Here is a 461,373-nt window from a genome sequence, read left to right as displayed (position 1 = left end):
AACTCAGGAATTATTATATGCCAAAGAATTCAAGAAAGCTGACAAAGCATATAACCAGTCGAAAAAATCATAGGATTAAGTTCCTTTAGTTAGGGTATATAATTTTATAACAACCTTTGTTGACTATCATCAAGGTTATCCACAATTCACAAGGACAATGTTCATAAACTGCTTTAACGCCTGATGTATCGACCTCCCCTATGTTGATAAATGTGTGCATGGAAAGCTTTTATGTTTTGTGGATAATGTTGATAAACTTGTTGATAGTTCATGTATAAAGGGTTAAGTATGTGGATATAACTGTTTATAAGTGATTGTCTCACTGAATACTTTATGTATTGATTCCTCCCCTGAAAATGAATCAATTGGAGACAATCGTCCTTGGCCGCTAGCCCTTTTCATAAGGACTAGCGGTATTTTTTTAATAATGATGGTTTCTAGGAATTTTGATTTCAGGTGTGCCATATACCCCAGGTGCTATTTCATATTTGTTGAACATGAGAACAAGCTGATCGTCCTCCAAATAAAATGCTGTATCCGGACGTACTCCTTTGAATTCCTCGATAAAATAACTATCCGCTTCCGCTTCCATATGTTTCGTTACAGCCTCATTTATTTTACTTAAATCCATCACATCTGTTAAGGCGATTAATTCCGCATCCGACTGGTTATAGAAATTGAGCGATTGGACTTCCCCGCTGAAGGTATTTCCGCGGGATATGTTTTTAGTCATTAAAACGGAATGAAAATTGTTGTTGGTAATGATCTTGGATTCTCCATAATACAATATCGGAAAACCGCTGCTTCCTTCCGCTTCTTTTTTGACCTCCGAGATGCTCGTTTCGACTCTTGCTTCTACCAATTTGTTCAGTTTTTCCTGGAATTCTTTGTCTTTCAGCTTTTTGAATACGGGGTACTCTATATGAATTTCGAATGAATCACTGACTTCATCAACCCTTTTCATTTCATACAGCCCTACATCATTCGCCTGAACCTCGATATGATTGAGTGAAAGCATCATGAACAAGTTCATTGCCGTAAGAATAGCGATTCTTCTTGTAACTTGCATATGTGTGCCTCCTTCCTTTTTTGTTAGTTTCTCCTAAATAAGATAAGTTATCGCCAAAAAATGCCTTGTATTTTTTCTAATTTTTGCTATTATTAAGTACAATTTCATTATTTGGGGGAATGCATGATGATTAGAAAGATAACTGCCAGTGACCATGACTCCTGCATGGCCCTGGTCAATCAACGGCCGGCAGAAAATTTATTCATCATCGGTGATATCGAGGCTTACGGATATGAGCAAGATTTCCAAAAGCTTTGGGGAGAGTTCACAGAGGACGGAAAGCTAAAAGCAGTACTTCTAAAGTACTATGGAAATTACATTGCCTATGCGGATGACTCATTTGATGGTAAAGAATTCGCTGAAATTATGGAGAAAGACGAAACTTTTTCTGTATTATCCGGTCTTAAAGAAATCACCAGCCAGATCATTCCCCACCTTAAACGGGAGATGAAGGAAAACAGATCCTTATATTATGCCAAGTGCAATGATTCAAGTAAACTTGAGGGTCATTCATTAGTAGCAGAGGTGAAACAAGCAAGCATAGAAGATATCCCGGCAATTGTTGATCTTCATCGCAAAACTCCTGAATTTGAGGTAAGTGATTCCCAACAGGAGGGCATGGAGAGAGGTATGAAAAAGGGAGTTGCCCGCACCTTTTTTATCGACCAAGGGGGCAGAATAGTGTCAGCTGCTTCCACAACGGCGGAAAACAGCCTGTCTGCTATGGTGGTCGGTGTGTGCACATTGCCTGAATACAAGCGGAAAGGCTATGCCTCCGCTTGCATGATTAAATTATGTCGAGAGTTGCTTAATGAAGGGAAAGCATTGTGCCTGTTTTATGATAATCCAGATGCAGGTAATATCTATAAACGCCTTGGATTTGAAGACATTGGAATGTGGATGATGCACACCTTTGAAAAAGAAGCTAAAGTCCCTGGCTGATACCAGCAATACTATGATGAGGCTGGGACAAAATTGAATAGAGCATTAGAAAAACTCGCATTCACTTGTCCTTTAGTTAATGCGTTTAGTTTTTCTTATACTTGGTACTTTAAAATTTTCACTACGTCGAAAAAATCCTTTGCAAAATTTTATACTTTCTAAATGTATAAAATAATCCGAACGATTTCGTTGAAATCGTTCGGATTATTTGTGTATCCAATACCTTCGCTTCGTCCAACACTTCGCTTTCCGTGGGAACTGCCTAAAGCCTTCTTGGTCAAGAAAATCGCTTAACCAAGTGGATCTTCGGCTCACGCTGTTCCCGCAGGAGGCTCCATCTTTGGCCAACGCTATTGCTATGCGTCTATATTATTCAATTATAAATGTTTTGGATACCGATGTTTTACTTATGTTCCAGCCTCATTTATTTAATGGCTACAGCGGACCACATCCACCTCCAGTACCTGCCCACCCGGGGTCTTAAGCCAAACTTCTTTGTGACAAAGAAGTTTGGCTTAAGCTGGCCTTCGGTGTGCAAGGCGCTTCCGCTTTTGTAATCAGATTTTGTCTGTTTCCCAAAGTTCAATAAGAAAAAAGGGAAAAATTGCTGTTTTCACACAAGTGCAGACCATGTTATCCTTTTTTCTGACATCATTTAACATATTAAATTAGTAAGGAGGAAATTTTATGGCAGACACGAAAAAATCCGCAGATTTTGAACCCTATGTACCTGCACATGAGAAAAAGCCAGAACTTACCATACTTTCTCTGCTTGTAGGTGCACTGCTGGTCATTATCTTCGGAGCCGCTAATGCCTATTTAGGTCTGCTGGTTGGTATGACAGTGTCCGCTTCCATTCCAGCAGCTGTCATTTCAATGGCGATTTTACGAGTTATTCTTCGTCGCCAATCCATTCTGGAAAATAATATTGTACAGACAATCACTTCTTCCGGTGAAGCACTAGCTGCGGGAGTTATATTTACATTACCTGCATTATTTATTTGGAACATGCAGCCCAGTTTAATGACGATGGGAATCATTGCAATTGCCGGCGGAATTCTTGGAGTCGTGTTAATGATCCCTCTTCGTAAAGCATTAATTGTCAATGAACACCATACGCTCCCTTATCCGGAAGGAACTGCCTGCGCAGAAGTATTAGTCGCGGGTGAAGGGCGTGGAAAAGGAGCAAAATTGGTATTCAGTGGACTAGGGATTGGTGCTGCATTCAAAATCCTTACAGATGCCGTTAAAGCATTCCCAACCCAGGTCGAATGGGCTATTTCAGGATTCAGAAATGCCGCTATCGGGATGAATGTCATGCCTTCCCTTCTGGCAGTCGGATATATCATAGGTCCTCGTATCGCAGGCATCATGTTTGCCGGGGCAGTTCTTGGATGGCTGGGATTGATTCCTTTGATCAGCTACTTTGGATCGCTCGCTACAGAGCCGATATTTCCCGGCACTGTTCCAATATCCGAAATGGATTATCATGCTGTTTGGAATAATTATTTACGTTATATCGGTGCAGGCGCAGTTGCTTTCGGCGGAATCATCGGCCTCTTAAAAACTTTACCTACGATTGCGAGCTCTTTTACCGGAGCAATGAAAGGGTTCAAACAGGCAGACATGAGCCAAGGAAAACTGCGGACAGAACAGGACATACCGTTTTCCGTTATTATCGGTTTGACGGTACTTTTGATTGGCGTTCTTGCATTCTTTCCTCAGATTGATGTGGGTATTCTTGGGGCTGTTCTCATTCTGCTATTCGGCTTCTTTTTTGTCACAGTATCAGCCCGCATCGTTGGAATTGTCGGTAGCTCCTCTAACCCAGTATCAGGAATGACAATCGGAGCCCTGATTTTTGTTTCCGTTATATTAAAAGCTGTTGGCATCACTGGTGATAAGGGAATGCTGATTGCCATAACTATTGGTGCAGTTGTATGTATTGCTGCTGCTATATCCGGGGACACTTCCCAGGACCTGAAAACCGGTTTTATTGTTGGTTCTACACCTAAATGGCAGCAAATAGCACAGCTTTATGGAATATTGATTGCAAGTATCATCATCGGCTTTATATTGATTCTACTTGATAATGCTTATGGTTTTGGTTCACAGGACCTTCCTGCCCCACAGGCTGTTCTTATGTCTCTTGTGGTTGAAGGTATTATGAGTGGAGATCTGCCATGGAATCTGATTTTAATTGGCATGGCCGCTGCCGCAACCGTAGAACTTTTCGGAATCGGTTCTCTGCCATTCGCTGTCGGGCTATATCTTCCTATTCACCTGACATCACCGATCATGCTGGGTGGAATAGTGAAGGGCTGGATTGATCGTCGTGAAACAAACACTGAAGCACGCAAACTTAAGAATGAGCGAGGTATTTTGCTTGCATCAGGTTATATTGCCGGTGAAGCACTCACAGGAGTATTCATCGCTATTGCCGTAACCGCAGGTTTTACCATGCCAACAGAAGCATTGTTTGGTCCATGGGTGGCATTAGTTGCAATGGCAATCGTTACTGCCATTTTATTCATCACTTCTAACCGAAAAGCATCATAAAAGTAACAAACAGGATTTTAAAAAACGGTCTGTATGGAATTATGTCCATACAGACCGTTTTATCTTTGTCTTCGATTTTTTAAAGTGCATGTTGCGAAAAACAACACCTTTGGAGGGTCATCTCCTCTACCTGCCACCTCGTATTCTTAAACCAAATGTCACGGTGAGGATAGGCTTAAGCTTATCGGGGGCTTCCGCTTCTTTTGAATTATTTTTTGATAAATGAGGTATCAACCAAGCCTGACAAATCCGGTTTTTCTTTCAAAAATTGCAGTTCATAAGAAGCATTCGCGAATGACTGGAGATTTTCTTCCTTTACCTTATATGTGAAATCTATCCGTTCCCAAGCACTGTCAATGACTTCCTTGGAAAGCTCTTGCTGGGTGATATCCTTGATTTTACTGATTGCAATCTCTTTTGCTTTTTCCGGGTTTTCTTTGATAAAATTAGTCGCTTCCATGTGTGCGTCCACGATATTCTGAACAAGCTCCGGATTTTTTTCAACGAGATCGCTTGCTGTCACAAAAACGGCTGCAGGCAACGTTTCACCGAATGCCACATTTTTTGTATCAACTAAAACCTTCCCATGGCCTTCTGCCTCGATTTTAGATGCCCATGGCTCTGGTACTGTTGCGACGTCCACTCGTTCACTCGCGAACAATTGCGCGTAAGTAGCCGGTTTACCTGTCACATGCTTCATTTCCCCATCAATTCGGCTTGACTTGATCCCGTACTCCCGCATCATCATCGCTTCAAATTGTACGTCATGGGTGCATCCTACACGAGGGGATACAAATGTCGTTCCACGGAGGTCTTCCGGTGAATCAATACCCGAACCTTTGCGTGCCATTATGACTGTACCACCAGTTGAACCCGCTGCTACTACGTTTATTTCAGCTCCGCTGGTGAAGTGATTCATCGCTGGTCCCGGTCCGACTAAACCACCCTGGATTTCTCCTGTTTCAAGCGCCGTCATAAATGCTGAACCATCAGGAAAGTACTTATAAGAAACCTCTGTGCCGTCTGGCAAGGTTTTTTCATATAATTCTTTTTCTTCAGCAACCATGCCTGCCACATGATTGATATTCGGGAAATACCCTATAACAACTTTATCTGTATTTTCCCCATTACTGCCGGAGGCCGAATCGCTGCTGCCGCATGCCCCGAGCACCACACTTAATACCATCACTGAAAGTAATGTAAACCATTTCTTCATATTCGCCACTCCTCTATCTATTTGATTAGTCCCCAACGTTTCATGACCTTCTTCTCTAACTTAGAAAAAATCATTTGATCGACAATGGAACCTACTACACCTACGATGATGATAATACCAATGACCTGTTCCATTACAGCAAAGTCCATGGCATAACGCAGAGAATAGCCTAACCCTGGCCCATTGCTTAACAATTCCCCTGCCATTAGGGCACGCCAGCTGAACGCCCAAGCAAGCCGTATCCCGGTCATGAAATATGGAAGACTTGCAGGGACTTCCACCTTAAAGAAAAGATCCAGTCCCTTTGACCCCATCGTCCGGGCTGCTTTAATAAACTGAGGAGGTACACTGTGTACTGCAGTTCTAACATTCAGTGCCATAACGAAAGTACCGCCCAGTACCACTACAAAAATAACAGCGGTCTCGTTCAGTCCAATCAGCATGATCGCAAGTGGTACCCAGACGATACTAGGAATGCTTTGCATGGCTATCAGATACATTCCAGCTGTCTCATCTGCCTGACGTGATTTCCCGAACAATACTCCAAGCAGCGTCCCGAATGTAATAGCAAGGGTAAGACCGATCAACAGATGCTTAAAGCTAGCTATAAGTGCTTTTATTAAAGTTCCGTCTGCAAATCCTTCAATCAGCGAGTTGAACACCCTTATAGGAGATGGAAACTGGATTTCAGGAAAGTAACCAGACATGTAAACAGCCTGCCAAATCCCAATAACAACCACTATGAACAAAATGCGCTTAATAAGTATGCTTGGCTTCATGGTCTAATTCTTCCTTCAATACTTTGTTTATTTCAACTTTTAGTAAACTCATAATCTCTTTCTCCATTTCTATGACTCTTAAATCATCCCGTTGTCTCGGACGTTCAATATCAACGGAGAAATCAGCGATGATACGACCCGGTCTTGTTCCCATGACAATGACACGATCTGATAACTTGATTGCTTCCTGAATACTATGGGTGACAAACAGGATCGTCTTCTTTGTTTCTTCAAAAATCTTCATCAATTCATCGTGCAAAATATGACGTGTCTGCTCATCCAATGCACCAAATGGTTCATCCATGAGAAGCACTTTAGGGTCCATGGCAAGCGCTCGTGCAATTGCCACCCTTTGCTGCATCCCGCCTGATAATTCATGGGGATACGAGTCCTTAAACCTGGTGAGGTGCACCATTTTCAAATGTTTTGCTGCTACTTTTTTCCGCTCATCTTTTGCAAGTTTTCCTTTTAGAGGAAAAATTACGTTATCTGTAACGCTCAGCCATGGAAATAACGCTGGCTGCTGGAATACCATCCCTCTATCTGTATCTGGCTGTGTGACTTTCTCATCTCCTAAAAAAATGGTGCCTTCTGTAATCGATTCAAGACCTGCAACCATGGATAGAAGTGTGGATTTCCCACATCCAGACGGACCAAGAATAGAGACAAATTGGTTTTTTTCAATTTTCAAATCTACGCCCGAAAAAACTTCAAAGCTCCCTTCCTGCTGGTCTTCAAAGCGTTTCGTCACTTCCTTAATTTGTAAAAACATCGCCGTCACATCCCCATATTCACAATCCCTATCATATTAGTAGGAATTAAAACTTGTTATAGATTATACATAGGAAAGTATAAATGTGCAACATCTTTTCTGATCTTCCTACTTCCCGCAGGGGGAAGCCAGTGGAGACTTGTCGTCTTCCCTGCGGAAAAGGAATCTTAAAATGTAAAAAAAGAGGCTTCCCGTAAGTCTATTTCAGACTTATGGAACAGCCCCGTTTTATAAATCTATTTTCTTAACGCATCGAGGAAATCCTCTTTCAAATCTTCAATGTCTTCCAACCCTATCGATACACGGATCAGACCATCTGTTATCCCAAGTTCCCCTCTTCTTTCTTTCGGAATGGATGCGTGGGTCATCATAGCAGGAACAGAAATCAGACTTTCCACAGCTCCCAGACTTTCCGCCAGCGTAAAATAACGGACGTTTCGCAGCACCTGGTCAGCCCGTTCACCGCTCCCGACATCAAATGAAATCATTCCGCCGTACCCACGAGCCTGTTTGTGATGGACATCATGGCCTTTGTGATTTTCAAGACCTGGGTAATAGATGTTCGTCACTTCCGGCAATTCTGATAAAAAGTCGACGAAAGCCTTTGTATTTGACTCGATTTCTTCCATACGGATTCCAAGCGTCTTGATTCCCCGCATCAACAGCCACGAATCGTGAGGTCCAAGGACACCACCAGATGAGTTCAATACGAAATGGACATCTTCCGCCAACTGGGCGGAATTAACGACAACAAGTCCGGCTACGACATCACTATGACCGCCAAGATATTTAGTCGCACTGTGCAGAACGATATCAGCTCCGTAATCGATCGGGTTCTGCCAATATGGTGTACTGAACGTGTTATCGACAATAAATGTAAAGCCTTTTTCTTTCGCAAAATTGGAGACCTTTTCAAGATCGGTTATCTTCAGCAATGGATTGGTAGGTGTTTCAATATAGATTGCTTTCGTCTTGTCGGTCACAGCCGCTTCTATTTTTTCCATATCACTTGTATCGACAAACGTCGCATCAAGACCGAAACGATTCAGCACTTTTGAAACAAGCCGGTAAGTCCCGCCATAGACATCATCTGTAAAAATGATGTGGTCTCCTTGGTTGAAGGTCATTAGTACAGCAGTAATTGCTGCCATTCCAGATCCAAAGGCAAACCCGGCATGGCCTCCTTCGATTTCCTTGATCAATTCTTCAAGGGCGTGGCGGGTTGGATTACCAGTACGGGAATATTCGTAGCCTGAATGTTTCCCAACGCCTTCCTGTTTATAAGTGCTTACCTGGAAAATCGGCATGGAAACCGCACCAGTTTTTTCATCTCCTGTGATTCCGCCATGAATCAATTTCGTTTTTCTTCTCATTACTAAGTCACTCCTCATATATTCCCTGGCTTAAGTACCTTTCGCTGCTATCGGCAAATACCGTAACGATATGTGCCCCAGGCTTCGCTGACTCTGCTTCTTTTATTGCCGCTTCCATTGCGGACCCAGATGAACTCCCGACAAGCAGACCCTCTTTCTCCGCAAGTGTTTTCACCCATTCAAATGCAGTTTCATCAGATATTGTATGGATTGCATCAAAATATTTTGTATCCATGTAAGATGGGAGAAATTCCATCCCGATTCCTTCTGTCCGGTGCGGGCCTGGTTCGCCCCCGTTCAGAATCGAGCCTTCCGGTTCCACAATCACCGTTTTAATAGAAGCAGATTTTTCCTTCAAATACCGTGCAGTACCCATAAAGGTGCCGCCAGTTCCGCCTCCTGCAACAAAAATATCGATGTTGCCGTCCAAACCCGTATATATTTCAGGTCCAAGGGTTTGGTAGTACGCTTCAGGGTTGGCAGGGTTGGAAAACTGGCTTAGACTGAGACTTCCTGATATTTCTTCCAATAATTCTTCTGAGCGCTTGATAGCCCCTTTCATCCCATCTTCTGTAGGGGTATTGATCACTTCGGCACCCAAAGCCCGCATCAGTTTCTGCTTTTCCTGACTAAATTTCTCCGGGGTCACAAAAATGACCCGGAAGCCTTTCCCGACAGCGGCTAAAGCAACGCCTATACCAGTGTTGCCAGCAGTCGGTTCAATGATCGTGCCTCCGGGCTTTAGCTGCCCCTTTTGCTCCGCATCTTCAAGCAAGTGGATACCCAGCCGGTCTTTGATACTTCCGCCTGGGTTGAAAAATTCCAGCTTAGCAAAAATCCTTGCTTTATTTGGGATATCTACATTGGTGAGTTCGAATAATGGTGTGTTACCTACTAAATTCTGTATATTCTGGATGTAATTCATATTCACTCATCCATTCTTCATTAAAATACTTCTGTCCATTCATCACGTTTTTCAAGCATTTCCCGTGCGAGTTCTTTTGCACCTTCGAGGCTGTGACTCGCTGCCCAGCCGCATTGAACTTCGTTGCAGGCAGGAACTTCTTCAGCCTCCAGCACATCTTTAAGTGTTTTCTCAAGCAGGTCTAGGATACCTTCATAACTGTCATCATTCAACACAGCCAGGTAAAACCCAGTCTGGCAGCCCATTGGACCGATATCAATGATATGCTCATGATGGTTACGGCTTAACTCTGCCATGAGATGCTCAAGAGAATGAAGGGCAGGCATTTTCATATGTTCTTTGTTCGGCTGCTTCAGGCGAATATCATACTTATAGATTTTGTCGCCTTTAGGCCCTTCTGTCACTCCGACTAGACGAACATATGGCGCTTTTACTTTTGTATGGTCGAGATTGAAGCTTTCAACGTTCATTTTTGGCATTATCCATTCTCCTTTTTAGTAGCCTGGATCAGCCAGGCGAATTTATTTTTCCTTTTAAATGTAACATCAAAATTGTTTTGTTCAAACATATACCTAAGATCATCCTGGAAAGGATAATATTCTTCGTTCAAATCCTTGTATAAATTCATGAAGCCTTTTTCCTTCGCCTCATTGATTATTTTACTCTTTTCTTCTTTTGAAGCAAATAACGTATCTAAAAACAGGACAGTTCCGCCTGGTTTCAGCATGGCAGAATAACCTGCTATCGCCTTATTTTTTTCTGTATCTGTCAAATGATGAAACGCGAACGAGCTGATAATCGAGTTGAAAGGAAGAAGATTTGGATATTGCATGAAGTCGCCTTCATAAATTGCAGCCTCCGGGCACTTCACAGTAGCAATTTTACGCATTTCTCTTGATGGTTCTATTCCAACTGCCATTTTCCCCTCTGCGACGATTTTTTGCGTCAAGTTTGCTGTACCAATCCCAAACTCTAGCACTGGAGATACGGCAAGGCTCGCAACTTCCGCCAACATGTTGTCATAACCCTCAAATACCTCTTTATATTCCGGATCCACTCCGGATACGGTGTCATCATAGGAACTCGCCCACTTATCAAATAAATCAACGAACTCTACACCCATTTGTTCACCCCTAATCTTGATAATTCCAATAAATATACTCGGAATTACAGTTGTATATTATCATATTTAAAGGACAGTTACAACGGTGTAGGCATATGCCCAGAGCAAGAAAAAATAATTATGTGTGTGCCAAGAATTGATTTTACCCATGCTCCGTCCAACCACTTCACTTTCCGCGAGCAAGGTCTATAGCTAACTTGGTCAAGAAGATCGCTGACCAAAGGGATCCTGGAAACCCACGTATAGCCAGGAGGGTTTTTTAATCAAAAAAAAGATTGTCGAGACTCACTCAACAATCTGACCATAACTACCTATGTTATCTTTTTATCCATGCTATAACTTACCACTCGAGAATATAGCAGGTTGTTTTTACATTTTCCCCGTCTTCGATCTTCTGTCTGGCTGTAAAATGTGGATGCTCCTCGTCGAGATGGAGTTCGACCGATTCTGGATCCAAATACAATTTATATTCTAAATCATTTACTTTGTGAAGTGTAACATCCGGAATCGTCGATTTGTTATCGTGCTCATCAATCATCATGATATCGATAACATTATATCCGCTGGAAATCAGCCGTTCTTTTAAACTCATACTTCCTGCCCCCCGTTCTATCTTTTATCTTAGTAAGTGTTTACCCAGCCAGTAGGAACGGAAAACCAGATTGTAAACTGTTTGTCATAATTCATAATTTTGATCCTTACTTACCTTCACTTCCGTTAATAGAAAGGGGATATTCTTCACCTATCAAAAACAACTCTTTTAAGCTTGCTGTTTTGCCCTTTATATTCTATTATCTTCCTTTTTCAAATTTTCGGTTTTTTAATGGTTTATCTGCTATTTTCAGTGGGAAGGAGACAGATACACGAGGAGGAAGATGCCTCTTAGAATAAACAATTTACTGGTACTTGATAGTAAAATCCAGGAATGAACAGGAGTGTTAATAATGGAAGATCTTTACCCATCAAGAAAAAATAATCAGCCGGAAATTATAAAAAGGAAGGACCCAGTTATTCACACAGATCGCTCTAAAGATGACCAGGCCCCAATATCAAAAGACCAGCTGGATTTCTATGAAAAGAATGGTTTTCTTCAAATAGAAAATTTCTTCTCTGAAGATGAAGTTGCAGACATGCAGAAAGGAATCTATGAACTTGCCGATTCAACAGGAGATCTTAAATCAGATAAAGTAATTCGCGAACCAGAAAGTGACGAAATCCGTTCCATATTCCATGTCCATAACGACGATGCTTACTTCAAAGATGTAGCAAATGATCAGCGCCTATTAGACATAGTAAACCACTTGCTGGGAAGCGACGTCTATATCCACCAATCCAGAATCAACTATAAACCAGGATTTACAGGGAAGGAATTCGACTGGCATTCTGACTTTGAAACGTGGCATGTAGAAGATGGCATGCCTCGGATGAGAGCAGTCAGTCTATCCATTGCATTGTCTGACAATTACACATTCAACGGGCCACTGATGCTAATTCCAGGGTCCCATAACTACTATGTCAGTTGTGTAGGTGAAACACCTGATGATAACTACAAAGAATCTTTAAAGAAACAAAAATTAGGTGTACCTGACCATGACAGCCTGAGATGGCTGACAGAACAAGGTGGAGGCATCTCCGTCCCAACAGGAAAAGCAGGTTCTATTACCTTGTTCGAAAGTAATACCATGCACGGATCTAATGGAAACATTACTCCATATGGCCGTAACAACTTATTCATGGTTTTCAATAGTGTTGAGAATAAACTCGTCAAACCGTTCTCAGGCGGTAAAGAACGTCCTGAGTTCATCGCCGTCCGTGAGGGGGCTCCAACGCTAAGCAAAAGCTAATAATAAATGAAGCAGCATCTTCCTCTTCCCAGGTACCAGTTAGTAAAACTTGGCTTGTCGCCAAGTCCGTTTGGCGAAAGTCTTAGTTTTACTTATACTATAATCCAAGTTAAGCTTTCTCAAAGTACAAAAAAGGCTGTTCCTAAAGTCATTCACAGACTTACTGGAACAGCCTTTTTCTTATTATTAACATTTGGCAGAAAATAGAAACAGTTCTCTTTAGGACACGATTTTATTTCCTTAAGGTATCATATCTTCCGAACCATTGATGGCGATGCTTGGAAACCCATATATATAGTGGAGATCCGATCCGGCTGGCTAGAGGAAAATACATCAATACACCTAACGGCATAGTGAGTGGGATATTGATTAATAATTTCCTGATTGTATAAAAACCAGCGAGCACTTTCCCAGTAGACGCCTGCATGTATATTCGTTCATAGACATCCTTATCCCTTAAGAAAGGATAGAAAAAGCTGTCAACAGCTTCCTGGACAGCTACCCATTGCACACGATTGAACCAGTCTAATTTTTGGAGTATTCGTTTGACATGATAACAAAGGGGGCATTGTGCATCGTAAAATACAGTGTGCGGCATTTTAGTATCACCTCTACTCTGTTTCATTCCACATACCTTGTTATTGCTAAACAGAAGTAAATGTTATGGAGGAGATAAATAAGGAGAGAATAGGCATTCAAGCCCAGGGGCAGCAGCCTGGAGCTCTAAGGACAAGCCCCAGGAAAGAAAATATGATTCACTACAATCATTCAATCATCCTGCGGAGCAGTGAATCTCGATCCTTTATGAAACATCATTCCATCTAACTCACTATCCAGTTCAGTGGTTTCTACCTGGAATTTATATTTATCGGGAAGTACATCTTCTTCTTTCACTTTTTGAATGAAATCTTCCGCCTCATCAGCGGTCGTAAAAAATATTTCCTGTTTTGCTCTTGCAAATTCTACCCGAATTCCATTTGCATCAGTAGCAATAATTTTAAATAACATAAAATCTCCTTCTTCGTTCGTATTTTCTGTTTGCGTACAACCTCCTATTCACAATTAAAAAAGCCGAAAAGGGTGATTCATTTCCCTTTTCGGCTTATGTCTAGCTCTAGTGTCTAGCCCATTTCCACCTAGTTTTTCGGTTTTAAAATCAATATGATATAGCTGATATCTTCTTTAAAGTCCCAGTCCACAAAGACATCAATTACTTCGGTATCCAATATATTCTCACAATAAGATTTACTTAATAATGATTTTTCCAGTTTCCGCTTAGTCAGTTTCAATGTTTCGCCAAAGCCGGACCGAATCAGTTCTTTTTCTATCCGGACAAGGATTCCTCTTCTGACAATCATAAGCGTGCGGTCATTCAACATAAACGAATCGACAGCAGCTGGTGCTTTTTCTGCCTGCTCACTTACACGGATAATTTCCTCGTGAATTTTATCTTTGTCAGGATAATCGGCTAATTTAACAGGTCCATTTTCATCTCTCGGACCATTCATGACCCCCAGCAAAACACCTGATCGATTTGACAATGACCAATCATAAAATAATTCATTTACCTCTTTATTGGTCATCATCCGAAGAGTTGCCTTGATTTCAGGCAGAAGTTCATCCATCAGTAAATCTCTAGTCTCTTCCACCTTCATATCATTTTTCTGACCGATAAGCACTCTTTCCATCGGTGCCAGAAATTCACGCAAATAGATAGTTATATAAGGCTCTTCAATAGAGACATAAACAGAAGATGGCCCTTTCCCGAAATTATCCCGTAGGAGCTTCCCAGTATAACTGGCTATTTCAGCTTGCAGTGATTTGCTATCCAAATTTGTTCATTCCTTTTTTAAGACCGGACTTTTTATTCCCGTCTCATAGTCTAGTATAAATCTTATATCAATTTTACGAAAGTAAAACACGCTATTTAATATAACCAATAATTACAATTCCCACATTCGTTTCGGATTAAACAGCACAGAGATAAGATATTACGATTATTCCCTGCAATTTTTGTGACCTGGTACCCAGTGGAATAGGACGTTTTTACCCATTCATTTTTATAGTTATCATTGGTATGATTTAATTGTTAGAATTTTCTAAAACTGACTTTTTCTCTAGTAACAATTATAATTTGAAAGGGAGGAAATATTATGAACGAAGTTTTTCTTATTCCCTATCAGGTAGAAGAGATTTTAGAAAGCTCGTCCACCGTTCCGGAAGGCGTAGAGATGATTGAAGCCCCTGTTCTTTGGGACAGGACTGAAAAAGGAAAAAACAATGTCATAGCAGTCATTGACACTGGTTGCCAAATCGACCATCCTGATTTGAAGGAAAGGATCATCGATGGCAAAAACTTTACGACTGATTATAATGGCGATGAAAAAAATTATGATGATAATAATGGTCATGGCACTCATGTCTCCGGGACTATTGCGGCTACAGAAAACGGTACCGGAGTTATTGGGGTAGCACCACAGGCTGATCTCTTGATATTGAAAGTTCTAACGGAAAGCGGCAGGGGGCAGATGGACTGGATCATAGACGCTATCAATTATGCAGTGAACTGGAGAGGAGCTGATGGAGAACGTGTCCGTGTCATTTCCATGTCCCTTGGTGGTCCAAGCGACACCCCTGAACTCCATGACGCAGTGAAAAATGCTGTTAATTCTGGTGTCTCTGTCGTATGCGCTGCAGGAAATGCCGGGGATGGCCGAGCAGATACAAATGAACATTCCTATCCTGGAGCTTATAATGAAGTAATCCAGGTTGGCGCAGTCAATTTTAAGCGTGAGCTGGCGGAGTTTACAAATACGAATAACGAAATTGACCTTGTAGCCCCAGGAGTCAATATCCTATCTACCTATTTAGATGGTAAGTATGCACGGCTTAGTGGTACATCCATGGCGACACCTCATATTTCCGGTTCATTAGCTTTACTGATAAATCTTACAGAAGCACAATTTGAGCGGGAACTCACAGAAGCTGAAATCTATGCACAACTGATTTCGCGAACCATTCCACTTGGATACTCGAAAAAAGCAGAAGGGAATGGGATGGTCAGCCTTGGGCTTGTCGATAAAATTGAGGATCTTCTAGGGGTTTACACGAAAAATTGGGAAGATGTTTACCAGAGAAATGCAGAAAAACTCAAATCTCATTCTTAAAAAATTCAGCAAAACCAGCACAGAATCATTGTCTGTGCTGGTTTTTTTGCAGCTGGTCTTCTGCCATTCTGACCAGTTCCCTGACCATATTGCCACCAATGCTGCCGCCAATTTTCCCGGCATCTTTCGCCTTCATTTCACCATTATAATTACTTGAAAGAGGAATCCCCTGTTCCTTGGCCATTTCATATTTAGCTTGGTCAGCAGAACCATTCAACAACTCCGCTTTCAGTCGATCCAGTCCTTCTCTGGCCTCTGGCACTAAAATTTTATTCCTTCTTGCCATGGCGACTTCCTTCTTCCCTTTGCTGATTAATTTTTGTGCCCTCATGGCTAATCAGGCTGCCTTCCTCATTCACCTGATCAATCTCTCCGTCAATCGTTCCTTCCATATAGGTGTCTGAAACTTGCTCGTGCGTATCTGCCAAGCCCTTGGAAAGACGATCTTGTTTTTCATAGTCTGCTGCTTCATACATTTTATCCGCAATTTGCTGCTTCTTTCCTTCACGTTTATTGCTCATATACTATTCCTCCTCCGATTATCCTTAGTTTTTACGAACGGCCATCGTTTTATGAATAACTTGCATAATTTCATTTTCCATTACAAAAACTGCCACTAGAGGCCGAGGAGGAATAGTACATGAATGTAGCCATAATCGGAGCCGGGATGGCGGGTCTTTCCTGTGCGCTCACTTTAGAAAAACATGGAATGGAATTCGATATCTTCGAACAAAGAAAAGATATCAAAAACCGCAAAATGGTAGCGGAGGCGATGACCCCCATCTTGCACAAACCGTTCGACGATGCCGTTAAATACTTGGCAGAAACCTATCAGATCCCTTTGAAACCTACGAGTAACATTCGGAAGTTGTATGTTCATTCGCCGGATGAGTCCGCGGAATTGGAGGGGAATTTGGGTTTTATTAACATGCGGGGAAATCACGAGGAAGCCTACGAAAAACAGCTTAGTGAACTGTTGAAAACACCAATCCAGTTTGGTCAGGATGTTTCCTATAAAGAAATTTCCAAAGATTACACTCATATTGTACTGGCTACAGGCGATCCCTTAGACACTCAGAAATTCCAACCGTTTGATACGGCTTATAAAGCAACCTTTGCAGGGGCAATTGTTGAGGGGGATTTTGTTGGCAATGAAGTTCATACTTGGTTTAACGACAGATATGCTCCTAAGGGAATGGGGTATATTCTTCCCCACTCTGACAAGGAAGGGAGCCTTATATTAGTATACCCGCAATATCAGGAAGACTGGGTGCAAAATAAGGACAGCCTTTGGAAAGATTTCTTCGCCCAGGCTGAGATTACGCTCGATCAGGAACTGACAATTGCTCAGGACTTTCAAATCGGTGATTACATTGTCGGTAAATCGAAATTTCCAAGAATCGGCAATACCTTTTTTGTTGGAAATTGCCTTGGAGCTATCACACCATTTTTCGGATTTGGACAATTTGGCTCGATCTTATCTGGAATATATGCTGCAGAGGACCTGTGTGGTTTGGACAGTTATGAAAAGAAGGCCCAGTCTCTATATAAAAATTATCACGACTCTCTCACACTTAGACGCGCGATTGAGCGACTTGATAACGACAAACTGGATATGATCACGAAATCCATGAAACTCCATGTAGTGGAAAGCATGATTACTGGTCCCAGTATCAACTTAATGAAAATTATCAGCACTCTCCTTCACCCTTTCGGCAGATAAGTCTGGTTTAACTTGACAATTTACGGACAGTTGTTCCAATCCTCTCTACACTCTGTTAGCATGAAGTTAAGGGTGATTATATACCATCGTGAATATAGTGGTAGTTACTGTGTTATTACACACATCCTTCCTTTCACTTTGACATCCTTGAGGACGACAAATTTGCTTCTGACAGTGTATTTTGCTGTTCAGCAGGAAAGGAGGAGTTAAGTTGGATCCACGAATATTACTTATAGCGGATCATCATGCTGACACCGATTCACTTGAACGCATTCTCCAGGATAATGACATTTTTGTCCATTGTGGCCAAGTGACCGAATCTGATATAAAGCAACTGTTACTCGAAAAACGAATTAATTTAATTTTATTGGATGAATCCTGCTTTTCCATGTTGGGATTTTTAAACAGCATTGTGAAAGAAACAGGGATCATTCTCCTCCTGCATCACCAGGATGAAGATACCATTAGAACTTCCATGAATTATAATGTGAAAGGTTTCCTCTTTAAACCTCGCTATTATGACCTCATTCCCACGATCCACAGAGCTTTGAAAATCGGTTGAATCAATTAGAAAAGAGACTATCTTTCATTAAAGCTGATGGTCGAGATGCAGCCGGCTTAATGAAGACAGTCTCTTATTTTATATCGCGCAATTTGAAATATTTTTATGAAATTTTGTACAAATAGATTTGCCAGATGGAAGTGCTGTTTTCAAAGGTCTTTAAATACTTCAGGTTGTTTTCTTCATGATTTTTAATTGGTACAGCAGATAAAATATAATCACCGCCCATCTCCTCAAGTTGCTTCGTATTTAACTCAAGATTCTGGATTACTTTGTCACTTTGTTTGGTGAACATGTAGTTTTTCCCTAATTCAGCAACATAGATATACAATCTGCTCCCCCATGTATCAAAATAATGTTCAATTGTCTCGTTTTTTTCAAGCTCAGGCTTAATCACTTTCCTCAGCTTCTTTTTATAAGAAAGGGGATATGTTGTATTATAAGTGTCTAAGGTGTACATGCCATTGAATTGGGCAATTGTCGGATGCATCCCAATACTGACTATTTCATATTCAGAAGCAGGTTTTCCGATGTAATTTTTGATCTCTTCAAATAAAGACACAGAATAGAATTCCTGAAAAGTCGGCGTACCAATCCTGCTGTATTTAACTTCTTCATTCAGAGGGATCAACAGGACAACCTGTCCAATAATCATCAAAGTGACAAAAGCTCTTCCATAATAAAGTTTCCCGGCGATCATAGACAGGGCTAAACCAAAGCTTATGTACCAAAATAAGGGAGAAAGAAAATGATACCTGCTGAAATTGAAAGTGTTCAAGATCATGTATTCATCCTTAAGCACTCTCCAGCCTTCCCAGTACCAGAAGCCATACCACAGTGACAGGATCGCATTGGCCGCCGTCAATAACAGCAACAGCTTTGGGATTCTTTTTTCCGATAGAGCTAAAATAAATGCCAACATGATTGCGGGCAGAATGATGTAATAATGCATGGTTGTATCATGGGTATGAGAGTATAAAAAGTCATCCCATGCAAGCAGCAGTGCGCCGCTGAAATCTTTTTCCCCAAGTTCGAATGCCACCCGGTGGGGCGTGAAAGACTCGTTGATGAACATGGTATATATGACCATATAATTTTTTATTAGAAAAATGACTGTCATCATTGAGATGGCCAGAAAAAAGGGAGCATGGAATCGCTTCGTTCTGATCCAGTCCCATAGCCATATAAATCCCATAACAGAGAGGAAAAAAACGAATGATACAATGAAGTTTGAATGAAAAGGGATAAGAAGCAGTAAAAGCCAATAGCGTTTTTTCGCCTTCCTCCCATATTTTCTGATCTTCAAAAACGCATATAATGCCAATGGCATACCTGCAATGGATAAAGCTCCTGATGGCCAAAATGGCAAAAAGGCAAACGCAAGCGCCACCCCTGCACTTATCCACTTTTTCTCCTTGAAGAAATAACCGGCAAGGAGCCAGTACATACCAAATAAAGCAACAAACCGCATGATAGTCTGGTTAATGGTATAAGCTGTGAACGGCTCAAACCAGACATATAGCCACGTCATTAAATCAAGGCTCGAGGACAATGCACTCCTCGGCAGTCCATTGATGATATTTGGCAATGTTGCCCCAGGAGAAGCGAATATCAATCCGCTTTCTGCCAGCAGCTTGTACCAGACTATATTCGAATCCATATTGTCATGAACACGGATATGGGTATCTTCCCCAAGAATATAATAGGGAAGCAGATAAACAACCAACAATAGAGAAGCAAACGTGAGCAGTTTATTTTTTGTAAAAGCCTCGTATATGCTCGACAACATAACCTACAACCTCTTCCCCCATTCTGTAATATAACGGTAAGCGTAACAAACGTACGCTTTCCTTAGTCGTATAGCTGTCTTTTCCAACAAAATCTCCGTATTTCTCCCCTGCAACGGAAGAATGGAGTGGTACATAGTGGGGAACGGCCATAATATCGTTCTCGGAAAGATAGTTAACTAAGTCTTTTCGTTCCTGTTCACCCCGGGTTTTAATGTAAAACATGTGGGCATTATGCATGCAATCCTCCGGGATATAAGGAAGCTCGATTTTTCCTTCGGCAGCAAGTGGTTCCAGGCTCTGGCGGTATATTTCCCAGGAATGCTTACGGTCCATATTAATTTCATCAGCATGTTCAAGCTGGGCGTAAAGATAAGCAGCATTAAGATCGCTGAGAAGATAGGATGAACCAACGTCGCGCCACGTATATTTATCGACCCTCCCTTGCAGAAACTGCGAGCGGTTCGTCCCTTTTTCCTGGATGATCTCCGCCCTGTCGATAAACCTTTTATCATTGATTAACAGTGCTCCGCCTTCCCCACATGTGTAATTCTTTGTTTCGTGAAAGCTGAGTGTTCCGAAGTGTCCGATCGTTCCAAGCGGTCTGCCACGATAGGAGCTAAGTAAGGATTGGGCTGCATCCTCGATGACGAGCAGATCATATTTTTCAGCAATCGTCATGATACGCTCCATATCACAGCACACTCCAGCATAATGGACTACCACAATGGCTTTTGTGTTTTTTGTGACAGCACTTTCTACTTGCTTAACATCCATATTCATCGTATTCGGTTCGACATCAATAAACGATAGTTTAGCCCCCTGCAGAACGAATGCGTTGGCCGTCGAAACGAACGTGTAGGAAGGTAATATTACTTCATCACCCTCTTGGATTCCTGCCAGCAATGCCGTCATTTCAAGAGCGTGGGTGCAGGAAGGTGTCAGTAAGGCTCTTTCTGTACCAAGCCGGTCTTCAAGCCAGTCACAGCATTTCCTGCCAAATGGGCCATTGCCGGAAAGCTTGGCATTGCCTATCGCCTCCTGGATGTATTCTCTTTCTTTTCCAGTAACACATGGTCGGTTAAATGGAATCATTTTTAACACCTCAAATCGATTGACTGGTTACAATGATGCCTGCCACGATCAATCCAAGACCAATCACCTTCTGGGAAGTGACAGGCTCGCCGAATAATAGTACGGACAGTAGAAAGACCAGTACAAATGACAGGCTCATGAATGGATAGGCATAACTGATATTGAACTTTGTCATGGCTGCCATCCAGAAAATTGAAGCGACAAAGGCTGATAAAAAGCCAGACAATATTAGGGGATCAAGCAAAAGACGAAACAAGAATACTACCTTATCGAGCATATCTTGCGGCAGGCTTCCATACTTTTCAATCCGCCACTTCAGCATCAGCTGACCATATACAGTAAACAGGATGGTACCAAAAATATAAACATACCCCATTATTCAGACACCATCAGGGAGATGAACATTATATTTATGGTATACTTCCTCGGCATCTTTCATCTTGAATCCAAGGGAGTAAAACATTTGCAGGGAAGGGAAATTAATGGCGGAAACCGACGTTATCAGCGTGTCATGGCCTTTAGCAAACAACGATTGACAGCCCATGCTGACAAGCGGTTTGGACAATCCACGCCCGCGAAACTTTTTATCCATCCCGATTAGTAAGATCCGATTCTCCTGATAAGCAAAAAAAGCGGCCACTTCTCCATCATAAAAGAGGAAGAAAACATTCCCTTTTTTATATAAATCCTTCAGCCAGTTGACATAGCGCAGGTCAGCCAGCTCACTTTGAATATTAAAGTCCCTGTGGAATCGGCCATGGATAAATGCTTCTTCTGCAATTCCTCTGATTGATTCAAATTCCCCATCAGAAGAGATGGTGATTCCGTCATCCCTGAAGTCAATTAAGTCCTGTTTCGGACATGCGGGTTTGATCAGTGTATCCATATAGTAAAAGCCGTAATCGTGCAGCTTTTTTTTATTATGCCAAGGATCCACCTTCAAGGTGAAATGTCCGGTAGTTTGTTCTGTCTGGGCCAGAGCTTCCTCCTCTGCGGACAATAATTCATAAGTATCTATGCCAAAATTCCGTTTGTCCCAGGGGGTCTCTCTCAAATAATTCATCATTCAATCACCTCATCTACTTCGTCGTCATCTGTAGTTTCTCGTATAATGTATAATGGCCGTCCTTTTATTTCGTTGAACACCTTTCCGATGTATAAGCCTAAAATACCAAAATTAAAGAAAATTAATCCTCCGATAAAATAAATGGAAACCATTACGCTTGTCCATCCTTGAACAGGATCGGCAAGCATAAAATATTTGAATATCAGCCACAATCCATAAAGAAAGGAAAAAAGTGAGATAAAGAAGCCAAACTGGATGGATAGACGAAGCGGCTTATTAGACTGTGAAATAATGACATCAGTCGCTAAAGTAATCAGCTTCTTGAGACTGTAGGAAGACTTTCCTTCTTCTCTCCTCCCATGATTGACGGGAATCCTGGTGATGCGGAAGCCCATCCATTTTAAAAATAATGGGTAAAACCTGTTTTGTTCCCGCATCCTACGGAAATTTTCAATCACTATTTTCCTGCTTATACTGAAATTTGCAATCGTATGGTCCGACGTTTCATCGGTAAAATAATCGTATACTTTATAGAACAATTTAGATGAAAGACGTTTTAAAAAATGATCCTGTCTTACTTTGCGGGATCCAAAAACGACATCGTACCCTTCTTTTGCCTTATTAAACAGCAGTTTGATGTCTTCCGGACGGTCTTGAAGATCACAGTCCATGACGACGACCCAGTCACCACGGGTTTGATCCAGACCGGCAGTAATCGCGGTGTGCTGACCGAAATTACGGGACAGATTGATGCCTTTCACTTTGCTGTCCAAGTCATGGAGCTGTTTAATGGTCTTCCAAGGGTCGTCAGGACTTTGATCGTTCACCAGGATGATTTCATAATCGCTTTGGAGTTCCGCCATCGTTTGTTTCAAACGCTCACAAAGCTCTGCCAGGCATGCTTTACAGCCATAAACTGGGACGACGATAGAGATCATCGTGCGAGAGGCTGCCACTTTTTCACATACCAATCTACGGTCTCCCGCAAGCCGTCTTCAAATTTTTTCTCTGGATACCAGCCGAGTGACTGGCGAATTTTTGTATCATCCACTGCATAGCGTAAATCATGGCCTGGCCTGTCTTTGACAAATGTAATTAAATCCCGGCAGCTTCCGGTATTAACATTTGTTGAAAGTCTTTCATCAAGATGATCGCAAATGATAGTTGCTAAATCTATATTAGTCTGTTCATTGCCCCCTCCGATATTGTAGCTTTCCCCTCGTTTACCATAATGGAAGACCATATCCAGTGCACGGCAGTGATCTCCCACATAAAGCCAATCTCTCACATTTTTTCCATCACCGTAAATTGGTATCGCGCTCTTTTCCAATGCTTTTCTGATGATAGTTGGAATAAGTTTTTCTTCATGTTGTCTTGGTCCATAATTATTAGAGCTGCTGGAGATGACAGTGTTCATTCCATAGGTGTTCTGATAACTGTTGACGAGCAAGTTTGCACTCGCCTTTGATGCACTATAGGGATTTCTCGGATCATATGGGGTCGACTCTGTGAATTTCCCTGTTTCTGGCAGGGAACCATATACTTCATCTGTGGAAATATGGTGGAAACGCCGGTCTGTAAGCTCCCCTTTTTCATCCCAATCGTGCCTTGCTGCTTCAAGGAGATTAACTGTGCCAAGGACATTCGTCATGATGAAAGGCCTTGCGTTATCAATCGACTTATCGACATGTGATTCAGCAGCAAAATGAATGATGCCGTGGATATCATAAGTCGAAAATATTTTTTTCACGAACTTTTCATCCGCAATATCTCCCTGGATGAAATGATGATTTTCAAATTCTCTTGCTTCGGTGAGGTTTTCCAGAGAACCTGCGTACGTAAGCTTGTCAATTGTTACAACTTCATAAGAAGGATATTTTCTCAAAAAATACGTCACAAAGTTGGAGCCGATAAATCCCGCTCCCCCCGTCACTAAAATTGTCTTTTTTTCTTTATTCATATGGAATCGATCCTATCATCGGGTTTTGGTCAATCTCATCCTGCCAATACTGTTTTACATGCTTTCGGTTTGCAATTTCTATCAGATATTGTCCATAATCCGTTTTCTCCATCGATTTACCTTTGAAAAATAATTCCTCTTTTGAGAGGTAGCCCATGTAATAGGCAATTTCTTCAATACAGGCAACTTTAAAGCCTTGACGCTGCTCTATATTTTTTATGAATTGGGAAGCTTCGAACAATGAATCGTGGGTGCCCGCGTCAAGCCAGGCAAAACCTCTTCCCAGCAGCTGAACTTTTAAATCGTTCCTTTCAAGGTACAATTTATTGATATCGGTTATTTCCAGTTCTCCTCTTTCTGAAAAGTCCAGATGTTTAGCCATGTTCACTACCCGGTTATCATAGATATAAAGACCTGTCACAGCGAAATCGGACTTTGGATCTGCAGGTTTTTCTTCGAGAGAAATGACTTTCTGATTCTCATCAAATTCGACAACGCCGAACCTGCGCGGATCCCCTACGCGGTAGCCAAATACAGTCGCGCCATGATGTTCGCGGATAGCTTGTCGAAGCATATCGGTCAGTCCCTGGCCATAAAAAATATTGTCGCCAAGGATGAGAGTCACATCATCATCGCCAATGAAAGATTCACCGACAATAAATGCTTCCGGTATCCCATTTGGACGCTCTTGTGCTTCATAATATAAGGAAATACCAAGGCAGCTGCCATCTCCCAACAATTTCTTGAAACGAGGCATATCTTCCTTTGTACTGATGATTAAAATATCGGTAATCCCTGCCAGCATTAACACAGATAATGGATAATAAATCATCGGTTTATCATAGACAGCCAGCAGATGCTTGTTGATACTATCCGTGCTGGGTGCAAGTCTCGTACCGCTTCCTCCAGCTAAAATAATCCCTTTCATCGAATCACCCTCCAAGGCAATGGATAATTAAACATAGTATTACTTATTTCTTTAATTCCTCTCAGAATAACAACATAAACTTACGCTTTGATTACAGAAATGCTACATCCCTATTAATTACCCCAGGAGAACCAGAAAATGGGAGAACGAAAATGGAATAATTTAACGCGGCTACATTTGGAAAAGGTTGAGGGATAAATCTTCAGATAGTTTAATGAGTGCTTTTCCACCGGCGACACTGTTGCCTTTCTGGTTAATGGCTGGCCCAATAATTCCGATGCCCAATTTCCCCGGGACCGCACCTGTAATCCCTCCGGACACCCCGCTTTTCAAAGGAAAACCCACATCCACTGCAAAAGAGCCGGATTCATTATACATACCGGACGTCATCATGATGGCTAAAGTAATACGGACGTTGCGTGGGTGGATAACCTGTTCGCCGTTCACTTTCCCCCCTTCTGCAAGGAAACAGCCAATTCTTGCCAAATCATGGGATGTAACAGCCAGGGAGTTTACCTTAAGGTACAATTCTAATGCGGGCTCAAGCTCCTGGTGTGGCAGGATGCCCAGGCTCTCCATAAAGTAGGCGAGTGAGCGGTTTCTAGAATCGTTCTTTTTTTCAGATTCATATACTTCGTTATCCATGCTTACGTTTTCGTTGCTGGTAATTTTTCTCGTGAATGCCATCACCCTTTCGAATCTCTCTTCAACAGTGCTTCCTTTGATCAAGCTTGCCATCGCAATAGCACCTGAATTGAGCATCGGATTATAAGGGCGGTGATGATCGTAGTTTTCCAAATTGGATATAGCATTGAAGAAATCATCTGTTGGTTCTTTATCAACTTTCTGAAAGACGGTTTCCTCTCCGAAATCCTCCAGGGCCATCATTAAGTTGATTATTTTGGATATGCTTTGAATCGAGAAAGCGTGTTTTTCTTCCCCCGCTGAATACACCTCCCCCTCAGGAGTAACAATCGTAATTCCTAGATTGGTCAAATGGGATTGATCCTTCCCTGGAAGGTGGTCGATGACTTTTCCATCTGATGCAAAAGGCCGGCATTCTTTAACTACTTCCTGTATGTAATCATTAGATAGTTTCATCCTATTTCCTCCTTAATTCTGGAAATTTACAACTCTCATTAACCTGCTGAATAAGAAATAAACCACTTTCAAAATGGGGCTTATTTGTATTTTTTACACTTTCCTGTTCAAAGATGTCAATTTTTTTGCTAAACTGCTAACTATAGAAAACATTTGTATATGTACACAGCTAGGGGTGCCATTAGTTGGCTGAGAGGAAGTATTTCCGACCCTTTGAACCTGACCTGATTAGTATCTGCGTAGGGAAGCTCGTTGGAACTTTCATGCTTATCAAGTGTGAAGTGTATTCAATAAGCTCATCCTGCGGGGTGGGCTTTTTTTAATGCAAGTTTTACTTCAAGGATGGAAGCGATTTCTTCCTTATCATTAAAAGGAGTGATAGAAATGGAAGATGTATTACAAATTGGAGGCAGACAGTTAAAGAGCAGATTGCTGCTGGGGACGGGTAAGTTCGCGGATCACCGACAGATGAAGGAAGCTGTTGAAGCATCGCAATCTGAAATAGTGACAGTAGCCGTCAGACGGGTAGATTTGAATGGTTCCGGGCAGTATATTTTGAATGATTTACCTGGTGATATTGCCCTGATGCCTAATACCTCAGGAGCAAGAACTTCAGAAGAAGCAGTGCGTATTGCCCGATTGGCTAAAGCTGCCGGGATGGGAAATTGGATTAAGGTAGAAGTGATTTCCGATCAGAAATATCTGCTCCCTGATAATAGTGAAACCCTTAAAACAGTAGAACAGCTTGTGGAGGAAGGATTCGAAGTATTCCCCTATATGTCACCAGATCTCACAGCCGGTAAACGGATGGCTGAAGCAGGAGCCGCTGCAGTCATGCCTTTAGGCGCGCCAATTGGATCTAACATGGGGATTCGAATGAAGGATTTAATCAAAGTAATGGTTGAAGAAATCGACGCACCAATCATCGTTGATGCAGGGATCGGTAAACCTTCCCAAGCGGCAGAAGCAATGGAAATGGGCGCTGCAGCTGTTTTAGTTAACACTGCAATCGCGACGGCTGCTGATCCGGTGGCTATGGCACGCGCATTCAGCCATGCGGTGGAAGCTGGAAGATGCGCGTACTTAGCAGAACCCGGCGCACAAGCTTTGCAGGCTGCAGCCTCGTCTCCTTTGACTGGCTTTTTAAGGGAGGATGACTGATGAGTTTCTATCACAAATATGAAAAACTAAAACAAATTCCCTTTTCAGCCAAGTTTCATGAGGTAACCAGCATGCAAGTGGAATCTGCCCTGACAAAGGATATGCTTACCACAGCTGATTACTTTGCTTTGTTATCACCAGCTGCAGAATCGTATCTAGAAGATATGGCGAGACTCGCACATCAGAAAACTGTACAGCATTTTGGATGGACAATGCAGCTGTTCCTTCCACTGTACGTATCGGATTACTGTGTCAACACCTGTAAATATTGCAGTTTCAGTGTGGATAATGTTTTTCCAAGAAGGCGGTTGACCCTGTCTGAGGTAGAGAAGGAAGCAAAAGCAATCACAGAAATGGGGATTGAGCATGTACTACTTTTATCCGGTGAATCCCGGATTCATTCTTCCATATCCTACTTAAAGGAGATCATGACCGTATTATCCAAGTATTTTTCATCAGTGGGGATAGAAATCCAGCCGCTTGATACCACGGAGTACGAGGAGCTGGTGGAAAGTGGTATTGATGGCTTAACTGTATATCAGGAGGTATATGACGAGGAAGTTTACCGCGAGCTTCACACCAAAGGGCCGAAGCGTAATTATCGTTATCGCCTGGATACCCCGGAGCGAGGGTGTAAAGCCGGGATGCGTTCTGTCAATATCGGGGCATTGCTTGGTCTGGATGATTGGCGAAAAGAAAGTTTTATAGCCGGCCTTCATGCTGATTACTTGCAGACAAAATATTTGGAAACAGAAATTGGGGTTTCTTTTCCTCGAATGAGACCACATGCCGGGAGCTATCAACCTAAAACAGATGTAACCGATAAAAACCTGGTACAGGCAATGCTGGCATTGCGCTTATTCATCCCGCGAGCAGGCATCACACTCTCCACAAGAGAATCGGAATTTTTGCGCAATCAACTGATTCCGCTTGGTGTCACTAAAATGTCTGCAGCTTCTTCGACGGAGGTCGGGGGATATTCGGAACCGGATAACACCCAAAGTCAATTTGAAATATCCGATGATCGCAGCGTTGCCGCTATCCGTAAGCTGCTATATTCAAAAGGATATCAGCCCGTGATGAAGGACTGGCAGATTATTGGAGCAGAGGATTAGGGATGGAATTCCATCTTATTTCCAATGGAGAATGGCCATTAGGAAAATTCGCTGAATGGGCTGCCCCATTGACACCTTATGTTGACTTTTTTCATTTGCGGGAAAAAATGAAGTCGGCAAAAGATATAGGTAAGGGTGTCGAGCAAATGATGAACCTTGGCATCCCTCCTACCAAAATAATTATAAATGACCGCATTGATGTGGCGCATGCACTTGGGGTTGCCGGTGTCCAGTTAGCTTTTCACAGCATAAATACATCTGATGCCCGGACAGCGTTTCCTGCGTTACGTATTGGAAAATCTATTCATTCCGAAAAAGAAGCCGTCGTTGCTGAAAATGCAGGGGCTGACTACGTAATGTGCGGACATATCTTTCCCAGTAAATCTAAGCCTGACCAACCTGCCCGTGGACTAGAATTATTAGAGCGGGTCGTTAACCAGGTGAATATTCCTGTCATAGCGATTGGAGGTATTACCCCTCGCATCATTCATAAAGTGAGTAAGACAGGCGCAGGTGGAGTTGCCGTCATGTCTGGCTTAATGGATACTGTTGATCCGCAATCGGTAATTTCCCATTACATGGAGGCGATAAAGCGTGGAGATACAAGTGAATGGTAAAATAAAACAGCTCCCCAAGGAAGTTGAAACGGTAGCTGATTTATTACATTATTTTGGCTTGGATGCTAAAATGGTAATTGTCGAACAGAACAAAGAAATCGTTTCAAAAGACAATTTCCAAGGGGCAAACCTTCAATCGAATGATACGATTGAACTTGTCCGTTTTGTCGGAGGAGGATAACGATATGAAGGATGATCGCTACTCGCGACAAGTCCTTTTTTCCCCAATTGGTAAAGAGGGGCAGGAACAACTGGAAGCAAAACATGTATTGATAATAGGAGCAGGGGCCCTCGGGACGAGCAATGCAGAACAGTTGGCCCGTGCCGGTGTGGGAAAAATGACGATTGTAGATCGTGATTATGTAGAGTTCAGTAATCTGCAAAGGCAACAGCTTTTTTCAGAAAAGGATGCTGAAAACCGAATGCCTAAAGCCGTTGCCGCAAAAGAAAGATTGTCTGCCATTAATTCCGGGATATCAATTTTCTCCCATGTAATGGATGTACAAGTGGAAGAACTCGAGAAGCTCGCACCGGATGCCGATGTAATTATCGACGCTACTGATAACTTTGATACTCGCCTCTTGATTAATGATATTTCCCAAAAACATGATAAACCCTGGGTATATGGTGGCTGCGTCGGCAGTTACGGTCTTACTTACACCATTGTTCCAGGAAAAACCCCGTGCCTTAACTGCCTGCTGGAAACAGTGCCTATCGGGGGTGCCACGTGTGATACGGCAGGAATCATCAGCCCTGCTGTCCAAATGGTCACCGCCCATCAGGTAGCAGAAGTTTTGAAAATATTAGTGGGAGACGAACAAGCCCTTCACGGTAAACTGATATCATTCGATATGTGGAATCATCATTATCAAGCTATCAAAGTGAATACTGTCAAAAATCCCGAATGCAGATCATGCGGGGGAAACAGAGACTACCCTTATCTTTCGCCTGAATCTCAAACAAAAACAGCAGTACTCTGCGGGCGAGACACGGTCCAGATTCGCCCTCCGGAGAGAATGGAACGAGACTTTGACACATTGCGAAGGCGACTGCACGACGGGGAAATAAAACAAAACCCCTTTTTGCTCTCCTATACGTTGAACGACCACCGCATGGTTTTTTTCAAAGACGGAAGGGTACTCGTCCATGGAACCAAAGATATTGCTGAAGCAAGAAGGCTTTATTATAAAATAGTAGGATAAAAAAAGATGCCAGTTACTCTTTCAAGCAGAGTATCTGGCACCTTTTTATGCTGCGTTGTTTTGACGACGGAATTGACTTCTGGAGAGTGCTCCTTTTTCCAAATTGTATCCGACGACTGCTGCTGCGACTGCCAGCACAATATCTTTAGGAAGTGGGACCATCATCCAGCCCCATACCACCTGATAGCTCAAATCACCAGGTGCCTCGAACCATAGTTGATAAGCAGCGTACATCCAATTGGTTCCGATTACGTAGTTAATGATCAAACCTGTAATGGATGCAATGATATACCTTGGAAAAGTACGTTTTGTTTCCACGATTTTTCCTGCTACAAAGGCAAGGATGATAAATGAAACGATAAAACCGAATGTCGGGGCCATGATGATGCCTGCCCCTCCCTTGAATTGAGCAAAGATTGGAGCCCCAGCCAAACCCAGAAGCATATAGACAAACATAGAGAAAGCACCGAGCCTGCTTCCAAGGACAATACCTGCAAGGATCGCGAAGAATGTTTGCAGCGTGATTGGAACGCCACCGATGACAAGGAATGGAGCAATCGAGGTGATGTTTGCTCCGATTGCAGTCAATGCAACAAACAAGCTTCCCATAGTAAGATCAAGCGTAGACCATCTATTTTTCTTCATATGTAATTCCTCCCCTGATAAAAGTGATGCCGTTTGTTAACCGATTATTTTTAAAGTTTACATTAAACAGATTAACACATCCGCTGAAAAAACTCCATATGGAAATAAATGTTTCTCGCGGGGAAGTCGAGCGACTTCCCCGCGAGAAACATTTATTCCCAATTAATAAGGACACCCCTATTCTGGAGTGTCCTTTTTTTGAGGCATTATCGGATTTGTCCGTTACCTGTCATGATATATTTAATGGTTGTCAAGGCTGGAAGCCCCATTGGACCACGCGCATGAAGCTTCTGTGTGGAAATACCAATTTCCGCACCGAATCCAAGTGCTCCCCCATCTGTGAAACGGGTAGAAGCATTATGATAAAGTGCTGCGGCATCTACCAGCTGAAGGAATGTCTTTGCATGCTGCTCATTTTCCGTAACGATTGCTTCGGAATGCTTCGTGCCATAAGTTTCGATATGAGCGATTGCTTCTTCCACACCATCAACAACTTTTACGGCAAGATCCTTGCTCAAATATTCATTTGCCCAATCAGATTCTCCTGCTGGCACAGCATCAGGGAAAATCTTCACAGCATATTCATCACCATGGACGTTGATATCGTTAGCTGTCAATATATCAATCAAAGCATCCTTATGCTTATCCAGCCATTCTTTATGAACGACCAATGTTTCGGCTGCATTACAAACAGCAGGGCGATCTGTTTTAGCATTCACGAGAATATTCAACGCCTTCTCCACATCTGCATCGACATCAATGTAGATATGGCAGTTACCTACACCGGTTTCCAGTACCGGTACAGTTGCATTATTTACAACTGCGCTGATGAGTGATCCTCCTCCACGAGGGATCAGTACATCGACGTGCTCTTTCATGGTGAAAAGCTGCTGAGTGGCTTCTCGTGCTGTGCTATCGATAAACTGGACGGCTTCTTTAGGAATCTTCGTGGATTCCAGTCCGCGATGGATGACCTCCACAATTGCGCGATTGGAATTAATAGCAGACGAACCGCCTTTCAATACAATAGCATTGCCGGACTTTAACGCCAGACCTGTGGAATCGACGGTCACATTAGGTCGTGCTTCATAAATCATGCCAATAACCCCAAGCGGTACAGTTACCTTTTTAACATCAAGCCCATTATCCAATGTCCATTGAGAAATGACGTGATCAGTAGGGTCATCGAGCTTTGCCACTTCACGAAGACCATTGGCAAAGTCGAAAACTCTTTCTTTGCTGAGAGACAGACGATCCATGAATGCATCTTCAAATCCTTGCTCGCGTCCATTTTCCAAATCTTTCTCATTGGCAGCCAGAATCGTTTCGTACTCAGCTTCCAGTACATCAGCCAGCTTATTTAATGCTTCATTTTTTTCTTCGGTAGTCAGGATGCTGAGCTTTTTGGAAGCCTTTTTAGCCAAAATCGCCTGTTCTTCAACATTCACACTTTGTTTAATGGTTGTCATCATTTACCTCCTTAGATTTTCAAACGCCTACGGGCACGGAAACTTCAAGGTGACAGACAAAGTCTTCTTTTTCTATGGCAGCTTGTTCATAGCTTGCTAGTTCATCCATTGTTAAACTTACCATTTTACTGATTGTCTCGGATGAATAATTGACGACTCCTAATCCGATTTCTTCCCCATGCACTCCCATGATTCTTACGACGGCTCCTTTTTTAAAGCGCCCGCTGACATGATGGATGTTAGAAGGGGAAAGACTCTTCTTCTGTTCGACAATTGTTTCTTTTGCATCCTGATCAATAATCACTTTTCCTTCTGGACCGGAGTTGAAAGCAATCCATTGCTTTTTGTGATCAAGATTCTCAGTATCTGGTTTCGGCTCGAAATACGTACCGACAGCATCGTGATAGACAGCATCATACACCACATTCGGACGGTTTGCCTTTCCTAAAAAGGCTGAGATTCCGGAAGCCATTGTAATCTTGAATGCATCGATTTTTGATTTCATGCCCCCAGTACCGACCGCACTGCCAGGATCCCCTGCAGCTGCTTCGATTTCTGGAGTGATTTCATATACTTTTTCCAATAACTTAGCATCTTTGTTCTTTCTAGGATCCGCATCATACAGCCCGTCGATATCTGACAAAATGATTAATTTATCTGCATCGACAAGAGCGGCTACCTTAGCTGACAAGGTATCATTGTCGCCAAATTTCAAGCGATCGATCGTAATGGTGTCATTTTCATTGATGATTGGGATGATGCCCCTCTCCAGAAGGACATTAATGGTATTTCTGGCATTCTCGTAACGATTTTCGTTGGAAAAATCACTACGAGTAATAAGGATTTGCGAAGCTACATATCCGTGGGACAAAAAGAGGTCTGAATAGGATTCGATCAGAAGCCCTTGCCCGATGGATGCCGCTGCCTGCTTTTCCGGCAGAGTCGTTGGTCTGGATAGGCACCCGAGCTTACGGTAGCCAGCTGCTACCGCGCCTGAGGATACGAGCAATACTTCATGTCCATCGTCTTTAAGACGGACTACCTCATCCACTAGTTTCTCTAGCTTCCGGCGGCTGATCTCTCCATGTAAACTTGTTAGTGAACTACTTCCGATTTTGATGACTACTCTTTTTTTCTTATTTGCTTGTGTCAACTTATCACTCCTATCCTCGTCCGTTCATGTTTATACAGGATAATTTATTATTATACATACCAATGCATTTTTACGCTAGGGTTAATTTGTAACTAATTCTTTTTCTTTTGCTTTTTTGCTCATTTCTTTTGATTTTCCAGCGGCTCCTTTAACAGCTTCAGAAATAGCATTTCCTCCACCATTTTCATCAAGTGCCTGCAGTCCTGCCGCGGTCGTGCCGTTGGGAGATGTCACCTTTTCACGAAGTTCGGCAGGTGTATCTTCCTGATCACGAAGCATCTTGGCAGCACCTAGTATAGTTTGGACCCCGATTTCTCTTGCTGTTTCCCGGTCAAGTCCGCCTTCATACCCGGCAGCTTCGATATGTTCCATCAAATAATAGAAGTATGCCGGACCGCTTCCAGCAATCCCTGTGAAAATATCCATTTTTTCTTCTTCGATCACGAATACTTTACCGAAGCTTTCCAAAAGCTTTTTGGATGCCAGAATCAAATCTATTGCTGCATTTTCACCAGGGGACATTGCTGTGGCTGACTCCCCGATCATGCTTGACGTATTAGGCATGGCACGGATGACCTGCTGACGGTCATGCAAGTTTTCTTCCATATAAGAAGTAGATATACCTGCCAGCACGGAAAGCACGACTTGATCGGCGCTGATTTTTTCCTTGAGAGAATCAAGTACTGGATCTATGTCTTTGGGCTTCATAGCCAAAATGAATATGTCTACTTCCTCATAGTTTAGCTGATGGCCAGGTACGGTACGCACCCCGTATTTTGTTTGTAGTTCATTTAATCGGTCCTGATTGCTTCTATTTGTAACGATCACTTGATTGACCGGAATCGTTTCAGCTTCCACTATTCCACTGATCATGGCTTCAGCCATGGAACCTGCACCTAGAAATGCTACTGTCTGTTTGAACAAATATATCTCTCCTTTAATCGAAAAGTGTTCGATGTGTGTTCGCTTCTTGTTTTCAATGTTTTTCATCATAACACTCCCCAATGATTATTCAACCGGTTTTTTGTAATTTATATGGATATCTCCAAGAAAGTTCGGTTAAGCGCTTCCATTTCGAAATATGTATGGATGTGGCAAGTGTATGCGAGCAAATTGGGACATATCGGAATATTTGAAGCCAGATCAGGAACAACAAAGATGCAGATAAAATGAAATTTTCTGATAAATATATACCAGGTTTATGCCTTTCCTTATCTGTCAGAAAATTAGGCCATTAGAAAACCGTCACTCGTCCTTCTGTGAATGCATCCGTTCTTCTTATTGTTGGAACTTTAAAATTTCCACTACATCGTAAAGTTCTTTGCAAAATTTTATACATTCCGGATGCATAAACAAACCCATCATCAAACGATGATGGGCACTATTATTATTTATTTTTATTACCAGGGGCCGTAGCCATAACCTCCATAATATCCCCCATATCCGAACGGGTAACCACCGTAATATGGATAAGGATACGGATAAGGATAGCCGTATAATCCCGGAACAAGTAATCCGCCTATTAAACCTCCTGCAAGCCCTGTAGCAAGGCTGCCAAGAAAAGGATTAAATCTGCCATCCTCATAATTTCTCATATCATACTCATAGCCTTCGGGCGGGTGCATCCCGTCATAATATACAGGCTCAGGATAATAACCGTAATAATCCATCGTTCTCCTCCTTCAGATGATTCAAGTCAAATGCCTACTCTACAGGCTATGAAGGAATGGATATTCTGAGTGGGCGTATGCGGATGCCATCCAAAAAAGCTCCCGGTAAACCGCGGGAATCGGGTGGGTTGCACTTTAAAAAAGAAGCAATTTCGAATAATAGACCAACCCTTCTTATTCATATATTTAGCTTAAAACCTTGAAGGGTGATTGAATGGATATTTGGACAGCAGCGGGAGTCACTATACTTTCAGGATCTGCGTTGTATGCCGGTTATAGATACTACTTCTCGAAAGAGTCATGCTCGGTTATAAAATATTTGTTCTCCAGATCCCCCAAGTCCGTAAAAAAACACCTCATCAGTATTATAGAAGAAACAAAGGACTCCCTGGACATCGCCATTTTTCTGTTTACTGAAAAGGACTTTATCCTTCCATTATGCCGTGCTGCCCAAAGGGGAGTTGATGTCAGGGTGATTTCCGATCGAAAACAATCCTTGAAACCTAAACAAGCAGAAAATATCCGTGTTCTTATAGATAACGGCATACCAGTAAAAGTAAATGATTATGATGGGAGCATGCATTTAAAAGTCATGATAGCCGATAAAAAACTTGTCACGGCGGGCTCTTATAATTTCACCTATTCCGCTGAAAATAAAAATGATGAAGTGGTAGTCGTTATCCGTGATAAAAAGATTGCCGAAGAATGGCAGGCATTATTTGAACATAAATGGAAAGATTCAAGAAATTATAGCACCTTCACCAGTCACGCTTTCAAAAAGCATGCATAGAATATTCCTTTTACAAACTATCATGTTTAGCTCCTTCTATGAATAATTTCATAGAGAGAGGTGAGTTGATGACAAAATATGCGGATATCATTATTGTTGGAGGCGGCGTAATGGGCTCAAGCCTTGCTTACCACCTCCTGAATGAAGGTTACACAGGGAAAGTTGTTGTATGTGAAAAAGATAAGCTGTATGAGTTTGCGTCCACTCCCCGTAGTGCGGGGGGGATCCGTCAGTTGTTTACTTGTGATATCAATATTCAAATCAGCAAATTCAGTCTATCAAAATATCAGACATTCCCTAAAGATATGGCAATAAACGGAGAGCCTGCTGAAATTGATTTCAAACAGCGAGGGTATCTTTTCCTTGCAAAGCAAACCTCCCTGCCCCATTTGAAAGAACAAATGACCCTGCAACACAAATATGATGTTCCTTCCCGTTTGTTGAATAAGAACGAACTCCTTGAAATAATCCCCGAATTAAAAACGGATGACCTTGCAGGCGGATTATATTGTGAAGAAGACGGTTACCTGGATCCATATTCCGTTATGCAAGGGTATGCAAGAAAAGCACGGCATCTTGGGGCTACCTATGTATATCGCGGAGTGGAAACCATTTTGACTGACCGAAACGGAATTTATGGTATCAGATTAGAAAACGGGGAACTCCTGTATACGAAAAAGGTCATCAATTGTGCCGGACCTTGGGCAGCCGCCCTAAGCGAAAAAATAAACCTCCCGCTCCCGGTCGTCCCGCTTAAGCGACAGGTGATCAAGTTTGACATCGCTGAGCCATTATTGAACAAGCTTCCTCTGACAATCGATCCGACAGGCGTCTATTTCAGGCATGAGGGAGATGCACTCATCTCCGGTTTTTCAGAGAAAGTGAAACCGGGTTACGATTTTTCATGGAAACGATCCTTCTTTGAGGAACAGCTTTGGCCTGTCCTCGCCCAGCGCATTCCCAATTTTGAACGGGCAAAAGTGCAAGGTGGATGGGCTGGCCTCTACAGCTTTAATACTATTGACCAGAATGCCATCATCGGAAAACACCCGGAGTTAAGTGGCTATTATCTGGCGTGCGGATTCAGCGGGCATGGAATGCAGCAGGCGCCGGCGGTTGGAAAGTGTCTGGCAGAACTTTTGATGACAGGAAATTATCAAACATTAGACCTATCCCCGCTCCGCATGGAACGTTTTAAGGAAAATGATTTAATCATAGAGAAAGCTATCGTATAAAAACCTTATCGAATATCTTGCAAAAGTGGAGGGTTGATTAAAAAATTCGTGTAAGGGACCAGCCTCTATAACTGTAATAAAAGGAAAAACACCGCCGGGAAATTTCATATTCTCGGCGGTGTTTTTCCTTATTAAAGACGGATGGGACTGCCTTTTTAACTTTTAATAATAATATGGGTACGGATAAGGGTAAGGAGGATAATATGGGTATGGTGTCAAATACGGGTACAAGGCCAGTGAAGTCAGGGCGCCTAAAGGGAAAAACCTGCGCCTGAATCTTCGGAATCTCCTCCGTGGGTAACCACCATAAAACTGGCGATCCTCTGAGCCAGCTTCACTTCCCTCATCCATGACATCTTCGCCTACAAGCATGGAAACGCCTTCATCATCCACATTTTCTATAATACCGTCCACGGATGTGCCATCTGCCATGTTAATAACAACGTGATAGTACATGTATTGCTGGCATTGGTCTTTCATAGGGTTCATTTGTCCGTAATGGCTGTATTGCATAGTTCCCCATCTCCTTTCACACTGTATGTTATTCGCCCAGCGAAAAGGTGTTACTGTTAATTTCTTGTTTTGAGAATTAGCAGGAATTTTTATTAATAAACCTGAACCCTTCATTTTAATCAAAATTTGGAGGTGATGTTTTTATGTAAAAAGCAGGAGAAATATGTATCAATAATAAGAATAAGAAAGGAGCTGGGAAAAAACTGAATAAAGAATAAAATAATCCGAACGATTTCATTGAATAAATCAGTTCGGATTATCTGTGTACCTGGAAATATTTTTTCCCATCGCTTCGTCCAAACACTTCGCTTTCCGCGGGCACGGCCTCAGCTAACTTGGTCAAGAAGATCGCTTGACCAAGTGGATCTTCGACTCGCGCTGTTCCCGCAGGAGTCTGCGTATTTGTACTACGCTAATGCTCTGTGTATACACGATTCATTTTTAATCGTTCGCTTCTGATGCCATTGTTTTACTTATATTCCAACCTCAATTCATATGGTGTTGCATTTCACTCTAATTTTTCCATTTAGAATCAGCTAAAACAATCGCAATCTGATCTTCCACTTCCTGTAGATCGTCAACCACGTAATTATTAAGTACGATGGAAAAAATCAGCGGTTCTCCGGTAGTATTAGTTACGTACCCTGAGAGGGAAGTAACTCCTGTCAAAGAACCGGTTTTAGCCTTTACATTTTCTTCCGCAGCAGTACCCTGCATACGATGACGAAGCGTACCACCCACAAAACGTTCACTATTTCCTGCAACAGGCAAGGATTCCAGGTAAACCGGGAACCACTCTTCCCCTTGCGCCATATACAACAATTTGGACAATGCGTTAGCGGAAATCATATTGACATGAGACATACCTGAACCGTCACGCAGCCGCATCCCTTCTGCATTTATATCGTTTTCTTCCAAGAAGGATTGAACAACTTCGAGTCCTTTATCAAAGTCCCCCTCCCCATGAACCACTTTGCCCATTTCCTTAATCAGTACTTCCGCATGCGTGTTGTTACTCAGTTTCATAAAAGGAATCATTAACTCTTCAAGCGGCATCGACTCGTGCCTGGCAATAATGCCTGGGTCGTCCCTGTAGTTCTGGAAGCGATCCTGATCCTTCACTTTGATTCCCTCTTCTTCCAATGCTTTCTTGAACAAATCGAGAGCAAGTCCTGTCGGCTCCCATACAGCTACCCATGAGCGCGCCCTGCTTCCTTCAAGTGGAATTTCCCCTTCCACAATGATTTCATTTGTCCCATGTTCCCTGTGAATGGAAATATCCTTCGGTTCGTCCAGGCTGACAGTTTTAGTACGGTTGATCACTTTAACATAATCGGTTGACGGAGTAACTTCAATGCGGGCTTTTTTCCCTTTTTCATCTGCCGGATAAGCAGCCACAATCACTGTCCCTGCATCATAATCTTCGTTTGGAGACACGGAAAGGGCTGAGATTTGTGAAGCATAGTAATTATCTTCGTCATTCCAGGAGATATCTTCCGATAGCCGTTCATCATCATACCAGCTGTCATCAGCGATGACACTGCCTTTTACTTCACGAATGCCTGCTTCTTTCAGTGATGCTGCCATCTCTTGAAAATCTTCCTCCATTAATGTGGGATCACCTTTCCCCTTTAAAATCAGGCTGCCATGAAGTTTATTACCTTTCACCTCACCGGCAGCAAGCACTTCCGTTGTAAACGTATAATCTTTTCCGAGTGTTTCCAGAGCTGCTGCTGCTGTCAACAACTTCATATTGGAAGCAGGCTTAAGTCTGGTATCAGCAAGATGCTCAAAAATCAGTTCTCCACTTTCGGCTGATCGCACGCTTACACCAGCAAGAGCACCATCCAGGCGGGGATCAGCCTGTAGTATTCCAGTCAATTCCTTAACTAAATCCCCCTGCTCACCTGCTGTTGAAACCAATGGCGGGTCATAATTCTGGTAAGGCATAAACATCACCAGGACAGCAAGCATCACTACAAACAATGGTATGTTTCTTTTTTGGAACATAGATATGTATCTCCTCCTTGGAATGATATGGTAACTTTACATTAACAAAGTTTACAGAAAATTTTTATAATTATTGAAGCAATTTTTAAAAACAGAACTATTTACCGTTCTACTCGTATCTTTTGCCCTAGATGAAAATTTCCATCCATATTTGTCTGATTGTTTCCTTCCTATATTGTTCCGTTTACTACAGCCAAATATTGGTTATAGTCCAATAAACACGAAAGGATGTGAAGCAATGCAAGCTGTTACGTTTCAAGGAAAAGAACAGATGAAAGTCAAAGAAGTTGAGACACCATCCATCCAACAAGCGGATGATATGGTGGTTAAAATAACTGCGAGTGGAATCTGCGGCTCTGATCTCCATCTATACAAAGGCGGAATCGAACCGAAACAAGACTATGTCGTCGGTCATGAGCCGATGGGAATTGTAGAGGAAGTCGGTTCCAATGTGAAAAACCTGAAAAAAGGTGATCGTGTCGTCATCCCGTTCAATATTGGCTGTGGAGAATGCTTTTACTGTAAAAATCAAATGGAAAGCCAATGTGACGAATCCAACCCTCACGGAGAAATCGGCGGACTGTTCGGATTCACAGAAATGTTCGGAGACTATCCAGGAGGACAAGCTGAATATTTACGCGTGCCTTACGCTGATTTCACTTCTTTTAAAGTACCTGAAGACAGCAGCCTTGATGATGAAAGTGTGCTTTTCTTATCCGATGTCATTCCAACCGCTTATTGGAGCGTTGAAAAAAGCGGTGTAAAAGAAGGAGATAAAGTAGTTGTTCTAGGCAGCGGTCCAATTGGATTGATGGCACAGAAATTCGCTAAATTGAAAGGTGCCGAACGTGTCATTGCAGTCGATCAAATCGATCACCGCCTGGATCACGCCAAAAAGACAAACCATGTGGATACATTCAATTTCAGAGATAACCCTGATATTGGTTCCTTATTACACGAAGAAACTAAAGGTGGAGCAGATGTTGTCATTGATTGTGTAGGTATGGATGGTACCGTGCCGCCAAATACCGAATTTGGTTCTGAATCTGACAATCAGTTCGGGACCATCAGCCCGATTGTCACAGCTTCCCAGGCTGTCAGGAAATTTGGTACTGTGCAGTTGACAGGTGTCTATGGTACCGAAGCAAATAACTTCCCTATCGGAGACTTCTTCAGCCGTAATGTTTCCTTAAGTATGGGGCAGGCACCAGTCATCCACTTGATGCCTAAACTGTATGATATGGTGGAGAACAATGAATTTGATCCGACAGATATCATTACTCATAGACTCCCTCTTGAAGAGGCGGCTAAAGGTTATGATATCTTTGATAAAAAAGAAGATGGCAACATCAAAGTAATATTGAAGACATGATCCAACTATCAGCAGTCCGCATAGGGCTGCTGATAATTTATGCCTTCCAAGGCAGTTATTTTTGGCCGTAAAGTATTACTTAGCGATAACATGGTTAACTTAACCATAATAGTGATGCTACGGACAGCGAGGGATAAATATGTTTGATACTGCTTTGATCTTAGTAATGATTATTGGAATTTTAGGAATAGGGGCGCAGTGGATCGCATGGAAATTCAAGCTTCCTGCCATTGTAGTCATGTCGGTCACCGGACTGTTGGCGGGCCCTTTCCTTGGAATGATGAATCCTCAGGAGACACTTGGTGACTTATACAAACCGACGATTTCGATTGCAGTTGCTATTATATTATTCGAGGGCAGCCTCAAACTTTCATTTCGAGAGATCAAAGATTTGAGTCATTCCGTGCTGCGAATCGTAACACTTGGAGCTTTCATCTCCTGGATACTCGGTTCACTCGCTGCCCATTATGTCGCTGGTCTTTCCTGGGCAGTATCCTTTGTAATCGGGGGACTCTTGATTGTAACGGGGCCTACTGTCGTCCTGCCATTATTACGACAGGCTCGTTTGAAGCCTCGTCCTGCTTCCATTCTTAAATGGGAAGGAATCATTGTCGATCCTCTCGGTGCCTTTCTTGCTGTATTCTCTTATGAAATCATCCTGTTCCTGTTTTTAGAGGAAGTAGGTATTATCACGTTGTTCTTATTCTTTCTCGCTTCTGTTTTCGCTATCTTTTTCGGATGGATACTTGGAAAAGTAATTGCCTGGATGTTTGAACATGGCTACAGCCCTGAATTTCTGAAAGCTCCGATTGTTTTTGTTGTGGTCATTCTCTGCTTTACCATCCCTAATGAAATCATGCATGAAACAGGATTGATTTCCGTAACAGCGATGGGAATCACACTTGCAAATTTGAATATATCTTCCATCAATGAAATGAGACACTTTAAAGAAAACATTTCTGTACTGTTGATATCGTTTATTTTTATCCTGCTGACGGCTTCCTTGTCGCTCGAAACTTTAACGGCAATGCTTGATATACGCATATTGGGCTATGTTGCACTCATGTTATTTCTCGTCCGTCCTATTTCCATTTGGCTTTCGACCATCCGTACAGATCTGACTGGCCCTGAAAAAATTCTTGTCGGCTGGATAGCTCCACGAGGGATCGTAGCCTTGACAGTTTCCGGCTATTTCGCTCATATCCTCGTCGAAGAAGGATTTGACGATGCCACTATCCTGGTTCCGTTAACGTTCGGTCTCGTCTTTGCTTCCGTGGTCGTCCACGGTTTCTCCATCAAATGGCTGGCATTAAAACTCAACATCGCTGCAGAAGAAAAGCCTGGTGTAGTAATGATAGGCAGTAATCCTTTTACAGTCGAACTCGCAAAAAGTCTGCGCGATTTGGAGGTGCCTGTATTAATAACAGAAGCTTCATGGAAGAAAGTACAGGAAGCCAAGCAAAATGGCCTGAAGAAAATTTACTACGGGGAGATTTTATCGGAGAAGACAGAATACCGCCTGGATTTAACCCCCTATGAATATTTGATCGCAGCTTCAGAGCTTGATTCGTATAACGCTTTGGTATGTACTAATTTTCAAACAGAATTTGGGAGGAATAATGTTTTCCAGCTCAGCCTCAGAGAGCATGAAACCGATCACCTGAATGACCTTTCTCACACGAAGCATGGCAATATTCTCTTTGATGACGGTCCGACATGGGAATTAGTTAATGGCCGGATTGAGGAAGGATATGTTTTCCTGCCACACTCGGTAACGAAAGAAAATCAATTCCAGGATTATGTCTATCAGCTTCCAGAAGAAGCAATGATGATCCTTTTGATTAAAAAATCAGGTAATATTGAATTTTTCACTGAAAACGATACACCCTCCGGAGAAGAAGGCGATACCCTCCTTACCCTGATGCCTGACGGGAAGTGAGTTTAGAACTTTCGATACGGTGCCTAATCTCGGCAACAAATCAGCTGTTCCCATTCAAAGTCGGAATTTTTGAAAACGAAAAGTTCGGGTAATAATAAACAATAACAGGGATAAAACCGCACTTAGAGGAGACAAGTAAATGAAAAAGATACTTAATTACCTGTTAGCTGCAACTGCTGTCCTTCTGTTTGTCTGTGGGATAATTCTTGTTTATTTGGTTATTGCCGATCTCCAATATAACGAAGAAGCCCCCGTTCATTACGACTCTGATTATACGGACGCTCATGCACCTTTTGAAAATAAAACTTGGCTTGTCGCCAATTCCTTATGGCAAAAGCCTTAGTTTTACTTATACTAAACCTTTAATAAAGATAAACATTCTTAAAGTGTAAAATAAAAAGCCACCTGGTTACAGGCGGCTTTTAAGCTATTCCTCTAATAATGGATGGATAACATCAACTCTGTTCGTCCATATCCCCCCCGAATAGTCATCAGGCAGACGTTTAAGGTCTTCCTCTGAATCGAACCCTTCCGACCATGTCCCATTCCCGGCTACTAAAATGACTCGAGTCCCTGCTCTTTCCATTCGGTTTAAAAACTTATCAGGCCATCCCCATAACCAGGGAGCAATGTTTTCAGGCAAATGAATTTGTGAATGTTTACATGCCTCTGGGACATATCCTGTCCACCCAGTTGTCAGATAAGGAATCAAGCAGCTTTTCAGCGTTTCCTTACTCATCACCCTTACCTCGGGGAGCTCTTCTTTCAGCTTGGCAATCGGTTTATTCCCTCCATAAACAGTAAGCAATTCCAACTGTTCTGACGGTAACTTAGCTAGATGTTCGGCCAATAGTCCACCTTCCTGAGGATCATCACTTTTGATATGTATCAAAAAAGATTTATCAGGAAAACGCCTTAGTACCTCCCCCATCTTTGGCATCATGCCAACCCCTTTCCCACGAAAAGGGTAAGTCTCCCCTCCATCTGGTGTATATCCGTAACCTATATCCAACCTTTTCAAGTGTTCCATCGTATGCTTGCGAGTAACCCCTTTACCATTAGTTCTGCAATCAAGCGTCCAGTCATGAAATACGGCAAACTTACCATCGATAGTAGGCTGGATATCGAATTCCACTACATCGGCACCAGCTGCAAAAGCAGCCTCTATTGATGGAATGGTATTTTCAATATAAGGATGTTCCGGCTCATATATTATTCGGGCTGTGCATGTATCGTATTCTAATCCTTCCATAGGAAAGGTTTGAGCCAGCCCCCTGTGTGCCAGCAATAAAGGATCATTCTTTTCCGTTTCTGTAAAAAGATTTGAATTATTAAAGTACATGAAAACTGCCAGAATTCCCATACAAATCAAAAAAACTTTTATAGATCCTCTAAAATTTTTCATTATTCCTCCAGTGATGCCACTATTTTCGCCATTTAGCATAGCACAATTTTCGGCAAAAAGGATATTTTTTAAAAATAATGTGCAAAACACCAGGAAGGCTATCGTCATAGTATAAATCAGTAAGTAAATGGAGGTGTCCTAACTGATCCATATTGTTAAAGCTGGAGAAATATTGAGCCAGATTGCACAAGATTACCGAACACCACTCCCCTCAATCATCCGTGCAAATCCAGGGATCAATCCTAATCTGATTTATCCCGGCCAGAGAATTGTCATTCCAGGCTTTCCACCTATAGAGACAATTCCTTATCGAATAGATGTTTCCATCAACAGACGAAGTCTGAGATTATACAGAAATGATGTACTACAAAAAGAATATCCCATCGCAGTAGGCAGGATTCTTCACAATACACCTATCGGAAGCTTCATCATCATCAATAAGGCCCCAAACCCTGGAGGACCTTTTGGCACCATGTGGATGAGCCTGTCAAAAGAGCATTATGGCATACACGGAACAAATGACCCGAGTTCCATTGGAAAATCCGTATCCAGGGGATGCATCAGAATGCATAACAAAGATGTGGAGGAACTCGCGCGGACAATACCGATTGGCACGCCTGTCACGATTCATCCATAAGGTGACTGAAAAAGGGCTGTTTCACATACAATCTTACTTTGTCTCCATGTAATAATATTCGGTAATTTCCTGTCGGGGGATGCTTGCCGCGGGCACGGCCTAAAGTTTTCTTGGTCAAGACACTCGACCAAGCGGGGATTCTCCCCTTCTTCTCCCATGCGTCACCGTAGAGGTTTATTCCTAATCATAGACATTAAAAAAGATATAGAGACTTTCTAGACATCATAAGGGGTTGACTGTATTAGTCAGCTCCTGTTTTCATATGTCCACGTATCAGCCTGATTTGTCCACGATGGTTAAGTTCATCTTCGAAAACATGGAACCAACGGAAATAGTTGTTGGCAACATGATCAGGGCCGAACGGTGTTTCCTTATCCAGCCATTCATCATCTATTTCTTTAAACAAACGCAACGTTTTTTCTCTGGCTGTACTCAATTTCTCTATGTAGAATGTGAGATCATCATTGTAAATTCTTTCATGTGCTTCTTCCCCAATCCTTAGGCCCGCCTCCAGCTTTTGTAATTCTGCTTCATTCGGATCTCTCTCTTCAAAAGTTAGTATTTGGTAAACTTCCTCCACACAAGCTATATGAAAAAGCAAGCACCCGATTGAATTTCCTTTACCATCAATCCGGTAATCCAATTCCTCTTTCTTCAGTCCATGTACTGCCTCGCATGTTGTTCTCCTAGTATATTCCAACATAGTTAACAGCCTGCCTATTGCTGTTGAATATCCTTCCTTTTTGTCAATGATAAATCGTTTGTCCATCTTAGTTTCCATCCTTTTCGCCTCCTAAATATAAAACCACCTCAACATAAATTGGACAGGGACAAAGATATCTCCTGCAAAAAAATTAATTGACCAAATCCCCACCCCCATATATACTTATATACATAACTATATAACCATATAAGTGAAGACGAAAGGGGTGAATTCTTATTGAATCAAAAATTAGATGACAGTAAACCAATTTTCATCCAAATCAAGGAACGGATCGAAGACCAGATTGTCAATGATCACTTAAAAGAGCATGAACAAATACCTTCAACTACACAACTCGTTAACTTTTATAAAATAAATCATTTAACCATTGCCAAGGGAATCAATTTGCTGGTGGACGCTGGGATCATTTACAAAAAAAGGGGTGTGGGAATGTTCGTAGCTAAAGGGGCTAAGGAGAAGCTGCTGGGTCAGCGTAAAGATATGTTTACGGATCAATATGTCCGCCCAATGATCGAGGAAGCCGCCAAACTGGAAATACCAGAAAGCGAAATAATGAAAATTATAAAACAGTTAAAAGGAAGTGATTATTAATGGGATACGATATCGAAATCTCTCAAGTCTGTAAAAACTATGGGAGCTTTGCTGCGGTCAAAGATATTTCTTTACAGCTGAAGAGTAACAAGATTTATGGGTTATTGGGAAGAAATGGTGCAGGTAAATCCACGCTTCTCTCCCTCCTTGCATCCTTCTGTCAACCGTCAAGTGGAAACATAACTGTCAACGGAAAAGATCCATTCGAAAACGCTGAAATAATGTCCCAGGTCACTTTCGTATATGAGACAGATTATAGTGACGAGACCGAGAAGGTAAAAGGAATGCTTGAAGCGGCTGAACGCTATCGGCCTGATTTTGACCGAAAGCTTGCAGATGAATTGGTGAAATTGTTCCAGCTCCCTTTGGAAAAACAGGTGAAAAAGCTGTCCCGCGGAATGCAATCCGCATTAAATGTGACAATCGGGATTGCCAATCGTTCGCCAATCACCATTTTTGATGAAGCCTACCTTGGTATGGATGCACCTACACGCGAGGTTTTTTATCAAAAGGTACTGGAAGATCATGCAGAACACCCACGCACAATCATCCTTTCCACCCATCTTGTATCAGAAATGGATTATTTATTTGAAGAGGTCATTATCCTTGATAAAGGGAAATTAGTGTTACATGAGCCAATTGACCAGTTGATGGACCGTGGCATCTCTATCACTGGCGGCCGGCAAAAGGTAGATGAATTCATAAATGGAATGAAGCAATTAAACAGCCAACAGCTGGGAGGTACCAAATCGGTAATGGTTTACGGAAAAATAAGTGATGAAAAGTTAAGGGGAGCTAGGCAAGCAGGGTTAGAAATTGGGGCTGTATCGCTCCAGGACTTGTTCATCCATTTAACCAGCAAGGAGGACGATTATGAAAATGTTCAATAGTTATAAAAAAGTGGCTGTCGATTTATCATGGGTACAGCTGGTATGGACCGCATGGTTCCTTGCTATCGTATTTCTAATTTATTTCCTGTTTCGTTTCATAGGCGGAGAAGTCACCATAAATTCCCAGAACCTGGATACCCATAGTTTTCTCACGTTTGCTTATCACCCTTCGAAAATTTTCATGCTCGTCATTGGTATTATTTCAGTCTCTGGATTTCTCACCTTCTTTGCAAAGCAAGGAGTAACTCGCAAAAACTATTTTTACGGAGCTGCAATATCTTCTTGTGTTGTTTCCATTATAATCATGGTGGCCGCAGTCCTCATTACCGCTATTGAACAATTCATTAATCCGGCAGACGCTACAGTCTTATTTTTAGGGCCTGAATCCACCATGCTATCAAGTGTACTGACGTTTACATTAAATATCCAAGTATATTTCATGGCGGGATGGATAATTGGAGCTGGATTTTATAGGTTAGGTGGCTTCGGCGGGATTCTTTATATCGTTCTTGCAATTATCTTCATTGCAGTATCGGATGACATCTTATGGGAATCTGAAATGAAAACCCCTGTAAAAATGCTGCTTAATATTGATGTTATGTGGAAACCGCCTTTAGCTTTTTCCACCATAGGCTCTGTTGTTCTTATAAGCGCCATGCTAGTGATTGTCCGTTTTACTACCAAAAGAGTCCGAATTAAAATGAAATGATTACCTACAAGGAGGAAACAATGTTAACTTTAGAAAAACTCTTTAATTGGATGCTAGTCATAGGGTTTGCACTGATGATCGGCAGACTTCTGACATTTTTGTTTTTACTTCTCGATATTCCGTTCACCACTTTTTTCAAAGATTATAACGGAATTTCATTCGCGATTTTGATTATTGGATTAATAGGAACCCATGTAATGAAAGACCACCGAAAATAAAACAAGGTTGGGAGAGTAAACAGTATCCTGTAGAGACCCGAACATTTAAAATTGCCGGGTCTCTAGAAGTTAACTAGAAAGTTAAGCGGGAATTGTAAGGGCTTGTCCGGGATGAATCAGGCTCGGATTAGAAATTTTATTAGCAGCAGCTATTTTCGAAACAGTTGAACCAAACTTCCTGGCAATACTGTAGAGCGTATCCCCTACTTTCACCACATAAATTGTAGTTTTTCCAGGAATGACAAGCTGCTGCCCTGTCCAGATCAATGCTGGATTATGAATATTATTAGCTCTCACCAGACCATCGACTGTTACATTATATCGCCTGGCAATGCTGTATAAAGTATCCCCGGCTTTTACCGTGTAGGTACTTCCACCAGGTTGTGTCGGATGAGACGGACTTCCTGCAACCGGAATCGTCAACAGCTGGCCGATCCTAATAAAATTAGCATTATCCAAGTTATTTGCTTCCATGATTTGTTTCACAGTAACGCCATATTTTCTTGAAATAGCATACAATGTGTCACCGGTTTTAACTAAATGGGTTATCCCACTTGGCATAGGGTCCAGCTTCAATATCTCGGAAACGGTAACCAGATGATACCCTTTTGATTTTAATGTTCGGATAATATCAGATAGGGCAGCCGGTGTGCCAGAAGCTCCTGCACCTGTATGCATAAGCACGATTGACCCTGGTACAATGTTGTTGACGACTCGGTGATAAACTTGGTTTTTAGAAAGACCTTTCCAATCGAGTGTATCAATATTCCAATGGATGCTATAAGAATAACCAGCATTACCAACAGCAGTTAGTACATGAGAATTCACGGAGCCAAAAGGTGCCCTGAATAAAGGTTTGGTTGATTTCCCTGTTGTACTTTTTACTATAGATTCAGTACGATCAAGTTCACTTTTTATCTGAGTGGAAGACAGCTTGGTAAAATCAGGATGACTATAGGAATGATTGGCCAATTCATGTCCGTGGGCGGCAATATTCTTAATGGATTGAGGATGGTTTTTCGTTCCGGAGCCAGTGAGAAAGAAGGTAGATTTCACTTTGTGATCAGAAAGCACCTGAAGGATTTTATTGATGTTTGTACCATCGGATCCGTCATCAAATGTCAGTGCGGCCATTTTACCTGTGGTACTTCCTTTTGTAATGAATTTAGAAGCAGCAGCTTCGGTATGAGGAGTAACAGAAAGGAAAGTGGCAAAGAACAAGGAAAAGACTACAGTAAGCTTCCACAGCCTGCTCATTTTTTCCACCTCTATTCAGTTTTTTAAAGAACCCAACCACTGGATTGCTGTGAAAAAATCTTCACCCCTTTCTTATTTCTGAAAATTTCGTCTATTTAAATCTATTATACAACTTTTTTGTCGAATAAGCGCTAGCATTGTCTCTTTCATCAAAATATTTTCTACACTAAGTAAAAAATGGGCTGTATTTAAGGTTACATATAATTGAAAAGATTGGTAAAAATAGTCATGTTACGAACAGCTTAGTGAGTAGGAAGTGGATATGAATGGAGTTTTTCAGCAGCCAGGAGTCATTGACGGTCTATCAATGGATACTGCGAGCATTGGTTGGCTTTCTATTTTTATCTCTAATTGCAAAAATTATGGGCCAAAGATCTATTTCCCAATTAAGGTTTATGGATTTCGTTATAGCACTGATTATAGGTAATATCGTTGCCCATCCCCTTTCCGATGAAGGATTAGGTATGAAAGGATCCTTGGTTACGATGAGTGTCCTGACCATTCTCTATTTATTGGGAATTCATCTGACATTGAAATTAACTCCTTTCCAAAAGCTGCTGGACCCTCCCCCGATAAAATTGATTGAGAAAGGGAAAATCAATTATCACAATTTAAAGAAAGCCCGCATTACGATTGATAGCCTGCTTACGGAGCTGCGCAAAGAAAACATAGATGACATTCAAAAAGTTGCCCTCGCTCTATGGGAGACAGGAGGGACAATTTCGTTTTTTTTTAAAACCGAAGTACCAGCCCCTCACCCCCTCTGATATGGGTATGGCAACTAAACCTTTCTCTCTTCCGCAAATTGTCATCAAAGAAGGGAAAATTCATAAAAATGAGCTCCAGCAATTGGGAAGAGATGATACATGGCTTATGGATCAACTCACGCAGAAAAACGAAGCTTTGAACAATGTACTTTTAGCTACCCTTGATGAGCAAGGTAACCTGACCATCAGTCCTTATCAATGAATTATTAAAATAGCATTCACTCGTCCTGTTGTTAATATGTCAGTTTCCCTCCCTTTGCATCTAAAATTTATCCTTAGAGTTTCTTAGCAAAAACTTTATGCTTTCTTAACGTAAAAAAACCTGTCTCTGTTTATAAAACAGGACAGGTTTTTTACGTTCAGCCAATAAATTTAAATCTACTGACTTGCTGCGTCAGCTGTTCCGCCAACTGAGCGAGATCATCTGCGGTTTGGGAAACCTCTTCCATAGAACTGTTAGATTGCTGTGCTGAAGCCGCAACCTGTTCGATTCCTGCAGCTGATTCCTCAGAGATGGATGCTATTTCTTCAATAAATGTATTCATTTGGTTACTGTTTTCCGCTATATTGACAAGATTAGCCGAAATATTACGAACTCTTTCAGCCATATCAAGTACAGAATCGTTGATTTGGTCGAAGGTTTCACCGGTAATTTTAATTTGACGGGAACCTTCGCCTACTTCCCTGTATCCAAGTTCAAGAGAATCAACGACTACTGTAGATTGGGATTGAATATCTTGGACAATCCTGGTTATATCTCCCACAGAATGCGTAACCTGCTCAGCAAGCTTCTTGACTTCAGCAGCAACTACCGCGAAGCCTTTTCCATGCTCTCCGGCCCTTGCTGCCTCAATTGCAGCATTCAGTGCCAACAAATTTGTTTGCTCGGCAATATTTTCAATTACCTGGACAAGGGTGGAAATATCCCTCGACTGCTGGTCAAGCCCTTTCACTTGATTGACAGCATCTTTGACAATCTGATCGACATTCCTCATTTGGACAACGGATGATTTCATTAGATCCTGCCCTTCTTTTGTTTTTGCAAGAACATCATTAGTCATAGTAGCAACAGTTTCTCCATCCGTGTTGGCATCTTTAATTATTCTGCTGAAGTCAGTCATGTTATCTGTCAAATCCGATGCTCCATTCGCCTGGGACTCTGCACCGGAAGATAACTCCTGCATAGTAGAAGCTATCTGTTCACTGCCTTCTTTCACTTCTATCGCAGACTGAGTCAATTCCTCACTTTGACTGGAGACACGCTCGGATGTATGGGCAACATGCTGGATAACTTTATTCAGAGAACGCTGCATTTCATTAATGGCATTAGCAAGTTGGCCGATTTCATCTTTTGACTTTACTGTGATTTCCCCTTGGCTGATGTCCCCTTGTGCAATTTCCTTCATCCTTTCAACTACACGGATTACCGGTCGGGAAATATTGTTGGCAATCCAAAGCGCCAGCACCACACCGGTTAGTATCACAACTATAGAAATTATCGTTCCAGTTAAAATCTGAGTTGTTCCACTGCTTAAAATATCATCAGCCTGTGTCTGAATCGCTTCTTCTCTGTTATTAGCCATTTCCAGAAATCCATCCATCAGCTCTACCCCTAGCGGCGTTACCTTCTCTCTCAATGCTGTCAGAGCAGCTTCTTCTTCTCCATTATCATAATTGGTGAACACCTCATTCTCCACTAGTTCAAGCCATTGTCTGCTTTTTTCAACTAATTCAGCGGCTTGGGCAGAATTTGAAAGTTTAAGCAGTTCCTCCTGTAAAGCAGCCGTTTCTTCGGTATATTGATTGAATTTATCCCGATAGCTTTCCTCGCCAAATAATACATAACCCCTTGATAAAGCGATTCTTTCCGCTAAATAAAAGGACAATTTCTCATCAGTGATAAGCAATGGTAGCTGCTTATTTGTAATCTCCTCCATCTTCTGATTGGCCTTTGCATTAGCAAAGTAATTAAATACACCTAAAAACAATGTAAGCATAATGACAGCAGAAAATCCAAGCAGAATCTTGCCTTTGATACTTTTCATTTTTCTCCCCCTAATCAGTTCAGAAGATATATAATCTCTGTATATCTTATATCGGCTGAATTAATTGTCTGATTATAGAGTTTTAAAAGAGTAAGAAAATATTTTTATAGAAATTACCCACTAGAACGTCAAATTCCCAGCCATTTCTACTCTTTAAACAATTGTGGATTTTTTGTGAATTCTACCTGTTTGCAGTATTTGATATAATAAAAGGTGGTATAGTCTATCAATAATAAGAAATTGTTAAGAGTCGCTCCCCCACCAAAATAGGTCTATAGATTCATGAAACTCCCACACTTCGACCTAATTATTCAATATTTTCAAAAAATTGTAGATTTTCCTTATTTCGACATATATAATTATACTTGAAGTTAAGAAAGTAGGCGGTTACATGGGGAATCATATTATTGAACCTAGCCCTATCCACCAGCTTCATATGAAGCATACATCTAGTATTTATGACCTTTATTTGACGTTGTTGGATGACCACCCACAAGAAAAAGCTACACAAATCGTCAAAGAATACTGTTTGAGTAATTTTCCTCACACGATGGAAGATCAATTGGCCTATTTAGAATTCTTCTATATGAATGATTACTTCACCGACCTTGAGTACTTCTTACAATCTTACCAGGTGGATGATCAAGCGAAAGTACTGTATGGCATCCTTTACCGACGGGTGCACAAGAAGTTTACTTCAGAAGATCTTGAATGGGTGGAAACTCTTCATTTCGAGCATCCTTCCCTGCATTGCCTTCATATTTTTACAAAGATATATGGATATTACGATTTAATGAAATTCACTGGAATGGACAAGTTTATGGATGTTATCTATCAGGCTCTATTACGTGTAGAGGAACCATTATTCCACTATTACATGAAACTCCGATACAACGAAGTGTTGTTCAACCATTATTGGAAGACAGATTATCCATTACTCGCCAAGAAGCATGCTTATAAAATAATCAACATTGAGCTTTCGCCGCGCAGGAAGTGTCAAATTCATCATAACCTGGCACTTTGCAGCCTGTATGATGGCTACAATGCGGCAATTGATCATGCGAATATCGCCTTGAATATAGCCCGCCTCCATGGATTTGAAGGAGTCATATCCGGTATCACCAACCACACTATTCCATTTATTGCAGCATTTCACCAGAAAACAGACGGAATCGATACCCCCGATCCCGTCGAAAAAGCACACCTTTTCCTAGCCCGAGGGGAATATCCAGAAGCAATTGCTATTTTGGAAAAATTGGAGTCATTAACGCCATTTCAGGAATGTTATTTAGGGTTCGCCCGAAGAGACCGTGCTATGATGAATAATTCTTATCATCGATTTATATCCGAAAACGGGGATTACTTCTTTGCCCGTTTACCTAAAACATACCTGGAGCGTTTTTGAAAAATTTTAGGAAAGGTAGGTGGTAAAATGAAGAAATTCCTAATGTACCTGGTTTTATCTATCATTTTCATGACTGCAGCCGCTAGCACCTCTGGGATACAGGACTATGTTACAGAAACACAATCCAGCGATACAATATCTTTTTATTACGCAGATCCAGGCGAACCTGGCATTGGCTAACCATACTTACACGAAAAATCCACTTACGTATTGTAAGTGGATTTTTTATACTTTAAGAAAGTGTAACTTTGTTAAAGGAATAAAGTATAAGTAACACTAAGGCTTTCTCCATAAGGACTTGGCGACAAGCAAAGTTTTTCTGATATTATCAATTTTGGACAATTTTCTGTTTGGTACGCTGTGGTTGGATTTCGTTATTTTTCTCCTTTATTCTTCTTGGATCCTTTATAAAGAATGATAGGATTAATCCAATAATAGCTGTAATCCCTGCCACAATGAAGGAAACGTTCACGCCATGAACAAGCCCGGACACTCCTTCAGAAGGCTGTGCTGCTGTCATCATGACAGTGACGAGCAGTGCCGTTCCCACCGCCCCGGAAACTTGCCGCATCGTATTGTTCATTGCCGTTCCGTGTGGGATCAACCTAGGCGGCAGCTCATTCAGACCGGCAGTTGTCACAGGCATCATAACCATGGCTACCGATAACATCCGAAATGCATTGACTACCGTCAAATAGAGAAATGACGTTTGTGGCGTCATATTAGTGAATAAAAAGGTGGTAACTGTCAATATAGATAATCCGCCGATTGCAAGCCATCTGGCACCGAATTTATCGAAAAGCCTCCCAGTAATCGGGTTCATAAAACCCATTACCAGAGCACCCGGCAATAGCATCAATCCAGATTCAAATGGAGTAAAACCAAGCATATTCTGCATCAGGATCGGCAAAACTGTTGCCGCTCCAATCATCGCAATGAATACGACCATACCAAGAGCAGTAGTCAGGGCAAACATGCGATAACGAAAAACCCGAAACTCTAATATCGGCTGCTTGAGCTTGAATTGACGTAGTATGAAAAATGTTAAAGTCAAGCCCCCTACAATGATGGAAGCCAGGACCTGGATACTGCCCCAGCCATTTGTTCCGGCAATGCTGAAGCCATACAACAAGCCACCAAACCCGAAAGAGGATAATATGATTGAAAGTATATCCAGCTTAGGAAACGTCCGCCTGGTCACATTTTTTAACAAGAAATAAGCCAGGATAAAGTCAGCTATGACAATCGGCAAAATGACGTAGAATAAACTTCTCCACGGAAAATGTTCGACCAGCCATCCGGATAGGCTTGGACCGATTGCAGGTGCAAAGGAAATGACGAGGCCAAACATCCCCATCGCGGCTCCCCGTTTTTCAACAGGAAAAATCAGGAACAGAATTGTCTGCATCAAAGGCATGATAATGCCAGCACCAGATGCCTGGACGATTCTTCCGACCATCAAAATTCCAAAGTTTGAGGCAATTGCGCAAATCAACGTACCAGCAGCAAACAACCCCATCGCAGTCAAAAACAGCCTTCTAGTAGTAAAACGTTCTATCAGAAAGGCTGTAATCGGAATCATCACTCCATTGACCAGCATAAAAATAGAAGTCAGCCACTGTGCCGTACTTGCTTCCAAATGTAAATCTTCCATGATGGGAGGTATGGCAGTCGCAAGCAATGTCTGATTCAGGATAGCAGCAAATGCTCCTGATAACAGAACAATCAATAATGGTACTTTATTTATTGGTTCAGACGATTGGTCATGATGATTTGACATAGAGATCCTTCTTTCTAAATTAATTGTTACTTTTCATCAGTCCAGACTTAATCAGTTCTATTTCTTTTGTGTATTTATCCAAAGCCTCTTCCGTTGTAAAATCGTTGGAAAGACAATGAACCAGATTATGAAAGGTAATGGCAATCATAATCTGCATCACATGATAAAAATCTTCCTCTAAAGCTATATTCAACGAATCCGTTTCGACAAGGTTGTAGATTTCATTGGCGCGCTGACCCCTGCTTTTTTCCATCAGGTGCTTCGTAAAGGTATGCTCTATTTTGTAATTCATATTTAGGAGAGCATTCCGGATAAAGTTGCTATTTCCTTGTCCTTGCGAGTAATCAAGTACATTGCGATAAACCTCGGTCATCGCCAAAAACAAATCACCATTGTATTTTTCCAAGCTTGATAAAAAATTCTGATGCCGTTCCTCAGCATGTTCATTCAACAGATAAAAGAATGCATCCTCTTTATCTTCAAAATATTGATAAAAACTCCCGCGTGGAATTCCAGCTGTTTTCAGTATATTGGTAATGGAAGCATCATAAAGGGATACACGCGAAAACTCTTCCCTGGCAGCTTCGATTAATTTTCTTTTTTTCTCTTCCTTTAAGTTGAAAAACGTTTGTTTTGGCATATTATTACTCCTTACAATATAAATGACACGGTGTCACATAGCTGTAACCATAACAAATACTATAAGTGACACCGTGTCATAAGTCAATATTAAAGCATCAGGAATCAGATGAATGTAAACCTGCATCAATATCCGTTCTCAGGACAGGATAAAAAGCAGGAGGGATGGAAATGCCACAATATTTATCTATCGAGGAATTCAATGAATTATTGAAGCAATGGAACGGAGAAACCATTAAAATCACCAAACACGAGCTAGAGGATGACGATACCATATTATTAAAGTTAAGCGCTATTTCTTACGCAACAGATACCAGGCGAATCGATGATTACGAGCCTATGCATACCTTGAAACTACAGGGAAATGGGGAGGTTATGACTGATTTAAGCGAATCCCAGCCGCTGCCTGCCTCTTATTATGAGATACCATTGGAAGACTCTTCTAAATATCAATTTGACAATTCCAAGTTCCTGCTGGAAACAGATCGTGGGGCTTACACCATTGAAATAGCATCACATCTTGACTAAGTGGAGTATTCCAAATATGGGTACTCTTTTTCAATGATAATAAAAAATCCACTTACAAAGGTAAGCAGATTTTTAATCACTATTTTTTCTTTTTAAAGGCTTGTCCATCAATGACTTTAAATTTCGCAGGCTTCTTTTCTTCAGGATGAACTTTAAAGGACTTAATCGTAGCTCCCTGTTTAACAGTCAGTGAACCATCCTTGTTAACCGTAAAGAGATTACCTGTTCCATCCACACTGATAGCTTGTACATTATGCTTTTCAAACAACAGCTGCAGATCCTGGATAAATGCCAACTTACCGTACGTCAATACCATCATTTCTCTCCTCCTACTATTAAGTCTATTAATTGTAGGATATGTTAAAGAGAGTGAAATGATGCTTTAAGTCTGAAAACAATGTTTTCTTTTTTTACGATATAATGTACTCGTAAGCAACGGAAACATTGTACTATAAATAATATTTATTGCCACAAAAAAGACACTCCATCCTATCATTTTTTAGGATAGAGTGTCTATTATTTTATTGTATATTCCCTTTTGTTTAAAGCCTTTATAGACAACTGGAGCTTACTCTTTAAACCCGATGTAAAATTCATCCTTATGCAAAATTCGGTTATAAGCGTACCATGCAGCAAGCAAGCGCCCGTGCGAGTTATTTGCGGCCGTTGGAATGTATCTTACTGAGAATTTTCCGGCTTCTCCTGTTGCACCTCCTTCATACGTACTGCGAAACGGGAATTCGTCACATTCGTATCCTTCACCAGGTTTTTCTATCTTGGCACAAGCTTTATCTTTTGCTCTTCTATTGGCGTCATACCGTTCTGGATCGTACTTGGAATATAAGCGAGTCAACGGCGGCCTGCCTTCAATTCCAGGGAACAAACTTCCTGGGGATTTCAAAGCATCCTTATGATGCTGAAAAGCCTCCTTCATGATACTAAAGTAAGGATCATTCATTTTATAATAGAAGACAGGAGTGGCTTCAGCAAAAACTGAGCCTTCTTTTGGCCAGAAAAAAGGTTGGAACACAAACATATAATCAGCTGAGTCCATTCTAACTTTCTGTTTTCGGCCGTCTGAGGTCAATGGAGGAAGTTTCTTTCCCGGCGGGTCAATTGTCACTCTGGGCCAAAGATCCATAAAGCTGACCTGATCTTTATTTCCAGCGGTAACTGGAGGAGGATCTGACTCAAATATGGTGTATCCCTCGCCATGTGAGCGCCACTGAGCCAACGTCCGTTTGTCCGGTGATTCATCCCCTAGACAATCTCTGTACTCAGAGATGCCATCACATTGCATACTTATGGATACTTTTGAACCAATCCAACCCTGGCTGTCCAAATCCATGTCTATGTCATCTACTTTATAGCTGTAATCTACTGTACGTAAACCATTGTAGCCGTGAGCAAGTACGGTCAATCGGAAAGATACCCAATCACAACCAAAAGGGAACCAGCTTGGCCCGCACCCCGCCGGGTCGGAGTATACAATATAATTAGACCAGCAGGACGCATACTTATTTTTGAACCACCAGCCATCCATGTTTTCCCTATCCATGCACTCTTCAAATTGAATATTGTCATACTCAAAAGGAGGTGGTGCCCAAGCAGTGCCTTCTTCAGCAGTTTCAACTGAATCCATCTCTACCGGGAAAGTCTTTTTACTTTTTGCTGCTTCCGATGCCATCTGTTTTAACGTTTGTTCCTTTGGTACATGTTTTTGACCTGAGATCAAACCCAGTTCTTCTGGCATTTTTCCTTTTTCTAACTGTTTTATCACTTGATCAGCTTTTTCAGGATCATTTGTCGGTATAATGTATATCTGTGGTTTGTCTTTGGATGAATTCATAGTCGACGTTTTTTTATATTCCAGTCCTTCATTTTGTTTACCTATGACTGACTCAGGAGTAAAAAAACCGATGAAAACTAACACCAAAACCAAGACAACAGGAAACCAAGGTGATCTTCTCAATTGATAACCTCCATTTTGTTTAGTCCCCAAAACCACAGAATACGCCTACTTATTAACAAATCACACTTACAGCTTAGTTATAGGAGGTTGATTTGTAAATAGGCCCTTCCCACTGATAACACAGGACTTTTCACACCATCTACGATATACCTAGATGCCTTATAGCTCAAAGATTCAGGCAGCAGGAACATACGCAAACCTGCTTTAATGAAAAAGGAAAGCTTAGCACTAAAAAAAGCCCTTGATATCAAGGACTTTTTCTAATCTATATGAGTGGAGCATAGCGGGCTCGAACCGCTGACCTCTTCGCTGCCAGTCACGACTACTATTTAAGAACCATTATGATAAAACAAGAAAAAACCTGCCATTACGGGTTTTCTTGAATCAACTTTAGGAATGAATAGGAACAAACATAACCCTTGTTGACGAATTAGGTCAACAATTCGTCAACAACATAAAAAATGACCCTCCTGCTATACAAGTAGGAGGGCTTCTCTGTATTGAATATGTAATTCGGTCTTTCTATGATCATCAAATACCCCATTTAATATATCCTCTTCCAAGGAGCACAAATATCTTATTAACTTCGCATCCCATATGTTCGTAAAGTTCTTTTCATAAAGCACATGATCCAAATAAAAAATTCTCGAGTTATAGAGCACATAACAGGTAATCTGTCCGTACTTCTTTGAAGTGCCGATTAACTTATATAATCGGTGTTCCTCTGACTTTTGCATTCTCATCCCCCCATCCAATTATATCCTGTTGATGGGTAAAAAGGATGATGTTCACAAATAATACATTATTATTTAACCAAACTTATACTGACTCCTATAATTTGCAGGCTAAACCCTACATTTGTTACACAAAAAAAGCCCTCAGACTTATAGGCGCTCTACATGACTCCACACTTACATCCGATCGCTCATTATACCCCCGAAACATTATTTGGGTATTTATAACTATTTATTTAGTGAAAAATATTCATTCACCCATAAAATTACCAAAAAATATAAAAATGATGGTATTTTATTAACAGTTAATGACAGGTCACTTTCATATAAAAGTCCTGTTGTTTTAACTTAACCATATAGGAGGTGAATGTTTTGAGAACAAATGCATTAAGTTTTTCTGATTATTATTTTTGATCACTTATTGAACTAATATTTAATTAGATAATTTTTTTATTTTCTTTATTTGAATAAACCTTTTTGGCATATTTGAATGTGAAGATTGTAGTAGCTAATGAAAAAACTAAAACAAGTAAGTAACCTAGCAAACTGATAACAAAGCTATCAACTGGAGCTCTATAAAAATATAACATGCCAAATAATTTATGAAAGACAACCCAGCAAACAACGAAATAAAAAACTTGGAGAAATCTTAACACTTCATACAACCCCAATCTAATATGTTAATAATAGTTACGAATATACAAGATTTGCTAATACTTGTAAACCAGAATATTGAATATAGGAGGAATGGACATTGAAGAAGTCTAAATTTTTTCTAACTCTAACGGTTGTCATTGCTGTATTATCTGCACATTTACAATAAATCTAGACCATATTAGTAAAAAAACTCCTTTAATAACAAAACAAGAAAGTGAAGCAGGTTATGTCCCATGGTTAAAGAAACTAATTTGGCCAATTGCTCAAGCAGGCTTTAAATATGGTGCAAATTATTATTATAATGTTTCACCTAGTGTAACTTACGGAAAATATGCTGATAAAATTACACCCGGCTCAATTTATTTTAATTCTAGCTCAGCTGGTGGCGGTACATATTTCGACTTTAATATGGCCTCGAGTAGTCATAGTGTTAACATATATGCAGATGCTCCATTCTACCAACTTTTCACTGGAAAGATTACAGTTATACTGGAAAACCCATATAGATCCTGGGTTGTTAACAGAAGTGTAAACCCAACTCAATGGACCATTTATGAGGCGGGTGCGACTGGATCTTATAGAGCTATTTGGATACAAAATGATAAAGAAAAGTGGACACCATACCTAACTTATCGACACAACCGAGGATATGCGGTCTCTCGTGCTAACCAGAGTATAGAAAAAGAAATATTTAAAACAACAACAGCTTTAGCTTCTCCTAGCAAGAAAGCTGAAATAAGTGAACACTTCATAACTGTAGAGAAATATGGGAATATAATCAAACCATCAAATTCACACATAGCTACTACCACAGAAAAAACTAATTTAAGCAATACACTGACTGCAGAAGAACTAGATCAGCAGTTCTTCGATAAAGAACTTGGTGTACATGTATATGCTTTAAAAGATTATTCTGCCGGCGATGTAATTTATTTAAAAGATACAATTAAAGAAATAAAGTTTGATAAGGAAAGTAATAATACAATCTTTACAGTTGGTGATGATAATGACCAACATGATTTATCTTTTGCTGGTAACATAACCAACAAGTATGATGTTGGAGAAGAATTAAAGTTGAAGTTCAACGTAGAGAATCTTATTAAGGGTAATTCGGAGCTAACCATTATTGACTACTTCAAATTTGCACTTGATAATAATAACAAAGCACCTAATATAAATAAATTTATTGCCAAGTAAACCCTAAAACTATCAAGAATGTTACTAGAACAGCTAATAATAGCTGTTCTTTTTTTGTTTTCGTTCACCGTTCAGCACTTTATTATCAATCAACTCTTGAACACGCTCGATGTATTGTTTCGTTGTCGTAGAGAACATACACAAAATCTTTATAGTGTTACCTTTTCTGTTGTTGAGTAAAATCACCTTAGGTAAATAATATAATAAGTAGTATGTATCTTAACCATATACATGGACATAAGGCCTCACCGGTATAATGCTTTTTAAATTAAACTGGTATGAAGGCCTTACATCCCTTCCTCACTTCATAAGTTGTGAAAGTTTTTCTCTCGTTTTACTACCGTAAACATCGTCCTGCTTCAATCCATAATAACTCTGGAATCTACGCACAGCATCAGCTGTGTTTGGTCCATAGTATTCATCAATCCCATGGTTTGGCGCACCTTTTTCCGGATAAAAATAGATGGATGCCAGGGCTTCCTGTAGCTGTTGGACTGCTTCTCCATGCATTTGCGGGGAGGTTAGCCACAAATTTTTTTCCGGAACAGAGATTCCTTTGTTTATCTTTTTATCAGAAGCGATAGTTTGCCCTCGCAATTTCGCAAGAAGGTTCAAATTCTGAGCTTAGTGGACTTAATCGAGGAGTTCTATAAGCAAGAAAGAAAGGGAAAAGCTATATTCCAGTTCTAAAAATCACGACTGATATATATGGCCACATTTCAAAAAAGAGAGCCAAACAGACTGCAACCCAATTCGATAAATATGCCCCTTTGAAAAAATCCGTCAACAATTCGTCAACAAATGGCTAATTAGCCCCTTTAACCTAGAAGGCTACACATAAGAAAAACCCTTGCATAACAAGGGTTTAAGGAGTGGAGCATAGCGGGCTCGAACCGCTGACCTCTTCGCTGCCAGCGAAGCGCTCTCCCAGCTGAGCTAATGCCCCGTAATTCAATTTTTTAACTCGACAATCAGTATTATATAACGATTTGGAATAAAATATCAAGGGGAAAATGCATGCTTTGGAAATTTTATTAAAATAGGTAAAGTACAATGATGACTTCCTAAATAATAATGCTTCTAAGCTTTTATAGTACTCTGTTACTAGAGTTTAATTCTTTCTTAATCGGGAAACTCTCCTCTAAAGGAGGCGATTTCGAATGCAACCTAATTATCAAATCTTTCATGACGATGAACAATTAAGTGAATCTATCGATCGGGTTAAGGGAGAAGGTATCGAAGAAGATGATATTTATATTCTCTCCCACGACAATGACCATGTCAGGCGTGCTAAAAGATCTACGGATGCAAACAAAATTGGTGTGAAAGAAACTGGTCTTGGTACAGCTACGAAAAATGTCTTCAGAGGTAAAGATGACAAATTAATTTCCAAAATGAAAGAGATAGGTTTTGAACAATCAACAGCTCAAAAGCTGCATAAAGAATTAGAAAAAGGAAAGACATTATTAGTTGTAAAAAATCAAGATAATGTGAAATTTTAAGATCTGGAATCCAAGTCCACTGAAAAACTAAAGTTTTTAAAAAAGGAATGATATCAAAAGAAACGGTCGGTATGGTATGGAGTTTTGCATCTATACCGACCGTTTTTTTTTTTGACTAGGATTTTCAAGGTTATAACATGGTTGATTCCACGATGAGCGAGAGGCAGTGACGCCTGCGGGAACAGCACGAGCCGAAGATCCAATTGGTCAAGCGATCTTCTTGACCAATTTAGCTGAGGCTGTGCCCGCGGCAAGCATCCGCCGGCAAGCGATTCGTGAGAATCAATAACAAACTTTAACCGCTAAATTAGATTATAAAGGACTTTTTCAGTGGGTCTATCAGGTCACCAGGTCTTTTTTTATAAGAATTAGACATGTATGTGCTCCATTCAATATGAGCAGCATTATACTTTTACATTCACGTATTGCTCTACCAGATTAATGATCAAGCGCTTGCCTTCTTTGGTACCGATAGATTCAGGGTGGAATTGAACGCCTTCAATCGGATATGTTTTATGGCGGATACCCATGATGTCCCCTTCCACGGTTACCGCTGCCAATTCAAACGTCTCAGGTAAACTATGCATATCAACAGTCAGGGAATGATAGCGCATAGCTTCCATCGGGGTTGGGAGACCATGATAGATTCCTATTTCATCATGATGAACCAGCGATGATTTTCCGTGCATCAGTTCCTCTGATTGGATGATCCGGGCACCAAATACCTGCGCGATGGCCTGATGACCGAGACAGACTCCAAAGATGGGTATTTCCCCTTTAAAACGGTTGATCACGTCGAGGGTCAGCGGCGCATCATCAGGGGTACATGGCCCTGGCGAAAGGAAAATCAAATCCGGTTTCAAATCGGAAATTTCTGCAATATCCACCATGTCGCTCCGTCTGACAATGATTTCTTCCCCTGTTTCTCCAAGATACTGTACGATATTATATGTGAAGGAATCGTAATGATCGATCATATAAATCACTCTGCTCAACTCCTCTCTGCTCTTTCTCCGTTTACTCTACTAAATCCTGTACATTGCGATAAAAAGTTTCCAGGGCATTTTTCCGGCTATTTTCATCCACCAATGCATCAACTTCAGACTCTATCAGCCGAATGATCTTGCTGCCGATAATTACCCCGTCAGCATGCTCGCGGATCATTCTGACATCTTCATTTGTTGAGATCCCGAAGCCTACGCCTACCGGAACCTTGCTGTGCTGCTTCACCTTACCAATAAATTCGACAACTTCACTGGAGAGGGTGTTTTCCCCACCAGTAACGCCAAGTGTCGAAACGCAATATAAGAAACCTCGAGCCTGTTCAGCAATTTTCTGGATACGTTCTTCCGAGTTCGGAGCTACAAGGGAAATATATTCAATGTCATGGGACAAGGCAAATTTACGTACAGATTCGCTTTCCTCGTGTGGTAAGTCCGGAATCAGCACCCCTTCCGCCCCGTTTTCGCTGAGCAAATCGAAAAACTTTTCTTCCCCAAGCCGCATGACCGGATTGTAGTACGTAAAAATAACCACTGGTATGGTTAATCCGTGTTCACGCATTTTTGGAATCAATTCAATCGCTCCGGTCAAAGACATTCCATGATGCAAGGCGCGTTTTGCAGCACGCTGGATAGTCGGCCCATCAGCGAGTGGATCAGAATATGGAACACCCAGCTCTAATATATCAGCCCCAGCTTCCTGGAGTTTCAAAGCCAGGTCGATCGTCAGATCAGGAGTCGGATCGCCAGCTACAATAAACGGTATGAACAGATCGCTTGTTTTGCTCAACTTACCTTGAAAAGTCGTTTGTGTAAGCATGGTTAAACCTCCTCCTGGAAATGTGTCATAATGGTCGCTAGGTCTTTATCCCCGCGGCCTGACAAATTGATCAGTACGGTTTTATCAGTTGGCAGGTCCTTAGCTTCCTGGAACGCCTGGGCAAGGGCATGGGCACTCTCCACAGCAGGGATGATGCCCTCTGTCTCCGTCAATAGCTTAAGTGCGTCCATTGCCTGAGCATCTGTCACGGCTTCATAACGGACCCGCTTCGTATCGAATAAATAGGCATGCTCGGGACCTATACCAGGGTAATCCAGGCCAGCAGAAATGGAATATGGCTCGGTAATCTGCCCGTGCTCATCCTGTAATAAGAATGTCAGGGACCCATGAATGACTCCGCGATCCCCTTTGCTCAGTGTAGCAGCATGCTCGGACGTGTTAATACCCTTCCCGGCAGCTTCGACACCAATCAGTTCTAAGTCATCTCCTAAAAATGGGTAAAACATGCCGATTGCATTACTGCCGCCGCCTACACAGGCATAAATGTAATCTGGCAGTGTCGGTTCGTTTTCTAAAAACTGGCGCTTCGATTCATCGCCTATAACGCGCTGGAAATCGCGGACCATTCGTGGATATGGGTGAGGACCGACAACAGAGCCGATCAGATAAAAATGGTCCTCGCAGTTCGCCACCCAATAACGGATCGCTTCATTGGTCGCATCTTTCAATGTTCCCCGTCCGCTGGAAACAGGGACAACTTCTGCGCCAAGCATTTTCATTCGGAATACGTTCGGTTCCTGACGGCGGATATCCTCTTCACCCATGAACACCTTACACTTCAGTCCGAATTTGGCAGCAACCGTTGCCGATGCCACGCCGTGCTGCCCAGCTCCTGTTTCGGCGATGATTTTCTTTTTTCCCATCCGCTTGGCAAGTAACGCCTGACCGATGGCATTATTCAATTTATGAGCCCCGGTGTGATTTAAATCTTCTCGCTTCAGGTAAACCTTTGCCCCGCCTAATTTTTCCGTTATCTTATCGGCATAAGTGAGGGCTGTCGGACGTCCGGCATATTCTTCCAGGACGTGATGATATTCCTTGAGGAATTCCCTGTCTTCCATCGCTTCATCAAGTGCCTGCTCTAATTCCTGTAATGGAGCCATTAATGTTTCTGGCACATACTTGCCGCCAAAGTCACCGAATCGCCCTCTCTGGTCTGGATACACTTGCACCATAACGTTCCACCTCTCTCATCAATACTTCTATTTTCTTTCTGTCTTTTGCATCTTCCGTTTCTGTTCCACTTGATAAATCGATTCCATGTGGGTAGTGATCAAGCACGTCTGTAACATTTATATGATTGATTCCGCCTGCAACCAGGCAAGGCACTCCTTGTTTTTCCGCTTCCCTTGTATAAGCAGGGATTGCTTCCCAATCAAACTTCACTCCAGTTCCACCATAGGCTCCTGCTACTTTTGAATCAATGACAAAGCCTTCGACTGCTCCCTGGAATAATCGCATATAATCGATGCCAAAATCGGCATGGTGGATGACCTTCCAGACAGGAATATCAAAGCTTTCCTTGATTTTCAGTACTTCGGAGACTGTTTCATTTCCATGGAGCTGAATAATATCAAGAGGGATATAATGAAGTGCAATTTCAAGCTCTTCAAGTGTCGGCTCGATAAATACCCCAACAAGCTTCTGAGACGGTTCCACATCACTGACCCAGCGCCCAGCGCGCTCAGGACGTACATAACGCTTTGTGCCTTTTACAAAAATGAAGCCCAAATGTGTTGCACTCGACTCAGAACTGTACTTCAGATCTTGTAAGGAACGGTTTCCACATAGCTTCACCAAAGGCGTTGTCATAAAGGGACACCTCCCATCAGCCGCTTGACTGCTTCGCCAATATTACCCTGCCGCATCAAAGCTTCTCCGACAAGGATTCCTTCTGCACCTGCGTTAACGACCTCCTCAATATCTTCATAAGTGAAGATGCCGCTTTCTGATACGAGCAAGCTCTCCTCTGGCACTAACGAGGAAATCTCTTTTGTCTGGGAGAGTTTGGTTTCAAAGGTTTCAAGGTTACGGTTATTGATGCCGATAATTTTCGGAGTGAATTCTTTTAAAATTCCTTCTAACGTTTTTTCTGCATGAACCTCTACTAATGCTTCCAGACCAAGTTCTTCTGCATGCCGATAAAATTCATGAAGCTGTTTTGGTTCCAGCACTTCCCCAATTAACAGGATGGCGTCGGCGCCAATTCTTGCACTTTCTTCCACCTGAAGATGGTCAATAATAAAGTCTTTCCGTAAAACAGGAAGGCTGACCACTTTTTTGATGTCCGTCAGAAAGTCACGGTGTCCTTGAAAGAAATGCTGGTCAGTCAAAACGGAGATGGCTGCAGCCCCGGCTTTTTCGTAGGCATTAGCGATAACGACCGGATTGAAATCGTCACGGATGATTCCCTTAGAAGGAGAAGCTTTTTTCACCTCTGCAATCAGTCCGGCCTTATGGGAAGCGTTTTTTAAGGCATCATTAAGGGAATGATGCTCTGCTTCCTGCTGGTCAGGAAGCAATATAGTCTGTATCTCCTGTCTCTTGATGGCTAGAATCGTATCAAGCATACCTGACATGCTCCTTTACATTCGTAATTGCTTCAAAATATTCCCTTAATTGACCTGTTTCAACCGCTTTCTTAACCTTGGCCACTCCATCCACTAAGTCATCCGCTTTTCCTGCAACATACAAACCTGCAGCTGCATTCATGGTTACGATATCCATGGCGCTGTCATTTGCTTTACCATAGACGATATCGCGGATGATTTCCGCACTTTCCAATGGCTGTGAAATCTGTATTTCCTCTATGCACCCTCGCTTCAAGCCTAGTTCTTCTGGAGTGACGGTGAACCGTCGGATCTCGCCGTCCTTTAATTCGACGACATCCGTTTCTCCGGTGATTGTAATTTCGTCCAAGCCGTCACGGCCTGTTACAATCAAAACATGCTTGGAGCCTAAAGATCGAAGCGTTTTCGCCATTTTTTCCGCATATGTGGTGTCATAAATACCAATCAGCTGCCGTTTTGTCTGGGCAGGATTAGAGATTGGGCCTAGCAAATTGAATACAGTGCGAAAAGCCAGTTCCTGCCTCGCTGGTACCGCATGCTTCATCGCCTGATGGTAATTTGGAGCAAAAAGGAAGGTCATCCCTTTTTCATCAAGTGCCCGTTTTCCTTCTTCCGGGGTCAGTTCAATCGGAAGACCAAGCTTTTCCAAAACATCGGCACTTCCACTTTTAGAGGAAACTTTTCGGTTCCCGTGTTTGGCTACTTTCACTCCCATACTGGCAAGCATGATTGTCGCAGCAGTTGAAATATTGAATGTAGAACTGCCGTCTCCTCCTGTACCACACGTGTCAATGACGTCATCATCCTCAAGATCCATCTTGGTCATATTAGCACGCATTGCCCGGGCGAAGCCGGTCATTTCTTCGACCGTTTCCCCGCGGTAACGTAGAATACTTAGAAAACTCATCAACTGTCCTTTGGAGACTTTTCCGTTCATGATCAAATCCATTACTTCGTAAGCTTCTTGTTCACCTAGTGTTTCTCCTGCAACAATTCTGTCGAGCATGTTTCTCATCTCTCCTCCACTCCTTCTCTTCTCTTCTCAAAAATCTGCTCCGCTAGTTCAATCGTCTTTTTTAAAGCGCTCGCTTTGTTCAATGTTTCTTCATACTCTGCCGCCGGATCCGAATCTGCCACGATCCCTGCTCCTGCCTGAATATATATTTTCCCTTTATACAGGGTCATTGTGCGGATCGTGATACAGGAATCAATGTTCCCATCATAGCCAAGATAAACAACGCCTCCACCGTACAGATGTCTTGGTGTCGGTTCAAGCTCACGTAAAATCTGCATCGCTCTTACTTTTGGAGCCCCCGACAGCGTACCTGCAGGAAATGCTGCATACAGTGCGTCAATCGGGTGGATGCCTTCTTTCAATTTTCCAGTGACTTTACTGATGATATGCATCACCTTGGAAAAGCGTCCGATCGTCATGTATTCAGGAACAGCAACTGTCCCGTAACCAGCCACCCGGCCGATATCATTCCTGGCAAGATCGACAAGCATCCGGTGCTCCGCCCGCTCTTTTTCATCGGCGAGCAGTTCTTCTGCCAGTGCATCGTCTTCTTCCTGATCAGCTCCCCGTTTTCTTGTCCCAGCAATCGGATGGATTTCCAGCAATCCATTTTGCACCTGCAGCAGTCTTTCTGGGGAGCTGCCGATCACTTCCAAATCTCTGAATCTCAGATAAAACATGTATGGAGAGGGGTTGACCTTCCGAAGCACTCGGTAGAGCTGAAAGCCTTGCAGCCTGGTCTCGGCTTCAAAACGCTGGGAAAGTACAGCCTGGAATATGTCTCCCGCCCGGATATAATGCTTGATCTTTTCTACATCAGCGATGAAATTCTCATAGCTGTAATTACTATTTAACGGAATTCCCTCACCAGTATCAGGACTACTGGAAAGCATCAGATCATGAACTTGCCCATCCTCCTGCATCTTCTTCTGCAGCTCTTTCATTCTTTCGGAAGCATGGTCATATTCTTTCATGATTTCTTTTTCGGAGGCATCTTCCGGAAGTCTTGAAAAATGGACAAGTGTCGTTTCTTTCGTTTTATGATCATAAGCAATAAGAGTCTGGCAAAATAAAAGATGATAATTGGACACCGGGATGTCATCTTCGATTGCCCTTGGTACAGGTTCCACATCAGATATGGCATCATAAGCGATGTAACCGACTGCGCCGCCCCTGAAAGGAACGGGAATGTCCGGCTCCTTAACCTGCAAATATTCAAGGGACTGATCAAACGCTTGCTGGAGGGTAGGTGCAAGCATGCTCTTCTGTGTGAATAAATCATGGATGACGAAGGAGCCGTTTTCCTGTTCTACAGAAAGCATCGGATCTATTCCTATGAATGAGAAATTGGACCATGGCGATTCAGGGTCCTGGCTTTCCAGCATATATACCGCTTCCTTGTTCAGCGCATGGAACATATGAATCGGTGTCAATGTATCTGTATAAAAGGAATTAGTGACCGGAATGGTCTGATGCGTGCGTGCATCTTCTAGAAATGTTTGACGTGTAGTCATACGCTCACCTCCATAAAGAATGGAGAATGAGAGTTTGAGGGGTTAAATGCGGATGAAAAATAAAAGATTTGGCACAGGCAACTCTTCAGGCTCTCCCTGACGTCCCTATACTCACTCAACTCTGGCTCATCCATTCTCCTCAACTCTGCTCATTCACTCTGGACCTGCCTCCGCAGATCCTTCTCAAATTATATGAATCTGTTACCTTCTGTTTCAGCTTGTTTGTAAGTTTATAGAATCATACGCCAACTGTCAACAAAAAGTGTTAGACAATTCTGACTCAACTTATTTTTATCATCTTGAAAATAAAATTGAACGATATTTACCTGTCATCCGTATTATGATTGGATATATAAATAAAGGGGGTACAAGTATGGCTGAATTGTTTGAAACGATTAACTGGGGGCTGATTGCCCCGATCATCGTCATCCAGCTCATCCTTATGGTAACAGCACTAATTGACTGGGCACGAACAGAGAATACAAATGGTCCGAAAATGATGTGGCTTTTCATTATTTTATTACTCAATATCATTGGTCCGATATTATATTTCATTTTTGGAAGGAGAAATGATTGATGCCGATCATTTCTGTTACCAATCTTTTAAAAAAGTTCGACGGACATCCCGTCGTGAACAATATCAGCTTTAAACTCGAAAAGGGCACCTGTGTAGCATTGCTTGGCCCAAACGGTGCCGGGAAAACCACGACACTTCGAATGCTGTCTGGCCTTATTCGATCAAACGGCGGTAATATTACTTTTGAAGGATTGGAAAAGACAGCTGATATCCGCTCTGAAATAGGCTATCTTCCCCAGCATCCAGTGTTTCATAATTGGATGACAGGGAAGGAATTTCTCGTTTATGTTGCCAAGCTTGCCGACCTGGATAAACGCACTGCCGCTAAGGAGGCAGACCGTCTATTAGAAAGAGTCGGTATTTCCGATGCAAAAAACAGAAGAATCGGGAAATATTCTGGCGGTATGAAGCAGCGCCTTGGAATTGCCCAGGCAATGATTCACCAGCCGAAGCTTCTGATTCTGGATGAACCTGTTTCCGCGCTGGACCCGATTGGGCGACGTGAGGTACTTACCTTGATGGAAGAGCTTAAACTGGAAACAACACTTCTTTTCTCCACCCACATTTTGAACGATGCAGAGGAAGTCAGCGATGAGTTATTACTCATGCATAAAGGGGATATCGTGGAGTCTGGTTCTCTAGCGGAAGTGCGGCAAAAACATAAAGTAAACAAAATCGACCTTGGTTTCAAAGAAGGGTTCACCGGTTTTGAACAAGAGATTAAAGCCCTGCCATCTGTCTTGAATCTAGAAGTTGATAAAAATAAGATCAGTGTCATTGTGACAGATACAGATATAGGGAGAGAAGAATTGTTACGGTTGATCCAGGCGAAGGGCTGGCCACTTGATAAGTTTGTAGTGGGGCGTGCCACACTTGAGGATTTATTTATGAAGGTGGTACAGGAATGAGACAATGGATAACGGTTTTTAACAGAGAAATGCTTGAATATTGGAGGAATTTCAAGTGGATTTGGGTTCCTGTCATATTCATTCTGCTTGGAGTGACTGACCCGCTTTCCACGTATTATCTGCCTCAAATTATCGAATCTGTCGGAGGTCTGCCGGAAGATGCAACATTTGATATTCCTACTCCGCCTCCTGCTGATGTTCTAATGATGAGCCTTTCTCAGTACAGCCAATTAGGGGTATTAGTCGTGGCTCTTATGTCCATGGGCCTGATTTCAGGAGAAAGGAAAAGCGGGGCTGCCGAACTTGTCCTCGTAAAACCTATCCGATACAGCACTTATGTTACCGCAAAATGGGCTGCTACCAGTGTCCTTGTCCTCCTGTCATTAATAGTTGGACTTCTGGCAAGCTGGTACTATACTAACCTTCTTTTCGGAGAGATCGCTTTCGGTGACCTGCTGCTTACCCTGTTGTTTTATAGCTTATGGCTGTTTTACGTAGTCAGCATTTCGATATTATTAAATACAATGTTCAAAACCCCAGGTCTTGTAGGGTTTTTGACGATTTTGCTGGTCATCCTGACAAGCATCGTGACCAATATTTTTGATCACATATTGGATTGGAGTCCTGCTCAGCTTAGCAGTTACATCAATATAGTGCTTACAGAAGGAGCGATCCCAAATGAGCTTTGGGGTACAACAGTAGTCACTGTGCTTCTTATTGTTGGTCTGTTAACACTAAGCATCTACACTTTCCGTGCAAGAGAAATGGCATAAATACCACCAAAAGCTAAAAGCGCCTCGTTCACCCCCGACAAGCTTAAGAAGAGCCTCGCCGTGACGTTCTTTGTCACAGAGAGGATCGGCTTAAGACCTCGAGGGGGTAGGCGCTGGAGCCGGATGAAACAAAAGCTAAAAGCGCCTCGTTCACCCCCGACAAGCTTAAGAAGAGCCTCGCCGTGACGTTCTTTGTCACAGAGAGGATCGGCTTAAGACCTCCAGGGGGTAGGCGCTGGAGCCGGATGAAGACCACTGCATATCCACATCCTGGACAGTAAAAAAAGAGCCTGGACAACAGCTTCCAGGCTCTTTATCAATTTTGAAGTTTATTGTCCCCAAACATGAACTCCCTCTGATTGAAATGCACCATAAAGGCAAGTCCAATCGCCATCAGATTAGCAAGAAGAGAACTACCCCCATAACTGATGAACGGAAGAGGAATACCTGTAATAGGGAGGAGCTTGATCGACATTCCAATATTTTGGAATACGTGGAAAGTGATCATACTGACGACACCTACACACAGATACGCACTATAGGCATAATTAGCCTTTACCGCAAGCTGGATCAGATGATAGATCAATAGGAAGTAAAGAAGAATAACCAGGCAGCTGCCGACAAATCCGTATTCTTCCCCAATGACACTAAAAATGAAGTCCGTATGTCGTTCCGGAACATAGACTTCACTGTTTCCAAACCCTTTTCCTGTAAGTGTTCCCGATCCTATCGCCAGCAGGGATTTTACGAGATTATAGCCGTCGCCAGTTTGATACTTATAAGGCTCGAGCCAGGCATAGATTCGACCTAATTGATATTCTTCAACGTTCAAATACTTTTTTAATAATACAGGTGCCTCTATTACTAAATATAAGACTAAGCCTGCTACCGCCATGATCGAACCATATAGCGGCACTATCAATTTCCAGGAAACGCCTGCCACGATAATCATGCCAGACATGATTCCTAGAAACACCAGGGCTGTACCAAAATCCGGCTGTTGCATGATGAAAAATACCGGCAAAAAAGTAAGCCCCATAATTTTGCCTAATAACAAACTATCGGATTTGATTGATTTCAATCCATGACTTTTGTGATGGTTGACGATCACCCTGCTCAAGGTCAGTATCGTGAAAATTTTCATGAACTCCGATGGCTGGATGGACCCCACACCCGGGATGATAAACCAACTTTGCTGTCCTTTGATGACCGGAGCGATGCTTGGCGGCGCAAGAATCAAAGCAAATAATAAGACTAATCCACCGGCATAAGCATACCAGCTCAGAGCTTTATATTGATCTGGTTCCAGGAACAGCATACCCACAATGATGATACTGCCCAATATGTACCACATGATCTGCCTGACTACATAATCATTTGTCGTCGCGCTATAAATAGCGACACAGCTGATCACGAAAAAAGCTATCATAATAAAAAACAGGCGCCAGTCAAAGCGCTCTTCGAAATTCATTGTAAATCATCCTCATGAAGAATTCGTGATGGTGTCCCTTTTCCATCCCCACTTACTAATACTATTACAATATAATGTACGATGACAGACCTTTTCAATATTTTTAAGCAGTTTGGCACAAAATTGCATAATCAGCCATGAATATTCTCTTATTTAAAAGGCAGCCCGTCATGAAACTGCACGACATGACGGGCTGCCACTTGCTTAATTATTCGATTTCTTTTACGAATTCCCTGAGCTGGGAATTCCGTTGTTCACGTTCCTCTTCAGAAGCAGTATCGTATTTCTTCAATAAATGGAAGATTTCGTTCAGCTTCTCCTGAGGTCTTATTTCGTTCAGGTACATATGCAATTTCACTACCAAATCCTCAGGCAGATGCTCCTCCTGACTGATCAGCTTATTAGTCACATCCTGCTGGGAATGGTCAATATTGCAATTTGCCATACACTCATACCTCCATCTTCTTTTGAGCTCTTGGATAATTAATACTCTATAAACGTCTTACCCCTTCTGAAATCCATGGAAACTACATTTATGACAATGGAAGGGCAAACAGTTGGAAGGATGGTGTAAGGAAGCTACAATGGACATAATAGAACTAATGAGGTGAGCATAATGATACCAACAGCACTTATTACGGGGGCATCAGGAGGAATTGGCAAAGAAATGGCCAGACTGTTCGCAAAAGCAGGATATCACCTGATAATAGTTGCCCGTTCAGAAGAAAAATTAAAGCAATTACAATCGGAACTTGATGGACATCAGGTAACGATTATCGTACAGGACCTGACAGAAGCTGATGCCGCTAAAAAGGTATATGAAAACATACGCGCTGCCGGAAGAACGGTTGAAGTAGTCATCAACAATGCAGGTTTTGGTTTGAACGGTTACTTTGAAGATATACCATTAGAGGAACAGCTGGAAATGCTTCGGATCAATGTTCACACATTAACGGCATTATCACACTACTTTTTAAAAGATATGAAAAATGCTCCTCTACGTAATATTCCAAGAGGCATAATTAATGTTGCTAGTACGGCAGCCTTTCAGCCCGGTCCGAAAATGGCTGTCTATTATGCATCCAAGGCTTATGTTCTATCCTTATCAGAAGCATTGGCCGTAGAATTGAGGGAAACCGGAGTAACCGTCACTGCATTGTGCCCGGGGGCAACGGCAACCAACTTCTTCAAAACAGCAAGAGCTGAACACACCCGGTTGACGAATCGGACGATGACACCCAGTATCGTAGCAAAAGCTGGCTTCCTTGGCTTTGTAAAAGGCAAACGAATTGTGATACCAGGTCTGAGAAACCAGACCGGTTCACTAGCAGCAAAATTCCTGCCACGTTCATTGGCTGCAAAGTTGGCTTTGTATATGGACAGTGAAAGATAATAATGCTTTAGTTATAGGGAAGTTAAAATCAATTAAACCTCTTCCAAGTACAAGGTTTGACAACTACAGACACTAGCTGTATCATTTAGGCGTGCTTTAATCCCTATAAGAATACTAGGCTTTAATTAGAATGGAGGATATATATGAAGAAAATCACTTTTTGCTTAGCAACATTCAGCTTGATTTTCCTTCTTGCAGCCTGCGGTGGAAGCGAAGGCGGAGAAAGCTCAAGTGGAGATACATCTGGTGATAAGAATTTATATGAACAAATTAAGGAAGAAGGGGTTCTGACCGTAGGAACGGAAGGAACATACCCGCCATACACCTTCCATAACCAACAGGATAAATTGACTGGTTACGATGTGGAAGTAGCCAGAGAAGTTGCTGACCGTCTAGGTTTGAAAATCGAATTCAAAGAAACGAAATGGGATGCAATGTTTGCAGGCTTGAACTCAGAACGGTTTGATATGATTGCCAACCAGGTCGGTATCAAGCCTAAGCGGAAAGAAAAGTATGCATTCTCTGTACCATACACCTACTCAACTGCAGTTCTGGTGACTCACAAAGATAATGATGAAATCAAGACATTCAAGGATCTTGAAGGAAAAAAAAGCGCCCAGTCATTGACGAGCAACTTCGCTGATATCGCTAAAAAATACGGCGCTCAAATCGTAAGTGTTGAAGGATTCAATCCTGCTATGCAGCTAGTATCCTCCAAGCGTGCTGATGCAACTGTCAACGACCGCCTTTCCGTCCTTGATTATCTAAATCAAAAAGGTAACAACGCTCCAGTGGAAATCGTAGCTAAAGAAGGCGATGCCTCCAAAACAGCGATGATGTTCCGTCAAGGGAATGAAGAGCTTGTTGAAGCAGTGAACGGCGCACTGAAAGAAATGAAAGAAGACGGCACCTTAGCAGAGATTTCTAAGAAATGGTTTGGCGAAGATGTTTCCAGCGAATGATCTGATATTATCAGCTGCCACAGGGTTTGAGCGATATGTGGATATTGCTCAAAGCTCTTTTTGGCCGTTATTAAAAGGTGCGCTGCTCTATACGATTCCTTTGACTCTGATTGCGTTTTCCATAGGTCTGATGCTGGCAGTCATCACAGCCCTGTTCCGCCTATCTGGGATTAAGGTCCTGGGAGGTATCGCCAGGGTGTACATTTCGATCATCCGCGGGACTCCGCTGCTTGTACAATTGTTTATCATTTTTTTCGGGCTTGGTTCTGTCGGTATTAAGATTGATCCCTTTCCTGCTGCCATTATCGGCTTCTCTTTGAATACAGGTGCTTATGCTTCCGAAATCATTCGTGCAGCTATTTTATCCATACCAAAAGGGCAATGGGAAGCAGCATATTCCATTAATATGAGTTACGGTCAGACATTGAAGCGGGTGATCCTCCCGCAGGCAACACGGGTTTCCATCCCGCCGTTGTCCAACTCCTTTATCAGCCTGGTAAAGGATACATCCCTTGCTTCCACAATACTGGTGGCAGAAATGTTCCGGAAATCACAGGAAATCGTGGCTAACACCTATGAGCCGCTGCTGTTGTACACAGAGGCAGCTTTCATCTACTGGGTGCTTTGCTTCATCCTGTCGTTATTCCAGGATCAGATAGAAAACCGCTTAAATCGATATGTTAAAACATGAGGAGCTTCCATATGTTATCGATCAAAAATCTACACATGAACTTCGGTTCTCTAGAAGTATTAAAAGGCATTGATTTAAATATTGAAAAAGGCAAGGTGGTTGTCGTAATCGGCCCATCAGGGTCAGGAAAAACAACGCTCCTGCGCTGCCTTAATGTCCTGGAGACTCCATCCAAAGGGCAGTTGAGCATCAACAACCAGGACATTGATTTTTCAAAAAAAATCACCCGAAAAGATATTAGCGCGATTCGCGGTCAGACTGGGATGGTCTTCCAGACATACAACCTTTTCCCTCACCTTACTGCCCTGGAAAATGTGATGGAAGGCCCAGTGACTGTCCAAAAACAGGATAAGAAAAAAGCACGTCCGAAAGCAGTCGAACTGCTGACTAAGGTTGGACTAGGAGACAAACTTGACTACTATCCCTTCCAGCTCTCCGGCGGTCAGCAACAGCGAGTCGGAATAGCACGTGCCCTGGCAATGAATCCAGAAGTCATTCTTTTCGATGAACCAACATCATCTCTTGACCCTGAACTTGTCGGCGAGGTACTTCAGGTCATGAAACAGCTCGCACAAGAGGGTATGACGATGATTGTCGTCACCCACGAAATGAACTTCGCTAGAGATGTTGCGGATGAAGTGTTGTTTATGGATGGCGGCCATATCCTTGAGCGGGGGCATCCCGAAGATGTGTTCTCGCATCCAGAAAACGAACGCACAAAACAGTTCCTTAATTTATTATCAGAATAAACAGCTGCCATGCTCACTCTGGAAACAGAGTGTGTGATGGCAGCTGTTTTTCGATCACTCGTTCATTCCCTTTTCTCTGCAGTCATATAGTAACTATAGCTGATTATCGAAAGGGAGATGTCAAAATTTGTTGTTGATTCTCAAGAACCGCTTGCCGGCGGATGCTTGCCCCGAGAACGGTCTCAGCTAACTTGGACAAGAAAATCGCTTGCCCTAGTGGATCTTCGGCTCGCGCTGTTCCCGCAGGCATCACCGCCTCTCGCTCCTGGTGGAATCAACCATGATTGACCGTATATCATTATAAACTTTAAACAGCGGCCAATCTAAAAAGGGTGAAATTCTTTGATTTAAAAGTAATTCACCCCTTTTTTCAGTCTCTCGAAATTCGCCCTGCGGGACCTCGTATACTTCTCCAGTGATTTTCTAAATCCATAAAAAGGTCGATAGTTTAACCCTTTATAGTAGGAAGCAGAGGAACTTGTGGCAAGCATCTCGATTCTTGTAGTGGAAAAACGCTTATGGGCTTCCGATAGCAGCTCTTGCCCCACCTGTCTCCCTCTCCATGGCTTGCCAACTAAAATTTCACAGATATACAGGGTCACATGACCATCTGTCAACCCTCGTACATATCCAGTTAGTAGTCCCTCCGCTTCTGCTATTAACGTAATCTGGGAAGACTCCCAGGCTTTTTTTGTTCTTTCCCAATTGTCAACAAGCCCTGTCCAGCATTCTTGACGATTCAATTCTTGGATGTCCGGAAAATCTTTCTCCATATATTCTCGAATAAGCAGGTTTTTCATTATAATATCTCCCATTACCAATAATCAGCCATCAGCTGACTTACCCAGCTAGGCTGTTTCCACTCTCCTCTAGGCAAGAATTCTTTCATTGCTGGTTTAATATCTATGACAGGGGTGCCGTCAATGGCATCTAGTCCCTTCACTACAAGAGTCTTTCCGTTAACCTGTTCAATTTTAACAATGGTGGCTCCCAGTCTGTTCGGCCGGTTCTTTCCACGTTGCGCAAATATTCCATACTTGCCGTATTCTGTCCTGTTCCGGGGATAGCGTGATCCATACTCTATTTTATCGGCAGGAACTTTGTCAAAATGATAGATAACCTCAGCGTGGGAGAATTTGTCCAAACCCTCAAGTGATTTTTCCGTGAACACATCGGTAAGTTTTATTTCAGATATGATATCTCCCCACCTGTCATCCCCGACAAGTTTTCTTTCATTGAAAACATATCCGATTGGATGAATTTCCATTGCCCTTCCTCCTGAGGCATTAATCTATTTGTTCCAGCTTTTTAAAGTTACGGCTGATCGGCCTTGGTGCTTTCAGCTTTTCAAAAAATATCACGTACACATTCTTGTTTTCATCAATGTCATCAATTTTTCCTGTTCCAAAAACAGGGTGTTTTACTTGTGTTCCGATTTTAAAACCATTTGTTTTCTCATGGGACTCGTGGCGTGCATAAGATTGGATGTATTCTTTTGCTTCCTCTTCAAAGGCTTTATCAAGCTTGCCGATTCGTTCGTAGGATTCTTCATCAATTTCAAACAGAAACCGGGAAGGATACTTTTTCATGCCGCCGCTTTGAAATCCTTCTGACTCTGTCAGATATAACTCCTTTTCTGCCCGCGTAACTGCCACATAGGCAAGCCTCCGTTCTTCTTCCAGGCCACGTTCCTTTCTGTCCCGTAACGTACGGATATTCGGAATGATACTTTCTGTCAACCCAATAAAAAAAACATAAGGAAATTCAAGTCCTTTCGCTGTATGAATCGTCATCAATTTAACGGTATCGGTCTGTGTATCCCTGTCATGCTCGGTATATAACGTCAGCATTTGTAAGTATTCTTCCAGTTCAATATCTTCTCCAAGTGTCTGCTCATACTGAACAATGGAATGAAGCAATTCCGTCAAGTTGTCGAGCCGTTCCTGATCACCATCTTCCCGTATATACGCCTCATAACCGGACCGCTGTAAAGCTTCCTGCAGAAGCTCGGAGATTTTTATTCTATCTCTTTTTTGGCGCAGGCTTTCCATCACCTCAATGAATTGCTTTGCTTGAGTACGCTGGAACCCAGGGTGGTCAATATGCTTTTTCAAAGTTTCATAAAAGCTGAGATTCTCCGTTTCGGCGAGTTCACGGAGGACTTGCATCCGTTTTTTACCGATTTGCCGTTTAGGAACATTAATAATTCTTGTAAAAGATAAATCATCTGCGAACGCAATCATTCTAAGATGCGCTATGGCATCTTTCACTTCCATCCGGTCAAAGAATTTAAAGCCGCCATATATGGTATAATCGATATTTTCCTTAATCAGCGCCTGTTCAATAAACCGTGATAAATAATTCGCTCGATAAAGGATGGCAATATCATTATATGAAGCCGCCTTCTCCTTCATCAGCTGTTTTATTTTCCTTACCACCCATTTCGCCTCTTCCTGTTCATCCTCTCCGTGATAATGAAGGGCCTTTACTCCGTTCGTGTTATCAGTAACCATATCTTTATCGACCCTCAAATAATTATGTCTGATCAACGAATTGCCCACGGTAAGGATTTCAGGAGTCGAGCGATAATTCTTGTTAAGGTAAATGGATGTGGAATCGGGAAAGAAATCGTGGAAATCAACGATGAATTTCGGATCTGCTCCCCGCCATTCGTAGATCGTCTGATCAGGATCCCCGACAACAAACAAGTTTCCGTGTTTTTCGGCGAGCATGCGGATGAGTTCAAATTGCTTGCTGTTGCTGTCCTGGAACTCATCGACCTGAATATAAAATAGCCGGTCCTGCCATTTTTCCAGCACCTCCGGGTACATACTGAATAAAACAAAGGTGAAGTTGATCAGGTCATCAAAGTCAAGACCAAACACCCGCTTTTGTTTCTTCAAATACAGCTGGATGATTTTGCTGTCGAGATCTTCCACCTCGTCTTCAGGGACCATCCCTCCCCTAGACACCATTTGCTGTACATAGTGAGTATTTCCTTTCAGCATACCGATTTTATCAAGAAGCCGCTTAAACGTCTTATCATTCAATTTCAAGCCTAAGTCTTCGAAAATTTCACGGAGAACTGCTTTTTGGTCTTCTACATCCATAATGACAAAATTCTTAGGGTAGAAAAGACGATGGATATCTTCCCGCAAAACACGTACACAGAAACCGTGATAAGTCGTAATATAACCGGTGTCCTGCTCGCCGCCAATAAGACGTTTGACACGGCGGCGCATTTCATGGGAAGCTTTGTTGGTGAAAGTTACGCATAGAATATTTGATGGTTCTATTCCGAGTGCTTCCACAATAAACGCATAGCGATGAGTCAATGCCCTGGTTTTTCCAGATCCGGCTCCTGCAACTACCCTTATATGTCCTTCTGTTGAAGTGACAGCCTCTTTCTGTGCCTCATTCAGTCCTTCCAATAACTCCTCCATATGCTCCCACCTTTATCTAGAACATCTGTTTGTATTATACCAGAACAGCAGCATACCGTTAAATGGACATTCACCCCCCTGTTCAAAAGCGTAAGCGTCGTGACGATCAGAGAGGATTGGCTTAAGACCTCGAGTGGGCAGGCGCAGACATAAAAAAAGCAAGCACTAGTCACATGCCTGCAAAATGATAGTTCATTGAAAAAATACCAATTGGAATACCTATTATATTTCTTCTAATTCTTTCTCAGGTTCATCTTCATCATCAGTCCCATCGTATACTACTTCCACTTTTCGAAGATTACCGATCTCATCAAAATCTATAGCAACCGTATCCCCGATTTTTGCAAATGCAATTAATCGTTCTTTTAAAACCATCAACTCGTTACTTTTATTTTCCTTTTCCTTTAAAACTGCATACAGCCCTTCGAAACGATCTAAGGTGTATTTGTTGATGACCACGTCTGAAAACCCCTCCATATTTTATTGGAAACCATATAATTAATATGAATACTTATTCATCCTTTACCCTTTGTTTAATTTTGAAAACATTCAGATATTTACATATAAAAGGAAAATAATGTATTTCCTTTTTCTTAGCTGGAATCTATTAATATTTATGTAATATAAAAGATTTGTAAATAATACCAATTCCTTTATTCATCTTCTTTACTACCGCTTCCATCAAGCTTTGCAAGTAATATTTCGATTCTATCATGTAATAAAAACGTAATATTTTTTTAATAAATTCGTCGTTTTGTGTCGTTAAATCATCAGGAATATAGTAAAATGTAGGTATACATTAATAAGGAGGATCATCATTGCGTCAAGTACTTCTAGCTTTATTACTTCTTCTTATGGTCGGTTTAGGGGTTATCGGGTTTTCATTCTCAGAATCCGATGGAAAAATTAAGATTGTAGATGAAAATGGTTCAGAGAATCTGACAATTCAAACAATTATGCCTGACGTAAAGTAACGTAGGACACCAATAAAGCATGCCCGCTATCTCCAGCGATAGCAGGCGTGCTTTTTCTTTAAGTCTGATATAGGTGGCGGCTCAACCTTATTGCGTACGGTGGCGCCATTGTATCAATCATTCTTCTTCATCCAGAACCAGTCCTTCTACATGCTTGCGGTCAAGCTGTTTCTTTACTTTTCTATATTCCTTTGATTTGAAAATGATATCGAAATCATAATCATCTGGGTACAACTCCTCCGCAGGAATATGAAGTTTCAAACGTTTATGGTTGAAAGTATATTTCTCGCCTTTCATTTGCACTACATAATTCCCGAGAGTATCCGGTCCCTTATAAACAATGGCTGTTTCTTTTGTTGAGAGAACCGTAACATTATCTCCCATTTTGAATTGCTTGTTTGTTGATGTCTTTTGTTTCGAAGGCACTGCTGCTTCTTTAGTACGGGCATAGCGATTGACGGCTACTTGTTTTTCCATTTCCTTACTTTTATAATCATGCAAGTTTTTGTGAAAGTTCTTCTCTTGTTTATAAGTTATCTGATGGGCTCTTTCCAGTATTTCAGGGTGCATCCCGAGTTTTGCCGCAATATCAAGAGCCTGGCTCCTGCCTGCTGTGCCGATGATCAGCTTGTAAGTCGGGGCCAGGGTGGCGAGATCAAATTCCATGGAACCATTGATGAAACCAGGCTGCTCCTCTGCAAATTCCTTCATTTCACTGTAATGAGTGGTTGCAAAAATTGTCGCACCCTTGGCGAATAACTGTTCCAGAATTGCCGTGGCGAGCCCCATGCCTTCACCAGGGTCAGTTCCCGAGCCTAGTTCATCAAGCAGAACCAGGGAACGATCGTTTGCCTCCCGGAGAATTTCAATAATATTTACAAGGCGGGAACTGAAGGTGCTTAAATTTTGTGTGATACTTTGCCCGTCACCGATATCGACGAATATCTGCTGGAATAAATGCAGCGATGTCCCTTCAGCAGCGGGGATATGCATGCCTGATTGAGCCATGAGAGTAAGCAGGCCGATTGTTTTCAAGGTCACCGTTTTCCCGCCAGTATTTGGTCCTGTGATGACAAGCGCCTGATCTCCTTCGCCAAACCGCAGGCTGAGCGGGACAGCATCTTCTCCCAAAAGAGGGTGCCGTGCCTCCTGCAAATTGATAAGATAATTGTTATTAAACATTGGAGCAATTCCATCGATACTGATACTGTATTTCGCCTTTGCAAAAATGACATCGTACTGGTGCATCGTGTCAACTGCAATTTCCAGGTTATGTTCAAATTCCAGTACATAACCCGTAAGATAATACAGCACCTGTTCGACCTCGTGCTCTTCTGACATCTTTAATAACTGAATTTCCTCCTGCAGTGCGCCGATTTCTGATGGTTCTATGAACAGAGTCGCCCCGGAGGCAGAATGATCAATGACTGTACCTTTCACCTTACCTCGGTGCTCTCTTTTGACTGAGAGTACATAACGGCCATTCTTTTCAGCCACTGTCTTATCCTGAAGTAACGAAGCATACTTACTCGATTTGACCAATTGCTGAATTTTTTCTTTCAGCCGTGTCTGCTGAATATGAAGCTGCTTCCGGATTCGACTTAATTCCTTCGTCGCAAAGTCATCCACTTGGCCATGCCGGAGACAGCGCTGAATTTCCGTTCCCAAGTCAGAAAGGTCTGAAATTGAGTATGCATAAAGACTGATTGTCGGAGCGACATGCCCCTTGTCATCCATGAATTTTTTCAATTTCTCACAATGATCGATAAAAGAAATCAATTGTGTGAACTGGTCAGCCCGGATGTACATTCCCTTTTTGGCTTGGGTGAGTATATGTGTCACTTCATCCAGGCTGTGAATAGGGACACTGGAACTGATCCGGAGTATTGAAACTGCCTCCGTAACTTCCTCCAGCCATCGTTCGATTTGCCTCTTGTTAGTGGATGGCTTCATCCTATTGATTGTTTCGCGCCCTTTACTGGTCCAGGCAAATTTCCCTGCCTGCTGTAAAATTAGATGGTACTCCATTGCATCAAATGTTTTTTCATTCATTATTTTTTCCTCCTGTATTAATGCCCTTAACAAAGTTAAACTTTCTTAAAGTACAAAAAAAAGCCGCGACAAGCATAGGCTCATCGCGGCTTTTATGGCATGTATATAATAGTCCTTGTAAGACGAGAGACCTGCCATTTTGAGTATAAAAAAAGCTATGACAATACTGCCATAGCCTGGGGTTTTATACTTTCTGCGCTATGATGCTTGTTCTCAACTGTCCTTGAAAAGGCATACTTGAATAAACCTGTCGATTCCAGGCTTCAAAGCATTTTCAAGACCGTATAAAATTACGGATTAGTTAAGAACAACCACACTCATAAAACATACTCCTTTAACAAACGCTCTCAAAATGGCGGTCAAGGACCTATCTATAGAATATGCAAAAGGATTCCCGCTGTCAAACAAATATTAGCAAAGCTCCTAAAAAACTTTATAAAGGAGCTTTAAAGCTTGTATTTGATTCGCACAAGTCCCTTACCGGCGGATGCTTGCCGCCTCTCGCTCATTGTGGAATCAACCATGATACAGCTGCTTGACGTCATAAACTTCAAATAGCCAATCTAAACATAGGCGCATGAACTGGGTAAAAACCTCTTCAAAAAGATAAAACCGGTCTGTTTGGAAACAAATTCCGGACAGACCGGTTTATAAAGATCATACATTTTCTAAACCTTCCGTGTGGTCCTATATAAGCAGAATTATTTCTTTTCTAGCAGTTGATCCAAATCTAATTGGTCACTTGGTGTTGTGTCAGCAAAAATAGACCTTCGCATGATTTTCAAAGCATTTTCATTATCTTCTTCACTCTCGGAAACGACACAATCTTCAGGGATATTTAAATCATATCCCCGCATATAAGCGCCATTCCCGGTGAATAACACACAAATATCACCAGTTGTACCGGTAAGGATCAGTTTGCTGACGCCCAACTGGTGCAAAAGAATATCCAGCTGGGTTCCAAAAAAACCAGAGTGCTTCGGTTTGATTACAAAAAAATCATCCTCATCCGGAATCATTTTTTCAATTACCGGACGACCGGTACCCTTCTTACATTCTTCCACAATTTGTGCAGCGTTATCCTGCCATAGTCCAAAATTATCGTTCACATAAATGACAGGGATTCCTTTTTCCTTGGTACGTTTTTTGAATTTCTTCAAACGATCCGCCATCGGGAGGGCGTTTTTCAAAAGATTCTCCCCTCCGTCAAAGTCCATTTTGTTGATAATATCTATGATGAGTAATGCAGTATTGGATTGCGTCATTCTACTAACTCCTCATGCTTCGAATTTGGGTGGTTCTGCCGGCATTACGCGTTTATGTTTCGATTTATCGTGCATTGCCTGGATGATCTCTTTATCTTTTTCAGATACTTGCTCCCCTTTCAGGTAAGCGTCAATCGTATCATAAGAGACACCCATCTCTTCTTCGTCTGTCTGACCTTCCCATAATTCCGCGCTAGGTTTCTTTTCAACAACTTGGGTAGGGACCCCTAGAAACCGGGCCATTTCGCGCACTTCTCCTTTTGTCATATGAATTAATGGAACGAGGTCTACTCCCCCATCCCCGTATTTAGTGAAGTAGCCAGTATGATGTTCAGGAGCATTGTCCGTCCCCACTACCAGGTAGCCGTAATTGGCAGCAACAGAATATAAGGTACTCATCCGAAGCCTTGCCTGCAGGTTTGCTCCATTAAGCTGGGCGTTTTCTTCATTCCAGTCATCATGCTCCTTCAGTTGTTCTTGAATTTCTTTATAGGTTGTATGATAGCTGTTTGTCAGCTCGATACCAAGATATTTCAAGTCAGCTTCTTTCACTGTTGCTACAGCATCTTCCTGGTCCTCCACACGCTGGTTTATCGGCATGATTACCCCTATAGAATTTTCAGGGAAGGCTCGTTTGATCAGATTGGCGACAAGCGCAGAATCAATACCGCCACTCACTCCTACCAGCGCACCATTCATGCCGGCATCGTTCACCTGCTGCCGTATCCAGGACACAAGATGTTCCACTTTTTGTTCCATTTCCATCATCACCACTCCTTTGCTGCTATCTGTAAGATAAATTCCTTAAAAGCTTCCCTGCTAAACCTTTCCTCAATAGCTTTCTGAATCAGGTAATCATTCTTCTAATAAATCTTATAACTTTAAAAATGGGCCATGCTAAGGGATAATTATAGAAAGAACTCGTAAAAGGAGTGCACTAGAATGATAGAAAAAGAAAGACATGTACTAGTTATCTTTCCCCATCCTGACGACGAAGCATTCGGGGTATCAGGCACAATCGCATCTTACATCAGTCAAGACACACCATTGACATATGCCTGCCTCACACTTGGTGAAATGGGTAGAAATCTTGGAAAACCTCCTTTTGCCAACAGGGAGACCCTTCCCATGATCCGAAAAGAAGAATTGAAGCTGGCAGCAAAAGCGATGGGAATAAACGACTTACGTATGATGGGATTACGAGATAAAACATTGGAATTTGAAGATGATATCAAAATGAAGAACCTGGTAACAGACCTGATAGACGAGCTGGATCCTTCCCTTATCATTACCTTTTATCCAGGCTATGCCGTCCACCCAGATCATGAAGCAACCGCCCGGGCTGTGATTCGGGCCGTAAGGGAGATAGATTCCAAGAAACGGCCAAAACTTCATTGTCTGGCATTCGCCAATAATACTCTTGAAGATTTAGGAGCCCCGGATGTCATAAATAATATAGAAAAAGTGAAAGAAAGAAAATTAGATGCCATGCGTGCTCATATATCGCAGACTGCCCGGATTCTTGAAATGATTGAGGAAGGGTTGAAAGTTGATGATCCGGAAGCGTTAAAATGGGTCACGAAAGAAAGCTTTTACAGCTATAAATGGGAGCAGGATAAGGTTAAGCAGCTGTCAGGAAGCTGACTTTGTTACCTATATACACAGGACTTGCCTGAGACTTGGTTTGTAGAGAAAGTAATGGCAGTGTCCTATATTAATGCTATTTACAGTCACTGACGGCAACGGAAAGTCATCATTAAATACTTTCTTCCATTAATAGGCGGCCATTGAATTTCCAAGGTATTTTTAAAAAAGCTGTCTGTATGGAAATTAACTTTCCATACAGACAGCTTTTCGTCTATTTTATGAGATTTGTGCGATCTTTTCCTACCTACTTGGTCCAGGGAGAGTCAGCTGAGATAATGTTCGCGGCAATTGTTCATTGACTCAGTGACTTCCGCCAAAAGGGGATGGCGATTATTTGATAGGAGCATTGAAAGCTTACAGGGGAAACATAAGGCTTTTCTGTAAGCTAAACTCCAAGTTATACCTTGAGTATATTAAGCGGAACTCCATGAATCATCATGCACGACTTTCTTTTTCCGAACAAGACTGACGATACCTGCAATAAGATAGAAGGCTCCCGCCACTAATGCAATTCCAATAGTCACTACAGTTGCCAGGATGGCTGTCAAAATCAGAATGATACCTGCAGCTTTCGGGCGTTTATCGCCTTTAAGAAAAAAGATACACAACAGGCCGAGGAGGAGGGAAACGACGGAGACAATAATGAAAAACATAGCACCATTACTGATACTGTCAATCATTTGGTCTACATTGATACCTTGCACGTTCATTTCTGCATCTTGTTGAAGCATCTCCTTGACATTGCTCCGAAAACCTTCATTATCACTGACACCGATCACTACTCCCATTAACCCTATGACCAATCCAAAAAGGACCATCCCGATTACTGTTAATACTATTTCTGCTGTTCTTTTCAACTACAATTCTCCTCTCTTTTTCTATTATGCGTTTGCTACATCCCTTTTTGTAAAGGCTGCCCATGCAAGTGTCAGGAATATAACAAAATAAACCAGAAGAACGGTAACAGAGAATGACAAAGTTAAATCTTCATTCATTGGTGTTCCAATTATATGCTGGGTCAGATCCGTGTTCGCAAATAAAATGAATTTCGACCAGTCATAATCTGCGAAAAACATGACAATTGAATTTCCTGCCATCATTAAGAAGATCGCAATCCCAATCGCTAGCGAACTGTTACGGAAAACTGCTGAAATCATAAAGGCGAATGATGCCATCATGACCAAGTTAACCGATCCAAGGAAATATTTTATAGAGACAAGCTGTATCATTGGCATTTCCTGGACCGTACCGTCCTGATAATAAAGGTATGGCTGGGCAGATTGTTCGATGCCAAAAAATATTGCTCCGCAGATAACGGCCAATATCAGCAGGAAGACCAGCATGGTAATCGCGTAAACCAGTACGGAAACATATTTTGAAAACAATATCTTAGTCCTTGAAATGGGACGTAGAAGAAGCAGCTTGATAGTTCCCCATTTAAATTCGTTGGCAATGATTCCTGCTGCAACGATAATCGTAAATAAACTAATAATGGCAGCATTACTTTGGTTTTCCTGAACAAAATCCCAAATATTATAGCCGCCGGGAGCGATATCATGCTCAATCCGGTACTCATTAAGAGCAATTTGCTGGGTTGCATAATCCCCTGCGAATTCATTTTCTTTCATCTGCTTCTCTAACTGGGCGTTTTCTTCCTGTAACGCCTTCTCCCAGTTGCCGCCGTAATCTCCCCCGTTAACATCCCCATTCACTTTAAGCACAATAGCAAAACCGATAACGAGAACGGCTAATATTCCATACATAACCCAAGTCGCCGTTTGGGAATATAATTTCATCTGCTCATTTCTGACAAGCTGAAAAAAATTACTCAATTGCTCCCTCTCCAATCAAATCCAAAAATTTATCCTCTAGTGTTGAGTGATGTACATTTGCCCCGTAAATGTTGACCCCTTTTTCTACCAGCTGCCTGATCACCACGGGAATCTGTTCTCTTGTTACCGAGATGATAAGATATCCATTTTCAGTTTTCACGTCTTCATTGCCCCATTCTTTCAGATACCCTTTAACTTTCTCAGTCTCATCTACTTCAAGATGGAGTTCATTCCTATCTGTTTGCTGGACGGTATCTTTCACCGTTTGGATGGTGATTAACTCGCCATTTTTAATAATCCCGATACGATCACACATCATTTCCATTTCAGAAAGGATATGACTGGACACAATAACGGCTACCCCTTGATGTTCTGCCAGTTGCCTGATATATCGACGTACTTCGCGAATTCCAGCCGGATCCAGCCCATTGGTCGGCTCATCCAGTATCAGGATGGATGGATTGTGCAGCAGTGCCTGTGCAATGCCAAGCCGCTGCCTCATTCCTAACGAATATTTAGAAACTTTTTCTTTAATTCTTTTTTCCAGGCCAACCAGCGCAACTACTTCTTCCATGCGTTCTTTTGATATGCCTGGCATCATCCTTGAATAATGGAGGAGATTTTTCCATCCGCTCATGAATGGATACATTTCTGGATTCTCAACAATTCCACCCACATGACGTATGGCATCTTTAAAATCTTTTTTTACACTTTTCCCCTGGATGATTACGTCACCCTCTGTCATTTTCATAAGTCCTGCCATCATACGGATAGTTGTTGTCTTACCAGCACCATTTGGTCCAAGAAATCCGAATACCTCACCGGGATATATGTCAAAATTCAATCCCTTGATGATAGGTTTCTTTTTAATGGTTTTTTTAAGATTTTTTAACTGCATTGCAGGTTCTGCCATTATCCTTTCCCCCTATAAAAATCATTGCCATATGTAATACGTTGCCAATTAGTGATAAGTTTCAACAAAAATGGAAACTTTCCACATTTTCATGAAAACCCATCTCAAAAAAGGCATGAATTAAGATAATGTTACAAAGTCTCCTTTATCAATAACACCTGTCTTGAGCACCGCCGCATAAACCCCGAACATATTTTTCCTTTCCTGAACCAGCTTTTTTAATATAGATGGATCCTGTTTTGCATCCTCCGGATTGACGTTAATAATCATGCATCGTTCGCAAGGCCGCTTTATCTTCAAGGTAACCGAATCACCTATCTTCAGTGTTTTTCCGATCCACATTTCCTCCTGAAAAGGTTCTGGGTTGGAAGTAGAAATGATTATATTAGGGCGGAATCTGTGAGGATCAATTACTGTATTCCACTCTTTTTCCAGTGCCTCTATAGATGCCTCAGTTATAATCAGAATATGCTCTTCCTCAATAGCGCCACGCGGTGTATGTACTGGAGGGAAGCTTATCGGCTTTATCTCCCTTCCCGCCATTTCTTCGATTTTCTTATTCAGTTTCTCTTCGCCCCACCACGCTTTTTCCTCATCCGGAAACACTACTTCCACAGGAGGGTAGTTTTTCATGCTTTCCTCACCGCGAAAGGCTGCCTGGAATCTGACCATTTCGGGAAGCTGCGTAATCGTTAAATATTTATTACGGGCGATATCGAGAAAAGCGTGACTCCTGTCTCCATAGATTCCATAATTCATCACCCTTAATCCCTCGACGGATTCCCCTGAAAAAGACTTTACCGGATGTCTTCGCAATTCTTTTACCTCTCCGATTTTCATACCAATACCTCCTCGTATCAAATCACTTTAGCGCGCACTTCCGATCAATCTTCATTTGCGGAAGAGAAACAAAAAACACCTCAGGGAAAACGCCGCTTTCCGCCAAGGTGTTCGATAAATCAGATTTTATTTTTCCACGTTTTGAAGCTTTTTCTTTTTCGCTTCTTTTTCACGTTCGTTCTTGTTCAGGATTTTCTTACGGATGCGGATCGATTCAGGAGTAACCTCACAGTATTCGTCATCATCCAAATACTCGATAGCTTCTTCAAGTGTAAGCTTACGCGTTTTCTTAATTGTATTCGTATTGTCTTTGTTTGCTGAACGGATATTCGTCAAATGTTTCTCTTTAGTGATATTTACAGTAAGATCGTTATCACGATTGTGTTCCCCAACAACCATTCCTTCATAGACTTCTGTACCCGGCTCTACGAAAATCGTACCACGATCTTCAAGATTCATGATGCCATACGTGGATGCTTTCCCTTTATCAAGAGACACCAGCACCCCTTGGCGGCGGCCGCCGACCTGCCCTTGAGCTAGTGGTGCATAGCCATCAAATGTATGGTTCAAGATACCATAACCGCGTGTCTGAGATAGGAATTCTGTCGTGTAACCGATAAGCCCGCGTGAAGGGACCATGAACTCCAGGCGAACCTGCCCGTTACCGTTATTCACCATATCGCGCATTTCACCTTTACGGAGACCAATTGATTCCATGACTGCACCCTGGTATTCTTCCGGTACATCAATCTGGACATGCTCGACCGGTTCACACGTAACTCCGTCTACTTCTTTCAAAATCACTTTCGGCTTGGATAGCTGGAGCTCAAAACCTTCCCGGCGCATGTTTTCGACAAGGATGGAAAGGTGCAGCTCACCACGGCCAGCAACGGTCCATACATCCGGTGACTCGGTAGGGGTTACCCTTAAACTTACGTCTGTTTCCAATTGAGTAAGCAAGCGTTCCTCAATCTGCCGGGAAGTAACATATTTACCTTCACGTCCGGCAAATGGACTGTTATTGACCAGGAAGGTCATTTCCAGGGTTGGCTCATCAATTCGAGGTATTTCCATTGCTTCCTGATGATCAGGCGGGCAGATGGTTTCCCCTACATTGATATCTTCCATACCGCTAATGGCAACGATATCTCCCGCTTTCGCTTCCTGTATTTCAATCCTCTTCAGGCCGATGAAACCGAATAACTTTGTTACCCGGAAATTCTTGACTGAGCCGTCTTTTTTCATTAATACGACCTGCTGTCCGACTTTAATACTGCCTCGGAAAATACGTCCGATTCCGATTCTCCCGACATAATCGTTATAATCGAGTAATGTCACTTGAAACTGCAGAGGTTCTTCTGCATTTTCTACTGGTGCAGGTATATTCTCCATAATGGTCGTAAAGATTGGATCCATTGATTCTTTTTGTGAATCAAGCTCTGGGTCATCACTGGAGGTTCCGTTCAGGGCAGAAGCATAAACCACCGGAAATTCAAGCTGGTCTTCATCAGCACCAAGCTCAATGAAAAGATCAAGGACCTCATCGACTACTTCCTCCGGACGAGCACTTGGACGATCGATTTTGTTCAAGACAACAACCGGTGTCAACTTTTGTTCCAGGGCCTTTTTTAATACAAAACGAGTCTGAGGCATGCAGCCTTCATAAGCATCCACGACCAGCAAGACGCCATCAACCATTTTCAGGATACGTTCAACTTCTCCGCCAAAGTCCGCGTGTCCTGGTGTATCCAGAATATTAATTCTTGTATCATTATAGTTAATCGCAGTATTTTTAGCCAAAATGGTAATACCGCGCTCTCTTTCCAAATCATTAGAGTCCATGGCACGTTCATCCACCTGTTCATTTTCACGGAAAGTGCCAGAATATCGAAGCATCTGGTCAACCAACGTCGTTTTTCCGTGGTCAACGTGGGCGATGATCGCTACATTACGTATATCATTTCTGTGTTGCATGGTGCATACACTCCTCTTTTAACCTCAAAAAATTATTCAACCTGTCTATTATAACACATATTATTGAAGGTTTATACAAGTCATGGCTATATATTTTGTAAGCAAGTACTTTCAAGAAGGTTTCATGAAATTGTACCTAGTTTTGTAGAATCGAATGTCCTATCATGATAATGTAGTAAGTAATAATTTCTAATGTTGTTAAAAGGAGTATTAGAATGAGAAAAATTATACCGATGATGTGTACTTTAATGATAGCTATGGTCTTAGGTGCCTGCGGCCAGGGAGATTCCTCTAACAGTGACAGCAATGAGGGCGGCATGGAGCCGATGGTCGAGGTAAAGGTTACAATTCCCGAAAATATTAAGGTTAATGAAGAAGTGACATTCCAGGCAGCCGTCACACAGGGAAAAGAGAAAGTACAAGAAGCCGATGTGAAGTTTGAGTTCTGGCCGGAGGGTACGGAAGATGAAGAACATCCGAAAATACAGGCAGAACATGTAGGAGAAGGAGTTTATAAAGTAAAACATAACTTCGATAAAGAAGGTACCTATTACCTTTATGCACATACCCAGGCACGGAATATGCATGTCATGCCCAAAGAATCATTCAAAGTAGGAGAAAGTGAAGGGCATAGTCATGGTGGTGAAAAAAGTGCTGTTGCACACCTGGTGACTGATAAGAAGTGGAAAGCTTCTGAAGAAAGTACTTTAACTGCCCACGTCCAAAAAGAAGGACAGCCACTGACCGGCGCAAAGGTTCAATTCGAAATCGCATCGGAACAGTTAGACAAACACATTTTCATCGATGCAACAGAAGGAAGAGGCGGGGAATACAAAGCTTCCTATAATTTCCCTTCACCAGGCACCTATACAATAAAAACACATTACGTCAAAGAAAGCCTTCATGGACACCAGGAGGATACAATCGAAGTGGAAAATTAAAAATAGAGAGACCACCGAAAAATCTCCTTTCGATTATAAAGGGCTTTTTCAGTGGCTTCAAAAAGATAAACATTAAGCAGTTATGCTTGAAAGGGCATAACTGCTTTTTCTATGACTGCTTCTTTTTTATATTTGCTCTTCGAATATGCCAGACAGAAAGTCCATATAGGGCACCTACGAGCATGAAAGTTATGAGATAAATGAAAAAAGAACTGATCCAGTTCCCGGAAAAGTACTGCTGATAATTGTCACCGTACTCAAAAAACTGCATGAGCAACGTGAAGAGAATAGCAGATGGGATCCCCCAGCCTATAACCCCATGCCGAAAGATGAATTGCATTTTATTTCGTGGCTGCTTTTTCTTTTTCCTGCTCTTTGTAGCCATTATACCTCCTACTCCCTCATTCCTATTTATTTAAGTACCTCTTCGTATATCTGGTCGTATTTTGCTGCACAGCGCATATCAAGATCCGTAAGGCCTTTGGCACTCCATGAAGTCAGCTTTAATGTCACCATTTTATAGTCAATACTTATAAAAGGATGATGCTGAATTTCTTCTGAGAATTCGGCAATGCGATTGACAAATTGGATACCATTCAAGTAATCCTTGAACCGATATCGTTTCACAATCCACTTTTCCTCTTCAATTTTCCAATCTTTTAAAAGAGCGACCTCCTGATCTATCTGTTCTGATGTCAGGCGTTCCATAAAATTCACTCCTCCTTCATGATTATGATTTACTCTCATTATAACAAAAAAAGCAGCGAACTAATGTCGCTGCCTCCCGTATCAATTGGATCTTACTTTAGTTAATTCGAGGAAATCCTTTACATCTGCAGAGCACATTTCCATTGCGTCTTCCCAAAATTCCGGCTCCTCCAATTCCACACCCAAATGTTTTCTGGCCAAATCCTCTACGCACATCCGACCAGTATCCTGTAGCAATGCTATATATTTTGCCTCGAAACCAGGTCCCTCTTCCACTGCTTTTTTATAAATCCCCAGGCTGAAAAGGTAGCCGAAGGTATAAGGGAAGTTATAAAAAGGGACACCTGTGATATGAAAATGCAGCTTGGAAGCCCAAAAGTATGGATCGTATTCATTTAGTGATTCACTATAAGCCTCCTGCTGTGCTTCCAGCATCAATTGATTGAGCCTATGTGCCGGGACAACCCCATTCCTACGCTCTTCATAAAAGCGCTTTTCAAAAAGGAAACGAGCATGAATATTCATGAAGAAAGCTACACTGCGCTGTATCTTATCCTCCAGCAAAATGAGCTTTTCTTCTTCAGAGGCTGCATTTTTGACAGCAGCATCGGCTACGATCATTTCAGCAAATGTCGATGCAGTTTCTGCCACATTCATTGCATAACCTTGATTCAATACTGGCATATCGTTCATGACATGCTGGTGATAAGCGTGACCTAGCTCATGTGCAAGTGTCGCTACATTAGAAGCGGTGCCAGAATAAGTCATAAAAATCCTAGTCTGCCGGCTGTCCGGGAAGCTTGTACAGAAGCCTCCTGGGCGTTTACCTGGGCGATCTTCCGCCTCAATCCAGCGCTTTTCAAACGCCATTTCGGCAAATTCCGCCATCTTCGGGCTGAACTCCCTGAATTGTTCCGTGATGAAGCGTGCTCCTGCTTCATAGGTCATCGTTTGCTCCGTTTCTCCAATCGGAGCATTTATATCGTACATATCCAGTTGTTCCAGACCTAACATTTCAGCTTTTCTCTCGAGATAGGACTTATATATATTCTTATATTTTGTGATCGTTTTCCACATCGTATCAAGGGTATTTTCACTCATTCGGTTGATGTCAAGAGGCTCTTTAAGGATACTGCCCCATCCTCTATGTGCATATGTTTGCAGCCGGAAACCACCAAGATGGTTAAGGGTTTCACTGAAGAGGTCCGACTGCTCTTCCCATGCTTTTTTTAACTTGTTTGACACCTCTTTACGTACGTTGCGGTCAGGAGAACTGGTTTTATTATGCGCCTGTCCGACAGAAAGCTCTTCTCCAGCGAATTCGATTTTCATTTTACCGACAATATTATTGTACATATGCCCCCAAGCGTGATAACCATCAACGCTGAGGTCATTGATCAGTTCCTCCTGGGTCAACGGCAGTTTGTCATTGGCACGTCGGCGATGTTCATTCAGTACAAATGCAAAACGTGACAGGGTGGGTTTTTCCAGTAGCCCAGACCAGACACTCGCTGGTATTAGTGCTAGTTTTTCATCTAGCTTCGTCCAGGCATTTCCATAGGCTGCCCCAAGTCTGCTCCTTCTGGCAAGCCATTCTCCGGCTTTTTTGTCATTGACATCCTGTGCCGTAAGACAACTGACGTATGCCCCAAACTCTCGCGACATTTTTGCCACCTGCTGAATAGCATAGAGTACTTCTTCCAATCCTGCTGAATCTGTCTCTCTTTCAGGGGGGTGAAAAGCATCGATTTTTGCATTCAGTTCTTTCAATTTGACTTCCGCGCGATCCACGTAGTCAGCCAATTCTTCTGATTCACTCCCACCCTCAAAAATAGAGGTCAGGTCCCATTTCGGGTTATATGTATGAAGCATCTTCTCGGCTCCCTTCTGTAATATAGCTACCATTATATAGAATATTCTGTCATTTATCTATATCATAAAGCACAAATTTTACAAAAACGGAAACGCTGCAACAATCCCCCGCAAGCTTAAGTCGAGCCTTGCCGTTACAGGATTTTAGCCCCGAGAGGACTGCTTTAAGACCACAAAGAGCTCTGCAAAGGATTATCCACAACCATCCAAAGTTATAACTACCTAATTTCAGACAATCAAAAAACCTATGCAGGAAGGTTTCCGCATAGGCTGCAGTTATAGTTCTGTTTTGACTTTCTCTATTTGCTCGATAAGCTCAGCTTGTTCTATCTTATATTGGTATTTCCCGCGCATATGCTCTAGACTCTGGAGGTCAGTGATAAACTTCTCTGCCTCTGTTTTTGTCTCGAACATAAGCTCTTCCCTCACATCACCATTCACAAAAATGATCTCGGTCTTCTTTTTATTCATAGCGACCACTTTATATCCCATATTATCCCTCCGTGTAAAAGAATAGAAAAAGCTGACTGAAGCACAACTTCTGAGCCTTTGGAGGTTATCTTTCTTAATAATGAACAGTGATGACATTACATATTTATGTTTAATTTTATTCTAACATTTATCGACTATCTTTTTAGTACTTTAGTCAATAACAGTAAAATAGTCACTGTACAACTGCATACTTTAGCCTATAAATGGAAGCATATTAATTGATGGATTGGGGAATTAGTATTTGTTCCACAAAAAACACCTCCACCTATTTAAAGGCGGAGGTGTTTAAGCTAAGATTTATTATTCTGATTTTCATCTTCTTGCCGTTTTCTTCTTTTCCTTATTCGTTCCAAAATTTTTCTGCGATTGATATGAATCGTCTTCGGTTCATATCCTTCTGAAGCTCTTATATCCTCTGTAGAGGCTTTCATAAAAGATACCGCCAGAAGGAACATGATAATTATCAGTGGAAAGCCGCCCACGATACTTGCTGTCTGGAGTGTACCAAGACCTCCCAGAAACATTAGTGTCAGCGGAAGAATACACAATGCAAATGCCCAGAATAAACGATTCCATCTGATTGGTTCATCGACAACTTCCCTTTGGACAACAGCGGCAAGGATATAGGAACTGGAGTCAAAAGTAGTTGCCAGGAAGATGATGGCTAATATAGTGAATATGAATACCATGAATTTAGACAATGGCAGCTGGTTGATGATTTCTATGATGGTTGCAGGTGCTCCATTCTCATTCATGAATGCGATAGCATCAAATGCACCAGTCATTTGTAAATACAAACCGAAATTACCCATGATGCCGAAGAAAAGCACACATCCGAGCGTCCCATAGACCATCGTCCCCAGTACCATTTGCCGTATAGTCCTTCCTCTTGAAATCCGCGCGATGAACAAACCTACGAATGGCGCATATACAAGCCACCATGCCCAATAGAAGATTGTCCAACTTTCGGGGAAGCCTGTCTCTTCAAAAGCCCCTATATCTCCAAACGGTTCTGTCCAGGTAGCCATTTTGAAAAAGTTGTCCATTAGAATTCCGACACTATTTGTAGTTGTCTCGATCAGAAATCTGGTCGGACCAAAGATGAATATGAAAGCTAGCAGAAATAATGCCAGCCAGATATTGATGTCACTCAGGAATTTGATTCCTCTGCGCAACCCTGAATAAGCACTGAGGGCGAATATTGTTGTACATACTATAAGGATTATTGTTTTCATAGTCAGGTTTACTTCAAAACCTGTCAATTCACTTACTCCCTGGGCTATCATCGGCGTACCCAGGGCAAGTGTAGTTCCTGCTCCTCCTAATAATCCGAACATGAACAATACATCAATGATATGCCCTATTGGACCATCGACTGTCCTTCCAAGTAGAGGGCGGCAGGCTTCGCTGATTTTCAGTACTGGTTTTTTACGAACATAGTAAAAATAAGCGATTGGTAATGCAGGAAGTGTATATATCGCCCAGGCGATAGGACCCCAATGGAAGATTCCATAGGCAGTTGACCATTGAATGGCTTCTACGGAACCTGGCTCGATGCCAAATGGAGGACCTTGGTAGTAATAAGCCCATTCGATTACAGACCAATATAAGATGCTTGAGCCTATACCAGCTGCAAATAGCATGGCCGCCCATGAAAATGTATTAAATTCCGGCCTTTCTCCTTCATCTCCCAACAGGATATGTCCATGATCACTGAATGAAACAAAGATCAAAAAAGCAAAAATCAATAACCCCATAACTAGATATAACACACCGAAATTCGAAGTTACGAAAGCGTTGGCTTGATTGACGAATGCTTTGCCAGCATCAGGATAAATGACCAGGGGTATGACAACAGCAATCAACAATATGAATGCGCCTATAAACGTAGGCCAATCAATCAACTTTTTTTTCATAGCTATCTTCCTTTCCGATAATTTTTTTTAAAAATATAAAGAATAATGCCGCACACCAATATAACACCTTAACAGAACCCAACTGACCAAACAACCACTTCTCGGGACATATATCGACTAAATCCGACAATTTACTACCTATATACCCTATTCTGCAGCGAATTTGACAAATATCTCATAATTAAAGAGGATTGTAGCAGGAGGGGAATTTATGAGGCAGGTCAGAACCCTTACATACACTATATTTGTAATGCTATATCTGCTAAAACTTTTTATTGATAATCAGATTATTACTGTCTTTTTAGGATTCCTTAGCATCCTCATCCTATTCATTTCTTTCAGGGGTGCAAACCGTACATTTCAATACATTTCGATATTTTTTCTCCTTGCAGGGACAGCTTTGTTCATCCGGTTGGATTTTTCGCTGCTCGAGCTTCCTTATTTTATGACATCTTCTGCTCTACTTCTCTCCCTCCTATATTTCCTGCCCTGTATGGATCAGTTAATACGGGCTGGGGGATATGATGACGAGCTTAAGAAGCTTCTGCATTTTCGGACGTCCAATTTAGGTGAGCTATATACCAGAAGTTCGTTGATTGGTTATGTACTTTGTCTATTTGTCTTTTTTTCGGCTATTACTATTGTCCACGATGTAGTAAAAGAAGTTACTCCAAAAATGGAACGGGATGTCATCCAGCGATTAACTAGTGAATCTGTTCTCAGAAGCTTTGCCCTTGCTAATGTGTGGAGTCCGATTGAGATATTTCTAGCTCTCACCATTACCATAACTGGAGTGGATTTTTTCCACATCCTTCCCTGGGCATTACTCTTTTCATTATCCTTATTATGTGTGGACTGGGTGAAAGGCTGGCTGAAATACCGCAATGTCAGTTTTAATGCTTCGGATCCACCTACGAAGGAAATAGATCAAAAAGACCTCTTCTATAAAATCGGAAACCTGTTTTTTATGCTGTTTCTTTTTATACTTTCAGCAGCTGGAGTGGAAACGTGGCTGAAAATCAGTTATTTTAACGCAGTCATTTTAACTATATTTCCTTTCACGCTGCTATGGGCTGGTTTAATTGGTAAATTCAAAGCTTTTGTGAACCAGTTGAAACAGAGTTGGTCCATACAGGTAAATGGACTGCAGAATTTAATGCTCCTTTTTCTATCCTTAGGTTTTTTCGGAGTAATGTTCGAGCAATCGAGTTTAAGCGGAATTGTTAAACAGCCAATTCAAAATCTCGCCGAGTGGCCACTTATTTTATTTCTTTCTATACAAATCATTTCCTTATCTTTTTCATTAATTGGTATCCATCCACTGGTAACCATTACGCTTATGGGGACATTTGTCCAGCCAATTTTAACGGAACTTAACCCATTGAGTATCGCATTGGTACTATTGACTTCCACATTGGCAAGTGATGCAGCCGGAACATTTAATACAACTGTTTCAATTATGAGTCAGCTGACTTGCAGGAATCCATACAGAATTACCAAGTGGAACATATGGTTTGCTTTAGGCTTCGGTACAGCAGGGAGTTTGCTGGCTTGGCTGCTATTATGAGAGTAAGTGTTAAGAAAGGAGTAAAAGGATGAAAAAATTAAAAGACTGGGACGAGTTCTTCAATCCATTGTATATCCCATTAGTCATTGCTGTTCCAATCGAAATAAGGCTGTTATATGTGGTTCAAGATCGGGAGTGGACTGCAGTGGAGCTGACGTCCTTTATCATCGCAGCATTGTTTCTCATTTTCTCGGGGATAGTGGAAATGGGAAGCGAAGAGGCGAAGCAGCACTTCTTTGGCCATTTTTACCTTGGAAGCGCTGTACTGTTCGGCATATTGGGGTTTATTTTTTATTAAAAAATACTTCTCATTTGTCAAATAAAGAATAACCAGGGCAGAATCATCGGTACCATAATAATGATGGTCACTGTAAGCCAAGCCGTCTTGTTATTGGTTTTCAATTGTTTATAATAAGAGATCCCCCATGCTATCAGCAGCAGAATCGTCGTGATGATACTTTGAAAATGGGTGATTTTGTCTTTATTCATTAGAAAAATATATAATCCGCCTTCCAGGATCAACAGAATCCCGACAACGATATTAAAAAAGTGGATAAACTTCCTATTCACTTCCGTTCAACTCCTGATTTCATATTAGCTAGGAATAACTATAGTATTTGCTATAGGTAACAATATATGAAAGCATACTCTTTGACAAGTCATGCCATATTCAAACAAGTGGTTGTCCCATAAGTCTGTAATAGACTAATTGAGACAGCCTTTTTATTATATTTGATATCGAACCTGTCTCAATGCAAAGTTTTTCATTTTTACATACGAAAAAACCACAAAGAAAAATCAACTTCTTCATGGTTTTTCATTTCAATGAGGCCTTTTGGGAGATCCTCTTGTAGGCTGTTCATATATTCAATAGTGATTCCAGTTGTTCGGAGCGTTGATATAGATGAGAGTCATACCTCAAAAATTTCCAGTGTGTTTCATAAAAGATAATCTCAAATAATTTTTCATTATTTGATTCAAGAGTCAAGCCAGCCTTGGCTTCGCTTGCATTCGCCTGTTTCTCATCAATTATGGATGCTTTTTTTAAACCTTCAATTATTCGCTTGATTTTATCAGGATCTTTAATTTTATAATCATTATCCCCATTCAAGTCATGAAATTCCATTGAAAGTGTATTTTTATAATCCCACCAGTTTTCCGAGGTCACTTCATCCTGCTCGAAAGAAATAGGAGTATATAAGTATTGCGTTTTTATTATGAAATAGGAAGTTGTAGATAAAATTGTTAGAGCGGCTACCATCCATATGTATTTCTTCACATTAACCTACCTCCATGCACTTCAAAGGATAACAATTATTCCTTTTTATTCCAATATTTTTCAAATAGATTAATCTTTATAGGGTAATTTCTTCAAGACTGGCACCATGTACCCTTACCTACTATAACGATTTTTATCATTAAAAAGTTTCATATTAATAACCATATTTGTCAGATTATTGTTTTTTATATTGGGAATAGTGTACTAGCACCAAAAAAGGAGGGCAAAAATGAGCGAATTAGAAGTAAAAACTTTTTTATTCAAAGATGATGGGAAAATTCCAAATCACCCAAAGCTTCCTATGCTCCTTTATCCAAATGGGCTTGTCGATAATGCAGAGGAGTGCGAAAAAATATTTAACAAAAACAACTGGGAGAACAGCTGGGCGGGTAATGTTTTCGGTTACCACCATTTCCACAGTGTTTCTCATGAGGCCATTGGTGTAATTAGCGGGGCAGCTACTTTAAAAATGGGTGGAGAAAATGGCATGGAAATTCAGGTGAAAAAAGGTGATGTGGCAGTCATTCCGGCAGGTGTTGGCCATAAAAAGATAAGTGCCAGCGAGGATTTTAAAGTAGTCGGTGCGTATCCAGGAGGGATGGAATATGACCTGAAAACCGGTCAGGGATTAGAATGGGAAGAAGCATTGAAAAACATTCCTCAGGTTCCACTTCCGGAAACCGACCCAATCCAGGGTACTGATGGGCCACTCATAGATATTTGGCATAAAGAATGACCATCTCTCACCGGGATGGTCATTTTTAAATCAATCAGGTACTTGTTCTCTTTCTTCTTGTTTATCAACTTGCGGACTATGGACCTGGAACGGAACAACTGCCAGCGCAAAACCTAAAATGATGACAAAGGCACAACGCCTGATAAAGTTCACAGAGGGTCCCCCTTATGTATTGTTAATAGGCTACTGGCTTTACACTCAGAATGGTAAATATATATCAATGAACTAAAGCGGAAGCGCCTCGTTCACCCCCGACCAGCTTAAGCCTAGCCTCGCCGTGACGGCCTTTGTCACTGAGAGGATCGGCTTAAGACCTCGAGGGGGTAGGCGCTGAAGCTAGATGATACTAAAGCGGAAGCGCCTTGCTCACCCCCGACCAGCTTAAGCCTAGCCTCGTCGCTGGATGAGGCTCACTGTAGATATTTATCCACAGCCATTCATTCTAGAAGTTAAAAAGATGACGCCTCGATATTGAAGGCGTCCCCTCTTCTATTATACAGTCTTTTCTTGTTTTCTAAGCTCTACTCTCCTAATTTTTCCGGACGTAGTTTTAGGCAGCTCATCTATGAATTCCACCTTACGAGGGTACTTGTATGGAGCTGTTAATTCCTTTACATGATTCTGCAGCTCTTTTACAAGAGAGTCTCCTTCTTCAATGCCATCCTGGAGCACGATGAATGCTTTAACCACATTACCACGGACTTCATCAGGGCTTGCTACCACAGCACATTCCTGGACAGAAGGGTGTTTGACTAATGCGTCTTCCACTTCAAACGGTCCAATCGTGTATCCAGAGCTGATAATGATGTCATCACTCCTTCCTTCGAACCAAAAATATCCGTCTGCATCTTTGGAAGCCTGATCCCCTGTAATATAATAATCTCCTCGGTAGGACATTTTAGTCCGTTCCGGATCCTTATAATATTCCTTAAACAATGCAGGGGTTTCCATATGGACCGCTATATCCCCAACTTCCCCGTTACTGACCGGAGCACCCATCTCATCAATGATTTCTACACGGTTTCCAGGAGTAGGTTTTCCCATGGAACCAGGCTTTACTTCCATATCTTTCATAACACCCACAAGTAGTGTGTTTTCCGTTTGACCATAGCCATCTCTCACTGTCACATTAAAATACTTGTGGAAAGTGTCAATCACTTCACGATTCAAAGGCTCGCCTGCTGAAACGGCACTATGGAGTGCAGGAAGATGATAGTCATCAAGATTGTCCACTTTAGCCATCAGCCTATATTCGGTTGGTGTGCAGCATAGTACGTTCACAGTATAGCGTTCCAGTATTGACAGGTAAGTATTAGGATCAAATTTTCCGTGATAGACTAGCCCGGTTGCTCCTGATCCAAGCACAGACAGGAATGGACTCCAAATCCATTTCTGCCAACCTGGTCCTGCCGTAGCCCAAACCGTGTCCCCGTCCTGAATGCTCAGCCAGTTTTCTGCAGCTGTTTTCAAATGGGCAAAGCCCCACCCGTGCGTATGGACGACACCTTTAGGATTCCCTGTTGTGCCAGAGGTATAGGATAAAAATGCCATATCCTCTCTTAAGGTATCGGCAATTTCCAGATAATCGGAAGCCTGATCGCTTATATGGTCGAGGTCGATCCATCCTTCCACAGAACCGCCAACTGTAAATGTCCTGATAGATTTCAATTCTTTAATCTCTGAGAACTGTCCTGTATAAGGTTGATAGCTGACAATTGCACTGACTTCTCCATGAGATATACGATACTGTAAATCCTTGGTTCGGAGCATTTCCGAACTCGGTATTGCAACCAGCCCCGCCTTAAGAGCTGCCACGTATACTTCGTATGCCTCAATTAATCGCGGGATCATAATAAGCACTTTATCCCCTTTTTTCAGTCCACTATCAATGAAAGCGTTGCCAATTTGGTTTGCCTTTTTCATCAGGTCTTGATATGTAATCTCTTTTTTATTACCTTGATCGTCTTCCCACTGCAAGGCTTTTCTGGTCGGGTCTTGTGTGTATTTTTCTATTTCTTCCACGACATTGTATTTTTCTGGTGCGATTAAAGTTTCTCGATTCATTCTCCAGCCCCTCCCCAAAATTATCCTGCAAGCAAGCTTATCCACTCCCTTGCTTCCAATATGTATTATATCAAATTTTCAAAATCATTGAAATATTAAGCCATTTGAGAAGGTGTAAACCCGCTGTTAATACCGAGACAGCTTTAAGAATTCCTTCGGCTCATGCTTTTCCTTCTAGCGCATAACCAGTCGCTCGGCGGAAAATCAACAGAGGCACTGGAAAACAAAAAGCGGTCTGTGTGAAAAGTTCAACTTCCCCACAGACCGCCTTTTTAAAATTCTCCAATGTTTTTCTTTAAAAAATTTATTAAGCTAAGCGTTTGAAATTTTCACCTAAAATCTCATTCATCGAGTGCACAGTGATGAATGCTTTATTGTCGATACCTGAAATGTACCTTTTCAAACGAGTGAAGTCTTTTCTGCCAAGGATCGTGGTGATCACTTCTTTATCCTCATAATTAAAGGCACCTCGGGCAGTGTGAATTGTTGCGCCTTTACCAAGCTGATCTACAATAAATTTACGGACTTCCTCACTTTCTCTGCTGATGATAACAATTTCATTCTTATGATCGAATTGCTGAAGTGCGTAGTCAATGACAATTCCATTCAGTATTACACCGAAGAAGGCGTACATTCCAACAGTCGGTCCGAAAAGGAAAATGGACGATGTGGCAATTGCAATATCAGACATTAATACCCCTTTTCCTACATCAATAGAAAAGTATTTGTTCATGATCATGGCAAGAATATCTGTTCCCCCAGTAGAAGCGCCTTGTTGGAAAACGAGTGCCATCCCAAGAGCAGCAATGATTTGACCAATAATCAACTGAATCAGGATATCTTCGCTTAATGGCTCTTGAATAGGGTAGACAGCTTCAAGTCCCCATACCATGAAAGATAGTGCAAAACTTGCGTAAATGGTTTTCGCCCCGAACTGGAACCCCAAAAAAATGATACCGACTATAAATAAAACAATATTCAACATCACCATAATAATGCCTAGAGACAAATCAGGAAAAACTTTATTTAATACGATCGAGAGCCCACTGACTCCTCCAGTCGCCAAATCATTCGGGGATAGAAAGAAATGAACATTGACGGCAACAGCAAACGCACCAAGATTAATAAGCAAAAATGACAATATTTTTTTCAACATCAGTAAGCCCTCCTCACTAATATTTTCAATAATTACCCAAAGAATATCTATTACACTTTTTTTAATACAATCGGGAGTATAACGGGGTTTCAGAGGTTTGTAAACAGCTTAGCTCAAAACTTTTCACAGAAATAAATGTAAGCGCTTCACGTTTGTCAAGAGTCAAAATTATGTAAATATTTAAATTTAGAGGACCACTTTTCCCCTAGATGAATTCTAATAACAATTACTATTTTCGTAAGCCCTTTTTCTCCATTTCCCGATATCCTTCTTATTACTTATCAATGAACCTGGGCTTATAATTAAAAGTGTCCCAAAAGACTCAACGCAAAAGTTTCTTTTACATACGAAAAACCACGAAGAACAACATCTTCGTGGTTTTTCATTTCAACGAGGCCACTGGGCAGCCTCTTTTTGATTCAGTTTCATCAGAGCTTCGCCAAGATCTTTTCCTTTCGTGGACCTAAGAAAGCAAAGAAGACTTTCATCCGGGTCCGCGCAGGATGGATTCTTTTCATCAGTTATAATAAGGCAGTAAAATCGCAACAGTCGTTCCTCTTCCAGGCTCACTTGCAAAGTTTATTGTTCCTCCAAGATCAGCTACCATTTTTTTCGTCACCATAATTCCAAGCCCTGTTCCGTCTTTTTTGGTTGAAAAGAATGGTTCGCCTAATCGCTGTAACTGTTCTTCAGACAGACCTTTTCCATTGTCCTTCACCGTAATCAGTGCTTTTTCATTTTCACACACGATGTTAATGGCGATCCGTCCATTGGTTTCCACTGCTTCAATTGCATTTTTTATGACATTAATCAGAATCTGCTTAAGACGTTTAGGTTCTGCAAACAGCATCAGTTCCGGGCAAATGATAGCAGTGTCAATATGAATACCTTTGTCTTTGATGATTGTCTGATATAGATCCAAGACATAAGAAACAGTGTCCCGGGCGCTCACATTTTCCTTATGGACTACGGTATCCGGTTTTGATAACATCATAAAATCGTTCACGATAGATTCAATTCGGTTAATTTCATCCAACAACAACTCATTATAGGACTCCCTCAGCTGAGGGTTTGCCACTCCAAGCTGCATGAACCCTTTTAATGCAGTAAGGGGGTTTTTGATTTCATGGGCGATACCTGCTGACATTTGCGTTATAGCCGAGAGCTGTTCAGACTGCCTCATGAGCTGTTCTTTTTCCTTCATTTCCGTAATATCTTCGCTTAGACCGACAATCAACCTCTGCCTGCTCTCCTTGACTGGAAAGCCTCTCGCCCGTATCCATTTATGTTCTCCTGAAGGTGTTTTGATTTCATATTCCATTTGATGATTTTCACTTTTCATTTTTCGATAGCCATCAAAAATATGATGATGATACTCCTTAGGGGCAAGCGTTTTCCACCAGGTTTTCGGGTCTTTTATCCTGTTTTCCAATGGAATGCCGAACATTTCTTCAAATTTTGGGCTCAGGAAAATTATTTCCTCGAAATCTTCTGTGCAAATCCAAAAAACATCTTTTATGTTTTCAGCAAGCAATGAAAACCGTTTTTCCGATTCCTGCAAAGCATCCAGATATGGTTTTTTATCTGTTATATCCTGCATATGGACGGCCATCCCCTCATCTGTAGGGAAAATGGTTACTTTTGCGTAAGTGCTCCTTGCCTCCATATATAAATCAAAAGTTACTGGCTTGTTTGTTTCAACCGCCATATAATAATGACGGTAAAAGATGTAGTAATCTTGAATAGGATATAACTGCCATATTTTATGCTTATAATGGGACTTCAAATCTTTGCCTAGAATTACTTCCATCTGTTGATTGGCATAAGTCAATTGCCAATGTTTATTGATCATGGCTAGTCCATGAGGAAATTTTTCACAAATTGACTTCATCTGACTATGAAGTTCGACAGCATTCATCTCGTAAAACCGTTCTTTCTCCTTACTTTCATCCTGTGAATCATTGATGTAACCTTGTTTGCCATCAAGGTTGTCAGTGAGCTTAAGCATCTGGTTGTACCGATCCTGAATGAACTGCTGTGTACTTTTTTCATCTGCTTCCTCCATTGGAGAAATTACACAGGCAATACGTCCTTGTGACAGATGAGTAAAAGTACAGCGCACCCATTGGTGAAAGGTTTTAAAGAGCATACGTCCTTCAATATCGAATGTTTTTTGTTCCCTTTCTTGTTTCAAAGAATGTTGGATACCGAACTGATCATACACATAAAACAGGTCAATCCATTCATCCAGCCTCAACTCTTCTTTCGCATGCGTGGAATTTTGCATGGAACGGCTGCAATACACTGTTTTGCTGCTCATGTTGATAAGACAGACATTCAGTTCAGTCAAGTTAAAAAGTGCTATAACGTCACTATCCTCCAAACCACTATGCATCCTCTCACTTAGCATCAATGGAATACCTTCTTTCTTTTTACTACTTTAGGTATATGAATTATGCACTGTAGGTATTATTATAACAAAGTTTTCATAATTTTGAATAAATTCTTACAATTATATACAAATTAGGTAAAATCCCTTACGCTCTTGTCTTTTCATCAAGTGCGGGAACAATTGAAGTATACGCAATAAAAAATCAATGGAGTAATTTTCCCGAACTTAAATTAGTAAAATATAACTATATTCATCCTTCAATACTTCTCCATAAAGTCAAAGAAGCATAACTTCGATACGGTTCCCATCTCTGGCTTAAATCTGCAATTTCCTGGATGGAAGGTTTCATCTTCTGTTTTAAATAAAATTTTACTGCATTCTGAATTCCTATATCCGCTTTTGGCAATAAATCTTCCCTGCCGAGTCCGAATAACAGCCAATTTTCAGCAGTCCAGGCACCTATCCCACGGATTTTCACCAGTTTGTCAACGATTTCCTCATCGTTTTTCTTGCTGAGCTCTTGAAGGTCAAGCTGCCCCTCTGCAATCATTCTGGATGTATCAATGACATATTCAGCCTTGCGCTGACTGAACTGCAGTTCTCTTAAATCTTCATATGGAATTTCAGCTACTGTTTCCGGTTGAGGATGAAACCAGACACCATTGACTTCTTCACCATACCGCTCGATAAATCTGGCCCCTAGTGTATAAGCGAATTTCATATTTAACTGTTGATGGATGATCGTTTTCACAAGGCAGCCATACAACTGAAAATCTTTTACTATTGGTGTCCCAGGATGGGCATTGAAAAGCTGCTCCAGATTTGTTTCGAGAAAATGTTGGTGAATTTTTTCCAGATTTCTGTCCCATTGAAATAAAGAAAAGACAAAATCCAAAACTTCCTGTTTCTCATCCATTGTATCTCCATCAATCCGGAATTCTGGTGATGCAGTTGTGCCAAGTGCATGGACCCGGACTACGTGCCGGCTGGTATCAAGCTGGACTGGTATGTCGATCCAACGCTCCTGGAGATCGATTTTTGTCAAAGGATCATGTGCATATCTTGTTAGCACATAATCGAAATCATAAAAACTGTCTCCCTTAAAATATTCCGTCCACAAGCTGTCCACCTCCGGCAAAACATATTTCTTATAATATATCTTAATCATACCAAAAGAAAAAGCAGAATGTTGTCGAAAAAAATAAAGAAGACATTTTTATTCAAGGTGTTTTCAGCTTGTGTATGGAAATTCAGATTTTCTCTCATAGCATTTTAAGCCCCTTACACGAATGATTCCACCAAGCTTTCCTAGCTAAGTCACGCCGGTCGTTCTCATTCCCTTGAATTTCCACAAGTATGGAGGCACTACTGAATTTCCATAAAACAGAAAAAGGCTCCCCTTTACCAAGTTCAACCTGGCTTAGATGGAGAGAGCCTTTTTACATGTTCTGCTCAGGCAGCAGTCTTCAGCGCCTGGTCTTTTCTATTTTGCTGGATCATCAACGTCTCTATGGAAGTCTTATAAAAGGATTGAAGTCTTTAACAACGATTGAAATACTCTGTATACCTAATACCAATATACACTTTCAGGGAGCAGCTTTTTCATCATCAGGTGATCAAGACTCTTGAATGTATAGCCTTCCTTTCGTAAATCGTCAATCATATGCTCCAGGGCAATAGCATTATCCTCCGAAACACTGTGCAACAATATCACCGCACCTGGATGAATTTGCTTCATGACATTCTTATACGCATATTCCCAACCTTTCTGTCGATTGGTATTCCAATCAACAAAGGCGATTGACCAAAATGCACTGACATAGCCAAGTTCATTCGACCACTTCAAAGTCTGCTCGTTAAAAGTACCCCGAGGGGGACGCAAATACATCATTTCGTCCTGGTCGGTAATTTTCGCTACTGCTTTTTCCACTTTACCAAGCTCTTCCTTCATCCGTGATTTGGAAACTGTCGTGAAATCCGGATGGTGCCAGGAATGGTTCCCGAGAATATGCCCTTCCCTTGCCATTCGTTGGACAAGTTCAGGGGCGCTTTTAATATAATGGCCGGTCACGAAAAATGCAGCAGGTACGTTCTTTTCTTTCAGGACGTCCAGGATTTTTCCGGTATATCCTTTCTCATACCCATTGTCGAAGGTCAAATAGATTTCTTTATCACCGGAAGGATCAATATAAAAACCACCGTGCTTTTGTAATAGTGGGCCATACCTTCCTACATCAGGAGGAGTCTCTCCATTACTTCGCTTATAACCCCAGCCTTCAGCAGAAGCTGTCATAGGTATGGTGAATATTGCCATAATAAGGATAAGCGACAAGAGGAAACGTTTCTTCATTTAATGTCACACCTGCTTTTTTTCTTATTGTACAGCAGGATATGTGGATTATACCTGGCTTAGTTTTCCACTATTATAAAACCATTGCAGCAATCCAGCCGAAGATGAACAGCGGTATATTGTAATGTAAAAAGGTTGGCACACAAGTATCCCAGATGTGATTGTGTTTCCCATCAGCATTAAGACCGGAAGTAGGACCTAACGTGCTGTCGGAGGCCGGCGAACCGGCATCTCCAAGTGCACCGGCTGTCCCGATCAATGCTGCCATTGCCATCGGAGAGAACCCGGCGGCAGTACAAATTGGAACAAATAATGCCGCTAAAATCGGTACAGTACCAAAGGAAGAACCGATTCCCATTGTGACCAATAAGCCCACCAGTAAAAGTATAAATGCAATTACTCCTTGATTATCACCTATCATGCCTGAGCTTGAATCGACGAGACTATCAATCGATCCTGTTTCCTGCAGCACATTTGCATAGCCGGCGGCAATAAGCATGACAAAGGCGATCATTCCCATCATGCCTATCCCCTCTGTAACAACTCGGTCGCCACTTCTGTAAGGTACCACTAGAAGCACAAACATCAGAACCAGTCCGGTCAGTGCACCGAGCACAAGACTTTCCGTCCACAACTGCACACCTAGCGCAGCTGCAACTGATAAAAGTGTCAGCCAATGCTTTTTGTTAAAAGTTGCTTTCTCCAAACCTGGATCGCTGAACATCTCACTAGTCGTTTCTTCTTTGTAGGGGACATCTCTTTCTCTACGATAGGAGATGAACACCGCGAATAACAGTCCTAGAATCATACCGATTCCTGGAAGAAGCAGGGATAACGCGATTGTACTTATATCAACATTGACATTACTGCTTCTCATCGAGTCCTGAATCGTCTGATGGAAAATCAGACCGAATCCAGCCGGAATCATAACATACGGTGCCTTTAACCCGAATGTCAGAGCAGCTGCAACACCTCGTCGGTCCAGCTTCATTTGATCAAACAAGTGGAGCAGCGGCGGTATCAATATCGGTATAAAAGCGATATGCACTGGAATTAAGTTTTGTGACAATGACGCCACACCTGCTATAACCAGTAAAATAATGGTACGCTTATCTTTCAACACACGTAATAAATAATTCACTAAAATTGCTGTAATACCTGTATAGCTGATCGCAACTGCGAAAGCACCAAGTAATATATAGCTTAATGCGACACTAGCCTGGTCACCCATTCCTGAAATCATCATGGATAAAGATTCTTGCAGTGACATGCCTGACATAACGCCCGCGACAAGTGAAGCAGCGATGATGGCAATGATCACATTGACCCGCAGCAGGCTGAGTATCGTCATGACTAAAACAGAAATTATTGCTGCCGAAGCCAAATTCCATTCTCCTCTCGATAACGATGAAGCAATTCATCTTATTAGTTCGTTAACGATTTACCATGATAAAGCAAGAATGTCTAAAATTCAACCCATTTATTTTAGGACATTCCTAACCCTTCCATGTCCTTCCATTCCGGGAATGTGTTAATTACTCTAAAGTAGCAGCGAAAAGCTTCTTTGCAAAAATTTTAATTTACTTAATCTAAAATAAAGGATATGTAAAAAGCCGCATTTAGCGGCTAGTGTTTGAAGTATACTTTCTCCACCTATACTAAGAAGGCATTCCATTACATTTTCTTTTCTAAGTCTTCTAGCATTTGGATCAGCTGGTCGATATCATTGACGGAAGTATCTTGTGGATCCATTTCCTCAATGCGTGACATGAATGCTGCCAGCCTAAGCTTGAGATCTTGCAATTTTTCTTCTTGTGACATATATAATACTCCTTTACATTTACTTCATAACCTATTTAACAGCCATTGTTCATCATAGTAAAAAAGGGCAGCTTTGTCCACGTAAGGCATGGCAGGAAGATGTGGTAAGGATTAATTTGTTATATTGTTAATAAAGAGGAAATTTTCAACTATACTTTATACGTTTGAGCTTTAGACAGGAGGCAATACTTATGGAAGTTTTCGGTTATGATATATGGACATTACTGGTCGAGACCAAAATAGCTAAACTTATTATCGGTGCAGTAGTCCTGTTCATTGCTGTTTTCATCGTCAGGAAATTAATTTCATCTTTTTTCAAGCGGACCGATTTTCTTGAAGAACGTAAAGAACGCACATTAGAATCGATGCTTAATTCGATCATCAGCTATACAGCAACAATTGGATTCATCTTATATGGACTGACTGTTTTTGAAGTTCCGGTCGGTAACCTGCTCGCCGGTGCGGGAATACTTGGGATCATTATCGGCTTCGGCGCACAAAGCCTGATTCAGGATTTCCTTGCAGGACTTTTTTTATTGTACGAAAAACAGCTCCATAAAGGGGATTATGTAACTGTAAACAATACTCATCATGGGACGGTCGAAGATATTGGACTGCGTTTTTTAAAAGTCCGCCAATGGAGCGGACGACTGATGACCATTCGTAATGGTGAAATCAAGACAATCGAGAACTATAACTTTGAACATATGCGAGTCATTGAAGATATAACTACAAATTTCCATGAGGATCCACGCAGAATCATGGAAATTCTTACAGATGCATGCGTCCGTCTAAACGACGAACTCGGGCAATTTTTAAAGAAGGACCTGGCTGGAAAACCCCTGGAGCCTTTTCAGTTATATGGGCTCGGTTCTCTGAATGACCAGTATCGTGGTTATCAATATACTGTCACCGGACTTGTTGAAGATTTAGTTTATTGGACTGCGGCCAAAGAAACAAGAAGGATTCTTGCTGAAATACTGTATGATAATGGGATCCAGATGGCTGAACAGCGTGTCGAAGTAAAATCCGCCACTCCCAAGGAACGGGAATAGGCGGATTTTCTAACGAAGCTGGAATGAATAGGCGACGTGATCCTGAATAGGGATCCAGGCGCCGATGCCCTGCTTCTTAATATTTTTGACAACCAATTCTTTTTTCGAGCCTTTCAGGCGAAGATATACTTCACCGAAAGCAATTGTCCCTTTTTCATTGACAGCTGGGGCATAGGCCGTGAGAATGCCGATTTTATTGACAGGAACAGCATACGTATTCTGCTGCTTTGTCCCTTTTCCAATTACTGTGTGGAAGGACAACGGAAGCTTTGTATTATTTTGAGCTTCCAGTAAAATCATCTTTTTAACCTGGTCAGGGGCATCAATTTTGGCGGTCAAACCACCTTTGATATGTTTTTCTTCCCTTTGAACATAGCTCATTTTTTCGGTAACCTGCCCGCTATGGTTATTAACTTCGTTTGTATTAGCTACCTGGTATTCCCAATTAATACTTGTTTCGTTGGAGGTATAATTCAACGGCCATTTACCAAGGTAAATTTCTCCGCGGTACCCGATTGCAAGTGGGGAAGGCTTAAGGGTAGATTCATTCAACATTTCGATCAGTTCTGGGTTCACGATCTCTACATCCGCTTCCTCAATAAGTTCTTTCGTTAATTCACTTGGTTCAAGTACGATCTGATCTTCTGTGGAATTCGGATACGTATTGTCTTTCGAAATGTTCAATACATGACTGGGCAGGCTGCTTTTCTGCTTTTCTTCAGCTGCCGAGATGGCATATGGCTGTATGACAGTAACCATCAGGAAGAGTCCAGTTATTATTGCGATCCATGCACGCATGAAATGGGGCCACCTTTCTTTTTGAGTTTATCATTTGAAAAGGATCCCTTTCTTATGCATGAAAAAACAGCGAGCCTCAAGAGACTCCCTGTTTGGAAAGTACGCAAGTTACGCACCTGTCACATGCTTAATTCAATGTATTCTACAGTCTCATCAACCTCTATGCTATCTTTTACAGATTGGACCATAGAACAATTATTACGAGCTATTTCCAAATTTTTCACCAGCTTGTCCTGACTTACATGCTTGCCTTTTACAATAAAATGGATGTGTATCTTTTCAATCCGGTTAGCTTCATTCGGATTTCGGGTCACATCCGCGGTTACACTGATGTCATCATACTTTACTCTCTGTTTGTCTAAAATTTTCCGATAAACACCGATACTGCAGCCTACTATTGATGCAACCATCAACTGATAAGGACGGAAACCATACTGTTCATCACCGGATATTTCCAACTGACCATAATCAAATGAGGTACAGATCCCATTTTCTCTCAAATAAAATTTCATTCCCATACTTTAGCCTCCCTTAAAGTCATTTCTTCCCTGCTTAGTTCCATTTTAACAAAATGCGATACGTTATTAACCTGTTATGCCTTCTGCTTGCCACTCTAAAAACCATCAGCTAGGATGGAAGATATTGATATTTCCTAGTCAAAGAATGGAGGTGGAAGGATGGTCACCGTCAAAACGCGCTTCTGGATTCTTATTGCATTAGTTGCTGTTTCCGGCTTTTCCCAAGGAATGTTACTTCCATTACTTGGTATCATCCTGGAGCAAAACGGTATTTCACCTTCTGTGAACGGACTTCATGCAACAGGTCTTTATATCGGCGTACTGATTGCCTCCCCATTTATGGAAAAACCGATGCAGAAACTCGGCTACAAGCCCATTATTTTGATTGGAGGGGCACTTGTAAGTTTATCGCTTTTCTTATTTCCGTTTTGGCAGGCACTTTGGTTTTGGTTCATTCTGCGAATGGCTATAGGAATAGGAGATCACATGCTCCACTTTGGCACCCAGACATGGATTACTACCACTGCTTCTGCAGAAACAAGAGGAAAGAGTATCGCTTATTACGGACTGTTTTTCAGTGCAGGTTTTACACTTGGTCCATTAATGACAAACCTTTTGTCTGTCAGCCTGTACCTGCCATTTATCGTCTCTTCTCTTTTAAGCTTTGCAGTCTGGTCAATGATGGGTCTTGTAAAAAATGAATTTCCAGAGTCCGACCAAAGCACTGCCCATTTATCTGGTTCAATTGGCAGGTTTATGAAAACCATCAAAATTGCATGGATAGCATTTCTTCCGCCATTAACTTACGGATTTCTTGAAGCCACCCTTCATGGAATTTTCCCTGTGTATGGGATAAGGATCGGTCATGATGTAAACATGTTATCTCTGATTATTCCATGTTTTGCGGCAGCAAGCCTGTTCTCCCAAATTCCGCTGGGCATTCTGAGTGATAAAATCGGCAGAAAAAAGGTGCTTACGTTTGTGCTGGCCGGTGGACTTATTTCCTTCTTGCTTGCCATGATGTTAGAACACTCCACTACAGCCTTATTCGTTTTATTTGCTGCAGCAGGTTTATGTGTCGGGTCGCTTTATTCGTTAGGGCTTTCTTATATGACAGACCTGCTTCCTGGAACTCTATTGCCAGCAGGCAATATTATGTGTGGTATCGCATTTAGCGTCGGAAGTATTGCCGGCCCATTCTTAAGCGGTGCCTTTATCGATATTTTTCCGGGAATATCCTTCTTCTTTGTCATAGTCTTGCTACTGGTCGCAGTTTTACTCGCTAATCTTATTAAAAAAGAACCTCACCTGGAGAAAGCTTAAAAAAAGCCGAAGCTGGTATGTTTATCAGCCTCGGCTTTCTGTCATTCCCCAAGTGCTTTAACAAGCACCTGTAAATTCTGTTTCATCAAACTGAAGTAATCTTCATTATTTGCGATATCTTCCTCTGTCAATACAGAGATGTTATGGAGTTGGAGTGCCTCCCCGCCGATTTCCTGCTTCACCACTTCAGCAACTTTGGATGTGACGTTTTGTTCGAACAAAACGTGATTAATATTATTCTGTTCCGCGATTTCAATGATCTTTTCCAATTCTTTTTGAGAAGGTTCATCAGTAGGGCTGAGCCCGGCGATGGAAATCTGCTCAAGCCCATATGCCTCTTCCCAATAACCATAAGCTGCATGAGACACAATGATTTTATCCTCTTCCTGGGCAGACAGTTTTTCATGAAATTCCTGGTCAAGGTCAGTCAACTCCTTTTTGAGCTGCTGGAAGTTTTTCGTGAAGGCTTCCTTCCGATCAGGCTTCATTTCAATAAGTAGATCCTTTATCTGTTCTGCCAATTTGATGGAAAGAATAGGATCAAGCCATACGTGCGGATCCCTTTCCCCATGATTGTGTCCCTCGTGCCCGGCATGTCCGGCTTCGTCTTCCGATTCCTTATCTTCCGATCCATGAGTGTCAACGTGGTCATGAGTATGCTTCTTCAAATCAATTCCCTTGGCTGCTTCTAATATACTTACATTTTCTTCTTCAATGACATCGGCAATTTGGCTGGCATACCCTTCCAGCCCTGCCCCATTATAAATAAATGCGTCTGCTTCCGCTATCTCTATCATTTGCTGTGTATCCGGTTCAAACGTGTGGGAGTCGGTCCCTGGGGGAAGAATACTCGAAACCTCAACGAATTGACCGCCGATTTTTTCAGTGAAGTCCTTTAATGAATACACGGTTGTATAGATTTGCAGTTTACCGTCAGTATTATGTTTATCTGAAGTGGTATCTTTACCGCAGGCAGTCATAAGGAATAAAAACAACCCTAGGATTATAAATAAATAATTTTTCGTTCTCACGTCTTTCTCCCCTTTGTCCTTTAAAGCTAAAATGAATTATATCGTAATGATTACTTTTTGTAAATTGTAATGAATACGATTTAAAAAATAAACAATAGATGCACCTAGCTTATCCCTCGACAGGCTCTAAATTTTTGGGCAGTAAAGAAAAAAACTGCCAGTCCAAAAACCTGGCAGCTGGATTTTCATCATTATGTTTGACATTGAGGGCATTTTCCGTAAATTTCAAACTTGTGGTTGTCGATTGCATAACCGGACAAACTGCTTTCTATTTTTTCCATTGGGCAAAATTCAACTGCCTTTGTTTTCCCACAATCTGTACAGATAAAATGATGATGGTGTCCGTGAGTATCGCAATGAAACCGGAAATGCTTTTCTCCATCCAAATCTGTTGACTCGAGAATCTCTTCATCCGCAAGCAAATATAGATTTCGGTAAACTGTATCGAAACTGACCCCGGGAAAGTCCTTCTGAATTTCTTTTAATATGGTCTTTGCAGCGATATATTGATCCTGCCGGGAAAATATCTCAAGGATGCGTTCCCGTTGTTTTGTGTGTTTATACCCTTTACTTTTCATCTTATTGATAGCAGTATCCAAGTTCATACTGTTTCACCCTTTAAGGAAAGTTGTGATGAGACTTTTTTATAAATGATAGCCAATGTCAAAATCATGATTGCAGTCACTACAATGGTTCCGCCTGGCGGGACACTCAAATAATACGAGGTCACCAGTCCTGTTATAACGGAAACCTCTCCGAAGAAAATGGACAATCCGATTGTCTGTTTAAAGCTCTTAGAAAGGCGCAATGCAGCTGCAACAGGAAGTGTCATTAAGGCAGACACGAGCAAAATGCCGACAATCTGCATTGCTGAGGCAATCACAAGTGCCACCAGAACGATAAAAATAAAATGTACGAGCTTTCCGTTAACACCTGATATGGAAGCATGATCTTCATCAAATGAGAGGACGAACAGTTCTTTATAAAACAATGTAACCACGATAATGACAGCAATCGTAATGACTAAAACTGTAAACATATTTGTACGGCTGACAGCTGTGACACTGCCAAATAAATAACTGAATAAATCTGTGTTAAAGCCTTCCGCAAGTGAAATTAATATCACACCAACACCGATTCCGCCTGATAAAATAATGGGGATCGCGAGCTCTTCATAATGCTTATATACTTTCCGCAATTTTTCAATCAAGACAGCACCGATCACAGAAAAGGCCATTCCCATGTAAACAGGATTCCATTCTTGAATGGCATCTACTTTTTTCTCGACGAGCAGACTAGCAGCAATGCCAGTCAATGTAATGTGAGAGAGCGCGTCAGCGATTAACGACAAACGGCGTACCACGATGAATACACCTAAGAGTGGAGAAACAAAACCAATCATGATTCCTGCAAGAGCAGCATTTTGAAGAAATTCATAAGTCAAAAAGCTTTCAATCATAGCTCGCCAGCCTCCCCGTTGTGATGATTATGGGTAAGCTGCTGTACCGCATGCCCATATAATCGATTCAAATCATCATCTGAAAAAGCTTTGTACTCCTCGGAGTGCCCATGAAAATGAATCGTTTTGTTCATACAAACCACGTGGCTTGCATGCTCAGTAATAGTTCCGATGTCATGGGAAACCATTAAGAGGGTAATTCCCTTTTCCTTGTTCAGTTTTTCCAGCAGGTCATAAAAATCAGCGACATGCCTGGCGTCTACTCCAACGGTCGGTTCATCCAGTATCAGGAACTTCGGCTCACTGACAAGCGCCCTGGCAATGAACACACGCTGCTGCTGACCTCCGGAAAGTTCGCCAATATTATGGTGGAGATAGTCCTCCATCTCTACGGTTTTAAGTGCCTCAATGGATTGTTCCTTATCCCTTCTGGTGAAAAACCGAAACATTCCCGTTTTGGAAACGCGTCCCATTTTCACTACTTCCAGCACTGTAGCCGGAAATCCGGAATTAAAGCTATTTGCCTTTTGGGAGACGAAGCCGATATCCTCCCATTGTTTGAAGCTGCGAATTGGCTGGTCAAATAAACTGATTTTTCCCGCGGTCGGTTTCAAGAGTCCCAGCATCAGCTTTATCAGTGTAGACTTGCCGGAGCCATTTGGGCCTACAAGGCCTAAGAACTCCCCTTCTTTTATAGATAAACTTACGTTTTGGACAACTGTCTCTTTATCATACTTAAATGACACATCAGACATTTCCAAAATAGTTTTAGCGTTCATGGTATCCCTCTTTAAATGATAATGATTACGATTAATCTATTTCACAGCATAAAACAGCCGGTCCTTTTATGCAAGGATTTTCACCTTATTTATACTAACGAACAAAGAAAAAGCTGACCCTCTCCCAGTAAGGTCAGCTTTCAACTCTATAAATATTTATTGTAACGGTGCTCCAGATAATCCTGGAGAGCAGAAAACACCATGGTCATCGGCCAATAAATCAAGGCTGCCAGGATATACATGGTCATGGTATCATACGTTCTGCCTGCTACGATTTGCGCCTTGTTAAACAGCTCCGGCACTGAAATCATGGCAGCAAGGGATGTGGCTTTCAGAAGATCCAGGAACACATTCGTCAATGGAGGGATCGCTATCCGCACTGCCTGCGGCAGAATAATCCGTTTCAATGCTTTCCAATAAGTGAATCCAAGGGCCCTCGCCGTTTCCCATTGGCCATTATCAACGCTGCTTAACGAAGAACGGTTGATCTCTGCTATATAAGCAGCCGAATTCAAGCCGAATCCGAGTACAGCGGCTAGCGTTGCCGTCAATTCCAGCCCTACGACAGGAAGTCCAAAGTATAGGATGAACAAAAACACAAGAATCGGAGTTCCTCGCATAAATGAAATATAAATACGGGCCGGCCAACGGAACAGCTTATTAGTCGATCTTCTCGCAAGAGCGATGAAGAAACCAAGGAGTAACCCGAGCAGCATCCCCAGCACTGCAACAAATAAAGTGAGGGGTACTCCCTGCAGGACAAACGGGAGATTTTCCCATGCCCGCTCAGCATCAAAAAGCTCACCGAAGTTTATTTCTCTTATTTCGAATCCAAGCATATGAATCTACCTATAAATCTAGACCAGGGATTTCTCTGATGTCCGCTTCAGGCTTTTTAGATGCATCCTTGCCACCGAAAAACTTTTTCGAAATCTCTGTCAGCGTTCCATCCTCGCGCATGGATTGAAGAGCTTCATTCACTTTTTGTGCCAGAACGTCTGCCTTTTTCGGCATGACAATCGCCGATTCTGTCGGATGGAATTTTAAATCAGGGTGCAAGGTCACATCAATTTCAGGCAGAGCTTTCAGCGCCAAAGTCTGCAGGTAATAGTCATTGATAATGACATCCGTACGACCATTCTCCACATCACGAAGATAAACATCGTTAGTCACGTTCCCGTATGTTTTCACTTCTGCTCCAAAATGGCGAGCAATCTCAGAAAATACCGTCGTCGCTCCACCGCCGGCAACCTTCCCTTCCAGGTCTTCCAGTGTTTCAATGCCAGAAAGTCCATCTTCCCGGACAATCATTGTCGAGTAAGAGTATTTATATGGTTCACTGAAGGTAAACTGCTTTTGGCGTTCCTCCGTTACTTCCATATCATTGATAGCCATATCGATCCGTCCGCTTTTAATAGCGGCAAGCAGTCCGTCAACCCCGTATTCTTCAAACTTCAGTTCAACTCCAAGTCGTTTAGCGATCTCTCTCATGATTTCTACATCATAACCTGTAAGCTTGTCTGAACCTTCCGGATAATAGGAAGCCGGGAACAATGTTCCAGAAGTACCAACAACAATTTCCCCTTTTTCTTTTATTTCGCTCCATACTTCACCTCCAGAAGCTTTTTCCTTCTTCTTGCCTGAACCATTAGAGCTTTCTTCCCCATTTGCCCCACATGCCGCTAACACAATTACAGTTAATAGCATAAGTATAGAAAATAAACTTTTATTTTTCACTGTTATACACCTTCCTTAGTAAATTTCACACTTCCCCAATATAGCAACGGGAACCAAGGTTTGCAACTGCTATGTTTCCCCTGACCGAGATACTAAAAGACCGACAATTCCCCACTTGACGGGCACCAGAAATATGCTATGATAATAACATATATAAAATTATAATAATTTTAATCTAATACCAGATAAAGACGCCATAATAACGGCGTCTTTGTGCTTTTAAAGGAATAATTGATGTTGATTACCATTCTCAATTAAATAAAAGGAGTTGAGAAAAATGACCACACATGTCAGGACAGCGTCAGCCAGTCATGCAGGAAATAACGATAAAAAAAACATTTTTCAACTTTTCACAAGGCTGCAAGACCATCTTGAATTGATGGCAGCGATTGTCAGCGGACTATTGATTTTGACTGCATGGATTGGTGATCCTTACTTGAATAATCAGGCTTTTGTTATCTTCCATATACTCGCATTTGTAATCGGAGGTTATGCCAAAGCAAAGGAAGGTATTGTCTCCACTATTCAAGACCGTGAACTTAATGTTGAAATGTTGATGATTATTGCAGCGGTAGGGGCAGGTTTGATTGGCTACTGGACGGAAGGCGCTATTTTGATTTTTATATTTTCCATCAGCGGGGCCTTAGAAACCTACACCATGAATAAAAGTCAGCGTGAAATTTCCACATTGATGAATCTTCAGCCAGAGGAAGCACTTTTATTGATTAGTGGAAGTGAAAAACTTGTACCAGTTGACCGTCTTCAAATTGGAGATCATATATTGGTCAAGGCTGGAGAGCGAGTTCCATCGGATGGCAGGATATTGAAAGGAACGACAAGCCTTGACGAAAGCACCATCACCGGTGAATCCGTGCCAGTCATGAAAACAACTGAAGATGAAGTTTTCGCAGGGACTGTCAACATTAATGGAAGTATTACCGTTGTTGTTACAAAACCGGCGAGCGAAACACTTTTTCAAAAAATCATAACGCTCGTCCAAACCGCTCAAAGTGAAAAACCTCCTTCTCAGCTGTTCATCGAACGATTTGAAGGGACTTATGTAAAAATAGTACTTTTTTCAGTGGCACTCATGATGTTTCTCCCTCATTATATGTTCGGCTGGAGCTGGACAGATACTATCTACAGAGCCATGATTCTGTTGGTAGTTGCCTCTCCTTGTGCCCTGGTAGCATCGATTATGCCAGCAACCCTGTCAGCCATTTCTGCCGGAGCTCGAAGCGGGGTCCTATTTAAAGGCGGGATACATCTCGAAAAATTATCCCAGATAAAAGTGATCGCATTCGATAAAACTGGTACTTTGACATACGGAAAGCCCGAAGTGACCGATTTACATTTCCGATCTGACGAGGAAGCTTCCCAGACTTTGTCTGCTCTGTACTCGATCGAACGTGAGTCCAATCATCCACTGGCCAGGGCAATTACACAGTTTTGTTCAAATAATCCGAATGCCAAACGTATGGACTTACATCAGATGACCGACATTGCTGGAAATGGAGTAACTGCAATTATCGATGGGCATACGTGGAAAGTTGGAAGGCCGGGATTTATTGACCAGAGGGCGGCTGAAAATTTTCAGGAAGGCATACTTCATCACCTGGCTCAGCAAGGAAAAACAGTCGTCTGTATAGAAGATGAACGAGGTATTGCCGGGCTTATCGCTTTAAAGGATACAGTTCGTAAGGAAGCGAAAGCTGCCATCCGCAGTTTGAAGGCACAAGGAATTCATACTGTAATGTTGACCGGAGATAATGAAACAACAGCTAAGGCGATTGCCGAGGAAGCCGGAATTGATGAATTTGCAGCCGAATGCCTTCCCGAACACAAATTGGAAGAAGTGAAACTGCTTCGCCAGAAATACCAGAACGTTGCAATGGTCGGCGACGGGATCAATGACGCCCCAGCTCTGGCAACCGCCAATGTTGGAATCGCCATGGGTGAAGGCACGGACGTTGCACTGGAAACCGCAGACGTCGTACTGATGAAAAATGATCTTCCGAAAATTGCAAAAGCCATCGGTTTATCCGGCAAAATGAATCGCATCATTAAACAGAACATCGTTTTTTCAATCCTGGTGATAGGAGCTCTAATAGTTACGAATTTTTTGCAGGCGCTTGACCTGCCACTTGGTGTCATCGGACATGAAGGCAGTACCATCTTAGTCATTCTGAATGGGCTTCGTCTTCTAAAGATTTAAGTACAACACAGATTGCTTCCCGCAGGCAGCGACCAATCCAACAAGGGCGATTTTCTTTGACTTTAAAGAAAATCACTCTTTTTTTGTGCAACAAAACAATACATAAAAACAAGCTTAAGTCTATACTTATTAAACCAACCCTTATCGTGAGGCTCCTCTTTATCTCAGTGAGGCTTGACCGCTTTTTTAAATCCATATCTTATTTAAACGTTTTATTTTTCAGTGGCCTCAAACACCTTGGGCTTACCGTAAAAGTCTCATCGTTTTACCGACTAATTCTTTTTTGATATACGAAAAAACCACAAAGAAACTTCAACTTCTTCGTGGTTTTTCATATTAAAAGGCCATTCGGGACAGCCCTAATTATATTGTGGCGAGCAGTGTTTTGTTAGTGAAACTTATTTTGTTTATTAGCTGAACTGCTCGTTTTATGCTTGGGACCTTTATTTTTCTTTTTATCTTTGCCCATGACGCTGCCTCCTTTAAGGAATGGTCACTGGTATTTTTCCCTTTCCTAATATGCTTATTCACAGTTCAATCCCAAGTCTCCTTCTCCGCATTATTGCATTAATTTCACCACCAATGATAATGATGATGCCGGAAAGATAAAACCAAATCATCAGCACGATCACACCACCGAGACTTCCGTATGTAGCGGAGTAATTCCCCATGCTAGTTACATAAAAGGAGAACAATAAGGATACAATTTGCCAGCCGAGCGTTGCAAAAATCGCTCCTGGCATAGCGTCCTTTAACTTAATATATTTATTCGGCGCCAGCATATACAGATACATCAATACAATAAAAAATATGATGGAAGAAACTACCCAGCGTAAAGCGTTCCACATTTGCAGGAACCCTTCTGATAAGCCGAAAAGTGAAAACATGTAGACGCCGACAGCTTTACCGAAAACAGGAAGTAAAAAAGCAACACCAATGACTATCACCATGGAAATCGTAAGAAAAATGGCAATCATTCTGCTGACAACCGGTGACCGGCTTTCCTCAACATCATAAGCTCTGTTAAAAGCGCGCATGATTGCATTTACTCCATTAGACGCCGACCATAACGTACCCAAAATACCAATGGACAGTAGTCCTCCATTTTTATTAGTGGACAACTCGCTCAAGTTCTCACGGATGAGTGTATAGGTTTCAGCTGGCGCATAGATTGCCACCATTCTTAAAAGCTGATCCTCTGCGATCTGGAGATATCCGAGCAGAGTAACAAGGAATATCATGAAAGGAAAAAGTGACAGTAGAAAAAAATATGCTAATTGGGCAGCCATACCACTGATATCATTTACACCAAATTTGCTGAATAATTCTTTCCCAAAGCCAAAAACACTTTTCATGATACCCCTCCTGCCAGGACGCTAGTTACGAAACGTCACGTTTATCCGCGATTTTTTCAATATCTTTCTCGACTTCTTTTTCTAAATCGCTGATCGTTTCAAGCATGCTTTCTACTTTATCCAGAACTTCAAGCACGTCCTTTGCACCTTCTGATAGAGTGTTTGTCAGCTGGGAATAGCGCATTCGTAATGTATAAATCGCCTGTGACGGATTATTGGCTATGTTTTTTGCTGATTGTCCGCAACTTTTAGTACCATTCCATACATATTCACGTGTACCTCTGTCTAGAAGTGACAATGCCCCTCCTGCCAATGCTCCAAATAACATTCCTCTCCAAAACTTTTGATTTTCCATAAAAATTCCTCCTTTTATAAGTTGTGATCTTTTTTGATTTTTTCAAGTAATTCTCTGCAGCCAACTGAGATGAGTTCATATACGTATTGAAAATTCCCGGTAAAAAAAGGATCCGGAACATCGCGCACCTCTGATTCCGGAATATAATCCAGTAATTTCGCCACAACGACGTTAATCTCTTCCCGTATTTCTTTCATGTCTGCAATATTCTTGTCGTCCATGGCGATCAGATAATCGTAATCGTCCCAATCCTTTTCCTCCAGCTGTCTGGCAGTCATCCCTTCATAGGAAATTGTGTTTTCTTCGAGAATACCCTTTGTTCCTTCATGCGGCGGATCACCGACATGCCAGTGGCCTATTCCTGCAGAATCCACTTTTATTTTGCTTTCCAAACCCTCTTCGTACACCAATTTACGAAAAATCGCTTCAGCCATCGGGGACCGGCAAATATTCCCTAGACAAACGAACAGTACATGTATCATCATCCATTCCCCCATTCATCCTATTCTTTACCATTTTTTTATAAATTAGTTCCCGTTCCCGTAATTCTGCTAATATTTTAATTCCCCCTAAACAATTCGACATAAACCACCACCAACCCTTTTCAATGAAAGGAATGAAAACTTGACAAAGCGTTGAAATTTTCGGAATATTTTATTATAACGTACAAAAGGAGGAATAACCATGCAAGATGTATTAAGCAGTATTTCCAGCATCGTGTGGGGCCCGTTCTTATTGATTTTACTAGTTGGAACTGGGGTCTACCTGACACTTCGGCTCGGGTTTCTTCAATTCCGATCTCTTCCCTACGCGCTAAAGCTTGCTTTCAGCCCTGCAAAGCAGGATAAGAAATCCAAAGGTGATATATCCCATTATCAGGCACTGACAACTGCTATGGCAGCAACGATCGGTACTGGTAATATCGCCGGCGTAGCAACAGCTGTCGCGCTCGGCGGTCCCGGGGCAGTTTTTTGGATGTGGATAACCGCTGTATTCGGCATGGCGACCAAGTATGCAGAAGCAATCCTTGCCGTCAAATACAGGACTACAGATCGCTATGGACAGATGTCCGGGGGGCCGATGTATTATCTGGAACATGGGCTTAAATCCAAGAAGCTGGGAAAAACACTTGGTGTCCTGTTCGCTATATTTGGGTCCGTAGCTGCTTTTGGAATTGGTAACATGGTTCAGTCCAATTCCGTATCAGATGCCCTGCAAGTGACTTTTTCCATCCCGACCTGGGTTACAGGAGTAGTGCTTACAGTTCTGGCTGGCCTTGTGCTGCTCGGCGGTATTAAAAGTATCGGACGGGTTACAGCTTTTTTTGTGCCGATTATGGCCTTATTCTATGTAATTGGCGGACTTATAATCATTTTCTTGAACCTTGACCTCGTTCCTGCTGCCTTTGGAACTATTTTCACTGACGCTTTTACTGGTAACGCTCTGGCAGGAGGTCTGTTAGGTACTGCGATCCGTTTTGGTGTTGCGCGAGGGGTCTTCTCGAATGAAGCCGGACTTGGTTCAGCACCAATTGCTGCAGCAGCGGCAAAAACAGACTACCCCGGACGCCAGGCACTCGTTTCAATGACGCAGGTATTCATTGATACAATCATTGTATGTTCAATGACCGGATTAACAATCGTCATGGCAAACCAATATGGCAATACCAACCTGGATGGAGCGGACCTCACATCTGTTTCCTTCTCGTTATTCCTCGGAGATCTCGGTGGTTACATTGTTGCTCTCGGGCTGGTTTTCTTTGCCTTTTCAACCATTGTCGGCTGGTCTTACTATGGTGAAAAATGTTTCGGTTACCTTACAAATGACAGAGCGATCCCACTTTATAAAGCTATTTTTGTTTTGTTTGTTTTCATAGGTGCTGTAACTAAGCTCAACACTGTATGGTCCTTCGCGGATATCATGAATGGTTTGATGGCATTCCCTAACTTGATTGGGCTACTGCTTCTATCAGGTGTGGTAGCTTCCGAGACCAAACGATTCTTGAAAGTTGCTAAAGAAGAAAAACGCCAGGAAAAACAATCCTCTTATCAATAATTATCCGGAAATGTTTACTTTAATAAAGCAACGCCTTGATGTGGGCGTTGCTTTACTTTTTGGTCATATATTCACTTTTTTCCATTAAAAAGGCACGAAAATCTTCTGGTGGTAAGGGCTTGCTGAAATGGTAACCCTGGTAATAATCACAGCCATGAAGACGTAGAAAATCCAAAATAGTACGCTTTTCAACCCCTTCACCGACCACCTCTAATTTGAAAGTATGGCCAAGCTGTATCATCGCTTTGACAATCTCAGCGTCACTAGGGTCTGTTTCAATATCTTTTATAAACGATTTATCGATTTTCAAAAAGTTTATCGGAAACTTACGTAAATAAGCAAGTGAAGAATATCCTGTTCCAAAGTCATCTATGGAAAGCACAATACCAAGACCACGCAGTTCTTGCATAGTCTGGATGCATAATTCCGTATTCTGCATCACGCTGTTTTCGGTAATCTCAAGCTCCAGGAATTCAGGTGGCATTCCAGTCTGTTTCAAAATACCTTTTACCCTTTCCGAAAAATCATACCGCTGAATTTCTTCTGCTGAAACATTCACAGCTACTCTTTCCGGGGCATACCCCTCCTCTATCCAGGCTTGATTTTGCCGGCATGCTTCAAATAAAACCCATTCCCCAAGCTGAACAATCAACCCTGTTTCCTCTGCAATTGGGATGAATTTATCCGGGGGAATAAAACCTCTTACTTTATGATTCCAACGTACAAGCGCTTCCATTCCAACAAGCAACCCCGTTCGTACGTCAATCTTTGGCTGGTAATAAAGCATTAACTCCCCTTTACTGATGGCTTCCCGCAAATCACCCTCTAAGGATATAAGATCGTTATAATAGTCATTCATTGTCGGAGTATAGAAAAGTAAACCCTGCCGTCCGTTCACTTTACAGTAATGCATAGCAATATCAGCATTTCCGATTAATTTACCGACTGTATTTCCAGCCTCTGGATACTGGGCTATACCAATACTTGCAGTAATGAAAAATTCCTTTCCGGTAAGGTTGATTGGATGCCCAATACGCTTCAGCACCATATCCCCAAGTTTACGGATATCTTCTTTGGTTTGTATATCCCTCAAAGCTATTAAAAATTCATCTCCGCCCAGGCGATACAGCTCTCCGTGTTTTCCGATAACTTCCTTGGTCCTGCCTGCAATCAGCTGGATAACCTCATCACCTATTGCATGGCCAAGAGCATCATTTATGTATTTGAAACGATCAATATCACATATGAATATTGTTATGCTGCCCCCGTGTATTTCTAACTCTTGCAGCCATTTTTCCATGTCAATCTGCATCTTTCTGCGATTCGGCAGGTCGGTTAACGGATCGTGGTAAGCCATGTGCCTAATCCTAAGTTCAGCTTCTGCATGAACGGTTATATCGACTGATGAGCCTACCAATTCCACGACACGGTTATTTTCCTCAATCGGAGAAAGCATGGTGAACAAGTATCTGTCCTTATATTTATGTTTATATGTAATGCTCTTTCCCATAAATGCCTCTTTATATTTTTCCCGAAGATAAGACGCTTTTACAGGACCGAAAATATCATTCAGTCCTTTTCCTTTCACATAATCAGTAGTCAAACCCAGCTCCTTTGCCAGCTTACCTTCGTACATCGGTATGTAAAGCTCACCGTGAGGATTCTTTTTCACTTTAAACACAGTATTGACGAGGGCATTCATGGTCCGCTGAAAGTCATCTTCCACAGCATCGACAAGGTTTCCCTCCAGCAGTTTGCTTTCCGTTATGTCTGTGCGAAATGTAATGAAGGAGTGAGGAACTCCCGTATCGTCCAATAATGGGACAATTGTTGTTTTCATCCAGAATAATTCTCCATTCCGCTTCCTATTGCAGATGTCTCCCACCCACACCTTGCCTCGTTTAATTTCACTCCACATGTTGTGATAAAATCCATGGGAATGCTTTCCGGATTTGAGTATGCGGTGGTTTTTACCTATTAAATCACATCGGTTGAATTGAGTAAGTTCGCAAAACTGATCATCTACATACACGATTGCTCCGTTCACATCCGTAACGGTGATAGTAAGAGCTCTATCCATTGCATATTTTAGATCCTGATAGGTAGAAAGGTAGGTTTCCAGGAGCTTACCCAATTGCTTTAAAATACCTCGTGATTCTTCATCTGACAGCTGTGACTTCAGCTGTTGGATCAGACGGGTGACTTTATTGCGGTCGAATGGCGTATCGAGATCCAATATATTCATTGTATCCACCTTCATCCAAAATTCGTTAAATTTCGACAATCATTTACCTTAGTGTAAACGATTCCAACTAATAAAAAAAGACTATATATACTTTTTATTCAATAGTTATATCGGTACTTTTTATCTAAAATTGAATAGTCACACATTTTATTGCGGTGATTTATTTCCTATTAAATAAAAAAGAACGGATAACTGGGAGTTATCCGTCCCGTATAAATTATTTCTTTAAGGTGATGTCGAATTTCGCGAGAGCATTTTTCACCCTGCCATACTCTGATGCATGCGGGCGGTCGTCCCCGTCCTGATAACCTTCATTAACCATTCGGTTTCTATTCAAACAGAGTTTCGTAAACGAAGGTTTAAAAAAGTCAAACAGCTTATAACGCTCCTTTAATTCCGGAAAGCGTTCTTGATAGTTATGGATAGATTCTGCTAACTGTTCCCAGAAAACATGTTCTGTAAGCAAACCATCGTCCTCCATCATACCTGCAAGGTAACGTAAATGGCAGATAAATAATCCGGTAAAAATAAATTGTGTCAAGCCCTCCGGCGGCTCGCTCCGAAGAACTTTTTTCAGATCATCACTCAATCCGGACAACTCTTCAAATGGCTGATCACTGATGTTTACATCATCAACAAAATCCTTTACAGCCAGACGATGAGGTTTCTTGTCTTTCAAAACCAGAATGACATTTTGTCCATGAGGAGAAAAGACGACCCCATAACGGTAAATATAATGAAGAAGTGGGCGCATGATCACATGAAAGAATTTCTCCATCCACTCTTCAGAGGTCAAATCAGATTGTTCAATCAGGCTTTGGATGAACGCTTTCCCATCTTTGTCCCGGTGCAGCAAGGCTGCAAGAGTAACAGCCTGCTCGTCCTCATCTAAATAGCTGTAAATACTCTCCCGCCATATTGCTCCAAGCATTTCCAGATACTGATAAGGAACATTTTCGACGTTCGGGTAATGAGGATGATCGACATTTATACTGGCAATTTCGCCTGGGAGGATGACTTGGCATTCCTCCTTTAAAAATGGATCATTTTCATAGATGTCTTTGATGAACGAAGTGATTTTTGGAGCTATCACCGTTCGTTCTGCTGGCAGTCCCCGATAAACGAGAGTATTCAAAATACTCATCGGTAATTTCACGTGATGCTTTCTTTTGTTTGTCCTATTTACGAACGTCCGAATCGATTGCTGCGGCAGATAAACATCCTCACCATCTCCCAAAGGGATGATCTGACCCATTGCCAGATCCTCTGCAAATTGCTGAACAAGGACATTTTTCCATTGCCAAGGGTGCACCGGCATATAATAGTAATCATCTGGGTCTACATGACAGGCCAACAGTTTTTCGTCAAAGCGGGATTTGTCCGCTGATTCAAGCTCGTGCTCCAGCAGTTTTCGATAGTTTTCGTTATCAATTGAATGAAAGGTTGACCTGTCACAATGGACTGCAATCCAGGAAAGCTTGACCTCTTGATGAGATTCCGGTGCGTAGGTCAGGTAATCATCATATCCAAAACCGATTCTGCCTTTGTTGTAAGTGATCCAGGGATGACCTGTCATATATCCTTCAAGCTCTGCGTAGTCCATCTGTACCAACTCATCGGATGTTTGATTTTCCTTATGCAATAAGTGGGCATCTGCAAGCAATGTATTGTTTATTTCCTTGATAAGATGACCTGTTGTTTCAGCAGTCATACCGATTACAGACTGAATATCTGTCAGAAGTTCGACAGCACTTTCTGCTTCCTTCGTTTGTCGTGATTCCTCAATTCTTATGGAGTCCTCCAAAACTGTATAACTATCAAAATAACGTTCCTTTGCTTGGTATAAGTATGCTTTTTTCTCAGAAACCGAGAGACGGCATGTAAGAAGTCCATTCTCTTTTGTTATCTGTGGTTTAATCATGTCTTCATACATGTACTCCGCAAGCATTTTTGCAATGAGATTTTTATTAACCTGTTTCCAGGCTTCCTTATTAAGTACTCCATTTACTTCATTCATAAATTGCATAACGATCCCTGCCTCCATTTGGAAATATATGTTTCTCCCGGGGTACTCCGAATGTCTGGTAGATGTTGTTGTGGTGGACTCGGTAAACTTCTCTTCTGGTTAATGTGTTGATGATGACAGCATTTCGATAAGCGCCAAGCCCAAGATCTGGTGCGCCTGCTCCATGTGTGTGTATTTCTCCATTTTGAATAAAAATAGAGCTGCTCCCGGTTTCCATGTTAAGTCGATAGTCTTCCTGAACTTTAAAGCGTCCATGTTCATCGAAACTAATATTGTTATATAGTGGTGATAAAAAAGTTGGGATGGCTGGTTTATATCCAGTCCCTAATATGACGGCTTCCGCCTCTGTCTCAAACGGTTCCTGCTGGACATTATGCCAGCCGCTCAGCTTCCAGGTATCTCCTTTTCTTTCGATTGCTTTTATCTCTGACATTGCCTGCAAATGGGTATAAGGACGCTGGTTGCCAATGCTTCGCTCATAAAATAAGTCATAGATTTCGGCGATCGTATCAGCGCTTATTCCTTTGTACAAAAGGTCCTGATCATTTAACAGTTCATCTTTTTTATGCTGGGGCAAGTCGTAAAAGAATTTCGTGTAATCCGGTGAAAAATGCTCCAATCCCAGCTTGGAATATTCCATTGGAAAAAAACCTTTAGACCTTGTAAACCATTCAAGTGAGTATCCCACCGCTTCCTGTTCTTTGAATAGATCCAGGAATACTTCAGCAGCACTTTGCCCTGACCCGATCACAGCTATGGACTCTGCTTCCGTTACAGCTGTTTTTTTATTCAGATAATCAGCGCTGTGAAAAACGGTGTCACCTATGGACTCCCGGAAAGCTGACGGTACGTTAGGAGCACTTCCGATCCCAAGAATTAAATTCCGGGCCAAGTAAACAATTGGTGACCCTGATGCCTGCAGTACTTTTACCTCATACACTTCCTCCCCATTTTCAAATCGATGGCAACTTACCTCTTCGACCTCCATCCCAAAACAGCATGAATTCAACTGGCGGGAAACCCACTGACAGTAATGGTTATACTCCTTTCGCGGAATATGGAATTTTTCAAAAAAATAAAATTGGTACAAGCGGTCGTGTTCCTGTAAATAGTTTAAAAAACTGTATTCACTTGTTACATCTACCATACTTACCAGGTCTGCAAGGAAGGGAACCTGTAGGGTCGTTCCCTCAAGCAGCATACCTGGATGCCAGTCAAAGTGGTGTTTTTTCTCAAGAAACAAAGCATCTAAGTCAGGTATATCATCTACTAAGGCTGCAAGTCCCAGATTAAATGGACCGAGCCCCACTCCAATGACGTCAAATATTTTTTCAGACGTTTTGGCAGCAGTTGGCATGTGCCCACCTCTTTTCAAATGTAGTCCTGTCGCAAAACATCAGTAATCCGGTTTTATCTGGCAGTTGTATTGGTTTCACTGGTTCAAAACCGCATTTTTTAAATACATGAATCATTTTTTCATTCCGTATGTCGGGTTCTGCGATCACTTTTTCCGTATCCGCATTGGAAAATTGATAATCTACCATGGACCGTAATAGCGGTAAAGCGTATCCTTTTCCGAGAAACGCTGTATCTCCGATCAATAAGTGAACACCTTGGTCATAAGGTGCTGCATCATAATATTCTTGGACAATATCACCATTGACCCAATAAGACTCCCAATAGCTCATCGCTGTCCCGTCCACTTCACCTATATATAATGTCTGGTGCTGATCCGCGAGTGCTTTTTCAAGGTGTCTACTGAACCTTTGAAATGGGAAGTCCAAATGCCAGAAAGGAATGACATGTTCCTCGTGCATCCACTGGTAGATTCTCCTCAAATCCTTCTCGTAATCTACTTTTCTGAAGGTAATTTCCCGTTTTATGTCATGATCATAAACGCGGTAATCAAAGGCCACTAGTTACACGCCCCTTAGTTCCCAACGGGTTTTTAACGAAAGCATACACCGACTGTGTGGCAAGAGAACCAATCAGTTCGTCCATGTCATGAAAGCGTGTAAGCAGGTTAGCTTTGCACGGCAGCTTTTCCTGTTTCAACAAACTATCTATCAATGGTCGTGCATCCGTTAACTTTTCATAATGGTCTTCGAGTTTTTCCATGAGCAGATGGGTGAGTTTCTCTTCGGGAATCAATCCGCTTGTTCCAAAACCATTGATCAAGCCGAACAAATGGTTGAAAAAGAAGTAATAGCGGAAACGTTCATCTGCAATTTCATCAGCACAGATGGTATCGCTAGTCTGATTAAGGTTTGGCAGCAATTTCTTTAGTTTTTCCGCTTTAGATTCCTGGAAATAGTACCCCTGGTTATCACGGTAATAAAAATGCTCTGGGTACCCGTCCTTTAACTTAATGATCGAATTTTGCTGGTGAGCTTCGAGTGCTATGCCGTATTTTTCGTAGAGCCAGAGCAACGGATCAAGTGTCAGCGTTAAGTATTTGCTGAACCATTTTTCACTTACTTGCTCAGTAGATTGTTCTTCTGAGTCAGCCAGACTGTTGATGATCGAAGCCAGCCGGTTTGTATCGTAATAAGGAACATCCTGGCACAGCCCGGCTACTAAGGAAACATTTTTATCGTTATGCTTACGAAATGGATTTTCCCGGATAATGACATCAAGTGAAGCCTCCGAGCCTTCGATATTTACACAGAGATGGGCAGGGTCCTTAATGACATGAAAGTTTGGGAATTCACCCATAAGCTTTGTTCCCAGAGAAGTCTGCCACAGCCTTGCTACCTCTGCCCCTCTGTCTAATTCTTTTGACTGATTCATCCTTAAAGAATTTGTTATCTTAACAGGAACAGAGAACTTGTACATATAAGGACAATCCCTTCGGTAAACAGTCCTGAACGATGAAGTTCCAGTATTTGGTGACCCCAGGGGTCCTAAATATTTTATCAGTCCTTTATCTATTAGTTGTTTAGCTGCTGGATCGTTTATCAGCTGTCTGGCTTGCAGTGGGTGAGAAGGGATGATTATGTTCTTGGAATTTTCCAACTGCTTAATCAGCTGGGAATCGACATCCTGATCTCCTTTCAGAGCTTCCATAATCATTTCTTCTGCCGATTGTTCAATAGCCGAGTCCTGCTTTACTATTTCAGGTTCAACTGCAAAGTAATGGAGCTGAAACTCTCCCTTCATTTCCGGTGAATAACTGTCATCTTCCTCATCCGTTACACCCTGCTTGCTTTTTGGGGTTGGATGGAGCAGGTGGCCGAGAAGTAGGGACTGCTCTGCTTCGATGAATGTAAACTCCTTTTCCGAAAGAGGAGTGGCATCCTGTTTCCGTTCCATCAGATATTTTTTCATATTTCTGCAGCTTAAAATGACCCGGTAAAGCAACTCTTCTTCCGCATCCGTGCGTCCTGATTCAAGTAGCAGCTCCTTCGTGATCAAGGCAGCCAAAGTAATATAATCAAGCGTGATGAGAGAGCTGCTATTTCGTTCCTGATAATAGATAGGGAAAGATAGCAAGTGTCTATCTGTCTCCGACCAGTAGCGAATAGGTATTAGAAGTGTAAATCCTTGCTTCTGCAGCGGACACTTAATAAGTTTTTCAGCCTTTTTTGTCACCGGAAAATCCGTTTCATCCAGACTCACTTCTTCAAAATTACCAGTCTCCCTCATGTAGCAATTCAAAAAGCTTTGCATCGTCGCATGTTCAGCCATTTCTACCGTATTTTTCATTGAATCAGCCTCCCCGCTTTGTTTTTTCCAATCGTGTCTATGTCAGCAATAATCTCCTTAATGTCTGTGATGGTCGTCCGCGGATTCAATAAGGTGAACTTTAAATATGTCCGTCCTTCAACCGTCGTTTTAGCTATCACGGCTTTTCCAGAATGGTAAAGCTCCTGTTGAATATCTCGATTCAACTGGTCTACATGCTTCTCCTCCCATAGCATCCTGGGAATATAGCGAAATACCACCATATTCAGTTCTGGATCTTTATCAATGACGTGAATATCAGCTGATCTTTCCAAATGTGCTGCCACTTCTTTTGCCAGATGAATAGGCTTGTCAATCATTTCTCCGAATCTCTTTGTTCCTACTATTCGTAAGGAGAAAAACAGCTTCAAGGCATCAAACCTTCTGGTCGTCTGAACTGATTTATTGACGAGATTAGTAATACCTTCTTCTTCGTCTTCCTCAGGGTTCAAGTAGTCAGCGTGATGCTGAAGGAAACGAAAACTGCTGTGATTCTTAACAAGAAAAGCCCCGCAACTGACCGGCTGGTAAAAAAGTTTATGGAAATCTACGGTGATGGAGTCTGCCAGCTGAATACCCGCAAGTTTTTCATTATGTTGTTCACTAAGTACAAGCGCTCCCCCTACAGCAGCATCTACATGGAGCCACAGCCCATGATTTTCAGCAAGTCCAGCCATTTCCCGCATTGGGTCGATGCTGCCGAAATCAGTCGTCCCACATGTAGCAACAAGTGCAAATGGCTGAAGGTCAGCTTTATATAATTCCTGCAAAGTTTTATCAAGATTATCGATATCAAGACGATGATGGTTGTTTACTTTTATGGGAACTACAGCTTCTTCGCCCAATCCAAGCTGTGCCGCCGATTTTTTCACTGTGAAGTGAGCATGCTCCGAGCAGAGAATACGAAGCCTGTTAAAGGCTGGCGGCAGTCCTTGCTTTTGAACATTCCATCCCCACTTCTTCCAACAAAATGAATCCCTGGCAAGCAGCAGGCCCGTGTAATTCGATTGTGTTCCACCGCTCGTAAAAGCTCCGTCAGATCCTGCCGGGTAACCGAATTTCCCTGTCAGCCACCGAATCATTTCGTTTTCCAGATAAGTAGCTGCCGGGCTTTGGTCCCAGGAGTCCATCGATTGGTTGAAAGCATTGATGACCATTTCTGCTCCAAGTGCTGGCATCAACGGCGGGCAATGAAGATGGGCCGCCGCTTTTTCATGGGTGATGGCAAGGTTACTCCTAAGCAACGGTCCATCAATATCCCGCAGCAGATTTTCTAATCGCTCCCCATCGTAGGTGAATAAGGAAAGCTTTCGTACCCTTGCTTCAAGATCCGCTGGTTTTCCGCCTTCGTAGGGATGCTCATGCGTGGCGAAAATTTCTCCCAAGCTATCCGTAATCAGATTTGTCATCGATTTAAAAGATTCCACACTTGAGGGGTTTTGGTTCAGGAAAAAGAGATCATAATTCCTGGTTTGTTTAGGGTGCTCTGCGAAATTCGCACTAAGATTGACCACACCATCGCCCCCTTTTGCCGAATCTCGTCAAAATTCTTTCTTTAGTAAACATCACTACTATACCTCCCAAATGAAAATCATTTTCAATTAATGGCGTACATTCATACTAATTGAGAATGATAATCATAGTCAATAGTAATTGAGAGGCATTATCAATTACCCCCAACCTCTATCGATTTTAGGTATAAAAAGGTGTCTATTATCCAAATTTTAGTATTTTTTATCTTCTGAAAACATATCAGTCAATTTTCATTAAAATCTAAAGAAACTTGTCGAAAAAATTATCCAAAGGAAAAAGTGGGATGCAAAACAATTTCTTTTCCGTGCAGGAAGACACCAAGTCTCCTGAGACTTCACCAAGACCAAAGAATAAGTCCTTTATAATCGAAAGGAGTTCTTAAAGCTTGTTGTTGATTCACACGAATCGCTTGCCGGCGGATGCTTGACGCGGGCACGACCTCAGCTAACTTTGTCAAGAAGAACACTTGACAAAGTGGATCTTCGGCTCGCGCTGTTCCCGCAGGCTTCACCGCTTCTCGCTCTTTGTTCAAAAAATACACTACCTACGATTGGTCTTTTATGATTCCCATTACTTCGGGGGCTTCTCTGCAAAAGAATTGATGCTTTCCTAACGTTAAGAAAGTCACTTTTTTCTTGTCTCGTCAGCATAGTTGTACAGCTTGTTTTAGGAGAGAAAATGCTCATAACGAAAAAACCACGCAAAAAAATTTCTACGTGGTTTTTCATTTCATATAGTTTTTTGTGATAACTCTTTTTTGGTCAGCAATTACTACATCGCGGTGCTCCCGCATGCCTCATTTAATGCAGGAAGGGTCTCTATTTCACAACAAAGGCAAGATGGATCGCTCACCCATTCAACTTTTTCTTACGTAAGTGACTGGATGCATTCTGGTCCTTCATTCTTTGCCGAATTCACATAATCGCTGACGTTATAAGCATCCAGGTCATCAAGGGTCAATTGTGTTACAAAATCATGAGCTTCTTCAGGCTCCCATTTCACAGGTTCAATCCAATTATCCTGCTGTTCTTTTGGCAGTATGATCGGCATTCGATCATGAATAGGTTCCATGAAAGTATTAGCCTTTTTCGTTAAAATAGTGCATGTGTATAGTTCCTCTTCGTCCTGCTTCCATTTATCCCACAAACCAGCGAATGCGAACAGTTTTCGCTCCTTCAGGGAAATCCGTTTCGCTTGTTTACCATTGTCTGTCCGCTGCCATTCGTAGAAACTGTCTGCAACAATCAGGCATCTCTTTTGTTTCAGTAAATTTTTGAAGCTTGGCTTTTCATGGGCCGTTTCACTCCGGGCATTAATCATTTTATAACCTATCTTCGGATCCTTTGCCCAAAAAGGGACCAGACCCCATTTGAGGAAACCAGCACGTTTCTGATCACCGTCATGGATAATTGCTAAGACTTTCTGCCCCGGCGCAATATTATAACGGGGGGTATAATCTGGTATTTGATGCTCAAGACCGAATTCTTTCAGGATTTCAACCTCTTCTGCTAGCAGTGTATAGCGTCCGCACACAAACATTCACCCTCTCTATGACCTTTTGAAAAAATAATTATTGCCTTGCCGAAAGACCATGCATTATAAAATCAAGCGTCCGGTCAATTTCTGCCTCATCATCCCAGTCTGCATCCGGAAGGACAATAAACCGTGTAATAAGAAATCCGATAATCGTCGTCATTGTCATCCGGATAATCGTGGGTGCCGGATAATCGACCAGGATACCATTTTTCTGAAAATGCCCGATCGCTTCTTCGAATTTAGGAAAAACTTCCTTACGGAAAACACGTTGATATGTTTTCTGGATTTCTGGATGGAAGGCCGTTTCCTGGAGAAGAATTTTTAGTAAAGGTACATTGTTTTTCGCAAACTCAAAGCGGTTTTCCATTATTTTTCGCAAAAGCTCTTCGTAATCACCAGTTTTTTCACTGAACACCTGATTGACGAAATGAGAAGCAAAAAACGGAACCGCAAATTTCGTGATCACTGGCGCTACTATGGAAATAAGCAGTTCTTTTTTCGTTCTATAGTGCCTGAATATTGTGCCTTCTGCTACGCCTGCTTTTCTTGCGATTTCACTCGTTGAAGTCGCGGCGTACCCTTTTTCGGCAAAAATTTCTATGGCAGCTTCCAATATTTTAGCTTGTTTCGGGGTCAGTTCAGGTTCTGTTTCTCCCGCATCAATCAGTTGCTGTAAATATTCTTTTTCATCCATTATGCTGCCCCCTTTTCTTCCATCCCATTATAGCCTGCGATGGCGTTTCAATGCCACTATGTTCAACAGGATGAAAAGAAGCGAAAAGCCGACCAAGATATAGACCTGAAGGGAAAACTCTGAAAACCCCTGACCTCTCAGCATGACATCCCGAAGTGCTTCTGCCCCATACGTAAGCGGCATCACTTTTCCAATTGCCCTGAGCCACGGCTCCATTGTTTCTAAATTGAACATCCCTGAGAAAAACACTTGCGGAACAATAACAAGCGGAATGAACTGGATCATCTGGAATTCGTTATTGGCATAGGCAGATAGCAGTGTGCCAAGACTTAGTGCTGTCATCGCCATTAAAAAAGTGATCATCATGACATACCAGAAGTTCCCTGACATGAACATATCCAGGACATAGATGGAGAATGCTGCAATGATAATCGACTGAAAAATAGTAAAAAGTCCGAACCCACCAAGATAACCGATTACGATTTCCCCCCTCTTAAGCGGAGTAGACAACAGCCGCTCCAATGTACCTTGTGTTCTTTCCCTCAGAAAAGAGACTCCCCCAACAATAAATACGAAAAAGAAAACAAAAAAACCAATTAGTACCGGGCCGACGTTATCGAACAGGTTTAAGTCACTGGATCCATGTAAGAAGTTAATCTCTGGATTCATATCCGGCTGGCCGCCCATTGCCTTCATGGTTTCCTGGAGCACACGTTTTACTGCACCATTCGCACTAGGTTCGCTGCCTTCCAGCAAGACTATGGGGTGGTCTTCCTCCCATTTAATCAATGCATCAAGCTGCTGTTCGCGCAACTCTTCCAGCGCTTCTTCTTCTGTCATCTGGCTGATGACTGCATCCTGATTTTCCATGGCTTCGACAATCGGGTCCGGTACATCAATGGTAGCGATATCCGGGTGGTAGGTTTCACTATCGAGTACCAGCCACATCAATGTCAGGATGAATAATGGTGCAACAATCATTAACGCCATACTCCGCTTATCCCTTCGAAACTGTCTCAGGATCCGCTTAATGATTGGAAATACATTCATTGCCTTGCACCTCCATAATACAAAAATGCTTCCTCAATCGATGCTGCATTGATTTCCTGCTTCAGCTGCTCAGGACTACCCTGGGCGATTACATAACCATCACGGAGCAAGGCCAACCGATCACACTTGTCAGCTTCATCCATCACATGGGTAGTGACGATGATCGTCGTCCCTTTTTCCTTTAGATAATTCAATTCTTTCCAAATCGACTGGCGTAACACTGGATCGATTCCAACTGTCGGTTCATCCAGAATCAGCACTTTCGGCTCATGAAGGATGGCTGCCGCTAAAGAAAGCCTCCGTTTCATTCCCCCTGAAAATTTATCCACTGGTTTATCGATATGATTCCCTAGATCCACCACATTCAGGGCCTCTGCAATCCGCCTTTTTCGATCTGATGGAGAGAGTCCGTATATTGCCCCAAAAAAGTCCAGGTTTTCTTTGGCTGACAGCTCCATATATAAAGCATCTGACTGCGCCATAAAACCTATTTCACGCATCTGCTTCAGCGATGGCATTTTTGTTCCCTGCACATACGCTTCCCCTTCGGATGGATTCAAAATACCAACGATGATTTTGACGAGCGTCGTCTTTCCGGCACCAGAAGGACCAAGCAGTCCAAAAATCTCCCCCTGTTCAACCGTCAAATTCACCTCTTTGATAACTGTTTCATCTCCAAAAGAATGAGCGATATTACTAAGCTTGATTTCATTAGCCATATTAGTACAACCTCCTTCTGTTGGTGAGTGATTACTCACTTCTATTATACTCGATCATAACTATATGTAAAGTGAGCACTCACTCATTAATTGGATGTATGTAGTAAAGTTAGATTCTCTAAAAAAAGATGCTTACCAGGCTTTAGCAATCAGCAGCCCATTCGGCGGCCAATCTGATTACTGTAGCGGCGGTAAGCACCAGATTGATTCATTTTTCTCTTTTCCATCATCAGTTGAAATCGAAGCTGTTTTTCACTTAATTTTCGCTTATACGTTTCCTTCTGTTCAGGATCATCACAATACGCTATCAATTCCTCTAAAGATACCATCTCTTTTTTGACCTGCATTTCTTCAGGAATCATGTTTGCGTTTTTCAATATTTTGTAGCCATTCCGGAGTTCTGCAGGTACGTGTTCCATATCATCTTTCGGGAGCGGCTTACCCTTGCCTGGCAGATCATTGAGTTCTCCATCCCTGATCGCCTGTTTGATTTTTTCCTCCACAATCGATGTAAAGTCCATCCGCACTCCCTCCTTGTTTGTTTTTATTATAACAGATGGTATAAAAAATTCAGGAATTCTTAAACGTCAAGGACGAATCGCTTGCCGGCGGATGCTTGCCGCGGGCACTGCCTCAAAATTCAAAAATGGTCATTAAAAAAAATAATGTTCATTGTACGGTTCATTAGCCTTATGCCGTATACTATTTTAGAAAATAGTAACTATTGTTTTTGACAAAAAACTAATGAAAGGGTTCACGTTCCTTGGGATTTCCTCCAGATAAAACAGAATGTCAAAAAAATTTTCGTTAGCAAAAAAAAGAGCCTGACGTCAGGTCAGACTCTTTCTATTAATCTATTATTTTCCAATGAACATTTGGGTCCATACGTTACCATTTTCAACATAGCCGACTCCAATGTGGGTGAAGCTGCTGTTGAGGATATTTTTGCGGTGTCCTTCACTGTTCATCCACGCGTTAACTACTTCTTGTGGAGAACGTTGCCCTTTGGCAATGTTTTCCCCAGCCGTACGGTATTCGATACCGAACTGCTTCATCATATCAAATGGAGAACCATATGTTGGGCTTGTATGAGAGAAATAACCGTTACTTGCCATATCGGCGGACTTTTCACGTGCCACTTTGCTTAGCTCTGTGTCCACTTTCAGTGGTGCAAGACCGCGTTCTTGACGTTCCTGGTTAGTCAATTCAACCACTTTTTGTTCAAATTCATTCAGTTCACTGTTTTGGTTCTGCTCTGCAGCTTGCTTTTCTGCTGGAGCTTGTTGTGTTTGCTGCTCAGCAGGCTGTGCCGGAGTTTCTTTCGGCTGTGGTGCAGGAGCCTGTTCTGGCTGTTTAGCCGGCTCTTCTTTAGCAGGAGCTTCTTGCTTTGGTTCAGCAGGCTGCTCTTGTTTTGGCTGCTCTTGTTTTGGCTGCTCTTGTTTTGGCTGCTCCTTTGGCTGGACTGGAACTAATTGGTTCCAATCAATATTGTATTGTTTCAAAGTATCCTTCAAGAAACTTTGAAGGTCTTCTTGGTTGAAGGCTCCTCCATAGGATTGGACTTGATAGAATACTTTATAAGCTGGTTGTTGATTGTCGCTTCCGGATTGGGCATCAGCTGTTACTGTGCCACCGAAAAGCAGTGCAATAGACATTGCTGCGACCGCAGTAATTTTCTTTAACATGCAAAGATCCACTCCTTTGGTGTTTTTTCGTACAAGATTATAATAGCATCGTGTTTTTGTAATAATCCCACCAGGTATTTCCATTGACACATACCCTGCTTTCCAACAAGAAAAGAAGCTTATGCTGACAAGACGTCGCCACAAGCTTCTTTTAATTTCAACTGGTAAAATACCGTTATTTTGCTAGATTTTTCATAAAAATAACTATTGACAGCAATTTGGTTTGGCTATTCTTGTTACAAAATGTTAATCTTCTATTACAATTTCCCCTGTAGTGATGCCCGCAGACTGTCTGCCAGTGCTGGCACGGAAAGAATTCTCTTGATTTTTGAACGGTTATTTTTATCGTGATATTTCACATCATTAACTTCCTCAATTGTTACTGCTTCCGGATCCTTTTTCTTCAGGGTCAAAAGGTCATCTGGATGAACTCTTCCTTCCTTTAGTACCCGAAGATAAAATCCGGTAAAACCGGTTTCCATCACTTTAGCTGGAAAATCATCGATACCATGGTTTCGTGAAATTTTATAGCATGGCTGCCTGGGCTGAGTAACCTGGACCTCTGCTTCCCCCAATGTATATATATCGCCAATTGCAGCCTGTTTCTCGTCCAAATCCTCTACAGTCAGATTTTCCCCAAATGAAGGATACAGAAAAATACGGCCATAAATTGTTTCCCAATGGGCATAATGCCTCGCCGGATATAAGCACACTGCCTTATCGACTCCACCATGGTGCTGCTGGTCTGCCTGCAAATCTCCTGAAAAGTTAAACCTGCCCAAATAGACCGGTTCATCTACCTTTTTCTTTCTGAAAGCTGTGTCCACTTTCCCTTTTTCGGTTTCAAGAATCGTAGGCTTCCCTACACTAATGGCAGTTACCTTATAATGCTTCATCGCCTTCCTCATTTCTCCTTTTCAGCCATGCTGGAAGGTAATCCTGACTCCAGACATCGCTCGGATAATCTACGAATAATTCTTCCCCATTTTCATAGAGAGCCTGCATGATTTCATTCATGGCTCCCATATAGTAATCATAGAGGAATTCATAGCTGAACGGTTCCTTCGGCATATGATTTTCAGCACATACTTTCGGATTGGCGTAGTTCAAATACGTCCGGCATGGAATTGGCCTGATTTCATAAGCCATGCAAGTGTTCGTTTCCGGGTCCAGCATCGGACAGGGCAAATCCAGCTGCTTGTATGTTAATTTAGCATCTTCCTCATTAAAATCAATATTCAGTGCTGTATCCAGCTTCGTCTGATGCTCGGCAAAGTAGCGCTCCCAATGCTGATAGATTTTCTGCTTCCGATCTTTGGGAAAATGTTCGATTTCCTTGAGCATCATTTTTGCTTCCATTTTTGTAATGATTATCGGAAAATAACAGCAGAAAGCACATCCGATAAAGCAGTTCGGCTTCATACCGGCATGCTGTTCCATTCTATCGATTTCAAAATCTACTTCCTTAAGCAGCCGCTTGAAGCCTTTCAAGATAACTTCCTCTGTATCAAAATCACTATCAAGAAGTTCATCTATAATGGAATCAAAAAAGGCTGGGTCTACTTCATAATTCTGATTGATTTTTTCACATCTATTTAAAATTTCAGCATGATTCAAGTATTCACTCATGGTAGTACCCCTTTAAATAAGCTCGCATTTCCTATCATTATACACCCTTTCCGCTACTTGAGACTACATCGGGCAACTGTAAAAGTTTTCTCCTGATATTTACGGTTTCATTCATAGAATGGAGATGTTACAATGGCAGACGCATTCGTTGATAATGAATAAATATAAGAAAGGATGATAGGGATGCACGTAGGCAGCAAAGGTTGGTACGTTGAGAAATTGAAAGAACACGGTGTTAACCGTATTGAAGGACGTAAAGTAGAAAAATTCAAGAAACACATTCTTGCAAACCTATTAGCCGAAAAAGAAGATTAATGGAATGAGGCAGGGAGGCTATCCCTGCCCTTTTTATAGTTTTTTAAAAAATCCTTTCATCCACCCCCATAAATAGACGAAATGTGTCGAATTAATATTAGAAGAAATCTGTCATCACTGGAGGTACGTCTAAACATGTTTGCAACAGCTGAAATTGGTATTGATTTAGGAACCGCTAATATATTGATTTACTCGAAATCAAAAGGAATTATTTTGAATGAACCATCTGTCGTTGCCTATAACACAGACACAAAAGATGTTGTTGCTGTAGGGACAGAAGCGAAACTGATGGTCGGAAAAACCCCTCGCAATGTTATTCCTGTCCGCCCGCTGAAAGACGGGGTCATTGCTGATTACGATATGACCGCTCAAATGCTGAAAGAATTACTGAAAAAAGCCAGTAAGAAAACTGGTGTTTCCATGCGTAAACCGACGGTCGTCATCTGTACGCCTTCAGGATCCACCTCCGTCGAACGCCGGGCAATCCATAACGCCGTCAAAAGCTATGGCGCTAAACAAGTACACTTGATAGAGGAACCTATCGCTGCCGCAATTGGTGCTGACCTGCCAGTTGAAGAGCCTGTAGCCAACGTGATCGTCGATATTGGCGGAGGTACAAGCGAAGTGGCTATCATTTCCTTCGGCGGAGTTGTTTCCTGCCGCTCCATCCGTACCGGTGGAGATAAAATGGATGAAGAGATCATCCAATACGTACGCAAAGAGTACAATATACTTATAGGAGAACGAACAGCAGAGCAGGTTAAGATGGAAATCGGTTATGCACTGGTCGATCACCCGGAAGAAAAAATGGACGTCCGAGGGCGTGACATGGTTACCGGGCTTCCAAAAACGGTTGAACTCAGTTCCAAGGAAATCCAAAACGCACTTCGTGAGTCTTTGGAACAAATTCTTGAGACCATCCGTGCAACGCTGGAAGACTGCCCTCCTGAACTCAGCGGAGATATCGTCGATCACGGCGTTATTATCACTGGAGGGGGCGCCTTGCTGAAAGGAATGCAAGAATGGCTTTCCGAGGTAATTGTCGTACCTGTTCACCTTGCCCCTAACCCACTGGAGTCTGTTGCAATCGGAACAGGCAGGTCTATCAAAATGATTCAAAAATTACAAAAAGCTGCTAAATAATAGAATCAAAAGCGTAAGCGCCTTGTCCACCCCCGACAAGCTTAAGACAAGCCTCGACGTGACGGGCTTTGTCACAGAGGGGATTGGCTTAAGACCTCGAGGGGGTAGGCGCTGGAGCTGGATAAAGACCTCTATAAAGGTTTATCCACAACCATTCACTTTTAGAATTTCCCAGATAGTTAATAACAGAGTCCATGCCTCAATGAGGTCATGGGCTCTGTTAATGTTTATAATGAAGATATAATGGAAAAAACATTTAAGTAAGAATGTTTGCTGTTTTTTACGAGAGGAGTGAAATGAAATGATTTCAACTACATTAAAATGGATCACCGGTATATTAGAAGGATTGCTTGCTATTCCTTTTCTCGGAGGTCTCTTTATTATCGGAGCTGGCTGGCAGCCACTTGCATTCATGTTCGTTTTCCACTTAATCACCCTGATTTTTTCTATTAGAGACAAGCGATTCAGTGTCGGCAGCGTTGTCGGTATGATTGCGAATGTTATTGGTGTAATTCCAGGAATTGGCTGGATTATGCATACATTGACCGCCATCATCCTGCTTGTGGACGCAGCACTTTCCAGAAAGGTGACAAAAGAATCATAAGCATAGAAGCGGAAACGCCTTGCTCACCCCGATAAGTTGAAGCCAAGGCCCTTGCAGGTGACATATAAAATTTGAAAAACTTGGCTTGTCGCCAAGTCCTTATGGCGAAAATCCGTCAACAAATTTAAACTTTCTAAAAGTGCAAAAAAGACTTATTCCAACTATTGGGATAAGCCTTTTTTTATGGAAAAATATTATTCCACAATCAATTTTGTCGACATTTCCCCATGCCCTTCTCCGCATGGAATATTACATTTAACTGTATACTCTCCTGGCTCAAGTTTTGCTGTAGCTTTTCCTTCTCCATCTATTTTTACGTCAGTTCCATCGATGGTGATGCCGTGATAACCTTCTTCGTTTTTCAAACTGATTGTTACATCACCAGCCGGAACTGTATAAGATTCCTCCGCAAACTCCCAGTTCTTTGCTACTAATTCCACTTCATTACCAGAACTGGCCTCCCCTTTCGCTTCACTGCTATTATCCCCGCCACATGCTGCAAGTGTTAACAGGAGCATTGCGAACATTGCTGTAAACAGAAACTTTTTCATCGTCTTACCTCCTAAGACCCCTTATTTTTTTGACACCCTCATCTTACCTCGTTTTGCATTCTGTCCTGTTGATATAAATCACACCCATTTAAAAATTAAATTTTTTCTGGCAGAAAAACCTTGCTGTAACTGGCTTTTTCAGCAGACGGGAACCATTTGTGAAATTTCGTTCACAATTGGGAATTACACTGTGATTTTTTTCACTACCTGTATTTGCCATCCAAACTACAATTAAGGTGAACAAAACGACAAGGGGGATGTTCTTATGAAAGCAATGCATGATGGCAAACCGACGGAAGATCTGGAAATAGACAACAAAAAGTCTTTAAAAGGCACCCTGTTTTCAGTTGGAGTTGTGGGAGCAGTGATTATCGGCATGTGGGCAGGGGTCTTCTGGCTATACATGGCTAGATTATGAGAGGAGGAAAATGATATGCATCTACATCGGTACGAAAAAATCTGGTTAAGTTTTGGGATTTTCATGCTGTTAGGTTTCATGGGAATTGTCGGATATCAGACATTCGCGATGGGAATGGGGCCGCCGAGCCACAAGGAAACAATCGATCCGCAGAAAGTGGAAACCACCGCTCCATTCGATGAGCCGGGTGTCAAACAAATAGGTGACAATGAATATGAAGTAGTCATGATCCTTCAAGCATTCGGTTTCACTCCTGGCAACATTGAAGTCCCTGTTGGTGCAAAAGTGAATTTCACAATGACTTCCAAAGATGTCATCCACGGTTTTCAGGTTGCTGATACGAATATCAATACAATGGTTGTTCCGGGTCATATTCAAAAAATTTCCCACACATTTAATGAACCTGGTGAATATCTCGTCATCTGTAATGAATATTGCGGAGCCGGACACCAGGCGATGGCTACACGGATTATTGTGAAATAAGGGGGGAGACAGATCAAATGGAAGCTATATTGAAAGAAACACTTACCGAAAAATCAAAACGGGTTCTTGGAGTCAGCCCGCAAGATTCCCAATTAACGTTATCATATATTTCTGTTGCTTTTATTGCCTTATTCTTAGGGGGAGTGCTCGGACTTCTTCAAGGACTTGAACGCGCCGGTCTTCTGCAGCTGCCTCCATGGCTGAATTACTATCAAGTGTTGACTGCACATGGTATCCTGCTTGTCATTGTTTTGACCGCCTTCTTCACGATCGGTTACATGTATGCCGGCTTATCCCATACACTTGGGGGATTATTGCCGAAAGTGCGTAAGCTTGCCTGGATCGGTTTCGGACTGATGATGGTTGGAATTGCATTTGTTGTCACTACCGTGCTAATGAATGATGCATCTGTCCTGTATACCTTTTATCCTCCAATGGCCGCATCACCTTACTTTTATATCGGTTTAGTCTTCATCATGCTCGGTGTATGGCTCTGCTGCTTCGGAGCATTTATCAATTACGCTGCATGGAAAAAGAACAATATAAAGCAAGTGACACCACTGCTGGCATTCTTCGCGATGGGTGTTTTCGTACTCTGGTTCTTCGGAAGTCTCGGAGTTACAATCGAAGTTATCACGTTGATCCCATGGGCGTTCGGCTGGACTGAAACCGTCAACGTTATGCTGAGCCGGACATTATTTTGGAGCTTTGGCCACACCCTCGTGAACATCTGGTACCTGACAGCGATTTCTGCCTGGTATATCGCCGTTCCGAAAGTAATTGGGGGCCGCCTGTTCAGTGATACACTGACCAGACTCGTAGTCATATTATTGGTCATCACCAATATCCCTGGCGGTTTTCACCACCAGATCGTCGACCCGGGGATGTCTCAGGGATTGAAGTTCCTGCACGTATTCATGAGTCTATCCATCGCCTTCCCTTCTTTGATGACTGCCTTCGCCATGTTCGCCGTATTTGAGCGTACTGGCCGAAAGCTTGGCGGGAGAGGTCTCCTTGGCTGGTTCAGGAAATTGCCTTGGGGCGATGTACGCTTCCTGGCACCTATGATTGCCATGATTGCTTTCATTCCAGCGGGTGCCGGTGGTATCGTCAATACCAGCAACCAGTTGAACCAGGTTGTCCATAATACCCTTTGGGTCACCGGACACTTTCACTTAACAGTCGGTACATCTGTTATCCTTACCTTTTTCGGAATCAGCTATTGGCTTGTCCCGTTCCTTTCCGGGCGCCAGCTGACTGCAAAAATGAATAAACTGGGTGTGATTCAGACAATCATCTGGACAGCAGGAATGGCTGTGATGGCAGGTGCTATGCACATAGTCGGTCTGATGGGTGCACCAAGAAGAACATCCTATACCACATACGGAGAACACGAAATAGCATTAAGCTGGATTCCTTATGAGTTCTTATTAGGTATCGGCGGCACCCTGCTTATCATCGGTGTGGTCCTTCAGGTTTATGCCGTTTTCCATCTGATGTTCCGCGCGCCGGAAGGAAAAACCGAATTCCCGATTGCGGCACCAGAAGACGACGCACTTCCTACCCCATACTGGTTAGAAAACTGGAAGCTTTGGATCGTGCTCATGCTAGCCGTTGTCGTCATTGGATATGCAATACCGTTAGTAGACCTTATTGTTCATGCACCACCTGGCTCACCACCATTCAGAATATGGTAGTAAATAAAAGCTAAATGCGCCTTGGCCACCCCCGAAATGCTTAAGCAAAACCTCGCCGTGACGGTCTTTGTCACAGAGAGGATTAGCTTTAGACCACGAGGGGTAGGCGCTGGAGCTGGATGTTACAACTCGCATCACTCATCCGCTCGCAAATAAGTAAACTTTTCCATAAAAAGGTGCCAGTCACACCCATATTTTGGGTTAATGGCACCTTTTTCTTATTTTTTAAATTTCCCTTTTCACCTATTTAGCAAGCAAACGCTAGATGATAGTCTATTAGCTAGGACATCATAAGGAGGAGAGATATGAAAGATTATATTTTCACAAAAAAACCCCGCCTGATAATGGCACTGTCACTAATCCTATCATTAGCCACCCCTGTCATCGGACTCGCCCATGACAAAAGTGATATTCTGCTTGTCAATAAACAGCAATCCCTATCTGAAACATACTTCCCAGAGAACCTGATGATACCCGAGGTAGATTTTTCAGGAGACAAAGAAAAAATGCAGGCAAAAGCTGCAAACGCTTTAGAGGCAATGTTCAACCAGGCGGAACAGGACGGCGTGCAATTGTATGCCGCTTCAGGCTACCGATCTTATCACTATCAGGAAGATCTCTTCCAATATTGGGTAAATCAATATGGCGAACAGGAAGCCAACAGATTCAGTGCAAAACCTGGGGAAAGTGAACACCAGACCGGCCTGACCATGGATGTTACCAGCGCTGCTGTAGATTTCCAATTAGAGCAATCCTTTGGCGAAACAGAAGCAGGAAAATGGCTTGAACAACATGCTTCAGAATTCGGTTTCATCATCCGTTATCCCGAAGGAAAAGAAGCAGTTACCGGTTATACATACGAACCATGGCACTTACGTTATATCGGGACAGATCATGCAAGGAAAGTAGATTCATTACATGTCACACTGGAAACCTATTTATCAATTCCTGCAAGCAACCTGCATACAGTAGAAGCAGGCGATACACTGTATAGCCTGGCTAAAGATAACGGAACTACCGTCATAGTAATCAAAGCACTAAACCCAGGAATAAAAACGGACTACCTCCAAATCGGCGAGTCTATATTCCTGCCTGGTGCTTCCTCAACCCCCGAGCAGCCAAGCCTGGATTATAAAATCAAAGAAGGAGATACCTTTAACCAGATAGCGGCAAGCTTCGGAAGTGTTACTGTAGACGATTTGCGAGCAGCCAACCCCGAAGTCAATGCACATGAGTTAGAAATTGGAAAAATCATTAACGTACCGAAATAGGTAAGGCACTCCAATCTCTGGAGTGCCTTACCCCGTTTGTGTTAAGATAATTCCAAATGATATGGAGGTGGCAGGATGAAAATTGTGGTTTTAGGAGCAGGTGCAGTAGGGGCTTACTTTGGATCCCGTTGGGAGGAAGCAGGTCATGATGTGACTTATTTAGTTCGTGAACGCCGTGCTGCCCAGCTGCGGGAAATCGGGCTTCAAGTACATAGTACACAAGGTGATTATTCGAACGCTCACCCTAGTGTAATAGAGGACCCGGAAGAAATCGATCACGCAGATTTCGTCTTTTTATCTGTTAAAGGTTATCACCTTTACGGAACGATTGACCCGTTAAAAAAGCTTGTACAAAAAGGCGCTAAAGTGATGCCCGTATTAAACGGGATGGAACATATCAAAACCTTGCAAAAAGAACTCGGTGAAGAAGCTGTACTTGGCGGGCTCGCATTTATTATGGCAACGTTGGATGAGAATGGACATGTCGTACATTCCAGCCCCTTTCATGACCTCGTATTCGGACCAATGCATCCATCCCAGCAAGCATTGGTCGATGAACTTGGTATTGCGTGTGAACAAGCTAATATGTCCAGCAAACTAAGCACGAATATATTAGAAGAGCTATGGAAAAAATACATGTTTATTACCTCTTTTTCCGGAATCACTACAGCTGCGAATCTGCCTATCGGAGGCGTACGAAATCATCCGGAAACGTTGCATATTGCCCGGATGATTTTAGAAGAAATGAAAGAACTTGCGAACCATAACGGTGTGACGCTTACCTACAGGCATGTTGATAAAGCGTTCGAAAGCCTAGAAAATATTGATGATGAATCTACTTCATCCATGCATCAGGATCGGCGTAAAGGATTAACATTAGAAGTGGAACATTTGCATGGCGGAGCATTGCGTCTTGCTGAAGCAGTCAACCTTAAGCTCCCCTATTTGGAATCTATTTATGGGCTGATTAAGCCATACGAACGCGCTTAACCACTTTTAACGTTGGCAGGACTCCAGAAGTTGGAGTCCTGCCAACGTTTTTTTGTTATTCATGGTAAAATAGTATTATGTATCTACTATCCTCTAAATTAAAGGTCTGGGGCTAAAACTGATGGCTATTTTCCGAAATAAATCAAAAATCCAAATCACCTATGAAGTCGCAATGATCCTGCTTGCCACATTATCGGTAGCCACTATCTGGAACAAAACAGGCTATAACAGCCTGATCGTTTGGACTACATGGGCAGTTTTCTTCGTGGACTTTGTTTACCGTTTTTTAAAAAGCGAGAATAAATGGGATTTTATCAAGGCTAATCCTTTTATTGTCATTGCTGCCATCCCCCTGGATGCTGTGTTCCAATTTGCCCGCTTTGCAAGAATCCTCCACTTACTCAGACTTAAATCAATCACCAAATACTATACAATGCCTTTTATCAAATATTTAAAACGACAACACTTACTGGTTGTCACCGGCGTGACCTTTGTCGTCGTCTTTATCTCCATTATCCCTCTTTACCAGCTGGAATCCGAACTGGAAAGCTATTGGGAAGCCTTACTGAGCGCCTTGGTTGCTTTAACTTTTTTCGGCAGGACACCATTTGAACCCACTACCAGCATTGGCCATTTAATAGTGGTCCTGCTTACAATTTTCGGCGTTATCCTGCATGGCCTCATCATCAGTACCGCTGTTGATATCTTCTATCATACAAAATGGGTACAGACTATCGTAGCCAGGTTCAAAAAGTGAATAGCATGTTTAACTCTTCTATTTAAAAGGTATACCCTCAAATATAATCATTAAAATTGAGGTGACATATATGGCTGAACAGCCAAAGAATAATGAACACAAACCGGTCAACAGACAGAAGAAGGATCAGCCGAATAACCTGCCGGGTAATGACCCCAACATTTTAGATAAATTCCAGGATGAACAGCACACAGACCAGATTCCTGTTGATGACTTGAACAAAGAAATGAAAGAAGAAAAGAAAGGCAGGAAAACGAAAAACGACTCAGGTTCAGAAGGTAAATACAAACAAGATTATAAATAGTATGCAAGAACGGTACTTGGGAGTTTTATTTCAAGAATGACAGCAGAATAAAAACAGCTATTGACAATGGTTGCTTAAACCTGTATTATTGTTTCTTAGAGCTATTAATAGTTTTTTGAACGGAGAAGAAATGGAAATGTGATGCATGCAATATAAAGCCATCACAGATTTAGTGACAAACTGGCATTCTGCTATGTTTTTGAAAGACTTATTCACACTGGAACGGCTTCGGAGCCGTAAGGACGCTTGAGAGGTAGGGCTTGCGTTGTCTAAGTTAGAAAACTACCAAGACGGAATTTGAACCGCGGCAATATAACAAGAATCCACTATTCAGTGGGCGATATACTAGAACATTTCATAACGTTTAAAGCTCAAAGCGGGCCTGACAGAAGTCGGGTCCGCTTTTCCAATTCTATTAGGTTTTCGAATCGACGATTGTACCAGTTCCAGCAAGTTCCTTAAAAAGAATCTCATCATTAATATAAGCTTTTTTCATCGAAGGATTCCGCTTTTCCAGCAGGTTGATCTGCTCCTTCATATAATCAAACGGGGCCACGCCTTTCCGCTCATGATTGATGAATACTTCACAGCGGTTTTCTCCTAGGAGGAACAGTTTCACAAATCTTCCATTAATGATGCTTACATAGGATCCATCAATTAAGCGAATCATCTCATGACCTCCATTTTATATGAAATTTTCACCGTTCAACCTTCGGCGATTAATTCTGCCTGAACGATAAGCCTGTGCGTTGGATTTTTGATAGGATCGCAGGTGATCAACGTAATTATCGAAGCTTCCTGCGGCTGGCTCAGAACAGTAGTGTCACTCGGAGTAACACGGAATGTTTGCTTCACCCGGTAATGGTATGTAGTGGTACGGGTAGTAACGATAATTTCATTACCTTTTTCTACTTCGTCCAGCCGATTGAACAGCCTCCCGTGTGAATAACCCCTGTGGGCTGCCAGAGCAGCATTACCTACTTCTCCAATGTGCGCTGTCTGTGACATGTGCCCGACCGCATAATCCAAATTTTCTTTACTGGTACCTTCAAGAATCGGCATTCGTAAGGAGATGGAAGGAATCTTTAGTTCACCGATCAAATCACCGTTTTCAGGAGTTGAATGAGTGGAAGTATTACTATCAAAGTTGGTTGTCTGGCTGGATGCTGACTCCTTTACGCCGTCGGCTAATACGTCATTCAGTTTGGCAAAATCTTCGATCATTTCCGCTTCAGCGTTAATTCCTTTTTCTTCATGTAATTGTCGCAGCAAATCATCCTGGACATCCGTTACATATTTATTTTGAAAGAAGGGGAAGAGTACAAAACCGATACCAAAAATTATGATAATAGCTGCTACCCATTTCATATGTGTTCGGAATAGATCGTCTATTCCTCCCCTCCCTTATTAAATAAATATGTATGAAGAGGGATAGTAGTGGAGTAATGCCAGACGTATCACCACTACCCTCTTCTCCTCTTAAGGTGCTGTGAAGCGTACAATGCTGTACCAGTCGCAATAAGCAATCCACCGATCAGGTAGAACAATGTTGGTAATGATTCCCCTGTTTGAGGCAGTCCCCCAGAGAAAACTGGAATATCAATGCCGCTATTATTTGGAGGAGTTGCTGGGTCAGACGGGTTGGATGGGTTTGTTGGGTCAGATTTGTCAGCATCCTCACCCTTTGCAAAGAACTTAAAGATTACTTCTGTCATCAACCCTTGGTATTCATTCCCGAGTTCATATGGCATTTCTAATTTAAATGTAAGAGTTTCAGTACTTCCATTCGGTAAAAAACGAGGTTTTAATTCTTCAAAATCTTTTAAATTTCCGTGGAAAAGAACCATACCATCTTTTTTCACTGACAAGAGTAAAGAATTATAAAATTTCTTTGAGCCCGCTGAAAACTTACTGCTAAAAAGATAATTAAAATCCTTTAAGCCATCGTTCTTTATAATAAGGTTTCTTGTTATGGTATCTCCAGGTTTTAAATTATCTGTATTAAAAAGTACTTTTTGAGGGCTGGTGGCAATATCAATTTCATTCAACTCGCTATTACCTGACTCTGCAAATGGATGGGTAGGTACTATAATAAACATTACGAGAACTACAATCATGAAAATGTACCCCTTAATAATCCTCACAATCATCTCCTCCTATAAATTTGCAGCCCAACTTTGTCAGGACTTAGTAGGTTCCGAACTTTCTTCCTCTTTACGAGAAGGAGTTTCTATTGAAGAAATTACTTGCCAAATAGTAAAACCTGAATATCCTAGTAATAGTAAACCAGGGATTAATAACAGTAATGCACTTCCCGTTTTGGATTTTGCATACTCAATAAAGTAACCAACATAAGGCACTGTAAACCCGGTATATTGAGCGACCACATTCTCCGCCATGACAGGATTCAAATCTTCTGCGTCATTATTATCCCCTTTAGTTCTAAAGAGTGTTTGCCCCTCGTTACTGACTACCTCAGTTACTCTGTGTGTCACTAAGTAATCTTCTTCCTTATACGTGATAACATCACCCTTCTTTATCGTGTTTACATTATCCAAAGGTTCCACAGCTATAATTGATCCTGTTTTAATACCGGGTTCCATTGACCCAGAAAGGACTGTTTTTAGCTGATAACCCAATATGTTTGGTCCTTCAGGAGAAGCTTTGGAGGAAATGACCATAAATACCATAAACAAAAGCAATATCGCTAACAGAGTAGTGGCTATATAGTTCAGTGTTTTTTTAACAATTTTCATATTTTTCACTCCTCATTTTCTTTGGAATCCTCAGTTTTTTCTTCACTCTTCTGACTTAATGATTCATCTTGAGTATCACTTTTTGATTTTTTTGCTGCCTCATCTTTGGTACTCTCATTTGTATTTGGAGTTGGTGCTGATTTTTTCATTTGTTCGGTTGCTTTATCATCCGTATTCTTTTTTGTAGGATTATTATTGGCGTCTGTTTTTGTTGCTTCCTTCTCTTTTTCAGTTGGTTGTTCAGCTGGCATTTCAGCTTTTTCTTCTTTTACAGGTTGTTCATTGGTCTTTTTAGGTTCTTCTTTAGCTTTTTCTTCTTGTGAATCACTTTGATCTGGAGCTAATGTTTGTTTTTTCTCCGCTTTTTTACATAACACAGTAATTGTTTCACTCCATAAGTCATGTCTTTCATTCTCTTTATTTCCATGTCCTGGACGTTGAAGGGCGTGGAACTTGTAATTTCCAGGTTCTTTGGCGACGAATTGTAATTTTGTTGACTGATTAGCCTTGATTATCTCTATTTTGTTTTCACTGATTTTCTTCCCTTTTTTTGGATTACCTTTTTTGGCAAAGTAGACCTCATATTCAGTGGAACCCTTCATATCGCTTCCAACATTCGTAATAATTGTAGAAATTTCCAAAGGGCCACATTCCTGATTCATAACTGCTTCTATAGTTTTAGAATCGGCTTTTTCGAACTTTAGGGAACTTTTATCCCATAGTGGTTCTTCTACCCAGTGTCCCGCTTGAATCGTTGATGTTGTATTTGATCTGGAATGAAAAAAAGCTCCAGTATCTGACGTAGCTAACGATAAAATAACTGTTAGCAAATAAAGTATACTAACTAATTTAATTGGTATTGCCAGAGAGCGATTTTTTCTTCTAAACTTTTTTATTTTCCATAACAGCACTTCAACCACTCCCTCATCTCCGTTATGTAGTATGACTGAATATATTTCCTTAAGATTTAAATACTGTTAAAAGAAAAGGGAATATATCCAATAAATAAGGTACTGAGAAGCAGCAATCTGCTTCTCAGCTTTGGATCATTATCTTGCTTCGCCTGCTCCTTGTTTGCCTTCAAACGTCCATTTTAATTCTAAAGAATCCCCTTGGAATTGGTTTTGATCCTGACCGTTGTCTACAAATTCATATTGTACATAGAGTTTATCACTTGTTCCTGCAGCAAGGTTGCCTCCCCTTTCAGCAAACCAAGCTCCAAAAATATTTCCTTCTATAACATCAGGTGACATTGATTGTAATTCGTTCAAGGTAGTACTAAAAATTGGTACATCTAGTTTGTCAGCATTAATCAAAAAATTAACACGAATATGTTTACCGAAATCATCAACATTGTTTCCATTAGCATCTGTTACAGTGTAAGAAGTATCTAAATTAATACTAGCTATATCCAACGTTCCTCCATTTACCAAATCAAATGAACGGAGCATTGTATCCCCAGGCTTAAGGTTTTCCACATCTATAATTGTTGTTGGATCTGCACTTAAATCTAAAGTACCTGCAGCGAATGATCCAGATGCCTCCGCTGAATCACTGAAGTACGCGTAAGTTCCTCCACCAATTAAAGATAGCCCCATTGCCGCTGTCATTACACCCATACCCAGTTTCTTTTTAATACTCATGAATCGATTCCTCCTAAAATTTATTTTTTATATTGAACCCTTATGCGTTTAGGCATAAGAGGGACAAACAAATAATGTTTCTTAAGTTCGTAATGTTAGATGTTTTTGTTCTTTTTTAAGAACCTTACAAGTTGAGTATATGTCATAGTTCCTAGATTTAAAACCTTGAAAATAGACCGAAATTTCGATATAAAGAACATCACACGTTCTTTTTCTTTCATTATCAGCTGTTTCCTTATATTTTTACTTTTTTAAGAACTAATAATTCTATATAAAGAACAACAAAACACTACCATACCAAGGGTTCCAGGCTTTGTAAGCAAAATCCACGTAAAAAAAGATCAAGTTATCTATCGACAACTTGACCTTTATCCTTCAAATAACGCTATGATTTTTATTCGTGTACAGTTTTCACTCTTCCTACTTGTCCATCTTCAAGGCGGACTTTTATCCCATGTGGGTGCTGTGGGGACTTAGTAAGGATGTCTTTGACGATTCCCCTGGTTGCTTTTCCTGTGCGCTGATCTTTTTTCAAAACAATATCGACTTCTGCTCCTGGGTGGATGTCTTTCCGCTCTTGGCCGCTTTTGCTCATCTATTTTCACAAACCCTTCTAGTTTTTTCTCATTATCTATTGTGACTATAATTACTCACGGCTGCAAGTCCCTTTATGGGAATGCCAATTTACGGAAATATCCAACTAACCGTTTTACCGATTTTACGAACGGGAACAAAAATAATACTACCTATTTTCAGGAAAGGATGTTCAGATGATGAAGGAGCTCCATTCTCGACCTGAATATAAAGAAAGCTGGACTATGCCACGCATCAATTCAAAAGCGCCTGACTTTGAGGCAAATACCACACATGGAACTTTGCGACTGAGGGATTATGAGGGGCAATGGCTTGTCTTATTTTCCCATCCGGCCGACTTCACCCCCGTATGTACGACTGAGTTAGTGAGTTTCCAAAAAATTTACCATGAACTTCGAAGAATGAACACGGAACTGCTGGGATTAAGTATTGACAGTGTGCACGCGCACATTGCCTGGATAAAAAATATCGAAGAAAACTTTGATGTAGATATCGAGTTTCCTGTTATAGCCGATTTAAACAAAGATGTCGCTATGAAATATGGGATGATAATGCCTGAGGAAAGTACTACGGAGACCTGCCGTGCTGTATTTATTATTGATGACAAAGGAAAAATCCGCTCCATTATTTATTACCCGCTTACCACTGGCAGAAACATGGAAGAAATTGTTAGAACGGTCCATGCGTTGCAAACCACTGATAAACACGGTGTTGCTACACCTGCCAACTGGCAGGAAGGTGATAAAGTCATCGTCCCACCATCCACCACTATGAAGGATGTAAAAGCCCGGGATAAAGAAGAAGGGGTCGAATGTGTAGACTGGTACTTATGTAAGAAAGATTTATAAATTTTACAAGCCGACCTTGTCAGGTCGGCTTTGATTCCAACATCTGGTTCTCCTGGGGAAAAGTAGTTTGTACCCCGGGAGAACCAGAAAATTCCATCATTTATCGTCTTCTGGTGAGGTAATATAGGAACCATACAGCATGGTTTTGTTCGTCTGCGGATGCCCTGCGGAACACTTGCTGAATGTAAGGATCGCTTGCCTGATCGGCGATATCTAAATAAAAGTCAGCGGTTTCCTGTTCATCCTTGAAGGCTGCTTCCAATCCTCTTCGATAAGTTCCTGGACATTCTTCAATTTGCTGCGGATCCGGCTTGGATCCTGTTAAACTGGTGTAAATTCTGCTAAATTGCCGTAAATGCTTTTGTTCGTCCCGTCTGATTTCTCGGATTTGTCTTTTTTCCTCATCCGTAGGTGCCTGTTCAATCAATTTTGCATAACATTGAACAGCAGTGTACTCCCCGTTAATCGCCTGCGTAATACTTTGAAGCAGCTGCTGTTGATTTTGCCGGTCTGCCTGTGGGTATTGGTATTGATAATTTTGATAATTTTGATAATAGGGATAATAATACGGATAATACATCGCAAACCCCTCCCTTTTTATGCCTATTCATATTTATATGGCAGGCCCCCATCAAACATGTCTTTGTAAAGGTTTTACAATTTTTTCTTAAGGGTACATATTTGGATACTTTCCATAAAGAAAGGAGTCCGAAATGAGTACAACTTTCCAAGCATTTCGAGTCAATCAATCCGGGGAAGATTTTTCCGCAGGAGTGTCCGAACAAACGTTAGAAAACCTTCCTGAAGGTGATGTTCTGATACGAGTACGTTACTCCAGCGTTAATTTCAAGGATGCCATGGCTAGTGTGAAGAACAGCAAAATTGTGGAGGGTTATCCGGTGACCCCCGGCATCGACCTAGCCGGTGAGGTAGTGGAATCCGATTCGGAGCATTTTCGTGAAGGGGATAAAGTGATCGCCACAAGCTATGAGATAGGTGTCTCTCACGATGGCGGCTATGGAGAATATGCGCGTATTCCATCGCAATGGATTGTCGAACTCCCAGATGGTATGACACTGGAGGAATCAATGGTATTCGGTACGGCCGGTTTTACTGCAGCATTGTCCGTTCATCGTTTAGAAGAAGCAGGCATTCGTCCGGAAGACGGCAGTATTCTTGTTACAGGTGCAACTGGAGGTGTCGGCAGCATGGCAATTTCCATGTTAGCTAAGCTTGGTTATAAGGTTGTCGCCAGTACGGGGAAAGACAGCGAACATGATTACCTAAAAGAACTTGGTGCCCAAGAAGTCATTACCCGTGAGGATGTGTACGATGGAAAAATTAAGCCATTGGATAAACAACGTTGGGCAGGTACTGTCGATCCGGTAGGCGGGGAAAACCTCGCTGCCATTTTAAGCAAACTTAAGTATGGGGGTGCGGCAGCTGTAAGCGGACTGACGGGTGGAACAGACGTCCCCGCCACCGTTTTTCCTTTCATTTTACGAGGAATCAGCCTGCTAGGTGTTGACTCCGTCAATTGCCCGATGACGATAAGACGGCAAATTTGGAACCGACTTGCTTCGGATTTAAAGCCAAAGAACGCACTGGATAAAATGAAGCATGAAATCACGCTAGACGAATTGCCTGATGCCTTCAACACGCTTCTTGAAGGACAAGCAAGAGGCAGAACAATCGTAAAAATATAGAAAGTAAAAAGGAACGCCGGCTAAGCACGGCGTTCCTTTACTTTCCTCATCCTTTCCTCTCACCTACTATCAAGTAAGGCCCCTCTGAGTAGAGAGACCTTCCAAAGCCTAGCTATTATAGGTATATTCATCCTGCACATCACCGTTTTTCTTATGAATGACTGCCTTTGTTCCTTTGTTTTCGGCTACTTCCTTGGCACGGTCGATGGCATCTTGTTTATTTTCAAAAACTTTATCCGGTTTTTTTGCACCTTTCGCCTGGACAGCCCAACCATCATCATGAGCTACAACGTGTTCTCCGCGGTCAAGCAACTCAGGACGATTTTCATATTGTTCGTCCTCTTCATCCCGCTCTTTTAAATCTTTATTAGATGTATCCTTCATTTCTTCGCGCTCTTTGTTACTTGCATTTTCGTACCATTCTTTTGCCTGGCTGGTTGCAATTGGTATGGCGCGATTTTCGTCGTAACCCTCATCAAGCATAGCATTTGCAATATCAATTGCTTTATTCCGCGTCGCTTCGTTCAGGTTTTTTAATGAACTTGGATAATCCTTTTTGTCCCAAGGCATTTTACATACACCTCCACATAAAATTTTTCTTGTCACTTATTTTCCGCATTAAACAGGAACGTAAACATCCATGGTGGAATTACCCCAAAATCTGGGTTGTCTGTCACCGATATACACCACGTTTACCATCATAATTTCTTCCCTGAAAAACAATACTACTTGTTGTACCACTTTGAAAAAAGGAGTGTATCGAATGGGAATTTTAAGCGGCGACCCTAAGGAACAGCCACTCCATTACGGAGAGATCCACGGAATGTGGTCGTATTTGGCAGTATTGCAGGGGAATTACGCAAAGTACCAAACTTTTTCCAATCATACCGGGGACAAAGATTTAACAAATGTCCTGGAAGATATGATGCAAGGGATTAAACAGGAAAGGGAAAGTATCGAGAAAATGCTTAAAGTGAATGGTATTGCATTGCCACCATCCCCTCCTGAACGTTCCAATGCGACTTTAGAGGAAATCCCTGTTGGAGCACGTTTTAACGATCCAGAGATCAGTGCTCAGATTTCTGCAGATAATTCAATCGGCCTGGTTGCATGCAGCCAGGTAATCGGCCAGGCAGTACGTGAGGATATTGCTATGCTATTCGGGCAGTTCCACATGAACAAAGCCCAGATGGGTGCAAGACTGCTTCGCTTGAACAAAGAAAAAGGCTGGTTGATCCCACCTCCAATGCATACGCATATCCCTGAACCAGTCTAACAATCAGGTGCCAGTCACTCCATTTGTGGGTGTTCCTGGCCCACCTGTACATAATCACTACTTATCCAGACACTTTCACAATTTCAGGTCAGGCACACTATTTCATGAAATGCCTGTTCCCTATTGCGTTTGTGTTTATTTTCCTGTATCTTTGTAGTTAAAATATTTTGAATACGCACAATTCTTATGAAGAGAAGCTGAGGGATCTGGTCCGTTGAAGCTTCAGCAACCTGCCGTATGACGGTGAGGTGCTACGTCCAGCAAGCGCTTGACCCGCTTGGAAAATAAGAAGGAGTGGCTTGGTATACCTATCAGCTCTTCTTCTGGAGAGCTGGTTTTTTATTTGGACTAAAAAGGAGTCATGAACAATGGGGAAATATCATTTGGATACATCTTTAGCGCAAACCGGTAACAGAAGTGAATCAGTAACAGGCACAGTCAATCCGCCTGTTTATTTCTCTACCGCCTACCGTCATGCAGGTATCGGGCAATCCACTGGGTTTGATTATACACGCACTGGCAACCCGACGAGAAAAATCCTGGAGCAATCCATCGCCGATCTGGAAGGTGGAACAGCAGGATTTGCCTTTAGTTCAGGTATGGCGGCCATTCAGGCTACATTCGCCATTTTCAATCCAGGGGATGAATTCATAGTCACTCAGGATGTCTATGGGGGCTCCTACCGGATTTTTGAAAATCATTTCAAAAAATTCGGTCTTCATTTTCACTATGTAAATAGTACGGACACAGAGGATTTCAAGGAAAAAATTTCTGAAAATACGAAAGGGATTTTTATTGAAACACCTACTAACCCTTTGATGACTCAACTGGATATTGACGCATTCAGCAGACTTGCCAAAGCATACGGACTTCTCCTGATTGTAGATAACACTTTTTTTACCCCTTATATACAGCGTCCACTTGAACAAGGGGCTGATATCGTACTGCATAGCGGGACAAAGTACCTTGGCGGTCATAACGATGTCCTTGCAGGCCTTGTCGTAGCGAAGGATGAGAAAATTGGTGAGGAGATTGGCCTGGAACAAAACTCAACTGGAGCAGTCCTATCCCCATTTGATAGTTGGCTGATGATGAGGGGGATGAAGACACTTGGCCTCCGGATGAAGCAGCATGAGCAAAACGCCAGGGCGGTGGTAGCCTTTCTAAAGGAAAATCCATATGTGAAGGATGTCCTCTATCCTGGCAGGGGTGGAATGATTTCCTTTCGTGTTCAGGAAGAGGAAGCCGTCCCCCGTTTATTAGAGCAAATCGAATTGATTACTTTTGCTGAAAGCCTCGGAGGAGTGGAAACCTTTATCACTTATCCCGCGACACAAACCCACTACGATATACCAGAAGATATCAGATCAAGTTATGGAGTTTGTAATAGGCTACTACGCATGTCAGTCGGAATAGAAAATGACCTTGATATCATAAATGATTTGGAACAAGCGCTGGCTGCCTCTCACCAGGAGACTCAACTCCCCTACTAGGCGTTTGACGTGACTGAACTCGCTTTCGTGACATATGCTGAGATATAAATCACGTAAAGGGAGAAGGATGCAAGTGAATCCATACTATATCTATGGGACCTATTATCCGCCATATCCTGCACCATCAGGGCAGGTATCAGCAGTACCTTATGAAAACTATTATGAGTACAATCAATCAGAAGCCAATATTGACCGCCAGCCACCTCAGCTTGAAAGAAGAGTCACAGCACTCGAACGGCAGAATGAACAGCAGGAGCGAGAAATTAACCGGCTCGAGAGGGAATTGAACCGGCAGAACCGTGATATTACACGTTTGAATAGTGTGGTCAACCAACTACGGCAAACGGAAGAACGACATACAAGGCGACTAAACCGTTTAAATCAGCGGCTTCGTACGGTTGAAAATCGTTTGAATATCCCTTTTTCCGCTACAGAAGGCGGATTTTAATAAATCCCGGTCATCTATGTGATGGCCGGGATTTATTATTGTCACCAGATAAACAGGGCAAGGACCGTTGATACCAGCAGACCGGCCATTACCAGAAGGAAGTTTTTCCGTACCAATTCCATGACGGGTACTCCGCAGAATCCTGCAACAGCCACAAGGGATGACCAGGCAATGACGGTCCCCCCGCCTACCCAGACAGATCCCATCTGCCCGATTGCTGCAAGTGTCGCAGGATCAATACCACCAGATGCAAGCGCTCCAGATAACGCTCCCGTTAATGGCAAGCCTGAAAAACCTGAGCCGTCAAGACCTGTAATCATACCAATGATCAAAATACCAAAGGCAGACAGTACCGCATTTTCCGGTATAACATTCTGCCCCGCCTGAACAAGGTCAAATAAAAATGCTGGACTAGCCTTGTCTCCAAGCGACAGTATACTGGCAGAAAAGTCCCCGCTTCCCAGAAAGAAAAAGCCTGCGATTGGTATCACTGGTCCCATTGCCTTGAATGCGAATACAAACCCGTCGGTAATATGGTCCGAGATTCGGTCCAATGCTTTACTTTTACCGAAAGCCATGGTTGAGAAGGCAAGAAGTAATACGGCAACACCGCCTATAAACGCTGCGCCGTCTCCTCCTTCAAATCCGCCCATTCGACCGCTGCTGACCTTGGTATAGGTCATATAAATGATTACAATCAGCATGGATAATGGTACAAGAATGGCAAATGCTTTACTCCACCGTGGATGAGAATTCCTTGCTGAAGCCGAGGAGCCGCCTTTCCCACCAGGTAAATTATTCATTTCCTTCTCATTAAGCGGATCATTCGGCTTACGGATTTGTTTTCTGATGGAAAGATAAGCGAGTGTAATCGCGACCGCACCCGTAATCAAGGACAAAACCAAGGCTTTATCCGCTACTGCAGCTGTTTCTATACCAGCAGATTTAGCACTGAGCATCGGTGCTATTTGCATAACGTAATCCGAAGACAATGCCATTCCCTGACCAGCGAGAGCTACCACCATCGCTGCTCCCATTATTGGCAGACCAGCACGGACTGCAGCCGGGACCAGCAATGCACAAATCAACGGCACGGCTGGCGTCGGCCAAAAAAACAGGGAAATGATGAACGTAATGATAATCAGCATTACAAATGCAATATGCCCATTTGTCATTACTTTTTGTATCGGAGCAATCATTTGTCGATCAGCTCCCAAATCCTTCAGGGAATGAAGCAAAGCCACCATGAAGGTGATAATCAAAAATATACTGAATAATTCTTTTGCAGCGGTCAGGTTCGCGTTAAAAACAGAAGTGAACCCACCGACAAGACTGCCATTGTATACCCATGCCACCAGAAAAGTCCCAAGTAAAGTCGGGAGCACAACGCCTTTTCTGAAGATCATGGTAACAATAACGGCAAATGTCACAATCGCATAAATCCAATGAGCTGCTGTTAATGCCATCTTGATGTCTCCTTTTTGAGCACATAGCTCGCGTTTGGATTTATCCTATGAACGAATGCCCATGCTTGTGTGGGCCAATTCCTTAATTGCTTCCAGGCACAAAAAAAAGAACGCCCTTTTTGCTGGGCGTCATGGTACTCATTCTATTTTTCCTTCTTCTCTAAGTATCTTTTCAAAAACATTTACTAATTCGGGATCGAAGTGAGTTCCCGCAAGTCTTTTTATTTCATCCATAGCGTACTGCGCAGAAAAAGCCTTACGATAGGTCCGATCCTCAGTCATCGCGTCGAAAGTATCACATATGGCAATAATTTTAGAAGGCAGGAGGATGTCATGTTCTTTGATGCCTGATGGATAACCAGACCCATCCAGCCGTTCGTGATGCTGTTCAATGACTTTAGCAATATTTTCATAGTTCGTGTTCTTAACCATGTCAGCTCCATCTTCCGGATGCTTCTTAATAACGTTAAACTCTTCCTTTGTCAGCTTACTTGGTTTGTTCAATATCTCGCTTGGTATTTTGTATTTTCCGATATCATGCAATTCAGCTGCAAGGTACAGTTCTTCCAGCTGACTTTTTGGCAATTTCAATTCTTTTGCTACTTTGACCGAATAATTTGCTACTCTTTCACTATGCATAAACGTATAACGGTCTTTCTTCTCAACATTTACGATAATATCTCTTAGTGCTTTTATATCCTTGCTGATGTAATGAAACGTCGGTTCCGTAATTACCCAGAGGTATGTCACTTCATCTTCAGCCACAAAATGGACGGGCTCTTTTATTCCTTGTCCGGAAAAATAATCGTTCGGACCTAAGGTTACCTTTTCACCTTCGATCTCACCTTTCATTTTCCCATTCAATATATAAAAGAATTCCATCGTGTGATTGTTATCACTTGGATACAAGTAAAATAGTTTACCTTTAAAAACTGTCTGTAATATTATTTCTACCCCGTCACCACGACCCAAAAGGCTAATACTCGTGGATTCACTAGTAACTTTTTCAAGAAATGAACCATCTTTCATTATTCTTAAACCTTCCACGGGCATTCTCCTTTCCGGGACAAATTCAGGGCAACAAGGCAATTAGCTTCCTACAACCCTGATAGGGTCGATCCATACTTGCCTGTCAGCAATATCGACCAGTATCCATTCACATTGAGCGTAAACCCCCAGCTTTTCAGCTTCAGCAATGGTATCCTGAGTCATTTGCAGTGTCGTTTCATAAAGAATATTGATGATAACGTCCAATTCGCTGTTATATTGTTCTGTGCGTTGTGCTGCCATTGTTTCATCTGCGATGGTTTCCATGTCTTCTAAATAATCCTGCTGCAGTTCATTTGCAACGTCTTGAGCTATTTCAATCATTTCTGCGATTTCAGCGTTGGTTTCTTCGATCATCTGGTAAGCTTTTTCAGTGTCTTCGACTTCGGAAGCGAAGACATTGGGGCCGAATGCCAGCGCCATAATGAACGACAATAAGAGAACGCTTATACTTTTTTTCAACATACTGGTTAACCTCCTGGTTAATAGCTGGATTTTTTATTGCTTGTGCTAGGCGTAGATGAATGGATTCACACTTACTTTATATATCGGCGAACTTCCTGACAAATCAATAAAATCCGCATAAAAAAGATGGTCTTACCTCAACTTTTGCTGGCATAATAGACTTCTTCATAAGGCTGAACAATTACGAATCCATCTCCGCTGAATTTCATTTGTATCGATTCCCCGCTGCCCCGCCCGAAAAATGTTTTCATCGTAATATCTGTCTGGAATTCCGGCTGGAGATGCCCAGACCAGGCAACCGTGGCATTTGGATCCGTTATAACAGGCTTATCCGGTGTAACCAGTAATGTTAACGGTTCATAATGAGAGGTAATGGCTACTTTTCCACGTCCCTGCAAGGTAATATTGAACAGGCCGCCTGACATCATTCCGGCAACTTTTCTCATCAGCTTGATGTCCCAATCAATACCTGGTTCGAATGCCAGAAGGTCATTCCCATTTACCGTTATCGCCTCATTATTCAAATCAAAAATGGTGATCTTCTTCCCCTGATCGGCAAGATAGAGTCTTCCATTCCCTTTCGCTTTCATTAAGGAACTGCCTTCGCTCGTAAAAGCTTTCTTAAGCATTTTCCCTACCCCGTGCTCCAGTATGCCTTCCCGCTCAAATTTAATCTGGCCGTCATAGGAGATCATGGAGCCCGTTTTTGCCCAGACATCACCAGCAAGGTTCACTTCCAGCATGCGGGGAGTTTCCAATTCAAAATACTCATTTTCCGATTCATCCTGTCTGGTCTGATTTATAAATTCATCAAGTGAATATTTGCCCACTAACATCACACTCCTCTTCCTTGATAATACCAAATAAGGTTGGTAAATGGTGTAAATATTTTCAGAAAAACTTGTCTTTTCACCAAGTCCTTATGGCGAAAGCCTTTTATCCATTAACAAGTTTAATCTTTCATAAAAGTGCCAAAAAAAAATCGTGTGAATGGCTCACACGATTCCACAGGATACGGTTTTGTTTTTCTGCAAATATTTCTGGTGATATTCTTCTGCCTCATAAAAATTGATCGTTTCTCTTACTTCGGTTGCGATTGGATTCTTAAAAACACCTTTTTGGTTCCACTCCAGAACCTTGGAGATTGCCGCTTTATGTTGAGAATCATCATTATAAAAAATAATAGAACGATATTGGGAGCCAATGTCCTCTCCCTGCCGGTTTCTGCTTGTCGGGTCATGGCATTCAAAGAAAGCATCGACCAGCTGCTCGTAACTGATTACGTTTGGATTGAATTCTACCTTCACTGTTTCTGCGTGTCCGGTCTGCCCGGTTTTCACTACTTCATAACTAGGGTTCTCGATAATACCTCCAGCGTAACCGACTCTTGTTGCGGTTACTCCCTTCACATTTTCAAACCAGGCTTCTACACCCCAAAAACATCCTGCTGCAAATAGTGCTGTTGACATCACTCATCGCTTCCTTTCCACTCACGTAACTTCTTTCGCAAGAGATTGACGAGCCTTTATACGTAAAAAGGACCCCTCTCTTATCCAAGAAAGGGATCCGTACGTTTATGCATACGTCCTCTCATCTATCAGGAAATCAATCCTGCAGGAATTGGCACCGTTTCGAATCAAAGGATCCGATGGTTGCCGGGCATCAAAGGGCCAGTCCCTCCGCCTCTCTGGATAAGAAGTTATCGATTTGTTTTTAAATTTGTAATTCCTATCATACATATTTTTCAAAAGGATGTAAAGAGATAAAATCATATTTTTCAAAGAATAGTTCCAGTGACTTTTCCACAACCTAAACAAAGGCAATTATTCATCTACAGCTTAGGAGGTTTCCATATGGATTGGGTTGCAATTTTGCCATTCGCAGCGGTTATTGCCGCCGCAATCTGGACTAAACAAGTTATACCTAGTTTATTATTTGCAGTTGTTGTTGCCGGGTACTTAGTGGAGCCGGATTGGCTGGGCGGAATGACCACCTCCCTTGAATTCATCATACAGGGGTTACAGGACGCAAATAACCTGAAAATTATTATCTTCCTGTATGCTTTTTCAGCTTTGATCGGTCTCATCAAAATGGCTGGTGGAATTAAAGGGTTTGTAGAAGCAGCGACCAAAAAAGTCGATGACAAACGAGGCGCTTTTTTATTGACCTGGTTATCTTCACTTGGCACATTTGCAGCTCCAAGCTTCCGAATCGTCACGATTGCTCCTGTAATGAAAGCGATGAGAAAAAACCTCCCTATGACTAAGCAGGAACTGGGGTTTGTAATTGAAACAACCGCTTCCCCCCTTGTCGTGATGATACCTGTGGCTACGGCCTTCGTAGGCTACATGAGCTCTGTGGTCGAGTTATCCCTTCACCAGACGGGACTCGAAGGAGATCCTTACATGCTTTATCTTCAAAGCATTCCCTACAACTTTTTTGCGATTGCGATGCTCCTGCTCGGCTTTTATTTAAGCTTTTTCCATCGTTCCAAAAAATCTGCAACAGATGCAGAGGATACATCCAACGAGACAAAAAAAGATGATGATCAATGGGAAGACTGTCACCCTGCCGTCGCCAAGGATCTTCCTTCTCAGCCCTGGACGTTGATTATCCCTCTTTTTGTGGTCATCGGTTTAACTTTTTTCCTAATGTATATGCTCGGCAGGAAGAAAAATGAAGAAGGTTTGCAAGCGCTGATAAATGCGAATGTTCTTGATGCAATGGTTATCGCAGTTGTGGTGACTTTAATTGGTCTTGTAGTTTTTTTGAAATTCGCAGGACAGCCGCTGAGGAAAATGATGAACAGCTTGATTTATGGTGGAAATGAAATCATGGGCATCATTCTTCTTCTTGCAATGGTATGGGGACTGAGTAAAGGATCAGAGGCTCTTGGTTTTGCAGAAACCATATCCAATTCCTTCGACTGGATACCTCCGAGTTATGTCGCTGTGGTTTTGTTCGTGCTTGGCTGCGGGTTATCTTATTTTATCGGATCAGCATGGGGGACATGGGGAATATTAATGCCTGTAGGTATTTCGATTGCAGCAGTGGCGGGCAGTGATCTGCCAATCGTCATTGGAGCTGTTTTTGCGAGCGGAACTTTCGGAGCATTTGCTTCCCCACTTAGTGATGACACCAATACAACGGCCGGTATCTTGAAGTTGAACCCAGTCAAATATTCCCGTTTCAAATTAAAGCCTGCTTTGATTGCTGCCGGTGTAGCAACAGTTGGGTATTTTGCACTGACCTTTTTTATGTAAGCTATAACCAGGAAAAAAGACATAGTAAATATCCTCAAGATTCCTGTGCCCAGGGAAGCCAAAGGTGATGGCTAATATGTGACCTTAAACTGGGGGCTTGCCCCATTAGGACTCTTAGAAATATAAAACCACGAAGAAGCTGATTTTTCTTTGTGGTTTTTGATTGTAAAAAAAGAAGGTTTTTGCATTGTTAATCGCTAAGTTGGGCAAGGAAACATGGAACTCCTACGGGAGAGGCAAGGCTGATGAGGGATTGCAAGGCAAAGTACCAGGAGACTTGTGGTACTCCCCGCGGCAAGCGATTTGTGAAAATCAACCATAAACTTTAACATTTCGATTATAATGGATCTTTTTAGTGGTTTTTATTTTTTCCCAGCACACTTTTCAAGTATCAACAATACAGAAAAGGCTGCCCCAATTAGTCTATTACAGACTTATAGGACAGCCCCGTTTTTCATTTGATAGTATCTTCTATACATGAAATTTTTGAAAGATATTTTTTTCAGGTATGTGATATACGTTGCGGCCGAGGAGATGGTTTACAATAACTTTATTACGATGTATCGCAAGCCCAAGGTTAGTCGAACCTACTCCGTGTGTATGAGAAATACCGCTGTGGACGTAAATTTGGTTACGTTGATCCACTGTTTTCAGCCGGTAATCCCCTTCGACTTTATAACGGCCTTTATCATCCCATTCAATCATATCTGCAAGGCTTTCAACAAAGTCAGGGACAAGCGGTTGATAGCCTGTTGCCGTTATGACTATTTCACTGTCATGGGTGAAGGTCTCATCCGTCTCTACGTGCCTGCATGTAATCCGGTAATCCCCTTCCGGATTTTGTTCTATGCCTTTCACTTCAGATAATACCTGAAGTCCGACGTTCAACTCTTCCTCACCAACAGAGTATTCGTATAGAAGATTATATATATCGGTTACAGTATGGTTGCTGATACCTTTATAATATAGCCCTTGAGTCGGGAAAATTTCGTCCTTTTTTTCTTGTGGCAGCTGGTAAAAATAATTTACATAATCAGGGGAAAAGTGCTCAAGACTCAATTTGGATTCTTCCATGGAATCGAATCCAGAAGATCGTGTAATCCAATCAAGACGATAGCCGTGCTCCCTTTGCTCTTTCAGTAACTCGCGGAAAGCTTCCGCAGCACTTTGGCCGGAGCCAACAACGGTTATGGACTCTGCTTTTCTGCATCTATCCTGGTATCTTAAAAATTCTGCTGTGTGGAAAACGTCTTCTTCCGGTAAACCCTGAAACGATTTCGGCATAGCAGGAACGCTTCCTGTTCCGAGGATTACGTTCTTTGCATGATAAACCTTTGTTTCATTATTTTCTAAATCACGTACTTCCACTTCAAAATATGATTCTCCATCCTCAATTCTACGCAAGTCAGTAACACGGTGTCCGAACCTGCAGCTTTCCAGCTGTCGGGAGACCCACTGACAATAATCGTTGTATTCCCTCCTGGGAATATCCAGTCTTTGCAGAAAATAGAACTGGTACATTCTTTCATGTTCATGGATATAATTCAAAAAGCTATATTTACTAGTTGGATCCGCCATTGTGACGAGGTCTGCCAGAAACGGGACCTGCAGCTTTGTACCTTCAATCAGCATGCCTGGATGCCATTCGAATTTACCTTTTTGTTCAAAAAATAAAGGATTGGCCTCCGGCTGGTCATCCAGTAATGCTGCCAAGCTCAAATTGAATGGGCCAATTCCGACACCGATCAAGTCATACATACTATCTTGTCGCAAATTGTTCACTTCCCCTGTCTGTCGAAAATTCTTAGTTTGTTGTTCTTATCTTTAATCCTATCACAATCGATCCATCCATCACATGTAAAGCTGAAGTTCATAACTGCCTTTCTTTACTTTTTGCTGAAATGGGCATCCTTATCCATGTGTACAAATGGGATGCTGGTATCTACCTCGCCCGTTATCTTTTCCAACATCACATCTTCACCTTTCAGCCATTTTCCGAAGTCGAAAACAACAGGCTCCCGGTCTCCGCCTAAGGCAAACCACGTCACCATTTCATTAGGTAAGTAAGCAGATGTATGGATTGTTCCAGCCCAGCTTTTATATTTCTTTGAAAACACACCCATGTCCGTATCATTCATTAGACGAAAAGCCTGATAGGCTTGTCTCGGTCCGGCATTTTGCATTGCTTTCAGCCGTTTGTAGGAATCGACAAGATGGTTCCGGTTTTCATGTTTCATGATTTCAAAGTGATTCGTGCAATATGAGGATTCACGCATTTCCACACCTCGTGGTGAAGCTTCCAGAACGTACGTTTTTCCGCTCTGATCGTAGACGGTATAGCTGAAGGAATGCCTATGAGGTATTTCTTTCAGCATACTGACAGCTTCCTCAACATTCGCACAACTTTCTAAGACTAGGCGTCCGATCATACAGCAGATGAATCCTAAGCCCGGCTTTTTGCGATGCATGAAATTATAACCAAGCACCAGACCTTTCTCATTCATTCCATCCATTCTCCCGGTAATGCGCTGTGTCGGTCCAGCAATTGCATAGCCCTGGTCTTCCGGCTGGAAAAATACATATCGACCTTCGTATGTTTTAGGCTGATAATCATAATTACGGACTAAGAAGTCAGGTCCAGTCATGATGGAACACCCCGAGCGGTTATAATTTGTCCGATAGCCGCCAAATTCCATCATGGTTCGTTCCATCGTCCAATCCAGAGCATCTCGAAGGCCGAGAAGCTCCTGCCACACACCAGGTGCAAACTTTTCAATTGCTTCCTTTACTTCTTTTTCAGAAACTGTGAATCGGGGAATCCTGACCTTCCATTGTTTCAGACGATTTTGAACGGTCACGGACTCTTTTAGCAATGTACCTTGGTGGTAGCCAAAATCATAATGTGAACCTCTGAACTGTAAAATATCACTGTGAATTTTTTTCATGATAACTTTCCCCCGATTTTTTAACGAAAGAGCCACCCATCAGGAATGACTGCTGCTGTTTGTATAGTTTTCTCTTGATACCCCTGCTATTTGAGGGAGTTTAGCTGTTGCGTAGAGGACTAATTGTGCCAGCAATGCTAATAAAACGATCCAGCCCCAAACCGTCAGCACACCAGCATGGAAACTGTATATAGGATCTTCTTGTGCATAAAATGGATTTTCTTGCATGAAGTATGAAAAGGCATAAAACATGCCGAACGTGAAATTTCTGGACCATTGGGATACATTGTACGTAAATAACCCTTCTTTCCAGCCGAGGAGTTTGACTCTTCTTACTGCCCTGACTGACTCCATGAATTCAATAGTTATCAACAGGATGAAAACTACAAACCAAAAGGTGAAGACAAACCCAGCTTCAAAAACCTCCGTTTTGACAATGGCTAGCCCTGTGATGGATAATGCGCCATGAATGATACAATTTGTATTGGCCCAGTCATGAATCAAGCTCCAATTCTTCTGCCAAAGATAACGCTTTATAAGCAGGAATATTCCTGCAAAATAAAACATTAACCCAATGACGATGATTGTTTCGGCAAGATATTGATGAATGCCATCAAAAGTATTGTTCAATAATATGACAATGGACTGTGTACCTACCGTCGATAACAGAATGATGCCATGAACCGCAAACTTTGTTTGTTCCGCCATCAGTCTAATCAAGCTGTGAAAGCAGTTCACAAGAAAAAATAATAGCAATAGACAATTAAACACTGCAACCCATTGCAGGACCTCGATAGATCCGGGAAAATATTTCACAAACACATTACACAATACTGACAGTCCTGCTACCCAGGTTCCCATCATGAAGGAATTTAACGGATGCTTTAAAAACGGTCTGAAAAATTCACGATTAAAGACCTGAGCGAACAATGCCCGGTAAATTAGTATCCAGGCCAACAATAAAACAATAGCCAGTATACTTCCAAACAAATCATCTATAAACGGGAACGCTTCGATCGCTCCAATTAAAAAAATCCCATTCGCCATGATGATAGCTCCTGACGCGGGAGAAATCTTTTTATCAATATCGATGGTAAGTACCCCCTTTCACCAATGGATACGCAGTCTATTATACATAAAATTTCTGTTATTTTATAATGGATTGAACAGAAAATGTTTACGAAGGGATGATCGGAAATGTATGGATTGGACCAAAGAAGGCAGAAAGTCCTCAATTTCCTCAACGAAATTACAGATGAACAAGCACGTATGAAACCAGACAAAGACAATTGGAGCATACTGGAATTGCTTGAACACCTTTATTTGATTGAACGAACAGTTGCAGACAGGATAAAAAGGGCGATTACAGAAGGAGAAGAAAAATCAGTACCAGAAAAACCAGTCCACCACACCGCCAACCGTACGTTAAAAATGGAAGCACCGGAATCTCTGCGTCCTAAAGGCTTGTTCCAATCCGTCAGTGAAGCAAAGGAAAGTCTGGTCGAGTCACGGGAGTCCCTTGAGCTAATATTGATAAACTATGAAAAAGCAACGTTGAAGCGTCGTGTCATGCACCATATGGCCTTCGGTGACCTCAGCCTGGAACAATGGGTGGAATTCATCGGCTGGCACGAACTCCGTCACCTTGAACAAATGAAAGAAGTGCTGCAAAAAGTGAATAGGGGCTGAGATGAATTAATTAAACGGGTTCAGGTATTGTATGGACGCTCAAATGAATTATGTACGCTGCTTTTTAGTCCATAAGAGCTGGAACATAAGAAAAACAATGGAATCAGAAACGAACGATTATAATTTAATCTCATATATGCAGAACATTAGCGTAGTCCAAATACGCAGATTCCTGAGGGAACAGCGCGAGTCTATTATCCCCTTGGCCAAGCAATCTTCTTGACCAAGAAGGCTTTAGGCCGTGCCCGCGGAAAGCGAAGTGTTTGAACGGAGCCGATTTCTTGCACACAAATAATCCGAACTATTCAATAAAATGGTTCGGATTATTTTATACTATTATTATGTTTTTCCCAGTCCCAACAATTATTTATCGATCACATGTCTGATAGCATGAGACACTCCATGATCTGTATTAGATAACGTTACCCAGTCAGCTTCTTTTTTGACTATTTCCTGGGCATTTCCCATGGCAACACCAAACCCGGCTTCACGAATCATTGCCAGGTCGTTCATACTGTCCCCTACAGCCATAACATTGTCCATAGAGAGATCGAGCCAGTCACATACTTTCCGAATGGCAGCAGCTTTGTTGACACCGGCAGGGTTGATTTCGATATTGGTCGGACTTGAGTTAGTGACTTCCAATGCTTTGTTCTCCCTAAGCTCGTCTAAGATTACTTTGCGGACTTCGTCATCTTCAATATCAAACCCGAATTTAAGCCATTCATAGGCTTCGATGTCACTTTCAAATGGTTCCAGCGAGCTGAACATCCCTTGCGCGGTGCTTGACCAGAAATGGGTATCGTGTGTTTTTTTCAGTTCCCACAAGCGTTTGACAAGGTCTGCATCAAGGGGATTGCGTTCAACCAGATTATATTCCTTGTCGTAAATTTCTCCTCCATTAATGGTAACGATATAAGAAGAGCGACCAAGGCTTTCTGAAATATCCTGGCAGGTTGCCAGGGATCGTCCAGTACTTAACACAACATGAATTCCATTTGCTTTCGCCCTTTTTATGGCTTCTTCGTTTTCCGTAGAGACTTCACCATCTTCGTTGATCAAGGTACCATCCATATCAAGTGCAATTAGTTTTATATCTTTTTCCATCCTTGTACACTTCCTTTTCCATTGCTGATTTCTACATTTTAATATAAATAACAGTTTTTACAAACATTCACGCACCCTCGAACAGCTGCTTAGTATTCCATTTCCCAAATTTATAATAAAGGGTTGCAACGATACTGCTGAACACAAAGCTTACCCCCATCCCAACCGCAATTCCGCTCTCACCGAATAAACTTGAGCACAAAGCGGTCAGCGGGTAACGCAGGACCCAGAAGGAAATGATATTCAACAAGAGCACCTGGTACATTGCTCCCGATGCGCGAACTACTCCATTCAGTATGAAATTAATTCCTAAAAAAGGATAAAAGAAAGCAATGATTCTCAAATATTGTTCCCCGAATGCTACAAGGGCTTCTTCCTGGACGAACATCTTTATGCCATATTCCCCGAATAATACAAGTAATAAAGCGACGACAAGCATTATCGATGTATTAAAAATAAATCCATAACGGGTGATTTGATGCACCCTTTTCCAGTTTTTCGCACCGATATTCTGCCCTGCCATACTATTAACAGCGGTAGCTAAGGCCATTGGCGGGAGCATCAGGACGCTATCGAGCCGCTGAGCTGCACTGAATCCTGCCACGACATCACTTCCAAACGAGGTAACAACACTCATAATGGCTGCAACACCTGCCGAAATGACTGACATTTGCAGGCCTGAAGGAATCCCAAGCCTAAGAATTAATGCCACTTCGTTTTTTGTCGGTAAAAATGGCACAGAAAATGGAGCCAGATTTTGACGAAGAACGAGAAACACCCCATACAAAAAGGCTATTCCCTGGGAAATAACAGTTGCGTAGGCTGCACCGGCGATTCCCCAATCGAAAACAGAAATGAAAACAGGGTCCAGTACGGCATTCAAAATCACCGCCAGAAAGACGAATCGAAGTGGTGTCCTGCTATCACCAAGCGCACGCATGACGGTACCGATGAAATTATAGCCCATCAAAAACAATATCCCGAGCGAATTGATTTTCAAATAAACAGTGGCATCTTCCACCATTACCCCTGGGGTGCCTAAAAAATGGATAATGCTTTCTGCAAAAATATAGCTTGTTGTTCCCATTACGGCCGAGATCAGCAGTAATATGATGATGAAGGCATTTAGATATCTCTTTAGCCCCTCTTGGTCATCCTTTCCTTTTTGCTGGGATAAAACCGTCAATGTCGCATTGTTGATGCCGATGATGAATGACAGCATCGTAAATACCACAGTGCTTGAAACAGCCACAGCACCCAGGACATTACCACCAAGCAAGTTCCCCACCCAAAGGCTGTCCACAAACTGATAGGACACCTGAAGCAGGTTTGTCAGGAGGATGGGACCGGAAAAAATCAGCATCTGCCTCCATATGTTTCCTCTAGTAAAATCTTGTGCACCTGCCATGAAACATACGTCCTTCCTTTTACTCGACTCCCATTTTAGCATCTTGACGTTGTAAATACTGTTTATAACTTTTCAATCGGGGTATTTATATGTTGAACACTGTCATGACAGGCAATCACCCAGCTTCGCTTGAATTTTATAGGAGAATTTTCACCGCAATATTTTTGAAATTTCGGTGAATTACGGAGCATCAGACTAGGCACATTTGTTATTTTTTCAATAAATATAAGGAAACAACAGCATATGAGAGCATTATGTTACAAAGCATATCTTAGTGATGCTCAGTAATATTCTTCGATAATAAACGCAATTCAGACAGATTAAGCTGGTTTGATAAATTTCCCTTGCCGATTTATCATTATCAAGTACGCATGCTTCAGCATTACCTAATGAAAGGAGAATGCACCATCTCTCAAACTACGAAAGAACCAGTCCATTCTGAAGAAACGTTGCTTTTTACAGAACCAACTGTTGAAGATGGTAAAGCAATGTGGAATTTGGTTGATAATTCCACCCTGGATCAGAATTCTGCTTACAAATATCTGATGATGAGTGAATTTTTTGCTGATACTTGTGTAGTAGCAAAAGAGAACGATAAATTAGTAGGATTCGTAACCGCATTTATCCCCCCTGAACACCCGGACGTGGTGTTTGTCTGGCAAGTTGGCGTAGATTCTTCCCAGCGCGGAAAAGGAGTTGCGTCGAAGCTTCTTAACGAATTAATTTCCCGAGAGGCATGCCAGGATGTTCGCTACCTTGAAGCGACAGTCACACCGTCAAACAAAGCATCTCAATCTTTATTCCGTAAATTAGCACGTGATCATGACACGGAATGCAAGGTATCGGAGAAATTTACCGAAGACCTGTTCCCAAGCGATGAACACGAAGAAGAATTGAATTTCCGAATTGGTCCATTCAAAAGATAATACCAATTTAAATTAAGGGAACTACCCAAATCAAACAAGGAGGAAATCAACTTGAGTAAAACAGATATGAGCATTTTCGAAAAACTGGAATCAGAAGTGCGCAGTTACTGTCGCGCATTCCCTGCCGTTTTTGATAAAGCGAAGGGACACAAAATCTGGGACGAAGATGGCAATGAGTATATCGACTTCTTCTCAGGTGCAGGTGCCCTGAACTACGGTCATAACGATTCCCATATGCAATCCAAGCTTGTCGACTATATCACAAGTGATGGCATTACCCATTCACTTGATAAAGCGACAACTGAGAAAGCGAAATTCATGGAGAAGTTTAACGATGTAATTCTGAAACCACGTAACCTGGACTATAAGATCATGTTTCCAGGCCCTACTGGTACCAATACAGTGGAAAGTGCACTTAAGCTGGCTCGTAAAGTGACCGGCAGAACAGATATTATCAGCTTTACCAATGGCTTCCATGGTATGACTATCGGTTCTCTTTCTGTAACCGGTAATGCTATGAAACGTAACGGTGCTGGTATTCCACTAAACAATACGGTAACGATGCCATATGACAATTTCGTCAATGATAAAATGGAAACACTCGAATATCTTGAACGCTTCCTTGAAGATAACGGGAGCGGTGTCGACGTTCCAGCTGCTATGATCCTGGAAACTGTACAAGGTGAAGGCGGCATTAATGCAGCCCGTATGGAATGGCTGCAAAAGGTTGATGAAATCTGTAAGCGTTGGGACATCCTGTTGATCATCGATGATGTACAGGCAGGTGTCGGCCGTACTGGAACTTTCTTCAGCTTTGAACCTGCAGGAATCAAGCCTGATATCGTATGTATGTCTAAATCCTTGAGCGGATACGGCTTGCCATTTGCCGTTACCCTATTCCGTCCCGACCTAGATATCTGGGCTCCAGGGGAACACAACGGTACGTTCCGTGGTTTCAACCATGCATTTGTCACAGCGGCAGCTGCCCTTGACTACTGGAAAGAAGAGAAATTCGAACAAGGCATTAAGGAAAGAGCTGAACTGACAAAAGAATTCTTAGAAGGTATTGTGAAAAAATATCCTGGTCTGGAAGGTGAGTTCTGCGGCCGCGGTTTGATGGTCGGTATCGAATGCGCGAAAGATGGCCTTGCGGATGAAGTTGCCGCTGAAGCTTTCAAACGCGGACTGATTATGGAAACATCCGGACCTAAGAGCGAAGTTTTCAAGCTTTTCCCACCACTAAACATTGAAATCGATGAGCTTAAAAAAGGTTTCGATATCATTGAAGAGAGTGTTAAAGCTCTTACCAGCGAACCAGTAACTAATTAAGTAATAGGAGGACTTTAGATATGAAAACAATCTCACTAGAAGAAGTACTAGGTACAGAAAACGAAGTAAAAGGTGAAAACTGGACTAGCAGACGCTTGGTTTTGAAAAAAGATAACATGGGCTATTCTGTCCATGACACAGTGATCAAAGCAGGTACAGAAACACACATCTGGTACCAAAACCACCTTGAATCTGTATACTGCATTGAAGGTGAAGGAGAAGTCGAGACCCTTAAAGATAATAAGGTTTGGCCGATAAAAGCCAATACCCTTTATGCTCTTGATGAAAACGACGAACATCTATTGCGCGCAAAAACAGATATGCGCATGGTTTGTGTATTCAACCCGCCAATCACTGGCCAAGAAATTCACGATGAAAACGGTGTGTATCCTGTAGTAGAAGATTAATAAGTTTTAAACCTCCAACTTCGGTTGGAGGTTTTTTATTGGAGAAAATTTCCGATATTGAACAGAAAAAAATGCCAGCCAATAGATAAATAGAAGATATAGAGTGTAGTCATCAGCCATAGGTTCGTGTACACATTTTTAGTTGAAATCGTACCCACGAAAAGCTGGGAAGCGGTGACTATGCTGATTGCCTAAAGTGTACAAGTGGTACGGATTTTCCTTTGGATAAGAATCTTTAGCCTCAAACCCTAATTGATTTTTTTCGAGCAATCTTAGCAAAGGAATAATTTCCATCTGATTTTTGTTAGAAATGTGCATGCTTGGGGTATCCCTTAAACTAGATGAATTGTAAGATGGAGGGAAGATTTTATGGAAAAGGATAAAGCTTTGAAATCTTATATCATTGACCATGCTCAACAATTGACGAATGAATGGTACGAAACATTAGAGGAAAAGGATCCCAGCTCTCTTTATGCATCAAGAGATCCACAGGTCATTGAGACTTTGAAAAAGCAAAATTTTGATTTTCATCACTATTTCAGTGAAATCTTTGTAGTCGAGAATGAAGAGGCATGGTTGGAGAATTTCAACAAATGGGTTTCGGAAGTATCAGGGGACATAGAACATTTGAGCACTCCAAGTCATTATGTCATCAGAGAATTTATGCGTGTCAGAATGCAATACATGGATTGTATCAAAAATTTTTATGATAAACATAAGGATAAACTTGAACAGGAAGATCTGGATCGTTGGAACAAGCTTGTTGTCAGGGGATTCGATGTAGCAATAATGAAATTCGTGGAAGGAGCGAATGAAAATTCAAAATTACAATTGAAGGCAAAAGAAGAAATCATCCATGAATTGAGCGCTCCTGTCATCACCCTCGATAATCAGCGGGCACTCCTGCCTTTAATTGGTGAAATAGATAGTGACCGGGCCTCCGTCATTCTCGAAAACACACTCCATCAATGTAGCCAAAAAGGGGTCACGCATCTGTTCATCGATCTATCAGGCGTGGCGACAATCGATACTTTAGTGGCTCATCAAATATCGAATCTTTTACAATCACTTCAATTGCTGGGCATCTCTTCCACGATATCTGGTATGCGCCCAGAAATTGCCCATACTGCCACTCAGCTGGGAATCAGCTTTGAAAAAGTGACCATTAAACCCTCTTTGGCGAACGCTTTATAAAAAAGCAGGGATTCTGATACTTCAGAATCCCTGCTTTTTCCTATATTAGCTGCCTTTTTTAAAGTGCTTTTACAAGTCCCCCATCCACTACGAGTGATTGGCCGGTCAGATAGGTGTTGGCACCAGATGCTAGAAATACAAGTGTCCGGGCAAATTCTTCCGGTTCCCCGTAACGTCCGATTGGTATGGACTGTTCTGCCTGCTTTCTGACTTCCTCTGAAGTAATACCTTGTATATCAGCGTGTTTAGCATCGAGTGCAGCTACACGATCAGTCGCGATCCTGCCAGGACCGACTGTATTAATCAAAATATTTTCCGGCGCTAATTCACGGGCTAAGCTCTTTGACCAGCCGACAATTCCTGCCCGATATGTATTGGAGAGAATCAGATTATCAAGGCTTTCTTTGATGGATGAGGATGCAATGTTGACAATTCTTCCACTCTTCTGCTCCCGCATGGCAGGTAAAACTTCTCTCACTGTCCGAATAAAGCTCAATAGATTGAGCTCGAATGCTGCCTGCCAATCACCATCACTGAAGTCATCAAACTTACCGGCCGGGGGACCACCTGCATTGTTGATCAGAACATCTACAGTTCCATTCCACTCAACCGCTTTCTTTACAAGTTCTTTGATTTGCCCTGCATTCGTCATGTCACATACAGCATATTCGACGTTTTCGTTCCCGCTTAATTCCTTGATGTCTGCTTTCGTTTTCTCAAGCTCCTCCTCATTACGGCTTGAAATGAGGACATGTGCTCCTTCCTTTGCAAATTCCAGAGCTGTTGCCTTACCTAACCCTTTACTTCCAGCAGTCACAATGACTGATTTTCCTCGTAACTTGAAGTCCATGAATCTATTCTCCTCTCTTTTAAATAATTACCTGTTATTATACATGATTGGAAAGATTAAGGGGTTATAGCAGTTTTTATAAAGGAATTATGATGGTTATAGAGAAGATTAATTAAGAAGAAAAGTCTGGAATTTATTATTAGGAGGTCATACGATGATTAACAAAAGTCCAGTCAAAAACAAAATCGGTCTTGCCTTTATACCTGTCAGAGATATACAAAAAGCAAAGGAGTGGTATAGTAAAATACTCGGTCTCAGTGATGGAAATGATTACTTTGATCACCTTTTTGCTGCCCCAATGGAAGGTACGACAGGTCTTATGCTGGATACCATGCCCAAATGGAGAAATGAAAAAGGGGATATCTCGCCGTATCAGGTTCCAGCGATACAGTTTTTGACAGAGGATATCCACGCTTCCTATAAATTCATGGAGCAACTAGGAGTGGAAATGGTGACCGAGGTTGAATATGATCAGTATTTCATATTCAAAGATCCAGATGGAAATATGCTGATGGTTTGCCAAGAATAAGAGGGCTTTACTATTTAAGAAGACGTGCGGGCGAACCAACTGCCTTAGTGTATGACGGAATTTCTGTTATGACGGTTGAGCCTGCTCCGACAATCGACCATTCATTAATCCTTTTACCAGGAATGACGGTGGCTCCCGCACCAATATGAGCACCTTCTCCAATACTTACTTCTCCGGTAAGAGTGGCATTCGGTGAAATATGAACATAATTATCAACATCGTTATCGTGCTCAATTATGGCTCCTGTATTGATAATGCAAAATTCTCCTATTGATGTCCCAGAGTTAATTGCTGCTTTGGGCATGATAACTGTTCCTTTTCCTATTTTCGCTTCTTTACTGACAGAGGCATCGGGAGCAATCACTGTCAAATATTGTTGTTCTTTCAAATTCAAAAGCTGGACAAGCTTTTTCCTTACAACATTGTCCCCAATAGCAATCACGATTTTTGAACGATCATCCATAAGGGAAAAAACATTTTCAAGCGGCGCATATAAGATACCGTGTTTTCTTTGTATATTTTCATATTTATCATCAAGAATGGCGAATATTTTTTGACCTGGCATGGTGGAGATCATGTCCTGAATTACCCGGCTGTGTCCGCCATCCCCCATTACAATAACCTTCATGGATTGTTCACTCTTTCAGTCAAAGAATTTATTCTGAAGGAAACGGTCTTTTATCATAACATCTTATGCTTTAACCATTTCAGAGTGACATAAATAAACCGCCTGAAGACCAGACGGTTTATCTTTTATAATAAATTTTGTTGTAATCGGAAGCAGACAACTTTTGGTTCACTCATCGATTCGATCGCATATCGTACGCCTTCCCGTCCGATGCCAGAGTTTTTCACACCACCAAATGGCATGGCATCGATGCGATAGTCACTGCTGTCATTGATCATGACTCCACCAACATGCAAATGTTTGATGGCATAAAAGGCATGATTGAGATTTGTGGTAAATATCCCTGCCTGAAGTCCGTAATCCACCGCATTGGATAATTTCACAGCTTTTTCAAGATTAGCAACGGGTGTTATCAGAACCACTGGGCCAAAAATTTCTTCATACGCAATTTTCGCTGAATCAGGAACATCTGTCAGCACGGTAGGATAGTAGAAGCTTCCTTCTCGTTTTCCACCCACTTTAAGTTTCGCTCCATCTTCGAGAGCTTCGTTGACCCAGTTCTCAACCCGCTTCGCTTCCCTTTCCTGAATCATAGGACCGACATCGGTAAGTTCATCCATTTTGTCCCCTACTCTTAACTCAGCAGTCCGGTTCACAAATTCCTCAAGAAATTCGGAATAGATTTCCTCTTCAACATAGATTCGCTGTACTCCAATACAATTTTGCCCGACAGCGGAGAAAGCACCAGAGACACAGGACTGAACAGCATCCGGCAAATCAGCATCCTTTAAGACAATTACCGGCGAGTTCGATCCCAGCTCCATGCTGACTTTTTTCGGGCCTGCCTGCTGGGATATCCTTTCCCCTGCTTCTGGTCCCCCGGTAAATGAAAGTACATTTACGGCCGGGTGTGTGACAAGAGTCTCTCCTACTTCGCGTCCAGATCCAGTCACTACAGATAAAAATCCTTCAGGCAGACCTGCATGGACAAACGCCTCTGCAAGCTTCAAAGCGCTAAGTGGTGTAACGGATGCCGGCTTAACCACAATAGCGTTTCCCGCTGCGATTGCCGGACCGACTTTATGGGCCACAAGGTTTAAAGGATCGTTAAACGGTGTAATTGCCCCGACGACTCCGACCGGAAAACGATAATGGTAACCGACCCGGTTTTCACTTCCTTCGTTCTGGTCAAAATTGATCGTTTCCCCATTGATCCTTCTTGCTTCTTCTGCGCTTATCTGAATCGTTTGTGTGGCGCGTTTTACTTCCCCGCGAGCTTCATTGATCGTTTTGCTTCCTTCTGATGCAATCGTCCTTGCAAAATCCTCCGCATGTGCTTCCATATATTCCGCTGCTTTGGTCAATACTCTGATACGCTCATGTGTCGGCCACGTTGTTGTTTTTTCATAGGCTTCTTCCGCTTTTTCAATTGCACGCATCATATCTTCGCTGGAGGCCATCGGCACTGAGGCTATCGGTTCATTATCTTGTGGGTCGAATACCTCAAACGTTCGGTCGCCTGAGACCCACTCGCCGCCAATCAACATCTTTACGGACTGTACTTTTGTTTTCATGGTAACACCACCTTCCTTAAATTCTTTCAAGTGTTTTTTGTTTTTGGTAATCAATCAGATCAATTAATAGTGAGTAGCCCGTCTCTGTCAGACCGGCCCCTGCCCCGGTAAGCATGATAGGTCCTGCAAGATCACATTCGTATAAAATGGCATTTGTTGGACCTGTGACACCTGCCAAAGGATCAGTGGCGTCCAATAATTCCGGTTGGACAGATGCTGTCACTTTCCCATCCTGTTTAGTTATTTTGGCTAACAACCGCCACTTCTTATTCTCATTCAGCGCATTTTGCACCATCTCGTGTGTAATATGGCTAATCCCTTTACATGGAATCTCTTTAGAAGGAATAGGCGTTTTCATCAGATAACTTGATAAGATTGCTGCTTTATACCGGGCATCATAACCTTCGACATCATTTGTGGGATCTGCTTCTGCATAGCCAAGTTCCTGAGCTTTTTTTAACGCTTCCTCATATGTCTTACCCGTTTCCATTTCCGTTAGAATATAATTAGTTGTTCCATTCAGAATTCCCTTAATTTCTGTTATTTCATTCCCTGCAAGTGTTACTACCGGCATTCTTAGAGCAGGTGTTCCACTCATTACAGTTCCTTCAAATCCCCAGTAGACATTTTTCCGTTCAGCAAGCTCACTTAATTCTGGATAGGCCAGGGCTACTGGGCCTTTATTGGTCGTAACTACACTTTTTCCACTCTCAAAAGCGGCCCGGCAGTGGTCGATTGCAGGCTGTCCTGTCTCCACATCTGTGAATGTCACTTCAACAATCATATCGGCATTGGAGTTTTTGATTGTTTCGATACTATCCCAGCCCTTGATGACTCCTTTGGTATCCGGATAATTTTCCAATTTCCCTGTTTCGCGGACAATGGTTAGCAACCTGTCAATGTCAAGTCCATCAGGGTGGTATACAGAGCCCTTCATCATGTCCGAGACAGCTACTACTTTCGTTTCAAGCCCGTATTCCGCTTCCAGTTTTTCTTTTCGTTCCTGTAAAATTTGTGCCAATGCCTGGCCGACACCGCCAAAGCCAATGAATGCTATTTTCATCATCCTATTTCCCCCCTTGTTTTAATAATCGGTGTGTACTTTCAACGAGAATCGAAACACCGATTGGAAGCGCATGTTCGTCAAGTTGAAAATCACTAGTATGAAGACTACTTTGAGGCGCGCCTTTTTTCCAACAGCCAAGGAAGAACATTGCGCCGGGAATGGCATTTGTCATATGGGAAAAATCTTCCCCACCCATCCCGAATGGTCTTTCGTGAATTTTTACATTGGGGTAAAGATGCCTGGCTGATTCTTTTATCACTTCATTGACTGAAGAATTGTTATTCAGTGCAGGTTCACCTTTTTCAATCTTCAGCTCATAGGTGCCTCCCAGGCTGCTGATTACCTCTGCCAACTGATTGATTTCATTTACCAGTGAAGTCCGAACATCAGAGGATAGCGAGCGCATGGTGCCGCTGATCACCACATGGTCCGGGATAACGTTTGGTGATTTGCCGCCATGTATTTCCCCTACGCTGATTGTCCCTGCTTCCAGAGGATCGACTTTCCGGCTCATCAAGCTATATAACCCCTGTAGAAAATAGCTGCTCATCCAGACCGGATCTGTGCCAAGGTGGGGGTATCCACCATGTCCTCCAGTTCCTTTGATGGTTAGATGAAAATTATCGATATTCGCCATACTCGGGCCATCACATACCTGTATTTCACCAGTATGATGCCAAGGACAGACATGAAGTGCGATGATCTTCTGAATATCATCAAGCACACCAGAACCCAGCATAAGGGGCGCACCTGTAAGGCCGTCTTCGTTAGAATTTTCCTCTGCCGGTTGAAAAATGAATTTAATAGTACCATTTAAATTCCCTGCATGTGCTTCTTCAGCCAGTAGTTTTACAGCTCCCAAGAGCATGGCAGTATGGGCATCATGCCCACAAGCATGCATGATTCCCTTGTTTTCTGATTGAAATTCTACCCCTGAGTTTTCTTCGATCGGCAGTGCATCCATATCTGCACGTAATCCGATAACTGGACCTTCTCCACCAAACAGTGTAGCCACAATCCCATGACCACCGATACCGGAACGGATATCAAGTCCACCTATGGCTTCAAGTTCCTTTCTGACAAACCTGCTCGTTTCTATTTCCTTAAAACTCAGCTCCGGGTGGCGGTGTAAATGACGCCGCCACCGGAGGAGTTCGGGTTTTAAAAATTCAGCGCTCAGGGTAATGCTGTCATGTTTGATTTGCATTGGGATCCCTCCCTTGCTCAGCCATTCACCGTAACCGTAGATTTAAGTGATTGGAATGCTTGGTCTAAATCATGTTTCAAGTCCTCGATATCTTCAATTCCCGCTGAGTACCTTACCAATCCTTCAGGAATACCCATGGCCGCGCGTTCTTCAGGCGTACATTCTACATGACTGGTCGTACGCGCCGGACCGACAATTGTTTCTACAGCACCAAGATTGGCAGCACGGTTGGAATATTTAAGTTTTGGAAGCAGATTTCTGACTGTTTCCATTCCGCCCTTAACTGAAAAGCTGAGCATACCGCCAAATCCATTCATTTGCTCTTTGGCAATGTCGTGTCCCTTATGCTCCTCTAATCCTGGATAGAAAACCTGGTCGACAGCTTCAAATGTTTTCAAATGACGTGCAATTGCCAAGGCATTATCATTTTGTCTGTCAATACGGAGTTTCAATGTCTTCATGCCGCGTAATAGAAGATAGGCAGCCATCGGGTCGAGTGTCGCCCCATTGATCTCACGGTAGTGATACACTTTTTCCACTAACTCCTTGCTTCCACATAGCGCGCCGCCTAATGCGTCTGCATGCCCTCCAAGAAACTTTGTTGCACTGTGGATAACTAAATCCGCGCCTAGTGCCAGTGGATTTTGGTTGACTGGTGTAGCAAACGTGTTATCAACCACCACAATAGCATCAACTTCTTTTGCAACTTTTGCCATCCGCTTAATATCTGTAATTTTCACAGTAGGGTTCGTCGGGCTTTCCAGATATAGAACCTTGCAGCCTTTTCTTACTTCTTCTTCAATAGCTTCATGATCACCCGTATCACATAAGACAACCTCTACTTGCTGTTTTGGCAGGAATTCAGTGAAGATTTTGTTTGTACCACCGTAGGTATCTTTAATAGAAACGATACGGTCACCAGGGAATAACAGAGTGCCTAGTGTGTTGCTGATTGCTGCCATTCCTGTGGAAAAGCTTGTAGCTGCTTCGGCATCTTCGAGAATTCTGATCTTTTCTTCAAAAGCCTGGACTGTCGGGTTCGTATTTCGGCCGTAAATATGACCTTCCTTTTTACCTACCGCGACATCATACCACTCGTCCATATCATCGTAACCAAAAGAAACACTGTGTACGACGGGAACCTGTGTAGCTCCGAATGCGAGTGAATCCTTTTCTCCAGCCCAAATTGCACGTGTACCGATGTTTGTTTTTTTCATATTTATTCCTCCTCTTTCCCTTGTTTTTCAATTTTTTCAAAAGCATATCTTGCGATTGCTGTATCCTGCACTCCTGTTCCAGTCAAATCACAAATGGTAATTTCCTCGGATTTGGAGCGCCCTTTTTTCCGTCCGCTGATAATTTCACCTAATTCGATGGAACTTTCGATAACCTCCTGATTCCTGCAGGACCGCAATTCCCCAAGGCGGAGTGACTGCTCCTTTACATCGCAGGCAACGATGTCAGCATTCTGGAGGACCTCCGGGGAAAGTTCCTGCTTATGCTCAGCATCAGACCCCATTGCCGTAATATGCAGCCCAGGATGGAGCCAATTTTCCATAATAACCGGCTCTGCCGAAGGAGTAGTCGTAACCACCAGATCACACTGTTCCACCAGCTCCCCGGGAGAAACAGTAATTTCCACCGGGATGTTTAGTAAGTGCTCCATATCGGACTTATATTGTTCCGCTTTTTCAGGAGTACGTCCGTAGACGAGAACTTTTTCAAAATCCCGGACTAGCTTCAGTGCTTGGATCTGGTACCTTGCCTGTGCTCCTGTACCAATCACTCCGACTGTCTTGACGTCTTCTCTGGAAAGGTATTTGGCAGCGACCGCTCCGGCAGCCGCTGTCCGCATATCGGTTAAATACCCATTGTCTGCAAGAACAGCTTTTGGTTCACCAGTAATCGCACTAAGCAGCAGCATCATGCCATTCGCACTCGGCAAGCCAAGCTTATAATTGTCAAAGAACCCCGAGGAGAGCTTGACAGCGAACGTATCATAGCCAGCAATATAGGCTGATTTGATATCGACTTCCCCATTATTTTCCGGAACATCAATCCGCATAATCGGGGGCATTTGCACTTGTTTTTCCACTAAATCACGGAATGCGGATTCGACAACTTCAATCACTGTTTCATCCAGCTGTATCGCTTTTTCAATTTCTTTACGTGTAATCAAATCCACACTGAACACCTCCTAGCTGATTTTATCGGTAGGATTGATGCTAAGCGGATCTCTGACAATCAATCCTTGAGGATAATTAGTGAATAACTCACAGCCATTTTCCGTGACCCGGAAGGTTTCACTGATTTCGATGCCATGATGGTCGAACCAGAGACCCGGGATCAAATGGAAAGTCATATTCGGCTCCAGGACAGTGGTATCTCCTTTTCGCAGGCTTGCTGTATGCTCGCCCCAATCAGGCGGGTATCCTAGACCGACGGAGTAGCCGAGCCTTGATTCTTTTTCTATCCCGTGCTTTGCAATGCTGTTTCGCCAGGTTGCTTCTATATCACCGCAGGTCATCCCAGGCTTGATTGCCGACAGTACTTCCTGAATTCCCTCTGTCACAATGTTTGACAGCGCTTGCATATCTTCGCTTGGCTGACCGATCGAAACAGTCCGGGCAAGTGGTACGTGATACCGTTTATAACAACCGGCAAGCTCGATAATTACCGCCTCACCATTAAGGTACGTGCGTTCTGTCCAGGTAAGATGCGGAATTCCCGTATTCTCTCCAGAAGGCAGCAACGGGACAATGGATGGATAATCTCCACCATGCTCCGGCGTCCCTTTGATCAATTGATTATATATTTCTGCGGCCGTATCACATTCTCGTCCGCCTTCCCTTATGCTTTCAATTCCTTTCATCATGGCATGTTCAGCGATCTTACCGGCACGACGCATATATTCGACTTCCTGATCAGATTTGATGATCCGAACGCCATTGACGAGCAGATCCGCATCCACAAAAGTAGCGTTTGGTAAATATTTTTGCAGCTGGGCGAATGCCTTGGCTGAGAAGTAATAGTTATCCATCTCCACCCCGATCGTCCGGTTCCCCTGACCGATCTGTCCCAGAATCTGAGCGACAAAGTCCATCGGGTGGCAGTGGCGGGAATGCACATAGTAATCGGGATAGGCAATGACGTTCTCATCGTAAATCCATGTCGTTTTCCTGGCGCCTCCTGCATCCTGGTACCGCCCGATCCATAATGGCTGCGGTTCGTCAATAATAATCACCAGCATTTGATGCACATAAAAGGACCATGCGTCATAGCCTGTAAGGTAATTCATGTTTGCAGGGTCCGTGATCAACAGCACCTCTATCCCTTTCTCTTCCATACGCCGCTTCGTTTTCTCTAAGCGGTCCTGGTACTCTAAAATATCAAACGGAAGCATCATCATATTCCCTCCTTACACTTACAGAATATTATTTCTATTCTTACTTTCATTGTATTCTGTGGTTTGCCAGGATGTAATGTTCAAACTGTATGAACTTACGTGCGTGGGCATTATACAAAATGATTTACCAAAAAAAGGTTCTCCTGGGGCGCCTTTTTTTACCAAATATAAAACCCCTTGGGCGGCCTTTTCAGGTTCCCTGAGGGGTTTCTGGATTTCTTCTTCATACATCTTGTTTCAGCATCCACAATCGGACACTGAGTTCAAGCAGGAAAAAATCATCCGAATCGACTAACGACAGCTGGGTCAGCTGTTCAATTTTTCTTAAGCGATGGAGCAGTGACTGGCGGTGAAGGTGCAAAGCACGGGCAGTCTGGCTTACGTTTGAGTTATATTTGCTGTAAACGAGAAAAGTCTGGATAAGGTCTGTCTGCCTTTTCTTATCGTATTCCACCAATGCAGACAACGTATTTTTCACAATCGAGTTGATTTCAGGTTCCCGGGATAATGCCATCAGTAACCTGTTAATGCGCGTATCACTGAAAAATGTCCGTTCCCCTTTTCCGTTTTGCTGTATGCCGATATCCAATGCAGTTTTTGCTTCCTGATAGCTTTTATGAAAGGCAAAATGTCCATCTTTATGGATTGCGATTCCCCAGGATATATCCATCCCGGAAAGCAGATCATTCAATCGGCGGTCAATCATATCCAAAAATTGATTCGCTGTCTCCATATAGGGATGCTGGTCTGCTTCGAGGTAAATGATGACCTCCCCTTCTTCAAACGTTGCCATCGCTCTCCGCTTCAAAATATCACCGGCTTTATGGATTTCTTTCTGGATATAATAATTGCTGCTTTGCATAGAAGAAGCAGCCGGACGATCTGTGGATTTCAGCTTTTCATTTTTTTCTGTAAAATCTATCTGCCCAACGATACAAATATATGAACGGGTCAAATCATATCCGAGCAGCTGGCCGCGGGAAAGCATCTGCTTATTGATGTCATTGTCCTTCTTTGCAAGGTCCAGCAAAAAATTGTCACGCAGTCTAATTTCTGTCATCTCGATAGCATTCTCCTGTAGAAAGTACAACGCACAAGCGGTTAATGCATGCTCGAGAACATTCATGACCAGCCATGTAAGTTGATGCCTGTCTTCCGGCTGAAATAGCAGGTATCCCTGCTTTTTATGATTGGAGAGAATGGTCAATTGAAAACAAGTTTGCTGATCGACGATATATTCCTCAATATGATGATAGAGCGGATGCTCACTAAACTGGATATCCGTCTGAGGAATTAACTGAACATGCCCTTCTTTTTCCCCATTAATCACTTTAAGAATGTTGACATCAAAGGCATGATTCGCTCGTATTTTTTTCCTGTCATCACTGATGGCGATCGGAATCTTCGTATGCTTATATAAGAGCGCCGTAATTTCCTGTAATCCTTTTCCATCGAGAACACAGGTGATCAGCTGCTGTCTGATTTCCTCAGCCTGCTGCCTATCCGCCTGTTTTTCCTGGCTGATTTCTTCGAGGACAACCTGAAGAACGTCACCGAATCTCACTTCCCAAGGGAGATCAATGATGACAAGCCGGCTTTTGTCAGCTAATTGAATGATTCGGTCGGGAATATCGTAAATATACCTTCCAGTCGCAAAAGCCAGGGCTGAGGCACCAGATTTAATAACGTCTTTTACATACTCCTCTAATAACAGAGGGTCATTCTCACAACCGATGCCCGTACTCAACACAAACTCATTGCTTCTGACGAAATTTTCGACAGGTGTTTCAATGACTGAAATCCAATCCACCTCATTATCAGCCAGGACAGACCTGCCAGCCTTCACCTTTGCCATTTCCATAATCGGAAAATGCATGATATCTTTTACAGTTAATCCCATATGGAACACCTCGGCACCTGTAAACTAATACCGCTCCATCAATGAACGGATCGTAGAATGATCGATATTATTCCCACTGACAATGACAACGACATTTTTGCCTTTCCATTGCGTTTTTTCATGCAGCAGCCACCCGATACCTGCTCCGGCAGCTCCCTCTATAGCCATTTTATGATATTCCAGCATGAACATTATCCCTTTAGCGATAAAAGTTTCAGAAACTAGCTCACTATCATCAATAAGTTCTCGTACCATCTGGAAGGTATAGCGGTTTTCGGGTCCTAGTCCACCTAATAAACTATCAGCCAGCGTGTCGGATTCTTTCAGAACTACTGGTCGTCCCTGCTTCAAGCTTTCATGCATGACTGCTCCTTTTTCCATGGAAACACCTGTGACAGCAATTGATGGGTATGCAGATTTTAAGGCGAGACCAATTCCCGAAAGCAGACCTCCTCCTGAAAGTGGGATAACTGCCTGGTCAATCTCTGGGAGCTGTTCGAGGATTTCAAGGCCAATCGTCCCTTGTCCAGCAATCACTTCCCTATCGTCGAATGGCTTGATGATTGTAACTCCTGTCTCTCTTTCTAATTCGTAACAAAACTTCTCGGCGTCATCCTGGTTCTCACCAATAATTTCTACTTCTGCTCCTAGTTTCTTCAGTTTATTGACTTTCTCCTTCGGCACTCTTCTGGAAATACACACCGTTGCAGGTACGCCAAGTCTTCCAGCCAAATAGGCAACTGCTATTCCGTGGTTCCCAGTTGAAAAAGTTGCTATGCCTTTCTTCTTTTGATCCTCAGATAATGAAAGTATTTTATTAGCTGCACCTCTGATTTTAAACGCTCCGGTTGGATGTAAATTCTCGAGCTTTAGGTATACTTTGCCGCCCGTATGGCTGGATAGCATTTCAGAGTAGATTAATGGCGTACGTTCGACCACTTGTTGGATCCGCGCTTTTGCTCTCCATATATCTTGAGTGTTCATCCCAGCTATTTTTACAAACTCCACCTCATGCACCACCTTAAGTACCTTTACTGAAGTATATATATAAATATAATTATCAGTCAATTCATAATTATCAGCAATATGACGCATTTAAAAGATAATTCACAAAAATGGATTCACTATAGCTATTAACCTCCTAAAACAACGAAATTTCGCTTTTTTCGACAAATTTTATAATTGTTGAAATGGAGCTCATTTTAGCTATTTACGTTCTTGGGAATTTGTTTCGGCCATATTTTAATAACCAGGGGGTGCTGTAATTGCCAATTGCTTTTCAGAAAAGTTATATTTATACCGTACAGGATGGGGATACACTTTATGCCATTGCTAATCGCTTTGGAAGTTCTGTTTCTGCATTAGAGACAGCTAATCATTTATTCCCTCCGGTGACAGATGCGGGACTCATTTATCCGGAAGATGTGCTGGTTATACCAACAATGCAGCCTGTTGAATTAATGTCGTACATGATCCAGCCTGGTGATACATTGTTCGATGTCTCAGAATCATTTTCAGCCCATCCTGATTTGGTTGCAGGAATCAACAGGATAGCTGATCCCAGCTTGATTTATCCAGGTCAGCCTCTTTATGTACCTGCTTTCGGGTATAACATCGGGAGTGGCGATACCCTTTTTGGAATCTCTCGTACATTGGGTGTCCCGATCAGAGCGATACTAGAGGCAAATGCTGATCGAACTGGGTTCCAGCCAGATATCATATGGCAGGGATACCAGCTGATTATTCCACTACCCACTTCGAGAAATATCATTGTCGTAAACCCTTATCCAGGGATGAAGTTTCAAAATGGTCAGCTGCTGGAAGGGTTCGCACGGGTATTCGAAGCTGTGGTCAATTATCAGGTACGCGATGCAAATGGTGCAGTAATCACTGATGAGCGGTTCACCATGACAAACGCAGGGGCACCTGCTTATGGCTGGTTTAGTGTACCTGTACTCTTCGACCGCCAGCCTGCAACTCAAACTGGCGAACTGTGGGTTTACAGCCGAAGTGCGAAAGATGGAAGCATGCAGGACCTTCTTAAAATAACTATTAAGTTTTAAATCCCCCGTTTCTTACCTAAAGGAAATACCTCTTACCACAAAAAAAGCCTGAAAATCGGCTTTGCCGAATCCAGGCTTTTTTATGTTTATCCTGCTCTTCTCTTCTCCACATCTTGATAACCTTCACCGCGGAATTTGAATAGTTGTTTGACAAACCAGAGAGCAACTGCCAGCCATACGATCGAGCCGAAAACCATGGAAGTTTCGTAGGCCATTCCGAATCCCTCTGGCGCATAAAAGATATACGTACTCACGACGGCTGTCATGAATAATGCCGGTATGCTGCAAATCCAGTGAAATTTTTTTGTATGCAGCAAATACATGGCACCTGTCCACAACATGACTGTCGCTACGACCTGATTGGACCAGCCTACATAGCGCCATAAGAAACTATAATCCATCTGGGTCAACAAAAAGGTAGGCAATGCTACCGGAATCACCATCAATATAGGCGCCCACTTAGATGTAATTTCTTTTTTTCGAAATTGATTCAATAAATCAACTAGCATCATCCGTGAAGACCTTAATGCAGTATCTCCTGTCGTTATCGGAAGGATAATAACACCAAGAATCGCCAGAACTCCACCTAGTGTTCCCAGGGTCGTCTTACTGATTTCGTTGACGACACCTGCCGGCCCACCTGAACCGAGTGCTTCTTGAAGTCCGCCAGTGCCGCCGAAAAAAGCCATACCTGCCGCTGCCCACACCAGGGCAATGATTCCTTCTCCAATCATGGCACCATAAAATACTTTTCGTCCTTCACTCTCTTTTTTCAGCGTCCTGGCCAGAATCGGACTCTGTGTGCTATGGAAACCGGAAATAGCACCACAGGAGATGGTTACCATTAATAACGGCCACATCGGAAGCTCGTCCGGATGAAGATTGCTCAAAGTCAAATTAGGGATGGGATTATCAAAAAAGAACATTCCGATGCCGATTGAAACTGCCATAAAAATAAGAATGGCACCAAATATCGGATAAATTTTTCCAATCACCTTATTTACAGGCAATATGGCTGCTAAAAGGAAATAACCGAAAATAACGAATAAAGACGTTGTAAAACCAAGCGGTGTAACTTCAGACATCAGTTTTGCAGGTCCAGCTGTAAATGCTGCCGCAACTAAAATCATCAATACGATCGATAATAGATTAATCATAGATTGGGCAGGTTTCCCTAAATACTTCCCAACCAAAGTCGGGTATTGTGCGCCATTATGTCGCAGGGAAAGCATTCCGGAAAAATAATCATGGACTGCCCCGCCGAATATACATCCGATTACAATCCAAATGAAGGCAACGGGACCATAGAGAGCTCCCATGACTGCCCCAAAGATCGGTCCAAGCCCAGCAATATTCAACAACTGGATCAGGGTGGCCTTCCACCAGCTCATTGGCATGTAGTCAAAGCCATCATTATGTGTATATGCAGGTGTTTTTTGGTCGTCATTGATTCCAAAAATCCGTTCAACCACCTTAGCATAAAATATATAACCTGCGATCAATAGTATGACGGATGCAATAAATGTAAGCATCGCTGTGCCTCCCCTCAAAAAATACATGATAGGGAGTATTCTATATCGTCCGTTGCAAAAAAACAACATAAATTCTGAAAGTTTTTATAATTCTTCATTCTTCCCTAGTGGAGAGACAATTATTGCCAGTCTGTGTCTTTTCAAGAAATACAGTTGTTTATAAATTCATTTCCAAAAAGCGGAACCCTTCCACTCCTGCAAAAGAACGAGGGAGCCGAAATCGCCGAGCGTGGGTTTCACGAGGAAGCTCGGGCGCTCATCCGCGGAAAGGGAAGGGTCCTTCGCTCCTGGCGGCAAGTAAAAAAGCTTGTAGAAAAACGCGGGGGTTTCTCTACAAGCTGAAGAACGATGGAGTTCCATCGTTCATTCTGTCTGATTATTATTTGCTGACGCTTCTTCGTCGTCCATACCTTTTATCTCTTCAATCTCACCTGTCAGTTCTTGGAGTTTATTTTCCAGAATGTTCATGAATATGATTTTGGAATCAAGCTCCTCCTCATACTCGAACGTCTGCCCAAGAAGATTTTTGATTTGATTATCTAAGTGTACAAGCAGATTTCCCTCACTATCATCTGTTTGTTCTTCCTCAGCATTCAACAAGCGTTGTATGTCTTCTCGTAATTTACCATTCTGCTGTTTCAGCAGCTTATTCCCTTCTTCAAGGGCTTTGATTACCTCTTCCTTATCTCTAATTATTTCTTCCCGCTCAGAATTTTCTTTCTTAAGAAGCTGATCCTTATTTTTCCATTCTTTTTCTTTTTGCACATACTCTCCAAGCCGGTGCTCCAATTCCCTGTTGGCAGCACGAAACTGATCAAGCTGTTGCGCAAATTCTTCCCCCTGCTCATCTGCTTGTTTTTCCTGGTCCTTGATACGCTTCATTAAAGCAGCTTTTTCCTCTTCGTGTTTGTGATTAGCGTTACTTGCATTTTTTAAGTCTTCTTTCAACTGCTTGCATTCACTTTGCAGCTGAACGACCATTTTTTTCAATTTTTCATTGGCAAATTCCAGTTCTGTTAATCTGTCAGCGGTTGTCTGCTTATTTTTGTGAAGGTAGGACAGCTGCTCGCGAAGATTTTGCTCTACTAAACGAAATTCGCTGCCTTTTTTTTGCAATTCTTCCTGAATACTCTTGTTTTTAGCCTGTAAATGGGCAATATCACCTTGCCGCTGTGATAAACGCTCCTTTAACTCATTGGCTTCTTCTTTTCGAGCCTTAGCCTGACCCACAAGTTCCTGATTCAGCTTTTCTATTCTGGTAATCTTATTTTGAAAATCTAACTTCTCCTGTAAAAGTGCTTCCTGCTGCTGCCTTGCGGTTAATACTTCATCTTCAAAACGCTTCTTCCGTTTGTCACTTTCCTGTTGTAATGCTTGAATATCATTAACAGCTTCTTCCTTTTCTTCTCGGAGCTTATTGTTCTGCTCCTTAAGTTGCTCTAATTGTGAGTAATGATAATTGTCCTGGTAATCTTTCACCTTTTCTTTATATTTGGCAAGCTCAGATTTGAAGTGGATGATTTTCTGCTGTAATTGAATGGGATCAGTCGTCGTATTTTTCTTCACTACCGTAACCTCCCGTAGTCTTAATGAAAATGTTGACGTTACTTTCATCTATATGTCATACACCCAGGAAGGTTACTTCTGACATTACGCTTCTTTCAATATGGAAATGATTTCCTCAAAAGCTTTTGCATCCTCATCCATCCGTTCATCCAGAATATTCTCCAGATCCCCCGCAAAATCGAAATTTCCATTATCTGTTTCTCCTGGGGTCCCTTGATTATCCATTTGCATTAATAGATAGATGAGGAGCATGTTCAGTGTACTGTTTTCTAAAAAGACAAAGCTGTTATTCTTGCTGTCACGTTTTTCTTTGGTTTCTTCCAGGTGGGCTTGCATGTACTCTCTCAGTAGCTGTTTGATCAACAAGCTTTCCCTTCCATCCCGCTTATTCATGCTCTTCCCCTCGCTCCTTTGCTGTTCCACTGATATTTATTTGATTTAATGCGCTCCTGCCTTCCTTAACCTGATCCCCATAAATAAATCCCATGAGACTGCCGGAATAGGAACCCTTCGCGAGCCATTTCAACTGAAAATTAGAAAAGTGAAGTTTGTCTCCAGGCAGCAAAGTCTGTTTTCCTAACGGTCTCAACCAATATTCTTCTTTATTGGTCTGGTCATTGATTCGTTCCCATGCATCCGGTGTTTTTCGTTTCAGTTTGGAAGTTTCATAAACATATCTTCCTGAAAATTCGAAAGGTGCCCCTTCTGATATTTTCAGGCAGATATACGGCTTTTCCAACGGCTGATTTCCAAGGTTCTCGATGTAGAAGTTGCCAAGGCAGATACTGTCAAGATCAGAATCATGGGATACATTCAATGAATATGTAAAATAGCTGATAATCTGAAAATATTGAGGAGTTTTCAGTCTGGTTACAGCTGTTTTTATTTCCTGTAAGTAGGAAGAATTCGCCGTCTGCCATTGATCCAGCTTATCCTGAAGATCAGCCAGTTTATTCCCCACTCCATTCACCTCCTTAGTAAAACTTGCCTTCGCCCACCCGTTCGTGAATGTGTAGGAATCTTAAATTTTTCCTGCATGGAGGGACACCTTGCAATAATTAAATATAAAAAAAATAAAGAGAGGAGCAGACCTCTCTTTATCCTTATGCTTGATAAAAAATTGTTATTCGCCGTTGTCGTCGTTCGGGAACAAGACTGGGCATTGTGGTGGAATGGTTGGAGCCGGACATGATGGAACTGGAAGCTCTTCCCTTGGCTCACAGAAATCAGCGACGATTTCAAGTGTCACATCAAAAGTAGACTGGATGCTTTGGCAAAGACGTACATTGATGACCGCGTCGAAAGTACCGTCGACATCACAGTCAAAGTCACATACAAAGCAGTCAAGTTCTGTAAATGTGATTTCGATATCTGTACCAGTCGGAGCACATAGAACTACTTGCTCACAGCGGGAGAATGGGAATTCTGCTGTAGCGTCAGCACCGCCTGCTACTAACGGGAATGTAAGCGTTACTACGAAGTTTTTCCGAATTGTCACTAGTTGAAGTGTGATCAAGGTGCCATCGATGACAAACGAACGGTCCTCCCTGCTCAATTCCTCAAAAGGAGTGACTGGGTCCGGAGTTACTTCACAAGTAACTTCATCAAGAATGATATCGTCACACGTCAGTGCTTCTTCGTCCACGATCGGTAAGTCTTCATCTGTAAGGATCAGTTCGAAGTTAGCTTCGTTCAAGATCCAGTCGTAGACTTTTTCTGTGTTAATACATAGAAGCTCCTGGCCTCCACTAAGATTTTTTGCTTGCATTATAGCAAACACCTCCGAATAAGATTATTTTGTTTTCATTCGTAGCATATGACCATCTGGGGATTTGGGTATAATGATTAAGCGGAATTTTGAGCAAATTAATTACTTTGTACTTTTGTCCCGAATGAAAGGTACCTCTCCGTGAACCCGATTAAATCCCTTCATTACTGCATTTTCAACCCTTTTGACTGCATTGGCTTAAACGTTCCATTTATGCATAATTTAACAGCGAAAATTTTTACTGGGAAAAGTCTGCTGCAGCAAAAGATTAAAACCGCCTACACTAGCATATTAATGAATATAGGAATGATTTGGTGACCCGCAGCGTATTTTATGGTTTGAAAACCTGGCACATTTGTCACGGATTGGTAATCCATAAATAGTATATTAATGTGCTGAAAAAGGGTGATGAGTGATGGAACGTTACAGGTTATATAACACTCAGGATATTGATCAGCTAAAAGAAAAACTCGCGACTTACAAGGACACCTTAATGTCTTTGAAAGCTGGCGAGGCTATAGACGACTACCTTCTTACCAAGCGCGAAATTTTTGGCGTAAAAAATCAATTGTCAAAATTAGAAGGAGTAATGAAGAAAATGGAGGAATATCAAGGTAGGCAAATTACGGATTATGAGCAAGAGGTGGAGAACATTTCGGCTCAGATTCAATCAGTCAACTCTTCTGTTGATAATTTGAAGCAAGATGTCAATATGATTATGGATAAACTCAACCTTATACTGAATAACCCCCCTGCCCCAAAACAGGAAGAAAAAGAGGAACTTTATGCTTTAAAAGAGGAATTGCAAAGCTTAAAGCAGCAAGTCAGGACAGAAACGGAATCAGCACCTCAAGCGAGCTACTCCAATAATCGAAGACCTTCATCCTATAATCAATTACGTAATATGATCCACACATCCCGGCAAATTCAGCTGCCACCCGGAGAAAAAAAAACTGGGCTGACTAACAAGTCTTCCTATGACTATGGGTATGGCTATGGCAGAAACAGTTCCCAACACGTGAGCTCCTCGTCAAACAAACAAGGCAAAAACATTAACAATGCCAGATATAAAGGAAATGGGGCTTATTCAGAATGGGAATTAAACAGGAACATTATGCGACGGCCATCAGACAAAAAAGGAAAAAAAAACGATGAGCCGGACTACGGCATAAGCCCTGCTGAAGCTGCCAACCAACCAGATATGACGGCTGAAATGAACGAACAACATCCTGTAATGAAATCATCATCAGCTGAAAATGAAACAACACATCAGGAAAAGACCTCAGAATCCGAAGCAACGCAAAAAGAAGTTAAAGCACAAGAAGCAGCCATTGATGCTAGAACAGAATCCCAGCAAGCTGATCAGTCAGAAGAGACAAAAACACAAATAAAATCACAGAAATTTGAATTACCAGCCCGAAAACAATCGGATATTCAAGAGCATGGAAAACAAACTACCGAAACAGTTAAAAACTCTACTGACAAACTTGAGAATAAAAAAGAAGTTAACAGTAAAAACAAACCAGAACCAACATTAAAAGCTGAGGAAACCCATTCATCCGAAGAATCCTCTGAGGTCTCTGCAAAAGATGAAGAAACCACTACCAAGCGTATCGAATTTTCTTCCTTATTTTCGATATTCCAGAAAAAGTAGTGATCCAATCATGAACAAATTTATTATTCCAACTCCGATCTATGAGGAAATGATTCTTCACGGAAGCGCCAACCTTCCTTATGAAGTTTGCGGTTTACTGGCAGGTTTCGGCAGCGAGGTAAAATCAATTTGGAAATTGGAAAATGAGCGGAAGTCTGAAAAGAGTTTCTTTGTGAGCAAACAGGTAGTCGAAGAAACGCTGAAATATATATCTGAACGTAAGGAACAGGTTCTAGCTGTCTATCACTCTCACCCTACAACAGCACCTGTTCCTTCTTCTATGGATATACACAACCACCAGGAAGAGGAAATCAAAATGGTCATTATTTCTTATAAATATAAGCATCCCGAAATGAAATGCTATCAGGTGATCAACAACGGTTATATGGAGTGCCCTTTTTTCATAAAAACTCCATGATAGCCCTGACCTTTTAGCTTGAGGAGATTATAATACACTAACAAGACAAAAGGAGATGTAAGTTTTGAGAATTAGAAACGTGAAGAAACAGCCAAATTATAACAAAGATGAGCCAATCGTGATTGATTCATCTGCAATTAAAAAAAGGCCTCTGAAAAAAGGCGGATGCTGCGGTAAGAAAAGATAGTGACAAGACCTTTTGTTGAACCTCCGAATGGGATACATGTACGGTCTTTATTAACTAAACATTTATCATTTATATATATTCTATAAAAAAACTCCTTTCCCACCTGGAAAAGGAGTTTTTCTATTGTTAAATTAGTCTTTATTCATTTTCATTAACCTCTTCTTCTAAATACCATGAAACTTTAACGGAAACAAGCACATTATGATTACTGTTTCCCTGCCTTTTCCCGGAGTTTGAATTTTTGCAGCTTTCCACTTGCGTTTCTTGGCAGTTCATCAACAAACACATAACGTCGTGGCCGCTTATAACGTGCAAGCCGATCATCTGCTGTGCAAAAAGCATCTAGTTTTTCAGCTGTTAATCTCTCTTCTTTTTTCACAATATAAGCTACTACTCGTTCTCCCCATAATTCATCCGGCTCACCTATAACCGCTGCATCCATAACTTTATCATGGTCAAATAGCACATCCTCCACTTCCCTGGAATAAATATTTTCGCCTCCAGAGATAATCATATCTTTCACACGATCGCTGACCCACAGGTATCCATCTTCGTCAAAAGTACCAATGTCGCCGGAATGATACCATCCCTTATACATTACCTCTTCCGTCGCTTCGCCACGGTTGTAGTAGCCAGTCATCATACTTGGTCCACGCACAATGATTTCTCCCAGTTCCCCAGGAACACATAAATTGTCAGGATCAGCAGGACCGTCCTTCCTTGTCCTTGCCACACGTATTTCATGATTCAATAGGGCACGTCCTGCCGATCCTGCTTTTTCCAGTTGTTCATCTTCCTTAAGAACCGTAATAGCAGGACCCATTTCTGTCATTCCATAAGCCTCCAGTAACTGGATTCCAAGTGTCCCGTAAAGCTTTTTGACTAAGGCTGGAGCCATTGGCGCACCACCATATAATCCTTTTTTCAATGTTGAGAAATCGGCTTGGGACAGGTCTTCTTGAAGCATCATGTTCCACATTGTCGGGGCAGCAAAAAAAGAAGTAATCGATTCATCTTTGACGGTCTTAATAACAGTATCAGGCTCGAAATGGTGAAGGATGACATTCGTTCCTCCCATCATCACCCTTGGAAAAAAGGCACAATGAAGCTCAGCACAATGGAACATCGGCGCGACGCTTAAACCTCTTTCTTTTTCTGTCACATGCATAACCGCCCCCATTATCAAAGCCTGATCAATCATGTCACGATGGGTATGAAGGACACCTTTAGGGAGACCAGTCGTTCCCGATGTGTACATGATGGCATAAAGATCATCTTCTTCCACAGAACAGGGAGGATTTGTTGAAGCGGACCTTTTTACTTGGTCATAATAATTCACAGCAAAATCAAGGTCGTGCTGATCAATAGACCAAAATTCCGGTCCATCTGTCACTTCAGCAGCTTCAGAAATCTGCGGATAAGTAGCTTTTTCGAATATGACAATTTTAGGACTTGCATCATTCAAGATGAAAGTGATTTCCTTGGCCGTCAAGCGGAAATTGACAGGGTTGAATACTGCTCCGATTTTCATACAGGCAAAAAGGGCTGTGGCAAATTCAGCTGTATTAAATAGTACTGTGGAAACACGGTCTCCCTTTTCTACACCAGATGCCCGCAATGAGTTAGCAAGCCTGTTTACTTCCTCATTCCACTTTTTGTACGTCCATCTCACCTGAAGCCTCAAATCGACTAAACCTTCTTTATTCGGATATTTATCAACGGTTTGCTCGAACATACTACGTAAAGTAGGTCCCATTTTGGCTGATATCCCTCCCCAGAAATTTAATGGTTACTTATACGGGTAATTAGTCACTTGGGCTGCATGCGAATCGCTCCATCCAGCCGAATTACCTCTCCATTTAGCATTGGGTTAGTAATGATACTAGCTGCCAATTCACCGTATTCTTCCGGATAACCAAGCCTTTGCGGAAAAGGTGTCATTTTTCCAAGAGACTCCTTCGTAGATTCCGGTAAGGTGGCGAACATTGGTGTTTCAAATAATCCAGGCGCAATTGCCATAACCCGAATGCCATGGCGGGCAAATTCCCTTGCAATCGGAAGCGTCATACTGGATACTCCGCCCTTAGAAGCACTATAAGCTGCCTGGCCAATTTGTCCTTCAAATGCTGCAATCGAAGCAGTATTGATAATTACTCCGCGTTCCCCCTCCTCATTAGGTTTATTATCCTTCATTCGTTCTGCTGCCAGCCGAATCATATTGAACGTACCAATTAAGTTGACTTCTATCACTTTGCTGAACCGTTCTAAATCATGTATTTCTTTTTTACTGACCACCTTTTCAGCTATAACGATTCCTGCACAGTTGACGATAGCCTGGATTTCCCCGAACTGATCCTTCGTTAAGTCCAGAACTTCCCGAATGTCCTGTTCAGAAGTCACGTCGGTAGCATGAAATAAACAACGCTGCCCTAATTCCTGGGCTAACTTTGCCGCACTTTCTTCATTCTGATCAGCTATGACAGCTTTACCGCCTGAAGAAATAATTTTCCTTACGGTTGCTGCCCCAAGCCCTGAAGCTCCCCCAGTTACTATGGCAGTACAATTTGAAAGCTCCACACTCATCCCTCCAAACGTTCGATGATTGTTGCATTTGCCATCCCCATTCCTTCGCATACAGCCTGAAGACCAAATCTCTTTCCTGTCCGTTCAAGTTCATGGACTAATGTTGTCATCAGCCTTGCGCCTGTAGCACCTAGAGGGTGACCTAATGCGATAGCTCCCCCATTGACATTCAGTTTCTCCGGATCTGCCCCCGTTTCTCTAAGCCAGCTTAATGGGACAGGGGAAAATGCTTCATTGACTTCATAAAGATCCATATCAGCTATACAAAGCCCGGCTTTTTGTAAAACTTTATACGTGGCAGGTATCGGACCTGTCAGCATCAAGGTAGGATCGGACCCGATGACAGCACGGGCTTTAATTCTGAATCGTGGACTTAGACCTAATCTATCTGCCATTTCTCTGGACATGAGCAAAAGTGCGGCAGCCCCGTCACTTATCTGGCTTGAATTTCCTGCTGTAATTTTTCCATTTTCTTTAAAGACCGGCTTCAAGCCGGCAAGTATATCAAGGGAGGTTTCTTCTCTCGGCCCTTCATCCTTTCTTACTTCAAGCTGCTTTCCTTCCTCATCGCAGATAATTAATGGCATTATTTCCTTGTTGAATCTACCTTCTTTTATAGCGGTAAGCGCTTTCTTGTGGCTTTCTAAAGAGTATTGATCGAGGTCTGTTTTTGTAAAACCCCAGTGTTCAGCAATACGTTCAGCTGATAACCCCTGATTTATGATTTCATACTTATCTGTCAGCTTTTCACTATGCTCTGTTCCTATCATGTTGGAAAACATCGGGACTCGGCTCATATTTTCAACTCCACAGGCAATGACAGTTTCCATATCGCCGCTCGCTATAGCCTGGGCTGCAAAATGTATCGCCTGTTGACTCGATCCACATTGCCGATCTAAGGTAACCCCGGGAACTTCTTTAGGAAAACCAGCAATCAACGCAGCGATCCTCGCCACATCACCTGCCTGCTCACCGACTTGAGTGACACATCCAGCAATGACATCCTCTACGATAGCTGGATCGACAGACGCTCTTGTTACCACCTCTTTCAAAACTTCAGCCAGTAGTTCATCTGACCGAGTACTGCTGATCAGTCCTTTTCTGCGGCCAACAGGTGTACGGACAGCTTCTACAATCACAACCTCTCTCATTGCTTTCTCCTCCCGTCACTCGAATGTCTGCTTATAAAATACTTCTATTTACTCCCCTTTCGCCAGTAATCATCTGTATCCCTGCCCTTTTGTATCATACGAGACCAATTTTCTTTGCGATGATTGTTTTCATAATTTCATTCGACCCTGCATAAATGGCTGCAACTGGGGCGTCACGAAATCTCCTTGCTATCTCGTATTCTTCCATATAGCCATACCCCCCATGGAGCTGAAGGCATTCTGATGCTACTTTCTTTGTGAGCTCGGTGATCCACCACTTGGCCATTGAAACCTCTTTTACGACATCCTGCCCATTCATATGGGCAGTAATTGTCCGGTCAAGAAACGTCCTCCCAATTTCCACTTCCGTCTGCAGTTCTACCAATTTGAACTGGGTGTTCTGAAAAGAAGCGATGCTTTGACCGAAAGCCTTTCTCCCTTTGACATAGCTGATAGTGAGTTCGAGCATTCTTTCTGATGCAGCTATGCCGCCAATGGCAACAATCAGGCGCTCCTGCTGAAGGTGTTTCATCAGGTAATAAAAACCCTCTCCTTCTTTCCCGATTAAATTGTCCGTCGGTACTTTGGAATCTTCAAAAATCAGTTCTGCCGTATCCTGGCTGTGAAGACCAACCTTATTCAGCTGCTTGCCTTTCTTAAACCCTTCCGTACCCTTTTCTACCATAAGTAAGCTGATTCCTTTATGCGGCGGGTCTGCTTTCGTATCTGTTTTACAGACGACAAGCACAAGATCCGCATGAATACCATTGGTGATGAACGTCTTTTCGCCATTCAAAATATAATGGTCACCAGCCCTGGAGGCGTTTGACTTTATTGCAGCCAAATCTGAACCGGCACCCGGCTCGGTCATAGCGATAGCGGTAATGAAATCCCCTGATGTACATCCTGGCAGCCAGCGCTTTTTCTGTTCTTCCGTTCCATACTGATGTATATAAGGAACGACAATATCATTATGAAGGCCTATACCGATCAGCCCTGTCCCCACTCTTTCCAGTTCCTCATTTATGACAACAGAATAACCAAAGTCCGCTCCCACACCTCCATACTCTTCCTCCAGCCATGGACAAAGGTACCCCTGTGCCCCCATCTTTCTCCAGAATGAACGCGGGATTTCGCCATTCTTTTCCCATTGTTCAAAATGTGGATAGGCTTCTTTTTCTAAAAACCTCCGCAGGGAACGCCTTAATATCTCATGTTCTTCTTTTAGATAGGCAGCTCTCATTCCCATCCCTCCACCCAGTTGTATGAAAATTCTGACTATGTTCATTTTACCTTATTTAAGAAATGAACAGAAGTACTGTCTTACACCAAATTTCCGTTTTAAAAACAAAAAAACACAGAACCTGCTTTCATGGCTCTGTGTAAGGATCTTATTTCTTCATTGTTTAATAAACTCGCATTCATTTGTCTTTATTTAATCTTATTTTTAGACCTTATAAATTTTCACTACGTGTAAAGACTCTGCAAAAATTTCATACATTTTTAGTGTATTAAAAAAACTCGTTATGTTTTTAATGTTTCTTCTTTATTTGAAGTCTTTTCTATTATCCGTACAGCTTTCCCTTCTGACCTGGGAATAGTTTTGGGCTTTACAACTTTAACATCTACGGAAATGAGACAATTATTTTTCATTACCCTCTGTACACGATTTGCCAGTATCTTCACATTGTAGTGATTCAAGTCCATATCTATATCAGCATAAAAAGTATCATCGACTTCAACATGAAGTTCGACATGCTGCATACTGCCGCTTTTTTGCATATGCAGCTGATAATGTGGCACAATTCCTTCTACAGTTAAAAGGAAATGCTCAATCTCAGACGGAAATACATTTACACCACGAATGATAAGCATGTCATCAATGCGGCCTTTTACACGTGACATTTTAATAGTTGTCCTCCCACAGGCGCACTTTCCCCTTTGCAACGAGGCTATATCCCCTGTGCGATAACGAATAACAGGGAAAGCTTCTTTTGTAAGGCTTGTAAACACAAGTTCCCCATCCTCCCCCTCAGGCACAGGTTCCAGTGTATCCGGATTGATTACCTCAGCAAGGAAATGATCTTCCGCGATATGAAGACCATCCTGGACTTCATGACACTCAATTGCAACTCCTGGCCCAAGTACTTCACTTAACCCATAGATATCACAAGCTTTGATGGAGAACTTCTCTTCTAATGTTCTGCGCATTTCCTCTGACCAGGGTTCTGCACCAAAAATTCCGTATTTCAATGATGTTTTTCTTGGATCTTTCCCTTGTCCTTCCATTTTCTCTGCGATATTCAACAAGTAAGATGGTGTTCCGCAAATGACTGTCGGCTGAAAATCTTCAATCAGTGCAATTTGGCGATCGGTATTCCCTCCGGATACCGGAACCGTCGCCATGCCAAGCAATTCACTGCCAAAATGGAGTCCAAGTCCTCCGGTGAATAATCCATACCCGTATGCATTATGCAACACTTCTCCCGGCTTTCCTCCTGCCGCTGCAATGGACCGTGCTACCAATTCCGACCACATTTTAATGTCTTTTTCAGTATAGCCTACGACAGTGGGCTTCCCGCTCGTTCCTGAAGAGGCATGGAGACGAACCAATTCGGACTTGTTGACCGCAAACAGACCGAACGGATAGTGATCTCTAAGGTCGGATTTGACCATGAAAGGCAGTTTATGGATATCCCCAAGAGAAGTAAACTGATCAGGTTCTATCCCCAATTCCGCAAATTTTTTTCTGAAAAAAGGAACCTTTTCGTACACTCTATGCAATGTGCTTCTAAGTCTGTTTAACTGTAATTTTTCCATCTCCTCAGGTGAAGCGCTTTCATTTCCGTGTAAAATCAACAGTATCTCCTCCCAGTTTTTTAATAACACCAATTAACTGTGACGGATTTTTAACGATATGTAATTTTAATGTTATTTAACACTAAATCTACCTTTAAAACCTTTAAAAGTCAACATCATTTTGGAATTTTCTGAAAACAAAAAGATACCTGGAACTTCCACTTAATGGAGGTCCAGGCATCACCTATGCTGATATACCGGATTCAATTATTTCTGCATCCACCTTGATTTTTATAGGTATTCTTGGATACATTTCTTTCCATTCTCGTTTACTGAACTTCCCTCGGCGATTTTTCAGCTCATTCCCTAATCCCAACGGATCGATTCCTATTTCCTGAAATTTGCTTATCATAGCTTCCGATTCGCGCTTTAAATGCTTTTCAAATTCCTTTTCGATGTCCTGAACTACTTTCCCCTTTAATTTAAGGTGAATATTCTCTACTTCATTGACAAAACCGTTCATCTTGATATTTATTTTAAAGACTGGATTTGTCCTGGTACCCTCAACCCGATAAGTGACTTGTGAACCAATATTCTCCAATACAACATGCTCGCCTTTAAAGTCAATTCCTTTTGTTCCCTTTTTGAAATTTTGAACCAGGGATTTAAATATAAAACTTTTGTCAAAAGGAACCGTATGAACGAACTTCCCAGCTTTGAAAAATGCGATTCCTTCCAGCTTCACATCATCACCTTCACTCTTTACCAATGGTAAGTATGCATCCATTCCTTGGGCATAAAAGGCAAATAGAAACTTATGCAAATTGGTGTCCGGAAAGTTGCTGTGCATTGTGTTCTGCTTGATCATTCCTGTTACAAACTTGGCAGTATCCTCCCTTTTACTATACTGGGTTTCTATTATATCCGAAGCTTTACCATCCGCTATAGCCAGTAAGATATTTCTTCCAATCTCTGGCTCACGACTTAATACGTCAATTATCTCCTCCAGCCCATTTCGGGCAAGCTCTTCACCATAAATGGATAGTTCCAGTTTCCCAATGGAAATAGGTTTGGATAATTTACGCTGGATACCTTCGTGTACTTCTTTTACTGACTTGCCGACAGCCGATTTAGTAAGTTCGGTGGATGTACCTTTCTTTTCCCCTCGACCGAATTGTGGAATAGAAACAGTTGCTTTTATCCGATCCTCATCTACATAATCATAACCCGCAATCTGTATAATGTTACGATCCTCGACACTGTAGGAATAAGCACAGCCGCTGAGAATAAGCATAAAGCTGACGATAAAAAGTAAATATAATCTATTCATCGGCTTTTCTCCTTATCCCTCGCAGTTTTTTTAATAGAAATAGTACAGGAATATACATCAGGATATAAAACCCGATCCAGTTGGCAAACGTATTCAGGAATTCCAATTCCCGACGTTCATTCAACAAGATAGATCCTATATAAAGAAGAACACAATAACAAGCTACTGCATAGATCTGTTTCACTTTAAATATCCGTTTTGGTATCCTGCTCGCTGCCCAAAGCGCGAGACAGATGTTGGGTATAACAACATAAAGCCATATAGCTACACCGATATATTCGAATCTTTCTATAAAAGGAAATTCCACTATTTTCCATAAAGAAATAGTCGCCCATGTTACTTGCTCTAATTGCTTTTCACTAAAATAGATGAAAGAGGCAAGGGCACTTACCATATAAATACAAATCGTCAAAAACACTCCGTAATGCGCCCATTTCTTTGAATTATTTGGATTCTTTATAAAAGGATAAAAAACAAATAGCAGCTCGATTCCTAAAAAACCAAGCACACTGGTCTTGGCAGCTTTCAGCAGTTCCAATATACTATGGTCAATATGGGGATACAGATTGGTCACTACCCCTGCCTGTATAGGGAAAAATTTCAACAATAACAATGGAAGCGTCAGCAATACACTAATTACACAAAGACCAGTTATTAGTCGAAAACCTCCATGGACAAGGTAAAAAATAAGTAAAAGAGTGACAGCCGTGAAAAACCAAAGCTGCAGGCGTGGAAAAATCCATACTTGAATTACTTCTATAAATGTCCTGAAAACCACCAGTGACAGTAAAAATAAATATATACTGAATATGAAACTGAGAAACCCTCCCAAATATTTACCGAAAACCTCTCTGTGTACAGAAACGATATCCCCATTGGTGTCATGCAAGATTTGATAAATCATCCACAGCAGCAAATGGATTCCAGCCCCGGCAATTAAAATGCTGAGCCAGGAATCATAACCTGCGTCTTTTGCAATGTAACTTTCAAAACCGAGGATACCCACTCCAACTTGCATCGCGTTAATCAGGAATAAGGCAAAAAGTGGAGTAACCAACAAATTTTCAGGCACATTCGCATCTGGCTGCGAGCGTGTAATTTTATTCATCAATATCCCTCTTTTTATTGGTTTCTCTAGGATCAAAACGGGTCGATTCCACTGGACGTGTCTGAACCGGACGTTTGGATTGCTTATCAAACGGTAAACGGATGAACGCATCTTTCAAATCTGTAAAACGAAGAGGATAGAGTGGTGCAAAAAACGGGTTCCCAATTGATGTAAGCTTGATCAAGTGCCCGATGTAGAAAACCATTACCATAGAAACACCTACTAACCCCCACATCTGGGCCCCTATAATAAACGGAAAACGTATTAACCTTATAGTGTTACCAATTTGATAAACTGGTGTAGTAAATGATGCCAGCGCGCTTAAAGCAACAATAATCAAAAGAACATTACTCGTCAGTCCGGCGTCAACTGCTGCCGTCCCAATAACGATACCCCCCACAATACCGATTGTTTGACCGATCTTAGCAGGAAGCCTTGCTCCTGCCTCCCGAAGTAATTCAATCGCAAGTTCGAGAATGATTACCTCAAGTATTGGCGGAAAAGGGATATCAGCACGCGATGAAATGATGGTAGCCAAAAGCTCTTCTGGTATCATTTCATGATGATGTGTCAGAATAGCCACATATAATGGTGTACTTAACACGGAAAATATTACGGCAAACAGCCTGATCAGCCGAAAAACAGTGGCCAAATGCCAAGGCAGAAAATAGTCATCGGATGCCGCAAAAAATTCTACAATCGTTGTCGGGCATGTTAAGGCGTGAGGAGAGCCGTCAACAAGTACAGAAACTTTCCCCTCCACAAGCGCTTCAGTTACCCGGTCCGGTCGTTCTGTATCTAATAATTGCGGAAAAGGAGAATTTGAATTATCCGCAATCATTTGTGTTACAAATGAACTGTCTATAATCTGGTCGTAATCTATATCTTTTAACCGTTGAATGACTGTCTGCACGTTTTTCGGATTAGCGATTCCATCAATATATAAAACTGCAACACGTGTACTAGTAACTGTCCCAACTTTGACTTCTTTCATGATAAGATTTGGAGTATGAAGACGTTTTCTAATCAGGTTAACATTTACCTCCAACGACTCCACAAACGCTTCCTTCGGTCCAACCACACTGAATTCCACTTCAGGTATCCCGACTTTTCTGCCTTTCGTGGAAAAGGCTGGTATCAGAAGTGCCTGTTTATCTTTTTGAGACATTTGTATGGCAATATGCCCGTTCAGCACTCTATCTTTGATGTCTTCCGCCTTTTCCGAAATCCTTATATTTTCAACTGGGATGTTTGCTTTTATTTCCTCTAAACTTTGAAATTCTTTTCCTTTTAGTGTTGGAAGAATTGATTCATTTAATGTTTTGATTTCGCTAATGGTGCTTAAATAGGAAATGACACAACTCGTTTTTCCTGTAAGTGTATAAATTTCAAAGTCATTCGACTCTTTTAATGCTTTATAAAAGGAATGAACATTCCCCTGATTGCTATTTGATTGATTTCTACTTCTTCTCTCCCGTACCATACGAATACTCCTCATTGAAGAAACTCTTCTAATCTCTATTCTTGCCCTGAGGATTATAAGTTATTCTTTTAATGGGCAAGATAAATAACATAATTTCTGAAGGAGGAGAGAAAATGATCCTGGCATATATTGTTCCGCTTGCACTACTTGTTTTATTTTTCCTCTCTGTCTTATTATTGCTGGGATGGGTAGCAAAACTCTTTCTGTTTATACTTCTTGTTTGGCTGACAATCTCTCCTTTTATTCTTCTTTATATTGAAGAAGTGAGAGAAAAAAGAAGCTCACAGAAAACCTGAGAGCCAGAGCACAAGCACCGGGTCTGGATGGAACAAAAACGCTAAACGACTTGCTCATCCACTGAAACTAATAAAAATATAGCGCCCTAGTGGACGCTATTACAGAGACGTTCGATTAGATTAGACAAATTTCCCGGGAAATAGTAATAGTCAGGAGGCTTTCAGATAAGTGGATTTCCCCCATATAAGCCCAGGAATTATAAGGAGTGATAATATGAGGACACCGTACCAACCAAGAAAATCCCATAGAAATCCCGTCAGCGTACCGCCACCTGCGACACCAATGTAATAGCTGACAAGATATAAGCTTGATGCTCCCCCTTTATGATGCCTGGCCTGTTGGTTCACACATGACGCAATCATGGAATGGACGACGAAAAACCCTAGACACAATATTCCCAAGCCTAGATAAATGACCGTAACGGATGGTACAGCAGTCATCATTAAACCGATAAACATTAAACAAACATTGATTGTAACAATTTTATCTATTCCAAATGACAAGGAAAGTTTGCTGGCAATAGGCGAACTGAGCATGCCAAGCCCATAAGCGAAATACGCAAGTGTAATCGATCCAATCGTTAACGTGAAAGGCTCGCCGTTCAGATAAAAGGGCAAGTAAGTCCATATTCCTGTAAAGATAAGTTGGATGACAACCCCCATGTAAAAAGCCGGAATGAGGTTTTTATTTTTCAAATGAATGAACATCATTGTCAAATCTTCTTTAATTGGAAGTTCACTTGTTACAAAGTTTCTGGATTTTGGCAATAGACTCATAAACGCCACAAAGAAAATCACCTCTATGCCGAACAACAGCCCCAATGCCGTCTGCCAGGAAGTAACATCTGTCAGGTACCCGACGAAAACTCTGCCAAACATCCCCCCAACTGCATTACTTGCGATATAAAAAGCAATACCTATTCTGACACTTCGTTCTTCAAATTCTTCTCCTATATATGCGATTGCAGCAGCAGGTAATCCTGCCACAAAAAAACCTTGAATAAACCGGAGTACCAGCAACTGACTGAAAGACTGCGCAAAAATCATTGCCAAAAGTGGCAGCATTGATCCAAGAATGGTCGCTTTCATCAGCCAGCCCCTGCCCCAACGATCAGAAATCAGTCCAAAAAATAATAATCCGATTATCAATGATAATATCGTCAACGAAACCAGCAGGCTGGATGCGGTTGGTGATACATCAAATTGACGGGAAAAAAGGGGAAGAATCGGCTGAATCATATAGATATTGGAAAAAGTCATGATCGAAGCTACGGTAAGCGCGATAAGGGCCTGCCAAAAAGCCTTGTCATTTGTGGAATAGCCTTGTTTTTCATTGGCGAATGTTCTTTGTGATGGCATTTCGATTCACTTCCTGGATATTGTATGTAAGCTGTATTCCCGATAAAAAGAATTTATATCAATTTCAGGAGTATAAACAGTCATGTTAGGATAGGTATGACACTAATAATTAGGAGTGAAACCCATGTTCAAACCTATCGCTACAGACAAAGCCCCAGCTGCTATCGGCCCATATTCCCAGGCAGCAGATGTGGGAAACCTGATTTTCATTTCCGGACAAATCCCCCTCGATCCTAATACGATGGAATTTGTATCCGATAACGTGAAGGAACAAGCGGAACAGGTAATGAAAAATATAGGTGCCATTTTATCGGAAGCAGGTCTTTCTTACAAGCATATTGCAAAGGCCAGCATCTACCTTGATAACATGGATGACTTCAAGGTTGTAAACGACGTATATGCCAGCTTTTTAAGTGAACCTTTCCCGGCAAGAGCTGCTGTTGAAGTAGGCAGACTGCCAAAAGGGGCAAAGGTAGAAATCGAAGCAATTGCGGTAAAATCATAAGGGGATAGATCAAAAGCGCAAGCGCCTTGCTCACCCCCGACAAGCTTAATCTGTCTCAGGATAACATAATAAATAGCCTTCACCTAGCTGGTGTCAGTTAGGTGAAGGCCTTTTTCGGTTTGACTGCGGGCTCCTTAGGAAAACGGGTGATTCAAGACCCGGCAGTGTGAGTTGTAAAATCGAATGAGGGACGGTGAAGCCTGCGGAACGCCCCTTAGATCAGCTTGGAAGTGGTCTTATTGACCATAGCTTTAGCCAGTGTCCGCGGAAAGCATCCGCCGGTAAGCTTTCTGGCGAGCATATTCGACTCCTGAGCGAGCGTATACTAATCAGCGAGCATCCTGCCTTCATAACCAACAGTAAGCTATTACTTCTCCTTTAGATATAGCTGGTGAAGAACTATTTGATAACTAATGTTACTCTCAATATTAAAACGAAATCATTGATACACCGTAGCTTCTATTTACTCACTCTAACGATTGAATAAATCCATCAACTACCTGATTGAATCGCTCCGCCTCTTCCAAAAACGGGCAATGACAACTACCCTCAAAAATTTCCAAAGTAGAGTTTCGAATTTCACGGTGGAGATGCTCCCCTGCAGCTACTGGTATCAGTTTTTCTTCCCTGCCAAAACATAGCAATGTCGGAACATTTATGGCAGCGAGATACTGCCTGCAATCAATAATGGACTGATCAAAGAGAATGGCACTGGCTATTGATGCAGGCACACTCAATGTCTCTTTAAGCATCCAGCTAAGCTCTCTTTCTGGTACTTCCTCTTTGAACATTAATGGCAGAAACCCTTTCAATAATTCTGCCTGATTCGTTTGTATCCCCTGCATCATACCAGTCAATCCTGGAAGATCAAATGCTCCAATATCAAAGTCCGGCCATTTAAAATCAGAAGCAAGCTCATCAACGATAACTGTTGCTTTTACATTCTGTTCCCCGAATTGATGAAGATACTCCCATATGACGAAAGCTCCCATCGACCAGCCGACAAGGGTAATTTCTTTTAAGCCTAGCTTCTGAATAAATACGTTTAAATCTTTGGCATAATTGGCGACTGTATGTCCGGAGTCGGCATGTGTCGACTTGCCATGCCCCCTCAAATCGAGGGCGAGCACTCGGTAACCTTCACGAAAATATGGAAGCTGTTTTTTAAAAAAACGACTGCTCATCCAGACACCATGGATAAAAATAACGGGCTTGCCCTCCCCTTCATCTTCATAAAAGAGGTGCATTCCTTTTTCAATCTCGAGATAAGGCATGGCAACGTCTCCTTTAAAGTAAAGTTTTCACCCATCAATTTTATGCTTGATTTCTTTACTTAATGATTCGTGCTGCATGCTGTAAAAATTATTCTTCCACTGTTCCATGAAGCAGCGTGTAGTAGTCTACTTTTTCGTCAGATGTAGCATATCCATGCCTTCCATTATCATAAGCAATCAAAATATGACCTAATTCACTTTCTAATTCCATTATCTTCCTGGTTTGTTCTTCCGTCAATTCTGCAAATTTATATTCCACAAACATTTCCCTCCTTTTTTCATTAGGTCTTGCTTCGCCTCACCAATTAACCTAAAAACCATTATCATGAGAATCCAGGTGAATCTCATCTGGCAGTTTTTTTGAAGCTCCAGGTATCTTACGGGAATTAAAATCGATGACATCTGAAGAATAGACAGACACACTGAGCTGCCCTCCATAAATTTTTGCCCGAAGCAGCAAGGGCTGATTATAATCATTTTTAAAAGTGAAATCAGGGCCGTACCAGCTCACAGTCGCATCCCTGCCTTTAGGAACATAAGGCACACGCTTACTGTGCGAGTATCTTTCCTTAATTTTTACCCCAGCATTATCGACAGCATTATATAGTGTTGAAGAAACCTGGCAAATTCCTCCGCCAATACCCTCTGTCACTTCTCCTTTGACAATTACCGGTGCTGGTTTATACCCCTTCTCTTTCGTTCTTTTTCCGACAACTTTATTGAACGAAAATGTTTCACCCGGGAAGACAACATGACTGTCAATGCCTTTAGCTGCTAATTTGATGTTATGGGATCGTTCTTTATTATGCGAATTGAAATAAGTAACATAATGGCCAATCTGCTGAGTTCGGATATTGGCAAGCAATTCCCTGTCCACTTTAGGATGAATTGGTAGTAAAGGAACCTCAAACCTGTTTTTTCCACCCTCATATAGATAATTGTATAATTTACTCATGAAGTTTTTTCTATGAAGTTCATATCCAACCCGTTCAGGGACTATTTCTCCTGATTCCCCTATTTTTGCATCTACCGGGGCTTTAGCAACTTGTTCTTGCACTTGCCCTATTACATTATCGATTTTGAGTTGATCGATAAATGGAAACAGGATATTATGTGGAAGCAATTGTTCAGGCGGTGAGGTATAAATCTCTTCCCCATCATGTGTAAGTATTAAGTTATTTGATTCAAGCATTGGTGACATCAGTAACAGCAAAACAATGACGGTTTTCATATCTTGTACCTCCCATTGCTAGTATGAGTAAAAAGCAAGTTATCATGTACTACATTTTTTATGCCGGTTCTTCGTCTTAATCATAATTTTCACAGTGATTTCCAGAAAAAACTCTTGTATTTGAGAGAAATATCTGGTAAAGTACAATCAATTAAATATTTTTCTTACTTCATTACATTGAAGTGAGGATAGAGGTGCAAACACCATCAGTACGCAGCGTGAGGAGAATGGGATCCCGCGACCGTTGCGAAAAGGGGTATTTGCCGAAGCGGAGAGAATCTCATGTTCTCCATGCTGGTTCTGCTGTTGAAAAAACACAGGACTGTCATATAGGAAACTATATGGAGGGCTATCTGACGCAATGGAACGGTTTAATTAAAAAATCGTTTCTACAGCAACAGCGAACCCTCGTTGTTGTTTTTTTATTTGCGGTAACTTCCGAATGGCCCTGATCACCTCAAAGCTTCAAAAATTTTACAAAGGGTGTGAAGGTAATGAACTTTGGCCAGGTATTAACAGCAATGGTTACCCCATTCGACCAGAATGGAGAGATTGATTTTCATGCAACAAGAAGATTGGTAAATCATTTGATTGCCAATGGAACGGATGGATTGGTAGTAGCAGGAACCACTGGAGAAACGCCGACCTTGACGACAGAAGAGAAGCTTGCTTTGTTCCGATGTGTGGTAAAAGCTGCAGACCGAAGAGTGCCAGTGATTGCAGGAACAGGTTCCAATAACACAAGAGCATCGATCCAACTGACAAGACAAGCTGCCGAAACAGGTGTAGATGCTGTCATGTTAACAGTTCCATACTATAACAAGCCATCTCAGGAAGGGCTATATCAACACTTCAGTTCTATCGCTCAATCAACGACACTTCCAGTCATGCTGTACAACATTCCAGGAAGAAGCGCTGTCAATATGACTGTAGAAACGATTGTAAAACTCTCTGAAATCGATAATATTGTCTCCGTAAAAGAAGCAAGCGGAAACTTGGATGCCATGGCAGAAATCATCAGCAATACCTCACATGAATTCACACTGTACAGTGGCGATGACGGCTTAACATTGCCTGTCCTGGCTATTGGCGGGGCAGGAATTGTCTCTGTATCATCCCATGTAATCGGGAATGAAATGCAGGATATGATTTCAAGTTATCTAAACGGAAACGTCCACCGTGCCGGTGATATCCATCGCCATGTTCTTCCAGTTATGAGAGCCCTATTTGCCGCACCAAGTCCATCTCCTGTGAAAGCTGCACTGAATATGATGGGCGTCTACGTAGGTGAAGTCCGCCTGCCGCTTGTACCTTTGACAAGTGAAGAAATGAGTATACTTGGAAAGGCTTTGCCGCAAAACAAAATAGAAGCTGCGGGATAAATCACCAATAAAAGAACGCCTTTGATGAAAGGAATACCATTCCTTTTGTCCTGGGCGTTTTTTTGATTAGAAAAAAGATTTCAAGTCAATATTCAATTTAACTTCCCCACTTCTCCTTAAGCTGCTGTATTTCTTTTTTATGAGGAACATGTTCTTTTGGAGTCTCTAAGATAAATGGTATCTCCGAAAATAATTCCGAACCTAACAGTTCTTCAAATTGATTTTCTGAAATATGTCCAGGGCCAAAAATATTGGCATGACGATCTTTCCCTGATCCTGATTCATATTTGGAATTATTTAGATGGACAGCCTCTAAATAGTTGATATAACCAAGTTCCACTCCCTTTTCATATAAAACTTCCCAATTGTCCCCATCCCATAATCCACTGGCAAAGGCGTGGCATGTATCAAAACAAAACCCGATTTTATCAGCGTAATCAGATAATTCTCGAATCCGAACGAGTTCCTCGAAAGTCGTCCCCATTGTCCCAGGCTTACCCGCCAGATTTTCGATCAGGATTTTGCATTTCCCCTCCCAACGTCCAAGCACCTCATTAAGTACTTCAATCATTAATCGATAACTGGCAAGCTGATCACTTCTGAAGACTTGTTTGCCAAAATGTACAACTACACCCAACGAGCCACATAGTTCAGCAATCTCCAAGTCATTTAACAAAGAAGCAATCACCATTTGTTTCTTTTTTTCATCGGTCGGTGTAAGTGTCGTGGGGTATGGAGTATGAGCGATTGAAAGCAGCTCATTTTGTACACAAAATGTTTGGCATTGTATAGCGTCTTCTTGATTATATTCTTTGACTGACAGACTTCGAGGGTTTTTGGGAAAGTATTGAAAAGCAGAGGCATTCAAAGCATTTGCTTGTTTTGCAGCCCCTAAGTACCCTTCTTGTATAGAAACATGGCTTCCAAAGCGCACGGCAATCCTTCCTTCCCTATTTTTTATTAGAATTACTTTTCCCTTATACATCATTGTCATCCGAATTGTCTTTATCGTCAGTTTCAAAAGATGGCGGGAAACAAGAGCTGAAACCTGCCCCTGCGTATGTACACAGCACTCCCCCTTTAGATGAATAAGGACAAAGCTGTCCCAAAAGATGGGACAGCTTCTTTCATGTCATTGAATATTTTCCGGATGAATATTTACCTCTACCGGAGGTGTACCATGCATATAAGGTGGTGCAGGTGTGAGTGCAGGCTTTTGCCCACGCGCTTCCGGATTTTGGACGTAATCGAAATTAGCCTTCCCATCAATCGATGTACCAGTAGCCCAACGTCCTGTACGACTTTCTTCCCCTTCCGAAAAGTTCATGAAGGAATAAGCAACATCCTGGATTTCATGATCTGGACTGAACGTTGATGGTACGACTGAACCTTGTGACTGCTCAAGTTCTTCAATAGCTGCCATCCACTGGTTCTGATGCATTTTATCCCTGGCGATTAAGAATGACAACATGTCCCTTACTCCTGGGTCTGTAGTCATTTCATATAAGCGTACCACTTGCAGCCGTCCTTGAGACTCTGCATTCAAGTTTGCCCGGAAATCAGCCAACAGGTTGCCGCTGGCGATGGTATACCTGGCATTCCATGGGTAACCGGCACTGTCATTGGGCTGGGCTCCTAAACCATTTACAATGGCATGTTGAGGGTTCATTCCTCCTAGTACAGAGGCGACAATTGGATCCTGAGCGCCAAACTCCTGGTCCTCTACAGGAGCACCGTCTAACAGCTGGGCGATCATCGTTGCAATCATTTCAACGTGTGCCATTTCTTCTGTACCTATATCCAACAGCATGTCCCGATACTTATTATCCGCCCGACAGTTCCATCCTTGAAAGAGGTACTGTATCATGACAGACATTTCTCCGTATTGGCCTCCCAGTATTTCTTGCAGCTTTTTAGCATACACCGGATCTGGCTGGGAAGGCTTTGCATTATATTGAAGCTCTTTTATATGGTAAAACATTATATTTTCTCCTTTAACAAGTTGATCTGAAACTAAGGCTTTCCTACCTATCTTTCCATGCACTGGTTGTTACATGCCCATTGGAAGGAAATGATTTTTAGTAATTATGGATAAAATTAGTGCCAGAACAATTATCGCCCTCGCCTTCATCGCCTATGTGACTTCATGCATCATGATTCTTTAAACAATCTATAAAAAGCCAGTGAGGACCATTTTCTCACTGGCTTAAAAATCATATTCCTCTATGATCTTTTTAGTAATTAACTGATATCCCCTTTTATTCGGGTGAAGGGCATCGCTGAAAAATTCACCTGACTTTTCCTTAAAGATCTCATCTGTAGCAATGAATTTTGTTCGGGGATATTCACTGATTACATTTTTACTTGTATCGTTCCACTTTTTTACAATCCCCCCTATTTTCTGGTTGTCTGGTAATGGATTATACAAACCAAGATAAAGAACTGGAGCATCCGGGTTTTCTTTTCGAATGAAAGTAAGGATTTTTTTTACATTCTTCGTGTAATCGGCTTTTCCATTCTGAATCTTTTTTTCATAAATAGGATGCAAATCATTGCCGTTATGTTTGAGCAGGTCGTTCGTTCCGATAAAAATAATAATATAATCCGCGTCAGCTATGCTCTTCTGAACTTGTTTTTTCTGAAGCTGAAGCAGTAATCCATCCGATTGCTGTCCAGGAATGCCATAGTTGTGTACTACCAGTCTGCCTGGATGGTTTTTTGAAAAACTATGCTGTAAATCATCGACATACCCATGTCCAGCCTCTCCTACCCCATAAGTCAAGGAGTCACCTAAAGCCACTAATTCTTCCTCCTCCAGACTATCAGCAGTCTGATTCTGTTTTATTAATATTAAACCGGCAAAAACGATGGCTATAGTAATGAATAAACTGATATAACGCATTTCAGATCCTCCTAAAAACATGCTAGGAGTAACAACTTCCCTTTACTATAAGGGATAAAACCATTTAGAAAAACTTGGCTTGTTGCCCAGTTCATATGGCGAGTGCCTTAGTATTATTTTTACTTTAACCCTTTAACAAAGTAAAACTTTTTAAAGTATAAAAAAAGGGATAGAACATCTTGTCCTATCGCCTTTTTCCAAATTAGCTTTATGAAACTGCTTCCCCTTGTTCTTTGCTTTCCGTACGAGTAAATTTCGGGAGGCCGAATGCGATTGCGAGAAGTCCTGAAATACCGAGCAGCATTGGATAAAAGCAGAATGGAGTAATAGCAACAGGGGAAATGCCTGCCACTCCAGATACCGCAAGTAACTGTGCTCCATAAGGGATAAGTCCCTGGAAGGTACTTGCGAAAATATCAAGAAGACTTGCTGACCTTTTCGGATCAATGGAAAAACGTTCAGAAATCTGCTTTGCTAATGGTCCCGCAGTTATAATGGAGATCGTATTGTTGGCAGTCGATAGATCCACTGTGCTGACTAACGCTGCTATGCCAAGTTCTCCGCCTTTATTGGAACTTATCCGCTTGGTTATGGTATAAAGCAAAAAGTCAATACCGCCATTCCGTCGGATTAACTCCACAAGGCATCCAAGAAGAATCGCAATCATAGACAACTCCTGCATTCCTGTAAAACCACTGCCTACCAGTTCAATTGATTTTCCAAAAGTAATATCGCCTAACGCAATCCCTACTATTCCGGCAAAAATTGTGCCACCTATCAAGACGAAGATGACATTAACACCAACTATTGCAAAAATCAGGACGGCTAGGTAAGGTAATACTTTTATAAAGTTGAATGGATGGTTTCCTCCCATGCCTCCAGTCGCGTCAGAGGTAAGAACCCAGAATAATACTGCGGTTACAATTGCTGCAGGCAGGACAATAAAGAAATTAGCTTTGAATTTATCTTTCATTTGTGTACCTTGTGTACGAACAGATGCAATCGTCGTATCTGAAATAATGGATAGATTGTCACCAAACATGGCACCACTGACAACTGCCCCCATGGTGATGGCCACACTGATATCCGTCTGTTCCGCAACACCTAGCCCGATTGGCGCCAACGCAACAACGGTTCCCATGGAAGTCCCCATGGATATAGAAATAAAGCAGCCTATCACAAACAGCCCTACAACCAGAAGGTTTTGGGGTAAAAATGTCAATCCCAGATTAACGGTTGATTCGACTGCCCCCATCCCTTCAGCAACAGAGGCAAAAGCCCCAGCAAGAAGAAAGATGATGACCATCAAAATGATTGTCGGATGACCGCCTCCTTCTGCAGCCTGCATCACTTTTGTTTGAAAATCCGTTTTACGATTCATGAACAAAGCAACCAGTATAGCAGTGAATAATGCTACCAGCACAGGCATTTTATAAAAATCACCTGTAATAACACCAGAACCAATAAATAATAAGATAAAAATACCAAATGGAATCAGGGCGAGCGGATTACCCTTATTAAGCTCTTGTTGCATCTAAAAAACCTCCAGTCATTGAATACCGATTCGTTTACTCAGTTTAACGCAATAAAAAAACCTTCCTTGCACACACAAGAAGGTTGGTAATATTCGCCTTCTTATCTGTCAAGTCATCGAACAACTTGCTGGAATTAGCACCTTCCATTCAAGGAGGTTGCTGAAGCTTCATCGGACCAGTCCCTCTGCTTCTCTTGATAAGAAAAATATTCGATTTTTAATAATAATTGCTCACTTAAGAACAGCTATTTTCCAACTTTACAACAAAACAATCAGAATTTCAAGAAAAAAATAAACACCCCGGGAGAACCAATATTTGGTTCTCCCGGGGTGTGTCTTTAATCAACTATGAAACCGTGTTTAAATGGATCATGCGGATCAATCATAATATTGTTAAAGCCGGTTATGAATGCTGAGCCTGTAATTTCTGTAATTACAGCATCCTGGTCACCCAGTTTTGTATTCTCTAGTGCTTTTCCAATAAATGTTCCTCCTACAAAACCTTCACAAACCACCTGTTCCCCTATCTCCATTTCCTTTCTTCCTACTTTCCTTGCCACCATGGCAGTAGTACCGGTACCTCCAGGAGAACGATCTGCCTGACGATCACTAAAAACGTGGACATTCTTATAAGTAGCTTCGGGTAAAGTCGGCTTTCCGAAAAAAGTCACAATATCAATTTTATTTATATATGGTTTAGTTGGGTGCTGCACTTTCACCTGTTTGTTGACTTCTGCTTTTATTAGCTTTGCAATCGATTTTAATCGGGATCCATTAGAAACATGGAGTTCCTCCCCTAATTGATCGATATCTACCCAAGCGAAATAATTACCTCCAAAGCTGATATCAACTGTTATTTCCCCTAACCCTTCTACATGAATTGCTACATCCTGTTTTTCAAGAAAACCAGGAACATTCTTGAATCTTACCGACTCAACTCGATTATTATTAACTTTTACAGTAGGATAAACCAGCCCTGCAGGCGTTTCCAGAACCAATTCCGTTTCAGGTTCTTTTACTTTCACTAATCCTGTTTCTACAATAGCTGTAGCTACCCCAATTGTGGCATGGCCGCACATATTTAAGAAGTTAGTATTATCCATATAAATTACACCAAAATCAACATCATTCCTCAAAGGAGGGAGCAGAATGGCACCGAACATATCCCGATGTCCTCTAGGTTCTTGAATTAATGAATTCCTAAACCATTCATAATGTTCAGCCATATAGTCTCTTTGCTCCGCTACTGTATTACCCGGAAGTTTTAATAATCCTCCATTTATTACTCTGGTCGGTTCACCGAATGTATGAGTCTCGATTGTTTGTACTACATTTGTAAAATTCATTTTTTTCTCTCCTCAAATTTAATTAATTAGCAGATTAGGCAAATATAACATGATATGCGGAGTGAAGATCATTCCCATGAGGGCAATGAATAATACCAGAATGAACCAGACATTATACCTGCTAACCTGAAGCATACTCACTTTTGCTATTGCAGTCGTTATATAGAGACCACTGGCGACTGGTGGTGTCTGTTGCCCAATGGCCCATACAATGATAACCATCATGGCAAACTGCAGTGGATCGATAGACGTAGCCTGTACTAGCGGTAAGAATAATGGAACAATCACTAATACCATAACAGTTCCATCAAATATAAAACCGCCTATAAATAAAATCAGACTGGCTACCAGCATCAGCATAATCGAATTATCAGCATTCGCCATAAATGGGGCAAGCATTTGCTGGCCGACTCCTAATGCGGAAAAAGAGTATCCTAAAATTTTGGCAGTCGCTACAATGAACATCACCAATGCTGTATTCACAACACTTTCATTCAATGCATCCAAAAAGCCTTGCCAAGTTAATTCTTTATAAATAACACCCGCAACTATACCGCACAATACTGCAATGGCAGCTGATTCAGTTGGTGTTGCGAATCCGCTGATAATTCCGCCTAAAATAGCTACAGGAACCAGAAAGGCAGGAGTAGCGGCAATAAACGTTTTTAAAAAATACTTGAAAGTGAATGGTTCTTCTGTAAATGTGTATTTTTTCTTTATGGAGATGGTATAGACTACCACCATATATCCGATAGCTATCGTTATTCCGATTGGTACACCTGCAAGGAACAAATCAGCTACCGACAGACCGGAAATTGAGCCATATAGAATCATTGGCACACTTGGAGGAATGATAATTCCAAGTGACGAACCAGCTGAGGTAATAGCTGCTGAAAAACTAGGTGAATATCCCTTCTCTTTCATGGCGGGAATCATTATTTGTCCTACAGCCGCACTGGCTCCAGCTGCTGTACCTGTTATCGCTCCAAAAAATACAGAAGCCACTACATTGACCATCCCCAGGCCGCCTCTAACCATACCAATCAATGATAAAGCAAAGTTTATTAAACGTTTAGATATCCCCCCATGATTCATTAAAGAACCAGCAAGCATGAACAAGGGTATTGCTAATAAGGGAAAGCTGTTAGTTCCTAAATAAAGCTGTTGCAAAAGTAACCCGAGGGGGATATCAGCATACAACACGATGAACATTAATGCTGTAGCCCCAAGAGTAAAGGCGATTGGCACACCAAGCGCTAGTAATAAGAGAATCACTACCAGCATTAAAATGGGAAGCATTTTATTCCCCCCTCTCATCAAGGCTTGGAAAGTTCCGACCTTTGAACCTGGATGTTATGCCAAGGATCATTTGAAGAATGGTATCCATCAGCATCAAAAGACAGCTCACCAGGATAATGGAATAAGGGACGAGCATAGGCAAGTCAGTTACAGGCATTCGAAGTGCCCCTACTTTCTGGACAAATGACAGTCCATAAAAACAGGTAACACCCAAGAATGCGATGATAACTAATCCTGCCAATATACGGAACCAGCCACTATATTTTTCAGGGATGACAGTTTGCAGAAAGTCCATTTTCAAGTGACTATTTTCCAATGTACACTGATATGCGCCGAAGAAAGTAATCCATATCATTGTGACTAGTGATAACTCTTCCGGCCAGGCCAGAGGAGTATTTAAGAATTTTCTTGTGAACACCTGCAATAGCAATATTAAAAAGAGCATAAACATCATGGTTATATTGATATACTTCGTCAATTTGTAAAGGAATGCTCTAATTCTTTTCATTTGGAATCAACCTTCATTATTTTTGATTTATTTTTTCGATCAACTCTTTGGCGTCACTTCCTAATTCATTTATCACCATATCCCATACAGGCTTTGTTGCTTCCTGGAAAGGTGTAATGTCTTCGATCACAGTTACTTCCATACCTTTCTCTTTTAATCCTTTAATAAGTTGATTGTCTTGTTTTTCATTTAACTCCCGATTTACATCTCTGCCAGCTTCAGCAGCCTCTTTGATAATCTTTTGTTGCTCTTCTGTAAGGCTGTCCCACTTACTTTTGTTCATGAAAAGAGTGGCGGGGGAGTAAACATGATTGGTGATGGTCAAGTATTTCTGCACGTCATAGAATGAAGCGCTTTCAATTACGGATAAAGGATTTTCCTGCCCATCAATCGTCCCTTGTTGAAGTGAAGTGAAGACTTCCGACCAGGACATCGGCAGCGGACTGGCACCCAGCGCCTTAAATGTTTGAAGCCTTACGTCACTTTCCGGGACGCGGATTTTCAAGCCATCGAAATCCTCCGGTGAAGTAATGGGACGCACACTATTTGTCACTTGTCTGAAACCATCTTCCCAATAAGCTAAATGCTTAAGGTTGTGCTCTTCTAATTTCTTACCTACCTCATCGCCAATAGGCCCATCAAGTACTTCCCAGGCATGTTCACGGTTCTCAAAGATATAAGGCAGCGAAAATATATTCAGGTATGGGTTGAGTTGAGCCATAGGTGTGGAAGAAATACCAATGTCGATGGTTCCAACTTTAGCTCCTTCCTGTATTTCCCGACCTGACCCTCCTAATTGACCATTACCATATAATTCTATTTTGATTTCTCCATTCGTTTTTTCTTCGACTATTTCCTTGAACTTCTGTGCACCTTTTCCCCAAGGATGGTCTTCTGGTAGTTCATAAGCGAAACTAAGTGTTACTGAATCCTTGGTCTCCCCTGAACCGCTGGAACAGCCAACTAACAACGAAAAGACAGTCATTGCAAACACAACTAGAAAAAGTTTACTGATTTTCATACCAGTTCGGCCTCCCCGATTAATGATGTATGGTACTCTCTTTCATATCTTCATAGACAACACTTTCATACTCAGATATTCCTTTTAAGTGAGCATAGGTCAATTCCTCGACTTTTTCTTTATCTCTTTCTTTCAAAGCTGCCAATATCGCCGCATGTTCTTCCAACGAACGATTTACCAACTCTTCTCTGGACATGAATGAATATCGGAATGAAATAACGTAATCATGCATGTTTTCCAGGATTTTTATAATACGGTTAAGCTGAGAAGCTTTGGATATTGTTTGGTGGAATATATCATTTACTTCAACCAGTCCCTCGACATTTCTCTCTTTAGCTAACTCTGCAGATTTTTGCAATAAACCTTCCAGATATTCTAGATCAGTGTCCGTTAAATGATCGACTGCATGCCTAGCTGCTAACGGTTCCAATTGGGATCGTATCAGATGGATCTCATTAATAGATTCCAAGGTAACACCTAGCACAAGACAATACCTTCGCGGGAAAATTTCAACCAGGCCTTCCAGTTCCAACTTATGGAGGGCTTCCCTGACAGGTGTTCTGCTTACGCCCAGCTCTTCGGCCAATTTGGATTCGATCAGCTTTTCACCAGGCTTTAAAGTCTGGTCTAAAATATCCTGTCTGATTTTTTTAAACACACTTTCACGGATGGATAAACTGTTAATTTTGCTGATTTCCTACACCTCCCTATAAATCTGACATACTGTATCCCAGTTAAATTATATGACATACTGTATCCCAGTTACAATGGTTTTCTGAAAATTCTATAAATTACCATGGAATGTAAAGGTTATAAAAAAGACTTCACCAAAAAGAGCCCCGAACAATTTTTAAATTGCTCGAGGCACTTTTACTATTATTTTCTACCCCCATTCAAACACAATTCCATTTATTCAATAGTGAATAGTCTGCCATCATAACAAAACACCCCAGGAGTACCAATATTTGGTTCTCCTGGGGTGTTTTGCTTTCTTCCAATGTAAAGCTTTCACTACATGCTGCTTCCGTTATCTTCATTCACTTTGATGAGCCGTTTCAAAGTAGCATTGATATTATTTAAGGTGATCAAGATAAAACCCAACATCATGAATGTTACAATTTCTCCAGTATAAAAAGCAACGATCCCTAATACCAATGCGTAGATAGTATACAACGTATTTCTCATAACTCTCCCCCTATGTAGATGTCCTCTCTTCTTCCAGTGCTGCTTCCTGTTCAACACGCTCCATGAATTCTTGGACTACCCTTTCATTGCCTTTTTTATTGGCAAACTTGAGCATCGCTTTTCCTACAAAATTAACTCCTTTGTTGCTTCCTTCGTAAATGAACCTGGTTTTGTTTTCTTCCAGCTTTTCCAATGTGAAACGCAAATCTACTTCAAAGGCGAAACCTATAACGAATTTAATTCTTTTCTGCTTTCTGGCTTCGTTATCTTCGTACTCGAGCGTTTCCACCTCATAGGTTTCCAGACGTTTGCCTTCTCGGTATGTCTGACGGTGTTTTGCCCCGACCTCGCCCTCTGTTTTCTCGATTAATTCGTGCTGTTCAACTTTGGGCATGATACGCTTGATATTCTTATCAGAAAACAACTCCCATATAGTCTCAATATCGTAATCAATGACCTTTTCTTCTTTCCAGGTGATCATTCTTCATCTTCCTTCCCTGAAGCTAAAAATTCATCAATTTCATTGACCTTCCATTCAAGTTCTTCGATTTCTTTAAGTATCTTTTTTCGTTTATCTTTCAATAAATCTTCGAGATTCGCAAAAGATTCGTCATTCATGACTGCTTTCATCTCTTGAATGGTAAACCCTGCTGTCCGGAGCTTATCTAACAAAATCGCCAGGAAATAGCTGCCGTCATCATAATATCGATATTTATTGTTGGGGTCGATGTACGCTGGTTCGAGTAAGCCGACTTCTGCATAATAACGCAGAGTTTCCTTGCTTAACCCTGTCAAATCAGCAAATTCACTAATTTTGTACACTTATACTGCCTCCTGACAACATCATAAACCATGAGGCGCACCACTTGGTCAACCTTCAAAATTCATTATGAGAGCTATCACCTTCAAAATGTACTTTATAGCATCTCCCTCAATTCTTCAGTCATCTGTTCTACAAGTTCCGGCCTGCCGTGGAACTGTGCAGGTGTATTTTGGAAGAGTACAATTTTACTTCCCTGTTCATTCGTAAGTGTAATTAACGTGTGATGGGTATTGAAGTCAGAATGGATATCACTTCCCCCAGGCGGAACCATCCCTGCAATAGCTCTTAACAGTGTCGCCCCATCTCCAAGCGCACGCACTTCCTTGACCTTAATTACAAAAGGAGCTGTTGGATGGTCTTTAAAAATCGGGTGAAGGTGGGCATATATCTCCTCCGGTCCTTTAGATATACTGCCGTCAAAACCAATAATTTCCCCATCATCCACGAATAGTTCAGCCATCCCGCCAGCATTACGATCGTTCCATGCTTTTATCAATAGTTGATATACGTTTTCGATGTTTCCTTGCTCACTATATCTCATTGGAAACCACCTTTTAATAATTGTTTATTATAATCTTAACATGCCATCCTTACCTGTTCCTGATTAACGTACGAAAATTAACGCCCTTGACATAACACCTTATAGTGTTATATTAATTTGTGTAACCAAAAGGTGTTATATGAAAGGAGAGATAATATGAGTCAATCAGAAAAGACTGTGCCTGAAATAAGAAAAAATGTCGTGTTTGATGCACCGATTGAAAAAGTCTGGAGCGCTGTCACGACGGCAGAAGGAATAGAAGAATGGTTCATGCCAAACGATTTTGAGCCTGTGGAAGGTCATGAATTTTACATCAAGTCACAATTTGAAACTTCTAAATGTAAAGTGTTGAAAGTAGACAAGCCAAGAGAAGTCTCCTTCACCTGGGGAGAACAAGGCTGGGTCATCACTTTTTATTTAAAGGATCTAAATGGCAAGACAGAGTTCACCCTGGTTCATTCTGGCTGGGGGGCACCTGATGATATTATGGCTCCTACATCAAGAACACAGCTCGACACTCGTAATACAATGAATAATGGCTGGGAAAAAATTGTTGATGAGAGCCTAAGAAAAGTGGTCGAAGGCTGATGTCCTCCGCTGCGAGGCATGATGTTTATCAGGCAATTGCCGATCCTACCAGGCGACAGATGCTGAAGCAGCTGGCGGAAAAAGATGCCTCCATCAAAGAGATTGCCGAAAGTTTTTCTGTCAGCAGGACTGCAATCGTTAAGCATTTGCATGTCCTTTCGGAAGCGAAACTTGTCAGCGATCGAAAAGAAGGACGCGCTAAAATATACTCACTTCAGCCAGCACAGCTGATGGAAGTAAAAGAGTGGGTTTCCTTCTTTGAACAATATTGGGACAATAAACTGGCTAATCTGAAGAACCTGGTAGAAGATAAAGAATAAACCTAAAATCACCCTCGGAGATACTAAACATTCTCCGAGGCTTTTTTATCTGGCGATCTTTCACTGCCCCGATTTATGATATTTATCATGCGAAATACCTTATATCCATGACTAAAAAGGAGTTTCACCTTCCAGTAAGCTTGATATATAAATTCAAATGAGGTGAAACATATGAAAAGAAGTTTATCAGCAGGATTTACCGTTGGAATCCTATCAGGCATTGCCGCTTTAATTACGGAGTTTGTCATTGGGTGGATGACTGGCCTTTGGTTTGAGGAATTAACCATTATTTCCATTATACTCTCAAGCATTATTACAAACCTTGCCGGTGCCATGATTTTTAAACAACTTGACCAGAAAACGTCAAAAGCAACATTTTTTTATGCGCTGGTTGTAGGAGCGGTTACTTTGATCCTGACCTTTAACACAATGGCTAACCCACCACAAGAACAGTTTGGAACTGTCAGCCATCCAATTCATATAGTGGTCGCATTAGTATCTATCTGGTTGATTCCTAAATGGACAAAGAAATATAACTCTGATTTGCAGGACAATCCAACCGCAAAAGCAAACTAATAGTCATGATATATTATTACGAAATGGAGGTGAGGTCACCTGAACTCAATAAATGGCCTGAAAAAAAATAGAAATTCCATGTTACTCATCATGTTAATACTTCCCGCCATCTATCAACTTATTGGACCATATGATCAATCATGGGCAGTGCACCTAACTTCCTTTATCGTTTTGTCTGTTTGTTATTGGCAGAGTATAACGCAACCTAGATTCAGAAAGGCATTTATCATACTGCAGCTTCTGACAGTTTCCTTAATCGGAGCGCTTTACTCTCCATGGAATCTCGCATTCGCTTTTTATCCGGGTTTAATTATCGGATTGTTTCTCCCAGAACATTACACCCGCCGTTATACAGGATTGATGGGCTTATGCTTACTCGTATCATTGACAGCCTTTTTCACGCTCCATGAAAACAGCTGGCATTTTTACTGGCTTCCTATTGTTATAACTATCGTTACGCTTCCATTCGTCGTAAGAATGTATCGCAAATCACTCGTAATCAATCAAGAGCTCAAAGTAGCTAACGAGGAAATCACCCGTCTGATAAAAAATGAAGAACGTCAACGCATTTCCAGGGACCTTCATGATTCTGTGGGTCATACCCTTTCCTTGATTACATTAAAAAGTGAGCTTATGGAACGCCTTATCCGAGACAATCCTGAAGAAGCCATAGAAGAAGCAAAAGCTATACAAGACATATCTCGTTCGGTGTTACTTCAAATACGAAAATTAATCAGTGATATGCAGGCCGTTGATATTGAGGAAGAACTTAAACATGCGGAAGAGGTTTTTGATTGGGCCAAGATTTCATTTCATTACGAGGTCAGGTTTGAAATAGACGAGGTTTCCCCGATAACCAGAAACATTCTTGGCATGTGCCTTCGTGAATGTATAACCAATGTCTTAAAACACAGCGGAGCGAAGAACTGTACAGTGGCCCTCCGTGCAAATGCAGGAAAATACGTTTTAAGTGTGGAAGATAACGGAAGAGGTTTTACTCTCAATAATAATGAACTTCAGGATTTCGGCAACGGGCTGCATGGAATGAAAGAACGTCTCTTGCTAATTGGAGGAAAAATCCATATCGACTCCAACTCAGAAGGGACAAAAGTAGCCATTACGGTACCAAAAATATAAGTAGCGGAGGGTGCAGAATGAAAATTGTCATAGCGGAAGATCAGGGTATGCTCCGCGGTGCGATCAGCCGGCTGCTGGGTATGGAGAAAGATATCGAAGTAATCGGCGAAGCGGATAACGGGGAGGAGGCTCTGGAAATCATTCAAACCAAAGGGCCTGACATAGCCATTTTGGATATTGAGATGCCAATTTTGAGCGGATTGGAAGTGGCTGAAAAACTGCATGAAAACAACCATCCTTGCCGCGTCGCAATTGTGACCACTTTTGCGAGGAGCGGCTACCTTCAAAAAGCAGTGAAAGCAGGCGTTCAAGGTTATTTGCTAAAAGAAACACCTGTCTCCGAATTAGCGGAATCATTGCGCAAAATCCATAGCGGAGAAAGGGTATTCAGTCCTCAGTTAACCTTTGCTTTCCTGGAGAAAACCAATCCACTAACAAAAAGAGAAATAGAGATACTTCACTGCCTTAAGGCTGGGGATTCCGTAAAAGTGATGAGTCAGACCCTCTATCTTTCCGAAGGGACTATCAGAAATTATATATCGGAAATCATTCAAAAGCTGGAGGCCAGAAACCGGATTGACGCTGTTGGAATCGCTGAAGAAAAAGGCTGGCTATAATATTCCAAACTCACCCCCTGATATGGTATCCTAGTTAAGGAATTCGGGGGTATGAATATGGAAAAATTTATTGTGAAAATAGCTTCGTATGGATTTATCTGCTCACTGGCAATTGGGATTCTGCTTATCGATTATACAGTCACTTTTAATACGAATGGATCGCATCGCAGTTATCATAAAGACCTTGTCGAATATATTCTGGAAGTGCTTCGGTTTTCCATTAAAGGTGCCATAGCACTGACTGCTATTGCAGTTGTTTATAAGTTTTATATGAAATATAAACAATAGAACAGAACTCTGCCAATTGTTTCAATAAGACCTTATCCTTTTTCTTAAAAAAATTTATTCTTTAATGTTCTCATAAAATGTAATCAGGTTATTATCAAGGTCAGTCACAGCAAAATCGCGCTCTCCCCACCATTGGGTCTTTAAATCAGTATTAGGATGCAAAATATTCTTTCTGCGCATATCTTCAAACAATCCTGCTACACCCTCTACTCGAATGCGACAGCTGGCAGTTCCTGCTAAGAAGGATTCTGCACCCGATTGGACAGGCTCCTTAACCTTACGCTCTCGCCAGCTTTCATCGTTCGCTTCCCATAAATGAAGCTCGACCATATCATTTTTCAATACTGCAAACCCGTCATCCAAATGGACTTTTGTGAAACCTAGCATTTGTTTATAAAACTTCACACTTTTCTTCATATCTTTCACAGGTAACGCTGGTATGGCGCTGATCATTTTCACTGTAAATCACCTTTTCCTTTCAAGTTTTGACCATTATCCCAAACGGCCATTACCTATGACTTATTCTGGTTGTTCAGCACTGGCTGCAATTCGAATCATCTCCGTCTGGCTGATGGAGTTAAACTTAAAGAATAGTTCATAATAAATACCATTGTTTTTCCACTTAAGTATTCTGTTATCCCCTTGCTCTCCGTAAGTCCCTTTAAGCCCATTCTTAATGGTCACCGTTTCATTTGTTTAATCAATGGCATTTTGGAGTGTATTTGCTCTGAATACCACTTTCTGCGCGTCATCAAGAAATATTATTTCAATGAAATTTTTATTTCTTCCACCAAAACTATCTATGTAAGTTTCTATTTTATCTGGCTTAAAAGGGAGCTTATGAGGGATGTTCGGTTGTATAGACAATTTCTCCACCACTGGCAGTAGTTTTTCTTGTTTATATTTCAGCAAGTCTTCTCCTGGTAAGCCGCTGCAGCCAGCAAGTAAGTAAACAGTCAGTAAATATATACCTTTTTTCAAATAATCCCTCCCACTTGGGCCTGTTATCTGTCCACCTTTTAGATTGGCCGCTGTTTAGAACGCCATAAGGTTGTAGCATTGGGGTCCCCACTACGATCGGTATACGGTGACGCCTGCGGGAACATGCCAAAGATACACTGGGTCAAGCGATGTTCTTGACCAAGAAAACTTTAGGGCCGTGCCCGCGGCAAGCATCCGCCAGCATGCGATTCCTATCAGATAAATTTTTTTACCATATTGACATGCTTATCTAAAGGATAGGTTTGGTAAATAATCTGTGACAGCCGAATTGGATCTCCGAAGAAAAACCGCTCATACAAGGTTTGCCTGGAACCAAAAGAACTCATACACAGATCATGTGCCAGTCTGAATATCTTTACCCGCTCATGGCCATTCACTTCAAAACCCTGTAAATAATATTCAAGATCTTTACCCAGGACGGATTGAAACTGGGCTTCATCTGGTAAATTGACCATCCCGCTTGCGCCAAGCTGCTGGATAATCTCCGCGAACCTCGGATAATTTTCCTGAAAAAGGTTGACTGCGACATAAAGAGGGAACCTATCGGGAACCATCACCCCATGTTGATCAGGCTTTGCCTGTACTTCCGACTGGATCAGCAGTGCCTTTTCACATTCCAGACCTTTGATGATTTCTGCTACCTTGCTTTGCACATGCTGGTACTCTGAAATATTGATCGTCTCCACGATTGTCTGGGCTATCCCCAGTATAAATTCCGTTTTTACCACTTGCCTTGTAACAATCTGGTGGAGGGTAAAAGGCACAAAATTACTTTTAATATAAAATTCATCAGTCACTTTAATGTTGTCATAGAAAAACACTCGCTCCCAAGGTACCAGCACATTATCAAATATAACGACTGAATCCTGTTCTTCGAATCGGGAACTGAGCGGGGAATCATTAGCACTTCCATTCCCAAGGAACGATCTTCTGCAAACGAATTTCAACCCTTTCGTATTACTTGGGATAGAAAATGCGAACGCCTGGGAGGCATCCATTGCACCTGGAGCAGAAAAAACAATGATTTCATCCGTGATTCCACCCTGTGTCGCTAAAAGTTTTGCTCCTTTGACGATGATCCCTTCAGAAATTCGTTCCACAATATGAGCATTAGTTGAATTTTCATCAAAACAGGCGAGTGAGGAACGGTTTTTCTGCGGATTTATAAATGTATGGGTAAAAGTGAGATCATTTTCAGCGGCAAATTTATAAAAGTTGAATAAGTTTTCTGGAAAACAGTTTTTTTGACCCTTTAATAAATGTACAGAGCTGGCAAAAGCAGCAAGGACAGTATTCATATAATCCGGGCTTCTCCCCATCAGGCCGGCTGTATGCCTTGCCCAAACTTGTATCATCTCTCTGCGCTTTTTCAAATCATTTTGGGAGCGAGGGATAAGGTAGGAAGTTCCGATTTCCTGTTGAAGATTTTTATCCTTATGGACCATAACACCCTTTAGCTGAGGGTCCGTTTGTAAATCATACAGCTCTGCCTGGCTTTTCATTACACCATGGAAAAATGGATGTTCTGAAATATTCCCATCCACTTTCCTTCCGCCAGCCCATACTTCTGACTTCAACTGGTTGATACGATTCACATACTCATCACCCGAAATGAATGCCATGAGGTCACCTCTGTCCTTTTGGGTTAATATTATAGTTTATGGGCAGATGGATGATATGTTCCTACTCTAATACCTCGCGATGGCTTCACTCCAATTTAATGCAACTACCTGACACCACTTTCCAGTATAGAAAATTTCTTTGTTTCACAATTAAGCTCTGCCATCGCGCCGTATGGCAGGAGGAACTTCGGTTCTGTATGGCCAAAGTTCATATTGTACATAATAGGCATATTTTCCAGTTCATTTTCAGCCATTACTGTTAAGATAGCTTCCTTATATTCTTCATAATATAATTCGTCCATTGGCTTCCCAAAAATAATACCATTGACATTTTTCAGGATTCCTTGTGCGGCATAGTTGCGCAGCCAGTATTTCACGAGGTCTGGGTTCGGTTTTTCTTCGGATGTTTCAAAAAAAAGGATATTATTTTTCCAGTAATGATCTTCGGGCCATAGGATGGTTTCTTTGGCGAACTCAAGCACTTCCATGCATCCGCCAATCAATCGGCCACGAACAATTCCGGAGCCTTGAATTATTTCATAACCAGCGTTTGACTTCCTTGTCCTTCTTGTATGTTTGTTCGCTTCCTCCCATTCTAAAAACTCACTTGTCCATTGATCAGAGGGTCGGATTTCCCCTACCACATCATCTGAAAATAATGTTCGTTTCACAGAATCCACTGTATACGCATCCATTTCTACATTTTCGGCAAAGTCCGTCATGAGGGCTGGCCCATAAATAGAGGAGAGACCGGCTTTAAGGCAAAAAAGGTGGGTAACGGTAACATCTGAATAACCCATCAAAATTTTTGGATTCTCTCGGATGATATCAAAATCCACGTAAGGCAGCAGACGTATGCTGTCGTCTCCGCCAATATTAGCAATAATCGCTTTAATGTCTTCATCTTGAAATGCCTTCATTAAATCCTCTGCTCGTGCCTCCGGGTTCCGGTACAGATAGTCGGCACCTTTTAAACTATGCGGCATCGGAACCACTTGAAGATCGAAGACTTGCTCAAGCCGCCTGACACCTTGTTCATAACGCCAGATCAAGTCTGGTTCCCCTGCGCCGCCCCAAGAAGGGCTGACGGTCGCAATTTTATCCCCGGGCTGCAGTTTTTTTGGTTTTATTAGCATTAAAATCCCTCTCTTTCTGCTAGTAAGACATTCGATAAAATCAGCCATAATCCTGCCTAAATACAGCCATTAAAAATCAAAAGCGGAAGCGCCTTGTTCACCCCCGACCTGCTTAAGCCAAGCCTCGTCGGGACGTTCTTTGTCACAAAGAGGATCGGCTTAAGACCTCGAGGGGGTAGGCGCTGGAGCTGGATGAAGCAAAAGCGGAAGTGCCTCGTTCACCCCCGACCTGCTTAAGCCAAGCCTCGTCGGGACGTTCTTTGTCACAAAGAGGATCGGCTTAAAACCTCTGCTAAAGTGTTATTACAACCATCCACTTTTCTCCAAGACAAATATAAAAGCATTTGATTTCTAATCGAAATCAAATGCTCAGCTTAAATGTCAACTTTCATAAGCGGCAGTCGACGCCCCTCCCATACAGTAGAAGGTATGCTGCCGATATGGACCGCACCCATTTTTTCGTAAAAGTCCTTTGCATAGGGATCACTATCAATTTTAAAACTAGTGATGCCCAGATCCCTAGCAATTTGAAGAGCACCCTCCCACATGACTTTGCCAAAACCTTTACCGATAAAGTCCGACTTGATAAAAAAGAAGTCCAGAGACCATGTTTCTTCTTCATAAAAAGCAAAAAAGCCAACTACTTTCCACTCCACTTCCAGGACAAAAACCGGGGTGCTGCTGATGTAATCCTTCTTAACTGTCAAAGCCTCGATGCAATCTTCCAGGAATCTTTTGCCATAACCCCAATAAGCCTTGGATTGGATCGCCAGTTCACTAAGGATAGCTGCTTCGTGCTCCTCAGCTTCCCTTATATGCAGTTTACTTTTATCAGATATATTCATTTATCCACTCCTATTAAGAGATTTCTGTCATTGATGGATTCTGTTAATGGAAACAAGCTTGAATGAAAGAGCGCTTTCTACTGGTTAGGAAAGCGCTCTTTAAAATCCTTTACTCTTGTTCCTTCAACAATGCTTCAATTTCTGTCATAATCGCGCCTGCTTCTTCCCAATTTCCATCAGAAAGAGCTTGCTGGTACTTTTCGAACAAGGAAGAGATTTCCTGTAAAACCCTATCGGATTCCAGCAAATCTCCAGGATTACCACCCTCATTCGCCTCTCCTTCTTCCCCTTCGTCAGGGGTCACTTCCGGATCGATCCGTACAAGAAGACTTTCCAGCGCTTTGTCAAAAGTAGGTTCCATCACGATATGGTCATTATAAGCCAGGATAATCTGTTTCACTTCCGGCAAGGATGTCTCGTTAGAAGATTCAATATAGATCGGTTCCGCATACATAACGGTATCCTCAATTGGAATGACAAGAAGGTTTCCCCGTATGACCTCTGAGCCACCTTGAGACCATAAGTTCAACTGTTGGGAAATGGTGCTGTCCTGATTGATCCGGTTCTCAATTTGCTGGGGACCGTATACATTCCGCTGCTTCGGAAAACGATAGACAACTGTTTCTCCATAATTTTCGCCATCGTTTCTAACCCCCATCCATGCAATCATATTCTGTCTGTTCTTTGGAGTGTAGGGCATCATTAACATGAATTCTTCCTCGTTACTTTCTGGAAGACGCATGGTGACATAGTAAGGTTCCATCTGTATATCCTCATTAAAGTATTTTTCTGTAGGGAATTCCCAGGCGTCTTCTCTGTTATAAAAAACTTCCAAATTTGTCATATGGTACACCCCATACATGGATGCCTGAATTTTGAACATATCAATCGGATAACGGAAATGTGCCCGGATATCCTCAGGAATATCTTTTGTAAACATATTTGGAAAAATGTTCTGATACGTCTTTAACAGTGGCTCTTCCGGGTTTACTGCATAAAATTCCACTTCCCCCGTATAAGCGTCAACCGCTACTTTCACAGAATTCCTGATGTAACTTTCCTCCTCCTGATGAGGTTCTGAAAAAGGGTATCCCTCTGCTGTTAAGTAGGCATCAAGCAGCCAGGTAAGTCCTCCATCTTCGCGGACAACCATATATGGATCATTATCATAGGAAAGAAATGGTGCTATTCGCTTTACTCTTTCCATGACATTCCGGGTAGCAAGAAGCTGGCTTTCTCCTGTAATCTGATCAGATACGAACATACGGAAAGAACCTGCTTCCAGACTGAACAATAGTCGATTCATTCCAGTAAGCTGTATACCACTGTCTGCTTCATATCTGGTTGATTTGTTTTCGTCACCAGCTGGATAATCAAATTCCTCCACTTCACTGTTAACGATGACATTCTGATAATCTTCTTCCCCAAAGTAAATTTGCGGCTGGGTAATATCCATAACGCCTTCAGCAGGTAAATTTTTCAACATGTATTCCGGCTGCCCCTGTGCTGTAATTTCATTGACATCGCTCATGGCAACTCCATATCCATGTGTATAACGAAGGTTTTCATTCACCCATGTTTTTGCCTGGGTAGGCAGATCAGCTATGTTTATTTCACGTGCACCAAGAAAAACCTGTTGGTATTCTCCGTTTACATCGTAGCGGTCAATATCGATATCATTGAACTCATAATATGTTCTGAATGTCTGCAGCTGATTATAAACATCCAAAAGCGGCCTTGCGTCATTAATCCGAACGTTATCAATCGTCAGTTGATTATTTTCAACCATTTCCTGATTTAACGATTGACTGCCAGGATGCTCTCGCTCCTCAATGGAATCTAAATCATAAGCCGCGCGTGTGAATGTAAGGTTATGTTCAAGATATGGTTTTTCTTTTGAAAATTCATTTGGAGATACAACGTAATTTTGTACAATGATAGCTGCACCTTGGCCAAGAATCACAAGCACGACATAGGCTATAACAGGAATCATCATCCTCTTTAGTTTTCCGCGTACAAGGGCAATAATCATCCAAACGGCACCGATCACAGCAGCACCAGCAAGGGTGTATGAGACAGGAATATTTATAACATCATTGGTATAGCTCAGCCCATGAACGACACTGTTTTGAAAAATATTCACATCATTTGAGAGCAGCATCCCATACGGCTGAAGAACATGTATACCTGCCAGCAAAATGCCGATACCGCCTAAGGTAAACCCGAGATGGAGCTGGGCAGAACGGCTTATTCGATACATGTGAAAAACAGAATAAAAGCCAATCTCTATCAACAGTAACAATACACATAACCCTAACAGGGTATATACCACGAAGTTCAAAAATGGTAAAACAAACATATAAAAAGATACATCCAGTCCAAAGTGTGGATCAATTATCCCAAAAGAAGCCCGGTTAAGAAACTTCAGCCAAAGCTCCCATCCGATTCCCTGTACTATACTGCTTCCTATTAAACCGACAACTCCTGCCACACCAATGACTGCAAGAATGCTCCACTTTTTTTGCTGCACAAATGCAGGCAGCTGCTCTGGCGTAAAATGTTTGAGATAATTTCGCCTTATCCAGGTAAAGGTCACGAAAGTCAATGCGAAAAAAGAAATAAAGCCAATTACTCCAAGCAGGATTTTACTCCCAAAGACTGTTGTATACACATCTTTGTATCCTAATGAGTCCATCCAAATATAATCAGTAATCCATTGTAAAGAAATGAGCACTAAAAGGAATAACAACAGTACAATTCCTGCCAGTTTCCCCATCAAGGTACCCACTTGTTTCATTCTCATTCTCTGCTGTGAATTTAACTTACTTGTTTTATTCTCCAATCTTCTCCCCCTCATTTAATTTTGCAGCCATCCGTTCAATATGTATTACGAAAACATGAAGAAGTTTGTTTCGTTTTTTAAGATATATGTGACAAATCCAGTGCTCAGTATTGAAATGATATTCAAACAGGGAATACTTAAATGCTTACCTTTCCTCCTGACAGTCCTTAACTTCGTTTCTTCCAGGAGAATTTCATTTCTACTATTCATTTTTTTGACGGTTTTCTGTCCCAAAAATAATACTTATAAATTCTCTCTTCCTGATTGCTTTCTGTACCATTTCAGAGCCTCTCCCTCTAACTTGACAACAAATTTTTCTTTTCCTTCTATATAGGAATCCATGTCATTAGGAAAACGCTCTGCCAATTTTGTTTTCAAGTTACCGTAGTCTACTCTTGCTTGGGTGTATGTCCGCAAATAATCTCGAAAGGCCAGATGCCGCTCAATGTTGTTATCTCCAAATTCAAAGATGTGTACGTGATGCGTGCGTAAATCACCGCCCTTCCTAAAATACCTTCGACCCGGGATCCCATATTCTCCTTTTGGCTGATAGCCGATTTTCCTCATGTCATCATTTTTCTCATCAACTTTCTTTATATCGTATACCACCGGCATAATATCAATAATAGGTTTTGCTTTCATGCATTCGACAGATGTACTGCCAATATGATGGATATCTGCTACCAAGACACCAAAAATATCACGCAATAGCTTCGCCTCTTTTTCAAACTTTCGTTTCCATTCCGGATTGTATGACGTTACTTCAACTTTTCTCATTCTATTAGCTCCTCCTTTAACATTTACAGGAAATAGGTAATAAAGACTAATTTCAGAAATATCAAATACTTGTGTTAATTCTGATAACAATCTGTACTATGTCAATTCAAAAAAAGCCCATTATATCCTTTTTATACCATACTTAGTTTCCGGTATTGAAGCATATTAGACATAGGGAGTCTTTTTTTATATTCTTACCTTTGTACTAAAACAGCCCAATTAATATTTTTCCGAGGTAAAGGATTGGAATCGCTTACTAGGTAATTAGTTACAATTTCAACAACTTATCGAACTCTTCGTCGAATATACGGTTACTTAATGCCTATGCTCAATCACAAAAAGATTACAAATATGATTTTGATAAAAGTAGTCGTAAGTGCAATAATAAGCAATGGTTTTTGAAAAACGTTGAAGGAGTGAGTATTTTGGAAATTACACATAATCCTGCCTTACTATGGTTTGTGGGTGGATATGGTCTTATTATGGTTATTATGGGAATTTATTTTTCCAGAAAGATCTCAAATAGTGAGGACTTCATACTTGCCGGTAAAGGTCTTGGCACATTTGTCCTTACTGGTACTTTGCTAGCTACCTGGACTGGAAGCGGTAGTATTTCCGGCGGGGAGACATCCATGGCATTTACCTATGGAATCATCCCAGCCTTATTAATGATGGTACCAACCTTGGTTGGTATCGGGATTCTATACTTGATCGCTCCGAAAATCCGACAGTTTGGTAAATACACCGTATCCGGAATTTTGGAGGAAAAGTACGGCTCGACTGCAAGAATGATTGCCAGTATCATCATTATTCTTGCTTTCGTTGGAATCGTGTCTTATCAAATGACAGGAATAGGGTTCATTTTGAACCTGACTACAGGAATATCGGTTGAAACAGGAACAATCATTGGTGCCGTTCTCATTATCTTTCTTGCTTCCATCGGTGGTCTTCGTTCCGTTGCACCAACGGATGCTTTAAGTGCATTCTTTGCTATCGCAGCACTTTTCATTACGCTGCCTACCATTTTCGCTATTGCAGGGGGCTGGGATGAAATCACAGCAAATGTTCCAGCAAGTCACTTGACTGCTACTGGCGGTCTGAGCAACATCCAATTGCTTGGATTCTTGCTGCCGTCTCTATTCTTGTTACTAGGTGACCAGAATATGTATCAACGTCTTGCCTCATCCAGTGGGGATAAGTCTTCCAAAAAAGCCCAAATTGGCTGGCTTGTAGGTATGCTTTTAATTTCACCATCCATTTCATTTATTGCATTCGCTTCAAGCTCGCTATTCCCGGATATCGACCCTGGTATGGCATTGATGGCTACGACGGTTGTAATGCCAACAGCCATTGGAGGTATCCTCCTTGCAGCTGCAACTGCATTTATCGTGACAACTGGTAACTCTTATCTTTTATCAGCTGCTACAAACGTAACGTACGACATTGTTGGAAAACATATTAAGAAGGATGCAACAGATCAACAACTATTGAAAATGACGAAATTCTTCATTATTATTCTTGGTGTGTTTGCTTATATCTTGATCAGTTACTTCCCAACCGTGCTTTCTGTACAAATGTACGCATACACCGTTTACGGTGCAGGACTTACTCCAGCATTGCTGGCAGTATTCTTTTGGAAGCGCGTAAACATGGCAGGCGGTATTTCCTCCATGATTGCAGGGGTGGTAACTACCCTGGTTTGGGAAATTGCTTTAGCAAAACCTTTCGACTTAAACAGTGTAGTAGTTGCCCTGCCAGTTGCCGTAATCGTATTGATCGTCGTCACTTTGGCAACTTCAAAAAAATAATCGATTGTATGGTTTAAGACCAGGCCCAGCAGAGGGTCTGGTCTTCTCTTATTACGATTTCAGCATTGTTAGTATTCTTAATCTGCTTTTTTCAATTGCCTGTATATCTTTATTGTCTCCTCACTGTTTTCACGGTTTAATAACAAATCATCGTCTCTAGTCTTTACGTATAAATACGGAGGGTTGCCAACGGTCACAAATAATATTGCCCCTTCATACGGAGCCTCTAAACGGAAACGCCCTTTCAGATGACCAGCAGAAGCAAAGCCATTTGACTTTACAATAACTTCCGGCATTTCTTCCAATAGTTCAACCCCCTCTATTTCCTTCATTTCCCATTCAACTCCATAAATCCCGGAAACAATGAATGTATTGTTTTTGATTGTAACCTTATTTTCAATAAAACCAAGCAACATCAATCCGAAAACCAATAGCAAGGTGACCACAGAAACAATACCGGAAATCCACAACATTTTCTTTCTTTTTCTCGGTACTTCATACCTTTGATTCCATACAATTCCGACCATCAGTACCAACAGAAATAATCCAAGGCCGATTTCAAATCCGTATGATATCGGGAGAAACGCCATTAACACAGTCAACACCAGCAGATAAAAAGTGATTTTTAATACTTTACCTAATACTTCTATATAACCGCTATTCCTTAAATACTCTTTCTCTTCCTCTGGCCTGGTTCCGAAACCGGAAATTAAACCGTATTCCTTTTTCTTCACGATCAAGTACGTAAGGCCGCCGTGTATGATCAACGTCCATCCCATTACAATTAGGAAAACAATTCTGTCTGTGTCCATTCGTTCACCTCTATCCCTGTAAACCTGTTGTCTTATTTATTTTTTAGTTGTTTTACCTCAGCTTCAAGTTCATCTATTCTGCGCTGCAACTTCCTGCTAGGCTGTATGAATTTCTCTCCTAATAAAAGAAAGAAGCTAATAAAAGCAACTATTCCTCCACCAATCGCTATCAGGATAAAAATAATCAGATCTATGATAAATACCACTCCTAACAAAAACCTTCCTTATATTATAAATACGCATTTTCTTTCTAATAGGTTTCAAAATCTGTATGTAAGGTGAACTTGCAGAAGTCATCTATAGATCATCTGGTCCGCACCACAACCATTATTAATACTTTAATCTTTTAACAAAATTAAACCCTCTTAAGTTGTAAAAATGAGCACCCTTCTTTTTTCGAAGAGCGCTCATGATTCAGGATGCTGATTGGATCTTAAATTCATTGATATCTTCCTGGAGATTCTGTGCCAGGGTATTCAAGGACACGGATGAGGAAGCTATCTCTTCCATCGATGCAGTCTGTTCTTCCACTGCAGCAGCAACCTGCTGGGTGCTGCCGGCGGTTTGTTCGGTAATTGCTGCAATATTATTTGTCATATCATTCATGTTTTTCGTATTATCATCAACTCGCCGGGCGATTTTCGCCACATCAGCAAGCTGACTGGAAATCCTTCGAATGTCTATCACGATGTTTTCAAAAGTATCTCCAGTCTGATCAACCATCATAATTCCTTTTTCCACTACCGATGTGCCATTCTTCATTGCTGTGACAGCTTTACTTGTATCGTTTTGAATTTCTTTAATCAATTCCTGGATATTACCCGCCGCATCGGCTGACTTTTCAGCGAGCTTTCTGATTTCATCTGCCACTACAGCAAATCCCTTTCCATGTTCACCTGCTCGAGCCGCTTCAATAGCAGCATTCAGAGAAAGAAGGTTCGTCTGCTCCGCTATTTGTGTAATTGCTTCTGTAATCTCGTCTATTTTGACCGACTTCTCTTCCAAAGTATGAATCTCTTCAGAGGTGTTATCCACTGCAGTCTGAATGAGGTTCATTTGTTTTACAGTTTCTTTAACCGTTTCACTACCCTGCTCAGCATTGTTTAATGCTTGGTCAGACACTTGTGAAACTGATTGAATCGATTCTGAAGAAAGTCCCATTTCCTTGGATATACCCCCGACAGCATCTCGTAATTGTGTCACGCTTTGCGACTGACTTTCCGTTCCAGATACTACCTCTTGTGCTGATACAGAAATCTGGTCGATCGATTTGCTGTTCTGTTTTGCACCTGCTTTTAATTCATCGGAGGAAGAAACAACTTGAGTAATCGTATGATTCGCTTTGTTAATCAACACACTTAAGTTTTCAAGCATGGTGTTGAATGCTCCTGCCATCTGTCCAATCTCATCATTCGACTTCACCTCAAGTGTAAAAGTCAAATCACCTTCTGATGCTTTTCGTGTGGCTTGGACTACATTATTCAACGGCCGGATCACCAGTAAATGAATGAACACACTTATTAAACTTGTTGTTACGAGCAGTGTTACCCCTGTGTTGATATATACCCCGTAGCTTCCTTCGTACATCTGCTTCACATAAGCATTGATGTAAGCCGATATCGGTGAACTGATTAAGAGACTAAGCACAATAGCAGCAATAACTTTAGTCCTGAGACTCCGAAGACCGGGGAACTTGATGTTATCCATCAGTTTTCCGGTTGCAGCATCCATTACAAGTGATTTATCCATTATATTCCTCCTGTTATAGGCCAACTTGCCTAGAAAATAAGCTTACATTTCTCTTATCGGCATCTTTAGATGATTGGTTAGTTGGAATTAATGACAATTCATTTATAATTTTAGACACATCTGATAATCTTCTTATAAATGGACTTTAAAAAAATCGTTACGATGATAATCTATTTTACAAATTTTTTTACTTAATGTATAAAAAAAACGCAACCCCAGAAGACGGGACTGCGCCTTATACTAAAACTTTATTTCCTTTTTCCAAAACTCATATGTTCAAACCGTCCGCGGGTAATTTGATAAATTCCGTATAAGACAAGCCCCAGGGCAGTCAGACCAAGCAGCCATTGACCGAATGGTTTTTGTGCCACTTCTGACAAAGCGCCGTCAAGGCCTTTGGCTTTGTCTGGGTTGGCTGTCATAGCCGTCTGGATGAAAAAGTAACCAATTAAGCCAAGTACGACACCTCTTGCAGCCAGACCAATTGTGCCAGACTTACTTGCAATTTTCTTTTCATGCCGATCCATTTCACCCACACGAAACTTATTCAGGAACTTTTTCGTAATTCCTCCATGTAATTCATACAGGCCGTAACCTATTATAATCAGCCCTACAGCCCCTATAATCCACTGACCAAACGGCTGAGATAAAAGTTTTGCGGACATTGTCTGCTGAGATCCTCCACTGCTGCTGCCAGCATTACCAGCAATCTTGAAAGCATTCCAGGCCAGTGCTCCATAAATGAGACCACTGATAAAATAGCCAGTCCGTGCGATTAATCCTTTTGTGTCTGTCCCTTCATTTTTCGGGTCTTTGATAGCTTTAATCAATACCCAGCATATATAAAAAACAAGCCCAATACCAATGATCCATAACAGCATGTTGCCAAAAGGAATTCCTGCTAAAGAGCGCAGCATGCCGGTAGTTCCTGTCGTTTTCCCCCCTATACCGAGAGCAGCCATTAAAGCAAGAACGCCTATAAGGATATAAACGACTCCTTTTGCCATATAACCAAACCTGGCAAGCCGGCGGATCCAAGGCTTAATTTCTTCTTTTGCCTCTGTTGTTTGATCCATTGTCATATCTGAAGAACTCATCTGTACGTCACCCATTCCTTTTATTTTTGTGTATTAGAACGAATTCCCCCTTTTTATCGAAAAGAAACAAGTAAGCTGCAGGTTATTATGGAAACTTTGTAACTGCTCTCTACACGAGAAATATAAGTATGAATAATTTCCCAACAATATATGGTATCCTAAAATATTATAAACACCTGATTACAAACTTACGGGAGTGAGAAAACATGAAAACCCGATTGATGCATGTTCGTGCCAATGTTAAAAAACTGGAAACTTCCATACGCTGGTATGAAGAGGTATTGGGCTTTACCGTTGCAGCTTACTGGCCGCCAGAAACACCTAATTACGCACATTTTGAACATGAAAACGGAGCCATGTTTGCCCTGATGGAACATGAAGACACACCTTCCAAAGGACGGTTCAATTTCTATGTAGATGATGTTGATGCTTTATGGGAGCAGTATAAAAGTAAAGCAGAAGTGCTAGAGGAATTGTTTTCTACCAAATATGGAAGCAGAAAATTCACTATAGCCGATCCTGACGGAAACGAGCTTGGCTTTGTGCAGGAGGAAGAATCATCTGGAATTGAGTAGAAGGATGCGAGGAAAATGACCATGATTTCCTTTGTAAGACACAAAGAAATTCTCGGAGAGCTCTATCTTCCCAATGCAGCTGACAATAACCATATCAGAATCGTATGGCTTCCTGGCTTACCCAATCAGCCAAGTACAGAGGATATGGGCAAGCCGCTTTCAGAAATGGGTTTTACCGTTCTTCAGGTCCGCTATCCCGGAAGTTGGCAAAGCTATGGTGAGTTTGGACCTTCCTCTTCTTATGAAAGTGCAATATTAGGGATGGAATTGTTGATAAGTGGACATACATTGAATTTAAATACGAACGAAGAAATCATCTGGAATATCGAACATACTGTACTGATAGGGAACAGTTACGGAGGAGGAATTGCAATTGCTGCATTAGCTTGCTCTGAACTGGCAGATGCAGCTATCTCTTTTTGTCCGCTTATAGAACCAGAAATGCAGAATTCAGTCCCAACAATGCCGGAAGATGATCTGACTACCTTATACCCTTATTTGAAACGTTGCCATGAGAATGTTTTTCGCCACTTAAAGAAAGAAGAATGGAATGCCTACATTAATGGCAGGCATCCTTTAACTCCTGTGAAATTTCTACATAAATTGAAATATAAGAACCTTCTCCTTATCCATGGGACATCCGATACGTCAATCCGGCACTTTCATACCGTGAATTTTTATCAAAAACTTCATATTATTGGAGCAAGTAAAACAACCTTTATAAGTGAACCAGAAGTTGGGCATGGAAAAGCATTGCGACAAGCAACGAAAAACAAATGGGTAAATTGGTTATTGAAACAAAAGCAGTCTGACTAGGATCGTCCTGTCAGACTGCTTTCAATTATAATGGGGATTTGTTCAAGTCCTTCAATAGAAAAATCCGCATCGACCTGTTGCCAATGTATATCTTTTTTCCACACACCCATCATCCCTGCTTCTTTAGCTGCTTTTATATCTTTTTCAGGATGATCTCCTACAAAAATGCTCTCTTGAGGTGAAACAGCCAGCTGCTTTAGTGCTTTATGGAAGATTGATGGATCAGGTTTGTTAACTCCTTCCCATTCGGAAATTAAAATGGTGTCAAGATAGACCTCTATTCCTAATGCTTTTATATTGTCCATTTGGAACTGTCCTTTTCCATTAGAGATGATTCCCAATTTCAATTTCATTCCTTTTAATGCTTCTAACATCTCTATTAGGTGAGGAAATGGAACGCAGTTATATTTGAAATGAGAGAGGTAATCATCTAACAGTTCCTCCCATGTCACCGAAAATAGTTCTAATTCATATACCATTTGCTGATACACCTGGTCCTTCCACGTGTATCCATGGTTATCATGCTCGATGAACTTTCTTATGTAGAGATCTTTGTTAACATGGGAAAATTTATCATGAAACCGATCATACTGATTAAAAATAAACCGCTCCACAGAAGCAGCACGATTTAACAGTGTCCCGTCTAAATCAAAAAGGACTGCTTTAATCATTTACCGAAGCTCGGCTCGAAGGATTGATCTCTTACAACGACAGTTTCCGGAACGAACCTGACCAGAATATTGCTGTCTCCTAAGTCCTTAAACATCTGGTCCCAATTCTTCTCATCATTGCCCAGATACCTTCTCAATAAGCGTTTTGCAAGCTCTGCATCAAATCTTTCCACTGTGGCATGCCCTCGAAAACCTGCATGAAGCACTTTGCCTGTCTCATGATCAAAGTCAACGATTCCAATCGCACATTGAGGGTTCTTTTCAATTCTACCTGGAAAAGTATCATAGGAAGGAGTACCAATAATCCAGATACACTCATCCTCCCAATAAAACCATACAGGCGATTCTTTAGGAACGTCGTTTTCACTCGTAGCAAGATGAGCGAATAATGGTTTTTTAAGAAATTCATCTAAATCAAAACTTCGATTACCTCTGATTACTTTGATAATCAACATCCTTTCTTAAGTGGTTATAAAAATCCATTATTTAATATTAATTTTTAATGGACTCCCTTCTGCATTTCATTTGAGATTCCCTGTTTCTGTACTCTTTCAAATATCCATCGGAGTCATGGTATTTCCCGTCTCCAGATAGCTTTTCAAATTACTAAGAATAGCTGGCCAGCCGTTATTAAGTCCTTTAAAAGTTTTGCTTTCCTCGGCAAAATCCTCTTTGGTTAAGTGTTCGTGTAGTAATGTAAACTTAACTGTTTCATTCCATTGATCAAGGCGGTAGGTCACTTGAGTAGCTTCCTCTGTCTTGCCTTCAGGATGGTTCCATGTAATAACCAATAATTTATACGGTTCAGCTTTAAGCACTTCCCCCTTTACGTCCAATTCCCCACCCTTTCTTAAAAACAGTACAGAGGCTCCTTCCTTCCACTCAGACTTTACTTCTCTTCCAAAGAAGTATTGCTTTGTATGTTCTCCTTCTGTTAAAGCACTCCATAGTTTTTCAGGTGTAGTAGAAATAAAGATGGTATAGGTAAATGATTTTTCACGTTTCATACCATACGCTCCTTAATTTTAATCTTGTTTAATACTCCTGTTATACATTCTCCGTTTCACAGAAAAAACCTTGAGTTTTTTCAAAAATAATTTTAAAAAAAGTCAGCCTGTCTAAAATAAGACCGCTGACTCGTAGTAGGAATATTTTTACCTTATAGCATAACTTCCCTTCATACTAAAGGATCCTTTTGGTGTAAAAAAAGTGATTGATTCACATATTTTATCTGGAAATACTAGACTAGTTAAAGCATATTCCCCCTCATTAAGAAATAATTCGAGTGACGACGAATCTAAAATAAGTTTTACAGTTTCTAAACAATCAAATTTTAGCATTTGTTTATAGGTGAACGCCGCCGAAAAATTGGTAATTCCAGAGTTTTTTCTATCAACAGTCATTACTTTCTCGCTTAAGTCAAATTCTATGGATGTAAACTTTTCCTCTGTATGATTTATGTTAATGCTAAATAAATGAGTATCTAACGTTTCAAATTCTATTTTCATTTCAACACTTGCCCCATCAATGTTTAGCTTCTCTGGACCTTTACTACTTTTAATTATATAATTGAAATAATCCTGATTACGAAAATAGGAATCTATTTCTTTTACAGGTTCTTGAATAAGTTTAAATTTGCTCCTTTGCTTTCGTAGAGAAAGCTCTCTCGGCAGAGTCATCTGACTTCTCCACCCTTCAGTGGGAACTTTATTGGCATATTTCCAATTACTCATCCATCCAATATAAATACGTCTTCCGTCTTTTTCAGGTATATCAGAAAAAGTGACACCTGCATAATTATCTCTTCCATAATCTAATAATTCTGATTTTTCTTCATCAGGAATAAATTTTGATCCATCAAAATCACCTATAAAATATTGTGTTCGTGAGCCTTCCTCTATTAAAGAAGTATCACCAATACTCACAAATAATACCCATTTTTTATTATTTGTGTCTTTAACTTTTAGCTCGAACAAGTCAGGGCATTCCCACACCCCTTCATGGGACCCAATTCCATCACCAAACTCACTTTCGAACTGCCAATCAAGTAAATTTGGAGAAGAATAAATGGAAATTGTCTGTCCAGTGGCTAATACCATAATCCATTTCGTAGATTCTTCGTGCCAAAAAACTTTAGGATCTCTGAAATCAACTTTTTTTTCGCTTTCCAATACTGGGTTGTGACAATATTTTGTCCAGCTTCTACCTTTATCTAGACTGTAGGCTAAACTCTGTGATTGCTTAGGCATGCTATCCCTACCTTTATCCAAATGATGCGTGAAAATAGCAACCAGTCCGGGTTCGTCGGGGAAGAAGCCAGTAGTATTATTCCAATCTACTACAGCACTCCCTGAAAATATTGTACCAAGCTCATCTGGATATAACGCAATGTCCATTTCATCCCACTTAATCAAATCAGTGCTGATAGCATGCCCCCAATGCATCGGCCCCCAAACACTATCATTAGGATTATACTGAAAAAACAAATGATATTCTCCTTCAAAAAACACTAATCCATTTGGGTCGTTCATCCAATTTTTCGCTGGTGCAAAGTGCAAATAAGGTCTAAAATTTTGTAAATAATTAGTATTCATCTTTGTCAAGTACCTCCATTTAATTCATCAATAAATTACATTAAGATTATTTAATACCAGTACCGGAGCCCCCTAAACCTTGCATTAAATATTTTTGAGCTACGATATAAACAATTATTAATGGTATCGTGGAAATAGTGAGAATTGCCATCACTTGGTTTGTATAAACTGGTGGAGTTGAATTAATATTTGTTATGGCAACTTGCAACGGAAATTTTTCGGTATCTGTTAACACCATCAGCGGCCACAAGTAATCGTTCCAGCTAGCTATAAAAGATAACGTTCCGACCGTGGCAATTGCTGGCTTGGACATAGGTAAAACGATTCTCCAAAAAATTGTCCAATTATTAGCTCCATCTAATTTAACGGATTCAACAATTTCATCTGGCACAGCCTTAAAAAAGTTTGTAAAGAGGTATATAAAAAACATGTTAGCAATCATCGGTAAAACTACAGCTAATCTTGTATTTAATATTCCTAAATCATGAGCCACAGTGAATTGAGTAATAATCAGTGTTTCGACCGGAACAATTAATAAAGCAATCAATAACCAAAACAATATTTTTTTACCGACAAAATCAAACTTTGCGAACGCATACCCTGCCATGGCATTGACAATAATTGAACCAAAAGTGATAACTGCTGCATAACTAATACTGTTAAAAATATATTGTTGAATATTAAATCTTGAAAACAATTCCATATATGTTTGGAACCATTGAGAAATTTGTGAGGAAGGAAGTAATGATTGTATTGTTCCCATATCAAGATAAATGTCTGATTCAGGTTTCATTGAAGATGCTACCATCCAAATCAAAGGAAAAATAAATATACAAGCCAGCGTGGTTAAGGAAAAATATTCAATTGCTTTTTTAATTGGCTTGCTCATTATTATTCATCCTCCTTGGATATCCTACTTTGAATTATCGTAACAATACCAATCAGTATACCGAAAACAACTGTCATAGCACTCGCGTATCCAATCAACCTATCTGAGAAGCCGGTTTGGTAAATATAATAAACTGGTGTCATTGTCGAATTCATTGGGCCTCCTTGCGTCATTACCATTGGCTGAATAATCAATTTGAATGCTGCTATAAGGGTGGTAATCATTATCAAAATTGAGGTAGGTTTTAATAGTGGCAGAGTTATATGGAGAAAATTTTGCCAATTATTTGCACCATCAATCTTACTTGCTTCATAAACGCTTGAAGGTATATTTTGAAGGCCGGCTAAGAAAATCAACATTTGATAACCCGCACCCTGCCAAGCAGAAACGAAAACAATGGTATACATAGCTTGGTCGGGACTTGTCAGGAAAGGTTGCGGCTCTATTCCGACCTTTTCTAAAATGGCATTTATCATACCATCTGAGGGATTAAGTAAGTATAACCAAAGCACCGAAATGACAACTAAAGAAAGTACTACTGGAGAAAAGTAAGCTACTTTAAAAAACAGGTTTCCCCTTCTATTTTTATTAATAAGGAGGGCCAATCCAAGGGCTGCACCCACTTGAATAGGAATTACGCAGATTACAAATATGAATATATTCTTTAGGCTTTGTAAAAACACGGGATCATTAAACAGTTGAACGAAATTCTCTAATCCAATAAACTTTTTGTCTTGAGGCGTTAATAGATAATAATCAGTAAAGGCATAATAAACAGCCATAAGTGCAGGTAGTAATAAAAAAGTTCCTAATAAGATTAGCGCAGGGGACATAAAAGAGTATGCTACCAGATTCTCCTTTAGATTTATACGTTTCATTGGTGATAACTCCTTTAAAAGAATCCGACCTGGATCATTACCAAGCCGGATTACCATTCTTTTATTTTAAAGCTTGATCAATTTTTGCTGCTTGTTCATCTAACAATTTTTGTACATTTTCATTTTCCTCAGGATATGTAACAGCACTTATCGTTTGTTGAAATACCCGGCTAACTTGAGGATATTCAGGTAATACTGGTCTAGCATGTGCAGTTTTTGCGTTTTGCTCAATTAAAACCTGCATTTGTGGTGACACTTCATCTTTTATTTTTTCAACTACTGAATGAGCAGCAGGGAGAACACTATTAGCTAAAGCAATCTCTGTTAAAGATTCAGTCGAAGTCATGAAATCAATTAATGCACCTGCTGCCTTATCTTTCTCAGTTGTAGCTGACATGGCATATTGCCAAGAACCAGATGGAGAAACAAGTTTATTCGTTTCTGGGGAAGTAGGATATGGCATAACCCCGTAATCTACCTTAGGATAACTACTTTCCATTTCGGCAATTGTCCAAGAACCAGTGAATTTCATTGGATATACTTCAGTTTGAAAAGCTTTTTCAACAGGAGTTTTGGTAGTGTAGCCTTTATCTATCATGTCCTGGATAAAGTTCATAGTTTTCACAGCATCTTCGTTATTAAAATAACCGATCGCTTTCGTTTTTTCTTCATTAAGGATACTCCCACCTTGAGACCATAAAAAAGGTGTGTATGCATACATCAGCCATTCACTCTTATCATTCAATCCCATATCTACTGCAGGTTTATCATATTTTTTAACTAATATTTCACATAGGTCCATAAATTGTTTCCAATTCCAAGGGTCATCTACGGTTGGAAGGGTAGATAAATCAACACCGGCTTCTTTTAGCATTTTTTTATTATAAAAAACCCCTACTCCTGACTCCGAATACCCAACAGCATACAGTTTACCTTCATAGGTGCCCTGCTCAATAATACTCGGGAGCAAATCGTCTTTGTTTGTTATATATTCACCAATTGGGGCTATAATTTTTGATTCGGCATAAGCTGCTGTATTAGGTCCATCTAATGTTAAAACGTCAGGCAGAGTGTTCGTTGTAAGTGCTGCATTAATTTTATCCTCATATCCTCCTCCACTTCCGCTTCTTGGAATAAACTCAATTTGTGCTGAATACTTTCCTTCGTATTCCTTATTAAATCGGTCAATAATGTTTTGCATGGCTTTGCCTTCAGCAGTCTCTTCAGAGGTATGGACCCAAATGGAAACTTCATTTTTGTTACCACTTGAGGAAGCACCCTCACTGTTGCAAGCTGTAATGATCATTAACATGGAGATACAGACAATTAAAATTTTGATTCTTTTCATTCTTGTTCCTCCCCTTTGATATTCCCCATATTTCCAAGAAAGCTCGACAACTCCTATACAACTTTTTAAGAGTAACCCTTTTTAAATATGTCTATGAAAATTATGATATGTCAACCGGTTTCATATGTCAACCGGTTGACATAAATTTTAAAAAAATTTTGTCTTTTTTATTTTAATACATTTTTGTCAAAAGAAATTTATTTTTTTGTAGTATCGCTGTCTATTAATTTAACAGGCAACTTTGTTTCCAGCGGCGCACCATCCCATTCACTATCAATTTGTTTTATTAAAAGCTCAACTGCCTTTTCGGCAATTCGGCTTATAGGTTGTTCTATTGTACTTAGTTCTGGCATCATTAACTTTTTAGTTTCTGTTCCATCATATCCTATGATCTTAAGTTTACTTGGTATATTGTAATTTCTTGACTTTGCTTCTTTAATTACTTGTGAGGCAATTATGTCATCACTTGCAAACACACCTTCAACCTCAGGGTTTTCATCAAACAACCGCTTGATTATTTCGCTATTGTCCGTACCATAGGTTTCCATTTCATAGGTGATTGGTGTTAAATTATGTTTGATCATTACATCTTCATAGGCTTTCCGCCTCAAGTTCGCAGGGGTCTCAAGGGAAATCGGTCCATTAATATGAATTATTTTTATACATCCTTTTCTAATTAATAATTGCGTTGCTTGTTTTCCCCCATCATAATTGTCGCTAGAAATTACAGGAATAGCTGAAGACAAATAGCGATCGATTCCTACTACCGGTAAATTCGGTTTTTCATATTCTTCAATACCTTTATTATGAGCTCCAGCTATAATACCATCTACCTGATTTCGCTGAAGCATCTCCAAATATTCCTTCTCTTTATCTTGTCTCCCTTGACTATTGCATAATAAAACCTTGTAACCTAGAGCGGCCGCAATATTTTCAATATGGAAAATTAGCTGTCCATAAAAAGGGTTACTTGTTGTAGGAAAAATAAGTCCAATTAAAAAAGTTTTTCTTATAAATAATGATCTTGCGACTTCATTTGGATAGTAATTCAACTCTTTCATTGCATTATGAACTTTAACCCTCGTTTCCTCGCCTATATAACCACGATTATTTAAAACTCTCGAAACCGTGGTTGGTGATACCCCTGCAACTTTGGCCACATCTGCTATCTTCGGTTTCATTTCTTTTTCCTCCTGTTCTGCAAACTCTGGTAAAATGAAAAAAATTAGACATTAGCATAATTATAAAAATGTGAGGAGTAAAACACAAACGAAGTCTTTATTATGAATTATCATTTTGTGCCTTTTTTCTATGAACCATTTGGAAAGCGGCAGGCTTTATTTGCCCAGTTGTGTCTTCTACAACCGCTTCTTTTATGGGCAGGGCGGATTTTCTTTTGTCGATTTTCATGACATTTTTTATACTTCGAGCAATTCCCATTAGCGACAGGATGAACAAAATAAGAAATAAGAGAGGTACACCAACCAGCCATCGGGAGTTTAACTGAAGGGTGTCATAATACATACCGACAATTGATGCCCAGTCGTTGGTAGTCGGTACAGGGGGGCCGCCGCCCAGGCCATACCCCAGTTGAGTGCCACCAAAATATAACTGGAAGATACCTAAGTGGGTCGTCACTAGTATTGCTTGAATGGCCTGTCTGGTCATCAATGTAGCAAAGTTAATTTTTAAATGTGGAAGTACGTGATTCCGAAAAACATGAAAGAACCTTCCACCAAGGACTCGGCTTGAGGTCACAAATTCTTTTTTCAGGATGACACTAGTTTCATTAGCAATCAGAATTGCTGCCGGAGGTATCAAAAGTGCGCTAATGACAAGAACTTCCACTGTCAGCCGATAGGTAAGACTGGTAGGAAACCCCCCCATTGGCATCCACAATAATGGTTTCAAAAAGATATACGAAATCAGGGAGGCAGGAATAAAATACAGTACGGAAAAAGTATTCTCCATGATTGTAGCTTTTCTTTTGTAGCGGAATCCCAAAGGCACTCCGATAAGAAATGCGACAAAGAAGCTGACAAATGTAATTGCCAAGACCCCTAATATCGTAAATTTGGCTCCCTCTAAAATAAAATAAAGAAGATGGCTTCCATTTGAATCAGTCCCCAATATCGAATGTTCGAATGGAGCGAACGGAGCCCCTACCAGATTTCCGTCACTGTCGTACAAAAAAGGCGTCTGAGGTATGACAGAGTCAAAGAAAATCATATGGATGAAGCTTGCTGTCAGCATCACGACTATAAAGATGATTCCCGGCCAAAATAGTGGCTGTTTAAAAATCGCTTTCATAAGGAGACCTCCTGCTTTGTGGAGATATACAATGCAAGTTCAACCATTTTAAGAAATAAATAGATGGGTCCGAAAAATAATATAGCCGTAACAAAGAATACAGGGGGCTGAGAATACGTCAGCAAAAAGGAGGTCATTCCAAAGTTACCGATCAGGTATTCTACAATCAACAGATTACTGACCATGATGCTGATCAGGTATTTTGCCTGGTAGGCAAGCCTGACGAACATGTTACGCAGAATGTGCTTCAATAAGATGACAGGCTTGGTCAATCCTTTACTTGTTGCAAGATCAAAGTACGGCTCTTTCCTTTCCTCTTCGACAAGTTCCAACATCGATTGAAAAAAGTACATGGTCGGCAAAATAGCGAGAATAAGAGCAGGCATTACGAGTGCCTCTTCATCAGCAGCACCTGACAGTCTCACCCACTTAACACCTGTCTCCTGATATGCCCAGACAATAAGCATTTGGGCAGCAACCACATATATTACATCAGGTATACTCTGCAAAAAAGTCGAAGACGAAACGAACATTTTGTATATTTTTTCAGGAGCCCTCCAGAGGAGAATTGTCCCTAAAAGGGCAACCAAAAAGGATAATAAAAGAGCCATTCCTAATACGCTCATGGAGCTGGAGAAAGCCTTAAAGACAATCGGGAATAAATCTCTTTCGACCCCTGAGGTCGGATTGATATAAATTAAGGATCCTGGCTGGCTCATTTGCTCAAATACGCGCTTGATAACGTCAAGACTAGGCAAGACAAAACCCTCAACTGACATAAAAAGCGGTGAAATACTCACTATAAAAATACCTACAACTAAAAATAAGGGTTTTGAAATTTCATTCAAAAGATATGTACCCCACTTCACCATAATCCCCCCCCTGGATATATCACCAATTTCTACTAAACAATTATTTAATAAAACTATGTAATCAAGTTAGATAGTGCTTCCTAACTAGTATACAAAAATTTCCTCGACAAAGGGAACCATCTTATTGAAAATTTCGACTTTTAAGAACGAAAGCGGAAGCGCCTTACTCACCCCCGACCAGCTTAAGACAAGCCTCGCCGTGACGATTTTTGTCACAGAGAGGATTGACTTAAGACCTCGAGGGGGTAGGCGCTGAAGCTGGATGAAACAAAAGCGTAAGCGCTTTGCTCACCCCCGACCAGCTTAAGACAAGCCTCGCCGTGACGGTTTTTGTCACAGAGAGGATTGACTTAAGACCTCGAGGGGGTAGGCGCTGAAGCTGGATGAAACAAAAGCGTAAGCGCCTTGCTCACCCTCCATTGATAGTGTCCTGTAATAAAAAAAATCCAGTAATGCGATAATCGCATTACTGGATTTTGAAAAACTTTTTTACCAGCCGATTTTTTCCAATGGAACAAACGTTGGAATCAAAGAATCATTAAAGACTTTACGAATATGGTTGGCCACATCTTCTTCCTGATATATTTCTACGATTTTTTGGTAGACTTCTTTGTCTGTTTCATCTGCACGGGCGGCAATGATATTGATGTAAGGGGTAGCAGTATCATCCTCTATGAATATAGCATCTTCGACTGGTACGAAGCCTGCTTCGACAGCGACTCCATTGTTGATGACAGAAGCAGCTACGTCAGGCAGAACTCGTGGGGTCTGGGCAGCAACAATCGGTTCGAATTTAAGATTTTTAGGATTTTTCGTGATTTTGCTTAAATCTCCATTCCCATCAAAATTCTCCGGCAGTCCAATAAGTCCTGATTTTTCAAGAAGCAGCAGTGCCCTTCCCATATTGGTAGCTTCTTTAGGCAGAGCAATTGTACCACCTTCTGGGATCTTACTGACATCTTTATACTTCTCAGAATAAATACCCATTGGAGCAATCAGCGTTGTCGCAATTGGAGCAAGGTCCAAATCACGTTCTTTAATGAAGGCATCAAAATAGGATACTGTCTGGAACGCATTCAAATCAATGTCTCCAGCAGCAAGTGCCAGATTCGGACGCACATAATCGGAGAATTCCACCATTTCTATCTTAATATTTTCTTTTGCAGCTTTTTCTTTGATTTTTTCCCAAATCGGCACCCCAGAACCATTCAGGCCAACCTTGACCACTTTCATTTCTTCACCGGCAGCATCGCTTTTTCCGGAACATCCGGTAAGCACTGCACTAAAGGTAAGTAATATACTTAATAAAACGATTAATTTTTTCATGTTGTTTCCTCCTACTGTCTGCGAATTCTTTTTGATAATATGTTTCCAATAGTCTGAGTGATTTGGACAATTAATACGAGCAATAATACCGTAGCGATCATGATATCTGTTTCGAAACGCTGATAGCCATAAGCAATCGCAAGGTCGCCAAGACCGCCACCGCCGACAAAACCAGCCATTGCAGATGCCCCGACCAGTCCGATGGTCGCAATTGTCAGATTCAGTACCATCGAGCTTAGTGCTTCTGGTATGTACACACGGAAGATTATCTGCCAAGGTGTTGCTCCCATTGCTTCAGCCGCTTCGATAACGCCGCTTTTTACTTCCAGCAGACTGCTTTCGACAAGCCGGGCAATATATGGTGCTGAAAAAATAACGAGAGGGACGACCGCTGCTGCTGTCCCGATGGATGTCCCGACAATCAGCCTTGTGAGCGGCAATATTGCCACCAGGAGAATGATGAATGGGATCGAACGAAAAAAGTTGACTACAGAATTGAGTATCCGAAAAAATGCTTTATTTTCCAAAAGTCCGCCGCTTCTTGTGACCACCAATGAAATACCTAATGGCAGTCCGATGATTGTCGCTGCAAGCAGTGAAATTCCCACCATCAGCAATGTTTCGTTCGTAGCTTGTAATATTCTCGGCCAAAATTCCATCAAATCAACCTGCATGTGCTTTCACCTCCTGTACGGTAACTGTACGCTGGATATAATCGATTGCCTTTAAGACTTCTTTATCCTCGCCCTGAAGTTCAACAACCAGATGACCAAAAGGAATGCCTTGAAGCTCGGTAATTTGCCCGAACAATACATTTACTTCGACTGCAAATTTTTTCGCTATTTGAGACAGAACAGGTTGTCCCGCGCTTTCATCCACAAATGTCACACGGTAAATATGTCGGCTGGCACCTCGTTTTTCAATCCCCTCCAGAATTGATGCCGGAATTTCATTTTCCATTACTGTACGTACAAAGTTCTTTGTAGTCGGATGCTGCGGGTTGGAAAACAGATCAAAAATCGATCCTTGTTCAATCACCCGGCCACTTTCCATCACGGCAATCCGGTCGCAAACCTCTCGGACAACATTCATTTCATGGGTAATCATCAAAATGGTAATGCCGTATTCATCCCTCACCCGGCGAAGCAGCTTTAATATCGACTTCGTTGTTTCCGGATCCAGTGCAGATGTCGCTTCGTCACACAGTAGTATGTCAGGGGAAGTCGCCAGTGCCCGGGCAATCCCGACACGCTGTTTCTGACCACCGGAAAGCTCATCCGGGTACTGATCTGCTTTATCTGTCAGTCCTACAAAGTCCAGAATTTCTTCCACCCTTTTATTGATTTCCTTCTTCGGCGTACCCGCTATCGATAGTGGAAAAGCGACATTATGACGGACAGTTTTAGACTCCAGTAAGTTAAAATGCTGGAATATCATTCCGATACGTTTTCGAACCTTACGCAATTCCGGCTTCGGAAGCCTTGTAAGATCTTCTCCATTAACGAGTACTCTGCCCTCTGATGGGACCTCCAGCAAATTGACCAGCCGTACCAGGGTACTTTTTCCTGCACCACTAAACCCGATGACACCAAAGATTTCTCCCTTCTGAATTGTCAAGTCGACTTGATCTACTGCTCGTAAATCATTTCCGTTATGCTCGTATACTTTTGAGACACCTTGAAAATCAATCATATGAATCCCCCCTGATATGTTAAAAATTCGAAGACAAGCGTGATGACGCCTTAGTTAAACCTTTATAAAAGAGCCAAGAAAAAACCCCTCTTCTTAAAAAATAAGAAGAGGGGTTTTGAATAATATCAGAAACCGTCTCTTCTCATCTGTCACGTACATTTGCACGTGCTGGAATTGGCACAGTTACTGATGTTTTCCATCAGTTCCGCTGCCGAGGTTTCATAGGGCCAGTCCCTCCACCTCTCTAGATAAGAAGAATGTTTATCGTATTAAATTGGATACTGCACATCATAATACAGGCTGGGCGACTTGTCAATTTATTTTTCGACATAAATTTTCAAAGTAGCTGGATCATCTCTACTCGATTGCCGAAAGGATCTCTGAATTCAAAACGGTCATAACCAGGAATAGGCACGGAGTCGAAGATTTCTATGTTTTCTTTTTCAAGCTTCTTCCTCCAAATGGAAATATCATTTACCCGGTATGCGAGATGTGCTTTTGTTTGCAAGCGATCGAATCCTTCTTCCGTTCCGACATGAACCTCTTTATCCCCCACTTGCAGCCAAAAGCCGCCTCTCCCCTGAAGGGAGACTGGCTTTTCAATTTCAGGTAAACCTAATACTTCACAGTAAAAATGTTTCCCCTTTTCTTCGGCACCTTTCGGGATAGTTATTTGCGCATGATGCAAACCAAGTATCATCAAGGGTCCTCCTTTACACTATGCAGCCATTTTTTATTCGACATCACTCGTATACTTTTCAGGAATCAGATCCATTATATTGCATTTAACATTTTCACCATTGTATGAAAGAATGACTTCGGTATCCTTACCGTAATCACTGATGAGTTCCCGGCACATCCCACACGGGGCGACAACCCAGCAATATTCTATATTTTCATCTGGATGGGGGTGAGCGACTGCGACAATTGTTTCAAATTCATTCTCACCTTCAGAAATGGATTTACCTAATGCCATTGCTTCTCCGCAGACTGCAATCCTGCCGACATTGGCCTCAAGGTGCACAGCCGCATATATACTGCCGGACTTAGTCCGGACCGCAGCACCAATATGATGCCGACCGTAATGATAATTTTTTTCGATAACTTCCTCTGCCGCTTTAATCAGTTCGTAATCATTTTCGTTTAATGGTTTTGTATGTAGCATATAAGATCCCCCCGTTGTTACACTTGTCTTTTCTGCAATGGTATTAATATTTCAAAATGAGGATCAGTTAAATCCCTGTCCACAGGGTAGCGTTCATGTTTTATCGGGAGATCATCATAATATGTTGTACCTTCTTCCTCTAATGGAGTATATTCATTTTCCTCCTTAAACCACCGGTGAATTTCCGTGTAGGTAAGACCGATATCCTGACCCTTTTCATGCTTAACTTTCAAGTACGTCATTTCAGGTACCTTTATTTCTGCCATAGTTTGCGGCACGTCCTGGTCTTCGTTGACTTCGAAAGTGGAATAATGGACAAAACCGTCAGGAATAAGATGATAAGAGAGTCCTAATTGAACGTCCGGTTCAACCGCATGCTCCAATTCCCCTACCCTTTGACTCATTTCATGAATTGTTTTTTTCAAATTGCTGACCTCAGAATAAGGCCCTTCCCACTTCAGCCCAACAGCACGGTAGGCAGGAAGCTTAACAATTTCATAATACACACACATTCCCTCCCAACAACTTTTTTCACCTTAATTATTTCTCGCTAGATGTACCAGACACCTGCTGCATTTTTGAAAATAAGTCCCTTATCTTAAGTTGTCGCAATGTAGTGTGTACAACCAACAAACGACTTTTTCTTTTAAAACAAAGTGACGCATTAATACCTTGAAAATAAGTAATTTGCCGTGTCACATTGGCAATCATGCCCCATTCTTGATTGTCAATGCCTTGGCCCCCATAGCATTACTGCCACACCAACCAGACAGATCGATGCGCCAAGCCAATCATATGTATCTGGAGTTTTCCTGTCTATTCCCCATCCCCAAAGTACCGACAGAATAATGAACACTCCTCCATAGGCTGCATAGACCCGTCCAAATGAGGGGAAGGATTGGAACGTAGCGATGACGCCATATAATGCTAACGACAAGCCACCCATGAGCCCCCAATAATATGGCTTTCCTTCTCTCAGCCATAACCAAATCAGGTATCCGCCACCAATTTCCGCCAATCCAGCAAGCAAAAATAAAAAAATAACCGACATCATACATTCCCCTCCCAACTTAACTGCCTAATTAGAAGGTAACACAACCGCCCCGGGATGCCTAAATTCTGGATAAATCTGGTTCTCCCGGGGTGCTTCCGAAAGCACCCCGGGAGAACCAGAAAATGGAATGCCCAGTTATTATGAGTTGTTATAAACCTGGGAAATTTCTTTTGCTGCAATTTCTTCGTTGGCGGCTTCTAATTTCTCATGCTTATCCACAGATTCTCCTTCAAGGCTGTCTTCTGCATCCAGGGGCTGGTCTGATCTCAGTCCTGCCTGTACACCAATGCTGCTGTGGGTATTTGTTTCAGTCGGGAATTCGAATTTCTTTTTCGTCTTCTTGTTCATTTCCATCACCTCATGGCATAGCTTGTGTATAAGCACTTTACCCCATTCAATAATTGGATTTTTTCCGTTGCCGATATGGAAATACGTAGCTATAATGGGGGTATTATCTATCGTGAAGGGGGAACCTTGTGTGCCAATCAACATACCGAAAAGCCTGCCAGCAGGGGAAATATTGAGTAGGGAGAACATTTTTATCATGGAAGAGGAACGGGCGGTCACACAGGATATCCGTCCTTTGAATATACTAATTCTCAATCTGATGCCCGAAAAACAGCGGACAGAGACACAGCTGCTTCGTCTGCTCAGTAACTCTCCGCTTCAGGTTAATGTTGAATTTTTACATACTGCTACCTATGAATCGAAAAATGTTAGCAAGTCCCATTTGGAACAGTTTTACAAAAACTTCAACGACATTAAAAACCACCGCTATGACGGAATGATTATCACCGGGGCCCCTGTTGAGCTGATGAGGTTTGAGGAAGTCGGTTATTGGGAGGAGCTTACCGAAATTATGGAATGGACGAAAGACCATGTGACCTCAGTCATGCACATCTGCTGGGGAGCGCAGGCTGCTCTATATTATCATTATGGTATCGAGAAATTCCGACTTGCCAAAAAGCGTACCGGTCTCTTTAAGCACCGACTGCTAACTCCCGATATAGAATTGGTGCGGGGAAGTGATGATGAATTTCTTGCTCCCCACTCCAGATACACTGACATTTCAGAAACAGAAATCATGTCCCATCAGGATCTCACCCTTGTCACCACCTCCAAAGAAGCTGGGCCATTAACGATTGTGTCCAAGGACAGAAAACATGTCATGGTAACAGGGCATGTAGAATATGATGCCGATACACTTGGCGAGGAATACAACCGGGATCGGAAAAAAGGAATCGACCCCGATATACCAAAGGATTATTTTCCAGGAAATGATCCAAACGAAAAACCATTGAACAGATGGCGTTCTCACGCTTACTTACTTTTTTCGAACTGGCTGAACTATTATGTCTACCAGAAAACCCCATATAAATGGGATTAGAACAAACTGCCTTCACCTGTCTGTATGCCAGGTGAAGGCTTTCTAATAGAATGTGCCTGATGAGCACATATTAATAGAAATAAACTACCTTGGAGTGAAAGAAATGGACAGAAAAACAAAACGCCAACTGACAGACAAGAAGGCTGCCCCGACTTCCAATGAGGAAGACTCTTATGGTGAAAATGCAACTAAGTCTGAAATCGAACAGGGAGAATCCACAAAAGTCACCAGACTGGTTTATGATGAATATGACTCAAGCAGACCAGAATAACTGCAGCAAAGCCTGACGTAAAAAGTCAGGTTTTTTTATAGCGTCCGTTTCTTTATTTCTTCAAATACTTTTTGAAGAACTTTGTCCATGTTTTTAGTCGTATATTGCTGACTTTCTGTAAAAGGAATGTACTTGTAGCCATCCACTTCCGGGGTTTCTTTTCCCGTATAGTAGTGGGTGAAGTAAGTGGTACAGTGCATTCTCTCGGTGGAAGGCAGTTTCTCCACCTTCCATACAAATAAATAAAGATTCTTTTTCTGGTTGTATTCGAATTCCCCCAGGTCAATCAGCTCATCACTTGGTACATCTATTCCAGTCTCCTCTTTTGCTTCCCTGATACAAGATGCAAGTGGTTCTTCTTCTGAGTCAACCTCCCCTTTCGGTAAATCATAGAACCAATTACCTGTGGAATGACACCCAAGGAACTTTTCCCCATCAGTTAACACTAGACCGGCTGACAGTTTTTTCATGGTTATCATCCTTTTCTAATCAAATGATGTGCTCAAAATTTTTCAGGACAACTTGGCTTTTCGCCAAAAGCCTAAGTTTTACTTATCTTTAACCCTTTAACAAAGTTAAGGTTTCTTATAGTGCATAAAAAGTAATTGACCTTCTCTCAATCATCAGCTATGATAATTTTACAGTTAGCGATTCAAAACTTAATACCACTCCAAAGGGGAGTAGCTTACAGTTATGTCGACATTACGTGATCTTCATCACCGGCTTAACTGGCAACAGGAATGTTGTTTGCGAGACCTTTGCCGATGATGGTAAAGGTATAAGTGAATTTTCCCAAGACCTTTACCAGACAATTGGTGAAGGTCTTTTTTGTTCAGTATATAAGAGAAATTGCTGTTAGTTTATCTTCAAAGAAAAATCAAGGGGGCCTACATTTATGATTACAAAAATGTTGAGTCTAATAAACTTCGGTTCACCGAAAGTTGATCTGGTATTAGAGAACGATGAATATAAGCCAGGCAAAGAAATATCTGGATTCTTTCAACTACACGGAGGATGGATGAAACAAAAAATCAACCGCTTAGAGTGTGATCTTGTAAAAACCACCCCAGGTAAAAAGCCTGAAGTGATTGAGGTCGTCACAACGGTATTGATGTCTCACATGATGAAAGCAAATGAACAAAAAGTGATCCCATTCCAATATGATTTACCTCATGATCTTTCACCTTCTGATGGTAGGGGAACCTATCATTTACAGACAAAACTTGTGTTTGAGAATGATGTTAAAAGCTTTGACCATGATGAAGTAGTCATCACTCGTCAAAGCTGAATATTAAGAAAACTTAATTAGTCAATTTCCATCTCCCCGGTTTTTTTATATTTTTAACCTTTTTAACACCAGCCAATGAAAGCGATCACTGTTGAATTTTCTGATATGCAGTTATATAGTCATTTACCCAGATATGAGATAAAATAAATAGTGGGTGCAGAGCACCTATTTTTAAAAAATGAAGGGGATACGTTAATGGATACGTCGATTAAGCTTGCAGCGGTTGTGCTGTTGATTGTTTTGACAGCGTTTTTCGTTGCAAGCGAATTTGCGATTGTGAAAGTAAGAAAAACGAAAATGGAAGCCAGAGCAAAAGAAGGAGATAAGAAAGCTGCAAATGCCCTTAAATTGACAAACAACCTGGACTATTATTTGTCCGCTTGCCAATTGGGGATCACGATTACTGCCTTGGGACTGGGGTGGTTAGGGGAACCGACTTTAGAAGATCTGCTCCACCCCTTGTTGACACAATTCAACTTACCTTCGGGAGTATCTCATACCATCAGCTTTGCCATTGCGTTTTTCATCATCACTTTTTTGCACGTGGTGTTAGGTGAGCTTGCCCCAAAAACTCTTGCCATTCAAAAAGCAGAAAACATTACACTTCTGCTGGCAAAACCGTTGATTCTATACAGTAAGCTGATGTACCCTTTAATATGGCTGTTAAATGGTTCGGCCAACATGCTGATTCGTATGCTCGGCTATCAGACTGCCAGTGAATCTGATGAAGTCCATTCAGAGGAAGAACTGAGACACATCCTTTCGGAAAGTTATGAAAAAGGGGAAATCAATCAGTCTGAGTATGAGTATGTGGACCGTATTTTTGAATTTGACAACCGTACCGCGAAAGAAATTATGGTACCAAGAACAGAAATATCTGTTATAGATATCGAAGACCCGGTGGAAGAGTCATTAAACTTTCTGAAGAAGGAACGCTTTACCAGATACCCTGTTATTCAGGATGACAAAGACCACATTATCGGGGTCATTCATATAAAAGAGATTTTTCAGGAAGACTGGGACCAGCTGGAATCACTTCGGCACCTCGTCCATCCTGTCATAAAAGTATTTGAAAACATTCCAATCCACGACCTGCTTATTCGTATGCAGAAGGAAAATACGCATTTAGTTGTATTAACGGATGAATACGGAGGGACCGCAGGGATTGTTACTGTAGAAGATATCATCGAAGAAATTGTCGGTGACATCCGTGATGAATTTGATGAGGAAGAAGAACAGGATATTACCCCAAAAGAAGACGGTACATTTGTGTTAGATGGAAAAACTTCCATCTCAGATATTAATAATTACTTTGAGATAGATTTGGAAAACGGGGATATAGATACCATCTCGGGCTGGATATTAAACCATAACGTCGATGCCCACGAAGGCTCAGTGGTGTCCGATGATTCTTTCCATTTCAAAGTATTAAAAATTGAGGATAACCAGATACGTAAGGTCATAGCCTGGGCCGATGCCTAGAATATTGCACCTAAGCGATGAACGTTTATATACCAGGTCTCCTGCTGAATGCAGGGGGCCTTTTTAATATCGATGTTTACCATTCCCTGACAACGTGAACTAGTTATTACAGTCACTAACCTAGAAGGAAGGAAAAAGCCAATGTTTCAGATAATGATTGAACATATTCCATCAAGTATTTTACATGCCCTTACAGGTGCGCTAGTCATGGATATCTTTTTTAGCAGCAAAGATAGCGGTCAAAAACAACATTTTACGACTATGGCATTAGGTGCTATCTTTGTGTTTACGCTTGATTTTCCAAAACTGTTCGGTTTCGTTTTCACCCATTCTTTGGTTTTTGTACCATTCATCGGGTTAGTCCTCGCTTATGGTACAAGGAAATTGCTGAATTTCTCATTGGCGAGTCTCTGGATAGGAATCATGGCGGTATTATTGTTAGGTGGAATTACTATTGATTTTATAGGAAACGGAGCACATTTGTTTTACCCGTTTACGGAAAAGGCTTTGTCATTTACATTGATTAAAAAAGACATATGGCTGATCGCCATCTTACTTTTCCTTGTGCTCTTCCGGCTGTTTAATAGAAGAACAACTGCCGTGATGGCAGGGGGCTTTCTTATCATTGCGTTAGGGCTTGGAGTCAAATCTTATACTAAGGTCACGTTGGAAAATGCATTAGCAGAAAAATTTTCACACACAAGCATCCAGCAGATCATCACCACTCCCGCTCCAGGCATAGGAATCAAATGGAAATTCTCCATTGATACAAAAACGACACTGATTCAAGGGAATACGTATATTGGATCCAGTAAGATTTTAACAGAGGACATACGGCCGACACCGTAACTTTTAATCTTTGCTGAGCGACTCATCTTCCCTTTCGCACTGGATACTTCCCAAGGTTCTATAGGGTTGCCTTAAAATAGCAGTGGCTCGACATAAAGAAAGGGACCATCCTTCTCGGAAGGTCCCTTATTGTTGCTTGCCTATCAGCTGAATTCTATACCGCCATCAATCATGACCGATTGACCTGTCATATAGTCAGAATCAGAGGAGGCTAAATAAGATACAAAATTAGCAACGTCTTCTGGTTCTTCTGTTCTGCCTAAAGTAATACTTTGAGAGAATTTTTCAAAAGCTTCGCCTGGCTCGAGATCCATATATTCAACCATTTTAGCATCAATGCGATCCCACATGGAAGTTCCTACAATGCCAGGGCAATAAGCGTTTACGTTAATATTAAACTGGGCCAGTTCCTGTGCAGCAGTCTGTGTCAGCCCGCGGACAGCAAATTTTGTTGAAGAATAAACACCCAGCAACTCATAACCTTTATGGCCGGCAATACTGCAGGCATTTATGATTTTCCCTTTACCCTCTTGCTCTTTCATCTGCTCTGCAGCAGCTTGTAATCCATATAAAGTTCCGAACACATTAATTCGGTATATCTTTTCTAAATCTTCTTCTGTGACTTCCAACAGCGGTGCTACCTGGTCAACACCAGCATTATTGACGAAAACATCCACGTGACCGAATTCTTCCACCGTCTGTTTCACTAAAGAAAACTGATCATCTCGTTTACTGACATCTCCTTGGATTGCCAAAGATTCTTTACCCTGATTTCTTAGTTCTTCAGCAGTGGATTCCGCGGTTTCCTTATTGACATCGTTGATTACCACAGCAAATCCATCGTTCGCCAATCGCTCTGCAATGCCTTTTCCGATTCCTTGGCCAGACCCAGTGATGACGGCAACTTTCTTTTCTGTCAACATGGATACCTCCTTTTTTAGACTTACATATAAAACTTTCCCATATACCTTTCCTGAAAAACGTACAATTATGGAAGGATCTTACCAGGTATCACAACCTTATAGTCACATGTAAAAAGGAGCTGAATATACTCAGCTCCTTACTTATTCAACCTTTTTTAATAATTTCGTCAATAATCCCATATTCTTTGGCTTCTTCCGCGCTCATGAAGTAATCACGATCGGTATCAACGGCAACTTTTTCAACTGGCTGCCCGGTTCGCTCTGCAATGATTTCATTTATATGACTGCGGAGCTTGAGAATCCTTTTCGCTGATATCTCTAAATCAGTCGCCTGCCCTCTTGCGCCTCCTAACGGCTGATGAATCATGATTTCACTGTTCGGAAGTGCGTAACGCTTTCCTTTGGTCCCTGCCAGTAACAGCATGGCACCAAATGATGCTGCCATGCCCGTGCAGATCGTCTGCACATCCGGCTTAATATACTGCATGGTATCATAAATCGCGAAACCGGCGGTAGTTGAGCCGCCAGGACTGTTGATATAAAGAGAAATATCTTTTTCCGGGTCATCCGCTGCCAAAAACAACAGTTGTGCTACGATACTATTTGCCATATGATCATTGATTTCATCGCTGACCATGACAATTCTATCTTTTAACAAACGTGAAAATATGTCATATGAACGTTCACCCTTGTTCGACTGCTCAATCACATAAGGAATGGTGTTCACCATTATTCCTCCCTCATCCATAGTTATGATGCAAGTGAGAGGATACTGGAAGGAGAGTGAGAAAATACATTGTTCGAAATAGGAAACTCTTTGAAAATCTCAAGAGCAACCTTGAGAAGAATGTCTGGATCTTGTAAGGATATCGCTTCCACTAAAGCTGGATAAAGAAGCCTGTAATTTTCTTCTTTCCAGAATATCTCATTACTGTATTCGGATACATTTTTCACCCGGGATCGCGCCCTGTTCAGCAATGCTTTTACTCCTGTTTCAGACATTTTAAGAAGTTCAGCGATTTCGGAAATTTTATATTGAAAAGCTTCTTTTAACACAAAGGTTACAAGCTGTTTGGGCGTAAGCTGCTTTGCCAGCTTCTCCAACAACTCTTCACACAAACCGTGACTATCGTTTTCATTTCCAACTTGTCTCATATCATCTATGGCCGTTTTTTCCCGCTGTTTATCTCTGATACGATCCACCCAGATATGATAAGCGATTTTTTTCAAAAGCGATGCACTCCATTTATTCTGGTCACGATAATGAATTAGTGCTTTTGTAATCGCTTCCTGGGCGATATCATCCCCTTCCCACTTATCTTTGGCGAGAAAACGACAATATTGATATAACTTTGGAACAAGTTCCTCTACCTGTTCATCATTACCATTGGATACTTTTTTTGTGCCTGGGCCCATGCGCACACTTATCACTCCTTTTATCCTCTCACCCTTATAACGGAATTTGTGGCAGAAAAGATACGGGTAAATAAATTTTGTATTACTTTTTATTATATACTCCTTTTATAAAAATACGTTAAATCAAGTATAGGTTTCCCTGACTCTTCTCAATCCAGCGCTGCTTTCTCCCTGTAAGCTTCCATTACTCTCAACAAAGCGTCTGCCATACAAAAACGCGACCCACATCGGATCGCGCTTTGTCTAAAATATTTATAATTTTACAGCCTCGCCTGTTTCAGCTGATTGGTATATTGCTGTGATCAGTTTTTGAAGCACCACTCCCTGGTCTGGTGTGGTGATAGGTTTTTTACCTGTCAGGCAGCTGTTGACGAATTCCTCGATCAATAGTTCATGATTTCCTTTTTTAGGAAGGTACGCAGGGGATGTATCAATCAATGTGTCGTGTTTTTCCTGGAAAATTTTTAACGGAAATACATCTGCTCCCCCTTCGTCCCCCATCAATGACACGTTCATAACATCGTGCTTTTCTACATTTGCTGCGAACGCTGTTTCAAGCATAATAGATGAGCCATCTTTAAATTGGATCATGGCACGGGCCATATCTTCAATAGAAAAATTCTCATAATCCCAGCTTCCCATCAGCCCGACTCCTTTACGTTTACCAAGCTTCTGGTATACAGAGCCGAGAACGGTTTCTGGTTCCGGGAAATCCATGAGATATAGTCCAGTATCAAGCATATGGACGCCGATATCAATCAGCGGCCCGCCACCCTGAAGCTCTTTGTTGGTAAAAACGCCCCAGCCCGGAATGCCACGACGGCGTATGGCATTGACACGGGAAGCATAGACATCGCCCAGCTCCCCGCCATCAATGAATCTTTTCAATGTAACTACTTCTGGCGCATAGCGATAATGAAGTCCATAGGTCAGCAGTTTTCCAGTTTTCTCGGCAGTCTTTGCCATATCTTCAGCTTCAGCTACTGTGATGGCAGGCGGTTTTTCACATAATACATGGCATCCTGCTTCAAGTGCAGCAATAGTAGCTTCTGCATGAAATTTATTCGGGGTGCATACACTCACTGCGTCAAGTTCAACTGTCTGAAGCATTTCTTCGTAATCTCCAAAACTATGAGCAATCGAAAATTCGTCCGCATAGTGATCAGCTTTTTCCTTGATTACATCGGCAATAGCCACAATCTCGACTCTATCTCCGCATTTCATATAATTCGGAATATGAACCCCTTTGGCTATTCCACCAGCCCCAATGATTCCTACTTTAAGTTTCTCTGTCATCATCCTGTCCTCCTTCTATGTCCAAAGAGCACTCCGGAAGCTAAGGTCCGGAGTGCTCTTTCTTAAGCCCACCACATTTCTGGCGGCTTTTCTCTGATCAATACAGATTGCAAATTGGAAACGGCTCTTTGGAAGCCTTCGTCGATCGACATCAATGGATCTTCGTGTTCAATACTGACGACATAATCATAGCCGTACGTACGCAGGGCACTGATCATGTCCGACCACTCCTGGACGCTGTGACCACAGCCGACGGAGCGGAACGTCCAAGCCCGTGTTTTTACATCGCCATACGGCTGCATGTCGAGCAAGCCATGCATGTTGACGTTATCCTGGTCGATATACGTATCCTTGGCGTGGAAGTGATGCAGAGCTCCTTCTTTAGCCAAAATTTTAATCGCTGCAACAGGATCGATTCCCTGCCACCACAGATGGCTCGGGTCAAGGTTAGCCCCTACTGCAGGTGAAGTAGCTTCGCGCAGTTTCAGCATCGTATACGGGGTGTGGACGAGGAAGCCGCCATGCAGCTCAAGTCCGATTTTCACGTTATGTTCTTCGGCGAATTTCCCAGCATCCTTCCAGTAAGGAATCAACTTTTCTTCCCATTGCCATTTCAGCACGTCACTGTATTCCGTAGGCCAAGGCGTTACCGGCCAGTTCGGGTATTTCGCCCCTTCATGACCACCGGCTGTACCGGAAAAACAATTGACTACAGGAACGTCAAGCATTTCAGCCAAGCGAACTGTTTTTCTAAATGTTTCGTCAGAGTCCTTGGCATAAGCTTCATCCGGGGAGATTGGGTTGGCGTGACAGCTAAACGCGCTTATCGTCAACCCGCGAGAGTTGATGGCATCCATGAATTCCTTCCGTTTGCCTTCGCTTTCCAACAGTCCATCCAAATCACAGTGTGCATTGCCCGGATTTCCGCCAGTACCGATTTCCACCGCATCGAGACCAGATTCCTTCACATAATCCAGCATATCCTCGAATGACTTATCGGAAAACAATACAGTAAAAACTCCTAATTTCATCTAACCATCCTTTCTTAATAATAAAATTTATCGTTGGACTACTAGATTGGTAGTCACAACACTTTTTGTTTCATTTGCTTCTAAAGCAGCAAGAATCACATCAAGGGATCTGGCTCCTTCTTCACCGGAAACTGGTGAAGGTCTATTACTTACAATGCAGTTAACGAAATTTTCAATCACATGAGAGGATGTCTGTCCCCCTTCATCGTTTGACTGGATTTGTCCCAATTCATATTTGACGACATCACCATTAGCATATTGCGCAACCAGAGAATTCACAGGATCGTCTTCCAGTCGGAGGATTCCCTTTTCCCCATAAATAATGGTTGAGTTATCCTCATCGGCAACATAAGACCAGCTTGCCGTCAATGTCCCAATCGTGCCACTTTCCGTTTTCAGGACACAGACCGCATTATCATCCACATCGGTATTTTCTTTGGCACTTGTTTCCACCATGGCTGCGACCTCCTTGATTTCTTCACCAAGGAGATAGCGGATCAGATCTGACTTATGTACCCCCAGGTCTCCCATTGCACCAATGAAAGCCCTCTCGCGGTCAAAGAACCAGCTGTCTTTGCCATCTGCACTCCAGCCTTCCGGACCGCCGTGTCCAAATGTCGTGCGGAAGCTGTATATCTTTCCTAACTCCCCGCTTTCAATCAGCTGTTTCGCTTTTTGGTGAGATTTCACAAAACGCTGATTGTGGGCAATCATCAGTTTCTTTCCATTACGTTCAGCTGCTGTGATCATATCCTCTGCTTCCTGCTTGGATGTTGCCATCGGTTTCTCACATAAGACGTGTTTGCCGGCATCAAGTGCAGCAATCGACACTGGTGCATGCAAAGAGTTCGGCAGGCAGACGCTGACTGCATCAATGGATGGATCCTGGAGAAGTCCTTTATAGTCAACATAAGGCTTAGCTCCATAAGTTTCAGCCATTTCCGCCGCACGTCCTTCGACAATGTCACAGACGGCAGCAATTTTCACATTTTCTTCATTGGCGTATTCAGGTAAGTGGCGGTGCTTAGCGATACTGCCACAACCGATGACGCCGATATTCAATACTGTCATTATTCTTTCTCCTCTCGGTTTTTATTTGGAACCAATTGTTTCCAGTGGTTTCGCATTACCATACACAGGTTTTTCTTGTTTCACAGGTTCTGCCCAGCGCACACCGTTTGCGATGACACGCTGTATTTCGGGATTATGATAAGTCGGATATGTTTCGTGCCCTGGACGGAAATAGAAAACTTTCCCCTGACCGCGACGGTATGTACACCCGCTGCGGAAAACTTCTCCACCCTCGAACCAGCTTAAAAACAGCAGTTCATCCGGCGCAGGGATATCGAAATGTTCCCCATACATCTCTTCTTTTTCAAGCTCTATGAATTCCCCGACTCCTTCTGTAATCGGATGGCTTGGATCCACAACCCACAGGCGTTCTTTTTCATTCGCTTCGCGCCATTTTAAATCACAAGTAGTTCCCATCAGCGTCTTGAATATTTTAGAAAAGTGTCCGGAATGCAATACAATCAGCCCCATACCATCGAGGACACGCTGTTTCACCCGTTCGACGATTTCATCGCTCACTTCTTCGTGCGCCTGGTGTCCCCACCACAACAGGACGTCGGTTGAATGAAGGACATCTTCGGTCAATCCATGCTCTTCTTCATCCAGGGTTGCTGTCCGGACTTGGTGTCCTTCTTTTTCTAAGAATTGGGCGATGGTCCCATGTATACCATCCGGATAAACATCCCGGACCACCTGGTTTGTCTGCTCATGTCTGTTTTCGTTCCATACAGTTATATTCATAATTAAATCTCCTTCTTTAAGCTATTCTTTTACGGAACCGGAAGTAAGTCCGGAAACGATTCGCTTTTGAAAAACAAGTACCAGAATGACAAGGGGAATGGTAACGACAACGGTTGCTGCGCTGATTTCCCCCCACGGAATCGTGTACTGGCCCTGGAACATAGCAATACCTACCGGAACAGTTTTATATGCAACCTCTGTATTGATAACGAATGCATACAAAAATTCGTTCCAGGCAGCGATAAAAACCAAAATGGCAGTGGTGAACATGCCAGGCACAGCCAACGGAAAAATGATTTTCCAGTATGTCTGCATCAAGGTTGCCCCATCAATTTTCGCGGCTTCCTCCAGATCATGAGGGATTTTCCGGAAAAATACGACCAAAATCCAGATGGAAAGCGGAAGAGTGATAGTAGTATATGGGATGATCAGACCAAGATAGCTGTTGGTCAGACCGATATTTTTTAAGATGATATAAATTGGTGATAACGTTGCAATCTGCGGGAACATGGACACGGACAACACGAGTCCAAGAATGACTGCTTTTCCGCGAAATTGTAGACGAGCGATAGCATAGGCAGCAAACGATGCCACGAATACTGTATAAACTGTCGTTGCCGTTGATACGATGAAGCTGTTTTTCAAATAAATCAAAAACGGATGATCGAAAAATACAGATGCATAACTTTTCAATGTCGGACTGTCTGTAAACCAGGCGAACGCCTTGTCACCAAAAATTTCAGATGGCGGCTTGATCGAGGTAAGGAATACCCAGATAAACGGAAACATCACCAGGAATACGAAGATAACCAAAAAGATGTAAAACAGCGGTCCTGCTTTCTTGTTCATGCTTCTCCCCCCTTATTTCCCTTGATTTTCTGGCAGTAGATCGGATCCTAATACTTTGACGAATATCATCGAAATGATGGCGACACAGATAAATACGATAACCGCAAGTGCCGAACCTGCCCCAAAGTTTGTCTGGGCGAACATGACTTTATATGCGAGAATGGAAATCGTTTCTGTCGAGTTCGCAGGTCCACCGCCAGTCAGTACGTAGATTAAATCGAAGACACGGAATGCATCAAGGGTACGGAACAATACTGCAACCAAAATACTTAAACGAAGCATCGGCATAGTAATATGGATGAACTGTTTCCATTTACCAGCACCATCAATGGAAGCTGCTTCATACAAGGATTTAGGGATGACCTGTAGTCCCGCCAGCAAAAGCAACGCTATGTAAGGCGTAGTTTTCCAAACTTCAGATAGAATGACTGATGACATCGCACCGAAATTGGTCGACAATAGCGTACTCATACTGTCGATAATGCCAAGCTCCATGAAAAATTTGGACACGATCCCGTTTTGCCCATCATATAGGAATTTCCACATCATCGCCGAGACCGCAGTCGGAATGGCCCATGGAATCAGGACAGTCGCACGGATAAGCCCTCTCCCGAAGAATGCCTTGTTGATTAGTAAAGCAATTGCCAGCCCAAGGACAAATTCAATGGCAACAGAGATAATCGTGAAGTAAACTGTCGTCCAAAGCGAGGACCACATCCTCGGATCCGTCAGCTGGTTCTGATAGTGCTGAAAGCCGATGAAGTTCGGCTCGATAATCGCACCCTGAAGTCCCGATGCCAGCCCCTGGATTTCGCTGAAGTTCTCGATTTCATCTGTACCCTTCAATTGAGTAAGAGCGGTATTTATTTCTTTAATTGTCTCTTCGAACTGGTCAGCGGTTTCATTGGTGATATCCACCATCGCTAACTCACTGGAAGGGGTCTCGAAGTTATTCAGGATGTTGTTAACTTCCTCATAGGTCTTGCCGGTGTCTTCCTGGATATTCTGATCGAGTGACTCCAGATCCTCTTTGACATCGGTCAGCCCTTCTTTCACAGGACCGCTCGTATCTTCTATCGTACTGTCTAAATCATCTACTAAAAATGGATAATACTGCAGATACGTATCAAGGTTAATGCTGTAGTCTAAGTGGACAGAAGATTTAGTTGGGCTGTTCAACCTCAAATCGAACAAACTAAAATAAAATGACTGGATAACCGGGTAAATGGCGATGACCAGAATTAACAGCAAGGACGGAGCTATCAGCAGATAGGCTGCTTTACGATCAGGGTTCTTATCCTTTTTTACTTGCTTCTTCTTCTCCTTGTCTCCCATTCATGTCCCCCCTTTTAGTGTCGTAGAAAAATGGACAATAGCCTCCAAACAATTGAAGGCTATTGTGTTGTTACTGTCGACCTATTTCAATGCTTCTTTCAATTCTGTTTCCATGCTCTTAACGGCTTCCTCCACTGTCACATCGCCATTGATAGCTTTTGAAACGTGGATTTGAATGATTTCAGAAACCTCCTGGTAGTTAGGTACGACCGGTCGGGATACAGCAGCGTTTAATGCTTGTACAAAACCTTCTTCCCCGAAGAAAGGAGTTGCTGAAATGATTTCCTCATCTTCATACAATTCAGGAATAGTTGGTGCGTGGCTTCCTTTGATTGCATCGATCTTCTGACCTTCTTTACCAGTCATGAACTTAACAAATTCCCAAGCTGCCTGTTTGTTCTCAGAAAATGCACTGATAGCAGTCATCCAGCCGCCAAGTGCTGCTGCGCTGCCTTCATCACCTGCAGGTAGAGGTGCTACCCCTACTTTTCCAACGATTTCAGATTGTTCTTCATCGTTAGCAAGGGAGAACTGATATGGCCAGTTACGGATGAATGGAGACTCTCCTTCAATGAAGGATGTGTGGGATTCCACTTCCGTGAATGTAGTAATGTTTTGCGGTACAAAATCAGATGTAGCAACCTCAACTAGTTTTTTCAAACCTTGGATGGTATCCGGGCTGTTGACAACAACTTCACCTTTTTCATTGACGATTGCCCCACCATATGCAGCGATGAACTCAATCGCGTTACAGACAAGACCTTCGTACTGCTTCGCCTGCATCAAGTAACCGAATTCCGTACCATTTTGACCTTGAAGATTGCTTGCCATGGAGATGAGCTCATCCCAAGTTTTCGGTGGCTCTTCTACCATGTCCGTGCGATAGAACAACATACCAGCATCAATGAACTTCGGCATCGCCCATTGCTTCCCTTTAAACTGGGCTGCACTTAAGGCACCTTCGTTGTACATATCAAGATTTACATTGTCTTTTTTGATGAAACGATCAAGTGGCAACACATAACCCGCCTGAGCAAATTCCGCTGGCCATACAACGTCAATATCAAGGACGTCAATTTCAGAGGACTCTGCATTGAATGCGGTTACATAAGCGTCATGCTGTTTACCACTATCGGTCGGCATTTCACGTAATTCCACATTAATATTCGGGTGCTCCTTTTCAAAAGCTTTGATGATAGCATCAGTTGCACCAGTAGCATCCTTACCACGTGCATAAGTGATCGTAACTTCTTCCGAAGAACCTTCAGAGCCTTCTGCTTCTGTGTTTTCCGATCCACTGTCTCCGCTGGAATCATCCGAACTGCCAGAGCTGCCTGAATTACATGCAGTCATGACCCCAAGCATCAACAAAAACACCATTACGAACATGCTTAATTTCCATTTCTTCATTTAGTTTCCCCCTTATTTGTTATCATTCAAATTTCATAAAAAATTACGTTGAACCTCTCACGACTAAATGTAACGGTAATTCTACAATTTCGTTCAACGGTTTCGAATCATAGGAAAGCATGATTTCCATTGCTTTCTTTCCAATCTCTTTGACAGGTTGATGGATAGTGGTAATCCCTGGCTCCATCAATTCTGCAATCGGTTGATCGTCAAAGCCAAGTACACCGAACTCCTCGGGGATTACGACACCTAGCTGCTTTGCCTCCTTGATCATCCCAGCTGCCACTTCGTCACTGCCCGTAAAAACAGCATCAGGCGGTTCTTCCAGGTGCATCAGGTCACGTAAAATCCGTTTTCCGTCGTCAATGGAAAATGCATTGGTACGGCACCATTCGTCTCGGAAAGGAAGCCCTCTTTCTTTCAGGGCAGTTCTGTAACCGTGTATGCGATCATCAGTCAGCGAAGAATTAAAAAAACCACAACAGCAAGCAACCTTTGTGTACCCTCGTTCAATTAAATGGGTTGTCCCAATATAACCGCCTTTGAATTGGTCGAGTTTTACAGTCGGTACTCCAGCATTCTCATCATATTCGTTACAAAAAATAATCGGGCCATAATTGGTGTATTCCTTAATAACTTCCCAATCATTGTCAATCGAAGTAAGAATGATTCCATCCACTTGTTTTGTCTTTATTAAATTTAAGTATTTAAGCTCTCGCTGTTTATTATTGTTAGTCTGACAAACTACCAACTGAAAATTATGTTCTCCTGCAACCATTTCCATGCTTTCAACCAGCTGACTGAAAAATGGATTGGCGATTCGTGGTACAATTACCGCAATCGTTTCCGTCTTTCGCTTCCTGAGACGCTGCGCCAGTGAATTCGGCGTGTACCCGAGCTGCTTCATTGCCTCTTCTACCAATAGCTTCTTCTCTTTTGCGACATACGGATGACGGTTGATCACCCTGGATACTGTTGATCTGGATAACCCTGTCGCATCAGCCACATCTTTAATTGTCGCCAATCGAGACTACCTCCCTCTCCATAAACACCCCCTAGGTCTTTCCTATGACGGATGATCACTTGAAATCGATTTCATATCCTTCCAAAAAAATTTGTCCAATAAAGTGCGTTAATAAAGTGGTCGTGAAATCGATTTCATACTTGGATTGTAAATAAGATTCAGAAAATTATCAACAGAAAAAAGAAAATTTGTCTAATTTTTTTGAGATTCAACACTAAATATGACGTTTTATGGGATAAATTGGATATTAATGCAGTATATAAGGGCTAGAATCTTCATTGCTCCTCTCATTTTTTATTGAAACTTTTTCCCCAGTTCAGTTCATATTCCTATGAAATAAAATGTCTAATTTTATCGTTATGTGGCGGAGGCTGACATGTGGCAGCCCTTTGTACAACAAAAATCAAAAAAGGACTGCCCTCTGCCAGGACAGTCCTGAGAATATGTTTATTGGAGTTCACACAAATATTCATCGAGGCCTTTAAATTGAGGAGAAGTCCAGCCTTTTGGTCCCACCATTTTGCAATATGTTCTCCATCTGAGTTTGAAAACCAGTTCCCGTGGCGCATTAAAAATTCTTTCGATTACCAGGTCGCGGCTTCCACTTGTGATTTCAATTCAGCCAGTCCTTTTCCTCCTCCTAAAAAAATGGTCTCTCCAATCACATTCGTGAATCACATATGACTTAACCAACGAAGCTTCCTAGTCTTCCTTTTCCTTCTCTTGCAGCTCAATCAGGTAATCATCCAATCTTTCAAACCTGTCTTCCCACGTGTGTCTGAATTGATCCAGCCATTCATCGAGCTCTTGTAAAGGTTCAGTTCGGAGTTTATAAATTCTGCGATTGGCCGCCGGCTGCACCTCGACAAATCCTGCTTCATTCAATACCCGGAGATGTTTAGATACTTGTGGTTGTCGAAGCTCAAGCTTATCAGCAATTTCGCCGACAGTAAGTGGCCCCTCACGCAAAAGTTTAATGATGTCCATTCGTTTTGTTTCTGCCAGAGCATTTAATATCTTTTCCATAAATCAAATATACTCCTAACGGAATATTCCGTCAATGGAATATATAAAAAATCACAAATAAAATACCCTTGCTCTAGTCTGGCTTCCTTATAAAATATCCCCTATGCCATTTGAATTTGCTCAACTAATCGTCTACTTTTCAGCTATTAATCTTCCACTTCGATGAGATAAATTCTTTCTCTGAAGGAACCGCGTTTCTCTGCCTTTTCTTTTCGAATTTCTTCAACCTCATCAATTGAACTATTATGAAGTTCAGCTAGTACCTCCATTAATTCCAGCAAATCTGCCATCTCTTCAAGCGCTTCTTCATCAGTTCCTGCAGTTAAATATTCATCTAATTCTTCTTGCAGCTTCCTTTTAAGAGATTCCACATATTCGGGTTTATCCAAGGTTCTTGCTTTAAAGGAATTTCCTGTTTTCGCAATAATTTCTGGTATACGGTCCCTGACTAATTTTTTATATACTGGCAAGCTCATCTCCCCTATACTTAAACTTAAGTAGTTAATTATAAGTATAACAAAGGTCTAACCGACAATTCAGCTGTCCTTTACTTCCTGATAAATGAATGTAAAGAGGGGTACATACATGAATTCGACTAAGAAAAAACAAAAATGGATGCAACTTGTAGATTTAGTCAAAGCAACACAACCACCAAAGCTATTATTCAGTTCAGCACTTTTTCTCAGTTTGTTGACTACAATCGCCGGGCTTGCCATTCCATTGTTAGCCAGCCGGCTGATTGACAATTTTGATTTGGATAATTTGAATAAAACAGTAATTACTGGGATTGTAGCAGCTTTTTTCATCCAGGCAATTGCCGGGGGGATTTCTGTATATATATTAGCACGAGTCGGCCAGCATATTATTGCCTCTCTCAGAAAGCGACTCTGGAGAAAGCTGCTCATTCTGCCTGTCCCATACTATGATTCACATGAAACCGGGGATTCGGTCAGCCGGATGACGAATGACACCGCTATAATTAAAAATTTGATTACGGAGCATTTTACCGGCTTTGTCACAGGGATCATTTCTGTCTTCGGCGCGATTGTGATTCTGTTTTATTTGGACTGGCCACTTACGCTGGTAATGTTTTCAATCATACCAATTGCTTTGCTTTTCTTAATTCCAATTGGCAGGAAGATGGCCGCTATTTCCCGTGATCTACAATCAGAAACGGCCAGTTTTTCCGCAAACCTGACACGCGTCATTTCGGAGATTCGTCTTGTTAAAGCTTCAAATGCGGAAGAACGAGAGTATGTCAAAGGAAAATCCGGAATCATGAAGCTTTACCGACTGGGTTTGACAGAAGGCGTCATCCAGGCACTCATGTCCCCGCTAGTTTCTTCCCTTATCATAGTCGTATTGGTACTCATCATTGGCTTTGGCGGTGTCCGGGTCACTTCCGGAGCGATGACAGCCGGAGAATTGGCCGCCTTTTTCATTTACCTATTCCAAATCATTATGCCGATCACTCAGATAGTTGTATTTGCAACTCAATTTCAGAAAACGATCGGTGCGACAGAAAAAGTATTGGACATCCTTTCGCTGGATGAGGAAGATCTGAGTGAAGGAAGTCAGTTGGAAAGCTATGACCAGGCTCTTTTGGTGGATAAATTAACTTTTGGTTATTCTCCAGAGGAAATTGTGTTGAATGAAATATCATTTACTGCAGTTAAAGGGGAAGTTACAGCAATTGTCGGTCCCAGCGGAAGCGGGAAGACGACACTTTTCTCGTTAATCGAACAATACTATAAGCCCCTTCAAGGAGAAATCCGCTACGGCAAGGTCCCAATCTCCAACTATTCTCTTTCATCCTGGAGAAAAATGCTAGGCTATGTCTCACAAGACAGTCCAATCTATGCAGGCACGATCAGGGAGAACCTGACTTATGGACTTGATAGCGATATTACTGAAGAAAAGATGATAGCTGCAGCTGAGATGGCATATGCTCACGATTTTATTGTGGATTTGGCAAAAGGATATGAAACAGAGGTTGGCGAACGCGGGGGCAAATTATCCGGTGGGCAAAGACAACGAATTGCTATAGCCAGGGCGTTATTGCGAGATCCAGAGATTCTCATGCTTGACGAAGCGACATCCAGTCTGGACAGCCAGTCGGAAATCGTAGTACAGCAAGCATTGAAGAACCTGATGAATGGACGGACAACCCTGGTGATCGCCCACCGACTCTCCACAATTGTTGATGCCGAGCAGATAGTTTTCCTGGAGAAAGGCCGAGTAACAGGAATCGGAAGCCATGAAGAACTATTCAACAACCACCAGCTATATCGCAATTTTGCAAAACAACAATTACGAATTCAAGATTCCAGCTGATAATAGTTAAAGCGGAAGCGCCTTGTACACCCCCGACCAGCTTAAGACAAGCCTCGCCGTGATGGTCTTTGTCACAGAGAGGATTGACTTAAGACCTCGAGGGGTAGGCGCTGCAGCTGGAGGAAGTTAAAGCGGAAGCGCCTTGTTCACCCCCGACCTGTTTTAATACCCAGATTAGAAAAACTCGCATACACTGCTCTTTTCGTGCATGCGAGTTTTTCTTATACTTGGAACTTTAAAATTTTCACTACGCCGAAAAACTTCTTTGCAAAATTTTATGCTTCCCTAATGTATAAAAAACCACCCAAAGGCCCTCCACTATCTGAAGGGCCTGAGATGGTTTCAATCAATGTCGATATACCTGGTAGGGCGGTTTGATTTTGGTGTGATAACTTTCAACAGACCGTCCTGGAAAGTCGCTTTTACATCTTTTTCATTAATAGCGTGCGGCAAAGTTACCGTCCGTTCTATATGTTCCTGTGATTGTTCATTGTGATAATTATTGTTCTTATCGTCTACCACTTCCGTCATCGTATTCTGTTTCACCGCAATTCGCATACGATTTCCCAGAAGCTCGATTTGAATTTGTTCCCGCTTGTATCCCGGCAATTCCGCTTCCACTACTACATGGGAGTCGGTTTCATACACCTCCACATGAAACATCTGTCGGTGGAGGATGTGGTGCAGCTGCTTAAAGGATTTGTCGAAATAACTGTCCACTGACCGCACGAAATCATAGAAGGTATCATCAAACAGCTTCGGGAATTTGTTTTTTTCCGAACTCATTGATATCTTCCCCCTTTTTTCTTTTATCTGCTATCAGCCTATGTCGCATGTATGAAAATGCTACGGACACTTCACCAGTTTTAATAAAAAGGATATGGTACATAACGTTGGTAAACATGAGGTGGAGTATGATAGGTGTGAGCAGGGCTCTGCTGGTTAGTGGAACAGCTTGGTCCGATATAGGTGGTTGGCTGTATTGGGGCTGTGGTTTGTTTCCATTGGGCTTCATCCATACAATACGTATGAGCCATAATACTCGCTGGTGTGAATTTTAATATGTCCGATCCCAATACTACTTCCGGTGTCGGTGCATCAAATATGGCGAGAAGGTGGGTATTGTCAGCATTTGCAATCTCGTAGTGCCACCATCCCTGAGGAACGTTAACGACCTGGCCCGGAGTGATGGAATAGTGGAGATATTGTTTTGTATTGGGGTTCAGCATGGAAATTGTCGCTGCTCCAGAAATTCCGTAAACGAGCTCTGCTGCATTCTGGTGATAATGTGGTTCAACGACATTTCCCTTACTTAAGTAAATATCAAGAAGCGAAGTATTTTGGAGTGTGTTTAACTGCTTAATACCGAGAATATTAATAAAGTTCTGGTTATCCTTTTTGAACAAAGTGCTATTATTCATATCAAATTTGAAATGAGCAGAAGGAGAAGTATAATCAATATCATTTGTCATTTAGTGTCAGCCCTTCCCATCATAAATTTGCAAAAAACCAGGCATTCACCTAGTCATCTTATGGGAAAAAGAAGAAAATGTGAAATTTAAACTTAGAAGGATTATCTAAACTTCAACTAAGTTTTTTTGAGCAGGTAAAGGATATAAACGAGTATGATAAAATTTGCGATAGTCAATATTTCTACAAAATCCCCGTCGCTCATAAATTCATCCAGCAAGCCTGAAGCAAACAGAAAAAAACTAATGAATAATATGATGGTGATATTAAACAGAACTTTCATTTCACAATTCCTTTCTAATATATACATATGTTAAAACCTTCTCTGCCAGTTCTACACTGTTCAGCAGGGTATCTTAAAGGATCGCTGTATTTCGTCCTATGTAGTTTTCAGCCTTCTTTCATGGCTGCGATGACGAATTACACTTTTCATCATCTGTTCTATGCTCTCCAAAAAAACTGTCCATTAACTTAAGAAATCGTTTACAATATAGATAACAATCTACAAGGAGGAATTTTAGATGAAAAATACGATAAAGCAAACCGTCCGAATATATAAGGGTGGTACTCCTGATTAACCTTTAACAGTGGTCCCCCTTATATGTGTTTAGCTTAACAACACAAAAGGGGTAACGTATGGATTTTCCAGTAAAAAAATTTCTTTCGTATTATAAACCGTATGTAAAAGTTTTTTCAGCGGTGTTGGCATGCGCTTTTGTTGTTTCAGCTTTGACCTTGGTGTTCCCGCTTTTAGTACGTTACGTGACTAAAGATGTACTGGAAGGAGATCTCTCAACGGCGATGTCCGATGTTTACTGGGTCGGCTTACTGATGATTATTTTAGTTGCTGTTCAAAACCTCGGAAACTATGTTGTCGATTATAAAGGCCATGAAATTGGGGCAAGGATGGAAAGTGATTTGAGAAGTGAACTGTTTGCTCATATGCAAAAACTTCCTTTCAGCTTTTATGACAAGGAAAAGACCGGGCAGCTCATGACCAGGATCACAAATGATCTGCTTCTGCTTTCCGAGTTGTATCATCATGGTCCGGAAGACTATATAAAATATTTCGTTCGTTTCATTGGAGCGTTCGTGATTCTGTTTTTCATCAACACTCCTTTGACTCTTGCCGTCTTCTGCTTTCTGCCTGTTCTTGGTTTCTTTTCACTGTATTTCAATAAAGTTTTGAATCGGGCACTAACGAACAATAAGGAGCGTATCGGGGATGTGAACGCTCAGGTAGAAGACAGCCTGGCAGGAATTCGGGTCGTCAAGTCCTTCGCTAACGAACCGCTGGAAATAAAGAAGTTCAACCACGAAAACGAACGTTTCCTGAAGAGCAGGAAAGAGACCTATAAAGCTGAAGCATACTTCTTTAACGGAACTCAAACCTTCATCCAGCTGATTACAGTCACTGTGGTCATTTATGGGGCGGCGCAGATAGTCCACGCAAAACTTGACCTGGCGGATTTAATCACCTTCCTGCTGTACATCGGGTTCATGATTGAACCTATGCAACGGATTACCCACATGAGTACGCAGTTTCAAGAAGGAGTTACCGGGTTTCAGCGCTTCATGGAAATTAAGAATATCAGACCTTCCATTGAAAATGGTCCGGAAGCAGTTGTGCTTGCATCCGTGCAGGGAAAGATCGAATTCCAAAATGTTTCCTTCTGCTATGAGGATTATCTCGGTGATGTTTTCAATCAATTATCCCTTCAAATAGAGCCAGGGGAGTACGTAGCCTTAGTCGGCACTTCCGGTGTGGGAAAAACGACGTTGAGTTCTCTTATCCCTCGTTTTTATGAAGTGACAGCAGGGAAAGTACTGTTGGATGGTGTGGACGTGCGCGATCTTGATTTACCATTTTTAAGGAACAGTATTGGTATTGTTCAACAGGACGTTTACCTCTTCTCGGGTACAGTAATAGAAAATATCCGGTATGGCAGACCAGAAGCAAGCGAGGAAGAAATCATCGAAGCAGCCAAACGTGCTAATGCACACGATTACATCATGAGTTTACCACATGGTTACCAGTCTGAGATTGGACAGCGGGGTGTCATGCTTTCCGGCGGTCAGAAACAGCGGCTCAGCATTGCACGTGTGTTTTTGAAAAATCCACCTATACTCATTCTTGATGAGGCTACCAGTGCCTTGGATAATGAGAGTGAACGTGCGGTCAAAGAATCACTTGAGTGTTTGGCAAAGGGACGCACAACCTTAGTTATAGCCCATCGCTTATCCACTATCCAAAATGCAGAACGAATAATCGTACTCACAGAGGATGGTATAACAGAACAAGGCGAACATAGTGAGTTACTTAAACAAAATGGTGTTTATGCAAAGTTATATTCCAAACAGTTTGAAGTTCAAGTTTAACCGGGATAGAATCGCCGAACAATGTTTCAACATTGTTCGGCTTTTTTTATTCACAAAATCAACGTCATCACCGTTTTCGCCATCGACCTACGTTTTTCACGAAACCGAGCGCTGACTAGTTTGACCCAGGGTTCGGAGAAATACATAAAAACTTCACTATTTCATCCGTACGGTTGAACCAATCATGCGGCACCGTTGAATCGAAATGGATGCAATCATGTGGATTCAATACGTGCTCCTCTTCTTCGATCAACACTGTCAGTTTTCCCTGGAGAACATACAGGAATTCTTGACCTTCATGAGTGATGGGCTTGCCATTATTATCGCCTGGATTCAGTGTGACCAGGATCGGTGTAAATAGCGGTTTTTCAAACTCACCAGATAAATCTTTATAAATGAAATTGCTGATGGGTGCCAATTTATCTTTTACCGTGTTCCGTTTTACCGCACTATTAGGCCCACTAGGGAAAAAGTGGCTGGGATTGACACCGAGCACTTCTGATATTTTTTTCAAGGATTCCAATGTAACCGAGGATTTCGAACGTTCCACCTGCGATAAAAAGCTGATAGACAAACCGGTCTTTTCTGAAACTTGCTTTAATGTAAGTCTATTCTGCTTTCGTAAATCTTTTATTTCCTTCCCAATCTTATCTTTCATTTTCTAACACCCTTACTTACTTTTTCTTTCTCCTCTAGGATACCGAAATGCATGTATTTTGTAACGTTCTCTTATAAAACCTTAAATTCCCTTGTAAATTTTTGCGAAATATTCTAAAATTTTAGTCAACGAAATTGAAGTGGTACTTCAATTTTATACTATCATAGAAGGAGGAACGCTTTTTCATACAAAAAAGGAGTGATTAAAAAATGAAATTTATTACCCAGCAGGAAATTGAATCCGCTTACTTGATGGAGGAATGCATTACAGATTTAAAAGAGGGCTTCCGGTTATATTCGGAAAAAAAGACCCATGCGCCTGTCCGGACTTCTTTGGATCATTCCCAGTCTGATGCTAATACCTTGTTTATGCCGTCGTACATCGAAGGGCTCGAATATGAAACTGTCAAGGTTGTCAGCATTTTCCCAAATAATCCTGAGGCAGGTCTTCCAACTTTACAAAGCATCATTTTATTAACAGAAACGATAAATGGGCAGCATCTGGCAACCTTTGCTGCCAGCGGATTGACAGTCATGCGTACAGGTGCCGGGTCTGGCGTCGCAACAGAATACCTTGCAAGAAAAGATGCCCGTATATTGGCGATTCTTGGATGCGGTGCCCAGTCCCGCGGACAGCTGCAAGCAGCTCTGGCGGTAAGACCTATTGAACGGGTCTTATTATGGAACCGGACTAAGGAAAAAGCACGAATCTTCAAAGAGGAAATCAGACGGATGGGTTTTCAGGGAGAAGTGATTATTACTGATTCAGCCAATGAAGCTGCTTCGGAAGCAGACATTTTATCCCTAAGTTCAAAATCACAGGAGGCGTTGTTCAATGCAAATGCGCTAAAAGCAGGCGTCCACATCAATGCCATTGGCTCTTATCGGCCGGATCTGAAGGAGTTTGGTGACGATACTCTGTCAAAAGTTGATCAGCTTTGGGTTGATACCTTGGAGGGTGTTCAGCATGAGGCAGGCGAGCTTATTCAGGCAGCAGAAAAAGGGACATGGAAATGGGACAGTGTCAATGGGGAAATCGCGGACCTTGTTACAGGTGAAAAAACCGGCAGAAATAATGAACACGAAATCACATTATATAAGTCGGTAGGTGTCGCCTATATGGACACCATTACTGCAGCAAAGGTTTATGAGAAATTGACCAATACGCATACAGGGAGGTAAATGATGGACAAAAAATTAAATCGAAAAGTGTTAATTGCAAGTCTCACAGGAAGTTCAATCGAATGGTTTGATTATTTCTTATATGGAACAGTAGCTTCCTTAGTCTTCAATGAATTGTTTTTTCCAAGTTTTGACCCAGTAATAGGATTGCTGTTGGCGTATGCATCCTTCTCCTTGACATTTTTTATCCGCCCACTCGGAGGTATTATATTTGCTCATATTGGTGATAAGATCGGACGGAAGAAAACCCTTGTACTGACATTATCCTTAATGGGAGGGGCAACCGTCCTGATTGGATTGCTTCCTACCTATGCACAGGTCGGAGTCTGGGCACCAATTTTACTGATTACCTTGAGGCTTATCCAGGGGCTCGGCCTTGGCGGCGAATGGGGTGGTGCCCTTTTGCTCGCAGTCGAATATGCTCCTGATAATAAAAAAGGATTCTTTGGGAGTATCCCGCAGATGGGCGTACCGATTGGGCTATTACTTGGAACGTTCGCCCTTACGATTATGAGCCTTCTCCCCGAAACAGCCTTTATGGCATGGGGTTGGCGTGTACCATTTATACTTAGTTCTGTTCTTGTATTCGTTGGCTTATGGATCCGGAAAGGTATCGATGAGACACCAGCTTTTCAGGAAGCGAAAAAGGCTGGCCAAGTTTCCAAGATGCCGTTGGTGGATACGTTCAAATATCACTGGCGTGAAGTTCTAATTGCCGTCGGCGCAAAAGTAGTAGAGACAGCACCATTTTATATCTTTGCAACATTCGTAGTCAGCTATGCGACAGATACACTTGGTTATGAACAAATCAACGTTCTGAATTCTGTCACTATCGCGACCCTTGTCACAGCTATTATGATTCCGATTATGGGAAGATTGTCTGATAAAATCGGCCGTAAACGTATTTACATCGCCGGAACAGTTGGAATGATCGTTTATGCTTATCCTTATTTTCTACTTTTACAAGTCGGAGAACCATGGGCGGTAATTGCAGCTACCACTATTGCCTTAGGAATCATCTGGCCGCCGATTACGGCAGTGCTCGGAACGATGTTTTCAGAAATTTTTTCGACAAAAGTCCGTTATACAGGAATATCGTTAGGTTACCAGATTGGTGCGGCACTAGCCGGAGGCACAGCGCCTTTGATTGCGACCTGGCTGTTAAGCCAATTCAACAATTCGTCATCGCCGATATCCATTTTCATTATATTGACAGGAATTATTTCTCTTATTGCAGTGAAATTCACAAAGGAATCAAAGCTAAATTCTACCATTGATCAGCATATAGAAAATAGAAAAACAATGTAAGAAGAAAGGAACTTTCTTTGGTGAGGAAGTTCCTTTCTTTTTGTACTCAACTATGAAACTTCAGATCAGCTATTTGTAAATCTGTTCTCGTCCCCTGATGAAAAAACAATTGCCACCTACCGTTACAGTGTTTCCATATCGAACTGCGAAGCGAGTTTATCCCAGAGGTTTTATTTTCAATATAATACGTAGTCAATACTACATCAGGTGCAAGGGAATGGATATCAAAATTATGCAGCTTCATTTCGTGAAGGGTAACCCCGCTCATAAGACACTCTTTCTTGCCAAACATTTTTCCTGAGCTTCCGATTTCAAAAAAATCATCCGCCAGAATTTTATCAAGCTTCTCGGGAGATTTACGAACCTCCAGCTTTAAATGGCTTTCTTCCAACTCTTTTATATGTCTATTCAAATCCATATCCATAAAATAAAACCTCCTTTTGATAAAATTATTACTGCTTTCATTTATGACGGCTTGATTATTTTTATTTATTACGAATCATTTTGCTGCTTGTTATTTTTATATACCTCCCAGGCTGCATTCAATAGAAAAAAGGAAAAAAAGATAACAGCTCCGATAGCAAGTGTCTTAAAAGCAAAGTCCAATATACCAAAAATCGCTTCAAACAAAACGAATTCAAAAGGATCGAAGTCCTTTAGGAAATTGAATACTGGAAACGATATGTAATAGAGTGACCATCCAGCAAGTACACCTAATAAGTATGTAAAATTTTTATGCATTTCCGTAACACCTTTTTTCCTTCTCAATTAATATTTCTTTTCCTCTAAGAGAGTGATAATTCTCTTATTTTGCTCTATCATCGTCTCGTTTTGTTTTCGTAATTTCGCAAAATCAAATAAGAATACTATTAAAATGATTATGACAAAAACAGCACCCAATTAGTACACCTCCTAATTATATTAGTTAACTGACTACTTAAAAGAAATATAAAAAAGCTGTTAAAAATACAGCAGAAAAGGTAACTTTCGGGATTACGTATTCTTTCTTTGATACTCCGGCTGCCTTTTCAAGAAACTTTATGTAATCAATTACAGCAATAAAACCGAACATGCTCAATACTTGCCCAGTAGAATCATGAGACACAGAAATATACCTCATCATAGACATACCGAACAGAAGCAGCCCAATATATCCAAATGTCATATGAAAATATCGAACTTTTTTATTCATTACTGCCGACTTCCTCCAATTCAAGCAAATCTATTAGTTCACACACTTTTCTAGCTCGCCTCCTTCCCCCACCAAAAACAAACACAAGTATCTAACTATCAACCAAGACCTGTTTATATTCCTTTTCTTCTTTTTGCTACGGTAGCATCGCTTCAATTATTTCAAAATCTTTACAAACACTCAACCTTTTCCAAAAGAAATAGACGCAGTTCCTTTACTGGAATTGCGCCTATTGTATTAAATAGGTCCACCGAATATTGCTATATTCTGGCGTTCAGGAGTGAATGCAGCCCAGTTCCACTTCAGTACGGTCAGCATATAACCAAGGGTGTCAGCATTGTATCTGCCTGCAACGCTTTGGTATCCTTCCAATTCATATGTCCCATCACGATTATAATCAATTGGATACAGACCTGAAAGTGGATTGACCCATCCGGATATCGGTTCCTTTAAGTTTCCTTTAGGGGTATATATTTCGGATAAATAATCTTTTCCCTTATAAGTCAGGTCAAGTACATATTTTTCCTTCAAACGCTCACTGATGACGGTGGCTTGATAATTATCATCGTAGTTCACTTTATAGTTATAGGCTTCATTAAAAGAATCAGAATCGAATATTTGCCTGAGCTGGCCATTCCTATCCGAGAAGATATAAGCATAGATAGAACCGCCGCTTCCCCCCGTATCAATGACCACCAAAATGTCATCCACTTTATTGCCGGTGAAATCACCAAGAAAAAGTGTCGGGTTATAACCCATGTTGTTTTTTAAAGGCAGCCGTTGGACTTGGTTGGTTTTCCCGTTTTGTACCTCTAGGTTGATATTCTGCCATAAAGGACTGTCAGATGTTTTCGTTGCGGTAAGAGTAACCTTGTCAATCGTATCATCACCATCAATATTTCCCCATTTTTCTGCTACGATGGATGGTCTGTTCTGATTCATTTGTCTGGAGAGCGTCGCTTGAAGTCCTCTCCTCATCTCTAACAGACTCTGCCGGGATGGGTAAGGATTCGCGAGCAGCATAGCGCTGTCCAGGGTATGCAAAGCATCCCTTGCTAACCCTGCCCTTGCCTGAGCCGAAGCCAGACAATACCAATAATAAGGGTGGTTCGTTTTCCTGGCTGCTGTAGAAAAATAATGGATTGCCTGACTTAAGTATGCGTCCATTTTCATCCCACCTGTCATAGATTCTATATTGAATTTATATGCACGAATGCATAGATTAAGCTCAAAAATCAAGATCATCTAAACTTTTCAGGCTCCAACCGTGCTTGCAAAGGTAGATAAATAAAAAAGCACCCATTATGAGGTGCTTTTTTCACTCCTATTCTTCTTCTATCTCCCAATCATGAATAAACGTAACACAGCCCTTTAGTGTTTGAGCGACTGGGCAGCTTTTTTCAAAAACCGCTAATGCCCGCTCAGCTTCCTTCCTTTTACCTTCCGGAATAATCAGCTTATAAAAACAGCGGATTTCTGTAATTTTCAATACCTTTTCCGGAGCTTCTATCACTCCTTCGAATTCACCTTGAAGCTTGTCTGGAAAAGTCGGTATGCCACGCGCCTCCAGCGCGCCAGATAATGTTCCAGTAAGTCAGCCGCCAGCAGCAGAAACAATGTGATCCAGTGTGGAAGGGTGTTCCTCTTCGGGTACAGCTTTATAAAAATCTTTAACTCCTCCATGGACCCCATAGTGCACTGGTTCTTCAAAATCTGCGATATAAGCTCTTCTGTTCGGCCTTTCTTCTTGAATAATTTTTATTTTGGAAATTTCAATTGGTTCACTCACACTTGTCCTCCTTCAGCCATTTATTACTTTAAGATTACCTCTTTAAAACAAATGGCAAACTTTTTTGCGAATATCCCTTCAGAATTGTTTTTACCGGTTAAGGAAACCTCCATTCTTAACATGTAATTTTGCAAAACAACCACATCTCGACAATTAAAGTAAAACTTTTATTGAGCTGGCATTAAAAAATATAGTCGAAAAAGCTCATAGTTGATTAACGGATTTATTATAACCTTTCCATGTGAAACAGAGGTTATTTTAAAAATTGGCGAATGCAGCCCTCTTCCTCCTTCCATTTTCCCTAGATCCTTTCTCCTACCTTTTCATTCCATTATTTACATTCATTTACACCTGTTTAAAAAAGATTTTTTATAATAGAACCTGCATTCAAGCTTGATGGAGAAAGGAGACATTTTTTATGACAAAGGAAAGATCCATGAATGATTTGTTCCAAAGATTTAATGAGGAAACCCTGAATAAGGATGTCGATCGACGCAGCTTCATCCAGGGTGCAGGAAAAATTGCCGGTATTTCCCTTGGTATGGTGATTGCCCAATCACTCGGCGGAGTACAAGCCGATGCGGAAGCTCGTTTTGATGCCTACCCTTTCACTTTAGGAGTTGCTTCTGGAGACCCGCTTCCAGATGGAGTTGTTTTATGGACAAGGCTTGCCACCGATCCGCTAAATGGTGGGGGCATGCAAGATAAAAACTATCCAGTTCAATGGGAAATTGCAAGGGACCAGGATTTTCGGGATATTGTCCAGCGTGGAAATGCAATTGCCAGCCCGGCGCTAGGGCACTCTGTGCATGTGGAAGTGGAAAATCTTGAACCTTCAACAGAATATTACTATCGTTTCAAAGCTGGAAATGACTTCAGCCCATCGGGAAAAACAAAGACACTTCCTGCCCACGGCTCCTCTGTTGCAAGCCTGAGTTTTGCTTTTGCCTCCTGCCAGCAATTTGAACACGGTTATTATACGGCTTACCGCCATATGGCAAAAGAAGACCTTGACCTTGTTTTCCATCTTGGAGATTACATTTATGAATACGGCCCGAACGAATACATTTCTCAGACAGGGAATGTCCGTACACATCGCGGTCCAGAAATTCGTTCTCTTGAGGATTATCGCAACCGTCATGCCCAATATAAAACTGATAAAGACCTGCAATCAGCACATGCTGCGTTTCCATGGGTAGTAACCTGGGATGATCATGAAGTAGAAAACAACTATGCGGATGAAATCCCTGAAAATGGTCAGTCTGTAGAGGAATTTGTCAAACGTCGTGTTGCTGCTTATCAGGCTTACTACGAACATATGCCATTGCGTCAGACTTCCATGCCTTACGGCGCAGACATGCAGTTATACCGCAGATTTTCGTACGGGAATCTCGCAAATTTCCATGTTCTCGATACTCGTCAATACCGCTCCAACCAGGCGAATGGAGACAAAAGCTCACCACAGACAGAGGAATCCCTTGATCCATCACGTACCCTGTTAGGTGACGAACAGGAAGAATGGCTGCTCCGACACTTAGATTCCTCTGATTCACATTGGAATGTTCTTGCTCAGCAAATATTCTTTGCTAAACGGAACTATGGGCCGAGTCCGGAAGATCCTTTGTACAGCATGGATGCCTGGGACGGTTACATACCAGCCCGTAATCGAATTATTGATTTTGTAAATCAGAAAAAATTAAATAACCTGGTTGTTTTGACTGGAGATGTCCATGCCAGCTGGGCTTCCAACCTTCTTGCTGACTTTGATGACTTGAAATCCAAAGTGTTCGGTGTAGAATTTGTCGGCACTTCTATTACCTCAGGGGGGAACGGTGCAGATAAACGAGCAGACACCGACCGAATTCTGAATCAGAATAAACATATTAAATTTTTCAACGACTATCGAGGGTATGTCCGCTGTCATGTCACTCCAACCGAGTGGAGAACCGATTATCGTGTGCTTCCATTCGTAACAAGCCCTGGGGCGGATATTTCCACTCGTGCTTCCTTCGTTTATGAAAAAGACCAGGCTGGTCTGAAAGAAGTTTCCGCTACCATCGTTCCTCAGGGAAAACAATTCTCAAACGAAGTGGAAATGGACCGTTATGAAGCACATGATCGCGCACACGAACGCCAAATGCAGAAAAAACATAAACAACTGAATTAACGGTGCCTCAAGAAGTTCTCTCCCCGGGAGAAACAGAAAATGGTAATTAACCTAAAATATGTTTCTCCCGGGGTGTTAGGAGGATTGTTATGGATGATAGGAAAATTCAGCTTGTCGGGCATTTGGAAGAATTGCGCAACCGGCTGATCATTACAGCTGTTGCATTTCTAATCTTTTTGATTGGTGGATTCATTTTTGTAAAGCCGATATATGCCTGGCTGATCAGGGATTTGGATACAAAACTTGCCGTGCTTGGGCCAAGTGACATTCTCTGGGTTTACCTGATGATTTCGGCGGTGATTGCACTTGCGGCTACAATACCGGTGGCAGCATTTCAAGTATGGCGGTTTGTAGCACCAGCGTTAAACAAAGAAGAACGAAAAGTGACGCTGCGTTTTATTCCAGCATTGTTCCTGCTTTTTCTAGTCGGATTGACATTCGGTTACATGCTGTTATTTCCATTTGTACTCGGGTTCCTGACTACTCTTTCAGAAGGTCAATTCGAAATGATGTTCACTGCTGACAAATACTTTCGCTTTATGCTCAGCCTGACTGTTCCATTCGGATTATTATTTGAGATGCCTCTTGTCGTACTTTTCTTAACAAGGCTCGGGATTTTGAATCCGGTTCGGCTGAAAAAAGCAAGAAAAGCTGCTTATTTTGCCTTGATAGTGGTTTCTGTACTGATCACCCCACCTGATATCATCTCCGATATCCTGGTGATTGTACCGCTGCTTGTCTTATATGAAATCAGTATCAGCCTGTCGAATGTCGTATATAAAAAACGTTTGAAGCAAAGTGAAACAGCCCCGCAATCCGTGGCTTGATTTATAACTAAACACTCTAAGGAGGGATTTAAATGGCTGAAAACAAGCATTTAAACCGCCGCGATTTTTTAAAGGTTGGCGGTATGAGTACAGCAGCAATTGCATTAGGGTCTACAGGACTCTTTTCCTTCAGTGACAGCAAAGCACTGGCTTCCCCGAAAAACTCCAAGCGTGCTTTTGGCGGGTATGGACCACTTGTGAAAGATCCTGGAGGAATCATGGATCTTCCCCGCGGGTTTCAATACCGGATCATTTCGGAAGAAGGCGGCAAGCTTTCTGATGGGAGGCCAGTACCTGCAAAGTTCGATGGTATGGCTGCATTTCCAGGGCCGAAAAATTCCACCGTACTCGTACGGAATCATGAATTGAGCGGGAATACGAAATACCCGGTGATTGGACGTAACCCTTACCAGAAGGAACATACCGGGGGAACTACAGCACTAGTAGTCGATAACAATCGGAAAGTATCCAAAGAATATGTTTCTTCTTCCGGAACCATTCGTAACTGTGCTGGCGGCGCAACACCATGGGGAACCTGGCTTACCTGTGAGGAAACACTCGAAGAAGGACACGGGTATGTCTTTGAAGTCGATCCTGCTGACCCGGAAAATAAAATTTCCGCAACACCAATCCGGGAAATGGGTGCTTTTTCCCACGAAGCAACAGCAGTTGATCCAGAAACAGGGATTGTTTATTTGACGGAAGATGCCGGTCCTAGCTACCTGTACCGCTTCCTTCCGAATGACCGTAGCCAGCGTGTCGGCGCACTTCAAAAAGGTGGTAAGCTTCAGGCTGCAGCCATGGAAGAAATGAGCAAAGACAGCATGAGTGATTTTTATACAGGTAAACAGTTCGGCATTATTTGGAAGGATGTTGATCCAGAAAAACCTACACTTGACGCCGGAAGGAAAAACTGTATCCAGTTCAGCAGGCTGGAAGGGGCGTATTTTGAAGGTGGCGTATTCTGGTTTGATGACACTTCTGCCGGTGACAAAAATAATGGACGCGTTTACCGTTATATTCCGGCGACCAACACACTGGAGCTTTTCTATGAATCTACCTCCTCCAATGATTTAGAGATGCCGGATAATATTTGTATCACCCCTTGGGGTGACCTCTGGATTGCAGAAGATGGTGGCGGAGTCGATCGTATCATCGGTATGACGCCAGAAGGTGAGACTTATCTATTCGCTGAAAACAAGCTCAATGATTCCGAACTCGCCGGACCGACCTTTTCACATCAGGGAGATACTTTCTTTGTAAACATCCAGACACCAGGCATCACCTTTGCTATCTGGGGTCCTTTTGCCAGAAAAAATGCCGGCCGCAGAAGACAAATGGGCCACGCTGCTCCACCAGAACAATATGCACCTAAGGTTTCGGAGAATATATCTATTTATGCGGAACTGCAAGGAATCTCTGAACTGGAAGTTGCTGCCTTTGAACGTCACGGAATGCCAATAAAGAAATAAACTTCAGGAGGTTGATAGAATGTTAACGAATATCGGAATTCCAGGTTTGATTCTTCTATTAGTTATTGCTTTGATTATTTTCGGGCCATCTAAACTGCCGGAAATCGGGAGGGCTGCTGGCAGTACTTTGAAAGAATTCAAATCCGCGACCAGTGATCTGGTTAGCGATGATACAGATAAAGAAGAGAAAAAGAAGCTGAAAGCAGTAGATAAATAACCAAACAACCACACCCCGGGAGAACCAGTTAATAGAATTTCCATTAACTGGTTCTCCCGGGGTGCTCTTTTTGTATTTCATAATATTGTAAAATAAAAGAAACACATCAGTAATGGGAATTCCCTTTGGTTCGTGAGATAATTGTTAATAAATAAATGACTCTGCGAACGGAATGATTTTCAATGTACCGAATCATCTGCCGACAAAATGAGAAAGAATCCGTTTTAAAAGCATCAAGCAGTCACTTTATGAAGGTTTTTGAGGAAAGAGAAGAAGCTGAACATATGGTCAAATTGCTTAAGATGCAGTCTCAACCCGATACTGAATGGTCCATCGAAAGAATCGAGCTAGTTAAATAAAGCATCCATAAAAGAAAAGCTGCAGTCTGGGTATAATACATGAAGCCCAGACTGCAGTTTTTTACCTGCCAAGAAAACTGAATACATATCCGCCAATCACACCCAGGATTACAATCATCCAGGCTGGTACTTTCCAGATATTAAGGAGTGCAAACAAGATGGCACCCAGTGCGAAATCGGATGCATCGAAAATCGAGCTTTTTATGACCGGATCATAGAAGGCAGCAAGCAGGATTCCGACCACACTTGCATTGACACCCATAAGTATTCCCTGAAAAGTAGCCTTCTGACGCAGTTCGTTTAAAAACGGCAATGCAGCTATAATCAACAAAAAGGAAGGCAGAAATATTCCTATTGTAGCAACTACAGCTCCACCAACTCCCTCGATCATCGTTCCTAAATAACTGGAGAATGTGAACAGCGGCCCTGGAACAGCCTGTGCCATTCCGTACCCTGCCAGGAATTCATCGAGAGTCAGCCACCCTTGGGGAACGACTTCCCGTTCAAGCATCGGTAAAACTACGTGTCCCCCGCCGAAAACCAGGGAGCCTACTCGGAAAAATACATCGAAAATATTGATGAAGATGTTGTCAGTGCTTCTTGCTATAATCGGCAACACGATCAGTGTAAATATAAGAATTCCAAGAGAGGCGAAACCCAGCTTTTTAGAGATACTCACATCGAGCGGCTGTACATTAGGTGTTGCTTTACTCCGAAAGGCTTTTAAACCAAATAGCCCTGCAGCAAGAATAATGATAATCTGCATCCAGGCGGATGGATACAATAACATAATCGTTGCGGCCACAATAGCAATGGCAAGACGCATCTTGTCCGGTGTAAGTTTTTTACCCAGACCGATTAAGGCATGAAGGACAACTGCCGCGGCAACCACTTTCAAGCTGTGAATGAAGCCTGCATCACCGAGGGTGAACGTCTGATAAAGCAAGGCAAAAATGACAAGCACTAATACAGACGGCAATGTAAATCCAAGCCAGGAAATAAGCCCTCCCAGCAATCCACCTCTCATCATTCCGATTGCAATGCCAACCTGACTGCTGGCTGGACCAGGCAGGAATTGACACAACGCAATGATATCGGCATAAGTTTTTTCATCCAGCCACTTTCTTCGATCGATATATTCGTCCTTGAAGTAGGCCAGATGGGCAACAAGCCCTCCAAATGAAGTGAGACCGAGTTTCGTGGAGGAGGCTAATATTTCTAAAAGTCTATTTGATTTCTTCACATCGTTCCCTCCCTGTTACTTGATTTCCTTGAATAGTTCATAGGCTTTCTCTCTCGCTTCCTCAAGGATGGTATCACCTTTGGTTGTAGTGCGGTAATATTTCCTGATCTTCCCGCTTACATTCACTTCTTCTTTTTCCAAAAGGCCGTCCACTTCCATATTGTGAAGAATCGGGTACAACGTTCCTGGACTGATATCATAGCCATGTTCATACAGTTCCTCGAGCATCCAGGAACCGTATATCGCCTCTTCTTTGGCATGGTGTAAAATATGGATTTGAATGAACCCTAGAAATAACTTTCTCAATACTTTATTATCCAAAAGCGGAACCTCCTTTTTCGATATCGGAATTCAATATCGATTTTCGATAATAAGTGTAAACCGCTTTTTCTGAAAATGCAACCTTGAACTCCGAAGAATTTTAAATTCCTAGCATGCCTGTTTTCATGGCTTACTCTTTTCTACCATTCCATGTATTTAAATAAATTTATTACAAATTTTTCACCTGAAGAGAATGACATGCTAAAAAATACCTTAGCTTGAAGAATCTTGTCGAGTAATATTTATTTCAGCAGGGTATATCTTTTGTATGGAGGTGTCACCTTGAAAAGTGATGGAATCAAGGATTTAGAACGCCGTATAGAAGATATGCGGCAACATATGTACCAGACCTACCTGGAAAACCCAGGTGACCCCCGGTTAGTAATTATTTCTCAGAAATTGGATCAGCTGCTCAATGAGCTATGGGCGCTGAAAAATTCCAATGAATGAAGCAAGAGGGGGTAAATATGCTAACCATTCATTCTTGATGCCTCCAGTTTTGGTAAGGTTTGCTCCCCCTTTGTTTTCCTGCTTGGAAAATCAGGAGGGGAGCAACTTTATTTTTTCAGTCACTGACAGTTGATTTTCAAATAGGATAGGTTCATAATCCATAAGAAGATACTGTACTGTAAAGGAGCAATAGCTCATGCTTCCAACCATGAATCGGCTTCTCCAAAAGCTGATGCCGTATATTACACCAACCGCTGTGGTTATCGGTGTTATTTTCTCAGACATGCTTGAATTTTTCGTTTTTCTTGTCCCATGGATTTTCGCATTCATGACCTTTTCAGGCAGCCTAGGATCTAATTTTCATAATTTAAAAAATGTACTGCGCAACCCACTTTCGATCGTGCTCTGCCTTGTTATTTTACATATTATTATGCCTCTGATCGCTTATGGTACGGGGCTTATCATTTTTCCAGACGACATGAACACCGTCATCGGTCTCATTCTGTCATTTCTCATACCTACTGGAATCACCAGTTTAATATGGGCAGCTATTTATAAAGGAAATGTTGTTTTGACGTTGTCTATTATTCTATTGGACACCCTTCTTTCTCCTTTAGTCGTTCCTTTTGTATTAAAGTTCTTAGTTGGAAATTCCATTGAAATGAATGTGCTGGACATTATGAATGGACTGATATGGATGATTGTCATTCCTTCACTCCTTGGCATGCTGGTCAATCAATTCGCAAAAAAAGAAGTGACACGCACCCTAGAAGCGAACCTCGCCCCGTTTACCAAGATCGGAATTGGTACGGTGGTGGCAATCAATAGTTCGGCTGTCGCCCCCTACTTCAAAAATTTCGACTTAAAAATGACTGCAATTGCAGTAACTGTATTTTCCCTGGCTATTGTAGCCTACTTCATCGGATTCTTTTTCGGGAAATTCATGAAGATGGATCAAGGAACTGTCGTTTCCTTGACTTTCAACAGTGGCATGCGGAATATAAGCGGAGGGGCTGTCATTGCCATCACATACTTTCCTGCTGCTGTAGCAGTTCCGGTAATTGTATGCATGCTGTTCCAGCAGGTTCTTGCCTCTTTTACCGGCAGTATACTGACGAAGTACTACCTTGAACCTACACCTGAAATGACTTGACAGAATAATGTTGCATACTTGATGTGCTGTTATTGGTTTACTTTTCCATGATATTGGCAATAGGGATACTATAGCGTTGGACATCGACAATTTATTCATTGTCGGGTGGAAATGATCCGGACATTAGAGCTGGACATGAGCCAAGTAATTCATGAACCATAACGGTTGATTCGTTTTCGATATATGTCCTTCCGCAAAAATTGCTAGGAGGTATGTACAAATGGCTAACAATCGTGAACCAGAAAAACAAGTGAAGGAATTAACTGAAGAGAAAAAGGACGAAATTATGGCGAGCTTCTCCCAATTCCGTGACTATCTGGGGGATAAAGTGGAAAAGGGCGAAAAAATGGGACTGAGTGAAGAAGCACTGACAAAGAATGCCAAGCGGGTCGCAGACTACCTCGCAGAACATGAAGAACCACGCAATCGCGAAGAAAAACTGCTGAACGAAATGTGGAATGCAGCAAACGAAGATGAACGAAAACATGTCGCCCATGTACTAGTCAAACTTGCCGATGAAACAAACAAATAACCTTTCGTTAGAAGAACTGCCTCGTTAACAGGGGCAGTTTTTTTATTGGATCTGAAAAATTCCTGCTGATATACAAATGGGGAATTATGCTAGAATAAAACCATCCTTAGGAAGGATGGTTTTATGAATTTCTCCAAATTATTATCAAGTATAAATCCACCTGGTGAAAATCGCTTCATCTTAGGTATCGATGGCTTAAGCAGGGCAGGCAAAACTACGTTCACAAAAAAGTTGTGTGATCACCTGGGAGACAGCACTCCCTATTACGCATTTCACATCGACGAACATATTGTTGAACGTGACAAACGTTATCATACCGGTTATGAATCCTGGTATGAATATTATTACCTTCAATGGGATATCGATTGGCTCACCGAAAATTTCTTTAAAAAGCTTAAAAGTGGCAAAGAGCTGTATCTTCCCTTTTACAACAATAAAGAAGATTATCATCAATGGAAGAATATAAAGTTGCCGGACCCTTGCCTTATAATTATTGAAGGGGTGTTTCTGCAGCGCAGCGTATGGCGGAAATATTTCGATTATGTGATGTATTTGGATTGCTCTAAAGATATACGGTATTCACGGGAAAAAGTAAACAATCAGCACGATTTAGAAAAGCTAGAACACAGGTATTGGAGAGCAGAAAATTATTATTTAACAAAAATAGCACCTAAAGAAAATGCAGATATAATCCTAAAGGGAGATTGATACGGAGGGGTGTCTTATGGAAGTAATGGAAACCAGAGATTATCAGCTCATTGCCGAATTAAACAAGTATGTACATGATTTGCATTACAATCTTTATCCTGACCTTTTCAAACCTTATGATTTTGAAAAAATGAAGACTTTTTTCCAGCCGCTTGTCCATAATGAAAACTACATATTTCTATTACAGAAGGAGGGGCAGCACGCGATTGGTTATGCCTGGATAGAAATAAGGGATTATCCTGAAAGTCCTTTTAAAAAACCTTATCAGTCCGTTTATATCCACCAGCTCAGCATTAAGGAATCTGAATAGAATAAAGGGTATGGCATGCAGTTAATGGAAAAAATTTATAAAATTGCCGAGGCTAAAGGAATCACGTTGATTGAATTGGATTATTGGAATGAAAACGAAGCAGCTAAGAAGTTTTATGAACGTCAGGGCTTTAGTAAAAGAAGTGAATTCGCATTTCGAGAAGTGTAAAAAGGAGCAACAACAGGGCTATAATTTTAAAAAAGGATGGTCATTATGCATATATTTCGTTTTGATAAAGAAGCTGGGCAACGAATTACGAAATTTGATTCTAATTTCATACTGTCTAAAATTGTGAAAACAAAAACACCTGCTTTTATCAGTGGCATGCACTTGGATGCAGGGGGAAATATCGGCTATCATGAAGCCGTTGTACCACAGCTGCTGTTAGTAGTGAATGGGGAAGGGACGGTCTCAGGTAAAGAGAATAGCAAAGTCACTGTCAAAGCAGGTGACGCTGTATTCTGGGAACAAGGAGAATGGCATGAAACAACTTCGGAACACGGGATGACTGCGATTGTTGTGGAAAGTGAAGAATTGGATCCAGCTTCGTTATGAAAAAATTATCAATCTATTTTTTCAACCTTAATCAAATGATCCGGGAATAGATGTGGGATGTTGAAAATACTTGTTACCAGCAGGACAATTACAAGGATGACAGTAAGAATAACGATCTCCTTATGATGGTCCACGCTTCTCTTCTGCTGCATAGCGGCGCGGTATTTCATTTGTATCTTCCATCGTTTGTCATCCAGCTTCACCTCATCTCCCCCTTTAAACATAGTTTAATGTTTGTATCGAAAGGATAGCAGATCATTGGCTGGTTTACGGAAATGGCGTCTTTCCTCTTCTTCCTTCACCTGAAATGGGTGCTGGAAAATTTTTACGACCGCATACCCCGTCATAGCACCTATGATAGCAAAGAAGATATCACCTATACGGAAAGCTCCCATTTTGAAAATCTCTTGTACTCCTTCAAACACCATACTGGTTAAAGCTGCTGTGAAAATAATAGATTTCCAATCAGAGAAATTCCTTGATAATAGCGGGAGCAGCAGCCCAGCTGGCAGAAATCCAAGGGCATTTGCGCCGTTTCCTTCTAAGGGAAAAAGCTGGGAAAGAGTTATGATATATAAGCTGAACAAGATGACCGCTATGCCTTTTCCAATGATTTTCATTACGTAGATAACCTCGCTTCGTTTGTTTTACATATAATTTTTTATATAAATTAATATAACATAAATAATGGCAACAATTACCGTTAATGAGGAGGAAACGATGGATTTCATTCTGGAACATAAATGGATATTCCTTATCATCGCTGAAGTAGTTTTCTGGATATCGATGCTGACATTTTTGATATTGCGTTATTGGTTCCACTTGCAAAAAGTAAGTATGGTTTTCTTGCCCTTTTCATCGTGAATGATTTGTGGATAGCGACAATGGGATTTTTTGATTACTTGCGAACCGGGGAATTTACCAGTTATCAGATCATCGTTCTTATTTTAATTGTATACGCGTTTACCTATGGAAAATCAGATTTCAAGAAACTAGACCGTTACATCCAGACAAAAGTCGCCGCATGGAAAGGAGAACCGCTGCCTGAAAAAGAGAAATTGAAGAAACTTAGCGGAAAAGAACATGCCAAAAAAGAAAGAAAACAATTCTACATCCACCTAATCATATACATGGCATTACATGTGATTTTCGCACTCCTTTTTGGGTTCTCCGATAGCATCCTTCAAGCAGGCAGTACAGGAGGCTTTTTAGATGCCTGGTTTGACGCTTCTGATTCTACTATCCCGTTTAATAATACTAACGTAAATAATGTCACCAGAATTTGGACGCTCATCCTCGTTATCGATGGGATCATCTCGCTTTCCTATACACTTTTCCCTAAAAAAGAGAAAGACGCCAGGACGTGAGGCGTAATAATAGAGGACTTGGGATGCAGAACTTGAAAGGTTGCTGTACAATAGGCATACCAGATTTGTGAGGAGGGGTGTGACATGAGGAGACTCTTAATCTTTCTGATTATTGGTCTGGTGCTGGGGAATTTCGTACATGGATTCTCGCAAAATAGCACAATAGATGATAGGAAAGAAAGCATCACTATTAATACATCCTCCCCGACTTTAGATACGGAAAAAACAGATGACTTCAAAGTAATTGTTTCCGTGACGACCCTTTTCCTCTTTACTGTTGTTACATTTACACTAAAACCATTTAACCGGAGTCGGAATCTCTTTTTCCTTCACCCCGTTTTCTATCAGTCAAGTTATCTGGTTCTAACTCCTTTGATGTGACAAATAATCATTAAATCAAAGGAGGAAACAGGATTATGATATGGTTCAGATTCATTATGATTGGAATGTTTTCGCTTACTGCCGGGTATCTCTTCTACTTCCAGGGAGTCGAGATTTTCCACGCGTTTATTGATTTTTTCAACAAAAAAGAATAATTCAAAAAAACTAACGCATTCACTCGTTTCCGTGAATGCGTTAGTTTTTCTTATACTTGAATCTTTAATTTTTCACTAAGTCGAATGAGGCTGGGAAAAAACAGAATAAAGCATAAACTAATCGGAACGATTTCATTGAAATCAGTTAGGTTAATATGTGTACCAGAAATTTTTCATCGCTTCGTCCAAACACTTCGCTTTCCGCGGGCACGGTCTGAAGCCTTCTTTGTCAAGAAGATCACTGACCAAGTGGATCTCCGACCCGTGCTGTTCCCGCAGGAGTCTGCGCATTTGGACTACGCTAATGCTCTGCGTACATAAGATTCAATTTTAATCACTCGTTTGTGATACCATCGTTTTACTTATTTCCCAGCTTCCTCTTCTTCTTGGTTTAATTACATCAGCATAAATATGACGATAACAAGAATAATTCTATAAATAGCAAATGGTGTAAGCTTGATTTTATTGATTATCCGTAAGAAAAAACGAATCGACAGTAGTGCAAACAAAAATGCGCTTATGAAGCCTACGATAAAGAATGGGATATCCTCTGGAGAAAAATAAGAAAGGTTTTTAACAAGCGAAAGTCCGCTTGCTCCAAGCATGATCGGCACTGCCATGATAAATGTAAAGTCCGCTGCAGCCCGGTGACTCATCCCCATCAGGACCCCTCCGGAAATAGTTGATCCTGAGCGTGAAAATCCCGGCCACAAGGAAAAGCATTGAATAAGACCAACAGTAAACGCCTGCCTATATGTAATTTGATCAATGTTCTTGGTGGGGGGTTCTTTTACACCAAACATATCAGCAGCAATCATCAGGAATGCACCGATTAGCAGTCCAATCATCACCGTTTCCACCGAAAAAAGATGTTCGTCAATATAGTCTTCAAACAACAAACCAAGTACGCCTGCTGGAATCAAACCGACAATCACATGGGTCAGTTTGAGACGCTCTCCGGGATTTGAAGTATTTGTTTTTTCTTTATTCATCCACAGCAGATCCATGAACCTGTCTTTGAATACGACTACGACAGCCAGAATGGACCCCAGCTGTATGACAATCTTAAATGTATTTGCAACGTACTGGGATAAAAATTCCTTTGTTTTCAGCCACATATCATCGACGATGATCATATGGCCTGTCGAGGATACAGGGGCAAATTCAGTCAGTCCTTCAACCATGCCGAGTATAACTGCTTTGATTAATAATAGTATATCCATCTATGATCCCTGTCTCCTCTTTTTTAAATAGATGAAGCCGCCGATGATAATCAGAACAGCTAGAATCGCGTAAGTGAACTTGGAATAAATATCCATAAAATGAAGGATGCTGTCCCAGGATTCCCCAAGGGCTGCTCCAATGGAAACAAGAATTGTATTCCAAATCAGTGTTCCAATCGTCGTATACAATAAAAACACGACAACCTTCATATTGGACATTCCTGCAGGGATAGATATAAGGCTTCTTACGAGCGGAACCATTCTGCAAAATAATACAGTCCAAGGTCCATATCTATCAAACCAGGCATCCGCTTTATGGATGTCCTCTTTTTTCACTCGCAATATATGTCCCCAACGTTCAACGATTTTTTCAAGCCGCTCCACATCCATCAATAATCCAATCAGATACAAAGCAACCGCACCTAACAACGACCCCAAAGTGGAAACCGCGATCACTCCAATGACAGAAAGACCGGTAGTCGTAGTCATAAACCCGCCATATGGCAGGACTATTTCTGACGGAATCGGGGGAAACAAATTTTCAAATAGCATCATTAAAAAGATTCCGATATAACCGTACTGCTCCATGAAACTGGTAATCCATTCACCCATAGTCGAAACCAACTCTCTTTAGAAAAAATCACAATAACATAAATGTACCACATTAATTCTCCTGGTTATATATTTACTTGTTTCATAGAGTCGAAACTTGTCCAAAATATTTCTCAGGGCCTAATTCTACTAAGCCCTCCAACGTAAGGCAATTGTCAGTTGGCAGCATTCCATTCCTTTTACTGCGGAACTGAGCTGCAGGTTGATCCCATCCGGATTGATTTTCGTCTTGATCCCTTCATGTATCCCTGTCGTTTTCAGCAGTTCATCCACTTTTTTCATATTCGACTCCTGAGCCGCTTTCATAACTTTATGAGCGAACACGGACGACCTGGCCAGTTTTTCCAATACGAGACTTGCCTGCGTCATCAACTGCTGCATAGCCACAGCTGATTCCGTAAATAAAGTCGGATCGACAGGGGGAAACTGGTTGTTATCCGGAAAGCGAACTATTGGAGGCGTCTGTATCCGATAATTGCAATAGCATGGGCAACAAGGATAATAATAATACTGCAATACTGCCTTCCTCCTTTGTAACATCATTGTTATGAAATATATGTAAACGATGAAATTATAGAAGCTTATGAAATACTTATTCATTAATTCGAGAAAGTAAATATATACATTTTGTTAAAAATGACTTTACCTTTACGTTACGTCAAGGTGTATATTGAAAATGTCAGGAGGTGAAGAAATGGAATATACGATAACGAAGTTCGCAAAGCTGGCAGGGGTAAGTTCAAGAACGCTGCGGTATTACGATGAAATCGGGATTCTTAAGCCGGCAAGAATCAATTCATCGGGATACCGCATCTATGGCCCGGAACAAGTGAATCAGCTGCAGCAAATTCTCTTTTACCGGGAGCTTGGAATGGAACTTGAAAAAATCCGAAACATCATCACTTCCCCCACCTTTGACCCTGCCGAAGCACTGAGTGAACATCGAACCAAACTCCTGGCAAAACGGACTAAACTGAACAAAATGATTGCGAGCGTGGATCAGAGTCTCGCTGCCGCAGAAGGGAGAATAACCATGAGTGATAACGAAAAATTTGAAGCGTTTAAACAGAAGTTAGTAGATGACAATGAAGAGAAATTTGGCGAAGAAGCTCGAGAAAAATATGGAGACGAGACTGTTGATAAGTCCAACCAAAAAGTTCTCGGTATGTCTGAAGAAAAATACGCAGAAGTAAATCGCATTGAAATGGAAATGAAAGAAGCTCTGAGCAAGGGAATGGCTATTGGAGACCCAGCAAGTGAACCTGCTCAAAAAGCTGCTGACCTTCACCGCAAGTGGCTCACTTACTTTTGGGATAAATATACCAAAGAAGCCCATGCCGGTGTTGCACAGATGTACGTGGATGACGAACGGTTCACTGCCTATTATGATCACCAGCAGCCAGGTACTGCGGAATTTTTAAGAGACGCTGTCCATATCTATACTGGAATGAACAGCTGAATTATAAAAGGGGAGTTATAGAGCTGTCGAGAATTTCTCGACAGCTTATTCTTTATCTGTTCAGGGTGCTATATCACAAAATAATAGGTAATCGACCATTTTGCAATAAACACGTAAAAAGACACTTTTCTACCAGTTTGATTCCTCAGTTTAATGGAAATAATCTTTTATATAGATAAATGACTATAGGAGCCAAAGGAGGATTTTATGGCTAATATGAATCGCACGGACACCAGCTCCCATATGCCCGACTTTTCGAAAAATTTATGGGCAGGCTTCATGTTTGGACTCGGATTGGTCGCTTTTATTGATGAAACCGTCTTTCACCAATTGCTTCACTGGCATCATTTTTACGACAAATCCACAACTAACATCGGGCTTGTTTCCGATGGTTTTTTTCATGCGTTCAGCTGGTTTGCGACAATTGCAGGACTCTTCCTGCTGGCTGATCTGCGCAGAAGGGAATCATTCTGGCTGAAAAGATGGTGGGGCGGGATGCTGCTTGGATCAGGCGGATTTCAATTATACGATGGCATCATTCAGCACAAAATTATGAGGCTTCACCAGATCCGATATAACGTGGATATAATGCCTTATGATCTCGTATGGAACATCACTGCAGCAATTATGCTTCTTATTGGTATCTTCCTGACCTTTCAGACAAGACCAGGCGCCACACATAAAGGAGTGACTAATCCCCTTGGTAATGATTGAAACAGCATCGCTCCTGCTGGCTATACCGTTCATAGCAGCTTTCATTTTATACATCTATGCTGCAATTTCGTCAGGACAGCGTTTTAATAAGTGGCCAGCATACCGAATTGCACTTTGGATGTTGGGAACAATATTTGCACTGCTATCCGTCGCAGGTCCATTGGCAAAACGTGCCCACATGGACTTTGAAGCACATATGCTGGGCCATCTTTTTCTCGGAATGCTTGCACCGCTTTTAATGGCGTTAGCGAAGCCTATGACTCTGGCTTTGAGGGCTCTTTCAGTCAAATATGCGAAAAAATTAGCCCGTATACTTCGCAGCAGACCAATAATCTTTCTCAGCAATCCACTCACTGCAACGATACTTAATGTTGGTGGACTCTGGGTCCTTTATACAACCGATTTATATATGATGATGCATCAGTACCTGTGGCTCCATCTGCTTGTACACATGCATGTATTTCTTGCTGGATATATTTTCACAATATCACTGATCTATCTTGAACCAACACCCCATCGCTACAGTTATCTGTATCGCTCCATCATACTTGTGATTGCATTAGCAGGACATGGAATTCTTTCTAAATTCATCTACGCCAACCCTCCTGCTGGCGTCCCCCCGGATGAAGCACGGGCAGGCGGCATGCTTATGTATTACGGTGGCGATGCGATTGATATTGTACTGGTTTTCCTGCTTTGTCTACATTGGTTCCGAGCCTCGAAACCTCAAACCACAATAAGTCAGGCAACTTGATTAAAAGGCAGCGTCCTCGGAGGCTGCTTTTCTTATGCAAAAAATATATGGATTACTCCATGTGAATGCGTCCGCTGCTGTAACACCACCTTCCGCTGATTCTCTACTTTCGTTTCAGGAACTCGACGTTAAAAAAAGCACCCGCCACATAAGTGTGACGGGTACTTACTTCTATACCTTTTACACGTTCATAATAAATAGTTTATCGCGGGTCATAGACTCGATGCTTCGGCGGATGCCTTGGGCGCCCAGTCCGGAATTTTTTGAACCGATAAATGGAAAATGATCGGGTCCGCGTTCTGTCTTGGCATTCAGCTGAACGGAACCCACATTAAGTTTGGATCCGATATTCATTGCTGTTTGTACATTGTTGGTAAAAATACTTGCCTGCAGACCATATTCAGATTCATTGGCGAGTTCAACGAAATCGGCTTCATCTGATACTCGGATGATTGGCAATACTGGACCAAATGGCTCTTCATAAGCAACTTTCATTCCGGGGGTTACGTTATCGAGCAACGTCGGGTAGATCAGGTTTTCTTCCCGCTGGTTTCCTGTAACCAAAGAAGCTCCATTTTCAAGAGCGTCATCAATCAGTCCCTGAACAAAATCAGCCGCCTTTTCATCAATCAGGGGCGTGACAGCTGCTTCCTCTTCCGGGTTACCGACAGTCAGCTCATCCACCTTTTTCTTAATTTTACTTGTCAGCTCATCTGCAACAGCGTTGTCCACCAAAACTCGCTTGATTGCTGTGCATCGCTGTCCGGAATATGAAAATGCGCCGCTTACAATCTGGCTGGCTGCCAAATCAAGATCTGCATTCTTAAGTACGATTGCGGGATCCTTTCCTCCAAGCTCGAGAACAACAGGAATCATTTTCGCTTTTTCAGAAATGGATTGGCCAACTTCTGTGCTTCCTGTGAATGTAATCATACTTATATCAGGATGAGTGACTAGATAATCCCCGATTTCGGATCCTTTACCTGTCACACAATGAACGACATCTGCTGGCAGTTCCGTTTCAAGTAACGCATCAATCATCAATTTACCGCTCAACGTACCTTGGGAGGCAGGTTTGAAGATAACTGCATTTCCGGAAATTAATGCGGGGGCAATTTTGGATGCGGCTAAGTTTACAGGGTAGTTAAATGGAGAAATAGCCAGGATGACACCGCGCGGAGCTCTTTCCGCCATCGCTATTTTATTGGAGCTTCCTCCTTTGAAGGAATCCCCTCGGAGCAAATCGCCATGAATTCGACAGCCCTCTTCTGCTGTATAACGGATCAGATCAGCTGTCCGGGCAACTTCTTTCCACGCAGAGGATTTATTTTTGCCTACTTCCTTCATAATCATATCACCGATTTGTGCTTGATTTTCGAGTAATTTATCGGCCCAAGCATGGAGTATTTCGGCACGCTTATATACCTCTTCTTCTTCCCAATACTTCTGAGCCTGTTTTGCTTTTTCGATTGCTTGTCCAGCTTCTTCCTTAGTCAAAAGCGGGAATGCTCCCAGTTCTTCCTGTCCTACTACCGAATATACCTTCTTTTCATTCGTTGCTGTTGCGCTGATATTCACCACTCCTTCAAAAAATTGATAATTCTGATTATTCTTGAAAGGAGAGATTAAATCAAACGTGATGGAAACGGTAACATCCGGCATTTTTGACAATTCAGCTCCATCTATCTTTGATATGCGTTTATTTACCAAGTTTTTGACGTTAATGCGTTAAAGTTTCTGTTAATCTTCATCCTTAATGTCTATATCATCTGGTATAGGTTGATCCCAGTATTCTTCCATTAACGCACGATATTTTTCCACTTGTTGAAAATAGGTACTGAACTGTTCCTTATTGACCAGCACTTCTTTTCCGTCATCAAGAGTCCTGATTTTATTTTCCAAAATGAGCTTTTGAATAAATGTTTCCGGCACATCCAAGTATTCTGCCGTTTCTTTTATAGTCAGATACATCCTTCCACCTCCTTTTATCCAATAATCTACATGGCCGTCATGGATATTTATATATTCAGCATAAATAGATTTGAAATCGTTGTCCATTGTATTAATTACAACTTCAGTTCGTTTTAAGGTACTTTTACCAGGAAATATTTAATACCATCGGGCACGTTCTAAAGCCTTCTGGGTCAAAAAGGTCGTTTGAGATCTTCGACTCGTGCTGTTCCCGCAGGAGTCTACATAGTTGGTCTATGCTAATGCTCTGCATTTATATTAAACGTTCGTTTCTGATACCATTGTTTTACTTATGTCCAAGCCTCTTTTCACTTGGATATTCTGATGCTTGCCTTTATTATTATAGGAAGTGCCATCGATCATAAGAAAGATGAAAGGACGTCATGTATGATAGATAAACGAAATGAACAGTGGGCGAAAACTCGTAAAATGGGAATGTTCTCATATATCGTCCGTTACGGCTGGCTGATGTTTGGAGGCGTTTTCTTTGTAGTATCCTTGGTTTCTCAGCTATTACAAGGAGCAGACTGGTCTGTTAGCCTGATTGCAGGGCGTATCTTATTGGGGATCGCAGCCGGCACCATATATGGTTGGGTAAGCTGGAAAATGAATGAAAACAGGTTTCAGCGTGATAGCTAACAAAGGATAGCAGATGACATTCCCTGGAATACCAAGCCATGGCATACCAGGGATATTATATTACCAGAGGGGTTCTTCATAGCTTGCCAGCTTAATGTAACGCGGGGCAAGTGATCCGGCAAGCAAACCTAACACAATCACCATAGGAAGGTACAAAAATACAGACAAACCAAACTGAATGGTGATACTCATAGGAACGACTGGTATTAATGACATCATGCTGGACTGTCTTTTTGATTTTGCAGTCATATATTGTTCTTCCCCGCAATAAGGACACTTGGCTTTACTTTTCCACATCAATGACCCGGACATTGTTTCCTTCCACGACCATTCTTGCTTGCAGCTATCACAAACAGGCATTAACCTCACTCCTCTATGTGTAAATGTTTTTCAAGTAAAATTTCATCCCGGATACCTATGCCGTTGGAAGCATATAGGGGAATATCAGGCTTGATTTTTCGTGCTTTATCTACTGCATCGACATAAATATCCGTAATCCTGTACCCTCGTTTCTGATAAAAACCTAAAGCATGCAGGTTATCGTTCGTAGTTATTAGTTTAATAATAGGAAATTTTCTTCTCCTCGCGATCGTTTCTATTTCCAAAATAAGCATGCTGCCGATGCCGTGATTTTCAATCTTGCTATCCAGGGAAATGATTTCACATTCGGATTCAAGGATAACATAGGTAAGCAATCCAAGAATCTCTCCATCATCATTTACGATTGCTGCCCCATCCAGCATATCGCAATGGTAAATACCGCTTGAAGTAACCATTTTTGAATCTCCCCATTGACGTATGAAAAAATCACTGATTTGTTCTTTGCCAACTTGATCCGTGTACCTCATTTGCATCGGCTTAACTGCTCCTTTTTTCGTGCCATTCATCCTCCAGCATGCTCATTTCCCACAGACTCCAATATTCATCTCTAATCTTCCTGGCATCCCTCAGCAGTCCTTCTTTTTTGAAACCTGCCCTTTCATAGCACGTGATCGCCGCCTGATTGAAATCAAATACACCAAGGCTTACCCGGTGCATTCCAAGGTCTTCGAAAGCAATCTTCGAAATTTCCTCAATCATCTGCCTTCCGATACCCTTTCCTCTTGCAGCCTTTTCTCCTACCAGAACTCTCCCAATTCTGGCTGAACGATTTTCCCGCTCAATTCTTCCAAGCGATATATGACCGATAATTTTACCGCTTTCCTTATGTAAGACTTTATATGCTAATATCTCAGAATCAGACCGGTTGGCCTTCTCCAGATAGTCCCTTAACTGTTTAATATCCAGGGGATAACGGAAGGATGGCCCTCCCCATTGAAGGAGAAACTCTCTTGTAGGTACCCAGCTGATCAGCTGATCAAAATCTTCTCTTTCAAAATATTGCAATTCAACCATGACTGCACCTCTTTTTCCTGAAACTCGGAAACCGTTTCAACATAACGGTTTCTCGTTTTTATATTACTTTACCATAACTATCTGTAATTTTTTCCATCTAAACAAAAAAAGAACCCGTTCACCGTATGGATGTGAAGGGCTTTCTGAATATTACGCTTTTATTGATCGGTACTTGGAAAACATATAACATACCTGCTGTCATAAAAAAAGAAAGTGTCATTACAAGCAAAGGCCTCTTATGAACAGCGGCACTGAACATATACATGAAAAAGTAAATCATCGCTGACCAACCAACCGTCCAGCCTTTTTGGTGTACGATAGCTTTGAACTTTATCCCCGCCCATTCTATAAAGGTGGAAATGCCTACCCATTTCCCAATATAAATTGCCTGTTCAAAAAGTTTCTTCGGGAATGTCGCCAGAAAGGCCATTACCAGTAATGGCATAACGATAAAAAAGTGAATTTTTTTCAAAAAAGTTCCATTTGCCCTGGGGGATTGGAATTCCCAAAAGGAGCTTTTTCTGCAGATCAGGTAGTACAGGGCATTAAAAAATAATACATAAGTTATCCCCGGTAAACATTGGCGTATTTTCTGCCAAGATTTTTTCTTGATATTCAATAGGAGCAGAAGCATGATTAACAGGATATGCATTTCGTCACCCCTTATCCGATTGCTGCTCATGATCATTTTTCAAACCTGCTTTTTTCATGTTTTGTGCGTCATCCACACGTCTTACAGCCGAAATGACCATTCTGTTTAACAATGTTTTCACACTTAGTCCTATTAAGGTGTAATACCATTTCCAGCTTTTTTTCCATTCGACAAGGTTAGTCTTTTTTTCCGCCCAGAATTCTACGAAAAACATCGGAAGGACAAACATCATGACCTTGGCAGCAATCATTTTTAGATTATCATGCTTAGAAAATTGGTTAACCCACACAGCAAGTAACGGATAAACAAGAAAATCAAACAATATATTAATATCAAATACCCGCTTCATCGCACGCACCGGGTAACGGACCATGCCATAATGGACCACAAACTTATCGATCAGCCCATTAGTGAATGCGTTTAACAAATACACAATAAGCCAGTCTTTGATAGGCGGTCTTCTAAACAAAAAAGGCATGACCAAAAGGCCAGAGATAAACAGGCATTTTAAAAAGTTTTTTTCAAATTGGTTTTTTTTCATTGGGCAAAATCCTTTTTTGATTTATTTTCTAAAAACTTGGCTTGCCGCTAAGTCCTTATGGCGGAAGCGACTTGTCCATCCTGACAAACTAAACCAAGTCTCACCGTAACGTTCTATGTCCCAGAGAGAGCTGCTTAAGTCCTCGAGGGCAGGCGCTGGCGCTGGACGAGGGCTTAAGCAAAGAGGCATCTTACATTTTTATAATTTCTTGCACTAAAAAAAGCCATTCCATTTGGGAATAGCTTTTCCTGAATTTAGAAAAATATGTTAGTTGAAAACAATCGTTTTATTTTCATGGACGAGAATTCGATCTTCCAGATCCCATTTAACGCCACGGGCAAGGACACTTCGTTCGACTTTCCTTCCTATTTTTTTCAAATCGTTTGCATGGTCACGGTGATCGACACGCATGATATCCTGTTCGATTATTGGCCCTTCATCAAGTTCATTCGTTACATAGTGAGAGGTTGCTCCAATCAGCTTCACCCCTCGATCATAAGCTCGCATATAAGGATTTGCTCCGACAAATGCCGGCAGGAACGAATGATGGATATTGATAATCCGAAATGGGTGAGCTGCCACAAAACCGGGAGTAAGTATTTGCATATAACGGGCCAGCACAATCTGGTCAATCTCGTATTGTTTCAATAACTTCAGCTGTTCAGCTTCTGCTTCGTCCCGGATATCTTTATTAGCTGGAATATGGTAATACGGGATACCGAATGATTCAACAAATTCCCGTGCTTCATCATGATTGCTGATTACTAAAGCTATATCCGTCATCAAATCTCCGCTTTGCCACTCCCACAGCAGTTCGCGCAGGCAATGAAGTTCTTTGGATACAAAAATGGCTGTTCTCTTCAATTTATAAACGAAAATCAATTTCCAATTCATGTTAAAACTTTCAGCTATCGGCAGGAATTTACTTTCCATTTCTGCTTCTTTTTCGTGCAGGTGTGGACAATCGAACTCTATCCTCAGAAAGAATGTACCCTCGTAGGCATCCGTGGTGTATTGGTTCGACTCCATAATATTGGCACCATGTTCGAATAAGAAGTTTGAGACTGCTGCCACAATTCCAGACTGATCAGGGCAGCAGATGAGCAGGCGCCCTCTTGTTTTATTGTTTTCTTGAAATGACTTTAGTTGGTGCTCTATATTTGCAGGCATCATGCTCCTCCTTTTCATTTTTATTTATCCTGTTGAACTGTTTTCATGATCATCTTCGTCCCTAGGCTTGAACTGTTCATCTATATCCGTTTGCTGATAATTTTCCCCGAAATATTTTTCCATGGCTACATGTGCCTGCTTCTTGATAGGCTCATTGATGGACGACATTACACGGTAAATCGCATAAATGATCGCCATGCTGTCATCCGCGAATCCCACGAATGGAATGAAATCCGGAATGAAATCAGCCGGAAATATCAGATATCCGAGAGCCCCGGCAATGGTCAGTTTGTCTTTTTTCGGTGTATCTGGACTTTTGAACGTGTAATAAAGAAGAAAGCTGTAATAGGCGATTTTCGTTCCAATTCGTTTTGCATATTGCCACATTTTATCCGAAAACTTATTTTCCGAGAAATATTTCCGTCCAGTTTCTATGGCTTTTTCCGGATTGAAGTTTTTCAATTTGTCCCTGTATCTTTTTTCTTCCGAATTCATTATCAATTCTCCTTTATATTTATTCGACATAATTATATTTTCCCCATCCGCCATCCTCCCTAACATAGGATAGTTGCCTTTTTATGCTTCTGCTTGCGGATTATCCGGCACATAGGCATCCTTTCCAGCACCTATTCCGGCAATGAGCATTAAGCAAACTACCGCTAACAGTATTACGATAGAAGGAGTCCAGGAATGTACGTAATCATATAAATAGCCGATTGCAATTGGTCCTGATGCTGCCAGCAGATAGCCAAATGATTGTGCCATGCCAGATAAATTCGCAGCCTGAGCAGCGTTAGGAGCCCGAAGTCCAAGTAAGGTCAAAGCCAGGCTGATACACGAACCTTGAGCTATGCCGACCAGCGATATACTTATTGTCAATAAAAGCATGGCAGATCCTAATAACATCCCGAACATTCCAGTCAAATAAACGATGCCTATTCCCATGATGATTCCCCGCTGGCTTTTGAGACGGCCGGCCAGTACAGGAATCAGAAAAGTTGCCGGCAGACCGATGATTTGGAGCCAGGAAAGCATCCAGCCAGAAGCTGCAGGATCCATGCCTCGGCTCTGAAGGATTTCCGGCAGCCAGGCTATCAAGGAATAAAACAAGAAAGACTGCAGCCCCATGAAGAAGGTCACTTGCCAGGCGAGTTTAGAGCGCCAAAGCGGATTATTAGCCGGATCCATCTTCGGAACTTTGTGCACACTTTTTTGTAAATCCTTTTGTGGCAGCCAGGCGATAAAAGCCAATACTGCCAGCAAGGACCAGACTAGCAAGGAACCCTGCCAACCCGAGTCCAGCGTATTTGCAAACGGTACACTCACCCCGGAACCAATGGAAGCAAATAAACTCATCGAAATTGAATATAAACCGGTCATTACACCAACTTTCAAAGGAAATGCCTGCTTGACCACTCCAGGAAGCAGGACATTAAGAATGGCGATTCCGATACCAATCAAAGCGGTTCCCGTAAAAATAGTGGTAATAGATTCAAACGACCGGACCAGGATACCAAATGCAAGTATAGCCACACCTGCCTGGATAGCCATTCCATTTCCAAGACGCAGGCCAAGCCTTGGGGCAAGGGCGGATAGCACGGCAAAGGCTAGCAATGGCAGAGTAGTAAGCATGCCTGCCATCCCATTGGATATCCCTAGATCTTCACGGATGGTGCTGATCAGCGGTCCGACCGCAGTAATAGCTGGTCTCAGATTAAAAGCAATGAGAATGATACCAATAATCAACAGCTTCCTGTCACCTGAGTACCTGCTTTTCTGTATGTAAGCGGGGGTATGTTTTTGTGTGTGCACGATTCTTCTCCTTTGTCCATTTTATCTTCTTCCTATCGTACCCGATACAAATATATTAAAAAAATAAAAAGCTTCAGGCGGAATACAAAATAACTTTGGTTAGCCTAAAATACTTAATTTGGAAAGAAAGCCACAAAGCAATAGAATTGACGTGCTTACCTTTCCTTTATAATCGAAATGTGTTGTTGATTCCTATAAGCCGCTTACCGGTGGATGCTTGCCGCGGGCACGGCCTCAAGCATTCTTGGTCAAGAATATCGCTTGACCAAGTGGAGCTTCGCCTCGTGCTGTGCCCGCAGGCGTCACCACCTAACGCTCATCCTTGAATCAATAATGATATAATCGTATGTCGTTAAAAATTCAGCCGTAACCACTTTTTTTTTCTTGTACGATGTAATAAAATAGGGCTGCCCATTAAGTCTATTACAGACTTATAGGACAGCCCCATAAAACACTAGGTTTCTATCATAGTAATCTATCAAAGTCAGTGCATATGCCTGAGCAACATGCTTTCGGATGGTTCAAGGGTAATCAACAGTTCCCCGTCTTTCGCCTGAAAAATACGTCTCTTATTCTCCATGTGCTGCCATTTTCCTTTCCAGACAGGGAGAATTACTTCCCGCTTATCCTTATGATTCCGATTGAATAAATAAATGAAATCTTCATCATTAGCTTCTTCGCCAAAAACATCAATGCCATTTTCAATCCAACGTTCAAAAGCATATACATCAGGATGAAGGGCATATGATTTCCAGACACCGGTTCGAAGTGCCGTATGTTCCCTGCGCCACCGGCCGATTTTCTTGTACCAATTGATCAGTTGTTTGTTTTCCCGCCCCCATGGATAAGGCTTACGATTATCAGGGTCATCTCCTCCGGTTAACCCGGCTTCATCACCATAATACAAGGACGGTACTCCTGGAAAAGCATACAACCAAAGACTTAATCCTTTTATCTGGTCGAATATTACTGCGTCCCGTTCTTCTTCCAGATCATCCGGAAGAAACATGTCGAGCATCGTCTTAATTCGCTCCACATCATGACTAGAAATCATATTCATCAAAGCATAATAATATTGCTTCGGGTAGTGCTCACTGATGGTCGTCAGCTTTCGGTCGATTTCATCAGCATTAGCGGTTCCTTCCATAAAGGAGAGCATATGACCGCGCAGGGGATAATTCATGACCGAATCCAGCACTCCTCCAAGAAAATATTCCCGCCTTCTGCCATGTCCGATTTTGTTCGTCGCGTCCTCCCATACTTCACCGAGGAGCACGCTTTTCGGATCATCTTCTTTCAGCTGTTTGTAAATATCCCTTATAAAATCATCCGTCAGCTCATCGGCAACGTCTAAACGCCAATGTTTCATACCGGCTTTCTGCCACGATTTGATTACACTGTCCTGACTATGAATGAGAAAATGGCGAAAACTTTCATTATCCTTTTTCACTTTTGGAAGAGTTCCCACACCCCACCAGGATTCATATTCATCGGGGAAATTATGGAACGTATACCAGGAAAAATAAGGTGAATCTTGCGACTGATAGGCACCGACTGAATCGTATTCATCCTTTTTGTTGAAATAGATACTGTTACTGCCGGTATGGTTGAACACCCCATCCAGCATGATTTCGATCCCCCGGGAACAAGCCTCCTTGATCAGCCACTTGAAATCCTCTTTACTCCCGAGGAGCCGGTCAATCGTATGGTAATCGCCGGTATCATATCGATGGTTACTTTCCGCCTCGAAGATAGGATTAAGATAAATGACGGTAACCCCGAGTGATTCTATATAATCCAATTTCTCGGTAATTCCCTTCAGATTACCTCCGAAAAAATCCCACCTGACAACAGCACCGTTTTCATCCCGGATATAAATCGGGTCATTTTCCCAATGGGAGTGCATAAGGCTTGTCTTGGGAGCTTTTTCAAGTTCACGTTCCCCCGCTGCCCGGAACCTGTCTGGAAAAATCTGATACATCGTCCCGTGCTTCCACCAGGAAGGTGTTTCATAGCTGTCATCATAGACAGTGATCTGCCAGGAAGGCGGAATCTGATCATATAATTTCCCTTCCCCGCTTTCCTCGATGTTCATCCGCCCATAGTACTGCGTTCCATCTTCCATTTCAATTTCAAAAAAGTACCAGATGAGTTGTGGTTCTTCCGGCATAGTAATCGTTGTTTCATAAGCGGAAAAAGAATGCTGGCCGCTGTATAAGTCCATATCCTTCGTGTGAGGCTTGTCTGTCTTGTCGTGGATGTAATGAAGGATGACACGTGAAACAGGATAACGATTATGGATATCAATAGTTAAGGTAACGTTCGAGCCTTTCGGTGCTGCACCGAAAGGCTCTCTGTATCTCGATTCAAAGCTATTATGGTAAAAGTCATTTTGTTTCACTGAAAGTCCTCCTTCACCCTATTAACTTAACATGCTCACCGGTTGAATTCCCCAAATTTCTGACGCATATTCCTGAATGGTCCGGTCACTTGAGAAAATGCCTGAATGAGCTATGTTTACGAGACTTTTTCTGCTCCAATCTCTCTTAAGCTGATAATCATGGTTAATTTTCTCCTGTGCTGCCACATAACTTTCAAAATCTTTTAAAACAAAGAATTCATCATTATGGTGGACCAGTGAATCGTAGATATCCTGAAATTCCCTTTCCCCTTTAGAAAATGGGCTGTAATGAATCAACTGGTCCACTGTGTTACGGATCGTTTCGTTATTGTCGTAAACCTGCCTTGAGGAATAGCCGCCATTCCGATAGTATTCCAGCACTTCCTCCGAGCTTAGACCAAATGTGTAGATATTTTCATCTCCAACCAGGTCATGAATTTCGACATTTGCTCCATCCATTGTTCCCAGGGTAACGGCTCCGTTCATCATCAGTTTCATGTTTCCGGTACCTGATGCTTCCTTGCTTGCAGTGGAAATCTGCTCGCTTACATTCGTAGCCGGTATGATTTTTTCTGCCATGGATACAGAATAGTTCGGCAGGAAAACAACCTTCAAACGATCGTTGATTTCTTCGTCATTATTCACTACATCAGCAATCGTATTGATAAGCTTGATGATTTTCTTCGCGTAATGATATCCCTGTGCCGCTTTTGCCCCGAAAATAAAGGTGCGCGGCATCATATCAAAATTTGAGTCTATTTTTAAACGATTATATAAATACATGATATGAAGAGCGTTCAGCAACTGGCGCTTATACCCATGCAGCCGTTTTATATGGACATCAAAAATGGACGCAGGGTCAATCGCAATATCGTGCTGTTCTTTGATCCAAGATGCAAGCAGTTTTTTATTCTGCTGTTTGATCGCATACAAACTGTCTAAAAAAGCATTGTCATTCTGGTATTTCAACAGATCCTCCAGACGGATGGGCTGTTCGATCCACGTATCACCGATAGCTTCCGTGATTTTCTTTGAGAGCGGCTGGTTGGCATGCATCAGCCAGCGTCTATGAGTAATGCCATTCGTCTTGTTGTTGAAGCGTTCCGGGAATGTTTCGTAAAAAATTTTCATTTCCCGTTTTTTCAGAATTTCCGTATGGAGCTTTGCCACACCGTTCACCTTGTGACTTCCTACAATAGAAAGGTGGGCCATCTTTACCCAGCCATCCGCAATAATGGCAAGCTTGGCAATCCTGTCAAATTCACCAGGATACTCCTTCCATAAAGACTGGCAAAACCGCTCGTTGATTTCCTCAATAATCATGAAAATTCTTGGAAGCAGGTTTCTCACCATATCGACCGGCCATGATTCAAGGGCTTCGCTCAATGTCGTATGGTTCGTATAGGAAACAGAAGCCTGAGTAATTTTCCATGCTTCCTTCCAGCCAAGCTGTTTATCATCCATCAGTACCCGCATCAATTCCGGGATTACCATAGCTGGATGCGTATCGTTAATATGCAAGGCTACTTTGTCCGGAAAAGCTTCCCATGGCAGTTCGAGGCGTTCGAATGCACGTACGGCACTTTGTACACCTGCTGAGACCAGGAAATATTCCTGCTTCAGTCGCAGTCTTTTTCCTTCCTCGTGGGAATCATCAGGATATAAAAATTCCGATATCGCTTCAAGCGACCGTTTATGCCCAAGAAAATTACCAAATTCGTTGAGTTTGGCAGCCTGATTATACGTATCATCAACGGTTGCCTCTACAGACCATAATCGAAGTGTGTTGACAGTGTCATTCCCATAACCGACAACCGGAACATCATATGGGACAGCCTGCACTTTTTCATAATCGTGGTGATCAAAATGCAAGATACCATCTTCATCCTTGCTCGAGGAAACATGTCCTCCGAAACGTACCTCCACTGATTCCTCCGGCCGGCAGACCTCCCATACAAATTCCTTAGAAAGCCACAAGTCTGGGAACTCCACCTGATTACCATCGATGATGCGCTGATCGAACATACCATAACGATACCTGATTCCATAGCCATGACCGGCAAGCCCTGATGATGCCAGGGAATCAAGGAAACAGGCTGCCAAACGGCCAAGCCCTCCATTACCAAGTCCGGCATCATTTTCTTCCTCTTCCAGCGCTGTTAGGTCAAATCCCAAATCCTTCAGCCCATCATGGACCAGGCCTAACACATTCATATTGAGCAGGTTATTCCCTAGCAGGCGCCCCATTAGGAACTCCATTGAAAAATAATAGACTTGCTTCTGCTTATTCTGTTCGTATTCCTGATTCGTCTTCAGCCAGTTTGTACTGATCTTTTCACGAAGCAGCGATCCAAGAGCACGATATGCATCAACCTCTGTGGCCGATTCTACTTCTTTTCCGAGCTTTGCTGCTAGCTTCTGGGAAAATGCCTCTTTGAATTCCTCTTTGTCGCTGAACATTCCGTTTTCCTCCATTCATGCTCCACTACTCAAACGTTGATTGATAGACCTCAACATATCTACGCGCGGAGTACTTCCATGGAAACTGACTTTTCGTGATGTTCTTGATTAATTTTTTCCATGTATCCTTGTCGTGATAAAATTCTATTGCCCGACGTAACGTAAACAGCATGTCATGGGCATTGTAATTGGTGAATGTGAAGCCATTTCCTTCTCCAGTTTTTTCGTGGAATGGTTTGACTGTATCAACCAGTCCTCCTGTTTCCCGGACAATCGGTGCAGCAAGATAACGAAGTGCGATCAATTGCCCGATTCCACACGGTTCAAACCGAGATGGCATCAGAAACATGTCGCTTGCTGCGTATACCTGACGGGAGAGTGGTTCACTGAACATGATATTCGCGGACAACTTCGTCGGATACTTCGATTGTGCCCACTGGAACATTTGTTCATAATCATATTCACCTGTACCCAAAATTACGAGTTGTATATCCTCTGTAGACAAAATTTCATCAATAATCCGCGCGACAAGGTCAAACCCTTTTTGTTCGACAAGCCGCGATACTATACCGATCATGGGTACATCTTTGCGGACAGGCAGCTCCAGGCGTTCCTGCAGCCACATTTTATTCTGACATTTCTTCAGCAATGAACTCCGGTAAGGAAATGCGATGGAATCATCCGCCATAGGATTATACGCTTTGTCATCAATGCCGTTGACTATTCCAGACAGTCTGTCAGACTTACTCCGAAGTACCCCGTCTAAGTTTTCCCCATAATAAGGGGTTTGAATCTCATTTGCGTAAGTTTCACTGACAGTTGTAATATGATCAACAAAATTAAGGGCACCTTTCATAAAATTGATGTCTCCGAAGAACTCCAGTCCATCCGGCGTCATCATGCGCTCATCTAAATCCATCAAATCATGCAGGACAGAGGAAGCAAATATACCCTGGTACTTCAGGTTGTGGATAGTGAAGACCGTTTTCATATCTTCAAAAGCAGGGTCCTCCCGGTAATGAGTATGTAAGAATACAGGTATCAGCCCCGTCTGCCAATCGTGGCAATGAAGGATATCCGGTTTCCAGTCCAGTTTCCTTACCATTTCCATGACTGCACGGTTAAAGAATACAAACCGCTCCGCCTCATCGTCGTAACCATACAGATTTGATCGCTTGAAGTAATATTCATTATCAATAAAATAAACCGGAACACCATTGTATTCGATATATTCCACACCAGCATATTGATTACGCCAGCCCATCTGTACTGTCAGTTCGTCCAGGTGATACATCTGTCCTTTCCAATCATCTGAAATATTTTCGTATTTCGGCAGGACAATACGCACTTCTTCCCCTTCTGCTTGCAGGGCTTGAGGCAGTGAACCTAATACGTCCGCAAGTCCTCCTGTTTTGATAAATGGGGTACATTCCGATCCTATCATTAATATATTCATAATTTTATTCACTCCTCCAGAACAATTTCTTTTAAAAGTTTCATGGAATTTTCCAGATATCTAAACACCGATCATTTCACAAGTACTAGTAATAATTATCCATCATTCATTCATTTATATAATTATTATAGTATAAAAGTTTAGTAAAAAGGACTGCCAGAAAAACAATTATTCGGACAGTCCTTGTAACTTTACGTTACATCGTATTCCGTTTTGCTAGAACGAACGGTTTCTCCGGTGCTCCGACTAATGTGCGGCCATTAGATATCCTGCAGTCCTTATCTAAAATGACGTTCTCGAGAACCGCATTACTATCGATTTCACAACGCTGCATGATCACCGAGTTCCTGATTACTGCCCCTTTTTCGACTTTGACGCCACGGAACAAGATGCTGTCTTCTACATCACCGCCAATGACACAGCCATTCGCTACGAGCGAATTTTTCACCTCGGAGCTCTCCAGGTATTTCGAAGGTGCTTCATTCTTCACTTTAGTGAGTATCGGTGATTCCTCTTTGAAAAGGCGATCGTGTTCGCTTTCATCCAGCAGGTTAAAACTATGTCTGTAATAACTTTCTACCGAATTGATCAGTGCATGCCCTCCGCTATATTCATAGGCGTGGATGTTGATATCCGGAAGCCGCCCTTTAATGCCGTCCAGAAAGAAATGAGAACAGCCATGAGCGATACAGTCTTCTATCAATCCGTAAAGATAGTTTTTTTCGATAATGTACATATCCATATAGACATTGTTATTGTGCTGATCGTTATGGATAGCAGTCACTCGCTGGTTTTCATCAATGTCCAGCTTGTGGGAGCGGCGAAATTCCGGGTATAGTTCTTCCACTTTTTTATAGACGACAGTCACATCAGCACCTGATTCCTTGTGTTCGCGAAGGACATTCTCGTAATTGATATTGCAGATATTCTGTGTTCCGGTAACCACCACATAATCAGCCAGTGTGCGCGTGATGAAGTCGATATTATTGTGGAAATGCTGAAGATCACCTTTAGATATATCCGTCGGGTCATTCCAGTCAGGAGGAAGAATAAACAACCCTCCCCGTTTGCGATCCAAATCCCAGTACTTTCCCTGCTCTAAATGGTCCATTAAAGAACGGTATTTCCTCCGGGCAAATACGGCAACGGAATCTATCCGGGAATTCGCCATATTGGAAATCGCAAAGTCTATCATCCGGTAGCGGCCGGCAAACGGGACTGCGGCACTGCATCGGAAATAAGTGAGTTCATCTAATACATCCTGTTCATGATCTAAATTTATAATGCCTGCTATTCTATCCATGGTATCCTCCTTACTTGATAGTTTCATGCATATAACTCTTCGCCATAACAGTGCCTTCTCTTGCAATCAATGTGATTTCGCTTTCCGGTGACGGATCACCGATGACTGCACCGTCTTCAATGACAGTGCCTTCTGAAATAATGGCACGGTGGATAGTGGCGTTCTTTCCAATTTTTACATTCGGCATGATGACAGAATCCTTAACAAGTGAGCCTTCTTCTGTTCTAACCCCGTAGAATAAAATAGACGTATCGACTGTCCCATAAATCCGGCATCCTTCATTGATTAGGGAATTCGAAACCTTTGCACTCTGCGCGATATATTGTGCAGGCTGGTTCGGGTTTTTGGAATAAATTCGCCAGGAATAATCGTTCAAATTCAGTTCTGGCTCTTCTTTCAGTAAGTCCATGTTTGCTTCCCACAGACTATCGACTGTTCCGACGTCCTTCCAGTACCCTTCAAATTTGTAAGCCATCAGTTTTCGGTAATCATTCAATAGGGCAGGGATAATATCCTTTCCGAAATCATTGGAGGATTCGCCATTTTGATTGTCCTCAATCAAGTATTGTTTCAGTACATCCCAGCGGAAAATGTAAACTCCCATGGAAGCCAGATTGCTTCGAGGGTTAGGCGGTTTTTCATCAAATTCCGTGATGACGCCTTCCCCGTCAGTATTCATGAGACCGAAGCGGCTTGCTTCCTCCCATGGCACCTGGATGACTGATATCGTCGCATCAGCTCCGGTTTCCTTATGGTAATCAAGCATTTTGCCGTAATCCATTTTGTATATGTGGTCCCCTGATAACACGAGGACATGCTCGGGATTATACTGATTCAAAAATTTTATGTTCCGATAAATGGCATTTGCCGTACCAGTGTACCAGCCGCCGCCTTCTGACTGCATATAGGGCGGCAGTACGGATACCCCGCCGTATTTACGATCCAAATCCCAGGAAGAACCGATTCCAATATAATCATTTAAAATGAGCGGTTCATACTGCGTCAGCACTCCAACCGTATCAATGCCAGAATTGGTACAGTTACTTAGAGGAAAATCAATGATCCGATATTTCCCCCCAAAATAAACAGCAGGCTTGGCGATCTGCTTGGTCAATGATTTGAGTCTGGTACCCTGTCCACCAGCTAAAAGCATGGCAACACATTCTTTATTCATGAGTCTCCTCCTTTTTTGAGTTCGTATATTTTAGAAAACTGACCGCAAGTGGCGGGATGGTCATTGTTATGTGCTGATCCTGCCCTTGCCATGGTTCTGGATTGGTCTTCAGCGGCAGGCCATTCGTCTGCCCGGAACCGCCAAAATGTGCAGCATCACTTGTAAAGATTTCTTTATATTCGCCTTCTTTAGGGACTCCTACCTTATAGTCGTGATAGACGACTGGAGTGAAGTTACATACAACGATCAATTGATCTTTTTCCTGACGGCTATTCCGCGTAAAGGAAATGATACTTTGTTCAAAATTATTAGGGTCGATCCAAGTAAAGCCTCGTTCATCATGATCCAGCTCCCATAGGGCCGGCATGTCCTTGTAAAGCTGATGAAGCTGCTTTGTATAGTTCAAAGCAGCTGCGTGTGAGTCGTATTCAAGCAGCTCCCAATCGATGTCCTCCAGGTCTTTCCACTCATCGAACTGGCCGAATTCCGAACCCATGAACAATAACTTTTTCCCGGGATGGGCATACATGAATGCCAGAAATGCGCGTAGATTTGCGAATTTCTGCCAGTAATCCCCTGGCATTTTATTCAGCAGTGACTTTTTTCCGTGCACTACTTCATCATGAGATATCGGCAGAACGAAATTTTCGGAAAAAGCGTAGAACAACGAAAAGGTAATCAAATTATGATTATACTTCCTATGGATAGGATCCATTTCCATATAACGGAGCATGTCATTCATCCAGCCCATGTTCCATTTATAGTTAAACCCTAGTCCCCCAATATAAGTCGGAGAACTGACGAGTGGATAGGAGGTTGATTCTTCCGCCATCATAAGGACATCAGGCACTTCCTCGAAAATCGCTTCATTCATTTTTTTGATAAAGGAAATAGCCTCAATGTTTTCTCTCCCTCCATATTCATTCGCTTCCCATTCACTATCTTCCTTGCCGAAATCGAGATAAAGCATGCTTGCGACAGCATCGACGCGAAGACCGTCCAGGTGGTATTCCTTCAGCCAATAAATAGCATTGGAAATCAGAAAGCTTTGCACCTCATTGCGGCCGAAATCGAAGGTTAGCGTACCCCACTGGGGTTTTTCCGCTTTAAGAGGATTTTCATATTCGTAGAGGGCTTCCCCATCGAATCTTCTGAGTCCGTGTTCATCCTTACAGAAATGCCCCGGCACCCAGTCGAGTATGACCCCGATGCCGTGTTGGTGGCATTGATCAACAAAATAACGGAAGTCATCAGGCGTCCCATATCGAGAAGTCACTGCATAGTATCCCGTTGTCTGGTAGCCCCAGGAACGATCAAATGGATGTTCCGTAATCGGCAGCAATTCAATGTGTGTATAACCGAGCTCCTTGACATAAGGAATGACCTCATCCGCATACTCCCGGTAATTATAGAAAACTTCCGGCTCAATATTTTTCCATGATCCTAAGTGAAGCTCATAAATGGAAATGGGAGATTCATAGAGATTCATTTCTTGCCGTCGTTTCATCCATAACTCATCATTCCATTCATACCCATCAAGCGGATGGACGACGGAGGCTGTGGCAGGACGCAATTCACTGGAGAAACCGTACGGATCTGCTTTAAGCCTCAGATGTCCGTGCGGGGTGAGGATTTCATACTTATAGACGGTACCCTTTTTGAGGTGGGGGATAAAGGTGTACCAGATGCCATTTTCATTCAACTTCTTCATCGGGTGACGGCGGCCGTCCCAGTCATTGAAATCACCGACCACACTGACTTGTTCGCCATGCGGCGCCCAAACAGCAAATCTAATGCCTGGTATTCCATCTTGTGTATCCGCATGTGCACCGAGAAGCTGATAGCTATAACGAAGGTTCCCCTGATGGAATAAATAAACATCATGTTCTAATACAGTATCATCTATCACACTATCACTCCTCTCTCTCTATCAGAATGTTTCAAAATTGTTCATAATACTAGCATAAAATGTTACTTATACGATTACAATTCTTTTTATCATAAAATTCTGACAAGTATTGTCAAATGTTGTCGCTCAATCTTTGTAAGGGTTTACAACAAACATCCAACATATTTCTGACAGCTTTCTTAAGGTTTAATCATAAAAATTTATCAAATATCCACTAGGGGGTCTCCGCCGTTCCTTACTGGTACTTTTACCCATTCGAATACATCTCAAAACGAACTTAAGTTTGCGATTTTTTCTTCCTTGAAAATGGAGTTAATCATTCCCTATGCGTGTTAATTGCCTTATGGTTTTTATCACGAATAATAATTTTAAATGGTATTTCTTCTACATTAAGATCTTCTCTTTTCAATTGGATGACCTGGAGCACATAGTCCTCTATTTCCTTAGCTTCACGCTTTGTCCCCCATAGTGACCACCAAGCCTGTGACAAGTCTGTTTTGATGATAATTTGTAAAGGGCTGGGGTGAAAAGAAGTACCAAACCCATTGACTACATCGAATTTCTTGCCAATTTCTTCCCTTACAGAACGGAAGATTGGATGCCACTTCATTTCAAGCTTCTCTGTTTTGCTCGTTTTTTTGACTTTTACTTTAACCTTTAGCGCTTTTTCTTTCCAGATCGCTTCCTCTACCATTCTCTTGATTTTCGTTTTCTGCTCTACAAAGTCTGCAGTCGGATCCAGTATTTTAATTGTAATTACCGGAGTTTCAGAAGCCATTATATAGGATATGGCCATCTGGCTTTCCACATTTCCGAGTGCTTGGTCTGTGATATCAGCTAATTCCCTGTATAGTTTTAACTCTTCCTGCTCTTCTTTGCTCGTTACTTCCCGCCGTTCCGCTTTAACTTCAATATCGATTTCCCCTAATTCATAGATTTCCACTTGATTTTCAATAATCTTCTTAACAGCCAGGACATTTTCTGCATTATAATTTCTTTCCGTCAACCAAACAGTAATCCAAGGCTTCTCCTCTGCGAAAACCTGGTTTATTGAAAAGGAAAGATTGGCTTCAAACCCGCTCTTTTGAAGTTGTGCATGAACCTCTTTCTGAAATTCTGCCAACTGTCTATTTTTCTCCTGGGTATCTTGCATGCTTTTCATTATTTCCTTTTTCGTCAGTTCATCCGATTCAGCGGTGATGCCATGGAAATTGAACACCACAAACAAGCTCAAAATGATACAAGCGAATGCTGCTACAGCGAGACGGATCCGGTGATTGTACATACGGCGTCCTCCCATATACAAACTTTCTTACAACATACGCTTGTATCAAAAAATTAGACCAGCCTTTAAAAATGACTGCAGTTCGTGTTCACCTGGTAATGATTTATTCCTCTAAATCCCAATGCGGATTCCAAACTACCTCCCATAGATGTCCATCCAGGTCCTGGAAGTGAGCGGAATACCCTCCCCAAAAGGTTTCATGCGGAGTATCAGTAATTACTGCTCCAGCCCTTTTCGCCTGGACAATCACTCTGTCCACTTCCTCTTTACTGCCAACGTTGTGACCTATCGAAAATTCAGTGGCACTTCGAGCAGCAAGCGGTACTTTAGCTTCATGGGCCAGGTCCTCTCTTTTCCAGACAGCGAGCTTCAGCCCATATTGCAATTCGAAGAAAGCAACAGCACCATGCTCAAATTCTTGGCCTACTATCCCATCTGTAGGCAACCCTAGTCCTTCCTCGTAAAATCTCACCGCACTTTCTAAATCATCTACCCCTAATGTAATCACTGTTATTCTTGGTTTCATAAAGTCTTCCTTTCCGTCATTTTTTTATCACTTTTATTTAATTCCATTGTGTCGGCGGTTTATCCTCCTAACCTTCGAAACAATCCCATCAGTAAAATGGCTCGATTACATCGATTTTTTACCTTGCTTAGTGATATTTCTCTTCGTTACTCCGTACATTAAAATGGGCGGATTATTAGATTTACGTGTCATTTTCTAAAATGAAGAAAGATGTATGTGAAAGGGAGATGCTCGATGAAGTTGACGAGGCGGGCGAAAGAAGTCCTGGGAAAATTGGAATCCTTTGAATCTGAAGACTTGAAGACAGCACTTGATAAACTGGCAATATCAAGGGAAGAGTTGGAGGAACATCTGCATCCACCTGAAGATAAACCCTATCAACGTAAAGCTCTGTACAAAGATGAGAATACAGAACTGCTTGTAATGAACTGGGCAGACATCGAATGTGCCCCTCATGACCACGGAGACTCGATTGGCTGGATACAAGTAGTCAACGGCACAACGAAACAAACGGTATACAAAGTAAAAGGAAACCGGCTCCCAAAAGTACTGTTCCATGAATACAAGGAAAAAGGCGACGTATTTTTCTCTCCTCGGAAAGGGGTACATAAAATGGGGCGAAAAGGCGGAGACCCCCTTATTACGGTGCACCTGTACTCCCCTCCGATCCAAGGAATGAAAGTATACGACCTGGATGCCTGTGCTGCATGTATTGTTTCTGAAGAATGTGGAGCATGGTGGCCCGAAGACCAAAGCGAGAAGATTTCCGAAATCAAACTGCGTGCATTCAAGAAAGCCAAAAAGAAAAAACAATCATCCGTTAAAAAGTAACTTTTAAACAGGGTGCAATTTGCCACTTGTGTCTAGGACAAAAAAACTTAATCAAAGAAAGGGCTGTCCCATAAGTCTGTAATAGACCTATGGGATAAAATTTTTTTATTGTTGATATCGGAAAAGTGGAGCTAGGAAACGATTAAAGTCCACTGAAAATATCATTTATAATCCAAAGAGTCTGTTAAAGTTTGCTGTTGATTCTCGCGAATCGCTTAGCGGCGGTGCTTGCCGCGGGCACGGCCTCAGCTAACTTGGTCAAAAAAACCGCTTGACCAAGTGGATCTTCGGCTCGCGCTGTTCCCGCAGGCGTCACCGCCTCTCGCTCATCGTGGAATCAACCATGATATAACCGTACGTGAAAGCCCATTACTGAATCAAGAAAATGAAACCTGTTTCATATTAAACTTAGTTAAAGCTGCTTGTAAAAAACTTAAATTACGGCAGGTTTGTTAGTTACCAAAAAAACGATAGGATTTACATTGTCCGCTAGACAAGAAAACAGTCTGTATGGACATAAAACTCCATACAGACTGTTTTTTAAATCAGCCTCTATTTATCCCTGTAAAAAATCCATAATTTCTGTGCGATTTTGGTCATATACCTGCTTTCCAACCTTAATCATTTCTTCCATGAATGCTATATCATCAAAGGGGACCTCTCCCCCAAGAGCTTTGTTAATCCTTAGGTAATTATCCCTGAGGAGCAGCTGACAGTGGTAGGACACAGACTCAGAAGAAAGATTAAGTGCCAAGTCCAACAGCTTAGGTGTTACCTTAAATGAAGGTATCTGAAAAGGAAGCCACTGTTTCACCCCCCAGTATTTTTCACTGTCAATGGAAAAATCGATGTTCTGATCACCGGTCCCCAGTGACAGGATACGAATGTCCTCTAAACTTTCTTTTAAATGATGCACTGCTTCTGTGATACATACCAATGAGGGATTATTCGCCCACAGACCACCATCGATAGATAAATAACGGTTCCTCACATTATTCGGTGGGAAATAAATAGGTGCGGAACAGGAAGATAATACAGCATCCCACAACTTTATGGACACATCGTCGTTTTCACGGTTAGTCGGATTCGACCGATGAATAAATGGTTTTCCATGTGTGATATCAACTGCAGGTATGAGCAGCTGTTTAGAGATGTCTGCAAGAGTCACTTCTCCAAATGCCTTTTTCAGTAATCGCCTTAGATAACGATCACTATAGACACTCTTAAAAAAGCCTACCTTTGCCTGACGCATGAAAATTTTTGCCCCAGCCGTCTTATAGGAATGGAGAACATCTTCCATTGGTTTACCCACTGCGGTAGATGCCGCGATAATAGCACCTGTGCTTGTCCCGGCAATCACATCAAAGGACTCCCCTACCGATTGCCCCAGTTCTCTTTCAATTTCCTGTAAGACTGCAATCGGCATAACACCTCTTATCCCGCCGCCGTCTATACATAACATTTTCATTGTTAGTCACCTGAAATCAGTTTTTCAATCATTCTGCCCGATATTAGAACAATGTAATCAGACCAACATGGTGAATCATCTGGCAACCTGCCTGCTTTTACCAGCTTCCAATTGGTCTTCCTTCCTTTTATCCAACGCTCCCGTTCCCAGCACAACTCCCATGACAATGAATAAAAATCCGAAAAGCTGCTGCCAGGCAATGGTTTCCCCAAGAAATACGACCGCGCCGATCAGTGAGAAAAATGGAGTCAGATTTGTGAATATGGCGGTTTCGCCCGCACCTATTTGGCCGATTGCCTTGTTGTATACCATATGTCCAAGGGCGGTAGCTAATATAGCGGAGGCGAAAAATACCAGCCAGGCACCGGGACTTCCAGTTGTCAGGCTGGCAAGCCCTCTTGGCTCCAGCTGCAGGCTGACAACGAATAAAAAGAAAGCACCTATAATCTGCATCCATCCGGTTATCAAACGGGAATCCATCGATTCCGTAGCCCGTTTAATGGCAATAAAACTGATGGCCTGTGTGACTACAGCAAGAAAAATGTTCACATCCCCACGAGAAATACTGCCGACGTTCCCCCCGCCGCTCAACACAATAAAGGCGACTCCTGAAAACCCGAGAATGATACCAATCATTCTAAGTACAGTCAGGCGATCTCCTAGAAATATAATGGCAAACACAGAAGTCATCAGAGGAACAAGTCCTAGAATCAGCCCTGCATTAGATGCATTGGTCATTGTCAGACCAGTAGCCAAAAAGAAGTGATGTCCCAATATTCCTGTTAGCGCCCCAAGGGTAATATAACCAAGCTGAGTTTTGTTCGTCCGATGAAATTCTTTATTGATACCGAGAAACAGCATGACCACGATTCCGGCGACAAGTATCCGGAATGCTGTAATTGTAACTGGTGCAAAGTTATCAACCAGCACTTTAATGGCAGTGACGTTAAAGCCCCAGATCATCATGATAAGAAATAATAATGTATAGGTCAGCGATTTAGACAAACCGATCATCTCTTTTCCGAAATTTTATCCATTATAAAGTGTTCATTTTATACCTGAATCAACGAAGCTTCAACAAATCAGCTTACTCAGTGGACACGACATAGCAGTTTAATAGAGTTAACTCTACCAATGTAAAAAGGATGAGCAAATCCATCAGGAAAATTACATGTAAATGCTATGATAAGCTTGATAGTCGGAAAAATTTTGCAGATTTTAAATAACACTGATTTAAGAGGGGATGGAAAATGAAAGTAGCTGTTATATATGGAAGCACCCGTGAAAACGGGAATACAGAGGCATTGACAGAAAAGGCACTTGAGGGAATATCTGCTGACAGAATTTTTCTTAAGGATTACCAGATTAAGAATATAACCGACCAACGACATGAGCCTGGCGGTTTTGATAAAGTGGTCGACGATTATGATAAAATAATTGAAACAGTCCTAAAAGCGGATGTATTGATTTTCGCTACTCCTATTTACTGGTATGGCATGGCAAGCCCTATGAAAACATTTGTCGACAGGTGGTCCCAGACATTAAAGGATGCAAGATATCCCAATTTTAAAGAAAGTATGGGGAAAAAAGCAGCTTATATCCTGGCTGTCGGAGGAGACGACCCACGAACAAAAGGAATTCCATTAGTCGAGCAGTTCAAGTATATTTGTGCTTTTATAGGAATGAACTATCAGGGGCATATCCTCGGAGAAGGAGGAAAGCCCGAAGAAATCTTAAATGATGTGGATGCTTTGGAAGAAGCAAGGAAATTGAACGAAAAGCTTAAGCCTGGATAAAAAATGAGGGGAAGGGATTTATAAAAAATCCCTTCCCGACAGATGATCTTTTCTATTTTTTAATATAGAAGCAATTGTGACCAAGCCTAACAAAAAGATGAACAGATGGGGAACTGCAAACAACCAGTGGGCAAATCGCTCTGAGGACTTCCATCCGATATCCCGCTTCCGTGGAAGATAAACCAAAGTGCGATTGCAGGAGTCTGGAATAGTAACAGGAAAAATAACAGAATTATCGCCAGCAAATCTGTTATCCTTTGTGAAAAAACTCCAAGGCAAATGATGATCACACCGATAAACACTGCTAGTATCCCCCATGTATGAACGATAGCTTCCGTCTCCCCAAACACCTTAAATACATAAAGCAATCCGGTTACAATTGTCAAAATGCCAATGGTAATCTCCAACTTAGCTGTTGTTAACAATGAACGTCGCCCTCCATTTTATAACATTAGAATAGATAAAATAATAATCATTTTCTCACCTCTGTCTGTTTTATACATAAGTCTTAATTATAAGTATTCTCTTATATTTCAGCAAAAAAAGCATTAGAAAAACTTGGCTTGTCGCCAAGTCCTTATGGCGAAAGCCTTAGTTTTGCTTATTCTTTATTCCTTTAACAAAGTTAAACTTTCTTAAAGTAAAACAAAGGCGCCCTGTATAGAGCGCCTTTATAAAAGATTCCATTATTGAACTCTTAATTCAGAACCAATCTGAAGATTACGGGGTTCAATCCCTGGATTCAAGTCATATAGATCCTCCAACGTGACACCTGCATGCAGATTGGCGATGCTGATAAGTGTGCTGCCGGGAGTGATCGTGTGATACATTTCTTTTAAGTTATCATCTTTACTGACCCTGACTTCGGATCCTATCTGCAGATTTCGTGGCTGTATTCCAGGGTTTAGATCATATAAGTCTTCCAGAGTCACGCCTGCATGTAATTTGGCAATACTGTAAAGTGTACTACCTGGCCTGACGGTGTGAAATTCTTCATCAATATTTTCTTTTGTGTCACTAACCATTATTTCTGATCCTATTTGCAGATTATCAGCCTCAATACCTGGATTCCACTCATACAATTCTTGAACCGTCACCTCTTCATACTGTTGAGCGATGCTCCAAAGGGTGTCACCTTTCTCGATAGTTACCATAGCTTTTTCTGCAGAGACATCATTTGTTCCAAAACCAAAAGTCATTCCTAAAGCCAAAACCGGTGCAAGGTATTTTGTTTTTTTCATAATTGACCCCTCCTTACATAATAATGAAATGGCTTACATTATTTGTATTTCGGGGTGATCTGTAATTTAAACGTAAAATTTTTGTAAAAATGGTATTTAAACTTGATTTTTTCTATGGTGAGGTATCAATAGGGAGGTATTTAGTAAAAGATGCTCCAACTATTATCAGGGTTATTGTCAGAAACCAACTAATGCTCCCAAGCAAATCCATCGTATTAGCAGCAAAATTTATCAAAGCAATCAAAAAAAAGCAAATAGATGGAATGGCGCTTTTAATACCAGTAATACCGGCTTTTTTTCTTTTTACCAGAAAATATGAGAAGGAAATTAGAAAAATTATAAAAAAGCTAAGTGATAAAATGTACTGACTCATTTGATATCACCTTCCCTCCCCTTGATTTGCTGCTTATTCCGCAGAACCGTAATAAAGCCATCCAGAATCTGATGACTGACATAGAACCCTTTACGCTGGTAAAATTCCAAGGCATTATGATTTCCATTAGAAACATAAATAAAGTAATCCTCAACATCTTTAAATCTATTCAACCACTCCATTGATTTCGAAAATAATCTTGAACCAATTCCTGCATCGCGGTAACCCTCTTTTATATAAAACTGAGATAAACAGCCCACATTACTCTTTTTAACAGATTCCATATCAAAGAAAGTGGCAAAATCATTGGAATAAGTTTCTTTAGGAGAAATATTGGCATATACGTAAGCTACAATTTCATTTTCATTACTATCTTTCACGATCACTGTGTAATTGTGTATCGCGCTCTGTAAAGAAGGCAATAGACGTGTTTCAAAGCTCATATCATCAAACAACTCAGGTTTTATGTATGCTTTCGATTTTTGGAAAATCATTAATTCATTGCACAATTCCCGGCATAATTCTATTTCTTTTTCATCTATCTCTTCGTATAAAATGTTCACTTTTTCCCCTCTATCCTTTCAATTCGAACGTTACTTTCGTATCAGTTTAAAAGCAAGATAACGTTTAAGGATAATCACGATCGTGATACTCTTTTGAGTTGGCCCGGTTTGATGGGATGCCAAGGAGAACACGGATCACCCCAAACAAAACACAAGTGATTACTATCCCTATCGCATACCCCATTGTCTCACCTCTGATAAATTATATTTATATCCTGCTCTCAACCAGGAAAGTTTGTATTTCGTGACCTGGTTGCTTCCAATGAACTTTCTGCTTCCATTTGAGAAGTGGTTTTATTACGTTCTTTTTTTTCTTTCATTAATTGGTTTCCATAAAATTTATTCCTTTTCAAACCAAATAGATCCGTTACTATCAATCTAACGATCGGCCATGATAACAAGACGATAACTCCTATAATAACCCAGATTTGAACTGACACAAATTTTAAACCTCCTCTTATATATAAAGCTTCCTCTCACTATTATACGATTTAACCCCACTATTTGTTTCACTATTCAGATAAATCATCTGCAGATAAGAACCTATTGCAGCATAAATTTGGCGTTCCGATGAATTCATCGTACATCCCCTGCTCAACCTTTCCTTGCTTTACCTCATCAAAAAGAGCTGAAGCAAAGATGCTTATCAAAGGAAAACCCGAACAATTGGTAACATTGTTCGGGTTGGAGTCTAAGGATATTGACTACGCTCTAAATCTTCCATTTAAAGGTTTTTTATTGTTCATCTTTTGTTTGCTTTTGTAGTTTCATTCCAGTGTCTTAGGACAGTTTAATCATTCATAAATCTTATCAGCGTTATCGTACCGGATCTTTTCAGAGTGAATTTTTTCGTCTTTTTTATTATGCTTCTGCTCCTTGCCCATCGAGTTTTCCGCCTGGGGTTTAGCAGCTTTTTGTTCTGATTCAGTCATATATTCATCTCCTGACATAGTTGATGAACATTAGCTTACCCGAAATTCAAAAATTATACCCCATTTATCTGAACTCGCCTAAACTGCGGCTAAGTTCATGGGTTTGTTGATAAACTTGCCGGTACAACTGGTAAAGATTTTGGTATTTTTCCACGTTTTTGGGGATAGGATCAAAGGTGTCCTTTTCAGAAAGGAATGTTTGAGCACATTCATCTAATGAAGCAAAAATATCACTGCCGTAGGCTGCTAACATAGCCGCTCCCATGCCTGGCCCCTGTTCGCTCGAGAGGCGGATTATTTGAGCGTTGAAAATATCTGCCTGTATTTGCAGCCATGCTTTGTTTTTTGCACCGCCGCCAATGGAGACAATCGACTTGACGGTTTTTCCGTTTTCTCTGAAGATTTCAATCGAATCATTTAAAGAAAAAGTGATTCCTTCCATGACTGCGCGTACGAAATCTTTTTTTGTATGGGAGCTGTCCATGCCGATGAAGCTTCCTCGGACATTCGCATCTGCGTGGGGCGTTCGCTCTCCCGATATGTATGGTGTAAACAGTAGTCCGTTTGCTCCTATTGGGATTTCCTCAGTTCCTTCCATCAGACTTTCAAAACTTTCTTCAGCAGCAAAGGTGTCTTTGAACCAATTTAAGCTGTGGCCAGCCGCCAGTGTGACGCCCATAGTATAAAAGGCATCTGCTTTTCCATGATTGAAATAGTGGACCTTTCCCTCAAAATCAAGGTCAGCTGACGGTTCATATGACAGAACAACTCCGGAAGTTCCAATACTGCACATCGTTTTCCCTTCTGATAACACTCCTGAACCTATGGCTCCACAGGCATTGTCCGCACCGCCGGCAAAAACTTTCGTAGAAGAAGAGAGTCCTGTCACTTGAGCGGTTTCTTCTGAGAGGTTTCCTACAAAGTCTCCTGAATGTACAAGCTCCGGGCACATGTCTTTGGTGATTCCGAATGTTTCACACATTTCATTACTCCATGTCTGTTCAGCAACATCAAGCAACAGCGTGCCTGCCGCATCCGAGAATTCGCTGTGGATTTTTCCTGTCAGGCGGAATCGTAAATAATCTTTTGGCAGGAGAAACGTCGCCGCTTTACTGAAATTCTCAGCCTCGTTTTCCTTTACCCAGAGCAATTTAGGTAATGTAAAACCTTCAAGTGCCGGATTCTTTGTAATGGCCAATAGTTTCTTCTCTCCAAGTTCGTCATAAATATGCTGGCATTGCTTCGTTGTGCGGGTATCATTCCACAAAATCGCATTTCGAATAATATCTTGATTACTATCCAGCAATACTAGCCCATGCATTTGGCCGGCAAAACTTACTCCTTCTATTTTATCAATATCTCCATCAAAGGATTCTGTAAGCTCTTTTAGCGCTTCCAGGGTTTTGTTCACCCACTCCTCAGGGTTCTGCTCACTGTAACCGGATTTTTCGTGAATTAAAGGATAGGATTTTGATACTTCCTGCTCAATTTCCCCTTCCTGATTGACTAGCAGCACCTTCACGGCACTTGTCCCTAGATCAATTCCCAGTACATACTTCATCATCTACCATCCTTTCTATGAAATTACATGGGAAAAGCGCTCAATAGTGTGAGCGCTTTTCTAACATCATTTAGCTCCGACAGTTGCGTTGACATTCAATAGATATTGATTCAAAACGGATTTGAGCCATTCCTGACGCCCGGAACGATTTTCGATTTCTCCAAGCTGTAACGCATGCTGTTCAAGGGCATGAAAATCTGTTTCTCCATCAACTACCTGTTTTCCAATCCCTTCCGTAAAGCTGCTGTACCTTTCGGAGACAAAATCGTCAAGAACACCGTCATCGATTAACCGTTGTGCCACCTTCAAACCAATAGCAAAACTGTCCATACCGGCAACATGGGAATAAAGAATGTCGTCAGCTTCGAAAGAACCCCTGCGAACCTTTGCATCAAAGTTCAAGCCGCCTTTTCCAAGACCACCGTTTTTCAATATTTCATACATTGCCAGAGTAGTAGAATACAAGTCTGTCGGGAATTCGTCTGTATCCCATCCAAGCAGGGTGTCCCCTTGGTTAGCATCGACAGATCCAAGCATGTCATTTACTCTTGCATAACGAAGCTCGTGTTCAAAGGTGTGGCCCGCGAGCGTCGCATGGTTTGCTTCAATATTGAATTTGAAGTGATCCGTCAGATCATATTTTTGTAAAAATGCCAGCCCGCTTGCCACATCAAAGTCGTATTGGTGCTTGGTTGGCTCCTTCGGCTTCGGTTCAATCAGGAATTGCCCGTCAAAGCCGATTTCCTTTGCGTAATCAATAGCCATATGATAGAACCTGCCAAGGTTATCAAGTTCGAGCTTGAGGTCCGTGTTCAACAATGTCTCATAACCTTCACGGCCGCCCCAAAAAACATAGTTTTCCCCACCGAGCTCTTTACCGACTTCCAAACCTTTTTTCACCTTTGCGGCTGCATAGGCAAATACGTCCGCATTATTTGAGGTAGCTGCCCCATGTACAAAGCGTGGGTGTGTAAACATATTGGCGGTATTCCACAACAGCTTCGTCTTACTGGTTTTCATGTAATCTTTTATCATTGCGACAATTTCATCCAGATTACGGTTCGATTCAGCAAGCGTGTCTCCCTCCGGTGCCACATCAACATCGTGGAAACAGAAAAATGGCACATCCAATTTTTCAAATAGTTCAAATGCCGCCTCGACACGTGCTTTGGCCAGGTCCATTCCCTGAAGATGATTCCAAGGGCGCTGCATATTTCCTGCCCCGAACGGATCGGCCCCATCAGCTGTAAAGGTATGCCAGTATGCGACGGAAAATCGGAGATGTTCCTCCATCGTCTTACCAGCGACGGTTTCTTTCGGGTTATAATGCTTATACGAAAATGGGTTCTTCGAATCTGCTCCTTCAAAGCTTACTTTGTTAACCTGATTAAAATAACTCATTACGTTTATTCCTCCTTATTTTTCATGAAATATGTAAAAGCTACCAACGAAGACTGTTAACGCTTTCAAAAATCTCCCCTTTCGTAATAAGGATAGAAGCAAATGCATCTTTTCTCGTTGTCTGAATTATATCATTTTTCTTCTTTGTTTGTCTATTTAATGAACAAAGTTTATACTAGATAATACAGATTTTTATTTAGACGATGAAGAAATAGGCCATAATGTTTATAATAAGGGGAATAGCTGTTTTATGAGGAGAGAAATACAGATGCCAGAAACAGGCAACCAGAAGTTAGTGAAAAAAATCAATAAATCAATTGTTTTACGTATGATCCGCAACCATGCACCTATTTCCCGTGCTGCTATATCGCAAAAAGCCGGGCTGAACCGTGGGACAGTTTCATCACTTGTCAGTGAACTGCTCGATGATAAATTGATCAGTGAATCTGGTATGGGTGAATCGAGAGGCGGACGAAAACCTGTTATTTTACTCTTTAACCACCGTGCAGGTTATTCAATAGGTATCGATCTTGGTGTTAATTATATGTTGGGGATTTTGACTGACTTGAAAGGTCAAATAGTGGAAAAGCAGAAAATCAGCTTTCATCAATTGTCATTAGAAGCAATCATCGACAAGATGAAAGACATGATCCGGAACCTCTCAGCCGCTGCACCGGACAGCCCGAATGGAATCGTTGGTATTGGAGTAGGCGTCCCGGGGATTGTCGACCACGATGGCAATGTATTACTAGCGCCTAACCTGGGCTGGAATAATGTTCCCCTTAAAGAAATACTGGAAAGAGAATTTTCGCTCCCGATACTGATTGAAAATGAGGCGAATGCCGGTGCTTATGGAGTTAAGCTCTATGGCACAGAAGAAATACGCGAGAACCTCATCTATATAAGTGCAGGTATCGGTGTAGGTGCCGGATTGATATTGAACGATTCTCTCTACCGAGGTACCAAAGGGTATTCCGGAGAAATTGGTCACATGGTGATTGATGTGGATGGAAAACAATGTCGCTGCGGGCGAAAAGGCTGCTGGGAACTGTATGCTTCTGAGCAGGCAATCTTGGAAGAAGCACGTTCTCTTGGACTGGAAACATCAAAGTCCCAGCCAATCACCCTCGAACAGTTGGTAGAGCATGCCGAGAATGGTGATTCAAAGGTAATCAGTCTTTTTGAACACGCAGGTAAATACCTGGCTGAAGGCATTTTGAATTTGGTCAACACCTTCAACCCTGAACAAGTCATTATTGGTAATCGCTTAGTGATGGCCAGAAAATGGCTGGAACCAGTTATTACTGAAAGGCTGCAGGCCCAGACAATGGGGTTCAACCAGGAAGACATCCATGTAACGTATTCGCAATTGTCCACTCACGCATCCCCTATGGGAATGGCTGCATTCATTACGCAAAGATTTTTGGAAAATGGGCTTGAGCAAACAGTTACGAATTAAAAAAGATGTACAAATAGAACAGCCGAACAATTTAAACTATTGTTCGGCTGTTCTTCATTATGCCCCAGCTTCTTGCTATTTGTTATAAAAAACATCGAATTTACTCCATATGTCTTCCAGGGCATCTAGCCGCTCATGAAAGCATTCCTGTCTTTCTTTACTTACAGCTGTTATTAAGGCGTTCAGCACACTTAATGGTGCTGCGAATGAATCAATTACTGTCGGCATTCGGCTCTTCGCCAATAATGAAATATCTGCTTGTGGAAAAAGCGGGGATAACAGGTTGTCTGTGAGCGCAATGGTTTTAGCCTTCTTTTCTTTTGCATAAGCGAACATCTCGACCGTGCTGTTTGTATAGCGGGCAAAGCTTATACCAAACACGACATCATTCTGGTCTAATTGATGTAAACGCTCTGCCCCATTTTCTGTGGAATGGAGTAGTTCCACATTATCAAGCATCATATCAAGGTAATAATGAAGGAAAACACCTAATGATTTTGCACTGCGATTAGCGATAATATAGATGTTATTGGCACTTACCAAATGGTTCACTGCTTCCTGGAATTTCTCTTGATCTATTTCCTCCATGGTCGCTTTGATATTATCGATATCATCATAAAAAACTTCGCGGACTCCTTTTTCCCTTTCGTTATACACTTCTTGCGACATCTTCAGTCTTTCTGTAGTGGAAAGTTGCTGCTGGACGGATTCCTGTATACTTTGCTGCAACTCCGAATACCCTGAAAACCCCAGGAAGTTCGCGAACCTTACAACCGTTGCTTCGCTGACTTCTGTCACTTTTGCCAGTTTACCAACTGTTAAAAATGAAACGGTATTTGGATTCTCTAATATATAACGAGCTACTTTTACTTGTGACTTACTCATGGTATTCATTACCTCAGCAATATGCTGATAAATATTCGACATGGCTGCTGCCTACTTTCTAAAAATTTGTTCCAATACTTTTTCATACGCATTCAATGTCCGATTGACTTCTTTCTCACCATGAACGGTTGAAACGCTGTAACGGTTCAGTGGTTTAGTATATATTCCTTCCGCTAGCAAGCGAAAATCTATTTCTTTTCTTAGTGCAAAATCAGCCTGTTGCAGCTGGCGATAATTTTTAATCTCTTCTTGCTCTGTAATAACAACATTGAAAATGGAGCCTTTTCCCACGGTTTTTATGGAAATGCCATGCTGTGCAAATAAGTCAGTGATGCCATTTTTTAAACGCTCTGTGACCTCATACACATGATTGAGTTCCTGCTCCAAATGCCTGATCGTAGCGAGGCCGGCAGCCAATATCGTTGGGTGGCCATTGTAGGTACCACTATGGAATAAGACATCCTTTGCATTCGATTTTGTACTTTGACTGGCATCAAAGACATCTGATGACGCAGCTGGAGCGGTCACCATCATGACATCTTTTCTTCCTCCGACCATACCGACCGGGAATCCTCCCCCCACAACTTTACCGAGAGCAGTCATATCTGGCTTCACTCTGTACATTTCCTGGGCACCACCCAATCCTAATCGGAAACCAGTCTTCACTTCATCAAAAATGAGCAGAATATCCATCTCTTCGGTGATCTTCCGGAGACCTTCCATAAAGGATTGCTCGGCTGGAATAAACCCTCCCTGTACCGGCTCCAACATGACAGCAGCCAGCTCATCCTTTCTATAAGACAGTATTTCAGCAGCCGCTTCCAGATCGTTAAACGGAAGCACAATCGTGCTCTCTTCATGAAACGCCTCTAATCCTTTTGATTCCGGAACAGCTTTGGGTTCACTTTCCGGACCTGCCTCATGGACAGGAGGGTTTACGCTTAGTAATACTTCATTGTATCCGCCATGATAATGTCCTTCGAATTTTGCAATCTTCTGTTTGCCCGTGTAGGCTTTTGCTATTCTGATGGAAAGCAGTGTAGCTTCTGTACCCGAATTAGTGTAGCGGAGCAATTCCATACTTGGATATAACTCCTGCAGCTTCTTTCCCATTTCGATTTCCAAATGATGCGGCGTACCGAATAAGTTTGTTCCATCTTCCTCCATCTGATTGTGGATTGCTTTTTTGACCACCGGGTGGCCATGCCCCAGCATCAATGCCCCATAGGAAAGGAGGTAGTCGATGTACTCGTTTCCGTCTACATCGTATAACCAAGCCCCTTTTCCTTTTTTCATAATGGCCGGGTACGGATCAAAAGATTTGATATTTGCAGTAACTCCCCCAGGCATCACCTTTTTAGCTTCTGCGGAAAATTCTCTGGAGCGCTGTGTTTTTGCCATGTATTCCTTTTGAGCTGCTGAATTCATTTCTCATCACCACCAATAGGTAATAATTGCTTCATAAAAATAAATTTACGAAACATTTATTTCATTATAACCTGGTGAGCATGAAAATCAAGGAAAGCAAAAAAGATGATTTCTGATTCAATCAGAAACCATCTTTACATGGGCTATTTATTTTCTAATTTTGCCGAGAGAAATCCTAGTATTCCTCCCAACAAAGCTCCCCCGAGAACCTCGATAGGCTGGTGGCCCAATAATTCCTTCAATTCCTTCTCCCGCTCCACAAATTCAAAGCTCGGAAAGTCTCCTGATATCGCTGCGAAATTGTCTTCCAAATCATTTACTAATTGAGCTATCTCCCCGGTATGACGGCGGATTCCCTGGGCGTCATACATGACGATGACACCAAATACCGTAGCAAGTGCTGTTTCCGTGTGACGACTTCCCTTATTGGAAGCAATATACGTAGTTAAAGCGGAAACCCCTGCAGAATGGGAGCTTGGCATGCCGCCTGTAGTAGCCACCTGTCTGAAATCCCACTCTCCTGTCAGCCTTTTATGGGTCAGTATTTTTAATGCTTGCGCTATACCGATAGATGATAACGCCGTGACAATTCCGCGGTTCATCTTTTGCATCTTTAATCCCTCCACTAAACTTAGCTTGTCCTATTTTCATTACCCTAAATGGAGGTTTTTATGCGGACAGCCATTTACTCTTGTAGTAGGATTCATTTTAGTTTAAAGTTCATGATACTTTTACCAACCGTGTTGCCATTAACTTTCCATATGAATTTTATGGCATACTGGTTTTCTTTCATCTATAAATGACTTCAATGCTCATATATCATTTTTCTTGTCATCCCCCCATCTATCACTAAATTTTCACCATTCATGAAATCATTTTCTTCTTTACTTAAAAACATACAGGCTTTGGCAATATCTTCTGGCTTGCCAACCCTTTTCGAGGGATGCTGGAAGTGATCCTTTTCTCTCAGACTGTCGTAGTTTTCTGTCTGAATCCATCCAGGACTTATGCTATTTACGCGAATATAGTTCTCACTCAAGGTCATTGCAAGTGCATGAGTAAGGGCAACTATCCCCCCTTTGCTTGCCGAATAAGCTTCCGTATCAGGTTCTGACATCGCCGCTCTTGTAGAGGCGATATTGATAATGCTGCCTCCTCTTTCTTTCATCATTAAAGCTGCTTCTTTAGTAATATAAAAGATGCTGCTTAAATTAGTGGAAATTACTTCGTCCCAGTCAGTCACTTTCATCTCCCAAAAATTTTTAAATTTCGATATGCCTGCATTATTGACTAAAACATCGATACTGTCATAATCATCTTTAATTTCCGTAAAGATTTTCTCCACGTCAATAGGATCAGATACATCACAATGCTTGAATTCTATCTGGCATCCCTGCTCTTTCCCTTTACGACAGACCTCCTGCCCCATTTCCTTATCCTTATCAATGAAAATTACGGAAAAACCATTCCTTGCAAATTCCTCCACAATTGCTTTTCCTATGCCATTTGCGCCACCAGTTACGAGAGCCGTTTTATTTTTTAACATTACTCTTCCTCCTTAACTGCCTTCTTTCCAAAAGAAACAGTCTATAAACCTATACAAACTTTTCATGACGGATTCCTTTAAAAAAACCAGATTCTAGTTCCGCTGATTCTATTTTTCACTCCGCTACTTTTCTTGCCCCGTCCACTGATTTCCTGCCTCCGTCCGCTGATTTCTCGCTTCCGTCAGCTGATAACGGCTTCATTCCGCTCATTCTGGCCCATGTTCCGCTGATACCTCGCTCGCTACCGCTGCTTTTTTCGCACCGAGTATGGGATTTTGCGAAGTTTTTCTGGCGCCAGGCCAAAGAAGGCACATCGCCCTGAGGGCAGAAGAAACAGCTTGATGAAAAACGAAACGATTCTCCACAAGCAAAAAAGCCACTCCATTTGAGTGGCTTTTAGTAATAGATTTATTGAACTGTTGCATTTTTTGTCTTAATAGATTTAGGAGATTTGCTTTTTGCTTTCTTATCGCTCTCTTGGCCGGATTTAAACAAGTGACTCTTATAAAAGCCATACGTCAATGCAACGGTGACCAAAAATGTAAGGCCCATGCCAGTGAAATAAAAGACCCAATGCTCCGGATAGACAGAAAGGAAAGATAGCAATCCTCCTACGCCCACAGAAGTGGCTTTTACCCCTTGAGAAGCGATATAAGCGCCTCCGACCGCACTTCCAATCATCACGGCTATGAATGGATAACGGAAGCGGAGATTAATTCCATAGATAGCTGGTTCTGTAACACCGAGCCATGCAGAAATAGTGGCCGCAAAAGATACCCCTCTTAATTTCTGGTTTTGCTTAAGAATGAAGAACATCGTCAATGTCGCCGCACCCATTGCCAGTGTTACCGTTTCGCTTACTGGCCATAATGTCACATAACCTAATGTTCCGGCCATTTGCAAGTTGACCCCCAGGAATATATGATGCATTCCTGTTATTATCAACGGTCCTGAAATGAAGGAATAGATTCCTCCAGCAAGGACAGGAGAAACTTCAAATAAGTATAAGATTGCATCCGTAAGCCAACTGGATCCTGTCATTGTAATCGGTCCGATGATTCCAAATGTGAGCAAACCAGCAAAAATTAATGCAAGCGGTGCCACAAAAAGCATTTGCAAATTGCCGGGAATGATGCTTTTCAGGTGTTTTTCCGACCATGTCACCAGCCAGGCTGCAAATATAACCGGAAGCACTTGTCCCTGATAGCCGACTTTGGCGATTTCAAGCCCAAATAAGTTCCAATATTCTACACCTTCAGGGTTAGCAGCATAGTCATAGGCAGACATTAATGCCGGATGGACTAATAGTAAACCTAGGACAATCCCTAATAGAGGACTTCCGCCAAACTTCCTTGCCGCTGACCAGCTGATTAATACGGGGAGGAACGTAAAGGCAGTGTTTGCGATTACATTTATGAATTCAGCAAAGCCTGTCCAGCCTTTGTATACATCTAATAAAGACTTATCTTCAAAAAAGATACCAGGATTAGCGAGCAAGTTATTCAATCCGAGCAGAAGTCCGGCAGCTACAATTGCTGGAAGGATTGGGATGAATATATCCGCTAATACCCGAACACCTTTTTGAAGCATATTCCCGTTATCGGATGCGATTTTTTTCATTTCATCCTTACTGACTTCATCTGCGTTCGTTTGTTTAACAAATTCATTGTAGACTTTTTCTACTACTCCGGGTCCGATAATGACTTGATATTGGCCATTTGCTAAGAAAGTTCCTTTTACCAGATCATTTTCTTCTAAAGCTTCTGTATCGACCGCTTTTTCATCTGCCAAGACCAAACGAAGTCTTGTGACACAATGTGATACATTATTTACATTTTCTGGGCCGCCGATTTGTTCAATAATGTCGGCAACGTTCTCTTTAAAACCCATTTCTCGGCCTCCTCTAATAATGAATCGCTTCCAAAAATACTAACTTGTTTAAACAAGTTAGTTATAGTACAGTATAGATGGTTATGAAAAGTTGTCAAGAAAATTTTGAAAAGGAGTGCAACAATTTGGATATCACCACTACACCAATGAGCCATTTCGGCTCCTATCTGGCCCTGACCTATCAAGAAAGCGATACCCATGAAAAAAAAGGCCTATACATCAATTCAGTCAGAGGAAAGTCAAGACAACATCAAAATGCACTTAAAATAATTCCTGTTAAAAATGGAGAACCTGTTGAGTATTCTTATCAGGCAAATGAATTCCAAATTTCCATTCAATTCGATGGTGGAGAGTTACATGTATGTTTTGAAGATGAGTCCAGAATTTTTGTAAAGGGAAGCGGGAATCAGGTTGGACTTGTTTTAGATACCCAGCCTATTTTCAATTTTGAATATAACTATTTGTTGGGGAAAGAAGGGGAAGAGTACTGCCTCGTCAACAGCTATAAAAACCTGACGAAATATTTGATATTCGCTCCTGATGGTTCCGTATCTCTTAAGCAAAACGTATTTATGGATACTGTTGGAAGTACAAATAAAGCGGATAATTCATCCAGCATCCATATTGGACCAGAGGATGGATCACATGAATTTTTATGTGTGGTGGAGGATGTGCCCACCCACGGTTCCATACCAGAAGAGAGGGAATACAGCTTTGAAAAAGCCCTCGATAAAAGCACCAGCCATTTTCTCGATTTCTTATCCAGACAGCCATCTGTACCTGAGGAGTATCAAGAAACTTTAAGGGAAGCCGTTTACCTTAATTGGACATGCATTGTTAATGAAGAAGGCCTGTTAAAACGAAAAGCTATGTTTATGTCCAACAGTAATTTCCCAGGTGTCTGGAGCTGGGACAATGCTTTCAATGCCTTAGCACTTGCTGGTGTTGATGATAAGCTGGCATGGGATCAAATTCAGCTCCTGTTCGACTATCAGGATGATAAAGGACAAATCCCCGGTTCCATTAGTGATTCAACTATTCGCTGGAATTTTTCCAAGCCTCCCGTACAAGGGTACTTTGTGTTAAAAATGATGGAAAAAATGACGCTGACCACCACCCAGTTAGAAAAAGTTTATACGCAAATCAAAGGGCATGTAGAATTTTACTTCCGCTACAAAGATTCCAATCAGGATGGTATTCCGGAATACCATCACGGGAACGACTCCGGGCAGGATAACAGCACCGTTTTCAGAAATGCTGCTATTATCGATTCACCAGATCTGACTGCCTTTTTGATCAAATCAATGGATATGCTTGCTGTAGTGGCAGGTAAACTGGACCGACAACAAGAGGAAAAATATTGGGAGGGCCAGGCTGAGGAATTAACCGAGAGATTTTGTCAACACTTCCTGGTTGATGACATTCCAGCAGCACGTTTCACGAAAGATGGAAGCGTAATCGAAAGCCAGGGAATCCTTCCGCTGGTTTCGATTATTTTGGCAAAGAAATTGCCCGAATCAGTTAGAGAAAAGATCATCAGAGTCCTAAAAGACAAAAACTATTTAACACAGTGGGGAATAGCTTCGGAAGCACTCGACAGTCCTTATTATGAGCAGGATGCTTATTGGAGAGGACCAATCTGGGCCCCTACCACCCTCCTTTTTGTAGAAGCTTTTGAAGAATGCGGAGAACATGAATTAGCTTCAGAGGTGAGACAAAAGTTTCTTGAACTCTGTAAACAGAATGGCTTTGCCGAAAACTTTCATGCAGAAACAGGTGAAGGTCTACGAGACTTAGCTCATACATGGACTTCCAGTGTTTTTATCCACCTGGCAGCTCAAGAAAAAGTAACAAATGCAGAACAAAAGCGTAAGCACCTCGTTCACCCCAATGCTTAAGTCAAGTCTCGCCATGACAGGCTTGGCACAGAGAGGATCGGCTTAAGACCTCGAGGGGGCAGGTGCTGGAGATGGATGCTTCAAAAGCGCAAGCGCCTTGTTCACCCCCGACAAGCTTAAGCCAAGCCTCGCCGTGACGGGCTTTGTCACAGAGAGGATCGGCTTAAGACCTCGAGGGGGTAGGCGCTGGAGATGGATGTAGCTCGCTGTAGAGGTCTACTCACAACGACCAAATTTTATAATTTCCTAACTTTAAAAAGAAAGTGTACGGGGCGTCCCTAAGGACATCTCGTACACTTTTTATCATCCTCTTCGTTGTGTCTGGTCAAAAAACACAAAATCTCCAGGCATGTGCCGTGACTGGGTCCGCTCAAACATAACTCCGTCTGCATTGAAAATATGACTGGTTACTACGACAACACAATTATAGCCATCTAAGCTCAGATATTTCTCATCCATGTCAGTTGCTTTTTCCACAGTCATTTTTCTTTTTGCAGTTACTGCTTTCTGATCCAGCTCTCTTGCCAAGTATTCATAAATTGAATCCTCCGCAATATCGACCGTTAACCCTTTTACAACGTCTTTCCTGAAATAGTTATAATCCATGATAAGTGGCGTCCCATCCAGATAGCGGACACGCTGCAAATAATAGACTTCGACACCGGCCGGGATAGTTGTAATTTCATGGATGTGTTCATCGACAGTCAGTTCCTGAAATGTTACCACTTCTGTACGATAGTGTTTTTTATTTCTAATCGCAAATTGCTTGAACGTCTCCGTTTCACCAAACATATATTCATTCTGTTTAAACTCCTGATAAATGACACGTACACCCTGGCCATGCTTCGTTTGTACATACCCCTGGTCAATCAGCTCTTTTATTGCTCGTCTTACGGTATTCCGAGAGCAGTCATATTCTTTCACTAATTTATTTTCTGACGGGAGCAATTCCTGATACTTATAGATATCCTGTTCTATTTTATGTTTAAGATCTTCATATATTTTTATGTATTTTATCCTGGACATAGCAGCCTCCTGTGTATTCCTACTCTATGTGTATTGTACTATATACAGATTTGATAAGCAGTTCAACCATAGATCATATTCTCCTATCCTTGTAAACGTAAAAAATATGTAAAAAAATGATATTTTTTTGCCATGATGGCTATAACCAATCCCTTACATTACGTTATGATTAAGAAGTGGAAATATTTTTGAAATCAGACAAAGGGAAAGGAGGATAGCGCGCAATCTAATATTAAAGACTATTTTTCTAGTAATCTGACATAAATGAAAGTTTCGAGTTAAAAAATCAACTTTTCAGGAGGTAATTTATGTTTAAAGTGAAAAAGTTATTCCCCGCTTTGCTTTTGGCTTCTTCCCTGTTTACTTCGTCTGTTTCCGCCCATCCTGATAATTCAAACGATAATTATAAGAACAGGTACATACCGGTTCAGCTTTTAGGAATTAATGATTTCCATGGGCAGTTAGATGTTTACCGTACTATTGGAGATAGAAAAGCAGGTGGAGCAGAGTACTTGGCAGCTTACCTTAATAAATATGAACAGACCAATAAGAACACGCTGATCGTCCATGCAGGAGATGTGGTAGGCGCAAGTTCCCCAGTCTCTTCCCTGCTTCAGGATGAACCGACAATTGAAATACTTAACGAGATCGGTTTTGATGTGGGTACATTAGGTAACCATGAATTTGATGAGGGTGTGGACGAAATGTTGCGCCTTATCAATGGAGGGGAACACCCGAAAACCGGATATTTCGAAGGTGCAAATTTTCCTTATACCGCAGCCAACGTCGTTGATAAAGAGACTGGAGATCCGATCCTTCCTCCCTATGTAATCAAGAAAGTAAACGGCATGCCGATCGGTTTCATCGGGGTAGTTACAACAGAAACCAAGAACATTGTACTTCCAAGCGGCATCGAAGGCGTCAAGTTTACGGATGAAGCGACAGCGATCAATAAAGCTGTGGAAGAATTGAAAGCAAAAGGCGTGGAAGCAATCGTCACCCTTGCCCATGTTCCTTCCCACTCTGACCAGGACGGTTCCAATGCTTCTGGTGAAGTTGTAGAATTTGCCCCTCAAATCGATGATGAGGTAGATGTCATTTTCGGCGGGCATAACCACTCTTATACCAATACGATGGTAGATGGAAAACTGATTGTCCAATCTTACTCTTATGGCACGGCATTTTCCGACGTGGATCTGATGATTGATCCTAAAACAAAAGATATTGTTTCACAGGAAGCATCCATTGTAACTACTTACCATGATAGAATCGAACCTGATCCAACTGTGAAAAATATGGTTGAAAAATACAGCAAAGATATTGAGGACCTTGTCAATCAGGTCATTGCGAAGGCTGCTGAACCGATTACAACTGATGCAGATGTCAGCGGAGAATCTTCTCTCGGTAACTTAGTTGCTGACTCTCAGCGAGCTGCAATGGGAACCGACTTTGCGTTCATGAATCCTGGCGGCATCCGCGCCAGCCTGGATGAAGGTCCAATTACCTGGGGAGAGCTTTACACAATGCTTCCTTTTGGAAACAACCTTGTGAAAATGACCTTGACTGGGGAGCAGATCAAGGCTGTCCTTGAGCAGCAATGGGCTGGAGAATACCCGCGTATTTTACAGGTATCCGGACTTCATTATACTTGGGATGAATCTGCACCAGCAGGTGAAAAAATAGTTTCTATGACAGACAGCAATGGCAACCCTATTAATAGCCAGCAGCAATATACGGTTACTGTCAATAATTTTATAGCTACTGGCGGTGATGGTTTTACGGTTCTTAAAGAAGGAACAAACCAGGTCACCGGACCATTAGCATTAGATGCGATGATCGACTACCTGGAACAGCAGGACGCTCCAGTGACCGCACCGGAAGTTGACCGGATTGATGTCCAATAACAAGTTGTTTAACGAAAATAACCAGTGCCCGTCATCTTACGGGCACTGGTTATTTTAATGAGAATAGCTTACGTTAACTTTTGATAAAAACGGTTTTTATCGTAGTAAAGAATTCTTTTGCAGCTTCTCCCTGTTCTCTTGAATAAGAGCTTGACGCTTTCATTCCGCCGAACGGGGCTTGAAGCTCCACACCAGCTGTCTCGGAATTAATGCGGACGAGGCCAGCTTCGATATCATCTATGAACGAGAGAATGTGCTCGATATTTTTAGTGAAAATAGAGGCACTCAAACCAAACTCAACGTCATTTGCAAGATTGATAGCTTCCTCAATCGTGTTTACTTTCATCAATGCAAGGACTGGTCCGAAAATCTCTTCCTGAGCGATGGTCATGTCGGTGGTGACGTTATCAAATATGGTCGGCTCTAAATAATAGCCGCCAGTATCATTACTGACAGGTCGTCCTCCAAATAATAGCTTCGCCCCTTCTTTTTCGCCAATATCGATGTATTTCTGTACGCTTTCAAACTGTCCCTTAGTGGCACATGGTCCCATCCAGGAACTGCTTTCGAGACCATCACCGACATAAATCCCGCTGACTTTTTCTAAAAGCTTCTGTTTGAATTTTTCATAGACGCCTTCCTGGATAATCACACGGCTGCTGCACGTGCATTTCTGCCCAGTGGATTTCAAACCGCCACTGATAGCGGCATCGACAGCAAGGTCGATATCACAGTCATCTGCAACGATCAGTGGATTCTTTCCGCCCATTTCGAGCTGATATTTTCCCCCACGGGCCGCAACGGTTTTTCCAATATTATTGCCTGTGGTATTCGAGCCAGTAAAGGTTACGGCAGTTACATCCTTGTGTTCAGCTAACCCCTGTCCGATGACGGAACCTTTTCCCGTAACAAAATTTACAACTCCTTCCGGAAAACCTGCCTGCTCGAAGCACTCTACTACTTTGGCAGCTGTCACGGCGGCTTCTGTTGCCGGTTTGAACACGACTGTGTTTCCGTAGATCAAAGCCGGAGCCATTTTCCAAATCGGGATGGCAACCGGGAAGTTCCATGGCGTAATAACCCCTGCTACTCCAAGCGGCACCCGCTTGCTGAACATGAGAGCAGAACTGTCCGTGGAAGGAATAACGTCGCCTTCTTTTCTCATGCCTTCTCCGGCGTAATAGCGAAGAATCGCTACACCCCGGTTTGTCTCTCCTTTTGCTTCCGGTAATGTTTTACCCATTTCCCTTGTCATCGTTTCTGCGATATCATCCAGCCTGCTCTCCAGGACATCCGCCACCTTAAACAGCAGATTCCCTCGCTCAGCCCCGGTTAATTTCTTCCATGTTTGCTGGGCTTCTTTTGCTCCTTCTACAGCCTGATTCAAATCATTCACACTTGAACCTTGTACATATCCCAATACTTCATCAGGATTAGCTGGGTTCGTGCTTTCAATCACCTCGCCAGAATCCGCCTCTTTCCATGCTCCATTGATATAATTCAGATAGTTCCTGGTTTCCGTTTTCGTTTCCATCAGATTACCTCCTTATTGTGGTTAAACTGTAGCTTTTTTCACGACTAGTTCATGCACAGGGTTTCGCAATGTGCCCACTTCTGGTATCGTGATCTCAATTCGGTCGCCTTTTTGCAAGGTAAATTCGTTTGGCGGAATGATGCAGGTCCCGGTAAAAAGGACGGTTCCTGAAAATAAATCATTGTCCCGTTGTAAATATTCGACAAGCTCATGATATTTCCTTTTCAGCTGGGAGGTATTCGCTGATTCTTCAAAAACTTTCTCGTCTTCCCGGAAAATTTCACATGTTATCGTCAGGTCATATGGATCCTCCACGGTCTCAGCCAGCCGGATAGCGGGACCAAAGGAACAAGAGCCTTTCCAGATTTTTGCCTGCGGAAGGTATAACGGATTCTCTCCTTCAATATCCCTGCTGCTCATGTCATTGCCGACAGTATAGCCTACAATCCTGCCATTGCTGTTCAGGATCAAACCGAGTTCAGGCTCAGGGATCTGCCAGTTGGAATCATTTCGCAAATACACCGGATCCTCTGGCCCGACCGTTCTACTCCCAGTGGATTTGAAGAAAATTTCCGGCCGTTCGGCATCATAAACCTTATCGTAATAGGAATCAGCAACCTCTTCATTCCCTTCATAAGCTTCGTAGTTTCTTGCCTTCTTGCTTTTTAAGTAAGTAACTCCAGCAGCCCAGACTTCACCAGCATGGAGGGGCAACGTCAGAGTAAGTTCATCCAAAGCATAAGGTAGCATGTGGGAATCGGCGATAGCTTGTTCCACTAAATCCAGGCAGGTCATCCCCTGGTTCTCCGCCTTCTCTATGATAGTCAAGAAGTCTTCATATGGGAGCGGGAAAATTTCCTCTTTTTCCGTAACAGCAGCCAGCTGTAGAGATCCATCCTCTTCTTTATATTTAATGATTTTCATCGCTTTCCAACCTTCCGTTTATTTTTTTGGAACTAAGGGCTTTGGCGAGCATATCTCACTCCGGGACGAGAACTATTTCTCCATCAGCCAGAGTATGCTTGTCACTCCTCTGGGATAATAGCGGCTCGCCGATATTTTTCCGGCAATGATCTGGTCACTCCAGCTCCAGTAGGAATGCTCCGGGTGGACAAGCCAGGCAACATGGGCGCGGTCTGCTTTTTCACCGGCTTCTCCCCATGGAAAGCCGAAAATTTCACGATAGATGAATTGACTGAGGTAGATTTTGCTCAGCCACGAATTATCGCTCGTAGAGGAAATTTTCCAACCTCCGTCTTCGAACAGGCAGATGCCCGGCTTCAATACATTGATTGTGTGTTCTTTTAATGCTTTGATGAAGTAGCCGAACTTTCCTTCTTCTTCGAGTAATTCTTTTCTTCCTGTAAAATACGGAAATATCAACCCTTCCATAGCTGGGATGATTTTCGATTCGTTTCCTTCCGTGATGACTGCGGGAATATAGCCATCCTCTGTCATTTCACCGACAATTGTCTCGGCGCATTTCTCTGATTGCATTCTTGCCTGCTCAGACAGTTCAGGTCTCTCCATTTCGCTGAATATCTTCTCCAGCGCCCCATAGACTGCCCAGCATTTTGTGGCGAGATAAATGTTGTTCCGTGACTGTCCGAGGGAAACATCCAGACTGTCGTATGTGGTGATTTCTGCACCACCTTCTGTGTTGGCACTGTCCAGTCCCATCAGTCCGTTTCGCTTTTCAGGATCAGGATGGTCCCTGTTTACCATACTTACGAATGCTTGTTCCATTACACGCTGGTGCTTTCCTGCAAAATCCTTATCATTTGTCTGATGAATATAAACCGTCATGCAGCATAGCCAGTTGACTAATTCTTCATGCGTCATGTAAGAGAAGCAGTCATCAATCCCGGCAAATTCATACGCCGAGTGTCCAGGTCTGGAAAAGACATTTGCGACACCCATGTCGTGCGTAAAGCTGATTCCTCCAGGGTAAAGTTCATCCTCATTTGGGAACCTTACTTTATCTTGATAGCTGTAACGGTCAATAAACTGTTCCAGTACATTTTTCACTACCCATGGATTCATCTCCAGCTCATAGTACAGCTGGTCCACTGTCAGGTCGAAGGTATTCATCATTCGGTATTCTCCTTCATTAACGACCCAAAGTGGTTTACTGTCATCGGTTAACAGCTGTGTGTTGCCGTAATAGCTTTTGATAGAATGAATAAGCATGAAACGCTGTTCTTCTGACAGGTCCTTCCCCTCATGCAATTTATCACTTTCCTCGCACTTGGTTTTCAATCTGCTGAAGTTAGCCAGTGCATATTCGGCAGTTTCCTCAATGGATTTGAAATAATCGCTGTATAGATATCTCGTATCGATACCACTTGTGACGTAACCGCCTTGAAAAAAGCACACCGCAAAGCGGAACGTTTTCTTTTCTCTTGCCGGAACATCCATAAGAAGAGCGCCGCATAGCCCAAGACCAAAACCTAAATTGACTTCATGCTCGACATTCAGCACTTTATCAATAGTGAAACCAAGCCCTGACCTCACATCTGCGTTGTCAGTAACAATTGCCGTCCGACGTCCTTGACCGATTCCTGATAACCTGCCTTCGGTTGTGTCGTCCAGCCTCCTCATTGCTGTATAGGGATCGCTACCTTCATAGCCGAAAAAAGCTCTTCTGGACTGGTCTCCTTCCCGGTTATCAATCGTAACCTCCGCATATACAGCAGGTATGATTGCATCTATTAAACTTTCTTTATCTGCTGTTTCGGGATCAGGTACTTCCAGTGCAGGTGAGTATAATTTGAATTCCAGATCTCCAGCCCGCCATATATCACTCCCAAGTTTGAACTCCCGCTCAATCGCATCATCACGAAAATGACTGATCAGCTCGTTATTAGACTCGGTCTGTTCATTTCCGACAGCAAAGCGTTCCAAATCTTCAGAAGACTTACCAAAAAAGGGAAGTGCCTGGTATTTTCCCCCTTCTCGTGTTTCCAGCCCTATATAGACATTTTCATCAGCCGGCTTGCCAAGCTCGATGCCAAGTCCGCCTTTTGCCCCTTTGTAGCCGAGTGTAAAGCTGGCAAATGCCCCGATCGGCGAGTGATGCGCATTGAAAAATTTATTGTGATTCATGATTCAACCCCCTGCCTAGTGAAGTTCCTTATATAGAAAATAATCAAAGTCCGCTGGTTTTTGCTGGCCGCTTAAGTCCTGAGCACATAAGCCAATGAATGTGCCGGTAAACCGGATCAGATCAGCATCGTCATCTGATAAGTGGCTGATATCCATCTCCTTTTTCACCAGCTCCCACTTCTCTCCATCCAGGGAATAATAGAAAGATAGTCTTTCATGGTCGAGTACTGCCTTCAAATGATAATAATCCTGCTCCGGAAGACTGATTTCTTCTTCTAATAATTCATCGTAGACGCCATGTTTAGAACGGATAATACCAAGAATGAGGCCTTTTTCTTCATGGTGGGTGATTCTCAGGTAAACATAATCGTCCGTGTCGTAATAGAAAATAAGCCCAGCCATCTGCTGAAAGTGTTCCGGCTGAAAGGCGATCCCCGTTTCTACTTCCGCCTGAAAAGTTTCGAGCCTCCTAGCCAACAAGCTCTGCCGATGGAGAGAATTCATAGATTCCTGTCCTTTCAGCCGCAAGTACCCCGGCCGCTCTTTTAAGGAAAGCCAGTCATCCGTAAAAGGACGGCGGAGAGCGTTCCAATGGAGGCTCAATTCATCACTGGAAAAATCATCACGAAATGTTTCTGGTTTTACGTTATTTTCATTAGTAAAAGTGACCTCAATTGCCGTCTGAGGATGCGGACCACCTTCGATACGGAGCCATCCATCGTCTGTCCATCGGCATTTCTGTAATGCTGTCTCCCTTCCAAGAATACAATTCCCTTCTTTCACCGGGCGTCCACACAAATGAGCCATATACCATTCTCCATCAGGAGTTTCTACTATACTGCCATGTCCTGCTTTTTGCAGATAGCTTTCCTGTTTATCAGAAGTGAGAATAGGATTTTCCGGATCCACCTCATAAGGACCTGACAGGTGAGTTGATCTGGCAACTGTCACAGCGTGCTCATATCCGGTGCCTCCTTCAGCGGTTACCAGATAATAATAGCCATTACGTTTATAGATGTGCGGAGCTTCGGTAAGCCCCAGCTCCGTTCCTTTAAAAATGTTCTTAATTGGACCAACAAGCTTGTTTTCCTCGGGAGAAAATTGCTGGAGGGCAATTCCGGCAAAGGAGTTCGTCCCTTTTCTATGATCCCAGATCATGTTCACCAGCCACTTCGATCCATCTTCCTCATGATAGAGTGAAGGATCAAAGCCACTGCTGTTCAAATAGACAGGTTCAGACCATGGCCCGCTGATATTTTCTGCTGTGACCAGATAATTATGAGTATCTTTAAATGCCCCACTCCTGCTTTTTACATCGGTATAAATCAAGTAGAAAACTCCATCCGAATAGCTGAGACACGGCGCCCAGACTCCCCCGGAATTGATATTTCCAATCATGTCGAGCTGGGAGGTCCTGGTAAGCGGATACGTAAGCAGCTTCCAATTTTGCAGATCTTTGGAATGATGGATCTGGACACCCGGGAACCATTCAAATGTGGAGGTCGCAATATAATAGTCGTCTCCAACTCTTAGAATGGATGGATCAGGGTGGTAGCCTGGCAAAATGGGGTTGGTAATCGTTGGCATTTATATAACCTTCCTTCGTTTCCATTTATAAAGTAGTTTAATAGCATTAACCTTTGACTGAACCAGCAGCAATACCTTTTACTATTTTCTCCTGTGCTACAAGGTAAATCAGTAACAATGGCAGACTTCCAAGCGTAAGTGCAGCCATGATACCCGGAACATTGACGGAGAATTGCCCGTAAAACTCCCTTAATCCTAAAGGCAGTGTGGCATTCTCAGGAGACGTCGTCAGCACCAGTGCAAAAATGAACTCATTCCATATCTGGATGAAATTATAGATGGCTACGGTAGCTACAGCAGGGGTGAGCAGTGGAAAAAGGATTTTCCAAAATAACCGAAAATGACCACAGCCATCCATTTTCGCTGATTCTTCCAGTTCCTTCGGCAGCTCTTTTAAAAATTGTGTGAAAATGACAATGGATACAGGCAAAGCAAAAGCGATATAAGGACCCGGCAGCGCCCAAATGGAATCATATAAACCTAAGTTCTTTGTAAGCAGAAAGATAGGAATCAATGTCGTATGAATCGGTATCATCATCCCTACCAAAAAAAGAATGAACAAAGGTCGGCTTAACCTGAACTTCATACGTGCCAATGGATAACTTGCCATTGCGGCGAGTATGATTACCGCTACAACGGAAATCACCGAAACAATCACACTGTTATAAAAAAACCGGAAGAATTCTGACTCGAACAAGAGCCGGTAATTTTCAAAAGAGAACTTATCCGGCCATGACCAGGGAGAGCTCATAAACTCCATCTGCGTCTTAAAAGAGGCGCTCACCATGATGAGAAATGGGAGTCCTGTAAACAACAGGAGAAAGATCGCCAGCATGTATAAAGGAACTTCATTCAGTTTTTTCAACATTTAGCTCTCCCCTTTCCTTTTTTGGTCAAAGAACAGGATAAACACGGTTATAATCAGCGCAATTAAAAACATCGTGAAAGAAATACTGCTTCCGTAACCCATATTGAAATTAGTAAAAGTCTGTTCGTACATATACGTAGCCATCAACTCTGTCGAATTGTTCGGCCCTCCATCGGTCATGACAAATATTAAATCGAAATATTTCAGCGAGCCGATGATGGATAAAATAGCTGAAGTTACAATAGTCGGGATTAATAACGGAAGTGTAATATGAAGAAACTTCTTTCTTGGGCTGGCTCCATCAATTTCTGCAGCCTCATAAAGATCTTCGGGAATTCCAACGATCGCTGCCCGGAAAAGTATCATATAGAATGGGGCGAACTGCCAGCATACGGTAGCGATTACAGCCCAAATAGCAGTTTCTTCATTCCCGAGCCAGCCACGCTGCCATGATTCGAGACCTAGCTGACCTAATATCTGGTTGATGATCCCAAAGTTTCCGTCATAAATGTAGATGAACAAAATACCGATTGCTACAGTAGACATGAGAAATGGCATGAAATAAATGGATCTGAAAAATCTCATCCCCTTCACCGGGCTGAATAACAAGAGCGCCATAATCAGGCCAAGGGGCAGCTGGGTCAGTAAAGAAGCAGCTACGAGCAATAGGTTATTTTGCAAGGATGTCCAAAATATACCGTCCTGCATAAGAGTCACATAATTTTGCAGACCCTGAAACACCATGGTATTACTGATGCCGGACCATTCATAAAGACTGTAATAAAAAGTCATCCCGATTGAATAAACGACGTATAAACCGTAAATCAACAGCGCCGGAGCCATGAAGGCGAAGATTACCATTACATCGCCATTCCTTTTTGGCTTTTTTGGCTTAACTTTTCTACCTGGTTCTAAGGACTGATATACTTTCTCTGATTCTTGATGCCGGTTATCTTCATAGGTGAGTTGTTTTGCATGTCCTGCCAAGCCTGTCACCTCACTTCATAGAAAACTGCACCAAGCTTGCTTAAACTTGATGCAGTTTTTGTGTGATTATTTTTCCAATACCTCTTTTGCCTTTTCTTCTGTTTTCTTAGCAGCTTCCTCTGGAGTCATGGATAACCCGAACAAGGCCTGGGTGGTATCCAAATGTACTTCCGCCAGCTCCGGAGGGAGAGTCTGATCATAGAATGTCTGCAGGTACTCTGCTTCCTGAAGCACTTCATTTATTTTCTTCACATATTGATCCTTATACTCCACGCCTTTTACAGCAGAGATCGCACCATCTTCATTGGCAAGCTGCTGAGCAGTCTTCTTACTCGCTAACTCGTTGACTAATTCTGCAGCAAGATCAGGATATTCTGTTTTTTCAGCAACAGAGAACACAGGACTGACACCACCGACGATATCCTGGCGGGATCCTTTTCCGCCTTCAATGGAAGGGAACAGGAAGAATCCAAGCTTTTCTTCAAACGCAGGCATATCCGCGCGGGTTGTTCCCAGCATCCAGTTACCTTGAATGATCATACCTGCTTTCTCTGCATAGATAAGCTGCCGTGATTGACCTGTGTCAAAGTTCATACCGTTGAACCCGTCCGGGAAAGCACCCATTTTTACAAGTTCTTGTATCTTTTCTCCTGCTTTCACGTATGCTTCCGCATCAAAGCCTCTACCTTCCCTGTTGAATGCTTCACTGAATAATTCAGGACCGCCAATTCTTTCAGCAAAATACATGTAATAAAATGATCCTGGCCATTTTGATTTGTTAGCAATCGAAAACGGGATAATGTCATTTTCCTTTAACGTCTTTACTATGTTCAGCAGTTCTTCATAAGTCTTCGGTTCTTCCAGCCCATATTTTTCGAACATATCTTTGTTATACCAGACTGGTACGATATCCATAGCTAAAGGAGCGCCATAATTTTTCCCATCAAAAGTAGCAGGGGTCAAAGCAGAAGGCAGATAAGCGGAAGTGTCGATATCACTGGAAATATCTTTCACCTGGCCGGCATCCACGAACTTTTCCAACCAGCCGCCGCCCCAGGAATGGAATACATCTGGAGGTGTCCCACCGCCCATTGCAACGGACAGTTTTGTTTTATATGGATCGTTTTCCTGCCTGACAACTTCAACATTGACTCCCTCATGGGAATCCTCAAATCTTTTGACTGCGTCTAATAACGCTTTCTCTGATGGTCCCGTTTCAATATGCCAAAGCGTTAACGTTTTCGAGCCGTCTTCTTCACCAGAGCCGCCCGAGGTCGGCTGACAACCTACAATGAATATAAGAGCTATTAAGGTGATCCACCAAAGTTTTTTATTAAGCAATCGATATCTCCCCTTTTGTTAGCGTTTTCAAATTATCGCAAACATTTTAAAATCATCAGGCTACCTGCATGTACACCTCCTCAAAATTTTAAGATAATTATACTATGTTTGTTTATTGGATGAACTAACTAGTGTTATAATAACGTAAGTACCACTTTATGGCAAGTGGAATTCATAATTTTCTCTCTATTTGTCAAACGAGTTTTGACAAAAATATTCCCAATATTCATAATCATTTTACAAGTGAAACTAAAGGAGTGTATTTTATGACTTACACAATCGATGAACTGATGACCCTTTCAGAAGCTGACATCCAGGAGATCAAAACGAAGGCACCTGGTCCTGAAGGTTCCCTCCCCCTTACTGATCACATGCTCCGTAATTCCCCGAGCGGTGATTTATTTGGATTGTCCCAAAACGTCGGTATGGGCTGGAAACCGGACCAACTACAGGGTGACCAAGTCCTCCTGCTCAGTACACAAGGAGGAATCAAGGGAAATGACGGCGAACCAATTGCACTTGGATACCATACTGGTCATTGGGAAGTGGATATGCTGATGAAAGAAGCAGCCAAAGAAGTCTCACGATTTCAGGGTGTCCCTTTCGCAGCTTACGTAAGCGACCCTTGTGATGGCCGTTCACAGGGCACTTTTGGAATGTTCGATTCTTTCCCTTATCGTAATGATGCAGCACAGGTTTACCGGCGGTTGATTCGATCCTTGCCGACACGAAAAGCTGTCATTGGGGTGGCTACTTGTGACAAAGGGCTGCCTGCCATGATGATTGCCCTTGCTTCCATGCATGACCTTCCGACTGTCATTATTCCCGGAGGGGTTACCCTCCCTCCTATTTCCGGAGAAGATGCAGGTAAGGTTCAAACCATCGGCGCACGCTACTCCAATGAAGAACTTTCCCTTAAAGAAGCTGCTGAACTGGGATGCCGCGCCTGTGCCACTCCAGGGGGAGGCTGCCAATTTCTTGGTACAGCCGCTTCGGCTCAAGTGGTCGGAGAAGCACTAGGCTTATCTATTCCCCATGCAGCGCTTGCGCCATCTGGCCAGGACATTTGGAAGGAAATGGCGAGGCAGTCGGCACGGGCTGCAGTTGAACTCGTTAAGGAGAAAACAACCACCAAAGACATCGTCACAGATGAGGCAATACACAATGCCATGGTCGTCCATGCTGCTTTTGGCGGGTCCACCAACCTTCTGCTGCACATTCCGGCAATCGCCCACGCAGCTGGATGCACCATTCCAGCAGTGGAAGACTGGATTAAAGTTAACCGAAGCACGCCAAGAATTGTAAGCGTTTTACCTAATGGTCCGGATTATCACCCGACTGTCCGAGCTTATCTTGCCGGCGGAGTTCCAGAAGTCATGCTTCATTTACGTGATTTGGGACTGCTTTATTTGGACGTGCTGACGGTGACGGGGAAAACATTAGGGGAAAACCTGGATTGGTGGGAACAATCAGACCGCAGAAAAAAAATGAAGCAGCGACTAGAAGAAGCTGATCAGATTCAGGCTGAGGATGTAATCATGTCCCCAACGCAGGCTGAGGAAAAGGGCATGAGTTCTACGATCACTTTTCCAATAGGAAATATTGCTCCTGAAGGATCCATCATTAAGTCTACCTCCATCGATCCGGAAGTAATTGATGAGCAAGGTGTTTTTTATCACAAAGGAAAAGCTAAAGTTTTTACCAGTGAAAGAAATGCCATTACCGCAATCCGGGACGGACATATCAAAAAAGGAGATATCATGGTAGTAACCGGATGCGGCCCTTTAGGGACAGGAATGGAAGAAACTTATCAGCTTACTTCCGCACTCAAGCATTTATCCTATGGAAAATATGTCACCCTGCTGACAGATGCCCGCTTTTCCGGAGTATCCACGGGGGCGTGTATCGGCCATATCGGCCCTGAGGGGCTTGCAGGCGGACCGATTGGAAAACTGAAGGATGAAGATATTGTGGAAGTTTCTATTGATACAAAGCAACTGACTGGAAGCATAAACTTCCTGGGAACAGATGAAAATATCGTTACTGCTGAGGAAGGTTCCAGGATACTTGAAGGTAGAGACCAGCATGAAGGAATCCGCCCTCACGACCACCTTCCTGACGATACCAGATTGTGGGCTGCATTACAGAAAGTGAGCGGGGGAACATGGCGCGGCAGTGTCTATGACGTGGACCGGATCATTGAAACACTTGAGGCAGGAGAAAAAGCTTTGGAAAAAGACAAGCGAATAATCAACAAAAGCTAGAGCTGGATACGGCCAACCTGAAGGAACTCTGAAAGTTTGTTGTTAATTCATACGAATCGCTTGCCGGCGGATGCTTGCCGCGGGCACGGCCTCAGCTCACCATCCATTTTTAGAAAATCCTAGACAAAACGGTCTGCATGGACATAAAAATTCCATACAGACCGTTTTTAATCATACCTTTTCTAAATCTTGCGTTTTTCAGAGCCTTCTCCAGGCGTTCCGGGACTTTTTATAGTACGAAGGATGTGTTGTCTTAATTTTTAGAAATTTCTGGTTGTAAATTTCCCAATTAATTGTTATTTTTGTGACATTAATTTAATTTCTATTGGGTATAGGGTAAAGGGAAAGTATTTTGTCCATAGGGGTTGATGCCTGGAAAACGACAGGAGAAATACAGCTTTCATAATAATTTTCCTACTACATTATCTTAAAAGGAGACATTATATGGATGAAAACAAGAAAAAAACTAATTTTATGAACAGCATTTTTTGGGTATCCTTTTCTATTATCCTTATATTTGCCATTTGGGGAGCAGCCGCTCCAAAACAGCTTGCTGATTCAGCAGACATCGTATATAGCTTCATTGCCGAAACATTCGGGTGGTTCTATATGGTGTTTGTGCTATTTTTAGTAGTATTTAATTTTTATATGGCTTTCAGTAAGTACGGAAAAATCAGACTAGGCGGCGACGACGTCAGACCGAAATATCCATTGTTCACATGGATTGCCATGTTGTTCAGTTGTGGTTTTGGTGTCAGTATCGTTTTCTGGGGAGTTGCTGAGCCGATGACTCACTTTGGTTCTCCGCCCCCATTTGCAGGTGTAGAACCGGAAACTCCTGAAGCTGCCAGGGCAGCGATGTGGAACGCATTCTTCAATAATGGTGTCCACCAGTGGGCGTCTTTCACTTTCGTTGGACTGGCACTCTCGTACTTCATCTACCGCCAGCAGGAACGAAGCTTAATCAGTGACACAATGAACTCTGTTATTGGCAGTACGGGCAAAAAGCCGCTGCGAAACGCCATCGACATAACTGCAGTTATCGCGACAGTGATGGGGGTTGCGACCACTCTCGGCTTAAGTGTTCTGCAAATTAATGGTGGACTAGATGCTGTCTTTGCCGTTCCTGGCGGGACAACTACACAAATCATCATTGTTCTAATCATGTTTATCTTCTTTATGGCTTCCACATTTTCGGGTCTTGACCGTGGAATCAAATACTTAAGTAATATCAACCTTGCACTGGCATTGATCCTTATGTTGACCGTATTATTTATCGGTCCTACTGGCTTTATTTTGGAAACGATTACCATGGGTATTGGTGACTATCTGCAAAACTTCTTCCAGGCAAGCTTGAGGCTTGACCAGTATACGAACGGTACATGGGTTCAGGACTGGCCGGTTTATTATTGGGCATGGACCATTGCCTGGTCTCCATTCGTCGGGATGTTTGTTGCCCGTATTTCCCGTGGACGAACAGTACGGGAATTCGTTCTTGGTGTAATGGTAGCACCTCCGTTTATCGGCATTATCTGGATCGGTATTTTTGGTGGAACGGCCATCAACCTGGATCTATTCCATGGTACGGATATAGCCGGGGCTGTAGCACAGGACACCACTTCTGCCCTTTACAGCATGCTGGAGCATTTGCCTTTAGGGACAATTTTATCTGTCCTGTCTATCTGCCTGTTGTTCACTTTCCTGATTACATCAGCAGACTCGGCAACGTTTGTGCTTGGCATGATGACATCTAATGGGGATCCGAATCCATCTGTTATTCTAAAAGGGATCTGGGGGACCCTGATTGCAGCCATCGCAATCATCCTGATCATCAGTGCCGGACTGAGTGGACTCCAGACAGCATCCCTTGTCGGGGCATTACCTTTCTCCATTGTATTGTTTGTCGCTGCCATATCGCTGTTAAAAGCGATACGCGAGGATTACCGGGAAGCCCGCCGGCAGGAAGAACTCGAACGGCAGCGTAAAATTACCGAGCAGATTAAAAACTATAATTCTTAACATAGAAAGACCTCTCCAATCCAAGAGAGGTCTTTCCTTTGCTTGAAAAGAGTACCTATAACCGGTAGTAGTTTCTGATTTTAGGAAAATGAATGTTCACCTTCGTATACTTTCCTTCTTTAGAAGAAATCGACATTTCATGGCCAAGTTTTCCTGCTAACTGTCTGGAAAGGTATAAACCCATTCCCGTGGCTTTGTTATGTGTCCTTCCAACCGCTCCGGTAAACCCTTTTTCAAAGACCCTTGGTATGTCCTCAGGAGAAATCCCCACCCCATCATCTTCCAATATTAAACGTTTTTCTACATCATTTTCCTCAAACAAAATATTAATCTTGCCACCTTCTTCTGTGTATTTCAGCGCATTAGCCATAACTTGGTCAATGATAAAACCAAGCCACTTGCTGTCACTTTGCACAGTTTGTTTTTCGTCCCACACCCCAAGGCTGATTCTCTTATTAATGAAGTGTTTGGAATACTTCTTCACGCTGTTTTTAACAATTTTATTTATGTTTACTTCGGTAATGAAATAGTCTTTGGAAAAGGAATCAATCTTTGAGTAATACAAGGCTTGATCTACATATTCCTCGATTTTGCTAAGTTCATTTTCTAATTTATCTGCAAGGATTTCCACAGATGTATCATCATGGTTTTCAATCAGCATATGGCTGGCAGCAATAGGCAGTTTTATTTCATGAATCCATGACAAAATGAACTCCTGCTGATCCTTTTTTTCAGATTGTAAATTTTCAAGCTGTTTAATCTTCTCCCTGTCTAATTTTTTCAGAAGCTCCATGTATAAGTTCTGTTCCCCGTTTTTGGGTTCTGGAAGCAACGGGGTGATTTCATGGTGTTCATCATTCCTAGCTGCTTGATTTATCCCCCTATAAAAATCCCATTTCCTATAATAGCCTGCTGCCAGATAAATTAAAGTAATAAAGAGACAGGTAATGTTGGTATAAAGAATATTATTAGCTGCATTATGGTGCTCGACGCTAAGAAACATGATCAGAGAAACGAATGACATGATTGTGATATAGAAAGTAAGGAAAGGAATCCTATCCTTGAGGAATGTCACTGCATTCATAGAATTATATAACCTTCTCCCTTTTTTGTAGTAATAAATTCTTCTTTACTAAGCTGGGCAATTTTTTTCCTTAACCGATTGATATTGACTGTCAGCGTATTGTCATCGACGAAATTTTCATCCTTCCATAACCTGCGCATCATTTTATTACGGCTTACAATGCTTCCCTTGTTTTGCATGAGAAGTTGAAGGATGATGAACTCTGTTTTTGTAAGCTCTACATTTTCATCCTTACAGCTGATATTCCAACTGTCTACATTTAAAATAATCCCCTTATGTTCTAGGACATTCGGCTGTTTATCAACATAGGAGTAGGTTCTCCGCAATAAAGCGCTTATTTTAGCGATCACAACTTCCATATCAAACGGTTTTTGGATATAATCATCTCCGCCCATATTCATCGCCATTACCATATCCATAGGCGTGCCTCTCGATGATACGAAAATAATCGGCACTTGGGATATTTCCCGGATTTTATCACACCAGTAGAATCCATCAAAAATAGGCAGGTTAATATCCAGCAAAATAATATGAGGCTTTTCTTTCAGGTAGGAACCTAATACATCATTAAAATCTTCAAGTGAATGGACATCGAAATTATATTTTTTAATCGAATCTCCTAACAACTTCCTGATTGTCGGCTCGTCTTCTACAATCATCACTTTCATAGAGCACCTTCCTCTGTTTTCATCTTTATCCCTAAGATTAACTAAAATAACAACGATTTTCATCATAGTGACAAAATTGTAAGGTACACCGGGAAACTGTAAGGTTGAAAAATACTTTTATCCGATACAATGAAGACATAAACAAATGCAGGAGGATTTTATTCATGAAAACAATATTGGAAGCAAAAAGAGTTAAGAAGATATATGGCACCAGAGGAAATGTATTCACTGCGTTAGAAGACATTGATCTGTCTGTCCAGGAAGGCGAATTCGTAGGCATTATGGGACCTTCAGGAGCAGGGAAGTCTACATTGCTGAATATACTCGCGACTATCGATGAGCCGACATCGGGAGATATTACAATTGACAGCAGCAATATAACTGATATGAGTGAAGATACTTTGGCAGCCTTCCGCCACGACAAGCTGGGGTTCATCTTTCAGGATTATAACTTGTTAGATACGCTGACCGTAAAGGAAAACATCATACTCCCGTTAGCTCTCGCAAAAACAAGTGTTACTGATATAGCACAGAGATTAAACGCAGTAGCCAGGAGGTTTGGAATTGAGCCAATATTGGATAAATATCCCTATCAAATATCAGGAGGACAGAAGCAAAGAACTGCTGCTTCCCGGGCGATTATCACGAATCCAACCCTGGTACTTGCCGATGAGCCGACCGGGGCGTTGGATTCCAAGTCAGCAACTGATCTATTAGAGACCTTGAAGGATTTAAGTTCAAACGACAATGCCACCATCCTGATGGTCACTCATGATGCCTATGCAGCAAGTTACAGCCAGCGTATTCTCTTTATAAAAGACGGAAAACTTTTCACGGAGCTGATAAAAGGAAACAAATCCAGAAAAAAATTCTTCAACAAAATATTAGATATATTAGCAGCACTCGGAGGCGAGGCAAATGACATTATTTAGTTTAGCGAAAAAGAATATCCAGGGTAACTTCAGGCATTATTTTGTTTATTTTATATCTATGGTCTTCAGTATGGTAATCTATTTCACTTTTGTCTCCCTTCAATATAGTGAAGAAATACAGGATAGTATTGAATTATCAGATACGATGAGTTTTATGTTTATGATTTCATCTTTTATGCTGCTTATATTTGTCTCCACCTTCATCTTTTATTCTAATTCTTTTTTTACCAGGAGGAGAAAAAAGGAATTAGGATTATATTCTTTACTCGGCCTTAAGAAGAAAACAATTGGAAAATTATTGTTTTATGAAAATCTGGTTATGGGTCTGATTGCATTAGTTGTCGGAATTATTGTTGGCTCACTGTTGTCGAAGTTATTTTCGCTGATATTGATCAGACTGATGGGTTCTGCTGCCGAAGTTGATTTTGGAATATCTTTCCTTGCCATTGCACAAACGTCAGCTGTTTTTATAGTAATTATTATGATTACATCAATTCAAGGGTATCGTTTAATATATCGCTTTAAATTAATTGAGCTTTTTCAGGCAGAGAAACAAGAGGAACAAATGCCAAAGGCTTCATTTCTTTCTTCTTTAGCTGGTGTTGTATTGCTTGTGATTAGTTACTGGTTGATTGTCAGGCCATTTCCAGATGTACTTGATTTAGAATATTTATTAAAGAACTATGGGGTCTCCCTACTGTTACTGGTAACTGGAACTCATTTATTCTTTCGTTCAGTCACCTTTTATCTTTTAAAATTATTACAGACAAATAAAAGACTCTTTTATAAAGGAACGAACCTTATTAACATTTCCCAGTTAATATACAGGATCAGGGGTAATGCACGGACATTCACTGTTATAGCCTTATTAAGTGCTGCAACGATCGGCTTTTTCACCGCAACTTATACAGGCTATTACGGAAACAAGGAGAGTGCAAGAGGCCTTGTTCCATTCAGTTACAACCATCTGTCAAAAAACGAACAGCAGGATGAAAAAGTTCGCAACATCATTCAAAAGGATAAAGTACATGCAATAGAATCTGCACTTGATATCCCTGTTGTACCCGTGAAAGGCGAACTCTCTTTTGACCTTGATTATGAACTGAACCCGGTTAAATTAATCCCTGAGAGCACATACAACCAGGCTGCTAAAGCTTTGGACAGAGAATTTAATGCCACCTTATCAGGCAATGAAGCAGTTGTGATACAACCTAGACTTACAGAATACGCCCCTTCCGATTTTATAGGCGAAAACATCAAACTGAATCTTCCACAAGACACGATGAGGTTAAAGTTCGTAGACATGTTTAAGGGAAGTGTCTTACCGTTTGATTACCCGGATTTTTATATAGTAATAAGCGATCAATTGTTTGCTGAAATTACTGAGTACATGCCAGCTAAGACCTATAAGGTTTATGAAGTAGAAAATGAAACAGCTACAAAGGAAACAGCAAAAACATTAAATAAATTATTGTCAGAAGACTTCCAAGTGTCTTCTACCTTCTATACTCAATATAAACAGGGAAAAGAAGGTAACGCACTTAACCTGTTTATCTTTGGATTTTTAGGGCTGGTTTTCCTGGCAGCGACAGGAAGTATCCTTTACTTCAAACAATTGACCGAAGCCAATGAAGTCCGATATAATTACGAGATCCTTCGTAATATCGGAGTCAGCAAAAGCAAAATAAGAAACTCCATTAAAAAACAAATTCTTTTCGTATTCAGCCTGCCGTTAGTTATTGGCATAGTTCATAGCATAGTCATATTAATCTTCATCACTAATTTCATTTCTAATTTAATCGGATCCAGTATCCTGATTCCAATCATTACTGCAATTACAGCTTTCATCTTGATCTATGCCATCTATTATTTAATGACAGCTCATACCTACAATAAAATCGTGAATAGATAAAATAGAAGCAGAAACCAAATCAGGTTTCTGCCTCTTTTGTTATTCCGTACTTCGGTTGATTGCTTCCTGCATGGATATCTTTTTAAGCTGGCGTTTATTCAACAGGACGGTGACATAGTAGGCACCCAGTATGACAAAGAAACTGATCAGGATGTTTATCCAGTCGATCTTTACCGGAATCGTGATATTCATTTCAGCCGTAACTGAATTTAACAATGCGGATGTAGAAACAAAAGTCACTGGAATACCCAACAAAAAGCCGAGAATGACAAACCAGCGATTATAGCCGATCACCAGCTTATGGATCTCTCTGTTATGGTAGCCAAGCACTTTCATCAGCGAAATTTTATAGCTGTTTTCCTCAATCATCAACGAAATAAGTATATACATAATGATGATCGCGATAACAGCTGCAGCCAATGCAATTGCAACAATGAAGTAATTAAGAGGCTCAATCATCTTTTCGAAACCGGATACCATATCGGATATTTCTGATTTAGCAGCCAGCTTTTCCTGTGGAATATCAAGTTTTTGATCGGAATAGACAGTCGTATAACTATTTTCAGGATAGCCATTCAGCTGATTGAATTTTTTAAGCGGCATGTAGATCATATCTCCAAGGTAGGAGTTGGCAATATGATCAACCGTAACGGAGAAGGTTTCCCCTGACAGTTGATTTGTGACTTCAAGCGAATCACCCGGGGATATCTCCAGCTTCTCAGCAAGCGACTTATTCATGATTACTGAATCAAAATCAAGCTCTTCTCCTGTCATGCTTTCCAGTTGAATAGCAGTATTACCCGGTTTTAATCCTGTTATGGTTAGCGACTGGTCTTCATCATCTTGCACTACAAAAGGAGCACTTGCTGCAGCCTGCCCATGTTCAGGTTCTCCCGTTTGCAGCTGGTTGAAAGTATATTCGTATTGATAATGGTAGACATTCTCAAAATTTTCATCTACAAGGTAAGTCATCGAATCCTTGGTGATGAATCCCATTAATAATAGAAGAGATGCGAACAGGACGCCAATCGCTAAAAATCCGCTCCTTGGAAGGTTCCGTAATATATCCCTCGTAATAAATTTTTTCTTGAAGTCCAGCTTCCTTAACTTGAATAAACGTTCTATGCGATTTACCTTTGTTTTTAACGTTCCGCCTTTCATCAAGGTAACCGGTGGAATCTTCAGCACGCGGCGGACTAGCAGATAGGTCAGCGGAAGAAAGAAAACCATTGGCAGCAGGAAACTGACGATCAGGTAAGGGAAATATGGATTTGTGTCTAGTACTGGAAGATTATAAAAGTGAGCAAACGATGCCATCAAAGGATGCATTAGGAGCCATCCGATTACTGTTCCTGCGAGACTTCCTGTAACCGCGAGAATAGCGGCATAACTGAGATAGTGCCTGATGATTTCAGCTTTTTTATAACCGAGTGCATACAAAGTACCGATCTGCACGTACTCCTTTTTCATCAATCTCCAGAGCAAAATACTGATGATGACAAGCGTAATAAGGAGAATACCAATAGGAAGGGTTTCCCCCATTTTTTTGATGCCTGTGATATCACCTTTTATGAAAGTAATCCGGTTATTGTCCTCTTTATCCACCCAGTTCAGGATTTGGTTTTGTTCGGTAACAGCTTCCTTGAATGCTCCCCTGTTATCTTCCTGAAAACGAACCGTGTAATAGTCATGGGCATTCTCCCATTTCTTCAATATATCCTCCTGGACAATCGCTACGCCAAAAGCATCCGGATTTTTAAGGAACCCGGAAGTGGACTTCAATGGATAGATATATGCAGGAGTCGCCATTGTGCCTGCAACAGTGAACGTTTTTCCTTTTAACTCCATTTCTTCCCCGACAGCAAGTGCATGGGCCTTTGCAAAACCTTGATCCAACAGAATTTCATCCTTTGTTTGCAGCTTCTCCCCTTCAATAACCGAATACTGATTAATCTTTTCAGAATTGCTGATCAGGCGCAGGTCAGTATTTTCATCCATCGAAACATCCAGAGACATTTGTTTTTCCAGCTGTACATGGAACCTATCTTCCAACTGCTGAGGACTTTTTAATGGATGCTGGACAAAAAATCGGGCATCTTCCACGTTGTTTTCCTGATAAAAGGTTTCCAGATTATCGACCAGATTAGCCCCTGCAGCTGTAAATGCGTAAAACAACGCCGAACTTATGACAACGAGCAGCCATGCGGAGAAATATTGTGCTTTCTTCTCAGCAATCGTCCTGAAAAGCTTTTTCCATAATGGCATCAGCCTTCCATCCTTTCAGGAAGAACTGGCTGCTCATTTTTAACATCCGATTCGACTCTTCCGTCTTTTAACGTGATGATACGATCCGCCATCTCCGTAATCCCCTGGTCGTGTGTGATGATCAACACCGTAGTGTTATACTTTTGATTCATTTGATGGATAAGTGAAAGGATTTCCTTGGATGTGCTGGAATCAAGAGCACCAGTCGGCTCATCACAAAGAAGCAGTTCCGGTTTCCGAACGATTGCACGGGCAATCGATACCCGCTGCTGCTGGCCACCGCTCAGTTCCCTTGGAAAACGGTCCGCCATTCCTTTAAGGCCAACTGCATGAATCAATTCATCGATATCAAGCGGCGACTTGCTGATATGAGAAGTGAGTTCTATGTTTTCATAAACGGTCAGATTCGGGATCAGGTTATACATTTGAAAAACAAAGCCTACCTTTTCCCGACGGTAATCGACCAGATTATTATCATGAAACCGGGTAATATCTTCCCCTGCAACGTGAATTTCACCGTCATCCACCTGATCCACCCCGCCAATCGCATTCAAAAGCGTGGACTTTCCTGATCCGGACGGTCCTAAGATCACGACAATTTCCCCTCGTTCAATGCTTAGATGTACATCAGATAATGCCTGGAAAGGAGATCCACCACTTTGATATGACTTGTTGACACCTGTTACCTCCAGCAACTTACTCATATGCCTTCCTCCATTCAGCCTTTTAACTTTCCGGTAAATATAAATTCAATCTGTTTATGGAGCTGCTGTAAAAATTGGGCTTTTGTCATTTCTTCTTCATAGATGTAATTCATCGTCTGCATTAACGTCACACCATAGACAGCACTGGCTGCCTCTTTCGGATTTACCGGCACGATAAAACGGTCTTCGTTAACTTCAATGACCTCTTCCACCCATTGCATGGCTTCCTCATCAAGCCCGAACAATCCGCGGCGTAACTGAATGCTTTCGTCAGTTTCCTCTGTCATGACATGCATGATTTCCCGCCAGAACTCTTTTGAATATAAGTCAAAGAAACCAGTGAAATCCTTCATCAATGCCATTACTGTGTCAATCAGACTTCCACTCGCCGGTTTCATGTAAATCTCATTTTCTTTTTCTAATTCTGCTACTTCCTCTGTAAAAATGGTCAGCAGCAGTGCCCCCTTCGAAGGATAATAATTGTAGATCGTCCCAGTACCGACATTAGCTTCCTTGGCAATCGTAGTCATGGTAGTGTTGGCATACCCTTTCTCGGTAAAAATCTTCCTTGCTGTCTGGATGATATTCCTTTGGTTCTGCTTCTTTTTTTCTTCACGCAAACCCGCCATACGTGGACCTCCTATTCTGCTTTTTAAAAATGAACGCGTTCATTTATGAATATATTCATATTATAGTATGGTATGCCATCATTGTCAAAACCGCTCCATAGCAAAAAGTCCCAATTGTTCTGATAGGATCCACTTAAGAACTTGAATGGCCAGAGACGGGATGCAGCCCACTGCAAAAGGTTTTTCACGAAAATCAAGTTTTCATTTCCCAGAAAATAAAAAAGAGCACTCTGACTAATTGTCAGAATGCCGCTTGTCTCTGTTGGATATCCATTTAAAAATCTTATAAATTGTTACTGCAATCAATAGCCAATAAAAAGCCGTATCAAAAGAAAGAATAGCTTCCTTGGCTGGATCTATTAAATTAAGCACAGTAAAAAAACCAGCAAACAGAACCAAAAGGATGACATCTAATGGCTCCTCCAACTTAAAATCTGTTTTGAATAAGTAACTAAGAGCAAAAATTAGGACAGCGGAAATGAAAATAAAAATACTCGGTTTCACTTCAGGCAGCAACATATCTGGATAGTAATATTTGAAGCCTGCAATGAAAAGCATCAGTTCAAACAAAATAAATGTTATATATTTCTTCCAATCCTTCATTATCTTCCTCCCGTTTCATGCCAAACAAAAACACTTGAATCCATTCAGACCCAAGCGCTATTCATAGAGCAATAATAATAGATGGATGATTTCTAACTGCGGAAAATATCTAAAATCTTCTCCCAGGTTCCCTTAGGTCTGTTGACCGACTCCTCAAGCTTTTTATTAAAGTCATTTTGGGAACGCCACTCTCTTTGCTGTTCTTCACGCATACTTTGAAGCTCACGTTCAAGATATTCACTTTTTTCACGTTCTTGTTCCAGCAAACTCTCATATTGCGTTCTTTGCTGCTCTGTCAGCTTTTCTATTTTCATCTGGGTCTTTTGAGCTGAATTTCCAATACCGGCGCTAATCACATGGTGGTCCTGCTGCAATCTGGAAACAGTGGTTTTCAACTGGGACATATCGTTTGATAATTGCACATTCATCTCACGAGTCGCCGCTAGTTCCTGAGTCAACAGCTTTAAGTACTCCTTCAGTTGATTCGGATCCTGAAGGGAATTATCATATGTATCGCTAACCGCTACACTGGTTTCCTCCGATTCCAGCCTTTCCTTCTGCCGCTTTACAAGACCTTTGGCCGTTTCATCTAATGGCAAGTCCGTATCGCGTATCGCTATGAGCGCTTCAACATCAGACTTCACAAAAATACGCCGATCGCCATCTTTAAAGAACTCATACCCGTTGCGTTCTAAGATTTGGCCATATTTCCGGACAGTCGGAGTCGCAATGCCCACTTCTTCAGCCACTTCTTTCGTAGTGAAAGCACGTTCATTCGGTTGTATATCGTGTCGCATACAGTACCTCCTTTTCTTTTAAATATGAAGGTTTTTTACTAGATTTGCAAGAGTTATATCGCCTAACGATACAAAAAATATAAAGGGCCGTTCAGCCCATAATATTAGTAAATCTATGACAATTGAGACTATCGTAATATTCATTATGGCCGAGGTGCATATCGCTTGCCTGTTTGATTTTTAAATACTACCAGTACTGTATCGGGTGTCGATACAGTTGAGGTATCGCTTGTATTGCTTAGCGATACAAGCACTTCATTGATTAATATACTGGAGTAGGACAATATCGCATAGCGATACTTCATCTTGCTGTCTCCCTTGACACCCATCCCTACATATCGCTTACCGATACAGGATTTCAAAATACTCTATCTAACAGTCTCCATATAATGCTTTGCATCATATCGCCTTTCACTACTCTATGCCCTTTCTACTTCCTCCCCTGCTATCGTAGAAGTTCATTAAGCTATCCCTCAAAATTCACCGTCTATACTATTACTTGCCATGTTAAAATAGAAGAATCATTTACCATTGAATGACAACTATAGAGCTTAGGAGTTGACGTTTCATGAACAAAAAAGATATAGCAGGGATTCGCCGGCAGCTTAAAGTAGACAACGACCTTTTAAAGATCTCTGACATCTTTAACGTATACATTATGAAAGAAACGACTGACATCTACCACCACCAGAGCCAGCCATTCGAAATGCTTGATAGAGATCAACAGGAACTTTTTATGAACAATTTCAAGAAAGTACTGACTGGCCAGCTGAATGAAAAGTTATTTGAACTTAAATTAAAACGCGATGCAGAAAATCACACGCAGCTAATTCTACATAAAGGCTTACTAAGCAGTGAAGTCGAGGATTGGAAAGAGCAAATGCTGCAGATGACTGAAAAAATGATCAAGGACAATCCGTACGAAAAAGACGTAGTCATTACTTTCATCCGCGCTGAATATCTGAAACCAATGAAAAAACGTAATGAAGAAACGGAGGAAAGTGAACGGGATGCCGTTTATTCCCATTCCTTCATTCTCTGCAGTATTAACAAAACACAGGAGCCAAAAAGAGAGTGGCAGTTCGACTATATCGAAAAAGAATTCAAGTACAACATCGAGGTCGATCCAGTCATCGACCTTAACACACCCATGGCAGGATTCCTTTTCCCTTCCTTTACAAATCACGCTGCTGATGTGAACCACATCCTATATGCTGCAGGAAAAGCCAATGAGCCTGACCATCAGTTTATTGAAGAAATTTTAAACGGCGATGAAATAATGACAGCTAAAGAGGATAAAGCGCTATTCGAAGAAGTCATCAAAGATGTCGTTGGCGACCAAATCAATCCATCTACCCTTGCCACCGTTTATGAGGAAATCAACAATGCTGTCGAAGATAATGACCAGGACGAGGCCCCAAAGCTTGATTACAAGGAAGTGGAACGTGTTTTAAATAGCAGCGGCCAGAAAGTGGAGAGTGAAAAAGTGAAAGCAGCTTTCCAGCGAATTACCGACAATGAAGCGTACGAACTGAATGCCAGCAGTATCGTTCCGAAATATAAATCAAAATCAATTAAAATCAACACGAAAATAGCTAACATCTCCATCAGTCCACAGGACCTGCAATACGTACGACAAGTAAACTATAAGGGGAAACGCTGCATCATGATAGAAGTCGAAGAGGATGCGGAGATTGAAGGTTTTAAAATGCTTCCAGAAGCGTTCGGGGAGTAATAGCTTTAACCCAAACGAAAAGCGCTGGTAGAGGAACATCTCTATCAGCGCTTTTTACGTTCTATCATACCTTTTATTTCATTCATCTATTTCCACTAATCTTGCGACTTCATTATCACAATTCGCACATTTTCCTTGTAGTAGAACACCTATAGGATGATCAGTACAATAATGAACTCCTTTATAGTAACGGCCCCTATACAAGAAACGCAAAATACATTATCGATGACATCTTTTCTGAAATCTTCCGGGATGGACAACCACTTTTTATTAGCATCGATTACAAATCACCTATTTCAAGTTAGTTTGACTTTTTTCAGCCAAGATACACATTCCACGTGACTAGTCTGTGGAAACATATCCACTGGCTGAACCTCTTTTGTCTCAAACCCTCCATCTTCCAAGATGCGCAAATCCCGCGCTAATGTGGATGGATTGCACGATACGTAAACGATACGTTCGGGTTTCATTTCAATCATGGCCTTCAGCAGCTCTTCGTCACAGCCCTTCCTTGGAGGATCGACAACGATGACATCGGGCTGCAGGCCTTGTGCTTTCCACCATGGCATGATTTTCTCTGCCTCTCCTACATAGAACTCGGCATTTTCAATTTTATTCAGCTTGGCATTAGCTTTGGCATCGGACACCGCTTCTGGAACGACTTCCACACCATAAACTTTTTTTACATTCTGTGCAAGGAACAGGGATATTGTGCCGATTCCGCAGTAGGCGTCAACGACTTGTTCTTTGCCTGTAAGTTCTGCATAATCCAATGCTTGCTCATAAAGCACTTTTGTCTGTGTCGGATTGATCTGGTAGAACGATTTCGGTGAAATGGCGAATTTGATATCTCCGATTGTGTCATAAATATATTCTTCGCCCCAAAGCACGGTTGTTTCTTTCCCCATGATGACATTAGTCTGTTTAGGGTTTATATTTTGTACAATCGATTTAACACTCGGATAGGCTTCTCGGATTTCGTTCACGAGTTTGTCCTTGTTTGGCAGTTCTTTCGTTCTTGTCACCAATACAACCATGACATCCTGTGTGTTTTGGCCGGTCCGTACCATGATATGACGCAGGATTCCTCGGTTATTGTCTTCATCATAGGCTTCTATGCCATATCGCTCGGCGATACGCCTCACTGCCTCGATCATGCGGTCATTAGATTCCTGCTGGACTACGCAAGTATCCATATCGATAATATTGTGGCTGCGCTTTTGATAAAACCCTGCAACCAGTCTGCCATCACGCTCGCCTACTGGCATCTGGACTTTATTACGGTAGCGCCAAGGATCCTTCATCCCCTTGACAGGGTGGACGGGAACATTTTCAAGATGACCGATTTTTCTCATTGCATCTTTCACTTGTTTTTGTTTCATGTCCAGCTGCATCTGATATCTCATGTGCTGAATTTGGCATCCTCCACATTGGAAAAAGACATCACATGGTGGCTCCACTCGTTCTGGGCTTGCCTCGTGTACATCCAAAAGCTTGCCAAACCCGAAGTTTTTCTTTACTTTAATGACTTTTACTTTAGCTTTTTCCCCTGGAAGTGCATAGGGAACAAACAGCGGATACCCCTCTATTTTTCCAACTCCATCGCCTTCGTGAGTCAGGTCTTCGAAGGTCAGTTCGATGGTCTGATTCTTTTGTACAGGTGGCTTCTTTTTAGCCATTAGACATCGTCCTTTTCAAGGTTATACTCTCAAAATTTTAACATACTAACGAGGCAAAAAGCGATTTTTCAAAGCTTTGTGCGTAACGCTTTACGTCAGGCAGCGACTATATCTACGAGGTGAGTTGCATGCAGACCATTTATTATTAGTTTTTTGGAATTATTATCATTCTAACCAGCTGTTCAGGGCAAGGACAAAAACCGCCTCTTCCCGAGGTCATCGTCGGCTCTGAAACGATACCAGTTGTGCAAGGTTCTTACTGCTGGGATAAAACATGTGTTGATACTGCCGGTGCTCCTGAACTTCTTCAAGATCCTATTCCTGTTGAAGGCGGCTCTTCTATTCAAGTCTCTTTCAACGATCACCAAAAACCGACAGATATGAATGTAACCGTCATCCATAATGATACTCAAACAAAGTGTTCCACCCCTCTCACCACTCCACATGAGCCAGGCATTTACTATTACGAAATCATGTCCTATTGGCAGGGGGAGGATGAAAAAAATAACGGCGTTTCCTTTTATGCATTTTCGATAAAAGTCATGGAATAACGAAAATCCCCGCTCCATCTAGAGCGAGGATTTTTACTTTAATCAACAATTTTGTGTATCATCCGGGTTGAATCTGTCTTTCGGGACAAAAAAATCGATATGGCGATATAAGTTTACAAATTTCCCGGGCAATAATCCGCCAAATTCCCCGTCAATATTCAACTGCATCTTTTCATTTGTCTGCACTTTGACCATACTCGCTTTGGTATAAATGATATGCGGATCATTCAAATGTCTTCCTTGCAACGCGAGTGATGCAAGACGGATGAATTCTGCCATGTTCATTTTTTCGATGATCAACAGATCAAATAACCCGTCATTCATCTTAGCATCCGGGGCAAGCTTCTCAAAACCGCCAACTGAATTGGTGTTGGAAACGAGGAACAGCATGATTTCCCCTTTATATTCTTTCCCGTCGTATTCTATTTCCACGGAAGTCGGCCGTAAGGAAGGGAGCATTTCCATGCCTTTCAAATAATATGCCAGCTGGCCCAGCATTGTTTTCAGTTTACTTGGTACCTCATAGGAAAGCTCAGTCAGTTTTCCACCGCCGGCAATGTTCATGAAATATTGATCATTCACACGACCGATATCCAGAGCGACATGATGGTCATCTAAAATGACATCAACGGCTTTATGGATATTGTTGCGAGGCAGACACAAGGCTCTGGCAAAGTCATTCGTGGTGCCGACAGGAATGATGCCAAGCTTAGGACGGTTTTCCTGTTCAGCCAGTCCGTTGATGACTTCGTTTATCGTACCATCGCCGCCTGCTGCGACAACTATATCAAAACCTCTTTGTACCGCAATGGTAGCCGCTTCTGTAGCATCTCCAGCACATGTCGTAGCATGGGTGGATGTCTCATAGCCAGCTTGTTCGAAGCGCTGCAGTACATCAGGTAAAACTTTTCTAAATACTTCCCTTCCGGAGGTCGGATTATAGATGATCCGAGCACGTTTCATAAGGTCTCCCCCTCATCCAGGCTTGTTCCATTGGCTGTGTTCTATATTTACTATAATATATGAGGCTGAATATCAAACATACAAAAGCACGCAGTCCTATGCGTGCTTTTGCAGGCCGGTCTTTACTCACCGTGTCTATACTAATAGAATTCTCTGGAAAAGTCTAGTCCCTTGACAGTTATTCAGCGTTTTTCCATCTCTGCCAGAAGGATTTTGTTGACCATCGGCGGGTTCGCCTGGCCTTTTGTCTCTTTCATCACCTGGCCGACAAGGAAGCCAAGAGCACGGTCTTTACCGTTCTTATAGTCTTCGATGGATTGCTGGTTATTATCCAGAATCTTCGTAATGATTTCTGTTAGCTGACCTTCATCAGAAATTTGGACAAGTCCTTTATCTTTGACGATTTTTTCCGGGTCTCCGCCTTTCTCCACCAGTTCTGCGAAGACTTTCTTCGCAATTTTGGATGAAATCGTGCCATCTTCCAGCAGCTTGATCATTTTTGCCAGTGATTCAGGAGTCAAGGCAAGCTCGTCAAATTCTTTTTGCTGCTTGTTCAAATGGGCAGACACTTCCCCCATCAGCCAGTTGGATGCCTGTTTAATATCAGCGCCATGCTCGATTGTTTCCTCGAAAAAGTCAGACATCGCTTTATTATTGGTAAGCACCATCGCGTCATATTCCGGAAGCTCCAAGTTTTCGATGTATCTCTTCTTACGGGCATCCGGAAGCTCAGGAATCTGGGAACGGACGCGCTCTTTCCATGCTTCATCGATATATAATGGGACAAGGTCAGGTTCAGGGAAGTAACGGTAGTCGTCAGACCCTTCTTTGACACGCATCAGGATAGTTTCTTTCGTCTGCTCATCATAGCGGCGTGTTTCCTGCAGAATTTCTCCTCCGGACAGCAGTACCTGTGCCTGACGTTTTTCTTCGAACTCGAGTCCTTTTTGTACATATGAAAAGGAGTTCAGGTTCTTCAGCTCGGTTTTTGTACCGAATTCCTCTTGCCCAATCGGGCGCAGGGAAAGGTTAGCGTCACAACGCAGAGAGCCCTCTTCCATTTTACAGTCAGAAACTCCTGTGTATTGGATAATATTTTTCAATTTTTCCAGATAAGCATACGCTTCCTGCGGAGAGCGAATATCGGGCTCCGATACGATCTCAACAAGCGGTGTGCCTTGACGGTTATAGTCGACAAGAGAATAACCATCATCACTGTGCGTTAATTTCCCCGCATCTTCTTCCAGATGCAAGCGAGTGATACCGATCCGTTTTTTCACGCCATCGACTTCGATTTCGATATAACCATTCTCCCCGATCGGCTGATCGAACTGGGAAATCTGATAGGCTTTTGGATTATCTGGGTAGAAGTAATTTTTCCGATCGAACTTCGTATCCGTTGCAATGTCACAATTAAGAGCCATCGCGGCTTTCATTGCGAAGTTTACCGCTTCTTCATTGAGTACCGGAAGAACACCAGGGTACCCAAGGTCGATTGGATTGACGTTGGTATTCGGCTCATCCCCAAACATATTCGGAGACGGGCTGAAAATCTTCGAATTCGTTTTTAGCTCCACATGGACTTCCAGACCGATTACTGTTTCAAAATTCATGCTTGCGCACCTCCAATGGACGGGCGTTGTTTATGAAAGTCTGTCGCTTGCTCAAAGGCATGGGCGGTGCGATAGACTGTGCTTTCGTCGAAATGCTTTCCGATGATCTGCAAGCCGATCGGCAGGCCATCAGATGAGAATCCACATGGCACGGAAATCCCAGGAACCCCAGCCAGATTTACAGGGATTGTCAGGATATCGTTCGCATACATGGTCAACGGATCGTCCACTTTTTCACCGACTTTAAAGGCAGGAGTCGGTGTAGTAGGTCCGATCACGACATCATAGTTTTCCAGAACGCTTTCGAAGTCACGCTTAATTAATGTCCGTACCTGCTGAGCCTTTTTATAGTAGGCATCATAGTAGCCTGAGCTTAATGCAAATGTACCGAGCATGATTCTCCGCTTTACTTCTTCTCCAAAGCCTTCGGAACGGGAGCGTTTGAACATATCGAGCATCGTTTCCGCGTTCTGCGTGCGCACACCGTAGCGGACACCATCAAAGCGTGCCAAGTTCGCAGATGCTTCTGAAGATGCAAGCAGGTAGTAAGTGGCAACCGCATATTTGGAGTGCGGAAGGGAGACTTCTTCCCATGTCGCACCTAATTCTTCATATTTCTTCAACGCATTCATCACTGCTTCTTTTACTTCCGGTGTAACACCTTCGCCTAAATATTCTTTCGGCACGGCGATCCGCAGTCCTTTGACATCGCCTGTCAAAGCTTCCGTATATTTTGGCACGTCCACATCCGCAGAAGTAGAGTCCATTTTATCGTAGCCGGCAATCGTCTCAAGCAGAAACGCATTGTCCTCTACTGTACGCGTAATCGGACCGATCTGGTCAAGAGAGGAAGCAAATGCCACTAGGCCGAAACGGGATACACGTCCATATGTCGGCTTCAGGCCTACCACTCCACAGAATGCTGCCGGCTGGCGGATCGAGCCGCCGGTGTCAGAACCAAGGGAAAAGAACACTTCTCCTGCAGCAACAGAGGCGGCAGACCCCCCACTGGAGCCGCCTGGCACGTAGTCTGTGTTCCACGGGTTACGTGTCGCATAGTAGCTTGAGTTTTCATTGGAAGAGCCCATCGCAAACTCGTCCATGTTCAATTTCCCGATCGTTACTGATTTTGCCTGAGCCAATTTTTCAACAACCGTCGCATCATACAGCGGGTCGCGGAAATTATCGAGGAACTGACTGGCACAAGTGGTACGCAGTCCTTTGGTTACGATATTATCTTTTACACCGATTGGGAGTCCGAACAATGCTGCCGATTCGGCCCCACGCGCAGCATCCAGTTCTTCTGCCTGCTTCAGTGCAGCTTCTTTATTCAATGTCAAAAACGCTTTGACCTCTCCATCCACCGCTTCAATGCGTTGGTAGGATTCTTCCACGAGGTCGGTCACGCTTATTTCTTTCTTATGTAGCTTCTCCTGAAGCTCTTTTAATGTATAATCAAACAGTGACATAGTGTACCTCCTTATTCCAAGATAGACGGAACTTTGAACTGCCCGTCCTGATGTTCAGGTGCATTGTTCAATACGTCTTCTTTTTCCAGCCATTTTTTCGGCTCGTCTTTTCGCATGACATTCTTTAAGTCAAGGACATGTGTCGTTGGCTCGACATCGCTTGTATCCAGTTCATTCAGCTGTTCCGCGTATGTGATGATATCATCGAGCTGTTTTGTGAACAGGTCTGCCTCGTCTTCGGAAATAGCAAGTCTCGCCAGATTAGCCACGTGTTTTACTTGCTCTTTACTGATTCGTGACATGGTCCATACCTCCATTCAATTCGTTTCCACATAATATTTGATAATACCAAATCAATCGATAGGTAAGCAACGTTCTACATTTTTCACCTTTTTTATCGTAACACAAAATGCCTGTCCCCTCATACTTCTAAGCTATTTTTAGAAAAACTCGCATTCATTCGTCCTTACGTGAATGCGTTGGTTGTTCTTATAATCGAAACTTTAAATTTCAATACGGGGAAAAGTTTCTGCAAAAATTTAATACAACCTAATATATAAAAAGGTTCCCCACCTTCCATTCTTGCCATTTATCGGGGATTACATGCCGATTCCTTTTAAGCCTGAAAAAATAGTTCCTTGCTCAGTCCTAATTGGTTTTATCGTGATGTTCTTTGTGAGAGGGAAAATCTGCTTAAGACCTCGAGGGGGCGGAAGATGGAGCTGGATGTACTACTGCCGTTTACTTTCCAAGACAATTAAAAAAGCTCATTCCCGCAAAAGCAGGAATGAGCTTGAATGTTTATCTGCGTGCAGCTTCGTCAAACATGTCAGTAACTTCTTTGGATGGCTTCTGGCCAGCCTTACTTACAAGTACAGCCACGATTGTATTCAACAGGAACCCTGGAACAATTTCATAAAGGTCGAAGATACCACCGCTTAGGAAATCACCCCAGATAACGACAGTGACAGCACCTACGATCATACCGGCAACTGCACCATTACGAGTAATTCCTCTCCAGTACAAGGACAATAAGATGATCGGACCGAAGGCGGCACCGAACCCTGCCCATGCGTAAGATACTAACTCAAGTACAGAGCTTTCCGGGTTACCCGCAAGCAGGATGGCAATCAATGCAATGATTGCAACCGCGCCGCGGCCGATCCATACTAGTTCACGCTCAGTAGCATTTTTACGGAAAATCGCTTTATAGAAGTCTTCCGCCAATGCTGAAGAGGAAACGAGCAGCTGGGAATCAATCGTACTCATGATTGCAGCAAGGATTGCCGCCAGCAGAATCCCCGAAATTACGGGATGGAATAGAATTTGTGAGAACGAAATAAAGATTTTCTCAGGGTCATCCAGCATTTGGACACCATTTTCATTAATCAAAGTAACCCCAAATTCACTGAGCATGCCGACATCCTGAGAGTTGATATAAGCTAAACCGACAAGACCAGTGAAAATCGCGCCATAAAGACCAAGTATCATCCATGTCATACCGATGAAACGGGCTTTTGGCACATCATTCGGTTTACGTAATGCCATAAACCGGACGACTATATGAGGCTGACCGAAGTAACCAAGCCCCCATGCCAGTGAGGAAATGATCGCCATGATACCGACACCCTGAACCATATCCAGGTGAGTTCCTGAAATACTGCCGACAGCATCAATAGTAGCGTCCCAGCCTCCCATTTCTTGAATGGCAACAATAGGAACAGCAATCAATGCAAGGAACATCAAAATACCTTGTACAAAGTCTGTCCAGCTGACCGCTAAGAATCCGCCAAGGAATGTATAAGAGATAGTTACAATTGCACCTACCCATAAGGATTGGGTATAAGTCAAACCAAATGAAGCCTCAAATAATTTAGCACCTGCAACCATTCCGGAAGAGGTATAAAAAGTAAAGAATAGAAGGATTACCAGTGCAGAAAATACACGCAAAATACGGGACTTATCCTGAAAACGATTTTCAAAATAATCCGGAACTGTTATCGAGTCGTTCGCTACTTCTGTGTAAACACGAAGACGGCGGGCAACAAATTGCCAGTTTAAATAGGCACCAATAGCAAGGCCGACACCAATCCATGCAGAACCGAGCCCGCTTGCATATATCGCACCTGGTAAACCGAGCAAGAGCCAGCCACTCATATCAGAAGCACCAGCACTTAGCGCAGCGACGCCTGGGCCGAGGCTTCTTCCTCCTAATACATAATCAGATAAATTGCTTGTCATTTTGTATGCGGCAAATCCAATACCGAGCATACCAATTAAATAGACGATAAACGTAATTAACGTTGGAGTATCCATTGTTGTTTATTTTCTCCTTTCTGTAACTAAAGTTATAACGGATAGTAGGATTAATATTGGCATTGGCACGAATAACCAGAACCATGTCGCACCAGATAATGCGAAATCTTCCATTTTTCCACCTCCATAATTTTTGTGTCGTTTTTTCCGATATTCACCCCTATTCAACTTTCACACAATTCAAAATTGTAAGGCGAAAGTCGCAGGGGTATAAATTTCAGACACATCTACGACTATATCATATCTCAAGAGTTAGAACATTGCAAAAATTATACCATCGACAATTTACTGTATAAATATACGTATTAGCAGTCTATTCAACCATTTATTTTTTCAAAATACAATATATATTCACAAAATGTAATAAATAAAAATTTAAAGTTTTTTTAATTTCCAGGTAGGTCCTTGTAACTACAAGCGCTTTCCCTCCCTATTACCCCCTAGTCTTTCCCATAAAATAAAAAAACCTCTCCCCATTTTCTGGGAAGAGGTTTTCTTATAGTTTTATAACATTTCCGATGTAGTTTTGCCTTGCATGTGATGAAGCAGATAATCCGGGCCGCCTGCTTTGGAATCGGTACCTGACATATTAAAACCGCCAAATGGATGGTACCCGACAATTGCAGCGGTACATCCGCGGTTGAAATATAGGTTACCGACGTGGAAATCTTCACGAGCTTTTTCCAGGTGCTCACGATTATTTGTGATTACTGCACCAGTAAGGCCATATTCGGTATTATTGGCAATTTTCAACGCTTCATCAAATGATTCCGCTTTGGTAAATGCTACAACAGGTCCGAAAATTTCTTCCTGCATGATGGTTGCATGGGGATCGACATCAGCGAAAATCGTCGGCTCCACGAACCATCCTTTGCTGTCATCACCTTTTCCGCCATGCATCAGACGGCCTTCGTCTTTTCCTTTAGAAATATAGCTTAAAATTTTATCGTAAGCGCCTTGGTCTATGACTGGTCCCATGTAGGATTTGTTATCAGAAGGATCCCCGTAATTAACAGTCTCTTTCGTTTTCTCCACGACTCGTGCCAATAAATCCTCATAGACATCTTCGTGGGCTACTACGCGAGAGCAGGCAGAACATTTTTGACCGGAGAAACCAAATGCAGAATACGTAATTGCATCCGCAGCCAGTTCCAGGTCAGAATCTTTGTCGACAACTATTGTGTCTTTACCGCCCATTTCGATGATCGTGCGCTTCAGCCACTTTTGCCCTGGATGAACTTTTGCCGCACGTTCGAAAATACGGGTTCCAACTTCACGGGAACCAGTGAAGCTGATGAAACGTGTGCGCGGATGATCGACGAGGTAGTCACCCACTTCTTTTCCGCTTCCAGGCACGTAGTTGATGACACCTGCCGGAAGCCCTGCTTCTTCAAGCACTTCCATCATTTTATAAGCAATAACCGGAGTCGCACTAGCAGGTTTCAAAAGTACCGTGTTACCAGAAACCATAGCAGCAACAGTCGTGCCGCACATGATGGCAAATAAGAAATTCCAAGGTGAAATGACCACACCGACACCAAGGGGAATGTAATGATAACGGTTGTTTTCAATCGGACGAGACTCCACTTCAAATCCTTCATCAATCCGAAGCATCTGTCTGCCATAGTATTCCATGAAGTCAATTGCTTCTGCTGTATCAGCATCAGCTTCCTTCCATGGCTTACCGCCTTCTTTGACTAGATGAGCCGTGAATTCATGACGGCGGCGTCTGACAATGGCAGCTGCACGGAATAGAATGTCAGCACGGAATTGTGCTTTCGTTTTCCGCCACCATTCAAATGTTTCATCTGCAATTTTATGTGCTTTTTCAGCAAGCTCCTGGTTCGCTTTGGATACATAGCCAATGACTTCTTTTTTATTAGCCGGATTAATTACTTTAATTTTATCATCAGTCATGACTCGCTCTCCGCCGATGATCAGTGGATATTCTTTTCCTAAATCAGATTCCACTTTTGAAATCGCCTCTTGCATCGCCTGACGATTTTCCTCCAAACTGAAATCTGTGAATGGTTCGTGTTTGTAAGGTATTACCATTCTACAACGCCTCCTTGGGAAATAGAAATCGTAATGGAAGGCCGCTTTTTTATAATTTATGTATTTAATAAAGCGCTTCCATAAAACATTCTATCCTATCTTCCCCAACTGTTCAATCATTTATGACGCCATTTGTCGAAGCACTGTAAAGGGGTAATACTTTTTAATCGATTCCTATTTCAATTTTGGTAGAGTAGCTCGTGCAGATGGACGTGATTCTGGCCAGGGGTTTTATTCCCGAACGCTGATTTATGGCTCTCTTCCGCTGATTCTCTGCCTCCGTCCGCTGATTTCATCCCCCTTTCCAAACACTAAAAAGCCTTCTGACAATCCGGCTGCTGCCTGACTATCAATAGGCTTTTCTACTTAATAGATATGAACATTTGGCTCCTCTTTGCCTGGTTCTTTGATAATAACACTTTCCGGTTTTTTGTTGCTATGGATATTGACTTCTATCAAATAATCATCTGGCAGCATTTCTACAACCAGGCCATAGACATATTGGGTGAAGCCTACTACTTCTGATTTGGAATAGAATTGAATCGGTATGTCGATTGACAATTCTCTCATGTTACCGTTGATATAAAATCCGTCTCCGATAAACCCTACGAAATTCGGGAAGTACTGGGAAACTTCTTCCCTAAATTCGCTCATCAACTGGGTATCTTCGAAATGTTTTTCTTCTGCTTCACTAGATGGGAATAGAATGTGGTCTTCATTTATCTCTTCCCAATCATTGATTTTGCTGGCTCCACCTTTTACATAGGCTTTCATGACGAAGTTACCAGGAACCATGGCGCCGGATTCCTCTTCTCTATATAGGGCAATCATGACCGGGATATCCTTAAGGCCGTCCGTTTTCCTGATTTTCTCCAGAACCTTGGCGGCATACTGTTTCCCTTTGGCCACCATATCCTTTTTAGAGATATCTTCATGGTAAGTCGGGCCTCCGATTTCTGTCTGGAAATCATAAGTCGATTTCAATGCGAGGCCAATGGAGATGCCAGACAGTTTGGCTACCCCCTCATCATTTTTCGTTAAAAAGTTTTGCTCCAGAATATGGGAGAGCACCCTCGGATTCTTTCGATAGTCTTCCTCTTTTTCCAATTCTTCACGCGGAGGATTGAGTCCGTCAATCATGGAAAGAATCTCATTTTCATCCAAGTACTGCCCTGCCTGAAAGTAATGGGATTCCGGACTGAAGTATTCCTTGGAATGGCGCAGCAGCCCCGTTTCCAATTCATCGACATCCAGGCGATTGCTGATCTGACTTACGATGACTCCTCTTGCTGCTGCCGGTTTCGGGCCGTCTTCTGTCAAAATCATTTTGTACTGTTTGTCCGTAATGCTGTACTTTGGGACGATGGCTGTCTGATTTTTACTGTCTTCTGCTGATTCCTGAACGATTTCCTCATTATTTTCATAGACCGGCATACATGCGGTCAGCACCAGGAGGAGAGAACTCATCCATAATACATGCAACTTCCTCATAACTACACTCCCTAAGCATTTAATGCCTGTTTAAACTTCTCTTCATCCCAAATTTCCACACCAAGCTCCCGTGCTTTGTCAAGCTTCGATCCGGCATCTTCCCCTGCAATCAGCAAGTCCGTGTTTTTGCTTACGCTTCCAGTTATTTTTCCTCCGAGATCTTCTACGTTCTGCTTTGCTTCAGAACGCGTAAAAGATTCCATTTTCCCTGTTAAAACTATCGTTTTGCCTGTGAATGGAGAGTCGCTTGCCTGTTCGCTTTTCCTGCGTCCTTTGTATTCCATATTAAGCCCAAGCTCTTTCAGCTCGGAAATCAGTGCTTCTACTTTCTCTTCTTCAAAATAACGGTAGATCGAGTCAGCCATTTTATCTCCAATTTCATTTATAGCCAGCAAGTCCTCATAGCTTGCTTTTTGGAGATTATCCATCGTTCCGAATGCTTCTGCCAATGTTTTGGCCGCTTTGGATCCGACATAGCGGATACCAAGACCGAATAACAGTCTTTCGAGAGAATTTTCTTTAGAAGCATGAATAGCGTTTAGCAGGTTATCTACAGACTTCTCGCCCATTCTTTCTAGTTTCAGTAACTCTTCCCGTGCCAATTTGTACAAATCGGCAATGGTTGCGACTAAGTTTTCTTTAAAAAGCTGGGCGATCACTTTTTCTCCGAGTCCATCAATATTCATGGCATTTCGGGAAACAAAGTGAATTAATCCTTCTCTAAGCTGGGCAGGACAATTCGGGTTGATGCAGCGCAGTGCTACCTCTTCTTCAAGCCGCACCAATTCACTGCCGCACTCGGGGCAATGCTCAGGCATGTAATATTCCTTTTCTTCCCCAGTCCGTTCTTCCGTCAATACGCGGACGACTTCAGGAATGATATCACCGGCTTTTTTGATAACGACGGTATCCCCAATCCGGATGTCCTTCTCTCTTATCAGATCTTCATTATGAAGAGATGCCCGTTGTACTGTCGTTCCTGCCACTTTGACCGGGTCAAGAAGAGCTGTCGGTGTAACCGCCCCTGTCCTTCCTACACTGAGTTCGATGTCCTTTAACTTCGTAATCGCCTCTTCTGCAGGGAATTTATAAGCGATCGCCCACCTCGGGCTTTTTGCAGTGAACCCCAGTGCCTCCTGTTGATCCAGCCGATCAACTTTGATGACAATACCATCAATTTCATAGTCAAGGTCCATCCGGCGTTCTACCCAGCCATTAACATAGTCGATGACAGCGTCAATATCATCACATTTTTGCCATTCGGGATTCGTTTTCAACCCGAGCTGCTCCATTTTCTCAAGCCGCTCACTATGGGACCCCAGTTCACTGGTCTGCCATTCACCGACACCGTATAAAAAGATATCTAAATTTCGTTTAGCAGCAATCTTCGGGTCGAGCTGGCGCAGTGAGCCAGCAGCCGCATTTCTCGGATTGGCAAAGGGCTCTTCCCCATTCGCTTCTTTTTCTTCATTTAGCTTGATAAAGGACCTTTTCGGCATATACGCTTCCCCGCGGACCTCCAGTGATTCAGCTTCCTTCAGCCGGAGCGGTATATTACGGATAGTTCGTAAATTTTTGGTGATGTCTTCTCCGGTTGTACCATCGCCTCTTGTCGCCCCGCGAACAAACAGGCCGTCCTCGTAAGTGAGTGATACAGCAAGTCCATCGATTTTCAGTTCACAGACATATTGGATGTCTTCATCGACACCTCCGCGGGCACGGCGATCAAAGTCCCTCAGTTCTTCTTCGTTAAAGGCATTCCCCAGACTCAGCATCGGCACATTGTGCTGGACTTTCTGGAATGCGTCAAGCGGCGGCCCACCGACACGCTGGGATGGAGAGTCTGCCGTTACCAGATCAGGAAACTGCTCCTCGAGGTCCACCAGTTCACGCATTTTCATGTCGTATTCATAATCGGAAACACTCGGGTTATCCTGAACGTGATATTCATAGTTATACCGGTTCAGCTGCTCCCGAAGCTCTTCCACCTTTTGCTTCGCTTCTGTCTGATTCATAACGGCCACCTCGCCTTATCCTTTTGTGATTGGTGCAAATTTAGCAAGAAGGCGCTTGACGCCGACTGGTGCCGGGAATGCGATATCAAGCTCCATTGCTTCACCTTCCCCCTGTACCTTGACGACTGTTCCTTCGCCCCACTTTTTATGGTTTGCCTTATCGCCAGCCTGCCAGGTGACTTTCTCTCCGCCTGACGTTTGTCTATCTCTGATTTTCTGAGCAGCCCTTTTAGGCTGCGGCTTTTGTTGAAAACCTGCAGTCTGTTTATTCTGATTGAAAAATGGGAAGCTTTCTTTGGCAGCTTTCCCTTCCATCATTTCTTGAGGTATTTCATTGATGAAACGGCTGACCGGATTCATGTTCGTTCTTCCATATAAGGTGCGCATCTTCGCATGAGTCATGTATAGCTGCTTTTCCGCCCGGGTTATACCAACATAAGCGAGACGACGCTCCTCTTCCATTTCATCATCATCCATAATGGACCTGCTGTGCGGGAATACGTTCTCTTCCATTCCAATCAAAAAGACAATTGGAAATTCCAGCCCTTTTGCAGAATGGAGTGTCATGAGGACGACTTTATTATCCCCCATCGGATCTTCGTCCATCTGATCGATATCGGCAATAAGTGCAAGATCGGTCAAAAATGCAATCAATGTTTTGTCATCGCTGTTTTCTTCGAAGTTTTTGGTAACCGATTTGAACTCTTCAATGTTTTCCAGACGACTTTGTGCTTCGATGCTTTTCTCATTTTTCAGCATTTCTTCGTAACCGGTTTTTTCGATTACCTCCTGCACCATATCCGTGGCTGACAGGAATTCCTGCTGCTGGGTCCATTTTTTGATCATTGTCCGGAAGTTGATGATTGACTTCGCAGCTTTTGCACTGACGCCGACAAAATCTACTTCAGCTGCAGCATCGTACAAGGAAATATCGTGATCTGTAGCGTAAGCCTGAAGCTTCTCCATGCTTGTTTTTCCGACACCACGTTTTGGTTCATTGATCACACGCGCAAAACTCAAATCATCATTCGGGTTTGCGATCAGACGCAGGTAAGCGAGCATATCCTTGATTTCTTTACGGTCGTAGAACTTCGTACCGCCAATCATTTGATAGGGAATACCTGCTTTGACGAATGTTTCCTCAATCGTACGTGATTGGGCATTTGTCCGATACAGAATCGCCACATCTTTATAGCTGCATTTTCCGTTATGGACGAGTTCTTCAATTTTATTCGTAACAAAAAGACCTTCTTCCCGTTCAGTCGCTGCTTCCTGGTAATAAATTTTCTCGCCGCCGTCATTATCCGTCCAAAGGCGCTTCGGTTTCCTGCCTGAGTTGTTCTCGATTACTTTGTTAGCTGCATCAAGAATTGTTTTGGTGGAACGATAGTTCTGTTCAAGCAGGATGACACGGGCGTTCGGGTAGTCTTTTTCAAAGGACAGGATATTCTTAATATCTGCTCCTCGCCAGCGGTAGATGGATTGGTCAGAATCTCCAACGACACAGAGGTTCTTGTACTTGCTTGCCAGCTGATTGACGAGCTGATACTGCGCATGGTTCGTATCCTGATACTCATCCACGTGGATGTATTGGAACCGGCGCTGGTAATATTCCAATACCTCTGGAAGCCTGTCGAACAGGTTCAGTGTCTGCATGATCAAGTCATCAAAATCAAGCGATTGATTCTTCACGAGGGTTTTCTGGTAGCGTTTATATACTTCTGCGACTTGTTCTTCGTAAAATCCTCCAGCCTGCTGGGCATAATCCTCCGGGGACATGAGTTCATTTTTCGCTCCGCTGATGGCACCAAGCATGGCGCGTGGATCCCATTTTTTCGGATCAAGGTTAAGCTGCTTCAACACCTGCTTGATGACTGACAACTGGTCGCTTGAATCAAGAATGGAAAAATTGCGTTCATATCCGATCCGGTCGATATCCCTCCGCAAAATACGGACACACATGGAGTGGAATGTGGACATCCAAAGCTGGTCACCTGCCGATCCTACGAGCCGCTCGACACGCTCTTTCATTTCACGAGCTGCTTTATTTGTAAACGTAATCGCCAAAATACTGCGGGGGGACACTTCTTTTTCTTCCATCAGGTAAGCAATCCGGTGCGTCAGCACACGTGTCTTTCCACTACCTGCTCCTGCCATGATGAGCAGAGGCCCTTCCGTATGGGTAACTGCATTTCGTTGTTGTTCGTTAAGGCCTTTCAATAACCCGTTGATTGCCTGGGTCATGTCTACACCATCCTTTTAATAATTATCCTTTTGCTGCCTTGACCGTCTTGATAGCAGACTTGATATCTTCATATATTACATTTCCGACCACGATGACATCGGCATGCTGTTTCATTTCTTTTGCCTGTTCTGCATTAGTGATGCCTCCGCCGTAGAATAATTTTGTCTTGTTTAATGTACTTTTCACTTCTTCGACAAGCCCGGCATCGCCGTATATTCCGCTGTATTCTAAGTAAAAAACCGGCAAATGATACATGTGCTCTGCCATTCGGGCATAGGCAATGACATCTTCCCTGTCAGGAAGCCTGCTATTTGTATGCTTGAATGCTTTCGCATCCGGGTTAAGAATGCAGTAACCCTCGACAAACAGCTCTTCCCAATCCATGAGGTCGCCATACTCCTTAACAGCCTGATGCTGCATGTCCATCATCCATGTTTTGTCCTGACTATTCATGACCATAGGGATGAAATAAAAATCAAACCCCGGTGTAATCGACTCGAGATTCGAAATTTCCAGCACGCAAGGCACTGCATAACGCCGGATTCTCGCCAGCAGATTCAGCACCCCGTCAAGTGTGACATCATCTGTTCCGCCGACGATGACTGCATCTGTCCCTGAATCACATATTTTCTCAAGATTTTCATCCGAGATATCTTTATTTGGATCGAGCTTGAAAACATGTTGCCACTCGTTCACATTGTACACGATTCTGTCCTCCAATACTGTTGTCCATTATTATATTATAGCAAAAATCCCTGTCGAAAAGGAACCAGGGGATGGATGTCTAAGTGGCAGTTTTTCGAGATGCTTTAAGAAGTATTTACAGCTTGTGAAGGAACCCCTGAGTTTTCCTTTCAGTCACTGAAAAAGACCTTTATAATCGAAAGGACATGTTAAAGTTTGTTGTTGATTCTCCTGAATCGCTTGCCGGCGGATGCTTGCCGCGGGCACGGCCTAAAGCCTTCTTGGTCAAGAAAACCACTTGACCAAGTGGATCATAGGCCCGTGCTGTTCCCGCAGGCGTCACCGCCACTCGCTCATCGTGGAATCACCCATGATATAACCATATATCGTTATAAACTTTAATAGCGGCAATTTTAAAAAGGGTGATTTTCTTTGATTTTAAAGAATATCACCCTTTTTTCCTGTGCAAAAAACATTAAATAAAACCACATTAAGGTATAGAGAGCATCGAATCCCTTAAAATTATTTCAAGTGCCTTGTCCACCTATGACAAGCTTAAACCAATCCTTAGCGTAACGCTCTTTATCCCAGCGATGGACAACCGCTATTTTAAATCCATACCTTATCTAATTCTACCGTTTTTCAGTTGCCTCTTTTCCTCTAGCTGCTTTTTCTGCCGGCAGGAGTGAGATTCCTTTCCTCAGCGTAGCACCATAACCACACCTGAAAAAGCCATACTTGGAAATCCAGGCTATCTCATTCTCCCATCAACGGGAACGTTTCGAGATATCATCAGCGGAAGGGAGCCGATATCAGCGGTTCATAGCTCAGAATCAGCGGAGCAAGGATTTGGGTTCTCAGCCCAGCAGTACTATGTACACACTTTGTACCTTTATAAATAGGAAAAGAATCGCTTTCAGCATGCCACTGATTTTCTGCCTCAAAAGAAAAGATCGCAGACTGACAACGTCAGGTGCGATCTTTGTGTGCAAGCCGGTCGAGCGCCATCTGGTAAGCGTCATTCCCATAGTTAAGACTGCGTTTCACGCGGGAAATTGTCGCTGTCGATGCTCCGGTTTCGGTTTCAATTTTATGATAGGTATAGCCCTCCCGCAGCATGCGTGCTACTTCAAGGCGCTGTGCCAATGACTGGACCTCATTCATTGTGGCCAGGTCATCGAAAAATCGATAACATTCTTCTACACTTTCTAAGGCGAGGATCGATTCAAATAGCTGATCGAGTGTCTTTCCTCGCAATTTATCAATCTGCATGGATGTACTCCTCCTATTCTGCTTCCATAAATGAAACGGAACGACTGATACCAGGATCCTCAGGTACGATGTTGATCCATGTCTGTCCTGGCACAAACTCCATATTTTCTGGGACGATTCTGCCGTCCTCGTTTTTCCATGTAACTTCATGAAGCTTCCCTTTTTGTAACAGGTACCCTTTACCACCGGATGTCAAATCCACTTTTCTTCTTCCAGCTGAATCAACTACCCGGTGTTTTGTTTCAACGATGAAGACATTATCGACGGCAAGAGCTTTCTCTTTTCCATATTCGACTGAAAGTTCTCCGTCACTGGAGCGAACGTATTTTTCACTTTTCTTATTGTAGCTGTAGGAAACTGTCTCCAACGGATTATTAGAATAGACGATTTTGAGCTTAGAGACAAGTTTTCCACCGTCGGCTGCATTACCTTTTTCCGAAAAAGGCAGTGGCTCCATTTTCTTTTCCATATCATATCCTTTTCGTTCCAAGGCGTCCTTTATTCCAGATGTCAGAAGATAGGAATTGTGTGGTGCCTCGCGGAAACTGGCCCGTTCAAATAATTTCCCATCATTATCATAATAGGCACCATTAAGAAAATCGATACCATCCTTTTGAATCTGTTCATCGATGAATTTCGCAGCCCCATGGTAGATATAAATGGCGTCAAACCCTTTTGCGAGTTCAACGTAATAAGGTCTTGCGCTTCTTACCGGACCGATCGTGTCCGGAATTTCACTGTGGAATACGGCAAGAAATCTGGTAATCATACCTTCTGCCAAAACTTCATAGACTATGTCTGCGTCACTCAAACCGGTCTGTGGCCTGGCCTTCGTATGATTATTGACCATGACGGCCAGCGCCCGGTGGTCAATACTCTTGTCGGTCACCTTACCAGTAAGCGGATAGACTTGTTTCTTTTCTGCGGTTTCAGCCGGTTCTTTTTCTTTTTCTTCGACTTCGCCGCTCTTTTCTTTCTCTGTATTTTTTGGACTGGCTCCTTCTTCTGAACAGGCTGCCAAAGCTATCAAGCTAAGCATCAGGAGTCCTATTAAATACTTTTTCACTTATTCCCACCCTTAAAGCCTTATTTTTTCTCTTCTACATTTTAACGCATTATTGCAGGAAAGAGTACCTCTTTCTTTTTGACATCCAAAATTCCAACCGGAGTGATTCTGATGTACGGTAAATGCACGGAAGATAAAAACAGGAGTGTGTATACCGGATCGCCGAATGGATAACCAAATGACTGTAGAATCTCCCGAAGATCTTTTTCCTTTTCCATGACTGTTTCCATTGGTTTGTCAGACATTACCCCAGAAAGCTTCAGCGGCATCTCAAAAATGATTTTTCCTTTGTGGGCCAGAACAATCCCGCCTCCAATTTCTCTCATCCGATTGAATGCGAGTTTCATATCTGTCTTCCTTTTACCGATCAGGACAATATCGCCCGTATTAGAGTAGGAACTCACGAGGCCGCCAAGTTGGCTGGTGTACCCTTTCAGTATTGTGTTCACCCTCCACTCTCCCTCCCGATCAATGAGGAGCAGAAAGGATTCTTTCTGATTATCTGGCAGCACGTCAGTGGAGGCATCTAATTTGACCGCATAAGGTTTCATAATGACGTCATTCACCATTTCCATCCCAAGCGGCATGGAAAATTCAAGATCATCATCATGGAGTTCCCATTTCAAATGAAGAGGTGTAACGCCATAATTCATCCAATGGATCGGTTTCTCTTCCAGCACTTCTTTTCCATTGCGTTTTACCCATTCCCCTTTCGCAATGATAGAATGAGGGACTGGGTCCTCCGGGTCTGATAAAAAGTTCAAATGTGCAGTTCTTCCAGGCGCGATACTTCCGATACGATAATCAAGGCCGAAGTGTCTGGCCGGCTGATAGGAAGCCATCAAATAAGCATCAATCACTGGCACCCCGGCTTCGATGGCAATCTTGATACACGGATTCATGATGCCAGACTCATAAAAGCCTGGTGTCGATCCGTCAGTAGTAAGCATCATCCTGTCAAACTGGGTATGATTCCTGTTCACCAGTTCTTTTAAAATATCCGGCAAATCAGGTCGGATCGAGGAGTATCGCAGGCCGACACTATATCCGATTTCCAGCCGCTTCACAACATCATCGGCGGTCATTGACTCATGGTCTGAATCAACACCAAGGAGTCTCATTTTTGTTAATGTCCGTTCTGAAGCTCCAGGCAGGTGGCCTTCAACCGGTTTTCTCAGTCTCGTCGTTTCCTGCATCCAGTAAAGCATCTGGTCATCGCCTTTCATAACTTCCGGCCATGCTGTCAATTCCCCGCCTTGGATGACAGCATCATGCTGCAGCCATGGCAGGACATTTTCCGAAAATTGTTCATTATCTTTTTCCTGAAGCGCTGACTGGGAATCATATCGTGCCCACCAAAACACGGAAGCAGGCAGTTCGACGAATTTTTCCAATAAAGAAAACGCTTTCTTTTTATCCAACAAAAAAAGCCACATCAGATTGTCATTCACAAGTGTGGTCGTCCCCGTTTTTGCTGCATAAAGTGCCAGGCTCTGGGGATTATAAAGTTGGAACGGATGGGAATGCGGCTCGACATAACCTGGAACAATGTATTGTCCTTCAGCATCGATGACAGAAGCACCATCCATGTTTTCCGGCAATTCTTTACCGACATAGACGATACGGTCCTTGTCGATCCAGATGTTGCCTTCCATCCATTGTTTTATGTAAACGTTCAAGTACGTAGCATTCTTGATTAACTTGGTCGGCGGAAGCTTTCCATCTATGATGGCAGCATGCTCTCTCAGCTGCCGGTTCCGCCAGCGAAAACGATGTTCATTCATGTCCAATCCCCCATTCGTTGGAGTTTTTTTCTATCGTAACACATGGAGGGCTTGAACGCAGTAAAGTTTTGAAGCAGCAAGCAATCGATTTATGAGAAGGGAGAAACCTGACATGTTAAGAGTGAAACCAAATATCGGAATCTTGAATGCCATGTTCCGGATCACGGGAGGGTTAACCTTGATGGTTTTTTATGTCATCCGCTCTATCAAACGCCCATATGATAAGCCTAACCTCTGGATGATCATGGCCGGAGCAATGAAGGTAGCGGAGGGCATCGTCCGATACTGCCCGGTTACAGCAGCCGCCAAGACCGGCATCGATATGATGGATGACGATAGAAAACACCAGCACGAAAGCGCCATTAACCCATCTTGAAACATAAAGAAGAAGAACGTGGCCACCCCGTGAGAACCAGAATATGGTTCTCACGGGGTGGCCACGTGTTTTTTTATTTCGCTTATTTATGCAGGGCGCTTTTGCCGATATCATGACGATAAAAAAAGCCGTCATACCTTTCGAAAGCAACAAGTTTGGAGTAAACCATGTCCAGTGCCTTACCCAACGCTTCCGCCCGACCGCTTACAAGCAGTACTCGCCCTCCATCAGAAACGTAAGCACCACCAGAACGTTTCGTGCCGGCATGGACAACCTGCGTATCATTGGTGCTGGTAAGCTCAGGAAGAATGGCACCTTTATCGTACGAGCCAGGATAGCCGCTTGATGCGACAACCACACCGCCACAATATCCGTCACGCCATTCCAATTGCGGATCATTGCCTTCCATAACATCAGCGATAACCTGGATAAGATCATTTTTCAACAATGGCAGTACTACCTGTGTTTCCGGATCTCCGAAGCGAGCATTGAATTCAATTACTTTTGCTCCTTCTGATGTCTGGATCAGCCCGGCATACAAAATACCTGTAAAAGGGGATCCTTCCTCCACCATTGCTTTCGCGGCAGGTTCCAAAATGGTCGTCACCGCCTTATTGACTTCCTCCTCAGACAGGAATGGTACAGGTGCATATGCGCCCATTCCACCTGTATTCGGTCCCTCGTCACCATTAAAAGCACGCTTATGATCCTGGGAAGGAATCATCGCATGAACCTGACTGCCGTTCACAAAAGCCATCAGGGAAAATTCTTCTCCTTCTAAAAAGTCTTCAATGACTATTTCCCTGCTTGCGTTGCCGAACTGGCCGTGAATAAGCATATCTTCAATTGCCTGATCAGCAGCAGCTACCGTTTCTGCAACGACGACGCCTTTTCCGGCAGCAAGACCATCTGCCTTGATGACGATTGGGGCGCCTTTTTCATGGACGTATTTTTTAGCGTCAGCCGCTTCCGTAAATACTTCGTATGCAGCTGTAGGAATTTCGTATTTTTCCATCAGGGATTTGGCAAAATGCTTGCTGCCTTCAATGAGGGCAGCCTGTTTTACAGGACCAAAAACCTTCAGGCCGGCAGCTTGAAAGTCGTCTACAATTCCGTCGATCAGAGGATTTTCAGGACCGACGATTGTCCATGCTACCTGATTCTCCTTAGCAAAGTGAATCAGCTGGCTGCTGTCCGTCTCTTTGATATCGATCCGTTCCGCCTGTTCCTCGATACCGCCGTTGCCTGGCGCTGCGTAGACTTTTTCCACCTGCGGGCTCTGACAGAGCTTTTGGATAATACTGTGCTCACGTCCGCCGCGTCCGATGACCAACACATTCATACTGATCCACTCCTTTATTAATGTTTGAAATGGCGCATGGAGGTGAAGACCATCGCTACGCCGTGCTTGTTGCAGGCATCTATGGAGTCCTGATCACGCTTGGACCCGCCAGGCTGGATGATAGCAGTGATTCCGGCTTCAGCAGCTGCCTCCACTGTATCCGGCATCGGGAAAAATGCATCTGAAGCCATCACAGCTCCGCGTGCTTTTTCCCCGGCTTGTTCCAAAGCGATTTTAGCGGCACCGACCCGGTTCATCTGCCCAGCTCCGACACCAAGCGTCTGATCCGCCTTCGCTACAACTATGGCATTGGACTTTACATGTTTCACAACCTGCCAGCTCAATTTCAAGTCTTCGAGTTCTTGTTCTGTTGGTTTCCGTTCCGTTGCCACTTTCAGCTCCACATCATCTAAGCTGCCCTGGTCGGTATCCTGGACAAGAACCCCGCCGCTTACAGAAGTCAGCTTTCTTGGCTGATGAACTGGTTTTTCCAGTTCAACTTCTAACAGGCGGAGATTTTTCTTTTGCTTCAGGACTTCTAACGCATCGGCACTGAATTTCGGGGCGATGATGATTTCCAGAAAAATCTCTTTCATTTTCTCTGCAGTCGTAAGGTCCACTTCCCTGTTTACAGCTACTATTCCTCCGAAAATGGAGACAGGGTCACCTTCATATGCTTTCTGGTACGCCTGTTCTATCGATTCCCCGGTACCAACACCACAAGGGTTCATATGTTTCACAGCCACTGCTGCCGGCTTTGAAAATTCGAGAAGAATTTCAAGAGCAGCGTTTGCATCCTGAATATTGTTGTAGGAGAGTTCCTTGCCATTAAGCTGCTCTGCGCTTGCAAGGCTTGCCCCTGTTGTGCTTGCTTCTTTATAGAAAGCGGCAGTCTGGTGCGGGTTTTCACCGTAACGAAGGGACTGTGCCTTTTCGTATGTAACGGTGTAGGTTTCAGGGTAGTCATCTTCTGTCAGTTCTGTGAAATAAGACGCAATCATCGCGTCATAGTTCGCGGTGTGACGATAGACTTTGGCCGCAAGCCGCTTCCTTACTTCCATAGAGAGCTCCCCATTTTTCAATGCATCGGTTACCGTTGTGTAATCTTCTGGATCGACAAGTACGGTTACGTCCTTGAAATTCTTAGCAGCTGCACGGAGCATTGTCGGTCCGCCGATATCGATATTTTCGATGGCATCCTCTTCTGTCACATCCGGTTTTGCTATCGTTTCCTTAAATGGATATAAATTCACAACAACCATGTCAATGGCATCCAGTTCAAGCTTCCGCAGCTGATCCATATGGGTGTCGTTATCACGTTTAGCAAGTAACGCACTATGGACTGCCGGATGAAGGGTCTTCACTCGTCCATCCATGATTTCCGGGAATTTTGTCACTTCTGATACCGATAAGACATCCAGGCCCGCTTCTTCCAGCGCGCGTTTTGTACCGCCAGTGGAAACAAGTTCATAGCCAAGGCTTGTCAGGTCCTTTGCAAAATCAGTAAGACCGGTTTTATTGGACACACTTAATAATGCTCGCTTTTTTTCGTTCATTTCACTTCCTCCTCAACAAGTAACGAGTGGATGACACTTGGGTATAGACGATGTTCTATTGCCTGGATCTTTTTTTGCAGGGTGGCTTTTGTATCTGCTGCTTCGATGCGGACGGCTTCTTGTTCAATGATCGGGCCTGTATCCATTCCGTTATCAACGAAATGAATCGTCACCCCGGTTATTTTCACCTGTTTGTCAAAAGCCTGGCCGATGGCATCCTTGCCTGGGAATGCAGGCAGAAGGGAAGGGTGGATATTGACAATCCGGCTCTCAAAAGGCTTCAGTAGTGTGGGGCCGATCAGGCGCATATAGCCGGCAAGGAAAATCCATTCGATCTCCTTTTCCCGGCAAATATTTAAAATTTCCTGTTCATAAGCTGCTTTATCCGAGTAGTTCTTTGCTCGGAAAATGAATGTGTCTATGTTCTTCGCTTGTGCTTTCTCAATGACAGGGGCATTGCTGCGATCACAGACAAGCAGTTCAATTTCACAATCTAGTTTCCCCTCATCAACCGCCTGGATGATGGCGTCGAAGTTGCTGCCTGTACCTGATGCAAAAATGGCAATTCGTTTCATGACCAGTGGATCCCTTCTTCTTTAGAGACCACACCAATATGATAAGCCTTTTTACCAGCCGCTTCCAGCTGTGCCATGACTTCCTCCCGGACAGCTTCCGAAACAATTACTGCCATTCCGATTCCCATATTGAAAACTCCGAACATTTCTTTCTCAGGCAGCGCACTTTTTTGTTTAAGGAATTGAAAAATTTCCGGCATATCCCAGCTGGAACGGTCTATTTCGACTCCGAATCCTTCAGGAAGTGTCCGTGGAAGGTTTTCATGGAAACCGCCGCCGGTTATGTGGGCGATACCTTTGATAGCAGCTGTTTGCTTGATAGTCTGTATTTCACTGGCATAAATTCTCGTCGGCTCAAGCAAAACCTTTCCGAGCGGGCGATCAAACCCAGGATAAGTTTCCTGTAAATCAAGCCCCTGATCTTTTAAAATTTTACGGACGAGGGAGAAACCGTTGGAGTGAATACCGTTTGATGGCAAACCGATAACCGCATCCCCCGGACGGATGTCTTCTCCTGTAATCAATTGCTTCTTATCCGCAATCCCCACGACAAAACCAGCCAGATCATATTCCTCTTCCTCATACATGCCCGGCATCTCTGCCGTCTCACCGCCAATCAGCGAGCAGCCGGACTGCTCACAGCCGTCAGCAATGCCTTTGACAATTTGTTCAATCTGGTCTGGATTGTTTTTGCCACAGGCAATGTAATCGAGGAAGAACAAAGGATCAGCTCCTTGAGCGACAATATCATTGACGCACATAGCGACAACGTCGACGCCAATGGTATCATGATGATCCATCTCAAAAGCGAGCATCAGCTTCGTCCCGACCCCGTCCGTCCCTGTTACTAATACAGGATGGTCATAAGCGAATTTGCTGATATCAAACAGCCCGGCAAATGAACCCAATCCGCCAATCACTTCAGGACGCAGCGTACGTGTGACATGTTTTTTCATTTTTTCGACAGCCTGATAGCCTGCTTCGACATCGACTCCGGCCTGTTTATAGCTTTCACTCATTTTCATTCCCTCATTTCCATTGCAAAATTATGCTTTTTCATAAGGATGTACCGTATTCGGGTAGATTTCTGTCGGGTAGTTTCCTGTAAAACATGCTGCACATGGTCCGTGTTCCATGGATTGATTTCCCTGGTAAATCGCATCTTCCAGTCCTTCCACAGATAAAAAGGCGAGACTGTCCGCACCGATGATTTCCTTCATTTCCTCAAGACCGTGGTTGGCAGCGATCAATTCCCCTTCCGTCGATGTATCAATACCGTAGTAACACGGGTTCTTGATCGGTGGGGATGCGATCCGGACATGGACTTCCGTTGCTCCCGCTTCCTTCAGCATCTTCACGATCCGGCGGCTTGTCGTTCCCCTGACAATCGAATCATCAACCATAACGACGCGTTTTCCGTTTACGATACCGCGTACAGGGGACAGTTTCATCTTGACACCTTGTTCGCGAAGTTCCTGAGATGGCTGGATGAACGTCCGCCCGACATACCGGTTCTTAATCATGCCAAGCTCGTACGGGATACCTGCTTCTTCGGCATATCCAATCGCAGCTGATATGCTTGAATCAGGCACACCGGTAACGACGTCTGCTTCAACCGGTGCCTCATTAGCCAGAGCTTTCCCCATCCGTTTTCGCGAAGAATGGACATTGATACCGTCTAAGTCACTGTCCGGACGGGAGAAATAAACATGCTCCATGGAGCAGAGCGTACGTTGAATCTGCGCCGAGAACCGGTGCGACTGGATGCCGTTATCATCAATAATCAATAATTCTCCTGGCTGCACATCCCGCTCATAGGTGGCTCCAATAACGTCAAAAGCGCATGTTTCTGATGCTACTACATACGCATCACCGAGGCGTCCGATCGATATCGGACGCAGGCCCCTTGGATCAAGGGCGACAAACAGCTGACGCTCTGTCATGATCGTAAATGCATAGGCACCTTTGATCATAGAAAGGGCCTGGGTCAATGCTTGTTCCATATCCAGATGGCCGCTTCGTTTAATTAAATGGGCGAGCACTTCCGTATCGGAGGTCGTCTGCAGGATGCTTCCCTGCGCCTCCAGCTGGTATTTTAATGCCTGAGCATTGACGAGGTTGCCGTTATGCGTAACAGCCATGCTGCTTTTCTGGGAACGGAACAGAAGCGGCTGGACGTTTTCATAGCCGCCTCCTCCCTGGGTCGCATACCGTACATGGCCAATAGCCGCATGCCCTTCCATATCAGCGAGCTGGTCCTGACGGAAGACATCGTTCACAAGACCGAGTCCCTTCGCAAGCTTCAATTCTTCTCCGTCACTGACGACGATGCCTGCGCCTTCCTGGCCGCGATGCTGTAAAGCGTGGAGACCATAATACGTGATCTGTGCTGCTTCTTCATGTCCCCACACGCCAAAGATGCCGCATTCTTCATTTAGGCCTTTGATTTCACCAAGCATGGAATTGCTCCTTTCCAGGCTTCCTTCAATTCTTGTGTATCCGCATTAATGACGTTTTTTTCGTCAACAAGTACAGAATATCGGCCGTCATCCGTGACGGTACCGATGAAAGAAGCCTCGGTCATCATTTGTTCAAACTGTTCCTGGTGGTCTGGAGCTACAGTGACGATGAATCGAGATTGTGTTTCGGAAAACAAGGCAGCTGTCTTGTCTCCAGAAAGCTCGACCTTACAGCCTAATCCATTCGAAAATAAACTTTCTGCGAGAGCAACAGCAAGCCCGCCTTCTGAAATGTCATGGGCAGACTGCACCATACCTGCCTGGATTGCTGCAAGCAGTACTTCCTGTCTTTCTTTTTCCACATTCAAGTCAAGATGTGGAGCTTTTCCGAAATGACGGCCTTCGATCATGCCTTGAAGCTCACTGCCGCCAAATTCTGTTTCTGTCTTACCAATCATATAAATCAAATCGCCAGCCTGTTTGAAATCTGACCGGGTGATATGCTCCGTTTGTTCGATAAGTCCGACCATACCGACGATTGGAGTAGGGTAGATGGCTTTTCCGTAAGATTCGTTATATAAAGAAACATTTCCACTGATTACTGGTGTACCAAGTGATTGACAGGCACTGCTCATCCCATCGACACTCTTTTCCATCTGCCAGAATATTTCCGGGTTTTCTGGTGAACCGAAATTAAGTCCATCTGTCAATCCCAGCGGTCTGCCACCGGAACAGACGATATTACGTGCGGCTTCAGCGACAGCAATTTTACCGCCCGTTTCCGGGTCGAGATAAATGTAGCGGGAGTTACAGTCAGTCGTCATCGCAAGTGCTTTATCCGTTCCACGTACACGAAGCACCGCTGCGTCAGAGCCTGGAGTCACTACAGTGTTTGTCTGGACCATCGTGTCATATTGATCGTAGACCCATTCTTTACTGGCAATTGTCGGCTGTTTTAACAACTGAATTAACGTTTCTTTATAATTTTCTACTGCAGGCTTGTAATCTTCCATCGCCTGAAATTCCCTATAATAAGCTGGAACCTCAGATGGCTGATGATAGACAGGTGCGTCTTCTGCCAGGGCATCGACCGGAACGTCAGCAACGACTTCTCCATGATGCAGCAAACGGAACCGTTTCTCTTCGATTACTTCGCCCACCGCTACAGCTTCAAGGTCATATTTCTCAAAAATCGCCTGAATTTCTTTCTCTCTGCCTTGTTCAATGACTAACAACATCCGCTCCTGAGATTCTGACAGCATCATTTCGTACGCTGTCATGTCTTTTTCGCGCTGAGGTATATGATCAAGATCCATAACCATTCCTGTCCCCGCCTTGCTCGCCATTTCACTGGCAGAAGACGTGAGCCCGGCAGCTCCCATATCCTGAATGCCGACAAGGGCATCATGATGGATGACTTCCAGGCAAGCCTCGATCAGTAATTTTTCCATAAATGGATCACCAACCTGGACGGATGGCCGCTTGCTTTCTGCTTCTTCGCTTAATTCTTCGGAAGCGAACGTCGCCCCATGGATGCCGTCACGGCCTGTTTTTGCTCCGACATACATGACTGTGTTGCCGACTCCTGCCGCAATCCCCTTTTGCAGTTCTTCATGCTTAATCAAGCCTACACACATGGCATTGACGAGCGGATTGGCTTCATAGGAATCGTCGAACTGCACTTCGCCTCCAACAGTCGGAACACCGACACAGTTCCCGTATCCGGCGATACCTCGGACGACTTCTTCGAATAAATACTTGATCCGAGGATGCTTCAGTGAACCGAAACGAAGGGAGTTAAGAAGGGCGATTGGACGCGCTCCCATTGAAAAGACGTCACGGATAATTCCTCCGACACCTGTTGCTGCACCCTGATAGGGCTCCACAGCAGACGGGTGATTGTGACTTTCGATTTTGAAGACGACTGCCTGGCCATCGCCGATGTCGACGACTCCCGCTCCTTCTCCGGGACCTTGCAAAACATGGGGGGCCTCAGTCGGGAATTTCCTCAAAAGGGGTTTGGAATTTTTATAACTGCAATGCTCGGACCACATCACGGAAAACAAACCGACTTCCGTATGATTTGGACGTCTTCCAAGCAGGTCGGTGATTTGTTTGTATTCCGCATCGTTTAAGCCCATTTCGGCATAGAGACGCTTATCTTCGATTTGTTCAGGGCTGATTTCAAGCATGGATGGCATGGTTATTCCTCCAATACGTCAGGATCGATTGGAACAAGCGGAGGCCGTCTTCATTTCCCAGCAAGCTTTCAACAGCCCGTTCCGGGTGCGGCATCATCCCAAGGACATTCCCCTGTTCGTTTACAATGCCTGCGATATCTCCGGTCGATCCATTTGGGTTATTTGTATACGTGAACACAATCTGGTCGTTTTGTTTCAGCTCTCCAAGGATCGATTTGTCACAATAATAGTTTCCATCCCCATGGGCGATCGGGATTTGTATCTTTTCACCCTCCTGGTATTTGGAAGTAAACATCGTTTCATTGTTCTCCACTTGCAGTTCTTCGTGATGGCAGATGAACTTCAAGTCACGGTTCGGCAGCATGGCTCCTGGCAGTAGCCCTGTTTCAAGCAAAATTTGAAACCCGTTGCAAACTCCTAAGATCGGCTTCCCGGCTTCTGCTGCTTCCTTAATTTGAGCGACGATATCAGAGGTGGAAGCAATCGCTCCGGAACGGAGGTAATCTCCATAAGAGAAACCTCCTGGCAGCAGGATCGCATCATATTGGGAAAGATCAGCTTCCTGATACCAAACCATGTCCACTTCCTCATTCAGTCCATCTTTTACAGCATGATACATGTCACGGTCACAATTTGACCCAGGAAAAACAACGACGGCGAATTTCACGCGATGACCTCCTCGATCTGGTAGGAATAGTCTTCGATGACCGGATTGGCAAGCAGTTTGTCGCACATCTCCTCTACCTGCTTTTCGATTTTCTCAGAGTCTTCCATCATGACTTCCATATATTTACCGACTCTCACTTCATTAACGTTGCCAAAATCAAGGGTATTCAAGGAATGCTGCACTGCCTTTCCCTGTGGGTCAAGGACGCCTTCTTTTAATGTGATGTAGATCTTTACTTTGTGCATAGTTTCTCCTCCAGTCGCTGTAAAATAGTTTCATAGACTTCAATCAAGTTGCCGATGCTTTCGCGGAATACATCTTTATCCATTTTTTCGCCTGTCTCAACATCCCAAAGACGGCACGTATCAGGGGAAATCTCGTCAGCCAGTACGATGGTGTTATCATCAAAGCGGCCAAACTCTAACTTAAAATCTACCAATGTCAGTCCTGCCTGCAAAAATAAGCCTTTCAGCACTTCATTGATTTTCAGTGCCTCAATTTTAATCTGGTCAAGTTCATGCTCGGTAACGCCGGCCAGCAATTTGGCATGGTCGTCATTAATGAGGGGGTCATCCAGCTCATCCTTTTTATAAAAGAGCTCAATGATTGGTGGCTGAAGCTTCGTTTTCTCCTGAATAGCCAGCCTTCTTGTCAAGCTGCCGGCAGCCACATTCCTGACAACAACCTCCAGTGGGATGATTGTCGTTTTTTGGACGAGCTGCTCTGTTTCGTTCAAAGCTTCAATAAAATGGGAGGGAATATGTTGTTGGTTCAGGTATTCAAATACCCGGGAAGTAATCAGGTTGTTGAGACGCCCTTTTCCTTCAAAACTGTCTTTTTTCTTTCCGTTGAATGCAGTGGCATCATTCTTATAAGAAAGAACCAATTGATTATCGTTATCCGTTACATGATAAACCTTTTTTGCTTTTCCTTCGTAAAGTAAGGAGCCTTTCATCGCTGCAACACCTCATTTGGTAAAAGTAAAGGAAGGAACACCATGTGCTCCTCCCCTCCTGATGGATTACAAACCGATCCGTTCGAAAATACGATCGACGTTTTTCAAATGGTGGTTATAATCAAAGCATTGTTCGATTTGTTCAGGGGACAGTGTTGATGTAATTTTTTCATCTGATTCAATCAATTCACGGAATGGGATTGCTTTTTCCCACGCTTCCATCGCCTTCGGCTGGACAAGGTCATATGCTTCTTCGCGGACCATGCCTTCATCGATTAATGTCAGCAAGACGCGTTGGGAGAAAATCAACCCGAATGTTTTTTCCATATTCGCCTGCATCTGCTCTGGGAAGACGGTCAAATTCTTCACGATATTCCCGAAGCGATTAAGCATATAGTTGATGGCGATAGTTGCATCCGGCAGGATAACCCGTTCAGCAGATGAATGAGAGATATCCCGTTCGTGCCAGAGGGCAACATTTTCGAAGGCTGTCATCATTTCGCCGCGCAGTACTCTCGCCATGCCGGTCATGTTTTCAGACCCAATCGGATTCCGTTTATGCGGCATCGCAGATGAACCTTTCTGTCCTTTGGCGAAAAATTCCTCCACTTCACGTGTTTCGGTTTTCTGAAGACCGCGGATTTCAACTGCTATTTTTTCAATCGAAGTCGCAATCAATGCAAGTGTCGATACGTAATGGGCATGACGGTCACGCTGTAATGTCTGGGTGGATACCGGTGCGGGCTTCAAGCCGAGTTCCCGGCAGACATGTTCCTCCACATAGGGGTCGATGTTTGCATAGGTTCCGACTGCGCCTGAGAGTTTACCCACCTCAATCTGGTCGATCGCCAGGTCAAGCCGCTCCATGTTACGCTTCATCTCTTCATACCAGAGAGCCAGCTTCAATCCGAAAGTTGTCGGCTCGGCATGGACCCCGTGAGTACGACCCATCATGACGGTATGCTTATGCTCCCGTGCTTTTTCGGCAAGGATCTCGATGAAATTCTCCAAGTCCTTCCTGATGATTACATTCGCCTGTTTGAGCAAATAGGAAAGGGCTGTGTCGACCACATCAGTGGATGTCAGACCGTAATGGACCCACTTCCTTTCTTCCCCAACCGTTTCAGATACTGCCCGTGTAAAGGCAACCACATCGTGTCGGGTTTCTCTCTCGATTTCATAGATGCGCTCGATATCGAATGAAGCATGCTGACGGAGCTTCTCGACGTCTTCTTTTGGAATAATACCGAGCTCACTCCAAGCCTCACAGGCGAGCAGTTCAACTTCAAGCCAGGCTTTGAATTTGTTTTCTTCCGTCCAGATGGCTCCCATTTCTGGACGCGTATAACGATCAATCATGTGATTCCTCCTAATACTGTCCCACCCAACACTTTACCATGTGGCGAGTTTATTTTCTTCTATCCGATGTAAAAGTTCATCCAATGTATTACCGATCAGGGTCACGTGCCCCATCTTCCGCTTCGGACGCGCTTCTTCCTTCCCGTAGTCATGGAGATGGAACTCAGGCAAATCCGTCAACCTCCGGAACAGTTCTTCCCGGTCTTCACCAAGAATATTGACCATGACAGCTGCCGGAAATGCCTGGACTGTCAGTAATGGAAGGCCGCAAATAGCACGGACGTGCTGTTCAAACTGGGATACATTGCACGCTTCAATGGTATAGTGGCCGGAATTATGCGGCCGCGGTGCCATCTCATTGACATAGACGTTGTCTTCATTGACAAACAATTCGACGGTGAACGTCCCGACAACATCCAGTTCTTCCGCAAGCTTTCTTGCCGTTTCTTTCGCTTTATCAGCTATTTGCTCGGTGATTGCGGCAGGTATCTGTGTCTGATGGAGAATCTGCTGTTTATGCTTGTTTTCCGCAATCGGAAAGTAGTTGATTTCTCCCAGCTGACTGCGTGTGAATACGACTGAAATTTCGCGGTCAAAAGCGATGAATTGCTCGATTATATAAGTGGAGTCAGGAGCAATAAAGGACACTGCTTCCTGTAAGTCCTCTTCTTTTTCTAGTTTGAACTGGCCTTTCCCATCGTATCCGCCGGTGATTGTCTTAACGATAGCGGGAAAGCCAATCTGCTGTACGGCATCCTTCAGCTGTTCAACTGTTTGAATAATACGGTATTCCGGAACGTTCAGCCCGGCATCTACAGATACCCGTTTCTCCAGTTCCCGGTTCTGTGTGACCTTCAATGGATAGGACCCCTGGGGCAGCTTCCCCTCTTTCTCAAGCAAATTCGCAACCTCAAGGTCGACATTTTCAAACTCATAGGTGACAACGTCACTGAGCCCGCTCAGCTGCTTTGCAGCTTCAAGATCGTTATATGCTGCCTGGACGTGATGATCTGCTACTTGAGCTGTCGGACAATCTTCTTTTGGATCAAGTACTGCAATGCGAAAGCCCATGTGCTTGGCGGCGACTGCCATCATTCTTCCGAGCTGTCCGCCCCCGAGTATTCCGATTGTCTGGCCTGGTGAAAGTTTAACTGTCATGAAGCTCGCTCCTCATTCCATCTACTTTTTCTTTCATTTGTTTACGGTAGTCTTGTAATCTAGCTGCTGTCATTTCATCAAAAGCCCCAATCATTTCTGCAGCAAGGATTCCGGCATTTTTTGCGCCAGCAGTTCCAATTGCTACTGTAGCAACAGGTACTCCGCCAGGCATCTGCACAATCGACAGAAGGGAGTCCATCCCTTTCAATGCTTTTGATTCAACAGGGACCCCGATGACAGGTAAAGTTGTTTTAGCGGCAACCATGCCCGGCAGATGCGCTGCACCACCCGCTCCGGCAATAATAACCTTCAATCCTTTATTTCTAGCATCCTCCGCATATCGGAACATATCCTCAGGGGTACGATGCGCGGAAATGATTTCTTTTTTATAATCAATACCGAGTTCCTCAAGCACCTCGCAAGCTGCTTTCATTGTGTTCCAATCAGAAATACTTCCCATGATTACACCGACCTGCGCCATCAAATCCCTCTCTTCTATAGGATATAAAATTTTCATCACTTTCTCATAAATGGATACCAAAAAAGCCTATCTTTTTTCTCTGAACGTATAGAGAAGAAAGATAGGCATAGCAAAGCCGAATGCAGCATTGCAACATCGACAATACTGATCCATTCTTCCCCATAGTCCAGCAATTTACGGTCGCCGGGTAGAGACTTACGGGCCTTATTCCCGTCGTTATATGAGGTACCGTATGAAGTTTCTATATTCATCATAGCAGGGAGGTTAAACACTTGTCAACGTTAAACACGAACATTGGAAAGTTACCGGAAATGAATCGTTCGTATTCACTGCTTTACTGCATGAAAAACGATGTGACTGTCAATCACTTCATAATCTTTTTCACCGTTTCTGATAACTTCCTTGAAGATCGGCTCCTCTGTACGCCTGACAGGTGTATAGCCTTCCTTCTTCATTCTTGCTAAACATTGTTCAATCGTTTCGCCTTCCTGAACTTCAAAGCGCATTTTCTTGTTTTTTCCCACCAGCCAACCTTCCTTTCCTTACCTGTTTGACCCAGAAGCCTCCATGAATCTGTTTGGGCTCATAAGCGATGATGAACGCCTTGGGATCGAGGGTCCGTATTGTATCATACAGTTTCAGTTCATATTTCCGCGGCGTAAGGATCTGCATGGCAAGCCGGTCTCCTTCCATTCCGTAAGCAAACCAGCTGGTCACTCCGTACCCTTTGTCCCTGAGCTTGCGGGTGAATTCGATATCCGGGCTCGAGGAAATGACATTCACAGTAATATAGCCTAGGGCAAGCTTCTCTTCGATTTTCATCCCTGCTATGACACCCAGGGCATATCCAATGGCGTAAGCGATCAAATTTTGAATCTGATCAAGGTTTTCCAGCACAAGACCAAGTCCGACAATATAGATGATCACTTCAAACATGCTGATAAAAGCAGCCAAGTACCGCTGTCCCTTCAGCGTCAAAATCATCCTGATCGTGAAAAAAGATACATAGGTCACGTTGATAGCAAGAATGATCACTACCATGACCAAGGCGTTATCGAGCATAGACGGCCCTCCTTTATTTTCATCGTACCTGGTTTCTTGCCTGGGCATTCACACAGGTAAAACATATGCATACACTATATAACACCAAATAATACTTACACAATGGAATCTTAGATTTTTTTACATTTTAAGGGAGAGGCAGGTTAATCATGAATCAATTTGACGATTGGAAAAAAAACCTTGATCGTTTTTTTGGAAATGATTTTTGGGGTGATTTTGAAGGACTTGTGAAACCTCCATTACCGCAAATGAACCTTTACCAATATGATAATGAACTGTTATGTATGTTCAGCATTCCTGGTTTAAACGACATGAACAAAGTCGATGTCTTTGTTGACCATGCTGTTCTGGAGATCAAAGGGATAGTGGAGGTCAACCAAAAAGGCGGCCAGCAGGTAAAAGGAGAAATCATGCAAGGGGCATTTGAACGAAAAATCGACCTCCCCTATCCAGTTAGAAGTGATAAAATACAAGCTTCCTATAAACACGGCTTGCTGATCATCCAGCTCCATCGCCTTATTTCAGATACAAGCAATAAAAACCGCATTCGCATCACCAACCTGGAAGATGATTGAGTCTATTCACAAAAGTGCAAGCGACATGCTCACCCCCGACCAGCTTAAGCCAGGCCTCGCCGTGACGATTTTTTCACAGAGAGGATCGGCTTAAGCCCTCGAGGGGGTTGGCGCTGGAACTGGATGAGACAAAAGTGCAAGCGACATGCTCACCCCCGACTTATAGAATAAAGGACCAATGCCTGAAAGCAGCTCGGCATTGGTCCTTTTAATATTAGGATAAGAAAATGAAATAAAGCACGAATACAACAAACAGAAAATACATAATTGGATGAATTTCTTTCATACGGCCTTTCATAATCATCGTAATCGGGTAAAAGATGAACCCTAGAGCAATCCCTGTTGCGATGCTGTAGGTAAGCGGCATCGCGATTATGACGAAAAATGCCGGGACAGCAATTTCGAACTTCTCCCACTCCACATTCTTTAAAGATGAGGCCATCAGCACACCAACAATGATTAGCGCCGGGGCCGTCACTTCAGCGGTAACGACTGCCAGTAAAGGTGAGAAGAATAAAGCAAGCAGGAAAAAGCCTGCTGTAACAACAGAAGTGAAGCCTGTCCGTCCACCTGCTCCTACACCAGCCGTTGACTCAATATAAGACGTAGTTGTAGAGGTACCAACAACCGCACCTACAACAGTCGCAGCAGAATCGGAAAATAACGCCCGACCAGCACGAGGCAGTTTGTTGTCCTTCATGAAGCCTGCCTGGGTAGAAACAGCGACTAATGTCCCTGCTGTATCAAAAAAGTCGACAAAAAGGAATGTCAGAATAACGACAAGCATTTCTATCGTAAAGATATCATCAAAGTGCATGATTGCCTGACCGAAAGTAGGAGCAACGCTGGGAACCGAACTTACGATATCCCCTGCACCCTGTGGAGTATGAATCAGACCTGTCATCATACCGGCGATGGCTGTCAGAATCATACCATAGAAGATTCCACCTTTAATGCCAAGCGACAATAGAATGACAGATACGAAGATACCGAAAATAGCTAGGAGTGTCGTCGGCTCAGTCAGATCACCAAGTGCAACCAATGTTGCTTCATTTGCCTGAATGATACCAGAGCTTTGAAAACCAATAAAAGCAATAAACAAACCGATTCCAGCTCCGACCGCCATTTTCAGGTTGGCTGGAATGGCATTAATGATCTGCTCGCGTAACCCAGTCAATGTCAGTACGATAAATATAAGTCCAGATGCCAATACACCAGCGAGCGCTGTTTCCCACGGAATTCCATAGCCAAGGACAACCGTATAGGCGAAGAAAGCATTAAGCCCCATTCCAGGAGCGAGCGCAATCGGATAACGTGCAAATATTCCCATTACCAGCGATCCGAAGGCAGCAGCTATCGCCGTAGCGGTAAAGACAGCACCCTGGTCAATTCGGGTGACACCTTCCGGAAGCTCCTCAATCCCTACAAGCGCTAGCGTGTTAGGATTGACGAACAATATATAAGCCATAGCCAGAAATGTCGTTAGTCCTGCCATGAATTCCGTACGATAATTCGTACCCAATTCCTCAAATCTAAAATATTTTCTCATGGTATTTCCCCCTTATTCTGAACCCAGACGTATAATCAAAAGTGCAAGCGCCTTGCTCACCCCCGACCTGCTTAAGTCAAGCCTCACCGTGGCGTTCTTTGTCACAGAGAGGATTGGCTTAAGACCTCGAGGGGGTAGGCGCTGGAGCTGGATGAAGCCCGCAGCAAAGTAATTACCAAAAAACAAAAAAACACTCCCAGAAATTCCAGGAGTGCTGACCGGCGCAATGAAATCACGGCAATCCGCAGAAACGTACCCACGGACATTTTTAATTTCACCACGTAGTCAGGCCATTTACGGCAGCCTGGTAGAAACTTATGGGCCATATCCCCAAAATTATACGTCGGTAAATCTTTATACTATTTAATCCATGTCCATGGTACGATGCTCTTTTAAAAATGTCAAGCTGAAAACCGAACAATAAACAGACATACTATATATTCGTTCGTTTATTCCCACTCTATTGTGGCAGGTGGCTTGCTTGTCACGTCATAAACGACGCGGTTGATATGGTCGACTTCGTTGACGCAGCGCGTAGATATCTTTTCAAGAACATCCCACGGAATCCGCGCCCAGTCCGAAGTCATGCCATCAATGGAAGTGACTGCTCGGATACCAATTGTGTGATCATACGTGCGTGTATCACCCATTACACCAACAGAGCGGAAATTCGGAAGTACAGTGAAGTATTGCCAAACCTCCCGCTCAAGTCCGGCATTTTTGATTTCCTCGCGTAAAATGGCGTCAGATTCACGGACGATTTTCAATTTTTCTTCAGTGATTTCCCCTAGCACTCGGATAGCAAGGCCAGGCCCGGGGAAAGGCTGTCTCCAGACTATTTCATCAGCAACTCCAAGCTCAGATCCCAATTTCCGAACTTCATCCTTGAATAGGGTGTTCAGGGGTTCGATCAATTCAAAATCCATTTCTTCCGGAAGTCCGCCTACGTTATGGTGGGACTTGATCGTCTGAGCAGTATCGGTACCACTTTCGATGATATCCGTGTAAAGCGTACCCTGGGCAAGGAAATGTGTATCCTTTAATTTAGCTGCCTCATCATCAAAAACGTAGATGAATTCATTTCCGATGATTTTTCTTTTTTGCTCTGGGTCAGATACACCTGCAAGTTTTTTCATGAACCGTTCTTTCGCGTCAACTTTGATGACATTCATATGGAAATCGTCTCGAAAGGTCCGCATGACACTGTCTGCTTCCCCTTTTCTTAGAAGTCCATGGTCGACAAAAATACAAGTCAACTGATCGCCGATAGCTTTGTGGATCAAAGCCGCGACAACTGATGAATCAACACCACCGCTCAATGCACACAGCACCTTCTGGTCGCCTACCTGCTCACGGATCTTTTCTACTTCCATGTCAATGAAGTTTTCCATTGTCCAGTCGCCTTCACAATGGCATACTTCAAACACGAACTGCTTTAACAGCTCGTTGCCATATTCGGAATGGCGTACTTCTGGGTGGAATTGAACGCCATAGAGCTTTCTTTCATCGTCACTGAATGCGGCAACAGGACAGGATGGACTGGTCGCATCCAATGTAAAGCCTGGCGGTGCTTCAATCACTTTATCACTGTGGCTCATCCACACAGTCTGGACTAGAGGTGTATCACCAAACAAGACAGGAGAAGATTCCTTCAACGTGATGGCAGCTTTCCCGTACTCCCGTTCATTTGCACGCTCCACTTTCCCGCCGTAGTGATGAGTCATCAGCTGCATTCCGTAGCAGATGCCCAGTACAGGTATATCCAGGTCAAAAATAGCTTCATCACAGCGAAAACTGTTTTCCCCGTAAACACTGTTCGGCCCGCCGGAAAGAATAATTCCCTTTGGGTTCATTTTTTTAATTTCATCAGCTGTAAGCTTATGGGAATGTAATTCGCTGTATACACCGAATTCACGAATGCGCCGTGTAATTAACTGGTTATATTGGCTTCCAAAATCAAGTACGAGTATCTTCTCGTCCATTTGTGTCATGTTGTCAGCTCCCCTTCGTTTAGCAACACCTTCGGATTCCCCCGTAATACAATTAGAAAAATCGGCTTGTCGCCAAGTCCTTATGGCGAAAGCCTTCGTTTTACTTATACTTTAATCCTTTAACAAAGTTAAATTTTCTTAAAGTATAAAAAAACTGGACTCCTGCCCCTTAATACAGGAAGGCAGAAATCCAGAATACGGACAGAACAAACGGATGTCTGCCTTCATAGTCAGGAAATTTACGGTATCCTGGTAGAGACGCTCGAACCATATTTTCGAGGGTATATGAAGGTCGCTTAGCTCAATTTCCATCAATTCTATCAATGCATGTGCCAAGAATCAAGACAATGCCTTTCTTATTAAATTTTCCCATAATTCAGTTACTTTCTTCCACTGCTCCGGTTGATCTTCATTACGATACAGCGCACGTTCATAATGATGGGTAAGCACCCTCATCTCATTAGATTGAAAATGCTGATCGATAGCACGGGCGTACTCCCGTAGTGTTACGTTTGATTTTCTGGCAAGTACCTTTTTATCCAGCACCTTAAGCAAGTGGTTATAAGCCTGATGGTATGTTCCTGAATCCGTTTGCCGTTTGTATTTCTTCAGTAAATAAGCAGAGATCCAGCGCAGCCTGGTCACATAAAGTATGAGACCCACCAACAATACTGCTGTTATAATTCCAATATAAAACCATCTGTTACTCTCATCATTTGCAGCACTCATCCCCCCGGAAGCTTCTTCCATGTCTTCCATAAAGTTTTCCGGCTGGCCGGTGCTTTGTTCATTTTCTGTCTCCGGCTGAGGGGCCGTTTCTTCAGAATTGGTATTACCCGATTCTTCAAAATCGATATAGAAGTCCGTCGGGTTAGAAAAGCCTTGAGTCGGCTCAAAAGGGACCCATCCTACTTCCGGGAAGTAAACTTCCACCCAGGAGTGTGCATTCCCATTGGTTACCTGGTAAAAATTATACGTTTCATCGTCATCAAGGATCACGGTCTCTTCCGTCCGCTCACCACCGGTAAATCCCTTTACCCATCTAGCCGGAATGTCAGCTGCACGCAGCAGCACAACCATAGAGGTAGAGAAATTATCACAATAGCCCCGTTGGGATTCAAATAAGAACTGATCGACGTAATCCTGGTTTTCCTCCGGCACCGGGACATCTTTAGTTGCATATTCAAATCCATTTGCAGAGAAATAACTTTCCACAGCTTTAGCCGCATCGTAACGGTTTTCTTCTCCCTCTGTTATCTGGGCAGCGAGGTTCCTGACCCTATTCGGCAGTGTTTCCGGCAGCTGCAAATAGACATCCTTGATGTAATCCGGGTCTTCCCCGTCCGCATTACGCAGCTGGTCATATTCAAACGATGGATCGTCAAATTTCATTTTGTAACCGGGAATCTGCCGCGGATTATTGCCAACGAATGTTTCCACCATGCCATTTGTCTGATTAGAGTGCAATTCAAATTGTTCCGGGTAGGATTCTAAATCACCGGCTCCATAAGGATAAACAAGCTTATCTATGTTCGCGTCTGGGGTGAAGTTGACAATCGTGTACCGCTCTTCTGTTTTGACCTCTTTCTCGTAGGTTTTCAGGTTAAGGTTACCATCCTGGACTATTTCAATTTCAGGCTCCAATGTGTTTTCCCAGCCCTTACCAGTATAGTGGTTCTTCGATTCAATCCGCCAGTAACGTTCTCCCTGGGCAGCAGCCTGGAACACGGGAGTTTCATCCTGAATAAAAGAGCCCCCCAACCGCGTATCATCTTCCCCATAACCGACTTTTTGAACGACCTTTCCTCCACCGCCTATAGCATTCTCAATGTAAGGAACTGGATCCGCCCATTTAGGATCCGGTTTTGGTGCAGCATAACCGACTATGGTAGACAAAAGAATCATCCCGAAGAGCGGCAAAATCAAACGTCTGATTTTGGATACTCCCTTCAGCGGTATTTCTTCTGTTTCCATTTCTTTGGAAAAGTTAGTTATACCCAGCGCAACCAAGGATATGATGAATATCCTCACAATTGCCCATTTTCCATCATAGACAGTGAAGGTATCTACAACGGTAATAAAGATGAAGGTCATCAGTACGAACACGAACAGACGCTTGGCAACTACAAACCAATAGTAGAGCAGATAACTCATCAGCCATAATAACAGCAAGAACAGGAGACTCCTGAAGAATGGGGTCATTCCCCACCAATTCTGTGCCTGGATCATCTGAAAATTATAGACGAGCTGCCGGTAAACCACTATGAACCAATCCAGACTGAACAGGCTATTATAAATGAATAGCCCATCCAGGATAAAGATGAGGCCAATAAGTTTCAGCGGCATCCCCATCCACCAACTGATTTGCAAAGCTGATATAAAAAAACAAAAAGCTGCAAAGATAATAAAGATACCGATGTTTTCCGTATCTGTAATTTTTTCGAGTGGTCTCAGCCATTCCCAGAATAGCAGGAAACCACACAAGTAAATGACAAGCTGGTAATAAAACTGTTTATGGTCCTGAGATAAACCCTGCATCATGTGTTCACCTCGAATTGCTGTTTAATTAACTGTTCTTCTGTCAGTACATTCACGGTTATATTGCGATAATTCAGTTGTCTGATTAATTGTCTGTCCAAATCGGTGATATCACCAGTTGCTGTCACAAGAAACAACACGACACGCTTGGATTTTTGAGCAAGCCGTTCCATGGAATCTTTAATTTCCTGATTGATGACGGTCGTGACCACCATCAGTATAATCCCTGGCGGAAGCTGCTCTCCTCTTAGCTGTTTTCCGAATGAAACTCTTCCGGAAGGTTTTATAACTGAAAAATGCCTGCGAAGATTATCCCGCTGACGCTGATCCTGCTGGAAGGGAAAGAACCCTTTCTTGTCACCGATGGTAATCACGGTAAGATTAGAAGACTTTTCATAAAGAACTTTCATTAGAGAATCAGCCAGCTCGACAGCTCCTTCAAAAGCAATAGGGTTCATTCCCTCATGAAAACAGGCATCAAGTACCAGAACCATGTCCATACTCTTTTCCTGCTCAAATTCCTTTGTCATAATTTCATTTTTCTTTGCAGTGGTCTTCCAGTCTATCCATTGAAAACGGTCTCCTGGCATATAATCCCGTACACCTGCGACAATATTGGTGTTTTTATCACTCATGGTAACGGACGGGCTCGCCCCCTGTTCATAACTGTATACACGTTCTTTGAATTGCACATTGCGCTGGTAAGGGAAAGCAATCAACGTATGGCCAGTCTTAAATACGTGTTCCTTTTTAATAAAGCCGAAAAAATCTCCCGTTTTGATTCGGAGTGACCCCAATTTATGCTCTCCCCGCGGCACCTGGTCCAATTCATAATGAAAACTTATTCTCTTACGGAACCATGGAAAAGTCACGGCTTTAACGATACGGTCATGTTCCAGCCTTTCCGGCTGATTCAGCCATTTATATTTCTCAAGGTGTGTATCTTTTTTCTGCAAAGTGGCGGGGAAATATTCTTCCATAACACAATAATACAAAGGGAACGGAAACTTCCTGGTCAGTATTACTTCAATATGGACCGATTCCCCAGCCTGAACTATCCGTTTCGATAACCGCCGTTCCATCTGCCAATTTTGCATCGGATAGAACAACAGAAAGAACATATAAAGAAGAAATGGCAGAAAAGCAATAAACAGGAACCAGCTGACAAATCCGCCCTGAAACATTGCATAAGAAAAGAGTACCGCAAAAATCACCAGTACTATCAACAATTTAAGTGAAAAACCTACCGTTTGTCTCATTCATGCGTATCCCTTTTCACCGGAACAGAAATTTCTTCCAGGATGTTTTTTGTTATGCCTTCCGGGGTAAAACCCTCGAATTTCGACTCTGAGGTAAGAATGATACGGTGGGGCAAAACGTGCGGAGCAAGAAACTTCACATCATCTGGTATGACATAATCCCTATCATGGATATAAGCATAGGCTTTCGCGGCTTTCATCAACGCTATCGAGCCACGCGGACTGACTCCAAGATAGACGCCTGAATGTTTTCTGGTCGCTGTAACAATTTCAACAATATACCGTTGAACTGTGGCATCCACGTAAACGTCTGTCACCTTGTTTTGGATTTCCACCAGCTCGTCTTTTGTAAGGACAGCTGATACAAGTGCTAAAGGATGCTCTCCCGAAGTTCTGTTCAGCATTTCGATTTCCTGCTGGACAGTCGGGTAGCCCATATTGAGCTTTAGGAGGAAACGATCAAGCTGCGCTTCTGGAAGCGGGTAGGTTCCTTCATACTCAATCGGGTTCTGGGTAGCCATTACGAAAAATGGTTCTTTCAGCGGAACGGGCGATCCCTCAACTGTTATACTCGACTCTTCCATCCCCTCCAGCAAGGCTGATTGGGTTTTGGGAGAGGTTCTATTGATTTCATCAGCCAGGACAATATTTCCCAGTATAGGTCCCGGACGAAACTCAAACTCCATTTCTTTCGGGTTATAAATAGAAACTCCGGTCACATCAGAAGGAAGTAAATCCGGGGTGAACTGAATCCGCTTAAAGTCACAATCCAGAGACTTTGCCAATGTCCGAACCAGCATAGTCTTACCGACCCCCGGCACATCCTCCAACAGGACATGACCTTTCGCAAGCAATGCGACCACGCTGAGTAATGCTGTCTCTTCTTTGCCTACCATGACTTTTTTCACATTTCGCAACACTTCAGAAATTTTAGGTTCATATAAATAAAGCTGCTGGGTCATCAAGTTGACTCCTCTCAGTATCCTGCAATAACCTGTTTTTTAAATCTTTTGTCTATTCTAACTATACTACATAATGGGGGCTGGGACAAAACTCACACTTATGGAAAAATGTGTACAACTTCCAGCTTTAAAATGTACGCTTTTTTGAAAACATCATTGCTCATTCATAATAAGGGGCCGGAAAAAAGCTGAATAAGCATAAAATAACCCGAACAATTTCATTGAAATCAGTTCGGATTTTGTGTGGGGCAAGAAATGGGGTTTACCAAATCTCCGTCCAAACGCTTCTCTTTCCGTGGGCAAAGTTAGAGCTAACTTCATCAAGAAGGTCGCTTGGCCAGTTGGATTTTCGATTCGTGCTGTTCTTCGGGGGATTTCGTATTTGGGCTACGCTAGTGCTATGCATAAATACAATTCAATTTTTATCGTCCGTTCTGATACCATTGTTTTACTAATGTTCCAGCCTCTCTTAGCTATTTTTCGTATAATGGTCTGCTTTGGTCATGTTTATCGTAAAGGACCCTTTCAGTGATTCATGAAAACTATCCCTTCAAAGTCTGCCTGCCAAATTTGAGAGGATCTTATATAGTTTTCTAACATTGTACTTCCCCGGTAATGTACGCTGGATCAGGTATGAGTATTAGATTCTTGAAAAAGATAGACTGCCAATGGTTAACAATCTGACATACATACTTTTCCCAATTATAGCATGGAATGTATCATCATTACTTTACCCATGCCCATCTAATAATATATCGGGTAAAAAAGTCCAAACAAAACCCGGATGAATATTTCACCCGGGTTTCTTCACATCCTGACTGGAGGATTATTGTTGATTCATTTGCTGCTGGCATTGCTGGGCTAGCTGCTGGATCTGCTGCAGCTGTTGAGCGGCGTTTTGCTCGCGTTGTGCCATTTGCTGCTGCGTACCCATTTGCTGGCCACCCGGCTGCTGTCCTTGCTGGGCTTGAAGCTGTTGAGCGTTTTGCTGCTCTTGCTGCTGTAATTGTTGAGCAATTTGGGCAATTTGTTGCAATGTTTGTTGTGCTTGTTGTTGAGACATTATTTTCTCTCCTTTTTTTGAAAGTCCATGATATTGTGTGTAACCTCATAAAATTAATTCACCTTTTTTAGAAAAACCTGGCTTGTCGCCAAGTATGGCGAAAGGCTTAGATTTACTGGTTTTACTTATACTTTAACCTTTTGACAAAGATAACTTCCCTATAGTGGCAGCAAAAAAAAGAACCCCGAAGGATTCTTCTTTAGTCGGCTGTTCTTTCATCACGTTTTCGCAGACCAAGGAGACCAACAAGACCGAGCAATCCAACCCAGCTCCAGTTTGTGCCCTCATCTCCTGCTTCATTTGCCATATTTTCCACGTCGTTCTCCATGTTCTCCACACCATTTTCAGCATCATTTCCGATATCCTCGATGCCATTTTCTGCATCATTAACGATACCTTCGCCAGTATCATAATTATTATTATTGTTATTGTTACCCTCGGCAAATGCAGGAGCACTGAAAACTGTTGCAACAAGAGATAGAGAACAAATTAAATAAATCACTTTTTTAAGCATTTCTATTTCCTCCTTGTGATATTAAATCACCCTTAATGTGTACAGTCAGAGAAAATATATGCAAAAAATCTAAATCCTTTTGGAAAGTGCCATTTTGGCGAGCTTTATATCATTTTTCACCTTATCCCAGGAGCTGTTGATCTGTAGTTTTGTCTTAATGTTATTATTTATTTACCCGATAAACCTTATAAAGGAACTCTAATGGAAATATTCTTACCAAGCTTAAAACAGACATTATAAATTACAATGATTTTCTGATTAAATGGGATTAGAGTTTATTTTTTAAAAAGAATTATTTTATTTCTTATGTGACATAAAGATAGTGAGGTTATGACATGTTACTTCTGCTTAAAGATCTAATTGGTAACGCGGCGGTAATGATCGCCGGTTTTTACATATTGGGAAAGCTAATCAAAGAGCCTGTCAGCTTAAATTCGAGTATCAGGGAAAAAGTTCGGGCTGGTTATATGACAGGCTTGATCGGTTTATTGCTGATGATTTTTTCCATTGATGCCACCGGTAATGTACTTATCGACTTGCGGCACATCCCTATTATCATCATCGCTTATTACGGTGGTATCGCTCCTACTGTCGTTGCAACCTTGGTAATTGCCGGCTCCAGATTCTTGTTCGGTATCAATGAAACCTCGTTAATGTCCTTTGTTTTTATATTTCTTATTGCTTTCGCCATGATCATAATCGTCAGATATCTGAGGGGGAAAAACCTCCAAACTATACTGATTATGAACGTGGTCAGTATGGGCATAATAACAACTTTTCTATACATATCGATCCCTGACATTGGGTTGTTCAGGGAAATTATAGGTTTCTTTTGGATGATTTCAATTCCGTCTGGTCTACTCACCTATGGTTTTTTTCGCGACGTTCAGCATTCCAAAAAAATGTTTCTTCAATTCAAAAATGATTCCAAAACAGACTATCTTACGGGACTTGCTAACGTCAGGCAATTCTATTCTACATTGAATGAATGGATCATATCTGCTAATCAACAACACAGGGATATTTCCCTCTTACTCATTGATATTGATCATTTTAAGCAGGTGAACGACACTTACGGACATGACTGTGGAGACGTCGTGCTCAAGCAATTAAGCAATATCATACAGATCAATGCCCGGCCAACGGACAAAGTCTTTCGAAACGGAGGAGAGGAATTCTCTATATTACTTGATAACTGTATACCTTCGCACGCATTGGAAATTGCAGAACGGCTGAGAAAAGCCGTCGAAAACCACTTTTTCCTTTTACCCGACGGACGAAAAATCACGATTAGTGTATCGATTGGAGCGAGCAGTCTGAGCGAACAGACAGCTACGGTAGATGCTGTGTTCAAGCAGGCAGACGACGCACTATACCAGGCTAAAAGCTTAGGAAGAAACAGAGTTTTCTCCATATAAGAATCAAAAGAGAGAAGCTTAAAACAGGCTGTATGGAGTTTTAAATACCTATACAGCCTGTTTTTTCTTTTAAGTTTAAGGAGTACAACTATTCGTTATTCAATGTGCCATAAAAGTCGCCATCTCACAATGAAAAGAAGGCTTGAGGCCGTGCCCGTGGCAATCATCCGTGAGAATCAACGACAAGCTTTAACAGCTTTTTTAGATTATATGCCACTTTTTCGATGTCCTCGCCTGTTGCTGTTTTCTCAAAATAGATTGTTATTGCTTTGGAAAATGATGCTAATACGCTACACTATCAGAAAGTGTAAAGTCCAAACTCATCAGACCAAATTGATTGCATAATACATTTGTTAATATAAGGAGAAGCGACTTTGACAAAAAATAACCCAATATTATTTCTCTGTGTCTTTCTTTTTTTCAGTAACTCGATCATTACACTGGTTATCAGCTATCTGCCAATTTATTTTGAAGATAAAGGTTTCACCGGATCAGAAATCGGCTTCCTATTGGCTATCGGGCCTTTTATCGGCTTATTCTCACAGCCATTATGGGGATATTACAGCGATAAATATAAAACCGTAAAGAAAACGCTGATATTATGTCTTATCGGCCTTCTTATCAGCAGTATTTTTTTATTCAACATGGATGCATTTACTTCACTGGTGATCATATTCGCTTTCTTTTTCCTATTCATGTCTGCGCTCGGAGGCCTGGGTGATAACCTGGCTAAAAAAACATCTATGAATAATCACATCCCCTTCGGTAAAATCAGGATGTGGGGATCCCTCGGTTTTGCCTGTACGTCATTAATAACCGGAAAAATACTTTCAATAATCGGAATTCAATACTTGTACTTTCCTTTTTTCATTATAGTAGCCATGACAATCATGATCGGGTTCCTGCTTAATGATGCTTCTGTGAGTGACAAACCAATCGCATTTAAAGATGCTGCAAAACTAGCCGTCAACAAAAAGCTGATATTCTTTTTGGCAACAGTGATGTTTATTACCACAACTCACCGTACCAACGATAATTTTATCGGGATGTATGTCACTGATTTGGGAGGCGACGAAGGACTTATAGGATGGCTTTGGTTCATCGGTGTATTCAGTGAAGCATTGGTTTTTGCTTTTAGCGCTTACTGGTTCAGGCGTTTTCAGCCACTTACATTTGTGATATTCGCTGGTTTCATATACAGCTTCCGCTGGCTGTTCATGTCCATCGCAGATCAGCCAGTAGAAATCATGTTCCTTCAGCTCACTCATGGCATTTGTTTTGCGGTTCTTTATGTCAGCTGTCTTGAGTTTTTAAGCGAAATCGTACCAGACGAATTACAGTCTACCGGACATTTATTATTCTTAAGTATCAGCTTTGGATTGTCCGGCATTATCGGGGCATTGTTCGGAGGATTCACACTGGATAATTATGGAGGGTCTATACTGTATGAAATCATGGGCTATATGGCTTTGACCGGAACCATCGGCCTGCTCGTCTTCCGCCTCTTCTATCGATTAAATCAGCACAAGCATGCATATAATTCATAACTTGCTGAATTATACATCCCTAAGTTCAAGTCAGGATTAAAACCAATCCTTGTCTTAACACTCATTATCCCTGCGTTTTTGCAAAGGGAAAAAGGGTGATTATCTTTGAAGTCAAAGACAATCACCCTTTTTAAAATCGCAGCTGTAAAAGTTATAACGATGTACGGTTATATCGTCGTTGTCCACGTTGAGCGATAGGCGGTGACGTACGAGCTGAAGATCCACTTGGATATCCTTTTGTCTTATATTTTTATCCACATTGTCTGGAGTTTATCTAGTGTAAGCTCCCTATCTATCTGTTGACCGCTGATTATATCTCTTCCTTGATAATCTACTTTTAAAGAGACACTTTCATCTGAAACGTTAATCAACACAAGAATACTTTCCCTTGTCTCTTCATTACTCCTGATAATGGAAAAAACACGGTCATCTAGAAATAGTACTTCTTGCGCAGCATTCGGATGAAAAGCAGATTGCTGTCTTCTAAGTTTAATACGTTCGGATAGCTGGTGGAAAACTTTTCCTCTTAGAGTGTCGTCATTCAACTCAGAAACCAATTCATGCTTATCTAACTTTTCACGGTTAATCCGTCTATTGATCCCGGATTCCTCGACACCTTTATAATAGTTCTGTGAACCAAGCAAGCTATGGATATAGACCCCTGGCACGCCTATAACGGATAATAAAACAGACTGGGCAGCAATAAAACGCTCAATCCGAATTTCTTCATTTTCGTTCGGATGTGTCAATGCATCGAGATAATTGATATTCAATTCATAAGGACTATTTGTGCCATCTCCATTATCCTTGTAAGAGACATATCCTCCATGCTCTTTCGTTTTAGCCACCATCCTATCTTTCTCTTCTTCGGAAAGTATACCTTCTGTCGGCCTCATCCCGATTCCATCATGGGACGCGAGAAAATTAAAATAAGATGTTTCGGGAGTGAGTGGTTCAAGACTGTCAGCCCACTCTGATAGTTTCCTGGCATTATTATTCAAAAAAGAATAAAGAGTTAAAGGAGGCAACGGGAATTGATAGACCATCTGAGCTTCGTCATGCCCGTTGCCGAAGTAACTGATATTGTCTTTATGCGGGACATTGGTTTCCGTAATCAGAATGGTACCTGGGGCACTATGGTCCAATACTTCCCGAATCAATTTTATAAGGGTATGGGTTTCCTCCAAATGCATGCAGCTGGTTCCTAACCTTTTCCACATGAAACCGATAGCATCTAGCCTGATATAACGTGCTCCATTGATTACATACATGTTCAATATATCCAGTATTTCCAGTAGTACCTCGGGATTTTTGTAATTCAAGTCTACCTGGTCCTCGCTAAAGGTAGTCCACACATGTTTTTCGCCATTTTCAGTAGAAAAAGAAGTTAATAATGGCAGTGCTCGCGGGCGTGTAACCTTGCTGTAATCCAAGGAAGGATCCGCTTCAATAAAAAAGCCCTTGTATTTATCATCATCTGATAGAAAACCTTGAAACCATTCGCTGCTTTTTGACATATGGTTGATGACTGCATCAAACATCAAATCAAAATGCTCTGCTAGATCATTTACAAGGTTCCAATTACCAAGCTCGGAATCAATCTCCCTGTAATCCACTACGGAAAAGCCGTCATCGGATGTATAAGGGTAAAAAGGCAGAATATGAACTGAATTAGTACTGTCACCATAATCCACCAGGAATTCCTTTAACGTCTGCAACGGTTTTTTGCCTGGTTCTCTTATCGAATCACCATAGGTAATCAACATGACATCATTTTCTGTGACCCACGGTTTACTTTCTTTGTTCCTCGCCGCATATGTTTGAATTAATTTTTCTATATCCTGATAAATATCTTTGCTTTTTTCGCCATAAAGGAACTCCAGTTTTCTTTTAATACTTTCCTTTTTTATCGGGGTTTTAACACTCATTTTTAGCCTCCAAACCACTCTGCTTCACTATTCGCATGAGTTTTCAACAGTACCTAATAGATTATATTCACCTTTTTCCAGGGCATCCTCCAGCAGACAAGACTGCTGAGTAATGCTATGTTCGAATAACAGCCCTTTGTTTAGCAGGGGTAAATCAGGAAACACCGATTTCTTTCAGACATTTTTTGATATAAGTGACAGACTGGGCATACCGTTCTTCAGCTGGCTCGCCAAGTACACGGCACTCAAAAGCAAGATAGCCTTCATACCCTATTTGCTTTAAAGCTTCAAAGCCTGGTAAGAAATCAAGATGTGCATTACCAGGTTCAAACCGGTTACTATCAGCAATATGTACATGCCCTAACTGTTCTTTTACCGCTGTAAGGCTTTCATCCATTTTCGGCTCCTCAATGTTCATGTGGAAAAAGTCCGCTATGATTTCAACGCTAGAGAAATTTCCTTCTTTGATGAGCTCCTGTGCATATTGCAGTTTATTGATCATATAGTCTTCATAGCGATTCAAGGGTTCCAGATAAATTTTAGTATCTGTCTCTACAGCTGTCTCGTTCAGCTTTCCTAATGAATCCAGGAGCACTTCCCGATCCTCCTGTTCCGTTCTTGGCGGTACCATAGGAGGCAGACGCTTGGAAAACATCCCCCATGCAGCAGGTATGACGATACCTTTCCCGCCAATTTCACCGAGACATTTCAGGATTTCCTGGATTTCCCTAATCCCATTCTCTCTTTTTTTTTCATCAAAATCACCAATCCAGCCATTATAACCTCCACACGCTGTCACCACCGGCAAGGACGCCTGCTCGCTCGCCGCTTTCACTTCCTCAAAGTTTCTGACCAGATCCTTACCATCGATTTCAAATGCTTCGAAACCCAAACCACGTACATAATCAAATTTGTCTTTAAAGTCAGTTGGAAAAAATGGTTTGTCCTGTGTTGCGAGTTTCATAAAAAAACCTCCGATACAGTGCTATTTTTCGAAAGTAATGCCCAATTTGATACTCAGTTCCGGTTTTTTATCAACATATTCCTCATAGGCTTCCGCTGATTTTTCAAATGGCACCACGGGATTTACAATATCTTCGCAATTAATTTTCCCGGATTTCAACAGCTCCCAGCAGACATCTTCAATTCTTCGCCGGTCCCAGCGGGGATAGTCGGGGTTAGGTTCACTTCCAGCCCGGGAAAATACAATATTAGCATTATTGAAATGCGCTTCCCTGCCAAGGTTTAAGCCATGTTTAAATTCTCTTGCCCAGCCGACATAGGCAATAGCCCCCCCATACGCAAGACCTCTCAATGCGTCTTGAAGTGCAAATTGGCTGGCACTTGTCTCGATGATGACATCGACTCCAAGCTTATCGGTCGCTTTCTTAAGCTCCAAACCGACATCCTGTCCGATTGGATCAAAGGCGGCATCCGCACCAGCTTTAAGAGCAGCCTCTCTCCTGACTTCAATTGGGTCAATAACAGCTACAAAACTTGCCCCTGCATTTGCAGCCATCTGTGCTGCAATTTGTCCGATTGCACCAAGACCGATAACCGCAACACGATCTCCCATTCTCAGCTTACTGTCCCGAATACCTCCTAGAGCATATTGAGCAGGGTCGTAGCAGACCGCATTCTTCCAGGACATATCATCAGGCACCTTATAGAGCCGAGGGTTGTTAACTGCATCTACAATGTGCGTCTCTCGTACACCGCCATACGTGCATACCCTGTCTCCTTCTTTAACATCAGTGACTTCTTCTCCAACCTCCGTAACTATTCCAACCCACTGATTCCCGAGATTCCATTCTCCGAATTTGACTAAATGCTCCTGCCTTTCTTTCCTCTTGATAAACATCTTCCACTCGGTGTCATAATATTCCTCAATAAAAGGACTCTCCCCACGAAAGTCCGCCAGTTCAGATCCATGCTTCGGTGAGGCGTGAGTAACTCTCACCTTTATTTGGTGTGGCTGTAATTCAGTATCTTCATACGTGGCAATAGCGGCTTCACCAGGTGCAGCAGCAATCAATTGTTTGCTCATCTCATTTCCTCCTTGATTTTTGATCGGTCACCCTTTGACTCCTCCTTCGGTCAAACCGCCTGAAAAGTATTTTTCAAGCAATCCGAACAGGACGACCACTGGTACAGCTGTCAATAAAGAAGCAGCCATCATTCTGCCCCAAACATAGTGTTTCGTATGGAATAATTGACTAAGACCAAGAGGCAGTGTCATATGTTCTTCCGAAGTAATAAACACAGATGCAAACAGGTAATCGTTCCAGGCAATCATGAATACATAGACAAACACGGATACGATAGAAGGAATAGATAATGGTATTACAATTTTGATAATCACTTTAAACCTGCTCAAGCCGTCAATCATGGCGGCTTCCTCAAGAGAATACGGAATTGTCCTGAAATAGTTACCAAGCATATACAAGGAAACAGGCATGGTCAGTACTAAGTAAGTGGCTATTAATGAAATTTTCGTATCATACAGATTTAGAGAACTGATCATTTGATAGAGTGGGACTACGAGTAATACCCCGGAAAACATATAAATCATCAGAACGCCTTTTTGAAACGCGCTTCTGCCCTTATACTCCAGTCGTGCGAAGCTGTACGCTCCAAATACGCCAATGACTACTGCGAGGAAGGCAGTAATTCCCGAAATGATCAGGCTGTTGGTGAAATAATTCCAGAAAGGAAACACATTTGGATTCAGTACATCCTTGAAATGTGTCCAGGTAATGTTATCGGGAATCAAATTTGGTACAGAAGCTGTTGCCGCCCCTTTTGGTTTCAATGCAGTACTCAACATCACGAAAAAGGGGAATACGGTAGTCACTACCGTGAGTGTTATCAGGCAATAGAGGATGATTCTATTGATCGCTTTATTTTTGGTCACCATTTTAACACCTTCCTTACCGCTGTAAGCACAAACAGCATGACCAGCACAAACAGTGTCGCCGTTATCGCTGCTGCCATACCATGGTTATAAGTAGAAAACGCCGTTTGATACGTATACACACCGACAACAGGTACCTGCTTGGTCAGCAGATAAACTTCATCAAATTTGTAGAAGTTCCAGATGAACCGTAATATCACAAGCGAACCGATAACGAATGTTAACTCAGGTATGGTAATATGACGGATTCGATGCCACATATTCGCCCCATCCATTTCCGCCGCTTCATATAGAGAGTCATCAATGGACTGAAGCTTCGCCAGGATCATCATGAACGAGAATGGGAACAAATGCCAGATATCAAAAATAATCACCAGCCATAATGCAGCATCAGGTGAGTCAAGCCAATCAATACTCTGATTCAAAATACCAAGCTGCTCGACGAGAGTGTAATTGACCATTCCATAAACGGGATTGAACATATACTGAAAAACGAAAACGATGGAAATCAATGGTGCTACATAGGGGAGGAGGATCATGGCACGAGCCATGCCTCTCCCTTTGAATTTGTTATTCATAAGCAGGGCGACAGCAAGTCCCATAATAGTTGCCCCAGCTACTGTAGCGACAGTAAATATGATCGTTACCCATATGGAATTCCAGAAAGATGGATCAGTGAGCAGATTCTTATAGTTTTGTAATCCTATAAATATATCAGGAGCGTTCGGGTTCAATGACACGTCATGAACACTCAAATAAAGATTATATAGTATTGGGTAAAAAATGATCGCACCCACCAGAAGAAAGGAAGGGGCAATTAATAAATACCCCAGCCTTGCTTCTCTTTTCTTCATGCTGCTCTTCTTCCTCTGTTTACTTTTTAAGGATTGTTCCATTTGCATTTATTACACTTCCTTATAAAAAGTCATCACCTACTGATTTACAGTTTTTTTCATTGACTCTTGTGCTTTCTCAGCAACTTCTTTCGGGGACTGATCCTGCACCGTCATATTGAATATGGCCTTACCTATGATATGTTTGGACGAAATATCTCCCATTTCCGGATAGACAGTATTTTCCTGGAATCCGAATCGTTTAAGTGATTCTAATCCTGCTGCAATATCCGCAGCACCTTCTCCATAAGCTTTAAGCGTTTCGTTACTCAAGTACTTCTCAGATTCTGCAATTGATTTAAGAGTTGGATTAGCCCCCCCTGGAGACATATGGAGATATTTGATGTAATTTTCATCTTCCATCAAGAATCGAAGGAACTTTTCAGAAGCGGCTTTTTCCTCGTCGCTTACCGTATTTGGTATTGCCAGGGATGTAATTTGGCCAAAGGTTGCCGGCTGTTTTTTCTCAGGGATGGCAAATCCAGTCACATCAGCCATATCATTCGATACCAAGTCACTCATCAAGTAAGAGGAGTACATGACCATAGGTGCGCGTTCAGAAAGATACAATTCTCGTGCTTCGCGCCAGCTCTCCGCTCCCGGAGGGGTGAATTGTGAAAGCTGTTTATAATAGTCCAGGGCTTCAACCATTTCGTTGGAGTTAAAATTAATTTTGCCTTCCTTACCAAAAACCCGCGCTTTGTTTGAAATAGCATATTGACTGAATGTCTGCTCTGCAAAGTCATCTTCATTCGTACCGACAACTATTCCATATTTATCATTGTCAGGGTCATGGAAAGCCTTCGCAGCTTTGAGGATATTCTCCCAGTTAGTAGGAGGTTCAAGACCTTTTTCCTTGAATAAGTCTTTCCTGTACCAAATGCCTTGCACCCAACCGTACATTGGGACGCCATAATAGCCATTCTCTCCTGGTGCTCTCGTAAAGTTTAAAGCGCCATCGTAAAAGTCGTCTTTACCAATGTCCTTGATGATTTTAGTGTGCAATTCAGTAGAAAGTACATTCTCCTGCCCCAGCATCAAAGCCTGGTCAACCCCTACCTCAAGCAATGCAGGCATCTGCCCGGCTCCAAGGGAAGCAGAGATTTTAGTCGGGAAGTCTCCTTCCGCAATCGGAACCTGCTTTACATCAATATCAGGGTTCTTTTCTTCAAAGTCTGCAATTAATTCTTCAATGACATTGACCCGTTCTTCCTCTACTTGCATATGCCAATATTCAATCGCGACCTTACCATCTCCACTCGACTCTGAGTTACAAGCAGCTAATAGCAGTAAAACAAACCCTAAAACTCCCATCCTGACAAAACTCGCCCAACTTTTTTTCATATTATTTCCTCCCTCTCCGAAAACGTTTTTGTAAATTCTATTAGAAAAACCGCATTCACTCGCCCTTCCGTGAATGATTAGTTTTTCTTATACTTAGAACTTCAAATTTCCCTACGCCGAATAGCATTTTCACAAAAACTTTATACTTGCTTAATGTATTAGAAAAAACTTGGCCTGTCCCCAATTCCTTATGACGAAAGCCTTAGTTTTACATATACTTTAACCCTTTAACACAGTTAAACTTTCATAAAGTGTAAAAATTCAATCCACCTTATGGGCAGTTGATTTTCTGACTACTAATTCACACGGCAACGTCTTGGGTTCAGGGTGGAAGCTTTTATCATTTATGATTTGCAGTAAAATTTTGGCTGCTTCGCTCCCTATTTCATACTTCATTTGTTTTATTGTCGTAAGAGGCGGTGAATAATGAACAGCTTCCTTGATATCATCAAATCCTACCAAGGATATATCTTCCGGAACTCGGAATCCAAGCTCCTGCAGTGTGTCCATTACGGCACATGCCATCTCATCACTGACCACAAAAAACGCTGTTATTTCAGGATTATCCTTCATCAGCTTTCTTGTAGCCTTCGACGCTTTCTCAGAGGAAAAGTGACCTAATTGAATGTACTCAGGCCTTACACCTACACCTTTTTCAATCAAAGTATCCTGATAGCCTCTCATGCGATCATAGCTCGTTTTACTGATTTCATCTCCACCGATAAAACCAATTTTCCGATGGCCTAATTCGACTAAATGTTTTACTGCATCGCTCGCACCAGTGTAATTATCTGACTCGACATAGGTACATTTGTCGCCTACAAGAGGAATATCAATGGCTACACATGGTATCCCGCTAGACTGAAGTTCAAGCATTTGCTCATTCTTCTTTTTGCCTTCCCCGGTCAATAACATAAGGACACCATCTACGCTTCTTTCCCTGCATAAAGTGGTATAAGTTGATCGGTTTTTATTTTTATTGGTGAATACCAGCAAATCATAACCAGCATTTCCCACGACTTCCCTGACTGCAGAAATGACATCCAGAAAGAAGGGGTGATCAAAGCCGAGATTCATGTTGTTTCCGAAAAACATACCGATGGTGAAGGTTTTCTTCTGCACAAGACTTCTTGCCACAGCGTTTGGAAAATAATTCATCTCCTCCGCTATCTTCAGGATTTTTTCTCTTGTCTTCTGTCCTACATCCGGATAATTGTTCAATGTTCTCGACACAGTGGAAATAGATACGCCTGCTTTTTTTGCTATATCCTGAATAGATGTCATAGTTATCATTCCTATCGATTTACGAAAACGTTTTTGGTAATCGTTTTCATCCTAACAAACGATTATTTTTCCGTCAATGGTGAAAATTCAAAATTCTTTATATTCTGAACAGCATTATTTTAAAAGACGCCTTTTCAGGGAATGAAAATTCCTGAAAAGGCGTTTGATATCAATATCTGAGCACTTTCAAAAAAGCTGGCGCCGATACTTTCTCTAGGTTTGCGGGCATCTACGGTGACCAAGAGGATATTTCAGGAAGGTGGGAGATTCCAAGCGGCAGACGTTCCTGATTATTTACAGCTTTCTGCTTATCGGATGCAGCCACGAGTTCAGGTAGTGTTCCCGCGTCCGCAATAAGTCCTATGGTAAAGGCTCCGATGACGGTTTTTTTCAAAATATGACTCTTCAAACTATATACCTTCTCTCATTAATTTGAAATTTAATTAAATCAAAATACAGAAATAATACTTAAAATAATAATCACCATTATCCTCCTCTCATGAAACGACGCAATAAACGTTCCACTCTCCATCATTTTATAAGTTAAGGAATTACTAAAAAACACTACTGATATAAATTTACAGGGAAATTACATTACCTTAAAAATTCATCCTATGCCTCCTGCTGTTAGTTTCTCTGTGCTTGAAAGCTTTGAGTATTCTTCAGGAATACTAGCTGTTTTTTTGCTGGGTATAAAAGTGTGCATTTAGAGGAATTTTATTAAGTAGAATGTACCTTTTTAGGGGGAATACGACATGACAAAAAACAACCATGATAAAGCAGAAGCTGATATTACTACTCAAGGTCAAAATCCATATGAAATTGTAAAAAGTTTACTTAAAGAATCTGTTCATACTCTTGGTTTAAATGAAAATGTCTATCATGTACTGAAAAAGCCGATGAGAATGTTTGAAGTATCGATACCTGTCCGTATGGATGATGGTTCTATAGAGAACTTCACCGGCTATCGTTCTCAGCATATCGATATTTTAGGCCCTACTAAAGGCGGGATACGGTTCCATCCAAAAGTGACTGTGGACGAGGTGAAGGCACTGTCGATCTGGATGTCGTTAAAAGCAGCTATCGTAGATCTGCCGTTTGGCGGAGGAAAAGGCGGTGTAATAGTCGATCCAGAAAAGTTATCGGAGCGGGAGCTTGAAACATTGAGCCGGACCTATATCCGTAAAATAACGCCGATCATTGGACCCCAGAAAGACATCCCTGCACCCGACGTCAATACAAATCCCGAGGTTATGGGCTGGATGGTCGATGAATTCGACCAACTCCGTGGTTATAACATCCCTGGAATGGTGACTGGGAAGCCAATTATTATAGGCGGGTCCCTGGGAAGGCTGGAGGCAACTGGAAGAGGCGTTGTTATTACAATCCGTGAAGCAGCTCGAGTACTGGATTTGGATCTAAGCAATGCTACTGCAGCTTTGCAGGGATTTGGCAATGTCGGCAGTATGACCGCTAAGTTTTTGCATGAATTAGGTGTCAAAATAGTCGCCGTCACGGACGCTAAAGGCGGAATCTACAACAAAGAAGGATTAGATATCCCTGACTTATTGGATTTTGTTGGCGACAAAGAGAATTATGCTTCCGATTATAAAAATGCTGACCCAATCACCAATGAAGAAATGTTCGGCCTGGACGTGGATATTCTTATACCGGCAGCTATCGAAAACCAGGTTAACAAACAAACAGCTCCGACTATAAAAGCAAAGATTTTAGCCGAAGCCGCCAATGGCCCTACTACTCCTGAAGGAGATAAAATTTTAGAGGAAAAAGGTATCTTTGTCATTCCAGATATCCTCTGTAACGCAGGCGGTGTAACCGTTTCCTACTTTGAGTGGGTACAAAACAACATGAACTACTACTGGAAAGAGGATGAAATCAACAAAAAGCTCGAGGAAAAAATGCTGTTTGGATTTGAAAGTGTTACGGAGATGCGCAAAGAAAAGGACTGCCGGATGCGGGATGCAGCCTATATGGTTGGTATCAATCATCTTGTTAAGGCTATGCATGCCAGGGGATGGATCAAAGATTCCGATTTATCCCAAAGCTAAAAGCGTTCATGTAAGGTTATATGCTCACTCATACGAAAAATACGAGAGCTCTTGCTCTATGTATGATCGTCCATATGGAAATACGCTCATACATGCTCTATTTATGATTGCCCAGGTGTAAAATATGCTCGCTAACGCGTAAATGCTATGCTCGGCCTGACTCTGGTATCATTCGCCCATCAACAAGCAAAATCCATGGAGAAACGAATCGTTCTCCATGGATTCTTTCTTTTATCACGATCTTTCTTCATTTAAATTGATGCCGATGAACTTTTCTTCGGTCATATCTTCTACTGCATATTTAACGCCTTCCCGTCCGATGCCGCTTTGTTTGACGCCTCCATATGGATGATTGTCTTGGCGGTAGGTTGATATTTCGTTGATCCATACTCCGCCCATTTCCAACTGGTCAGCAACACGAAGCGCTCGATTGATATCTTTTGTGAACACCCCGGCCTGCAAGCCATAGATCGAATCATTCGATTCCTTTACGACTTCTTCCTCTGTCTCAAAAGGAATAACGGATACAATCGGGGCGAAAACTTCTTCCGCAATGATTTTCATATCGTCTTTTACGTTGGTCATGATCGTGGGTTTCAGGATAGTGCCGCGGCGTTCCCCGCCAGTTTCGATTGTGGCTCCTTTAGACGCTGCATCGTCAATCCAAAGCTTCGCTCTCTTCGCTTCCTCTTCGTTGATCATCGGTCCAAAGTCGGTTTCTTCATTCATTGGATCGCCGACTACTAGTGCTTCTGTCTTTTTGATATATGCCATTAAAAATGAATCATACAAGGATTTATGAACGTAGATTCGCTGAGCAGAAATACAAACTTGTCCGGAGAAGGCGAAAGCACCTTTAACAAGATCAGCAACAACATGATCAATATCGACATCATCAAAAATAATATTAGGTGAGTTCGAGCCTAGTTCCAAAGTGATTTTCTTGAAACCGGCGTTTTTGCGGATTTCTTTTCCAACTGGCAAGCTGCCGGTAAATGTGACCTTATGAACTTTTTCATGCTTGACTAGCGGGTCGCCAATTTCCCCGCCTTCTCCCATAACAAGGTTGAGTGCTCCTTTTGGCAGTCCTGCATCATGGAGCAGTTTAACGAGCATATAAGCAGAAATAGGAGTCTTTTCTGCTGGTTTAAAAACGAGCGTATTTCCTGCTGCAATTGCCGGAGCAATCTTATGAAGGGAGAGATTCAACGGAAAGTTAAAAGGAGTGATGGCAGCAACCACGCCAAGCGGAATCCGTTTAGTGAAACCTAATCGGTTCTCTCCTCCTATGGCAGCATCCAGAGGAATCACTTCACTGTAGATATGTTTTGCGCTTTCGGAGGCGAAACGCAGTACCTGCACCGCTCTATCAACCTCACCCCGACTGTATTTCAATGGTTTACCCGCTTCTTTTACAATTGTTTCTGCAAAATCTTCTTTTCGTTCCTCAAGCAGCCTGGCTGCTTTTAGTAAAATATCTGAACGCTGGTAGGCAGGCATCTTTTTCATCGTCTGGTGAAACGTTTCATAACATTGGTCTACGGCCTGATGGAGATCATTGACGGTGGCTAAGGCGACATCTGCAACCTTTTCCTGATTGTAAGGGTTATGGACAGCCAGTGTCTTTCTGTTCGCTTCGTTGTATTCCTGGCCATTAATGATGGATCCAATTCTCATATCGTCACCTCATTCACAATTGATCTTCTTTAATTTTTCTGTCAATTTCATATTCTCACTGTAATCGACTGGACAATCGATCAACACTGGCTTTTTCATAGCAATCGCTCGCTCAAGGGATGGACGCAGGTCCTCTGCTTTTTCAATGCTGATTGCTTCAAAACCGAAAGACTTTGCCAGCTGGATAAAATCCGGGTTCCCGAAACGAATATAGGAGGAACGTTCAAATTTTTTCATCTGGTGCCATTCAATTAATCCATAACCATCATCTCGCCATAATAAAATGACAATGGGCAGATTCAGTCTGACCGCTGTTTCAAGTTCAGCGCTTGTCATCAGGAAAGCCCCGTCCCCGCAGACGGCAACGATACTTCGCTCCGGATAGACCATTTTTGCTGCGATTGCCCCAGGAACTGCCACCCCCATTGAAGCGAGTCCATTAGAAATTAAACAAGTGTCTGGTTTCGCAGTATGGTACATCCTTGCCATCCACATTTTGTGAGCTCCAACATCAGAAATAGCAATATCTTCATCACGTAGAACCTCACGCAAGTCTGCGATGATTTTCTGAGGCTTTACCGGAAAAGCTGTGTCCTGCTTATAACTCTCGAGTTCACTAAGCGCTTTTTCCCTGATGGATTTGGCCCAGTCTAAGTTACGTTCCTTTTCAGGAATGACATTCACCAATTCCTGCAGATTCTCTTTTATATCACCAACGACGTTCAAAGTGACAGGGTAATAGGCATCAATTTCTGCTTCTTCGGTATCTATATGAAGTACTGGAATAGATCTTTCCGGATTCCAGTTTCGCGGCGGGGTTTCTGCCATATCAAGTCCTATTGTAATGACCAGATCAGACCTCTCGAATCCGCAGGTGATATAGTCTTTGCCACTGATTCCTGCTGTCAGCAAGCTCAATTCATGCTCCCACGAAACAGCACCTTTCCCCATAAAGGAATGTACAACAGGGATATCTGTCTTCTCGGCCAGCTTTTGCAAAACATCTGCTGCTTTGCAGCGCGTCACACCATTGCCAGCAATAATCAAAGGATATTCAGCATCTGCTATTAAACCAGCAGCTTGTTCAATGATGGATTCATCAGCCTGCGGGAGAGCATGCCCTGTAATCGGAAGCGGTTCAACAGCTTCAATCTCCATTCCTGCAATATCCTCAGGAAGGTCAATGTGTGTGGCGCCAGGTTTCTCCTGCATAGCCAGTTGATATGCTTTCCTAACTACTTCCGGTACGATTTCACCCGTCTTGATTTGGGCATTCCATTTTGTAACCGGCTCATAAATATCTACTAAGTCATAGTATTGATGTGATATTTTATGCTGACGATTCAAACCGGCCTGCCCGGTAATAGCAATTAACGGACAATGATCCATATTGGCATTGGCTACACCCGTCAACAGGTTGGTTGCGCCCGGCCCGAGCGTTGCCAGACAGACCCCAGGCTTCCCGGTAAGTCTTCCATACGCTCCAGCCATGAACGCTGCACTCGTTTCATGGCGGGTCACGATAAACTCAATCGATGAATCAAGCAATGCATCCATCAGATCAATGTTCTCTTCCCCGGGCACTCCAAAAATGTATTCAACCCCTTCATTCTCCAGGCACTTCACAAACAATTCAGCAACTTTCATCATAAGCCCCCTCATCTTTTTCCATTCATTACACGTTATTTTGTGTAAACTTCCGGTTTCTTATGAGAAAAGAATGATATTAGAAAATCTCACTTTCCCTCGTCCTTCCTGAATGTGTTGGTAATACGTCGAGAAGGCTTCGTTTTAAAATATAAAAAAGCCTCTCCGCAAAAGAGAGGCTGCCGTTTAAAAGGGGCATTATGTTTAAATCAGTTCTGAACTTTTTACACGAAAATTAGTTATTTTATATCTGAATTATTTTCCATCCGCTCTTTAATCGTCTGATGATAGCGTCGACGCCTTTGACGCCATAGCATCAACTCGAGGCCGATAATACAAATCAGCAGCCATGCCAGCCCAAACGCCAGTCCTGCCAATATGTCGGTTATATAATGAACACCTAAAAAGACACGGCTAAATGCTATAGAAACCGCAAATAAACCAATCAAGATATTGATAACCCATTTCCACCGTGATCTCATTGGGCTAATAATGACTAAATAAATGAGGAAACCGTAAAACGTAATCGCACCTGTAGAATGACCACTTGGAAAACTGAAACCTGTCCCATCATATTTCGCTAACACATCTGGCCTCTTTCTTTCAAATAAGAGCTTCAACACCTTGGTCAGAATACTGATTCCTACCATGTCAATGATGAAAAATAGTGGTACACACTTACTGAATTTCGAAAAGAAAAATAAGATACCAACAACCACTATAGTCCCAATAGTAAGAAAAAGAACAGACCCTGCTTCGGTGACGTATCCCATGATGGTATTTATTAAAGGGTTGGTTATTTTATTGACAAATGCCGTTGTAGCCTGGTCTATGGCAAACTTTTCTCGCTCAAGAACTTCTTCAGCCAGAGAAAAGAATAAATAAGTTGCACTGCCGAGCAGCACAAATCCAACTAAAATTGTAATAATTGAAGCCTTGCTCAAATCTTTGATATGTGTCCCTCTAAATAGCAATGCCCCTCGTCCTTTCGCCATTTTTCAATAATCGATATTGTTAATCTTTCCCTATTACCTCTGTAACAAAACGACTGAACCACTGGCGGAGAAAAAAAACCTTTCGCAGCACTATAGACGCGAAAGGTTTTGTCAGTTTCATCTATTAATTATATATTCCAAACCTGCATGGGCATTTCGAAAGGTGGTAACTTTTGACTGAAAAGCTTCAAAAGACATTGCCAGTTTAGGGCCAACCCCAACTATAATACATTCCGTGCCAATTAGTTTCACACTTTCAATCAATTGTCCTAAATAATGTCCTGTTTCCTGATCAATGGAAGTTAAGCCACTTAAATCGAGCAAGGCATACTCTATTTCAGTATCGGCACATTCCTGAAGCAAGTATGTAATTAATCTATCTGCCCGTTCCCTTTCAAGCTCCCCTATGAGCGGAACAGCAATCGCCTTTTCCCAAATTTTGATTAACGGAGTTGATAACTCTTCAATGAGCTTATCCTTTCTCCTCTCTTCTTCTGCTTTGGTTGTTACGTCCATCAGCATCACTACAAACCCTTTTGTTTCGGCATTCTCATTTGAAATAGGGGTAACTACAATATCTGCCACAAATTGATCTTTGATATTGATTCTTGCTCTATGGGTTTTCGTGAGACTTTTAACCAGCTCCCTTTGGTATACTGGTCGCTTATGGAATTTATCCATGTTCTTCCCGAGCAGATCCTCTGCTTTCTCAAAGCCAAATAAAGGTGCAACTGCTGAAAGAAGTTTGGCCGCATTTGGATTCATCCATGATATATAATAATCCTCATCCGCGATTAAAATGTTTTCGCCAATGCTCGTTAACACATCCATCGCCTGCATGCTTTCCGGTATTTTTCCGATAGATTCCATCGATTTACCACCTAATTCTGTCATTTTCTATCCATTATACCTGTTTTTATAGGGCTAATAAAATGATATCAAAAACAATGTAATGGTATTTATTTACAACAACGAAAGCTAATAACGTGACTATAATTTTTTAACCAGGGTAACCTAATGCCCAAAGAAGTAGTTGAAAAGCAGGTGATGGAATGGATAAACCAAATATAACTTCGTCTGAAATAGCTATGCTTTGGACGCAATATTTGCAAAACACAATGTCCGTACAAATTTTGAGACATTTTTCTGAAACAGTAGAAGATGAGGATGTTTCCCGTTTAGTTGAACAGTCTTTAAGCATTGCACTTAATATAGTGGAAGAGATGAAGCAATTATTTAAAACAGAAAAAATCCCTGTTCCGAGAGGGTTTGATGAAACAGATGTAGATATACATGCTCCTAGGCTGTCCACAGATAACTTTATGTGGACATTTTTGGAGAACCTTGGCAAGGCAGGGATGCTGTCATGGAGTATCGCGCAGTCAACCGCTACCCGTAGCGATATTCGTACACTTTTTACAAGCCAAATTATGGAAACGTCCAGGTTATTTAACAATATTATCGATACCGGCCTGGAAAAGGGGTTCCTCATCCGCCCCCCGTATATTGAAAAACCCGAACGTGTAGAATTTATCGAAGGGAAATCCTATATCTCAAATGGATTCAACCCTTTTCACAAAAGGACACTTAACGATATCGAAATACTTCATTGTTTTGAAAATACCAAAACAAACGCCGTCGGTGAAATGATCTGTACAGCTTTTGCCCAAACCGCCCAATCAGATGCTGTCAGGAATTATATGAAAAGAGGTAGAGAAATCTCACGAAAACATTTGAAAACTTTTCAGGACATCCTCCACAATTCTGATATTCATCCACCCATGTCCTGGGGCAACTGCATCACCAGCTCTACGGTCCCTGTTTATTCCGACAGGTTAATGATGTTCTTAATGAGCGTGCTGAGTGCGAGCGGACAAGGGAACTATTCGACCGCATCCACAGCAAGTCTGCGATATGATCTTGTGTTCCAGTATCAAAGATTATCCGTGGAGATCGCCTTATTTGCAAAAGACGGGCTGGATATCATGATTGAGAATGGTTGGATGGAAGAACCGCCTCAAGCGCCTGATCGAACGGAATTAATTAAACAAAAATAACGATCCGCTATTCCTATTTATAGGAATGCGGATCTTTTTTAAGATTTAATGTATATTACGCTTCTTAAACCTTCCTCCACGAACTTCATCTACATCAGCCACAGCCAAAAAAGCTCCTGGATCAATCTCATCGACAATCGACTTAAGCTTTGCCTCCTCAAGTCGGGTTACGATACAATACACGATTTTCTTATTCTCTCCTGTATACGCTCCTTCTCCATGAAAGTATGTGACACCTCTTCCAAGACGATCGATAATGGCTTCCCCGATTTCCTTATGCTGGTCACTGATAATCGTTGCAGATTTTGATTCATCAAGACCGTCAATTACGATGTCAATTGTTTTGAAGGCAATAAAATAGGCTAGAACAGAATACATGGCATTGTTCCATCCCAAAACAAAGCCCCCTATAGTAAATATGAAAAAGTTCATGAACATGATGATTTCTCCGACGGAAAAAATCATCTTCCGGTTGAACAAGATAGCTAATATTTCTGTACCGTCAAGGGCACCTCCATAACGAATGACAAGTCCAATACCTGCGCCTATCGTGATGCCGCCAAAAACCGTTGCTAGTAATAAATCCTCTGTAAAAGCAGGTACATGGTGCAAGAAAGTCGTCGTCACAGATAGGACGGTAATCCCGAATAAAGTTGATATCGAAAAGGTTTTTCCTAATATTTTATAACCGAGGAAAAGAAATGGCAGGTTCAAAACAAAGAGGAATATTCCAATTTGAATAGCCGTTACATAGGATAAAATGATAGAAACCCCTACAATTCCTCCATCCATAATTCCGTTTGGGACAAGAAAGATTTCAAGCCCCGCCCCCATTAAAATACCGCCTATTAGAATAAACAGTGCTCTTTTGATAACACTTCCGACACTTAATCGCTTGTGTTCACTTTTCACTTTCGTTTCTTCCATTACACAAACCACTCCTATACCTATTAATAAATGCGCCTCCAAAAAAATTACGAATTCCTGCAATGGGAAATTGCTAACTTAAAAAAAATAACAGGCAGAAGATAATAATATGTTAAAAATAGTCCGCCCGCCTGATAACCTGGTACTCTTATAGAAAACTGCAGCTTGCATGTGGGGATTGGAGAATGTGGAAATTATGAGAAGGCAGTCAGCACAGTAAGATTTGCATATAAAATAAATGCATAACAGTTATCATAGGGAAATATATTGGAATCATTTGGTTAATCCAGTATACATAACCTTCTTTTTTTCTTCCCACTTCAAAAAGGATGAAACATCTCTCTTACCCATCGGGATACGAAGTAATATTTATCTAGTAATCTATTTTTTATAAACGCATTCCCCATTTATATAGGTTTCTACCACTTGAACTTGATCGATCGATTCTGCGTCTATATCTAAAATATCACGGTCCAATATGATGAAATCAGCATGGTTACCAGGCTGCAGCTGACCTATTCCAGGAACTCTGGTTACTTCCTGAGCGACCCGGGTGTATAGTTTGATGGCTGTGGCTGTATCTATTTTCTCATTTTGTCCGATATCCGATCCATCGTACGCCCTTCTGGTTACAGCGGATTTAATCCCGATAAACGGATCTACAGGTTCCGCCCATGCATTGCCGGGAGCATCGGAGGAAAAAGCCACAGTTGCACCATGTTCAAGCATCATCCGGATTGGATAAGAAAGCTGGGTCCGTTCCAACCCCAGATTCCCAAGATAGCTCTCAATTTCCGAATACACGAAAATAGGCTGAGTCACAAAGGCAATTCCTGCCTTTACTGCCAGTCTAGTTATGTCATCATTCAAAAAAGATGCATGCTCGATACGTATCGACGGTCCTTCATTCAACCATCCCGGCCTGTCTGCAAAAGTTTCGACGATAAGCTTGATTGCCTGTTCTCCCATAGCATGAACAGCTAATTGCACACCATTTTGCTCTGCTGCTTCTGCTGCATCAAGCAACTCCTTTTTTGTCGTGGTCTGTATACCTACATTATCTGGCTGATCGATATAAGGGGTGTTTACCCAAGCTGTTCTCCCAGAAACACTGCCATCAGCAAATAACTTCAGTCCCCCGACATACACAGGATTTGCCCTGTTTTTTGCCTCCTCGTTAATTCGTGGGTCATCTTTGATATCCTCCCACTTATAATAGATAACCACACGCTGCTTCAATCCTTGTTGATGAGCTAACGAATACAGATCCATATCATCCTCTTCTTTTTTACGTGCCATTAAATCAGTAATCGTAGTAATGCCTAAGCGGGCCAGTTCCTTACTGTTTTCGGTAAGCAGTGAAATGTTTTCTACTTGCCTCAATGAAGGCATCACTTCTGCCACTAAATCTTTAGCATTCTCTTTTAAGATTCCAGTCGGTTCGCCATTTTCATCTCTGTCAATTTCTCCGCCAGCAGGGTCAGGTGTTTCCCTGGTGATTCCGGCTAAACGTAATGCCACACTATTAGCTACGGCGATATGACCATAAGCACGCATAAATAATGCTGGCGTATTTGAACTCGCCTTATCAAGATCCCACCTTGTCGGGGTTCTGCGTTCAGTAAGTTTCCCTTCATCGAATCCCCACCCTTCCAGCCAGGCGCCCTCAGGTAGCTCTACCTTTCTGCTTTTGATTTCCTGGATAAGATCAGTGATAGACTGAACCTTTGGAGGAGTACATGGTACTTGCTTTGCTGTTTTTGCCAGATGCAGCGGGTGCATATGGGCATCGATAAACCCAGGAATGACACGCCTTTGCTCAAGATCAACCCGCTCACCTTCCATTCCTTCTATTTCATCATCCTGACCAACCCAAGCCAAACGGCCATCTTTTACGACCATTGCACTGGCATAAAACTGGTCATCGTTAGCTGTAAAAATCTTTCCATTATGAAATATGGTTAAGGTGTTCCGATTACCCATCCTTACTCTCCTCGCCTATAGGATATTTTCCTTTTTCTGTCACCCCAGGGGTGCCTAAAAATTGGATATTTACGAAATGATAATATTTGTAGGATAACATAATTTTCTGAAAGATTGGTCTCTTAAGACTAAACGGAAAGAACTGATATTCGCGCGTTCACTGGAGCGTATACGTACTATCGGTTATCATTGTTCGATCAAAAATTATCAGAAGCACATATAACCATAAGAAAAATCCCACGAAGAAATTACTTATTTCTCGCGGGATACCCCAGACAAGGAGCTGTTCAAAAGACTGCTCCTTGTATAATCATATTACTCTCTTACATTTGTCTTCCATGCCTGGTCTTTATCAATCATTTTCTTTGCCGCATAAATGAGGAGGAATTGTACCAGGATGATCGGAAGTCCCATGAGACCTGCTATGACTTCCAAAGGAGCCAGTCCTCCAATACGCATCAGTACTAACGCCACTGCAGTAATGACAGCAGCAATGATGACCCGCAGCGTTTTGGGCGGTTCATATTTACTCATATCTCTAGTACTTGTGTACGCTGCCACAGTATAGGTAGTCGAATCAAGTGTTGTGGTCAAGAAAATAAGGGCAACGATCATGAACAAGATAATTGCGATTTGTCCGAACGGGAGCGTAGCAAGTATCTCAGGTATTGCTGCCATTCTTGCTTCGTTCTCCACCAATTTCAAAATGGACATATCTCCCATCAGATACCGATGCACCCCTAATCCTCCGAGCACTCCTGTAGCCAGCCAGGAAATGAGTGTAGGTGCAAGTAGATAGGTAAGAATCATTTCTTTGATCGTTCTTCCTTTAGAAATCTTTGCAGCAAAGACACTATGAAGCATGGCCCAAGTTGCACTGTAGGCAAACCAGAAAACTGTATTACTCTGAATATGTGTAGGTTCTGCCTGATAGACCGATTCGGTATTCAAGGAAAAATCAAGGTAATTGGTCAACAAAAACGATACACTGTCGGTAAAATAGTTCAAGATGAATACCCCAGGCCCGCCGATAATTATGAACACAGCAAAAAAGCCTGCCAAATACATATTCCATGTACTTAAACGTTTGATCCCTTTTTCAATACCTAAATAAGCACTCAAGGAGAATAAGAATACCCAAACAAGTGTGACAATGATAGTCATCGTGAAAGACACTTTGATCCCTAACAGATTGGACAAGTTATGGGTGATGATTGGCGTACCAAGGCCCAACGTGACAGCTGCACCGGACAGAATACTGATGAGGAACAATACGTCAAGAATCTTCCCGCCGATTCCATCGGTAAATTTATCCCCGAACAATACCCGGCAGGCTTCTGAAATTCTCATCAGCGGCCGCTTTTTCACATGCAAAATATATCCCATAGCTGGTGCTGCCATGACAAAAATCGCAAAAACCTGGAAGCCCCATAGGAACATACTATAAGAATTTCCCCATAGGAGCGCCGTTGCAGAACCAGGTTCGACCCCTGGAGGGGGATCGTTCGCCACAGAAGTCCATTGCAGCATACCTGTCCGCATGATTGTGGAGCCAATCCCCATCGCAATCAATATGGAAGCATATTCAAACAAATTGAAGCGAGGTTTTTCTTTAGGATCCCCCAGAACTACCTGACCATATTTTGAGAAAGATAAGTACAATCCAGCAGCAAGCAGGATTATTCCATACCATAAGTAACCCCAGCTGAATACATCTACAATGAAAGCAAAAATGGAATTAAGCAGTTTTAATGATTGACTTTCGTAAAGAGCAAACGGAATACTGATTCCAATTATGATCAACAATGAGGGCACGAATATTTTGTAGTCAATTAATCTCTTCTTGTTCATCGAATCCTCCTAAAATTATGATACTATGTTTTTTCCCCGGCCCTCTTTCACTACCCGAAATTGAAGAATTATAACAATAAACTTGAAAAAATCCACTTTTTACCTTTCACGGAAAAACCCCCGCTCATATAGATAAGATCGGGGGCAGACTCCATATTATTAACTTGTAAACCTTTCCTGCTTTCATTAAGCTTCAACCATGCTTAACCCTGTCGTTGTGTCATGCCAGGCCTCCAATTGGTGAAGTCGTTCCCGGAACCGGACAACTTCTCCGACAATAATCATAGCTGGATTGCACATCCCTGTTTCTTCTACGATTTGCACAATGGTACCTAATGTTCCTGTCTCCACACGCTGATTTTCCGTCGTACCTTCTTGAATGATAGCCACAGGAGTTTGTGCATCTTTGTATTTCAGTAGCTGCTCACAGATAAAAGGAAGATTACTGACTCCCATATATATAGCGATCGTGTCGATACTTGCAGAAATCCCTTTCCAATCGACTTCTTTGTCTCTTCCCTCGCAGCGATGTCCAGCAATAACGGCAAAAGAGCTTCCCATGTCCCGATGAGTTATGGGGATATCCGCATAAGCTGGCGCAGCGATACCTGATGTGATTCCAGGAATGACTTCATAAGAGATCTGATGCTTTGCAAGTGATTCCACCTCTTCCCCGCCACGTCCGAATACAAAAGGATCCCCGCCTTTCAAACGAACAACAGTCTTCCCTTGTTTCGCATATTTAACTAAAAGATGCTGGATTGTTTCCTGTTTCAAAATATGAAATTTTGGATGCTTTCCGCAAAAGACTAAATGTGCATCCTCTTTTGCTTCCATAAGTAGTTTCTTATTGACTAAGCGATCATATAAAATGACGTCTGCATCTCGAATACTTTTCAGAGCCTTCACGGTAATAAGCTCCGGGTCGCCAGGACCAGCACCAACTAAATAAACCCTTGCCATAAAAGCCCTCCTATAGGATTATTTATTACTGACCATCTGGCAGCATTACGAATATATTATCGTCTTCCACTTCCACTTGATACGTTTGAACACATCCATGATCTGGCGCTTGAACCTTGCCATCAGAAATATTGATTTTCCAGTCATGCATTGGGCAAAAAACGTGTTCGCCGCTTACCATCCCTTCTGCCAGCACACCACCTTTATGTGGACACCTGTTTTCAATCGCTTTTACCTTTCCTCCCGCTAATTTGAAAATAGCTAATTCCATCCCTCTGAACTGGACAGTTTTTCCTAATTTGTCTGGAAGCTCACTTGCCTTTGCAACAAAAACCTTATTCGTCAATTGCTGCATACACACCCCTCCTGTAATGGTTTATTTTGACTTTGTAGGAACTTTCACATTCTGGTAAAGATCTCGCAATAGCCTTCCATCCTCCAACGCTTCTTTCCATGGTTCCTGTACAATTGACAAGGCTTCATCCATACGTTGAACTAGATTAATAAATGTATTTTTATCAGACAAAACTTCTTTCACGTGCTCAATCCCGACACGTTCTACCCATGCTGATGTTCTTTCCAAGTAACTGGCATTTTCCCGGTAATGCTGCAAAAATGCAGCTGTTGTTTCCATTACTTCTTGTTCTGTCTTGACTTTGGCAAGCAGCTCCGCCTTCCTCATATGTGTGCCACCATTACCCCCGACATAGATTTCGAATTCGCCATCGAGGCCGACGACCCCAACATCTTTCACTGATCCCTCTGCGCAGTTTCTCGGGCAGGCAGATACACTCATCTTCACTTTATGAGGGGTATTAAGCCCTTCAAATTTCTTTTCCATTTTCACCCCTAAACCGATGGAATCTTGTGTTCCAAATCGGCAAAAGTCAGCCCCGACACAGGTTTTCACAGTACGTAAGCCCTTCGCATAAGCAGAGCCTGAAGGCATATCTAGCTCTGACCAGATATTTGGAAGATCCTCTTTTTTGACACCGAGTAAATCTAGACGCTGCCCACCTGTTACCTTGATCAATTTCACCTGGCATTTATCTGCTATATTTGCGACCTTTCTCAATTCTTCCGCATTGGTCACGCCTCCGTACATCCGTGGTACGACCGAATACGTACCGTCCTTCTGTATATTGGCATGGAGACGCTCATTAACAAAACGTGACTCTTTCTCGTCCTGATATTCTGTCGGATTAAGCATTCCCAAATAATAATTCAATGCAGGCTTACATTTTGAGCATCCTTCCTCAGACTTCCAACCAAGAACGTTCATGACCTCTTTTGTATGGGTCAATCCTTTATGCTTGATCTCCTCAATGACCTCATCCCTCGTATGCGGGGTGCAGGAACAGATCGACTCTTGTTGATTGTGATGATATTCATCACCTAATGTATGTTCCAATATATCTGAGACGAGTGATGAGCAGCCTCCGCAAGAGCGTGAGGCGCTCGTGCAGCCTTTTACCTGTTCGACAGTCTTCAGATCCTGACTTTGGATAGCTTCGATAATGGTACCTTTGCTAACGCCATTACAGCCGCATATGATCTCATCCGAAGGCATTTCAGATATTGGACCACTGCCAGTTACTTTTGACTGCTTTCCGTCTAAATATTCTTCAATGCCGGCTCCTTTGTTAATTAGACTTAACAGCCGGTTCCCGTCTTTGGTATCACCAAATAATACAGCCCCACTAATCTTCCCATCATCGATAAGCACTTTTTGATAAATGCCTCTCCACTCATCAAAAACTTTATAGCTTTTTGTTGTGCTGTCTTCGTTGATTTTTCCAGTGGAAAATACATCAACTCCAGAAACCTTTAGCTGCGTAGCTAATACCGAACCCTGATACCCCTCGCTATCGATACCGCAAATGTGTTTTGCGAGTTCTTGCCCCTGTTGATACAGGGGGGCAACAAGACCATAAACCATTCCTTTATGCTCCGCACATTCTCCAACAGCGTAAACATTCTTTATCTCTGTTTTCATATGATCGTTGACAAGGATTCCCCGGTTGACCGGAATACCTGATTCCTTAGCTAATGCTATGTTCGGTTTGATACCTACCGCCATCACGACTAAGTCAGCTTTGATTTTTTCCCCATCCTTAAACAGCAGCCCTCTGGCCCGGTCTTTGCCCGTAATCGATGCGGTCTGCTTTTCAAGCAGAAAATTCATCCCTTGTTCTTCCAGTTCTTTTTGCAGCATCATTCCCGCCGTTTTATCCAGCTGCCTTTCCATCAAATAATCGGCAATATGAATGACATCCACTTCCATACCCAGATTCAAAAGGCCCCGGGCAGCTTCCAATCCTAACAGACCGCCACCGATGACTGCTGCCTTTTGATACTTGGAAGAAGCTGCAATCATTTCCTCACAATCCTTGATATCACGGAAGGCAGTAACTCCTTCCTTTTCCACTCCAGGAAGGGGAAGCATGAACGGATTGGACCCAGTCGCAAGAATTAAGTGGTCATAAGGCAGCTCCCGATGTTTGTCCGTTTCCAAAACCTGGTCTTTTGTATTAATGGAAGTAACTGCTTCACCTGCATATAAAGTGATATTATTTTCCTCATACCATTCCCAGTTGTTCAACGTAATGTCTTCGATTTCCGTGTCCCCCTGAAGCACCTTTGACAACTGAATACGATTGTAATTCGGGTAGGGTTCCTTACCAAAAACAGTAATATCAAACTGCCCTGGAGCCTGCTTGATGATTTCTTCAATGGTATGTATACCTGCCATCCCATTTCCTATCAGCACTAATTTCTTTTTTCTCATTGCACTGTATCCCTCCAAGTAAATTGATAAACTATTCTAATCGATTGATTCTAACGGGCGTACGCTTAAACCCGGGCATAAGGCTGGTTGGATCGAAATCATCCCTGACCATCCGGTTTACGGTTTGCCGCTTCCCCCAATGAAAGGGAACAAAAATCGTGTCCTTGCGGGTATCAGTCGACCATTTGCTTCTAGCAATGATTTTCCCATGTTGCGATTCTACTTTTACCAATGTTTCGTCAGGAATGTTGTACCGCCTAGCTGTTTCTGGGTGAATTTGCATATCAGCTTCGAAATTCCTTGCTTCCAGAGAAGAACTTCTTCTCGTTTGCTCACCCGTCAAATAATGAGCCATTACCCGTCCATTCGTTAACAATAATGGGAACTCCTCAGATTGCTCACCTTTTGTTACCTGATGTTTACCAGTAAAGATCATTCTGGCTTTTCCGTTTTCATGGGCAAATCTCTGTTCAAATAAACGTTCCGTCCCCTTATGTTCCAGGTCGTAACAAGGCCACAAAATGCCGCTTTCCTTCCTTATCCGCTCGTAGGTGATTCCGGAGTAATCTGCTCTTCCGCCTTTACTGGCAATTCTGAGCTCTTCAAATACTTCTTCTGCACTTTTAAAAGAAAACTTATTTTTCGTTCCCATCTCCTTTGCTATGTCACATATGATTTGCCAATCTCTCCTTACCTCTCCAGGTAACGGTCGGCTAGCTTCTCTTAACGTCACCCTTCCTTCGATATTTGTCATTGTCCCTTCATCTTCTATATAGGAGGCAGCAGGTAACACCAAGTCAGCCAGTTGTGATGTTTCCGATAGAAAAAGGTCGGCAGTTACCAGAAATTTGAGCTTCTTTAAAGACTTTGTTACGAAATGAGCATGTGGACTTGAGATGACTGGGTTTGATCCCATAATAAGCATCCCTGTAACCGCTCCATCAGACGCTCTTTCGAAAAGTTCATACGCAGAAACTCCTTTACCTGGCAGCTCCTTCTCGTCCACTCCCCAAACTTTGGCGATGTATTGGCGATCCTTTTTATCTTCTATGGAGCGGTAACCAGGCAATTGGTCAGCCTTTTGGCCATGCTCCCTTGCTCCCTGGCCATTTCCCTGGCCGGTAACCGCCCCAAATCCCGAATAAGGTTTTCCTATCTTTCCTGTGGCCAGCAAAATATTGATGTACGTACAGACAGCTTCCGTTCCGTCAATTTGTTGTTCGATGCCCCTTGCGGTGAAAATCATTCCCGAAGACTCGCTGGCAAATATCCGTGCCGCCTGATAAATATACTCTATCGGGATTCCTGCTTGTTCAGCACACTTATTCTGGTCAAGACTCTTCAGTTCTTTAACCACTTTTTCATATCCATCCACACGTTCCTTTAGAAATTGTTCATCAGCCAGCCCTTCCCCTAATATTACTTTCAGAAGCGCATTTCCGACTGCAACATCAGTCCCCGGCTTGTTTTGTAAATGAAGATCGGCAAGCCTGGTTGTGGCTGTTTCTCTTGGATCAACAGCAATGATAAATGCTCCATTTTCCTTTGCCTGTTCAAAATAAGGCATGATGGTCGGCTGGCACTCGGCGATATTCGTGCCTGCCAAAATAATGCAGCGCGTATGGGAAATATCCTGAAGAGGGTTCGTAAGTCCCCGGTCGATCCCAAATGATTGATTAGCAGCACTAGCAGCCGATGACATGCAATAACGACCGTTATAATCAATGTGCTTTGTTTTTAAAGCTACCCTGGCAAATTTCCCTAAAAGATAGGCCTCCTCATTGGTAAGAGATGCACTGCCATAAACAGATAAAGCATGTGGTCCATCTTCTCTTTGAATTGTTGCAAAATTCCTGCTGATAACCTCCAATGCTTCCTCCCAGCCTATGGGTATAAACTCACCGTCGACATTCAAAAGCGGCTCTGTAATCCGTTCATTGTGGAATACATGCTGATGGGCGTTCATTCCTTTTATACAAAGACGGCCTCGTGAAGTCGGATTCTCTTGACCAACGGCTTTGTAAGAATTTCTAGAAATCACTTTTTGTTCAATCAGCTTCATTTTGCACTGCATGCTACAAAAGGGACATTGTGTTTCATATACCATGTCGGAAGCTGCATTTTTCTGCTTGGTCCGAAAATGATCCAATAATTGTTTAGTCAACCTTTACACACCCCTTTCTCATCCCAGCGTGCCTACACCCTCCGGACCATTAACAATGGAAATGTGTCTTTCCAGACTTGAAAGTAACTGGTCTTGTGATTCTTTAGAGAAAATAGCTTCCCTGACAGCTATCATGTTTAATCGATTCAGCCAATCCTGGACCGTTTCCTGATAGAACGCCGTGCTTCTGTAATATTCAATCAGTGCCATTATCACCTGGCCTGCCTCTTTTTCCGTTTGGATAACGCAAAACAATTCGCCTGCTTGACTTTCAAAACTGCCCCCAACATATACTTCCCAACAATCGTACACCTTTACTGCAGCAAAATCGTTCTTCCTGCAGGCATGAACAGAATGCTTACACGTCGACACGACTGCTTTTATAGAATGGGGAGGCTTGAGCACGCCTAGCATTCCTTCAAGGTTTTGCACCAATGGAAGTGCATCATACTTCTTGCATCCGCATCCGGACGGGGCGATATCCGCCTTGATGAATATCTGAGGCTCTCCTTTACGCTCAATAGGCATTTTTAGATCCTCTATAATACCCGGGACATCCTCCCGCTTCATACCGAACAAATGGACACGTTGTTCCTCTGAAACAGCAATTTGGGTGGAAGGGTACTTTTCAGCTATTTCAACAATACTTCTTAGCTTGCGGGTATCGAGTACCCCCCCTTCTAATTTCGGTGTTACCATCCGCCCTCCATCATGAGGGAGAGGCAGCTTCTCTTCCTTTGAATAAAAGAGAGGATTCTTTCTGCTAAGATAATAATTCAAAGCGGGATGACAAATCGAACAACCATTTTTGTTCTGCCAGCCGAGTTTATCCATTACCACCCGCACACTCAAAAATTCACCATTCTCTATTCTTTCGACAACTTCTTTTTCTGTTAAGGTGGTACATTTACAGAACGATCGATCGCCAGTTTCCTCGTCATAGCTGTCACTACGGATATAATCCAGCAGTTCAGCGACCCTTGGCTTGCATCCACCACATGAACTCGAAGCCCTGGTACATTTTTTCACTTCTTCCACTGTTGAGATACTTTTTTTCTTAACAGCATGGATGATTGTTTCTTTGGTTACGCTGTTACACGTACAAATATGTTCACTAAGGGGTGCTGAAGCTGCTTTACTAGTGGAGCTGGATGTATTTAATAAAGAATATTTATCCTGGTCCAAAAACACTTTTTGTTTGGTGATCGCCTCCAGTAGCTGTGTACTTCCCCTCGTATCTCCAAAAAGTACTGCTCCAATTACTCGATCTCCATCGAAGTATACCTTTTTATAAATCGCTTCAATGTCATTTCTATATTGAATAGTTGGTGTCGTTGATGAAGGCAGGATGTCTCCTGCTGAAAAAACATCGATGCCTGAAACTTTCAATTGAGTGGAAAGAATAGAACCCTTGTAACTGGAAGTTTGCTTTTGGCACAAATGCTTCGCGAGAATAGCGGCCTGTTCAAATAAAGGCTTCACCAGCCCATAAACCCTCCCGTTATGCTCTGCACATTCCCCGATCGCATAAATGTCTGGGCTGCTGGTTTGCAGAAAGTCATCAACTATAACTCCGCGATTCGTATTGATTCCGCTGTCGGCTGCCAGTTTCACATTTGGTTTGACACCAGCGGCCATGACCACAAGATCAGCCTCTATTTCCGAACCATCCGTGAACCGTAAGCCTTTTACTCTTTTATTGCCAATTATTTCTTCGGTCTCCCTATCAAGCAGAAAATTCATCCCCTGCTTTTTCAGCTTGCTTTTCAACATATGAGAAGCTGTTGGATCAAGTTGTTTTTCCATTAAATAATTTGAGATATGAATGACATCCACTATCATCCCCTGATGCAAGAGCCCCTTGGCAGCTTCTATACCTAGCAAACCGCCGCCAATGACCACTGCCTTTTTATGCCTTTTTGCTTTTTCTATAATCATTTGGCAATCCAGTATAGTCCTGAAACTAAGGACTCCATCCTTCTCCACGCCAGGAAGAGGTAAAATGAATGGAGATGACCCAGTTGCTAAAATCAATTTGTCATAGGAAGCTTCTCTGCCTTTTTTGCTGATTATTTTTTTCTGGTCCTTATCAATTGAAACTACTTCCTCACCTGCAAATAGCTTAATATTATTTTGTTTATACCAGCTACGTTGGTGAAGGATAATTTCCTTAAAGGAAGCATCTCCCTGAAGGACAGAAGAGAGCATGATCCGGTTATAGTTTCCATGTGGCTCCTGCCCAAAAACAGTGATGTCATATTTGGATGGGTCCTCCGCGAGTATATACTCAACACAACGCATTCCTGCCATTCCATTTCCAATTACAACAAGCTTTTGTTTACTCATTCATTCACCTCCAACAGGTAATGTATAAGATTGAGGATTTGGAAATTTTTTATATTTCATTGATTGTTTATTAGTCTAGCAAGGATATTTATGGTAAACATTACATATGTAAGGAAAGCTTACATAGTTTTTTCATTTAGATTTGCTTATTAGCATAGGCATTCACGATACAAGTAAATAAGAATCCCTTCCGCGCTAACCAGGTTTAATAAAAAAAGCCAACCTGCTATTTGCAGGTTAGCTTGCCAACTACCGCCCTTCGTTCATGCGAAAATGGGCATTCAATTGTCCACGAATCATTTTTTTGCGCATTTGAGCTTCTGTCTCTTCTCTGTCTTTTTCCTTCTTTAGTTCTTGCTTCAATTCCATCGATTGGACGCCTTCTTCCCGTTTTTCCGCTATTTTCACCAAAGTTTCAATATCTGAAAAAGAATATTTTCGTGTCCCGTTTGGTGTACGTTCCGGAAAGATTAATTTTCTTTCTTCATTGTAGCGAATCTGTCTTTCTGAGAGGCCTGTAAGTTCCTTTACCACACCAATGGAAATCACTTTTTTCGTCTTGTAATCTTCAGACACGGCCCCTCTCCTCTCTTTAATTTTTTAACGTCTGCCAGTAAAGGGCTTCCTTATATAGTATGCCTCAACCCTGTTTAGCGAGATGAATATAAACGTCTTTTAAGCTATAGTAGCCCATTTTCTGGATTTCGTTGATATTTTCCTTCCATAATAGCGCAGTAGCCATGGCATCTTGCAGGGCATGGTGTCGCTGTGTGATTGTTATTCCATAATATTTACAGCATTCATCCAGGGTTACAAGCTGTTTTTCCTTATACGCAATTTTAGTCAGAAAAGATGTATCGACAATCCGGTGTTGGAAACTCTTTCTAAGGGCAAGCCATGTAGCATGACGCATAAACTGTTGTTCATGAATCGCATGATGGGCAACAAGCACATCACTTTTAATAAAACGATAAAAGTCTTTCAAGACATCACGGAGCGAAGGCGCTTTTTCCACCATTTCCTGTGTAATACCTGTCAGCTCCTTGACCTCTTCTGACAAAAGTGAATCACAATAAATAAGCGAATAAAAGGTTTCCGACTCGATTATTTTTGTCCCGATCATTTTTACAGCCCCGATGGAGAGAATCCTGTCTCCTGTATAAGGGAAAAAGCCAGTTGTCTCTAAATCAAAAACGACCACGGGCAGCTCGTCAAAGGGAATATCCAGCACATCTCTCGACTGCAACTCTCGTTCCAAATTTCTCAAATAAGCGACTTTCCCAGGGTTCGTCTGGTTCAGCGAAGTAATACCTCCAAGACTATTGGAAAGATGCTTTACCAATTGGATAAATGGATTCACCATTTGTCCTCACGCTTGATTAATTGTTTGGTTTTAGAAAAGAGCTCGTGACCATGCTTGATCAACCGCTTCAATTCCTTTTTTTCATGCTTAGACATGCAGCTGATTGAAATCTCGTGCATCTTATCATAGCTTTTCGCTTTTCTGCCGTATGCCAGTCGAAACTCCAGCAGATTAGAGAAATCTTTTTTAAAAGACTCCACAAAAGGATATAAGGCAGCAAGCTCATTAAACCTTTCTAGTGTCGATGAAGCAAAGCAGTTCTTTTTCAATGCTAATACGCGAGTCGAATTGACATATGGGAAAAACGCCGTTTCCTTCAAGTCCAATAGACCAGCCTTTCCTCCGCTTTGCTCAGGGAGCAGCTGGCCAAAAATACCGATGCTCCTTTTAATGAATTCCATATTATCAATCAGGCGAGCATATAGATGGGGGTGGTTATCCAGCATATCAAACGCCTCCCCTTTCAGTTCTTTTAATAAGTTTTCATCGCCTATCAAGGCCCGCGAATCAGTAAATATCGAAAAGTAGCGGAGAGTTTCCCAGCTAGCTTCTTTCAGCCACTCTAAATTTTGTATCCTGGCAGCCGTGAGCGACTTGCACCAGACGGGGTTAGAAGCCATAATATTCCCATCACACTTTTCATAACCAACGATCATTAAAGCCTGACTGATTTCTTTCCCAAGTGCCAGGAAATAGTGCTGACATGTATCCGGGCCATCAAACACAATACCATGGTCCTGATCACTCCACAGCAGCTGCTCTGACCTGCCCCCGCTTCCCATTAAATAAAACGCAAAGGGAGCAGGTGGCTCCCCCTGCTCACGCTCTACCTTTTCCATTACCAGCCGGACCGTTTTCCGGATGACCTGATCATGAAAATCATTCAATTCTTTGTGGTTATCGGCTGCCTCCAGGATATTTTCCTGCCGCCATTTTTTTATCTCTGTATAATTAGATAACACAGACACCATTCCTTTTTCAGAACGACTGCCATTAATCATGATCCTGTTTTCGTTTCCGGACGGGACAAGGCTTCAGGATAGCCGTAACCGCCGTGTTCACTAAGATCAAGCCCGATGATTTCTTCCTCTTCGGTGACACGGAGACCTCCCATCACTTTCTCCATTACTTTCAAAAGAATGTAAGAAACGATAAACGCATATAGACCGCAGCTCACTACACCCAGCACCTGCACGCCAAGCTGTTCTAATCCGCCGCCGTAAAACAAGCCCGGCCTTCCCACGGTTGCTAATTCCGGTGTAGCAAACAAGCCATTAGACAACGTTCCCCACACCCCTACGGTTCCATGGACCGATAAGGCAAAAATCGGGTCATCGATTCTTTTCCGGTCAAAAAAACGCATACTGAAGAATACGATGATACCTCCGATTAACCCGATGACCACTGCCGCCCATGGCTCCACAAAAGCACAGGAAGCCGTAATTGCCACTAGACCGGCAAGGGCGCCATTCAAAGTAGTCGGTACATCGGCTTTACCGGTAACTGCCCATACAATAAGCATAGCACCTATCGCTCCGGCACCTGCCGCCAATTGTGTATTAAGTGCCACGTACCCGAAAAAGGCATCCGCAACGCCGAATGTGCTCCCTGCATTAAACCCGAACCAGCCTACCCATAGGACAAGTACGCCGAGAGCTGTAAATACCTGATTATGTCCGGCAATTTCATTGGAAGAACCATCTTTGTTATATTTTCCGATCCGCGGCTTTAAAATAATGGTTGCAGCTAAGGCTGCCATAGCTCCTGTGAGATGGACAACTGTCGAACCTGCGAAATCCTGCTTGCCGTGTTCTGCCAGCCAGCCTCCACCCCAGATCCAATGAGCGATTACTGGGTAGATCAGTACAGAAAACAGTAATGCAAAAACTACATAGGCGGTTAATTTCGCACGTTCAGCAAATCCGCCAAATGCAATCGTCATCGCGATTGCAGCAAAGGCCAGCTGAAAAAAGAAGTCTACAGATCCTGCCAGTCCTTCTCCCATTGTTGTGGCATCTCCATAAAAGAAATTCCCAAATCCAATAAGTGCATTCCCTTCACCGTAAATAAGCCCATACCCAAATGCCCAAAAGACTATGGAAACAATACCGACAGTAAATACCGTTTTACCGGCAATATGACCGGCATTTTTCATCCTTGTTGACCCAGCCTCCAATAAAATGAATCCTCCTTGCATCAGCAGAACCAGAACCGTACAAACCACAATCCATAGATTGTTCATCAAGAACAAAGCATCCATATAAACTTCTCTCCCTATATGTCATATTTGTTAACATAACGTGTCAATAAAAATCATAGCAACTTCTGAAAATTCGCACAACGAGTATGTAAGAAAATCTGACACAGTATTTTTAATTGTCGAATGCTTTTTACCAACACTCTTCTTTTTTCCTTTATAATAGGGTGAAAGAAACGGAAAGAAGGGATTGGAATGGTGTACAATGTCTTTTTGTTTTTGCACATCTTCGGTGTAATTCTTATGTTTGCTGGTGTCTCCCTTGTTCTAACTGCAGTTGCTGCCATGTCACGCACTAACCAAATTGAAGCTATTAGGCTTTGGGCAGGTTTGGCTGTAAAATCTGATAAAGTGCTTCCTGTAAGTGTATTGTTCATTTTACTACCTGGTATCTATCTCACTTCTGTTTCCTGGGGATGGAATATTGCCTGGGTGAACGTTTCACTTATCACCTTGATAAGCATGACTCTCACAGGGCCACTAGTTAATTTACCAAGGCTCAAAGCCATTGCCAAAGAAGCAGACAAACCAGTACTTACCCCTCTTTTATCCTCTAAAATAAAAGATCGTACGCTCTGGATTTCGCTTTCAACCATGACCTTTCTGACAGTTGCTATATTGTTCCTCATGACAATGAAATTTGGACTCATCGGCTCCCTTAGCACCATATTATTTGCCCTTTTTATCGGAGCGTTCACTGGTTTGTTCGCTGCGAATAAATTGCATTTTTTCACAGAAGAGAAACCTGCAACTTCTACGGATGCCTATTAAAGTCGTATTTCACTAAGAACGGCCCTAATGGAGGTTTGTGAATATCACTTGCGTTTTTTTACAAAGCTCCAAGCATACCTTAATATAAAAATCAGAGGCCATGGTTCTCGGTAATACCGAAACCATGGCCTCTGAATAATTCATCCCGTTATTTTAATCATTACTTTTTGAATAAGAAACCCACTTGCTATTCCTGGAATAACAAATAACATCGGGAGCCATAACGGCCCTAACAAAATATTGAACAGGGTCAGGCTTGAAGAGTAAATTAAACCAATGGTAACAAAATAAGCTGCGAATACAAACGGCAAGAAATCATACCTGCTTTTTCCTCCGCCTGCGTCTTTCCAGGCATCCCATATCGCAAAAAAGTACAAGCATGGATAAAACATCAGCCACGCATAATCCGCTTGCTCGACCGCTTTTTGAATATCCCCTTGAAAGCTTGAAATAATCAACACATTAAAGTTAGCTTGTACATTGATTAGAAACTCTAGGATCACTAATAAAGTACCTTTGAAATATTTCCCGTTTAAAAATTGACCAAACCCTGGTAACGCGACAGACCATAATAGTTTTTCAACCGGATTCTTTTCCACGCATCTATCACTATTTCCTTTTAGTTTTTGCTATCTCCATATTATCAATTGAAGCAGGAGGTTTTTCCATCCAATCATGCTCAATAAGAATGTTCGCTCCATCCTCTGCATAATGCATGGCCTCCATCATGATACGCATGAACTTTGTGCCTAAATCATGTCTGGAAACAGTCCCTAAGGCTACCCCATAGTATCCAATTGACATGCCCGATAAAAGCGATACCTGAAACATCATTAACTTATCTGAAAAAGGTGCTGTTGTTGATTTCAGCACTTCTGAATCAAAAGTCTGCGTATCAGAAATATTTTCTTCGGATAAGATATGGGCCAGAATTTTGATGACTTTATCAGCAATTTGTGCCCCCCTGGCCATGTAATTTCGAACTTCCTTCAAGCAGGCTGTTTGTCCAAACCCTAACAGAAGAGCTTTTCCAACAGCATTGCGCTGTATATTATTATAGAAATTCATGATTTCTATCGTGTTCATCGGTCTTCTTTCCCCAAACCATCCCGTTAAATAACCTTGTTTTGAAATGAATTCGGCTTTCTCAGGGAGGGGAATAGACGCCGGTCTGGAATATAATCCTTTTTCTAATAAAACATGTAATGACTTTTCATATAATTCTCTGGTCATATCAATAGTTTTGGACATTAATTCCAGGACATCAGAACGTGCACAGCCAGCAAAAGAAGATCCATACGAAGTCATACCGTGCCTCGCCATATTATGAATATAATTTAAGTGAAAAGTATCCGAATATAATGCTGGCGCATGGAGGTTAACATCCTCTTGTTCATTAAAAGCCACAGGAATCGCATGATTTTCTTTTCTATAGATCTCTTCAATGTTCCCCAGCACCGTTTCGGATATATGAAGAGCCAATTCAACTACAGAAAGAATGTCCTTATCCTGGGTATGTTCTTTAAAATACTTAAGCATACAATAAGACATGCTATTATTCATGTAAGCAGTCCACAGCGAGGCCAATTCACTGGTGGTAAGGCGAATGTTGTGTTCCGTCTGCATAATAATAAACCTCCCAAATAAAAATCCTTATTCTATCTTGTCCTAATTAAAAGAAAATATAAAAAGCCCCTCAAAAGTTCAAAAAACTAATGAGAGGCTATATATCTTAAGAATTTTGTTAACCTGTCATGATATCTTCTTCGGGGTAACGAATAATCCCTGGGGTCTGTTTGGCGAATGCGAATTTGCGGTAATTGGAATTTGAGAACGATACGTATTTCAATATCTCTCGACAGCATTATTTATAAAATTTTTATAAATTTTTTTATAAATGTTTAGCGGCACTATTTATTATGTATAGTACGTATATAACTACTTATTGAAGGAGAAAAGAATGTCTATTCGTAAACGCCTTTTCATGTCGAATGCGGCAATGATCCTATTGCCGATCATCATAATCATTTTCATTCTCGTCTTGCTGCATATCGTCCTAGGGGGAAGAGAAAGCTTCCAGGATTCCGGCAATCAATGGATGCACCGTGCCTCAGAGAATATAGAGCTATACGATAGTTTAGTGAAAACTGCTTCCTTAGAACAAGGAAAGCTGGATGATAAACAATACATTAATAAATTAACCGAACAGGCAGATAGTGAAAACCTGAAAATCATCATTAATAAAGGAAAACAAATCCTTTATGCGTCAGATTCCTTAACTACTCTTTCTCACAAAGACTTGAAGGATATTAAAGATAATTCCACATATACATGGCTGGGAAAAACACCGTATACCATTAGACATCATGATTTTTATTTTGCTGATGGCACGAAAGGCGCAATTTATCTTTTGAGTCGTTCCGAGTCCTTTCCCACCTTTGCCCGAACATTTTTCCCAGTTATTATTCTTTCCCTGGTTATAATCTTAGTACTGACCAACGGTATATTATCTTATTTAGTATCGAAGAGTATACTGAGACCGGTTAACCAGCTATCCGAAGCATCCTTTAAAATGAAAAACGGAGATTATAACTTTTCCATCCATTCCTCTAGGAACGATGAACTTGGCAGACTAGTGCGAACTTTTGATGCCATGCGATCTCAAGTGAAGGAATCCATCGAACTGCGAGAGAAATATGAAAGTAATAGGAAGGAATTGATTGCTAATATTTCCCATGATCTTAAAACCCCAATCACCTCGATCATGGGTTATGTGGAAGGAATACAAGTTGGAGTAGCGAATACGGAGGACAAACGCCGGCGCTATCTTGAAATCATCTACACGAAAGCAGCTTATATGAATCGATTGATAGAGGAACTATCTTTATATTCAACCTTGGATTTAAAAAAGCTGCCGTTCAACTTTGAAATAGTCAATATGAATGAATTCGTACAGGATTATATTGATGAAATAAAAGACGATCTTCATGAAAAAGGCATATTGGTC

Annotated in this window: 458 protein-coding genes, 1 tRNA gene, 2 pseudogenes and 9 riboswitches (2 of these 470 running past the window's edge); of the genes and pseudogenes, 130 read left to right on the top strand and 331 right to left on the bottom strand. The window is 42.2% G+C overall.

Features of this window, described 5'->3' with window-relative positions; genetic code table 11:
- Positions 1-73 carry the 3' portion of a YfhE family protein gene (locus JOC33_RS13425; protein ID WP_205093016.1) on the top strand. It extends 50 nt beyond the left edge of the window, so the window shows 73 of its 123 coding nt (coding positions 51-123); the start codon falls outside the window, past its left edge; it ends in the stop codon at positions 71-73.
- A gap of 348 nt (positions 74-421) precedes the next feature.
- Here JOC33_RS13425 and JOC33_RS13420 read toward each other — a convergent pair whose 3' ends face one another.
- Entirely contained in the window at positions 422-1,069 is a 648-nt protein-coding gene (locus tag JOC33_RS13420) for a DUF3298 and DUF4163 domain-containing protein (RefSeq protein ID WP_205093015.1), read from the bottom strand.
- 123 nt (positions 1,070-1,192) lie between these two features.
- Between JOC33_RS13420 and JOC33_RS13415 the strand changes: the two genes are divergently transcribed.
- Both JOC33_RS13415 and JOC33_RS13410 read left to right on the top strand, forming a co-directional pair.
- Positions 1,193-2,011, top strand: a complete 819-nt coding sequence (locus JOC33_RS13415) for a GNAT family N-acetyltransferase (RefSeq protein ID WP_338054520.1) — start codon at positions 1,193-1,195, stop codon at positions 2,009-2,011.
- 687 nt (positions 2,012-2,698) lie between these two features.
- Positions 2,699-4,570, top strand: a complete 1,872-nt coding sequence (locus tag JOC33_RS13410; protein ID WP_205093014.1) for an OPT family oligopeptide transporter — start codon at positions 2,699-2,701, stop codon at positions 4,568-4,570.
- Positions 4,571-4,778: 208 nt separating this feature from the next.
- On the opposite strand, the gene JOC33_RS13405 is transcribed toward JOC33_RS13410, so the two are convergent.
- The 8 genes from JOC33_RS13405 to JOC33_RS13370 all read right to left on the bottom strand — a co-directional run bounded on the left by JOC33_RS13405 (position 4,779) and on the right by JOC33_RS13370 (position 11,350).
- Complete coding sequence (locus JOC33_RS13405) at positions 4,779-5,786, bottom strand: aliphatic sulfonate ABC transporter substrate-binding protein (protein WP_205093013.1); 1,008 nt, start codon at positions 5,784-5,786, stop codon at positions 4,779-4,781.
- Between the two features lie 17 nt (positions 5,787-5,803).
- Positions 5,804-6,565, bottom strand: a complete 762-nt coding sequence (locus JOC33_RS13400; RefSeq protein ID WP_205093012.1) for an ABC transporter permease — start codon at positions 6,563-6,565, stop codon at positions 5,804-5,806.
- On the bottom strand, positions 6,543-7,337 hold the full coding sequence (locus JOC33_RS13395) for an ABC transporter ATP-binding protein (protein WP_205093011.1): 795 nt from the start codon (positions 7,335-7,337) through the stop codon (positions 6,543-6,545). Before JOC33_RS13395 ends, JOC33_RS13400 begins: the two co-directional genes overlap by 23 nt.
- A 236-nt stretch (positions 7,338-7,573) precedes the next feature.
- Positions 7,574-8,710 carry a bifunctional cystathionine gamma-lyase/homocysteine desulfhydrase gene (locus JOC33_RS13390; protein WP_205093010.1) on the bottom strand — a complete coding sequence of 379 codons (1,137 nt, stop codon included), beginning with the start codon at positions 8,708-8,710 and terminating at the stop codon, positions 7,574-7,576.
- Between the two features lie 7 nt (positions 8,711-8,717).
- Entirely contained in the window at positions 8,718-9,635 is a 918-nt protein-coding gene (locus tag JOC33_RS13385; protein WP_205093009.1) for a PLP-dependent cysteine synthase family protein, read from the bottom strand.
- 20 nt (positions 9,636-9,655) lie between these two features.
- Positions 9,656-10,114, bottom strand: coding sequence for an S-ribosylhomocysteine lyase (locus JOC33_RS13380; RefSeq protein ID WP_205093008.1), 459 nt, complete (start codon positions 10,112-10,114; stop codon positions 9,656-9,658).
- On the bottom strand, positions 10,114-10,758 hold the full coding sequence (locus tag JOC33_RS13375; RefSeq protein ID WP_205093007.1) for a class I SAM-dependent methyltransferase: 645 nt from the start codon (positions 10,756-10,758) through the stop codon (positions 10,114-10,116). The genes JOC33_RS13380 and JOC33_RS13375 overlap by 1 nt, the downstream gene beginning before the upstream one ends.
- A gap of 340 nt (positions 10,759-11,098) precedes the next feature.
- The gene (locus tag JOC33_RS13370) at positions 11,099-11,350 is read right to left on the bottom strand and encodes a hypothetical protein (protein ID WP_205093006.1); all 252 of its coding nucleotides are present in this window, start codon (positions 11,348-11,350) and stop codon (positions 11,099-11,101) included.
- Between the two features lie 352 nt (positions 11,351-11,702).
- Here JOC33_RS13370 and thpD point away from each other — a divergent pair, with 352 nt between their 5' ends.
- On the top strand, positions 11,703-12,602 hold the full coding sequence (thpD, locus tag JOC33_RS13365) for an ectoine hydroxylase (protein ID WP_205093005.1): 900 nt from the start codon (positions 11,703-11,705) through the stop codon (positions 12,600-12,602).
- Positions 12,603-12,834: 232 nt separating this feature from the next.
- Here the strand turns inward: thpD and JOC33_RS13360 are convergent, their stop codons facing one another.
- The 3 genes from JOC33_RS13360 to JOC33_RS13350 form a co-directional block, all read right to left on the bottom strand.
- Positions 12,835-13,200 carry a thiol-disulfide oxidoreductase DCC family protein gene (locus JOC33_RS13360; RefSeq protein ID WP_205093004.1) on the bottom strand — a complete coding sequence of 122 codons (366 nt, stop codon included), beginning with the start codon at positions 13,198-13,200 and terminating at the stop codon, positions 12,835-12,837.
- Positions 13,201-13,370: 170 nt separating this feature from the next.
- Positions 13,371-13,610 (bottom strand): hypothetical protein, encoded by a 240-nt coding sequence (locus JOC33_RS13355; protein ID WP_205093003.1) that lies wholly within the window; start codon positions 13,608-13,610, stop codon positions 13,371-13,373.
- Between the two features lie 128 nt (positions 13,611-13,738).
- Positions 13,739-14,434, bottom strand: a complete 696-nt coding sequence (locus tag JOC33_RS13350) for a Na-translocating system protein MpsC family protein (protein WP_205093002.1) — start codon at positions 14,432-14,434, stop codon at positions 13,739-13,741.
- A 321-nt stretch (positions 14,435-14,755) separates the two neighbouring features.
- Here JOC33_RS13350 and JOC33_RS13345 point away from each other — a divergent pair, with 321 nt between their 5' ends.
- A complete protein-coding gene (locus JOC33_RS13345) occupies positions 14,756-15,769 on the top strand; it encodes a S8 family peptidase (RefSeq protein WP_205093001.1) in 1,014 nt (337 codons plus the stop codon).
- 25 nt (positions 15,770-15,794) lie between these two features.
- On the opposite strand, the gene JOC33_RS13340 is transcribed toward JOC33_RS13345, so the two are convergent.
- Positions 15,795-16,055, bottom strand: coding sequence for an alpha/beta-type small acid-soluble spore protein (locus JOC33_RS13340; RefSeq protein WP_205093000.1), 261 nt, complete (start codon positions 16,053-16,055; stop codon positions 15,795-15,797).
- The gene (locus JOC33_RS13335; protein WP_205092999.1) at positions 16,039-16,290 is read right to left on the bottom strand and encodes a YozQ family protein; all 252 of its coding nucleotides are present in this window, start codon (positions 16,288-16,290) and stop codon (positions 16,039-16,041) included. Before JOC33_RS13335 ends, JOC33_RS13340 begins: the two co-directional genes overlap by 17 nt.
- A gap of 119 nt (positions 16,291-16,409) precedes the next feature.
- Between JOC33_RS13335 and JOC33_RS13330 the strand changes: the two genes are divergently transcribed.
- Positions 16,410-17,492 carry an FAD-dependent oxidoreductase gene (locus tag JOC33_RS13330; RefSeq protein WP_205092998.1) on the top strand — a complete coding sequence of 361 codons (1,083 nt, stop codon included), beginning with the start codon at positions 16,410-16,412 and terminating at the stop codon, positions 17,490-17,492.
- Between the two features lie 211 nt (positions 17,493-17,703).
- Positions 17,704-18,054: a DNA-binding transcriptional response regulator gene (locus tag JOC33_RS13325; RefSeq protein WP_205092997.1), complete on the top strand. Its 351-nt coding sequence runs from the start codon at positions 17,704-17,706 to the stop codon at positions 18,052-18,054.
- Positions 18,055-18,157: 103 nt separating this feature from the next.
- Here the strand turns inward: JOC33_RS13325 and JOC33_RS13320 are convergent, their stop codons facing one another.
- The 8 genes from JOC33_RS13320 to glsA all read right to left on the bottom strand — a co-directional run bounded on the left by JOC33_RS13320 (position 18,158) and on the right by glsA (position 25,991).
- Entirely contained in the window at positions 18,158-19,843 is a 1,686-nt protein-coding gene (locus JOC33_RS13320; RefSeq protein ID WP_205092996.1) for a DUF6044 family protein, read from the bottom strand.
- Entirely contained in the window at positions 19,806-20,936 is a 1,131-nt protein-coding gene (rffA, locus tag JOC33_RS13315) for a dTDP-4-amino-4,6-dideoxygalactose transaminase (RefSeq protein ID WP_205092995.1), read from the bottom strand. Before rffA ends, JOC33_RS13320 begins: the two co-directional genes overlap by 38 nt.
- 10 nt (positions 20,937-20,946) lie before the next feature.
- Positions 20,947-21,312 carry an EamA family transporter gene (locus JOC33_RS13310; protein ID WP_205092994.1) on the bottom strand — a complete coding sequence of 122 codons (366 nt, stop codon included), beginning with the start codon at positions 21,310-21,312 and terminating at the stop codon, positions 20,947-20,949.
- Positions 21,313-21,315: 3 nt separating this feature from the next.
- Complete coding sequence (locus JOC33_RS13305; protein WP_205092993.1) at positions 21,316-22,002, bottom strand: GNAT family N-acetyltransferase; 687 nt, start codon at positions 22,000-22,002, stop codon at positions 21,316-21,318.
- Entirely contained in the window at positions 21,999-22,973 is a 975-nt protein-coding gene (locus tag JOC33_RS13300) for a glycosyltransferase family 2 protein (RefSeq protein WP_239534177.1), read from the bottom strand. The genes JOC33_RS13305 and JOC33_RS13300 overlap by 4 nt, the downstream gene beginning before the upstream one ends.
- Positions 22,937-23,962 (bottom strand): dTDP-glucose 4,6-dehydratase, encoded by a 1,026-nt coding sequence (gene rfbB / locus JOC33_RS13295; RefSeq protein ID WP_205092992.1) that lies wholly within the window; start codon positions 23,960-23,962, stop codon positions 22,937-22,939. The genes JOC33_RS13300 and rfbB overlap by 37 nt, the downstream gene beginning before the upstream one ends.
- Entirely contained in the window at positions 23,955-24,890 is a 936-nt protein-coding gene (gene rfbA / locus JOC33_RS13290; RefSeq protein ID WP_205092991.1) for a glucose-1-phosphate thymidylyltransferase RfbA, read from the bottom strand. The genes rfbB and rfbA overlap by 8 nt, the downstream gene beginning before the upstream one ends.
- A 171-nt stretch (positions 24,891-25,061) precedes the next feature.
- A complete protein-coding gene (glsA, locus tag JOC33_RS13285) occupies positions 25,062-25,991 on the bottom strand; it encodes a glutaminase A (RefSeq protein ID WP_205092990.1) in 930 nt (309 codons plus the stop codon).
- A 161-nt stretch (positions 25,992-26,152) separates the two neighbouring features.
- A riboswitch (TPP riboswitch) is annotated at positions 26,153-26,254 on the top strand.
- 121 nt (positions 26,255-26,375) lie between these two features.
- Between glsA and JOC33_RS13280 the strand changes: the two genes are divergently transcribed.
- The 5 genes from JOC33_RS13280 to JOC33_RS13260 are packed head-to-tail and all read left to right on the top strand — an operon-like array spanning position 26,376 to position 30,086.
- On the top strand, positions 26,376-27,152 hold the full coding sequence (locus JOC33_RS13280) for a thiazole synthase (RefSeq protein WP_205092989.1): 777 nt from the start codon (positions 26,376-26,378) through the stop codon (positions 27,150-27,152).
- The gene (gene thiH, locus JOC33_RS13275; RefSeq protein WP_205092988.1) at positions 27,152-28,267 is read left to right on the top strand and encodes a 2-iminoacetate synthase ThiH; all 1,116 of its coding nucleotides are present in this window, start codon (positions 27,152-27,154) and stop codon (positions 28,265-28,267) included. The genes JOC33_RS13280 and thiH overlap by 1 nt, the downstream gene beginning before the upstream one ends.
- 2 nt (positions 28,268-28,269) lie before the next feature.
- Positions 28,270-28,884, top strand: coding sequence for a thiamine phosphate synthase (locus tag JOC33_RS13270; protein WP_205092987.1), 615 nt, complete (start codon positions 28,270-28,272; stop codon positions 28,882-28,884).
- The gene (thiS, locus tag JOC33_RS13265) at positions 28,862-29,065 is read left to right on the top strand and encodes a sulfur carrier protein ThiS (protein WP_205092986.1); all 204 of its coding nucleotides are present in this window, start codon (positions 28,862-28,864) and stop codon (positions 29,063-29,065) included. Before JOC33_RS13270 ends, thiS begins: the two co-directional genes overlap by 23 nt.
- 4 nt (positions 29,066-29,069) lie before the next feature.
- On the top strand, positions 29,070-30,086 hold the full coding sequence (locus JOC33_RS13260) for a MoeB/ThiF family adenylyltransferase (protein ID WP_205092985.1): 1,017 nt from the start codon (positions 29,070-29,072) through the stop codon (positions 30,084-30,086).
- A 45-nt stretch (positions 30,087-30,131) separates the two neighbouring features.
- Here JOC33_RS13260 and JOC33_RS13255 read toward each other — a convergent pair whose 3' ends face one another.
- From JOC33_RS13255 to JOC33_RS13235, 5 genes are all read right to left on the bottom strand, one after another.
- Positions 30,132-30,731: a biotin transporter BioY gene (locus JOC33_RS13255; RefSeq protein WP_205092984.1), complete on the bottom strand. Its 600-nt coding sequence runs from the start codon at positions 30,729-30,731 to the stop codon at positions 30,132-30,134.
- Positions 30,732-30,937: 206 nt separating this feature from the next.
- On the bottom strand, positions 30,938-32,200 hold the full coding sequence (locus tag JOC33_RS13250) for a glutamate-5-semialdehyde dehydrogenase (protein ID WP_205093106.1): 1,263 nt from the start codon (positions 32,198-32,200) through the stop codon (positions 30,938-30,940).
- Positions 32,201-32,219: 19 nt separating this feature from the next.
- Positions 32,220-33,353 carry a glutamate 5-kinase gene (proB, locus tag JOC33_RS13245; RefSeq protein ID WP_205092983.1) on the bottom strand — a complete coding sequence of 378 codons (1,134 nt, stop codon included), beginning with the start codon at positions 33,351-33,353 and terminating at the stop codon, positions 32,220-32,222.
- A gap of 81 nt (positions 33,354-33,434) precedes the next feature.
- Positions 33,435-34,238, bottom strand: coding sequence for a pyrroline-5-carboxylate reductase (proC, locus tag JOC33_RS13240; protein WP_239534212.1), 804 nt, complete (start codon positions 34,236-34,238; stop codon positions 33,435-33,437).
- A 515-nt stretch (positions 34,239-34,753) separates the two neighbouring features.
- Positions 34,754-35,023 carry a hypothetical protein gene (locus JOC33_RS13235; protein WP_205092982.1) on the bottom strand — a complete coding sequence of 90 codons (270 nt, stop codon included), beginning with the start codon at positions 35,021-35,023 and terminating at the stop codon, positions 34,754-34,756.
- 214 nt (positions 35,024-35,237) lie between these two features.
- Here JOC33_RS13235 and JOC33_RS13230 point away from each other — a divergent pair, with 214 nt between their 5' ends.
- Entirely contained in the window at positions 35,238-35,813 is a 576-nt protein-coding gene (locus JOC33_RS13230; protein ID WP_205092981.1) for a phospholipase D-like domain-containing protein, read from the top strand.
- A gap of 68 nt (positions 35,814-35,881) precedes the next feature.
- Complete coding sequence (locus JOC33_RS13225; protein WP_205092980.1) at positions 35,882-37,048, top strand: NAD(P)/FAD-dependent oxidoreductase; 1,167 nt, start codon at positions 35,882-35,884, stop codon at positions 37,046-37,048.
- 162 nt (positions 37,049-37,210) lie between these two features.
- Here JOC33_RS13225 and JOC33_RS13220 read toward each other — a convergent pair whose 3' ends face one another.
- Positions 37,211-37,561 (bottom strand): hypothetical protein, encoded by a 351-nt coding sequence (locus JOC33_RS13220; RefSeq protein ID WP_205092979.1) that lies wholly within the window; start codon positions 37,559-37,561, stop codon positions 37,211-37,213.
- Between the two features lie 513 nt (positions 37,562-38,074).
- Positions 38,075-39,571, bottom strand: coding sequence for a D-alanyl-D-alanine carboxypeptidase/D-alanyl-D-alanine endopeptidase (dacB, locus tag JOC33_RS13215; protein WP_205092978.1), 1,497 nt, complete (start codon positions 39,569-39,571; stop codon positions 38,075-38,077).
- A gap of 238 nt (positions 39,572-39,809) precedes the next feature.
- Here dacB and JOC33_RS13210 point away from each other — a divergent pair, with 238 nt between their 5' ends.
- The 3 genes from JOC33_RS13210 (at position 39,810) to JOC33_RS13200 (ending at position 43,225) form a co-directional block, all read left to right on the top strand.
- Positions 39,810-40,943 (top strand): zinc-dependent alcohol dehydrogenase, encoded by a 1,134-nt coding sequence (locus JOC33_RS13210; RefSeq protein ID WP_205092977.1) that lies wholly within the window; start codon positions 39,810-39,812, stop codon positions 40,941-40,943.
- A gap of 139 nt (positions 40,944-41,082) precedes the next feature.
- The gene (locus tag JOC33_RS13205; protein ID WP_205092976.1) at positions 41,083-42,882 is read left to right on the top strand and encodes a cation:proton antiporter; all 1,800 of its coding nucleotides are present in this window, start codon (positions 41,083-41,085) and stop codon (positions 42,880-42,882) included.
- Positions 42,883-43,021: 139 nt separating this feature from the next.
- Positions 43,022-43,225: a hypothetical protein gene (locus tag JOC33_RS13200; protein ID WP_205092975.1), complete on the top strand. Its 204-nt coding sequence runs from the start codon at positions 43,022-43,024 to the stop codon at positions 43,223-43,225.
- A gap of 84 nt (positions 43,226-43,309) precedes the next feature.
- Here the strand turns inward: JOC33_RS13200 and JOC33_RS13195 are convergent, their stop codons facing one another.
- Positions 43,310-44,287: a glycerophosphodiester phosphodiesterase family protein gene (locus tag JOC33_RS13195; RefSeq protein WP_205092974.1), complete on the bottom strand. Its 978-nt coding sequence runs from the start codon at positions 44,285-44,287 to the stop codon at positions 43,310-43,312.
- Positions 44,288-44,429: 142 nt separating this feature from the next.
- Between JOC33_RS13195 and JOC33_RS13190 the strand changes: the two genes are divergently transcribed.
- Positions 44,430-44,924: a L,D-transpeptidase family protein gene (locus tag JOC33_RS13190; RefSeq protein WP_205093104.1), complete on the top strand. Its 495-nt coding sequence runs from the start codon at positions 44,430-44,432 to the stop codon at positions 44,922-44,924.
- 241 nt (positions 44,925-45,165) lie between these two features.
- On the opposite strand, the gene JOC33_RS13185 is transcribed toward JOC33_RS13190, so the two are convergent.
- Positions 45,166-45,705, bottom strand: a complete 540-nt coding sequence (locus JOC33_RS13185) for a DinB family protein (protein WP_420825713.1) — start codon at positions 45,703-45,705, stop codon at positions 45,166-45,168.
- 159 nt (positions 45,706-45,864) lie between these two features.
- Between JOC33_RS13185 and JOC33_RS13180 the strand changes: the two genes are divergently transcribed.
- Genes JOC33_RS13180 through JOC33_RS13165 form a run of 4 tightly spaced genes read left to right on the top strand, consistent with a single transcriptional unit; the run spans position 45,865 to position 48,056 of the window.
- Positions 45,865-46,239: a GntR family transcriptional regulator gene (locus JOC33_RS13180; protein ID WP_205092973.1), complete on the top strand. Its 375-nt coding sequence runs from the start codon at positions 45,865-45,867 to the stop codon at positions 46,237-46,239.
- Positions 46,239-47,129, top strand: coding sequence for an ABC transporter ATP-binding protein (locus JOC33_RS13175; RefSeq protein ID WP_205092972.1), 891 nt, complete (start codon positions 46,239-46,241; stop codon positions 47,127-47,129). Before JOC33_RS13180 ends, JOC33_RS13175 begins: the two co-directional genes overlap by 1 nt.
- Entirely contained in the window at positions 47,113-47,838 is a 726-nt protein-coding gene (locus tag JOC33_RS13170) for a hypothetical protein (RefSeq protein ID WP_205092971.1), read from the top strand. Before JOC33_RS13175 ends, JOC33_RS13170 begins: the two co-directional genes overlap by 17 nt.
- 20 nt (positions 47,839-47,858) lie before the next feature.
- A complete protein-coding gene (locus JOC33_RS13165) occupies positions 47,859-48,056 on the top strand; it encodes a hypothetical protein (RefSeq protein ID WP_205092970.1) in 198 nt (65 codons plus the stop codon).
- Between the two features lie 81 nt (positions 48,057-48,137).
- Here JOC33_RS13165 and JOC33_RS13160 read toward each other — a convergent pair whose 3' ends face one another.
- Positions 48,138-49,313, bottom strand: a complete 1,176-nt coding sequence (locus tag JOC33_RS13160) for a LysM peptidoglycan-binding domain-containing protein (protein WP_205092969.1) — start codon at positions 49,311-49,313, stop codon at positions 48,138-48,140.
- A 266-nt stretch (positions 49,314-49,579) separates the two neighbouring features.
- On the opposite strand from JOC33_RS13160, the gene JOC33_RS13155 reads away from it, so the two are divergent.
- Positions 49,580-50,080, top strand: a complete 501-nt coding sequence (locus tag JOC33_RS13155; protein WP_338054519.1) for a DUF421 domain-containing protein — start codon at positions 49,580-49,582, stop codon at positions 50,078-50,080.
- A gap of 7 nt (positions 50,081-50,087) precedes the next feature.
- Complete coding sequence (locus JOC33_RS20655; protein WP_420825712.1) at positions 50,088-50,282, top strand: YetF domain-containing protein; 195 nt, start codon at positions 50,088-50,090, stop codon at positions 50,280-50,282.
- Positions 50,283-50,439: 157 nt separating this feature from the next.
- On the opposite strand, the gene JOC33_RS13150 is transcribed toward JOC33_RS20655, so the two are convergent.
- Positions 50,440-52,125: a methyl-accepting chemotaxis protein gene (locus JOC33_RS13150; protein WP_205092968.1), complete on the bottom strand. Its 1,686-nt coding sequence runs from the start codon at positions 52,123-52,125 to the stop codon at positions 50,440-50,442.
- 391 nt (positions 52,126-52,516) lie between these two features.
- Between JOC33_RS13150 and JOC33_RS13145 the strand changes: the two genes are divergently transcribed.
- Positions 52,517-53,530, top strand: coding sequence for an AimR family lysis-lysogeny pheromone receptor (locus JOC33_RS13145; RefSeq protein WP_205092967.1), 1,014 nt, complete (start codon positions 52,517-52,519; stop codon positions 53,528-53,530).
- 27 nt (positions 53,531-53,557) lie between these two features.
- On the top strand, positions 53,558-53,710 hold the full coding sequence (locus JOC33_RS13140; protein ID WP_205092966.1) for a hypothetical protein: 153 nt from the start codon (positions 53,558-53,560) through the stop codon (positions 53,708-53,710).
- A 148-nt stretch (positions 53,711-53,858) separates the two neighbouring features.
- Here the strand turns inward: JOC33_RS13140 and JOC33_RS13135 are convergent, their stop codons facing one another.
- Together JOC33_RS13135 and JOC33_RS13130 are read right to left on the bottom strand one after the other, a co-directional pair.
- On the bottom strand, positions 53,859-55,310 hold the full coding sequence (locus tag JOC33_RS13135) for an MDR family MFS transporter (protein WP_205092965.1): 1,452 nt from the start codon (positions 55,308-55,310) through the stop codon (positions 53,859-53,861).
- Positions 55,311-55,329: 19 nt separating this feature from the next.
- Positions 55,330-55,950, bottom strand: coding sequence for a TetR/AcrR family transcriptional regulator (locus JOC33_RS13130; RefSeq protein ID WP_205092964.1), 621 nt, complete (start codon positions 55,948-55,950; stop codon positions 55,330-55,332).
- A 170-nt stretch (positions 55,951-56,120) separates the two neighbouring features.
- On the opposite strand from JOC33_RS13130, the gene ymzB reads away from it, so the two are divergent.
- Positions 56,121-56,477 carry a protein YmzB gene (ymzB, locus tag JOC33_RS13125; RefSeq protein ID WP_239534176.1) on the top strand — a complete coding sequence of 119 codons (357 nt, stop codon included), beginning with the start codon at positions 56,121-56,123 and terminating at the stop codon, positions 56,475-56,477.
- Between the two features lie 79 nt (positions 56,478-56,556).
- Here ymzB and JOC33_RS13120 read toward each other — a convergent pair whose 3' ends face one another.
- Positions 56,557-56,796: a hypothetical protein gene (locus JOC33_RS13120; protein WP_239534175.1), complete on the bottom strand. Its 240-nt coding sequence runs from the start codon at positions 56,794-56,796 to the stop codon at positions 56,557-56,559.
- 249 nt (positions 56,797-57,045) lie between these two features.
- Positions 57,046-58,449, bottom strand: coding sequence for a NucA/NucB deoxyribonuclease domain-containing protein (locus tag JOC33_RS13115; RefSeq protein ID WP_205092962.1), 1,404 nt, complete (start codon positions 58,447-58,449; stop codon positions 57,046-57,048).
- A gap of 1,799 nt (positions 58,450-60,248) precedes the next feature.
- On the opposite strand from JOC33_RS13115, the gene JOC33_RS13110 reads away from it, so the two are divergent.
- The gene (locus JOC33_RS13110; RefSeq protein ID WP_205092961.1) at positions 60,249-61,037 is read left to right on the top strand and encodes a hypothetical protein; all 789 of its coding nucleotides are present in this window, start codon (positions 60,249-60,251) and stop codon (positions 61,035-61,037) included.
- 300 nt (positions 61,038-61,337) lie between these two features.
- Here JOC33_RS13110 and JOC33_RS13105 read toward each other — a convergent pair whose 3' ends face one another.
- Both JOC33_RS13105 and JOC33_RS13100 read right to left on the bottom strand, forming a co-directional pair.
- The gene (locus JOC33_RS13105; RefSeq protein WP_275576994.1) at positions 61,338-61,568 is read right to left on the bottom strand and encodes a peptidoglycan-binding domain-containing protein; all 231 of its coding nucleotides are present in this window, start codon (positions 61,566-61,568) and stop codon (positions 61,338-61,340) included.
- A gap of 342 nt (positions 61,569-61,910) precedes the next feature.
- Positions 61,911-61,983: transfer RNA gene (locus JOC33_RS13100), tRNA-Ala, on the bottom strand.
- Positions 61,984-62,197: 214 nt separating this feature from the next.
- On the opposite strand from JOC33_RS13100, the gene JOC33_RS13095 reads away from it, so the two are divergent.
- Positions 62,198-62,539 carry a YflT domain-containing protein gene (locus JOC33_RS13095; RefSeq protein WP_205092960.1) on the top strand — a complete coding sequence of 114 codons (342 nt, stop codon included), beginning with the start codon at positions 62,198-62,200 and terminating at the stop codon, positions 62,537-62,539.
- 404 nt (positions 62,540-62,943) lie between these two features.
- Here JOC33_RS13095 and JOC33_RS13090 read toward each other — a convergent pair whose 3' ends face one another.
- From JOC33_RS13090 to trpE, 7 genes are read right to left on the bottom strand one after another with little or no spacing between them, the layout of a single operon-like run.
- Positions 62,944-63,525: an aminodeoxychorismate/anthranilate synthase component II gene (locus JOC33_RS13090; protein ID WP_205092959.1), complete on the bottom strand. Its 582-nt coding sequence runs from the start codon at positions 63,523-63,525 to the stop codon at positions 62,944-62,946.
- Positions 63,526-63,556: 31 nt separating this feature from the next.
- Complete coding sequence (trpA, locus tag JOC33_RS13085; protein ID WP_205092958.1) at positions 63,557-64,360, bottom strand: tryptophan synthase subunit alpha; 804 nt, start codon at positions 64,358-64,360, stop codon at positions 63,557-63,559.
- Positions 64,361-64,362: 2 nt separating this feature from the next.
- A complete protein-coding gene (gene trpB / locus JOC33_RS13080) occupies positions 64,363-65,556 on the bottom strand; it encodes a tryptophan synthase subunit beta (protein ID WP_205092957.1) in 1,194 nt (397 codons plus the stop codon).
- On the bottom strand, positions 65,516-66,193 hold the full coding sequence (locus JOC33_RS13075) for a phosphoribosylanthranilate isomerase (RefSeq protein WP_205092956.1): 678 nt from the start codon (positions 66,191-66,193) through the stop codon (positions 65,516-65,518). Before JOC33_RS13075 ends, trpB begins: the two co-directional genes overlap by 41 nt.
- The gene (gene trpC / locus JOC33_RS13070; RefSeq protein ID WP_205092955.1) at positions 66,190-66,951 is read right to left on the bottom strand and encodes an indole-3-glycerol phosphate synthase TrpC; all 762 of its coding nucleotides are present in this window, start codon (positions 66,949-66,951) and stop codon (positions 66,190-66,192) included. Before trpC ends, JOC33_RS13075 begins: the two co-directional genes overlap by 4 nt.
- A complete protein-coding gene (gene trpD, locus JOC33_RS13065) occupies positions 66,944-67,966 on the bottom strand; it encodes an anthranilate phosphoribosyltransferase (RefSeq protein ID WP_205092954.1) in 1,023 nt (340 codons plus the stop codon). Before trpD ends, trpC begins: the two co-directional genes overlap by 8 nt.
- Positions 67,963-69,480 (bottom strand): anthranilate synthase component I, encoded by a 1,518-nt coding sequence (gene trpE / locus JOC33_RS13060; RefSeq protein ID WP_205092953.1) that lies wholly within the window; start codon positions 69,478-69,480, stop codon positions 67,963-67,965. The genes trpD and trpE overlap by 4 nt, the downstream gene beginning before the upstream one ends.
- A gap of 373 nt (positions 69,481-69,853) precedes the next feature.
- Between trpE and JOC33_RS13055 the strand changes: the two genes are divergently transcribed.
- The 3 genes from JOC33_RS13055 to JOC33_RS13045 are packed head-to-tail and all read left to right on the top strand — an operon-like array spanning position 69,854 to position 71,738.
- Positions 69,854-70,057 (top strand): PLDc N-terminal domain-containing protein, encoded by a 204-nt coding sequence (locus JOC33_RS13055; RefSeq protein WP_205092952.1) that lies wholly within the window; start codon positions 69,854-69,856, stop codon positions 70,055-70,057.
- A complete protein-coding gene (locus JOC33_RS13050) occupies positions 70,057-70,965 on the top strand; it encodes an ABC transporter ATP-binding protein (protein ID WP_205092951.1) in 909 nt (302 codons plus the stop codon). The genes JOC33_RS13055 and JOC33_RS13050 overlap by 1 nt, the downstream gene beginning before the upstream one ends.
- The gene (locus tag JOC33_RS13045; RefSeq protein WP_205092950.1) at positions 70,962-71,738 is read left to right on the top strand and encodes an ABC transporter permease; all 777 of its coding nucleotides are present in this window, start codon (positions 70,962-70,964) and stop codon (positions 71,736-71,738) included. Before JOC33_RS13050 ends, JOC33_RS13045 begins: the two co-directional genes overlap by 4 nt.
- A gap of 316 nt (positions 71,739-72,054) precedes the next feature.
- Here JOC33_RS13045 and JOC33_RS13040 read toward each other — a convergent pair whose 3' ends face one another.
- Positions 72,055-73,209: an FtsW/RodA/SpoVE family cell cycle protein gene (locus tag JOC33_RS13040; RefSeq protein ID WP_205092949.1), complete on the bottom strand. Its 1,155-nt coding sequence runs from the start codon at positions 73,207-73,209 to the stop codon at positions 72,055-72,057.
- A 208-nt stretch (positions 73,210-73,417) separates the two neighbouring features.
- Positions 73,418-73,654, bottom strand: a complete 237-nt coding sequence (locus tag JOC33_RS13035; RefSeq protein WP_205092948.1) for a group-specific protein — start codon at positions 73,652-73,654, stop codon at positions 73,418-73,420.
- Positions 73,655-73,825: 171 nt separating this feature from the next.
- Between JOC33_RS13035 and JOC33_RS13030 the strand changes: the two genes are divergently transcribed.
- From JOC33_RS13030 to JOC33_RS13010, 5 genes are all read left to right on the top strand, one after another.
- Positions 73,826-74,602 (top strand): SDR family NAD(P)-dependent oxidoreductase, encoded by a 777-nt coding sequence (locus JOC33_RS13030; RefSeq protein WP_205092947.1) that lies wholly within the window; start codon positions 73,826-73,828, stop codon positions 74,600-74,602.
- 143 nt (positions 74,603-74,745) lie between these two features.
- Entirely contained in the window at positions 74,746-75,564 is an 819-nt protein-coding gene (locus JOC33_RS13025) for an amino acid ABC transporter substrate-binding protein (protein WP_205092946.1), read from the top strand.
- A complete protein-coding gene (locus JOC33_RS13020) occupies positions 75,548-76,255 on the top strand; it encodes an amino acid ABC transporter permease (RefSeq protein ID WP_205092945.1) in 708 nt (235 codons plus the stop codon). The genes JOC33_RS13025 and JOC33_RS13020 overlap by 17 nt, the downstream gene beginning before the upstream one ends.
- Positions 76,256-76,266: 11 nt before the next feature.
- A complete protein-coding gene (locus JOC33_RS13015; RefSeq protein ID WP_205092944.1) occupies positions 76,267-77,004 on the top strand; it encodes an amino acid ABC transporter ATP-binding protein in 738 nt (245 codons plus the stop codon).
- 117 nt (positions 77,005-77,121) lie between these two features.
- Positions 77,122-77,292 (top strand): hypothetical protein, encoded by a 171-nt coding sequence (locus tag JOC33_RS13010; RefSeq protein WP_205092943.1) that lies wholly within the window; start codon positions 77,122-77,124, stop codon positions 77,290-77,292.
- Positions 77,293-77,351: 59 nt separating this feature from the next.
- On the opposite strand, the gene JOC33_RS13005 is transcribed toward JOC33_RS13010, so the two are convergent.
- The 4 genes from JOC33_RS13005 to JOC33_RS12990 all read right to left on the bottom strand — a co-directional run bounded on the left by JOC33_RS13005 (position 77,352) and on the right by JOC33_RS12990 (position 80,906).
- Entirely contained in the window at positions 77,352-77,804 is a 453-nt protein-coding gene (locus JOC33_RS13005) for a GNAT family N-acetyltransferase (RefSeq protein WP_205092942.1), read from the bottom strand.
- A 14-nt stretch (positions 77,805-77,818) separates the two neighbouring features.
- Positions 77,819-78,271 (bottom strand): SAM-dependent methyltransferase, encoded by a 453-nt coding sequence (locus tag JOC33_RS13000; RefSeq protein ID WP_205092941.1) that lies wholly within the window; start codon positions 78,269-78,271, stop codon positions 77,819-77,821.
- 19 nt (positions 78,272-78,290) lie between these two features.
- Complete coding sequence (locus JOC33_RS12995) at positions 78,291-80,447, bottom strand: ATP-dependent helicase (protein WP_205092940.1); 2,157 nt, start codon at positions 80,445-80,447, stop codon at positions 78,291-78,293.
- 222 nt (positions 80,448-80,669) lie between these two features.
- Complete coding sequence (locus JOC33_RS12990) at positions 80,670-80,906, bottom strand: hypothetical protein (RefSeq protein WP_338054515.1); 237 nt, start codon at positions 80,904-80,906, stop codon at positions 80,670-80,672.
- Between the two features lie 359 nt (positions 80,907-81,265).
- Here JOC33_RS12990 and JOC33_RS12985 point away from each other — a divergent pair, with 359 nt between their 5' ends.
- The gene (locus JOC33_RS12985; protein ID WP_205092939.1) at positions 81,266-81,421 is read left to right on the top strand and encodes a hypothetical protein; all 156 of its coding nucleotides are present in this window, start codon (positions 81,266-81,268) and stop codon (positions 81,419-81,421) included.
- Positions 81,422-81,538: 117 nt separating this feature from the next.
- Here the strand turns inward: JOC33_RS12985 and JOC33_RS12980 are convergent, their stop codons facing one another.
- The 3 genes from JOC33_RS12980 to nadE form a co-directional block, all read right to left on the bottom strand.
- Positions 81,539-83,473 (bottom strand): endonuclease MutS2, encoded by a 1,935-nt coding sequence (locus tag JOC33_RS12980; protein WP_205092938.1) that lies wholly within the window; start codon positions 83,471-83,473, stop codon positions 81,539-81,541.
- Between the two features lie 701 nt (positions 83,474-84,174).
- On the bottom strand, positions 84,175-84,738 hold the full coding sequence (locus JOC33_RS12975; protein ID WP_205092937.1) for a cysteine hydrolase family protein: 564 nt from the start codon (positions 84,736-84,738) through the stop codon (positions 84,175-84,177).
- A 12-nt stretch (positions 84,739-84,750) separates the two neighbouring features.
- Positions 84,751-85,497: an NAD(+) synthase gene (nadE, locus tag JOC33_RS12970; RefSeq protein ID WP_205093099.1), complete on the bottom strand. Its 747-nt coding sequence runs from the start codon at positions 85,495-85,497 to the stop codon at positions 84,751-84,753.
- A gap of 183 nt (positions 85,498-85,680) precedes the next feature.
- On the opposite strand from nadE, the gene bshB2 reads away from it, so the two are divergent.
- Positions 85,681-86,382 carry a bacillithiol biosynthesis deacetylase BshB2 gene (gene bshB2, locus JOC33_RS12965; RefSeq protein ID WP_205092936.1) on the top strand — a complete coding sequence of 234 codons (702 nt, stop codon included), beginning with the start codon at positions 85,681-85,683 and terminating at the stop codon, positions 86,380-86,382.
- A gap of 416 nt (positions 86,383-86,798) precedes the next feature.
- Here bshB2 and JOC33_RS12960 read toward each other — a convergent pair whose 3' ends face one another.
- From JOC33_RS12960 to typA, 5 genes are all read right to left on the bottom strand, one after another.
- Positions 86,799-87,242 (bottom strand): DUF4064 domain-containing protein, encoded by a 444-nt coding sequence (locus JOC33_RS12960; protein WP_205092935.1) that lies wholly within the window; start codon positions 87,240-87,242, stop codon positions 86,799-86,801.
- Positions 87,243-87,266: 24 nt separating this feature from the next.
- Positions 87,267-88,217 carry an ABC transporter permease gene (locus tag JOC33_RS12955; RefSeq protein WP_205092934.1) on the bottom strand — a complete coding sequence of 317 codons (951 nt, stop codon included), beginning with the start codon at positions 88,215-88,217 and terminating at the stop codon, positions 87,267-87,269.
- Positions 88,210-89,130, bottom strand: a complete 921-nt coding sequence (locus JOC33_RS12950) for an ABC transporter ATP-binding protein (RefSeq protein WP_205092933.1) — start codon at positions 89,128-89,130, stop codon at positions 88,210-88,212. The genes JOC33_RS12955 and JOC33_RS12950 overlap by 8 nt, the downstream gene beginning before the upstream one ends.
- A gap of 120 nt (positions 89,131-89,250) precedes the next feature.
- Positions 89,251-89,970 carry an MOSC domain-containing protein gene (locus JOC33_RS12945; protein WP_205092932.1) on the bottom strand — a complete coding sequence of 240 codons (720 nt, stop codon included), beginning with the start codon at positions 89,968-89,970 and terminating at the stop codon, positions 89,251-89,253.
- A gap of 126 nt (positions 89,971-90,096) precedes the next feature.
- Entirely contained in the window at positions 90,097-91,944 is a 1,848-nt protein-coding gene (gene typA, locus JOC33_RS12940; protein WP_205092931.1) for a translational GTPase TypA, read from the bottom strand.
- Between the two features lie 215 nt (positions 91,945-92,159).
- On the opposite strand from typA, the gene JOC33_RS12935 reads away from it, so the two are divergent.
- Positions 92,160-92,885, top strand: coding sequence for a FixH family protein (locus JOC33_RS12935; protein WP_205092930.1), 726 nt, complete (start codon positions 92,160-92,162; stop codon positions 92,883-92,885).
- A 109-nt stretch (positions 92,886-92,994) separates the two neighbouring features.
- On the opposite strand, the gene JOC33_RS12930 is transcribed toward JOC33_RS12935, so the two are convergent.
- The 5 genes from JOC33_RS12930 to JOC33_RS12910 all read right to left on the bottom strand — a co-directional run bounded on the left by JOC33_RS12930 (position 92,995) and on the right by JOC33_RS12910 (position 97,873).
- On the bottom strand, positions 92,995-93,270 hold the full coding sequence (locus tag JOC33_RS12930) for a hypothetical protein (protein WP_205092929.1): 276 nt from the start codon (positions 93,268-93,270) through the stop codon (positions 92,995-92,997).
- Positions 93,271-93,296: 26 nt separating this feature from the next.
- Entirely contained in the window at positions 93,297-93,593 is a 297-nt protein-coding gene (locus tag JOC33_RS12925; RefSeq protein ID WP_205092928.1) for a 4a-hydroxytetrahydrobiopterin dehydratase, read from the bottom strand.
- Positions 93,594-93,674: 81 nt separating this feature from the next.
- Complete coding sequence (locus JOC33_RS12920; protein ID WP_205092927.1) at positions 93,675-95,465, bottom strand: M3 family oligoendopeptidase; 1,791 nt, start codon at positions 95,463-95,465, stop codon at positions 93,675-93,677.
- A gap of 276 nt (positions 95,466-95,741) precedes the next feature.
- Complete coding sequence (locus tag JOC33_RS12915) at positions 95,742-95,957, bottom strand: hypothetical protein (RefSeq protein WP_205092926.1); 216 nt, start codon at positions 95,955-95,957, stop codon at positions 95,742-95,744.
- Positions 95,958-96,247: 290 nt separating this feature from the next.
- Entirely contained in the window at positions 96,248-97,873 is a 1,626-nt protein-coding gene (locus JOC33_RS12910) for a BCCT family transporter (protein WP_205092925.1), read from the bottom strand.
- Positions 97,874-98,084: 211 nt separating this feature from the next.
- Here JOC33_RS12910 and JOC33_RS12905 point away from each other — a divergent pair, with 211 nt between their 5' ends.
- Positions 98,085-99,440 carry a hypothetical protein gene (locus tag JOC33_RS12905; protein WP_205092924.1) on the top strand — a complete coding sequence of 452 codons (1,356 nt, stop codon included), beginning with the start codon at positions 98,085-98,087 and terminating at the stop codon, positions 99,438-99,440.
- A 28-nt stretch (positions 99,441-99,468) separates the two neighbouring features.
- Positions 99,469-99,738, top strand: coding sequence for a hypothetical protein (locus tag JOC33_RS12900; protein ID WP_205092923.1), 270 nt, complete (start codon positions 99,469-99,471; stop codon positions 99,736-99,738).
- 17 nt (positions 99,739-99,755) lie between these two features.
- On the opposite strand, the gene JOC33_RS12895 is transcribed toward JOC33_RS12900, so the two are convergent.
- On the bottom strand, positions 99,756-100,010 hold the full coding sequence (locus tag JOC33_RS12895; RefSeq protein ID WP_205092922.1) for a hypothetical protein: 255 nt from the start codon (positions 100,008-100,010) through the stop codon (positions 99,756-99,758).
- Between the two features lie 289 nt (positions 100,011-100,299).
- On the bottom strand, positions 100,300-100,719 hold the full coding sequence (locus JOC33_RS12890) for a hypothetical protein (RefSeq protein WP_205092921.1): 420 nt from the start codon (positions 100,717-100,719) through the stop codon (positions 100,300-100,302).
- A gap of 229 nt (positions 100,720-100,948) precedes the next feature.
- Here JOC33_RS12890 and JOC33_RS12885 point away from each other — a divergent pair, with 229 nt between their 5' ends.
- Entirely contained in the window at positions 100,949-101,455 is a 507-nt protein-coding gene (locus JOC33_RS12885) for a cupin domain-containing protein (RefSeq protein ID WP_205092920.1), read from the top strand.
- Between the two features lie 30 nt (positions 101,456-101,485).
- Here JOC33_RS12885 and JOC33_RS20580 read toward each other — a convergent pair whose 3' ends face one another.
- From JOC33_RS20580 to JOC33_RS12850, 8 genes are all read right to left on the bottom strand, one after another.
- The gene (locus JOC33_RS20580; protein WP_275576993.1) at positions 101,486-101,608 is read right to left on the bottom strand and encodes a hypothetical protein; all 123 of its coding nucleotides are present in this window, start codon (positions 101,606-101,608) and stop codon (positions 101,486-101,488) included.
- 339 nt (positions 101,609-101,947) lie between these two features.
- Positions 101,948-103,519: an acyl-CoA synthetase MbcS gene (gene mbcS / locus JOC33_RS12880; RefSeq protein ID WP_205092919.1), complete on the bottom strand. Its 1,572-nt coding sequence runs from the start codon at positions 103,517-103,519 to the stop codon at positions 101,948-101,950.
- 307 nt (positions 103,520-103,826) lie between these two features.
- Complete coding sequence (locus JOC33_RS12875; protein ID WP_205092918.1) at positions 103,827-104,675, bottom strand: YitT family protein; 849 nt, start codon at positions 104,673-104,675, stop codon at positions 103,827-103,829.
- Positions 104,676-105,192: 517 nt separating this feature from the next.
- Positions 105,193-107,085: an ATP-binding protein gene (locus JOC33_RS12870; RefSeq protein WP_239534208.1), complete on the bottom strand. Its 1,893-nt coding sequence runs from the start codon at positions 107,083-107,085 to the stop codon at positions 105,193-105,195.
- A 232-nt stretch (positions 107,086-107,317) separates the two neighbouring features.
- Complete coding sequence (locus tag JOC33_RS12865; protein ID WP_420825711.1) at positions 107,318-108,196, bottom strand: DNA-3-methyladenine glycosylase family protein; 879 nt, start codon at positions 108,194-108,196, stop codon at positions 107,318-107,320.
- Positions 108,197-108,634: 438 nt separating this feature from the next.
- The gene (gene pdaA / locus JOC33_RS12860; protein WP_205092915.1) at positions 108,635-109,417 is read right to left on the bottom strand and encodes a delta-lactam-biosynthetic de-N-acetylase; all 783 of its coding nucleotides are present in this window, start codon (positions 109,415-109,417) and stop codon (positions 108,635-108,637) included.
- 73 nt (positions 109,418-109,490) lie between these two features.
- A complete protein-coding gene (locus JOC33_RS12855) occupies positions 109,491-110,801 on the bottom strand; it encodes a Na+/H+ antiporter family protein (protein WP_205092914.1) in 1,311 nt (436 codons plus the stop codon).
- Between the two features lie 290 nt (positions 110,802-111,091).
- Complete coding sequence (locus JOC33_RS12850) at positions 111,092-111,238, bottom strand: SE1561 family protein (RefSeq protein WP_205092913.1); 147 nt, start codon at positions 111,236-111,238, stop codon at positions 111,092-111,094.
- Between the two features lie 191 nt (positions 111,239-111,429).
- On the opposite strand from JOC33_RS12850, the gene JOC33_RS12845 reads away from it, so the two are divergent.
- Positions 111,430-112,293, top strand: coding sequence for a mechanosensitive ion channel family protein (locus JOC33_RS12845; protein WP_205092912.1), 864 nt, complete (start codon positions 111,430-111,432; stop codon positions 112,291-112,293).
- A 9-nt stretch (positions 112,294-112,302) separates the two neighbouring features.
- On the opposite strand, the gene JOC33_RS12840 is transcribed toward JOC33_RS12845, so the two are convergent.
- Both JOC33_RS12840 and JOC33_RS12835 read right to left on the bottom strand, forming a co-directional pair.
- Positions 112,303-113,091, bottom strand: coding sequence for a YfkD family protein (locus JOC33_RS12840; RefSeq protein WP_420825710.1), 789 nt, complete (start codon positions 113,089-113,091; stop codon positions 112,303-112,305).
- Between the two features lie 119 nt (positions 113,092-113,210).
- A complete protein-coding gene (locus tag JOC33_RS12835; protein ID WP_205093097.1) occupies positions 113,211-113,603 on the bottom strand; it encodes an OsmC family protein in 393 nt (130 codons plus the stop codon).
- Positions 113,604-113,768: 165 nt separating this feature from the next.
- On the opposite strand from JOC33_RS12835, the gene JOC33_RS12830 reads away from it, so the two are divergent.
- The gene (locus tag JOC33_RS12830; RefSeq protein WP_205092911.1) at positions 113,769-114,932 is read left to right on the top strand and encodes an MFS transporter; all 1,164 of its coding nucleotides are present in this window, start codon (positions 113,769-113,771) and stop codon (positions 114,930-114,932) included.
- A 41-nt stretch (positions 114,933-114,973) separates the two neighbouring features.
- Here JOC33_RS12830 and JOC33_RS12825 read toward each other — a convergent pair whose 3' ends face one another.
- The 6 genes from JOC33_RS12825 to JOC33_RS12800 form a co-directional block, all read right to left on the bottom strand.
- A complete protein-coding gene (locus JOC33_RS12825) occupies positions 114,974-115,963 on the bottom strand; it encodes a metal ABC transporter solute-binding protein, Zn/Mn family (RefSeq protein ID WP_338054514.1) in 990 nt (329 codons plus the stop codon).
- A 191-nt stretch (positions 115,964-116,154) separates the two neighbouring features.
- Positions 116,155-116,568, bottom strand: a complete 414-nt coding sequence (locus tag JOC33_RS12820) for a Fur family transcriptional regulator (protein WP_205092910.1) — start codon at positions 116,566-116,568, stop codon at positions 116,155-116,157.
- Positions 116,565-117,422, bottom strand: a complete 858-nt coding sequence (locus JOC33_RS12815; protein ID WP_205092909.1) for a metal ABC transporter permease — start codon at positions 117,420-117,422, stop codon at positions 116,565-116,567. The genes JOC33_RS12820 and JOC33_RS12815 overlap by 4 nt, the downstream gene beginning before the upstream one ends.
- The gene (locus JOC33_RS12810) at positions 117,419-118,201 is read right to left on the bottom strand and encodes a metal ABC transporter ATP-binding protein (RefSeq protein WP_205092908.1); all 783 of its coding nucleotides are present in this window, start codon (positions 118,199-118,201) and stop codon (positions 117,419-117,421) included. The genes JOC33_RS12815 and JOC33_RS12810 overlap by 4 nt, the downstream gene beginning before the upstream one ends.
- A 146-nt stretch (positions 118,202-118,347) precedes the next feature.
- Positions 118,348-119,040 (bottom strand): amino acid ABC transporter permease, encoded by a 693-nt coding sequence (locus JOC33_RS12805; RefSeq protein WP_205092907.1) that lies wholly within the window; start codon positions 119,038-119,040, stop codon positions 118,348-118,350.
- Between the two features lie 10 nt (positions 119,041-119,050).
- On the bottom strand, positions 119,051-119,908 hold the full coding sequence (locus JOC33_RS12800) for a transporter substrate-binding domain-containing protein (protein WP_205093095.1): 858 nt from the start codon (positions 119,906-119,908) through the stop codon (positions 119,051-119,053).
- 307 nt (positions 119,909-120,215) lie between these two features.
- On the opposite strand from JOC33_RS12800, the gene JOC33_RS12795 reads away from it, so the two are divergent.
- Positions 120,216-122,153 (top strand): heavy metal translocating P-type ATPase, encoded by a 1,938-nt coding sequence (locus tag JOC33_RS12795; RefSeq protein WP_205092906.1) that lies wholly within the window; start codon positions 120,216-120,218, stop codon positions 122,151-122,153.
- A 527-nt stretch (positions 122,154-122,680) separates the two neighbouring features.
- Here the strand turns inward: JOC33_RS12795 and JOC33_RS12790 are convergent.
- Genes JOC33_RS12790 through JOC33_RS12780 form a run of 3 tightly spaced genes read right to left on the bottom strand, consistent with a single transcriptional unit; the run spans position 122,681 to position 124,345 of the window.
- Complete coding sequence (locus JOC33_RS12790; protein ID WP_205092905.1) at positions 122,681-123,508, bottom strand: YihY/virulence factor BrkB family protein; 828 nt, start codon at positions 123,506-123,508, stop codon at positions 122,681-122,683.
- A gap of 25 nt (positions 123,509-123,533) precedes the next feature.
- Entirely contained in the window at positions 123,534-123,863 is a 330-nt protein-coding gene (locus tag JOC33_RS12785) for a YtxH domain-containing protein (RefSeq protein ID WP_205092904.1), read from the bottom strand.
- Positions 123,864-123,877: 14 nt separating this feature from the next.
- Entirely contained in the window at positions 123,878-124,345 is a 468-nt protein-coding gene (locus JOC33_RS12780) for a low molecular weight protein-tyrosine-phosphatase (RefSeq protein ID WP_205093094.1), read from the bottom strand.
- 202 nt (positions 124,346-124,547) lie between these two features.
- Between JOC33_RS12780 and JOC33_RS12775 the strand changes: the two genes are divergently transcribed.
- Complete coding sequence (locus tag JOC33_RS12775) at positions 124,548-125,918, top strand: alanine/glycine:cation symporter family protein (protein ID WP_205092903.1); 1,371 nt, start codon at positions 124,548-124,550, stop codon at positions 125,916-125,918.
- Between the two features lie 52 nt (positions 125,919-125,970).
- Here the strand turns inward: JOC33_RS12775 and JOC33_RS12770 are convergent, their stop codons facing one another.
- The 14 genes from JOC33_RS12770 to JOC33_RS12705 all read right to left on the bottom strand — a co-directional run bounded on the left by JOC33_RS12770 (position 125,971) and on the right by JOC33_RS12705 (position 142,758).
- On the bottom strand, positions 125,971-128,163 hold the full coding sequence (locus tag JOC33_RS12770) for a sensor domain-containing protein (RefSeq protein WP_205092902.1): 2,193 nt from the start codon (positions 128,161-128,163) through the stop codon (positions 125,971-125,973).
- Positions 128,164-128,380: 217 nt separating this feature from the next.
- Complete coding sequence (locus JOC33_RS12765; RefSeq protein WP_205092901.1) at positions 128,381-130,189, bottom strand: IucA/IucC family protein; 1,809 nt, start codon at positions 130,187-130,189, stop codon at positions 128,381-128,383.
- Entirely contained in the window at positions 130,173-131,546 is a 1,374-nt protein-coding gene (locus JOC33_RS12760; RefSeq protein WP_205092900.1) for a lysine N(6)-hydroxylase/L-ornithine N(5)-oxygenase family protein, read from the bottom strand. Before JOC33_RS12760 ends, JOC33_RS12765 begins: the two co-directional genes overlap by 17 nt.
- Positions 131,521-132,072: a GNAT family N-acetyltransferase gene (locus JOC33_RS12755; protein WP_205093093.1), complete on the bottom strand. Its 552-nt coding sequence runs from the start codon at positions 132,070-132,072 to the stop codon at positions 131,521-131,523. Before JOC33_RS12755 ends, JOC33_RS12760 begins: the two co-directional genes overlap by 26 nt.
- Before the next feature lie 22 nt (positions 132,073-132,094).
- On the bottom strand, positions 132,095-133,894 hold the full coding sequence (locus JOC33_RS12750; protein WP_205092899.1) for an IucA/IucC family protein: 1,800 nt from the start codon (positions 133,892-133,894) through the stop codon (positions 132,095-132,097).
- Positions 133,891-135,426, bottom strand: coding sequence for a pyridoxal-dependent decarboxylase (locus JOC33_RS12745; RefSeq protein ID WP_205092898.1), 1,536 nt, complete (start codon positions 135,424-135,426; stop codon positions 133,891-133,893). The genes JOC33_RS12750 and JOC33_RS12745 overlap by 4 nt, the downstream gene beginning before the upstream one ends.
- A gap of 886 nt (positions 135,427-136,312) precedes the next feature.
- Positions 136,313-136,978, bottom strand: coding sequence for an SOS response-associated peptidase family protein (locus tag JOC33_RS12740; protein ID WP_205093092.1), 666 nt, complete (start codon positions 136,976-136,978; stop codon positions 136,313-136,315).
- A gap of 37 nt (positions 136,979-137,015) precedes the next feature.
- Complete coding sequence (locus JOC33_RS12735) at positions 137,016-137,675, bottom strand: TetR/AcrR family transcriptional regulator (protein WP_205092897.1); 660 nt, start codon at positions 137,673-137,675, stop codon at positions 137,016-137,018.
- A gap of 27 nt (positions 137,676-137,702) precedes the next feature.
- Complete coding sequence (locus JOC33_RS12730; protein ID WP_205092896.1) at positions 137,703-138,725, bottom strand: ABC transporter permease; 1,023 nt, start codon at positions 138,723-138,725, stop codon at positions 137,703-137,705.
- Positions 138,722-139,444, bottom strand: a complete 723-nt coding sequence (locus JOC33_RS12725; protein WP_205092895.1) for an ABC transporter ATP-binding protein — start codon at positions 139,442-139,444, stop codon at positions 138,722-138,724. The genes JOC33_RS12730 and JOC33_RS12725 overlap by 4 nt, the downstream gene beginning before the upstream one ends.
- Positions 139,445-139,593: 149 nt before the next feature.
- Positions 139,594-139,965: a DnaJ family domain-containing protein gene (locus tag JOC33_RS12720; RefSeq protein ID WP_205092894.1), complete on the bottom strand. Its 372-nt coding sequence runs from the start codon at positions 139,963-139,965 to the stop codon at positions 139,594-139,596.
- A 336-nt stretch (positions 139,966-140,301) separates the two neighbouring features.
- Complete coding sequence (locus tag JOC33_RS12715) at positions 140,302-141,129, bottom strand: CAP domain-containing protein (RefSeq protein WP_205092893.1); 828 nt, start codon at positions 141,127-141,129, stop codon at positions 140,302-140,304.
- Positions 141,130-141,386: 257 nt separating this feature from the next.
- Positions 141,387-142,025 carry an MOSC domain-containing protein gene (locus tag JOC33_RS12710; protein ID WP_205092892.1) on the bottom strand — a complete coding sequence of 213 codons (639 nt, stop codon included), beginning with the start codon at positions 142,023-142,025 and terminating at the stop codon, positions 141,387-141,389.
- Positions 142,012-142,758, bottom strand: a complete 747-nt coding sequence (locus tag JOC33_RS12705; protein WP_205092891.1) for a YkgJ family cysteine cluster protein — start codon at positions 142,756-142,758, stop codon at positions 142,012-142,014. The genes JOC33_RS12710 and JOC33_RS12705 overlap by 14 nt, the downstream gene beginning before the upstream one ends.
- 183 nt (positions 142,759-142,941) lie before the next feature.
- Between JOC33_RS12705 and JOC33_RS12700 the strand changes: the two genes are divergently transcribed.
- From JOC33_RS12700 to JOC33_RS12690, 3 genes are all read left to right on the top strand, one after another.
- Positions 142,942-143,073, top strand: coding sequence for a YflJ family protein (locus tag JOC33_RS12700; RefSeq protein WP_205092890.1), 132 nt, complete (start codon positions 142,942-142,944; stop codon positions 143,071-143,073).
- Between the two features lie 135 nt (positions 143,074-143,208).
- Positions 143,209-144,216: a rod-share determining protein MreBH gene (gene mreBH, locus JOC33_RS12695; protein WP_205092889.1), complete on the top strand. Its 1,008-nt coding sequence runs from the start codon at positions 143,209-143,211 to the stop codon at positions 144,214-144,216.
- Between the two features lie 301 nt (positions 144,217-144,517).
- Positions 144,518-144,820 (top strand): hypothetical protein, encoded by a 303-nt coding sequence (locus tag JOC33_RS12690; protein WP_205092888.1) that lies wholly within the window; start codon positions 144,518-144,520, stop codon positions 144,818-144,820.
- Positions 144,821-145,014: 194 nt separating this feature from the next.
- Here JOC33_RS12690 and JOC33_RS12685 read toward each other — a convergent pair whose 3' ends face one another.
- On the bottom strand, positions 145,015-145,371 hold the full coding sequence (locus tag JOC33_RS12685; RefSeq protein WP_205092887.1) for a cupredoxin domain-containing protein: 357 nt from the start codon (positions 145,369-145,371) through the stop codon (positions 145,015-145,017).
- A 265-nt stretch (positions 145,372-145,636) separates the two neighbouring features.
- Between JOC33_RS12685 and JOC33_RS12680 the strand changes: the two genes are divergently transcribed.
- The 7 genes from JOC33_RS12680 to JOC33_RS12650 all read left to right on the top strand — a co-directional run bounded on the left by JOC33_RS12680 (position 145,637) and on the right by JOC33_RS12650 (position 151,291).
- Positions 145,637-145,789, top strand: coding sequence for a cytochrome c oxidase subunit 2A (locus JOC33_RS12680; protein WP_239534172.1), 153 nt, complete (start codon positions 145,637-145,639; stop codon positions 145,787-145,789).
- A gap of 15 nt (positions 145,790-145,804) precedes the next feature.
- Positions 145,805-146,272, top strand: coding sequence for a cytochrome c oxidase subunit II (locus JOC33_RS12675; protein ID WP_205092886.1), 468 nt, complete (start codon positions 145,805-145,807; stop codon positions 146,270-146,272).
- A 17-nt stretch (positions 146,273-146,289) separates the two neighbouring features.
- Positions 146,290-147,969, top strand: a complete 1,680-nt coding sequence (locus JOC33_RS12670) for a cbb3-type cytochrome c oxidase subunit I (protein WP_205092885.1) — start codon at positions 146,290-146,292, stop codon at positions 147,967-147,969.
- A 305-nt stretch (positions 147,970-148,274) separates the two neighbouring features.
- On the top strand, positions 148,275-149,240 hold the full coding sequence (locus JOC33_RS12665) for a D-alanyl-D-alanine carboxypeptidase family protein (protein ID WP_205092884.1): 966 nt from the start codon (positions 148,275-148,277) through the stop codon (positions 149,238-149,240).
- Positions 149,241-149,315: 75 nt separating this feature from the next.
- Positions 149,316-150,230: a ketopantoate reductase family protein gene (locus JOC33_RS12660; RefSeq protein ID WP_205092883.1), complete on the top strand. Its 915-nt coding sequence runs from the start codon at positions 149,316-149,318 to the stop codon at positions 150,228-150,230.
- Between the two features lie 121 nt (positions 150,231-150,351).
- Positions 150,352-150,987 (top strand): hypothetical protein, encoded by a 636-nt coding sequence (locus tag JOC33_RS12655; protein ID WP_205092882.1) that lies wholly within the window; start codon positions 150,352-150,354, stop codon positions 150,985-150,987.
- Between the two features lie 70 nt (positions 150,988-151,057).
- A complete protein-coding gene (locus JOC33_RS12650; RefSeq protein ID WP_205092881.1) occupies positions 151,058-151,291 on the top strand; it encodes a hypothetical protein in 234 nt (77 codons plus the stop codon).
- 415 nt (positions 151,292-151,706) lie between these two features.
- Here the strand turns inward: JOC33_RS12650 and JOC33_RS12645 are convergent, their stop codons facing one another.
- From JOC33_RS12645 to JOC33_RS12615, 7 genes are all read right to left on the bottom strand, one after another.
- The gene (locus tag JOC33_RS12645; RefSeq protein ID WP_205092880.1) at positions 151,707-151,961 is read right to left on the bottom strand and encodes a hypothetical protein; all 255 of its coding nucleotides are present in this window, start codon (positions 151,959-151,961) and stop codon (positions 151,707-151,709) included.
- Positions 151,962-151,996: 35 nt separating this feature from the next.
- Positions 151,997-152,563 (bottom strand): class D sortase, encoded by a 567-nt coding sequence (locus tag JOC33_RS12640; protein ID WP_205092879.1) that lies wholly within the window; start codon positions 152,561-152,563, stop codon positions 151,997-151,999.
- Positions 152,564-152,754: 191 nt separating this feature from the next.
- Entirely contained in the window at positions 152,755-153,408 is a 654-nt protein-coding gene (locus JOC33_RS12635) for a TasA family protein (RefSeq protein WP_205092878.1), read from the bottom strand.
- A 63-nt stretch (positions 153,409-153,471) separates the two neighbouring features.
- Positions 153,472-154,047 carry a signal peptidase I SipW gene (sipW, locus tag JOC33_RS12630; RefSeq protein WP_205092877.1) on the bottom strand — a complete coding sequence of 192 codons (576 nt, stop codon included), beginning with the start codon at positions 154,045-154,047 and terminating at the stop codon, positions 153,472-153,474.
- Between the two features lie 5 nt (positions 154,048-154,052).
- Positions 154,053-154,967, bottom strand: a complete 915-nt coding sequence (gene tapA / locus JOC33_RS12625; protein WP_205092876.1) for an amyloid fiber anchoring/assembly protein TapA — start codon at positions 154,965-154,967, stop codon at positions 154,053-154,055.
- Between the two features lie 129 nt (positions 154,968-155,096).
- Positions 155,097-155,690 (bottom strand): CalY family protein, encoded by a 594-nt coding sequence (locus JOC33_RS12620; RefSeq protein ID WP_205092875.1) that lies wholly within the window; start codon positions 155,688-155,690, stop codon positions 155,097-155,099.
- 394 nt (positions 155,691-156,084) lie between these two features.
- Positions 156,085-156,285, bottom strand: coding sequence for a YwbE family protein (locus JOC33_RS12615; RefSeq protein WP_205092874.1), 201 nt, complete (start codon positions 156,283-156,285; stop codon positions 156,085-156,087).
- Between the two features lie 175 nt (positions 156,286-156,460).
- Here JOC33_RS12615 and JOC33_RS12610 point away from each other — a divergent pair, with 175 nt between their 5' ends.
- Positions 156,461-157,132 (top strand): peroxiredoxin, encoded by a 672-nt coding sequence (locus JOC33_RS12610; RefSeq protein ID WP_205092873.1) that lies wholly within the window; start codon positions 156,461-156,463, stop codon positions 157,130-157,132.
- Between the two features lie 100 nt (positions 157,133-157,232).
- On the opposite strand, the gene JOC33_RS12605 is transcribed toward JOC33_RS12610, so the two are convergent.
- Positions 157,233-157,712, bottom strand: a complete 480-nt coding sequence (locus tag JOC33_RS12605; RefSeq protein WP_205092872.1) for a ferritin-like domain-containing protein — start codon at positions 157,710-157,712, stop codon at positions 157,233-157,235.
- A 133-nt stretch (positions 157,713-157,845) separates the two neighbouring features.
- On the opposite strand from JOC33_RS12605, the gene JOC33_RS12600 reads away from it, so the two are divergent.
- A complete protein-coding gene (locus JOC33_RS12600) occupies positions 157,846-158,838 on the top strand; it encodes an NADPH:quinone oxidoreductase family protein (protein ID WP_205092871.1) in 993 nt (330 codons plus the stop codon).
- 108 nt (positions 158,839-158,946) lie between these two features.
- Here the strand turns inward: JOC33_RS12600 and JOC33_RS12595 are convergent, their stop codons facing one another.
- The gene (locus JOC33_RS12595; protein ID WP_205092870.1) at positions 158,947-159,408 is read right to left on the bottom strand and encodes a DUF2188 domain-containing protein; all 462 of its coding nucleotides are present in this window, start codon (positions 159,406-159,408) and stop codon (positions 158,947-158,949) included.
- Positions 159,409-159,601: 193 nt separating this feature from the next.
- Between JOC33_RS12595 and JOC33_RS12590 the strand changes: the two genes are divergently transcribed.
- From JOC33_RS12590 to JOC33_RS12580, 3 genes are all read left to right on the top strand, one after another.
- Positions 159,602-160,114 carry a DUF3231 family protein gene (locus JOC33_RS12590; RefSeq protein WP_205092869.1) on the top strand — a complete coding sequence of 171 codons (513 nt, stop codon included), beginning with the start codon at positions 159,602-159,604 and terminating at the stop codon, positions 160,112-160,114.
- A 181-nt stretch (positions 160,115-160,295) separates the two neighbouring features.
- A riboswitch (SAM riboswitch) is annotated at positions 160,296-160,405 on the top strand.
- A gap of 77 nt (positions 160,406-160,482) precedes the next feature.
- The gene (locus tag JOC33_RS12585) at positions 160,483-161,607 is read left to right on the top strand and encodes a methionine biosynthesis PLP-dependent protein (protein ID WP_205092868.1); all 1,125 of its coding nucleotides are present in this window, start codon (positions 160,483-160,485) and stop codon (positions 161,605-161,607) included.
- A 73-nt stretch (positions 161,608-161,680) separates the two neighbouring features.
- Positions 161,681-162,055 (top strand): hypothetical protein, encoded by a 375-nt coding sequence (locus tag JOC33_RS12580; RefSeq protein WP_420825709.1) that lies wholly within the window; start codon positions 161,681-161,683, stop codon positions 162,053-162,055.
- Positions 162,056-162,096: 41 nt separating this feature from the next.
- Here the strand turns inward: JOC33_RS12580 and JOC33_RS12575 are convergent, their stop codons facing one another.
- The 5 genes from JOC33_RS12575 to msrA form a co-directional block, all read right to left on the bottom strand.
- Positions 162,097-163,521, bottom strand: coding sequence for a hypothetical protein (locus JOC33_RS12575; RefSeq protein WP_205092867.1), 1,425 nt, complete (start codon positions 163,519-163,521; stop codon positions 162,097-162,099).
- 138 nt (positions 163,522-163,659) lie between these two features.
- Positions 163,660-164,568, bottom strand: coding sequence for an HD domain-containing phosphohydrolase (locus tag JOC33_RS12570; protein WP_205092866.1), 909 nt, complete (start codon positions 164,566-164,568; stop codon positions 163,660-163,662).
- A gap of 42 nt (positions 164,569-164,610) precedes the next feature.
- Positions 164,611-165,033, bottom strand: a complete 423-nt coding sequence (locus tag JOC33_RS12565) for a hypothetical protein (RefSeq protein ID WP_205092865.1) — start codon at positions 165,031-165,033, stop codon at positions 164,611-164,613.
- Positions 165,034-165,170: 137 nt separating this feature from the next.
- The gene (locus JOC33_RS12560; protein ID WP_205093089.1) at positions 165,171-165,863 is read right to left on the bottom strand and encodes an AIM24 family protein; all 693 of its coding nucleotides are present in this window, start codon (positions 165,861-165,863) and stop codon (positions 165,171-165,173) included.
- 165 nt (positions 165,864-166,028) lie between these two features.
- The gene (gene msrA / locus JOC33_RS12555; RefSeq protein WP_205092864.1) at positions 166,029-166,502 is read right to left on the bottom strand and encodes a peptide-methionine (S)-S-oxide reductase MsrA; all 474 of its coding nucleotides are present in this window, start codon (positions 166,500-166,502) and stop codon (positions 166,029-166,031) included.
- Positions 166,503-166,620: 118 nt separating this feature from the next.
- Positions 166,621-166,731, bottom strand: a riboswitch (SAM riboswitch).
- Between the two features lie 155 nt (positions 166,732-166,886).
- Between msrA and JOC33_RS12550 the strand changes: the two genes are divergently transcribed.
- Entirely contained in the window at positions 166,887-168,296 is a 1,410-nt protein-coding gene (locus JOC33_RS12550; protein ID WP_205092863.1) for a Na+/H+ antiporter NhaC family protein, read from the top strand.
- Between the two features lie 471 nt (positions 168,297-168,767).
- Here JOC33_RS12550 and JOC33_RS12545 read toward each other — a convergent pair whose 3' ends face one another.
- The 3 genes from JOC33_RS12545 to JOC33_RS12535 form a co-directional block, all read right to left on the bottom strand.
- Positions 168,768-170,054 (bottom strand): lysine N(6)-hydroxylase/L-ornithine N(5)-oxygenase family protein, encoded by a 1,287-nt coding sequence (locus tag JOC33_RS12545; protein WP_205093088.1) that lies wholly within the window; start codon positions 170,052-170,054, stop codon positions 168,768-168,770.
- 128 nt (positions 170,055-170,182) lie between these two features.
- Complete coding sequence (locus tag JOC33_RS12540; protein WP_205092862.1) at positions 170,183-171,241, bottom strand: C45 family autoproteolytic acyltransferase/hydrolase; 1,059 nt, start codon at positions 171,239-171,241, stop codon at positions 170,183-170,185.
- A gap of 39 nt (positions 171,242-171,280) precedes the next feature.
- The gene (locus tag JOC33_RS12535; protein ID WP_205092861.1) at positions 171,281-172,288 is read right to left on the bottom strand and encodes a TDT family transporter; all 1,008 of its coding nucleotides are present in this window, start codon (positions 172,286-172,288) and stop codon (positions 171,281-171,283) included.
- A gap of 150 nt (positions 172,289-172,438) precedes the next feature.
- Here JOC33_RS12535 and JOC33_RS12530 point away from each other — a divergent pair, with 150 nt between their 5' ends.
- Entirely contained in the window at positions 172,439-172,930 is a 492-nt protein-coding gene (locus tag JOC33_RS12530) for a DinB family protein (RefSeq protein ID WP_205092860.1), read from the top strand.
- 363 nt (positions 172,931-173,293) lie between these two features.
- Here JOC33_RS12530 and JOC33_RS12525 read toward each other — a convergent pair whose 3' ends face one another.
- Together JOC33_RS12525 and JOC33_RS12520 are read right to left on the bottom strand one after the other, a co-directional pair.
- On the bottom strand, positions 173,294-174,037 hold the full coding sequence (locus JOC33_RS12525; RefSeq protein ID WP_205092859.1) for a Cof-type HAD-IIB family hydrolase: 744 nt from the start codon (positions 174,035-174,037) through the stop codon (positions 173,294-173,296).
- 67 nt (positions 174,038-174,104) lie between these two features.
- Positions 174,105-175,445 (bottom strand): MATE family efflux transporter, encoded by a 1,341-nt coding sequence (locus JOC33_RS12520; protein WP_205092858.1) that lies wholly within the window; start codon positions 175,443-175,445, stop codon positions 174,105-174,107.
- A gap of 389 nt (positions 175,446-175,834) precedes the next feature.
- Here JOC33_RS12520 and ectA point away from each other — a divergent pair, with 389 nt between their 5' ends.
- The 4 genes from ectA to JOC33_RS12500 all read left to right on the top strand — a co-directional run bounded on the left by ectA (position 175,835) and on the right by JOC33_RS12500 (position 179,301).
- A complete protein-coding gene (ectA, locus tag JOC33_RS12515; protein ID WP_205092857.1) occupies positions 175,835-176,371 on the top strand; it encodes a diaminobutyrate acetyltransferase in 537 nt (178 codons plus the stop codon).
- A gap of 66 nt (positions 176,372-176,437) precedes the next feature.
- Positions 176,438-177,700 carry a diaminobutyrate--2-oxoglutarate transaminase gene (ectB, locus tag JOC33_RS12510; protein WP_420825716.1) on the top strand — a complete coding sequence of 421 codons (1,263 nt, stop codon included), beginning with the start codon at positions 176,438-176,440 and terminating at the stop codon, positions 177,698-177,700.
- Between the two features lie 20 nt (positions 177,701-177,720).
- The gene (locus JOC33_RS12505) at positions 177,721-178,107 is read left to right on the top strand and encodes an ectoine synthase (RefSeq protein WP_205092855.1); all 387 of its coding nucleotides are present in this window, start codon (positions 177,721-177,723) and stop codon (positions 178,105-178,107) included.
- A 369-nt stretch (positions 178,108-178,476) separates the two neighbouring features.
- Positions 178,477-179,301: an STAS domain-containing protein gene (locus JOC33_RS12500; RefSeq protein ID WP_205092854.1), complete on the top strand. Its 825-nt coding sequence runs from the start codon at positions 178,477-178,479 to the stop codon at positions 179,299-179,301.
- Between the two features lie 58 nt (positions 179,302-179,359).
- On the opposite strand, the gene JOC33_RS12495 is transcribed toward JOC33_RS12500, so the two are convergent.
- Complete coding sequence (locus JOC33_RS12495; protein ID WP_205092853.1) at positions 179,360-180,151, bottom strand: SDR family oxidoreductase; 792 nt, start codon at positions 180,149-180,151, stop codon at positions 179,360-179,362.
- A gap of 154 nt (positions 180,152-180,305) precedes the next feature.
- On the opposite strand from JOC33_RS12495, the gene JOC33_RS12490 reads away from it, so the two are divergent.
- A complete protein-coding gene (locus JOC33_RS12490; RefSeq protein ID WP_205092852.1) occupies positions 180,306-180,680 on the top strand; it encodes a VOC family protein in 375 nt (124 codons plus the stop codon).
- Positions 180,681-180,690: 10 nt separating this feature from the next.
- On the opposite strand, the gene JOC33_RS12485 is transcribed toward JOC33_RS12490, so the two are convergent.
- The 9 genes from JOC33_RS12485 to eutB all read right to left on the bottom strand — a co-directional run bounded on the left by JOC33_RS12485 (position 180,691) and on the right by eutB (position 191,469).
- Positions 180,691-181,308, bottom strand: coding sequence for an acetyltransferase (locus tag JOC33_RS12485; RefSeq protein ID WP_205092851.1), 618 nt, complete (start codon positions 181,306-181,308; stop codon positions 180,691-180,693).
- A 125-nt stretch (positions 181,309-181,433) separates the two neighbouring features.
- Positions 181,434-182,882, bottom strand: coding sequence for an aldehyde dehydrogenase family protein (locus JOC33_RS12480; protein ID WP_205092850.1), 1,449 nt, complete (start codon positions 182,880-182,882; stop codon positions 181,434-181,436).
- Between the two features lie 16 nt (positions 182,883-182,898).
- A complete protein-coding gene (locus JOC33_RS12475) occupies positions 182,899-183,948 on the bottom strand; it encodes a homoserine dehydrogenase (RefSeq protein WP_205092849.1) in 1,050 nt (349 codons plus the stop codon).
- 1 nt (position 183,949) lies between these two features.
- Positions 183,950-185,155 carry a M20 metallopeptidase family protein gene (locus JOC33_RS12470; RefSeq protein ID WP_205092848.1) on the bottom strand — a complete coding sequence of 402 codons (1,206 nt, stop codon included), beginning with the start codon at positions 185,153-185,155 and terminating at the stop codon, positions 183,950-183,952.
- A gap of 17 nt (positions 185,156-185,172) precedes the next feature.
- On the bottom strand, positions 185,173-186,372 hold the full coding sequence (locus tag JOC33_RS12465) for a cystathionine gamma-synthase family protein (RefSeq protein ID WP_205092847.1): 1,200 nt from the start codon (positions 186,370-186,372) through the stop codon (positions 185,173-185,175).
- Positions 186,373-186,374: 2 nt separating this feature from the next.
- The gene (locus JOC33_RS12460; protein WP_205092846.1) at positions 186,375-187,340 is read right to left on the bottom strand and encodes a cyclodeaminase; all 966 of its coding nucleotides are present in this window, start codon (positions 187,338-187,340) and stop codon (positions 186,375-186,377) included.
- Between the two features lie 12 nt (positions 187,341-187,352).
- Complete coding sequence (locus tag JOC33_RS12455) at positions 187,353-188,558, bottom strand: M24 family metallopeptidase (protein ID WP_205093087.1); 1,206 nt, start codon at positions 188,556-188,558, stop codon at positions 187,353-187,355.
- 226 nt (positions 188,559-188,784) lie between these two features.
- Complete coding sequence (locus JOC33_RS12450) at positions 188,785-190,461, bottom strand: PucR family transcriptional regulator (protein WP_205092845.1); 1,677 nt, start codon at positions 190,459-190,461, stop codon at positions 188,785-188,787.
- Positions 190,462-190,485: 24 nt separating this feature from the next.
- Entirely contained in the window at positions 190,486-191,469 is a 984-nt protein-coding gene (gene eutB, locus JOC33_RS12445; RefSeq protein WP_338054512.1) for a hydroxyectoine utilization dehydratase EutB, read from the bottom strand.
- A gap of 257 nt (positions 191,470-191,726) precedes the next feature.
- On the opposite strand from eutB, the gene JOC33_RS12440 reads away from it, so the two are divergent.
- Positions 191,727-192,524: a LysM peptidoglycan-binding domain-containing protein gene (locus JOC33_RS12440; protein ID WP_205092844.1), complete on the top strand. Its 798-nt coding sequence runs from the start codon at positions 191,727-191,729 to the stop codon at positions 192,522-192,524.
- A gap of 86 nt (positions 192,525-192,610) precedes the next feature.
- Here JOC33_RS12440 and JOC33_RS12435 read toward each other — a convergent pair whose 3' ends face one another.
- The 5 genes from JOC33_RS12435 to JOC33_RS12415 form a co-directional block, all read right to left on the bottom strand.
- On the bottom strand, positions 192,611-194,056 hold the full coding sequence (locus JOC33_RS12435; protein ID WP_205092843.1) for a carbon starvation CstA family protein: 1,446 nt from the start codon (positions 194,054-194,056) through the stop codon (positions 192,611-192,613).
- A 363-nt stretch (positions 194,057-194,419) separates the two neighbouring features.
- On the bottom strand, positions 194,420-195,622 hold the full coding sequence (locus tag JOC33_RS12430; protein ID WP_205092842.1) for a coiled-coil domain-containing protein: 1,203 nt from the start codon (positions 195,620-195,622) through the stop codon (positions 194,420-194,422).
- Between the two features lie 84 nt (positions 195,623-195,706).
- A complete protein-coding gene (locus JOC33_RS12425) occupies positions 195,707-196,015 on the bottom strand; it encodes a hypothetical protein (RefSeq protein WP_205092841.1) in 309 nt (102 codons plus the stop codon).
- Complete coding sequence (locus JOC33_RS12420; RefSeq protein WP_205092840.1) at positions 196,008-196,583, bottom strand: hypothetical protein; 576 nt, start codon at positions 196,581-196,583, stop codon at positions 196,008-196,010. Before JOC33_RS12420 ends, JOC33_RS12425 begins: the two co-directional genes overlap by 8 nt.
- 162 nt (positions 196,584-196,745) lie before the next feature.
- Positions 196,746-197,390 (bottom strand): BMQ_0737 family morphogenetic spore coat protein, encoded by a 645-nt coding sequence (locus tag JOC33_RS12415; protein ID WP_205092839.1) that lies wholly within the window; start codon positions 197,388-197,390, stop codon positions 196,746-196,748.
- 412 nt (positions 197,391-197,802) lie between these two features.
- Here JOC33_RS12415 and JOC33_RS12410 point away from each other — a divergent pair, with 412 nt between their 5' ends.
- Positions 197,803-199,044, top strand: coding sequence for a hypothetical protein (locus JOC33_RS12410; protein ID WP_205092838.1), 1,242 nt, complete (start codon positions 197,803-197,805; stop codon positions 199,042-199,044).
- Positions 199,045-199,054: 10 nt separating this feature from the next.
- On the top strand, positions 199,055-199,462 hold the full coding sequence (locus JOC33_RS12405) for a M67 family metallopeptidase (protein WP_205092837.1): 408 nt from the start codon (positions 199,055-199,057) through the stop codon (positions 199,460-199,462).
- Positions 199,463-199,854: 392 nt separating this feature from the next.
- Here the strand turns inward: JOC33_RS12405 and JOC33_RS12400 are convergent, their stop codons facing one another.
- From JOC33_RS12400 to JOC33_RS12365, 8 genes are all read right to left on the bottom strand, one after another.
- Complete coding sequence (locus tag JOC33_RS12400; RefSeq protein WP_205092836.1) at positions 199,855-201,405, bottom strand: fatty acid--CoA ligase; 1,551 nt, start codon at positions 201,403-201,405, stop codon at positions 199,855-199,857.
- A 53-nt stretch (positions 201,406-201,458) separates the two neighbouring features.
- A complete protein-coding gene (locus JOC33_RS12395; RefSeq protein ID WP_205092835.1) occupies positions 201,459-202,226 on the bottom strand; it encodes an SDR family NAD(P)-dependent oxidoreductase in 768 nt (255 codons plus the stop codon).
- A 2-nt stretch (positions 202,227-202,228) separates the two neighbouring features.
- Positions 202,229-203,383: a thiolase family protein gene (locus JOC33_RS12390; RefSeq protein WP_205092834.1), complete on the bottom strand. Its 1,155-nt coding sequence runs from the start codon at positions 203,381-203,383 to the stop codon at positions 202,229-202,231.
- Positions 203,384-203,477: 94 nt separating this feature from the next.
- Complete coding sequence (locus JOC33_RS12385; RefSeq protein WP_205092833.1) at positions 203,478-204,626, bottom strand: acyl-CoA dehydrogenase family protein; 1,149 nt, start codon at positions 204,624-204,626, stop codon at positions 203,478-203,480.
- 281 nt (positions 204,627-204,907) lie between these two features.
- The gene (locus tag JOC33_RS12380; RefSeq protein ID WP_205092832.1) at positions 204,908-206,242 is read right to left on the bottom strand and encodes a phenylacetate--CoA ligase family protein; all 1,335 of its coding nucleotides are present in this window, start codon (positions 206,240-206,242) and stop codon (positions 204,908-204,910) included.
- 184 nt (positions 206,243-206,426) lie between these two features.
- A complete protein-coding gene (locus JOC33_RS12375) occupies positions 206,427-207,512 on the bottom strand; it encodes a Ger(x)C family spore germination protein (protein WP_205092831.1) in 1,086 nt (361 codons plus the stop codon).
- Positions 207,505-208,620: a GerAB/ArcD/ProY family transporter gene (locus JOC33_RS12370; RefSeq protein ID WP_205092830.1), complete on the bottom strand. Its 1,116-nt coding sequence runs from the start codon at positions 208,618-208,620 to the stop codon at positions 207,505-207,507. Before JOC33_RS12370 ends, JOC33_RS12375 begins: the two co-directional genes overlap by 8 nt.
- Complete coding sequence (locus JOC33_RS12365; protein ID WP_205092829.1) at positions 208,613-210,103, bottom strand: spore germination protein; 1,491 nt, start codon at positions 210,101-210,103, stop codon at positions 208,613-208,615. The genes JOC33_RS12370 and JOC33_RS12365 overlap by 8 nt, the downstream gene beginning before the upstream one ends.
- 113 nt (positions 210,104-210,216) lie before the next feature.
- On the opposite strand from JOC33_RS12365, the gene JOC33_RS12360 reads away from it, so the two are divergent.
- The gene (locus JOC33_RS12360) at positions 210,217-210,399 is read left to right on the top strand and encodes a hypothetical protein (protein ID WP_205092828.1); all 183 of its coding nucleotides are present in this window, start codon (positions 210,217-210,219) and stop codon (positions 210,397-210,399) included.
- Positions 210,400-210,549: 150 nt separating this feature from the next.
- On the opposite strand, the gene JOC33_RS12355 is transcribed toward JOC33_RS12360, so the two are convergent.
- Entirely contained in the window at positions 210,550-211,758 is a 1,209-nt protein-coding gene (locus JOC33_RS12355; RefSeq protein WP_205092827.1) for an MFS transporter, read from the bottom strand.
- Positions 211,759-211,882: 124 nt separating this feature from the next.
- Between JOC33_RS12355 and JOC33_RS12350 the strand changes: the two genes are divergently transcribed.
- Positions 211,883-212,263: a RidA family protein gene (locus JOC33_RS12350; protein WP_205092826.1), complete on the top strand. Its 381-nt coding sequence runs from the start codon at positions 211,883-211,885 to the stop codon at positions 212,261-212,263.
- Positions 212,264-212,730: 467 nt separating this feature from the next.
- On the opposite strand, the gene JOC33_RS12345 is transcribed toward JOC33_RS12350, so the two are convergent.
- From JOC33_RS12345 to JOC33_RS12335, 3 genes are all read right to left on the bottom strand, one after another.
- Positions 212,731-213,537 carry an alpha/beta fold hydrolase gene (locus tag JOC33_RS12345; RefSeq protein WP_205092825.1) on the bottom strand — a complete coding sequence of 269 codons (807 nt, stop codon included), beginning with the start codon at positions 213,535-213,537 and terminating at the stop codon, positions 212,731-212,733.
- 88 nt (positions 213,538-213,625) lie between these two features.
- On the bottom strand, positions 213,626-213,796 hold the full coding sequence (locus JOC33_RS12340; RefSeq protein ID WP_205092824.1) for a hypothetical protein: 171 nt from the start codon (positions 213,794-213,796) through the stop codon (positions 213,626-213,628).
- Between the two features lie 51 nt (positions 213,797-213,847).
- Positions 213,848-214,768, bottom strand: coding sequence for a VanW family protein (locus JOC33_RS12335; protein WP_205092823.1), 921 nt, complete (start codon positions 214,766-214,768; stop codon positions 213,848-213,850).
- A gap of 181 nt (positions 214,769-214,949) precedes the next feature.
- Positions 214,950-215,128, top strand: a riboswitch (Lysine riboswitch).
- A gap of 134 nt (positions 215,129-215,262) precedes the next feature.
- Here JOC33_RS12335 and dapA point away from each other — a divergent pair.
- The gene (dapA, locus tag JOC33_RS12330; protein WP_205092822.1) at positions 215,263-216,150 is read left to right on the top strand and encodes a 4-hydroxy-tetrahydrodipicolinate synthase; all 888 of its coding nucleotides are present in this window, start codon (positions 215,263-215,265) and stop codon (positions 216,148-216,150) included.
- A gap of 97 nt (positions 216,151-216,247) precedes the next feature.
- On the opposite strand, the gene JOC33_RS12325 is transcribed toward dapA, so the two are convergent.
- The 13 genes from JOC33_RS12325 to JOC33_RS12265 all read right to left on the bottom strand — a co-directional run bounded on the left by JOC33_RS12325 (position 216,248) and on the right by JOC33_RS12265 (position 227,309).
- Entirely contained in the window at positions 216,248-217,084 is an 837-nt protein-coding gene (locus JOC33_RS12325; protein WP_205092821.1) for a deoxyribonuclease IV, read from the bottom strand.
- Positions 217,085-217,282: 198 nt separating this feature from the next.
- Positions 217,283-218,131, bottom strand: a complete 849-nt coding sequence (locus JOC33_RS12320) for a manganese catalase (protein WP_205092820.1) — start codon at positions 218,129-218,131, stop codon at positions 217,283-217,285.
- A 225-nt stretch (positions 218,132-218,356) separates the two neighbouring features.
- The gene (locus JOC33_RS12315) at positions 218,357-219,052 is read right to left on the bottom strand and encodes a DUF459 domain-containing protein (protein WP_205092819.1); all 696 of its coding nucleotides are present in this window, start codon (positions 219,050-219,052) and stop codon (positions 218,357-218,359) included.
- A gap of 208 nt (positions 219,053-219,260) precedes the next feature.
- Complete coding sequence (locus JOC33_RS12310) at positions 219,261-220,586, bottom strand: Na+/H+ antiporter NhaC family protein (RefSeq protein ID WP_205092818.1); 1,326 nt, start codon at positions 220,584-220,586, stop codon at positions 219,261-219,263.
- 98 nt (positions 220,587-220,684) lie between these two features.
- A riboswitch (SAM riboswitch) is annotated at positions 220,685-220,790 on the bottom strand.
- A gap of 134 nt (positions 220,791-220,924) precedes the next feature.
- Entirely contained in the window at positions 220,925-221,932 is a 1,008-nt protein-coding gene (locus tag JOC33_RS12305) for a proline racemase family protein (RefSeq protein WP_205092817.1), read from the bottom strand.
- An 18-nt stretch (positions 221,933-221,950) separates the two neighbouring features.
- Positions 221,951-223,231 carry a TRAP transporter large permease gene (locus JOC33_RS12300; RefSeq protein WP_205092816.1) on the bottom strand — a complete coding sequence of 427 codons (1,281 nt, stop codon included), beginning with the start codon at positions 223,229-223,231 and terminating at the stop codon, positions 221,951-221,953.
- Position 223,232: 1 nt separating this feature from the next.
- Positions 223,233-223,739 carry a TRAP transporter small permease gene (locus JOC33_RS12295; protein WP_205092815.1) on the bottom strand — a complete coding sequence of 169 codons (507 nt, stop codon included), beginning with the start codon at positions 223,737-223,739 and terminating at the stop codon, positions 223,233-223,235.
- Positions 223,740-223,755: 16 nt separating this feature from the next.
- A complete protein-coding gene (locus tag JOC33_RS12290; protein WP_205092814.1) occupies positions 223,756-224,760 on the bottom strand; it encodes a TRAP transporter substrate-binding protein in 1,005 nt (334 codons plus the stop codon).
- A 19-nt stretch (positions 224,761-224,779) separates the two neighbouring features.
- Positions 224,780-225,418 carry an FCD domain-containing protein gene (locus JOC33_RS20370; protein WP_205092813.1) on the bottom strand — a complete coding sequence of 213 codons (639 nt, stop codon included), beginning with the start codon at positions 225,416-225,418 and terminating at the stop codon, positions 224,780-224,782.
- A gap of 353 nt (positions 225,419-225,771) precedes the next feature.
- Positions 225,772-225,945 carry a hypothetical protein gene (locus JOC33_RS12280; protein ID WP_205092812.1) on the bottom strand — a complete coding sequence of 58 codons (174 nt, stop codon included), beginning with the start codon at positions 225,943-225,945 and terminating at the stop codon, positions 225,772-225,774.
- A gap of 10 nt (positions 225,946-225,955) precedes the next feature.
- Positions 225,956-226,426: an SRPBCC family protein gene (locus JOC33_RS12275; RefSeq protein WP_205092811.1), complete on the bottom strand. Its 471-nt coding sequence runs from the start codon at positions 226,424-226,426 to the stop codon at positions 225,956-225,958.
- Positions 226,423-226,767: a MerR family transcriptional regulator gene (locus tag JOC33_RS12270; RefSeq protein ID WP_205092810.1), complete on the bottom strand. Its 345-nt coding sequence runs from the start codon at positions 226,765-226,767 to the stop codon at positions 226,423-226,425. Before JOC33_RS12270 ends, JOC33_RS12275 begins: the two co-directional genes overlap by 4 nt.
- A 95-nt stretch (positions 226,768-226,862) precedes the next feature.
- Positions 226,863-227,309, bottom strand: a complete 447-nt coding sequence (locus JOC33_RS12265) for an SgcJ/EcaC family oxidoreductase (protein WP_205092809.1) — start codon at positions 227,307-227,309, stop codon at positions 226,863-226,865.
- A 156-nt stretch (positions 227,310-227,465) separates the two neighbouring features.
- On the opposite strand from JOC33_RS12265, the gene JOC33_RS12260 reads away from it, so the two are divergent.
- From JOC33_RS12260 to JOC33_RS12235, 6 genes are all read left to right on the top strand, one after another.
- Positions 227,466-227,897, top strand: coding sequence for an SRPBCC family protein (locus tag JOC33_RS12260; RefSeq protein ID WP_205092808.1), 432 nt, complete (start codon positions 227,466-227,468; stop codon positions 227,895-227,897).
- Entirely contained in the window at positions 227,894-228,217 is a 324-nt protein-coding gene (locus JOC33_RS12255; RefSeq protein WP_205093085.1) for an ArsR/SmtB family transcription factor, read from the top strand. The genes JOC33_RS12260 and JOC33_RS12255 overlap by 4 nt, the downstream gene beginning before the upstream one ends.
- Positions 228,218-228,388: 171 nt before the next feature.
- On the top strand, positions 228,389-228,793 hold the full coding sequence (locus JOC33_RS12250) for a hypothetical protein (RefSeq protein WP_205092807.1): 405 nt from the start codon (positions 228,389-228,391) through the stop codon (positions 228,791-228,793).
- 78 nt (positions 228,794-228,871) lie between these two features.
- Positions 228,872-229,930, top strand: a complete 1,059-nt coding sequence (locus tag JOC33_RS12245; protein WP_205092806.1) for a sensor histidine kinase — start codon at positions 228,872-228,874, stop codon at positions 229,928-229,930.
- Positions 229,931-229,947: 17 nt separating this feature from the next.
- Positions 229,948-230,547 carry a response regulator transcription factor gene (locus tag JOC33_RS12240; RefSeq protein WP_205092805.1) on the top strand — a complete coding sequence of 200 codons (600 nt, stop codon included), beginning with the start codon at positions 229,948-229,950 and terminating at the stop codon, positions 230,545-230,547.
- Between the two features lie 57 nt (positions 230,548-230,604).
- A complete protein-coding gene (locus tag JOC33_RS12235; protein ID WP_205092804.1) occupies positions 230,605-230,835 on the top strand; it encodes a hypothetical protein in 231 nt (76 codons plus the stop codon).
- Between the two features lie 54 nt (positions 230,836-230,889).
- On the opposite strand, the gene JOC33_RS12230 is transcribed toward JOC33_RS12235, so the two are convergent.
- The 8 genes from JOC33_RS12230 to JOC33_RS12195 form a co-directional block, all read right to left on the bottom strand.
- On the bottom strand, positions 230,890-231,294 hold the full coding sequence (locus tag JOC33_RS12230) for a VOC family protein (protein WP_205092803.1): 405 nt from the start codon (positions 231,292-231,294) through the stop codon (positions 230,890-230,892).
- 60 nt (positions 231,295-231,354) lie between these two features.
- Entirely contained in the window at positions 231,355-231,519 is a 165-nt protein-coding gene (locus JOC33_RS20720) for a DUF4367 domain-containing protein (RefSeq protein WP_205092802.1), read from the bottom strand.
- A gap of 12 nt (positions 231,520-231,531) precedes the next feature.
- Entirely contained in the window at positions 231,532-231,816 is a 285-nt protein-coding gene (locus tag JOC33_RS12220) for a polysaccharide deacetylase family protein (RefSeq protein WP_205092801.1), read from the bottom strand.
- Positions 231,817-232,031: 215 nt separating this feature from the next.
- Positions 232,032-233,459 (bottom strand): 4-hydroxyphenylacetate 3-monooxygenase, oxygenase component, encoded by a 1,428-nt coding sequence (hpaB, locus tag JOC33_RS12215; protein ID WP_205092800.1) that lies wholly within the window; start codon positions 233,457-233,459, stop codon positions 232,032-232,034.
- Positions 233,460-233,563: 104 nt separating this feature from the next.
- Positions 233,564-234,595, bottom strand: a complete 1,032-nt coding sequence (locus JOC33_RS12210; protein WP_205092799.1) for a S66 family peptidase — start codon at positions 234,593-234,595, stop codon at positions 233,564-233,566.
- Between the two features lie 374 nt (positions 234,596-234,969).
- Positions 234,970-235,440 (bottom strand): GNAT family N-acetyltransferase, encoded by a 471-nt coding sequence (locus tag JOC33_RS12205; protein WP_205092798.1) that lies wholly within the window; start codon positions 235,438-235,440, stop codon positions 234,970-234,972.
- Positions 235,441-235,549: 109 nt separating this feature from the next.
- Complete coding sequence (locus JOC33_RS12200; protein ID WP_338054510.1) at positions 235,550-238,282, bottom strand: UPF0182 family membrane protein; 2,733 nt, start codon at positions 238,280-238,282, stop codon at positions 235,550-235,552.
- 243 nt (positions 238,283-238,525) lie between these two features.
- Positions 238,526-239,059: a GrpB family protein gene (locus tag JOC33_RS12195; protein WP_205092796.1), complete on the bottom strand. Its 534-nt coding sequence runs from the start codon at positions 239,057-239,059 to the stop codon at positions 238,526-238,528.
- 425 nt (positions 239,060-239,484) lie between these two features.
- On the opposite strand from JOC33_RS12195, the gene JOC33_RS12190 reads away from it, so the two are divergent.
- Positions 239,485-240,867 carry a sodium:solute symporter family protein gene (locus JOC33_RS12190; RefSeq protein ID WP_205092795.1) on the top strand — a complete coding sequence of 461 codons (1,383 nt, stop codon included), beginning with the start codon at positions 239,485-239,487 and terminating at the stop codon, positions 240,865-240,867.
- A gap of 77 nt (positions 240,868-240,944) precedes the next feature.
- On the opposite strand, the gene JOC33_RS12185 is transcribed toward JOC33_RS12190, so the two are convergent.
- The 4 genes from JOC33_RS12185 to JOC33_RS12170 all read right to left on the bottom strand — a co-directional run bounded on the left by JOC33_RS12185 (position 240,945) and on the right by JOC33_RS12170 (position 244,525).
- Positions 240,945-241,679: a DUF3784 domain-containing protein gene (locus JOC33_RS12185; protein WP_205092794.1), complete on the bottom strand. Its 735-nt coding sequence runs from the start codon at positions 241,677-241,679 to the stop codon at positions 240,945-240,947.
- A 32-nt stretch (positions 241,680-241,711) separates the two neighbouring features.
- Positions 241,712-241,894 carry a hypothetical protein gene (locus JOC33_RS12180; protein ID WP_205092793.1) on the bottom strand — a complete coding sequence of 61 codons (183 nt, stop codon included), beginning with the start codon at positions 241,892-241,894 and terminating at the stop codon, positions 241,712-241,714.
- 199 nt (positions 241,895-242,093) lie between these two features.
- On the bottom strand, positions 242,094-243,428 hold the full coding sequence (locus JOC33_RS12175) for a methyl-accepting chemotaxis protein (protein WP_205092792.1): 1,335 nt from the start codon (positions 243,426-243,428) through the stop codon (positions 242,094-242,096).
- 248 nt (positions 243,429-243,676) lie between these two features.
- On the bottom strand, positions 243,677-244,525 hold the full coding sequence (locus tag JOC33_RS12170; protein ID WP_239534169.1) for a DUF1206 domain-containing protein: 849 nt from the start codon (positions 244,523-244,525) through the stop codon (positions 243,677-243,679).
- 206 nt (positions 244,526-244,731) lie between these two features.
- Between JOC33_RS12170 and JOC33_RS12165 the strand changes: the two genes are divergently transcribed.
- Both JOC33_RS12165 and JOC33_RS12160 read left to right on the top strand, forming a co-directional pair.
- On the top strand, positions 244,732-245,100 hold the full coding sequence (locus tag JOC33_RS12165) for a VOC family protein (protein ID WP_205092791.1): 369 nt from the start codon (positions 244,732-244,734) through the stop codon (positions 245,098-245,100).
- A 15-nt stretch (positions 245,101-245,115) separates the two neighbouring features.
- Positions 245,116-245,916 carry an alpha/beta hydrolase family protein gene (locus JOC33_RS12160; RefSeq protein ID WP_205092790.1) on the top strand — a complete coding sequence of 267 codons (801 nt, stop codon included), beginning with the start codon at positions 245,116-245,118 and terminating at the stop codon, positions 245,914-245,916.
- On the opposite strand, the gene JOC33_RS12155 is transcribed toward JOC33_RS12160, so the two are convergent.
- The 18 genes from JOC33_RS12155 to JOC33_RS20360 form a co-directional block, all read right to left on the bottom strand.
- Positions 245,913-246,587 (bottom strand): HAD family hydrolase, encoded by a 675-nt coding sequence (locus tag JOC33_RS12155; RefSeq protein WP_205092789.1) that lies wholly within the window; start codon positions 246,585-246,587, stop codon positions 245,913-245,915. The genes JOC33_RS12160 and JOC33_RS12155 overlap by 4 nt on opposite strands.
- The gene (locus JOC33_RS12150) at positions 246,584-247,042 is read right to left on the bottom strand and encodes a pyridoxamine 5'-phosphate oxidase family protein (protein WP_239534168.1); all 459 of its coding nucleotides are present in this window, start codon (positions 247,040-247,042) and stop codon (positions 246,584-246,586) included. Before JOC33_RS12150 ends, JOC33_RS12155 begins: the two co-directional genes overlap by 4 nt.
- A 96-nt stretch (positions 247,043-247,138) precedes the next feature.
- The gene (locus JOC33_RS12145) at positions 247,139-247,594 is read right to left on the bottom strand and encodes an SRPBCC family protein (RefSeq protein WP_205092788.1); all 456 of its coding nucleotides are present in this window, start codon (positions 247,592-247,594) and stop codon (positions 247,139-247,141) included.
- A 147-nt stretch (positions 247,595-247,741) separates the two neighbouring features.
- Positions 247,742-249,181: a glycoside hydrolase family 32 protein gene (locus JOC33_RS12140; protein WP_205092787.1), complete on the bottom strand. Its 1,440-nt coding sequence runs from the start codon at positions 249,179-249,181 to the stop codon at positions 247,742-247,744.
- Between the two features lie 46 nt (positions 249,182-249,227).
- Positions 249,228-250,070, bottom strand: a complete 843-nt coding sequence (locus JOC33_RS12135) for a carbohydrate ABC transporter permease (RefSeq protein WP_205092786.1) — start codon at positions 250,068-250,070, stop codon at positions 249,228-249,230.
- A 2-nt stretch (positions 250,071-250,072) separates the two neighbouring features.
- Positions 250,073-250,948, bottom strand: coding sequence for a carbohydrate ABC transporter permease (locus JOC33_RS12130; RefSeq protein WP_239534167.1), 876 nt, complete (start codon positions 250,946-250,948; stop codon positions 250,073-250,075).
- Between the two features lie 61 nt (positions 250,949-251,009).
- Positions 251,010-252,296, bottom strand: a complete 1,287-nt coding sequence (locus tag JOC33_RS12125; protein ID WP_205092784.1) for an ABC transporter substrate-binding protein — start codon at positions 252,294-252,296, stop codon at positions 251,010-251,012.
- A gap of 197 nt (positions 252,297-252,493) precedes the next feature.
- Positions 252,494-253,477 (bottom strand): LacI family DNA-binding transcriptional regulator, encoded by a 984-nt coding sequence (locus tag JOC33_RS12120; protein ID WP_205092783.1) that lies wholly within the window; start codon positions 253,475-253,477, stop codon positions 252,494-252,496.
- A gap of 100 nt (positions 253,478-253,577) precedes the next feature.
- Positions 253,578-254,606: an ABC transporter permease subunit gene (locus JOC33_RS12115; protein ID WP_205092782.1), complete on the bottom strand. Its 1,029-nt coding sequence runs from the start codon at positions 254,604-254,606 to the stop codon at positions 253,578-253,580.
- Positions 254,603-255,478, bottom strand: a complete 876-nt coding sequence (locus JOC33_RS12110) for an ABC transporter permease subunit (protein WP_205092781.1) — start codon at positions 255,476-255,478, stop codon at positions 254,603-254,605. The genes JOC33_RS12115 and JOC33_RS12110 overlap by 4 nt, the downstream gene beginning before the upstream one ends.
- Before the next feature lie 489 nt (positions 255,479-255,967).
- Positions 255,968-256,804, bottom strand: a complete 837-nt coding sequence (locus JOC33_RS12105) for a MetQ/NlpA family ABC transporter substrate-binding protein (RefSeq protein ID WP_205092780.1) — start codon at positions 256,802-256,804, stop codon at positions 255,968-255,970.
- 11 nt (positions 256,805-256,815) lie between these two features.
- Entirely contained in the window at positions 256,816-257,478 is a 663-nt protein-coding gene (locus tag JOC33_RS12100; RefSeq protein WP_205092779.1) for a methionine ABC transporter permease, read from the bottom strand.
- Positions 257,468-258,496, bottom strand: coding sequence for a methionine ABC transporter ATP-binding protein (locus JOC33_RS12095; protein WP_205092778.1), 1,029 nt, complete (start codon positions 258,494-258,496; stop codon positions 257,468-257,470). Before JOC33_RS12095 ends, JOC33_RS12100 begins: the two co-directional genes overlap by 11 nt.
- A gap of 139 nt (positions 258,497-258,635) precedes the next feature.
- Positions 258,636-258,751, bottom strand: a riboswitch (SAM riboswitch).
- Positions 258,752-258,833: 82 nt separating this feature from the next.
- Complete coding sequence (locus JOC33_RS12090) at positions 258,834-259,196, bottom strand: VOC family protein (RefSeq protein ID WP_205092777.1); 363 nt, start codon at positions 259,194-259,196, stop codon at positions 258,834-258,836.
- 33 nt (positions 259,197-259,229) lie between these two features.
- Positions 259,230-259,661 carry a cytidine deaminase gene (locus JOC33_RS12085; RefSeq protein ID WP_205092776.1) on the bottom strand — a complete coding sequence of 144 codons (432 nt, stop codon included), beginning with the start codon at positions 259,659-259,661 and terminating at the stop codon, positions 259,230-259,232.
- 17 nt (positions 259,662-259,678) lie between these two features.
- On the bottom strand, positions 259,679-260,173 hold the full coding sequence (locus JOC33_RS12080) for a GyrI-like domain-containing protein (protein WP_205092775.1): 495 nt from the start codon (positions 260,171-260,173) through the stop codon (positions 259,679-259,681).
- A gap of 215 nt (positions 260,174-260,388) precedes the next feature.
- Positions 260,389-260,715: a YnfA family protein gene (locus JOC33_RS12075; protein WP_205092774.1), complete on the bottom strand. Its 327-nt coding sequence runs from the start codon at positions 260,713-260,715 to the stop codon at positions 260,389-260,391.
- A gap of 138 nt (positions 260,716-260,853) precedes the next feature.
- Positions 260,854-261,207, bottom strand: a complete 354-nt coding sequence (locus JOC33_RS20360; protein WP_239534214.1) for a hypothetical protein — start codon at positions 261,205-261,207, stop codon at positions 260,854-260,856.
- Between JOC33_RS20360 and metA the strand changes: the two genes are divergently transcribed.
- Complete coding sequence (gene metA, locus JOC33_RS12065; protein ID WP_205092773.1) at positions 261,194-262,102, top strand: homoserine O-acetyltransferase MetA; 909 nt, start codon at positions 261,194-261,196, stop codon at positions 262,100-262,102. The genes JOC33_RS20360 and metA overlap by 14 nt on opposite strands.
- A 103-nt stretch (positions 262,103-262,205) precedes the next feature.
- A complete protein-coding gene (locus JOC33_RS12060; protein ID WP_205092772.1) occupies positions 262,206-262,373 on the top strand; it encodes a hypothetical protein in 168 nt (55 codons plus the stop codon).
- Positions 262,374-262,408: 35 nt separating this feature from the next.
- Here JOC33_RS12060 and JOC33_RS12055 read toward each other — a convergent pair whose 3' ends face one another.
- Positions 262,409-262,843, bottom strand: coding sequence for an NUDIX domain-containing protein (locus tag JOC33_RS12055; RefSeq protein WP_205092771.1), 435 nt, complete (start codon positions 262,841-262,843; stop codon positions 262,409-262,411).
- Between the two features lie 425 nt (positions 262,844-263,268).
- On the opposite strand from JOC33_RS12055, the gene JOC33_RS12050 reads away from it, so the two are divergent.
- From JOC33_RS12050 to JOC33_RS12040, 3 genes are all read left to right on the top strand, one after another.
- The gene (locus JOC33_RS12050) at positions 263,269-263,661 is read left to right on the top strand and encodes a sporulation protein (protein WP_205092770.1); all 393 of its coding nucleotides are present in this window, start codon (positions 263,269-263,271) and stop codon (positions 263,659-263,661) included.
- Between the two features lie 195 nt (positions 263,662-263,856).
- A complete protein-coding gene (locus JOC33_RS12045; protein WP_205092769.1) occupies positions 263,857-265,143 on the top strand; it encodes a hemolysin family protein in 1,287 nt (428 codons plus the stop codon).
- 141 nt (positions 265,144-265,284) lie between these two features.
- Positions 265,285-265,992, top strand: a complete 708-nt coding sequence (locus JOC33_RS12040; protein WP_205092768.1) for a metal-dependent hydrolase — start codon at positions 265,285-265,287, stop codon at positions 265,990-265,992.
- 143 nt (positions 265,993-266,135) lie between these two features.
- Here JOC33_RS12040 and JOC33_RS12035 read toward each other — a convergent pair whose 3' ends face one another.
- From JOC33_RS12035 to JOC33_RS11975, 13 genes are all read right to left on the bottom strand, one after another.
- Positions 266,136-266,915 carry an acetoin reductase gene (locus JOC33_RS12035; RefSeq protein ID WP_205092767.1) on the bottom strand — a complete coding sequence of 260 codons (780 nt, stop codon included), beginning with the start codon at positions 266,913-266,915 and terminating at the stop codon, positions 266,136-266,138.
- Between the two features lie 145 nt (positions 266,916-267,060).
- Entirely contained in the window at positions 267,061-267,642 is a 582-nt protein-coding gene (clpP, locus tag JOC33_RS12030; protein WP_338054524.1) for an ATP-dependent Clp endopeptidase proteolytic subunit ClpP, read from the bottom strand.
- A 23-nt stretch (positions 267,643-267,665) separates the two neighbouring features.
- Entirely contained in the window at positions 267,666-268,331 is a 666-nt protein-coding gene (locus JOC33_RS12025) for a sigma-70 family RNA polymerase sigma factor (RefSeq protein ID WP_239534194.1), read from the bottom strand.
- 252 nt (positions 268,332-268,583) lie between these two features.
- Positions 268,584-269,627, bottom strand: coding sequence for a Gfo/Idh/MocA family protein (locus JOC33_RS12020; protein WP_205093081.1), 1,044 nt, complete (start codon positions 269,625-269,627; stop codon positions 268,584-268,586).
- Between the two features lie 62 nt (positions 269,628-269,689).
- Positions 269,690-270,658 carry a sugar phosphate isomerase/epimerase family protein gene (locus JOC33_RS12015; RefSeq protein ID WP_205092764.1) on the bottom strand — a complete coding sequence of 323 codons (969 nt, stop codon included), beginning with the start codon at positions 270,656-270,658 and terminating at the stop codon, positions 269,690-269,692.
- A 27-nt stretch (positions 270,659-270,685) separates the two neighbouring features.
- Positions 270,686-271,729, bottom strand: a complete 1,044-nt coding sequence (locus tag JOC33_RS12010) for a Gfo/Idh/MocA family protein (RefSeq protein WP_205092763.1) — start codon at positions 271,727-271,729, stop codon at positions 270,686-270,688.
- A gap of 21 nt (positions 271,730-271,750) precedes the next feature.
- Complete coding sequence (locus tag JOC33_RS12005) at positions 271,751-272,473, bottom strand: ThuA domain-containing protein (RefSeq protein WP_205093080.1); 723 nt, start codon at positions 272,471-272,473, stop codon at positions 271,751-271,753.
- An 18-nt stretch (positions 272,474-272,491) separates the two neighbouring features.
- On the bottom strand, positions 272,492-273,319 hold the full coding sequence (locus tag JOC33_RS12000; RefSeq protein ID WP_205092762.1) for a carbohydrate ABC transporter permease: 828 nt from the start codon (positions 273,317-273,319) through the stop codon (positions 272,492-272,494).
- 12 nt (positions 273,320-273,331) lie between these two features.
- The gene (locus JOC33_RS11995; protein ID WP_205092761.1) at positions 273,332-274,654 is read right to left on the bottom strand and encodes a carbohydrate ABC transporter permease; all 1,323 of its coding nucleotides are present in this window, start codon (positions 274,652-274,654) and stop codon (positions 273,332-273,334) included.
- An 81-nt stretch (positions 274,655-274,735) separates the two neighbouring features.
- A complete protein-coding gene (locus JOC33_RS11990) occupies positions 274,736-276,064 on the bottom strand; it encodes an ABC transporter substrate-binding protein (protein WP_239534165.1) in 1,329 nt (442 codons plus the stop codon).
- Positions 276,065-276,107: 43 nt separating this feature from the next.
- Positions 276,108-277,088: a LacI family DNA-binding transcriptional regulator gene (locus JOC33_RS11985; protein WP_205092760.1), complete on the bottom strand. Its 981-nt coding sequence runs from the start codon at positions 277,086-277,088 to the stop codon at positions 276,108-276,110.
- Positions 277,089-277,790: 702 nt separating this feature from the next.
- On the bottom strand, positions 277,791-278,114 hold the full coding sequence (locus JOC33_RS11980) for an ArsR/SmtB family transcription factor (protein WP_205092759.1): 324 nt from the start codon (positions 278,112-278,114) through the stop codon (positions 277,791-277,793).
- Positions 278,115-278,260: 146 nt separating this feature from the next.
- Positions 278,261-278,584: a nucleoside triphosphate pyrophosphohydrolase gene (locus tag JOC33_RS11975; RefSeq protein ID WP_205092758.1), complete on the bottom strand. Its 324-nt coding sequence runs from the start codon at positions 278,582-278,584 to the stop codon at positions 278,261-278,263.
- A gap of 115 nt (positions 278,585-278,699) precedes the next feature.
- Between JOC33_RS11975 and JOC33_RS11970 the strand changes: the two genes are divergently transcribed.
- Positions 278,700-280,448 (top strand): ABC transporter ATP-binding protein, encoded by a 1,749-nt coding sequence (locus JOC33_RS11970; protein WP_205092757.1) that lies wholly within the window; start codon positions 278,700-278,702, stop codon positions 280,446-280,448.
- A gap of 342 nt (positions 280,449-280,790) precedes the next feature.
- On the opposite strand, the gene JOC33_RS11965 is transcribed toward JOC33_RS11970, so the two are convergent.
- The 3 genes from JOC33_RS11965 to JOC33_RS11955 form a co-directional block, all read right to left on the bottom strand.
- Positions 280,791-281,234 (bottom strand): Hsp20/alpha crystallin family protein, encoded by a 444-nt coding sequence (locus tag JOC33_RS11965; RefSeq protein WP_205092756.1) that lies wholly within the window; start codon positions 281,232-281,234, stop codon positions 280,791-280,793.
- An 80-nt stretch (positions 281,235-281,314) separates the two neighbouring features.
- Positions 281,315-281,920 (bottom strand): cupin domain-containing protein, encoded by a 606-nt coding sequence (locus tag JOC33_RS11960; RefSeq protein WP_205092755.1) that lies wholly within the window; start codon positions 281,918-281,920, stop codon positions 281,315-281,317.
- Positions 281,921-282,036: 116 nt separating this feature from the next.
- A complete protein-coding gene (locus JOC33_RS11955; protein ID WP_205092754.1) occupies positions 282,037-282,201 on the bottom strand; it encodes a hypothetical protein in 165 nt (54 codons plus the stop codon).
- A gap of 353 nt (positions 282,202-282,554) precedes the next feature.
- Between JOC33_RS11955 and JOC33_RS11950 the strand changes: the two genes are divergently transcribed.
- Positions 282,555-284,297, top strand: coding sequence for an ABC transporter ATP-binding protein (locus JOC33_RS11950; RefSeq protein ID WP_205092753.1), 1,743 nt, complete (start codon positions 282,555-282,557; stop codon positions 284,295-284,297).
- Positions 284,298-284,412: 115 nt separating this feature from the next.
- On the opposite strand, the gene JOC33_RS11945 is transcribed toward JOC33_RS11950, so the two are convergent.
- The gene (locus JOC33_RS11945; RefSeq protein WP_205092752.1) at positions 284,413-284,955 is read right to left on the bottom strand and encodes a helix-turn-helix domain-containing protein; all 543 of its coding nucleotides are present in this window, start codon (positions 284,953-284,955) and stop codon (positions 284,413-284,415) included.
- A 209-nt stretch (positions 284,956-285,164) separates the two neighbouring features.
- On the opposite strand from JOC33_RS11945, the gene JOC33_RS11940 reads away from it, so the two are divergent.
- Positions 285,165-286,136: an ornithine cyclodeaminase family protein gene (locus JOC33_RS11940; RefSeq protein WP_205092751.1), complete on the top strand. Its 972-nt coding sequence runs from the start codon at positions 285,165-285,167 to the stop codon at positions 286,134-286,136.
- Between the two features lie 3 nt (positions 286,137-286,139).
- Positions 286,140-287,444: an MFS transporter gene (locus tag JOC33_RS11935; RefSeq protein WP_205092750.1), complete on the top strand. Its 1,305-nt coding sequence runs from the start codon at positions 286,140-286,142 to the stop codon at positions 287,442-287,444.
- A gap of 46 nt (positions 287,445-287,490) precedes the next feature.
- Here the strand turns inward: JOC33_RS11935 and JOC33_RS11930 are convergent, their stop codons facing one another.
- The 6 genes and pseudogenes from JOC33_RS11930 to JOC33_RS11905 form a co-directional block, all read right to left on the bottom strand.
- Positions 287,491-287,868 (bottom strand): nuclear transport factor 2 family protein, encoded by a 378-nt coding sequence (locus JOC33_RS11930; RefSeq protein ID WP_205092749.1) that lies wholly within the window; start codon positions 287,866-287,868, stop codon positions 287,491-287,493.
- 68 nt (positions 287,869-287,936) lie between these two features.
- Positions 287,937-288,185 (bottom strand): hypothetical protein, encoded by a 249-nt coding sequence (locus JOC33_RS11925; RefSeq protein ID WP_205092748.1) that lies wholly within the window; start codon positions 288,183-288,185, stop codon positions 287,937-287,939.
- Between the two features lie 196 nt (positions 288,186-288,381).
- Positions 288,382-288,636, bottom strand: a complete 255-nt coding sequence (locus JOC33_RS11920; RefSeq protein ID WP_205092747.1) for a hypothetical protein — start codon at positions 288,634-288,636, stop codon at positions 288,382-288,384.
- Between the two features lie 237 nt (positions 288,637-288,873).
- Positions 288,874-289,803: a VCBS repeat-containing protein gene (locus JOC33_RS11915; RefSeq protein WP_239534164.1), complete on the bottom strand. Its 930-nt coding sequence runs from the start codon at positions 289,801-289,803 to the stop codon at positions 288,874-288,876.
- 157 nt (positions 289,804-289,960) lie between these two features.
- Positions 289,961-290,209: pseudogene (locus JOC33_RS11910) on the bottom strand (OsmC family protein); the annotation flags it as partial.
- Between the two features lie 21 nt (positions 290,210-290,230).
- Positions 290,231-290,425, bottom strand: coding sequence for a hypothetical protein (locus JOC33_RS11905; protein WP_205092746.1), 195 nt, complete (start codon positions 290,423-290,425; stop codon positions 290,231-290,233).
- Between the two features lie 418 nt (positions 290,426-290,843).
- Here JOC33_RS11905 and JOC33_RS11900 point away from each other — a divergent pair, with 418 nt between their 5' ends.
- The 4 genes from JOC33_RS11900 to tatA all read left to right on the top strand — a co-directional run bounded on the left by JOC33_RS11900 (position 290,844) and on the right by tatA (position 295,108).
- The gene (locus tag JOC33_RS11900) at positions 290,844-292,592 is read left to right on the top strand and encodes an alkaline phosphatase D family protein (RefSeq protein ID WP_205092745.1); all 1,749 of its coding nucleotides are present in this window, start codon (positions 290,844-290,846) and stop codon (positions 292,590-292,592) included.
- Positions 292,593-292,681: 89 nt separating this feature from the next.
- Positions 292,682-293,419, top strand: coding sequence for a twin-arginine translocase subunit TatC (gene tatC, locus JOC33_RS11895; RefSeq protein ID WP_205092744.1), 738 nt, complete (start codon positions 292,682-292,684; stop codon positions 293,417-293,419).
- A gap of 32 nt (positions 293,420-293,451) precedes the next feature.
- Positions 293,452-294,891, top strand: coding sequence for an alkaline phosphatase PhoX (locus JOC33_RS11890; RefSeq protein WP_205092743.1), 1,440 nt, complete (start codon positions 293,452-293,454; stop codon positions 294,889-294,891).
- A 19-nt stretch (positions 294,892-294,910) separates the two neighbouring features.
- On the top strand, positions 294,911-295,108 hold the full coding sequence (gene tatA, locus JOC33_RS11885; RefSeq protein ID WP_205092742.1) for a twin-arginine translocase TatA/TatE family subunit: 198 nt from the start codon (positions 294,911-294,913) through the stop codon (positions 295,106-295,108).
- A 420-nt stretch (positions 295,109-295,528) separates the two neighbouring features.
- Here the strand turns inward: tatA and chrA are convergent, their stop codons facing one another.
- Together chrA and JOC33_RS11875 are read right to left on the bottom strand one after the other, a co-directional pair.
- Positions 295,529-296,710, bottom strand: coding sequence for a chromate efflux transporter (gene chrA, locus JOC33_RS11880; RefSeq protein ID WP_205092741.1), 1,182 nt, complete (start codon positions 296,708-296,710; stop codon positions 295,529-295,531).
- Positions 296,711-296,725: 15 nt separating this feature from the next.
- On the bottom strand, positions 296,726-297,031 hold the full coding sequence (locus JOC33_RS11875) for a PadR family transcriptional regulator (protein WP_205092740.1): 306 nt from the start codon (positions 297,029-297,031) through the stop codon (positions 296,726-296,728).
- Positions 297,032-297,313: 282 nt separating this feature from the next.
- Between JOC33_RS11875 and JOC33_RS11870 the strand changes: the two genes are divergently transcribed.
- From JOC33_RS11870 to JOC33_RS11845, 7 genes and pseudogenes are all read left to right on the top strand, one after another.
- Complete coding sequence (locus JOC33_RS11870) at positions 297,314-297,481, top strand: aspartyl-phosphate phosphatase Spo0E family protein (protein ID WP_239534163.1); 168 nt, start codon at positions 297,314-297,316, stop codon at positions 297,479-297,481.
- A gap of 196 nt (positions 297,482-297,677) precedes the next feature.
- Positions 297,678-298,634, top strand: coding sequence for a bile acid:sodium symporter family protein (locus JOC33_RS11865; RefSeq protein WP_205092739.1), 957 nt, complete (start codon positions 297,678-297,680; stop codon positions 298,632-298,634).
- A 220-nt stretch (positions 298,635-298,854) separates the two neighbouring features.
- Entirely contained in the window at positions 298,855-299,166 is a 312-nt protein-coding gene (locus JOC33_RS11860) for a DUF3243 domain-containing protein (RefSeq protein WP_205092738.1), read from the top strand.
- Between the two features lie 123 nt (positions 299,167-299,289).
- Positions 299,290-299,874, top strand: coding sequence for a kinase (locus tag JOC33_RS11855; protein ID WP_205092737.1), 585 nt, complete (start codon positions 299,290-299,292; stop codon positions 299,872-299,874).
- Between the two features lie 16 nt (positions 299,875-299,890).
- Positions 299,891-300,184 (top strand): hypothetical protein, encoded by a 294-nt coding sequence (locus tag JOC33_RS20355; protein WP_239534162.1) that lies wholly within the window; start codon positions 299,891-299,893, stop codon positions 300,182-300,184.
- 12 nt (positions 300,185-300,196) lie between these two features.
- Positions 300,197-300,352: pseudogene (locus JOC33_RS20350) on the top strand (GNAT family N-acetyltransferase); the annotation flags it as partial.
- A gap of 45 nt (positions 300,353-300,397) precedes the next feature.
- Positions 300,398-300,739 carry a cupin domain-containing protein gene (locus JOC33_RS11845; RefSeq protein WP_205092736.1) on the top strand — a complete coding sequence of 114 codons (342 nt, stop codon included), beginning with the start codon at positions 300,398-300,400 and terminating at the stop codon, positions 300,737-300,739.
- Positions 300,740-300,747: 8 nt separating this feature from the next.
- On the opposite strand, the gene JOC33_RS11840 is transcribed toward JOC33_RS11845, so the two are convergent.
- Positions 300,748-300,942, bottom strand: a complete 195-nt coding sequence (locus JOC33_RS11840; protein ID WP_205092735.1) for a hypothetical protein — start codon at positions 300,940-300,942, stop codon at positions 300,748-300,750.
- Positions 300,943-300,966: 24 nt separating this feature from the next.
- Complete coding sequence (locus JOC33_RS11835) at positions 300,967-301,359, bottom strand: VanZ family protein (protein ID WP_205092734.1); 393 nt, start codon at positions 301,357-301,359, stop codon at positions 300,967-300,969.
- A 100-nt stretch (positions 301,360-301,459) separates the two neighbouring features.
- Between JOC33_RS11835 and JOC33_RS20345 the strand changes: the two genes are divergently transcribed.
- The 3 genes from JOC33_RS20345 (at position 301,460) to JOC33_RS11825 (ending at position 302,487) form a co-directional block, all read left to right on the top strand.
- Positions 301,460-301,603, top strand: coding sequence for a hypothetical protein (locus JOC33_RS20345; RefSeq protein ID WP_239534160.1), 144 nt, complete (start codon positions 301,460-301,462; stop codon positions 301,601-301,603).
- A 20-nt stretch (positions 301,604-301,623) separates the two neighbouring features.
- Positions 301,624-302,106, top strand: a complete 483-nt coding sequence (locus JOC33_RS11830) for a hypothetical protein (RefSeq protein WP_239534159.1) — start codon at positions 301,624-301,626, stop codon at positions 302,104-302,106.
- A gap of 84 nt (positions 302,107-302,190) precedes the next feature.
- Positions 302,191-302,487, top strand: coding sequence for a hypothetical protein (locus JOC33_RS11825; protein ID WP_205092733.1), 297 nt, complete (start codon positions 302,191-302,193; stop codon positions 302,485-302,487).
- Positions 302,488-303,037: 550 nt separating this feature from the next.
- On the opposite strand, the gene JOC33_RS11820 is transcribed toward JOC33_RS11825, so the two are convergent.
- The 3 genes from JOC33_RS11820 to JOC33_RS11810 form a co-directional block, all read right to left on the bottom strand.
- The gene (locus JOC33_RS11820; RefSeq protein WP_205092732.1) at positions 303,038-303,865 is read right to left on the bottom strand and encodes an undecaprenyl-diphosphate phosphatase; all 828 of its coding nucleotides are present in this window, start codon (positions 303,863-303,865) and stop codon (positions 303,038-303,040) included.
- On the bottom strand, positions 303,866-304,477 hold the full coding sequence (locus tag JOC33_RS11815; protein ID WP_205092731.1) for a DedA family protein: 612 nt from the start codon (positions 304,475-304,477) through the stop codon (positions 303,866-303,868). It abuts the gene before it with no gap.
- A 129-nt stretch (positions 304,478-304,606) separates the two neighbouring features.
- Entirely contained in the window at positions 304,607-304,993 is a 387-nt protein-coding gene (locus JOC33_RS11810) for a YuzC family spore coat inner layer protein (RefSeq protein WP_205092730.1), read from the bottom strand.
- A gap of 178 nt (positions 304,994-305,171) precedes the next feature.
- Here JOC33_RS11810 and JOC33_RS11805 point away from each other — a divergent pair, with 178 nt between their 5' ends.
- From JOC33_RS11805 to JOC33_RS11795, 3 genes are all read left to right on the top strand, one after another.
- Positions 305,172-305,936, top strand: coding sequence for a MerR family transcriptional regulator (locus JOC33_RS11805; protein ID WP_205092729.1), 765 nt, complete (start codon positions 305,172-305,174; stop codon positions 305,934-305,936).
- Between the two features lie 207 nt (positions 305,937-306,143).
- Positions 306,144-306,650 carry a DUF2243 domain-containing protein gene (locus JOC33_RS11800; protein WP_239534158.1) on the top strand — a complete coding sequence of 169 codons (507 nt, stop codon included), beginning with the start codon at positions 306,144-306,146 and terminating at the stop codon, positions 306,648-306,650.
- A complete protein-coding gene (locus JOC33_RS11795) occupies positions 306,643-307,404 on the top strand; it encodes a cytochrome c oxidase assembly protein (protein ID WP_205093074.1) in 762 nt (253 codons plus the stop codon). Before JOC33_RS11800 ends, JOC33_RS11795 begins: the two co-directional genes overlap by 8 nt.
- Before the next feature lie 180 nt (positions 307,405-307,584).
- Here the strand turns inward: JOC33_RS11795 and JOC33_RS11790 are convergent, their stop codons facing one another.
- Together JOC33_RS11790 and JOC33_RS11785 are read right to left on the bottom strand one after the other, a co-directional pair.
- Positions 307,585-309,066 carry an NADP-dependent glyceraldehyde-3-phosphate dehydrogenase gene (locus JOC33_RS11790; RefSeq protein WP_205093073.1) on the bottom strand — a complete coding sequence of 494 codons (1,482 nt, stop codon included), beginning with the start codon at positions 309,064-309,066 and terminating at the stop codon, positions 307,585-307,587.
- Positions 309,067-309,144: 78 nt separating this feature from the next.
- On the bottom strand, positions 309,145-309,375 hold the full coding sequence (locus tag JOC33_RS11785) for an excisionase family DNA-binding protein (RefSeq protein WP_205092728.1): 231 nt from the start codon (positions 309,373-309,375) through the stop codon (positions 309,145-309,147).
- Positions 309,376-309,762: 387 nt separating this feature from the next.
- On the opposite strand from JOC33_RS11785, the gene JOC33_RS11780 reads away from it, so the two are divergent.
- The gene (locus JOC33_RS11780) at positions 309,763-310,014 is read left to right on the top strand and encodes a hypothetical protein (protein WP_205092727.1); all 252 of its coding nucleotides are present in this window, start codon (positions 309,763-309,765) and stop codon (positions 310,012-310,014) included.
- A 60-nt stretch (positions 310,015-310,074) separates the two neighbouring features.
- Here the strand turns inward: JOC33_RS11780 and JOC33_RS11775 are convergent, their stop codons facing one another.
- The 16 genes from JOC33_RS11775 to JOC33_RS11700 all read right to left on the bottom strand — a co-directional run bounded on the left by JOC33_RS11775 (position 310,075) and on the right by JOC33_RS11700 (position 328,098).
- Positions 310,075-310,374: a TIGR04104 family putative zinc finger protein gene (locus JOC33_RS11775; RefSeq protein WP_205092726.1), complete on the bottom strand. Its 300-nt coding sequence runs from the start codon at positions 310,372-310,374 to the stop codon at positions 310,075-310,077.
- A gap of 5 nt (positions 310,375-310,379) precedes the next feature.
- Positions 310,380-310,901, bottom strand: a complete 522-nt coding sequence (locus JOC33_RS11770; RefSeq protein ID WP_420825708.1) for a GNAT family N-acetyltransferase — start codon at positions 310,899-310,901, stop codon at positions 310,380-310,382.
- On the bottom strand, positions 310,873-311,409 hold the full coding sequence (locus JOC33_RS11765; RefSeq protein WP_205092725.1) for a GNAT family N-acetyltransferase: 537 nt from the start codon (positions 311,407-311,409) through the stop codon (positions 310,873-310,875). The genes JOC33_RS11770 and JOC33_RS11765 overlap by 29 nt, the downstream gene beginning before the upstream one ends.
- A 118-nt stretch (positions 311,410-311,527) precedes the next feature.
- Positions 311,528-312,061, bottom strand: coding sequence for a CBO0543 family protein (locus JOC33_RS11760; protein ID WP_205092724.1), 534 nt, complete (start codon positions 312,059-312,061; stop codon positions 311,528-311,530).
- Positions 312,062-312,065: 4 nt separating this feature from the next.
- Positions 312,066-312,602, bottom strand: a complete 537-nt coding sequence (locus JOC33_RS11755) for a CBO0543 family protein (protein ID WP_205092723.1) — start codon at positions 312,600-312,602, stop codon at positions 312,066-312,068.
- Between the two features lie 267 nt (positions 312,603-312,869).
- Positions 312,870-313,772, bottom strand: a complete 903-nt coding sequence (purU, locus tag JOC33_RS11750; protein WP_205093071.1) for a formyltetrahydrofolate deformylase — start codon at positions 313,770-313,772, stop codon at positions 312,870-312,872.
- A 24-nt stretch (positions 313,773-313,796) separates the two neighbouring features.
- Positions 313,797-314,267 carry a YkvA family protein gene (locus tag JOC33_RS11745; protein WP_205092722.1) on the bottom strand — a complete coding sequence of 157 codons (471 nt, stop codon included), beginning with the start codon at positions 314,265-314,267 and terminating at the stop codon, positions 313,797-313,799.
- 81 nt (positions 314,268-314,348) lie between these two features.
- Entirely contained in the window at positions 314,349-315,554 is a 1,206-nt protein-coding gene (locus JOC33_RS11740) for an MFS transporter (protein ID WP_205093070.1), read from the bottom strand.
- A 514-nt stretch (positions 315,555-316,068) separates the two neighbouring features.
- Positions 316,069-317,985: an alpha-amylase family glycosyl hydrolase gene (locus tag JOC33_RS11735; protein ID WP_205092721.1), complete on the bottom strand. Its 1,917-nt coding sequence runs from the start codon at positions 317,983-317,985 to the stop codon at positions 316,069-316,071.
- 21 nt (positions 317,986-318,006) lie between these two features.
- Positions 318,007-320,445 (bottom strand): glycogen/starch/alpha-glucan phosphorylase, encoded by a 2,439-nt coding sequence (locus tag JOC33_RS11730; protein ID WP_205092720.1) that lies wholly within the window; start codon positions 320,443-320,445, stop codon positions 318,007-318,009.
- A 25-nt stretch (positions 320,446-320,470) separates the two neighbouring features.
- Positions 320,471-321,901: a glycogen synthase GlgA gene (glgA, locus tag JOC33_RS11725; RefSeq protein WP_205092719.1), complete on the bottom strand. Its 1,431-nt coding sequence runs from the start codon at positions 321,899-321,901 to the stop codon at positions 320,471-320,473.
- Between the two features lie 196 nt (positions 321,902-322,097).
- Complete coding sequence (gene glgD / locus JOC33_RS11720; RefSeq protein WP_205092718.1) at positions 322,098-323,204, bottom strand: glucose-1-phosphate adenylyltransferase subunit GlgD; 1,107 nt, start codon at positions 323,202-323,204, stop codon at positions 322,098-322,100.
- A gap of 10 nt (positions 323,205-323,214) precedes the next feature.
- Positions 323,215-324,378, bottom strand: a complete 1,164-nt coding sequence (locus JOC33_RS11715) for a glucose-1-phosphate adenylyltransferase (protein ID WP_205092717.1) — start codon at positions 324,376-324,378, stop codon at positions 323,215-323,217.
- Positions 324,371-326,287 carry a 1,4-alpha-glucan branching protein GlgB gene (glgB, locus tag JOC33_RS11710; RefSeq protein WP_205092716.1) on the bottom strand — a complete coding sequence of 639 codons (1,917 nt, stop codon included), beginning with the start codon at positions 326,285-326,287 and terminating at the stop codon, positions 324,371-324,373. The genes JOC33_RS11715 and glgB overlap by 8 nt, the downstream gene beginning before the upstream one ends.
- Before the next feature lie 316 nt (positions 326,288-326,603).
- Positions 326,604-327,572: a hypothetical protein gene (locus JOC33_RS11705; protein ID WP_205092715.1), complete on the bottom strand. Its 969-nt coding sequence runs from the start codon at positions 327,570-327,572 to the stop codon at positions 326,604-326,606.
- A gap of 103 nt (positions 327,573-327,675) precedes the next feature.
- On the bottom strand, positions 327,676-328,098 hold the full coding sequence (locus JOC33_RS11700; RefSeq protein WP_205092714.1) for a VOC family protein: 423 nt from the start codon (positions 328,096-328,098) through the stop codon (positions 327,676-327,678).
- Between the two features lie 234 nt (positions 328,099-328,332).
- Between JOC33_RS11700 and JOC33_RS11695 the strand changes: the two genes are divergently transcribed.
- The gene (locus JOC33_RS11695) at positions 328,333-328,929 is read left to right on the top strand and encodes a cysteine dioxygenase (protein WP_205092713.1); all 597 of its coding nucleotides are present in this window, start codon (positions 328,333-328,335) and stop codon (positions 328,927-328,929) included.
- A gap of 556 nt (positions 328,930-329,485) precedes the next feature.
- Here JOC33_RS11695 and JOC33_RS11690 read toward each other — a convergent pair.
- A complete protein-coding gene (locus tag JOC33_RS11690; protein ID WP_205092712.1) occupies positions 329,486-330,397 on the bottom strand; it encodes a CBASS cGAMP-activated phospholipase in 912 nt (303 codons plus the stop codon).
- 75 nt (positions 330,398-330,472) lie between these two features.
- A complete protein-coding gene (locus JOC33_RS11685) occupies positions 330,473-331,402 on the bottom strand; it encodes a DMT family transporter (RefSeq protein ID WP_205092711.1) in 930 nt (309 codons plus the stop codon).
- A 245-nt stretch (positions 331,403-331,647) separates the two neighbouring features.
- Here JOC33_RS11685 and JOC33_RS11680 point away from each other — a divergent pair, with 245 nt between their 5' ends.
- Positions 331,648-332,193: a flavodoxin family protein gene (locus JOC33_RS11680; protein ID WP_205092710.1), complete on the top strand. Its 546-nt coding sequence runs from the start codon at positions 331,648-331,650 to the stop codon at positions 332,191-332,193.
- Positions 332,194-332,279: 86 nt separating this feature from the next.
- Here JOC33_RS11680 and JOC33_RS11675 read toward each other — a convergent pair whose 3' ends face one another.
- From JOC33_RS11675 to xylA, 8 genes are all read right to left on the bottom strand, one after another.
- Positions 332,280-332,618, bottom strand: coding sequence for a hypothetical protein (locus JOC33_RS11675; protein WP_205092709.1), 339 nt, complete (start codon positions 332,616-332,618; stop codon positions 332,280-332,282).
- Positions 332,619-332,879: 261 nt separating this feature from the next.
- Positions 332,880-333,434, bottom strand: coding sequence for a LysM peptidoglycan-binding domain-containing protein (locus tag JOC33_RS11670; protein WP_205092708.1), 555 nt, complete (start codon positions 333,432-333,434; stop codon positions 332,880-332,882).
- Between the two features lie 112 nt (positions 333,435-333,546).
- Positions 333,547-333,807 (bottom strand): hypothetical protein, encoded by a 261-nt coding sequence (locus JOC33_RS11665; RefSeq protein ID WP_205092707.1) that lies wholly within the window; start codon positions 333,805-333,807, stop codon positions 333,547-333,549.
- A complete protein-coding gene (locus JOC33_RS11660; RefSeq protein WP_205092706.1) occupies positions 333,804-334,370 on the bottom strand; it encodes a GNAT family N-acetyltransferase in 567 nt (188 codons plus the stop codon). Before JOC33_RS11660 ends, JOC33_RS11665 begins: the two co-directional genes overlap by 4 nt.
- A gap of 221 nt (positions 334,371-334,591) precedes the next feature.
- Complete coding sequence (locus JOC33_RS11655) at positions 334,592-334,810, bottom strand: hypothetical protein (RefSeq protein WP_205092705.1); 219 nt, start codon at positions 334,808-334,810, stop codon at positions 334,592-334,594.
- Between the two features lie 354 nt (positions 334,811-335,164).
- Complete coding sequence (locus tag JOC33_RS11650; RefSeq protein WP_205092704.1) at positions 335,165-335,302, bottom strand: hypothetical protein; 138 nt, start codon at positions 335,300-335,302, stop codon at positions 335,165-335,167.
- Between the two features lie 64 nt (positions 335,303-335,366).
- The gene (xylB, locus tag JOC33_RS11645) at positions 335,367-336,863 is read right to left on the bottom strand and encodes a xylulokinase (protein WP_205093069.1); all 1,497 of its coding nucleotides are present in this window, start codon (positions 336,861-336,863) and stop codon (positions 335,367-335,369) included.
- Between the two features lie 66 nt (positions 336,864-336,929).
- Entirely contained in the window at positions 336,930-338,264 is a 1,335-nt protein-coding gene (gene xylA / locus JOC33_RS11640) for a xylose isomerase (RefSeq protein WP_205092703.1), read from the bottom strand.
- Between the two features lie 268 nt (positions 338,265-338,532).
- Between xylA and JOC33_RS11635 the strand changes: the two genes are divergently transcribed.
- A complete protein-coding gene (locus tag JOC33_RS11635; protein ID WP_205092702.1) occupies positions 338,533-339,723 on the top strand; it encodes an ROK family transcriptional regulator in 1,191 nt (396 codons plus the stop codon).
- Positions 339,724-339,798: 75 nt separating this feature from the next.
- On the opposite strand, the gene JOC33_RS11630 is transcribed toward JOC33_RS11635, so the two are convergent.
- From JOC33_RS11630 to JOC33_RS11610, 5 genes are all read right to left on the bottom strand, one after another.
- Positions 339,799-340,650, bottom strand: coding sequence for a MurR/RpiR family transcriptional regulator (locus tag JOC33_RS11630; RefSeq protein ID WP_205092701.1), 852 nt, complete (start codon positions 340,648-340,650; stop codon positions 339,799-339,801).
- A 9-nt stretch (positions 340,651-340,659) separates the two neighbouring features.
- Positions 340,660-342,036, bottom strand: a complete 1,377-nt coding sequence (locus JOC33_RS11625; protein WP_205092700.1) for an aspartate aminotransferase family protein — start codon at positions 342,034-342,036, stop codon at positions 340,660-340,662.
- A gap of 143 nt (positions 342,037-342,179) precedes the next feature.
- Complete coding sequence (locus JOC33_RS11620; RefSeq protein ID WP_205092699.1) at positions 342,180-342,647, bottom strand: divergent PAP2 family protein; 468 nt, start codon at positions 342,645-342,647, stop codon at positions 342,180-342,182.
- Between the two features lie 194 nt (positions 342,648-342,841).
- Positions 342,842-343,582: an SDR family NAD(P)-dependent oxidoreductase gene (locus tag JOC33_RS11615; RefSeq protein WP_205092698.1), complete on the bottom strand. Its 741-nt coding sequence runs from the start codon at positions 343,580-343,582 to the stop codon at positions 342,842-342,844.
- 409 nt (positions 343,583-343,991) lie between these two features.
- Positions 343,992-345,473, bottom strand: a complete 1,482-nt coding sequence (locus tag JOC33_RS11610) for a PTS transporter subunit EIIC (protein ID WP_205092697.1) — start codon at positions 345,471-345,473, stop codon at positions 343,992-343,994.
- Between the two features lie 125 nt (positions 345,474-345,598).
- Here JOC33_RS11610 and JOC33_RS11605 point away from each other — a divergent pair, with 125 nt between their 5' ends.
- On the top strand, positions 345,599-347,371 hold the full coding sequence (locus JOC33_RS11605; RefSeq protein ID WP_205092696.1) for an amylo-alpha-1,6-glucosidase: 1,773 nt from the start codon (positions 345,599-345,601) through the stop codon (positions 347,369-347,371).
- Between the two features lie 303 nt (positions 347,372-347,674).
- On the opposite strand, the gene JOC33_RS11600 is transcribed toward JOC33_RS11605, so the two are convergent.
- Entirely contained in the window at positions 347,675-348,397 is a 723-nt protein-coding gene (locus tag JOC33_RS11600; RefSeq protein ID WP_205092695.1) for a UTRA domain-containing protein, read from the bottom strand.
- 308 nt (positions 348,398-348,705) lie between these two features.
- Here JOC33_RS11600 and JOC33_RS11595 point away from each other — a divergent pair, with 308 nt between their 5' ends.
- The gene (locus JOC33_RS11595; RefSeq protein WP_205092694.1) at positions 348,706-350,301 is read left to right on the top strand and encodes a bifunctional metallophosphatase/5'-nucleotidase; all 1,596 of its coding nucleotides are present in this window, start codon (positions 348,706-348,708) and stop codon (positions 350,299-350,301) included.
- 73 nt (positions 350,302-350,374) lie between these two features.
- Here JOC33_RS11595 and gucD read toward each other — a convergent pair whose 3' ends face one another.
- The 7 genes from gucD to JOC33_RS11560 form a co-directional block, all read right to left on the bottom strand.
- Complete coding sequence (gene gucD / locus JOC33_RS11590; RefSeq protein WP_205092693.1) at positions 350,375-351,835, bottom strand: alpha-ketoglutaric semialdehyde dehydrogenase GucD; 1,461 nt, start codon at positions 351,833-351,835, stop codon at positions 350,375-350,377.
- 21 nt (positions 351,836-351,856) lie between these two features.
- On the bottom strand, positions 351,857-352,759 hold the full coding sequence (locus tag JOC33_RS11585; RefSeq protein ID WP_205092692.1) for a fumarylacetoacetate hydrolase family protein: 903 nt from the start codon (positions 352,757-352,759) through the stop codon (positions 351,857-351,859).
- Positions 352,760-352,831: 72 nt separating this feature from the next.
- A complete protein-coding gene (locus JOC33_RS11580; RefSeq protein WP_205092691.1) occupies positions 352,832-354,940 on the bottom strand; it encodes a glycoside hydrolase family 52 protein in 2,109 nt (702 codons plus the stop codon).
- A 15-nt stretch (positions 354,941-354,955) separates the two neighbouring features.
- Entirely contained in the window at positions 354,956-356,527 is a 1,572-nt protein-coding gene (locus JOC33_RS11575; RefSeq protein WP_205092690.1) for a glycoside hydrolase family 43 protein, read from the bottom strand.
- A 46-nt stretch (positions 356,528-356,573) separates the two neighbouring features.
- Positions 356,574-357,395: a carbohydrate ABC transporter permease gene (locus JOC33_RS11570; protein WP_205092689.1), complete on the bottom strand. Its 822-nt coding sequence runs from the start codon at positions 357,393-357,395 to the stop codon at positions 356,574-356,576.
- Positions 357,396-358,382, bottom strand: a complete 987-nt coding sequence (locus JOC33_RS11565) for a carbohydrate ABC transporter permease (protein ID WP_239534157.1) — start codon at positions 358,380-358,382, stop codon at positions 357,396-357,398.
- A 66-nt stretch (positions 358,383-358,448) separates the two neighbouring features.
- Positions 358,449-359,723: an extracellular solute-binding protein gene (locus JOC33_RS11560; protein ID WP_205092688.1), complete on the bottom strand. Its 1,275-nt coding sequence runs from the start codon at positions 359,721-359,723 to the stop codon at positions 358,449-358,451.
- Between the two features lie 266 nt (positions 359,724-359,989).
- Here JOC33_RS11560 and JOC33_RS11555 point away from each other — a divergent pair, with 266 nt between their 5' ends.
- On the top strand, positions 359,990-361,987 hold the full coding sequence (locus tag JOC33_RS11555) for a YjhG/YagF family D-xylonate dehydratase (protein ID WP_205092687.1): 1,998 nt from the start codon (positions 359,990-359,992) through the stop codon (positions 361,985-361,987).
- A 444-nt stretch (positions 361,988-362,431) separates the two neighbouring features.
- A complete protein-coding gene (locus JOC33_RS11550) occupies positions 362,432-364,006 on the top strand; it encodes a BCCT family transporter (RefSeq protein WP_205092686.1) in 1,575 nt (524 codons plus the stop codon).
- A 55-nt stretch (positions 364,007-364,061) separates the two neighbouring features.
- On the opposite strand, the gene JOC33_RS11545 is transcribed toward JOC33_RS11550, so the two are convergent.
- Together JOC33_RS11545 and JOC33_RS11540 are read right to left on the bottom strand one after the other, a co-directional pair.
- Positions 364,062-365,090, bottom strand: coding sequence for a sensor histidine kinase (locus JOC33_RS11545; RefSeq protein WP_205092685.1), 1,029 nt, complete (start codon positions 365,088-365,090; stop codon positions 364,062-364,064).
- Positions 365,087-365,758: a response regulator transcription factor gene (locus JOC33_RS11540; protein ID WP_205092684.1), complete on the bottom strand. Its 672-nt coding sequence runs from the start codon at positions 365,756-365,758 to the stop codon at positions 365,087-365,089. Before JOC33_RS11540 ends, JOC33_RS11545 begins: the two co-directional genes overlap by 4 nt.
- A gap of 164 nt (positions 365,759-365,922) precedes the next feature.
- Here JOC33_RS11540 and JOC33_RS11535 point away from each other — a divergent pair, with 164 nt between their 5' ends.
- Positions 365,923-366,690, top strand: coding sequence for an ABC transporter ATP-binding protein (locus JOC33_RS11535; protein ID WP_205092683.1), 768 nt, complete (start codon positions 365,923-365,925; stop codon positions 366,688-366,690).
- Positions 366,677-368,602: an ABC transporter permease gene (locus JOC33_RS11530; RefSeq protein WP_205092682.1), complete on the top strand. Its 1,926-nt coding sequence runs from the start codon at positions 366,677-366,679 to the stop codon at positions 368,600-368,602. Before JOC33_RS11535 ends, JOC33_RS11530 begins: the two co-directional genes overlap by 14 nt.
- Positions 368,603-368,641: 39 nt before the next feature.
- On the opposite strand, the gene JOC33_RS11525 is transcribed toward JOC33_RS11530, so the two are convergent.
- The 6 genes from JOC33_RS11525 to JOC33_RS11500 all read right to left on the bottom strand — a co-directional run bounded on the left by JOC33_RS11525 (position 368,642) and on the right by JOC33_RS11500 (position 373,905).
- Positions 368,642-370,867: an ABC transporter permease gene (locus tag JOC33_RS11525; protein ID WP_205092681.1), complete on the bottom strand. Its 2,226-nt coding sequence runs from the start codon at positions 370,865-370,867 to the stop codon at positions 368,642-368,644.
- The gene (locus tag JOC33_RS11520; protein ID WP_205092680.1) at positions 370,867-371,571 is read right to left on the bottom strand and encodes an ABC transporter ATP-binding protein; all 705 of its coding nucleotides are present in this window, start codon (positions 371,569-371,571) and stop codon (positions 370,867-370,869) included. The genes JOC33_RS11525 and JOC33_RS11520 overlap by 1 nt, the downstream gene beginning before the upstream one ends.
- 14 nt (positions 371,572-371,585) lie before the next feature.
- Positions 371,586-372,200 (bottom strand): TetR/AcrR family transcriptional regulator, encoded by a 615-nt coding sequence (locus JOC33_RS11515; protein ID WP_205092679.1) that lies wholly within the window; start codon positions 372,198-372,200, stop codon positions 371,586-371,588.
- A 234-nt stretch (positions 372,201-372,434) separates the two neighbouring features.
- Positions 372,435-372,803, bottom strand: coding sequence for a hypothetical protein (locus JOC33_RS11510; RefSeq protein ID WP_205092678.1), 369 nt, complete (start codon positions 372,801-372,803; stop codon positions 372,435-372,437).
- A gap of 92 nt (positions 372,804-372,895) precedes the next feature.
- Positions 372,896-373,600, bottom strand: a complete 705-nt coding sequence (locus JOC33_RS11505; RefSeq protein WP_205092677.1) for a MerR family transcriptional regulator — start codon at positions 373,598-373,600, stop codon at positions 372,896-372,898.
- A 143-nt stretch (positions 373,601-373,743) separates the two neighbouring features.
- Positions 373,744-373,905 (bottom strand): hypothetical protein, encoded by a 162-nt coding sequence (locus tag JOC33_RS11500; protein WP_205092676.1) that lies wholly within the window; start codon positions 373,903-373,905, stop codon positions 373,744-373,746.
- Positions 373,906-374,168: 263 nt separating this feature from the next.
- Between JOC33_RS11500 and JOC33_RS11495 the strand changes: the two genes are divergently transcribed.
- Positions 374,169-375,335 carry a DUF4317 domain-containing protein gene (locus JOC33_RS11495; RefSeq protein WP_205092675.1) on the top strand — a complete coding sequence of 389 codons (1,167 nt, stop codon included), beginning with the start codon at positions 374,169-374,171 and terminating at the stop codon, positions 375,333-375,335.
- Between the two features lie 296 nt (positions 375,336-375,631).
- Here the strand turns inward: JOC33_RS11495 and rlmD are convergent, their stop codons facing one another.
- On the bottom strand, positions 375,632-377,014 hold the full coding sequence (gene rlmD / locus JOC33_RS11490; RefSeq protein ID WP_205092674.1) for a 23S rRNA (uracil(1939)-C(5))-methyltransferase RlmD: 1,383 nt from the start codon (positions 377,012-377,014) through the stop codon (positions 375,632-375,634).
- Between the two features lie 245 nt (positions 377,015-377,259).
- On the opposite strand from rlmD, the gene JOC33_RS11485 reads away from it, so the two are divergent.
- A complete protein-coding gene (locus tag JOC33_RS11485) occupies positions 377,260-377,565 on the top strand; it encodes a hypothetical protein (protein ID WP_205092673.1) in 306 nt (101 codons plus the stop codon).
- 42 nt (positions 377,566-377,607) lie between these two features.
- On the opposite strand, the gene JOC33_RS11480 is transcribed toward JOC33_RS11485, so the two are convergent.
- The 13 genes from JOC33_RS11480 to JOC33_RS11420 all read right to left on the bottom strand — a co-directional run bounded on the left by JOC33_RS11480 (position 377,608) and on the right by JOC33_RS11420 (position 396,538).
- The gene (locus JOC33_RS11480) at positions 377,608-378,528 is read right to left on the bottom strand and encodes a diacylglycerol kinase (RefSeq protein WP_205092672.1); all 921 of its coding nucleotides are present in this window, start codon (positions 378,526-378,528) and stop codon (positions 377,608-377,610) included.
- 182 nt (positions 378,529-378,710) lie between these two features.
- The gene (gene gatB, locus JOC33_RS11475) at positions 378,711-380,141 is read right to left on the bottom strand and encodes an Asp-tRNA(Asn)/Glu-tRNA(Gln) amidotransferase subunit GatB (protein ID WP_205092671.1); all 1,431 of its coding nucleotides are present in this window, start codon (positions 380,139-380,141) and stop codon (positions 378,711-378,713) included.
- Positions 380,138-381,610: an Asp-tRNA(Asn)/Glu-tRNA(Gln) amidotransferase subunit GatA gene (gene gatA / locus JOC33_RS11470; RefSeq protein WP_205092670.1), complete on the bottom strand. Its 1,473-nt coding sequence runs from the start codon at positions 381,608-381,610 to the stop codon at positions 380,138-380,140. Before gatA ends, gatB begins: the two co-directional genes overlap by 4 nt.
- Positions 381,611-381,621: 11 nt before the next feature.
- Positions 381,622-381,912 carry an Asp-tRNA(Asn)/Glu-tRNA(Gln) amidotransferase subunit GatC gene (gatC, locus tag JOC33_RS11465; protein WP_205092669.1) on the bottom strand — a complete coding sequence of 97 codons (291 nt, stop codon included), beginning with the start codon at positions 381,910-381,912 and terminating at the stop codon, positions 381,622-381,624.
- A 499-nt stretch (positions 381,913-382,411) separates the two neighbouring features.
- Positions 382,412-383,926 carry a sodium/proline symporter PutP gene (gene putP / locus JOC33_RS11460; protein ID WP_205092668.1) on the bottom strand — a complete coding sequence of 505 codons (1,515 nt, stop codon included), beginning with the start codon at positions 383,924-383,926 and terminating at the stop codon, positions 382,412-382,414.
- Positions 383,927-384,430: 504 nt separating this feature from the next.
- Positions 384,431-385,981: an L-glutamate gamma-semialdehyde dehydrogenase gene (pruA, locus tag JOC33_RS11455; RefSeq protein ID WP_205092667.1), complete on the bottom strand. Its 1,551-nt coding sequence runs from the start codon at positions 385,979-385,981 to the stop codon at positions 384,431-384,433.
- A 366-nt stretch (positions 385,982-386,347) separates the two neighbouring features.
- The gene (locus tag JOC33_RS11450; RefSeq protein WP_205092666.1) at positions 386,348-387,472 is read right to left on the bottom strand and encodes a CamS family sex pheromone protein; all 1,125 of its coding nucleotides are present in this window, start codon (positions 387,470-387,472) and stop codon (positions 386,348-386,350) included.
- A gap of 11 nt (positions 387,473-387,483) precedes the next feature.
- Positions 387,484-389,487 (bottom strand): NAD-dependent DNA ligase LigA, encoded by a 2,004-nt coding sequence (gene ligA, locus JOC33_RS11445; RefSeq protein WP_205092665.1) that lies wholly within the window; start codon positions 389,485-389,487, stop codon positions 387,484-387,486.
- A 15-nt stretch (positions 389,488-389,502) separates the two neighbouring features.
- Positions 389,503-391,731 carry a DNA helicase PcrA gene (gene pcrA, locus JOC33_RS11440; RefSeq protein WP_205092664.1) on the bottom strand — a complete coding sequence of 743 codons (2,229 nt, stop codon included), beginning with the start codon at positions 391,729-391,731 and terminating at the stop codon, positions 389,503-389,505.
- 22 nt (positions 391,732-391,753) lie between these two features.
- Positions 391,754-392,437, bottom strand: coding sequence for a heptaprenylglyceryl phosphate synthase (pcrB, locus tag JOC33_RS11435; RefSeq protein ID WP_205092663.1), 684 nt, complete (start codon positions 392,435-392,437; stop codon positions 391,754-391,756).
- 948 nt (positions 392,438-393,385) lie between these two features.
- A complete protein-coding gene (locus tag JOC33_RS11430; RefSeq protein WP_205092662.1) occupies positions 393,386-393,688 on the bottom strand; it encodes a YerC/YecD family TrpR-related protein in 303 nt (100 codons plus the stop codon).
- 13 nt (positions 393,689-393,701) lie between these two features.
- Positions 393,702-394,754, bottom strand: coding sequence for a DUF3048 domain-containing protein (locus tag JOC33_RS11425; RefSeq protein WP_205092661.1), 1,053 nt, complete (start codon positions 394,752-394,754; stop codon positions 393,702-393,704).
- Positions 394,755-394,795: 41 nt separating this feature from the next.
- A complete protein-coding gene (locus JOC33_RS11420; RefSeq protein WP_205092660.1) occupies positions 394,796-396,538 on the bottom strand; it encodes an adenine deaminase C-terminal domain-containing protein in 1,743 nt (580 codons plus the stop codon).
- Between the two features lie 112 nt (positions 396,539-396,650).
- On the opposite strand from JOC33_RS11420, the gene JOC33_RS11415 reads away from it, so the two are divergent.
- Positions 396,651-396,914, top strand: coding sequence for a YgaP family membrane protein (locus tag JOC33_RS11415; RefSeq protein WP_205092659.1), 264 nt, complete (start codon positions 396,651-396,653; stop codon positions 396,912-396,914).
- A gap of 82 nt (positions 396,915-396,996) precedes the next feature.
- On the opposite strand, the gene purD is transcribed toward JOC33_RS11415, so the two are convergent.
- From purD to JOC33_RS11345, 14 genes are all read right to left on the bottom strand, one after another.
- On the bottom strand, positions 396,997-398,256 hold the full coding sequence (gene purD / locus JOC33_RS11410; protein WP_205092658.1) for a phosphoribosylamine--glycine ligase: 1,260 nt from the start codon (positions 398,254-398,256) through the stop codon (positions 396,997-396,999).
- A 17-nt stretch (positions 398,257-398,273) separates the two neighbouring features.
- The gene (gene purH, locus JOC33_RS11405; RefSeq protein ID WP_205092657.1) at positions 398,274-399,812 is read right to left on the bottom strand and encodes a bifunctional phosphoribosylaminoimidazolecarboxamide formyltransferase/IMP cyclohydrolase; all 1,539 of its coding nucleotides are present in this window, start codon (positions 399,810-399,812) and stop codon (positions 398,274-398,276) included.
- A complete protein-coding gene (gene purN / locus JOC33_RS11400; protein ID WP_205092656.1) occupies positions 399,809-400,387 on the bottom strand; it encodes a phosphoribosylglycinamide formyltransferase in 579 nt (192 codons plus the stop codon). The genes purH and purN overlap by 4 nt, the downstream gene beginning before the upstream one ends.
- Positions 400,384-401,406, bottom strand: a complete 1,023-nt coding sequence (gene purM, locus JOC33_RS11395; protein ID WP_205092655.1) for a phosphoribosylformylglycinamidine cyclo-ligase — start codon at positions 401,404-401,406, stop codon at positions 400,384-400,386. The genes purN and purM overlap by 4 nt, the downstream gene beginning before the upstream one ends.
- Before the next feature lie 27 nt (positions 401,407-401,433).
- Entirely contained in the window at positions 401,434-402,846 is a 1,413-nt protein-coding gene (purF, locus tag JOC33_RS11390) for an amidophosphoribosyltransferase (protein ID WP_205092654.1), read from the bottom strand.
- Positions 402,822-405,047 carry a phosphoribosylformylglycinamidine synthase subunit PurL gene (purL, locus tag JOC33_RS11385; protein WP_205092653.1) on the bottom strand — a complete coding sequence of 742 codons (2,226 nt, stop codon included), beginning with the start codon at positions 405,045-405,047 and terminating at the stop codon, positions 402,822-402,824. The genes purF and purL overlap by 25 nt, the downstream gene beginning before the upstream one ends.
- Entirely contained in the window at positions 405,031-405,714 is a 684-nt protein-coding gene (gene purQ / locus JOC33_RS11380) for a phosphoribosylformylglycinamidine synthase subunit PurQ (RefSeq protein ID WP_205092652.1), read from the bottom strand. Before purQ ends, purL begins: the two co-directional genes overlap by 17 nt.
- Entirely contained in the window at positions 405,711-405,959 is a 249-nt protein-coding gene (purS, locus tag JOC33_RS11375; protein WP_205092651.1) for a phosphoribosylformylglycinamidine synthase subunit PurS, read from the bottom strand. The genes purQ and purS overlap by 4 nt, the downstream gene beginning before the upstream one ends.
- Positions 405,947-406,669 (bottom strand): phosphoribosylaminoimidazolesuccinocarboxamide synthase, encoded by a 723-nt coding sequence (gene purC / locus JOC33_RS11370; RefSeq protein WP_205092650.1) that lies wholly within the window; start codon positions 406,667-406,669, stop codon positions 405,947-405,949. Before purC ends, purS begins: the two co-directional genes overlap by 13 nt.
- Before the next feature lie 66 nt (positions 406,670-406,735).
- Positions 406,736-408,028, bottom strand: a complete 1,293-nt coding sequence (purB, locus tag JOC33_RS11365; RefSeq protein WP_205092649.1) for an adenylosuccinate lyase — start codon at positions 408,026-408,028, stop codon at positions 406,736-406,738.
- Between the two features lie 33 nt (positions 408,029-408,061).
- A complete protein-coding gene (purK, locus tag JOC33_RS11360; RefSeq protein WP_205092648.1) occupies positions 408,062-409,186 on the bottom strand; it encodes a 5-(carboxyamino)imidazole ribonucleotide synthase in 1,125 nt (374 codons plus the stop codon).
- Positions 409,176-409,667 (bottom strand): 5-(carboxyamino)imidazole ribonucleotide mutase, encoded by a 492-nt coding sequence (gene purE, locus JOC33_RS11355; protein WP_205093067.1) that lies wholly within the window; start codon positions 409,665-409,667, stop codon positions 409,176-409,178. Before purE ends, purK begins: the two co-directional genes overlap by 11 nt.
- 142 nt (positions 409,668-409,809) lie before the next feature.
- Positions 409,810-409,911, bottom strand: a riboswitch (purine riboswitch).
- An 82-nt stretch (positions 409,912-409,993) separates the two neighbouring features.
- Entirely contained in the window at positions 409,994-410,173 is a 180-nt protein-coding gene (locus tag JOC33_RS11350; protein WP_205093066.1) for an NETI motif-containing protein, read from the bottom strand.
- Positions 410,163-410,729 (bottom strand): DUF2179 domain-containing protein, encoded by a 567-nt coding sequence (locus JOC33_RS11345; RefSeq protein ID WP_205092647.1) that lies wholly within the window; start codon positions 410,727-410,729, stop codon positions 410,163-410,165. Before JOC33_RS11345 ends, JOC33_RS11350 begins: the two co-directional genes overlap by 11 nt.
- Before the next feature lie 149 nt (positions 410,730-410,878).
- Between JOC33_RS11345 and JOC33_RS11340 the strand changes: the two genes are divergently transcribed.
- Positions 410,879-411,304, top strand: coding sequence for an Hsp20/alpha crystallin family protein (locus JOC33_RS11340; RefSeq protein WP_205092646.1), 426 nt, complete (start codon positions 410,879-410,881; stop codon positions 411,302-411,304).
- A gap of 214 nt (positions 411,305-411,518) precedes the next feature.
- On the opposite strand, the gene JOC33_RS11335 is transcribed toward JOC33_RS11340, so the two are convergent.
- From JOC33_RS11335 to JOC33_RS11305, 7 genes are all read right to left on the bottom strand, one after another.
- On the bottom strand, positions 411,519-412,853 hold the full coding sequence (locus JOC33_RS11335) for an NCS2 family permease (RefSeq protein WP_205092645.1): 1,335 nt from the start codon (positions 412,851-412,853) through the stop codon (positions 411,519-411,521).
- Between the two features lie 262 nt (positions 412,854-413,115).
- Positions 413,116-413,217, bottom strand: a riboswitch (purine riboswitch).
- Positions 413,218-413,302: 85 nt separating this feature from the next.
- Entirely contained in the window at positions 413,303-414,844 is a 1,542-nt protein-coding gene (gene guaA / locus JOC33_RS11330) for a glutamine-hydrolyzing GMP synthase (protein ID WP_205092644.1), read from the bottom strand.
- Positions 414,845-415,051: 207 nt separating this feature from the next.
- Positions 415,052-415,153, bottom strand: a riboswitch (purine riboswitch).
- 30 nt (positions 415,154-415,183) lie between these two features.
- Positions 415,184-417,385 (bottom strand): DUF4129 domain-containing transglutaminase family protein, encoded by a 2,202-nt coding sequence (locus JOC33_RS11325; protein ID WP_239534155.1) that lies wholly within the window; start codon positions 417,383-417,385, stop codon positions 415,184-415,186.
- Positions 417,382-418,641: a DUF58 domain-containing protein gene (locus JOC33_RS11320; protein ID WP_205092643.1), complete on the bottom strand. Its 1,260-nt coding sequence runs from the start codon at positions 418,639-418,641 to the stop codon at positions 417,382-417,384. Before JOC33_RS11320 ends, JOC33_RS11325 begins: the two co-directional genes overlap by 4 nt.
- A complete protein-coding gene (locus tag JOC33_RS11315; protein ID WP_205092642.1) occupies positions 418,638-419,603 on the bottom strand; it encodes an AAA family ATPase in 966 nt (321 codons plus the stop codon). The genes JOC33_RS11320 and JOC33_RS11315 overlap by 4 nt, the downstream gene beginning before the upstream one ends.
- A gap of 826 nt (positions 419,604-420,429) precedes the next feature.
- A complete protein-coding gene (locus tag JOC33_RS11310; protein ID WP_205092641.1) occupies positions 420,430-420,666 on the bottom strand; it encodes a hypothetical protein in 237 nt (78 codons plus the stop codon).
- 199 nt (positions 420,667-420,865) lie between these two features.
- Positions 420,866-421,180, bottom strand: coding sequence for a WGxxGxxG family protein (locus tag JOC33_RS11305; RefSeq protein ID WP_205092640.1), 315 nt, complete (start codon positions 421,178-421,180; stop codon positions 420,866-420,868).
- 335 nt (positions 421,181-421,515) lie between these two features.
- Here JOC33_RS11305 and JOC33_RS11300 point away from each other — a divergent pair, with 335 nt between their 5' ends.
- A complete protein-coding gene (locus tag JOC33_RS11300; protein WP_205092639.1) occupies positions 421,516-422,598 on the top strand; it encodes a GGDEF domain-containing protein in 1,083 nt (360 codons plus the stop codon).
- Between the two features lie 374 nt (positions 422,599-422,972).
- Positions 422,973-424,145: an MFS transporter gene (locus JOC33_RS11295; protein ID WP_205092638.1), complete on the top strand. Its 1,173-nt coding sequence runs from the start codon at positions 422,973-422,975 to the stop codon at positions 424,143-424,145.
- A gap of 242 nt (positions 424,146-424,387) precedes the next feature.
- On the opposite strand, the gene JOC33_RS11290 is transcribed toward JOC33_RS11295, so the two are convergent.
- From JOC33_RS11290 to JOC33_RS11255, 8 genes are all read right to left on the bottom strand, one after another.
- A complete protein-coding gene (locus JOC33_RS11290; RefSeq protein ID WP_239534154.1) occupies positions 424,388-426,073 on the bottom strand; it encodes an alpha-amylase family glycosyl hydrolase in 1,686 nt (561 codons plus the stop codon).
- Positions 426,074-426,227: 154 nt separating this feature from the next.
- The gene (locus tag JOC33_RS11285; RefSeq protein WP_205092637.1) at positions 426,228-427,037 is read right to left on the bottom strand and encodes a sugar phosphate isomerase/epimerase family protein; all 810 of its coding nucleotides are present in this window, start codon (positions 427,035-427,037) and stop codon (positions 426,228-426,230) included.
- 21 nt (positions 427,038-427,058) lie between these two features.
- Positions 427,059-428,120: a zinc-dependent alcohol dehydrogenase gene (locus JOC33_RS11280; protein ID WP_205092636.1), complete on the bottom strand. Its 1,062-nt coding sequence runs from the start codon at positions 428,118-428,120 to the stop codon at positions 427,059-427,061.
- A gap of 27 nt (positions 428,121-428,147) precedes the next feature.
- The gene (locus JOC33_RS11275; protein ID WP_205092635.1) at positions 428,148-428,990 is read right to left on the bottom strand and encodes a carbohydrate ABC transporter permease; all 843 of its coding nucleotides are present in this window, start codon (positions 428,988-428,990) and stop codon (positions 428,148-428,150) included.
- Positions 428,984-429,841 carry a carbohydrate ABC transporter permease gene (locus tag JOC33_RS11270; RefSeq protein ID WP_205092634.1) on the bottom strand — a complete coding sequence of 286 codons (858 nt, stop codon included), beginning with the start codon at positions 429,839-429,841 and terminating at the stop codon, positions 428,984-428,986. Before JOC33_RS11270 ends, JOC33_RS11275 begins: the two co-directional genes overlap by 7 nt.
- 78 nt (positions 429,842-429,919) lie before the next feature.
- Positions 429,920-431,224: an ABC transporter substrate-binding protein gene (locus JOC33_RS11265; protein ID WP_205092633.1), complete on the bottom strand. Its 1,305-nt coding sequence runs from the start codon at positions 431,222-431,224 to the stop codon at positions 429,920-429,922.
- Positions 431,225-431,485: 261 nt separating this feature from the next.
- Positions 431,486-432,508, bottom strand: a complete 1,023-nt coding sequence (locus tag JOC33_RS11260) for a LacI family DNA-binding transcriptional regulator (RefSeq protein ID WP_205092632.1) — start codon at positions 432,506-432,508, stop codon at positions 431,486-431,488.
- A gap of 229 nt (positions 432,509-432,737) precedes the next feature.
- Complete coding sequence (locus tag JOC33_RS11255) at positions 432,738-432,917, bottom strand: hypothetical protein (RefSeq protein ID WP_205092631.1); 180 nt, start codon at positions 432,915-432,917, stop codon at positions 432,738-432,740.
- Positions 432,918-433,263: 346 nt separating this feature from the next.
- Here JOC33_RS11255 and JOC33_RS11250 point away from each other — a divergent pair, with 346 nt between their 5' ends.
- The gene (locus JOC33_RS11250; protein ID WP_205092630.1) at positions 433,264-434,577 is read left to right on the top strand and encodes a Glu/Leu/Phe/Val family dehydrogenase; all 1,314 of its coding nucleotides are present in this window, start codon (positions 433,264-433,266) and stop codon (positions 434,575-434,577) included.
- Positions 434,578-434,811: 234 nt separating this feature from the next.
- Here the strand turns inward: JOC33_RS11250 and JOC33_RS11245 are convergent, their stop codons facing one another.
- From JOC33_RS11245 to JOC33_RS11230, 4 genes are all read right to left on the bottom strand, one after another.
- Positions 434,812-436,254, bottom strand: coding sequence for an aldehyde dehydrogenase family protein (locus tag JOC33_RS11245; RefSeq protein WP_205092629.1), 1,443 nt, complete (start codon positions 436,252-436,254; stop codon positions 434,812-434,814).
- Positions 436,255-436,263: 9 nt separating this feature from the next.
- Positions 436,264-437,904, bottom strand: a complete 1,641-nt coding sequence (locus tag JOC33_RS11240) for an acetolactate synthase large subunit (RefSeq protein WP_239534153.1) — start codon at positions 437,902-437,904, stop codon at positions 436,264-436,266.
- Between the two features lie 236 nt (positions 437,905-438,140).
- A complete protein-coding gene (locus JOC33_RS11235) occupies positions 438,141-438,875 on the bottom strand; it encodes a phosphatase PAP2 family protein (RefSeq protein ID WP_205092628.1) in 735 nt (244 codons plus the stop codon).
- A gap of 138 nt (positions 438,876-439,013) precedes the next feature.
- A complete protein-coding gene (locus JOC33_RS11230; protein WP_205092627.1) occupies positions 439,014-439,766 on the bottom strand; it encodes an STAS domain-containing protein in 753 nt (250 codons plus the stop codon).
- Positions 439,767-439,948: 182 nt separating this feature from the next.
- Here JOC33_RS11230 and JOC33_RS11225 point away from each other — a divergent pair, with 182 nt between their 5' ends.
- Positions 439,949-440,953 (top strand): DUF3231 family protein, encoded by a 1,005-nt coding sequence (locus JOC33_RS11225; protein ID WP_205092626.1) that lies wholly within the window; start codon positions 439,949-439,951, stop codon positions 440,951-440,953.
- A 45-nt stretch (positions 440,954-440,998) separates the two neighbouring features.
- On the opposite strand, the gene JOC33_RS11220 is transcribed toward JOC33_RS11225, so the two are convergent.
- The 12 genes from JOC33_RS11220 to JOC33_RS11165 form a co-directional block, all read right to left on the bottom strand.
- The gene (locus JOC33_RS11220; protein ID WP_205092625.1) at positions 440,999-441,880 is read right to left on the bottom strand and encodes a YitT family protein; all 882 of its coding nucleotides are present in this window, start codon (positions 441,878-441,880) and stop codon (positions 440,999-441,001) included.
- 381 nt (positions 441,881-442,261) lie between these two features.
- A complete protein-coding gene (locus JOC33_RS11215) occupies positions 442,262-443,863 on the bottom strand; it encodes an amidohydrolase (protein ID WP_205092624.1) in 1,602 nt (533 codons plus the stop codon).
- Positions 443,864-444,178: 315 nt separating this feature from the next.
- Positions 444,179-445,714 (bottom strand): BCCT family transporter, encoded by a 1,536-nt coding sequence (locus JOC33_RS11210; RefSeq protein ID WP_205092623.1) that lies wholly within the window; start codon positions 445,712-445,714, stop codon positions 444,179-444,181.
- A 186-nt stretch (positions 445,715-445,900) separates the two neighbouring features.
- The gene (gene cobA, locus JOC33_RS11205; protein WP_205092622.1) at positions 445,901-446,677 is read right to left on the bottom strand and encodes a uroporphyrinogen-III C-methyltransferase; all 777 of its coding nucleotides are present in this window, start codon (positions 446,675-446,677) and stop codon (positions 445,901-445,903) included.
- Between the two features lie 25 nt (positions 446,678-446,702).
- Positions 446,703-447,032 (bottom strand): nitrite reductase small subunit NirD, encoded by a 330-nt coding sequence (nirD, locus tag JOC33_RS11200; RefSeq protein ID WP_205092621.1) that lies wholly within the window; start codon positions 447,030-447,032, stop codon positions 446,703-446,705.
- Between the two features lie 21 nt (positions 447,033-447,053).
- Positions 447,054-449,465 carry a nitrite reductase large subunit NirB gene (nirB, locus tag JOC33_RS11195; RefSeq protein WP_205092620.1) on the bottom strand — a complete coding sequence of 804 codons (2,412 nt, stop codon included), beginning with the start codon at positions 449,463-449,465 and terminating at the stop codon, positions 447,054-447,056.
- Between the two features lie 31 nt (positions 449,466-449,496).
- Entirely contained in the window at positions 449,497-451,629 is a 2,133-nt protein-coding gene (gene nasC / locus JOC33_RS11190; RefSeq protein WP_205092619.1) for an assimilatory nitrate reductase catalytic subunit NasC, read from the bottom strand.
- Between the two features lie 18 nt (positions 451,630-451,647).
- Complete coding sequence (gene nirB, locus JOC33_RS11185; RefSeq protein ID WP_205092618.1) at positions 451,648-453,975, bottom strand: nitrite reductase large subunit NirB; 2,328 nt, start codon at positions 453,973-453,975, stop codon at positions 451,648-451,650.
- Positions 453,976-454,224: 249 nt separating this feature from the next.
- Positions 454,225-454,551 (bottom strand): MerR family transcriptional regulator, encoded by a 327-nt coding sequence (locus JOC33_RS11180; protein WP_205092617.1) that lies wholly within the window; start codon positions 454,549-454,551, stop codon positions 454,225-454,227.
- 64 nt (positions 454,552-454,615) lie between these two features.
- Positions 454,616-455,338: an exonuclease domain-containing protein gene (locus tag JOC33_RS11175; protein ID WP_239534152.1), complete on the bottom strand. Its 723-nt coding sequence runs from the start codon at positions 455,336-455,338 to the stop codon at positions 454,616-454,618.
- Positions 455,332-456,339, bottom strand: a complete 1,008-nt coding sequence (locus JOC33_RS11170) for a DUF294 nucleotidyltransferase-like domain-containing protein (protein WP_239534151.1) — start codon at positions 456,337-456,339, stop codon at positions 455,332-455,334. Before JOC33_RS11170 ends, JOC33_RS11175 begins: the two co-directional genes overlap by 7 nt.
- Complete coding sequence (locus tag JOC33_RS11165; RefSeq protein WP_205092616.1) at positions 456,336-457,598, bottom strand: ammonium transporter; 1,263 nt, start codon at positions 457,596-457,598, stop codon at positions 456,336-456,338. The genes JOC33_RS11170 and JOC33_RS11165 overlap by 4 nt, the downstream gene beginning before the upstream one ends.
- Before the next feature lie 192 nt (positions 457,599-457,790).
- On the opposite strand from JOC33_RS11165, the gene JOC33_RS11160 reads away from it, so the two are divergent.
- Complete coding sequence (locus tag JOC33_RS11160; protein WP_205092615.1) at positions 457,791-458,366, top strand: hypothetical protein; 576 nt, start codon at positions 457,791-457,793, stop codon at positions 458,364-458,366.
- A gap of 140 nt (positions 458,367-458,506) precedes the next feature.
- On the opposite strand, the gene JOC33_RS11155 is transcribed toward JOC33_RS11160, so the two are convergent.
- Both JOC33_RS11155 and JOC33_RS11150 read right to left on the bottom strand, forming a co-directional pair.
- Positions 458,507-458,965 (bottom strand): hypothetical protein, encoded by a 459-nt coding sequence (locus JOC33_RS11155; RefSeq protein WP_205092614.1) that lies wholly within the window; start codon positions 458,963-458,965, stop codon positions 458,507-458,509.
- A 10-nt stretch (positions 458,966-458,975) separates the two neighbouring features.
- Positions 458,976-459,992, bottom strand: coding sequence for a DUF3231 family protein (locus tag JOC33_RS11150; RefSeq protein ID WP_205092613.1), 1,017 nt, complete (start codon positions 459,990-459,992; stop codon positions 458,976-458,978).
- 334 nt (positions 459,993-460,326) lie between these two features.
- On the opposite strand from JOC33_RS11150, the gene JOC33_RS11145 reads away from it, so the two are divergent.
- Positions 460,327-461,373 carry the 5' portion of a sensor histidine kinase gene (locus JOC33_RS11145; protein ID WP_205092612.1) on the top strand. Its footprint extends 396 nt past the window's final position, so the window shows 1,047 of its 1,443 coding nt (coding positions 1-1,047); its start codon is at positions 460,327-460,329; its stop codon lies beyond the right edge, outside the window.

This window comes from Thalassobacillus pellis (assembly GCF_016908295.1).
In the GTDB taxonomy this organism is placed as follows: Bacteria; Bacillota; Bacilli; order Bacillales; family Halobacillaceae; genus Thalassobacillus; species Thalassobacillus pellis.
This window is presented reverse-complemented; position numbering and strand designations above follow the sequence as displayed.

What these genes read in the sequence shown, in the direction of transcription:
- JOC33_RS13420 (WP_205093015.1), bottom strand. Translation starts at nt 1,069, where the DNA reads ATGCAAGTTACAAGAAGAATCGCTATTCTTACGGCAATGAACTTGTTC.
- JOC33_RS13415 (WP_338054520.1), top strand. Translation starts at nt 1,193, where the DNA reads ATGATGATTAGAAAGATAACTGCCAGTGACCATGACTCCTGCATGGCC.
- JOC33_RS13410 (WP_205093014.1), top strand. Translation starts at nt 2,699, where the DNA reads ATGGCAGACACGAAAAAATCCGCAGATTTTGAACCCTATGTACCTGCA.
- JOC33_RS13405 (WP_205093013.1), bottom strand. Translation starts at nt 5,786, where the DNA reads ATGAAGAAATGGTTTACATTACTTTCAGTGATGGTATTAAGTGTGGTG.
- JOC33_RS13400 (WP_205093012.1), bottom strand. Translation starts at nt 6,565, where the DNA reads ATGAAGCCAAGCATACTTATTAAGCGCATTTTGTTCATAGTGGTTGTT.
- JOC33_RS13395 (WP_205093011.1), bottom strand. Translation starts at nt 7,337, where the DNA reads ATGTTTTTACAAATTAAGGAAGTGACGAAACGCTTTGAAGACCAGCAG.
- JOC33_RS13390 (WP_205093010.1), bottom strand. Translation starts at nt 8,710, where the DNA reads ATGAGAAGAAAAACGAAATTGATTCATGGCGGAATCACAGGAGATGAA.
- JOC33_RS13385 (WP_205093009.1), bottom strand. Translation starts at nt 9,635, where the DNA reads ATGAATTACATCCAGAATATACAGAATTTAGTAGGTAACACACCATTA.
- JOC33_RS13380 (WP_205093008.1), bottom strand. Translation starts at nt 10,114, where the DNA reads ATGCCAAAAATGAACGTTGAAAGCTTCAATCTCGACCATACAAAAGTA.
- JOC33_RS13375 (WP_205093007.1), bottom strand. Translation starts at nt 10,758, where the DNA reads ATGGGTGTAGAGTTCGTTGATTTATTTGATAAGTGGGCGAGTTCCTAT.
- JOC33_RS13370 (WP_205093006.1), bottom strand. Translation starts at nt 11,350, where the DNA reads ATGAGTTTAAAAGAACGGCTGATTTCCAGCGGATATAATGTTATCGAT.
- thpD (WP_205093005.1), top strand. Translation starts at nt 11,703, where the DNA reads ATGGAAGATCTTTACCCATCAAGAAAAAATAATCAGCCGGAAATTATA.
- JOC33_RS13360 (WP_205093004.1), bottom strand. Translation starts at nt 13,200, where the DNA reads ATGCCGCACACTGTATTTTACGATGCACAATGCCCCCTTTGTTATCAT.
- JOC33_RS13355 (WP_205093003.1), bottom strand. Translation starts at nt 13,610, where the DNA reads ATGTTATTTAAAATTATTGCTACTGATGCAAATGGAATTCGGGTAGAA.
- JOC33_RS13345 (WP_205093001.1), top strand. Translation starts at nt 14,756, where the DNA reads ATGAACGAAGTTTTTCTTATTCCCTATCAGGTAGAAGAGATTTTAGAA.
- JOC33_RS13340 (WP_205093000.1), bottom strand. Translation starts at nt 16,055, where the DNA reads ATGGCAAGAAGGAATAAAATTTTAGTGCCAGAGGCCAGAGAAGGACTG.
- JOC33_RS13335 (WP_205092999.1), bottom strand. Translation starts at nt 16,290, where the DNA reads ATGAGCAATAAACGTGAAGGAAAGAAGCAGCAAATTGCGGATAAAATG.
- JOC33_RS13330 (WP_205092998.1), top strand. Translation starts at nt 16,410, where the DNA reads ATGAATGTAGCCATAATCGGAGCCGGGATGGCGGGTCTTTCCTGTGCG.
- JOC33_RS13320 (WP_205092996.1), bottom strand. Translation starts at nt 19,843, where the DNA reads ATGTTGTCGAGCATATACGAGGCTTTTACAAAAAATAAACTGCTCACG.
- rffA (WP_205092995.1), bottom strand. Translation starts at nt 20,936, where the DNA reads ATGATTCCATTTAACCGACCATGTGTTACTGGAAAAGAAAGAGAATAC.
- JOC33_RS13310 (WP_205092994.1), bottom strand. Translation starts at nt 21,312, where the DNA reads ATGGGGTATGTTTATATTTTTGGTACCATCCTGTTTACTGTATATGGT.
- JOC33_RS13305 (WP_205092993.1), bottom strand. Translation starts at nt 22,002, where the DNA reads ATGATGAATTATTTGAGAGAGACCCCCTGGGACAAACGGAATTTTGGC.
- rfbB (WP_205092992.1), bottom strand. Translation starts at nt 23,962, where the DNA reads ATGAATAAAGAAAAAAAGACAATTTTAGTGACGGGGGGAGCGGGATTT.
- rfbA (WP_205092991.1), bottom strand. Translation starts at nt 24,890, where the DNA reads ATGAAAGGGATTATTTTAGCTGGAGGAAGCGGTACGAGACTTGCACCC.
- glsA (WP_205092990.1), bottom strand. Translation starts at nt 25,991, where the DNA reads ATGAAACTATCTAATGATTACATACAGGAAGTAGTTAAAGAATGCCGG.
- JOC33_RS13280 (WP_205092989.1), top strand. Translation starts at nt 26,376, where the DNA reads ATGGAAGATGTATTACAAATTGGAGGCAGACAGTTAAAGAGCAGATTG.
- thiH (WP_205092988.1), top strand. Translation starts at nt 27,152, where the DNA reads ATGAGTTTCTATCACAAATATGAAAAACTAAAACAAATTCCCTTTTCA.
- JOC33_RS13270 (WP_205092987.1), top strand. Translation starts at nt 28,270, where the DNA reads ATGGAATTCCATCTTATTTCCAATGGAGAATGGCCATTAGGAAAATTC.
- JOC33_RS13260 (WP_205092985.1), top strand. Translation starts at nt 29,070, where the DNA reads ATGAAGGATGATCGCTACTCGCGACAAGTCCTTTTTTCCCCAATTGGT.
- JOC33_RS13255 (WP_205092984.1), bottom strand. Translation starts at nt 30,731, where the DNA reads ATGAAGAAAAATAGATGGTCTACGCTTGATCTTACTATGGGAAGCTTG.
- JOC33_RS13250 (WP_205093106.1), bottom strand. Translation starts at nt 32,200, where the DNA reads ATGACAACCATTAAACAAAGTGTGAATGTTGAAGAACAGGCGATTTTG.
- proC (WP_239534212.1), bottom strand. Translation starts at nt 34,238, where the DNA reads ATGGCTGAAGCCATGATCAGTGGAATAGTGGAAGCTGAAACGATTCCG.
- JOC33_RS13235 (WP_205092982.1), bottom strand. Translation starts at nt 35,023, where the DNA reads ATGGATTATTACGGTTATTATCCTGAGCCTGTATATTATGACGGGATG.
- JOC33_RS13230 (WP_205092981.1), top strand. Translation starts at nt 35,238, where the DNA reads ATGGATATTTGGACAGCAGCGGGAGTCACTATACTTTCAGGATCTGCG.
- JOC33_RS13225 (WP_205092980.1), top strand. Translation starts at nt 35,882, where the DNA reads ATGACAAAATATGCGGATATCATTATTGTTGGAGGCGGCGTAATGGGC.
- JOC33_RS13220 (WP_205092979.1), bottom strand. Translation starts at nt 37,561, where the DNA reads ATGCAATACAGCCATTACGGACAAATGAACCCTATGAAAGACCAATGC.
- dacB (WP_205092978.1), bottom strand. Translation starts at nt 39,571, where the DNA reads ATGTTCCAAAAAAGAAACATACCATTGTTTGTAGTGATGCTTGCTGTC.
- JOC33_RS13210 (WP_205092977.1), top strand. Translation starts at nt 39,810, where the DNA reads ATGCAAGCTGTTACGTTTCAAGGAAAAGAACAGATGAAAGTCAAAGAA.
- JOC33_RS13205 (WP_205092976.1), top strand. Translation starts at nt 41,083, where the DNA reads ATGTTTGATACTGCTTTGATCTTAGTAATGATTATTGGAATTTTAGGA.
- JOC33_RS13200 (WP_205092975.1), top strand. Translation starts at nt 43,022, where the DNA reads ATGAAAAAGATACTTAATTACCTGTTAGCTGCAACTGCTGTCCTTCTG.
- JOC33_RS13195 (WP_205092974.1), bottom strand. Translation starts at nt 44,287, where the DNA reads ATGAAAAATTTTAGAGGATCTATAAAAGTTTTTTTGATTTGTATGGGA.
- JOC33_RS13185 (WP_420825713.1), bottom strand. Translation starts at nt 45,705, where the DNA reads ATGGAAACTAAGATGGACAAACGATTTATCATTGACAAAAAGGAAGGA.
- JOC33_RS13175 (WP_205092972.1), top strand. Translation starts at nt 46,239, where the DNA reads ATGGGATACGATATCGAAATCTCTCAAGTCTGTAAAAACTATGGGAGC.
- JOC33_RS13170 (WP_205092971.1), top strand. Translation starts at nt 47,113, where the DNA reads ATGAAAATGTTCAATAGTTATAAAAAAGTGGCTGTCGATTTATCATGG.
- JOC33_RS13165 (WP_205092970.1), top strand. Translation starts at nt 47,859, where the DNA reads ATGTTAACTTTAGAAAAACTCTTTAATTGGATGCTAGTCATAGGGTTT.
- JOC33_RS13160 (WP_205092969.1), bottom strand. Translation starts at nt 49,313, where the DNA reads ATGAGCAGGCTGTGGAAGCTTACTGTAGTCTTTTCCTTGTTCTTTGCC.
- JOC33_RS13155 (WP_338054519.1), top strand. Translation starts at nt 49,580, where the DNA reads ATGGAGTTTTTCAGCAGCCAGGAGTCATTGACGGTCTATCAATGGATA.
- JOC33_RS20655 (WP_420825712.1), top strand. Translation starts at nt 50,088, where the DNA reads ATGGCAACTAAACCTTTCTCTCTTCCGCAAATTGTCATCAAAGAAGGG.
- JOC33_RS13150 (WP_205092968.1), bottom strand. Translation starts at nt 52,125, where the DNA reads ATGAAAAGTATCAAAGGCAAGATTCTGCTTGGATTTTCTGCTGTCATT.
- JOC33_RS13145 (WP_205092967.1), top strand. Translation starts at nt 52,517, where the DNA reads ATGGGGAATCATATTATTGAACCTAGCCCTATCCACCAGCTTCATATG.
- JOC33_RS13140 (WP_205092966.1), top strand. Translation starts at nt 53,558, where the DNA reads ATGAAGAAATTCCTAATGTACCTGGTTTTATCTATCATTTTCATGACT.
- JOC33_RS13135 (WP_205092965.1), bottom strand. Translation starts at nt 55,310, where the DNA reads ATGTCAAATCATCATGACCAATCGTCTGAACCAATAAATAAAGTACCA.
- JOC33_RS13130 (WP_205092964.1), bottom strand. Translation starts at nt 55,950, where the DNA reads ATGCCAAAACAAACGTTTTTCAACTTAAAGGAAGAGAAAAAAAGAAAA.
- ymzB (WP_239534176.1), top strand. Translation starts at nt 56,121, where the DNA reads ATGCCACAATATTTATCTATCGAGGAATTCAATGAATTATTGAAGCAA.
- JOC33_RS13120 (WP_239534175.1), bottom strand. Translation starts at nt 56,796, where the DNA reads ATGATGGTATTGACGTACGGTAAGTTGGCATTTATCCAGGATCTGCAG.
- JOC33_RS13110 (WP_205092961.1), top strand. Translation starts at nt 60,249, where the DNA reads ATGGCCTCGAGTAGTCATAGTGTTAACATATATGCAGATGCTCCATTC.
- JOC33_RS13095 (WP_205092960.1), top strand. Translation starts at nt 62,198, where the DNA reads ATGCAACCTAATTATCAAATCTTTCATGACGATGAACAATTAAGTGAA.
- trpA (WP_205092958.1), bottom strand. Translation starts at nt 64,360, where the DNA reads ATGCTTACACAAACGACTTTTCAAGGTAAGTTGAGCAAAACAAGCGAT.
- trpB (WP_205092957.1), bottom strand. Translation starts at nt 65,556, where the DNA reads ATGGTGCAAGTGTATCCAGACCAGAGAGGGCGATTCGGTGACTTTGGC.
- JOC33_RS13075 (WP_205092956.1), bottom strand. Translation starts at nt 66,193, where the DNA reads ATGACAACGCCTTTGGTGAAGCTATGTGGAAACCGTTCCTTACAAGAT.
- trpC (WP_205092955.1), bottom strand. Translation starts at nt 66,951, where the DNA reads ATGCTTGATACGATTCTAGCCATCAAGAGACAGGAGATACAGACTATA.
- trpD (WP_205092954.1), bottom strand. Translation starts at nt 67,966, where the DNA reads ATGAGAAACATGCTCGACAGAATTGTTGCAGGAGAAACACTAGGTGAA.
- trpE (WP_205092953.1), bottom strand. Translation starts at nt 69,480, where the DNA reads ATGACTACACGTCAAACATTTCTAGAAGATGCACGCACGCATCAGACC.
- JOC33_RS13055 (WP_205092952.1), top strand. Translation starts at nt 69,854, where the DNA reads ATGGCTGAATTGTTTGAAACGATTAACTGGGGGCTGATTGCCCCGATC.
- JOC33_RS13050 (WP_205092951.1), top strand. Translation starts at nt 70,057, where the DNA reads ATGCCGATCATTTCTGTTACCAATCTTTTAAAAAAGTTCGACGGACAT.
- JOC33_RS13045 (WP_205092950.1), top strand. Translation starts at nt 70,962, where the DNA reads ATGAGACAATGGATAACGGTTTTTAACAGAGAAATGCTTGAATATTGG.
- JOC33_RS13040 (WP_205092949.1), bottom strand. Translation starts at nt 73,209, where the DNA reads ATGAATTTCGAAGAGCGCTTTGACTGGCGCCTGTTTTTTATTATGATA.
- JOC33_RS13035 (WP_205092948.1), bottom strand. Translation starts at nt 73,654, where the DNA reads ATGGCAAATTGCAATATTGACCATTCCCAGCAGGATGTGACTAATAAG.
- JOC33_RS13030 (WP_205092947.1), top strand. Translation starts at nt 73,826, where the DNA reads ATGATACCAACAGCACTTATTACGGGGGCATCAGGAGGAATTGGCAAA.
- JOC33_RS13025 (WP_205092946.1), top strand. Translation starts at nt 74,746, where the DNA reads ATGAAGAAAATCACTTTTTGCTTAGCAACATTCAGCTTGATTTTCCTT.
- JOC33_RS13020 (WP_205092945.1), top strand. Translation starts at nt 75,548, where the DNA reads ATGTTTCCAGCGAATGATCTGATATTATCAGCTGCCACAGGGTTTGAG.
- JOC33_RS13015 (WP_205092944.1), top strand. Translation starts at nt 76,267, where the DNA reads ATGTTATCGATCAAAAATCTACACATGAACTTCGGTTCTCTAGAAGTA.
- JOC33_RS13010 (WP_205092943.1), top strand. Translation starts at nt 77,122, where the DNA reads ATGTCAAAATTTGTTGTTGATTCTCAAGAACCGCTTGCCGGCGGATGC.
- JOC33_RS13005 (WP_205092942.1), bottom strand. Translation starts at nt 77,804, where the DNA reads ATGAAAAACCTGCTTATTCGAGAATATATGGAGAAAGATTTTCCGGAC.
- JOC33_RS13000 (WP_205092941.1), bottom strand. Translation starts at nt 78,271, where the DNA reads ATGGAAATTCATCCAATCGGATATGTTTTCAATGAAAGAAAACTTGTC.
- JOC33_RS12995 (WP_205092940.1), bottom strand. Translation starts at nt 80,447, where the DNA reads ATGGAGGAGTTATTGGAAGGACTGAATGAGGCACAGAAAGAGGCTGTC.
- JOC33_RS12980 (WP_205092938.1), bottom strand. Translation starts at nt 83,473, where the DNA reads ATGAATGAAAAAACATTTGATGCAATGGAGTACCATCTAATTTTACAG.
- JOC33_RS12975 (WP_205092937.1), bottom strand. Translation starts at nt 84,738, where the DNA reads ATGACGCAATCCAATACTGCATTACTCATCATAGATATTATCAACAAA.
- nadE (WP_205093099.1), bottom strand. Translation starts at nt 85,497, where the DNA reads ATGGAACAAAAAGTGGAACATCTTGTGTCCTGGATACGGCAGCAGGTG.
- bshB2 (WP_205092936.1), top strand. Translation starts at nt 85,681, where the DNA reads ATGATAGAAAAAGAAAGACATGTACTAGTTATCTTTCCCCATCCTGAC.
- JOC33_RS12950 (WP_205092933.1), bottom strand. Translation starts at nt 89,130, where the DNA reads ATGGCAGAACCTGCAATGCAGTTAAAAAATCTTAAAAAAACCATTAAA.
- JOC33_RS12945 (WP_205092932.1), bottom strand. Translation starts at nt 89,970, where the DNA reads ATGAAAATCGGAGAGGTAAAAGAATTGCGAAGACATCCGGTAAAGTCT.
- typA (WP_205092931.1), bottom strand. Translation starts at nt 91,944, where the DNA reads ATGCAACACAGAAATGATATACGTAATGTAGCGATCATCGCCCACGTT.
- JOC33_RS12935 (WP_205092930.1), top strand. Translation starts at nt 92,160, where the DNA reads ATGAGAAAAATTATACCGATGATGTGTACTTTAATGATAGCTATGGTC.
- JOC33_RS12930 (WP_205092929.1), bottom strand. Translation starts at nt 93,270, where the DNA reads ATGGCTACAAAGAGCAGGAAAAAGAAAAAGCAGCCACGAAATAAAATG.
- JOC33_RS12925 (WP_205092928.1), bottom strand. Translation starts at nt 93,593, where the DNA reads ATGGAACGCCTGACATCAGAACAGATAGATCAGGAGGTCGCTCTTTTA.
- JOC33_RS12920 (WP_205092927.1), bottom strand. Translation starts at nt 95,465, where the DNA reads ATGCTTCATACATATAACCCGAAATGGGACCTGACCTCTATTTTTGAG.
- JOC33_RS12915 (WP_205092926.1), bottom strand. Translation starts at nt 95,957, where the DNA reads ATGGGATATAAAGTGGTCGCTATGAATAAAAAGAAGACCGAGATCATT.
- JOC33_RS12910 (WP_205092925.1), bottom strand. Translation starts at nt 97,873, where the DNA reads ATGAAAAAAAAGTTGATTGATTGGCCTACGTTTATAGGCGCATTCATA.
- JOC33_RS12905 (WP_205092924.1), top strand. Translation starts at nt 98,085, where the DNA reads ATGAGGCAGGTCAGAACCCTTACATACACTATATTTGTAATGCTATAT.
- JOC33_RS12900 (WP_205092923.1), top strand. Translation starts at nt 99,469, where the DNA reads ATGAAAAAATTAAAAGACTGGGACGAGTTCTTCAATCCATTGTATATC.
- JOC33_RS12885 (WP_205092920.1), top strand. Translation starts at nt 100,949, where the DNA reads ATGAGCGAATTAGAAGTAAAAACTTTTTTATTCAAAGATGATGGGAAA.
- mbcS (WP_205092919.1), bottom strand. Translation starts at nt 103,519, where the DNA reads ATGAATCGAGAAACTTTAATCGCACCAGAAAAATACAATGTCGTGGAA.
- JOC33_RS12875 (WP_205092918.1), bottom strand. Translation starts at nt 104,675, where the DNA reads ATGTTGAAAAAAATATTGTCATTTTTGCTTATTAATCTTGGTGCGTTT.
- JOC33_RS12870 (WP_239534208.1), bottom strand. Translation starts at nt 107,085, where the DNA reads ATGCTAAGTGAGAGGATGCATAGTGGTTTGGAGGATAGTGACGTTATA.
- pdaA (WP_205092915.1), bottom strand. Translation starts at nt 109,417, where the DNA reads ATGAAGAAACGTTTCCTCTTGTCGCTTATCCTTATTATGGCAATATTC.
- JOC33_RS12850 (WP_205092913.1), bottom strand. Translation starts at nt 111,238, where the DNA reads ATGTCACAAGAAGAAAAATTGCAAGATCTCAAGCTTAGGCTGGCAGCA.
- JOC33_RS12845 (WP_205092912.1), top strand. Translation starts at nt 111,430, where the DNA reads ATGGAAGTTTTCGGTTATGATATATGGACATTACTGGTCGAGACCAAA.
- JOC33_RS12840 (WP_420825710.1), bottom strand. Translation starts at nt 113,091, where the DNA reads ATGCGTGCATGGATCGCAATAATAACTGGACTCTTCCTGATGGTTACT.
- JOC33_RS12835 (WP_205093097.1), bottom strand. Translation starts at nt 113,603, where the DNA reads ATGAAATTTTATTTGAGAGAAAATGGGATCTGTACCTCATTTGATTAT.
- JOC33_RS12830 (WP_205092911.1), top strand. Translation starts at nt 113,769, where the DNA reads ATGGTCACCGTCAAAACGCGCTTCTGGATTCTTATTGCATTAGTTGCT.
- JOC33_RS12820 (WP_205092910.1), bottom strand. Translation starts at nt 116,568, where the DNA reads ATGAACTTGGATACTGCTATCAATAAGATGAAAAGTAAAGGGTATAAA.
- JOC33_RS12815 (WP_205092909.1), bottom strand. Translation starts at nt 117,422, where the DNA reads ATGATTGAAAGCTTTTTGACTTATGAATTTCTTCAAAATGCTGCTCTT.
- JOC33_RS12810 (WP_205092908.1), bottom strand. Translation starts at nt 118,201, where the DNA reads ATGAACGCTAAAACTATTTTGGAAATGTCTGATGTGTCATTTAAGTAT.
- JOC33_RS12805 (WP_205092907.1), bottom strand. Translation starts at nt 119,040, where the DNA reads ATGCTTGGATTCGAAATAAGAGAAATAAACTTCGGTGAGCTTTTTGAT.
- JOC33_RS12800 (WP_205093095.1), bottom strand. Translation starts at nt 119,908, where the DNA reads ATGCTATTAACTGTAATTGTGTTAGCGGCATGTGGGGCAAATGGGGAA.
- JOC33_RS12795 (WP_205092906.1), top strand. Translation starts at nt 120,216, where the DNA reads ATGACCACACATGTCAGGACAGCGTCAGCCAGTCATGCAGGAAATAAC.
- JOC33_RS12790 (WP_205092905.1), bottom strand. Translation starts at nt 123,508, where the DNA reads ATGAAAAGTGTTTTTGGCTTTGGGAAAGAATTATTCAGCAAATTTGGT.
- JOC33_RS12785 (WP_205092904.1), bottom strand. Translation starts at nt 123,863, where the DNA reads ATGGAAAATCAAAAGTTTTGGAGAGGAATGTTATTTGGAGCATTGGCA.
- JOC33_RS12780 (WP_205093094.1), bottom strand. Translation starts at nt 124,345, where the DNA reads ATGATACATGTACTGTTCGTTTGTCTAGGGAATATTTGCCGGTCCCCG.
- JOC33_RS12775 (WP_205092903.1), top strand. Translation starts at nt 124,548, where the DNA reads ATGCAAGATGTATTAAGCAGTATTTCCAGCATCGTGTGGGGCCCGTTC.
- JOC33_RS12770 (WP_205092902.1), bottom strand. Translation starts at nt 128,163, where the DNA reads ATGAATATATTGGATCTCGATACGCCATTCGACCGCAATAAAGTCACC.
- JOC33_RS12765 (WP_205092901.1), bottom strand. Translation starts at nt 130,189, where the DNA reads ATGCAATTTATGAATGAAGTAAATGGAGTACTTAATAAGGAAGCCTGG.
- JOC33_RS12760 (WP_205092900.1), bottom strand. Translation starts at nt 131,546, where the DNA reads ATGCCAACTGCTGCCAAAACGTCTGAAAAAATATTTGACGTCATTGGA.
- JOC33_RS12750 (WP_205092899.1), bottom strand. Translation starts at nt 133,894, where the DNA reads ATGAAAAATACGGTAGAAATGGCTGAACATGCGACGATGCAAAGCTTT.
- JOC33_RS12735 (WP_205092897.1), bottom strand. Translation starts at nt 137,675, where the DNA reads ATGGATGAAAAAGAATATTTACAGCAACTGATTGATGCGGGAGAAACA.
- JOC33_RS12730 (WP_205092896.1), bottom strand. Translation starts at nt 138,725, where the DNA reads ATGAATGTATTTCCAATCATTAAGCGGATCCTGAGACAGTTTCGAAGG.
- JOC33_RS12725 (WP_205092895.1), bottom strand. Translation starts at nt 139,444, where the DNA reads ATGGCTAATGAAATCAAGCTTAGTAATATCGCTCATTCTTTTGGAGAT.
- JOC33_RS12720 (WP_205092894.1), bottom strand. Translation starts at nt 139,965, where the DNA reads ATGGACTTTACATCGATTGTGGAGGAAAAAATCAAACAGGCGATCAGG.
- JOC33_RS12715 (WP_205092893.1), bottom strand. Translation starts at nt 141,129, where the DNA reads ATGTTAAAGAAAATTACTGCGGTCGCAGCAATGTCTATTGCACTGCTT.
- JOC33_RS12710 (WP_205092892.1), bottom strand. Translation starts at nt 142,025, where the DNA reads ATGAAGCATTATAAGGTAACTGCCATTAGTGTAGGGAAGCCTACGATT.
- JOC33_RS12705 (WP_205092891.1), bottom strand. Translation starts at nt 142,758, where the DNA reads ATGAGTGAATACTTGAATCATGCTGAAATTTTAAATAGATGTGAAAAA.
- JOC33_RS12700 (WP_205092890.1), top strand. Translation starts at nt 142,942, where the DNA reads ATGCACGTAGGCAGCAAAGGTTGGTACGTTGAGAAATTGAAAGAACAC.
- mreBH (WP_205092889.1), top strand. Translation starts at nt 143,209, where the DNA reads ATGTTTGCAACAGCTGAAATTGGTATTGATTTAGGAACCGCTAATATA.
- JOC33_RS12690 (WP_205092888.1), top strand. Translation starts at nt 144,518, where the DNA reads ATGATTTCAACTACATTAAAATGGATCACCGGTATATTAGAAGGATTG.
- JOC33_RS12685 (WP_205092887.1), bottom strand. Translation starts at nt 145,371, where the DNA reads ATGAAAAAGTTTCTGTTTACAGCAATGTTCGCAATGCTCCTGTTAACA.
- JOC33_RS12680 (WP_239534172.1), top strand. Translation starts at nt 145,637, where the DNA reads ATGAAAGCAATGCATGATGGCAAACCGACGGAAGATCTGGAAATAGAC.
- JOC33_RS12675 (WP_205092886.1), top strand. Translation starts at nt 145,805, where the DNA reads ATGCATCTACATCGGTACGAAAAAATCTGGTTAAGTTTTGGGATTTTC.
- JOC33_RS12670 (WP_205092885.1), top strand. Translation starts at nt 146,290, where the DNA reads ATGGAAGCTATATTGAAAGAAACACTTACCGAAAAATCAAAACGGGTT.
- JOC33_RS12665 (WP_205092884.1), top strand. Translation starts at nt 148,275, where the DNA reads ATGAAAGATTATATTTTCACAAAAAAACCCCGCCTGATAATGGCACTG.
- JOC33_RS12660 (WP_205092883.1), top strand. Translation starts at nt 149,316, where the DNA reads ATGAAAATTGTGGTTTTAGGAGCAGGTGCAGTAGGGGCTTACTTTGGA.
- JOC33_RS12655 (WP_205092882.1), top strand. Translation starts at nt 150,352, where the DNA reads ATGGCTATTTTCCGAAATAAATCAAAAATCCAAATCACCTATGAAGTC.
- JOC33_RS12650 (WP_205092881.1), top strand. Translation starts at nt 151,058, where the DNA reads ATGGCTGAACAGCCAAAGAATAATGAACACAAACCGGTCAACAGACAG.
- JOC33_RS12645 (WP_205092880.1), bottom strand. Translation starts at nt 151,961, where the DNA reads ATGATTCGCTTAATTGATGGATCCTATGTAAGCATCATTAATGGAAGA.
- JOC33_RS12635 (WP_205092878.1), bottom strand. Translation starts at nt 153,408, where the DNA reads ATGATTGTAGTTCTCGTAATGTTTATTATAGTACCTACCCATCCATTT.
- sipW (WP_205092877.1), bottom strand. Translation starts at nt 154,047, where the DNA reads ATGAAAATTGTTAAAAAAACACTGAACTATATAGCCACTACTCTGTTA.
- JOC33_RS12620 (WP_205092875.1), bottom strand. Translation starts at nt 155,690, where the DNA reads ATGAGTATTAAAAAGAAACTGGGTATGGGTGTAATGACAGCGGCAATG.
- JOC33_RS12615 (WP_205092874.1), bottom strand. Translation starts at nt 156,285, where the DNA reads ATGAGCAAAAGCGGCCAAGAGCGGAAAGACATCCACCCAGGAGCAGAA.
- JOC33_RS12610 (WP_205092873.1), top strand. Translation starts at nt 156,461, where the DNA reads ATGATGAAGGAGCTCCATTCTCGACCTGAATATAAAGAAAGCTGGACT.
- JOC33_RS12605 (WP_205092872.1), bottom strand. Translation starts at nt 157,712, where the DNA reads ATGTATTATCCGTATTATTATCCCTATTATCAAAATTATCAAAATTAT.
- JOC33_RS12600 (WP_205092871.1), top strand. Translation starts at nt 157,846, where the DNA reads ATGAGTACAACTTTCCAAGCATTTCGAGTCAATCAATCCGGGGAAGAT.
- JOC33_RS12595 (WP_205092870.1), bottom strand. Translation starts at nt 159,408, where the DNA reads ATGCCTTGGGACAAAAAGGATTATCCAAGTTCATTAAAAAACCTGAAC.
- JOC33_RS12590 (WP_205092869.1), top strand. Translation starts at nt 159,602, where the DNA reads ATGGGAATTTTAAGCGGCGACCCTAAGGAACAGCCACTCCATTACGGA.
- JOC33_RS12585 (WP_205092868.1), top strand. Translation starts at nt 160,483, where the DNA reads ATGGGGAAATATCATTTGGATACATCTTTAGCGCAAACCGGTAACAGA.
- JOC33_RS12575 (WP_205092867.1), bottom strand. Translation starts at nt 163,521, where the DNA reads ATGGCATTAACAGCAGCTCATTGGATTTATGCGATTGTGACATTTGCC.
- JOC33_RS12565 (WP_205092865.1), bottom strand. Translation starts at nt 165,033, where the DNA reads ATGTTGAAAAAAAGTATAAGCGTTCTCTTATTGTCGTTCATTATGGCG.
- msrA (WP_205092864.1), bottom strand. Translation starts at nt 166,502, where the DNA reads ATGTCAACAGCACTATTTGCAGCAGGATGTTTTTGGGGTGTAGAAGCC.
- JOC33_RS12550 (WP_205092863.1), top strand. Translation starts at nt 166,887, where the DNA reads ATGGATTGGGTTGCAATTTTGCCATTCGCAGCGGTTATTGCCGCCGCA.
- JOC33_RS12545 (WP_205093088.1), bottom strand. Translation starts at nt 170,054, where the DNA reads ATGTATGACTTGATCGGTGTCGGAATTGGCCCATTCAATTTGAGCTTG.
- JOC33_RS12540 (WP_205092862.1), bottom strand. Translation starts at nt 171,241, where the DNA reads ATGAAAAAAATTCACAGTGATATTTTACAGTTCAGAGGTTCACATTAT.
- JOC33_RS12535 (WP_205092861.1), bottom strand. Translation starts at nt 172,288, where the DNA reads ATGGCGAATGGGATTTTTTTAATTGGAGCGATCGAAGCGTTCCCGTTT.
- JOC33_RS12530 (WP_205092860.1), top strand. Translation starts at nt 172,439, where the DNA reads ATGTATGGATTGGACCAAAGAAGGCAGAAAGTCCTCAATTTCCTCAAC.
- JOC33_RS12525 (WP_205092859.1), bottom strand. Translation starts at nt 174,037, where the DNA reads ATGGAAAAAGATATAAAACTAATTGCACTTGATATGGATGGTACCTTG.
- JOC33_RS12520 (WP_205092858.1), bottom strand. Translation starts at nt 175,445, where the DNA reads ATGGCAGGTGCACAAGATTTTACTAGAGGAAACATATGGAGGCAGATG.
- ectA (WP_205092857.1), top strand. Translation starts at nt 175,835, where the DNA reads ATGAAAGGAGAATGCACCATCTCTCAAACTACGAAAGAACCAGTCCAT.
- ectB (WP_420825716.1), top strand. Translation starts at nt 176,438, where the DNA reads ATGAGCATTTTCGAAAAACTGGAATCAGAAGTGCGCAGTTACTGTCGC.
- JOC33_RS12505 (WP_205092855.1), top strand. Translation starts at nt 177,721, where the DNA reads ATGAAAACAATCTCACTAGAAGAAGTACTAGGTACAGAAAACGAAGTA.
- JOC33_RS12500 (WP_205092854.1), top strand. Translation starts at nt 178,477, where the DNA reads ATGGAAAAGGATAAAGCTTTGAAATCTTATATCATTGACCATGCTCAA.
- JOC33_RS12495 (WP_205092853.1), bottom strand. Translation starts at nt 180,151, where the DNA reads ATGGACTTCAAGTTACGAGGAAAATCAGTCATTGTGACTGCTGGAAGT.
- JOC33_RS12490 (WP_205092852.1), top strand. Translation starts at nt 180,306, where the DNA reads ATGATTAACAAAAGTCCAGTCAAAAACAAAATCGGTCTTGCCTTTATA.
- JOC33_RS12485 (WP_205092851.1), bottom strand. Translation starts at nt 181,308, where the DNA reads ATGAAGGTTATTGTAATGGGGGATGGCGGACACAGCCGGGTAATTCAG.
- JOC33_RS12480 (WP_205092850.1), bottom strand. Translation starts at nt 182,882, where the DNA reads ATGAAAACAAAAGTACAGTCCGTAAAGATGTTGATTGGCGGCGAGTGG.
- JOC33_RS12475 (WP_205092849.1), bottom strand. Translation starts at nt 183,948, where the DNA reads ATGATGAAAATAGCATTCATTGGCTTTGGCGGTGTCGGCCAGGCATTG.
- JOC33_RS12470 (WP_205092848.1), bottom strand. Translation starts at nt 185,155, where the DNA reads ATGCAAATCAAACATGACAGCATTACCCTGAGCGCTGAATTTTTAAAA.
- JOC33_RS12465 (WP_205092847.1), bottom strand. Translation starts at nt 186,372, where the DNA reads ATGAAAAAAACAAACATCGGTACACGTGCAATTTGGGCTGGAGAAAAG.
- JOC33_RS12455 (WP_205093087.1), bottom strand. Translation starts at nt 188,558, where the DNA reads ATGCTTCCGTTTGATATTTTAGAGTACCAGGACCGCTTAGAGAAAACG.
- JOC33_RS12450 (WP_205092845.1), bottom strand. Translation starts at nt 190,461, where the DNA reads ATGGGATTAACTGTAAAAGATATCATGCATTTTCCGATTATGGAAATG.
- JOC33_RS12435 (WP_205092843.1), bottom strand. Translation starts at nt 194,056, where the DNA reads ATGCTTACATTTATTGCATCCGTCATACTATTGATCGCAGGTTATATA.
- JOC33_RS12425 (WP_205092841.1), bottom strand. Translation starts at nt 196,015, where the DNA reads ATGAATAAGCGGGATGGAAGGGAAAGCTTGTTGATCAAACAGCTACTG.
- JOC33_RS12415 (WP_205092839.1), bottom strand. Translation starts at nt 197,390, where the DNA reads ATGCAAGCAAAAAATCTTAGTGGAGGCCAGGAGCTTCTATGTATTAAC.
- JOC33_RS12405 (WP_205092837.1), top strand. Translation starts at nt 199,055, where the DNA reads ATGAACAAATTTATTATTCCAACTCCGATCTATGAGGAAATGATTCTT.
- JOC33_RS12400 (WP_205092836.1), bottom strand. Translation starts at nt 201,405, where the DNA reads ATGGGACCTACTTTACGTAGTATGTTCGAGCAAACCGTTGATAAATAT.
- JOC33_RS12390 (WP_205092834.1), bottom strand. Translation starts at nt 203,383, where the DNA reads ATGAGAGAGGTTGTGATTGTAGAAGCTGTCCGTACACCTGTTGGCCGC.
- JOC33_RS12385 (WP_205092833.1), bottom strand. Translation starts at nt 204,626, where the DNA reads ATGAGAGCTGCCTATCTAAAAGAAGAACATGAGATATTAAGGCGTTCC.
- JOC33_RS12375 (WP_205092831.1), bottom strand. Translation starts at nt 207,512, where the DNA reads ATGAATAGATTATATTTACTTTTTATCGTCAGCTTTATGCTTATTCTC.
- JOC33_RS12370 (WP_205092830.1), bottom strand. Translation starts at nt 208,620, where the DNA reads ATGAATAAAATTACACGCTCGCAGCCAGATGCGAATGTGCCTGAAAAT.
- JOC33_RS12365 (WP_205092829.1), bottom strand. Translation starts at nt 210,103, where the DNA reads ATGGTACGGGAGAGAAGAAGTAGAAATCAATCAAATAGCAATCAGGGG.
- JOC33_RS12360 (WP_205092828.1), top strand. Translation starts at nt 210,217, where the DNA reads ATGATCCTGGCATATATTGTTCCGCTTGCACTACTTGTTTTATTTTTC.
- JOC33_RS12355 (WP_205092827.1), bottom strand. Translation starts at nt 211,758, where the DNA reads ATGCCATCACAAAGAACATTCGCCAATGAAAAACAAGGCTATTCCACA.
- JOC33_RS12350 (WP_205092826.1), top strand. Translation starts at nt 211,883, where the DNA reads ATGTTCAAACCTATCGCTACAGACAAAGCCCCAGCTGCTATCGGCCCA.
- JOC33_RS12345 (WP_205092825.1), bottom strand. Translation starts at nt 213,537, where the DNA reads ATGCCTTATCTCGAGATTGAAAAAGGAATGCACCTCTTTTATGAAGAT.
- JOC33_RS12335 (WP_205092823.1), bottom strand. Translation starts at nt 214,768, where the DNA reads ATGAAAACCGTCATTGTTTTGCTGTTACTGATGTCACCAATGCTTGAA.
- dapA (WP_205092822.1), top strand. Translation starts at nt 215,263, where the DNA reads ATGAACTTTGGCCAGGTATTAACAGCAATGGTTACCCCATTCGACCAG.
- JOC33_RS12320 (WP_205092820.1), bottom strand. Translation starts at nt 218,131, where the DNA reads ATGTTTTACCATATAAAAGAGCTTCAATATAATGCAAAGCCTTCCCAG.
- JOC33_RS12315 (WP_205092819.1), bottom strand. Translation starts at nt 219,052, where the DNA reads ATGCGTTATATCAGTTTATTCATTACTATAGCCATCGTTTTTGCCGGT.
- JOC33_RS12310 (WP_205092818.1), bottom strand. Translation starts at nt 220,586, where the DNA reads ATGCAACAAGAGCTTAATAAGGGTAATCCGCTCGCCCTGATTCCATTT.
- JOC33_RS12305 (WP_205092817.1), bottom strand. Translation starts at nt 221,932, where the DNA reads ATGAATTTTACAAATGTAGTACAAACAATCGAGACTCATACATTCGGT.
- JOC33_RS12300 (WP_205092816.1), bottom strand. Translation starts at nt 223,231, where the DNA reads ATGCTTCCCATTTTAATGCTGGTAGTGATTCTCTTATTACTAGCGCTT.
- JOC33_RS12295 (WP_205092815.1), bottom strand. Translation starts at nt 223,739, where the DNA reads ATGAAAAGAATTAGAGCATTCCTTTACAAATTGACGAAGTATATCAAT.
- JOC33_RS12290 (WP_205092814.1), bottom strand. Translation starts at nt 224,760, where the DNA reads ATGAAAATCAGTAAACTTTTTCTAGTTGTGTTTGCAATGACTGTCTTT.
- JOC33_RS12280 (WP_205092812.1), bottom strand. Translation starts at nt 225,945, where the DNA reads ATGAGAAATACGTTGTATACTATCTACGCATTGGTATTAGGGATCGTT.
- JOC33_RS12275 (WP_205092811.1), bottom strand. Translation starts at nt 226,426, where the DNA reads ATGATCACCTGGAAAGAAGAAAAGGTCATTGATTACGATATTGAGACT.
- JOC33_RS12265 (WP_205092809.1), bottom strand. Translation starts at nt 227,309, where the DNA reads ATGAGATATAGTGAGCAAGGAAACATCGAAAACGTATATCAACTATTG.
- JOC33_RS12260 (WP_205092808.1), top strand. Translation starts at nt 227,466, where the DNA reads ATGAGTCAATCAGAAAAGACTGTGCCTGAAATAAGAAAAAATGTCGTG.
- JOC33_RS12250 (WP_205092807.1), top strand. Translation starts at nt 228,389, where the DNA reads ATGAAAAGAAGTTTATCAGCAGGATTTACCGTTGGAATCCTATCAGGC.
- JOC33_RS12245 (WP_205092806.1), top strand. Translation starts at nt 228,872, where the DNA reads ATGTTACTCATCATGTTAATACTTCCCGCCATCTATCAACTTATTGGA.
- JOC33_RS12240 (WP_205092805.1), top strand. Translation starts at nt 229,948, where the DNA reads ATGAAAATTGTCATAGCGGAAGATCAGGGTATGCTCCGCGGTGCGATC.
- JOC33_RS12235 (WP_205092804.1), top strand. Translation starts at nt 230,605, where the DNA reads ATGGAAAAATTTATTGTGAAAATAGCTTCGTATGGATTTATCTGCTCA.
- hpaB (WP_205092800.1), bottom strand. Translation starts at nt 233,459, where the DNA reads ATGGCATTCATTTCGGGTGATGAGTATGTGAATCGTATCAACCAGTTG.
- JOC33_RS12210 (WP_205092799.1), bottom strand. Translation starts at nt 234,595, where the DNA reads ATGCTAATAAAACCAAAAAAACTGCAGCCCGGGGATAAAATTGCGACC.
- JOC33_RS12205 (WP_205092798.1), bottom strand. Translation starts at nt 235,440, where the DNA reads ATGAATATATCTGATAAAAGTAAACTGCATATAAGGGAAGCTGAGGAG.
- JOC33_RS12195 (WP_205092796.1), bottom strand. Translation starts at nt 239,059, where the DNA reads ATGAGAAAAGTTGAAGTAACGTCATACAATCCGGAATGGAAACGAAAG.
- JOC33_RS12185 (WP_205092794.1), bottom strand. Translation starts at nt 241,679, where the DNA reads ATGGACACAGACAGAATTGTTTTCCTAATTGTAATGGGATGGACGTTG.
- JOC33_RS12175 (WP_205092792.1), bottom strand. Translation starts at nt 243,428, where the DNA reads ATGGATAAATCACTTGTAATGGATGCTGCAACCGGAAAACTGATGGAT.
- JOC33_RS12170 (WP_239534169.1), bottom strand. Translation starts at nt 244,525, where the DNA reads ATGAGTTCTTCAGATATGACAATGGATCAAACAACAGAGGCAAAAGAA.
- JOC33_RS12165 (WP_205092791.1), top strand. Translation starts at nt 244,732, where the DNA reads ATGAAAACCCGATTGATGCATGTTCGTGCCAATGTTAAAAAACTGGAA.
- JOC33_RS12160 (WP_205092790.1), top strand. Translation starts at nt 245,116, where the DNA reads ATGACCATGATTTCCTTTGTAAGACACAAAGAAATTCTCGGAGAGCTC.
- JOC33_RS12155 (WP_205092789.1), bottom strand. Translation starts at nt 246,587, where the DNA reads ATGATTAAAGCAGTCCTTTTTGATTTAGACGGGACACTGTTAAATCGT.
- JOC33_RS12150 (WP_239534168.1), bottom strand. Translation starts at nt 247,042, where the DNA reads ATGTTGATTATCAAAGTAATCAGAGGTAATCGAAGTTTTGATTTAGAT.
- JOC33_RS12145 (WP_205092788.1), bottom strand. Translation starts at nt 247,594, where the DNA reads ATGAAACGTGAAAAATCATTTACCTATACCATCTTTATTTCTACTACA.
- JOC33_RS12140 (WP_205092787.1), bottom strand. Translation starts at nt 249,181, where the DNA reads ATGAATACTAATTATTTACAAAATTTTAGACCTTATTTGCACTTTGCA.
- JOC33_RS12135 (WP_205092786.1), bottom strand. Translation starts at nt 250,070, where the DNA reads ATGAGCAAGCCAATTAAAAAAGCAATTGAATATTTTTCCTTAACCACG.
- JOC33_RS12130 (WP_239534167.1), bottom strand. Translation starts at nt 250,948, where the DNA reads ATGAAACGTATAAATCTAAAGGAGAATCTGGTAGCATACTCTTTTATG.
- JOC33_RS12125 (WP_205092784.1), bottom strand. Translation starts at nt 252,296, where the DNA reads ATGAAAAGAATCAAAATTTTAATTGTCTGTATCTCCATGTTAATGATC.
- JOC33_RS12120 (WP_205092783.1), bottom strand. Translation starts at nt 253,477, where the DNA reads ATGAAACCGAAGATAGCAGATGTGGCCAAAGTTGCAGGGGTATCACCA.
- JOC33_RS12115 (WP_205092782.1), bottom strand. Translation starts at nt 254,606, where the DNA reads ATGAAAGCGATTTTTAAACAGCCACTATTTTGGCCGGGAATCATCTTT.
- JOC33_RS12110 (WP_205092781.1), bottom strand. Translation starts at nt 255,478, where the DNA reads ATGGTGAAGTGGGGTACATATCTTTTGAATGAAATTTCAAAACCCTTA.
- JOC33_RS12105 (WP_205092780.1), bottom strand. Translation starts at nt 256,804, where the DNA reads ATGAAAAAATTAATCGTTTTATTAAGTATATTACTTACCTTTAGTGCA.
- JOC33_RS12100 (WP_205092779.1), bottom strand. Translation starts at nt 257,478, where the DNA reads ATGCAGGTTGATTTGATGGAATTTTGGCCGAGAATATTACAAGCTACG.
- JOC33_RS12095 (WP_205092778.1), bottom strand. Translation starts at nt 258,496, where the DNA reads ATGATTGATTTTCAAGGTGTCTCAAAAGTATACGAGCATAACGGAAAT.
- JOC33_RS12090 (WP_205092777.1), bottom strand. Translation starts at nt 259,196, where the DNA reads ATGATACTTGGTTTGCATCATGCGCAAATAACTATCCCGAAAGGTGCC.
- JOC33_RS12085 (WP_205092776.1), bottom strand. Translation starts at nt 259,661, where the DNA reads ATGCTACATACAAAACCATTAAACGAAAATGATTACGAACTGATTAAA.
- JOC33_RS12080 (WP_205092775.1), bottom strand. Translation starts at nt 260,173, where the DNA reads ATGTGTGTGTATTATGAAATTGTTAAGCTTCCTGCCTACCGTGCTGTT.
- JOC33_RS12075 (WP_205092774.1), bottom strand. Translation starts at nt 260,715, where the DNA reads ATGATGTCGGTTATTTTTTTATTTTTGCTTGCTGGATTGGCGGAAATT.
- JOC33_RS20360 (WP_239534214.1), bottom strand. Translation starts at nt 261,207, where the DNA reads ATGTTGATTGGCACACAAGGTTCCCCCTTCACGATAGATAATACCCCC.
- JOC33_RS12060 (WP_205092772.1), top strand. Translation starts at nt 262,206, where the DNA reads ATGGACAGAAAAACAAAACGCCAACTGACAGACAAGAAGGCTGCCCCG.
- JOC33_RS12055 (WP_205092771.1), bottom strand. Translation starts at nt 262,843, where the DNA reads ATGAAAAAACTGTCAGCCGGTCTAGTGTTAACTGATGGGGAAAAGTTC.
- JOC33_RS12050 (WP_205092770.1), top strand. Translation starts at nt 263,269, where the DNA reads ATGATTACAAAAATGTTGAGTCTAATAAACTTCGGTTCACCGAAAGTT.
- JOC33_RS12045 (WP_205092769.1), top strand. Translation starts at nt 263,857, where the DNA reads ATGGATACGTCGATTAAGCTTGCAGCGGTTGTGCTGTTGATTGTTTTG.
- JOC33_RS12040 (WP_205092768.1), top strand. Translation starts at nt 265,285, where the DNA reads ATGTTTCAGATAATGATTGAACATATTCCATCAAGTATTTTACATGCC.
- JOC33_RS12035 (WP_205092767.1), bottom strand. Translation starts at nt 266,915, where the DNA reads ATGTTGACAGAAAAGAAAGTTGCCGTCATCACTGGGTCTGGCCAAGGA.
- JOC33_RS12025 (WP_239534194.1), bottom strand. Translation starts at nt 268,331, where the DNA reads ATGGGCCCAGGCACAAAAAAAGTATCCAATGGTAATGATGAACAGGTA.
- JOC33_RS12020 (WP_205093081.1), bottom strand. Translation starts at nt 269,627, where the DNA reads ATGACAGAGAAACTTAAAGTAGGAATCATTGGGGCTGGTGGAATAGCC.
- JOC33_RS12015 (WP_205092764.1), bottom strand. Translation starts at nt 270,658, where the DNA reads ATGAAATTAGGAGTTTTTACTGTATTGTTTTCCGATAAGTCATTCGAG.
- JOC33_RS12010 (WP_205092763.1), bottom strand. Translation starts at nt 271,729, where the DNA reads ATGACAGTATTGAATATCGGCGTCATCGGTTGTGGCAGTATCGCTAAG.
- JOC33_RS12000 (WP_205092762.1), bottom strand. Translation starts at nt 273,319, where the DNA reads ATGAACAAGAAAGCAGGACCGCTGTTTTACATCTTTTTGGTTATCTTC.
- JOC33_RS11995 (WP_205092761.1), bottom strand. Translation starts at nt 274,654, where the DNA reads ATGGGAGACAAGGAGAAGAAGAAGCAAGTAAAAAAGGATAAGAACCCT.
- JOC33_RS11990 (WP_239534165.1), bottom strand. Translation starts at nt 276,064, where the DNA reads ATGAAGAAATGGAAATTAAGCATGTTCGTAATGGTGTTTTTGTTGATG.
- JOC33_RS11980 (WP_205092759.1), bottom strand. Translation starts at nt 278,114, where the DNA reads ATGGAAAAGATATTAAATGCTCTGGCAGAAACAAAACGAATGGACATC.
- JOC33_RS11970 (WP_205092757.1), top strand. Translation starts at nt 278,700, where the DNA reads ATGAATTCGACTAAGAAAAAACAAAAATGGATGCAACTTGTAGATTTA.
- JOC33_RS11965 (WP_205092756.1), bottom strand. Translation starts at nt 281,234, where the DNA reads ATGAGTTCGGAAAAAAACAAATTCCCGAAGCTGTTTGATGATACCTTC.
- JOC33_RS11960 (WP_205092755.1), bottom strand. Translation starts at nt 281,920, where the DNA reads ATGACAAATGATATTGATTATACTTCTCCTTCTGCTCATTTCAAATTT.
- JOC33_RS11955 (WP_205092754.1), bottom strand. Translation starts at nt 282,201, where the DNA reads ATGAAAGTTCTGTTTAATATCACCATCATATTATTCATTAGTTTTTTT.
- JOC33_RS11950 (WP_205092753.1), top strand. Translation starts at nt 282,555, where the DNA reads ATGGATTTTCCAGTAAAAAAATTTCTTTCGTATTATAAACCGTATGTA.
- JOC33_RS11945 (WP_205092752.1), bottom strand. Translation starts at nt 284,955, where the DNA reads ATGAAAGATAAGATTGGGAAGGAAATAAAAGATTTACGAAAGCAGAAT.
- JOC33_RS11940 (WP_205092751.1), top strand. Translation starts at nt 285,165, where the DNA reads ATGAAATTTATTACCCAGCAGGAAATTGAATCCGCTTACTTGATGGAG.
- JOC33_RS11935 (WP_205092750.1), top strand. Translation starts at nt 286,140, where the DNA reads ATGGACAAAAAATTAAATCGAAAAGTGTTAATTGCAAGTCTCACAGGA.
- JOC33_RS11930 (WP_205092749.1), bottom strand. Translation starts at nt 287,868, where the DNA reads ATGGATATGGATTTGAATAGACATATAAAAGAGTTGGAAGAAAGCCAT.
- JOC33_RS11925 (WP_205092748.1), bottom strand. Translation starts at nt 288,185, where the DNA reads ATGCATAAAAATTTTACATACTTATTAGGTGTACTTGCTGGATGGTCA.
- JOC33_RS11920 (WP_205092747.1), bottom strand. Translation starts at nt 288,636, where the DNA reads ATGAATAAAAAAGTTCGATATTTTCATATGACATTTGGATATATTGGG.
- JOC33_RS11915 (WP_239534164.1), bottom strand. Translation starts at nt 289,803, where the DNA reads ATGGACGCATACTTAAGTCAGGCAATCCATTATTTTTCTACAGCAGCC.
- JOC33_RS11900 (WP_205092745.1), top strand. Translation starts at nt 290,844, where the DNA reads ATGACAAAGGAAAGATCCATGAATGATTTGTTCCAAAGATTTAATGAG.
- tatC (WP_205092744.1), top strand. Translation starts at nt 292,682, where the DNA reads ATGGATGATAGGAAAATTCAGCTTGTCGGGCATTTGGAAGAATTGCGC.
- JOC33_RS11890 (WP_205092743.1), top strand. Translation starts at nt 293,452, where the DNA reads ATGGCTGAAAACAAGCATTTAAACCGCCGCGATTTTTTAAAGGTTGGC.
- tatA (WP_205092742.1), top strand. Translation starts at nt 294,911, where the DNA reads ATGTTAACGAATATCGGAATTCCAGGTTTGATTCTTCTATTAGTTATT.
- JOC33_RS11865 (WP_205092739.1), top strand. Translation starts at nt 297,678, where the DNA reads ATGCTTCCAACCATGAATCGGCTTCTCCAAAAGCTGATGCCGTATATT.
- JOC33_RS11860 (WP_205092738.1), top strand. Translation starts at nt 298,855, where the DNA reads ATGGCTAACAATCGTGAACCAGAAAAACAAGTGAAGGAATTAACTGAA.
- JOC33_RS11855 (WP_205092737.1), top strand. Translation starts at nt 299,290, where the DNA reads ATGAATTTCTCCAAATTATTATCAAGTATAAATCCACCTGGTGAAAAT.
- JOC33_RS20355 (WP_239534162.1), top strand. Translation starts at nt 299,891, where the DNA reads ATGGAAGTAATGGAAACCAGAGATTATCAGCTCATTGCCGAATTAAAC.
- JOC33_RS11845 (WP_205092736.1), top strand. Translation starts at nt 300,398, where the DNA reads ATGCATATATTTCGTTTTGATAAAGAAGCTGGGCAACGAATTACGAAA.
- JOC33_RS11835 (WP_205092734.1), bottom strand. Translation starts at nt 301,359, where the DNA reads ATGAAAATCATTGGAAAAGGCATAGCGGTCATCTTGTTCAGCTTATAT.
- JOC33_RS20345 (WP_239534160.1), top strand. Translation starts at nt 301,460, where the DNA reads ATGGATTTCATTCTGGAACATAAATGGATATTCCTTATCATCGCTGAA.
- JOC33_RS11830 (WP_239534159.1), top strand. Translation starts at nt 301,624, where the DNA reads ATGGGATTTTTTGATTACTTGCGAACCGGGGAATTTACCAGTTATCAG.
- JOC33_RS11825 (WP_205092733.1), top strand. Translation starts at nt 302,191, where the DNA reads ATGAGGAGACTCTTAATCTTTCTGATTATTGGTCTGGTGCTGGGGAAT.
- JOC33_RS11820 (WP_205092732.1), bottom strand. Translation starts at nt 303,865, where the DNA reads ATGGATATACTATTATTAATCAAAGCAGTTATACTCGGCATGGTTGAA.
- JOC33_RS11815 (WP_205092731.1), bottom strand. Translation starts at nt 304,477, where the DNA reads ATGGGTGAATGGATTACCAGTTTCATGGAGCAGTACGGTTATATCGGA.
- JOC33_RS11805 (WP_205092729.1), top strand. Translation starts at nt 305,172, where the DNA reads ATGGAATATACGATAACGAAGTTCGCAAAGCTGGCAGGGGTAAGTTCA.
- JOC33_RS11800 (WP_239534158.1), top strand. Translation starts at nt 306,144, where the DNA reads ATGGCTAATATGAATCGCACGGACACCAGCTCCCATATGCCCGACTTT.
- JOC33_RS11795 (WP_205093074.1), top strand. Translation starts at nt 306,643, where the DNA reads ATGATTGAAACAGCATCGCTCCTGCTGGCTATACCGTTCATAGCAGCT.
- JOC33_RS11790 (WP_205093073.1), bottom strand. Translation starts at nt 309,066, where the DNA reads ATGCCGGATGTTACCGTTTCCATCACGTTTGATTTAATCTCTCCTTTC.
- JOC33_RS11785 (WP_205092728.1), bottom strand. Translation starts at nt 309,375, where the DNA reads ATGTATCTGACTATAAAAGAAACGGCAGAATACTTGGATGTGCCGGAA.
- JOC33_RS11780 (WP_205092727.1), top strand. Translation starts at nt 309,763, where the DNA reads ATGATAGATAAACGAAATGAACAGTGGGCGAAAACTCGTAAAATGGGA.
- JOC33_RS11775 (WP_205092726.1), bottom strand. Translation starts at nt 310,374, where the DNA reads ATGCCTGTTTGTGATAGCTGCAAGCAAGAATGGTCGTGGAAGGAAACA.
- JOC33_RS11770 (WP_420825708.1), bottom strand. Translation starts at nt 310,901, where the DNA reads ATGAATGGCACGAAAAAAGGAGCAGTTAAGCCGATGCAAATGAGGTAC.
- JOC33_RS11765 (WP_205092725.1), bottom strand. Translation starts at nt 311,409, where the DNA reads ATGGTTGAATTGCAATATTTTGAAAGAGAAGATTTTGATCAGCTGATC.
- JOC33_RS11760 (WP_205092724.1), bottom strand. Translation starts at nt 312,061, where the DNA reads ATGCATATCCTGTTAATCATGCTTCTGCTCCTATTGAATATCAAGAAA.
- JOC33_RS11755 (WP_205092723.1), bottom strand. Translation starts at nt 312,602, where the DNA reads ATGAAAAAAAACCAATTTGAAAAAAACTTTTTAAAATGCCTGTTTATC.
- purU (WP_205093071.1), bottom strand. Translation starts at nt 313,772, where the DNA reads ATGCCTGCAAATATAGAGCACCAACTAAAGTCATTTCAAGAAAACAAT.
- JOC33_RS11745 (WP_205092722.1), bottom strand. Translation starts at nt 314,267, where the DNA reads ATGAATTCGGAAGAAAAAAGATACAGGGACAAATTGAAAAACTTCAAT.
- JOC33_RS11730 (WP_205092720.1), bottom strand. Translation starts at nt 320,445, where the DNA reads ATGTTCAGCGACAAAGAGGAATTCAAAGAGGCATTTTCCCAGAAGCTA.
- glgA (WP_205092719.1), bottom strand. Translation starts at nt 321,901, where the DNA reads ATGAATATATTAATGATAGGATCGGAATGTACCCCATTTATCAAAACA.
- glgD (WP_205092718.1), bottom strand. Translation starts at nt 323,204, where the DNA reads ATGGATAGAATAGCAGGCATTATAAATTTAGATCATGAACAGGATGTA.
- JOC33_RS11715 (WP_205092717.1), bottom strand. Translation starts at nt 324,378, where the DNA reads ATGAATAAAGAATGTGTTGCCATGCTTTTAGCTGGTGGACAGGGTACC.
- JOC33_RS11705 (WP_205092715.1), bottom strand. Translation starts at nt 327,572, where the DNA reads ATGTACAATCACCGGATCCGTCTCGCTGTAGCAGCATTCGCTTGTATC.
- JOC33_RS11700 (WP_205092714.1), bottom strand. Translation starts at nt 328,098, where the DNA reads ATGAAACCAAGAATAACAGTGATTACATTAGGGGTAGATGATTTAGAA.
- JOC33_RS11695 (WP_205092713.1), top strand. Translation starts at nt 328,333, where the DNA reads ATGAAGTTGACGAGGCGGGCGAAAGAAGTCCTGGGAAAATTGGAATCC.
- JOC33_RS11690 (WP_205092712.1), bottom strand. Translation starts at nt 330,397, where the DNA reads ATGAAAATGTTATGTATAGACGGCGGCGGGATAAGAGGTGTTATGCCG.
- JOC33_RS11680 (WP_205092710.1), top strand. Translation starts at nt 331,648, where the DNA reads ATGAAAGTAGCTGTTATATATGGAAGCACCCGTGAAAACGGGAATACA.
- JOC33_RS11670 (WP_205092708.1), bottom strand. Translation starts at nt 333,434, where the DNA reads ATGAAAAAAACAAAATACCTTGCACCGGTTTTGGCTTTAGGAATGACT.
- JOC33_RS11665 (WP_205092707.1), bottom strand. Translation starts at nt 333,807, where the DNA reads ATGAGTCAGTACATTTTATCACTTAGCTTTTTTATAATTTTTCTAATT.
- JOC33_RS11650 (WP_205092704.1), bottom strand. Translation starts at nt 335,302, where the DNA reads ATGACTGAATCAGAACAAAAAGCTGCTAAACCCCAGGCGGAAAACTCG.
- xylB (WP_205093069.1), bottom strand. Translation starts at nt 336,863, where the DNA reads ATGAAGTATGTACTGGGAATTGATCTAGGGACAAGTGCCGTGAAGGTG.
- xylA (WP_205092703.1), bottom strand. Translation starts at nt 338,264, where the DNA reads ATGAGTTATTTTAATCAGGTTAACAAAGTAAGCTTTGAAGGAGCAGAT.
- JOC33_RS11635 (WP_205092702.1), top strand. Translation starts at nt 338,533, where the DNA reads ATGCCAGAAACAGGCAACCAGAAGTTAGTGAAAAAAATCAATAAATCA.
- JOC33_RS11630 (WP_205092701.1), bottom strand. Translation starts at nt 340,650, where the DNA reads ATGTCGAATATTTATCAGCATATTGCTGAGGTAATGAATACCATGAGT.
- JOC33_RS11625 (WP_205092700.1), bottom strand. Translation starts at nt 342,036, where the DNA reads ATGAATTCAGCAGCTCAAAAGGAATACATGGCAAAAACACAGCGCTCC.
- JOC33_RS11620 (WP_205092699.1), bottom strand. Translation starts at nt 342,647, where the DNA reads ATGCAAAAGATGAACCGCGGAATTGTCACGGCGTTATCATCTATCGGT.
- JOC33_RS11615 (WP_205092698.1), bottom strand. Translation starts at nt 343,582, where the DNA reads ATGTTAAAAAATAAAACGGCTCTCGTAACTGGTGGCGCAAATGGCATA.
- JOC33_RS11610 (WP_205092697.1), bottom strand. Translation starts at nt 345,473, where the DNA reads ATGGGTTTTAAAGAGAACGTTGCCGACATTATTGAACAAATCGGCGGC.
- JOC33_RS11600 (WP_205092695.1), bottom strand. Translation starts at nt 348,397, where the DNA reads ATGTCCAGGATAAAATACATAAAAATATATGAAGATCTTAAACATAAA.
- JOC33_RS11595 (WP_205092694.1), top strand. Translation starts at nt 348,706, where the DNA reads ATGTTTAAAGTGAAAAAGTTATTCCCCGCTTTGCTTTTGGCTTCTTCC.
- gucD (WP_205092693.1), bottom strand. Translation starts at nt 351,835, where the DNA reads ATGGAAACGAAAACGGAAACCAGGAACTATCTGAATTATATCAATGGA.
- JOC33_RS11585 (WP_205092692.1), bottom strand. Translation starts at nt 352,759, where the DNA reads ATGAAAATCATTAAATATAAAGAAGAGGATGGATCTCTACAGCTGGCT.
- JOC33_RS11580 (WP_205092691.1), bottom strand. Translation starts at nt 354,940, where the DNA reads ATGAATCACAATAAATTTTTCAATGCGCATCACTCGCCGATCGGGGCA.
- JOC33_RS11575 (WP_205092690.1), bottom strand. Translation starts at nt 356,527, where the DNA reads ATGCCAACGATTACCAACCCCATTTTGCCAGGCTACCACCCTGATCCA.
- JOC33_RS11570 (WP_205092689.1), bottom strand. Translation starts at nt 357,395, where the DNA reads ATGTTGAAAAAACTGAATGAAGTTCCTTTATACATGCTGGCGATCTTT.
- JOC33_RS11555 (WP_205092687.1), top strand. Translation starts at nt 359,990, where the DNA reads ATGACTTACACAATCGATGAACTGATGACCCTTTCAGAAGCTGACATC.
- JOC33_RS11550 (WP_205092686.1), top strand. Translation starts at nt 362,432, where the DNA reads ATGGATGAAAACAAGAAAAAAACTAATTTTATGAACAGCATTTTTTGG.
- JOC33_RS11545 (WP_205092685.1), bottom strand. Translation starts at nt 365,090, where the DNA reads ATGAATGCAGTGACATTCCTCAAGGATAGGATTCCTTTCCTTACTTTC.
- JOC33_RS11540 (WP_205092684.1), bottom strand. Translation starts at nt 365,758, where the DNA reads ATGAAAGTGATGATTGTAGAAGACGAGCCGACAATCAGGAAGTTGTTA.
- JOC33_RS11535 (WP_205092683.1), top strand. Translation starts at nt 365,923, where the DNA reads ATGAAAACAATATTGGAAGCAAAAAGAGTTAAGAAGATATATGGCACC.
- JOC33_RS11530 (WP_205092682.1), top strand. Translation starts at nt 366,677, where the DNA reads ATGACATTATTTAGTTTAGCGAAAAAGAATATCCAGGGTAACTTCAGG.
- JOC33_RS11525 (WP_205092681.1), bottom strand. Translation starts at nt 370,867, where the DNA reads ATGCCATTATGGAAAAAGCTTTTCAGGACGATTGCTGAGAAGAAAGCA.
- JOC33_RS11520 (WP_205092680.1), bottom strand. Translation starts at nt 371,571, where the DNA reads ATGAGTAAGTTGCTGGAGGTAACAGGTGTCAACAAGTCATATCAAAGT.
- JOC33_RS11515 (WP_205092679.1), bottom strand. Translation starts at nt 372,200, where the DNA reads ATGGCGGGTTTGCGTGAAGAAAAAAAGAAGCAGAACCAAAGGAATATC.
- JOC33_RS11510 (WP_205092678.1), bottom strand. Translation starts at nt 372,803, where the DNA reads ATGAAGGATTGGAAGAAATATATAACATTTATTTTGTTTGAACTGATG.
- JOC33_RS11505 (WP_205092677.1), bottom strand. Translation starts at nt 373,600, where the DNA reads ATGCGACACGATATACAACCGAATGAACGTGCTTTCACTACGAAAGAA.
- JOC33_RS11500 (WP_205092676.1), bottom strand. Translation starts at nt 373,905, where the DNA reads ATGAAGTATCGCTATGCGATATTGTCCTACTCCAGTATATTAATCAAT.
- JOC33_RS11495 (WP_205092675.1), top strand. Translation starts at nt 374,169, where the DNA reads ATGAACAAAAAAGATATAGCAGGGATTCGCCGGCAGCTTAAAGTAGAC.
- rlmD (WP_205092674.1), bottom strand. Translation starts at nt 377,014, where the DNA reads ATGGCTAAAAAGAAGCCACCTGTACAAAAGAATCAGACCATCGAACTG.
- JOC33_RS11480 (WP_205092672.1), bottom strand. Translation starts at nt 378,528, where the DNA reads ATGAAACGTGCTCGGATCATCTATAATCCGACCTCCGGAAGGGAAGTA.
- gatB (WP_205092671.1), bottom strand. Translation starts at nt 380,141, where the DNA reads ATGAATTTTGAAACAGTAATCGGTCTGGAAGTCCATGTGGAGCTAAAA.
- gatA (WP_205092670.1), bottom strand. Translation starts at nt 381,610, where the DNA reads ATGTCACTGTTTGATTATACATTAAAAGAGCTTCAGGAGAAGCTACAT.
- gatC (WP_205092669.1), bottom strand. Translation starts at nt 381,912, where the DNA reads ATGTCACGAATCAGTAAAGAGCAAGTAAAACACGTGGCTAATCTGGCG.
- putP (WP_205092668.1), bottom strand. Translation starts at nt 383,926, where the DNA reads ATGGATACTCCAACGTTAATTACGTTTATCGTCTATTTAATTGGTATG.
- pruA (WP_205092667.1), bottom strand. Translation starts at nt 385,981, where the DNA reads ATGGTAATACCTTACAAACACGAACCATTCACAGATTTCAGTTTGGAG.
- JOC33_RS11450 (WP_205092666.1), bottom strand. Translation starts at nt 387,472, where the DNA reads ATGAGGAAGTTGCATGTATTATGGATGAGTTCTCTCCTCCTGGTGCTG.
- ligA (WP_205092665.1), bottom strand. Translation starts at nt 389,487, where the DNA reads ATGAATCAGACAGAAGCGAAGCAAAAGGTGGAAGAGCTTCGGGAGCAG.
- pcrA (WP_205092664.1), bottom strand. Translation starts at nt 391,731, where the DNA reads ATGACCCAGGCAATCAACGGGTTATTGAAAGGCCTTAACGAACAACAA.
- JOC33_RS11430 (WP_205092662.1), bottom strand. Translation starts at nt 393,688, where the DNA reads ATGCAGATTGATAAATTGCGAGGAAAGACACTCGATCAGCTATTTGAA.
- JOC33_RS11420 (WP_205092660.1), bottom strand. Translation starts at nt 396,538, where the DNA reads ATGAATGAACATCGTTTTCGCTGGCGGAACCGGCAGCTGAGAGAGCAT.
- JOC33_RS11415 (WP_205092659.1), top strand. Translation starts at nt 396,651, where the DNA reads ATGTTAAGAGTGAAACCAAATATCGGAATCTTGAATGCCATGTTCCGG.
- purD (WP_205092658.1), bottom strand. Translation starts at nt 398,256, where the DNA reads ATGAATGTGTTGGTCATCGGACGCGGCGGACGTGAGCACAGTATTATC.
- purH (WP_205092657.1), bottom strand. Translation starts at nt 399,812, where the DNA reads ATGAACGAAAAAAAGCGAGCATTATTAAGTGTGTCCAATAAAACCGGT.
- purN (WP_205092656.1), bottom strand. Translation starts at nt 400,387, where the DNA reads ATGAAACGAATTGCCATTTTTGCATCAGGTACAGGCAGCAACTTCGAC.
- purM (WP_205092655.1), bottom strand. Translation starts at nt 401,406, where the DNA reads ATGAGTGAAAGCTATAAACAGGCCGGAGTCGATGTCGAAGCAGGCTAT.
- purF (WP_205092654.1), bottom strand. Translation starts at nt 402,846, where the DNA reads ATGCTTGGTGAAATCAAAGGCCTAAATGAAGAATGCGGCATCTTTGGC.
- purL (WP_205092653.1), bottom strand. Translation starts at nt 405,047, where the DNA reads ATGCCATCCATGCTTGAAATCAGCCCTGAACAAATCGAAGATAAGCGT.
- purS (WP_205092651.1), bottom strand. Translation starts at nt 405,959, where the DNA reads ATGCACAAAGTAAAGATCTACATCACATTAAAAGAAGGCGTCCTTGAC.
- purC (WP_205092650.1), bottom strand. Translation starts at nt 406,669, where the DNA reads ATGAAAGGCTCCTTACTTTACGAAGGAAAAGCAAAAAAGGTTTATCAT.
- purB (WP_205092649.1), bottom strand. Translation starts at nt 408,028, where the DNA reads ATGATTGATCGTTATACGCGTCCAGAAATGGGAGCCATCTGGACGGAA.
- purK (WP_205092648.1), bottom strand. Translation starts at nt 409,186, where the DNA reads ATGACAGTTAAACTTTCACCAGGCCAGACAATCGGAATACTCGGGGGC.
- purE (WP_205093067.1), bottom strand. Translation starts at nt 409,667, where the DNA reads ATGGCGCAGGTCGGTGTAATCATGGGAAGTATTTCTGATTGGAACACA.
- JOC33_RS11350 (WP_205093066.1), bottom strand. Translation starts at nt 410,173, where the DNA reads ATGCGCTTTGAAGTTCAGGAAGGCGAAACGATTGAACAATGTTTAGCA.
- JOC33_RS11345 (WP_205092647.1), bottom strand. Translation starts at nt 410,729, where the DNA reads ATGCTCGATAACGCCTTGGTCATGGTAGTGATCATTCTTGCTATCAAC.
- JOC33_RS11340 (WP_205092646.1), top strand. Translation starts at nt 410,879, where the DNA reads ATGAATCAATTTGACGATTGGAAAAAAAACCTTGATCGTTTTTTTGGA.
- JOC33_RS11335 (WP_205092645.1), bottom strand. Translation starts at nt 412,853, where the DNA reads ATGAGAAAATATTTTAGATTTGAGGAATTGGGTACGAATTATCGTACG.
- guaA (WP_205092644.1), bottom strand. Translation starts at nt 414,844, where the DNA reads ATGACACAAATGGACGAGAAGATACTCGTACTTGATTTTGGAAGCCAA.
- JOC33_RS11325 (WP_239534155.1), bottom strand. Translation starts at nt 417,385, where the DNA reads ATGATGCAGGGTTTATCTCAGGACCATAAACAGTTTTATTACCAGCTT.
- JOC33_RS11320 (WP_205092643.1), bottom strand. Translation starts at nt 418,641, where the DNA reads ATGAGACAAACGGTAGGTTTTTCACTTAAATTGTTGATAGTACTGGTG.
- JOC33_RS11315 (WP_205092642.1), bottom strand. Translation starts at nt 419,603, where the DNA reads ATGACCCAGCAGCTTTATTTATATGAACCTAAAATTTCTGAAGTGTTG.
- JOC33_RS11310 (WP_205092641.1), bottom strand. Translation starts at nt 420,666, where the DNA reads ATGTCTCAACAACAAGCACAACAAACATTGCAACAAATTGCCCAAATT.
- JOC33_RS11305 (WP_205092640.1), bottom strand. Translation starts at nt 421,180, where the DNA reads ATGCTTAAAAAAGTGATTTATTTAATTTGTTCTCTATCTCTTGTTGCA.
- JOC33_RS11300 (WP_205092639.1), top strand. Translation starts at nt 421,516, where the DNA reads ATGTTACTTCTGCTTAAAGATCTAATTGGTAACGCGGCGGTAATGATC.
- JOC33_RS11290 (WP_239534154.1), bottom strand. Translation starts at nt 426,073, where the DNA reads ATGAGTGTTAAAACCCCGATAAAAAAGGAAAGTATTAAAAGAAAACTG.
- JOC33_RS11285 (WP_205092637.1), bottom strand. Translation starts at nt 427,037, where the DNA reads ATGAAACTCGCAACACAGGACAAACCATTTTTTCCAACTGACTTTAAA.
- JOC33_RS11280 (WP_205092636.1), bottom strand. Translation starts at nt 428,120, where the DNA reads ATGAGCAAACAATTGATTGCTGCTGCACCTGGTGAAGCCGCTATTGCC.
- JOC33_RS11275 (WP_205092635.1), bottom strand. Translation starts at nt 428,990, where the DNA reads ATGGTGACCAAAAATAAAGCGATCAATAGAATCATCCTCTATTGCCTG.
- JOC33_RS11270 (WP_205092634.1), bottom strand. Translation starts at nt 429,841, where the DNA reads ATGAAGAAAAGAGAAGCAAGGCTGGGGTATTTATTAATTGCCCCTTCC.
- JOC33_RS11265 (WP_205092633.1), bottom strand. Translation starts at nt 431,224, where the DNA reads ATGAAAAAAAGTTGGGCGAGTTTTGTCAGGATGGGAGTTTTAGGGTTT.
- JOC33_RS11260 (WP_205092632.1), bottom strand. Translation starts at nt 432,508, where the DNA reads ATGACATCTATTCAGGATATAGCAAAAAAAGCAGGCGTATCTATTTCC.
- JOC33_RS11250 (WP_205092630.1), top strand. Translation starts at nt 433,264, where the DNA reads ATGACAAAAAACAACCATGATAAAGCAGAAGCTGATATTACTACTCAA.
- JOC33_RS11245 (WP_205092629.1), bottom strand. Translation starts at nt 436,254, where the DNA reads ATGAGAATTGGATCCATCATTAATGGCCAGGAATACAACGAAGCGAAC.
- JOC33_RS11240 (WP_239534153.1), bottom strand. Translation starts at nt 437,904, where the DNA reads ATGATGAAAGTTGCTGAATTGTTTGTGAAGTGCCTGGAGAATGAAGGG.
- JOC33_RS11230 (WP_205092627.1), bottom strand. Translation starts at nt 439,766, where the DNA reads ATGGAATCTATCGGAAAAATACCGGAAAGCATGCAGGCGATGGATGTG.
- JOC33_RS11225 (WP_205092626.1), top strand. Translation starts at nt 439,949, where the DNA reads ATGGATAAACCAAATATAACTTCGTCTGAAATAGCTATGCTTTGGACG.
- JOC33_RS11220 (WP_205092625.1), bottom strand. Translation starts at nt 441,880, where the DNA reads ATGGAAGAAACGAAAGTGAAAAGTGAACACAAGCGATTAAGTGTCGGA.
- JOC33_RS11215 (WP_205092624.1), bottom strand. Translation starts at nt 443,863, where the DNA reads ATGGGTAATCGGAACACCTTAACCATATTTCATAATGGAAAGATTTTT.
- JOC33_RS11210 (WP_205092623.1), bottom strand. Translation starts at nt 445,714, where the DNA reads ATGAACAAGAAGAGATTAATTGACTACAAAATATTCGTGCCCTCATTG.
- cobA (WP_205092622.1), bottom strand. Translation starts at nt 446,677, where the DNA reads ATGGCAAGGGTTTATTTAGTTGGTGCTGGTCCTGGCGACCCGGAGCTT.
- nirD (WP_205092621.1), bottom strand. Translation starts at nt 447,032, where the DNA reads ATGCAGCAATTGACGAATAAGGTTTTTGTTGCAAAGGCAAGTGAGCTT.
- nirB (WP_205092620.1), bottom strand. Translation starts at nt 449,465, where the DNA reads ATGAGAAAAAAGAAATTAGTGCTGATAGGAAATGGGATGGCAGGTATA.
- nirB (WP_205092618.1), bottom strand. Translation starts at nt 453,975, where the DNA reads ATGAGTAAACAAAAGCTTGTTGTAATTGGAAATGGAATGGCAGGAATG.
- JOC33_RS11175 (WP_239534152.1), bottom strand. Translation starts at nt 455,338, where the DNA reads ATGGTGAATCCATTTATCCAATTGGTAAAGCATCTTTCCAATAGTCTT.
- JOC33_RS11170 (WP_239534151.1), bottom strand. Translation starts at nt 456,339, where the DNA reads ATGATTAATGGCAGTCGTTCTGAAAAAGGAATGGTGTCTGTGTTATCT.
- JOC33_RS11165 (WP_205092616.1), bottom strand. Translation starts at nt 457,598, where the DNA reads ATGGATGCTTTGTTCTTGATGAACAATCTATGGATTGTGGTTTGTACG.
- JOC33_RS11160 (WP_205092615.1), top strand. Translation starts at nt 457,791, where the DNA reads ATGGTGTACAATGTCTTTTTGTTTTTGCACATCTTCGGTGTAATTCTT.
- JOC33_RS11150 (WP_205092613.1), bottom strand. Translation starts at nt 459,992, where the DNA reads ATGCAGACGGAACACAACATTCGCCTTACCACCAGTGAATTGGCCTCG.